This window comes from Streptomyces sp. NPDC020422 (assembly GCF_044386705.1).
GTDB lineage: Bacteria > Actinomycetota > Actinomycetes > Streptomycetales > Streptomycetaceae > Streptomyces.
In genome coordinates this window covers 227,475-680,252 of record NZ_JBIRVJ010000004.1, presented here as the reverse complement: position 1 = coordinate 680,252, position 452,778 = coordinate 227,475, and the positions used below count along the sequence as shown (strand labels likewise).

Genomic DNA, 452,778 nt, shown 5'->3' with positions numbered 1-452,778 from the left:
GGCGGGCGTCACGGCGGTGGCCGGGCTCGCCGCCGTCGGCGTGCTCGTGGCCGGCTGCTCGACCGGTGGCACGGGCTCGCGCGACGAGGGCGCGGCCCGTCCCGACGAGGTCGCCTCGACGGCGCCGGCCGCCTCGCCGCCCGCCGCGTCCATGGAGAGCGGCGCCGCGAAGGCCGCCAAGCGGGTGGATCCGATCGCGCTGCTGAAGGCCGACCCGAAGATCGGCGAGCGGCTCAAGACGGATCTGAAGCCGTGTGTCGCGGACGCCTATCCGGTGGACACCTCGTACGGCAACCTCACCGGCTCGACCTCGCCCGACGTCGTCGTCAACGTGATGACCTGCGGCGATGCGGTGGGCATCGGCACGTACGTGTACCGCGAGGAGAACGACAAGTACACCAACGTCTTCATGGCCGAGGACGCCGCCGTCTACGGAACGATCGACCGGGGCGACCTGATCGTCACCAAGCAGGTGTACGCGAAGGGCGACCCGGTCGCCTATCCCTCGGGCGAGGACGTGGTCACCTACCGCTGGTCGGGGAACAAGTTCACCCAGCACGACTGGGTGCACAACGACTACAGCAAGGCCGTCGGCGACGGCGGCATCGACGGTGCCGCGCCCTCGCCGAGCGAGCCCGGCGCGAACTGAAGGGCGGCAAGGCGCACCATGGCCGAGACCCATGTCCTGTTCGTCGAGGACGACGACGTCATCCGTGAGGCCACCCAGCTCGCCCTGGAGCGGGACGGCTTCATGGTGACCGCCATGCCCGACGGCCTGTCCGGCCTGGAGGCCTTCCGGGCGAACCGGCCCGACATCGCGCTCCTCGACGTGATGCTGCCGGGAATGGACGGCGTCAGCCTGTGCCGGCGGATCCGGGACGAGTCGACCGTGCCGGTGATCATGCTGTCGGCGCGGGCCGACTCCATCGACGTCGTCCTCGGTCTGGAGGCCGGCGCGGACGACTACGTCACCAAGCCCTTCGACGGTTCGGTGCTGATGGCCCGGATCCGGGCCGTGCTGCGCCGCTTCGGCCACGCGGGCGGCCCCGGTGCCGGCGACGGCGGGCGCGAGGAGGCGCCCGAGGGCGGGGTGCTGGTCTTCGGCGAACTGGAGGTCGACACCGAGGGCATGGAGGTGCGCAGGGGCGGGGAGCCGGTCGCGCTCACCCCGACCGAGATGCGGCTGCTCCTGGAGTTCTCCTCGGCGCCCGGCACCGTGCTCTCCCGGGACAAGCTCCTGGAGCGGGTCTGGGACTACGGCTGGGGCGGCGACACCCGGGTGGTGGACGTCCATGTGCAGCGGCTGCGCACGAAGATCGGACAGGACCGGATCGAGACGGTCCGCGGTTTCGGTTACAAGCTCAAGGGATGACCGGGCCGGATCGGCGAGGCCGCCGAGGTCGCCCGGGTCGCAGAGGTCACAGAGGATGAAGCAGGTCAGCAGGTGGTGAAGGGGCTCGCCCTCCGTACGGGGGTCCGCTGGAAGATCGCCGTCGCCATCGCGGCGGTCGGCGCTCTCATCGCGGTCACCCTCAGCCTGGTCGTCCACAACGCGGCCCGCGTCTCCATGCTCGACAACGCGCGCGACGTGCAGATGTGGCGGCTGCTCTTCGCCCAGCGCGTGTACGAGACCTCCAAGCCGAAGGAGCCCCGCTTCGGCACCAAGATCAACGACCCGGCGCTGCCGCCGCAGCTCGACCAGCTGATGCGCGACAAGCGGCGCGGCACCTACGTCCAGGAGCACGACAGCGGCCCGCCGGACGTGTGGGCGGCCGTGCCCCTGGCCAACGGGGACGTGCTCTCGCTGCACGTCCCCTTCGCCGACCGCAGCGCCACGATCATGAAGGACCTGGACCGGGCCCTGATCATCGGCTCGGTGTCGGTGGTCTTCGGCGGCTGTGCGCTCGGCGTGCTCATCGGCGGGCAGCTCTCGCGGCGGCTGCGCAAGGCGGCCGCGGCGGCCGGCCGGGTCGCCCAGGGCAACACCGAGGTCCGGGTGCGGGACGCCGTCGGCGGGGTCGTACGGGACGAGACCGACGAGCTGGCCCGGGCGATCGACGCGCTGACCGACGCCCTGAACGAGCGGATCCAGGCCGAGCGGCGGGTCACCGCGGACATCGCGCACGAGCTGCGCACCCCGGTCACCGGTCTCCTCACGGCGGCCGAGCTGCTGCCGCCCGGGCGGCCGAGCGAGCTGGTGCGGGACCGGGCGCAGGCCATGCGGACCCTGGTCGAGGACGTCCTGGAGGTGGCCCGGCTGGACAGCGCGTCGGAGCGGGCCGAGCTCCAGGAGGTGGCGCTCGGCGAGTTCGTGGAGCGACGGGTGCGGGCGCTCGACCCGGGGGCGGTCGTGCGGGTCGTGCACGAGTCCTGGGTCAGCACCGATCCGCGCCGCCTGGAGCGCATCCTGGGCAATCTCCTCGCCAACGCGGCCAAGCACGGCAAGGGGCCGGTGGAGGTCACCGTCGAGGGCCGGGTGGTCCGGGTCAGGGACCACGGCCCCGGCTTCCCGGAGGCCCTGCTCCAGGACGGGCCGAGTCGCTTCCGCACGGGCAGCAGCGACCGCGCGGGCCAGGGCCATGGCCTGGGCCTGACCATCGCGGCCGGCCAGGCCCGGGTCCTCGGCGCCCGGCTGACCTTCCGGAACGCGGCTCCCGAGGGCACCCCGGACGGGGCGGGCGGCGCCATCGCCGTCCTGTGGCTGCCGGAGCACGCCCCGACGGCCACGGGCAGCTTCCCGGTGCTGCGGTTCCCCGACTGAGCCGGCTCGGTGCCGGTCAGGCCTTGGACGGGAGTCCGAAGTCCTTGGAGAGGTCGAGCTCCTCGTTGCGCTGGGTCAGCGAGTACCAGTTGCCGTTGTCGTCGCGGAAGATCGCCTCGATCCCGTACGGCCGCTCGACGGGCGCCTGGAGGAACTCCACCCCCTTCGCGCGGAACTCCTCGTAGTCGCGCCGGCAGTCGTCGGTGCGGAAGGCCCCGGCGCCGAGGACGCCCTTGCTGACGAGCGTCTTCAGGGCGGTCGCGGACTCCTCGTCCATGGCCGGGCCGTCGGGGCTCATCAGGGCCAGCTCGACGTCCGGCTGGTCCTTGGCGCCGACGGTGATCCAGCGCATGGGGCCCATGGTCAGGTCGTCCCGTACCTCCAGGCCCAGCTTCTCGGTGAAGAACCTCTTGGTGCGCTCCTGGTCGAGCGTCCAGACGGTGGTGATGCCCAGTCCTTTGATCATGCGACCACCGTAGGCAGTCGCCGGATCAGCCCGCTTCTCCGGAATTGCCGCGTCCCCGCCCGGGGAAGCCGCCCGCGTACAGAAGGGCGAAGCAGCCGGGTATGAGCGCGGCGCCGCGGCCCACGTGCCGGGCCCGGTACTCGCTGGGGGTCAGTCCGGTCCGGCTCTTGAAGCGGCCGGAGAAGGTGCCGAGGCTGCTGAAGCCGACCAGGGTGCAGATCTCGGTGACCGACAGATTCGCCGTACGGAGCAGCTCCTCGGCCCGCTCGATGCGGCGGCGCGAGAGGTACTGGCCGGGGGTCTCCCCGTACGCCGCCTTGAAGGCGCGGACGAAGTGGTAGCGCGAATAGCCGGCATGGGCGGCCACCGCGTCCAGGTCGAGCGGCTCGGCCCAGTCGCGGTCCATGGCGTCCTTGGCGAGGCGCAGCCGGCGCAGCAGGGCCAGCCGCGCACCCTCGCGGGTGCTGGTCTCCACGTACGGAAGACTCGCACGCGCCACTGACAACGGCCCCCGCCGTCCACGGACAACGGCCCCCGCCGTCCACGGGGACGGCGGGGGCCGGGGGGCGCCGGGCGGGGATCAGACGGTCTCGGCGACCTTCGCCGCGTCCGCCGCGGACTCCTGCGGGGCCGGGCCGGTTCCGCGCAGCGCCACCTCCTTGACGAAGAAGGCGAGGACGAAGCCGAGGACGGCGACGGCCGAGCCGACCAGGAAGGCGGAGTGGGTGCCGGAGGAGACGGCGTACTGGTACGCCTCGCGCACCGCCTCGGGCAGCCGGGCCAGGCTGGCCGCGTCGAGCTGGGCGGAGTGCGCGGTCGCCGCGCCGCCGCCCCGGGCCGCCATCTCGTCCTGGACCCTGCTCGTGAACAGGGCGCCCATGATGGCCACGCCGAAGGAGGAGCCGAGGGTCCGGAAGAGGGTGGTCGAGGAGGAGGCGACGCCCATGTCCTTCATCTCGACGCTGTTCTGCGCGACCAGCATCGTGATCTGCATCAGGAAGCCCATGCCGGCGCCGAGGACGGCCATGTACACGCCGGAGACGAACCGGGTGGTGTCGGTGTCCATCGTGGAGAGCAGGTAGAGACCGCCCACCATGAGGGCGCCGCCGATGATCGGGAAGGCCTTGTACTTGCCGCTGTTGGTGGTGACCCGGCCGACGACCAGCGAGACGACCATCATCGACAGCAGCATCGGCAGGAGCAGCAGGCCGGAGTTGGTGGCCGAGGCGCCCTGGACGGACTGCTGGAACAGCGGCAGGAAGAGCACCGCGCCGAACATCACGAAGCCGGTGATGAAGCCGATCAGGGACATCAGGGTGAAGTTGCGGCTGCGGAAGATGTGCAGCGGCATGATCGGGTCGCTCGCGCGGGTCTCGGCGAAGAGGAAGGCGACCAGGGCCAGGACGCCGCCGACCGCGAGGCCGACGATGGTGGCCGAGCCCCAGGCGTACTCCGTGCCGCCCCAGGTGGTGACGAGGACGATCGCGGTGATGCCGAGGGTCAGCAGGCCGGCGCCGAGGAAGTCGATCCGGGTGCCGGTGGCGCGCTGCTTCCTGGGCAGGTGCAGCACGGTGGTGATCATGGCGAGGGCCACGACGCCCAGCGGCAGGTTGATGTAGAAGGACCAGCGCCAGCCCCAGTGGTCCGTGATGGAGCCGCCGACGAGCGGTCCGCCGATCATGGCGAGGGCCATCACGCCGGCCATCATGCCCTGGTACTTGCCGCGCTCGCGGGGCGGGATCAGGTCGCCGATGATCGCCATCACGCCGACCATCAGTCCGCCGGCGCCCAGGCCCTGGACGGCGCGGAAGCCGATGAGCTGGCCCATGTCCTGGGCCATGCCGCTGAGCGCGGAGCCGATCAGGAAGATGACGATCGAGGTGAGGAAGACGCCCTTGCGGCCGAACATGTCGCCGAGCTTGCCCCAGATCGGGGTCGAGGCGGCGGTGGCCAGGGTGTAGGCCGTGACGACCCAGGAGAGGTGCTCCAGGCCGCCGAGCTCGCCCACGATCGTCGGCATCGCGGTGCCGATGATCATGTTGTCGAGCATCGCGAGCAGCATCGCGATCATGAGGGCCAGGAGCACGACGCGGACGCTGCGCGGCTGCGGGGCCTCCCCTTCGGCCTTTTGCTGAACAGTCTGTTTCGTCGCCATGTCGCGCTCCCCGTTTCCTTACTTGCCGCCCGGCTAGTTACTACAATGGGGACGGTAGACCCCCAACTTGCCGGTCGTCAAGTAAGTACCGGTGGAAGCGAGAGACCATGGCCCAGGCCCGAGGCAACACCCGTCAGCGCATCCAGGACGTGGCTCTCGAACTCTTCGCCGAGCAGGGGTACGAGAAGACCTCGCTGCGCGAGATCGCGGAACGCCTCGACGTCACCAAGGCCGCGCTCTACTACCACTTCAAGACCAAGGAAGACATCCTCATCAGCATCTTCGAGGACCTGACGAGGCCCATGGACGAGCTGATCGAGTGGGGCCGCGAGCAGCCGCGCACCCTGGAGACCAAGCGCGAGCTGCTGCGCCGCTACCAGCAGGCGCTGCTCGCCGCCGCCCCGCTCTTCCGCTTCATGCAGGACAACCAGGCCGCGGTGAGCAAGCTGAGCGTCGGCCTGACCTTCAAGGAGCGCATGATCGCGCTGACCGGGCTGCTCCACGAGGACGAGTCCGCGATGACGGACAAGGTCCGCTCCATCAGCGCGATCTTCACGCTGCACGCCGGCACGTTCTTCATGCACAACGTCGAGGGCGACCCCGAGGAGAAGCAGGAAGCCGTCCTCGAGGTCGCCCTCGATCTGATCACCGAGGCCCACCACGGGGCCTGAGCGTCAGGTGCGTCAGATGGAGACGCCGTGGGACCGCAGGAAGGCGGCCGGGTTCACGGCGGAGCCGTAGTTCGGGGTGGTGCGGATCTCGAAGTGCAGGTGCGGGCCGGAGGAGTTGCCGGTGTTGCCCGAGAGGGCGATCCGCTCGCCGGCGCCGACCTTCTCGCCGATGTGCACCTGGATCTTCGACAGGTGGGCGTACTGCGAGTACGTGCCGTTGGCGTGCTTCACGACGATCGCGTTGCCGTACGCCGGGCCGTCGCCGCCGCCGTTGGGGCCGGCCTTCACGACGGTGCCGGCCGCGGCGGCCTTGACCGGGGTGCCGACCGGGACGGCGAAGTCCTGGCCGGAGTGCTTGTGGGCCCACATGGCGCCGCCCTGGTTGTAGCTGGCGCTCAGCGTGTAGGAGCTGACCGGCTTGACCCAGCCGGTCGCCTTCTTGGCGGCCACGGCCTTGGCCTGCGCCTTGGCGGCGGCGGCCTTCACCTGGGCGGCCTTGGCCTGGGCGGCGGCCTTCGCCTGGGTCGCCTGCGCCTGGGAGGCGGCCTTCGCCTGGACGGCGGCCTGGTGGGCGAGCGCGGCGGACGTGGCGGTCGCGGTGTTCGCGACGGCGGCCTGGCCCTCGGCGGCGAAGGCGGAGCCGGCTCCGGCCACCAGCGACGCTCCCAGGCCGGCGGTGGCGAGGGTGGCGACGGCGGCGATACGGATGCTGGGCTTCATGACGCGCTTCGACATACGGGGGAGAACCTCCGGACAGAACGGGACCCGACGCGACAGCGGTCTGCGCCGGGCTTGCTCATCCTTGGTAACCCGGACCCCCATCCAGCCCAAAACACCCCATCTACGACATCACGTCGTAGCGATCTCCGGGGAAGTTCAGCTCTTGACGACGCCGGGGCCGCCTCGCGAATTCGGACATACCATCCCTGATCGATCGGTTTAATCCCATGTCGCGACCCTCCCGAAGCGCCCGAAAGGCCGTGCGATGTCCCGTTCGGGAGCTCCGGGACCAAAGTCCCGACGGTTGAGCCCCATACGTCCCCGATTCGGCCGGGACATCACCACTATTCCGGTTAGTACCCTCCGAAACCCCTGTGCGCCTTGTCACCACGGGCGCGCCGCGAATGGGACCTGGGTCACGCGACCGAACCCTCCCGAACCCCCTCCGCGGCCCTCCGGACGGCACTAGCTTCCGAGGCATGACCGAGCACATCTCCCCGATCGAACTCCGCAGGGACCTCATCCACGCGGTCCTGGGACGACGCCAGGGAAGCGGGGTCCTGGTGGCACCGGGCACCCTGCTGACCAGCGCCCATGTCCTCGACGGCGCCCGCAGCGCCATGGTCGTGGCGCCCAACCGGAGCCCGGCCCGCTTACGGGTGGTGTGGTCGGACGACCGGCTCGACGCGGCGCTCCTGCAGGGCGACACGGGCGCCGTCCCGACCCCGCCGCTCAGCACCGTCGTCACCGCCCGCCCGATACCCGGCTGCGAGATCCTCGGCTACCCCCAGGTCCAGCGGTACGACGGACGGAAGCCGGACCTCGACCAGTACACCGGCACCGTGCTGCCCATGGCCGGACTGCTCCGCCGCACCCTGACCGTCGAACTCGACCACCCGCCGGTCACCGCCGACGAGGACGGCCCCTCCCCGCTCGCCGGCCTCTCCGGCGCCCCCGTCTTCGCCGGCGAACGACTCCTCGGCATCGTCCGCGCCGTCCCCAGGGGCCGGGGCCACCGGCGCCTGGAGTGCGTCTCCCTCACCGCCGTCCTCGCCGACGCCCAGGCCCGCCAGTGGCTCCCCACCGTCTCCGTGACGACCACCGGCGCCCACCCCCGCGACGACTTCCACGAGGAGGAGTACGGCGAGGCCCTCGGCGCCGCCTACCGGCGCACCAGGATCTTCGGCCTCGACGAGCTCGGCAAGCGCGCCTCCGAGTGGGACCTCGACACCGCCTACCTCTCCCTGGAGGCCACCTCCCGCGACCAGGAGGCCGTCGCCGTCCCCCGCCGCATCGACGACCTGCTCGCCGCCCGCCCGCGCGTGCTGCTCCGCGGCGACGCGGGCGCCGGGAAGACCACCCTCATGTGGTGGCTGGCCGCCCACGCCGCCGCCGGGACGCTCGGCCCGGAGCTCGCCGAGCTCAACGGGCTCGTCCCCTTCGTCGTACCCCTGCGCACCCTGCGGGCCCGCGGCGCCGGCTTCCCCTCCCCCGCCGAACTCCCCGGAGTCGCCGGGCTCATGATCGACGCGGCCCCCGAGGGCTGGGCGGGCCGGGTCCTCGCCGCCGGCCGCGGACTGCTGCTCGTCGACGGCCTGGACGAGGTCAGCCAGTCCGACCGGGAGGACGCCCACACCTGGCTCAGCGGCCTGCTCGCCCGCTACCCCCGCACCCGCTGCGTGGCGACCGTACGGCCGCACGCCGTCGCCGCCGACTGGCTCGGCGCCGAGGGCTTCGAGGAGCTCACCCTCCTCCCACTGCGGGGCGACGACATCCAGGCCTTCGTCGCCGCCTGGCACGAGGCGGCACGCCTCGACGCGCCCGCCGAGGAGAACCTCACCGACCTCGAACACGACCTGTCCCAGCAGTTCCGCCACAACCCGAACCTGGCCGAGCTGGCCCGGACGCCGCTGCTGTGCGCGGTGATCTGCGCGCTGCACCGCTTGCGGGAGGGCTTCCTGCCGGAGAACCGCTGGGAGCTGTACGACTCCGCCCTCGCGATGCTCCTGGGCGTCCGCGACGAACGGCGCCGCATCGACGCGCCCGACGGGATCCGCATGACGGTGGAGGAACACACCCAGCTGCTCCAGCGCCTGGCCGCGTGGCTCGTCCGCGGCGGCCAGGCCGAGTTCACCCGCGAGCAGGCCCTCCAGCGCCTGGAGCGCGCCCTGCCGGGCATGCCCCGCGTCCAGTCCCAGGGCACGCCCGAGGAGGTCCTCACCCACCTCGTCAACCGCAGCGGCCTGCTCCAGGAGCGCACGGACGACGTCTTCCAGTTCGCCCACCGCACCTTCCAGGACTTCCTCGCCGCCAAGGAGTTCGTGGAGGACGACCTCCTCCAGGAACTCCTCCGCCACGCCCACGACCAGCAGTGGCACGACGTACTGCTGCTGGCCGCCGGCCACTGCAAGCGCCGCGACCTGCCGGTCCTGGTGGAGGGCCTCCTCAAGGCCGGCTCCGAGACGCGCAAACGCGACCTGAAGACGACGCTGTACGTCCTGGCGGCCCTGGCCGCCCAGCACGCGGCCTGGCTGGACGAGACGCTGCGGCGGCGGGTGCTGAGAGCGGTGAGGTCGGTGGTGCCGCCGCGGAACCCGGGGCAGGTCGCCCAGCTGGCCCGGCTCGGCGGATACGTGCTGCCGCTGCTGCCAGGGCCTCAGGAGGTGGCCAAGGACACCGTGGACGCCGTCACCGGCCTGATCGCGAAAATCGGCGGGTCGGCAGCGCTCCCGTACGCCCGGGCTTTCGCGGAGGCCGGGGAAGCAGGTCGCTTCACGACGTCGTGGCCCTCGTTTCCGGCGGAGGCCTTCGCCCGGGAGGTCGTCGGACGTCTCGACCCCGGCGAATCGATCATGGCTTTCACCGCCGAGCACCTGCGTCTTCTTCGGGACCACGAGGCCCTGGACAACATCACCGTCGTCGGGGACTTCGAGCCGGATGCGCTCGTCCAGGCGTTCAGCGGTCGATCCCTGCGCATTCTGGGCCTCGCGAACAACGACCGGTTGACCGACCTCTCGTTCCTGCACGCACTGGACCACTCCCGGCTCAGGGGTCTGGTCGTGGCCGACTGCTCCCGGCTGGCGGACCTCGAAGCGGTGGCCGGCCTGCGGCCGCTCCTCGTCTTCCGGGTCTCCGGCCCTCTCGCCGGGCAGCAGACGGTGGACCTCACGGGGTTCAGCGCACATCCCTCCCTGCAGGTCGTCGTCTCCGGCGTTCCCCGCAAGAACATCCTCGGCGCCGCCGCCCTGGGCGACCGTCTGACCGTCGAATGACAAAGGGGCGGCCCCGGAACCCTCAGGTTCCGGGGCCGCCCCTACGGCTTCAGCCGAGCGTCACGCTTCCTTGGACAGGTTCGGACCCGCCCCGCCCGCCGCCTCGATCGGAGGCACGTCCGGCAGGGCCGACTTCTCCTCGCCGCGGAACGTGAACTTGCGCTCCTCGCCCTCGCCCTCCGTGTCCACGACCACGATGTGACCGGGGCGCAGGTCGCCGAAGAGGATCTTCTCCGACAGCGTGTCCTCGATCTCGCGCTGGATCGTCCGGCGGAGCGGACGGGCGCCGAGCACCGGGTCGTAACCCTTCTTGGCGAGCAGCTCCTTCGCGGACTGGGAGAGCTCGATGCCCATGTCCCGGTCCTTCAGGCGCTCGTCGACGCGGCCGATCATCAGGTCGACGATCTGGAGGATGTCCTCCTGCGTCAGCTGCGGGAAGACGATGATGTCGTCCACACGGTTGAGGAACTCCGGGCGGAAGTGCTGCTTCAGCTCGTCGCTGACCTTCGCCTTCATCCGCTCGTAGTTGGACTTCGTGTCGCCCTGGGCGGCGAAGCCCAGGTTGAAGCCCTTCGAGATGTCCCTGGTCCCGAGGTTGGTCGTCATGATGATGACCGTGTTCTTGAAGTCCACGACCCGGCCCTGGGAGTCGGTCAGGCGACCGTCCTCCAGGATCTGGAGAAGGGAATTGAAGATATCGGGGTGGGCCTTCTCGACCTCGTCGAAGAGGACCACGGAGAACGGCTTGCGGCGCACCTTCTCGGTGAGCTGGCCGCCCTCTTCGTAGCCGACGTATCCGGGCGGAGAACCGAAGAGCCGGGAAACCGTGTGCTTCTCGCTGAACTCCGACATGTCGAGGGAGATCATCGCGTCCTCGTCGCCGAAGAGGAATTCGGCGAGCGCCTTGGACAGCTCGGTCTTACCGACACCGGACGGACCGGCGAAGATGAACGAGCCACCGGGGCGCTTGGGGTCCTTCAGACCCGCACGGGTCCGGCGGATCGCCCGGGACAGACCGATGACGGCGTCCTTCTGGCCGATGACGCGCTTGTGGAGCTCGTCCTCCATGCGGAGCAGACGCGAGGACTCCTCCTCGGTCAGCTTGAAGACCGGAATGCCGGTGGCGGTCGCGAGGACCTCGGCGATCAGCTCGCCGTCGACCTCGGCGACGACGTCCATGTCGCCGGCCTTCCACTCCTTCTCCCGCTTGGCCTTCGCGGCGAGGAGCTGCTTCTCCTTGTCGCGCAGGGAGGCGGCCTTCTCGAAGTCCTGCGAGTCGATCGCGGACTCCTTGTCCCGGCGGACGGAGGCGATCTTCTCGTCGAACTCGCGGAGGTCCGGCGGCGCGGTCATCCGGCGGATGCGCATCCGGGAGCCGGCCTCGTCGATCAGGTCGATCGCCTTGTCCGGGAGGAAGCGGTCCGAGATGTAGCGGTCCGCCAGGGTCGCGGCCTGGACGAGGGCCTCGTCGGTGATGGAGACCCGGTGGTGGGCCTCGTACCGGTCGCGCAGACCCTTGAGGATCTCGATCGTGTGCGGCAGCGACGGCTCGGCGACCTGGATGGGCTGGAAGCGGCGCTCGAGGGCGGCGTCCTTCTCCAGGTACTTGCGGTACTCGTCGAGCGTGGTGGCACCGATGGTCTGGAGCTCACCGCGGGCCAGCATCGGCTTGAGGATGCTGGCGGCGTCGATCGCGCCCTCGGCGGCGCCCGCACCCACCAGGGTGTGGAGCTCGTCGATGAACAGGATGATGTCGCCGCGGGTGCGGATCTCCTTGAGGACCTTCTTCAGGCGCTCCTCGAAGTCACCGCGGTAGCGGGAGCCGGCGACCAGCGCGCCGAGGTCCAGGGTGTAGAGGTGCTTGTCCTTGAGGGTCTCGGGCACCTCGCCCTTGACGATGGCCTGCGCCAGTCCCTCGACGACGGCGGTCTTGCCGACGCCGGGCTCGCCGATGAGGACCGGGTTGTTCTTGGTGCGGCGGGACAGCACCTGCATGACCCGCTCGATCTCCTTCTCGCGCCCGATGACCGGGTCGAGCTTGGACTCGCGGGCCGCCTGGGTGAGGTTGCGGCCGAACTGGTCGAGGACCAGGGACGTCGAGGGCGTGCCCTCGGCAGGGCCGCCGGCGGTGGCGGCTTCCTTGCCCTGGTAGCCGGAGAGCAGCTGGATCACCTGCTGCCGGACCCGGTTGAGATCGGCGCCCAGCTTCACGAGGACCTGGGCGGCGACGCCCTCGCCCTCGCGGATCAGGCCGAGCAGGATGTGCTCGGTGCCGATGTAGTTGTGGCCGAGCTGGAGGGCCTCGCGGAGCGACAGCTCCAGGACCTTCTTGGCACGCGGGGTGAAGGGGATGTGGCCGGACGGGGCCTGCTGCCCCTGACCGATGATCTCCTCAACCTGCTGGCGGACCGCCTCGAGCGAAATCCCGAGGCTCTCCAGGGCCTTAGCGGCGACACCCTCACCCTCGTGGATAAGGCCCAGGAGGATGTGCTCGGTGCCGATGTAGTTGTGGTTGAGCATCCGGGCTTCTTCCTGAGCCAGGACGACAACCCGCCGCGCGCGGTCGGTGAACCTCTCGAACATCGTTAATCGCTCCTCAGAGCGGTCAGTCAGTTAGGGGTCGATCCCCTCCCTGTCCTTCCGCAGCTTAGTCCCGCAAGCGGGGACCGCTCATTCCAACTGCCGACATCCGTCCGGATCACCCCCTTACTTCTCGGGGAGACCTGCTGCCGAACAGCCGACAAATGCTCCAACTCGATGGTGCGAGACGATGTTCCCGCAGGCCAAGCTGTTACCCGCACCTTCACTACGCCGATGGCGAACGTGAGACGCTTCTGCCCGCGAGTCACCCCTCCTCACATGGAATGTCTTACCCGTAAGGACGGACACTCCATGCGGCGCACCCCGGTTCCCTCCGCTACGGGCGAACAACCTTGCGCTCTCGAATGCACCCGTACGCCCCCATCATGGACACTCTGCGCTGCGGATCAAGGACCCACCGTCACCGTGCCGGGGTGTGGCACGTAACCAAGACGCCCTCGGCGGCGTTCCCCGGGTATGGCCCTCACCGTCCCGCTCCCGCGCTCGCCGATCGACGGCGGTACGGCGCGGTGGTACGAGCAGGAGCTCGGCTGGGCCGCCGTGGCCGGGCCGCCGGTGCAGCTGGTGACGGGGCTGCGCTTCGACGTGCTCGAAGTGCCCGCCGCGGCCGGTCGCGGGGTGCTGCGCCGGTTGGGCGCCGCCACCGGTCCGGTGGCCCTCATGGGGCGCAGGATGCGGCTGCTGGTGGCAGCGGGAAGCGCGGAGGAGCTGCCCGGGCTGCTGGACTGGCTGGAGTGGGGCGGGATCTCACTGGATCTCGCGGCCCTGGGCGCCGACGGCCGGATGACCGCGCCCGTTCCCCCGGGCTGGAGCCGTTCCGGCCTGCCGGGGGCCCCGGTGTGGCTGAGGGCCCCGGAGCCAGGTCGCGAGGTGGAGTCCTCGCTGCCGGCCCTGCGGCCCTCGGTGCGGGGCGGTGCGGACGCCCCCTGTCTGGCCCGGCTGGTGGCCGCGGCCGCCGCGGAGTGCCACCGGGTCCGGCTGCTGAGCGCTGCCCGGAACCACCCCCGGGGGGCGGGACCGGCGGCTCAGCAGCTGGCGCCTCAGCGGTTCGCGTCCTCGTAGGCCGCCTTGATCTCCGCAGGCACGCGGCCGCGGTCGTTCACGTTGTAGCCGTTCTCCTTGGCCCACGCGCGGATCTTCGCGGTGTCCGGGCTGCCGCCGGAGGCGACGACACGGCCCTTGCCCCGGGCGCCGGCGCCCCGGCCACCGGTGCGGCGACCGCTCTTGGTGTACGGCTCGAGCAGGTCGCGGAGCTTGTCCGCGTTGGCGGTGGTGAGGTCGATCTCGTAGGACTTGCCGTCCAGCGCGAACGTCACGGTCTCGTCCGCCTCGCCGCCGTCGAGGTCGTCGACAAGAAGGACCTGAACCTTCTGTGCCACCGGATTTCCTTTCATCGAAAATGCAGTACGCGGAAAGGAAACCGCTTTTCCCGGAAAAACACAAACCCCTGGCAGAGGTTCAGAACCCCGGCAACGCGGGAAACGTGCGCGATTCGGACATAGGAGTCAGGTCACAGGTGCAGAAGCATCCGGCTGTTGCCCAAGGTGTTCGGCTTCACTCGTTCGAGACCGAGGAACTCCGCGACGCCCTCGTCATAGGAACGCAGGAGCTCGCTGTAGACATCTCCGTCCACCGGAGTCTCGCCGATCTCGACGAAGCCGTGCTTCCCGAAGAAGTCGACTTCGAAGGTGAGGCAGAAAACCCGGCGGACACCGAGCCATCGGGCGGTGTGGAGCAACTTGTCCAGCACCTGATGTCCCACTCCGGCGCCCTTGAACTCGGGATCGACGGCGAGAGTACGGACTTCGGCGAGGTCTTCCCACATCACATGGAGCGCACCGCAGCCGACGACCGTGGCGTCGTCGTCGCGTTCCGCGACCCAGAACTCCTGGATCGACTCGTAAAGGGTCACCGTCGCTTTGTCGAGCAGGATGCCGCGGCGCACGAAGGGATCGACGAGACGGCGCACCGCGGCGACATCGGAGGTACGGGCCCGGCGCACGGTGACGGCTTTGGCGGAAGACATGGGGGGACGTTATCGCCCCTGCTCCCCCGGTTCCGCGCCGCCCTGCCCGGAGGTCGGGCCCGCCTCGGGGCTGTCCCGCTGGACGATACGGATGGCGTCGTTGAGGGCTTCGCGCTGTTCGGTCGACATCATGCCGAAGAAGGCGACCAAGGCGGCGGCGGGGTTGTCGCTCTGCGCCCATGCCTCGTTCATCAGTGCGGCCGAGTAGGCGGCGCGGGTCGAGACCGCCGTATATCGATAGGCGCGGCCTTCGACTTCCCTGCGGACCCAGCCCTTCTGATGGAGATTGTCCAATACGGTCATGACGGTGGTGTAGGCGATGGACCGTTCCTGCTGGAGATCCTCCAGGACTTCCCGGACGGTCACCGGGCGGTTCCATTGCCAGACGCGGGTCATGACGGCGTCTTCCAGCTCTCCCAATTGGCGGGGCACAGCGCCACCATAGTGCGCGGTGACCGAATAAGCGCCCATTGGCGCCCATTCACGGAGGAAACGCCCAGGAAGAGTGCAAAAAGGACGTACGGCCTGACGGCGGTCGTACGTCCTCGGGGCTTGCGGGCCCGGCTACGGGGCGGTGGTGCCCTGCTGGCGGGCGGACTCGGCGCGGGCGAGGGCGGCGTCCACGATCGCGTCCTCCTTGGCCTTGTTCGGTCCGCCCTGGCTCTTGACGATCGTGACGACCAGGCCGATGAAGAAGACGGCCATCACGACGGGGGGCAGGAGCGCGGATACATAGTCCATGGGATCCAGACTAGCTAGCCCGCGGCCCGTTCCTCGGGCGGGGGCGGCGGTACCGGGCGGCGGCGCGGCGGGAACACCTCGGAGGGCTTGGGCACGGGCCGCTCACCGGGCGACGGGGGCTTGGGGGCGGGCTTCCCCGGCGCCCCCGGGCCTGAGCCGCCGTCCTCGGAGGCGCGGCCGCCGGGCAGGGCGAGCAGCCGGGCGCGCGGGGCCGGGCCGGCGGTGCGGGCCGGGGCCTGCGCCTGGGAGACCCGGGCCAGACGGGCGCGGACGGATCGTTCCGCCAGGACCTGGCAGCGGGCGAGCAGGGCGCCGGCCGCCGGGTTGTGGCGCAGCGCCCGCAGGGCCGCGAGGTCGTCGGCGCCGGGGTCGTAGCCGGCGGCCAGGGCGTCCTGGAGGAGCTCCAGATAGCCCGGGAGCGAGCCGGGGAGGGCCTGGCGGTAGCGGACCAGGTCGGCGAGGAGGAAGGCGCGCAGCCGGCCGGCCTCGGCCACCGTCTCGTCCACGGATTCGGCCAGGCGCAGGCAGTCCTGTACGTCGTCGTCCTGAAGGGGGGCGGGGTTGAGGGCAGTGGCGAGGGCACGACGGAGGACACGCAGCTCGTCCGCGCTGAACGCCATGCCGCCGCGGGGGCCTAGGGGCGTGGGCATGGACCGACGATACGCGCTAATCGGACAAATCTCTCGCTTCTCGATCTTCCCGGCGGGTCGGTGCCCCGATCCGCTCCCGCCGGGACCGTCACAGCCGCGAGACGTTGCGCTCGTAGACCAGCCGCAGACCGATCAGCGTCAGCCAGGGCTCGTGGGCGCCGATCTCCTTGGAGTCGCCCAGCACCATCGGCGCCAGGCCGCCGGTGGCGATCACCGTGACCTGCGAGGGGTCCCCGTTCGGGCCCACCAGCTCGCGCTTCATCCGTCCGACCACGCCGTCGACCTGGCCCGCGTAACCGAAGACGATGCCCGACTGCATGGCCTCGACCGTGTTCTTGCCGATCACGCTGCGCGGGCGGGCCAGCTCGATCTTGCGGAGCATGGCGCCCTTGACGCCCAGCGCCTCCACCGAGATCTCTATGCCCGGGGCGATCGCGCCGCCCGCGTACTCGCCGCGCACGGTGATCGCGTCGTACGTCGTCGCCGTGCCGAAGTCGACGACGATCGCGGGACCGCCGTACAGCTCCACGGCCGCCACCGCGTTGATCACGCGGTCGGCGCCGACCTCCTTCGGGTTGTCCGTGAGGACCGGGACGCCCGTCTTGACGCCCGGCTCCACCAGGACCGCGGGGACGTCCCCGTAATAGCGGCGCGTGACCTCGCGCAGCTCGTGCAGCACCGAGGGGACCGTCGCGCAGATGGCGATCCCCCCGATGCCGTCGCTCAGCTCGACGCCGAGCAGCGGATGCATGCCCATCAGACCCTGCAGCAGGACCGCCCACTCGTCGGCGGTGCGGCGCGGGTCCGTGGAGATGCGCCAGTGCTCCACGATCTCCTCGCCGTCGAAGAGGCCGAGGACCGTCTGGGTGTTGCCGACGTCGATCGTGAGCAGCATCAGACGGCCGCCTCGCGCAGGTCGAGCCCGATGTCGAGGATCCGCGAGGAGTGGGTGAGCCCGCCCACCGCCAGGTAGTCCACGCCGGTGGCCGCGTACGCCGCCGCGTTCTCCAGGGTGAGCCGGCCCGAGGACTCCAGGGCGGCCCGCCCGGCGACCAGCGCGACGGCCTCCTCGGTCTCCAGCGGGGTGAAGTTGTCCAGCAGGATCAGGTCGGCGCCCGCGTCCAGGACCTCGCGGACCTGGTGCATCGTGTCGACCTCGACCTCGATCGGGACGTCGGGGAACAGCTCCCGCACGGCCTTGAAGGCCTGCGCGACCCCGCCGGCCGCCACCACGTGGTTGTCCTTCACCAGCGCCGCGTCGGACAGCGACATGCGGTGGTTGACGCCGCCGCCGCAGCGCACCGCGTACTTCTCCAGGGCGCGCAGGCCCGGAGTCGTCTTGCGGGTGTCGCGGACCTTCGCCCCGGTGCCCTCCAGGGCGTCCGCCCAGGCGCGGGTCGCGGTGGCGATGCCGGAGAGACGGCACAGGATGTTCAGGGCGCTGCGCTCGCCGGTCAGCAGGTCGCGGGTGCGGGCGGTGACGCTGAGCACCTTGTCCCCGGCCTCGACCCGCGCGCCGTCCTCGACGTGCCGCTCGACCTCGAACTCGTCGGTGCAGACGATCGACAGGACCGCCTCGGCGACCCTGAGACCGGCCACCACACCGGCCTCGCGGGCGGTGAAGTCGGCGGTCGCGACGGCGTCCTCGGGGACGGTCGCCACGGTCGTGACGTCCACGCCGCCGTCGAGGTCCTCGGCGATGGCCAGGTGCGCGATGTCCTCGACCTGGACCGGGTCGAGCCCGGCGTCGGCGAGCAGCTGGGCGAGCGCCGGGTCGAGCCCGCACTCGTACTCCTCCGCGTCGCCGCAGCCGCAGCCGTCGCCGCAGCCGCCGGCCTGCTCGGCGGGCGCGTTGATGTGGATCAGGGGCACGTCCACGGGCTTCGGACGTGCTTCTTCGGGCGTGCTCACGACTGCGGCTCCCTGGATGCGTCGGGGGTTACGGGCGGAAAGTCTGCGGTGTCGGTGCGCCGGACCACCAGTCGGCGGTCGGACGTCAGCCGGACGACCAGATGGCGGCGCCACTGCTCGTCGTCCCGGTCGGGCCGGTCCTCGCGCCAGTGGCAGCCGCGGGTCTCCTCGCGCTCCCGGGCGGCGGCCACCAGGACCCGGGCGACGCACAGCAGATTGGTCGTCTCCCAGGAGTCGACGCCGGGCTCGGCGGACTTGCGGTCCCCCTCCGCGTCCAGCCGCAGCCCTTCGAGGGCGTCGGCCGCGGCCGTCAGGCTCCCCGCGGAACGCAGCACGCCCGCGCCCTCGGTCATGATCCGCTGGATGTCCCGGCGCAGCTCCGGACCGAGCAGGGTCAGCGCCGTGGAGCCGTCGTCCGCGACCGGCCGGCCCTCGCGGTGCGGGCCGTGCGCCGTGATGTCGTCGGCGATCCGCTCGGCGAAGACCAGGCCCTCCAGGAGCGAGTTCGACGCGAGCCGGTTGGCGCCGTGCACACCCGTGCAGGCCACCTCGCCGCACGCGTACAGGCCCGGCACGGTCGTCCGGCCGTGCAGGTCGGTGCGGACACCGCCGGAGGCGTAGTGGGCGGCCGGGGCGACCGGGATCGGCTCCGTGACCGGGTCGATGCCGTGCGAGCGGCAGGCGGCCAGGATCGTCGGGAAGCGCTGCTCCCACATCTCGGCGCCGAAGTGCCGGGCGTCCAGGTACATGTGCTCGGCGCCCTGCTCCAGCATGCGGCGCGTGATCGCCTTGGCGACGATGTCCCGGGGCGCCAGCTCGGCCAGCTCGTGCTGCCCCAGCATGAAGCGGACCCCGTCCGCGTCGACCAGATGGGCGCCCTCGCCCCGTACCGCCTCGGAGACCAGCGGCTGCTGGCCCTCGGAGCCCGCCCCGAGGAACAGCACCGTCGGGTGGAACTGGACGAACTCCAGGTCCGAGATCTCCGCCCCGGCGCGCAGCGCCAGCGCGACGCCGTCGCCGGTGGAGACGGCCGGGTTGGTGGTGGCGGAGAAGACCTGGCCCATGCCGCCGGTGGCGAGGACCACGGCGGGGGCGCGGACGGCGCCGACGCCGTCGTGCTGGCCCTCGCCCATCACGTGCAGGGTCACACCGGCCGTGCGGCCCTCGGGGTCCTTCAGGAGGTCGAGGACGAGGGCGTGCTCGATGGTGCGCACGCCCCGCTCGCGTATCGCCTCGACCAGGGCGCGGGAGATCTCGGCGCCGGTCGCGTCGCCGCCGGCGTGCGCGATCCGGCGGCGGTGGTGGCCGCCCTCGCGGGTCAGGGCGATCTCGCCGTCGACCGTGCGGTCGAAGTCGGCGCCGGTCGCCATCAGGCGCCGGACAGCGCCCGGGCCCTCGGTGACCAGGGCCCGCACCGCGTGCTCGTCGCAGAGCCCGGCGCCCGCCACGAGGGTGTCGTCCAGGTGCTGCTCGGGGGTGTCGCCCTCGCCGAGCGCGGCGGCGATGCCGCCCTGCGCCCAACGGGTGGAGCCGTCGTCGAGCAGCGCCTTGGTCACGACGACCGTACGCAGCCCGGCCGCCGTGCAGCGCAGGGCGGCGGTCAGTCCCGCGACGCCCGAGCCGACCACCACGACATCGGCCTCGATGGACCAGCCGGGGGCGGGCGCCTGCAGCCGTATTCCGGTCACTTCACGGCTCCGATCACTTCACGGCTCCGAAGGTCAGGGGGATGTTGTCGATGAGCCGCGTGCTCCCCACGCGCGCGGCGACGGCGAGGATCGCCTCGCCGTCGTGGCCGTCCGCGACCTCGGTGAAGTCGGCGGGGTCGACCAGGGCCAGATAGTCCAGGGTGAGCGGCGGCTCGGCCCGCGCCGCCTCGTCGAGCACACCGCGCGCGGCGGCCCGTACGGCCTCGGCGCCCATGCCCTCGGCCGCCTGGGCGACCGCGTGGGCGTCGGCGGCGGCCCGCGCCTCGCCGAGCCGCGACAGCGCCTCCGCGCGGGCGTCGGCCCGGCCCTGGGCGCCCGGCAGCGCGGCCGCGCGGGCGCGCAGGGCGGCCTGGGCGGCCAGCCGGTCGCGGGCGGCGAACAGCGCGCGGGACAGCGCGAGGGCCGTACGGCGCTCCCCGTCCGACAGGTAGCGGTTGCGGCTGGACAGCGCGAGGCCGTCGGACTCGCGGACGGTCGGCACGCCGACGATCTCGACCGGGAAGTTCAGGTCGCGGACCATACGGCGGATCAGGGCCAGCTGCTGGGCGTCCTTCTGGCCGAAGAAGGCCAGGTCGGGGCCGGTGAGGTGGAGGAGCTTGGCGACGACGGTGAGCATGCCGTCGAAGTGGCCGGGGCGGGAGGCGCCTTCGAGGCGCTCGCCCATGGGCCCGGCGGTGATCCGCACCTGCGGCTCCCCGCCCGGGTAGACCTCGTCGACGCCGGGGGCGAACACCGTGTCGGCGCCGGCCTCCCGGGCGAGGGCCAGGTCGGCGTCGAGGGTGCGCGGATAGCGGTCGAGGTCCTCGCCCGCGCCGAACTGGAGCGGGTTGACGAAGACGGTGACGACGACGGTGCCCGTCGGCCCGACCCGCTCGCGGGCGGCGCGGACCAGGGTGGCGTGGCCCTCGTGCAGGGCGCCCATCGTCATGACGACGGCCCGGCGTCCGTCGCCCTTGAGGCCGCGGAGCTCCTCGGCCGTACGGACCAGGGTGAAGGTCATCGGTCGTCCCCCTCGGCGAGCACGCCCAGCAGATCCTCGGCCAGCTCGGGCTTGAGCAGTCCGTGCGCGAGCGCCCGGTCGGCGGTCGCGCGGGCCATCGCCAGATAGCCGGCGACGGTGCCGGGCGCGTGCTTGTGCAGCTCGGCCACGTGCGCCGCGACCGTTCCGGCGTCGCCGCGGGCGACGGGTCCGGTCAGGGCCGCGTCGCCGGACCGCAGCGCGTTGTCCAGGGCGGCGCCGAGCAGCGGGCCGAGCATCCGGTCGGGGGCGGCGACACCGGCCGAGCGGAGCAGCTCCATGGCCTGGGCGACCAGGGTGACCAGGTGGTTCGCGCCCAGGGCGAGGGCCGCGTGGTAGAGCGGGCGGTTCTCCTCGGCGATCCACTCGGGCTCGCCGCCCATCTCGATGACCAGGGCCTCGGCGGCGAGCCGCAGCTCGTCCGGGGCGGTGACGCCGAAGGAGCAGCCGGCGAGGCGCTGGACGTCCACGGAGGTGCCGGTGAAGGTCATGGCGGGGTGCAGCGCGAGCGGCAGCGCGCCCGCCCGCCTGGCCGGGTCGAGGACCCGGACCCCGTACCGCCCGGAGGTGTGCACGATCAGCTGGCCGGGCCGGACGGCGCCGGTGTCGGCGAGCCCCTCGACGAGGCCGGGCAGCGCGTCGTCGGGGACGGTGAGCAGCACCAGGTCCGCGAGGGCGAGCACCCGCGCGGGCTCCACGACGGGCACGTCGGGCAGCAGGGCGGCGGCCCGGCGGCGGGAGGCGTCGGAGACCGCCGAGACGGCGACGGGGCGGTGTCCGGCGAGCTGCAGCGAGGCGGCGAGGGCGGGGCCCACGCGCCCGGCTCCGACGACTCCGACCGAGAGCCGGGCGGGCCGGTCCTCGGCGCGGTCGGCGCCCGGCCGGGGATTGAGGGATTCCGCTGCGCGCTCTGGTGGTGCGTTCACGATCTGGTCGGCCTTCCGTTCCAGTCCTCGGTGGGTACCGGACGATTTCTGGTCATGCTACGCCAGCGTTTCGCGCGAGCCCGTGGCTGTCCACAGGGTGTGGGCGGCGGTGTGATGATCTGCCCATGGAGACAGAGAGGGCGACCGGGCCCGAGACCGGCACCGGCGTGGCCGAGACCGTGGACGCCGCCGAAACCGACGAGACGGCGGCGCTGCGCCGCGCCTGGCGCGAGGCCCCGCGCAGGCTGTGGGACGCCTCCGTGGACACCACCGTCGCCGCGGGCCTGCGCGAGCTGGCCGACTGGGCGGCGAGGAGCCCGTACGCCGACGAGCCCGTGGACATCTACGGCGACGGCGTCGTCACCGCCGTCGAGGAGCGGATCGCGCGCGCTCTCGGCTTCCCCGCCGCCGCCTTCTTCCCCACCGGGACCATGGCCCAGCAGGCCGCCCTGCGCTGCTGGGCCGGCCGGACCGGCAACCCGGTCGTGGCCCTGCACCCGCTCGCCCACCCCGAGGTACACGAGGACCAGGCCTTCACCAGGCTCGCCGCCCTGCGCACCACCCACCCCACCACCGAGCCCCGGCTGCCCACGGCCGAGGAGGTACGGGACCACCCGGAGCCCTTCGGCGCGCTGATGCTGGAGCTCCCCCTGCGGGAGGCCGGCTTCGTGCTGCCGACCTGGGACGAGCTGGTCGACGTGGTCGAGGCCGCCCGCGAGCGGGACGCCGTGGTCCACTTCGACGGCGCCAGGCTCTGGGAGACGCCGACGCGCTTCGGCCGCCCGCTGCCCGAGATCGCGGGCCTCGCCGACAGCGTCTACGTGTCGTTCTACAAGTCCCTCGGCGGCATCTCGGGCGCGGCCGTCGCCGGGCCGGAGGAGCTGATCGCGGAGGCCCGCCTGTGGCGCCACCGCTACGGCGGGGACGTCTTCCAGCAGTACCCGGCCGCGGTGTCGGCGCTGCGGGGCCTGGAGACGGAGCTCCCCCGGCTGCCCGCGTACGTGGCACACGCCCGCGTGGTCGCGGACGCGCTGCGCGATGCGTTCGAGGAGGCAGGGGTGCCCTGGTTCCGGGTGCACCCCCGGACCCCGCACACCCACCAGTTCCAGGTCTGGCTCCCGTACGCCCCCGACGCCCTGACGGCGGCCGGCCGCGCGCTGGCGGAGGAGACGGGCACGGCCCTGTTCCGCCGCTGGTTCCCGGCCCCCGCGGGCGGGCCTCCCGGGGTGGCGGCGACCGAGGTGACCGTCGCCGCGGCGGGCCTGGAGTGGACGGCCGCCGACGTCAGGGAGGCCACCCGCGACTTCCTCGCGAGGCTCGGCTAGCGGGGGCGGCGCGGCAGGGGCGTCAGGCGGCTCGGCGCGGCAGGGGCGGCAGGGCGGGGCGGGGCGGCAGGGGCGTCAGGGCGGTGCGGCGCGGCAGGGGCGTCAGGGCGGGGCGGGGCGGCAGGGGCGTCAGTCGCCCACCGCGCCGCACCCGGCCGCCCGGCGCCCGGGGCGGCGCAGAATGCGGCGGAGGGTCGTGCGGAGCACGGCGAGGTCGTGGGTGCCGGGCACGGGCGGGGCCGGCGTGCGGTGCTGGGCGGCCCGGTAGCTGTCGAAGAGGTACTGGTGAAGGGCGTTCATGGCCCCACCGTGCGCCCGGCGCGCCCGCCCAGGCCCGCCGATTGACGCCCCTGGTCAAATGGCGCGACCCGGAGCCGCCCGGCCCCGCACCATGGGCGGGTGAGCGTGACCATCGACATCACCGGACTGCCGCACGAGCGGATCGCCTTCTGCCCCTCGCCCCTGGCCGAGCTGGGCAACGCCCTGCACGCCCTGGCCGAGCCGGGCCACCACGCGCGGCTGCACGCGTGGACGACGGCGACCTCCGCCGCGCTCCGGCCGGAGCTGGCGGACCGGCTCCACGAGGCCGACTTCATGTGGCGGTCCACCCGCTCCGACTTCCTGCTGCCCGGACAGCCGCGCGAGACCCTCGCCGAGGAACTGGACGACCTCGACCGCCTCGACGACGAGAAGTTCGTCGGCGCGGCCCTGGAGATCTCCTGCAGCAGCCGCTACTCCCAGGGCATCCCGTCACCGCTGGTCGACGAACAGAGCCGCCGCCGCGCCCTGGACCTGGCGGCCGCGCGGGGCCCCCGCCAGGCCTCGTTCGTGGAGCGGATGCTGGCCGAGCCCACCGCCACCCGCGCCTGGATACGGCGCCTGCTCGAGGACTGCGACGAGGCGTTCTTCGCCGACACCTGGCGCCGCGTCCGCGTCCAGCTCGCCGCCGACGCCCGGCACAAGACGGAGCTGCTGCGCCGCAAGGGCCTCGCGGAGGCGCTCGCGGCCGCCTCCCCGGCGCTGAGCCTGGAGGAGGGGCCGCAGGGCAGCAGGATCGTCGTGGACAAGCTGGTGCACGGCAGGACGGACGCCCAGGGCTCCGCCGTGACGCTGGTGCCCACCGCCTTCGGCTGGCCGCACCTGTTCGCGACGAGCGCGCCCGGCTGGCAGCCGGTGATCCAGTACCCGGCCGCCGCCCGGGAGGTCGGCGGCCACGAGCCGGTGGAGACGGTCAAGGCGCGCCTGGAGGCCATCGCGCACCCCATGCGGATGCGGCTGTGCCGGAGCCTGGCGCGCGGCCCGTACTCGACGAGCGAGCTGGCCGACGCGTACGGCATCACCGCCCCGGAGGTCTCCCGCCACCTGTCCGTCCTGAAGAAGGCCGGCCTGCTGACGACCCAGCGCCGGGGCCGCTATGTGCTGCACCAGCTGGACTTCTCGGTGGTGGCGCGGCTGGGCAGCGACTTCCTGGAGTCGGTGCTGCGCTAGGCCGTGTCCGGGCTGTAGCGCCGTCTGCCCGCAGGGCTGGGCCCGGGACGTCCGGTGCGGGCGAGCGCGAGGCGCCGGGATCGTGCGTGCCAGGCGCCCCGGGCCGGGCGGGACTTCCCGGACCCGGCCCGGGGAACGCTCAGAGGGAGCCGCCGCCCGCGCGTACCAGGCCGGTCTCGTACGCGAGGACGACGACCTGCACCCGGTCGCGCAGGTCCAGCTTGGTGAGGATGCGCCCCACGTGGGTCTTCACGGTCGCCTCCGACAGGACGAGACGCGCCGCGATCTCGCCGTTGGACAGGCCCTGCGCGACCAGCAGCATCACCTCCCGCTCCCGGTCGGTGAGCCGGTCGACACCGCTGTCGGCGGCACGGGGCTCGCGGCCGGTCGACGGCAGCATCGGCGAGAAGCGGTCCAGGAGGCGGCGGGTGGTGGACGGGGCGACCACCGCGTCGCCGCTGTGCACCGAGCGGATCGCGCCGAGCAGCTCGGCCGGCGGCACGTCCTTCAGCATGAAGCCGCTCGCCCCGGCCTTGAGCCCCGAGAAGGCGTACTCGTCCAGGTCGAAGGTGGTCAGGATCAGCACCTTCGGGGCCTCCGGCTGGGCGCAGATCCGCCGGGTCGTCTCCACCCCGTCCAGCTTGGGCATGCGCACATCCATCAGGACGACGTCGACGGCGGTGCTCCGCAGCACCTCCAGCGCCTCCACGCCGTCGCCCGCCTCGGCCACGACCTCCATGTCCGGCTGGGCGGCGAGCACCATGCGGAAACCGGTGCGCAGCAGCACCTGGTCGTCGACGAGCATCACGCGGATGGACATGCAGATCCTTAAGGGGTCGTCAGTGGGCGGGCTTGAGGGGGAGCAGGGCGCTGATGCGGAAGCCGCCGCCCGGCCGCGGCCCCGCGTCCAGGGTGCCGCCGACCATGCCGACCCGCTCCCGCATGCCGATCAGGCCGTGGCCGCGCCCGTCGGCGCCGCCGTCCTCGTACATCTCCTGCGGAGCGCCCCGCCCGTCGTCCTCGACGAGCAGCCCGAGGCCGTCGTCGAAGTAGACCAGGCGGACGCTGGCCCCGACGTCGGGACCGCCGTGCTTGCGGCTGTTGGTGAGGGCTTCCTGGACGATCCGGTACGCGGTGAGCTCGACGCCGCTGGGCAGCGGGCGCGGGGTGCCCTCGATCTTGAAGTCGACCGCGAGCCCGGCGCCGCGGACCTGCTCGACCAGGTCCTCGATCTGCTGCACGTCCGGCTGCGGGACGTACTCCCCGGCCTCCTGGTGCTCGCCGGTGCGCAGGATGCCCAGCAGGCGGCGCATCTCGGCGAGGGCCTGGCGGCCGGTGCCCGCGATGGTCTCCAGGGCCTGCTTCGCGGTCTCGGGCGAGGAGTCGATGACGTACGCGGCGCCGTCGGCCTGCACGACCATCACCGAGACGTTGTGCGCGACGACGTCGTGCAGCTCCCGGGCGATCCGGGCCCGCTCGGCGGCGACGGCGACCTTGGCCTGTGCCTCGCGCTCCTTCTCCAGCCGGGAGGCGCGCTCCTCCAGCTGCGCGAAGTAGGCGCGGCGGGTGCGCAGGGAGTCGCCGAGCACCCAGGCGAGGGCGAACGGCACGGTCATGATGACCGTGAAGAAGACGGTGGCCGCGGACGAGCGGGACCCCTCCAGGGGCCAGCGCAGCTGGGAGAGCGTGGCGGCGGCGAGCCCGCCGGCCAGGGCGAGCCGGGAGGCCCAGCGGGGCCCGTCGTGCGCGGCGACCGTGTAGATGATCACGAGCATGGCGAAGTCGGCCATGAACGGGACGATCCCGAGAGCGAGCTGGGCCAGGCCGAGGACGACCGCGAGGACCAGCATCTTCTCGGGGGCGCGCCGGCGCAGGGCGACGACCAGCGAGAAGAGCGCGGCGACGAGGCAGTACAGGAGCGGGCTGCCGCCGACCGCCGGGGAGGCCGAGACCACCCACAGCAGGGAGAACCCGAAGAGGACGACGGCCCAGAAGCCGTCGACGCCCGTCGGGTGTCTGCGGATGAAGTCGTAGAGGCGCTGCACGTGACCCAGCGTAGGGAAAGCCGATAGGTGCAGGGGTCAACCGTGGGGTCGATCCTTCCCGTGAGGGCCGTACTCCCCAAGGTGGAGACTGGGGCGCGTGACGGATGAGACGTGTCAGTGGCAGGGGTGGCGGCAGGCCACGGAGCGGGCGCTGTACGGCCCCGGGGGCTTCTTCCTGCGGCCGGAGGGGCCGGCCGGGCACTTCCGTACGTCGGTGCACGCCTCGCCGCTCTTCGCGGGCGCGGTGGCCCGGCTCCTCGCCCGGGTGGCCCGGGAGCTGGGCACCGAGGAGCTCGCGCTCGTGGACGTGGGCGCGGGCCGCGGGGAGCTGCTGACGGGGGTGCTCGCCGCGCTGCCGCCGGGCCTGCGGGTCCGCCCGTACGGCGTGGAGCGCGCGCCCCGGCCGGCGGGCCTGGACCCGCGGATCGTCTGGACGGACCGGGTGCCGGACGGGGAGCGGGGACTGCTCTTCGCCAACGAGTGGCTGGACAACGTGCCGGTGGACGTGGCGCAGGTCGCCGAGGACGGCGCGGTCCGCTACGTCGAGGTGCGGGCGCGGGACGGCGCGGAGCGGCTGGGCGGGGTCGTGTCCGGCCCGGACGCGCAGTGGCTGGAGCGGTGGTGGCCGCTGCGGGAGCCCGGCGAGCGGGCGGAGATCGGGCGGCCGCGGGACGAGGCCTGGGCGGGGGCGGTGGGGGCGCTCGCCGCCGGGACGGCGGTGGCCGTCGACTACGCGCACCTGCGCGGGGGGCGGCCGCCGTTCGGGACGCTCGCGGCGTTCCGGGAGGGTCGGGAGGTGGCGCCGGTGCCGGACGGGAGCCGTGACCTGACGGCGCATGTGGCGCTGGACGCGTGCGGGGCCGCGGCGGCCCGCGGCGACACCCGGCTGCTCACCCAGCGCGAGGCGCTGCACGAGCTCGGGGTCGCCGGCAGCCGGCCGCCGCTCTCCCTCGCCACGACGGATCCCGCCGGGTACGTGCGGGCGCTCGCCGCCGCCGGGGAGGCGGCCGAGCTGACGGCGGCCGGGGGGCTCGGGGACTTCCTGTGGCTGGTGCAGCGGGTGAGCGGCCGGGCGCGGTCGGGGCCCGGCGGCACCGGGGGATACTGGTCCGCATGACGGAGACGACGGTCGGCATCGGCGGCGCGGCGGAGAGCACCGACATGGTGCTGAACATCGGGCCGCAGCATCCCTCCACCCACGGCGTGCTCCGGCTGCGGCTCGTGCTCGACGGCGAGGTGGTGCGCGAGGCCGAGCCGGTGGTCGGGTACATGCACCGCGGGGCCGAGAAGCTCTTCGAGGCGCGGGACTACCGGCAGATCATCATGCTCGCCAACCGGCACGACTGGCTGTCCGCCTTCTCCAACGAGCTCGGCGTCGTCATGGCCGTCGAGCGGATGCTGGGCATGGAGGTACCGGAGCGGGCCGTGTGGACGCGGACGCTGCTCGCCGAGCTGAACCGGGTGCTCAACCACCTGATGTTCCTCGGCTCGTACCCCCTCGAACTGGGCGGCATCACCCCCGTCTTCCACGCCTTCCGGGAGCGCGAGGAGCTCCAGGCGGTCATGGAGGAGGTCTCCGGCGGCCGGATGCACTACATGTTCAACCGGGTCGGCGGCCTCAAGGAGGACCTCCCGGCCGGCTGGCTGGGGCGGGCGCGGCAGGCGGTCGCGGACGTGCGCTCGCGGATGGACGTGTACGACCGGCTGGTGCTCGGCAACGAGATCTTCCGGGGCCGCACCCGCGGGGTCGGGGTGCTGTCGCAGGAGGCGGTGCACGGTTACGGCGTGTCCGGGCCGATCGCGCGCGCCTCGGGCGTCGACTTCGACCTGCGCCGGGACGAGCCGTACCTCGGGTACGGGGAGCTCCAGGACGTGCTGCGGGTGGTGACCCGGACGGAGGGCGACTGCCTGGCCCGCTTCGAGTGCCTGCTGGAGCAGACGCACAACTCCCTGGAGCTCGCCGACGCCTGCCTCGACCGGATCGAGGACCTGCCGCAGGGGCCGATCAACCAGCGGCTGCCGAAGGTCCTCAAGGCGCCGGAGGGGCACACGTACGCCTGGACCGAGAACCCGCTCGGCATCAACGGCTACTACCTGGTCTCCAAGGGCGAGAAGACCCCGTACCGGCTCAAGCTGCGCTCGGCCTCGTACAACAACATCCAGGCGCTGACCGAGCTGCTGCCGGGGACGCTCGTCGCCGACATGGTGGCGATCCTGGGATCGCTCTTCTTCGTCGTCGGCGACATCGACAAGTAGGGCTACGAGTCCGCCCGGGGCTACGAGTTCACCGCTCCGCGCAGCTCGGCCACGTCGATCTGCTCGGTCTCGTCGTGCGCGGTCAGGTCGATGACCTGGCCGACGGCCCGCTGCTCCGGGGTCCGCTTCGCCGCGGCGGCGAGGACCTCCTCGCCCACCACGTCGGCGAGGTCGGCGTGCTGGACGGCCTCGATCGCGGCGGCGGCCTTCTGCGTGCCGAAGTAGTCGAAGCCGCCCGCGGGGCGCGGGGCGGGACGACGGGCGGCGTACGGGACGATCGCGGCGGCGGCCGGCACGTGGCGCATGGCGGGGGCCTTGGTGTGCTCGTCACCCGAGGCGGGCACGGCGGTGCCGGGAGCCTCGGCGGTGCCGGCGGTGCCGGGAGCCTCGGCGGTGTCGGTCGCGGGAGCCGTCTCCGGCTCGGGCTCCGGCTCGGGCTCGGGCGCGGCGTCCGCCTCCGGGTGCCGGCCGCGCGCCTCCAGGTTCCGCAGCGCCTCCGCCGCCTTGCGGTAGGCCTCCGGGGTCGGGGTGGAGCCGCCGGCCGGGAGGGCCTTGGTCTCCGTGGCGGTCGCCTCGAGGGCGAGCACGCGGCGGCCTTCGAGGGCGCTGGCGCGCTCGGTCTCGGCGGTGGCGTACCGGCGCAGGAGGTCGGCGTGCTCGCTGCGCAGCCCGGCGAGTTCGACCCGCTTGGCGCGCAGCTTGGCGTCCAGGCGGGCGCGCAGCTCGCGCGACTCCTCCAGGTCGGACTCCAGCTCGGCGACGCGCTCGTCGGTCTTCCACTGGTCGGCCGCGCGGGCCCGGTTCAGCTCGGCGACCTGGCGGCCGGCGCTCTGGTCCCAACTGCGCATGAGGACGGCGCCGGTGACGGCGGAGGCCGCCGCGGCGGCGACGAGCAGCCGCAGCACCAGCGTGTCGCCCAGCAGCCAGGCGCCCGCGGCACAGGCGACCGACGCCCCGGCGACCGCCGAGGGCGGCAGGAGCTTGTGCAGGGGCGGGGAATGGCGGTGGCGTCCACGTGGCATGGCCTGAAATTTACCGTGCGTAGGCGCCGTATGGGGCGCCGCCCCGGCAATCTCTTGGCGAGTTCTCGCCGTAGTGGGCCGGGGCGGAGCGATTCCGGAGTGAATCGCTCCGATTCCCCTCGTCTGCTGCCTACTTCTTGAGCAGCCCCTTCGACTCCAGATAGGCCTTCGCCACGTCCTCGGGCTTCGCCCGCTCGGCGTCGACCTTGCGGTTGAGTTCGGCGAGATCCGCCGTCGTCAGAACCTTGGTGATCTTGTCGAGGGCGGCCGCGATCTCGGGAGAGCCGGCGTCCTTCGCATTGACCACGGGCAGCACGTTGTCCGCGTTCTGGAGCTTCTTGTCGTCCTCGAGGAAGACCAGACCGAAGGAGTCGACGGTGGCGTCCGTCGTGGTGGTGAGCACCAGTTGGTCCACCCCGTCCTTGACCGCCTGCTTGGCCTGCGGGGTGCCGACGCCCTTGGGGTCGACGCCGGTGACGTCGATCCCGTACGTCTTCTTCAGACCGGGCGCGCAGAACGGGCGGATCTCGCATTCGTCGCCGGCCGCGATCTTCACCTTCAGCTTGGCCGCGCCGAGGTCGGAAAGGCTCTTCAGCTTGTTCTTCTCCGCGAATTCCCGGCTCACCGCGAAGGCGTTCTGGTCGACGGCCTCGCCGACCGCCAGGACCTTAAGGCCGCGCGGCTCGGCGAGCTTCTTCAGCGCCTCGGTGGTGGCGACCGGGTCACCGGAGGCGACCGGCTTCTCCTCGGGCGCCTTCGGGCCGTTCGCCTTCGCGTTGAGGAATTCCGCGAGCGTCGCCGCGTATTCCGGTACGACGTCGATCTCGCCCTTCTCCAGCGAGGGCTCGTACAGCTCGCGGTTCTTCACCGTGGTGACGCTCGCGGAGTATCCGGCGTCGTCCAGCACCTGGGCGTAGAGCTCGGCGAGGACCTTCGACTCGGTGAACGCGGCCGCGCCGACGACGAGCGAGCCCTTGCTCCCGCCCCCGCCCGCGGAGGAGGCGCCGCCGCCTCCCGACTTCTCCAGGCTGTCGCCGCCGCAGGCGGCCAGCGAGACCGTCAGGGCCGCCATGCCCACCACCGCACCCGCGATACGCGAGGTCCTGCTCACACGATCACCCATCCCAGTCGTTGTCGTTCATCGGCCCGCCCCTCGGCGGCGCAGCAGCCGGTCCGCGGCCACCAGCAGCGCCTCCACCAGGAGCGCTAGCAGGGCCACGAGCACGGCGCCGGCGACCACCTGCGGCGTGTTGTACGTGTTGAATCCGGCGGTGATGATCCGGCCGAGGCCGCCCTGGCCGACCATCGCCGCGATCGTCGCGGTGGCGACCACCTGGACGGCGGCCGAGCGCAGACCGGCCATCAGCATCGGCCGGGCCAGCGGCAGTTCGACCCCGCTGAAGAGCTGGCCGCCCGACATGCCCATCCCCCGGGCGGCCTCCACCACCGCGCGGTCCACCTCGCGCATGCCCACGTAGGCGTGGGTGAGCAGCGGCGGTATCGCGAAGAGGACGAGCGCGATCACCGTCGGGACATAGCCCGCGTTGCGCAGCGGCGAGACCATGAAGAGGGCCAGGACGGCGAAGACGGGGACCGCGCGGCCCACGTTGGAGAGGTTGACCGCCAGCGTCCCGCCCTTGCCGAGGTGCCCGAGCCAGAGGCCCAGCGGCAGCGCCACGGCGCAGGCGAGGAGCAGCGCCACCCCGCTCACGTACAGGTGCTCGGCGAGCCGGTGCCCGATGCCGCTCTCCCCCGACCAGTTGGCGCCGGTGGTCAGCCAGGACCAGGCGTCCGCGAGGACCGTCATCTCAGGCACCCCCCGGCCGCGCGGCCCGGATCCGGCTCCAGGGCGTCAGCAGCCGCTGGAGGCCGAGGAGCAGCAGGTCGGCGACGACGGCGAGCAGCACGCACAGCGCGGAGGCGGTGAGCACCTGGGCCTTGAAGAAGGTGGGGAGCGCGTCCTCGATGAGATTGCCCAGGCCGCCGCGGCCGACGATGGAGCCGACCGTGGTGAGCGCGATCGTGGAGACCGTCGCCATCCGGACGCCCGCCATCAAGGCGGGCAGCGCGAGCGGGAGTTCCACCTCCCACAGGAGCCGGCCCGGCCCGTACCCCATGCCCTGCGCGGCCTCCCTGGTCTCGGCGGGCACGGCCGCGAGTCCGGCCAGGACGCCCCGGACCAGGATCGTCAGCGAGTAGAGCACCAGGCCCGTGACGACCAGCGCCGACGAGAGCCCGAGGAAGGGCAGGAGCAGCGAGAACATGGCGAGCGAGGGGATCGTGTAGAGCAGCGTGGTCAGGCCGAGGACGGCCCCGGTCAGCCGTGGCCGCGCCCGCACCAGCAGGGCGAGCGGGAAGGCGACGACGATCCCGAGGAGCACCGAGACCACGGTGATTCCCACATGCTGGACCGTGGCGTCGGTCAACTCCTGGGAGCGGGTGCGCAGGTACTCGCCGCAGATCCAGTCGTTGGTCACCAGGCAGTTCGCCCCGGCCATGCGCACCCCCCTCGGTGTCGGTCCGTCGCCACGCGCCTCACGAACATCTGTCCGGCGACCCTAACCCCCGCCACTGACAATCCCCCGGGGGCGCCACAATGTGGAAATACTTCCTTCACACAATGCGGGGCCGCGAAGGGTCAGAATGGGGAACCATGATCCGGTTCGAGCAGGTGACCAAGCGGTACGCGGACGGGACCACCGCCGTCGACGACCTCTCCTTCGAGGTCGCCGAGGGGGAGCTGGTCACCCTCGTGGGGCCGTCCGGCTGCGGCAAGACGACCACGATGAAGATGGTGAACCGGCTCGTCGAGCCCACCGAGGGGCGGATCCTGCTCGGCGGCGAGGACGTCGCCGGCGTCGACCCCGTACGGCTGCGCCGCACCATCGGCTACGTCATCCAGCAGGTCGGCCTCTTCCCGCACCGGACCGTCCTCGACAACACGGCCACCGTCCCCGCCCTGCTCGGCTGGAAGAAGGCCAGGGCCCGCGAGCGCGCCGCCGAGCTCCTGGAGCTGGTCGGCCTCGACCCCGCCGTGCACGGCCACCGCTACCCCGAGCAGCTCTCCGGCGGCCAGCGGCAGCGGGTCGGGGTGGCCCGCGCCCTCGCCGCCGACCCGCCCGTCCTGCTGATGGACGAGCCCTTCGGCGCCGTCGACCCCGTGGTCCGCGAGCGGCTCCAGACCGAGTTCCTGAACCTCCAGGCCACCGTCCGCAAGACGGTGCTGCTCGTCACCCACGACCTGGAGGAGGCCGTCCGGCTCGGCGACCGCATCGCCGTCTACGGGCAGGGGCGCATCGAGCAGTTCGACACCCCGGCCACCGTGCTGGGCGCCCCCGCCACCCCGTACGTCGCCGACTTCGTCGGCGCGGACCGCGGCCTCAAGCGGCTCGCCGTCACCCCGGTCACGGAGGCGGACCTGGAGCCGGCCACCGGGGGCGGGGCCGGGGCCGGAGCCGGGACCGGGACCGGGACCGGAGCCGGGACCGGGACCGGAGCCGGGACCGGAGCCGGGACCGGAGTCGCGGCCGCGGCGGAGGACTCGCGCGGGCAGGACCAGGTCCCCGCCCTCCCCCTCGGGGCCTCCCTCAAGGACGCCCTCGCCGTGCTCCTCCAGCACGACGCCGGCCGGGTCGCCGTGCACGCTCCCGGTGACCCGGGGCGCGTGCTCGGCTCGCTCACCGCGGCCGGCGTCCATCGCGCGCTGCGCAGGGCGGCGCCTGAGCTCAGCTCGCGCTGAGCCGCCCGCTCATCCAGACCAGGCCCGGCGGGATCTCCCGGTTCCACGTGTTGAAGTTGTGGCCGCCGCTGTCCAGCGTGATCGAGGAGACCCGCGCGGGGGCCTTCACCTTCTTGATGAAGGCCAGCGTCCCCTTGAGGTTGCCCTCGCCCTGCTTCGACGTCGTCACCAGGAACGACGACGCGCCCTGCCGCACGTGGTCCAGGCTCCACAGCAGGTCGGCCCGCTTCTTCGCGGCCTGGTCGCCGTGGAACAGGTCGCCGGTCGTCACGTCGTCGGCCGCCCGGTAGTACGCCGAGAAGCCCGCGCCCGCGGCGAACCGGTCCGGGTGGTGCAGCGCGATCTTCAGCGCGCAGTAGCCGCCCGTCGAGTTCCCCATGAAGCCCCAGTTCCGGGCCTTGGTGCCGACCCGGTACGTCCCCGAGATCGCCTTCGGCAGGTCCTCCGCGAAGAAGGTCTCCGTCTGCGGACCACCCGGCACGTCCACGCACTCGGTGTCCCGCGGCGGGGCGACCGTCGGACGCAGCATCACCAGGATCATCGGCTGCATCTTCTTGTCCTTGGCCTGCTGGAAGGCCGTCTTCGGGTACCTCAGGCCCTTCAGCAGGTTCTCCGCCGTGCCCGGGTAGCCGGTCAGCACCACGGACGCGGGAAACGTCGACTTCGCGTACCGCTCCTGGAAGTACTCCGGCGGCAGGTACACGTACGCGGGCGAGTCGATCTTCGACTTCTCCCCCGCTATGACGATCTTCTGTATCTGTCCGCCGACCGAGGGACGCCCGCCGCCCGGCACGTCCATCGCCTGGGTGCCGACGACCTTCACGTCCTTGGAGCCGGCCGAGTGATCGACCACGACGCCCATCTCCTGCTCCTGGCCGAAGAGGTCCGCCCAGGAGCCGTAGAAGAGGAACGAGTTGTTGGCGGCGAGACCCACCGAGGCGAACAGGGCCACCTGGGTGGCGAGCAACAGCCCGATCCGCCCCAGGACAGCCCGCCAGCCGCCACGCGCCAACCGCGGCCACAGCCAGATCGTGGCGCCGAAGCACACCACGGCCAGCGTGACCGCCACCGCGAGAACTGTGTTGCTGGTGAGACCCATGAGACGTCCGAGCTTTCTGCCTGATTTTTCCCTGAGATTTCCCTGACGGGGAGTGAACCCGCCCCATCGCTGCTCCGTCCTAGAAGGCGCAAACCTCCGGTACGCCCACGATCCGCACGGCTACCGGATCAACGATCTCTCGCGGAGCCACGGGAAGCACGGGAAGCAATGTCTGTCACGGTAGATGGGGACAAATCCGGATCGGTTCCGGATCATGTACGACGGATTCTGCGCGGACCCCGACCTGAGAAGGTCCCCGCACTCGTCGGAACCGCCTGCACACTGATCGGCCTGATCGACGTCGCCGCGGGTGTCTTCCCGCGGTTCCGCGCCAGCCGCATGCACGCCGTCGCCGAGATCCTGCCCGGCACCCTCGGCCCGCTCTCCGCGGCCCTCTCACTCAGCGCCGGCGTCCTGCTCCTCCTCCTCGCCCACGGCCTCAAGCGCAACAAGCGCCGCGCCTGGCGCGCCGCCGTCGTCCTGCTGCCACTCGGCGCCGCCGCCCAGTTCGTCTGGCGCCACTCCCTCACCGGAGCACTGCTCTCCCTCGCGCTGCTCGCCCTGCTCGTACGCCACCGCGACCAGTTCGCCGCCCTGCCCGACCCCCGCAGCCGCTGGCGCGCCCTCGCCAACTTCGTCCTCATGGGCGCCGGGTCCATCGCCCTCGGCCTCGTGATCGTCAGCGCCCACCCGCGCCGGGTCATCGGCAGCCCCAGCCTCACCGACCGCCTCGAACACGTCCTCTACGGCCTCTTCGGCGTCGAAGGCCCCGTCGACTACGCCGGCAACGTCAGCTGGACCGTCGGCTACTCCCTCGGCGCCCTCGGCATGCTCACCGCCCTCACCACCATCTACCTCGCCTTCCGCCCCGAGCACCCCGCCGCCCGGCTCACCGAGGACGACGAGACCCGACTGCGCGCCCTCCTCGACAAGCACGGCGCCCGGGACTCCCTCGGCCACTTCGCCCTCCGCCGCGACAAGGGCGTCGTCTTCTCCCCCAGCGGCAAGGCCGCCGTCTGCTACCGCGTCGTCTCCGGCGTCATGCTCGCCAGCGGCGACCCCATCGGCGACGTCGAGGCCTGGCCCGGCGCCATCGAACGCTTCATGGACGAGGCCAAGGCCCACTCCTGGACCCCCGCCGTCATGGGCTGCTCCGAGACCGGCGGCCAGGTCTGGACCCGCGAGACCGGCCTCGACGCCCTCGAACTCGGCGACGAGGCCGTCGTCGACGTCGCCGACTTCTCCCTCTCCGGCCGCGCCATGCGCAACGTCCGCCAGATGGTCAAGCGCATCGAACGCAACGGCTACACCACCAAAGTCCGCCGGGTCGCCGACCTCACCGACGGCGAACTCGCCCGCATCCGCCGCGCCGCCGAGGACTGGCGCGGCACCGACACCGAACGCGGCTTCTCCATGGCCCTCGGCCGCATCGGCGACGCCGACGACGGCGACGCCGTCATAGCGACCGCCCACAAAGACGACCCCGACCACGCCGACTCCCCCTACGGCGACCTGAAGGCGATCATCCACTTCGTCCCGTGGGGCAAGGACGGCATGTCCCTGGAGCTCATGCGCCGCGACCGCAGCGCCGACCCCGGCATGAACGAGCTCCTCATCGTCGCCTCCCTCCAGGACGCCCCCCGCCTCGGCATCAAGCGCGTCTCCCTCAACTTCGCCATGTTCCGCGCCGCCCTCGCCCGCGGCGAGAAGATCGGCGCCGGCCCCGTCCTCCGCCTCTGGCGCGGCCTGCTCGTCTTCCTCTCCCGCTGGTTCCAGATCGAGTCCCTCTACAAGTTCAACGCCAAGTTCCAGCCCCGCTGGGAACCCCGCTTCGTCATCTACCGCAAAAGCCGCGACCTCCCCCGCATCGGCTTCGCCGCCATGCAGGCCGAAGGCTTCGTGAACTTCACCCTCCCCCGCCCCTTCCGCCGCCGCTCCCACCCCCCGGCCCCCCGCCCCTGCGCCCACATCGTCCCGGGCCAGCAGGAGCACGAGGTCCGCGCGGCCTGACGGGCCCCCCGGGCCCTACGCTGGACGCATGAGTACGACGATCGACCGGGGCACGGCGCTCGGCCTGCCGGAGTGGGACCGCTGCGCGGTCATGGGCGTGGTCAACGTGACCCCCGACTCCTTCTCCGACGGCGGCCGCTGGTTCGACACCACGGCCGCCGTCAAACACGGGCTCGAACTCGTCGCCCAGGGAGCCGACCTCATCGACGTCGGCGGCGAGTCCACCCGCCCCGGCGCCACCCGCGTCGACCCCGACGAAGAGCTCCGCCGCGTCATCCCCGTGGTCCGCGGACTCGCCGCCGAAGGCGTCACCGTCTCCGTCGACACCATGCGCGCCACCGTCGCGGCCCGCGCCGTCGCCGCCGGCGCCACCCTCGTCAACGACGTCAGCGGCGGCCTCGCCGACCCCGAGATGATCCCCGCCGTCGCCGCCGCCGAGGTCCCCTTCGTCGTCATGCACTGGCGCGGCTTCAGCGAGAACATGAACAGCCTCGCCGTCTACGACGACGTCGTCGGCGAAGTCGTCACCGAACTCCACACCCGCATGGAAGCCGTCATCGACGGCGGCATCGCCCCCGAGCGCATCGTCATCGACCCCGGCCTCGGCTTCGCCAAGCTCGCCCCCCACGACCTCGCCCTCGTCGCCCACCTCCCCCGGCTGCGCGCCCTCGGCCGCCCGCTCCTGGTCGCCGCCTCCCGCAAGCGCTTCCTCGGCCACGTCCTCGCCCACGAGGGCGCCGCCCCACCGCCCGCCCGCGAACGCGACGCCGCCACCGCCGCCGTCTCCGCCATCGCCGCCCACGAGGGCGCCTGGGCCGTCCGCGTCCACGAGGTCCGCGCCACCGCCGACGCCGTACGGGTCGCCAGAGCCGTCGAGGGAGCCGCGTGACCCGCGCCCGCCAGGCCGACCGCGCCGCCGTCGAAGCCGCCAACACCGCCTTCTACGAGGCGATGGAACAGGGCGACTTCGACGCCATCACCGAACTCTGGCTCGACGACGGCGCCACCCCCATCTCCTGCGTCCACCCCGGCTGGCCCGTCCTCTCCGGCCGCGGCGAGGTGCTCCGCTCGTACGCGCTGATCATGGCGAACACGGACTACATCCAGTTCTTCCTCACCGACGTCGAGATCTCCCTGGCCGGCGACGTGGCGGTCGTCACGTGCACCGAGAACATCCTCAGCGGCGGCCCCGCCGAGGACGGCGCCTCCCTCGGCCCCCTCGTCGGACAGCTCGTCGTCGCCACCAACGTCTTCCGCCGCACGTCAGAAGGCTGGCGCATCTGGTCCCACCACGGCTCCCCGGTGATCCCGGAAACCGACCAGAACGGCTCCGAGGACCCCGCCGACTGACCACCGCCCCGACCCCGCCCGAACCCCCGAGCGACCCGGCTGTCGGTGCCCGACGGTAGATTCGGTGGTGGACACCCGGCCGTCCGCACCCGGCTGCGTGGCCACCCGTACTACGACAGCAGGAGTGATTCGCGTGGATCGTGTCGCGCTGCGCGGCCTCAAGGCCCGAGGACACCACGGCGTCTTCCCCAAGGAGCGCGAGGAGGGCCAGACCTTCATCGTCGACCTCACCCTCGGCCTGGACACCCGCGCCGCCGCCGCCGACGACGACCTGACGAAGACCGTCCACTACGGCGTCGTCGCCGAAGAGGTCGTCGACGTCGTCCAGGGCGAGCCCGTGGACCTGATCGAAACGCTCGCCGAACGCATCGCCCAGCAGTGCCTCAAGCACGCCGGCGTCCAGGAGGTCGAGGTCGTCGTCCACAAGCCGGACGCGCCCATCACGGTCCCCTTCGACGACGTGACCGTCACCATCACCCGGAGCCGCGCATGAAGCCCCAGCACAGCGATCCGACCGTCCAGCCGGTCCCCGCGGCCGTCACCGCCGCCGTCGACGCCGCCGACGTCACCCTCTCCAACCCCAAATGGGCCGTCCTCGCCCTCGGAGCCAACCTCGGCAACCGCCTGGAGACCCTCCAGGGCACCGTCGACGCCCTCGAGGACACCCCCGGCCTCCGCGTGAAGGCCGTCTCCCCCGTCTACGAGACGGAGCCCTGGGGCGTCGACCCCGGCACCCAGCCCTCGTACCTCAACGCGGTCCTCCTCGTGAAGACCACCCTCCCCCCGTCCTCCCTCCTGGAGCGCGCCCACGCCGTCGAGGAGGCCTTCCACCGCGTCCGCGAGGAGCGCTGGGGCGCCCGCACCCTCGACGTCGACATCATCACGTACGCCGACGTCGTCTCCGACGACCCGGTCCTCACCCTCCCCCACCCGCGGGCCCACCAGCGCGCCTTCGTCCTCGCCCCCTGGCACGACGTGGACCCCGAGGCCCGCATCCCCGGCCACGGCCCCGTCGCCCACCTCCTGACCGCCCTCGGCAGCGAGGGCGTCACGCCGCGCCCCGACCTGGAACTCCGACTCCCCGAGTAGTCGTTACGCTCGGCAGAGATCGTCGCTCCGACCACGCGAAGGACACCCGGTGAAACAACTGCGGCTCAAGGTGCTCGCCGGACTCTTCGTGGTCGCCGGCATCCTCTCCTGGGGCGCCGCCCGGCTCTGGGACTCGGTCGGCACCCTCCCCAGCGTGCCGCTCGCCGCACCCATCGTCCTGGCGGCCATCGCCGTCGTCCTCACCGCCACGGCCCTCTCGCTGCGCGCCCGCCTCAGGGCCCAGCGCGAGCGCCGCCCCGGCGCCAAGGGCGTCGAACCCCTCATGGCCGCCCGTGCGGTCGTCTTCGGCCAGGCCAGCGCCCTCGTCGCCGCCCTGGTCGCCGGCATGTACGGCGGCACGGGCGTCTTCCTCCTCGGCTCGCTCGACATCCCCGCCCGCCGCGACCAGGCCATCTACGCCGCCTTCGCCGTCCTGGCCGGCATCGGCGTCATCGCCGCCGCCCTCTTCCTGGAACGGGTCTGCAGGCTCCCGGAGGACGAGGACGCCGCCGGGGGCAAGAACGGCGAAGGCCCGGGCAGGGCCCGGGCCTGAGAAGCACCGTCGTCGCGGTCCACGCGGTCAGCGCGCCATGATCAGGCTCATCGCCTCGGCCCGGGTCGCGGGGTCGCGCAGCTGGCCGCGCACGGCCGAGGTGATGGTCTTGGCGCCGGGCTTGCGGATGCCCCGCATCGACATGCACATGTGCTCGCACTCGAAGACCACGATCACACCGCGCGGCTCCAGGATCTCCATCAGCGAGTCGGCCACCTGGGTGGTGAGCCGTTCCTGCACCTGGGGGCGGCGGGCGTAGACGTCCACCAGCCGGGCCAGCTTCGACAGCCCGGTGATCTTCCCCGTGGTGGAGGGGATGTAGCCGACGTGGGCGACACCCCTGAACGGGACGAGGTGGTGCTCACAGGTCGAGTACACCTCGATGTCCTTGACCAGCACCATCTCGTCGTGGCCCAGGTCGAACGTCGTCGTCAGGACATCCTCGGGCCGCTGCCACAACCCGGCGAATATCTCCTTGTACGCCCGCGCAACGCGCGCAGGCGTCTCCGTCAGCCCCTCGCGGTCCGGATCCTCACCGACCGCGATGAGGAGCTCCCGTACGGCGTTCTCGGCGCGCTTCTCGTCGAACTCGCCGATCCTGCCCTCGCCGTCCAGCGTCACCGGGTCGGTCATCTGTGCCTCGTTCCGTCTGTCTGAACACGTCGCGAACAAGCCGCGCCCCCACAGGCTAGAACCTGTGGGGGCGCGGCTTCCATTCCGGGCCTTTCGGAGCCTACGGCTCCGGGGTGTCCTCCGGGGCCACCTCGATGGCCTTGGTGGTGTCGACCGGGGTCGTCGCCGAGGAGGAGCCGTTGGCGCTGTTGGTCAGGGCCAGCTCCTTCGGGGAGAGGACCGGCGGGCGGGTGGACGGGGTGCGGCGGGCCGAGCCCGTCCAGGCCGGGCGGGCCGGGCGCTTGACGATCGGGGCGAAGATCTCGGCGATCTCCTCCTTGCCCAGGGTCTCCTTCTCCAAGAGCGCCAGGACCAGGTTGTCGAGGACGTCGCGGTTCTCGACCAGGATCTCCCACGCCTCGTTGTGCGCGGTCTCGATGAGCTTCTTGACCTCTTCGTCGACCAGCGCGGCGACCTCTTCCGAGTAGTCGCGCTGGTGCGCCATCTCACGGCCGAGGAAGGGCTCGGTGTTGTCGCCGCCGAACTTGATGGCGCCGAGCCGCTCGGTCATGCCGTACTGGGTGACCATCGCGCGGGCCGTGGCGGTGGCCTTCTCGATGTCGTTCGCCGCGCCCGTGGTCGGGTCGTGGAAGACGAGCTCCTCGGCCGCGCGGCCACCCAGCATGTAGGCGAGCTGGTCGAGCATCTCGTTGCGCGTGGTCGAGTACTTGTCCTCGTCCGGCAGGACCATCGTGTAGCCCAGGGCGCGGCCGCGGGACAGGATCGTGATCTTGTGGACGGGGTCGGAGTTCGGCGAGGCCGCCGCGACCAGGGCGTGACCGCCCTCGTGGTACGCGGTGATCTTCTTTTCCTTGTCCGACATGATCCGGGTCCGCTTCTGCGGGCCCGCCACGACGCGGTCGATGGCCTCGTCCAGCGCCTTGTTGTCGATCAGCTTCTGGTCCGAACGGGCGGTGAGGAGCGCCGCCTCGTTGAGGACGTTGGACAGGTCCGCGCCGGTGAAGCCCGGGGTGCGGCGTGCGACCGCGCCCAGGTCGACGTCCGGGGCGACCGGCTTGCCCTTCTGGTGGACCTTGAGGATCTCCAGGCGGCCCTGCATGTCGGGGCGGTCGACGGCGATCTGCCGGTCGAAGCGGCCCGGGCGCAGGAGCGCGGGGTCGAGGATGTCGGGGCGGTTCGTGGCGGCGATCAGGATGACGCCGCCCTTCACGTCGAAGCCGTCCATCTCGACGAGCAGCTGGTTGAGCGTCTGCTCGCGCTCGTCGTGACCGCCGCCGAGGCCGGCGCCGCGGTGGCGTCCGACGGCGTCGATCTCGTCGACGAAGACGATCGCCGGGGCGTTCGCCTTGGCCTGCTCGAAGAGGTCGCGGACCCGGCTGGCGCCGACGCCGACGAACATCTCGACGAAGTCGGAGCCGGAGATCGAGTAGAACGGCACCCCGGCCTCGCCGGCGACGGCGCGCGCGAGGAGCGTCTTGCCGGTTCCAGGCGGGCCGTACAGGAGCACGCCCTTGGGGATCTTGGCGCCGACGGCCTGGAACTTGGCCGGCTCCTGCAGGAACTCCTTGATCTCGTGGAGTTCCTCGACGGCCTCGTCGGAGCCCGCGACGTCGGCGAAGGTGGTCTTCGGGGTGTCCTTGGTGATGAGCTTCGCCTTGGACTTGCCGAAGTTCATGACGCGGGAGCCGCCGCCCTGCATCTGGTTCATCAGGAACAGGAAGACGACCACGATGAGGACGAAGGGCAGCAGGGAGAGCAGGACCGAGACGAACGGGGACTGCTTCGTCGGGGAGACGGTGTAGCCCTTTTCGATCTGTCCGGCTTCGAACTTCTCCTGCAGCTTGTCGGCCAGGTCGGCGCCCTGGGTGCCGATGTAGCTGGCCTGGACCTTGCCCGACTTGTTGATCTGCTGGCCGTCGACGAGGTCGATCTTGATGACCTGCTCGTCGCCGGTGGTGAGCTTTGCGGATTTGACCTGGTTCTTGTCGATCGCCTGGACCACCTGGGAGGTGTCCACCGTCTTGTAGCCCTCGGACGAGCCGACGACCTGCATCAGCACGACCACGGCGAGGACGGCCAGCACGATCCACATGACCGGCCCACGGAAGTATCGCTTCACGTCCATCCATACGGGGCGCTGGCGCCCCGTCCCTCCTGCCCGTAGGTAAATGCTGCTGTGTGAGAAAAGCTGTTCTTCGGACGGTACCCCAGCATTGTCACCCGCGACCGTCTTCCCTTGCTTCAACGGAGGGAAGACGGTGCGGGTTCCCCTCGGGGAAGCGGTTGTCAGCCGCCGTAGACGTGCGGTGCGAGGGTGCCGACGAACGGGAGATTGCGGTACTTCTCGGCGTAGTCGAGGCCGTATCCGACGACGAACTCGTTCGGGATGTCGAAGCCGATCCACTTCACGTCGATGGCGACCTTGGCGGCGTCCGGCTTGCGCAGCAGGGTGCAGACCTCCAGGGAGGCCGGTTCGCGCGAGCCGAGGTTCGACAGGAGCCAGGACAGCGTCAGGCCCGAGTCGATGATGTCCTCGACGATCAGGACGTGCTTGCCCTTGATGTCGGTGTCGAGGTCCTTGAGGATGCGGACGACGCCGGAGGACTGGGTGCCCGCGCCGTAGGAGGAGACGGCCATCCAGTCCATGGTGACGGGGGTGGACAGCGCGCGCGCCAGGTCCGCCATCACCATCACGGCGCCCTTGAGGACGCCGACGATGAGCAGGTCCTTGCCCGCGTACTCCGCGTCGATCTTCGCGGCGAGCTCGGCGAGCTTCGCGTCGATCTCTTCCTTGGTGATGAGCACCGACTTGAGGTCGGTGCCCATGTCCTTCTCGTTCACCCGGGTCACTTTCGTTGCAGCTTGCGTCAGCCTTGCCGAATGACCAGTCTGCCACCCTGGCGGCGCGCCTCGACGCGGCCGGGCAGGTTGATGGCTCCCTGGCCGCGCCAGCCGGTGATGAGCCGGTCGACTTCCTCGATGTGGCGGGCGAAGAGGGATCCGGCGGGGGCGCCCTCGGCGATGACGGCGCGGCGCAGGATGCGGCGGCGTACGGCGGGGGGCAGGCCGAAGAGCTTGGCGCATTCGAGGCGGCCGGTGTCGTCGCGTACGGCGGCTTCCGCGTCGGCGGCCCAGGAGTCGAGGGCGTCGGCGTCGTCGCGGGAGAGTTGGGCCGTTCGGGCGAGGGCCTCGACGACTCCCTTGCCGAGCGCCTTTTCGAGGGCGGGGAGGCCCTCGTGGCGGAGGCGGGAGCGGGTGTAGGCGGGGTCGCTGTTGTGGGGGTCGTCCCACACGGCGAGTTCCTGGGCGATGCAGGCCTTGCGCACGGTCTGGCGGTCGAGCTCCAGGAAGGGGCGGCGGTAGCGGCGGGCGGTGCCGCTGACGGCGGCCATGCCGGAGAGCGAGCGGATGCCGGAGCCGCGGGCGAGGCCGAGGAGGACGGTCTCGGCCTGGTCGTCGCGGGTGTGGCCGAGGAGGATCGCGGTGGCGCCGTGGCGCTCGGCGGCGGCGTCGAGGGCGGCGTAGCGGGCGTCGCGGGCGGCGGCTTCGGGGCCTCCGTCGCGGCCGACGGTGACGGCGACGGCTTCGACGGGGTCGAGGCCGAGGGCGGTCATCCGGTCGGCGACCTCGCGGGCGCGCTGGGCGGAGCCGGTCTGGAGGCCGTGGTCGACGGTGATGCCGCCGGCGCGGATGTCGAGTTTGCGGGCTTCGAAGGCGAGCGCGGAGGCGAGCGCCATGGAGTCGGCGCCGCCGGAGCAGGCGACGAGCACCAGGGGGTGCCGGGCGGCGCCCCCGGGGTGCCCGGTCGTGGGCTCGGGCGTCCGCTCGGTGGTGTGCTCGGTGGTGTGCTCGGTGGTGTGCTCGGTGAGAACGTCGTGGAGTACGCGGCGGACCGCCAGGCGTATCGCCGCGACCGCAGGATGGGGACCCATGTCCGGTGCCCTTCGTGGAGAGAGTGGGGTGCCTCGGTCGGAGTCTTAACGGTCGGAAGTGGGGGTTCGGTCACTCAGAGTGCGACGATGGTGACAGAACCTGGCCGTTACCCGAGCATTGCACGCCTCACCCGCCGTCTACGGTCCCTCGGATGGGTGATTGGTGGGGTGTTCTTCCGCCATGCGGCACATCCGTCTCATGAGTCTGCCTTACGGTGCACCCTCGCCACCCAGTCGGCCGGTCTGGCGATCTCGGCCTTGGTCGGGAGGGTGTTGGGCGAGGTCCAGACGCGGTTGAAGCCGTCCATGCCGACCTCGTCGACGACGGCGCGGACGAAGCGCTCGCCGTCGCGGTACTGGCGCAGTTTGGCGTCGAGGCCGAGGAGCTTGCGCAGGGCGAGGTCGAGGCGGGAGGCGCCGCGGGCGCGGCGTTGCTGGAACTTCTCGCGGATCTCGGCGACGGAGGGCACGACCTCGGGTCCCACGCCGTCCATGACGTAGTCGGCGTGGCCTTCGAGCAGGGACATCACGGCGGTGAGGCGGCCGAGGATCTCGCGCTGTTCGGGGGTCTGGACGAGTTCGACGAGGGAGGGGGCGGGTTCGTCCCGTTCGCCTTCGGGGCGGCCGCCGGTGAGGGCCTGGGCGGCTTCGCGGAGGCGTTCGACGACGGTGGAGGGGTCGACGTCGGTGGCGGCGAGGAATGACTGGATCTCGCCCTGGAGGTGGTCGCGCAGCCAGGGGACGGCGGTGAACTGGGTGCGGTGGGTCTCCTCGTGGAGGCAGACCCAGAGGCGGAAGTCGTGCGGCGAGACGTCGAGCTCGCGCTCCACGTGGACGATGTTGGGGGCGACGAGCAGGAGCCGGCCGGCGCCCTCGGCGCCGTGCGGGCCGGCGGGCATCTCGCGGGTGGCGGGGGCGAAGGTCTCGTACTGGCCGAGGATGCGGGAGGCCAGGAAGGACAGCAGCATGCCGAGTTCGACGCCGGTGACCTTGCCGCCGACGCTGCCGAGGACGGCGCTGCCGGTGGTGCCGGAGCGCCGCTCCTGCATCTTGTCGAGGAGCGGGGAGAGCAGTTCGCGGAAGCCGGCGACGTTGGCCTTGATCCAGCCGGCGCGGTCGACGACGAGGACGGGCGTGTCGGGGACGGCGGCGGGGTCGTGTCCTTCGGGGAACATGCGGGTGTAGGCCCGGACGTGTTCCTCGGCGGCCTTGGCGTGTCTGCGGAGCTCGGCGACGACCTCGCGGGCCTCCTCCCGGCTCACCTCCGGGCCCGGGCGCACCAGGCGGGTCGCCGTGGCGACGGCGAGGTTCCAGTCGACCATCCCCGATGTGCTTGCACCACCGATGCTCGTCATGCGTCAACCGTACGGTCTCGCCGCCCGTTCGGTGAGGGTTCGGGCGACTGTTCCCCCGGGTCAGCGACCGGGGGCGAGGGCGGCGGAGAGCCGGTCGAGGGCGGGTTGGGCGGTGTCGGGGGAGCTGGTGCGGCCGGCGAGGAACGCGAAGGCGAGGAGCCGGCCGTCGGCGGTGACGACGGTGCCGGCGAGGGTGTTGACCCCGGTGAGGGTGCCGGTCTTGGCGCGGACGAGCCCGGCGCCGTGGGCGGTGGTTCCGCTGCCGAAGCGGCCGGCGAGGGTGCCGCTGAAGCCGCCGACGGGCAGTCCGGTGAGGACCGGGCGCAGGGCGGGGCGGGCGGGGTCGGCCGCGCGGGTGAGGATGCCGGTGAGCAGGGCGGCGGAGACCCGGTCGCGGCGGTCGAGTCCGCTGCCGTCGGCGAAGCGGGCGCCGGCGAGGGGCAGGCCGAGGCGGGCGAGTTCGTCGTGGACGGCCTTGGCGGCGCCGGTGGCGCTCGCGGGCTGCCGGTGGGCGAGGGCGGTCTGCCGGGCGAGGGCCTCGGCGAGGTCGTTGTCGCTGTGGGTGAGGGTGCGCTCGACGAGGTCGGCGAGGGGCGCGGATTCGGTACGGGCCAGGGGCGCGGCGGCGGCGCCCCTGGGGGCGCGGCCGGGGGCGGGGGTGCCCTGGACGTCGACGCCGGCGGCGCGCAGCAGCGCGGCGAAGGCGGTCGCGGTGTCGGCGGCGGGGTCGGCGGTGCGGGGCGCGGGTCCGCTGCGGCTGCCGTCGAGGCGGCCCTCGTCGGTCATGAGGGCGCTGAGCGGGGCGAGGTTCTCGTTGGGGCCGATGGGGTGGAGCGCGGGGCCCTGGTAGAGGCTCGTGTCGTAGGCGAGGCGGACGGGGGCCGGTGCGCCGGGGCGGGTTTCGAGGGCGCGGGCGGTGGCGTCGGCGAGTGCCTTGAGGCGGGTCTGGTCGAGGGTGGGGTCGCCGCCGCCGACGAGGGTGACGGTGCGCCCGTCGGGGCCGGTCGCGGTGCCGGTGACGGTGGTGGTGGCGATGCGGTGGTCGGCGCCGAGGGCGGAGAGCGCGGCGGCCGCGGTGGCGATCTTGACGGTGGAGGCGGGGGTCATGGGGGTGGCGGCGCCCTCCCCGTACAGCTGGCGTCCGGTGGTGGTGTCGACGACGGAGGCGGTGCGCAGGGGGCCGAGGCCGGGGTCGGCGAGGAGCGGGACGAGGACGGCCGCGAGGTCGGCGGGGCCGTGGGCGGTGCCGGGGCCGGGGCCGTCGCCCGTCCGGGTGGACCGCGCGGGGGCGCCGAGGGCGCGCAGCACTCCGGCGGCGCTGGGGGCCGGGGCGGGGCGGCGGGCGGCGGGCGCGCCGGGGGCGGCGGCGTGATGTGCGCCACCCCTGAGGTCGGCGGCGGCCGCCCGGGCCCGCTCGGCCTTACGCTGACCGGAGTCCCATGGGCCGGCCGCGGCCGCCGCTCCGGCGGCCAAGGTCAGACCGAGCACGGCGGAGCCCGCCACGAGCTGCCAGCTTCTCGGCTCCGGCATGTGATGACCAGCCCCTTTCGCGATCAAGACCGTGCGTGAGAGACACTTAACCACCGCGCGTCGTCGCGAGCATTGACATGTGTTGATTCAGGAGGAGATCCACCCGTGGAGTTCGACGTTCTCATCGAGATCCCCAAGGGGTCGCGGAACAAGTACGAGGTCGACCACGAGACCGGTCGGATCCGCCTGGACCGACGTCTCTTCACCTCGACCGCCTACCCGACGGACTACGGCTACGTCGAGAACACCCTCGGCGAGGACGGCGACCCGCTGGACGCGCTGGTCATCCTCGACGAGCCGACGTTCCCCGGCTGCCTCATCAAGTGCCGCGCCATCGGCATGTTCCGCATGACGGACGAGGCCGGCGGCGACGACAAGCTGCTGTGCGTCCCGGCGACGGACCCGCGCATGGAGCACCTGCGCGACATCCACCACGTGGCCGAGTTCGACCGCCTGGAGATCCAGCACTTCTTCGAGGTCTACAAGGACCTGGAGCCCGGCAAGTCCGTCGAGGGCGCCGACTGGGTCGGCCGCGCCGAGGCCGAGGCCGAGGTCGAGAAGTCGTACCAGCGCTTCAAGGAGCAGGGCGGCCACTGAGCCCCTGTCCGGCTGAGCCTGTGGAGGGCGGCGCACCTGCTGAGGTGCGCCGCCCTTCGCGCGTACATACTGGCTGGTGTCGGGCCCGGATGGGGCGCGGCCGCGTGGGTACCAGGCCGGAATGAGGGCGAAGAGAGTGGTGGCGAAGCCGGACGGTCCGAAGGAGGCCCCGGAGGACCGGAAGCCGCCCTCGGACGAGGCGCGCAGCGCGTTCGCCCCGCCGGCCGGAGTGGAGCCGCCGGAGCTCCCGGAGGAGGAGCATCCGACTTCCGAGTTCGCCCTGCCGCCGGGGCTCGCGCCGGAGCCGCCGGCCGAGCAGGAAGGTTCCGCCTTCGCGCCGCCGTCGACGTATTCGGCGGAGAGTTCGCCGCCCGCGTTCACTCCGGCGTACGGGATACCGATGGTCCGGCAGGACGCGCCCTGGCAGGACCGGATGCGGACGATGCTGCGGCTGCCGGTGGGCGAGCGGCCGGTGCCGGAGGCGCCGCGCAAGGACGACGAGGCGGGTCCCGCGGTGCCGCGGGTGCTCGACCTGACCCTGCGTATCGGGGAGCTGCTGCTCGCGGGCGGCGAGGGCGCGGAGGACGTCGAGGCGGCGATGTTCGCGATCTGCCGGTCGTACGGCCTGGACCGCTGCGAGCCGACGGTGACCTTCACGCTGCTGTCGATCACGTACCAGCCGTCGCTCGTCGACGACCCGGTGACGGCGAACCGTACGGTGCGGCGCCGGGGCACCGACTACACCCGGCTCGCCGCGGTCTACCAGCTGCTGGCGGACATCAACGACCCCGACCACGAGGTGTCGCCCGAGGAGGCGTACCGGCGGCTCGCGGAGATACGGCGCAACCGGCACCCCTACCCGGGCTGGGCGCTCACCGCCGCGGCCGGCGTCCTGGCGGGAGCGGCCTCGGTGCTGCTGGGCGGCGGGCCGACGGTGTTCTTCGTGGCGGCGCTCGGCGCGATGCTGGGCGACCGGCTCGCGTGGCTGTGCGCGGGGCGCGGGCTGCCGGAGTTCTACCAGTTCCTGGTGGCGGCGATGCCGCCGGCGGCGATGGGTGTGGCGCTGTCGCTGCTCCACACCGATCTGCGGCCCTCGGCGGTGATCACGGGTGGGCTGTTCGCACTGATCCCGGGGCGGGCCCTGGTGGCGGCCGTGCAGGACGGTCTGACCGGTTTCTACATCACGGCCTCGGCGCGGCTTCTGGAGGTCGGCTACTTCTTCGTGGCGATCGTGGTGGGCGTGCTGTCGGTGCTGTACCTGGCGGTGCAGTTCGGCGCCGAGCTCAATCCGGAGGGGGCGCTGAAGCCGGTCGAGCGGCCGGTGACGCAGATCGTGGCGTCGATGGTGCTGTGCGCGACCTTCGCGATCCTGTTGCAGCAGTCGCGGGCGACGGTGCTGTTCGCGACGTTGAACGGCGGGGTGGCCTGGGTGGTCTACGCGTCGATCGCGGTGACGGCGGGCGGCTCGACGGTGATGGCGACGGCGGTCGCGGCGGGTCTGGTGGGCCTGTTCGGGCAGTTGGCCGCGCGCTACCGGCACACCTCGTCGCTGCCGTACCTGACGGCGGCGATCGGGCCGCTGCTGCCGGGTTCGGCGACGTACTTCGGGGTGCTCGAGATCGCCCAGAACAACCTGGACCAGGGCTTCGCCTCGTTGGCGAAGGCGGCGGCCCTGGCGCTGGCGATCGCGATCGGGGTCAACCTGGGAGGCGAGCTGGCCCGCCTGTTCATGCAGGCTCCGGGCGCGGCGGCGGCCCGCCGGGCGGCGAAGCGGACCAGGGGCTTCTAGCCCGCCGGTCCGCCTGGCCGGTCCGGGTCAGCGCTTGGCGTGGCGGCCGCGCTCGGCCGGGGCGCCGGGGGCGGCGGAGGCGTCGTCGGCCTGGTTCTTCTTCGACTGGGAGCGGGCCCGCAGGTACTCGATCACGATGGGGACGACGGAGATCAGCACGATCGCGACGAGGATCAGCTCGATGTGCTTGTGCACGAAGTCGATCTTGCCGAGGGAGGCGCCGAGGAGGGTCACTCCGGCGCCCCAGAGCAGGCCGCCGATGATGTTGAAGGTGATGAAGGAGCGGTAGTTCATCCGGCTCACACCGGCGATGATCGGCGTGAAGGTGCGCACGATCGGCACGAAGCGGGCCAGGATCAGCGACTTCGGGCCGTGCTTCTCGAAGAACTCGTGCGCCTTCTCGACGTTCTCCTGCTTGAAGAGCCTGGAGTCGGGGCGGCGGAAGAGGGCCGGGCCGACCTTGCGGCCGAAGAGGTAGCCCACCTGGTCGCCGATGATCGCCGCCGCGACCACCAGGGTGCACACCATCCACAGGGGGTAGTCCAGCTTGCCCGTGGTGACGAGCAGGCCGGTGGTGAAGAGCAGCGAGTCACCGGGCAGGAAGAAGCCGATGAGCAGTCCGGACTCGGCGAAGACGATGACGAGGACACCGATCAGACCGAAGGTCTGGATCAGATAGTCCGGGTCCAGCCAGCTCGGTCCGAGGGCAAGCGTGTTCACGGTTCCGGGCTCCTGCGGTCGGTGGGGGCGTGAAGGGGAGGACGCGGGGGCGTCGAGGAGATTGTCGTACGGGACTGCGGCCCCAAGCTACCAACGTCGGGCGGACCCCCCGGGTTCCACCGTGGGCGCACCCGGGATGCGGCCCGGCCCGGCGGCCCCCAGGCTGAGGGCCAGGAGGTGGATGCGGATGAGCATCGACGAGTACGGCGGTGGCCAGGGTGCCCAGTCGGATGTGCTGGTGGTCACGACGAACGACGTGCCGGGGTACGAGGTGCGGCAGGTGATCGGGGAGGTCTTCGGTCTGACCGTGCGCTCCCGGCACCTGGGCAGCCAGATCGGCGCGGGCCTGAAGTCGATGATCGGCGGGGAGCTGAAGGGGCTGACGAAGACCCTGGTGCAGACCCGCAACCAGGCGATGGAGCGCCTGGTGGAGCAGGCGCGGGCGCGGGGCGCGAACGCGGTGCTGATGTTCCGCTTCGACGTCACGGAGGCCGCGGACGTGGGCACGGAGGTGTGCGCGTACGGCACCGCGGTGGTGATCGCGCCCCGCCCCTGAGGCGACCGCCCGGTCCTGACGCGACCGCCCGGTCCTGAGGCGGCCGCCCGGTCCTGACGCGGCGTGAGGCGTGCGCCGCGCAGGGCCGGTTCGGGCACTCTCGGGATGTTGTGCGCCTTTTGTCCACTTATGGTGAGTCGGTGGCCATCGATACCTCCGCCCCCGCGGCGCCCCATCGGATCCTGTTGCCCCAGATCCTGCCCGCCCTGGTGGTCGGCGTCGGCTCGGCCCTGCTGTTCCTCGGGGTCAGCGCGATCGCCGACCGGCTCCAGCACGTGCTGTGGCACACCCTTCCGGACGCGCTCGGCATCGGGAACTACTCCTCGCTCTGGATGATCACCATGCTGACCGCGACCGGCATCGCGGTCGGCCTCGTGGTGTGGAAGGTGTACGGGCACGCCGGCTCCGACCCGGCCGAGGGCGGGCTCGGCGGGCCGCCGATCGCCCCCTCGGTGGTGCCGGGACTGCTCGTCGCCAGCACCCTCGCGCTGGCCGGCGGCGTCAGCCTCGGTCCGGAGAACCCGACGATCGTCGCGGCCGTCGCCCTCGCCTTCTGGCTGGGCACCAAGGCCCTGCCCGCCGTGCCCGGCGCGCTGTGGGTGTCGCTGGCCACCGCAGCCACCTTCGGCGCCCTCTTCGGGACCCCGGTCGCCGCCGCCCTCGTCCTCTCCGAGGCGATGGTCCGCCAGCCGGGCGCGGCCTCGCTGTGGGACCGGCTCTTCGCCCCGCTCGTCGCCGCCGGGGCCGGCGCCATGACCACCCAGCTGCTCTCCGACCCCAGCTTCGACATGGGGCTGCCGCCGCTGGACCACCCCGGCTTCGGGGACCTCGTCGCGGCGCTCGTCATCGCCACCCTCGGCGCCGTCTTCGGCCTGCTCCCCTGCTATGTCTTCCCGTACGTCCACCGGGCCTTCGAACGCCTCAGGCACCCGATGGTGATGCTGCCGCTCGGCGGGCTCCTGCTCGGCCTCCTCGGCGCCCTCGGCGGGCATCTGACGCTCTTCAAGGGCCTGGCGGAGACCAAGGAGCTCGCCCAGAACATCGGGGTCTTCGGCTCCGGCGAGCTGGCCAAGATGGCCGTCGTCAAGACGGCCGCCCTGCTGATCGCCGCCGCCAGCGGCTTCCGCGGCGGCCGGGTCTTCCCCGCCGTCTTCATCGGCGCCGCGTTCGGCCTGTGCGCCCAGGCCCTCGTTCCCGAGGTCCACCCGGCGGTCGCGGTCTCCGCCGGCGTCCTCGGCGTGCTGCTGGCCACCACCCGGCAGGGCTGGGTGAGCCTCTTCGTCGGCGCCGTGCTCGCCTCCTCCCCCTCGATGCTCGCCGTGCTCTGCATCGCCCTCCTGCCCGCCTGGCTGGTCGTCACCGGCCGCCCCGCGCTGGAACTCGACGAGCACGGCGAGTCCCTGCACTGATCCCCCCCCGAACCCCGAACCCCGAACGACGTCCGCCGAAGGAGAAGGAGCCGACCATGGCACTGCACAAGGGACCCGCCGACGAGGAGACCGGGCACCACCGCCGGCTCGCCCTGAACCCCTTCTACGGCGAGGCCAACCCCGTCGGCGGCATGACCGAGGCCCCACCCCGGCACCGGCTCCCCGACCGGCCGCTGCCGCCCATGAGCGCCTACCAGCTCGTCCACGACGAGCTGATGCTCGACGGCAACTCCCGTCTCAACCTCGCCACCTTCGTCACCACCTGGATGGAACCCCAGGCCGGGGTGCTCATGGGCGAGTGCCGCGACAAGAACATGATCGACAAGGACGAGTACCCGCGCACCGCCGAACTGGAGCGGCGCTGCGTCTCGATGCTCGCCCACCTGTGGAACGCCCCCGACCCGTCCGCCGCCGTCGGCTGCTCCACCACCGGCTCCAGCGAGGCCTGCATGCTCGCCGGGATGGCGCTCAAGCGCCGCTGGATGCACCGCAACGCCGACCGCTACCGGGGCGGCGCCCGCCCCAACCTGGTCATGGGGATCAACGTCCAGGTCTGCTGGGAGAAGTTCTGCAACTTCTGGGAGGTCGAGCCCCGCCTCGTCCCCATGGAAGGCGACCGCTTCCACCTCGACGCCGAGTCCGCCGCCGCGCTCTGCGACGAGAACACCATCGGCGTCGTCGCCGTCCTCGGCTCCACCTTCGACGGCTCGTACGAACCCGTCGCCGACATCTGCGCCGCCCTCGACGCGCTCCAGGAGCGGACCGGACTCGACGTCCCCGTCCACGTCGACGGCGCCTCGGGCGCCATGGTCGCGCCCTTCCTCGACGAGGACCTGGTCTGGGACTTCCGCCTCCCGCGCGTCTCCTCCATCAACACCTCCGGCCACAAGTACGGCCTCGTCTACCCCGGCGTCGGCTGGGCGCTGTGGCGCTCGCCCGCCGAGCTCCCCGACGAGCTGGTCTTCCGGGTCAACTACCTGGGCGGCGACATGCCCACCTTCGCCCTCAACTTCTCCCGGCCGGGCGCCCAGGTCGTCGCGCAGTACTACACGTTCCTCAGACTGGGCCGCGAGGGCTACCGGACGGTCCAGCAGACCAGCCGGGACGTGGCCCGCGGGCTGGCCGAACGCATCGAGGCCCTGGGCGACTTCCGCCTGCTGACCCGCGGCGACCAGCTGCCCGTCTTCGCCTTCACCACGGGCCCCGACATCACCAACTACGACGTCTTCGACGTCTCCCGCCGGCTGCGCGAACGCGGCTGGCTCGTCCCGGCGTACACCTTCCCCGCCCACCGCGAGGACCTGTCGGTGCTGCGGATCGTCTGCCGCAACGGCTTCTCCGCCGACCTGGCCGGGCTGCTCGTCGAGGACCTGGGCATGCTGCTGCCCGAACTGCGCAGCCAGTCCGCCCCCCTCACGCACGACAAGCAGGCCGCGACGTCGTTCCATCACTGAGTTCCGTCACTGAGGTCCGTCACTGGGTTCCGTTGCCGGATCGCGTCACTGGGTTGCCTCGCCGGAATGCCTCGCCGGATTGCGTCACCGGGTTCCCTCGCCGGAATGCGTCGTCGCCGGGCCCCCTCGCGCCGTCCCTCACCGACCGGGCGGATCCTCGCAGGCCAGCCGGAACTCCGCCCAGCGCACCCCGTCCCGCGAGGTCAGGTACTGGCAGCGGTCCTCCTCCTTGAGCAGCCCGACACCGGTGCGGCGCACCCAGGACGTGCCCGCGCCGGTGCGGCGGAAGGTGCGGCCGCCGTCGGCGCTCCCGTACGTCTCGAGCGCGGCCCCGACCGTCACCCGGCCGCCCGGCCCCGGCACCGGCAGGCCCTGGAGCGACCGCGGCTCCGCGGCCGGTCCCGTGGTCCACGTCCGGGTCCAGGAACGGCCGCCGTCCAGCGAGCGGTGCAGCGCCCGCAGCGGGTTCATCACCGGCGCGCCGCCCCGCACCTCCCCCAGCTCCGCCGCGTACACCGCGTCCGGCCCGACGGCCACCGCCACCCCGTGGCCCGGCGTCGTGGCCGTGCTGGGCAGCGGGCCCGTCGTCCAGCGCCGGCCCCCGTCCCGCGACACCGCGACCGCGACCCTGCCGGTGACCGGGTCGGTGCCCGACACCCACCAGGAGCCGTCCGGCTCGGCGACCGGCGCCGGCTGCGGGTGCGCTCCGAGCGCCGGGACCCGGGCGAGGGCCCGCCGCCGCCCGTCCCCCGGCGAGACGACGACCAGCCGCTCGCGGACGCAGGCGTCCGGTGTCACCGGCCCGGGCGGGGCCGCGCAGGCGGTGGTGAGGACCGCGCCCGCCGGGATCTCCGGCGCCGTGCCGACCGTCCGCCGGTCGACCTCGCGCCAGCTCCGCCCGCCGTCCCGGGTGAACCAGCTCCGTTCGGGCTCCTCGCCGCCGCCGTCCTCGACGAGCGCCCGCCCGGAGCCCAGCACCAGCAGCTGCGCCGACACGCCCCGCGAGGGCGCGATCTCCGGCAGCGGAGTGGCCCGCAGCGCCCAGCCGCGGGCACCCGCGTCGAGGACGGCGACCTGCTGGCGGCAGAAGCCCTCGGCCGGCCGCGCCGGATCCGTCACGCACTGCACGAGCAGCGTGAACCCGCTGCCGTCGGCCGCGAAGCCCACGCTGTGCGCCCAGCCGGGCAGGCCCGGCGCGTCCGGTATCCGCGCCGGGAGGCCGTACGGACCGGAGGGGGCGGGGGCCGGGGCGGGGCCCGGGGCACGCGTGCCGGTCGGCGCGGGCACCGGCGCCGGGGCCGGGTCCGGCGTGGGGGGCGGCGTGCGGGCCGGTGCTCCCGTGCACCCCGTCGTCACCGCCAGCGCCAGCGCGACCGTCAGCAGCGCGGCACGGGCCGCCACCCTCCGGGAACCGGGCATCGCGCTCTCCCCCCTGATGTCCACTCCCTCAGAGGGTGCCCATCGCGTTCACCTCGCGAACGGGTTCTCCTCGCCGTCCGCCAGCACGCCCACGAAGGGCTCGCCCTCGCCCGCGAAGACGTACGCCCCGCCCTCGATCCGCTCGATCAGGCCCAGCGTCCACTCCCGGCCCGCGTCCGCCGAGTGCACCCAGAGGTGCATGATCTCCCCGATGTGGCCGAGCTGCTGCGGGCCGCCCTCGGGCGTGTAGTAGCCGGTGACCTCCGCCCGCCAGGCGTCCAGCCCCCGCAGCCGCTCCCGGAGCAGCTCCACGGCCTCGGCGCGCGGCAGGTCGACGATGAAGCCGACGCCCGCCGACAGGACGTCCATCTGCTGGTCGTACGTGGACAGCGCCTCGCGCAACAGCCGCAGGTACTCCTCGCGGCCGGCGTCCGTGATCTCGTACTCGACCCTGGGCGGCCCGCCGGCCGTGCTGGGCGCCAGCTCGTCGGCGCGCAGCAGTCCCTGCTTCGCCATCTGCTTGAGGGCGTGGTAGATCGAGCCCGGCTTGGCGCGGGACCACTCGTGGGCGCCCCAGTACTCCAGGTCGTTGCGCACCTGGTAGCCGTGGGCGCGGCCGTGCTGCTTGACCGCGCCCAGGACCAGAAGACGGATCGCTGACATGCCCCGAGTCTAGGAAGACCGCTGCTCCAGCTCGATCAGCTCGAAGGAACCCTTGCCGTCGAGGGACTCCCGGATGATGTCCGCGTGCCCGGCGTGCCGGCCCATCTCCTGGACCAGGTGCAGCAGCATCCACCGGATGCTGACCCGGCCGTCCTCGGGGAACCAGGGCGCGGGCGGCAGCGGGAAGGTGTCGTCCAGGCTCGGCACGGACCGGACGAACTCCTCGGTCTCCTTCGCCACCGACTGCCAGAAGGCCACCGTCTGCGGAATGGTCTCGCCGTCGAGCAGCCGGAACGCCTCGTTCCAGGTCTCCTGGGTGCGCTGCCGCTCGTTCGGGCGCTGCTGGGCGAGCCGCAGCCAGTTGAGCTCGACCTCGGCGACGTGCTTGATCAGGCCGGACAGGCTCAGCTCGCTGGCACTGGGGCGGCTCGCCGCCTGCTCCTCGGTGAGGCCGAGGGAGGCCCGGACGATCGCGGCGCGCTGCGCCTCGATGAAGTTGAGGAACGCGCCGCGCTCGTCGCCGGGCTGCTCCGCGGGAACAAGAGCCACCATGGTGTCCACCTTCCGTAGGTCGGCCGGTGCGGTTCTCACCGACACCAGCCAAACTACGGGGGATGTAGGTCAGATGCCGTCCTCAATGGCCTCAGAACGGGAAACGGCTGCGTCCGTACTGGATCGAGATCCACTTCTGCGTGGTGAAGGCCTCGATCATCGCCTCGCCGTTGAGCCGGCCGATGCCCGAGTGCTTCTCGCCGCCGAAGGGGACGATCGGCTCGTCGTGCACGGTGCCGTCGTTGATGTGGATCATGCCCGTGTGGATGCGCTTGGCCACCCGCACGCCCCGCTCGACGTCGCCGGTGTGGACGGCGCCGCTGAGCCCGTACGGGGTGTCGTTGGCGATCCGTACGGCCTCGTCCTCGCCGTCGAAGGGCACGACGAGGGCCACCGGGCCGAAGATCTCCTGGCCGAGCACGGGGGCGTCGGGGGCGATCCCGGTGAGGACGGTCGGCGCGACCAGGTTGCCGTCGACCGCGCCGCGCAGCAGCGCGGTCGCGCCGCCCTCGACGGTCTGCTCGACGAGCGCCGAGACGGCCTCCGCCTGCTGGGAGTTGATGAGCGGTCCGATGTGGGTCGCGGGGTCGGCCGGGTCGCCGACCCGCAGGGTCCTGACCTTGGCGACGAACTTCTCGGTGAACTCCGCCTCCAGGGCGCGGTCCACCAGGATCCGGTTGGCGGCCATGCAGACCTGCCCCTGGTGCAAGAACCGGCTGAAGACGGCCGCGTCCACGGCGTAGTCGAGGTCGGCGTCGTCGAGCACGATCAGCGCGCTGTTGCCGCCGAGCTCCAGCACGGCGTGCTTGAAGTTCTGCGCGCAGACGGTGGCGACATGGCGGCCGACGCGGTCGGAGCCGGTGAAGGAGATGACCTTCGGCACCGGGTGGGTCAGCAGCGCGTCGCCGATCTCGGCGATGTCGGTCACGACGACGTTGAGCAGACCCGCCGGCAGGCCGGCCTCCTCCAGGACCTTGGCGACGAGGGTGCCGCCGCAGATCGGGGTGTTCTGGTGGGGCTTGAGGACGACGCCGTTGCCGAGCGCGAGGGCCGGGGCGACCGACTTGATCGACAGCAGGAAGGGGAAGTTGAACGGCGAGATGACGCCGACGACGCCGACCGGCAGGCGGTAGACCCTGTTCTCCTTGCCGTCCACCGGCGAGGGCAGGATGCGGCCCTCGGGGCGCAGCGCCAGCTGGATCGCCTCGCGCAGGAACTCCTTGGCCAGATGCAGCTCGAAGGCCGCCTTCAGCCGGGTGCCGCCGAGCTCGGCGACGATCGCCTGGGCGATCTCCTCCTCGCGCTCCTCGACGATCCGCAGCGCCCGCTCGAAGACGAGCCGGCGGGTGTACGGGTTGGTCTCGGCCCACTCCGCCTGGGCGCGCTCGGCGGCCCGGTAGGCCTGGTCGACCTCCGCGGCGCTGGCGATCGTGATCGAGGCCAGCTTCTCCCCGGTGTAGGGGTTGAAGTCGATGATGTCCCAGGAGCCGCTGCCGGGCTTCCACTCGCCGTCGATGTACTGGTGGGCCAGCTCGGTGAAGCCGGTGAATGCAGACGGCATGGACGAGACCCCTTACCCGCGGTGGCGGACGTCGGCACGGACGGACGCGTCAGCGACGCACTGATGTCACGTCATCGTACTTACGTCTCACGTGAGTTGGAGGAGTCCCCGGAGAAGATCGCGGCTTTCCGCCGGGTTGGGGCTGTCCTCGCGCAGCCGCTCCATCACGCGCGCGTACTGGGCGACCTCCTCGCGCTTGTCGAGATACAGCGCGCTGGTCAGCTGCTCCAGGTAGACGACGTCGGAGAGGTCGGACTCGGGGAAGCTCAGCATCGTGAAGGCACCGCTCTCGCCCGCGTGCCCGCCGAAGCTGAAGGGCATGATCTGGAGCGTGACGTTGGGGTGCTCGGAGATCTCGATGAGGTGCCTCAACTGCCCCTGCATGACGGCCCGGTCACCGTACGGACGGCGCAGCGCGGCCTCGTCGAGCACGGCGTGGAACTGCGGGGCGCGCTCGGAGACGAGGACCTTCTGACGCTCCAGACGCAGCGCGACCCGGCGCTCGATCTCGGCGCGCGGGGCGCCGGGCATGCCGCGGGTGACGACGGCGTGGGCGTAGGCCTCGGTCTGCAACAGGCCGTGGATGAACTGGACTTCGTAGATGCGGATGAGGGAGGCGGCGCCTTCGAGGCCGATGTACGTCTGGAACCAGCCCGGCAGGACGTCGCCGAAGCTGTGCCACCAACCGGCGACGTTGGCCTCGCGGGCCAGCCCGAGGAGCGAGCTGCGCTCGGTCTCGTCACCGACCCCGTAGAGCGTGAGCAGATCCTCCACGTCCCGTGCCTTGAAGCTCACCCGCCCCAACTCCATACGGCTGATCTTGGATTCGGACGCTCGGATCGAATAGCCGGCCGCCTCTCGGGTGATGCCACGCGACTCCCGCAGTCGCCTCAACTGGGACCCCAGCAGGATGCGGCGCACCACGCTCCCGCTCGCTCCGCTCGACTCGCCTGCCGTCACGGCTCCAGCCCCTCCCCTTCACGGTGCACCGAGCCCCCGTCGAGCCCCGGATTCTGCCACTAAACGCTTCAGCGCGTACACATTCGATTACGGATAGGGGGCGGGTTCCGGGCAGGGCGTCACCCTCTCCGGGGAGACTTATCCGCAGATTCGGCACGGGGACGGACAGGTCCGGCGCGTGCACGTGCATCTGCCCTTGCATCCCTCCGGCGCATTCGGAACCATGGAGCCCGGACGGCCGTGTACTCGCGCGCGCCGTCGCACCGTTGTCGCACCAGTTGTCGCACCACAGTCGCGATTCCCGGGAGTGCCTCGCATGGGACCGAATGGATCGACCATGCTCGAGCCGTTACGGCAGGGCCTCCCCCCGATCGATCCCGCGGCCGTCTCCAACTCCGCCTCCTGCGCCCTGCCGCCCCGCTACGAAGCGGTGCGCGGCGCACGGAAGTTCACCAGCCGGACGCTCACCAACTGGGATCTCGCCGACCGTTTCGACGACGTGGCACTCGTCGTCTCGGAGCTCGTCACCAACGCCCTGCGCCACGCGGTGCCGGCGGAGACGGGACCGAGCTGCGAGGAAGGCCTGAACCCGCCCGTGCGCCTGCATCTCATGCGCTGGGCGTCACGCCTCGTGTGCGCCGTGCGCGACCCCAGCCAGGAGAGCCCGGAGGCGCGCGAGGGCGGCGAGGACTTCGCCGCCGAGTCGGGCCGGGGGCTGTTCCTGGTGGAGTCGTTCAGCGACAGCTGGGGCTGGCATCCGCTCGCGGGCACGCTCCAGGGCAAGGTGGTGTGGGCGCTGTTCCGGCTGGGGCCGGAGTGAGCGGCGAGCACAGGACATGCGAGGGATACGTGAGAGGGGCCCCGGTGGCAACAGCCGCCGGGGCCCCTCTCACGTCTCCTGCACCTCACACCAGGTGGTCGAACTCCCCGTCCTTGACGCCGAGGAGCAGGGCCTCTATCTCGGCGGGCGTGTAGACGAGCGCCGGCCCGTCGGGGTGGCGCGAGTTGCGGACGGCGACGTCGCCCCCCGGCAGCTTCGCGAACTCGACGCAGGAGCCCTGGGAGTTGCTGTGCCGACTCTTCTGCCACACGACACCACGAAGCTCCGTGGCCGCCATGCCGTTGTACGCGTGGTGCGCGTGATGCACTGGTAGCTCCCCGAGTTGCTTGGTGCAGGTGTCAACTTCCTCGGATCATAGCTGTGTTCATATGCCGATGCATGAGCAGATGCACGTGCACGCGCCGTGGCGTAGTGACTACGCGACTCCCTGTGCGAGGTCCCGCGATTGCCTCCAGGGCGCCGCCGTGTAGAGTTAATGAAAACGATTCCCATAACGGATACTGTCCCTGCGTACGCCACGTCCCCGCTCCTCTCTCCCCTCTCCCTCTCTCCCTTCCTCCCTCTCTCCCTTCTCCCTCTCTCGTCTCTCCCTCTCTCGTCTCTCCCTCTCCCTCTCTCCTCCGCCCACTCCCCACCTGAGGCAGGTCACCTTGTCCGCCCACTGCCAGCTGACCGGCGCACAGCCCGGCTTCGGCAACCGCGTCTCGCACTCCCACCGGCGCACCTCCCGCCGCTTCGACCCCAACATCCAGCGCAAGCGCTACTGGCTCCCGAGCGAGGGCCGGTACGTGCGCCTCACCCTGAGCGTCCGGGCGATCAGGACCGTCGACACGATCGGCATCGAGGCCGCCGTGGCCCGCATCCGGGCCCGGGGGGTGCGGATCTGATGGCCAAGGCGAGCAAGATCGCGCGCAACGAGCGGCGCAAGCGGGTCGTGGCCCGGTACGCCGAGCGGCGCGCCGCACTGAAGGAGCTCATCCGCCGCCCCGGCACGCCCGAGGCCGACCGGCAGGCCGCGCTCCGCGAACTGCGCCGCCAGCCGCGCGACGCGAGCCCCACCCGGGTCCGCAACCGCGACGCCGTCGACGGGCGCCCCCGAGGCCACCTGCGGAAGTTCGGCCTCTCCCGGGTCCGGATGCGGGAGCAGGCGCACGCGGGGATGCTGCCGGGGGTGCGCAAGTCGTCCTGGTGACACGGCGGTCGCGTCAGGAGCCCGGGATGCCCGGCAGCGAGACCAGTCGGCGGCCCGCGCGGTCGTACAGCGTCACGTCCAGGTCGTCGCCCCCCTGCGGGCCCGGGTCGCCGGACTCCCGCTGCGGCTGGGGCAGGTGCACGTACCAGACGCCCCAGCCGGGGCGGCCGGGCAGTTCCAGGAGGGTCGCGAGCGTCCTGTGCCCGCCGGGGGCGGTCAGTTCGACCCGGCCCGCGTCCCGGGTGCCGTAGTAGAGGCCCGAGTGGAAGACGCCCTTCCCGTCGCCCTCCGACTGGTGGCTCACGCCCGGTGCCGCCGTGTCGACGTTCCCGTCCACGACGCTGCGGAAGTTCTCGTACCCGTCCGTCCCCGTCCAGTGCTTGCCGTCCTGCGTCAGCCACACGGCCGAGCCGCCGCCCGCGTCCACCCGCTGACCCGGCCGCACGATCCGGACCGGCGGCGGGGGGACCGCGACCGGCGTCGTGGCCGACGCGGTCACGGTGGGCGGCGCGGCGACCGACGGGCCGGGGGCCGGGGACGCGTCCGACGCACCCAGCTGCGCCGCGAGGCCGGTCACGGTGCCGACCCCGAGGACCGCGAGCGCCGCGAGGACCACCGCCCTGCGGCGCCTGCGGGCCCGGCCCTCGCGGCGGACGGCGGCCAGCGGGGCGGGACCGGGGGTGATGTCGTGCGCGGCCCGCGCGAACGCGGCGCGCAGACCGTCGTCCAGATCCGTGCCGGACTCGGATGTCATCGTCGGGCTCCGTGAGGGATGGGGGCGGCGGGAGCAGAGGTCGGGCCGGGCAGGGTGAGACCGGGGTGGGCGCGCAGGGCGGCGAGGCCGCGCCGGGCATGGGTCTTGACCGTACCGATCGAGCAGTGGAGCACCGTCGCGATCTCCTGCTCGCTCAGGTCCTCCCAGTAGCGCAGCACCATCACCGCACGCTGCCGGGCCGGCAGGTCCGCCAGCGCCCCGAGCAGCGCGGTGCGCCGCTCGACCGCCTCGGCGTGCCCCGCGTAGGCGTGCCGGACCGACTCCGGCAGCACCGGGGTCAGCAGATGGACCACGCGCTTGCGGCGCAGCCGGCTGAGGTTGTTGTTGACCAGCGCGCGCCGCACATAGAGGTCGACCTCCTCGCGCGGGACCCGGCGCCAGCGCCCGTACACCTTGGCGAGGGTCGTCTGCACCAGGTCCTCGGCCTCGTGGAAGTCGCCCGTCAGGAGCTGCGCCGTCCGCACCAGCCGGGGCCAGGCGGCGAGGGCGAACTCGGCGAAACCGGCGTCCTCTTCGGTGGGTGACTGCGACACGGCGACGGACCTCGTGATCGTCTCGGGGCGGTGAAGGCAGGGCCCGCCCCGTGCCGGGCCCTGCCTTCGGACACGTACGGACACGTACGGACCGGGCGGAACGGATCCGTCAGAACGACGGCAGTTCCGCCAGCAGGCTCCCGTCACGCGCGTACAGCGCGACGGCCGCCCGCTGGCCCGAGGTGCCGGTGTGGGCGTACCAGACGCCCCAGCCGGGGTGGCCCGGCAGTTCGAGGAGGGTCGCGGGCGTCCTGCGCCCGTCGGCGGCGGTCAGTTCGACCCTGCCGGCCTTCTTGGTGCCGTAGTAGAGGCCCGAGTGGAAGATCCCGCTCGCGTCGCCCTCCGACTGGTGGCTGACGCCCGGCTGGGAGCGGTCGATGTTGCCGTCGACGACGCTGCGGAAGTTCTCGAAGCCGTCGGGGCCCGACCAGTGCTTGCCGTCCTCGGTGAGCCAGACGGTGAAGCCGCCCCCGGCGTCGATCCGTTCGCCGGAACGGACCCGGGTGACGGCGGCGGCGGCGCTCGCCGCACCGACGGAGGCGGGGGCCGCGGAGGCGGTGGCCGCAAGGGCGGGGGGCGCAGTCGCCGGGGCCGGGGCGGTCGCCGGGGCCGCGGGACCGGAGGCCGCGGGGCCGGGAGCCGTGGTCACCGCCGCCGTCGGCACCGCGACGGCGACGGCGGCGGCCGGGGCCGTGGTCACGGCGGCGGCCGCGATCACCGCCGCGGCGAGCAGGTACTTCTTCATCCGCGCACTCCTGTCGCTCCGGGGGCGGGTCCTGTCGCCCCCGGCCCTCCACCCCCTTCAACTCCGTTTCCCGGGCCTCCGGATGACACGGCGTACGGAAAACCTCGAAAAACCCGCTACGGCGTGGCCGCCGCGTCCCGCAGGGCCTCCGACAGCTCGTCGAGCGCCTCCAGGAGCAGCGGCGCGCCCTTGCGCAGCAGGAAGTGGTCCGGGGCCCCCTCCCCCGCGTCCCAGGCGTCGACCGTCGCCCGCAGCTCCTCCCAGCCGGGCACCCTCCCCTCACGCACCGCCTTCGCGCCCCGCTCGGTGGAACGGCGCAGCGCCTCCGCGAGGGCCGCGGCCTCGGGCACGCGCGGGGCGCCGCGCTCGGGCAGATGGGCCTCCAGGAGCATGGCGACGCGCCCGAGCTGGGCCAGCGCGTGCTCGGCGTCGTCGGCCGCCGCGTGCGACAGGCCCCGGTGGCGGACCGGCTCGTGGGCGGCCCTGACCAGCCCCTCCTGCCAGGCGATCCGGGCGGCGCGGGTGCCGAGCAGGGCCTCGCGGACATCGGGGCAGGTGGGCCCGGCCGGGTCGGCGTAGCGGGCGACGACGGCGGCCGCGTACCGCCCGTCGGCCACCAGCCAGTCCGCCAGCCGGCCGCGCAGCCTCGGCGTCTCCCAGGCCGGGTAGACCGCGTACGACAGCATCGCGAGGACGCCGCCGAGGAGGGTCAGCAGGACCCGGTCGCGGACGGTCTGGGAGACGCCCTCGCCGGCCATGCCGAGCAGGAAGACCACGTACGCGGCGACGAAGACCTGGCTGGACGCGTATCCCGTGCGCATCAGCAGATACGTCCCGAACGCGCACAGCACCGCGAGCGCCCCCGAAAGGTACGTGCCCGGGTGCGCGGCCTGCACGACGGCCGTCGCGAGGGTGACGCCCACGAGGGTGCCGCCGAAGCGGGCCACGGAACGCGCGTACGTCTGCGTGAAGTCCGGGCGCATCACCATCACCGAGGCCAGCGGCGCCCAGTAGCCGTGGCCGAGCGGAAGGGCGGAGCCGAGCAGATAGCCGGCGCAGGCGACGACCGTGACCCGCACCGCGTGCCGCAGGACCGGCGACTCGTGGCGCAGCTCCGCGCGCATCCGGGCGAGCGCCACCGGGACGAGCCGGACCAGCGTCGGGCGGCTGCGGGCCTCGGCGGCGGTCTCGGTGCGGGGCTCGGCGGTCTCCACGACGTCGCCGAGGAGCGCGGCGAGCCGGGTCGCGGCCCGGCGGGGCGCACCCGACAGGATCGCTCCGGTGTCGGGGGTGCGCAGCGCGGCGACGGCCGGCGGCGGCAGCTCGACCGGCTCGCCGTGCCGGATGGCGTGCGCGGCGGCGTCGAGCACCTCGCCCGCCGCGCCGAGCAGTTCGCGCACCCGGTCCCGTTCCGGGCCCTCGGCGGGCGCGCCGACGGCCGGGTCCGCGAGGGAGGCGAGCACGGGCCTGATCCGCTCGGCGAGCCCGCGCGCGCCGTGCAGTTCGCCGGGGCGGCGGCGGGCCTGGCGCGGGGTGACGGCGGCGGCGCTGCGGGCGGTCATCAGCGGTACCGGGTCGAAGGAGGCGGTCGGGTCGTGGCGCAGCCGCCGGGCGTAGTCGGCCACCGCGGCGAGCGCGTCGGCGAGCGCGTCGCGCTGGGCGCCCCAGCGGCGCACGGGCAGGGCGACGATCAGCGCGGCCTGCACGAGACCGCCGACGGCGATCATCGCCGCGTGGCCGGCGGCGGTGGCCACGGAGGTGGGCAGGGTGACGGTGACCAGCATGATCGCCACGTTGGAGGAGGCGATGATGCCGACGGTGGGACCGACGGCCCAGGCCAGGCCCGCGAGGAAGGTCCACAGGGCGAGCAGGGTGAGGAAGAGGGCCTCGTGGGCGCCGGTGAGATAGCCGAGGAAGGTCGAGACGGCGAGGCTCAGCCCGGAGGCCAGTGCGAGGGTGGGGCGGGGGCGGTACGAGCGCTGGAAGGTCGCGATGGCCGCCTGGAACGCGCCGAACGCCGACGAGGCGGCGACCGCGGGCCCGAACAGGGCGAGCGACACCCCGACGACCAGCGCGAGCCCCAGCGCACCCCGCGCGGCCACGGCGGGCTCCAGCCGCCGCCGCTCGACGGAGAGCCCCGAGCGCGCGGTCTCCTTCAGCGCGCGGAGCCAGCTCATGGGGGTGAGCCTAATGGCGAGGTGGGGTGAAACGGGCATTTGGGTCACCGGTGGGGTGCGCCTGCATCAGGGGGCGTGGCGGTGGCGGGCGCGGGAGGGCGGGGCGGTGGCGGGCGCGGGAGGGCGGGGGTCATGGCACGGCGGAGGGTCGGAACGCGGCACGGACAAGGCCGCAACGCAGCACGGCGGAAGGCAGGGCCGTGGCACCGCGAAAGCCGGACCGTGGCCCGGCAAAAGCCGGACCGTGGCCGCTACGAGCGGATCTCGCCCCGCGGCGGGGCTCCCAGGCCCGCCCGGTCCGCCGCGCTCGTGCCGTGCGACCAGCCCGCCTCGTCCCACGCGGCCCGGACCCTGCTGGTGCGGGTCTCGGGGAAGAGCTCGTCGGTGCGGGTGGTGACCGCGACCTCGCGGGTGGCCAGGGCCGGGAGCAGGGTCGGCGCCTCGGCGGCGACCCGACGGGACGTGGCGGAGAGGCGGGCGCCGAGCCGGTTCGCGTAGGCGAGGAAGAAGGACTGGCGGAAGGACTTGGTGCGCTTGCGGCCGCCCGCGCGCTGTTCCGCCTCCGCCCGGGTCATCGCGGCCGTGCCCTGCACGAGCAGTGAGGTGTAGAGCAGCTCCACCGGGTCGAGGTCGGCCTCGAAGCCGACGACCGTCGAGAAGCCGAGGCCCTCGTTCCACACGGCCCGGCAGTGGTTCGCCGTCGCCACGGCGTCCAGGAGGATCGCCTTCGCCTGCTCGTACGGCGCGTCGACGCCGATCCGGATCGCCCCGGGCGTCTCCGGCGAGGGCGCGCCCGCCGCGAGGCTCGCCTCGTCGAGGCTGTGGCGGGCCATCAGCTCCTGCGCCTTCGCGGTCAGGGCCTCGGCCTCCTCCGCGTAGGTGGTCGCCTCGGCCTTCGCGAGCAGCGCGCGGATCTTGGACAGCGTCCTGGGCTCGCCCGCGACCGGCGGGGGCAGGGGCTCGCCCGGTACGGGGCCGACGGCGTCGAGCCGGGGCAGCCGGACGAGCAGCCGGTACAGCTCCAGGACGCCCGTCGCGTACGAGAAGCGGTCGGCGGTCCAGACGTCCTGGTCGAGCGCGTCGAGCTGGGCCCCCCAGCGGTGCGGGAGGCGCTCGTAGCGGGCCGTCTCCGCGCGGACGATCCCCGAGAGCAGCCGGACGTGCTCGTCGGACAGTTCGCGCCGGGCCATCCGCACGAGGTCGGCGGGCTGCCAGCCGCGCGCCCAGAGGGAGCGGACGAACTCCTCGCCGCGGCGGGACAGTTCGGCGTCGGCGGACGGGTCGGCGGCGAGCAGGGACGCGGCGGTGTCCAGGGCCCGGTCGTCGTTTCCGTAGAGCGCCTTGAGGGCCTCTTCGACGGTGGCGGCGGGGCCGGCGCGCCCGGCGTCGCCCGCACCGGCGCTGCCCGCGCCCTGGCCCGCGCCCGTGCGCCTGCCGCCGCCGGCGTCGCCCGCGCCCTTGCCCGCGCGCCTGCCACCGCTCATGCCGCATGCCCCTTCGACCGCCCGTACGTCCCTCCCATGGTCCCAGGCCCGCCCCCGGGGGTAGGGCGGGCCCTACCCCCGGGACGCCCCCCAGTGGTCGTGATCGGGGCCGGCGGAAACGGTTCGCTTGAGCCATGACCAGCTACGCCGTACGCCTCCGCGGCCTGCGCCGCCACCATCGCGACGTCCGCGCCCTCGACGGCGTCGACCTCGACGTCCCCACCGGGACCTTCACGGCCGTGATGGGTCCCTCCGGCTCCGGGAAGTCCACGCTGCTGCAGTGCGCGGCCGGACTCGACCGGCCGACGGCGGGGACCGTCGAGGTCGGCGGGGTGGCCCTGGAGGGCCTGAGCGAGCGGCGGCTGACGCTGCTGCGGCGGGAGCGGATCGGGTTCGTCTTCCAGTCCTTCAACCTGCTGCCCTCGCTGACCGCCGCCCAGAACGTGGCCCTGCCGCTGCTGCTCGCCGGCCGCCGCCCGTCCCGCACGCGGGTGCGGGAGGCGCTGGCGAGGGTCGGCCTGGCGGGGCGCGAACGGCACCGGCCGGGCGAACTGTCCGGCGGCCAGCAGCAGCGCGTCGCGCTGGCCCGCGCGCTGATCACCGCCCCGGCGGTCCTCTTCGGCGACGAACCGACCGGCGCGCTCGACTCCACGACGGGCCGCGAGGTCCTGGACATGCTGCGGGAGCTCGTCGACCGCGACGGCCAGACGATCGTCATGGTCACCCACGACCCGACGGCCGCGGCCCGCGCGGACCGGGTGGTCTTCCTGGCCGACGGCCGCATACGAGGCGAGCTGCACGCCCCGACGGCGCAGACGATCGCGGGGCGGATGGCGGGCCTGGAGACGGGGGGCGCGCGGGGGCGGGGGCGGGGGGCCGTGGCGACGGCGGGAGGTGCCGCAGCGGGTGGCGGGCCGACGCGCGGCGGGTCAGGGGCGGGAGGCGGGACGGCGGCGGGAGATGGTGCGGCGGGAGGCGGGCCGACGCGCGGCGGGGCGGCGGCGGAAGGCGGGCCGACGCCCGGCCACCCCACAGGGGAAGGCGGCCCGACGCCCGCGCGCCCGGCGCCGCCAGACCGCTCGACACCCGTGCACCCGCCAGCGGGAGGCCGCTCGGCCGCAGGCGATTCGGCGCCCGGTCGCCCCGCTCCCCGAGGCGGGCCGGCGCCCGGCGCCCACGCCCTCGCCCCCACCCGCGCCCCCGCCGGCCCGGCCGCAGGCGGTGCGGCGTGCTGACCGTCGTGTTCGCCGGGCTGCGGGACCGTTGGACGGCCCTCCTCGGGGGGTTCGTCGCGCTCGCGCTCGGGGTGGGGCTGCTCGTCGTCATGGGGGTCGGTCTGTCCGCGACCGGACGCGCTCCCGAGCGGGCGCCGGAGCGATTCGCGTCCTCGCCCGTCGTCGTGCAGGGTCAGGACCACCTCTCCGTCGAGGTGCGGCGCGGACCGGAGACGACGGTGGTCGACGCGCCGCTCGACCGTCCACAGCCTGTGGACACCGAACTGCTGCGCGAGCTGCGCGCCCGCTGGACCGTCACCGTCGCGGGCGGGCCCGACGCCGTCGGGGTCGACGCCCCCGCCGGCGCGGTGCGGGCCCTGGCCGGCACCCGCGCGCGGGTGCTCACCGGCGACGAGCGGCGCCTCGCCGACCCGGGCGCCGGTCACGACGCACAGGCGCGCGTCACCCTCGACGCCCTGCTCGGCACCGCCGGCGGCGTCAGCGCCTTCGTCTCCGTCTTCGTCGTCGCCTCCACCTTCGCCTTCGCCGTGGCGCTGCGGCGGCGCGAGTACGGCCTGCTGCGCACCGTCGGGGCCACCCCCGGCCAGCTGCGCCGGATGCTGCTCGCCGAGGCGGCCTGCGTCGGCGTCCTCGCCTCGGCCGCCGGCTGCCTGCTCGGCGCCAGGGGCGCACCGTGGCTCGCCCGGGCCCTGGTGGACGGCGGGGTGGCACCGGACTGGTTCCCGCTCGCCGTCCGGGACGGTGGCACGTCCTGGCCCTTCCACGCCGCCTTCTGGACCGGTGTCACCGTCGCCCTCGCCGGCGCCTTCGCCGCCTCCCGCCGGGCCGGGCGCATCGGCCCTGCCGCCGCCCTGCGCGAGGCGGACGTCGACACCGACGTACTCCCCCTCGGCCGGGCCCTGCTCGGCGCGGTCCTGCTCCTCGGCGGCCTCGGCCTGCTGGTGTGGACGTACGCGACGGAGCCGTCCGAGCTCCTGAAGCGCAAGGCGTACACGACCCAGCCGATGCCGCTGATCACCGGAGCCGCCCTGCTCGCCCCGCTCCTCGTCCGCCCCGCCGCGCGGGCGGTGCGGCTGCCGGGGGCGGTCGGGATGCTCGTACGGGAGAACGGCGCGGCCGCCGTCCGCCGTACCGCCGCCGTCGCCGCCCCCGTCCTGGTGACGGTCGCCCTCGCGGGCACCCTGCTGGGCTCCGCGGCGACCGTGACGGGCGCGAAGGCCGCCGAGGCGGCCGGGCAGACCCGCGCCGCCTACGTCACCACCGGCACCGCGCTCCCCCGCCCCACCGGACCGGGCGCGTCCGCCACCGGGGCCACCTCGGTCTTCGTACGGGACGGGGAGGAGGCCCTGGTCAAGTACGGGGCGCGGGTCGTGGCCGACCCGGCGGCCTGGGCCTCCTACGCCCGGCTGCCGGTCCTCGCGGGCGACCCGCGGGACCTGGACGACCGGTCGATCGTCGTCAACGAGGAGTTCGAGCGGCACACGGTCGGCGAGACGGTGGAGGTGTGGCGGGCGGACGGCCGCGGGCCGGTGCGGCTGCGGGTCGCGGCGGTCCTCGCACGCGGGACCGGCTCCAACGGACCGTACGTGACCTGGGCGAACGCCCCGGGCGCGACCGTGGACCGGATCGACAGCGACCGTCCCGCGCCCGTACCCGTACCCGGCGGGACCGTCCGCAGCGCCGCCGACTGGGCCGCCGCCACCCATCCGACGACCACCCCCCAGACCCGCCTGGGCCTGCTCCTGGTGCTCGGCATCGCCCTCGTCTACACGGTGATCGCCCTCGCCAACACCCTGCTCATGGCCACCTCGGTGCGCGGCCCGGAACTGGCGTCCCTGCGCCTCGCCGGGGCCACCCGCGGGCAGGTCCTGCGGGCGGTCGCGGGCGAGACGCTGCTGGCCGTCGGCATCGGGGCGGTCCTGGGCCTGGCCGTCACCGCGGTCTGCCTCGCCGGGCTCGGCGGCGGCCTCGCGGCCCTCGCCGCACCGGTCGCGCTCACCGTGCCGTGGAGCCAGGTGGCGGCCGCGGTGGGGGTGTGCGCGGTGGCCGCGACGGGCGCCTGCGCGCTCCCCGCGTGGCGGTTCACGCGCTGAGGAGCGAGGCTGGGGAGTCGGGACGGGACAGGGACCGGGGTCGGAGCCGGGTCCCTGTCCCGTGCCGTCCGGAAGGGCCGCACCCCCGTGTCGCCCCCTCCGGAGCCGGACGGCCCGCCTGCCGGTTGTCAGTGCGGGCGGCTACGTTGCGCCTGTCGGTCCGAGGTGCGGGCCGAGGAAGCGCGGGGATCGGGGGATCCGCATGCACATGCATCTGAGAGCCGCTGCGGAGGCGGAGATCAGGGACGACCACGCCTGGCTCGAGGCCTTCATGTCCAGGGCCTGGGAGCACCACCAGGTGGAGTGCGCGGCGGGGATCGCCGACTCCGTGGAGAAGGACTTCCACCTCCTCCACGAGCTCTACTCGGCGAGCCCCGACCCGGCCGCCTGGCTGCCGGTCTTCGGCGGGCGCCAGCCGGCCGGGGCGGCGGCCGACGCCGTCCCCGACCCGCCGCTGATCCTCCTGGAACCGGCCGAGGTGCGCACCGCCGCCGCGTTCCTGGCGGGCACCGCCTTCGAGGAGCTGTGGGACGCCGGAGGCGCCAAGATCGTGGCCCATTTCGGGCCCGACTGGGCCGAGGCCCTGGTCGAGGAGATCTTCCGGAGCCACCACCGGGACCTCACGGCGTTCTACCGGCGGGCGGCCGCGGCGGGGCACACGGTGGTCAAGGCCGGCTGGTTCTAACCACACCAGCCAGCCCCGAAGGACCGGCCCACTTCCCGTTCCCGGCTCGGGCGCCCAGCTCTCGGGCGCCCAGCTCTCGGCTCTCGGGCGCCCTGGTCCCGTCGCTCGGCCGGCCTGCTCCCGTCGCCGGACCGCCCTGCGCCCGTCCCTCGGCCGCCCTGCACCCGTCGCCGGACCGCCCTGCACCCGTCCCTCGGCCGCCCTGCACCCGTCGCCGGACCGCCCTGCACCCGTCCCTCGGCCGCCCTGCACCCGTCCCTCGGCCGCCCTGCACCCGTCGTTCGCCGTCCCGTCTCCCGGACAGCCCCACTCTCCCCCGCCCTACAGCAGGATCACCAGCTTGCCCCGCACGTGACCCGACTCGCTGATCTCCTGGGCGCGGGCGGCCTCCTTCAGCGGGAAGGTCTCCGCGAGGTCCACCCGCAGCCGGCCCTCGGCCACCAGGGCCGCCTGGGCGGTCAGCTGCCGGCGGGCCACGGACTCCTCGACCGTCACGCCGGAGAAGACGATGCCGTGCTCGGCGGCGTCCGGGGCTGCGATGGTGACGATGCGGGACTTCTCGCCGCCGAGGAGCTCGATCGAGACCGGCAGGGTGTCGTGCCCGGCCGCGTCGAAGACCGCGTCGACACCCCCCGGGGCGGCGGCGCGGACCCGGTCGGCGACGCCCTCGCCGTAGGTCACGGGGGTCACGCCCAGCTCACGCAGAAACGCGTGGTTCCGCTCGGACGCCGTGCCGATCACCGTCACGCCCGCCGCGACGGCCAGCTGCGCGGCGACCGCGCCCACGGCACCCGCGGCGCCGTGCAGGAGCAGCGTCTCGCCCGGGCGGACGGCGAGCAGGTCGAGGACCCGCTGGGCGGTCTCGCCCGCGACGGGGAGGCTCGCGGCCTGCTCCCAGGTGAGGGCGGCGGGCTTGGGGGCGAAGGTGCCGGCGATGGCGTACTCGGCGTAGGCGCCGGTCTTCGTCCAGCCGAACACCTCGTCGCCGACGGCGACTCCGGTCACGCCCTCGCCGAGCGCGTCGACCGTGCCCGCGAACTCCAGGCCGGGTACGGCCGGGAAGGTCGTCGGGTAGAACTCCTCCACCCACCCGTAACGGCGCTTCCAGTCCACCGGGTTGACGCCGACCGCCGCCACCTTGACCCGCACCTCGCCCGCACCGGGCTCCGGCACGGCCACGCCCGACGCGTGGCGCAGGACCTCGTGGCCGCCGAACTCCTCGTACACGATCGCTTCCATGGTTCCCCGTCTCCTCGACTCCTCGGCGCTGCCGCGTTCCGCGTCGCACGCCCGCCTACTTGCTTGCTTGCTCGCTTGCTCGCTTGCTCGCTCGCGCGCTTGCTTGCTCGTCCGCTTGCTTGCTCGTCCGCTTGCTCGCTCGCCAGCTCCTGATGGATCAAGCTTCGCCGCCGCCCCACCCCCGCCCGCCCATCCGAACGGACAGTCCCACCTGACCGAAAGGACGGCCGAGCCACGAGCCGCGGCCGTACCCTGGTCCTCATGGAACTCACCGCCACCAGCGCCCTGTTGGCCGCGCACGACGTCATCCGGCAGCCGCTGGGCGAGATCCTGCCCCGCCTCTCCGAGGTCCTGGATCCGCTGATCCCGCACCGGGCGGCCGCCGAACTGTCCACGCACTGCGCGCACTCGCCGTTCAAGCGGACCGGCGGCCCCGAACTGCCCTTCACCGCCGCCGAGCTCACCCCGCTCCTGGCCGCCGGCGTCCCCGGCGAGCCCTGGCAGGGCCGCGCCACCGTCGCAGGGGCCGAGCGCGAGGTGGTCGCGGTGCGCAGCGACGCCACGCCCCGCGGCTCGGTCCTCGTCCTCGTACGGGAGGAGGGCGCCGAGCCGGCGGGCGCGCCCGAACTCGCCCTGGCCCAGGCCCTGTGGGACCTGGTGACCAGCCACTTCGACCGGTTCGCGAGCGAGGCGGTGCCCGACGCCCTGGCCCGTTCGCGCACCGCCGCCGACACCCGGGCGCGGGTGACCGCCGAGCTCACCACCGCGCACGCCGCCGCGCTCTCCGGGGTGCTCGGGGTGCTGCGCAGCCGCGCCCTGGACGACACGGCGGCGCGGGCCACCGCCACCGAGCTGGCCGTGTCGGCCCTGATCGAGCTGCGGGCGGAGTCGCAGCGGGACCGCTCGGTCGCCGAGGAACCGGCCTTCGAGGCCTTCGCCCGCCTCGCGGACGCGCTGCGCCCGATGCTGAGGCACAGCCCCGTACGCCTCGAACTCGGCCCGCCCGACTCCGTGCGCACCCTGCCCGCGGACGTGGCACACGGCGCCCGCGCGATCGTCCGCGCCCTGCTCCTGATCGTCCTGGAGCAGGAGGCGGTCTCCCGGGTGCACGTGGGCTGGACCCTCACCGAACACGAGCTGCGCGCCACGGTGCGCGACGACGGCCCCGGCCTCCTCGACGCCTGCCCGCTGGGCGCCGGCAGCATCACCGACCGGCTGGAGGTCCTCGGCGGGCGCCTGGAGCTGGACGCCGTGCCCGGCTGGGGCACCACCCTCACCGCGACGGTGCCGCTCGCCACCCCGGAGGCCCCGGCAGCCGCGATGAGCCCGCTGGCAGACCTCGGGGAACGGGAGGTGGAGGTCCTGACCCACCTGGCGCTGGGCCACCGCAACCGGCAGATCGCGCAGGAGCTGCACATCAGCGAGTCCACCGTGAAGTTCCACGTCGCCAACATCCTGAACAAGCTCGGGGTCGGCTCCCGCGGCGAGGCGGCGGCACTGTTCCACCGGGCGGCCTGAGGCCACTCCCACCAGGCGGCGTAGGCCTCCGGGGCGGCGTGAGCCTCCAGGGCGGCGTAGGCCTCCAGGGCGTCGTGGGCCTCTCCCCCAGGCGGCGTAACGCCTTGCTCCCGCGCCCGGCCCGGCGCGACGGTCGATTGTCAGTGGCGGGTGCCAGACTCGCACCCGTGAACGAAAGGTGGGCACTCGCGCCCGAGCCGGAAGGGGACGGGGCCCTGCTCGCCCCCCTCGGCGCCGACGGGCTGCCCGCCGGTCCGGTGCGCCGCGAGCCGGATCTGGTCGCCTCCGTCCGCTCCCGCCCGGACGTCGCGCGCTGGGTCTGGCGCGCCACCTCCGAGGTGTATCCGAGGCTGCTCGCCGCCGGCGTCCGCGTCGAGCGGTGTTACGACGTCGAGGACGCCGAGCAGCTCCTCCTCGGCCACGAGGGGCGGCTCGGCGAGCCCCGCTCGGCCGCGGCCGCCCTGGCCCGGCTGCGGAACGAGCCGGTGCCGCCCGACCCGCCGCCCAGAGCCGCCGAGCCGGGCTCGCAGGACTCCCTCTTCGAGCCGCAGCCCACCGCCGGCGTCCCCTTCGAGGGCCTCCTGGAGGTGTACGCGGAGCAGCAGCGCCGCCACGACCGGGCCGAGCACCCGGGGCGGATGCGGCTGCTCACCGCCGCCGAGTCCGCGGGCATGCTGGTCGCCGCCGAGATGCACCGCGCCGGGCTGCCCTGGCGGGCCGACGTGCACCGCGAGGTGCTGCACGGCCTCCTCGGCGAGCGGTACGCGGGCGGCGGCGAGCCGCGCCGGCTCGCGGAGCTGGCGGACGAGGTGTCCGCCGCCTTCGGACGCCGGGTGCGGCCCGATCTGCCCGCCGACGTGGTGCGGGCCTTCGCCCAGGCCGGGATCCGGGTGCGGTCCACCCGGCGCTGGGAGCTGGAGGAGATCGACCACCCGGCGGTCGCGCCGCTCGTGGCGTACAAGAAGCTGTACCGGATCTGGACGGCGCACGGCTGGTCCTGGCTCGCCGACTGGGTGCGCGACGGACGCTTCCGCCCGGAGTACCTGCCGGGCGGCACGGTCAGCGGGCGCTGGACCACCAACGGCGGCGGGGCGCTGCAGATCCCGAAGGTCATCCGGCAGGCCGTGGTCGCCGACGAGGGCTGGCGGCTCGTCGTCGCCGACGCCGACCAGATGGAGCCGCGGGTGCTGGCCGCGATCTCCCGCGACCCGGGCCTGATGGAGGTCGCCGGCCACCCCGACGACCTCTACACCCGGCTGTCCGACCGCGCCTTCTCCGGCGACCGCGACCACGCCAAGCTGGCGCTGCTCGGCGCGATCTACGGGCAGACCAGCGGCGACGGACTGAAGAACCTGGCCGCGCTGCGCCGCCGCTTCCCGCGCGCCGTGGCCTATGTGGACGACGCGGCGAAGGCGGGCGAGGAGGGCCTCCTGGTGCGCACCTGGCTGGGCCGGACCAGCCCGCGGGCGGCGGGCGCGGGCGAGGACGAGGAGGCGGGTCTGCCCCAGGCCGCGGCCGCGGAGGACGCCTCGGAGCAGTACGTCCCCGGGTACGCGTCGACCGACGCCCGGGCCCGGGGCCGCTTCACCCGGAACTTCGTCGTGCAGGGCAGCGCCGCCGACTGGGCCCTGCTGATGCTGGCGGCGCTGCGGCGCGCCACCGCGGGGATGCGGGCCGAGCTGGTGTTCTTCCAGCACGACGAGGTGATCGTGCACTGCCCGGCCGAGGAGGCGGCGGCGGTCACGGAGGCGATCCGCGCGGCGGGCGACGAGGCGGGGCGGATCGCGTTCGGGCAGACGCCGGTGCGCTTCCCGTTCACGACGGCGACGGTGGAGCGCTACTCGGAGGCGAAATGAGGCGGTCCGGGCCTCCGCCGAGGCCCGGACCGCCGCTTGGGGGGTGCCCGCGCAGGACTACTTCGCGGACTGCTCCGAGCCCTGCTTCCCGGTCAGCGCGCGCCACTTCGGGCTCAGCGCGATCCGCTTCAGCTGCTCCGTCGTCAGCGCGGGCTCGGCGCGCGTGGCGGCGTCGTGCTGGGTGCCGGAGTTGAAGGCGGAGACGATCACCCGGAAGTCGTCGGCGGCCAGCGTGTCGGCGCTCCACCACACGACGCCCTCGCCGCCCTTCTCACCGGCCCGCTTCGCGAGCTTCACCCGGGTTCCGTCGGCCTCGACGGTGACGTCGGAGCCGCTGAACAGCTCGGCGCGGATGCCGGTCATCCTCGGCTGGACGTTGATCTGGACGAGGCTCTTGCCCTTGCCGTCGTCGACGACCAGATAGGCGTATCCGCCGTCGCCGCCCCGGGAGACCACGTGCACGCCCTCGGGCAGCAGCGAGGAGAGCGTCGCCTGGACGACGGCGGGGCGCGGCTCGTTCACCGTCGACGGGGCATCGGAGCCGGGCTTGAACCACTTCGGGACCGGCAGCCGCTTCAGCAGCGGGCGCCAGCCCTCCGCCGTGACCAGGGTCTTCAACTGGTCCGGGTCGAACGGAGGGTTCTCGCGGCTGATCGGGGAGTCCTTCTCGGTCGCCGCGTTGTACTCCATGGCGTCGATGAGGAAGCCGTCCTTGGTGAGCAGCACCGCGCGCCAGCTCTTGGTCTCGACGCGCTTGTCGGGGTACTCGTACCCCTGGAAGAGCATCAGCCGGGATCCGTCCGCGAGCTTGCGCGTGGTGCAGTCGTCGTAGGAGACGGCCACCGGGTCCGGGCAGGTCACCTGGCCCGCGCCGGCCTCCCCGTCGCCGGACGCGCGGTTGAGGAGGACGGAGACGCCCGCCTTGCCCTTGCCGTCGTCGTACACGGCGGTGACCCCCTGGCCCTTGCCGTCGGGGTCCTGGATCTCCCAGGTGCCGGCGGGGGTGTTGGCCTTGAGGACGGCGGCGAGCTCCGCGACGGGGAGCTGCGCCGAACCGGGGTCGTGGGCGGCCGGGTCGTCCTTGCCGGCGCCGCTGGTGCCGGGCTTGGGGCCGGCCGCCACCGAGGCGCCGTCCACTCCGCCCGCGCCGACCGCCCCGCCGCCGTCGCCGAGCAGCGCGCCGCCGTACACCCCGCCCACGCCGATCGCGGCGAGCGCGAGCGCGCCGCCGGCCATGGCCACGCGGCGCCGCAGCAGCCGCCGGCGGCCCCGGGCGAGGCCGCCGGCCACCAGTTCGCGGCTGTCGCCCGCAGCGAAGCCGTCTCCGGCGTGGCGCAGGACCGCGCCCAGTTCCTCCTCGAATCGTCCGTTCGTCACGTCGTGCTCTTCGTGCTCTTCGTGCTGGGGCATGGCGGTGTCACCGTCTCCGGTTCGTGGGTCGGAAAAGACTGTGGGCAGGCCGGGTCAGCGGGCGGCGAACTCGGCGATGTTGCCCCCGAGCCCCTGGCGCAGCTTGGCCAGGGCACGGGTGGAACGGGTGCGGACCGCCGCGGAGCTGACGTGCAGGACGTCGGCCGTCTCCTCGACGCTGCGGTCCTCCCAGTAGCGCAGGACCACCACGGCCCGGTCCTTGGGCGCCAGGGCGGCCAGGGCGTCGAGCAGGGCGATGCGCAGGGCGGGGTCCTCGCCGTCGACGGGCGCCCGGTCGGGCAGCTCGCCGAGGGGGCGCTCGGTGGCCGAGCGGCGCCGCTGGTGGCTGAGGAAGTTGCGGACGAGCACGGTCTGGGCGTAGCCCGCGGGGTTGCCGATGCGGGTGATGCGGCCCCAGAGGGCGTACATCCGGCCCAGGGTCTCCTGGACGAGATCCTCGGCGAGATGGGTGTCGCCGCTGGTCAGCAGGCATGCCGAGCGGAACAGATGGCCCGAACGGGCGGAGGCGAACTCCAGGAACTCGTCCGCGCGGGACTGTCTCATGTCCCCCCTTCCGTCGCTGTGACGTGTTCGCTGTGGTGCGCTGTCGGTGGGCGGGCGATGCGTTCCCTCGCCGCCGCACCTCGCTTACACCTCACTGACGCGATGGGCTCCCGGAAATGTTTCAGACGGGATTCCGCGCCCAGAAGACGCCTTGGGCCACCCCTGGACCACCCCTGGACCCCTGGATCCAGCCCTGGCCCACCCCTGGGCCCCTGGACCCAGCCCTGACCCACCCCTGGGCCATCACCGGGCCACGCCTGAGCGCCCCTGGACCGCCACTGGACCGCCCTTGGGCCGCCCTTGGAACAACCGGGGGCAAGCCGTGGACCCTCCGTGGGAACAAACGGAGCAAAACGGGGTAATGCTGAAGTATGAACACTTTCCTCGTGGATTCCGCCCAGGTCACCACGGCGGCCGGTGTGTGGCAGTCCGGCCTCGCCCAGGTCCTCGGCGGACTCATCGTGGTCTTCGTCCTCCTCGGCGCCTTCATGCTCGGCATCCGCCTGAAGAACCGCGAGTCGCGCCCGCCCGACCCGGACGAACAGCCGAGCCGGCCGGAGACGGACCGGCTGCCCGGCGAGATGTCGGAGTACCGCAGGCCCGCGGAGATGCCGAAGACCGACGGCGAGCACCGGCTCATGCCGTACCAGCTCAAGGACGGCGGCACGTCCGGCTCCGAGACCTCGCCAGAACCGCCGAGCGAGGAGAAGCGCAAGTGGGGCGGCATCTCCAGCGGCGGCTTCGGCAGCGGCGGGACCGGTCACGGCGACTGACCGTGAACGCCCACACGACACCCACCGGTACGCGGCTGCGCGCAGTCGCGTACCGCCTGCTCGGCTCGTACGGCGAGGCCGACGAGGCGGTGCGGGAGGCTGAGGAATCCGGCGGGGCCGCCCTGGCCCCGCTCGTACGGGTCTGCCTGACCCGGCTGCGGGCCCGCGAGGCCGCGCGGACCGGCCCCGCGCCACCCCCGCCGGGCGGCGCCCCGGGCGAGGAGGCCGTCCTGGAGGAGCTGCCACCGGCCGAGCGGGTGGCGTTCGTGCTCCACGACGACTTCGGCGTGCCCTTCGACGAGATCGCCCCGGCGATGGACCTCACCCCGGCCGCGGCCCGCCAACTGGCCGCGCGCGCGAGGCGCCGGGTGGCGGAGACGGACGAGATGCCGGAGCCGGCCCGGCCGTAGGACCTCACCGGACTCCGGCCGACGCCTCCTCCGCGGGGACCGGGTCGACGCGCCGGGCGACGGCGGCGCGACCGCCGGCACCGCCGGGACCCGCGACGCCGCCGACCCCCAGTAGCCGGAGCAGCGGCCCGGCCATGGCGGTGGTGACCAGGGCCATCAGCACCATCACGGTGAACAGCTCGGGCCCGATCAGGCCCAGCTCGCGGCCGATGCCGAGGATGACGATCTCGGTGAGCCCGCGCGTGTTCATCAGCACCCCCAAGGCCCCCGCCTCGCGCCGGCTCATGCCGGAGAGCCGGGCCGGGAGCACGGCGCCCGCGAACTTGCCGGCGACGGCGGCGGCCAGCACCAGGAACAGGACGGCGACACCGGACCAGCCGAGACCGCCGATGTCGACGGAAAGGCCGGTGAGCACGAAGAAGACCGGCAGGAGGAGGGAGGACACCTTCTCCAGCGGCACCGCGACCTCCCGCCCCAACCGCTGCCCACCCGGCTCCTCCTCCGGGTGCTCACCCGGACGCTCACCCGGAGGAGCACCCGGACGCTCCCTCGGCATGACGAGCCCGAACGCGAAGGCCCCGAAGATCGCGTGGACGCCGACAAACGAGGTGGCGTACGCGGAGAGCAGCACCCCGGCCACGACGACCGCGAGCCGCCCGCTGCCGGCCCGGCGCAGCACGCGGTGCAGCAGCGGCCGCACCACGAGGACCATGGCGACCCCGTACGCGCACGTCCACCCGAGCACCCGGAAGAACCCGCCGGGCCCGCCTGCCCCTCCCGCCCCTCCCGCCCCTCCCGCCCCGGCGAGGGCCACCACGAGCACGAGCACACACCAGGCGACCACGTCACCGACCGCGGCGCAGGCCATGGCGGTGGTGCCGACCCGGGTCGCGCCGAGGCCCTGGTCGCGGACGATCCGCGCGAGGACCGGGAAGGCGGTGATGGAGAAGGCGGTGGCGAGGTAGAGCACGAAGGTGTCCCGGCCGACCCCGGCGGGCGCCTGCGACCCGTAGATCAGGAGCGCGGCGCCCGCTCCCACGGCGAAGGGGGCGCCCATCGCGAGGAGGGCCGTGGCGCCCACGGAGGCGGCTCGGCCGCGCAGCCGGCCGAGGTCGAGCTCCCAGCCGGCCAGGAACATGAAGAGCGCGAGGCCCAGTTGGGCGACGGCGGAGAGCATCGGCCGGGCGTCGGGCGGGAAGACCAGGGCGGGCAGGTCCCCCGGCAGCAGCCCCAGCAGGCTGGGGCCGAGCATGAGCCCGGCGGCGATCTCCGCGACCACGGGCGGCTGGTGGAACCGGCGCGCGATCCGGACCATGACGGCCCCGGCCAGCAGGACGACCGCCACGTCGGCCAGGACCACGGCCTCGATCGGTACGGCGTGGGAGGCTCCGGCCACGGCGCCTGTTCCCCCCTTGCTTCTCTCCCTGGGCTTCCCAGGCGCCCCCGGGCTCACCCTGGCGATCAGGGGCCAGTCTCGCCTACGCCGGGCTCTCCACCACGTCAGCCACGTCAGCCACGTCCGACGCGTCCACCACCTCAGCCACCTCAGCCACCTCAGCCACGTCCGCCACGTCAGCCACGCCCGTCCCGTGGACCATGTCGGCCCGCCGCCCTTCCCGTTCGGCGACATGGGCGGGCGGCTCGATGCCCGGCGGCAGGACCGGGTCGGCGACCGGGGCCCCGAAGCGGGTGACGACCGGGAGCACCCCGGCCCACAGTCCGAGCTCGGCGTCGGGCGAGTCGCCGTCGTCCGGGGGCCCGTCGGCGACCTTCACGGAGGCCTCGGTGAGGTCGAGCGCGACGAGCGCGGTCGCGGCCAGCTCCTTGCGGCTGGGCTGCCGGGCGTACTCCCACTGTCCCGGCGCGGACTGCTCGGTGAGCGCCCGCAGCCCGCGCAGCTTCTCCTCGGGGTCGGTCACGATCCGCGGGACGCCGTAGATCATCGCGCTGCGGTAGTTGACCCCGTGCTCGAACACCGAGCGCGCTAGCACCAGTCCGTCGGCGTGCGTCACGGTGACGCACACGACGCCGTCGGGCGCCTGCACCAGGCTCCGGCTCGCGACCGAGCCGTGCAGGTAGATCCGGTCGCCGTCGACCCCGTACACGGTCGGCACGACCATCGGCGCGCCGTCCACGACCACGCCGAGGTGGCAGAGGAACCCCGCGGCGAGCACCGCGTCCAGGTCCTCCCGCCGATGGCTCCCCTTGTGCCGCATCCGCCGCAGCCGCGTCCGCTCGGTGATCACGATTCCCCTCCGCACTGTTCCCTGGATCCGTCCGCGTGTGCGATCAAACCGGGTCGGCGGGAGAATGAAAAGCGACTTCGTGGCGTCTGCCGAAAGGTGGTCTCAGACGCGAGGGGCGCCCCGGTCCGATCGGCGTGGCCGCCGGGTCGGCCGCGCGGGGCGTGCCGTCGGACGAGGAATTCGCTCTGGCCGAGGACCGGATTCCCCGGCGCTGAAGCGCCCGGGACCGTAGAAGGAGCCATGCCATGACCGAGCACACGCAGGCGAGGACCACCGCCCAGAAATGGGCGTCGGGGGGCACCCTCTTCGGAGGGGTCGTCCTGAGCGTCGTCGGCGTCCTGGACATCTTCCAGGGCATCGCGGCCATCGCGAAGGACGACGTCTACACCCGCGTCGGCGACTACGTCTTCAAGTTCGACCTGACCGCATGGGGCTGGATCCACCTGATCCTCGGCATCCTGGGCGTCCTCGTCGGCCTCGGCCTCCTGGCCGGCCAGAACTGGGCCCGCGGCGCCGGCATCTTCATCGCCTCGCTCACGATCATCTCGAACTTCATGTGGCTGCCGTACACCCCGTGGTGGGCGCTCATCCTGATCGCCGTCTCGGTCTTCGTGATCTGGGCCCTCTGCAGGGACTGGGGCCACAGCCACGGCTGACCCGAGCAACAGAAAACCCCAGGTCGGAATCATCCGACCTGGGGTTTTGTCTGAGCCGCCTTCGGGATTCGAACCCGAGACCTACGCATTACGAGTTGTCGGATCTTGGTCCGGGGGCGTCCGGGGGTGTCCGCCGAAGCGGCTGCGCCGCAGGTCATCGGCGGCACCCGGTGCTTCCGGACAGCGACGGACGTCCACGTACCAGCGGCCGGCTGAGACCAAAATTGAGACCACGGAGCAGACTGTCGCCTGTGGTCCGCATGGGTTAACCACCTGACGTGGGAGCACTGAGCAATGGCACACTGACCGACGTGACCACGCCCGAGAACCTGCCCAGTGAATCGTTTCAAGTGCGGCTCGTCTGGCGGAACGCGGACATGCCGAGTCAGCCGATCAACCAGTTCATCGTGTCGATGGGGCTTCCCGGCCCCGGAGGCGATCCTGATGCTGTCCACATTGCTCTAGGGCAGGCGGACCCCCCTCTGATCACAGGAACGCCTGAGCAGATGAGGCAACAAGCTCAGGAACTCGGTACCCTTCCAGTGGACACGAAGGGGCGGTACGTTCTAAGCAGGACGAGACTGGGTGAACTGATCCAGGTCCTTCAGCAAGCTGCGAACACATACGACAACATGCGGCAGCCAGGGGGGCTGACAGGTGGCGATGCAGATGCCTACACCGCGTGAGCTGACACACTTCACCCTCCCCGTCGGAGCGCGCCCGAAGGGCTTTAGAGCTTCGCAGTTTCTGCCCCTCGCGCAGAGCGGTGTAGACAATGCCCGGCTGCTAGCAGAACGACTTCTCCTTGGTGCGGGAGCCGCCGGAACCCCTCAGGTGCACGAGTCTGACGAGGACGTGCAGCTCGCGGCTACGTACTCTCGCGTCTACAGCACGCCCCCGCCTGCTGCCGCCGCTGCTTACATGCGGGAACGTCTAGCATCGTCCCCGCCGCGTCGCCGGAGGGCGAGGGCTAGCGATTGACCGACCTTTCGTGGCGGCCCGCCACGAGTAGTGATCGCCAGGCCTTTGAGCGCTTTAGCTGCACCAAACCACACCCAAGATCGGTCGGGGGCAGGAAGCTGCCCCACCCGGCTGAGTGGGAGCTGCAAGTGCAGACGTGGATCCGCACTCAGGCGCGAAAAGAGTGCCGCGGCGTTCTCGATGAGCGGGTCCTAGTAGCCGAGGACGTGGACACTAACTTCGGAGCTGTGGTTGCACACGCCCGGTGCGAAGCGAGCTACAGAGCCTGGATCGAGGAGCAGGCGGGGTGGTCCGGCCCTCTCCGTCTGTTGCGTGTGGTCGCCGTGGCAACCACCTATCAGGGAACTGGGCTAGGACGCAGAGCCCTGGAGAGGGCTCTGGATGACGTTGTAGACCGGGAAAGCGATCAAGAGGTCCTCGTTCTCGCAGTGATCGACGACCGCAACAAGCGAAGCGAGGGAATGGTCAAGGCGCAGGGTTTTGATCAGGCGCCGTTTCCCTGTCAGAACGCATCAACGATGCGTTACTGGTTCACGGTCGCCTGAAGGCTCACTGCCCCCTCCCGCAGAGAAGGCAAAATGAGGCCGCTCGCGAGTCAGCGGCGCCCTTCGGCGAACTCCTACGCCCTCGCGAGAGCTCGTGCTACTTCGTTCATATCGAGAACGATCGCGTCGGCTCCGGCTGAGCTGAGAACTTCCTGCTTGCCGGGTTTGTTGGCGAAGCCCACACTCCTCGCGTCTGCCGCTTCGGATGCCTCGATGTCTCACAGAGTGGCCGGTGAGAACTGACCGTTCTGGGGCGACTCCTAGCAGCGACGCCGCTTCGAGCAGGAGATACGGTGCCGGCTTCATGCGGTCTGGCCTCAGGCTTGGCCTGCCCACTACAGCCTCAACGGCGTCGATAGCCCATGGGACGACGGGTAGGCGCACACAGACTCGGCAGAGTTGTTGCTGACGACGAGGGCCACGCGCCGCCCCGATGGGCGAGCCGTCTTCATGGCTTCAGCGGCTCCGATAGTCGGCGCGCCAGCGGTGCCCGCTGCCCGGACCTCCGCTGCGGTCAGCGCGGCCTCGACAACCCCGAGATCATCCGCCCCTCCCTGGAGCGAGAGCTGATGGATGAGCGCTACCCCGCTACCGGCCCCACGCCCCGCAAGCCGGGGACGGTAGCGCACGCATCCGCTACCGCTACCCCATCCGCTACCTGCGATCACGCCCCTGAGCAGGGAGGTAGCGGAGGTAGCGGACCTGACAGAAGACGGCCGAAAGGCCTACTCACCTGCCGAGGAGGCATTCGAGTGCCCACCCCCGTCATGCCCGTTGCCAACCGGATCCTGCTCACCGTGGACGCCGCCGCCGAAGCGCTCTCGTTCGGACGCTCCACCGTCTACGAGCTGATGGCCGCCGGCGTCCTGCCGTGCGGGAAGGTGGGCCGCGCCCGCCGCATCCGACGGACTGACCTGGAGGCGTTCGCCGCCGGTCTCCCCCGACAGACCGCCTGACTGAGCGAAGCACCCGAGGCGGCCCCGGAGTTCACCGGGGCCGCCTCACCCATGAGAGGAAGCGATGAGCCCCCGCAACCACAACATGGAATCGTCCATCTACGAGGGGAGCGAAGGCCGTTGGCACGGCCGCGTGACCACGGGCGTTAAGCCCGACGGAAGCCTGGACCGTCGCCACCGAACGGGCAAGACGGAAGCGAAGTGACCCGCAAGGTCCGCGCCCTGGAGAAGCTGCGCGACGAACAGCGGGCCCCGAAGGCGGGACGCGTGCCGACCGTGGCCCAGTGGACGGAGACGCACCTGACGACGATCGCGAGCCTGACCTGAAGCTCAAGCCGCGGTCGCTGGACGACTACTGGTCCAAGACCCGCAACGACATCATCCCGGGCATCGGCCAGCACCGGCTTAACAGGCTGGAGCCGGAGCACTTGGAGGCGATGTACGCCGCGATACTGGAGGAGGGGCACGCCCCATCCCGCGTGCTCAAAGTGCACCGCACCCTGTCCCGCGCCCTGAAGATCGCACACCGCCGTCGGATCATCGTCGAGAACGTCGCAACGCTCGTCGGCCCGCCGACCGTGGACGAGACCGAGGCGAATCCGTTCACGCAGACGAAGCGCGCGCCTTCCTGGAGGCAGCTGCCAAGCTCCCCACGTTCATGCGCTGGCTGGTCGGCGTCGGGATGGGCTTCCGCCAGGGCGAGACCCTCGGCATGCGCTGGAAGTACGTCGACCTGGAGGTGGAGCTGTTCCACCCGCGCTGGCAGCTTCAGCGGCTGACGTGGAAGCACGGCTGCGCGGATCCGCATACGTGCGGTGAGCGGCTGCACCGGTTCGAGCCCTGCTCATCGCCGTGCACTACTCACAAGGGGCACAAGAGAGGCTGCCCGGAGCCCTGCCCGACGGGGTGCACGGAGCACGCGAGCCCCTGCCCCGAGAGGAAGGGCGGGGGGCCTGCCTGGTGTTCACCCGCCCCAAGACGAAGAAAAGCCAGAACCCCGTACCAATCCCGCCGCTTAAGGACCTCCGAGCGCTCCAGGAGGCGGAGCGGGCAGCCGCCGGTGACCTGTGGCAGGACCACGATGTCGTGTTCGCGCGTCCGGATGGCCGGCCGCTCGACCCCCGGCAGGACTGGGAGGAGTTCAAGGAGCTCCTTGCCGCGGCGGGGAGCGACGACCGCCGCCTGTATGACGGGAGGCGCCACACAGCCGGGACGATCCTGAACGAGCTGGGGGCGCCCCTGGCGACCGTCATGGTCGCCGAACCTCCGACTGAGACCAAATCTGAGACCACGGCCACACGCGCGGCACGTGCTCGGCTCCGCCGACGCGTCGCTGAACGAGAAAACCCCAGGTCGGAAGCATCCGACCTGGGGTTTTGTCTGAGCCGCCTTCGGGATTCGAACCCGAGACCTACGCATTACGAGTGCGTTGCTCTGGCCAACTGAGCTAAGGCGGCATGCCGTGCGTTCCCATGGTGGGTGCAGCAGCGTCGCCAAGTCTACACAGTTTCCCGGGGTGCTCCGACCACCCCCGGAGCGGGCCCGGGCGGGGGCTATGAGCAGCGCTTTCCGTTCTGCGGGGCGATGCCCTCCAGGAGGTAGGTGTTGATCGCCGTGTCGATGCAGTCGCTGCCGCGGCCGTACGCGGTGTGGCCGTCGCCCTCGTAGGTGAGGAGGGTGCCCGAGGAGAGCTGGGCGGCCAGGGAGCGCGCCCACTTGTACGGGGTGGCCGGGTCGCGGGTGGTGCCGACGACGACGATCGGGGGTGCGCCCGCCGCGGTGACGCGGTGCGGGCGGCCGGTCGCCGGGGTGGGCCAGTAGGTGCAGTTCAGGGTCGCCCAGGCCAGGCCGCGGCCGAAGACCGGGGACGCCTTCTCGAAGGACGGCACCGCCTTCTCGGCGTCCGCCGGGCCCGTGAAGGCGGGCGGGAGGTCGAGGCAGTTCACGGCGGCGTTGGCGGACATCAGGTTCGCGTACGAGCCGTCCGGCTCCCGCTCGTAGTAGGTGTCCGCCAGGGCGAGCAGCGCCGAGCCCTCGCCGCCGATCGCCCGCGTCAGCGCCTCCCGCAGCTGCGGCCAGGCCGCCTCGTCGTACATCGCCGCGATCACGCCCGTGGTGGCGAGCGACTCGCCGAGCCGCCGGCTCTCCCCCGTCGGCACCGGCTTGGCGTCCGTCTCCCGGAAGAAGCGCTGCAGGGCCGCCGTCGCCGCCGGGACGGACTCCGTGCCCAGCGGGCAGTCCTGCTTGCGCACGCAGTCCGCCGCGAACGCCTGGAAGGCCGTCTCGAAGCCGGCCGTCTGGTCGCGGTTGAGGTCGGCCGCCGACAGCGACGGGTCCATCGCCCCGTCGAGGACCAGCCGCCCCGCCTTGTCCGGGAACAGCTCCGCGTAGGTGGCGCCCAGGAACGTGCCGTACGACGCGCCCACGTAGTTCAGCTTCCGGTCGCCGAGCACCTCCCGTACGACGTCCATGTCACGCGCCGCCGCCACCGTCGACACATGCGGGAGCACCCGGCCCGAGCGCTTCTCGCACGCCGCCGCGAACTCCTTGAACGCCGCCGCCAGCGCGCTCGTCTCGGCCGCGTCGTCCGGCGTCTGGTCGACCTGCGTGAACGCGTCCATCCGCGGGCCCGTCAGGCACTCGACCGGCTCGCTGCGCGCCACGCCCCGGGGATCGACGCCCACGAGGTCGTAGCGGGCCCGGACCTGGGCCGGGTAGCCGATGCCCGCGTATCCCTGCAGATAGCCGACGGCCGAGCCGCCGGGGCCGCCCGGGTTGACCAGGAGCGAGCCGAGCCGCTTGCCGGGGCCGGAGGCCCTGACCCGGGAGACGGCCAGCTTCACGTCGCCCGCCTCGGGCTTCGCGTAGTCGAGCGGGACGAGGACGGTCGCGCACTGGAAGTTCGCCACACCGCAGTCGCGCCAGGACACCTTCTGGCCGTAGTACCTGCCCAGCGCCGCCGTCCCCGCGCCCGCCCCGGACGCCGTGGCGGTCGCCGTACCGGTCGACGGGGACGACGAGGCGGCGTCACTGCCGCCCGAGCAGCCGGAGAGGATCAGACCGGCGGCCGCGAAGGCCGTGGCGGAGATGCGGAACAGGCGCCTGGAATCCATTCCCGGAGCGTATCGGGACGAGTGCGGAGCGTGTCCAATCGGCCGAGTGTCGGCGGTATCCCGGGGCCGGTGCCGGTCCGGATGCCCTTGGACCGAGGAGTCGGCAGCTTCCGACTCCTCGGCTCGACCGGCTCGGCAGGCTCGATCGGCTCGACCGGCTCGACCGGCTCGGCAGGCTCGATCGGCTCGATCGGCTCAGCTGGCTCGGCCGGCTCCTCGGCGGGTCGGCTCCTCGGCGGGTCGCCTCCTCTGCCCTGTCGGGCTCCTCGGCTCGCCCCGCTCCTTGGCCGGTCGGCTCCTCGGCCGGTCGGCTCCTCGGCTCGCCCGACTCCTCGGCCCGCCCGACTCCTCGGCCCGCCCCGCTCCTCGGCCCGCCCGACTCCTCGGCTCGCCCCGCTCCTCGGCCCGCCCGACTCCTCTGCCTGGCCCGCTCCTCGGCCCGCCCGACTCCTCGGCCCGCCCGACTCCTCGGCTCGCCCGACTCGTCGGCTCGACCGGCTCAGTCCCGCAGCGCCATCGTCATCGCCTCCACCGCCAGGAGCGGCGCCACGTTCCGGTCGAGGGCCTCGCGGCAGGCGAGCACCGCCTCGATCCGGCGCAGGGTCCGCTCCGGGGTCGTCTCGCGCGCGATCGTCTCCAGGGAGTCCCGCACGTCCTCGTTGGCCAGGGCGCTGCCCGCGCGCAGCTGCACGGCCAGCACATCGCGGTAGAAGCCGGTCAGGTCGGTGAGCGCCAGGTCCAGGCTGTCGCGCTGGGTCCGCGTGCGGCGGCGCTTCTGGCGCTCCTCCAGCTCCTTCATCGCCCCGGCCGTGCCCCGCGGCATCCGACCGCCCTGCGCCGCGCCGAGAGCCGCCTTCAGGTCCTCGGTCTCCTTGACGTCGACCTCCTCGGCGACCTGCTTGGCGTCCTCGGCCGCCGCGTCGATCAGCTCCTGGGCCGCCCGCAGACCGCCGCCCACGTCCCCCACCCGCAGCGGCAGCTTCAGCACCACCGCGCGCCGGGCGCGCGCCCGCTCGTCGGTGGCGAGACGCCGGGCGCGGTCGATGTGCCCCTGGGTGGCCCGGGCCGCGGCCTGCGCCACCCCCGGCTCGATGCCGTCCCGGCGGATGAGCAGGTCGGCGACCGCCTCGACCGACGGGGTGCGCAGCGACAGGTGCCGGCAGCGGGAGCGGATCGTGGGCAGCACGTCCTCCAGGGACGGTGCGCACAGCAGCCAGACCGTCCGCGGCGCGGGCTCCTCGACGGCCTTCAGGAGCACGTTGGCCGCGCCCTCGGTCAGCCGGTCCGCGTCCTCCAGGACGATGACCTGCCAGCGCCGGCCCGCCGGCGACAGCTGGGCGCGCCGGACCAGGTCACGGGTCTCCTTCACACCGATGGAGAGCAGGTCCGTGCGGACCACCTCGACATCGGCGTGGGTGCCGATCAGCGCCGTATGACACCCGTCGCAGAAGCCGCAGCCCGGTGCGCCGCCCAGCGCCCGGTCCGGGCTCACGCACTGCAGCGCCGCCGCGAACGCCCGGGCCGCCGTGTCCCGGCCGGACCCCGGCGGGCCCGTGAACAGCCAGGCGTGCGTCATCTTCGACGCCTCGGGAGCGGGCTCGCCGGCCGCCTGGGCGGTCACGAGCGCGTCGGCGTCGCGCGCGGCGGCCGCGAGCTGCTCCTCCACACGCGCCTGTCCCACCAGGTCGTCCCATACGGCCATGTCTGCAGCCCCTCCTCAGGTACGCGTTCCATTGTGGGGCACGGCACCGACAACGCCGCCGCCGTCGACCCCGCCGCCGTCAGCCCCGCCCCGCGACCCGCCCGCGGGTCAGCCAGAGGGCCACGGCCGAGCCGATGAAGAGGGCACCCGTCCCGGCACTGGCCAGGATCTGGGTGATCCCGGTGTAGCCGGAGAAGGTGGTGACGAAGACGTTCGCGACGACGCCGACGGCGAGCATCAGCCAGAGCAAGGAGCGCATGTGGGACCTCCGAAGGCCAAGAAAGAGCAAGAAGGAGCAAGAAATAGGAAAGGGGGGGGTGAGGACCGGGGCGATCAGGGTGATCGGCTCTCGCTCCTCGGTACGTCTTCGATGCTCCCCGTCCGCGCCCTCCCGCACAGCCGTGCCCGCCCCCGAACCGAGGGTGTAGCCCGCTCCACCGTCCCCCGCCCGGCCGTCACCTAGCCTTGACCCATGCGCGAGACGATCAAGGAAGCCGGGAGGGCCACGCGCCACCTCGCCCTGGGGGCGGCCATCGGACTCCTGTGCCACCTGATGATCGGCGTCGCCCTCTTCACCGGCATCCTCGTCCTCACCGTCATCGGCGCCGGCGTGCTCCCCGAGAGCGTGCTGCTGCTGCGCCGCCTCGCCGGCTGGGAGCGGCGGCGCAGCGCGGCGCGGTCCGGGCTGCCGGTCCCGGAGGCGTATCTGCCGCTCGAAGGCCCCCTCCCCGAGCGGGTGCGCACCGCGCTGGCGGACCCGTCCACGTTCGGGGACCTGCGCTGGATGGTGGCGCAGCTGCTGTACGGGCTGTTCCTCATGTACGGAGCGCTGGTGCTGTGGGTGCCGGCCCTGCTCGTCGACGGGGTCTGGGCCGGCCTCGCGGGCCGCGCCCCCGTGGCGCTGCCGCTGATCGGGCGGCTCGCCGACCTGGAGGCCGACTGGTCGCGGATGCTGCTCACCCCGGGCCCGTCCGCCGCCAGGGACGCCGCGCTGGCCGCCCGCATCGAGCAGCTGACCGCGACCCGGGCGGGCGCCGTCGCCGCGCACGGCGCCGAACTGCGCCGCATCGAACGCGATCTGCACGACGGGGCGCAGGCCCGGCTCGTCGCGCTGTCCATGCGGATCGGGCTCGCGCGCCGGGCGTACGACTCCGATCCGGCGACCGCCCGCAAGCTCCTCGACGACGCCCAGGACCAGGCCGAGGAGGCGCTGGCCGAACTGCGCCACGTGGTGCGCGGCATCCACCCGCCGATCCTCACCGACCGCGGCCTGACCGGCGCGGTCCGCGCCCTGGCGGCCGGCAGTGGCCTGGAGGTGACGGTGACCGTCGAGTCGCCGGACGCGGCCACGGGGGACTCCGACGGCCCCCGAGCGCCCGCCGCCGTCGAGGCCGCCGCCTACTTCGCCGTCGCCGAGGCCCTGACCAACGCCGCCAAGCACAGCGGCGCCACCCGCGCCTCCGTCCTGCTCGCCCGCACCCCCACCGGGCTGCGCGCCGCCGTGCGGGACGAGGGCCGCGGCGGCGCCGAGGCGGGCGAGAGCGGCGGTTCCGGGCTGCTCGGCCTGCGCCGCCGGGTCGCCGCGCTCGACGGGACCGTACGTCTGACCAGCCCCGTCGGGGGCCCGACCGTGATCGAAGTGGAGCTGCCGTGCGTGTGGTGATCGCCGAGGACAACGCCCTCCTGCGGGAGGGCCTGGTCCTCCTGCTGACCTCGGCCGGGCACGAGGTGGCCGGAGTGGCGGCGACCGGCCCCGAGATCCTTCCGCTGCTCCTGGAGCAGCGACCGGACGTGGCCGTCCTCGACGTGCGGCTGCCGCCCGGCTTTCGCGACGAGGGGCTGCGGGCGGCGCTCGCGGCCCGCGCCGAACTCCCCGACCTGCCGGTCCTCGTGCTCTCCCAGTACGTGGAGGAGACGTACGCCGCCGAGCTGCTCGGCGGGGGCGCGCGGGGCGTCGGCTATCTGCTGAAGGACCGGGTGGGGCGGGTGGACGAGTTCCTGGACGCGCTGGACCGGGTGGCGGCGGGCGGTACGGCCCTCGACCCGGAGGTCGTCACCGAGCTGATGGCCCGGCGCCGCGACGACCCGCTGGACTCGCTGACCCCGCGCGAACGCGAGTGCCTCGCGCTGATGGCCCAGGGGCACGACAACGCGACGATCGCCCGCTCGATGGTGGTGACCGAGCGGGCCGTCCACAAGCATGTGGGCAACGTCTTCGCGAAACTGGCCCTGCCCCCGAGCGACAGCGGCCACCGCCGGGTGCTGGCGGTGCTGGCGTACCTCAACGCGTGAGGGCGGGCGTACGACCTGGACGAGGCGTGAGGGGGTGCGTCGCCGCGCAAGCCGCGTGCGTCGTAGGCAGCGCAACTCCCATGTCCTGTAAGCCGCGTAAGCCGCCTACCGCGTCCCGCCCTCACCGCGCGGCCGACGCCGCCCTCATCACCCCCACGTACACCGTCACCACCACCGTCCCCGCGATCAGCGCCGCCTGCACCGGCGGCAGGTACGGCAGGCCGCCCGTCAGGGAGACGGCGAACGCCGTGAGCGGGATCGCGGCGACGGCGCCGCCGAGGAGCAGGCCGGTCACGGCCAGGAACGCGGCCTCCAGGCGGAGCATGCCGCGCAGCTGGCGACCGGAGGCGCCGACCTGGCGGAGGAGGGTCAGTTCGTCGCGGCGACCGGCGGCGATGAGGGCGAGCGTGCTCAGTACGGACAGGACGGTGAGCGCACCGATGGCGGCGACGGCGCCCGTCGACAGCAGTCCGCTCGCCTCCGCCTCGTCCGGGACGACCGGTTCGAGCTCCGGGTGCGCCACGGACCCGGCGACGGCGGCCCCGCCCGGGCCGGCCACGAGGACACGGGCCGGGCGCGGATCGGTCATGTGCGGGGCCAGTTCGGCGCGGGGCAGCAGGAACTCGCCGAGCGCGAGGGAGCGTTCGTAGACGGCGACCACCGTGAGCCGTCGCGGTGTCCCGTCGCCGAGCCGCAGCTCCACCGCCGAACCGGGGCGCACGTCCAGGGAGTCGGCCCGGTCCGCGCCGACGGCGACGGTGCCGGGACGTGCGAGCCCGGCGAGGTTCCCGGCGACGACGCCCGGGTCGAGCGTTTCGGCCAGGCCCTGGGGGTCCACGCCCAGCACGGGCAGCCGGTCGAGCCGGGGCGCGCCCGCCTCGGTGTGGGCCAGGACGACGCTGGACCGCAGCACGCCCGTCGCGGCCGTGACGCCGGGCAGCCGCCGGACCTCGGCCGCGGTGACGGTGGCCGCACCCGGCCGACCCGGCCCGTCCCCGCCCCCGATCGCGTAGTCCGCCACCATCGCCGCCCGCGCCTGCGCCTCGGCGGCCCGCTCCGCGGTGGCACCCGCCGCGAGCTGGACGGTCGCGAAGGCGGTGACCAGGACCGCGGGGACCAGCGCGGCGCCCAGCCTGCGCGAGTGCGCCACCGCCCCGGCCGCCACGAGCCGCCCCGGTGCCCCGCCGAACCGCCGCAGCGCGGGCCCCGCCACCCGCATCGCCGCCGCCGCGATCCACGGGCCCAGCAGCGCGCACCCCGCCACCAGCGTGACGGTCGCCGCGCCGGCCGCCGCGCCGGCGGCCTCCCCCGACTGAAGGGTGGCGGTCCCCGCGGACCCCACCCCGGCCACGAGCAGCAGGACGCCGAAGCCGCGACGTACGCCGCCGGATCGCCGCCCGCGCCCGGCGCGCCCCGGCCTCCCCCGGCCCGCCCCCGCGAACACGACCACGAACCGCGCCAGCCCCACGGTGAGCCCCGCCGTCACGAGGAGGGCGGCGAACAGCCAGGGCGGCACCGGGAGTTCGAGCGAGGACGGCAGCATGCCGGGGCCGTGGAGAGCGGCACGGAGGGCGAGGAAGGCCGGTACGGCTCCGAGGGCGCCCAGCGCCGCCGCCGCACCCGCCACCCGGACCACCTCGCGGCCGGCCGCGGCCCGCACCTGGCGGGGCGAGGCACCCAGGTCGTCCAGCAACTCCCTTTCCGGTGACCGCTGCTGGAGGGCCTGGGCGACGAGCGAGGCGAGGACGAGGACGGTGACCATGGCGACGCTCGCGGCGACGGCCGCGAGGAGCTGGAGCAGGCCGTCGCGGGCGGGCAGGGCCGCCAGGTCCTCGACACCGCCGCGGCCGTCCCCGGTGAAGGCGCGGAACTCCCCCGCGCCCGCCTCGTCGAGGGCCTGCCGCACCCGCGCGTGGAGGGTGGCGACGGGGACCCCCGGTTCGCCCAGCACCCCGATCGCGTCGTACCGGCCGGGGTGCCCGGCGAGCCGCCGCGCCTCGGCCGCGCCGAAGTAGAGGGCGGCGGGCCCGTCGGCGACCCCGACGACCCGGTATCCGGCGACCTCCTCGCCGACCCGCGCGCCGAGCCCGGCCCCGGCCACGACCTCCCCGTCCACCCCGGGGCCCCGCCCTTCGACCAGGCCATGCCCACCGAGCGGGGCCGCCGCCCAGGGGCGCCCGGGGTAGACCCGTACGGGATCCTCCGCACCGCGTACGGCATGGGAATCCCGCACGGCACGGGAATCCCGCACGGCACGGGGATCCGGCACGGCATGGGATTCCCGTACGGGGTCGGCGCGCACGGCACGGGGATCCCGTACGGCACGGGAATCCCGCACGGCACGGGGATCCGGCACGGCATGGGATTCCCGTACGGGGTCGGCGCGCACGGCACGGGGATCCCGTACGGCATAGGCATCCCCTACGGCATGGGCGGCGCGCACGGCATGCGGATCCCGTACGGAGAAGGCGTCGTCCGGCACGACCTCCCGCACCCCGGGCACGCCCCGCAACGCCTCCGCCACCCTGGCCGGCACCCTGACCCGCTCGGTCAGCGCGGTCGTGGCGGTGGTGGGCTCACTGCCCCAGGGCTTGGTGGTCCAGCGCACCTCCTGGTCCCCGGCGACCACCACGTCCGCCGCCGCGTACCGCTCCACGAGCGGCTGCGCGAGACCCAGCGAGCCGGCGGCGAGGCCGAGCGCGCCGAGGAGCATCGAGACGAGCGCGACGGCGGCGAAGACCGCCGCCCAGGCCCTGCGATGGCGCCGCAGCGACCGGTCGGCCAGGAGCCGCACGGCCGGTGCGGAGCCGGCACGGCCGCCCCTCACCGCGCCACCATCCCCAGCTGTGCTGCCCCGAACGCCGCCCTGGCCGTCGCCGCGTCCGGCCGGTCCAGACGGTGCGTGAGGCGGCCCCGTTCCAGGAACACGGCCTCGTCCGCCCAGGCCGCCGCGGCCGGGTCATGGGTGACGAGGACGACCGTGCGCCCGTGCTCGTCGACCGCGCGGCGCAGCAGGGCGAGGACCTCGGTGGCGGTGACCGGGTCGAGGGCGGCGGTCGGCTCGTCGGCGAAGATCACCTCCGGCTCGGTGACGAGCGCCCGCGCGATCGCCACGCGCTGCCGCTGCCCGCCGGAGAGCGCCTCGGGGGCGTCGCCCGCCCGGTCGGCGAGTCCCACGGCGGCGAGACCGGCGAGGGCGCGGCCCGCGTCGTCGCGGGCGCCGGCGAGGAGCAGCGGCAGGGCGACGTTCTCGCGCACGTCGAGCGCGGAGACGAGGTTGAGCGACTGGAAGACGAAGCCGATCCGGTCCCGCCGCAGCCGCGTCAGCGCGGCGGGCTTGAGGCGGCCCAGGTCGGTGCCCCCGATCCGTACCGTGCCGGAGGTCGGCCGTTCGAGCCCCGCGGCGCAGCGCAGCAGCGTGGACTTGCCGGAGCCCGAGCTGCCCATGACCGCGAGGAAGCGGCCGCGGGGCACGGTGAGGCTCACCGAGTCGAGCGCGGTCAGCCCGCTGCCGTGGACCCGGCTCACCTCGTCGAGGGAGAGTGCTGTCGTCATACCGGCCACGCTAGGAAAGCGCAGGTCAGGGCGGTATGGAGCAGACTGCCCGGTCAGGGGTGGAGTCTGCTCCACCCCTGACCGGGCGCCGGGTCAGCGACGTCGGCGGCGGCCGCCGTCCTCGCCCTCGTCGTCGTACGAGCCGAGCAGCTCGTCCGCGAGGGTCGGGAGGTCGTCGAGCGGGGTCTCCTCGGCCCAGTCGGAGCGCCGCTTGGGCTTGCCGTCAGCGTCGAGCTGGGGCAGCTCACGGGTGCGGTCGTTCGCGCCCTCGGGCTCGGTCGGGGCGTCCCGCGCGTCACGGAAGAAGTCCTGCGGCACCCGGTCGGCCGGGCCCGCGTCCCGGACGGTCGGCAGCACGGCGGTCCGGTCGGAGTCCTCGTTCGCGTCGCGCGCGTCCCGGATCCGCGGCAGCACCGTCGTGTCCTGGTCGAGCCGCACGATCGGCGTCGGGACGGTGACCTCGTTCGGCGAGACGGTCGGCGCTTCGGCGTCGGCCCCGGCACCGGCGTCCGCCCCGGTCGCGGCCCCGGCCCCGGCACCGGCTCCGGCTCCGGCTCCGGCGGCCGGTCGCTCCTCCGGCTTCCCGGCCGGCTTCCCGGCCGGCTTCCCGGCCGGCTTCCTGGCCGACGTCCCCGCCGGTGTCCCGTCCGGCTTCGCATCCGGCTTCACGATCGGCGTCACGACGGTGACCTCGTTCGCCGACTCCGCCACGGCGTCGGCCGACCCGGCGGCCTTCCGCTCGTCGGCGGCCTTCCGCTCGTCGGCGGCACGCCGCTCCTCGGCAGCACGCTTCTCCGCGGCCGTCGCCGCGGTCTTGCGGGCGGCCTCTTCAGACGCCTTCCGCTCGGCCTCCGCCGCCAGCTCCGCCACCGCGGCCTCCTCGGCGGCGGCCTTCCGCGCGGCCTCCTCGGCAGCCTTGCGGGCGGCCTCCTCCGCGGCCTTCGCCGCGGCCGCCTTCGCCGCCGCGGCCTCCTGCGCCGCCTTCCGCGCGGCTTCCTCCGCGGCCTTCGCCGCGGCGGCCTCCGCCAGACGGCGGGCCTCCTCGGCGCGGATCAGGGCCTCCTCGGCCTTGCGCTGCTTCTCCAGGCGCCGCTCCTCGGCCTCGGCCCGCAGCCGGGCCTCCTCCTCGGCCTGCTTGCGGCGCCGCTCCTCCTCCGCGAGGCGGGCCTTCTCCTCGGCCTCGCGCCGCTTGCGCTCCTCCTCGGCGGCGATGCGGGCCTCCTCGGCGCGCTGCCGGGCCTCCTCCGCCTGCCGCTCGGCCTCCAGACGGCGGGCCTCTTCCTCCTCGGCCCTGCGCCGCGCCTCCTCCTCGGCGCGCAGCTTGGCGAGCTGCTCCTGGCGCTCGCGCTCCAGGCGCTCCTCCTCGGCCTTGCGGGCGGCCTCCTCCTCCGCGCGGCGCCGGGCGTCCTCCTCGGCCTTGCGGCGGGCCTCCTCCTGGGCCTTCACCTCGGCCTCGGAGAGCGGCAGCACCATGTCGAGGCGGTGGCGTACGACGGTGGTGACGGCCTCCGGCTCCTGGCCGGCGTCGACGACGAGGTAGCGGCCGGGGTCGCCGGCGGCGAGGGCCAGGAACCCGGCGCGTACGCGCGCGTGGAACTCCGGCGGCTCGGACTCCAGCCGGTCCGGCGCCTCGGTGAAGCGCTCGCGGGCGGTCTCCGGCGACACGTCGAGGAGCACGGTGAGGTGCGGGACGAGTCCGCCGGTGGCCCAGCGGTTGATACGGGCGATCTCGGTCGGCGACAGGTCGCGGCCGGCGCCCTGGTAGGCCACCGAGGAGTCGATGTACCGGTCGGTGATGACGACGGCGCCCCGCTCCAGTGCGGGCCGGACCAGCGAGTCGACGTGCTCGGCGCGGTCGGCCGCGTACAGCAGGGCCTCGGCGCGGTTGGACAGGCCGGCGCTGGAGACGTCGAGCAGGATCGAGCGGAGCCGCTTGCCGATGGGGGTGGCGCCGGGCTCGCGGGTGACGACGACCTCGTGGCCCTTGGCGCGGATCCACTCGGCGAGCGCCTCGACCTGGGTGGACTTGCCGGCGCCGTCGCCGCCCTCCAGGGCGATGAAGAAGCCGGTCGGGGAGGGCGCCTGGGCCGGGTCGGCGCCGCGCAGCGCGTCACCGAGGTCGCGGCGCAGCGGGACGCCCGCCCGGTCGTCGGTCTTGGCGAGGACGAGCGCGGCGACGGGCAGCAGCAGCGCGCCGACCAGCATCAGGGTGAAGGCGGCGCCGCCGTGGGCGAAGACGAAGCTGCCGGAGGCGAGCCGGTGCGGTCCGATCGCGGCGGCGAGCAGCGGGGCGCCGAGGGCCCCGACGCCGATGCCGACGCGGGCGACGGCCTGCAGGTGCTCGGTGACCCGGGGCCTGCGGGCCTCCTCGGTCTCCTGGTCGACCAGGCTGTGCCCGGTCCGGGCGGCGACACCGGCCGCGTAACCGGCGAGTGCGGCGAGGGCCAGCACGGTCGCCGTGTCCGGCACGAGGCCCATGGCGAGCAGCGCGACCCCGGTGACGGCGACGGCGAGCGCGAGCAGGCGGCGGCGGGAGAGGACGGTGAGGACCGAGCCCGCGGTGCGGATGCCGACGGCGGTGGCGCCGCTGAGCGCGAGGACCAGCAGGGCGTACGTGACGGGCCCGCCGCCCAGGTCGTAGGCGTGCAGCACGGCGACGGCCGCCGCGGCGGCGATGGCGCCGGCGACGGTGGCGCAGGCCAGCACGAACAGCGGCAGCGCGCCGGTGCGGCCCTTGTCCGCGGGGAGCCGCAGGCCCTCCAGGGGCGAGCGGGGCCGCGGGGTCTGGCCGCCGGGCAGCTCCAGCATGGACAGGACGGAGACGGAGGCGGCGAAGAGCCCGGCCGCGACGTACGCGCCGAGGGCCGCCTGGTGCAGCGAGAACCACTCGATGCCGCTGCCGAGCAGATTGCCGAGGAGCGTCGCGAGCAGCAGTACGCCGGCCGCGGCGGGCACCGAGAGGAAGCCGGTGCGCAGGCTGAGCGTGCGCAGCGCGCCGAGGTGGTCGGGCAGCGGCCGGACGGCGGCGCCCTCGATCGGCGGGGCGGGCAGCAGCGCGGGGGCAGCGCCGTCCTTGGCGACGGTCCAGAGGCGTTCGGCGGCGCCGCCGAGGAAGACGGTGCCGAGCAGGAACCACAGCGCGTTGTCGGGGGTCCAGTCGATCCACAGCGGGGCGACGACCAGCAGCGCGAGGCGCAGCGCGTCGGCGCCGACCATGGTCCAGCGGCGGTCGAGCGGCCCGTCGGGCGCGGTCAGCGCGGTGAGCGGGCCGAGCAGGACGGCGCCGAAGAGGACGGCGGCGAGGATCCGGGTGCCGATGACGGCGGCCACGGCGAACGCCGCTCCGCGGTATCCGCCGCCGAGCGCCCCCTCGGTCACGGCCGCCTGCAGGCCGAGGAGGATCAGGACGAGGACGGCGAGGGCGTCGCCGGTGCCGCCGACCAGCTGGGCGCTCCACAGCCTCCGCAGGGGCTGATGGCGCAGCAGGGCTCGTACGGCACGTTCGCGGGAATCGGCGACGAGTGCGGCGTCGGTTTCTGGCTGCTCTGCTCGCGTCATCCGTCCACCCTATCCGGACGCCCTTGCTCCTCGCGGCCTTCGCCCGAACAAACAGACGGGGAGGGCAGGGGCCGTGGCCCCTGCCCTCCCCGCGGTGTCAGGAGAGTCACTCCGGTGCGGAGCGACTCCGTCCCGGCCGCTCCGCCCGGCTCGCTCCATCCGGGTCACCCCATCCGGCTCGCTCCGCCCGGGACACCCGGACCGGATCACTCCGCCGGGGTGCTCCGCCCGGGACACCCGGACCGAATCACTCCGCCCGGGACACCCGGACCGGATCACTTCGCCGGGTCACTCCGGCTTCGCGGCCGCCGTCTTCTTGGCGGCGGTCTTCTTGGCCGTCGTGGTCTTGGCCGTCGTCGTCTTCTTGGCGGCCGTCTTCTTCGCCGCGGCCGTCTTGGTCGCGGTGGTCTTCTTGGCGGCGGTCTTCTTCGCCGTGGCCTTCTTCGCCGGCGCCTTCTTGGCCGCCTTCTTCGCGGGGCCCTTGGCCCGCTTCTCGGCCAGCAGCTCGTAGCCGCGCTCGGGCGTGATCGTCTCGACGCTGTCGCCGGTGCGCAGGGTCGCGTTGGTCTCGCCGTCCGTCACGTACGGGCCGAAGCGCCCGTCCTTGACGACCACGGGCTTCTCGCTGACGGGGTCGGTGCCGAGCTCCTTGAGCGGGGGCTTGGCGGCGGCCCGGCCACGCTGCTTGGGCTGGGCGTAGATCGCCAGCGCCTCCTCCAGCGTGATCGTGAACAGCTGCTCCTCGTCGGTGAGCGACCGCGAGTCCGTGCCCTTCTTCAGGTACGGGCCGTAGCGGCCGTTCTGCGCCGTGATCTCGACGCCCTCGGCGTCGGTGCCGACGACCCGCGGCAGCGACATCAGCTTGAGCGCCTCCTCCAGGGTCACCGTGTCGATCGACATCGACTTGAAGAGCGAGGCGGTGCGCGGCTTGACCGCGTTCTTGCCGGTCTTCGGGGTGTCCTCGGGCAGGATCTCGGTGACGTACGGGCCGTAGCGGCCGTCCTTGGCGACGATCTGGTTGCCGCTGACGGGGTCCGTGCCCAGCTCGAAGTCGCCGCTCGGCTTGGCGAGCAGCTCCTCCGCGTAGGCGACGGTCAGCTCGTCGGGCGCCAGGTCCTCGGGGACGTCGGCGCGCTGGTGGCCTTCCTGGTCCTTCTCGCCGCGCTCGACGTACGGGCCGTAGCGGCCGACGCGCAGCACGATGCCGTCGCCGACGGGGAAGGAGGAGATCTCCCGGGCGTCGATGGCGCCGAGGTCGGTGACGAGCTCCTTCAGTCCGCCGAGGTGGTCGCCGTCGCCGTTGCCGGCATCGGCCGCGCCGCCCTCGCCGGAGCCGCCGCCCTCGCCGAAGTAGAAACGCTTCAGCCACGGCACCGCCTGGGCCTCGCCGCGCGCGATGCGGTCGAGGTCGTCCTCCATCTTGGCGGTGAAGTCGTAGTCGACGAGCCGCCCGAAGTGCTTCTCCAGGAGGTTCACGACGGCGAAGGAGAGGAACGACGGCACGAGTGCCGTCCCCTTCTTGAAGACGTAGCCGCGGTCGAGGATGGTGCCGATGATCGAGGCGTACGTCGACGGGCGGCCGATCTCGCGCTCTTCCAGCTCCTTGACCAGGCTGGCCTCGGTGTAGCGGGCCGGCGGCTTGGTCGCGTGGCCGTCCGCGGTGATCTCCTCGGCGGCCAGCGCGTCGCCCTCGGCGACCTGCGGCAGGCGCCGCTCGCGGTCGTCGAGCTCGGCGTTCGGGTCGTCGGCCCCCTCCACGTACGCCTTCATGAAGCCGTGGAAGGTGATCGTCTTGCCGGAGGCGGAGAACTCGGCGTCCCGGCCGTCGGCGGCGGTGCCGCCGATCTTGACGGTGACGGAGTTTCCGGTCGCGTCCTTCATCTGGGAGGCGACGGTCCGCTTCCAGATCAGCTCGTAGAGCCGGAACTGGTCGCCGGTGAGGCCGGTCTCGGCCGGCGTGCGGAAACGATCACCCGAAGGACGAATCGCCTCGTGCGCCTCCTGGGCGTTCTTGACCTTGCCGGCGTAGACGCGCGGCTTCTCCGGCAGGTAGTCGGCGCCGTAGAGCTGCGTGACCTGCGCACGGGCCGCGGAGACGGCCGTGTCGGACAGGATCGTGGAGTCCGTACGCATGTAGGTGATGAAGCCGTTCTCGTACAGCTTCTGCGCCACCTGCATGGTCGCCTTCGCGCCGAAGCCCAGCTTCCGGCTCGCCTCCTGCTGGAGGGTCGTGGTGCGGAAGGGGGCGTACGGGGAGCGGCGGTACGGCTTCGACTCGACCGAGCGGACGGCGAAGCGGGTGTCGGCGAGGGAGGCCGCGAGCGCGCGGGCCTTCTCCTCGTCGAGGTGGAGCACGTTCTCGGTCTTCAGACGCCCGTCGGCACCGAAGTCGCGACCCTGCGCGACGCGCTTGCCGTCGACCGTCGCGAGGCGCGCGACCAGCGACGACGGGTCGGAGGGGTCGCCGGCGCGGCCGGTGGAGAAGGTGCCGGTGAGGTCCCAGTACTCGGCGGAGCGGAAGGCGATCCGCTCGCGCTCGCGCTCCACGACGAGGCGGGTGGCGACGGACTGGACGCGGCCCGCGGACAGGCCCCGCATGACCTTCTTCCACAGCACCGGCGAGACCTCGTAGCCGTACAGCCGGTCGAGGATGCGGCGGGTCTCCTGGGCGTCGACCATCCGCTTGTTCAGCTCGCGGGGGTTGGCGACGGCCTGCTGGATCGCGTCCTTGGTGATCTCGTGGAAGACCATCCGGTGGACGGGGACCTTGGGCTTCAGGACCTCCTGGAGGTGCCACGCGATGGCCTCGCCCTCGCGGTCCTCATCGGTGGCGAGGAAGAGCTCGTCGGACTCGGCGAGCAGCTCCTTGAGCTTCCTGACCTGCGCCTTCTTGTCGGCGTTGACGACATAGATGGGCTGGAAGTCATGGTCGACGTCGACGCCGAGGCGGCGCACCTCGCCGGTGTACTTCTCGGGAACCTCGGCGGCGCCGCTCGGGAGGTCGCGGATGTGCCCGACGCTCGCCTCGACGACATAGCCGGGGCCGAGGTAGCCCTTGATCGTCTTCGCCTTGGCAGGCGACTCGACGATGACGAGTCGGCGGCCGCCCTGTGCGGTCTCGCTGGTCGGGGACAACTTCGCTCTTCTCTCCGGTCGACGCTCTCTGGCACGTACTGCGTACGTACGGGCAGCGTACGTACCGCGCTGGCACGCACGGCAGCGGCACATACGGTGACACTGTCGTCGCTGCGGAGTGTGACGGTACAACCCGCCCCCGTGTCAAACGGCGAAAGACCGCAACGGCCACTCGAACGGTAACCCGACTCCAGCCCTTCCTGCCGCCCGGACTGCCGGACCGGCGGGGCGGGGCTCCGGCTCGGGATCCCGGCGGAGCGTCCTCACAGCCGCCCGAAGCACCAGATCCCGAGAAGGAGGGAGGCGGCGCCGAAGAGGCCCGCGAGGGCGGCGGCCGGGCGCGGCGCGACGCCGAGCGCGACCGGCTCGCCCTGGGTCGCCCGGACCCCCGTCCACAGCAGCAGTGCGGCTCCGAACAGCGTGAACGCCCCTCCCGCGAAGATCGCCGGCCCGCTCTCCATGCCCGTACCCCGTTCCGTTCCCGTGCCGCGTCGGCGCCGCGTCCGTCCCGCGTCGCTCGCGCGTCCGTGTCCCGGAGCCGAGGCTGACACCTCCCGGCGTCACGGGGGCGAATTCCCGGTGAACGGCGCGGAGGGCCGCGGACGGTTTCACGAGGATGGCCGGTACTCCGCTGTTCCTCCCGTCTTCTTCGTCACCTCACCCTTCGTCAGTTCCGGTCGGGCCGATCGGATCTCTCGGACCCGGCCGAACCCCGCCGGACCGCGTCGGGGCCCGTCAGGCCCGGCCGGGAGCGGCCGGGTCCGGTGGGGCCCGGCCGGGTGCGGTCGGGTGCGGCCGGGCCCGGTGGGGCCAGGTCGGGCCTGACGGGTCCGGTCGGGTGCGGTCGGGCCCGGTCGGGCCCGGTGGGGTCCGGTCGGGTCAGGTCGGGTCCGGTCGGGCCCGGTCGGGTGCGGCCGGGTCCGGTCGGACCCAGGTGGTCCGGTCGAGCCCCGTCCGCCCCCGTCGGGTCCGGTCGGATGCGCCGTCGGATGCCGTCGGGTCCGGTCAGACGCGCCGTCGGGTGCCGTCAGGTGCCGTCACGTCAGGTGGCGTCAGGCGCCGTCAGGTGGCGTCAGGCGCCGGTCTCGCCCAGCGGCAGCAGGAAGCCCTCCTCCACCAGGAGGCGGATCGCCTGCGGGGTGCGGTCCCTGAGGGTGACCGGGTCCTCGCCGGTGAGCTGGCCGATGGCGTCGAGGATCCGGCCGGCGCTGAGCGTGCCGTCGCAGACGCCCGCGAAACCGGCCGCCACGTGGTCCACCCGGGTGGCCCGGCGCATGCCCCGGTTCTGCCGGAGCAGCACGTGCTCCGGGTCCTCGGCCCCGGGCAGGCCGACCTGCTCTTGGACGACCTCGGGCGCCAGGGTGAACCGGTCGGCGAGCAGGCCCGCGTCGTCGCGGTCGCGCAGGTAGTCCTGGCGTTCGAAGTGGGCCCGCACGGTGTCGCCGAGGGGCTGCTCGACGGGGTGCGGCCACTCCTCGATGACGATCGACGGCTCCACCGCGCCGGAGGCCACCGCCGCGTTCCTCCGCAGGGTGATCCAGCCGAAGCCGATCGCCTTGGTCTTGCTCGCCTCGAACTCGTCCAGCCATCGCCCGTACGCCAGCCGGTACTCGGCCGGGTCGCCGCGGTGGTCGCCGCTGTCGCGCAGCCACAGCTCGGTGTACTGGGTGACGTCCTGGACCTCGCGCTGCACGATCCAGGCGTCGCAGCCGCGCGGCACCCAGGAGCGCAGCCGGTCCTGCCACTCCTCGCCCTCGACGTGCTGCCAGTTGGCGAGGAACTGCGCGTACCCGCCGTCGTTGAGCCGGTCCCCCGCCTGCTGCACGAGCGTGCGGCACAGGTCGTCGCCGCCCATGCCGCCGTCCCGGTAGGTGAGTCCGGCGCCGGGCGAGATCACGAACGGCGGGTTGGAGACGATCAGGTCGTACGTGTCGCCGTCGACCGGCTCGAAGAGCGAACCGGCCAGCAGCTCCGCGCCGCGGGCGCCGGAGAGGGCGAGCGTGAGCCGGGTGAAGTCCAGGGCGCGCGGGTTGAGATCGGTCGCGGTGACCAGGGTGGCGTGCTGGGCGGCGTGCAGCGCCTGGATGCCGGAGCCGGTGCCGAGGTCGAGGGCGGTGGCGACGGGGGTGCGGACGGTGATGCCGGCGAGGGTGGTGGAAGCCCCGCCGACGCCGAGGACGACTCCTTCGTCCTTCTTGCCGATGCCGCCGGCTCCGCCGACCGCGCAGCCGAGATCGGAGACGATGAACCAGTCCTCGCCGTCCGGGCCGCCGTACGGGCGTACGTCCACGGTCGCGAGCACGGTGTCCTCCTCGCGGACCACCCAGCCGTCGGCGAGCGCCTCGTCCAGGGGCAGCGCGGCGGCGGCCCGGTCGTGCTCCACGGCCCGCTGGAGCAGGAAGAGGCGGACGAGGGTCTCCAGCGGGGAGTCCCCGCGGGTGGCCCGCAGGGCGGGCACGGTCTCGCTGCGGGCGAGCGCGGCGTAGGCCTGGGCGCCGAGCAGGTCGAGCAGACCGTCGGCGGTGAAGTCGGCGGCGAGCAGTGCCTCGCGCAGTCGGGCGGCGTGCGTGGGCACCGGGAGGCTGGGGGTCGTGCTGGTCGTACTCACGTGCCCCATTGTGACGGCCGCCACCGACAACGGCCGACAGCGACAGGTCGGGCCGGTCCGACACCCGGGCCGGTCCCGCGGGTGCGCGGGGCCGGCCCGGTGCGCCTACGACTTGGGCGACGCGGTCGACTTGGCGGTCGACTTGGCGGTCGACTTGGCGGTCGACTTGGCGGTCGGCTCGGTGCCGGGGGTGGCCGAGGAGCCGGGGGTGGAGCCGGCCTTCGGGGAGGCCGAGCCGCTGGGCTTGGCGGACGGCTGGGGGGTCTGGCAGCCGGGCTGCTTGGCCATGGCCTGGCCGAGTTCGCCGGCCTGGAGCTTGGCGACGGCGTCCTGGTCCATGTTCTGGATCTTGCCGAGGTTCTCGGAGACGACCTTCAGGCCATCGGCGAACTTCTGCTGGTTCGTCGTGTCGAGCGCGTCGACCTGCTTCTTCAGGCCCTCGTACGCCACCGCCGTCGCGTTGAGCTCCTTGATGGCGTCCTGCTGGATCTTCTCGCCGTTCTCGACCGGCGGCACTCCGGAGGCCTGGACGGCCTTGGCGAGGGCGCGGTCGGCGGCGGCGATGTCGGCGAAGGCCTTCGAGTCGGCCGCCTTGATGGTGGCGGGCTTGCTGTCGGCCGCCGTGGAGATGATCAGCTGGTTGGCGTCGGCCCGCTTCTGGATCTGGGGCTGCGCCTGGTCGCAGAACGTCTTGGCCCAGTCGTTGACCTTGTCGCCCTCGTCGTCGCTGCAACCCGACAGCACGAGCACCAGTACCGCGCCGCCGGACAGTGCGGCCGCAAGCTTCTTGTTCACCGGATCGGTCCCTTCCAAGGCTCTCGGCCCCGGAACATACACGCCGGACGGGTGACATCCATCGATCGTGGGACCGATTCATCCGTTATTGCAGCCGTTTGCACCAAGCGGACAGGGGCGGACGTCACGTCAGAACATGGGATCCGCTCTGCGCTGAAGGAGCTTGACGAGGCGTTACGGGCATCACCCCCGCGAAGCGGAAGCGGGAGCCGGAACCGGAGCCGAACCGAAGTCGAAGCCGGACCGAAGTCGAAGCCGAAGCCGAAGCCGAAGCGCCCGTCGCGGCGAAGCGGCCTATGGGGCCTGCTTGGGGGCGCCTACGGGGCCTGCCTGGGGGCGGCCCACGGGGCGACCTGCGGGGCGGGACTACGGGGCGGCCGTGGCGTCCCGCGAGGAGCCGTTGCGCTCCGCCGGGCCGTCCTCGCCCCCGGCGACCCTGCGCCGCTTGGAGACCCGGACGGCGCCCACGATGACGACCAGCGCGAGGACGGCGACCGACGCCCGCAGACCGCTGCTGGCGTCGTCGCCGTAGCTGAACTGCACCACGGCGGGCGCGATCAGCAGCGCGACCAGGTTCATGACCTTCAGCAGCGGGTTGATCGCCGGGCCCGCGGTGTCCTTGAACGGGTCGCCGACCGTGTCTCCGATGACCGTGGCCGCATGCGCCTCGCTGCCCTTGCCGCCGTAGTTCCCGTCCTCGACCAGCTTCTTCGCGTTGTCCCAGGCGCCACCGGAGTTGGCGAGGAAGACGGCCATCAGCGAGCCGGTGGCGATGGCCCCGGCGAGGTACGAGCCGAGCGCGCCGACCCCGAGCGTGAAGCCGACCGCGATCGGCGCGAGGACGGCGAGCAGCCCGGGCGTGGCGAGTTCGCGCAGCGCGTCCTTGGTGCAGATGTCGACGACCCGTCCGTACTCGGGCGTCTCCGTGTAGTTCATGATCCCGGGGTGGTCGCGGAACTGCCGCCGCACCTCGAAGACGACCGCGCCGGCCGACCGGGACACGGCGTTGATGGCGAGTCCGGAGAACAGGAAGACGACGGCGGCACCGAGCACCATGCCGAACAGGTTGTTGGGCTGGGAGATGTCCATGGACAGGTTCATTTCCGTGGCCTTCGCGCCCACTTCGGCGACCGAGGTCGCGATGGCGTCCCGGTAGGAGCCGAAGAGCGCGGCCGCGGCGAGCACGGCCGTGGCGATGGCGATGCCCTTGGTGATCGCCTTGGTGGTGTTGCCGACGGCGTCGAGGTCGGTGAGGACCTGCGCGCCCGCGCCCTCGACGTCTCCGGACATCTCGGCGATGCCCTGGGCGTTGTCGGAGACCGGGCCGAAGGTGTCCATGGCCACGATCACCCCGACGGTGGTGAGCAGCCCGGTGCCGGCGAGGGCGATCGCGAACAGCGCCAGCATGATGGAGGTGCCGCCCAGCAGGAACGCCCCGTAGACGGCGAGGCCGATCAGCAGCGCCGTGTAGACGGCGGACTCCAGGCCGATGGAGATGCCGGCCAGGACGACGGTGGCGGGGCCCGTCAGCGAGGACTTGCCGATGTCCCGGACCGGGCGCCGGGTCGTCTCGGTGAAATAGCCGGTGAGCTGCTGGATCAGCGCGGCGAGCACGATCCCGATGGCGACCGCGACCAGGGCGAGGATCCGCGGGTCGCCGCCGTGGGTGGGGATGCCGGGCTCGGTGACGCCCTTGAGCTCGGCGTAGGAGGACGGGAGGTAGGCGAAGACGGCCACGGCGACCAGGGCGAGCGAGATCAGCGCGGAGAGGAAGAAGCCCCGGTTGATGGCGGTCATCCCGCTGCGGTCGGCGCGCCGGGGGGCGACCGCGAAGATGCCGATCATCGCGGTGACCACGCCGATCGCCGGCACCATCAGGGGGAAGGCGAGGCCCAGATCTCCGAAGGCGGCCTTGCCGAGGATGAGCGCGGCGACGAGCGTCACGGCGTACGACTCGAAGAGGTCGGCGGCCATGCCCGCGCAGTCGCCGACGTTGTCGCCCACGTTGTCGGCGATGGTGGCGGCGTTGCGCGGGTCGTCCTCGGGGATGCCCTGCTCGACCTTGCCGACGAGGTCGGCGCCGACGTCGGCGGCCTTGGTGAAGATGCCGCCGCCGACCCTCATGAACATCGCGATGAGCGCGGCGCCGAGACCGAAGCCCTCCAGGACCTTGGGCGCGTCGGCGGCGTAGACCAGCACGACGCAGGAGGCGCCGAGCAGGCCGAGGCCGACGGTGCACATGCCGACCACGCCACCCGTACGAAACGCGATCTTCATCGCCCGGTGGGCGACATCCGTCAGGTCCTTCTCCGGTTCACCGGGGGCGGGCGTGGCCTGTCTGGCCGCCGCGGCGACCCGAACGTTCGCCCTTACGGCCAATCGCATGCCGACGTATCCGGTGGTCGCCGAGAAAAGCGCACCCACCAGGAAGAACAGAGAGCGTCCGGCCCGCTGCGACCAGTTGTCGGCGGGCAGCAGAAACAGCAGGAAGAACACGACGACGGCGAAGACGCCGACCGTGCGCAGCTGGCGGGCGAGATAGGCGTTGGCGCCTTCCTGCACGGCGGCCGCGATCTTCTTCATGGATTCCGTGCCCTCGCCCGCCGCCAGCACCTGGCGGACGAGGAGCCGGGCCACGACCAGCGCCGCGAGCGCGACGGCCGCGACGACGACCACGATCACGCGGTTCTCCTGAGTGAGCACCGCCGCTGCGAGACCCGCCATTCGTCCTCCTTGACGTTGCGAGGTCAAGATAGGGCGGATTCTAGGGAGAGAAACCCGATCAAAACGGGTCGCCGCAATGGGAATTCCCGAATACCTCACAAGTACCGCCGAATGCGGTAATGGGGTCAAAGCATTCGCGGCTGATGCGCGTCGGCGGGAATGAGAAGAGGCCCTGCGGGGCAGGGCCTCTTTTCGCTGTACGCGAGTCGGTCTCGGGGTCGGCCGGGATCACCGGTCCGGGGACTCCGGCCGGATCATCCGGGCTCGGCCGCCCGCCGCGGCGCTCAGGCGAACGCGGCGTCCGGGTTCGCCGGCCAGCTCATGCGGATGGTGCCGCCGTCCTCGCCGGCGCTCACCTCCACGTCGTCGACGAGCCCGCGGATCACCGCGAGACCCATCTCGTCCTCGCCGTCGGCGTCGTCGAAGTCCTCGGCCGGGGCCGCGTCCCGCTCCCCGGGCACGCCGACGGCATCGGCCGCCGCCACGCCCGCACCGGGCACCTCGTCGCCGACCTCGATGGAGAAGGTCTTCTCCTCCTCGGTCAGCACGACCCGGACGGGGGTGGTGACGCCGTTGCTGCGGTGGAGCCCGACCGCGCGGGAACACGCCTCGCCGACCGCGAGTCTGACCTCGTCGAGGACCGCCTCGTCGACTCCGGCCCGGCGGGCGACCGCGGCGGCCACGAGACGGGCCGTACGGACGTGCTCGGGCTGGGCGCTGAAGAGGAGTTCAACGGTGGCCATGCGATCCCCCTGGGGTTCTGGACGGCTCTCCACGGAACGACGTCTGCGCGACGCTGTCGCGCCGCCCTCAGTCGGCCGCGTTGACGGCCTCTTCGACCGAGGTGTGGATCGGGAACACCTTGGTGAGTCCGGTGATCCGGAAGATCTCCAGAATGCGCTCCTGGTTGCAGACCAGGCGCAGCGATCCCTCGTGCGCGCGAACGCGCTTCAGACCGCCCACGAGCACGCCGAGGCCGGTCGAGTCGAGGAAGTCCACGCCTTCCATGTCGACAACCAGGTGGTAGCTGCCGTCGTTCACCAACTCGACCAACTGCTCGCGCAGCTTCGGCGCGGTATACACATCAATCTCGCCCCCGACCTCGACGACCGTGCGGTCGCCGGCCGGGCCGGGCACAGTGCGAGTCGACAGAGACAGGTCCACGGGTCCTCCAGCACCTAGCTATCGAGCGGCCGTCCCTCGGAACTCCCGTGCGGAGTCACGGGACGGAACGCCGGCCGCGATGGCATTCAATCACTTACCAGCTGCCATGCACGACGCCTTGGAAGCATTGTCCGTCACGCCGGTGACACACTCGGTGCCGATGGCCAAGAATCACCGCCCCCGCCGACCCGCCGGGGAGACGGGCAACCGCCCCTCTCCCGGTCAGATCCTCGACCGGCTCTCCACAGGCGAGAGCCGGGTCGCGCGCATCACCCATACGGAGCATCTGCCCGCCCGTGCGGGCCGTCATGCCGTCTGGCCGGACCGCATCCGCGCGGAGGTGATCAGCGCCATCCAGGCCGCCGGGATCGAGCACCCCTGGGCCCACCAGGCCGAGGCCGCGGAGCACGCCCTGGACGGCTCCTCCGTGGTGATCGCCACAGGGACCGCCTCGGGCAAGTCGCTGGCCTACCTCACCCCCGTCCTGTCCACCCTCCTCGACGGTGCCGAGGCCGCCAACGGCCGCGGCACCACCGCCCTCTACCTGGCCCCCACCAAGGCGCTCGCCGCCGACCAGCGCCGCGCCGTACGCGAGCTCGCCGCCCCGCTCGGCAACCGGATCCGGCCCGCCGTCTACGACGGCGACACGCCGGTGGAGGAGCGCGAGTGGGTGCGCCAGTACGCGAACTACGTGCTCACCAACCCCGACATGCTCCACCGGGGCATACTTCCCTCCCACCCCAGGTGGTCCTCCTTCCTGCGCTCCCTGCGCTATGTCGTCATCGACGAGTGCCACACCTACCGGGGCGTCTTCGGCTCCCACGTCGCCCAGGTGCTGCGCCGGCTGCGCCGCATCTGCGCCCGGTACGGCTCCGACCCCGTCTTCCTCCTCGCCTCGGCCACCTCCGCCGACCCCGCCCACGCCGCCGGCCGTCTCACCGGCCTGCCCGTCACGGAGGTCTCCGACGACGCCTCCCCGCGCGGCGAACTGGTCTTCGCCCTCTGGGAGCCGCCCCTGACCGAGCTCCACGGCGAGCAGGGCGCCCCGGTCCGCCGCACCGCCACCGCCGAGACCGCCGACCTGCTGACCGACCTCACCGTGCAGGGCGTCCGCTCGGTCGCCTTCGTCCGCTCCCGGCGCGGCGCCGAGCTGATCTCGGTCATCGCCCAGGAACGCCTCGCCGAGGTCGACCGCTCACTGGCCCGTCGGGTCGCCGCCTACCGCGGCGGCTACCTGCCCGAGGAGCGCCGCGCCCTGGAACGGGCCCTGCACTCGGGCGAGCTCCTCGGCCTGGCCGCCACGACCGCCCTGGAACTGGGCGTGGACGTCTCCGGCCTGGACGCCGTCGTCATCGCCGGCTATCCCGGCACCCGCGCCTCCCTGTGGCAGCAGGCCGGCCGCGCCGGGCGCTCGGGCGAGGGCGCCCTGGCGATCCTGGTCGCCCGCGACGACCCGCTGGACACCTTCCTGGTCCACCACCCCGAGGCGATCTTCCGCCGCCCGGTCGAGTCGACCGTCCTCGATCCCGACAACCCCTACGTCCTCGCCCCCCATCTGTGCGCCGCCGCCGCGGAACTTCCCCTCACCGAGTCCGACCTGGCCCTCTTCGGCCCCGCCGTACCCGACCTGCTGCCCCAGCTGGAGGCGGCCGGCCTGCTGCGCCGCCGTTCCGCGGGCTGGTACTGGACCCGCCGGGAGCGGGCCGCCGACCTCGCCGACATCCGGGGCGGCGGCGGCAGCCCCGTGCGGATCGTCGAGGCCGGTACCGGCCGGCTGCTCGGCACGGTCGACGAGGCCGCCTCCCACGCCTCCGTCCACGAGGGCGCCGTCCACCTCCACCAGGGCCGCACCTATCTGGTCCGCGAGCTCGACCTGAAGGACTCCGTGGCCCTCGTCGAGGAGGCGAACCCGCCCTACTCGACCACCGCCCGCGACACCACCGCGATCTCCGTCCTGTCCACCGACACCGAGGTCCCCTGGGGGGCCGGCCGCCTCTGCTACGGCTCCGTCGAGGTCACCAACCAGGTCGTCTCCTTCCTCCGCCGCCGACTGATCACCGGCGAGGTGCTGGGCGAGACCAAGCTCGACCTGCCGCCCCGCACCCTGCGCACCCGGGCCGTGTGGTGGACGGTCACCGAGGACCAGCTCGACGCCGCCCGGATCAACCCGGAGATCCTCGGCGGCGCCCTGCACGCCGCCGAACACGCCTCCATCGGCATGCTGCCGCTCTTCGCCACCTGCGACCGCTGGGACATCGGCGGCGTCTCCGTCCCGCTCCACCCCGACACCCTGCTGCCGACCGTCTTCGTCTACGACGGGCACCCCGGCGGCGCCGGCTTCGCCGAACGCGCCTTCCACACGGCCCGCGCCTGGCTGACCGCCACCCGCGAGGCCATCGCCTCCTGCGAGTGCGACTCCGGCTGCCCGTCCTGCATCCAGTCCCCCAAGTGCGGCAACGGCAACGACCCCCTCCACAAACGAGGCGCGGTACGCCTCCTCACGGAACTGCTGCGGGAGGCGGTGGGGGAGGAGCAAGAGAAGACACCGGGAGAGACACCGCCGGAGGGACAGGGAGAGGCACCGGGAGGGGCACAGAGGCAGGCGCGGGGGGAGGGCGCGGCGGCCCCGGAAGATTCCCCACCCCCGGGAGACCCGCCGGGCCAGGCGGGCCCGCTCGGGAACTGACCTCCGGGGACCACCGCCCGAATGGCACCCGGGCGGTGACGTCCGCGATGTCCTCCCGGACCCGGCACCTGACCACCGCCGCCCCCTGCGCCTCGGCCACCCGTGCCGCCGCCGCGCAGGCGTCCGCCTCGCCCCACAGGGCCCGGTCGGCCGCCGCGAGGGCCGCCAGGTCGGCCGCGCCGCCAGCCCGGTGCCGGGCGGCCACCGCCTGCCCCAGGGCGAGCACGGCGCCGAACACCACGCACAGGGCGCAGGCCGCGAAGGCCGTCCACACCGTCGCCGCTCCCCGGTCCGCGGCCCTCATGGCATCGCCGTCCCCACCGTGTCCTCGGCCAGCGCCGCCGCCCCGGCCCGCAGGGTGAGTCCCAGGCCGCCAGGCCCGGGTGCCGACGCCTCCACCGTCACCCGCCACAGCTCCCCCGAACGCGCCACGGAGACCCGGGCGCCGTCCGGGGCCGCGGCCACCGCCGCCGCCTGGGCCGCCGCCACCGGCTCGGAACGGGCCACCGCCCGCGCCCCGGCCCGGGCCGCGTCCACGCACTGGATCTGCGCCGCCGCCGCTGCCAGGGACCACAGCAGGGCCGTGGTGAACAGCACCAGGGCGGGCAGGACGACCGCCGTCTCCGCGGTCACCGACCCCCGGTCAGAACGGCACATCGAGAGCCTTCCCGATCACCGACTCCAGGGCCTTCGTGACCGCGCCGCTGGTGAGCACCTTGTAGAGCACGGCGGCGAACCCCGCCGCGGCGATCGTGCCCATCGCGTACTCCGTGGTGCTCATCCCCACGTCGCGCCCCACCGCCGCCCGCCGGAACCGCCACCAGCCGTGGAACAGCGCCCTGAACGTCCTGACCTTCAGCACGCCCACCACCCCGTCAACCGTCCGCATCGTCCCCGTCCCCATCGCCGTCAACCGCTTCATCTGCATGGCCTCCATCGCCAGTTGCCCTCTCTTCGCCCATCCCGTTCTTCGGGCGTCCCGTTCTTCGGACGCCCCGTTCTTCGGGCGTTCGTCCAGCCGTTCTCGCAGCCGTTCTCGCAGCCCTTCATCCGGCCGTTCATCTGCCGCCGAGCAGTCCGCTCGCCAGGCCGATGACCACCGGGGCCACCCCCACCGCCAGGAAGGCGGGCAGGAAGCAGAGCCCCACCGGCGCGGTGATCAGCACCTGCGCCCGCTGTGCCCGCGCGGCCGCCGCGCGGGCACGGGCCGCCCGCAGGCCCTCGGCGTGCCGGGCCACCGCCTCGGCCGCCGGCGCCCCCGAGGAGGCGGCCCGCTCCAGGCATCGGGCCAGGCCCTCCGCGCCCGGTATCGCGCCGAACCTCCGCCACACCTCGGCCGGTTCGCCGCCGAGCCGCAGCTCGGCCGCCGTGCGGATCAGGCGTTCCCCGACGGGTCCGCCCAGGGAGCGGCCCACGGCTTCCGCCGACTCCCCCGGCCCCGCTCCGGCGGAGGCGCAGGCGGCCAGCAGGTCGGCGGCCAGCGGCAACTGGCGTGCCGTCTCCGGGTCCGGCGGCTGCGGGCCGGCCGGCCGTCTGCCCCGCAGGAACCGCACCGCCCAGGCCGCGCCGATCCCGAATGCCAGACCCGGCAGCCCGCCGATCAGCAGGCACCCGCCGAGGCCCGTCGCACAGGGCACGGCCCAGGTCCGCAGCCGGGGCGGCAGCGCCGGGCGGCGTGGCCGCACCGGCTCCGGCGAGGTCGCCAGCAGGACGGCGCACCTGCGGCGCACCCGCCGCCTCCGGCGGCGTTCGGCCGCTTCCCCCGCCGCCCAGGCCAGGGCGCACAGCACCAGGAGTGCCGTCGTCATGGCCGCTCCCCGCTCCGTACGATCCGGGCCGCCCACCACAGCCCCAGGCCCTCCAGGGCGCCGCCGACGGCCAGACAACCGAGACCGGCCGGGGTGTGGAGCAGCACTTGGAGTGGTCGGGCGCCGAGGGCCGCGCCGAGGCCGAGTCCGGCGACCGGCAGCACCGCGAGGACCGTCACCGTCGCCCACGCTCCGGCCAACTGGGCCCGCAGGCGTTCCCGTTGGGTCTGGTGCCCCCGCAAGGCCGCCTCCAGCCGGTCGAGTCCGGCGGCCAGGCCCGCGCCGCCGTCCACCGCCACCTGCCAGCAGGCCGCCATCCCGGCGAGCCCCTCGGCCCCGTCCTGGCGCGCCGCGCGCCGCAGCGCCCTCGGCACGTCACCGCCGAAGCGGGCGGCCGCCAGGACCGCCGCCTCCTGCCCGCCGAGCGCCCCTGTCGTGCGGGCCGCGAACGCGAGGGCCTGCGCGGGCTGCCACCCGGCTCTCAGTTCACCCGCGACGGCCCCGCACAGGGCCACCACCCGGTCACCGAGCGCCTCCCGCTCCCGGCGCACCCGCCGTGCCCGCAGTCTGCGCGCCACGATGGGCACCACCGCCGCTCCCGCCGGCAGGGGCAGGAAGGAGCCACCGAGCAGCGCCACGGCTGCCGCCACCGGCAGGCACAGCCACTCCGGGTGCCCGCGCGCCACGTCCAGCCACCGCCCGAGAGACACCGGCCAGAGCGCCGCGCCCCCGCCCGGCAGCGCCAGGACCGTCCGTGCCCTGCGGCGCATCCGCCGGTGCTCGGCCGCGCACCACAGCGCCGCGCCGGCGCACAAGGCCGCCGCGCCCTGCGCCGCGGCTCCCGCCGTGACCACCGTCATCGCCCCTCCCCTTCGCCCGTCAGGGCTCCTGAGATCAGCGACCGCAGCCGCTCCCAGCCCCGCTCCGGCTCGAACCCGGCCGCCGCCCAGCGCAGTGCGGGCACGGTCACCACCAGCCCCTCCCGGTCCCGCTCGAGGACGTGCACCTCGGCGATGCGCCGCTGTCCCGACCGGTCCCGCACCAGGTGCAGCACCGCCGAGAGCCCGGCGCCCAACTGGCTGTGCAGGGCGGCCCGGTCGAGGCCGGCAGCCGTGCCGAGGGCCTCCAGGCGGGCGGGGACGTCGGCCGCCGTGTTGGCGTGGACGGTCCCGCAGCCGCCCTCGTGGCCGGTGTTGAGGGCGGCGAGCAGGTCGACCGCCTCAGGGCCTCTGACCTCGCCGACGACCAGCCGGTCCGGTCGCATCCGCAGCGCCTGCCGCACCAGGTCCCGCAGGGTCACCGCTCCGGCGCCCTCCTGGTTGGGCGGGCGGGCCTCCAGGCGCACCACGTGCGGGTGATCGGGGCGCAGTTCGGCCGAGTCCTCGGCGATGACGATCCGCTCCCGCTCGCCGACCATGCCGAGGAGCGTGGACAGCAGGGTGGTCTTGCCCGATCCGGTGCCGCCGCTGACGAGGAAGGAGACCCGGGCCTCGACCAGCGCCCGCAGCAGCGGCTCGCCGCCCCGCGGGACGGTGCCCGCCCCCGCGAGCTCCGCCACGGAGAAGGCCCTCGGCCGCACCACCCTCAGCGACAGACAGGTCGAGCCGACCGCGACCGGCGGCAGGACGGCGTGCATCCTGGTGCCGTCCGGCAGCCGCGCGTCCACCCAGGGCCTGGCGTCGTCGAGCCGGCGCCCGGCCACGGCCGCGAGGCGCTGCGCGAGCCGCCGCACCGCCGCCGCGTCGGGGAACGTCACCCCGGTCGGCTCCAGTCCCCCGCCCCGGTCGACCCACACCCGGTCGGGGGCCGAGACCAGCACATCGGTGACCCGCGGGTCGGCGAGCAGCGGCTCCAGCGGGCCCGTGCCGACCAGTTCACTGCGCAACTCCTCCGCCGCACCCAGCACTTCGGCGTCGCCGAGGAGCCGGCCCTGGGCCCGAAGCGCCGCGGCCACCCGAGCGGGCGTCGGGTCGGCGCCGCTCTCGGCGAGCCGCTGCCGCACGGCATCGAGGAGGGTCGCCCCGGTCATGCGGCACGCTCCGGCACGAGGACGCGCTCCCAGAACGCGGTGCAGAAGCGCCCGAGGCCGCCCCGGGCATCGGCGCCGGGCGGCGGGTCGCCGTCGCGTGCCGCGGAGAGCCCCGGATCGTAGGGGAGTTCACCGGCGAGGGGCAGTCGCAGGGCGTCGGCGATCCACCGCTCGTCGAGCCCGGGCGCGTACGGCCCGCGGACCACCGCGCGCAGGTCCCGCAGGATCATCCCGACCGTGGAGGCCACCCGGTGCGCGGCGGCGACGGCCCGCAGCTCGCCGGGGACGAGCAGGAGCCCGAGGTCGAGCTGGGCCAGAGCCTCGGCGACCGCTCCGTCGACCCGGCGGGGCAGGTCGACCACGACCACTCCGCCGCGCCTGCGGGCCGCGGCGAGCACCGAGCGCATCGCCGCGGGCGGTACGACCACCGAGTCGCCCCGGTCCCAGCTGAGGACCCGCAGCCCCCGCACCGACGGCAGCGACTCCTCCAGGGCCCCGCCGGCCACCCGGCCCTTCGAGGCGGCGAAGTCGGGCCAGCGACGCCCTTCGGCCCGCTCCCCGCCGAGCAGCACGTCGAGGCCTCCGCCGAGCGGGTCGCCGTCGACGAGCAGGGTGCGCCGCCCGGCCCGCGCGGCGGCGAGCGCGAGGGCGCAGGCGAGGGTCGAGGCCCCCGCGCCGCCGCGCCCGCCGATGACGCCGACGGTCAGGGCCTGCCTGCCGACCCCTTCGGCCGCGTCGGCGATCCGGTCGACGAGCCTGCTTTCGTCGCCGGGCAGGACGAGCACGTCGTCCGCGCCGATCTCGACGGCGCGCCGCCACACCCCCGGGTCGTCGGGGTCTCGGCCGACGAGCAGGACGCCGGGCCTGCGGGTGGCGCCGCGGCAGCGGGCCGCCGCGTCGTCGCCGACCAGGACCAGCGGCGGATCGGTCCAGCCCCCGCCGCGCTCGGGCACCGTGTGGTGCACCTCGGCCTCCGCGCCCGCGGCGGCGCACAGGCGCAGCAGGTCGTCGAGGAGTCCGAGGTCCTCGGTCACGATCAGCGGCCTGGGCGGCCGGATCCCTCCGTCCCCCGCGCTCCGGCCCTGGTGCGCGCCACCGCCCGCGCTTTGGCCCCTGCCCTTGTCCGTGCCCCCGTCTGCATCCGCGCCCGAGCTCGCACTCGCCGCCGTTCCGGAAGCCTTCGATCCCTCCACGGCACACACCCCTCACGTGAATCCTGCGGTCCGCGAACTTCGCGGCAGGAATCACCGTGCAGCCGACTCGGAAATCATGTGGATCTTGCTCGAAAACTGTGGATAACCGGGTGCTTGTGAATAACTTCATCACCCAAACCGGCACTGCTCGGAGAGCATCACATCGACTACGCTGAGTGACGAATCGAAGGAGTGCGCGCCCGCCAGGCCTCGCCGGGGCGCGGGCCGGAGCGGGGAGCGAAAATGGTGGAACGGCGGACGAAAACGGGTCCGGACATGCGACGACCCCCGCCGGGGGGGAGAGCGGGGGTCGTCTCTCCGGCCGACTCGGGGGGGGAGGAGCCGGACCGGGTTAGCACGGTCGCGAACGATCCGTGACTTCCATGGTGTACCCGAGAGCCTTCTCAGGCAAACCCACGCGCCCCAGCGTACGCCGAATGGCGGGCACCTATGCTCGGGCTCGTGGAAAACCACTCGATGCCGCGCGCAGCCGCCTTCTTTGACCTGGACAAGACGGTCATTGCGAAGTCCTCGACGCTGACCTTCAGCAAGTCCTTCTACCGGGGCGGACTGATCAGTCGCCGTGCCGCCCTGCGGACGGCGTACATCCAGTTCGTGTTCCTGGTGGGCGGAGCCGATCACGACCAGATGGAGCGGATGCGCGAATACCTTTCCGCGCTCTGCAAAGGCTGGAACGTCGCGCAGGTCAAGGAGCTCGTCGCCGAGACCCTGCACGATCTGATCGACCCGATCATCTACGACGAGGCAGCCTCGCTCATCGAGGGCCACCACGCCGCCGGCCGCGATGTCGTGATCGTCTCCACCTCCGGCGCGGAGGTGGTCGAGCCGATCGGCGAGATGCTGGGCGCCGACCGGGTGGTCGCCACCCGGATGGTGGTCGGCGAGGACGGCTGCTTCACCGGCGAGGTGGAGTACTACGCGTACGGCCCGACGAAGGCGGAGGCCGTCCGACAGCTCGCCGAGTCCGAGGGATACGACCTCTCGCGGTGCTACGCCTACAGCGACTCGGCGACGGACCTGCCGATGCTGGAGGCCGTGGGGCACCCGTACGCCGTGAACCCCGACCGGACCCTGCGGCGCGAGGCGACGGGGCGGGACTGGCCGGTGCTCGTCTTCGACAAGCCGGTCCGACTCAAGCAGCGGCTGCCGGAGTTCCGCATGCCGCCGCGCCCCGCTCTGGTCGCCGCGGCGGCCGTCGGTGCGGCCGCCGCCACCGCCGGTCTCGTCTGGTACGCCAGTCGCCGCAGACAGGCCGCGCTCGCCCAGGCCGCCAGAGCCACCGCACTTGCCGATCGCTTTGCCCGGATTTGAGACGACCGCAAAGAAGCGGAGCCAGGACTTTCGCTTCCTCACGGACAGGAGTAGAAAGGAATCAGGCCCGCGAGACCTAGGACATCCGAGAGGATCACCTGTTGAGCAAGACGGCCCCACGGACCTAAGTACGGAAACCTGGCACCCACGCGACGTCGACCCTTCGATTAAGGGCCAGCCGCACCAGGCGATGGGCAAAGTTCCCCGCCTGATGGGCACATATCGAGGACGCTTGGTAACTGGGTAGACGTGCCAGCGGCGGTACCGCTCCTTGGTACCGCCGCAACCCATGTTCCGGGCCGGACAGGCCGTTCACCCGCTCAGACGCCCATCCGATCAGGCGCCCACCAGATCAGGCGGCGCCGCGCTGCAGCGCCTCACAGACGGCCGTCGACTCCCGGACCCCCAGCTCCACCGCGCGCCCGCAGTGCGCGATCCAGGCGCCCACGCCCTCCGGAGTGCCGGACAGATAGCCCTCGAAGGCAGCGACATAGGCCGCCCGCCCCAGCTCCGCGTGGCCGACCTCGGCCGGGCAGATCGCCTTGGGGTCGAGACCGCTGCCGATCAGGACGATCCGCTCGGCGGCCCGCGCGACAAGGCCGTTGCGCGAGGTGAAGGGGCGCAGGGCGAGCAGTTCGCCGTGCACGACGGCGGCCGTGACCAGGGCGGGGGCGCTGCCGCCGGCGATGATCAGGTCGGCGAGGCCGTCGAGCCGGCCCGAGACCTCCGCCGGGTCCGGCAGCGGCGCCTCGATCAGGGGCTCGTCGACCGCCTCGCCCGCCTGGCGCGGCCGGCCCGTCGTGTCGCGCGGCTCGCCCTCGGCGACGAGGTGCAGCCGGGCCAGCACCCGCAGCGGCGACTGGCGCCAGATGGACAGCAGCTGGCCGCACTCGGCGCCGAGCCGCAGGGCGGCGCCGACCGTGCGGGCCTCGTCGTCGCCGCTGAAGTCGGTACGGCGGCGGACCTCCTCCAGGGCCCAGTCGGCACCCGCGAGCGCGGCGGAACCGCGCGCCCCGCGCAGGGCCGCCTCGGCGGTGATCTCGTTGCTGCGGCGGCGCATCACTCGGTGGCCGTAGACCCGGTCGACGGCCTTGCGTACGGAGTCCACCGAGTCGGCGACGCCCGGCAGGGAGCCGAGGGCGGCCAGGGGGTCAGAGGCGTGCGTACTCATAAGTAGGGAGGCTACGCGCCCGGGGAGCCCGCCCCACCTTGGAGTGGTCTTCTTCACGCACTTCGACCACGGGGTGCGATGATTCCACTACTCTAGGTGAACATGAAGATCGCTTTCGTGGGGAAGGGCGGCAGCGGCAAGACCACGCTGTCCTCGCTCTTCATCCGACACCTCGCCGCCGCCGGCGCCCCGGTCGTCGCGGTGGACGCCGACATCAACCAGCACCTCGGGGCGGCGCTCGGCCTCTCCGACGAGGAGGCCGCCGCACTGCCCGCGATGGGTGCGCACCTGCCGCTGATCAAGGAGTACCTCCGGGGCTCCAACCCGCGGATCGCCTCCGCCGACACGATGATCAAGACGACTCCGCCCGGGGAGGGCTCGCGGCTGCTGCGGGTCCGCGAGGACAACCCGGTCTACGACGCCTGCGCCCGGCCCGTCGTGCTCGACGACGGCGGGATCCGGCTGATGGCGACGGGCCCCTTCACCGAGTCGGACCTCGGTGTGGCCTGCTACCACTCCAAGGTCGGCGCCGTGGAGCTGTGCCTGAACCACCTGGTGGACGGGGCCGACGAGTACGTGGTGGTCGACATGACCGCCGGCTCGGACTCCTTCGCCTCCGGGATGTTCACCCGCTTCGACATGACCTTCCTGGTGGCCGAGCCGACCCGCAAGGGCGTCTCCGTCTACCGCCAGTACAAGGAGTACGCGCGGGACTTCGGCGTCGCCCTGAAGGTCGTCGGCAACAAGGTGCAGGGCGCGGACGACGTGGACTTCCTGCGCGCCGAGGTCGGCGACGACCTGCTCGTGACGGTCGGCCACTCCGACTGGGTCCGCTCGATGGAGAAGGGCCGCCCGCCCCGCTTCGAGCTCCTGGAGGCCGCCAACCGCATGGCCCTGCAGGCCCTGCAGAACGCGGCGGACGATTCGTACGCCCACCGCGACTGGGCGCGCTACACGCGCCAGATGGTCCACTTCCACCTGAAGAACGCGGAGAGCTGGGGCAACGCCAAGACCGGGGCCGACCTGGCGGCGCAGGTCGACCCCGGGTTCGTACTCGACGAGCAGCCGGCCGTACCCCAGCCGACCTGAGACCCGCACCGCCACCGCCGGACGGAGTCCGGCGCAGCACCCCGAAGCCCGGGAGGCGCCCCAGCGCCGAACGGCGCGAGGGGAGCCATAAAAGAGGAGCCCGGGGGCCGACCTGGCGGCGCAGGTCGACCCCGGGTTCGTACTCGACGAACAGCCGGCCGTACCCCAGCCGACCTGAGACCCGCACCGCCACCGGCATGGAGCGGAATGCGCTGCCGCCGGCGGGCCGAGGCCTCGTGCGGGATCAGTGTGCCTTGGCCGGCTTGACCGCTGCCGGGGCGCCCGCCGGCGCGGCCGGCTGGGGGGTCAGGAAGGCCTTCCAACCGGTCGGCGGGGCCTCACCCACCTTCAGGGTGCGCAGCTTGGCGATCACGTCCGGGTCCTGTGCGTCGAGCCAGTCCGCGAGCTGCCGGAAGGAGACGCACTTGACGTCCTTCTGCACGCAGACCGTGGCGATGGTCTCCTCGATGGCGCGCATGTACGTGCCGCCGTTCCAGGACTCGAAGTGGTTGCCGATGATCAGCGGCGCGCGGTTGCCCCGGTACGAGCGCTCGAAGGCCTGCACCAGGCCGTCACGCATCTGGTTGCCCCAGTACTCGTGCTGGGACGGGTCGCCCTGCGTCGTACCGGACTGGTTGACCAGGAAGTTGTAGTCCATGCTCAGCGTCTGGAAGGCGCGGCCCGGGACCGGGACGAGCTGCATCGACAGGTCCCACAGGCCCTGGTCCTTCTTGGGCCAGATCTGGTCGTTGACGCCGCTGGTGTCGTAGCGGAAGCCGAGCTGCGCCGCGGCCTGCACGAAGTTCTTGCGGCCCTCGAGGCAGGGGGTGCGGGCGCCGACCAGTTCCTTGTCGTAGTCGAACGGGAGCGGCTTCTCGCCCTTGAGGCCGGCGTTCGTCTTCCATTTCTTGACGAAGGACTTGGCCTGGTTGATCTCGCTCTTCCACTCCTCGACCGACCAGGTGCCCACGCCCCCGTCCTTGCCGCAGAAGTGCCCGTTGAAGTGCGTGCCGACCTCGTTGCCCTCCTCCCAGGCCCCGCGCAGCTCGCGCACGGTGTCGCGGATGCCCTCGACGTCGTTGAAGCCGATGTCGGAGCGCCCCGGGGAGTGCTGCGGCGGGTCGTACAGCTCGCGCTTGGACTCCGGCAGGAGGTACACGCCGCTGAGGAAGTACGTCATCTTCGCGCCGTAGCGCTTGCCCACCTTGCGGAAGTGGGAGAAGAGCTTCTGGCTGTCCTCGCCGGCACCGTCCCAGGAGAACACCACGAACTGCGGCGGCTGCTGACCCGGCTTCAGCTTCTGCCAGACCGGCTGGTCGGGCTGGTGGCCGGTATAGGCGGTGGAGCCGTCGCCGATCAGGCGCACGGCGCTCTGCGGGGCCGCGGCCGGCCCCTTCTTGCCCCCCGCCGCCCCCGGCGCGCCCTTCGCGGCCGGATCGCCGGAGCCCGAGCAGCCGGCCAGGCCGGTGATCAGGGCGACGGCGAGGGCACCGACGGCGAGCGTCCTCCTGGGGGCACGGACAGGGTTCCTTCTCCCGGCGGCTGACATCCGCCCACCTCTCCTCGGATCCTCGGATTTCCGTACAAGCGGCGTCAACGTCGCACCAGAGGGACCGAGGAGCGTCAACGACAAGCGGCATGCGTTCGTTCTGTCACCGGAACCGGTGATTCTTTGCCCCGTTTGCCCTGAAAATAATGCCGCAGTCTTTACCCTCCATTACCATCCATTTACCGAGTGTTATCCGGCGACCTCGTCGGCACCCGGTGTCCCGCCGCTGCACCCCGCACGAGCCGCGACCACGCTGCCCCGGAGGAGACGGGAACATGACCCTCTGCCCCCCTGCCCGCACCACCTCGACCACCCGGCCCCGCGCCCAGCGGCCGCACGGCCCGCCGGAGGGCCCGCGCCGCCGTTTCCGCATCGCGGGCGCCGACCTCTCCGCCTCGATCGCCGTCTTCCTGATCGCCCTGCCACTGTCGCTCGGCATCGCCCTCGCCACCGGCGCCCCGCTCCAGGCGGGCCTCGTGGCCGCCGCCGTCGGCGGCATCGTCGCCGGCCGGCTCGGCGGCTCACCACTCCAGGTCAGCGGCCCCGCCGCCGGGCTGACCGTGGTCACCGCCGAGCTGATCCAGCGCTACGGCTGGCGCACCACCTGCGCCATCACGGTCCTCGCGGGCCTCGCCCAACTCGGCCTCTCCGCCCTGCGGGTGGCCAGATCCGCGCTCGCCGTATCCCCCGCCATCGTCCACGGGATGCTGGCCGGCATCGGCGTCACCATCGCCCTCGCGCAGCTGCACATCGTGCTCGGCGGCACCCCCCAGAGCTCCACGGTGGACAACGCGCTCGGCCTGCCCGCCCAGCTCGCGGACGCGTCCGCCGCCGCGCTGGTCGTCAGCGGCCTCACCATCACGCTGCTACTGCTCTGGCCGCGCCTGCCCGGCCGTACGGGACGGATGCTGCGCAAGCTCCCCGCCGCGCTCGCCTCGGTGGCCGCCGCCACCGCGGTGGCCGCGCTCGCCGGGCTCGACGTGCCACGGGTCGATCTGCCGTCCTGGAGCAGCCACGCCCTGCCCGGCCTCCCGGAGGGCCCGGTCCTCGGGATCATGGCCGGCGTACTCACGATCACGCTGGTCACCAGCGTGCAGTCGCTGCTGTCCGCCGTCGCCGTCGACAAGCTGGTCGCGAAGCGCGCGAGCGACACCGGGGCCGCCGCCCCGCGCTCCCGCCTCGACCGCGAACTCGCCGGCCAGGGCGCGGCGAATATGGTCTCGGGCGCGCTCGGCGGCCTGCCGGTCGCCGGAGTCGCGGTCCGCAGCGTGGCGAACGTGTCGGCGGGCGCCGTCAGCCGCAACTCCTCGATACTGCACGGCCTGTGGATCGTCCTCGCCGCGCTGCTGCTGGTCCCCGTCCTCGACCTCATCCCGCTGCCCGCACTGGCCGCGCTGGTGATGGTCGTCGGCATCCAGATGGTCAGCATCACGCACATCCGCACGGTCACTCGTCACCGTGAAGTCCTGGTGTACGCGGTGACGGTGGCGGGGGTCGTGTTCATCGGCATCCTGGAGGGCGTGGCCCTCGGGATCGCGGTGGCGGTCGCCGTCGCGATGCACCGGCTGGCCCGGACCCGGATCACCCGCGAGGAGCGGGACGGGCGCCAGGTGGTCCGCATCCGGGGCCAGTTGACCTTCCTCGCCGTGCCCCGGCTGAGCCGGGCCCTGCACCAGGTCCCGGCCGGTGCGGACGCGGTGGTGGAGCTGGACGGCTCGTTCATGGACCACGCGGCGTACGAGGCGCTGCACGACTGGCAGGCGAGCCATCTCGTGCACGGTGGCACGGTGGAGACGACCGGGCCCGGGGGCGGCCGGATCGCCGAGCCGGCACCGGCCGGGTGGTCCACCGCGGGGCCCGGCACCGAGCCGACCACCGGACCGGCCGCCGGAAGCGCCCGCTCCGGCGCGCACGCGGGCGGCCACTCCTGCTGCCGCCCCTGGACGCCCTGGCGCAACCACCAGTGCGGCGAGCTGCCGCCTCCCGACGAGACCGGGGGCGGCACGGGAGCGCGGCTGGCCAGCGGCATCGGTGCCTTCCAGCGGAACACGGCTCCGCTGGTCAGGGACGAGCTGGCCCGGCTGGCCAGGGAAGGCCAGCGCCCCTCGCAGCTCTTCCTGACCTGCGCCGACTCCCGCCTGGTCACGAGCATGATCACCTCCAGCGGCCCCGGCGACCTGTTCACCGTGCGCAACGTCGGCAACCTGGTGCCGCTGCCCGGCGAGGAGAGCGGGGACGACTCGGTGGCGGCGGCGATCGAGTACGCGGTGGAGGTGCTGCGGGTCGAGTCGATCACGATCTGCGGCCACTCCGGCTGCGGCGCGATGCAGGCCCTGCTGAACAGCAGTCCGGACGATCCGCCGAGCCCGCTGCGCCGCTGGCTGCGGCACGGCCGGCCGAGTCTGGAGCGGATGGCCAGCCGCAGACACGCCTGGGCGCGGATCGCGGGGCGGCTGCCGGCCGACGCGGTCGAGCAGCTGTGCCTGACCAACGTGGTGCAGCAGCTGGAGCATCTGCGGTCGTACGAGTCGGTGGCGCGGCGGATCGCCGACGGCACGCTGACGCTGCACGGGATGTACTTCCACGTGGGCGAGGCCCAGGCCTATCTGCTGGCCGGCACGGACGAGGTGCACAGCTACGACGACGTGTTCAACCACGTGCCGCCGGGGGCGAGTCCGGGGGCCTCTCCCCTGGAGGCCGCCCGCGCGTCCTGAACCTTCCGTTCCGTTCGTCCGTGAAAGTGTGTGGCCCCCGCTCCCTTCCGCTCGGGGAGCGGGGGCCACCTTCGCGTACCCCCTCACAGGTCTAAACCAATTACCCGGATGCTCTTGTCACCCGGGCATCCGCCTGATGAGCTATGACGCGGGACACACAGGCACATAGGGACGCCCTGGGAAAGGGAGATGTCGTGAGCAACGAATCCTTGGCCAATCTGCTCAAGGAAGAGCGCCGCTTCGCGCCGCCGGCCGCGCTGGCCGCGGACGCCAACGTGACGGCGGAGGCGTACGAGCAGGCCAAGGCGGACAGACTGGCCTTCTGGGCCGAGCAGGCCAAGCGGCTCTCCTGGGCCACCGAGCCGACGGAGACCCTCGACTGGTCGAACCCGCCGTTCGCCAAGTGGTTCGCCGACGGCGAGCTCAACGTCGCGTACAACTGCGTCGACCGCCACGTCGAGGCCGGCAACGGCGACCGCGTCGCCATCCACTTCGAGGGCGAGCCCGGCGACAGCCGCGCCATCACCTACGCCGAGCTCAAGGACGAGGTCTCCAAGGCCGCCAACGCGCTGACCGAGCTCGGTGTCCGCAAGGGCGACCGGGTCGCCGTCTACCTGCCGATGATCCCCGAGGCCGCCATCACCATGCTGGCCTGCGCCCGCATCGGCGCGGCGCACTCGGTCGTCTTCGGCGGCTTCTCGGCCGACGCCGTCGCCTCCCGCATCCAGGACGCCGACGCCAAGCTGGTCGTCACCGCCGACGGCGGCTACCGCCGCGGCAAGCCCTCCGCGCTCAAGCCCGCGATCGACGAGGCCGTCGCCCGCTGCCCGCAGGTCGAGCACGTCCTCGTGGTCCGCCGCACCGGCCAGGAGACCGAGTTCACCGAGGGCCGCGACGTCTGGTGGGACGACATCGTCGCCCGCCAGTCCCCCGAGCACACCCCGGAGGCCTTCGAGGCCGAGCACCCGCTCTTCATCCTCTACACCTCGGGCACCACGGGTAAGCCGAAGGGCATCCTGCACACCTCCGGCGGCTACCTCACCCAGGCCGCGTACACCCACCACGCCGTCTTCGACCTCAAGCCGGAGACCGACGTCTACTGGTGCACCGCCGACATCGGCTGGGTCACCGGCCACTCGTACATCGTCTACGGCCCGCTGGCCAACGGCGCGACCCAGGTCATGTACGAGGGCACCCCGGACACCCCGCACCAGGGCCGGCTCTGGGAGATCATCCAGAAGTACAAGGTCAGCATCTTCTACACGGCGCCGACCGCCATCCGGATGTTCATGAAGTGGGGCGACGACATCCCCGCCAAGTTCGACCTGTCGTCGCTGCGCGTCCTCGGCTCCGTCGGCGAGCCGATCAACCCCGAGGCCTGGGTCTGGTACCGCGAGCACATCGGCGCCAACAAGTGCCCGATCGTGGACACCTGGTGGCAGACCGAGACCGGCGCGATGATGATCTCGCCGCTGCCCGGCGTCACGGAGACCAAGCCCGGCTCGGCCCAGCGGCCGCTGCCCGGCATCTCGGCCACCGTCGTCGACGACGAGGCCAACGAGGTCCCGAACGGTGGCGGCGGCTACCTGGTCCTCACCGAGCCGTGGCCGTCGATGCTCCGCACCATCTGGGGCGACGACCAGCGCTTCATCGACACCTACTGGTCCCGCTTCGAGGGCAAGTACTTCGCCGGCGACGGCGCCAAGAAGGACGAGGACGGCGACATCTGGCTGCTCGGCCGGGTCGACGACGTCATGCTCGTCTCGGGCCACAACATCTCCACCACCGAGGTCGAGTCCGCGCTCGTCTCCCACCCGGCCGTCGCCGAGGCCGCCGTCGTCGGCGCCGCCGACGAGACGACCGGCCAGGCCATCGTCGCCTTCGTGATCCTGCGCGGCACCGCGAACGAGGACGAGGGCCTCGTCGCCGACCTGCGCAACCACGTCGGCAAGACCCTCGGCCCGATCGCCAAGCCCAAGCGGGTCCTGCCGGTCGCCGAGCTGCCGAAGACCCGCTCCGGCAAGATCATGCGGCGCCTGCTCCGGGACGTCGCCGAGAACCGCGAGCTGGGCGACGTCACCACGCTGACGGACTCGTCGGTGATGGACCTCATCCAGACCAAGCTGCCGGCCGCCTCCAGCGAGGACTGAGCCCCGGCAGACGGCCCCCACACGGCCCAGGCGCCCGCCCCGCAGCACGCGGGGCGGGCGCCTCCGCGTTGCCGGACAGGGTTGTCCACAGGCCTTGTCCACAACGCGTGCCCGCGTCCGTGTATGCACCTAAAGTGAAGATCGCCGGACACCACCGAGCACCTTTAGGTAAAGTAAGGATCGCGTCAGTGACGCGACAAGAAAACCTAGGTGCGCCGGGAAGTCTGGTCGGCATGTGCTCTGTGCTGCCCACCGACCGGAGGTTCTCATCGTGCCCGCGCCCGAAGCCACCACGACCGACCGCAAGTTCCTCGGCCGGCTGTCGCTCCCCGAGCGCCGGTTCGTGGCCGATGCGCTGCGCACCGAGACCGTCGGCGGAGTGCTGCTCCTGGCCGCCGCCATCGCCGCGATCATCTGGGCCAACACGCCCCTGAAGGACAGCTACGCGGCGATCCGCGACTTCCACATAGGACCGGCCGCCCTCGGCCTCGACCTGTCCGTCCAGCACTGGGCCGCCGACGGGCTGCTCGCGATCTTCTTCTTCGTCGCCGGCATCGAGCTCAAGCGCGAGCTCGTCGCGGGCGAGCTGCGCGACCCCAAGGCCGCCGCACTCCCCGTGATCGCCGCCGTCTGCGGCATGGCCGTACCCGCCCTGGTCTACACGCTGGTCAACGTCGTGGGTGACGGCGACCTCGGCGGCTGGGCCGTCCCCACCGCCACCGACATCGCCTTCGCGCTCGCCGTCCTCGCGGTGATCGGCACCTCGCTGCCCTCCGCCCTGCGGGCCTTCCTGCTCACCCTCGCCGTCGTCGACGACCTCTTCGCGATCCTGATCATCGCCGTCTTCTTCACCAGCGACCTGAACTTCGCCGCACTCGGCGGCGCCTTCGCCGGACTCGTCGTCTTCTGGCTGCTGCTGCGCAAGGAAGTCCGCGGCTGGTACGTCTACGTCCCGCTCGCCCTGGTCATCTGGGGCCTGATGTACAACAGCGGCGTCCACGCCACCATCGCGGGCGTCGCCATGGGCCTGATGCTGCGCTGCACCACCCGGGACGGCGAGGAGCACTCCCCCGGCGAGCACATCGAGCACCTGGTCCGGCCGCTGTCCGCCGGTCTCGCCGTGCCGCTGTTCGCGCTGTTCTCGGCCGGTGTCACGGTCTCCGGCGGCGCCCTCGGCGACGTCTTCACCCAGCCCGTCACCCTCGGCGTGGTGCTCGGTCTCGTCGTCGGCAAGGCGGTCGGCATCTTCGGCGGCACCTGGTTCGCCGCCCGCTTCACCAAGGCCTCGCTCAACCCGGACCTGGTCTGGCCCGACGTGTTCGCCGTCGCCTCCCTCGCCGGCATCGGCTTCACCGTCTCGCTCCTCATCGGCGAGCTGGCCTTCGCGGACGACCCGGCCCTGATGGACGAGGTGAAGGCCTCGGTCCTGGTCGGCTCCCTGATAGCCGCCGTGCTCGCCTCCGTGCTGCTGAAGCTGCGGGTCCGCAAGTACCAGGCCCTGTTCGCGGACGAGGAGCGCGACGAGGACCAGGACGGCATCCCGGACATCTACGAGGAGCACACCCCGGAGTTCCACCTGAGGATGGCGGCGATCTACGAGAAGAAGGCCGCCGAACACCGTGAGCGCGCCCAACTGGCGGGGGCATCGCGCGATGAGGCCGACCGTCCGGCATGATCTGAGGTCGGACCGTCACAGGAGAAGAGGGAGCAGCCATGAGCGACCCGTTCAACGGAGCCGAGCGCAGCCTCGGTCAGCTGGTCGCCTCGGCGACCGCCGAGATGTCCGCGCTGGTGCATGACGAGATCGCCCTGGCCAAGGCGGAGATCAGGCAGGACGTCAAGCGCGGCGCGATGGGCAGCGCGGCCGGCCTGGCGGCCGCCGTGGTACTGCTCTTCTCGCTGCCGATGCTGAGCTTCGCGCTCGCGTACGGCATCCAGGCCTGGAGCGACTGGCACATCTCGGTCTGCTTCCTGCTGTCCTTCGCGGCGAACGTGCTGCTCGCCGTGCTGCTGGGGCTCGTGGCGTACGCGAAGTTCCGCAAGGTCAAGCCGCCGGAGAAGTCCATCGCCTCGGCCAAGCAGACCGCGGCGATCATGCAGAACGTCAAGCCGCACCCCCGTCCGGCCGACGCCACGGCGCAGGACAAGGCCGTGGTTGTGGCACGCTCGTCTGCATGACCGTCCCTGAGAGCAGCAACGGCAGCGGCCCCGGCACCGGAAGCCCGGTGCGGATCGAGGGTCCGTGGACCCACCGCGACGTGGCGGCCAACGGAGCCCGCTTCCACATCGCCGAGATGGGTGACGGCCCGCTGGTCCTCCTGCTGCACGGCTTTCCGCAGTTCTGGTGGACCTGGCGGCACCAGCTGCCGGTGCTCGCCGAGGCCGGTTTCCGGGCCGTGGCGATGGACCTGCGGGGCGTGGGCGGCAGCGACCGTACGCCGCGGGGTTACGACCCGGCCAACCTGGCCCTCGACATCACCGGTGTGATCCGCTCGCTCGGCGAGCCCGACGCGGCGCTCGTCGGCCACGACCTGGGCGGCTACCTGGCCTGGACGGCGGCCGTGATGAGGCCGAAGCTGGTGCGCCGTCTCGTGGTGTCCTCGATGCCGCACCCGCGCCGCTGGCGCTCGGCGATGCTCTCGGACTTCGCGCAGTCGCGGGCCGGTTCGCACATCTGGGGCTTCCAGCGGCCGTGGCTGCCGGAGCGTCAGCTCGTCGCCGACGACGCGGCGCTGGTGGGCCGGCTGATCGAGGACTGGTCGGGGCCGAACCCCCGCGCGGACGACGAGGCGATCAGGGTCTACCGGCGGGCGATGTGCATCCCGTCGACCGCGCACTGCTCCATCGAGCCGTACCGCTGGATGGTCCGCTCCCTGGCCCGTCCTGACGGTGTGCAGTTCAACCGGCGGATGAAGCGGCCGGTGCGGGTGCCCACGCTGCATCTGCACGGCTCTCTCGACCCGGTGATGCGGACGCGTAGTGCGGCCGGCTCCGGGCAGTATGTGGAGGCGCCGTACCGTTGGCGGCTCTTCGACGGTCTCGGGCACTTCCCCCATGAGGAGGACCCGGTGGCCTTCTCCACGGAGCTCGTGAACTGGCTGAAGGACCCCGAGCCGGACCGCTGACGCACAGGCGTGCTTCGAACTGCCATGTGCCCCGCGCATACGCCAATTGGCGGGCCCCGGGGCGGTTACCGACCTTGGGCCCCGGGCAGACGTCCCGGTATGGGCTGGACGCACGACTACGGTGACACAGCACGCGACCGCCGCTCGATCGGCGGCCCCGAGACCCCCGAACAGGGCGGCACACGGGAGCACGCGCACCCCGCGCGGGACGTGGGGATCTCGCGCATCCTGCGACGCAGGGCCCGCTGGGTCTCGGCCCGGCTGCGCCACTCCCGTACGTAGGCGGGCAGTACGCAGGTACGTAGCGGCCCGGGGGCCTCGTACGAGACCCCTGGCGCGTCCTTGAGGCACCCCCCCGGCTGTCCCGAGGTGCACCCTGCCGTCTAGAGGGCGCACCCCTGGCTGTCGACCTGCTGGTTGGCGGTGCGGCCCTGGGCGATGTCGCCCTGGATCTCGTCGACCGTCAGCGCGTAGCCGGTGTCGGCGTCGTCGAGGGAGCGGGCGAAGATCACGCCGTACACCTTGCCCTCCGGGGTGAGCAGCGGGCCGCCCGAGTTGCCCTGACGGACCGTCGCGTACAGCGAGTACACGTCCCTGCGCACCTCGCCGCGGTGGTAGATGTCGGGGCCCTTGGCACTGATGCGGCCGCGGACGCGGGCCGAGCGGACGTCGTACCCGCCGTTCTCCGGGAAGCCGGCCACGATGGCGCTGTCGCCGCTGCGGGCGTCCTGCTCGCTGAACTGGAGCGGCCGGGCGTCGAGGTCCGGCACGTCGAGGACGGCGATGTCGCGCTTCCAGTCGTAGAGCACGACCTTGGCGTCGTAGAGCTTGCCTTCGCCGCCTATCTGGACGGTCGGCTCGTCGACCCCGCCGACGACATGGGCGTTGGTCATGACCCGGCGGTCGGCGAAGACGAAGCCGGTGCCCTCGAGGACCTTGCCGCAGCTCGGTGCGGTGCCGACGACCTTGACGATGGAACGCTGGGCGCGGTCGGCGACCGGGCTGCCGGCGAGCGCCGGGTCGGGCGGCCGGACCTCGGTGATGGGCTCGTTGGCGAAGGGGCTGAAGACCTGGGGGAAGCCGTTCTGGGCGAGCGCCGAGGTGAAGTCGGCGAACCAGCTCGGCGCCTGATCCGGCATCACCCGGGAGACCCCGAGCAGCACCTTGGAGCTGCGGACCTGCTTGCCGAGGGTGGGCATCGCGGTGCCGGCGAGGGCGGAGCCGATCAGCCAGGCCACCAGCAGCATCGCCACCACGTTGACCAGCGCGCCGCCGGTGGCGTCCAGGGCCCGCGCGGGTGACCAGGTGATGTGCCGGCGCAGCTTGTTGCCGAGGTGGGTGGTGAAGGCCTGCCCGACGGAGGCGCAGACGATGACCACGATCACGAAGATCACGGTGGCCGTCGTGGTGACCTGACTGTGGTCGGTCAGCGCGTTCCAGATGACCGGGAGCAGCAGGATGGCGACGAGACCGCCGCCGAGGAACCCGATCACCGACAGGATGCCGACCACGAATCCCTGGCGGTAACCGATGACCGCGAACCACACGGCGGCGAGCAGCAACAGGATGTCCAGCACGTTCACCGTCAATAGCCTCGCAGATTCGTCTCGGTCGCCCGGGGGTCAGCCTGTCATGGGCGCCAGTCGAGCGGGACCTGCTTGGACCGGTCCCACGGGCGCTCCCAGCCCGCGAAGTGCAGGATCCGGTCGATGACTCCGGCGGTAAAACCCCAGACCAGGGCCGATTCGACGAGGAAGGCGGGGCCCTTGTGGCCGCTCGGGTGGAGCGCGGTCGCGCGGTTCGCGGGATCCGTGAGATCCGCCACGGGGACGGTGAAGACCCGGGCGGTCTCGGCGGGGTCCACGACCCCGACGGGAGTGGGGGTGCGCCACCAGCCGAGCACGGGGGCGACCACGAAGCGGCTCACCGGGATGTAGAGCCGGGGCAGCACGCCGAAGATCTGGACTCCGGAGGGGTCGAGGCCGGTCTCCTCCTGGGCCTCGCGCAGCGCGGCCCGCACCAGCCCGCCGTCGGCCGGATCGCCGTCCTCGGGGTCGAGGGCGCCGCCGGGGAAGGAGGGCTGCCCCGCGTGCGAGCGCAGGGTGCCGGCGCGCTCGATGAGCAGCAGCTCGGGGCCGCGCTCCCCCTCGCCGAAGAGGATGAGCACGGCGGACTGGCGTCCTCCGCCGTCGGCGGGCGGAAGGAAGCGGCTCAGCTGCTCGGGCGCGACCGTGCGGGCGGCCCGCTCGACCGGCTCCAGCCAGCCGGGCAGGTCCTCGCCGCTGAGCAGCCCGCCCGTTCCGTCGATCTCTTCACCCGTGCGCGTCATAGGCACCCCCGAGTCTCACAACGCGGCCGGAGTGCTCGTTCGTTCCCCGGTCCGGTCCTCCGCGTGCGGGCGGTCACGAGCTCGCGCCCAGCGGCGGGGCCGGGCGGCCGGGATAGTCCGGGGGCGGGTTGAGCCGCTGGCCGGGGAAGCCGCCCTTCTCGTACTTCAGGAGCTTCTTGGCCTTCTCCGGGTCCGTCTCGCCCTCCCCGTACGCCGGGCAGAGGTGGGTGATCGGGCAGGCGCCGCAGGCGGGCTTGCGGGCGTGGCAGATGCGGCGGCCGTGGAAGATCACCCGGTGCGAGAGCATCGTCCACTCGCTCTTCGGGAAGATCTCGGCGACCTCCGCCTCGATCTTCACCGGGTCGTCCTGCTCGGTCCACTTCCAGCGGCGGGCCAGCCGCATGAAGTGGGTGTCGACGGTGATGCCGGGGACGCCGTAGGCGTTGCCCAGGACGACGAAGGCGGTCTTGCGGCCGACGCCGGGCAGCTTGACCAGGTCCTCCAGGCGGTCGGGGACCTCGCCCCCGAACTCGTCCCTGAGGGCGGTGGCGAGACCCATGATCGACTTGGTCTTGGCGCGGAAGAAACCGGTCGGCCGGATCAGCTCCTCGACCTCCTCCGGGACGGCGGCGGCCAGGTCCTCGGGCGTCGGGTACTTCGCGAAGAGCGCGGGGGTGGTCTGGTTGACCCGCAGGTCGGTGGTCTGCGCGGAGAGGACCGTGGCGACGAGGAGCTCGAAGGGATTGCGGAAGTCGAGCTCGGGATGGGCGTACGGATAGACCTCGGCCAGCTCGCGGTTGATCTTGCGGGCCCGCCGGACCATGGCGAGGTGCGACTCGGGCTTGGCCGGCTTGGCAGCGGCCGGCTTGGCGGCGGCGGCGCGCTTGGCAGGCGGCTTGGCGGCGGCCGGCTTGGCGGCGGCGCGCTTGGCAGGCGGCTTGGCGACGGCCGGCTTGGCGGCGGCGGCGCGCTTGGCAGGCGGCTTGGCGACGGCCGGCTTGGCGGCGGCGGCGCGCTTGGCAGGCGGCTTGGCGACGGCCGGCTTGGCGGCCGGTTCGGCGGCGGGCTTCGCCGCGGGCGCCGCCGCGGTCGACGCGGGCTTCGCCGCGTTCTTGGCCGCACCCTTGGGCGCGCGCTTCGCCGCGCTCGCCGTCTTCGCACCGGATCGCTCCGCCGCTGAGCGTTTCGTCGCTTTCGTCTGTTTCGACACGCCGTGTTCGCCCACAGCGGAATTATCTTCGTCCCGCACTCTTCCAGCCCCCTTGGCCTGTGCTCTCACCGGCGAGTTGGACACCCGGCCAGCCTAGGCGTCGCCACCGACATCCGCCCCGTGCGGACCGGATCACGACCCAATCGGGCCCCTGACGTACGGAAAGGCCGTCCGGTGAGTCAAACTTGTTGTGATTGATCGCACTGAGGTCGACATAGGAGAGAACTCGTGGACGACGTTCTGCGACGCGCCCCGCTGTTCGCGGCGCTCGACGACGAGCAGGCCGCTGAGCTGCGCGCCTCGATGAGTGAGGCGACGCTCGCCCGAGGCGACGCGCTGTTCCACGAGGGCGACCCCGGCGACCGGCTGTACGTGGTCACCGAGGGCAAGGTGAAGCTGCACCGCACCTCGCCGGACGGGCGCGAGAACATGCTGGCCGTGCTCGGCCCCGGCGAGCTCATCGGCGAGCTGTCCCTGTTCGACCCGGGCCCGCGCACCGCCACCGCGACCGCGCTGACCGAGGTCAAGCTGCTCGGCCTCGGCCACGGCGACCTCCAGCCCTGGCTGAACGCGCGCCCCGAGGTGGCCAGCGCCCTGCTGCGCGCCGTCGCCCGACGCCTGCGCAAGACCAACGACCAGATGTCCGACCTGGTCTTCTCCGACGTCCCGGGCCGTGTCGCCCGTGCGCTCCTCGACCTGTCGCGCCGCTTCGGCGTGCAGTCCGAGGAGGGCATCCACGTCGTCCACGACCTCACCCAGGAGGAGCTGGCCCAGCTGGTCGGCGCCTCCCGCGAGACGGTCAACAAGGCGCTCGCCGACTTCGCCCAGCGCGGCTGGCTGCGCCTCGAGGCCCGCGCCGTGATCCTGCTGGACGTGGAACGCCTCGCGAAGCGCTCGCGCTGAGCGGAGCCGTACGCGCCGCACGAGCCGTACGCACGAGAAGGGGGCCGCCCGGTTCGACCGGGCGGCCCCCTTCCGTGTGCCGTGGTGCCGGGATCAGCGCTTGCTGCCGTCCACGATCACCGGGCTGGAGCTGCCGCTGCCGCAGGGCACCGCGTAGACCGGGTTCTTCGCCGCGGCCTCCTTGTACGCGTCGATGCACTGGTTCATGAGGACCTTGTCGGTCAGCGAGTCGTTGAGGATCTTGTTGGCGCGGGCGATGCCCTCGGCCTCGATGCGGCGCCGGTCGGCCTCCGCCTTGGCCGTACGGGCGGCCTCCAGGGCCCGCTCGGTGGCCTGCTGCTGCTGGATCTTGCGGTCGATCTGGCCCTGGAGGGCGTCCGAGGGCTTCACGTTGCGCAGGTTGACCGTGGTGACGTCGATGCCGCGCGGGGCGAGCCGCTCCTTGATCAGGCGGGCGATCTCCGCGTTGATCTTCTCGCGGTCGGAGGCGTAGCCCTGCTCGCTGCTGTAGCGGGCGAAGACGTTGCGGACGATCTCCCGGCTGTCCGGGTAGACGAGGCGCTGCTGGATGGCGTCCTCGCTGCCGGCGAGCTTGTAGAGCTCGACGGCCTTGGAGGGGTGCACCGCCCACTTCACGGTGACCTCCGCGTACATCACGCCGCCCTGCGAGGAGCGGACCTCGACCACGTCCTTGTCGGAGAGGTTGAGATCCACGGGACGCGTGGAGAAGGTCGTGACGTTGGTGAACGGCGAGGTCAGGTGCATGCCGGAGGACATCGGCGCACCGACCTTGCCGAAGGCGACCGGGACGCCGACCTCGTACGCGCTGATCACGTACGTCATGCTCACGATCAGCGAGAAGAGGCCGGCGATCAGGGCGCCGACGGCGCCGAGCTTGAGGCCGCGGGTGTCGTTGGCGCGGCCTATGAAGTAGAGCACCACTGCGGTGATGACCAGCAGGATGGCGAGGACGAACACGGGCTTTCCCCCCGGGAGCTACGGCCAGATGTAAGCGGAGCGTAAGACACTCGCCGGAGCCGCCCGGTTGCGGGGCCGCACCCGTCAGATCAGGCCACGCTCCTTCAGATAGTCCAGCTGTGCCCGTACGGAGAGCTCGGCGGCCGGCCACAGGGAGTGGTCCACCGCCGCGTACACATGGGCGACGATCTCCGGGGCGGTCCGCAGGCCCGCCTCGACGGCCGTCTCCACCTGGGCGAGCCGGCTCGCCCGGTGCGCGAGATAGAACTCCACGGCTCCCTGGGCGTCCTCCAGGACCGGCCCGTGCCCCGGCAGGACCGTGTGCACCCCGTCGTCGACGGTCAGCGAACGCAGCCGCCGCAGGGAGTCCAGGTACTCGCCGAGCCGGCCGTCCGGATGGGCCACCATCGTCGTGCCGCGCCCCAGGACGGTGTCGCCCGTGAGCACCGCGCGGTCGGCGGGGAGGTGGAAGGAGAGCGAGTCGGAGGTGTGCCCCGGGGTCGGGACCACCCGGAGCTCCAGGCCACCGGTCGTGATCACGTCGCCCGCGGCCAGGCCCTCGTCGCCCAGGCGCAGCGCCGGGTCGAGCGCCCGCACCTTGCTCCGGGTCAGCTCGGCGAAGCGCGCGGCGCCCTCGGCGTGGTCCGGGTGCCCGTGGGTGAGCAGGGTCAGCCCGATCCGCTTGCCCAGCTTCTCGGCGCTGTCCACGACCCGGCGCAGATGGCCCTCGTCGAGCGGGCCCGGGTCGATGACCACGGCCAGGTCGGAGTCGGGCTCGGCGACGATCCAGGTGTTGGTGCCGTCCAGGGTCATCGCCGAGGGGTTCGGCGCGAGGACGTTCACCGCGCGGGCGGTCGCCGGGCCGGAGACCACCGCCCCGCGCGGCTGTCCCGGCAGGTCGGCCGCGGAACTCACGAGGCACCTCCCGTCGGGATGTGCTTGGTGAACTCGTCGTGCCCCGGCCAGCTCAGGACCAGCTCGTCGCCGTCCAGGCGGGCCTGCGCGAGGACCGGCGTGAGGTCCTGCTCCCGGGCCGCCGCGAGGGCCTCGCCCGCGGTGCCGAAGCGCTCCAGGCCGCGCAGGGTCGAGATGGTCGGCGGCATCATCGTCAGCTCGCCCCGGTCGTAGCCGGCGGCCGCGTCCGCGGGACGGATCCAGACGGTGCGGTCGGCCTCGGTGGAGGCGTTGCGGGTGCGCTGGCCGGCCGGGAGGGCGGCCACGAAGAACCAGGTGTCGTAGCGCCGGGGCTCGAACTCGGGCGTGATCCAGCGGGCCCAGGCGCCGAGCAGGTCGGAGCGGAGCACGAGCCCGCGCCGGTCGAGGAAGTCGGCGAAGGACAGCTCGCGGGCGACCAGCGCCTCCCGGTCCTTCTCCCAGTCCGCGCCGGTCGTGTCGCCGACCACGCTGTCGGGGGTCTCCCCGGCGAGCAGCACGCCCGCCTCCTCGTACGTCTCGCGCACGGCGGCGCAGACGACGGCCTGGGCCTGCGCGGGGTCGTCGAGACCGAGCCGGGCGGCCCACTCCTCGCGGGAGGGTCCGGCCCAGCGCACGGGGTGCTCGTCGCGGGGATCGACGCCGCCGCCCGGGTAGGCGTACGCGCCGCCCGCGAAGGCCATGGAGGTGCGCCGCCGCAGCATGTGCACGGCGGGCCCCTCGGCGCCGTCCCTCAGGAGCAGCACGGTGGCGGCCCGCTTGGGTGCGGCGGGGACCAGCTCACCGGCGGCGAGGGCGCGGATGCGGTCGGGCCATTCCGGTGGGTACCACTGACCATTCGACTGACCATTCGACATGGCCGGATGCTATGCGCAAGCATCGAAATGCACGAGAGCCGATCCCCCGCCTGTGGAAAACCACCTGGGGAGAACCGGCTCCGCGAACGCCCGCGCCTCGGCGGGCCATGCGTCAGTCCTGGACGAGCTCGACCTGGACCTCGACCTCGACCGGGGCGTCGAGCGGCAGGACGGCGACGCCGACGGCGCTGCGCGCGTGCACGCCCTTGTCGCCGAGGACGGCGCCGAGCAGCTCGCTCGCACCGTTGATGACGCCCGGCTGACCGGTGAAGTCGGAGGCGGAGGCGACGAAGCCGACCACCTTCACGACCCGCTTGATGCGGTCGAGGTCACCGGCGACCGACTTCACGGCCGCGAGCGCGTTCAGCGCGCAGGTGGCCGCGAGCTCCTTGGCCTCCTCGGCCGTCACCTCGGCGCCGACCTTGCCCGTGACCGGCAGCTTGCCCGCCACCATCGGGAGCTGGCCCGAGGTGTAGACGTACGCGCCCGACTGCACGGCCGGCTGGTAGGCGGCGAGCGGCGGCACGACCTCCGGCAGGGTCAGGCCCAGCTCGGCGAGCTTCGCCTCGACGGCCCCGCTCACGACTTGGCCCGCTTCAGGTAGGCCACGAGCTGCTCGGGGTTGTTCGGCCCGGGCACGACCTGGACGAGCTCCCAGCCGTCCTCGCCCCAGGTGTCCAGAATCTGCTTCGTCGCGTGCACCAGCAGCGGCACAGTCGCGTACTCCCACTTGGTCATGAGCCGACTGTAGCCGCTGTGGCGAGGCGCCCCGTTCCCGTAGGGGCGCTTTCGGGGTCTTCTCCGGGGCGGCCCTCTGATTGGGCCGGGCCGGCAGTGGTTAGGCTCGATGACGTGAGCAGGCTCCAGGTCGTCAGCGGCAAGGGCGGTACCGGTAAGACGACGGTCGCCGCCGCACTCGCGCTCGCCCTCGCGACCGAGGGCAAGCGAACCCTTCTCGTGGAGGTCGAGGGCAGGCAGGGCATCGCGCAGCTCTTCGAGACGGAGGCGCTGCCGTACGAGGAGCGCAAGATCGCCGTCGCGCCGGGCGGCGGCGAGGTGTTCGCCCTGGCCATCGATGCCGAGCGGGCCCTCCTCGACTACCTCCAGATGTTCTACAAACTGGGCAGCGCGGGACGGGCCCTGAAGAAGCTCGGCGCGATCGACTTCGCGACGACGATAGCCCCGGGCGTCCGGGACGTGCTGCTGACGGGGAAGGCCTGCGAGGCGGTGCGCCGGCGCGAGAAGCAGGGCGGCTTCACCTACGACTACGTGGTGATGGACGCCCCGCCGACCGGCCGCATCACCCGCTTCCTCAACGTCAACGACGAGGTGGCGGGCCTGGCCAGGATCGGCCCGATACACAACCAGGCCCAGGCGATCATGCGCTTCCTCAAGTCCCCGGACACCGCGGTGCATCTGGTGACACTTCTGGAGGAGATGCCCGTCCAGGAGACGGCGGACGGCATCGCGGAGCTCCGCGCGGCCGAGCTTCCGGTCGGCCGCGCCATCGTGAACATGGTCCGCCCGCACGTCCTCGACGAGGCGGCGGTACGGGCCGCCTCCGGCGACCACCGGGAGGCCATCGCCGCCACCCTGGCGGCGGCCGGGATCAAGGGCGGCACGAAGCTGGTCGAGCCGCTCCTCGAACAGGCCGCGGAGCACGCCCAGCGGGTGGAGCTGGAGCGGGCACAGCGCGAGGTGCTGGACGGCATCGGGGTGCCGACGTACGAACTCCCCTTCCTGGGCGACGGGGCGGACATCGCCGGTCTCTACCGGCTGGCGAAGGAACTGCGGAGGCAAGGGGTGGGCGCGTGACGCAGGCGCAGAAGACCGCGACGGCGAACGGGCTCGACGCGGTCCCCGTCCTGGAGCTCGACCCGCTCATCGACGATCCGGCCACCCGCATCATCGTGTGCTGCGGCGCGGGCGGGGTCGGCAAGACGACGACCGCGGCGGCCCTCGGCGTACGGGCGGCGGAGCGCGGCCGGCGGGTGGTGGTGCTCACCATCGACCCGGCGCGCCGGCTCGCCCAGTCGATGGGCATCGACTCGCTGGACAACGTGCCGCGCAAGGTGGACGGCATCAAGGGCAGTGACGGCGGCGAACTGCACGCGATGATGCTCGACATGAAGCGGACCTTCGACGAGATCGTCGAGGCGCACGCGGACGCCGACCGGGCCCGGGCGATCCTGGAGAACCCGTTCTACCAGTCCCTGTCGGCCGGCTTCGCCGGCACGCAGGAGTACATGGCGATGGAGAAGCTGGGCCAGCTGCGGGCCAGGGACGAGTGGGACCTGATCGTGGTCGACACGCCGCCGTCCCGGTCGGCGCTCGACTTCCTGGACGCGCCGAAGCGGCTCGGCTCCTTCCTGGACGGCAAGTTCATCAAGCTGCTGATGGCCCCGGCGAAGGTGGGCGGCCGGGCCGGGATGAAGTTCCTCAACGTCGGCATGTCGATGATGACGGGGACGCTCGGGAAGCTGCTCGGGGGTCAGTTCCTGAAGGACGTGCAGACCTTCGTGGCCGCGATGGACACGATGTTCGGCGGCTTCCGCACCCGCGCCGACGCCACGTACAAGCTGCTGCAGGCGCCGGGCACGGCCTTCCTCGTGGTGGCCACCCCGGAGCGGGACGCGCTGCGCGAGGCGGCGTACTTCGTGGAGCGGCTGGCCGCGGAGGAGATGCCGCTGGCCGGACTCGTCATCAACCGCGTGCACGGCAGCGGGGCCGCCCGGCTGTCGGCCGAGCGGGCGCGGGCCGCCGCGGAAAATCTTGACGAGGGGCGCATTGTGGATCAGGGGGGCGGGAAGGCTGCTGGGCGTGGCTCCCGAGCCACCTCTCCCGAGTCGTCAGACCTCGCCACCGCCGCCGTACCGCCCGTGTCCCAGGCTGCCCCCACAGCCGAAGCGGACACGGATGTCCAACAGCTCACCGCAGGACTGCTCCGTCTCCATGCCGAGCGGATGCAGGTGGTCGCGCGTGAAGAGCGCACGCGCGATCGCTTCACCGCGCTCCACCCCGAGGTGGCGGTCGCCGAAGTGGCCGCCCTGCCCGGCGATGTACACGACCTGGCGGGACTGCGGGCCATCGGTGACCGGCTGACGACGGGTCGTATGCCCTCGTAGCCGGGCCCGGGCCCCGGACCTGACCGGTCCTAGCCCACCGCCGCGTACGTCTCGTACGTCGCGTCGTCGTCCATGGCGACGGGCAGCAGGCCCGCGCCCCGCTCGTACTCCGTGCGCGCGGTCTCCAGGAGCCGGCGCCATGAGGTGACGGTCGGCCGGCGGCGCAGCAGGGCGCGGCGCTCGCGCTCCGTCATGCCGCCCCACACACCGAACTCCACACGGTTGTCGAGGGCGTCGGCGAGGCACTCGGTCCGCACCGGGCATCCGGTGCACACCGCCTTTGCCCTGTTCTGCGCCGCTCCCTGCACGAAAAGTTCATCCGGATCGGTAGTGCGGCAGGCCGCCTGCGCACTCCAGTCAGCTACCCAGCCCATACCGGCGCCGTCCTCTCCCGAATCGAGGCTCCCCCACGGCGGTAGCGGCATATTCACCGCTGCCAGTTGGGACGTTACGGAAGGTGGGCACAGCGCAACACCCCCTTCGGGCCCAATCTTGAATGGTCCGAACGGACTATGCGTACGCGTCAGATCACCCAGGGGAGTGACCGGCAGACATAACTGTCATATCGGGCATGAGCCGAATTCGGGCATGAAGTTCCCGCGCTTCGGGTACACGGGATTTCACGCCGACGTCACGCACGGGTCTTGATGCTCGACCACACTGCTGTGACAGTTGGGAGCAGCTTAGGCCAAGGCATATACGTGTGTCCGGCGAATGAGAACGTAGACACCTCACGTTGCTATGCCGTCAAGCCGACGGGGTCGGGGCCTCGAACAACGACGACGTCCTGGATAGCCTTGCCGCATGACCGAAACGGCTTCTGTCCAGCGCTCCTTGCCGACGTGGGACCAGGTGGCCACGCTGCGGGACTTCATCCACGGACGGACGTACGCGGCCGCGGTTCCGATCATCCGCCTCAACGGGGAACCGCCTCATGCCCCAGGTTCCGCCCTGGCGCGCGTGGCGGAGGTCAACGGGGCCCTCTACGAAGTCACGTCCCATCTGTGCCGTCGACTGTATGACGAGCTTGAGAGCGGTCACCCTGGCCCCATCGCCCATGCATCGTGGGATGCCCTCCTCACGATCACCGCGGCCTGGCGGGATGACCCCGAGCTGCCGGCCTGGGCGAACGAGCTGCTGCCGCTCAAGCCGCACTGACTGCGTCCTCGATCCCCACGGGGAAGGCGGCTGACTCGTCGAAGCGTTGTCCGTGCTGGAGGCAGTGGTAGAGCTGGCCGATCATGCGGTTGAAGAGATTGCGCTGGGCGGCGGCGTGCCAGTCGCCTTGTTCGCGGCGGCGTCGGTAGTGGGCGTTAGCACCGGGTGAGTTCCGGAGCGAGGAGAAGGCCCAGAGATAGCCGGCGTGGTTGAGCCGGTCGTTCTTCACCCACCGTCTGGTGATGGCGGACTTCTTGCCGGAGGCGCGGGTGATGGGTGACGAGCCTGCGTAGGCCTTCAGGCCCCGGGCGTCGGCGAACCGAGTGCGGTCGTCGCCGATCTCGGCCAGGACTCGGGCGGCGAGCTGGGTGCCGAGGCCGGGGAAGCTCAGCAGGATTTTGGCGTCCGGGTGCTGAGGGAAGGCGTCTTCCACTGCTTCGGCAAGCTGGTCGGCGGCGGTGCAGGCGGCATCCAGCTGGATGAGGAGGGCGAGCATCTGCTTGCCGAGCGCGTCCTCGACCAGCGGCGGCTGATGGGCCCACTCGGCGCGGAAGACCTCGCGGAGGCGTTCGGTTTCGGCTTCGATGCCGCGCTGGCGGCCGGCGCGCTTGAGCGCGGCCTGGATCTGGGTGCGGGTCAGCCGTGCGGCCCGGGCGGGGGCTGGGGCGGTCTTGAGGAGTTCACGGGCTTCGGGGCGGCACAGACCGTTGGTCCAGGCGGCGAAGGCGGCCAGGGCGGCCGGGTAGTACTCGCGCAGCAGGGAACGGAGCTGGTTGGCGAGCTGCTGCCGGTTCCACAAAGAGTCCTGCTGGGCGCGGGCGAGGACGGCGATCGCCCGGCCGAGGTCGCTGTCGTCGGGCAGGGGCCGGTGGGCGTGCATGTCGGTGCGGAGGATGTTCGCCAGGACGAGGGCGTCGCCGGGGTCGGACTTCTTGCGCGAGACGGAGTGCCGGTCGCGGTAGCGGGCGGCGGCCATCGGGTTGATGGCGAATACCTTGCGCTTGCCGGTCCGCAGGACGGCGACCAGCAGGCCGCGGGAGGTCTCGATCGCGACCGGGATCGGGGTCTCCTCGGTGTCGCCGTACTCGGCGAGCAGTTCCAGCAGGGTCTTGTAGCCGTCGGCGTCGTCGGTAATGTGCCGCTTGGCCAGCAGCTGGCCGGTGTCGTCGACCAGGGCGACGTCGTGGGTTCGTTCCGCCCAGTCGATTCCGCAGTAGATCAAGATTCCCCTCCCCAGGGCTCAGCGTTTGCGCTGGTCACGAGCGCATGCGGGCCACGCAGCGACCTAATCCCAGGCCTCGACCGCGCTGCGGTCGGGCCGCCACCTCACTAGCCGTTCGTGGCACCAGCGCACCCCACGGGCCTCGGTCTATGCGGGAGCTCGGGCGGCTCGGGCGTATCGAGAGGTCACCGTGCGATGGGCTCGCACCACCAACACCAACGCGTGATCAAGTCGGGAGGTGTTGACACGCGACGGCCCTGGACGCCGCCGATCTCTTAATAGGCATCGATGCCGGGTGAGTCATAGGCGTGCGTCCAGCGCCGACGAGCGGCAACACCTCTCGACGGTGGTGGTGGCCACGAGGGCGCCGGACGCTGCCGGTCTGACCAAAGGCGTCCAGCCGGGCGTAGGTAGGGCATCCGCCCGGCGCCACGTGACCACCACCACTCGCACCAGACCGCGCACCGATCTACGTTGAGGCCTCGACGGCCCGGCTGCACCTGGATGTCACGGTCTGGTACTCGAACGCTCCGAGAAGCCCCTGCTCCTGCGGATCGCTCATAACTACGGATTAGGCTGCCCCCATGGCAAAGAAGCGCTCGGGCGGAGGTCTGACCGGGACCCAGCAGGCCGCCAAGTTCCTCGGTGTCAGTGTGCTCTCCGGAGCCGTGCTGGCGGGCATCGCCCTGCCCGCGGCCGGAGCACTCGGACTGGCAGCCAAGGGGACGGTCGAGGGATTCGACGAAATCCCGTCCAACCTGAAGACACCGCCGCTGAGTCAGCGCACCACGATCCTGGACTCAAAGGGCGGCCACATCGCCACCGTGTACTCGCGTGACCGGAAGGTCGTGCCGATCGAGAAGATCTCGCCGTACATGCAGAAGGCGATCGTCGCGATCGAGGACTCGCGCTTCTACGAGCACGGCGCGATCGACCTCAAGGGCGTGCTGCGCGCCATCAACCGCAACGCGCAGTCCGGCGGCGTGGCCCAGGGCGCGTCGACGCTGACCCAGCAGTACGTGAAGAACGTGTTCGTCGAGGAGGCGGGCGACGACCCCGAGAAGGTCGCGCAGGCCACCCAGCAGACCATGGGCCGCAAGGTCCGCGAGCTGAAGTTCGCGATCCAGGTCGAGGAGGAGCTCGGCAAGAAGAAGATCCTGGAGAACTACCTCAACATCACGTTCTTCGGGCAGCAGGCGTACGGCATCGAGGCCGCCGCCCAGCGCTACTTCTCCAAGCCGGCCGCCGACCTGACCCTGGCCGAGTCCGCGATGATGGCCGGCCTGGTCCAGTCGCCGAGCCGCTACGACCCGGTCAACGACATCCAGGAGGCGACCAAGCGGCGCAACGTCGTCCTCCAGCGCATGGCCGACGTCAAGGACATCAGCCAGGCGGAGGCCGACAAGGCCAAGGCCACCCCGATCAAGCTGAAGGTGAAGACGCCGAGGAACGGCTGCATCACCGCCGTGGACGGCGCCGGCTTCTTCTGCGACTACGTCCGCAAGACGATCCTCAACGACCCGGTCTTCGGCAAGACGGCCGAGGAGCGCCAGAAGCTGTGGAACCTGGGCGGCCTGACCATCCGCACCACGCTCGACCCGCGCGCCCAGGCCGCCGCCAACGAGGCCGCCGTCGCCAAGATCGACAAGGACGACAAGGTCGCCGCCTCGGTGGTCCAGGTCCAGCCCAACACCGGCAAGATCCTGTCGATGGGCCAGTCCCGCCCGTACGGCCTCGACCAGAAGCTGCACCAGACGACGCTCAACCTCGCCGTCGGCAAGAAGATGGGCGGCACGACGTACGGCTTCCAGGTCGGCTCGACCTTCAAGCCGATCACGGCCGCCGCCGCCCTGGAGAAGGGTCTGAGCCCGGCGCAGTCCTTCAACACGCCGTGGAAGATCTCGGTGCCGATGAACTCGTACCGCACCTGCGCGGGCGGCCCGTCGGGCGGCGGCAACTGGGACCTGCAGAACGAGATGCAGTCCGAGGCCGGCAACTTCGACATGACCAGCGCCCTCGGCAAGTCCATCAACACCTACTTCGCGCAGCTGGAGCAGATGACCGGTCTGTGCGAGACGGTCCGGATGGCGCAGAAGATGGGGTACGAGAAGGAGCTCGGCAAGAAGCTGAAGGAGCTCCCCTCCATCACGCTCGGCGGCCAGGAGTCCACCCCGCTCGACATGGCCTCGGTCTACGCGACCTTCGCCAACCGCGGCACCTACTGCACGCCCGTCGCCATCGAGTCGATCACGACGGCCAACGGCGAGAAGCTGAAGGTCCCGCAGACCGAGTGCTCGCGGGCGATGACCGAGAAGACCGCGGACACCGTCAACCAGATGCTCAAGGGCGTCGTCGAGGACGGCACGGGTACCCGGGCCGGTCTGAGCGACCGCGACAACGCGGGCAAGACGGGTACGACGAACGACCGCAAGGACGCCTGGTTCGTCGGCTACACGCCGAACCTGTCCACGGCGGTCTGGGTCGGTGACGACGTCGGCGAGAAGACCTCGATGTACGACATCACCATCGGCGGCCAGTACTACGACAAGGTCTGCGGTGGCTGCCTCCCGGGCCCGATCTGGAAGATCGCGATGACCGGGGCGCTCGACGCCTCCGAGACGCCGTCCTTCGTGCCGATCAACGTGCCGCGCGGCGCGCAGCCGGAGGACAAGGAGAAGGGCAAGAAGCGTCCCGGCGACGACGGCAAGCCGGGCGACAAGCCCGCCGGCGACACCACCCTGCCGGGCGGCATCACGCTCCCGCCGGACCTGATCGGCGGCACGAACGGGCGGGGCCACGGAAACGGCGGCCGTAACGGATAGCCGCGCTATCGAATCACGCGTTATCCACGTCTCGGAGAGCCGAGACAGGGGCGCCCCTCCCGGATCCCGGGAGGGGCGCCCCTGTCTCGGCTCCGGTCAGAGCTCCGTGAGCGTCCGGAGTCCCTGATCAGCCGGCGAGCAGCTTCTTCACCGTGGCGGCGACCCGGCCGCCCTCGGCCAGGCCGGCGACCTTCGGGTTGACGATCTTCATGACGGCGCCCATGGCACGCGGCCCCTCGGCACCCGCGGCCTTCGCCTCCTCGACGGCGGCGGCCACGACGGCCTCCAGCTCGGCGTCGGACAGCTGCTTGGGCAGGTACGCGTCGAGGATCTCGCCCTCGGCCAGCTCGCGCGCGGCCGACTCGTCGCGACCGCCCTGGGTGAAGGCGTCCGCGGCCTCGCGGCGCTTCTTCGCCTCCTTGGCGATCACCTTCTGCACCTCGTCATCGGAGAGCTCGCGCTTGGTCTTGCCCGCGACCTCCTCCTTGTTGATCGCGGCGATGGTCATCCGCAGGGTCGAGGAGCGCAGCTCGTCGCGTCCCTTGATCGCGGCGGTGAGGTCGTCCTGGAGCTTGGCCTTCAGCGTGGTCATGGGTCCAAGTGTGTCAGGTGCCGGGCCCCCACCGCCCGCGCATTTCCGCCCATCGGGTCTGCGACGATAAGGGGATGCGCGCACGGTACGGGATCCCCCTGAAGATCACGGCAGGCCTCACGGCGACGGCCGCGGCCGGCATCGTCTACGCGGCGGGCTTCGAAGCCCGCTCCTTCCGGCTCCGTCGGGTGACCGTCCCGGTCCTCCCCCGGGGCATGCGTGACCTGCGGGTCCTCCAGGTCTCCGACATCCACATGGTGAGCGGCCAGAACAAGAAGCGCGCCTGGCTCCAGTCGCTGGCCGGGCTGCGCCCCGACTTCGTGGTCAACACCGGCGACAACCTCTCCGACCCGAACGCGGTGCCCGAGGTGCTCGACGCGCTGGGCCCGCTGATGGAGTTCCCGGGGGTGTACGTCTTCGGCTCCAACGACTACTACGGGCCGCGGCTGCGCAATCCCGCGCTCTACCTGAAGGAGAAGGTCCAGGGCCGGCACGGTCTCAACGGCAACCCGCCGGTGGTCGGCGCCGTCCACAACCCGTGGGAGGGGCTGCGGGACGCCTTCGACGCGGCAGGCTGGGTGAACCTGACCAACACCCGCGGCCGGCTGAAACTGCCGGACCTCGACCTCGCCTTCACCGGCGTGGACGACCCGCACATCAAGCGGGACCGGTACGAGCGGGTCGCCGGCGGCCCCGACCGGGACGCCGACTTCAGCGTGGGCGTCGTCCACGCGCCGTACCTGCGCTCGCTGGACGCGTTCACGGCGGACGGCTACGAGCTGCTCCTGGCCGGCCACACCCACGGCGGGCAGCTGTGCATCCCCTTCTACGGGGCCCTGGTCACCAACTGCGACCTGGACACCGACCGCGTGAAGGGCCTCTCCACGCACACGGCCGGCGGCCACACCTCGTATCTGCACGTCTCGGCCGGCTGCGGCACCAACCGCTTCACCCCGGTCCGCTTCGCCTGCCCGCCCGAGGCGACCCTGCTGACGCTCACGGCACGCGGCTGACGGCACGCCGCTGACCGCCTGCGCCGTACGAGTGAGCCGTACGGCGCTTACCGTGGGCCCATGCCGAACACCCTCGTCGCCGCCCTGTTCCGCGGTCTGCTCGCGCTGGCCGCGGTCACCGGCATCGTGATCGAGTGCGTCGAGGGGGACCCGCTCGTCGTCTTCAGCTTCTTCACGATCTGGTCGAACACCGCCGTCGCCGTCGTCCTGGGCTGGGGCGCCGTCCGCGCCTGGACGCGCCGCCCGCCGCTGCCGGCGCTGTGGACCGGCGGGGTGCTGCTGTGCATCGCGGTGGTCGGGCTCGTCTTCCACCTGGTCCTGGACAACGAGGCGAGCGAGTTCAACGAGGCCGCCGCGATCGCCCGGCTCAGCGGCCCCAGGGCCGTCGCCAACCAGCTGCTCCACACCGTCACCCCGATCGGCGTGGTCCTCGACTGGCTCCTGCTCACCCGCCCCGGCGCCCTCCGCTGGCGCCACGCGGCCCAGTGGCTGGCGGCACCCGGCGCCTACCTGGCCTTCGCCCTGATCCGCGGCGCCCTCGTCTCCCCCGACACGCCGACCCGCTACACGTACCCCTTCATCGACGTCACCGCCCACGGCTACCTCGGCGTCCTCACCAACGCGGTCGTCCTGGGCCTGGCCTTCTACGCGCTGGGGCTGGTCCTGGTCACCGTGGACCGTTTCCGGCCGTCTCCGGTGGGCAGCGGGAAACGGATTTCGTCTCTGGGCGCGGGTGGGCTAGAGTAATCGATGTCGCCGCGACGGGAAGACCAAAGCAGCGACATCGGGGTGTAGCGCAGCTTGGCAGCGCGCTTCGTTCGGGACGAAGAGGTCGTGGGTTCAAATCCCGCCACCCCGACAGCCGAAACAGCAGGTGAGGCCGGTACTGATCTCAGTACCGGCCTCACCTGTTTCTGTCTGCATGCCCATCCACCGCGTGACTGCCCGCGTGGCCACAGGCGGTCACCACGGCACCGGTCGGGATCGCGGGCCCCCGGACAGGTCACGGCCCCTACGCCGACGGCGGACCTGTACGCGTGCCGAGAAGACTCATCTGCAGCATGGCGGAGGAGGTGGCGGTACGGCCCGTGGCATCGGCGACGAGGGAGACCATGTGCATGCGCAGCTCCTCCGCGGGCTCGGACAGGGCATACGTGCGCAGGACCAGTTCCAGCATCACCGCGTCGAATTCCGCCCCGAAATTCGGGTACCGGTCCGGATCCCGCTCCGCCTCGGCCCGGACGATGCGCCACCCGCCGCCTTCGGACGCGTCCACGGGACCGAACTCGGCCCGGTAGATCTCGTGTCCCGTCCAGCTTCTCAGCAGCCGGACGGTGTCGCCCTCGGAGACCACATGCCATTTGCCCTCCATCGCGAGGCTGACATGCCCGAGCCGAATCGCGTCCCGCTCGTCGTCACTCCACACGCATGCGGGAGGGACGGTCAAGGGCTCTGGGTGCACCATGGACGTCTCCATGGCGCGAGATCGTAGCCACCGCGCGGGGGGGGGCGTGGTCACCCGCTGCTACAGGCCCTGCCACTCCGGTCCGGATCGACCGGGCGGAGCGGGTGGGGTTGGGGTCCGGGGGCTTCGGCCTCGGAGGGTGTGTGCCCGGGCTGAGGGGGGTTCAGGGGCCGCTCTACCATGGGGCGTCGAGAAGAAGGGTGGGTCTCTGGTGCTGGTCGCGGACCGATATCGGCTCCACATGTGTGTCGGCCGTGGCGGCATGGGTGAGGTGTGGCAGGCCACCGACGAGGTGCTCGGGCGGGATGTGGCCGTGAAGTTGATGCTCGGTCACGAACACGACCCCTCGGCGGCCGAGCGGTTCCGGATGGAGGCGCAGACCGCCGCGCGGCTCAGCCATCCGCATGTGGTGGGCGTCTTCGACTTCGGTACGTGGGACGGGAAGCTCTACCTCGTCATGGAGCTGGTCCACGGGGACAGCCTCGCCGGGGACCGGGGGCAGGCGCCCGTGCTCTCCCCCGAGCAGGTCGCGACCGTCGCCGCGCACGCGGCCGCCGGGCTCGCCGCCGCGCACCGGCAGGGCGTCGTGCACCGCGACATCAAGCCGGGGAACCTGCTGCGGGACGCCGACGGGACGGTGAAGCTCGCCGACTTCGGCATCGCCCGCTTCGTCGACGACCCCTCCGCCGCGCTCACCACCACCGGGCAGATCGTCGGCACCGGGCTCTACCTCGCACCCGAGCGGGCCCTCGGACAGCCCGCCTCGCCCGCGTCCGACGTGTACTCACTGGGCTGCGTGCTCTACCAACTGCTCACCGGGCGCCCGCCGTTCCGCGGCGACACGGCGACCGCCCTGCTCTACCAGCACATCGACACCCCGCCGGCGCCCCCGCGCCAGACCGGGGTCGCGATGCCCGCCGCCTTCGAGGCCTTCCTGCTGTCGCTCCTCGCCAAGCAGCCCGAGCAGCGGCCGGGCGCCCAGGCCATCGCCGAGTGGTTCGCCTCCGGAGCGTGGCGGGACCAGCCGATGCCCCTTCCGCAGGCGGTGGGGGGCGGATATCAGCATCAGCAGCACCACCCCCACCAGCAGCAGCAGCACCGACCGCAGCAGGGTCAGGAGAATCCGCTGCCCCAGCGGCCTTCCTCCGCTCCTCCACAGGCCGTGCCCGCGCCCCGGGCCCGGCGGGCCGCCCCGGCGCCGGTCGAGAACCCGCTGGCCGCGATCTCGCGGCGGCGGCCGCGCAGGACCGCCGCCGTCGCCGGAGCCATCGCCTTCGTCGTCTTCCTGCTCATCGGGATGGCCTGGCTCAGCTGAAGCCGTCCGTCAGTAGACACGGGGGGCCATCACATGGCCCTCCGGTTCCTCCGGGCCCAGCAGCAGGCAGCGCGGGATCCCCGGGCCCGGTGTCGCACGGACGGTGATCGGCGTCGGCGGGTCGGTCGGCAGCTCGATGTGGACCGTGACCGGGCGGTCGTCCCGCGAGGTGGCGAAACCCGTCTCCTTGCCGTCCACCAGGACCTCGACGACCGGGGTGTGACCGGTCTGCACGGTTGCGCTGACCGAATGGCCCCGGTAGTCGATGTGGAAGTGGTGCCGTGCTCTCATGCCGTCGCCTCCGTCGCCTCCGTCGCCTGCGCCGCACGCGTGGCCACCCCGATTCCAGCGTAGGGCGGCGGCGCGGTGATCGTCAGACGGCCGCACCGACCAGGCCCAGGCCGCCCAGGACGATCAGAGCGGCGCACACGCCGAGGTTCACCACCCGGTACTCGAGGAAGACGGCCGCGAACTCGCGGATGGTCGCGCTCGGCCAGAAGTACGCGGCCGTCGGCGAACCCACCACCTGGCCGTTCACCCCCGCCTTGCGGGCCATGAGCGCCGCCCGGAAGGCGTGGAAGTTGTTGGTGACGATCACGCACTCGGAGCCCGGCCGCTCCTGCTCCATCAGGGCCTTGCTGAAGAGCATGTTCTCCTCGGTCGTACGCGAGCGGTCCTCGCGCACGATGCGGTCCTCCGGGAAGCCGCGCTCCACCAGATACGCCGCCATCGCGTGCGACTCCGGCAGCTCCTCGTCCGGGCCCTGCCCGCCCGAGGCGATGAGCACCGGCGTCCGGTCCACCTCACGGCGCCGGGCGAGCGTCTCGTACACCTCGCGGCCCCGCTCCAGTCGGCTCGCGAGCAGCGGCGGCACACGGCGGCCGCCGATCAGGCCCGAGCCGAGGACGACGACGTAGTCGGCGTCGCGGCGGATGCGCATCCTGCCGTACAGGAAGGCGTAGCCGATGAAGCAGACGAAGAGGAAGGAGACGTAGCCGAGCACCGCGAGCAGGGTGCCGACGATGATGCCCAGCATCGTCGAACGCAGCGCGAGGGCGGCCGCCATCAGGGCCATCACGCCGAAGATGCCGAGGCCGGCGAGGAGCGAGAGCAGGTTGGCGGGGCGGCGGCCCTCCTTGCGGACCATCTTCACCCCGTTCGCGCACAGCAGCCCGGCCAGGACGACCGGGCCGAGCGCGAGCACCAGCAGCCCGACGACCGCCACCGTCACGGCGACCTGGGGATGGGCGTCGTCCAGCCCGGCGAGCAGACCCAGGCCGAGGAACGTGACGGCGAGCCCCAGATAGACCGCGTTGCCGAAGCGGCGGCGGTCGCGTGCCACACCGATCCCGAAAAGCAGGAGGAAGACGGCGGAGACGGCGTACGGGAACATACGGGCATCCTAAACAGCGCCGCTCAGGGTTCGGTGACCAGTTTGTGGAGCCCGCGCCGGGCCCCCTCCTCGTACGCCCGGCGCAGCTCCCCCTCCGACAGGTGGGCGCGCAGCGCGGACTCGCTGCGCTCGCGGGCCGGCGAGCAGTAGCGCGCGGGACGGTATCCGTCGTCGAAGGCGGAGGAGCGCAACAGGTCGACCGCGCCCAGGAGATGGGCCGCGGTGGTGGGCCGGCCGCGCAGGATCCGCATCTGCGCGAGGAGTTCCGCCGCGGCGGTCGCCCCGGTGACGCAGCCGAGCCGCAGGTGCTCCCGCAGGGCGCGGGTCGCCATCTCCGTGGCGCGGCCCGCCTCGCCGTACCAGTAGTGGAGTTCGGCCCGCGCGTACTGCACCCAGGCGTCGGCCCACACGTCCCGCCCGGCCCAACTGTGCACATCGGCCCGGTCCAGGGCCTCCTGGGCGGCCTCCGGGTCGGTGCGGACCAGGGCCAGCGCGAGGGCGGTCCAGCACAGCTGCCGGGTCGGGCCGAGATCCGGGTACTCGCGCAGCCCGTCCAGGGCGTCGCGGAACTCGGCCGCCGCCGCGTCCGTACGCCCCTGGTAGAGGGCGGTGGAGCCGCGCAGATGGGCCAGCATGGCCAGGCACTTGTCGTCGCCCTCCCGTACGGCCGCCGCCCAGGACTGCACCAGGAGCGGGTCGGCGTCCTCGGGGTGACCGGCCTCCAGCTCCAGGTAGGCGGCGAGCCACAGGGCACGGGCGGGGGCCGGACCCGGGTGCAGGGCCAGGGCGTGCCGGAGCCGGGCTCGGCCCTCGGTGACCCGGCCGCAGGCCACCCACAGGAACCACAGCGACACCGCGATGTCGACGGCCGCGTCCGCCTCCGCCGTCGGCGAGAGCGGTGCGGTGGTCGGGTCCATCGCGGCTGCCAAGTCGGGGAGTTCGAGGAGGGCGAGGGCGCGTGCGTCGAGCTGCCGTCCGCCCTGCCACCAGTCGGCGGCCCGCCGGGCGACCTTCACGTACCACCGGCGGTGGTGGAGGACGACGGCCCAGCGGTCGCCGCGCTCGGTGAGCCGCCGGGCGCCCACCGCGCGCATCGGCGCCGGCATCCAGTAGCGGTCCTCGCCGGGATCGCCGTCGTCCACGGGCAGCAGGGCCTGCGGGACGAGCCGGTCCAGGACGTCGAGCACGATGTCGGCGGGCAGCGCCCCCGAGGAGCACACCTCGCGGACGGCCTCGCGGCCGAAGGCGCCCTCGAAGACGGAGAGCCGTTCCCAGAGGAGGCGTTCGAGCGGGTCGCACTGGGCGTAGCCGCTTTCGGCGGCGGCGAGTTGGAGGGGGGACGGGGCGTCTTCCGGGGCGGTGGCGAAGCCTGGGGCTGGGGCTGGGGCTGTGCCGGGGGCGGTGCCTGTGCCCGGGGCGGGGGCGGGGGCGGTGCCCGGGGCGGTGCCTGAGCCTGTGCCGGGGGCTGTGCCGGGGGCGGCGCCCGTGCCCGGGGCCGTGCCGTCGTGGAGGGCTAGGGCGAGGGCGATGTCCGTGCCGGTGCCTGCTGCACCGCCTGTTCCGGCACCTGTTCCGGCGCCTGTTCCGGCGCCGACAGCGTTGCCTGGCACCAGGTCGTGGTCGCCGCCATGGCCCGCGTCCTGGGCCGGGCCCTCCCCCGGCACCCGCCGGCCCCCGAGGTCCGTCGGGTGCGGGGAGACCGCGAGGACCGCCTCCTCGCCCAGGCGCAGCGCCCGCAGGGACGTGACGAGGACGGTGAGGCCCGGGGCGAAGGCGGGCGCCTCGCGCAGCAGGCCCGCCACCAGGGCCGCGCCGCGGTGACCGAGGCGTTCCCAGCCGTCCAGGACGAGGACGCGCGGCGCGCCGGGTGCGGCGAGGCGGCGGCGCAGGAGCCGGGCGAGCGAGGGAAGGTTCTCGGGCGTGAGGAGCTCGGCCGGCTCCCACAGGGCCTCGACGCCCTCGCAGCGCAGCGCCTCCCGCAGCAGCCCGGTCTTGACCGGGCCCGGTGGTCCGGTGAGCGTCAGCAGCCGTGCTCCGTCGCGTATCCGGCCCCGCAGGACCGCCAGTTCCTGTTCCCGGCCCGCCAATGGGCGCCCAACTTCCGCCATCTGCCCCTGTCCGCCCCGTTGCTGTGTACCTGGCTCTTCATCCTGACTTCATGGCGGGGCGCCGCCACGGCGGCTTGAATGCATATGCCCCGGGACGAAATCCTCGCGGGTTGCTGCAAATCGGCCAAGCGATTGTCGTAAAACGACCAAGGAGACGCATGCCAACGGGGGAATCCGTCCTGGGAGAGGCGGATCTGGCGCTGATCCACGCACTTCAGCTCGCCCCACGGGCCAGCTGGACCCAGCTGTCCGCCGTCCTCGGCGCCGGACCCGACACGCTCGCGCGCCGCTGGGAGCACCTGACGACCGGCGGTTACGCCTGGGCCGGCTTCCTGACCCGCCATCAGGGGCCGCGGGCGCCGCTGTACGCGTGGGTGGAGGTCGACTGCGCGGCCGGCCGCTCCGAGGACACCGCGATCGAGCTGAGCGCCGACGCCTACACCCTGGGCGTGCACCAGGTGACCGGGGAGGCCGATCTGGTGCTGCTCGTGCTCTGTCCCGACCTGGCGGCCCTCGACGCCTATCTGTCGCTGCGGGTCCAGCGGCTGCCCGGGGTGATCCGCTCGCGGACCCAGGTGGTCACCGGGGTGCACAGCGCGCGCAACCTGTGGCAGCTGGACCAGCTCACCCCGCGCCAGGCCCGTCAGCTGCGCGGTGCCACGGTCCCCGCGCAGGGCGGCCCGGGAGCGGTGCGGCGGCGGCCGCAGCGGCTGACCGAGCTCGACGAGGCACTGGTCCTCGAACTGGCCGGGGACGCCCGGCGCAGCGCCGCGGAGCTCGCGCGGACCTGCGGGGCGAGCGAGTCGACCGTACGGCGACGACTGGACGCGCTGGTGGGCGGCGAGATGCTGATCCACCACTGCGTGCCCGCGCCGCGCTTCTCGGGCCGGCCGGTGTGGGCGCTGATCAAGGCGGACGTGCCCTCGCTCGCGGTGGTGTCCACGGCGGCGGCGATGGCCAGGCTGCGGCAGACCCGGCTGGTGACCTCGGTGACCGGCGCGCACAACCTGGCCGTGGGGGCCTGGCTGCGCTCGGTCTCCGAGCTGCACGAGATCACGACGGCGATGGAGCGGGCGGCGCCTTCGGTGCGGATCACCGGGACCTCGCTGAGCCTGCGGATCCACAAGGCGGGCGCGCAGGTGCTGGGAGCGGACGGCCGCCGTGTGCACCACGTACGCCCGGATCTGCGCACCCCGCTCTGGCAGGATCGTTTCTTCTGAGCCTGGGCAGGACCGTTTCGCCCGGGTCTTTGCCGGGCCGGCGGCTCGGTGACAATGACGGCATGGAGTTCGCCGTGTTCGTGACGCTGCCGGGGCTCGTGATCCTGCTGACCGCGCTCGCGTTCGGCGACCAGATCCTGCGCGCGACCGGACGCGGGCGGCGGTCGGGGCAGATCTCCTCGACCGGCTTCGAGCAGCTGCACGCCACCTTCTCGCAGGGCAAGCAGAACGAGCTCAAGGAGCGGCAGAGCTCCCTCGTGATGCGCGACGACGAGGAGGACGGCGCCCCGCCGCACCACTCGACGGTGGATCTGGCGGGCGGGCGCGCCGTCATCAGGGTGCCGTCATCGACGCCCTCCCCTGCCCCTCGCGCGAGGCCTGCTACCCCTTCTGCCCCCTCTATCCCCTCTACTCTCTCTACTCCCTCTATCCCCTCTGTCCCTTAGGTGCCTTCGACGCCTTGATCGAGTACATCAGCGGGATCCGCGGCCGGTCCGCCGCGAAGCGGTAGTAGCCGTCCTCCTGGCGCGACAGCGCCTCGAAGCGGGGGAACAGGGTCATGTCGTGCTCGTGCAGGAACTCGATGCGCAGCCCCGCCCTCGCGAGGGCCGTGACGACCTCGCCGACCGGGTGCACCCACTCCACGCTGCGGTTGTGGGTGGTGGCGGCGTCCAGGTCCGCGTACGTGCCGGACGAGGTGTCCACCCAGGGGTCGCGCACGAAGTAGTCGTTGACCAGCCGGGTCGCCGTCTCGTCGTCGAAGGAGTCCGAGATCGGGTGGAACTCGGCGACGTACAGGAACCCGCCGGGCGCCACGAGCGAGGCGGCCGTCTCCGCCCAGCGCTCCAGGTCGGGCAGCCAGCACAGCGCGCCGCCGCCGGTGTAGACGATGTCGTACGAGGAGTCCGGCACCGCCTCCGCCGCGTCGTAGGCGTCGGCGGCGACGAACGTGGCCTGCTCCGGCGTCAGACCGAGGTCGGCGGCGAGGGAGCGGGCGGTCTCGACGGCCGGCTCGGAGAAGTCGAGGCCGACGACGCGCGAGGCGCCGTGCCGGGCCCAGGACAGGGTGTCCAGGCCGATGTGGCACTGGAGGTGCAGGAGGGAGCGGCCGGTGACGTCGCCGACCTCCGCGAGCTCGAAGTCGCGCAACGCCTCCTTTCCCGCGCGGAAGGAGTCGAGGTCGTAGAACTCGCTGGCCACGTGGATGGGGACGCGCTCGTCCCAGCGGGCGCGGTTGGCCTCGTGCCAGTCGTCGGGGGTCGGTGCGTACATGCCCGGGAGGTTATCCACAGGTTGCGGATGCGGCGAACGAATTGTCGGCCGGGCGGAGCATGATGGCTGCATGACTGAGAGCAAGGCGGCTGACAGCAAGGCGGCGGAGAGCACCGCGTCGACCGAGAGCACGACCGAGAGCACGACCGCGACCACCGGGGCCGGCGACGCGCCGCTGTGGCAGCAGCGGTTCCGCGCCCCGCGGGTCTCGCTGCCCGAGTGGGCCGAGCAGGCGCCGGACCGCTCGCTGTTCGTGTCCAACGCCACGGGGACGTACGAGCTGTACGCGTGGGACCGGGCGACCGGCGGGCAGCGGCAGGTCACCGACCGGCCGAACGGGACGACGGACGGCACGCTCTCCCCCGACGGGGAGTGGATCTGGTGGTTCGCGGACACCGACGGCGACGAGTTCGGGGTGTGGATGCGCCAGCCCTTCGAGGGCGGCGCGGACGAGCCCGCGGTGCCGGGGCTCGACGCCTCCTATCCGGCGGGGCTCGCCATCGGCCGGGACGGCACGATCGTGGTGGGCCGCTCCACGGACGAGGACGGCTCGACCATCCACCTCCGGCGCCCGGGCACCGGGGAGCCGGTGGAGATCTACCGGCACCGCGAGTCGGCCGGCGTAGGCGACCTGTCCCACGACGGGGCCCTGATCGCCGTCGAGCACACCGAGCACGGCGACTCGATGCACTCCTCGATCCGGGTGTTGCGCGCGGCCGACGCCTCGGTGGTGGCCGAGCTGGACGACACCAAGGGCGGCACCGAGGAGCTGGGCCTGAGCGTCCTCGGCTTCGCGCCGGTCGACGGCGACACCCGGCTGCTCGTCGGCCACCAGCGGCGGGGCCGCTGGGAGCCGATGCTGTGGGACGTGGCGACGGGCACCGAGACCGACCTGCGCCTGGACCTGCCGGGAGACGTGTCGGCCGAGTGGTATCCGGACGGCTCAGGCCTGCTGGTGGTGCACAGCTTCGAGGCCCGCAGCGAGCTGTGGCGGTACGAGATCGCCACCCGCGCCCTGGTCCGGGTGGAGACCCCGGCCGGCACCGTGTCGAGCGCGACGGCCCGCCCGGACGGGTCGGTGGAGTATCTGTGGTCCTCGGCCGCCGAGCCGCCGGTGGTGCGCTCCACCGACGGCGGGGTGGTGCTCGACCCGCCCGGCCCGAAGGCGCCGCCGTCGGTGCCCGTGGAGGACGTGTGGGTGGACGGCCCCGGCGGGCGGGTGCACGCGCTCGTACAGCGTCCCGCGGAGGGTGAGGGCCCGTTCCCGACCGTCTTCGAGGTGCACGGCGGCCCGACCTGGCACGACAGCGACGCCTTCGCTTCCGGCCCGGCCGCCTGGATCGACCACGGCTACGCGGTGGTCCGGGTCAACTACCGCGGCTCCACCGGCTACGGCCGGGAGTGGACGGACGCGCTCAAGCACCGGGTCGGCCTGATCGAGCTGGAGGACATCGCCGCGGTCCGCGAGTGGGCGGTGGCGAGCGGCCTCGCCGACCCGGAGCGGCTCGTCCTGTCGGGCGGCTCCTGGGGCGGCTATCTCACCCTGCTCGGCCTCGGCACCCAGCCGGAGGCCTGGGCGGTGGGCCTGGCCGCGGTGCCCGTCGCCGACTACGTGGCGGCGTACGAGGACGAGATGGAGGCCCTGAAGGCGCTGGACCGCACGCTGCTCGGCGGCTCGCCGGAGGAGGTCCCGGAGCGGTTCGCAGCCTCCTCGCCGATCACCTACGTGGACGCGGTGAAGGCGCCGGTGCACATCACGGCCGGCGTCAACGACCCGCGCTGCCCGATCCGCCAGATCGACAACTACGTGGACCGGCTCGCCGCCCGCGGCGCGGTGCACGACGTGTACCGGTACGACGCCGGGCACGGCTCGCTGGTCGTGGAGGAGCGGATCAAGCAGGTCGCCCTGGACCTGGCCTTCGCGGCCCGGCACCTGGGGACCCGGCCGCAGGAGGACTGAGTCGGCTTGCGTACCGTGGGGGTGTGTATCGGTTCCTGAGAACGCCCCGCTGGTGGGGGATCAACGTCTTCGTCCTGCTGGCGATCCCGTTCTGCGTGTTCATGGGGACCTGGCAGCTGGGCAAGTTCGAGGACCGCGTCGACTCCCACCGGGAGGCGGAGCGGCGGCCCGACCCGGCGACCCAGCGCACCGAGCCGCTGGACGCGCTGCTGCCGGTGGACAAGGAGACCTCGGGCCGGGTGGCGAGCGCCAGCGGACGGTACGGCGAGCAGTTCCTGGTCCCCGACCGCGAGCTGGACGGGCGCTCCGGCTCGTATGTGCTCACCATCCTGAAGACGGACGGCGGCAAGGCGCTGCCGGTGGTCCGCGGCTGGCTGCCCGCGGGCGCCGCGGCGCCGGCCCCGCCGACCGGCGAGGTCACCGTGGCCGGCGCGCTGCAGGCCTCGGAGAACCCGGGCACCAAGGGCGTCAACACGGCGGGCGGCCTTCCGGCCGGGCAGCTGGGCATGATCAGCGCGGCGGCCCTGGTGAACGTGGTGCCGGACGACGTCTACGACGCCTGGATCACGCTCGTCGACTCCCCCGCGGGGCTCACCCCGGTGCCCGCATCGGCGGCGGCCGGCACGAGCCTGGACATGAAGGCCTTCCAGAACCTGGGCTACACGGCCGAGTGGTTCGTCTTCGCCGGCTTCGTGGTCTTCATGTGGTTCCGCCTGGTGCGCCGGGAGGCCGAGGCCTCCCGGGACGCGGCCCTGGGGCTGTAGCGCCGGGGGCGCCGTCGGCACCCGGGACCGCTGCCGCCGCGTCTAGGAGGCGTCCAGGACCCCGGTGCGGTAGATGGTGCCCGCGCAGGCGTTGGAGATGGTCGCCTCGGCCACCGGGCCGCCCGCCTCCGCCGTGTGCTTCACGGCGACGCTGCCGTCGGCCGGGGTGCCGTCCCTCGTGAGCTGGGTGGTCGCGGCGTTGTCGGAGGAGCCCGTGCCCGCGGAGCCCGCGCTCGTGCCGCCGGTCGACGTCGAACCGCCGGAGCCCGTGGTCGGGGTCGGTGTGGGCGTCGGCTCCGGGGGTGTGGTGGGGCAGGTCTCGCTGGGCACCCAGGCGAAGCGCACCTCGTAGGCGTTGTCCGGGGTCAGCACCAGGGTCGGGGACTCCTGCGTCGGGTCGGGCAGTCCGCTCGCCGCGTCGCCGTAGGTGTGCTCGACGACCGTGATCTTCGACGCGTCGGCCGCGCCCCGCGCCTCGAAGGCGACCTGGCCCGGGCCGCCGACCATGCAGTCCTTGCCGGAGACGTTGGCGATGCGGAAGCTCCCGTACACCTTGCCCTCGGTGTCGGGGGCGCCCGCCTGCACGGAGCTGACGCTCAGCTGTCCCGGCTCGCAGGTGGGCGAGGAGGCGGGGACGTTCGTCGGGGTGTCGGCCTCGCCGCCGGAGCCGCCGGAGCCCGTGCCGGGCAACGGCACGCTCGGCTTGCCCGCGCCCCCGCTGCCGCCGTGTTCCGGCTTCGCGGTCCCGGCGGGCGGGGTGTGGCTCTTCTGGCCGCCCTCGACGCCGGTCTCGGTGCCGGTGCCGCCCTGGGCCTGCTCGCCGTGCCCGGCGTTGACCGGGTTGTCGGCGCTGATCCCGCCCGAGGAGGCCACGTGGACGAAGGCGGGGACGGCCGTGCCGACGAGGACGACGGCGGCGGCGATGCCGACGAGTGCCTGGCGCTTGCGCGCCCGGCGCGCGGGCACGGCCCGGCGCAGGTGCTCCAGCGTGCCTTCGGAGGGTTCGAGACCGGACACCGCGCCCTGGAGCAGCCGCCGCAGCGCCAGCTCGTCGGCCGTGCCGGAATCCGGCCCTTCGTTCAGCATTCCGTGTCCGCCCAGCTCGTTCCGGTCTCCGTGCTCGTCGCCGTCCCGCGGCCCGCTCATGACGTCGCCTCCATCGCGACGCGCAGCGCCGCGATCCCGCGCGAGCCGTAGGCCTTCACCGAGCCCAGGGAGATCCCGAGGGTCTCGGCGACCTGCGCCTCCGTCATGTCCGCGAAGTACCGCAGCACCAGGACCTCGCGCTGCCGCCGCTGGAGTCCGCGCATCGCCTTGATGAGCGCGTCCCGCTCCAGCTGGTCGTAGGCGCCCTCCTCGGCGCTCGCCATGTCGGGCATCGGCTTGGAGAGCAGCTTGAGCCCGAGGATGCGGCGGCGCAGTGCGGAGCGCGAGAGGTTGACGACGGTCTGGCGCAGATAGGCCAGGGTCTTCTCGGGGTCGCGCACCCGGCTGCGTGCCGAGTGGACCCGGATGAAGGCCTCCTGCACGACGTCCTCGCAGGAGGCGGTGTCGTCGAGGAGGAGCGCCGCGAGCCCGAGCAGCGAGCGGTAGTGGGCGCGGTAGGTCTCGGTGAGGTGGTCGACGGTGGTGCCGGCAGCCATCGCGTCGTCAGAGCCCTCGCGGGGCGCGGGGATGCCGTTCACGGTGGGTCGGGTCCTGATGGGCATGGGGGCGATCACCGGCATGCCGCCGGCCGGGCGCGGCCGCCGGAGCGGGCGCACCGCGGTGCCGTGAAGCGGGATGACCGCAGCGATGTCGAGTACCTCTGCCACGCCTGTTGGACACGCTTCCCCCCGTCAGGGTTGTACGCGTACGGCACCGTTTTTGACGATGCGTCGTTCGTCCTCATGCGTACCCGTTCTCCCCGAATGCCCCGCTTTCGCGGCGCCCCCGTGATGTGCACGCGAAGACGCCTCCTGCCCGACCACCGGTTGCAGAAGGGAGGGAAGAGCATCGTCGTCCAGGACATCTGACCTGTTCAAGAGGCATCCGACGCCGATTTGCTCACAAGGGCTTCACAGATCCTACAAAGTTGAGCGGTGCAGCGGTGCCGAATTCCGGACGCCGGGAGCCGTCCGGAAGCCATCCGGGAGCCGGCTAGGAGCCCGTTGCGATGATCGACTCGGCGATCTGCAGGGCGTTCAGCGCGGCCCCCTTGCGCAGGTTGTCCGCGCACACGAAGAGCTCCAGGGCCCGCTCGTCGTCCATCGAGCGCCGCACCCGCCCCACCCAGGCCGGATCGGTGCCCACGACGTCGGCGGGCGTGGGGAAGTCGCCGGTGGCGGGGGTGTCGTACAGCACCACGCCGGGCGAGGTCGCCAGGATCTCGTGGGCGCGGGCGACGGTGACGGGCCGTTCGAAGCGCGCGTGCACCGAGACGGCGTGCCCGGTGACGACGGGGACCCGGACACAGGTGGCCGCCACGGGCAGCAGGGGCAGGCCGAGGACCTTGCGGGCCTCCTCGCGGATGGCGAGCTCCTCGGAGGACCAGCCGTCCGCGGCGAGCTCCCCCGACCAGGGCAGCACGTTGAGGGCGAGGGGCCCGGGGAAGGGGCCGGTGTGGTCGCCGACGGCACGGCGTACGTCTCCGGGGTGGAGACCGAGCTCGCTGCCGGTCACCAGGGCCAGCTGGTGGCGCAGCGCGGACACGCCCGCCCGTCCGGCGCCGCTCGCGGCCTGCTGGGCGGTGACGACCAGCTCGGCGAGCCCGAACTCGGCGTGCAGGGCGCCCACGGCGACGATCAGCGCCAGCGTGGAGCAGCCGGGGCTCGCGACGATGCCCCGCGGCCGCACCCGTACGGCATGGGCGTTGAGCTCCGGGACCACCAGCGGCACGTCGGGGTCGGCCCGGAAGGCCGCCGAGGTGTCCACCACGACCGCGCCCTTGGCGACGGCGATCGGCGCCCAGCGCGCCGCGATGTCGTCCGGCACCAGGAAGAGCGCGAGGTCGACGCCGTCCAGCGCCTCCTCGCTCAGCGCGAGGACCTCGCACTCCTCCCCCCGTACGGCCAGCTTGCGCGCGGCCGAACGGGGGGAGGCGAGCAGACGGATCTCGCCCCAGACGTCCGCGTGGTGCGAGAGCGCCTGGAGCAGCACCGCCCCGACGGCTCCGGTCGCACCCACGACCGCGAGCGTCGGTTTACCGCTCATCGGGGCTTCCGGCGGTCAGCGGCCGGTGCCGCCGTAGACGACGGCCTCGTCCGAGTCGCTGTCCAGACCGAAAGCGGTGTGGACGGCGCGCACGGCCTCGTTGACGTCGTCGGCGCGGGTGACGACCGAGATGCGGATCTCCGAGGTGGAGATCAGCTCGATGTTCACGCCCGCGTCGGACAGCGCCTTGAAGAAGTCCGCGGTGACTCCGGGGTTCGTCTTCATGCCGGCGCCGACCAGGGAGATCTTGCCGATCTGGTCGTCGTAGCGCAGCGAGTCGAAGCCGATCGACGCCTTCGTCTTCTCCAGGGCGTCGATGGCCTTGCGGCCCTCGGCCTTGGGGAGGGTGAAGGAGATGTCGGTGAGGCCCGTGGAGGCCGCCGACACGTTCTGCACGATCATGTCGATGTTGATCTCGGCGTCCGCGACGGCCCGGAAGATCGCGGCGGCCTCGCCCGGCTTGTCCGGGACGCCGACGACGGTGATCTTCGCCTCGGAGGTGTCGTGGGCGACACCGGAGATGATGGCCTGCTCCACCTGCTCGGCTCCTTGCTCTACGGGGCGTTCGTTGCTGACCCAGGTGCCCTGCAGTCCGGAGAAGGACGAGCGGACGTGGATCGGGATGTTGTAGCGGCGCGCGTACTCGACGCAGCGGTGCAGCAGCACCTTGGAGCCGGAGGCGGCGAGCTCCAGCATGTCCTCGAAGGAGATCCAGTCGATCTTCTTCGCCTTCTTGACCACGCGCGGGTCGGCGGTGAAGACGCCGTCGACGTCCGTGTAGATCTCGCAGACCTCGGCGTCGAGCGCGGCGGCCAGGGCGACGGCGGTCGTGTCCGATCCGCCGCGGCCGAGGGTGGTGATGTCCTTCTTGTCGGCGGACACACCCTGGAAGCCGGCGACGATGGCGATGTTGCCCTCGTCGAGCGCGGTGCGGATACGGCCCGGCGTGACATCGATGATGCGCGCTTTGTTGTGGACCGAGTCGGTGATGACACCGGCCTGGCTGCCCGTGAACGACTGGGCCTCGTGGCCCAGGTTTTTGATCGCCATGGCCAGCAGGGCCATGGAGATCCGCTCTCCGGCGGTCAGCAGCATGTCGAACTCACGGCCGGCCGGCATCGGGGATACCTGCTCGGCGAGATCGATCAACTCGTCCGTCGTGTCGCCCATCGCGGAGACCACGACGACCACCTGGTGGCCGTTCTTCTTGGCTTCCACGATCCGCTTGGCGACGCGCTTGATGCCTTCGGCATCGGCAACGGAGGAGCCTCCGTACTTCTGCACGACAAGGCCCACGTGCGCTCCTCGCTCAGTCTTTGCCACAGCTGGCACTGCGGTCGGCTCAGTCTAACGAGCGGGCGTGAAACGCCGACGGGATACCGCATGGTGAGACGCGAGGCTCGCAGAGTGATCACCACCACGTGCACGCCCCTTCCCCGGAATATGTCCGCCATACGAAAATCAGCGCCGTGACCTCGACACTTTCCCCCCGCAGCTGCGACCCTCGCGCCATGCGTCCACGTCACAGCGTCATCCTGGCTACCGCCTCCGCCCTCGTCGCCCTCGCCGCGTCCGGCTGCGCGCCCCAGCCCGAGGAGACCTCCGCCGCCGCCCCCACGGGCTCGAAGGCCGCGAGCTGCACGACGGAGGCGCTCGCCACCAAGGCCAGGGGAAAGCTGACCGTCGGCACCGACACGCCCGCGTACGCCCCCTGGTTCCAGGACGACGACCCGGCCAACGGCAAGGGCTACGAGTCCGCCGTCGCCTACGCCGTCGCCCAGAAGCTCGGCTTCGCCAAGGGCGACGTCGTCTGGCAGAAGGTCGCCTTCAACAACGCCTTCGCCCCCGGTGCGAAGACCTTCGACTTCGACATCAACCAGGTGTCGATCAACGAGGACCGGCGCAAGGCCGTCGACCTGTCCTCCGGCTACTACGACGTCCGCCAGGCCGTCATCGCCCTGAAGGACTCCAAGGCGGCCAAGGCCACCGGCCTCGCCGACCTCAAGGGCGCCAAGCTCGGCGCCCAGGTCGGCACCACCAGCCTCGACGTCATCAACGAGCTCATCAAGCCGGACCGGAAGGCCGCCGTCTTCCAGAAGAACGACCTCGCCAAGGCCGCCCTCAAGAACGGCCAGGTCGACGCCATCGTCGTCGACCTGCCGACCGCGTTCTACATCACCGGCGCCGAGGTCACCGAGGCCAAGGTCGTCGGCCAGTTCGCGACCACCCCGGGCGCCGCCAAGGAGCAGTTCGGCCTCGTCCTCGACAAGGGCAGCCCGCTCACCTCCTGCGTCTCCCAGGCCGTCGACGCGCTCCGCAAGGACGGCACCCTCGCCGCGATCGAGAAGCAGTGGCTGTCCGACGCGGCGGGCGCGCCGGTGCTGAAGTGACCGATACGTACACCCCCTCCGCGCGCCGGCTGGAGCGCGAGCGCCACAAGCGCTCGCGCACCCGGCGCGCGACCGCCGTCGCGGCCCTGAGCACCGCCGTCACCCTGGCGGTGCTCTACGTCGGCATCACCGGTTCGCCCGGCTGGCCGCGCGTGAAGGAGACCTTCTTCAGCGCCGAGTACGCCCGCGAGGCGCTGCCCCTCGTCCTCGACGGCCTCTGGCTCAACCTCGGGCTCCTCGCCGTCTGCGGACCCGCCAGCCTCCTCTTCGGCCTGCTGATCGCCCTCGCCCGCACCCTGCGCGGCCCCGCGTTCTTCCCGCTGCGCGCCCTGGCCACCGCGTACGTCGACTTCTTCCGCGGCCTGCCGCTGGTCATCTGCCTGCTGGCGATCATCTTCGGCGTGCCCGCGCTGCGCCTCCAGGGCGTCCCCGCCGACCCGGTCGTGCTCGGCGGCACGGCGATCGTCCTCACCTACTCGGCGTACACGGCCGAGGTCTTCCGCGCGGGCATCGAGAGCGTCCACCCCAGCCAGCGCGCCGCCGCCCGTTCGCTCGGCCTGTCCGGCGCGCAGACCGTGCGGTACGTGGTGCTGCCGCAGGCCGTACGACGGGTCGTGCCGCCGCTCCTCAACGACCTGGTCTCGCTCCAGAAGGACACCGGCCTGGTCTCCCTCGGCGGCGCCGTCGACGCCGTCTACGCGGCGCAGATCCTCGCCGGCAAGACCTTCAACTTCACCCCGTACACCGTCGCCGCCCTGGCCTTCGTCGCGCTGACGATCCCCATGACCCGGTTCACCGACTGGGTCACCGCCCGGATGAACCGCCGGCAGTCGCAGGGAGGCGCGGTATGAGCGGTACCCCGGCCAAGGCCCCGGCCGTCCTCAGGCTCGAAGCGGTCCGCAAGACCTACGGGCAGAGCCTCGTGCTGCGCGATGTCGACCTCACCGTCCCGCAGCACTCCGTCACCGCCCTCATCGGCGCCTCCGGCTCCGGCAAGTCCACGCTGCTGCGCTGCGCCAACCTCCTGGAGGAGATCGACGACGGCGCGATCTTCCTGGACGGCGAGGAGATCACCGACCCGCGCGTCGACGCCGACACCGTACGGCGCCGGATCGGCGTGGTCTTCCAGGCGTACAACCTCTTCCCGCACATGAGCGTGCTCGACAACATCACGCTCGCCCCCCGCCGCGTCCACAAGGCACAGCGCCGCGAGGCGGAGGAGCGGGCCCGGGAGCTGCTCGGCCGGCTCGGCCTCGGCGACAAGGCCGGGGAGTACCCGGACCGGCTCAGCGGCGGCCAGCAGCAGCGCGTGGCGATCGCCCGCGCCCTCGCGAACCGGCCCCGGCTGCTGCTCCTCGACGAGGTGACGGCGGCGCTCGACCCGGAGCTGGTCGGCGAGGTCCTGAACGTGGTGCGGGACCTCAAGGAGGACGGCATGACGATGGTCATCGCCACCCACGAGATGGGCTTCGCCCGGGAGGTCGCCGACCAGGTCTGCTTCCTGGCCGACGGCGTCGTCCTGGAGCGCGGCACCGCGGCGGAGGTCTTCGGCGCCCCCGCCCACGAGCGGACGCAGCGCTTCCTGAGCCGGATCGTGGAGGCGGGGCGGCTATAGAGCCGGCCCCCACGCCTTCCGGCGCCGACCCTCCTGGCCGGTCCCCGGACCTTCAGGGGTCGACCCTCCTGGCCGGTCCCCGGACCTTCCGGGGTCGACCCTCCCGGCCGGTCACCGGAGCTTCCGGGGCCGGCCGTCCCGGCCGGTCACCGGAGCTTCCGGGGCCGGCCCTCCCGGCCGGTCCCTAGACCTTCCGGCGCCCGAGCCCCAGCGGACCCGCGATCTCCTCGATCATCACGCGGCCCGCCTCCTCGGCGAGGTCGTCCTCGGTCAGGTCCTCGTCCGTGTCGAGCCCCGCCAGGTCGGCCAGCGGCTGGTCCAGGCGGACGTGGGCGACCAGGGACTGCAGGGCGCGCAGGGTCGCGGAAGCGGTCGGGCCCCAGTTGGAGAAGTACGAGAACTGCCACCACCACAGCGCCTCGCTGGTCCGGCCCGCCCGGTAGTGGGCCAGACCGTGCCGCAGGTCGGTGACGATGTCGGCGAGGCTGTCGGAGATGCGGGCCGGGACCGGGGCCTTGCGCGGCTCGTAGGGGTCGAAGACCTCCGAGAACACGTCCACCGGCTCCAGCATGACCGCGAAGCGCTCGCGCAGCTCGTCCACGTCCAGGTCGGGGCCCGCGTCCGGCTCGTAGCGCTCGTCCGGGACGATGTCCTCGTGCGCGCCGAGCCGGCCGCCCGCGAGCAGCAGCTGGGAGATCTCCAGGAGCAGGAAGGGCACCGCGCTGTCCGGCTCGTCGCCCTTCGCGACCTCGGTCGTCGCGACGATGAAGCTCTCGATCGAGTCCGCGATCTGGACGGCGAAGTCGTCCGGGTCCTGCGTGACGGAGTGCAGTGTGGCGTCAGACATCGAGGAGCCTCCCTGAGAGTGCGCCGTCGTGCGCACGGACCCGGTCGTCGTCATACATCTAGCAGCCGCCGCCCCTCGAAGGCACGCCCCAGGGTGACCTCGTCGGCGTACTCCAGGTCGCCGCCGACCGGCAGCCCGCTCGCCAGACGCGTCACCTTGAGACCCATGGGCTTGATCATCCGCGCCAGGTACGTCGCGGTGGCCTCGCCCTCCAGGTTGGGATCGGTCGCCAGGATCAGCTCGGTCACCTGGCCGTCCGCCAGGCGCGCCAGCAGCTCGCGGATCCGCAGGTCGTCCGGGCCGACGCCCTCGATGGGACTGATCGCGCCGCCGAGCACGTGGTAGCGGCCGCGGAACTCACGGGTCCGCTCGATCGCCACGACGTCCTTCGGCTCCTCGACCACGCAGATGACCGACTGGTCCCGGCGCGGGTCACGGCAGATGTTGCACTGCTCCTGCTGCGCCACGTTGCCGCAGACCGCGCAGAACCTGACCTTCTCCTTGACCTCCAGGAGGGCCTGCGCGAGCCGCCGCACATCGGTCGGCTCCGCCTGGAGGATGTGGAAGGCGATCCGCTGCGCGCTCTTGGGACCGACGCCGGGCAGCCTGCCCAGTTCGTCGATGAGGTCCTGAACCACGCCTTCGTACAACGGAACGCCCTTCTCGGGGGTGCTTGATTCTTACGGTAGTGGCTGGAAGTGGGCGTTAGAAGCCCAGGCCCGGCATTCCTCCGAGGCCCTGCGTCAGCGGGCCCAGCTTGGCCTGCTGGAGCTGCTGGGCGTTGTCGTTGGCGGCCTGCACGGCGGCCACGATCAGGTCGGCCAGCGTCTCGGTGTCCTCCGGGTCGACCGCCTTCGGGTCGATCACCAGGCCGCGCAGCTCGCCGGAGCCGGTCACGGTCGCCTTGACCAGGCCGCCGCCGGCCTGCCCGTCCACCTCGGTCCGCGCGAGCTCCTCCTGAGCGCGGGCGAGGTCCTGCTGCATCTTCTGCGCCTGCTGGAGGAGCTGCTGCATGTTGGGCTGGCCACCACCGGGGATCACGGTCACTCCAAACGTTCGGTGTCTTGCTGAGCCGAGGTCTCGGTAAGCCGAGCCTACGTGGTCGCCGACCGGGGTGCCGACACAACACTTTCGGGTGAGAAACTGCGGGCCTCTCTACCTGATCAACACCCTCTTGCGGGCGGAAATCCCGGGATTCCGGGCCCGCCGCCCACCATTCGGCGGTAGGAAGGGCAGGCACCACGTGCACCGCACGTCCCAGAAGGACACGAGCGCTGAGCTGAACAGAGGAGTTCCCCGGTGAGCCAGCAGCCGGACATGCAGCCGCAGCCGGGGAATCCCGAAGGCCCGGGCAAGGCCGGGGGTCCGGCGCCCCACCACGACCTGACCGGATCGCCGTTCCCGCTCGGCGACTGGGGCGAGCCCGCCGAACGCCTCGACGAGCTCTACCGCTGGGTCGAGTCCAACGCGCTGCGCACCGCCGAGTGGTATCTGTCCGACCGCGTCTGGAAGCGCCGCTGCGCCCGCGCCCTGCGCATGGGCACGGCCCTCGGGGTGATCGCCGGCGCCGCGCTGCCGCTGCTCGACCTGACCGGGGTCGCCGCGGGCACCGCGGGCTGGGGCTACCTCTCGCTGCTGCTCGGCGCCGCCTGCCTGGCCTGCGACCGCTACTTCGGCCTCACCTCGGGCTGGATAAGGGACGTGGCCACCGCCCAGGCGGTGCAGCGCCGCCTGGCGGCGCTGCAGTTCGACTGGGCCTCGGAGAGCGTGCGCGAGGTGCTCGGCCCCACCGAGGGCACGGCCAGCGAGGCCGCCGAGCGCTGTCTGGGCGTGCTCCGCCGCTTCTCGGAGGACGTGACGGAGCTCGTACGGGCGGAGACCGCGGACTGGATGGTCGAGTTCCGCTCGGGGCCCGCCCCGCTCGCCCTGCAGTCCGCCGGGACCACCGCGGCCCGCCCCGAGAGCGGGCACCCGGCCAGCCGCTTCCCGCTGCCGCCGGGCACCCGGCCCAACATGCCGCGGCAGCGTCCGCCGGAGGCTCGCTGAGCCCCGCACCGGGCGGCGGTCCCGGCTCGCGCCCTAGCTGAGGACGATCATCGAGCCCTGCCCGAGGCTCCGGGTCGCCGCCGCGTGCAGGCCGAGCCACACGTGGCGCTCCCGGGCGAAGGGGCTGTCGTCCTGGTACGGGACGGGCGCGGCGGGCTCCTCCAGGGCCGTGGGGCGGTCCGGCGGCCGGGGCGCGGCGGGCGGGTTGGCCGGGTCGATGCCGATCGCGGGCGCGACGAACTCCAGCTCGCGCAGCAGACCGTGCGAGGAGCCCAGCGGACCGCCGCCCTCCAGGAGCTCGTCGTTGGACAGCGGTACGGGGAAGTCGACCGGCACATAGGCGCCGGCGTGGTCGTAGTGCCAGACCAGGTGGGACTGCTGGGCGGTCGCCTCGAACATCTCCAGGAGCTGCTCGTAGTCGCCGCCGAGCTCCCCGACCGGCTCGACGGGCAGCCCGCACATCTGGAGCAGATAGGCACGGCGCAGGAAGTGCAGGGCCTCGTAGTCGAAGCCGGCGACCGGGGCGACGTCCCCGGAGAGCCCCGGCATGTACGCGTAGACGGGCACGGTCGGCAGGCCGGCCGCCGTCAGGGCGTGGTCGTAGGCGGCGATCTCTTCGGCGAAGGGGTTGTCGGCGCTGTGGCACAGCACGTCGACGAGGGGGACCAGCCACAGGTCACAGGCCAAGGGAGGCTCGCTCTCCGTCAGTTGCGTTGCAGGGACGGCCAGGGTAGTCGGGCCCTCGGGACCCGCACACCCCGCCGGGGACCTGCCCCCGGAGCGGCCGCCTCAACCCGCCCCGCTCACGGGCCGGCGCGGCGCTCCAGCCGGTCCGCCCACTCCAGCGAGCGCGCGTTGTAGTCCCGTACGACGTCGACGGCGGCCGCGGCGTCGCCGCGGGTGAGCGCGTCGACGAGCTCCACGTGCCCGCTCCACAGCCAGCCGGTCAGGTCGCGGTCGGAGCGCAGATAGGGCACCGAGAAGACCCAGGCCTGGACGCGCAGCCGGTGCAGGAAGTCGGCGATGTGGTCGTTGGCGGAGACCAGCCGCCCCAGCTCGCGCCAGTAGCGGATGTCGTAGCCGATGAGGACGTCGAGCTCGCCGGCGCGGGCCGCGCGGGCCGCCGCCTCGCCGCGGCGCCGTATCGACACCAGTGCGACCCCGTACGACAGGTCGGGCTCGGCGGGCGGGGTGCGGGGGGCGTCGCGGCGGAATATGCCGTCCACGACGAGCATGCGGGCCTCGACCATGCCCCGGTAGTCGTCGACCGAGAACTCGTGGACCCGGAAGCCGCGGTGCTGGTCGGAGTCGAGGAGCCCCTGCGCGCAGAGGTCGACGAGGGCCTCGCGCACGGGTGTCGCGGACACCCCGTACTGCTCGGCGATCTGCTTGACCGTGAATTCCCGGCCGGGCTGGAGACGCCCCGCGAGGACTTCGTCACGCAGCGCGTCCGCGATCTGCTGCCGCAGGGTGTTGCGGGTGACAGCTCCGCTCGCGGGCATGTGGTCGGCCCCCTCCGTCCGGCTCCCGGACACCCTAGTCCAGTGCACGGAGGGGGCCGATCCCGTCACACCGTGTGCTCGTCCGCGACGCTCAGCGCCGCGTCGAGGGCCGCCAGACCCTCCTTGGCCTCCGCCTCGCTGACGTTGCAGGCGGGGACGGCGTGGGTGCGGTTCATGTTCACGAAGGGCCACAGGCCCTTCTTCTTCGCCGCGGCGGCGAAGGCGGCCATCGGCGCGAAGGCCTCGCCGGCCGCGTTGTACGGGACGAGCGGCTCACGGGTCTCGCGGTTCCTGACCAGCTCCAGCGCCCAGAAGACGCCCAGGCCGCGGACCTCGCCGACCGACGGGTGGCGCTCGGCCAGCTCGCGCAGGCCGGGGCCGAGGACGGTCTCGCCGATGCGGGCGGCGTGCTCGACGACCTTCTCGTCCTCCATCACGTTGATCGTCGCGACGGCGGCGGCGCAGGCCAGCGGGTGACCGGAGTAGGTCAGGCCGCCCGGGTAGGGCCGCTTGTCGAAGGTCGCGGCGATCTTCTCGCTGATGGCGACGCCGCCGAGCGGGACGTAGCCGGAGTTCACGCCCTTGGCGAAGGTCATCAGGTCGGGCACGACGTCGAAGTGCTCGGCGGCGAACCACTTGCCGGTGCGGCCGAAGCCGGACATGACCTCGTCGAGGATGAAGACGATGCCGTACTTGTCGCAGATCTCGCGCACGCCGGCCAGGTAGCCGGGCGGCGGGGTCATGATGCCGGCGGTGCCGGGCACGGACTCCAGGATGATCGCCGCGATGGTCGCCGGACCCTCGAAGGCGATGGTGTCCTCGAGGTGCTGGAGGGCGCGGGCGCTCTCCTCCGCCTCGTTCGACGAGTAGAACGGCGAGCGGTAGAGGAACGGCGCCCAGAAGTGCACGACACCGGCGGAGGCCGTGTCGGAGGCCCAGCGGCGCGGGTCGCCCGTCAGGTTGATCGCCGTGGAGGTGGCGCCGTGGTACGAGCGGTAGGCCGAGAGCAGCTTCGTCCGGCCCGTGTGCAGACGGGCCATGCGGACGGCGTTCTCGACGGCCTCGGCGCCGCCGTTGGTGAAGAAGATCTTGTCCAGGTCGCCCGGGGTGCGCTCGGCGATGAGCCGCGCGGCCTCGGACCGCACGTCCACGGCGAAGGCGGGCGCGAAGGTCGCGAGCTTCCCGGCCTGCTCCTGGATGGCCTCGACGACCTTCGGGTGCTGGTAGCCGATGTTGGTGTAGACGAGACCGCTGGTGAAGTCGAGGTAGCGGTTGCCTTCGTAGTCCCAGAAGTACGAACCCTCGGCGCCGGCGACGGCGAGCGGGTCGATCAGGCCCTGGGCGGACCAGGAGTGGAACACGTGCGCGCGGTCGGCGGCCTTGACGGCCGCACCGGCCTGGGGGTCGGGTTCGACATGAGGGGTCATGCGTCCGAGGGTAAGGAAGTGCAGGTGGGGCGGGCCATGACCATCTTGTCCACCGAGACCGGGACGGACGAGACAGGTTGCCGGTGTCCCCTCAGAACGGGTCCGCGAACGGGTCCGCGAACGGGTCCGCGAACAGCTCCCTCACCGCGCTCCTCAGCAGCAGCGGGTGCACGAACCGGTCCGGCCCGCTCGGCGGGGACCACCAGGACAGCGGCCAGGTCCTCCCGGTCAACGCGGGCACCGGAACGTAGCTCACATGGGCGGGTCCCGCGTTGAACCGCGTCACGCCCCGCGGCCACGCGCGGTGCGCCGTGGACCCCGGCGGGACGAGGAAATAGACCCCGCGCCGCCCGTTCGCCTCCACGACGACCGGCCCCGGGTCTCCCCCCGTGAGGGCCTCCATCAATCCGGCGAGCCGGCGGCCCTCGTCGCCGTCGACGCGGATGGCGTCGAATTGCACACCGGCCTTGCGGAGCTGGAATCCGGAAAGCGGAATCCAATCACAGGGCGCACAGTTTCGCTCACTCTTTGCAGCATTCACAGGGACATGGTGACGGCTCGCCGCTAGCGTTTTCCACGACTGCGAGGGCGCGTCGGCAATCCCTTGACCTGCGCCGACGCGCCTTGTCGGCAGTCGAATTCGGCGGGGAGCAGTTGAGACCGGTTGAGATCGGTTGAGTCCGAATGGGGAGCGCGAATGGCGCGAGCGGAAATCAGGGAATCGGTGGGTCCTGCGGCGCGGATGGCTGCCGCCTTGGCCAAAAAGCTGAGGCTGCGAAAGGGGCTCACGCAGGAGCGCGAGGGGGCGCTTATGGGGTACACCGGCGCGGCGATCAGCGCGATGGAGCGCCTGGTCCACCCGGTGAGCGACGAGATGGTGGTGAAGCTGGAGGAGGTGCTGGGGGACGGGCTCGGGATCTTCGAGGAGATGCGGGAGCTCGTACGGCTGGAGAAGCTGCCGGAGCAGTTCCGGAGCTACTCGCTGATCGAGCAGAAGGCCGTGGCCCTGTGGCTGTACGCGAACCACATCGTGCACGGCCTGTTCCAGACCGAGGCGTACGCGCGGGCGCTCATCGCGGGCGGGTACCCGGAGCCGACCCTGGAGCGGGTCGAGGAGCTGGTCGTCGGACGGATGGCCCGTAAGGCGCTGTTCGACCGGGCGCCGACCTGCCAGATCGAGCTGGTGCTCGACGAGTCGGTGCTGCGACGGCCGATCGGGAGCGAGGAGATCATGCGGGAGCAGCTCGTGTACCTGGCGGCGTGCGCACGGCGGAGGAACGTGAACCTGCAAGTGCTGCCGATGGATGCGGCGTTGGGCGGGGAGTACGCGGGGGATCGAGGCGACCTGAACCTGGTCGAGAGCCCCGACCACAGCCTCGCCGGCTACCTCGAAATCCAGGGCGAGAGCGTGCTCGTCACCGACCGGGGAAAGGTGAGTACGCTCCTGCAGCGGTATGCGAAGATCCGCGCACAGGCCCTGGATCCACGCACGTCCCTTGGCCTCATCGAGCGGTTGGCGGGAGTACAGAGATGAGCGAGACCCTGCACTGGTTCAAGTCGAGCCACAGCGACAGCGGCGGCGGCAACTGCATCGAGGTCGCCTTCGACTGGCACAAGTCCTCGTACAGCGACGACGGCGGCGGCAACTGCGTCGAGGTCGCCGCCTGCCCCCACTCCGTCCACGTCCGCGACTCCAAGTTCCAGGAGGGCCCCGCCTTCGCGGTGGAGCCCTCCGCGTGGAGTTCGTTCGTCGACTGGCAGGGCTGATCAGCAGTACAGGTTCGCCCCGGCCGGGACGCCCAGGATCTGGGTGAACTGCTGGTACTTGGTGACCCGGCTCTGCACCTGGGCCGGGTTGCCGCCGTTGCACTCCAGCGAGCCGTTGATGGAGCGGATGGTCTCGCCGAAGCCCGCGCCGTTGACCATGGCGTTGTGGGCGGTCATGGTGCCGGGACCGTTCTGCGTGTTCCAGTACCAGAGGCCCGTGGCCATGGCGACGGCCGGTTCGCGTTCCACGCGCCAGGGGTTGTTGAGCAGGTCGATGCCGAGCGCGTCGCCCGCGGCCTTGTAGTTGAAGTTCCAGGAGAGCTGGATGGGGCCGCGGCCGTAGTACGCGGCCTGGCCGGCGGGGCAGCCGTAGGGCCGGGTGGCGTCGCAGTAGTGGGGGTAGTTGGCGGTGTTCTGCTCGACGATGTAGTAGAGGCCGCCGGTCTCGTGGCTGACGTTGGCGAGGAAGGCCGCGGCCTCCTGCTTCTTCACCGTGTCGCTGCCGGTGGTGGCGAAGGCCGGGTACGACTTGAGGGCGTCGACGAGGCCCGCGTACGTGTAGAAGGGGTTCCGGTTCGGGAACATCTGGTTGAACTGGGCCTCGGAGACGACGAATCCGGTCCCCGGCTGGGGGTTCGGGTCGGTGCCGCCGCCGCAGGCGCCCTCGTCGCGCCAGACGTCCGTGGTGCCGGGGCGCTCGTTCTGGGTCCACCACTTGGCGTACCAGTTGTGGCCGTTGTACGAGGCGGTCATGCCGCCCGTGTACACGCTGGAGGAGTTCCAGGCGGCCACGCAGGCGGGGGCCGCGCCGGCGGGGGCGGCGGGCAGGAGGACGGCGAGGCCGACGACCGTACAGATCGCGGCGAGAACGGTGAGAAGACGTCGCAACATAGGGCGCTCTTCCTTCCGGTGGGGGAAGGCCCAGCGAAGCGCGATTGGTCTGAACCTGTCAAGGTCTAGACCAGACATGGCCGAGACGGAGCCGGCCGGAAGGGCGCTGTTACGCTCCTGTTCGATCTGCGTCATGGGGACAGAACGGACGCAGCAGGGGAAAACGGGGAGTACACCAGGTGGTTCGTCATGCCCTCGCGCGGAGGGCTTCCCTCACCGCGCTCGGAATCTCGGTCGTCGCCGGCGGGCTGATACCGCTCGCCGTCCCGGCCGCCGCGGACACGCCGGAGGCGCCCCAGGAGCTGGTCGTCCCGGCCGCCGTCAAGGACACCCCGCTCTGGGAGCGGGTGTACAAAGCCGGGCAGGCGGAGTTCGGGGACGCCGACAGCGTGGGCGCCGAGGGCGTCTTCGTCCGGGAGGAAGGCGGCACCCGGCCGGTGTGGACGCGCTTTTCCGACGGCAGGACCTTCGAGATCCCCGGCATCGAGTCCGCGACGGGCGAAGGGCGCGGGACCGGCGCCGACGCCCTCGCGTACGTGACGGCCGACAAGGTCGAACTGCGGCACGCCGACGGCAGGGTGGACACGCTCGCCCTGCCCTCAGGCCTGAAGGAAGCGAACGTCTACGGGCTCCGCGCGGTCGCCGACGACGCCGAGGGCCGGACCCGCATCTTCTCCGCCAAGGCCGACGGCGGCACCGCCGAGGTCGTCGTCGACGAGCCGGCCGGCGTCGAGTACGGCCCGGCGGTCGCGGGCGACGCGTCCTCGATCGTGCTGCAGGGGCCCGACGAGGGCGGCAGGCGGACGTACACCCTCGTCGACGCCGCGACCGGCAAGGCCCAGGGCCGCTTCCCGGCCGTCCCGGCGAGCTTCTCGCGGGTCAAGATCTCCGACTCGTACGTCCTGTTCCACGGCGACCACCGGGACGGACGGGTCCTCGTCGGCTCCCGTACGAAGCCGTCCGCCCCGCTCGCCGACCTGCCGCTCACGGCGTACGGCAACGACGTGGGCCTCGTCGGCGACTGGGTCCTGTACCTGCCGAACGGCCCGTTCGGCAAGGTGCAGGCCTTCCCGGTCAAGGGCGGCGCGCCCCTCGACCTGCTCGACGGGCAGACCTGGGGCGGCATCGGGCAGGGCGGTGACAGCGCGGTCGTCGTCGGCGGGCCCGACAACGCCGACTGGGCGGTCCGGCGGATCGCCCAGGGCGCCGACGGCAAGCCCGTCGTCACGCCCCTGAAGAAGGTCGCCGCCACGCCCGTCCCCGTCGAGCGCCTCGCGCTCGCGCAGGGCCGGCTCGCGGTCGTCGACCGCAGCGACGCCGACGCGAACGGCCCCCGGGCGTGGAGCCGCGACCTGAGCACGAGCGGCCCGCTCACCTTCGGCCCGCGGGCCAAGGACAGCCTCTGGGTGGGCGACTGCCCCGCCGGCGACACCGCGTGCAAGGAGTACTGGCCGACGGGGGACGACGGCTTCCTGACCCACATCGGGGGCAGCGCCGGCTACCTCATCGTCCAGGGCTGGGAGAAGGGCGTCTTCCGCACCGCCTTCCCCGGCGGCACGGCGCGCGTCCGCGACCTCAGCGGCCCGTACGCCGTCGTGGACAGCAAGGAGTCGACGTCCACCACGCAGCGCGTGCTGCTGATGGCGGCCGACCACGAGAAGACCCGCGTCCTGGAGGAGCGGACGCCCGTCGCGGCCGCCCTGTGGGGCTCCTGGCTGTGGAGCGCGGGCGCCGACAAGGGCGCGGTGAGCGCGAAGGACCTGAAGACCGGCAAGACCGTCGAGGCGCTGAACACCGGCGCCCCGTGCGTGCCCGACGAACTCCAGGCCGTCGGCCGCTGGCTCTACTGGTCCTGTGGCGAGCAGGGCCCCGCCGGGGTCTACGACCGTACGGAGAAGACGTCCAGGGCCGTGCCGTCGGGCGAGGCGCTGCTCGGCGACGGCTATGTCGTGACACACGACAAGGCCGCGGGCAAGCTGGTCCTGACCGGCGCCGAGGCGGCCGGGTCCTCCCGGGTGGTCGGCGAGCTGCCCGACACGGGTGTCACGCAGCGGCGGATCACCTGGACCGTCGACAAGTTCGGCGGCCACCTCGCGTACGCCGACGCCGAGGGCCGCATCCACGTGGTGCCCAGCGGCATCGCGCGCCAGCCGCTGACGGTGCTGTCGCGCGAGGACGCGCCGAACGCGATCGTCGACGGCCGGAAGCCCGACGCGCCCCTCACGCTCACCTCGCTGACCCCCTCCCGGCCCTTCGGCGCCTGGACCCTGACGGCCCGCCACCACCGCACCGGCAAGGTCACCGAGCTGGCCTCCGGCACGGACGGGCGCGCCCTGCACCCGAGCTGGAACGGCAAGGACAGGTCCGGGACGCTGATGCCGAACGGCCAGTACACCTGGACGCTGACGGCCCGCCCCGACGGCGCCCCGGGCGCCCCGGTGGAGGTGAGCGGCGACGTCGTGCTGCGCGGGGGCGCCTCGCCCGCGGAGTCCAGCTTCACGCCCGTCCCGCAACCCTTGCGGGTCCTCGACACCCGCAACGGCACCGGGGTCCGCAAGGGCAGGGTCGGCCCCGGGGGAACGATCACCCTCGACGTCTCCGCCATGGCCGCCGTCGACCGGGACACCACCACCTCGGTGGCCCTGCACATCACCGCGACCAACGCGAGCGCCGGCACCTTCGTCTCGGCCTACGACGGCTCCCTCGGCCGCTCGACCGCGTCGAACCTCAACGTGGCGGCCGGAAAGACGGTGTCCAACCTGGTCGTCGTCCCCGTCGACCACGGCAAGGTGACGTTCTACAACCACGCCGGCACCGTCGACCTCATCGCCGACCTCGCCGGCACGAACACCGCCCACGACGAGGACGCGCTGTACCGGCCGATGACGCCCTGGCGGGCGCTCGACACCCGCAGCGGGCTCGGCGCCCCCAAGGCCAAGGTCCGGGGCGGCAGCCGCGTCCGGCTGTCCCTGAAGGGCACCGAGGCGGCGACCGCGGGAGCCGTGGTCCTCAACGTGACGGCGACCAACGTCACCGCAGGCACGTTCGTCACCGCCCTCCCCAAGGGGGCGCCGGTGGTCGGCTCGCACCTCAACCCCGGCGCGGGCGAGACCCGCTCCAACCTGGTGGTCGTCCCGGTGAAGGACGGCGAGGTCGACCTCTACAACCACTCCGGCTCGGTCGACCTGATCGCCGACGTGGCGGGCTACTACACCGGCGCACGGGTGGGCTCGCTCTACTCGTCGCTCTACCCGCAGCGGCTCATGGACACCCGCGGCGGCCTCGGCGTCGCCAAGGCGAAGCTCGGCGCGGGCCGCACGGTCACCCTGACCGTCGCGGGCAAGGCCGGCGTCCCGGCGACGGGCGCCACGGCGGTCGTCCTCAACGTGACCGCCACGAACACGACGGCGAACACCTTCGTGACGGCCTACCCGTCGGGGACCGCCCGCACCAGCGCGTCGAACCTCAACGTGCCGGCGGGGGCGACGGTGTCGAACCTGGTGGTCGTCCCGGTCGTCGACGGCAAGGTGACGTTCTACAACCACGCGGGGACGGCGGACCTCATCGCCGACGTGCAGGGATTCTTCGCGGAGTAGCCGCCCCCGCCAGGGCGCACCGGCCGGTGCGGGTCAGATCATCAGCACGATCCGCCCCGGCCGGTGCCCCGACTCCGCCCGTTTGTGGGCCTCCGCGGCCTCCTCCAGGGGCATCACGTCCGCCACTCGGGTGATGAGCTCGCGGTTCGCGACCTTCTGGAGGATCGCGGTCAGGGAGGCCGCGTCGGGGCGGCCCACCACCGTGTGGATCTCGATGTCGCGTTCGGCCGTCGGGGTGCGGTCCGGGGCCAGGGAGACGAAGCGGCCGCCGTCCTTCAGGGCGGCCAGGACCGGGGTGCCGACCAGGGCGCCGTCGAAGACGCCGTCCACGCGCTCGGGGGCGTAGTCCAGGACCCCGGCCAGCACCTTCGCCGGCTCGCCGCGCGGCACGCAGTGCTGGGCGCCGAGGACCTTCAGCTCGCTCTCGTCGCCCTCGTAGGAGACGCCCACCACCCGCAGGCCGGCCGCCGAGGCCAACTGGACGGCGAAGCGGCCCACCACGCCGCTGGCGCCCGTGACCAGGAGGGTCGAGCCCGGGGGGAGGGGGAGTTTCGCCAGGCCCTGCTGGGCGGTGATCGCGGCCAGCGGGACGGAGGCGGCCGCGGTGAAGTCCACGTCGTCCGGGATCGGCGCCAGCCACTCCGGGGCGACCCGGATGACCTCCGCATACGTGCCCTCGCCGGTCAGCTCGTCGAACCAGGGCATGAAGCCCGCCACCCGGGTGCCGGCCGCCAGCGTGCCCGCCGGGCCCGGGGCCGGGTCGAGGAGCCGGCCCGCGAAGTCCGTGCCGAGGACGAACGGGGGCCGCAGGCCGCCGATCGCGTCCACATAGAGGCCGGCGCGGATCCTCAGGTCCGCCACGGTCACACCGGCCGCCTTCAGCCGTACCCGTACCTTGCCCGGCACGTCCCCGGCCTCCGGCTCGGGGCGCTTGGCCATGCTCAGGACCTCGGGTCCGCCGTAGGCGGTCACTTCGACGACACGCATGGGGTTCTCCTCGTGCGGCAGCCCCCTCGGGGCCATTACACCCACGCCCGGCACCCCCGGCAACAGGGACTCCTCCACAGCAGTTGAAGGAAGGACGAACTCCTCATGGCGAGGGGCGAGCTCCCCCACGGCCTCGCACACGCGTCCGTAGCGTGGCCCCGTGGACTGGGTCAGCCCCGAGAACGTCATCGCCGTCCTCACCGCGCTGCTCGGCGTCGCGGTGACCTTCGGCGTCCTCCTCATCGAGCGCCGCGTGCCCCGCCGCAAGCGGATCGGCTACCGCGTGCAACTGGACACACCCGTGGGTGAGCGCGGCAACCCCGACGCGGGTCTCTTCCACGGCCGGCCGGACATGGCGGACGCCACCCTCGTCCTGCTGCGGATCGAGAACGACGGCGCCGCCTCGATCGGCCGGGAGGACTACCACCTGGACGAGCACGGGCTGACCGTCGACTTCGCACCCCGCCGGGTGCGGGCCGCCACCGTCACCCAGGCCTCGTTCACCGCCGCCGCCCTCAGCCACGACGGCACCGAGGTCTGGCTCCCCAAGGTGCCGCTCAACCGCGGCCAGTACTTCAAGCTCCTCGCCCTGCTCACCGGCGGCCCGGTCGACACCCCCGTGACCGTCTCCGGCGGCATCCGCGACGGCGACATCCACACCAACCACAGCACGACCCTCGACGACACCCCGCCCGCCTTCAGCCGGGCCGCCCGCGCCGTCACCGTCGTCCTCACCCTCTGCGTCATCGCCCTCGCCGGAATCATCGTGGTCCGCGACGACGCCCCGCCGCCGATGGGCTGCGCCCGCGGCACCCTCACCGTCACCGGCTCCACCGCCTTCGCGCCCGTCGTCCGCGACCTGGCCCGGCGGTACGAGGACGACTGCGCGGGCGCCACCATCGTCGTCGACGTCCACGGCTCCACCGCCGGCATCCGGGAGCTCGCCGCCCGGGGGGCCGGAGCGGGCAAGGGCGCGCCGGCGCTCATCGCCCTGTCCGACGGGCGCAAACCCGAGGGCTACCCGCAGCTGCGCGAGAACACGGTCGCCGTCTCCCTCTTCACCCTGGTCGTCAACGACCGGGTGCCGATCGACGACCTCTCGCTCGACGCCGTACGGCGCATCTACCGCGGCGACGTCACCAACTGGCGCCGGCTCGGCGGCCCGGACCTGCCCGTCCGGCTGGTCAGCCGAGACGCCAACTCCGGCACCCGCGAGGTCTTCCAGCGGCGCGTCCTCGGCCGCAACGAGCCCGCGAACTCCTCCCGCGACTGCACCCACAAGGACGACCCCGACGCCCGGGTCGTCCGCTGCGAACTCGACAGCACCGAACAGGTCCTGTCCACCGTCGCCGCGCTGCCCGGTGCCATCGGCTACACCGAACTGCGCTCCGGCAGCGGGCTGAAGGGCCTGCACCGGACCGCGATCGACGGGCGCCACGCGAACGTCGACGAGATCGGCTCCTCCCCCTACCCGTACCGGGAGATCGAGTACGCCTACACCTGGGGCGTACCGCCCGCCGACTCGCTGACCTCAAGCTTCCTCACCTACCTCGGCCGGGGCGGCGGGCAGGCCGTCATCAGCACCCACGGGCACCTGCCCTGCGCGACCCCGAAGGGGCTGCGGATCTGCGGGGAGGGATAGCGGCGCCCGGCGCCCGCGGGCCCCGCCCGCCGGACCGTCTGGCATCCTCTGTCGACGTGGATCCCTTGAACGCGGAAGACCCGGCCACCATAGGACCGTTCCGGCTGCTCGGCCGCCTCGGCGTGGGCGGCATGGGCCGGGTGTTCCTGGCCCGTTCGGCCGGCGGCCGCACCGTCGCGGTGAAGGTCGTGCACGCGGAGCTGGCCGCGCAGGACGAGTTCCGCCGCCGCTTCGCCCGCGAGGTCGCCGCCCTGGAACGGGTCGGCGGCACCGGCACCGCGCCCGTGCTCGGCGCGGACACCGACGCCGAACTCCCGTGGGTCGCCGTGGGATACGTGCCGGGCCCCTCGCTGCGTACGGTCGTCGCCGACGAGTACGGGCCGCTGCCGGCCGACAGCGTCCGCACCCTCGCCGCCGGGATCGCCCGCGCGCTCGTCCACGTACACGCCGCGGGCCTGGTCCACCGCGATCTGAAGCCCTCGAACGTGCTGCTCACCGTCGACGGCCCGAAGATCATCGACTTCGGCATCGCCCGTGCCGTCGACACCGTCACCGACGGCGGACTGACCAGCACCGGCGCGGTCGTCGGCTCCCCCGGCTTCATGTCGCCGGAGCAGGTGCGGGGCGAGAAGCTGACGCCCGCCTCCGACGTCTTCTGCCTCGGCTCGGTCCTCGCGTACGCGGCGACCGGCCGCTCGCCCTTCGGCGGGGCGGACAGCGGGGTGCACGCCACCATGTTCCGCATCGCCCACGACGAGCCCGACCTCACGGACCTCGCCCCCGAGCTCAGCGGCCTCATCCGGGCCTGCCTCACCAAGGACCCCGCCGGGCGGCCCTCCGCGGCGGAGCTCGTCGACACCCTCCAGGTCACCGACCCGTGGCTGCCCGCCGACCTGCTCGCCCGGCTCGGCCGCCACGCCGCCCGGCTCCTGGAGACCGAGCTGGCGACCGAGGTGGCGACCGGCGCCGCGACCGGCACGGAGCCCGCCGCCCCGATCCCCTCCCCCGCGCCCGCCCCGGCCCCGCGCCGCCGTCGACGCGGCCTCCTGGCGGCCGTCGCGGCCCTCGCCGTCGCGGCCGCCGCCGTCCTCGCGTACGTCAACCGGCCCGGCGGCCACGGCGGCACTCCGTCGGACCAGGCGCGCGGCACCGGCGGATCGTCCGCCTCGCGCGCCGCGTCCGGGATCGTCCCGGCCGCCTTCCTCGGCGCCTGGGAGGGCGTCCTGCGGGGCTCCGCGGACGCCCCGTACGAGACCAGCCGGATCGAGATCACCCAGGGCGCCGCCGGCAGCAAGAGCGCCGTCTACACCCATGTCACCGGCGAGCGGCTGTGCATCGGCCGGGCCGTCCTGCTCTCCGCCACCGACGCCGAACTGGTCCTCGGCGAGGCCGAGATCACCGCGAGCGTCCCGGCCCAGCGCTGCACCCCGGCCGCCCGCCAGACCCTGCGGCTGCGCGCGAACGACGTCGTCGAGTGGAGCTCCGGCGTCGCCAAGAGCACGTTCCAGCGCACCAGGACCGGCGCGGCCGTCGTCCCCGCCGCCCTGCTCGGCACCTGGAAGTCGAAACCGCTCTCGGAGGTCCCGGCCGACGAGGAGGGCCGCTGGGTCAACGAACTCACCGTCACCCAGGGCCCCGTCGGCGCCCCCCTGATCCGTCTGGAGCAGAACTACCCGCGCACCGACGACCAGGGCAACACCACCTCCGAGGACATCCACTGCATCGCGACCGCCCTCGTCGCCGGTGCGGGCCCCCTCCTCGTCGTCGGCCCGCAGACCCGCGACCCGGAGATCTGGGACCCGGACTGCGTCGAGGACGGCTCCACCAACCTCCGCATCGTCCGCTACCAGGGCAAGGACCGGCTCCTCGTCTACGGGATGTCGGCGGACGGGGAGCCGGGGGAGTACGTCCGGGACTAGCCGGCCGACGCCCCCGGCCCCCGTGGCCACCCCCGTCACCGCCCCGTGGCCGCCCCGGCCCCCGTGGCCACCCCCGCCACCGCGCTCGCCGCGCGGGCGTAGGCCCGGACCGTCGGGCGGTGGTCGTCGGCGCGCCAGGCGAGGGCGAAGCGGCACTCCGCCAGGCCGTCGACGGGGCGGGTGACGACGCCGTCGCGGGTGAGGAGGGGGGCGTTGCCGGCGGCGACCAGGCAGATGCCCAGGCCGTCCACGAGGGCCTCGTACGTCTCGTCGGCACTGGCGATCACCGCGCCGACGACCGGCGGGCGGCCGGACCGGGCGTCCAGGGCCAGCCAGTAGTCGCGCAGTTCGGGGCCGGTGTCCGGCAGGGCGAGGAAGGGCTCGTCGAGGAGGTCGGTGAACGCGAGGCGGTCGCGGGCGGCCAGCGGGTGGGCGGCGGGGAGGGCGACGAGGCGGGGTTCGGTGGCGACCACGACCCAGCGGAACCGGTCCGCCCCGGCCAGCGGCAGCCACACGAACGCCACATCGCTGCTGCCGTCCGCGAGTCCCGCCGTCGGGTCCTCCCAGCCGACCTGCCGCAGCCTCGTCCGCGCCCCCGGGTGGGCCTCCGTGAAGCGGGAGCGGATCGCGGGCAGCAGGCCGCCCCGGCCGGGGCTGGTGCTCATCCCGACGACCAGGTCCTCCCGGACCCCGCGCAACGCCTGGGCGCCCTCCTCCCAGGCGGCGAGCACCGCCCGGGCGTGCGGCAGCAGCGCCGCACCGGCCTCGGTGAGGGTCACCGCCCGGCGGTCCCGCACGAACAGGGGGACGCCGAGCTGCCGCTCCAGGGCCCGGATCTGTTTGCTGAGCGCGGGCTGCGACACGTACAGCAGCTCGGCCGCCCGGGTGAAGTGGAGCTGCTCAGCGACCGCGAGGAAATAGCGGAGGTCCCGCCCGTGCACATCCATAGCCATGGGTTATCACGACAGGTCTTGGACGCCCAACAGGCTTGTGACGGAGGCTTGTTGTGTCACCGAGTCGTACGCACGAGGGGAACACCCACATGAGCAAGGTCTGGCTGGTCACCGGCGCGAACAGCGGCTTCGGGCGCGCCTTCGCCGAGGCCGCGGTCGGCGCCGGCGACATCGTGGTTGCCGCCGCCCGCCGCCCGGACACCCTGGACGAGCTGGTCGCCGCCCACCCCGACCAGGTCGAGGCCGTCGCCCTCGACGTCACCGACCACACGGCCGTCGACCGGGTGGTCCGCGGGGTCGCCGAGCGGCACGGCCGCATCGACGTCCTGGTCAACAACGCGGGCCGCACCCACGTCGGTTCGGTCGAGGAGACGGACGACGCCGAGCTGCGCTCGCTCTTCGACGTGCACGTCTTCGGCCCCGCCGCCCTCGCCCGGGCCGTGCTGCCCCATATGCGGGCCCGCCGCTCCGGGGCGATCGTGCAGGTCAGCAGCATGGGCGGGCAGATGTCGCTGCCGGGCTTCGGCGCCTACAGCGCGACCAAGTTCGCCCTGGAGGGGCTCTCCGAGGCCCTCGCCACCGAGGTCCGCCCGCTCGGCATCGACGTCCTGATCGTCGAGCCCGGCGCCTTCCGCACCAGCCTCCTCGGCAAGGGCGGCGTCAGCGGGGGCGGCATCGAGGACTACGCGGACACCGTCGGCGCCACCCGGGCCTACGTGGAGACCGGCGGCGGCACCGAGGAGGGCGACCCGGCCAAGGCCGCCGCCGCCGTCCTCGCCGCCCTGGACGCCGAGGAGACCCCGCTGCGGCTCGCCCTCGGCTCCGACTCGATCGACGCCATCCACGCCCATCTGGACCAGGTGCGCGCCGACCTCACGGCCTGGGAGAAGGTCGGCCGGGACACCAGGGTCGACGGCTGACCGCACCGGACACGCGGAAGGGCCCGCACCCCGCCTGGCGGCGGTGTGCGGGCCCTTCGCCGTTCCTACAGGAACGAGTTGATCTCGATCGTCTCCGTGCGGCCCGGGCCCACGCCGATCGCGGAGATCGGAGCGCCGGACATCTCCTCCAGGGCCTTCACGTACGCCTGCGCGTTCTTCGGCAGGTCGGCGAAGGTCTTGGCCTTGGTGATGTCCTCGGACCAGCCCGGCAGCATCTCGTAGATCGGCTTCGCGTGGTGGAAGTCGGTCTGCGAGTAGGGCAGCTCCTCGACGCGCTTGCCGTCGATCTCGTACGCGACGCAGACCGGGATCTGCTCCCAGCCGGTCAGCACGTCGAGCTTGGTCAGGAAGAAGTCCGTCAGGCCGTTGACGCGGGTCGCGTAGCGGGCGATGACCGCGTCGAACCAGCCGCAGCGACGGTCGCGGCCGGTGGTCACGCCGCGCTCGCCGCCGATGCGGCGCAGGGCCTCGCCGTCCTCGTCGAAGAGCTCGGTCGGGAACGGGCCGGCGCCGACGCGGGTCGTGTACGCCTTGAGGATGCCGATGACGCGGCTGATCTTCGTCGGGCCCACGCCCGCACCCGTGCAGGCACCGCCGGCGGTCGGGTTCGAGGAGGTGACGAAGGGGTACGTGCCGTGGTCGACGTCGAGCAGGGTGCCCTGGCCGCCCTCGAAGAGCACGACCTTGTCGTCGTCGAGCGCCTTGTTGAGGATCAGCGTGGTGTCCGCGACGAACGGCTTGATCTGCTCCGCGTACTGGAGCATCTCCTCGACGATCTGCGCGGCGTCGATGGCGCGGCGGTTGTAGAGCTTGGCGAGGAGCTGGTTCTTGCCCTCGAGCGCCGCCTCCACCTTCTGGGTGAGGATCGACTCGTCGTAGAGGTCCTGGACCCGGATGCCGACGCGGTTGATCTTGTCGGCGTAGGTCGGGCCGATGCCGCGACCGGTGGTGCCGATCTTGCGCTTGCCGAGGAACCGTTCCGTCACCTTGTCGAGGGTGACGTTGTACGGCGTGATCAGGTGGGCGTTACCGCTGATCAGCAGCTTCGAGGTGTCGACGCCGCGCTCGTTGAGTCCGCTCAGCTCGGAGAGCAGGACCGCCGGGTCGACGACGACGCCGTTTCCGATGACCGGGGTGCACCCCGGGGAGAGGATTCCGGAAGGGAGAAGATGCAGCGCGTACTTCTGGTCGCCTACGACGACCGTGTGGCCGGCGTTGTTGCCGCCCTGGTAGCGCACCACGTAGTCAACGGATCCACCGAGCAGGTCGGTGGCCTTTCCCTTGCCCTCGTCACCCCACTGAGCACCGAGCAGCACAAGTGCGGGCACAGGCGTACACCCCTTCCGGGCGGGGCAAGACCAAGGTCAGGGGGCCTACGGCCGCCTCACCCATGTGCCCCGGAATAGACGAAGCCCCTGGCGCAATAGCGCAAGGGGCTCTTGCACAAAGAGACTACCCGAGGAAGGACCGAGGTGTCGGATCACGACCAGCTGCTGGTCATCATCGACCCGGTCGCCCGCCGAATGGACGGCGAGTCCGTACGGATCGCGAAAGATGTACTGTCCGCCGGCGCGGAAACGAAGATCTGTCTGCCGGACGGCCCCGAGGAGTTCGTCCGGATCCTGGCCCGGCGCGGCTCGCGCCGCCCCGTCGTCCTCGGCGACGACCGCGCGCTGCGCCGGGCGGTGACCGTGCTGCACCGGGAGCGCGACCCCTCCCGCACCCGCCTGGCGCTGGTCCCGATCGGCGCGCCGGACCGCCTCCAGGTGGCCCGCGCGCTCGGCGTGCCGCCGGGCACGGTGGCGGCCGCCCGCGCGGTCCTCGACGGCCTGGCCCGCCGCCTTGACCTGCTGGTCGACGACAGCGGCGGGGTCGTCCTGGACCGTCTGGAGGTCCCGGCCGGCCGGATCCTGGCCGCCGCCCCGCCGACCGTCTGGGACACCTGCCGCTCCCTGGTCCGCACCCTGGTCCGGCCGGCCCCCGCGCCCGTCCTGGCGCGCACCCACCGGCTGCGGGTGGAGGCGGACGGGGTGCTGCTCAGCGACATGGACACCCCGCTGACGGCCCTGACCGTGCGCGCCCTGGGCGGCTCGGCCGCCCTGACCCTCGCCCCCTCCGGCGCCCCCGCGGTGCACACCACCGCCCAGACCCTCACCGTGACCGGCCCCGACTTCCGCTACCGCGCCGACGCCACGGTCTCGGGGCCGGTGCGGCGCCGGGAGTGGACGGTACGGGCCGGGGCGTGGGCGCTGACGCTTCCGCGGGAGCGCCCGGGCGCGCTCGCCCCGGAGCCGCTTCCCCCCGAGGCGGGCGCGGTCTAGCCTCCCCCTGGGGTACGTGATCTTGCGGGGAACAGGGGGGTTCGTGGTGGAGTGCGCGCTGGACCGGGAGGCGACCCGGCAGGGGCTCGGGCGCTACCGGAGGCAGATGGAGCGGCTGACCTGGGCGGGGGCGGCCGCCGTGGTCCTCGCCCTCGTCCTCCTGCTGCTGCCGGTCGGCGCCTCCTGGGTGACGGACGCGGCCGCGGGCCTCGGCGTGGCCGGACTGATCGCGGGGGGCGTCGGCCTCGGCGCGCTGCGGAACGCCGGGCGGATGCGGCGGGCACTGGCGGCGGGGGCGTGGTCGGCCCACCCGGCCGTGGCGGTGGTCCGCGGCGGTCTGGTGCCCCCGTCGATCGTCCTGGGCGACCCGGACGGCGAGCAGGCGTGGCCGTTCGACCTGGCGGCGACGAAGCAGCGGTACGAGCGGGTGCTGCCGGGCCCCGACGGCGTCCTGTGGTGGTGCGGCGACCCGGACCGCGGCGGCGTGATCTCCGCGCCCGGCGGCGGGGAGCCGGTCTGGGCCCGGCCGGTACGGGGCCACCACACCCGGAACCGGACGCTGGGGCTGGCGGCGGCCGCGGGCCTGTTCACCCGCCCCGCGGCGGCCCCGCCGGGACCGTCGTCGCCGGAACCGGCTTCGCCGCAGGCCTCGTCGCCGCAGACCTCGTCGGTCCACGCCTCGTCGCCGCAGGTCCCGCCGCAGCAGGTCCCGTCGCCGCAGACCTCGTCGGTCCACGCCTCGTCGCCGCAGGTCCCGTCGCAGCAGGTCCCGTCGCCGCAGGTCTCGTCGCCGCAGACTGCCCCGGCCCACGCTTCGTCGCCGCAGACCTCGTCGGTCCACGCCTCGTCGCCGCAGGCCGGCGACCCCGCCGCCGCGCCCGGGGACGGGGCCGGTGCCGGTGCCGAGGCCGGTGCCGGTGCCGAGGCCGGTGCCGGTGCCGAGGCCGGTGCCGGTGCCGAGGCCGGTGTCGGTGCCGGTGTCGGGGCCCGGGAGCCGCACCCGCTGACGTACGCCGTCCTCTCCGCCGCCGCCCGGCGGCAGGCCCTGCCCCCGGGACGCCGCCCGCGCCGCGAGGCGGACGCCCGCGCCGTGCCCTGGTGGCGGGTGCGCTCGCTGCGGCGCATCTCGGGGCTCCCGAGGCTGCTGGTGTCGCCGGTGCCCGTCGTGACCGGGATGCTGATGCTCGGCCGGCCGGAGGACTACCCCGGCGTCGTGGCGTACGCCGTCATCGCGCTCGGCGTGGGCGCCGTCCTGTACTCCGGCCGGGGCTTCTTCGCCTCCGGCCGCGCCTTCGCCCGTGCGCTCGGCCGGGCCGCGGGCGCCCCCGTGTCCGTACCGAAGCGGTACGCCCTGCTGTTCGACCCGGTCGGCGGCGCCCCGGTCCTGGTGCTGTTCCCGCACGGCGGCGGGCCCGACGACGCGCCGGAGGCGGTGCTCCGGCTGTACGCGCCCGGTACGCCCAAGGACCCCCGCAGGGGGCTGCCGGAGGACCCGTCCGGGGCCGTGGAGCTGCGCGGCGGGCCGGACCGCACCGAGAGCGGCGAGGCCGTCGTCGTGCCCTTCGTCGGGGGGCTGCCGCTGTGGCCGTCGGGGCCCTACGAGGAGCTGCTGCCGGGCGACCCGGCCGCGCGGGCGTACCTGGAGCGGCTCGCGCCGCCTCAGGCTCCGGGCGTACCCGGCGCCTCGGAGGTCCCGGCCGCCTGACCCTGGGCCTGGCCCTGGGCCTGACCCTGGGCCTGGGCCTGGCCCTGGGCGCGCTTGAGCGCCCGCCAGCGGTCCATCAGGCCGAGGACCTCCTTCTGGAGGAACGCGAAGAACTCGGCGGTCTCCGCCGTCCGGGCCCCCGCCGCGGTGTCCGGGCCGAGGATCTCGGAGCCGTCCTTGAGGACCTTCTCCCAGCGGCTGAGGACCTGGTCGCGGCGGGTGAAGGTCTCGTACCAGAGCTCGTTGTGCAGGACGTAGCGGTCGCGGCGCGTCCCCGGGTCGCGCTCGCGGCTGACCATGCCCACCTGGGTGAGGTAGCGGACCGCGCCCGAGACGGCGGCCGGGCTGATCCGCAGCTGTTCGGCGAGCTCGGCCGAGGTCATCGAGGCCGTCTCGGAGGCCAGCAGCGCCGCGAAGACGCGGGAGGCCATGCGCTGCATGCCGGCCTCCGTGAGCTCGGCGGCGAAGCGCTCGACGAAGCGGGAGACCGCCTCTTCGTTGGTCGTCGTCATGCCTTCCACTATCTCACCCGCTTTCTGCGGTTCCTTAACTTCACAAGTTTGTGAAAGTCGCGTACGTTCTGAAGCATGACGAAGGCAATCACGGTGGCCGGGCTCCACAAGGCGTTCGGACGCACGCACGCGCTGGACGGCCTCGACCTCGACGTCGCGGCCGGCGAGGTCCACGGCTTCCTCGGACCCAACGGAGCCGGGAAGTCCACCACCATCCGGGTCCTGCTCGGCCTGCTGCGCGCCGACGCCGGGGACGTCCGCCTGCTCGGCAGGGACCCCTGGGCCGACGCGGTCGAGCTGCACCGCCGGATCGCCTACGTACCCGGCGACGTCACCCTCTGGCGCAACCTCAGCGGCGGCGAGGTCATCGACCTGTACGGACGCCTGCGCGGCGGACTCGACCCGGCGCGGCGGGCACGGCTCGTCGAACGCTTCGAGCTCGACCCGACCAAGAAGGGCCGGACCTACTCCAAGGGCAACCGGCAGAAGGTCGCCCTGGTCGCCGCATTCGCCTCCGACGCCGAGCTGTTCGTCCTCGACGAGCCCACCAGCGGACTCGACCCGCTGATGGAGGAGGTCTTCCAGGAGTGCGTCGCCGAGGCGCGCGAGCGCGGTGCGACCGTGCTGCTCTCCAGCCACATCCTCAGCGAGGTCGAGAGCCTCTGCGACCGGGTCAGCATCATCCGCAAGGGCCGCACCGTCGAGTCCGGCTCCCTCGCCGAGCTGCGCCACCTCACCCGGACCAGCGTCGTCGCCGAACTCGCCGGGCCGCCCGACGGGCTCGCCGGCCTCCCCGGCGTCCACGATGTCGACGTCCAGGGCCTGCGCGTCCGCCTCCAGGTCGACACCGACAAGCTCGACGCCGTCCTCCGCTCGCTGACCCGGTCCGGCATCCGCAGCCTCACCAGCACCCCGCCCACCCTGGAGGAGCTTTTCCTCCGTCACTACGAGGACGCGGAAGCCGAGGTGACGGCGCGATGAGTACGGACGCCCTCGCCGGCACCGGACCCCTCACCCGGCTCGCCCTGCGCCGCGACCGGCTGATGCTGCCCCTCTGGGCCGTGGTCACCGGCGGCATGGTGGCCGGCGGCGCGGGCTCACTCGAAGGGCTCTACGGCACCCCCGCCCAACGCACCGAACTCGCCTCCTCCATGAACGCGAACAGCTCGATGCGCTCCCTGTACGGGCCGGTCTTCGACGACTCGCTCGGCGGGCTCGTCGCCTGGCGGTTCGGCACCTTCGGCGCCGTGCTGGCCGCCGTGATGAGCCTGATCATCGTCGTACGGCACACCCGCGAGGAGGAGGAGACGGGCCGTCAGGACATGCTGTCGGCCGCCTCGGTGGGGCGCCGGGCCCCGCTGACCGCCGCGCTGCTCACCGCCCTCGCCGCGAACGCCGCCGTCGCCCTGATCGTCACCGCCGGGCTCGCCGGACAGGGCGCGGCGGGCGCCCTCGCGCTCGGGCTGGCCATCGGCGGGACCGGCATGGTCTTCGCGACGGCGGCCGCGATCGCCGCCCAGCTCACCGAGAGCGCCCGGCTCGCCAAGGGCCTCACGGCGGGCGCCCTCGGCCTCGCCTTCGCGCTGCGCGCGGCGGGCGACTCGGGCACCGCCGGGGGCACCTCACAGGACGAAGTCCTGGGCGGAGGCGGCGGCGTCCTCACCTGGCTCTCCCCCGTCGGCTGGGCCGAGAACGTGCGCGCCTTCGCCGGCGAACGCTGGTGGGTGCTGCTCCTGACCGCCGCGGCCGTCGGCGCCCAGGCGCTCCTCGCGTACGGCCTCGCCGCCCGCCGTGACGTCGGCATGAGCTTCCTGCCCACCCGGCCCGGCCCCGCCGCCGGGCGGCTCGGGACGGCGGGCGCCCTCGCCTGGCGGCTCCAGCGGGGGACGCTGCTCGGCTGGTCCCTCGGCTTCCTCCTCGGCGGAGGAGTCTTCGGCGGGATGGTCGAGGGCGCGGCGGACATCGTCGGCGACAACGAGCAGGCCCGGGAGATCTTCGAGCGGATGGGCGGGCAGAGCGCCCTCACCGACGCCTTCCTCGCCACCATGGTCGGGCTGTTCGGGATGGTCGCCGCCCTGTTCGCGGTCGGCTCGGTGCTGCGGCTGCACGGCGAGGAGACCTCGCAGCGCGCCGAGCCGCTGCTCGCCGCGCCCGTCGGACGGCTGCGCTGGGCCGCCGGACACCTGCTGGTCGCCTTCGCCGGATCCGCGCTGATCATGCTGCTGAGCGGCCTCGGCCTGTCCCTCTCGTACGGGCACGACCTCGGCCCGGTCCTGGGCGCCTCGCTCGCCCAGCTCCCCGCGGTCTGGACCCTGGCCGGCCTCGCGGTGCTGCTCTGGGGCGCCTTCCCGAAGGCCGCGGTCGCCGCCTGGGGCGTGGCCGGGGTGTGCCTGGCCCTGGGCTGGATCGGCCCTGCGCTCGACCTGCCGCAGGCGGTCCTCGACCTGTCCCCCTTCGGCCACCTGCCGAAGCTGCCGGGGCAGGAGCCGTCCTGGACCCCGCTGCTCGCCCTCACCGCGCTGGCGGCGGCGCTGACGGCGGGCGGACTGGCGGGGCTGCGGCGCCGGGACATGGTGAGCTGAGCGACGGGGCACCGGGACGGGTCCCGCCGGAGCGATCCGGCGGGGTACGGGGAGGGGCACGCCCGAGCGATCCGGCGGGGTACGGGGAGGGGCACGCCCGAGCGATCCGGCGGGGTACGGGGAGGGCCACGCCCCAGCGATCCGGCGGGGTACGGGGAGGGCCACGCCCCAGCGATCCGGCGGGGTACGGGGAGGGCCACGCCCCAGCGATCCGGCGGGGTACGGGGAGGGCCACGCCCGAGCGGTCCGGCGGGGTACGTCCGGCGGGGTCCTCCCCGTACGCCCACCGAGGTCTGCCGCCGCTCACACCTCGACCAGCAGCTCCTCGAAGCCCCGGATGACGTAGCCCGGCTTCCGCACGGGGTCCGCGGCGAGCCGGAGGCCCGGCGCCCGGCGGAGGAGTTCGCCGAAGACGGCGGTCAGTTCGAGGCGGGCGAGCGGGGCGCCGAGGCAGTAGTGGATGCCGGCGCCGAAGGTGATGTGCGGGTTGTCGGCGCGGGTGAGGTCGAGCCGGTCGGCGGTGGGGCCGAAGCGGGCGGGGTCGCGGTTGGCGGAGCCGAAGAGCAGGGCGACCTCGGAGCCGCGCGGGATGACCCGGCCGCCGAGCTCGATGTCGTCGAGGACCCAGCGCTCGAACATCTGGAGCGGGGTGTCGTAGCGCAGAAGTTCTTCCACAGCTGTGGACAACTTTTCGGGATCCGGCCGCACGTCCTGGCTCAGCAGGGTCCACCAGCCGTTGACCGTGGTGTTCACGGTGGCCTCGTGGCCGGCGTTGAGGAGGAGCACGCAGGTGGAGATCATCTCCTGCTCGGTCAGCTCGGCGACGCCGATGAGCCCGGAGATCAGGTCGTCGCCCGGTTCCTTCCGCCGCCGGGCGATCAACTCCCGCAGATAGTCCGAGAATTCGATCGAGGCGCGACCCGCGCGGCGGGCCGTCTCCTCGGAGGGGTTCAGCTCGAACATCCCGCAGATGTCCGCGGACCAGGGCCGCAGCCGCCCCCGCTCCTCGTCGCCCTCCGGAATGCCGAGCATCTCGGCGATCACGGCCACGGGCAGCGGCTCCGCGACCCGGGCGAGCAGGTCGCCGCCGCCGTCGGCGACCAGACCGGCGACCAGGTCCGCGGCGAGCCGCCGTACCGTCGGCGCCAGGTCCTCCACCGTCCTGGGCGTGAACGCCTTCGAGACGAGCCGCCGGATCCGGGTGTGGTCGGCGGCCTCCAGGTCGAGCAGACCGTGGTCGTTGAGCGTGTGGAAGGGCTCGTGGGCGGGGTCGGGGGCCTCGCGCCCGAACTCCTCGTGGCCGAAGCGGTGGGTGTACGTCCGCCCGAGGCGCCGGTCCCGCAGCAGCGCGGAGACGTCCTCGTGGTGCGGGATCAGCCACTGGCGGGTCGGCGCGTACCAGTGGGCACGGCCGGTGGCGCGCAGTTCGGCGTAGGCGGGGTAGGGATCGGCGACGAACTCCGGGGACCAGGGGTCGAAGGCAGCGTCCATGCGCGGACGCTACTACCCGCCCACCTGCACCAGCCGTGCCTCGTACGCGAAGACCGCCGCCTGGGTGCGGTCGCGCAGGCCCAGCTTCACCAGGATGCGGCTGACATGGGTCTTGATGGTGGACTCGGCGACGACGAGGTGGTCGGCGATCTCCACGTTCGACAGCCCCTGGGCGATCAGCACCAGCACCTCCGTCTCCCGCTCGGTCAGCTCGCCGATCTGCGCCATCGCGGGCGGGCGCGGGGAGACCGCGGAACGGGCGAACTCCGTGATCAGACGCTTGGTGACGGTCGGTGCGAGCAGGGCCTCGCCTGCCGCGACGACCCGGACGCCGTCGGCGAGCTGCCGCGCCGAGGCGTCCTTGAGCAGGAAGCCGGAGGCGCCCGCGCGCAGCGCCTGGTACACGTACTCGTCGAGGTCGAAGGTGGTCAGGACCAGCACCTTCGCGTCGGCGTCGGCGGCGACGATCTCGCGGGTGGCGTCGATGCCGTTCAGCTCCGGCATGCGGATGTCCATCAGGACGACGTCGGGGCGGAGCGCGGCGACCTGCGCCACGGCCTCGCGGCCGTTGACCGCCTCGCCGACGACCTCGATGTCCGGCATGGCGTTGAGCAGGACGGAGAAACCCTCGCGGACCATCATCTGGTCGTCGACGATCAGGACGCGGATCGTCATGCGACGGGCTCCTCACGGGGGACGGGGATGAAGGCGGTGACGGCGTAGCCGCCGTCGTCGGTCGTCTCGGCGGTCATCTCGCCGTTGAGCATGGCGACCCGCTCGCGCATGCCGGTGATGCCGTGCCCGGCCCCCGGCGACGGCTTGACCAGACCGCGGGCGGGACCGTTGACGATCCGGAGTCCGAGCCCGCCGAGGACGTGGCTCACCTCGACCGTGGCGCCGGCGCCGGGGGCGTGGCGCAGCACGTTGGACAGGGCCTCCTGGACGATCCGGTACGCCGAGAGCTCCACGCCCTGCGGCAGCTCCCGCACCGCGCCGGTCACCGTCAGCCGCACGTCGAGGCCGGCCTCGCGGACGTTGCCGACCAGGCCGTCGAGGTCGGCGAGGGTGGGCTGCGGGGCGTCCGGTGCCTCGTAGTCCTCCGCCCGTACGACACCGAGGACGCGGCGCAGCTCGGTCAGCGCGGCGACGGCGTTCTCCCGGATGGTCGCGAAGGCCTGCTCCAGCTCCGGGGGCGGGTTCTGCACCCGGTAGGGGGCGGCCTCCGCCTGGATGGCGACCACCGACATGTGGTGGGCGACGACGTCGTGCAGCTCGCGGGCGATGGTGGTGCGCTCTTCGAGCAGGGTGCGCTTCGAGCGCTCGACGGCGGTGACGGACTGCTGGGCGGTGACCTCGCGGGCGGCCTCGCGGCGGACCTGGGAGGTCGTGACGAGCAGGAGGGAGACCCCTGCGACGAAGACCAGCGGGAGGGCGTCGCTCTCGTAGCTCGCGCCGAGGAAGAACGAGACGAACAGGGCGTAGCCGGCGGTGACCAGCCACATCCAGCCCGCGGTGCGCGGGCGGGTGCGCAGGGCGACGACGACGAGGACGACGAGGTGCGTGGCGAACGAGTTCGGCGCCCAGGGCCAGCCGTCGCCGTAGGTGCCCAGGTAGGCGACGAAGGGGGTGGAGACGAGCGAGGCCCAGAAGGCGAGCACGGGGCGGATCAGGGTGAGCAGCACGATCGCGGCCGGGACGGCGGCGTACAGGAACGCGACCGGGCCGATGGTGTCGCGGGCCCGTTCGAGCCCGAGGAAGAAGACGATGAGGGCGGCGAAGCCGACGACGAGGTGCGGGATCACGCCGGCCTCGTCGCGTATCCGCCGCGGCAGGAAGCGGAGCGGGCCGCGGCTGACGTCCCAGCGCGGGAGGGGGCGGTAGGCGAAGGCGTCGTCGAAGAGGTCGGCTCGCAGGCCGCCGAGTGCCTTCAGGGTGAGGCGGAGCTCGGGGCTGCGGGGGGTGTCGGGGGCGGGCCGCGTCGAATTCACGCCTCCACGGTACGGTCGCCCCGTCCCCCCGGTCGTCCCGCTTCCTACGGATCCTCCTCCGTCCCCCTTGAGGACTACGGCCACCCCGCACCCCGGGGAGCCGCCACTACCCGCCGCCGTGCAGGGCCGCCGAGCCCGCGCCCCGCGTGGGCCGCCTCCGCCCCGCTCCGCGGAGTGTGGGCAATCGTCCCGCAGGGCGGGACGGGTGGGCACACGGGACGGCGCCCTTAGCGGCGCCTCCGCTCCCCGTGCCTTGACCCGCACCACGACCGCGCCGCACTAGGGGTGCGGGTCAGGGCGCGGAAGCCTAGGCCCGGCAAAGGGCGCCGTCCGTTGTGCCCACCCGTTCCGCCCCAGCGGAACGAATGCCCACAACGGGGGGCCGCAGGCCCACAACGGGGTGCGGGCGCGGCCGGGGGGGTGGGCACCGCCCCAGCGGAACGAATGGCCACAACGGGGGGCCGGCCGCAGGCCGGGGAGCGGGGGGGGGCACCGCCCCAGCGGAACGAATGGCCACAACGGCGGGCCGGCCGCAGGCCGGGGAGCGGGGGGCGCCGCCCCAGTGGTTGGCTCGGAACGGGGCGGCCGCGGCGGGTGTCGGCGCGGCGGGGAAGTGGGTTGGCTACCAGGCCAGTTGGGCGACTTCTTCGGCTACTACCGCGCACGCGTCCGCCGACGGATCGATCAGCGGAAAGTGCCCGACGTCCGACAGAAGCGTCAGCCCGACCGTCTCGCCCGCCTCCGCCGCCGCCTCGACGTACGCCTCGGCCACCGGCTCCGGGACGACGAGGTCCGCGCGGCCCTGGACGACGGTCGTGGCGATGCCCGTGGGGAGCAGCAGGGACGGGTCCGCGAAGGGGGCGCGCTGCTTCATCTCCGCCTCGCCGCCCAGGAGTTCCGCCACCGCTCCCCCGCACACGTCCAGCTCCACCGCCCGGGCGAAATGGGCGATCGGCGCCAGCGCGACCACGCCCCGGAGGGCCGGCGGGACCGGGAGGCGCCACGGGGAGTCGGGCGGCAGGACGTGGCGGGCGGCGGCCCACAGGGCCAGGTGGCCGCCCGCGGAGTGACCGGTGAGGACGATGCGGCGCGGGTCCGCCGAGGGGAGCGCCGACGCCGCCAGGTCCGGCACCGCGTCCAGCGCCGCCGCCACGTCGTCGAAGGTCTCCGGCCAGCGCCCGGCCACGGTCCCGCCCCGCCCCCGCCGGTACTCGACGTTGGCCACGGCGAACCCGCGCCGCGCCAGGAAGTCCACGAAAGGAGTCAGGTGCTGCCGGTCGTACGGGGCCCGCCAGGCGCCGCCGTGCAGGGCGACGACCAGCGGCGCGCTCTGCCGCCCGTCGCGCGGGGCGTAGAAGTCGACGACCTGGTCCGGGTGCGCGCCGTACGCGGCGGAGGCGTCCGGGGCGACGGCCGGGTGCGAGAAGGCCGATGCTTCTTCGGCGGCGTCGCGCGCGGCGGGGTCCGGCATGCTGCTTCCAACCTCTCGGAGACGGGGCCGAATTGGCCTGACCTGCGGGGACGGTACCAGGAGTCCGGGGCCCGCAGATCAGGCGATCATCGGAACTACGCCGCCGGGGTCTCCGCCCGGGTCTCCGGCGGGATCTCCGTCAGGACCTCGGCCAGCACCCGCGCCGCCCGCTCCGCGTCCGCGAAGCCCACGTACAGCGGTGTGAAGCCGAAGCGCAGGATGTCCGGGCGGCGCAGATCGCCGACGACCCCGCGCCGGATCAGCTCCGCCATCACCCGCGGCGCCTCCGCGCAACGCAGCGCGACCTGGCTGCCGCGCTCCTCGTGTGCCTCGGGCGTCACCGACTCCACCCGGCCCGCCGGGGCGTAGGCCCGTACGCACTCCAGGAAGAAGTCCGTCAGGGCCAGCGACTTGGCCCGTACGTCCTCGATCCGCACCCCGTCCCAGACGTCGAGCGCCGATTCGAGGGCCAGCATCGACAGGATGTCGGGGGTGCCGACCCGGCCCCGGAGCGCGCCGTCGGCCGCCTCGTACCCGGGGGTCATCCCGAACGGGTCGGCATGCGAGTTCCACCCGGGCAGCGGCGAGTCGAAGCGGGCCTGGTGCCGCTCGGCGACGTACAGGTACGCGGGCGAACCGGGGCCGCCGTTCAGGTACTTGTAGGTGCAGCCGACCGCCAGGTCGACCCCGTGCGCGTCGAGTCCGACCGGCAGCGCGCCCGCGCTGTGGCACAGGTCCCAGACGGCCAGTGCGCCCGCCGCGTGCAGCGCCGCCGTGAGACCGGGCAGGTCCTGGAGCCGGCCGGTGCGGTAGTCGACGTGGTTGACCAGGGCCAGGGCCGTGCGCGGGCCGGCCGCGGCGGCCATGTCCGCCGGGTCGAGCGGCACGATCCGGTGACCGGTCATGCGCGCCGCGGACGCGGCGATGTACCCGTCCGTGGGAAAGGTCGTGGCGTCGACGAGGATCTCGTCGCGCCCCTCCCCCGCGAGCCGGGCCGCCGCGACGACCGCCTTGAAGACGTTCACGCTGGTCGAGTCGCCGACCACGATCCGCCCCGGGGCGGCGCCGACGAGCGGCGCGATCCGGTCGCCGATCCGCTCGGGCGCGGTCCACCAGCCCGACTCGTCCCAGGAGCGGATGCGCAGCTCGCCCCACTCGCGGGCGATGACGTCGGCCATCCGGGCCGGGACATGGGCCGGGAGCGCGCCCAGCGAGTTGCCGTCCAGGTAGACGGAACCTTCGGGTTCCAGGGCGAACTTCTCGCGGTGCTTGGACAGTTCGTCCGCCGCGTCCAGCCGCGCGGCCTGCTCCCTCAGCTCGTCAGACATGGCTGCGCGCCGTCCACAGCTCGGGGAACACGTTCTTCTGCGCCCGCTTCTCCAGCCAGGCCACGCCGGCCGAGCCGCCGGTGCCGGTCTTGGAGCCCATCGCGCGCCGGGTCGCCACCAGGTGGTCGTTGCGCCAGCGCCACACCAGCTCGGCGACGTCGCTGAGCGCCTCGCCGAGCCGGACGAGCTCGGCGTTCTGGTCGGGGTCGGCGTAGATCCCGGCCCAGATCCGCTCGACCTCGGGGTGCGGCTCGTAGCGCAGCGCCCGGTCGCGGTCGAGGACCTCGGCGGGGACGGGCAGGCCGCGGCGGGCGAGCAGCCGCAGCGTCTCGTCGTACAGGCTGGGCTCCTGGAGGGCCTTCTCCAGCTCGGCGTGGACCCGGGGCGCGCCGCGGTGCGGCACCAGCATGGACGCGGTCTTCTCGCCGAGCAGGAACTCCATCCGCCGGTACATCGCCGACTGGAAGCCGGAGCCCTCGCCGAGCGCGGCCCGGTAGGAGTTGAACTGGGCGGGGGTGAGCTGGGCGAGCGGGCGCCAGGAGTGGTTGAGGGCCTCCAGCTCGCGCACGGAGCGCTTGAGCGCGTCCATCGCGACGGGCACGTCGTCCTCGCGCAGGGCGCGGCTCGCGGTCTCCCACTCGTGGACGATCACGGTGAACCACAGCTCCATGACCTGGGTGGTGACCAGGAAGACCATCTCGCCCGGGTCGTCGGAGCGCAGGTGCTGGAGGTGGGTGAGGACGTCCGCCTGGACGTAGTCCTCGTACGGCGTGGTGCCGGCGAAGTCGAGGTTCGGCGCGTCGGCGGCCGTACCGGCTCCGGAGGCATCGGGGGATCCTGGGAAGGTCGACATTTCTGTCTCCTCGATACGAACTACCGGGTAGCGGTCCGCTCCTACCGTCGCCTCGCGGCACGGGAGCCCCGGTCCCCTCGGGAGCCGTGCGTCGGCGCATGTGCTCCCACGCGCATCATGACACGACCGGGCCGGTGATGTAGATCCCGTCTTCGTCATACGGATACGCGTTCGACCGGCAGCCGTTCAGGCCCTTGATCTGCTGCATCATCACGGGCGCGAGCTTGCCCGGCCCCGGGCAGCCCATGTGGCTGCGGATGCCGATCTCGTGCCCGACCTCGTGGTTGATGATCAGATGCCGGTACTCGGCGGGCTCGCCCGCGAAGGTCGGGGAGCCGAGCATCCACCGCTTGAGGTTGACCACGACGCCCGCGGTGGTCTCGCAGTTCAGCTCGCCGTGGGTGTTCATGCCGTTCGCCAGGCAGAGGCGGTCGGCGGTGTCGGGGGTGGCGATCCGGATGACGAAGTCGGCGTTCTCGGAGACCAGCTGGAACCGGCCACGGCCGTGCGCCGCCCAGCCGCGCGGATGGGCCAGGATCCGCTGGATCTCGGCCGCGGCCTCGCGCGCGGAGATGTCGATGCCGTCCTCGACCTGCACCCGGTAGCGGCGCAGCGAACCGCCGGCCCCGACGGCCTCGCCGGTGGCCTGGGCGGTGGTGAAGGTCCCGGCGCCCGAGCGGGGCACGGCGGTCTTCTTCGGGGTGGGCTTGGGGGTCGGCTTCGGCTTGGGCTTCGGCGTGGGCGTGGGCTTCGGCGGGGGCGTCACCGGCTGCGCGGTGGTCTTCCCGGAGCCGGGGCCGGGACCGGCGCCGGTCGCCTCCGGCGGGCCGGCCGCGGCGGCGTCGGCGGCGCGGGTGCCGTTGTAGTGGGCGAGGGCCGCGCCCCCGCACAGCGAGACGATGACCAGGGCGAGCACGGGCAGCAGGAGTCCCCTCCCGCGCGCCCGTCTGTTCCGCCTGCGGCGGCGGACCGGCTGGGCGGCGCGCTTTCCCAAGACAGACTTCTCCCCCTGCGTGGGCCGGGGTGGGGAGAGAGGGTGTGGGGGCCTCTGCGCCGGCGCTCGGTACTGCGGTCCGGAGGATCGTACCGGCCACTTCGAACGCCCTCGAACGCGTCGAGGAGTCTGTCCGGATTTCCCCCTGCCACGGGGACAGGGGGTCTCCGGACGACGACGGAACGTGTCAGCCGAGCGTGTCCGCGGCGGTCTGGGAGGAGTCGCGCAGGAAGGTGGTGCAGCGCTCGTACTCGTCCTTCTCGCCGATCTCGCCGGCCGCGCGGGCCAGGGCGTGCAGGGCGCGCAGGAAGCCGCGGTTCGGCTCGTGCTCCCACGGCACCGGGCCGTGGCCCTTCCAGCCGTTGCGGCGCAGCGCGTCGAGACCGCGGTGGTAGCCGGTACGGGCGTAGGCGTACGACTCGATGACGTTGCCGCGCTCGTAGGCGTCGTCGGCGAGCTGGGCCCAGGCGAGCGAGGAGGTCGGGTACTTCGCGGCGACGTCCGCCGGCGCGGTCCCGCCCGCGAGCAGCTCACGCGGCTCCGGGTCGTCGGGCAGGTGGGTGGGGGCCGGTCCCCCCAGCAGGTTCTCGTGGATGGCCATGCGCCCCAGTCTGCCTCAGGAGCACCCCGAGCCGATCAGGCGGCGTCACCCGGTGCCGCCCTGACCGACCAGTCAGCGTCACCGGGCTGGCCCCGGGCGGTCGGCCGACACAGCGCGGCAGTGGCCCCGACCGGTCGGCCGACTTCACGCGGCGGTGGCCCCGGCCGGCCAGCCGACTTCACACCGCAGTGGCCCCGGCCGCCAGGCAGCGTCGCCCGACGGCCATCCCGGCCGGTCGAGCATCGGCACCGGCGGCCGGCCGTCCGACGTCACCCGCCGGCCGCCCCTGCCGGTCAAGCAGCGCCATCGGGCATCCACCCCGGCTGCGCTCAGGCGGCGTCACCCGGTGGCCGCCGCGGGTGGGCGGTCGGGGTACGGCCGGGGTCCAGGGGTGGGGAGCCCACCCCGCAGAACCAGCGGCACTCCGGGTGGCACTTCAGCGGCGGCGGGGGCCGCACGATCGCCCAGGCCAGGACCGCGCCCGCCACCAGCAGCCCGGCGCACAGCGGCATCGCCTTGCGAAAGGTGTCCCCGAACTCCTCCGCCGAGCGGTACGCCTCCGGGCCCATCCCCGTCAGCGCGGGCAGCGCCGCCACCGCGAGCAGCCCCGCGGCCCGGGCCGCCGCGTTGTTGATGCCGCTCGCCAGGCCCGCCCGGCTCACCGGCACGGAGGCGAGGACCGTCGCCGTCAGCGGGGCGACGAGGGTGGTCATGCCGAGCCCGAGCACCAGCATCGCGGGCAGCACGTCCGTCACGTACGAGACGTCCTCCCCGACCCGCAGCATCAGCAGCATCCCCGCCGCGCACAGCAGCGGCCCCACGGTGAGCGGCAGCCGCGGCCCGGTCCGCTCGCCGAGCTCGCCCGACTTCGCCGAGCCCAGCAGCATCAGGACCGTCGTCGGCAGCATGGCCGTACCGGCGGCGAGCGCCGAGTAGCCCGACACCACCTGGAGCTGGAGCGCGGCCAGGAAGAAGAAGCCGCCGAAGGCCCCGTACACGCACAGCGTCACCAGGTTGACGGCCGTGAAGAGCCGGAAACGGAACACCGAGGGCGGCACCATCGCGGCCTCGCCCCGCCGCCGCTCCACCGCCACGAAGGCCGCGCCGAGCACCGCCCCCGCGGCGCCGCCCCACCACACCTGGGCGATCAGCGCGTACGTCACCAGGGCGAGCGCCGAGGCGCCCAGGGCCGCGCCGAGCACGTCGAAGCGCCCGTGCGCCGTCTCGTCGCGGGACTCCGGCACATGGCGCAGCGCGACCGGCACGCAGACCAGGGCGAGCGGCACGTTCAGCAGGAAGACCCAGCGCCAGCCGGGTCCGTCCACCAGCCAGCCGCCCACGAACGGGCCGACCGCGGCCCCGACCCCGCCGAAGCCGGACCACAGGCCGACCGCCCGGGCCCGGTCGTCCTCGTGGAAGCTCGCCTGGATCAGCGCCAGCGAGCCGGGCGTGAGCAGCGCGCCGCCGATGCCCTGGAGGGCGCGGGCGGCGACGAGGATGCCCGCGTTCGGGGCGAGCCCGCACAGCAGCGAGGCGGCCGCGAACCAGACCACGCCGATGACGAAGACCCGCCGCCGCCCGTAACGGTCGCCGAGGGCGCCCCCGAGCAGGATGAGACCGGCGAGGGTCAGCATGTAGGCGTTGACGGTCCACTGCAGGTCGGCCAGGTCGGCGCCCAGGTCCGCGCCGATGTGCGGCAGGGCGACGTTGACGACGGTCGAGTCGAGCAGGGCCATGCCCGAGCCGAGGACGGTGGTGAACACGATCCACCGCCCGGTCCCCGAGGCGAGCCGGATCTCCATGTCTGCATGGTCCCGCGAACGCGGGAGCCCCGCCCACCGGAGGGTGGACGGGGCTCTCGGTCGCCGGCGGTCAGCGCGTGAAGTTGAAGTACTTCCACGGGCCGTAGACCGTGCTGTTCACGTTGTCGCCGGAGGCGCCGTCGATGTACGCCGAGCGGATCCGGAACTTGTAGCCGGCCAGGGCCGGGTCACCGTCGAAGCGCACGTACGACTTGCCGTACCGGTCGAGCAGGAAGTACTCCGGCCCGAGGTCACGCCAGGCGCCGCCGTAGTACATCTGGACGTCCAGCTGGGTGCTGCGGTTCGGGTACGCGTTGTGCCAGGTGGTCACCAGCGCGTAGTCGTACGTGTGGTACGTCTGGTAGTTCGTGGTGCCGATCTTCGTCCACTTGTAGTGGCGCGAGAGCGAGGTCGTCACACCGGCGCGGGTGTACACGCCCGACTTGGCCTCGGCCCAGCCGTAGCGCGCGTCACCGGCGAAGACCGCGGACACCGTGGTGTCGCGGGCCATCCACATCGACGCGGAGAGCTTGCCCTGCGCGTTGACGGTGCCCCGCTTGAGCAGCCGCTTGGGCTCGACGCCCCACGGGTCCGCCCAGATCTCCACGACACGGTTCTTGTACGTCGGGCCGAGGGTGGCCGTGTACGTGACGGTGGTGCCGTAGTTGAAGGTGCTGCGGTTGCGGTCGATCGAGATCGCGGTCTTGTTGTGGGAGACCTTGACCAGAGCGCTGCCGGTCGCCGACGCGCGCTGGGTGTCGCCCGCGTACGTCACCTTGTACGTGACGTTGCCGGCGGCGGTCGGGGTGTCGGCGAAGGAGAACGCGCCGGTCGCACCGATCGTCTTGTTCCCGAGGGACTTGCCCGAGGGGTTCTCGACGTCGAAGCGGGTCACCGCGACCGGCGTGCCGGCCGGCAGCGCCTCGCTGGAGGTGAGGCTGCCGGAGACGGTGAGCGGCTTGAGCACCGGGGCGGTCGACGGCGCCTTGACGAGCAGCGTCGACGTGGCCTGGGCGGCCCGGACCACGGCGGTGCCGGTGGCGGAGGCGTGCTCGGCGTCGCCCGCGTACGTCACCTTGTAGGTGAAGGTGCCGACGGCGTTCGGCGTGTCCGCGAAGGAGAACTCGCCGTTGGCGCCCAGCGTTTGGGTGCCGAGGGCCGTGCCGTCCGGGTTGGCGGCGTCGACGCGGCTCACCTCGACCGACGCACCGGCCGGCAGCGCCACGGGCGACGTGAGCTTGCCGGTGACGGTGAACGGCTTGAGCACGACCGTGCTGGCCGGGGCCGTCACGGTGAGCGTGGAGCCGGCCTTGGTCGCCTCGTCGAAGACGTTCAGGCGGGCCGTGCCGTAGGAGCCCTGGGACACCGCGAACAGCTTGCCGTCCGGCGCCCAGGCAAGCGCGCCGGGGAGGACGTTCGTCCCCGTCTCGTAGTCGTGGACCGACGTCGAGTTGTTCGGACGGAAGACGCGGACGTCCTTGTCGTAGGACGACTCGGTGCCGGCCGCGACCGTACCGTCGGCCGCGATGGCCACGGCGTTCGGGTAGTTCGCGCTGTCGTAGCGCTTCACCTCGGACAGGTCCGTGGTGGAGAGCACCGCGTGGTAGTACGGGTACCCGCTGGCCGTGATGACCTGGGTGCCGTCGGGCGTGACGTCGAGCTCGCGCAGGCTGTTGCCGACATTGGGCCGGTTGGCCTTGACCGTGGGCGTACCCGTCGACACGTCGAAGACCACGACGGTCGAGCCGCCCGGGGTGCCGGCGGCCAGCACGCTCGGCGCGGCCGGGTCCGAGCCGAGCACGGGCGCCAGGTGGAAGGTCCCGTCGGGCGCCTGCGCGAGCGCCACCTGCGGCGTCTCGCCCGAGAGGTCCAGGGAACCGAGGTTGCCGGCGGCGGCCTGGCCGTAGCCGAACCAGATCTTGCCGCCGGCGATCGCGAGGTTCGCCGGGTTCACGGCGTCACCGAGGTCGTAGGCGACCGCGTCGGTCGGCGTCTCGGTGCTGATCGAGGCGATCTCGCCCTTGCCGGCCACGGCCGCGTAGACGCGCGACGAGTCGGCGGAGATCTCCAGGCCCCGGACGCCCGGCAGGTCCGCCAGGGTCGTCAGGACGGTGCCCGCGTAGTCGGTGACGACCAGCTTGCCGTTCGCCGGGTCGCTGATGAAGATCTTCTGGTGGACACCGTCCACCACCATGTCGCCCACGGACGACACCGGCAGGGCGACGCTGCTGTCCGCAGCAGCCGAGCCCGCCGTACCCGCGAGCAGTGCCGCGGAGCTGAAGAGGACCGCGAGCGCTGTCGCGGCCGAGAGAGTGCGCTTACGCACGATGAAGAGACCCCCCAAAAATGGCCTCCGGCCCCCAGAAACGGGGCGCGGTGATGCGCAGCCTAGATCACGCCCACGACAGCGCGCCTCCCGGTATCCGTTAAGGGATCAACTTCAGCGGGAGTCGACAAATCGGCAGGGTCGTCACCTCAGGCCCGCAGCCGCGCCGCCGCCCTGACCAGCGCGTCCACGCCCCGCTCCGCCTTGGCGCGCGGGCAGCCGACGTTGAGCCGGACGAAGCCGGGGGTGCCGTAGACCCCGCCCGGCATGATCGCGACGCGCTCGGCGGTCACCAGCTCCTCCTGGAGCGCGGACTCGTCGATGCCCAGCGGGCGCAGGTCGATCCAGGCGAGGTAGCCGGCCTGGGGCGGCGACCAGGAGACCTCCGGGAGGCCGCCCGCGAGCCGGTCCTGGACCAGGCTCATGGTGTCCGCGACATAGCCCCGCAGCGCGTCCAGCCAGGGCGCGCCGTGCCGGTAGGCGGCGATGTGGGCGGTGAGGGAGAGCACCGCCGGGGAGGCGAGGCCCTCGCCGGTCTCCATGCGGCGCACGAACGCGACCCGCTCGTCCGGGTCGCCGAGGAAGCCGTAGGAGCCGGAGAGCGCGGGGAAGTTGAAGGCCTTGGTCCCGGAGGTGACCATCGCCCAGCGGTGGCCGCGCCCCGGCTCCGCGACGGCCGCCCACGGCACGTGGCGGTGCCCCTGGGCGGTCAGGTCCGCGTGGATCTCGTCGCTCACGACGGCGGCGCCGTACCGCTCGGCGAGGCGCGCGAACTCCTTGAGCTCGTCCTCCCGCCACACCCGGCCGGTCGGGTTGTGCGGGGAGCAGAGCAGCAGCATCCGGCTGTCCGGCCGGGCCAGCTCGCGCTCCAGGGCCTCGGGGTCGTCGAGCGGCACCCCGCGCAGCTCGCGGCCGAGGCCGGTGACGGCCTTGCGGAAGCCGTCGTAGGTGGGGGTGTGGACGACGATCCCGTCCCCTGGCTCGGTCCACATCCGCAGCAGCTGGGAGAGCTGGCTGAGGACGGAGGGGGCGTAGACCATCGCCTCGGGGTCGACGGCGGTCGCGTACCGGTCCGCGTACCAGTCCCGTACGGCCTCCCGGAACTCCCCGAGCCGCCAGTCGGTGTAGCCGAAGACGCCGTGGGCCACACGATCCCGCAGGGCGTCGAGGACCGCCGGCGGGGAGGCGAAGTCCATGTCGGAGATGGTGAAGGGCAGCAGGTCGGAGACGCCGAAGCGGTCGGCTATGCCGTCCCACTGCACGGACCAGGTGCCCCGCCGGTCTATCTCCCGGTCGAAGTCGAACATCTCGCTCCTCCTCCTCGGCCTTCCGGCCTTCGGACACGCCGACGGGCCCGGCTCCACTCTCGTGGCGCCGGGCCCGTCGTACAACAGCGCTTACTTCAGCTTGGTGCCGGCCGAGCGCAGCGCGACACAGGCCTCGCCGACGCGCGCGGCCATGCCGGCCTCGGCGAGCTTGCCCCAGGTGCGCGGGTCGTAGGTGGACTTCTTGCCGACCTCGCCGTCGACCTTCAGGACGCCGTCGTAGTTGCGGAACATGTGGTCCACGACCGGGCGGGTGAAGGCGTACTGGGTGTCGGTGTCGAGGTTCATCTTGACCACGCCGTTCTCGAGCGCGGTGGCGATCTCCTCGGCGGTGGAGCCGGAGCCGCCGTGGAAGACGAAGTCGAACGGGGAGGCCTTGCCGAACTTCTCGGCGACGCCCGCCTGCAGGTCCTTGAGCAGCTCGGGACGGAGCACGACGTTGCCCGGCTTGTAGACGCCGTGGACGTTGCCGAAGGAGGCGGCCAGCAGGTAGCGGCCCTTCTCGCCCAGGCCGAGGGCCTCGGCGGTGCGGATGGCGTCGTCGACGGTGGTGTACAGCTCGTCGTTGATCTCGTGGCTGACGCCGTCCTCCTCGCCACCGGTCGGGGTGATCTCGACCTCGAGGATGATCTTGGCGGCGACGGCCTTGGCCAGCAGCTCCTGGCCGATGGCCAGGTTGTCGGCGAGGGTCTCGGCGGAGCCGTCCCACATGTGCGACTGGAAGAGCGGGTCGCGACCGGCCTTGACGCGCTCGGCGGAGATGTCGAGCAGCGGACGGACGTAGCCGTCCAGCTTGTCCTTCGGGCAGTGGTCGGTGTGCAGCGCGACCGTGATGTCGTACTTCGCGGCGACGATGTGCGCGAACTCGGCCAGGGCGACGGCGCCCGTGACCATGTCCTTGTTGTACTGGCCGCCCAGGAACTCGGCGCCACCGGTCGAGATCTGGATGATGCCGTCGCTCTCGGCCTCCGCGAAGCCGCGCAGAGCGGCGTGGAGGGTCTGGGACGAGGTGACGTTGATGGCCGGGTAGGCGAACTTGCCTGCCTTCGCCCGGTCGAGCATCTCGTTGTAGACCTCGGGGGTTGCGATGGGCATTCGTCCGCTCCTTGTGATGTGCGGGTGTGTGCGTTGCTGTCCCTGACCTGGGGGCGACGTCATCGTCGCTGCCCATCTTTCCAGACTCCCGTCCGGGCTCCCACGGGCCGTACGCACCGAGCGGCGGGGTGTTTCACGTGAAACACCCCGCCGCTGGATAAAACCGCAGGTCAGGACCGTATCGTGCGGGGTCCCGGGACCTAAGTCACGACTTGACGGCGGTTACGCCAGTCCGAGATCCCCGAGCTGGTAGCCGGTGAGGTACGGCAGCCCCGCCTCGGCGATCGCGTCGGCCGCGCCGCGGTCGACGATGGTCGCGACGGCGACGACCTCGCCACCCGCCTCACGCACCGCCTCGACGGCGGTGAGCGGCGAGCCGCCCGTGGTGGAGGTGTCCTCCACCACCAGGCAGCGACGGCCCTTGACGTCGGTGCCCTCGATCCGGCGCTGCATGCCGTGGGCCTTCTGCGCCTTGCGCACGACGAACGCGTCCAGGCGCGCACCACGCGCGGCCGAGGCGTGCAGCATCGAGGTCGCGACCGGGTCGGCGCCCAGCGTCAGACCGCCCACGCAGTCGAAGTCCAGGTCCTTGGTGAGGTCGAGCATCACCTGACCGACCAGCGGCGCGGCCTCGCCGTCCAGGGTGATCCGGCGCAGGTCGATGTAGTAGTCGGCCTCACGACCCGAGGAGAGGGTCACCTTGCCGTGCACCACGGCCTTGTCCTTGATCTGCTGGAGCAGCTCAGCACGTACGTCAGTCATGCCTCCGAGCTTAAGGGCGCGCGCCTAGAGGCGACGCCAGGCCCAGGTGGTCGCGACCTCCAGCGGGTCGATCGGGGTGACCAGCCGCGGGTGGGTGTTGAGGCCGTTCGGGGGGCCGGACTGCGGCTCGACGCAGACCGCGTCCGCCGGCTCGTCGTAGATCACGACCCACTCGGCCCTGCTGGTGAGGCGCAGTTCCAGCTGCCCCGGCCAGGTGAGGGTGACGTCGACGCCGTCGGGCATGCCGAAGCAGTCGTCCCACGGGCGCGGGGTCGGCGCGATGCGGCGCCCGGTGGGGAGGTGGTCGGCGCCGCGCTCCTCCTGCCAGCCGGGGTTGAAGTCGATCTCCACGTCCTGGCCGCCGAGGTTGCGGTGGAACCAGGGGTGCCAGCCGGCCTGCGCGGGGAAGGAGGCGCCCAGCGTCTCGATGCCGAGCTGGAGTGTGAGCGCGTCCTCGGTCAGCTCGAAGGTCTGGGTGACCCGGCCCGGGTACGGCCAGGGCTCGGCCAGATCGGTGGTGAAGGCCGCGGTGGTCTCCGTGACCTCGGCGGTCTTCCACGCCACATCGCGGACCGTGCCGTGCAGGGCGTGCGGGGCCGAGTGCTCGCTGACGGGGAGCTGGTGGACGGTGCCGCCGTTGCGGAAGCGTCCGTTCCCGGTGCGGCCCGCCCAGGGCGCCATCACGAAGGACCCGTACCGCGCGCCCTGGAGCAGGAGTTCGGTGCCGCCGATGCGCAGGCTTTCGATACGGCAGCCGTGCTCGGGGTCGATGGTCAACTCGGCGTCGCCGGCCGTCAGTCGCGTCAGAGTGCTCACGCTCCGACTTTATGGCCTGTGCCGACGCGGCGTCAGCGGCGCCGCCGCAGGGCCCGGCCGACGACGACCGCGGAGGCGATGGCCAGGGCGGCGGCCGGGGCGATCCAGCGCAGGGTCGCGGTGGCGCTGGAGCTCTGCGGTGCCGGGACGGGGGCGTACCGGCCGCGGGGCGGGGCGTGGTCGACCTCCTCCGCGCTGCGCCCGATCATCGTCCGGCGGGCGTGCGCGGCCTCGGCGGCGGGCGGGACGGGGCCCAGGTCGTCGAGCCGGTCGAACTCCTCCGGCTCCCCGGCCGGCGGGACCCCGAGGTCGAAGGAGGCGGCGGGCTCCTCCACCCCGTCGTCCACACCGTCGTCGTCGCTGTCGGCCTCCGCCTCGACGGCCATCTCCGCCTCGACGTCGGCGACGGCCGCCAGCGCCTCCGCGAACCGGTCGAGCAGCCGGGTGCCGGCCGCTCCGCGGGCCTCCGGGTCGGCCTCGGCGAGCCGGCCCGTGGCCTCCACCGCGCCGGTGAAGGTGAGCGTGGTGCCCTCGGCCACCGGGGTGAGGGCGACGGTGAGGGTGAGCGCGGCCGAGCCCTTGCCGCGGACCTCGCTGCCCTCGCCCTCGACGGCGAAGTTCCCGTTCCGCTCGGTGAGCCGCAGCTCCCCGCGGTAGGTGATGGTGTGGGCGCCCACCCGGAGCTTCAGCCGGCCCGCGAGCGGGCCCGCCTCCGTTTCGGCGTCCTGCTGGAGCCCGGGGACGCAGCGCGCCACCCGGGCGGGGTCCGTCAGCGTGGCGCGCAGGACCTCGGCCGGGACCGGGACGAACACCTCATGCTCCATGGGAGCCGAGCCTACTCAGGCCCGGCCCGCCCGTCGCCTGTTTGCGTCCCACCGGGGCGGAGGCGCTCAGTAGCGCGGGTGCACGAGGGTCGACGGCGGCAGCCCGGCCTCCGCCCCGCCGCGGGTACGCTCGGTGCGGGCCCCCGCCGAGGCCAGCGAGCGCGAGGTGAGCGAGCGCAGCCGGGGCACGGTCGGCGCGAGGGCGAGGGCGGGCCGCCGGGGGGCCGGCGCGGCGAGGAGGAAGCTCCACTGCCCGGGCGCGTCGACGCGCCGGCCGGGACCGGAGCCGGAGCCGGCGACGGAGCCGGCGACGTGGCCGGAGCCGGCGAGGGAGCTCGGGCCGGAGCCAGGGCGGGAGCCGGAGCCGGAGCCGGTCCCGGAACCGGTGCCGGAATCGGTGCCGGAACCGGAGCCCGAATCGGTGCCGGCGTGCTCGCTCCCGCCCGCGCCGTACGGGCGGGTCGCGAAGCCGGCGGCGCGCAGGGTGGCGTCGACCGTCCAGTACGTACGGGGGCGGGCGGTCGCCGAGCCGGCGTGCACGACCAGCCGGCCGCCGTCGGCGAGGGCGCCGGCGACGAGCCCGTAGAACTCCTCCGAGTAGAGCTTGGCGCCGGCGGTGAGGCCGGGGTCGGGCAGGTCGCAGATCACCACGTCGTACCGTTCCTGCACGGGCCGCGACTCGCGCAGCCAGCGGAAGGCGTCGCCGTAGGCGACGGTGACGCGCGGGTCGCGGAACGCCTGCCCGTTGAGCGCGGCGAGACCGGGGTCGGTGCGGGCCAGACGGACCACCCCGGGGTCGAGCTCGACGACGGTGACCGCCCGCACATCGGGGTAGCGCAGCACCTCGCGGGCGGCGAGGCCGTCGCCGCCGCCGAGGATCAGCACCCGGGCGCGGCGCCCGTTCATCGCGGGGTGCACCAGGGCCTCGTGGTAGCGGTACTCGTCCCGGCCGCCGACCCGCAGCCGGCCGTCGAGGAACAGGTCGGGCGGGCCGCCCCGCCCGCCGGTCACCACCACCTCCTGGAGCGAGGTGCGGACGGCGACCCGTACGTCGGCGCCGTAGACGGCCCGGCGGGCCGCCGCCTCGAAGTCCTCGGCCAGGACGGTGGCGGTGGCCAGGACCGCGAGGACGGCGACGTTGACGCCGACGAGCAGCAGCCGGGAGCGGGCCGCCAGGTCCCGGCGGAACAGCCAGAGCACCAGGCCGCCGCCCGCCACCGCGTTGACCGCGCCGGTGACGAGCGCGCCCGTGAGCTGCCCGAGCCAGGGCAGCAGCAGGAACGGGAAGGCGAGGCCGCCGACGAGCGCGCCGACGTAGTCGGCGGCGAACAGGTCGGCCACCGTCCCGGCCGCGTCCTGCTCTCGCCGCCCGCCGCGCTTCGACTCCGCGCGCTGGATCAGGGACATCAGGAGCGGGATCTCCGCGCCGACGAGCACCCCGATGGCCAGCGAGAAGGCCACCAGGACGTAGCGCGCCTCGCCGAGCCAGGCGAAGGCCGCGTACAGCACCATCGCCGAGCAGCCGCCGATCAGCGCGAGTCCGCACTCGACCAGGCCGAAGCCGACCGCGGGGCGGCAGCGCAGCCGCTTGGCGAGCAGCGAGCCGACGCCCATCGCGAAGACCATGACGGACAGCACCACGGACGCCTGGGTGACCGAGTCGCCGATCAAGTACGAGGCGAGCGCGACCAGTTCCAGCTCGTACACGAGACCGCAGGCAGCGCAGACGAACACCACCGCGAGCACCGGGTACCGCACCCCGCCCGGCCCCTCCGGCGGCAACCGCACCGCCCGCTTGGGTGGCGGGGGCGCGGTCAGGGTCGGGTCGATCATGCGCGTAACGCTACGTCACACGCCTATCGCGCCCTGTCACCCACACGAGTGCACCTGGGGCGAAGGGGAGGCGCATCAGAGCGTGGCAGGCATACGCGCGCCGATCTGGGTTCTGGTCACCACCAACTGCCCTTCCTGCGGGTACGCGTGCCAGGTGCGCCAGCGCACCTGGCCCTCGGTCCGCTGCGCGAGCATGGCCGTGAAGGCGTGCGGCGAGCCGGGGAAGGTCCCCGCGAGGCCGTGGGGGTGGTCGGCGACGAGCGCGAGCAACTCCTGTGCGCGGCCCGCGAACGAGCCCTGCGTCAGGGTCTCGACGCGCGCCGCGAACTCGTACTCCCACTCGCCCACCCGCTTGGACACGCCCAGCGGCAGCGGCGTACTGCTGCCGGGCATACAGGCGACGGTCTCCGAGCAGTTGCGGCCCTCCTCCTCGAGGAGCACCTGGTGGGAGGCGCCGAGCAGCCGCAACTGGAGCTTGGCACCGGCTAGTTCGAGGTCGAGCACCGCGAGGGCGGGCAGCGGGTCGCGCCCCAGCGCCCAGGCCAGGTCGGCCGCGCGGGTGTCGGTGTAGGAGGTCTTCAGGGTCGTGAGCATGGGTCGGCTCCGCAAACACGGTTTGACGGGTGGGCCGGGGGCGTCCCGGCGAAGAGGCTCCGACCGGGAGTGGGGATCGCCGGCTCGGGTCCACACACGGTCCGAGGGCTGGATGTTCTCAACAGCGAGGGAATCATGAACCGCGGACAGGACACAGCGTTTTTACCCAACTTGGCGTGGTTTCCATCCCCTCGGGGGCCCCACGGTTCAACTGTTCAGTCGGAATCGTTCGCGTGGTTCCCACAAACCCCAACGGAAGCGTGCCCGGCGGCCGTTGCGCGCCGCCGGGCACCCCGGGCTCCGCGGAGCCGACTGCCCCGTGTCAGTCGCCTCCGCCGCCACCGCCGCCGCAGCCGCCTCCGCCGCACGAGGAACCGCACGAGGAGGACGAGCCGCAGGACGAGGACCCGCAGCCGCCGCCGTCGGCGCCGCCGCCCGACCAGCCACCGCGGCGGCGCCGACGGCGGCGGTTGCGGCCCGAGCCGGAGACCGCCGAGCTGAAGGCGATCACCACGATCGCGAAGACCACGATCAGGAAAACTTCCATTTCTCCCCCGTAGGTACGTGCCGTGTCGTCGGCGTGTGGCGACGAGTGTCGTCGTGCGACGGGGATTCCCGGCCCGGAACGCGCCCAAAGCGCACTTGAGCAAGTCCAGAGCTTCCCCCGAGGATGACGGGCATGACACGACCGCTGCTCAACCGCAGGCTCGCGGAGTTCGGTACGACGATCTTCGCCGAGATGTCCGCGCTCGCCACCCGCACCGGTGCGATCAACCTGGGGCAGGGCTTCCCCGACACCGACGGCCCCGAGGAGATCCGCGAGGCCGCCGTCCGGGCCCTGCGCGAGGGCCGCGGCAACCAGTACCCACCGGGCCCCGGCGTCCCGGAGCTGCGCACCGCGATCGCCGAGCACCAGCGGCGGCGCTACGGCCTGGAGTACGACCCCGACAGCGAGGTCCTGGTCACCGCCGGGGCGACCGAGGCGATCGCCGCCGCGCTGCTCGCCCTGGTCGAGCCGGGCGACGAGGTCATCGCCCTGGAGCCGTACTACGACTCGTACGCCGCCTGCATCGCGATGGCCGGCGGCACCCGGGTGCCGGTCACCCTGCGGCCGCACGACGGGGCCTTCGCCCTCGACCTGGACGAGCTGCGGGCCGCGGTCACCGACCGGACCCGGCTGATCCTCCTCAACACCCCGCACAACCCCACCGGCACCGTCCTCAGCCGCGCCGAGCTGACCGCGGTCGCCGAGCTCGCCCAGGAGCGGGACCTGCTCGTCGTCACCGACGAGGTGTACGAGCACCTGGTCTTCGACGGCGCGGAGCACGTCCCGATCGCCTCGCTGCCCGGCATGCGGGAGCGCACCGTCACCATCGGCTCGGCCGGCAAGACGTACTCCTTCACCGGCTGGAAGGTCGGCTGGGTCACCGCCGGCCCCGAACTGACGGGCGCGGTCCGCTCCGCCAAGCAGTTCCTGACCTACGTCTCCTCCGGACCCTTCCAGTACGCGGTCGCCGAGGCGCTGCGGCTGCCCGACGCCTTCACCGACGGCCTGCGCGCCGAACTCCAGGCCAAGCGGGACCTGCTGAGCGAGGGCCTCGCCGCCGCGGGCTTCGGCGTCCACCGCCCGGCCGGCACCTACTTCGTCACCACCGACATCCGCCCCCTCGGCGAGAGGGACGGCTTCGCCTTCTGCCGCGCGCTGCCCGAACGCGCGGGCGTCGTCGCCATCCCCAACGCGGTCTTCTACGACCACCGCGAGGAGGGCGCGCCCTTCGTCCGGTTCGCGTTCTGCAAGCGCGTCGACGTGCTCCAGGAGGCGGTGGACCGACTGAAGAGGCTGGCGAGCGGCTGAACGGGCGGCGCGGGTAGGGTCCCCCTCACCTGATCGGAAGATCATCGCGCCATCACCATGGGGGGTACCCGCGCATGTCCGCACCGAAGTTCTCACCCAGCCGCAGATCCGCTCTGCTCGCCTTCGCCGGAGTCGCGGCGAGCGGCGCCCTGCCGCTGGCCGCGGCGACCCCGGCGGTCGCCGCGACGACGTCCACTCCGACGGACACGCTGCCGTCGACGCCGTCCGCGCTGCCCGCCGGGCTCGACCCGCGGCTTCCGATACAGATGGACCCGACCGACGCCTGGCACTTCGCCCCGCCGACGGCCGGCCCGCTGACCACCCGCGCGATCCCGGGTGGACTGGAGGTCAAGGACGACAGGGGGGTGCTCGCCACGCTCACCACCGGCGCGAAGACGGTGACGCTGCGCGGGCCGAAGCGTTGGTTCACGGAACAGAAGAAGCCGGTCGTCGACGCCTTCAACCGCACCCCGCCCACCGGCGGCTGGGGCATGTCGCCCGGTGGCGGAACGTGGACGCACCACAACGGCGCCGACTCCGCCTACGTCGTCGAGAACGGCCAGGGCGTCATCAAGTTCGCCGTCGCCGACGCGGGCAAGAGCCGCTACTCCCTGCTCTCCGACTACGCCATCGGCGACGTCTCCGTCCGTGCCCGGTTCTCCTTCGAGAAGCGGCCCACGGGCGCGGCCGTCTCGCTCGGCCTCGTCGTCGCCGCCGAGAACGTCAACAACCACTACCGCGCCCGCCTGATCCTCACCCCCGCGGGAGACGTCCAGTTCGTCCTCGAGAAGGAGCTGCTGGACGAGTCGACGACGCTGAGCTCGGCCGTCACGCTCGCCTCCGGCTACACGGCCGGCGAGCGGTGGTGGGTCCGGGTGGAGAAGACCGGCAACCTGCTGCGTGCCCGCGCGTGGAAGGACGGCACCGGTGCGACCGAGCCGGAGACCTGGACGCACACCTTCTACGACCTGGAGAAGGACCCGCTCAAGCTCTTCCCGAAGGGCGCCGTCGGCGTCCGGGGACTCGCCTCCCAGGGCACCACCGCGACCGCGTCGGCCCGGGTCGACGAGTTCCGCATCGAGAAGGCGGTCTGGCCCGACCCGCCGGTCGTCACCCACGACACCTGGGTACGGGTCCTCCCGGAGCCCTTCGCCGGCAGCTGGGCGCCTGCCGTGGAGCAGCAGATCCGCGCCTGGGCGGGCGACACCTCGCCCGACGTCCTCACGTACTCCTCCATGTTCCGCGCCTTCGCCCCGGCGATCACGGACCCCGCCCGGGGCGGCGCGCAGGTGCTCGGCGAGTCCGGGTACAGCGCGGCGGACCCGGTGACCGGGCTGCGCAACGTCGGTCCCGACTTTCACGAGTACATGGGGATCGACAACTGGCCCTTCCCCAACGGGGAGGTCGGGACGCTGGAGCAGGAAGGCCGCTACCTCGACTGCTCGGGCTTCGTCCGGATGGTCTACGGCTACCACATGGGCATCCCGATGGTCCTCGAAAAGGACTTCGTGAACGGCAACCTGCCCCGCAAGTCGAAGGACCAGGCGTCCAGCGGTCCCGGAGTGAAGATCGCCGACGGCGGGGTCGGCACCATCCCGCCGCTCGACGGCCTGCGCATCGGCGACGCCGTCTTCTTCGACACCGACGAGACGTCCGACGCGGGCGGGCACATCGGCATCTACATGGGCCTCGACCTGAACGGACACCGCCGTTTCGTCTCCAGCCGCAAGACGCCGAACGGGCCGACCCTCTCCGACCTCGGGGGCAAGTCGATCCTCGACGGAGAGCTGAACACGTACGACGCGAACCACAACCTGGTGAAGAAGGGCGACCTCTACACCAACACGCTCCGGGTGATCCGCCGCTTCTGACCCGCGCGCCCCCTCCGTGCCGCCGCGTTCATCCGGTAAACCGACTTGTCGGGAATGACCGGATCCGCCGCGCGCACGGAGGTGCCCCCTGTCCGCCGAGACCCTCGACCGCCCGGCGTCCCACGCCGCGGGCCCGACCGACCGGCCCGTGGCCCGCGCGTGGGGGCCGCTGCGCCGGGCGGCGCCCGCGCTCGGGCTGTTCGCAGCGGCGCGGCTCACCGGGGCGCTGGTGCTCGCGCTGTGGGCCCGGCACGTGGGGCGGTCGCCGCGGGCGCTGCTCGCGAAGTCCTGGGACTCGGACTGGTACACCCGGATCGCCGCGCACGGCTACGGCCGCACCCTGTACTGGCCGGACGGGGCCGCCCAGTCCGACCTGGCGTTCTTCCCGCTCTACCCGGGGCTCGTCCGGGCCGTCGCGACCGTGCTGCCGGTCGCGTACGGCACGGCCGGGCTCCTGGTGTCCTGGCTGGCGGCCGGGGCGGCGGCCTGGGGGATCTACCTGGTCGGCGAACGGCTCGCGGGCCGTCCGGCCGCCGTCGTCCTCGTGCTGCTGTGGGGGCTGCTGCCCCACTCCGTCGTGCTGACCATGGCGTACACCGAACCCCTGATGACCGCCTTCGCGGCCTGGTCGCTGTACGCGCTGCTCACCCACCGCTGGCTGCTCGCCGGGGCGCTCGCCGCGCTCGCCGGGCTCTCCCGGCCCAACGGGGTGGCCGTCGCCGCCGCGGTCCTCACCGCCGTCGCCGTCGAGCTGTGGCGCAGGCGCGGCCGGGCCGGGTGGCGGCCCTGGGCGGGGGCGGCGCTGGCGCCCGCCGGCTGGCTGGCGTACGTGCTGTGGGTGGGGGCCCGGCGGGGCGATCCGCTCGGCGGCTACTTCGCCGTCCAGGACGGCTGGACCTCCCGCTTCGACTTCGGGCGGGGCGCGCTGCGCTTCGTACGGGACATGCTGGCCGGGCCGACCCGGTTCAACCTCTCGATGGCCCTGGTGATCACCGCGGCGGGCGTGCTGCTCCTCGCCCTGCTCGTCCTGGTGGAGCGCCCGCCGCTGCCGGTGCTCGTCTACACGGGCGTGCTGGTCCTGATCACCGTCGGCGGTTCGGGCTTCTTCGAGTCGAAGCCGCGCTTCCTGCTGCCGGCCTTCCCCCTCCTGCTGCCCGTGGCCCGGGCACTGACGAGAGCCCGGCCACGCGCCGCGATCCTGGTGGTCGCGGGCCTGGCCGGGCTCTCGTTCTGCTACGGGGTGTACGTGCTCACGCTCGCACACATGCCGCTGTAGGAGGCGGCGGGGAGCGGCGGACTACTCGCCGGACTCCTTGTCCTCCGGGGTCTCCAGACCGAACTGCTCGACGATCCACTTGTCGAACTCGATCGACGCGCGGACCCAGCTGACGGTGGAGGACACGAAGTGCTCCAGCGACACGCCGACGCCGATCAGCATCTGGGCCTCACCGATGAGACGGAGGGTGGCGGAGCCGTCCTCCTCCTCGTGCAGGTGGGTGTAGACCTTGGGCCACAGGGTGCGCCGGTTCCAGTCGTCGATGGCGTCGAGGACCTTGGCGCGGTCGTCCGCGGCGTGCGGACGGTCGTAGAACGTGCGGACGGAGAAGACCTGCTGGTCGTCCTCGCCGCGGAACATGAAGTACGTGCGGAATTCCTCCCACGGCGCCGCGAGGTCACCCTCGTCGTCGACGACGTACTTGAGCTCCATCTGGTCGAGGAGCTGCTTCACCAGGTCCTGGTCGGGAACGACGGGGCCCGCCGGTCCTGCGGCCTGAGGCTGGGGCTGTCCCCCGAAATTCGGAATCGAGGACGGGTCGATGCTCACCGGGATTTCCCTTCGTACGGATGCGGCCATCCTCCCTCATGGCGGCCGGTCGGTGGCAAGCCCCCACGGCGCGGATCCGCTGCAAGCTGATCCGCGCCGCCGAGGGACCCGGCCCGGGCCGGGTCAGGCGGTGGCCCGGCCCACGATCAGGCCGTCCTCGACCCGGTCCACCCGGACGGTGTCGCCGTCGCGCACCTCGCCCGCCAGGATCTCCTTCGCGAGCCGGTCCCCGATGGCCGACTGGATCAGCCGGCGCAGCGGGCGGGCGCCGTACGCCGGGTCGTTGCCCTCCTGGGCGAGCCAGGCGAGGGCCTCGGGGGTGACCTCCAGGGTGAGCCGACGGTCGGCGAGACGGCGGGCCAGGCGGTCGATCTGGAGCTGGGCGATCCGGGCCAGCTCGTCGCCCGCCAGGGCGGAGAAGACCACGATCTCGTCGAGCCGGTTCAGGAACTCGGGCTTGAAGCTGGCCCGCACGACCTCCAGGACCTGCTCCCGCTTCTCGATCTCGCTGCTCAGCGGGTCCATCAGGTACTGGCTGCCGAGGTTCGAGGTGAGGATCAGGATCGTGTTGCGGAAGTCGACCGTGCGGCCCTGGCCGTCGGTGAGGCGCCCGTCGTCGAGGACCTGGAGCAGGACGTCGAAGACCTCCGGGTGGGCCTTCTCGACCTCGTCCAGCAGGACCACGCTGTACGGGCGGCGGCGCACCGCCTCGGTGAGCTGGCCGCCCTCCTCGTAGCCGACGTAGCCGGGGGGCGCGCCGACGAGACGGGCGACGGAGTGCTTCTCGCCGTACTCCGACATGTCGATGCGGACCATGGCCCGCTCGTCGTCGAAGAGGAAGTCGGCGAGGGCCTTCGCCAGCTCGGTCTTGCCGACGCCGGTGGGGCCGAGGAAGAGGAAGGAGCCGGTGGGCCGGTCGGGGTCGGCGATGCCGGCGCGGGTGCGGCGCACGGCGTCGGAGACGGCCCGGACGGCCTCGGTCTGGCCGATCAGGCGCCGGCCGAGCTCGGCCTCCATGCGCAGCAGCTTCTGCGTCTCGCCCTCCAGGAGGCGTCCTGCGGGGATGCCCGTCCAGGAGCCGACGACGTCGGCGATGTCGTCGGGGCCGACCTCCTCCTTGACCATGGTGTCCTTGGCGGCCTCCTGCTCCGCCTCGGTCGCCTCGGCCAGCTCGCGCTCCAGGGCGGGGATCTCCCCGTACAGCAGCTTGGAGGCGGTGTCGAAGTCGCCGTCGCGCTGGGCGCGCTCGGCCCGGCCGCGCAGCTCGTCGAGGCGCTCCTTCAGTTCGCCGACCCGGTTGAGGGACTGCTTCTCCTTCTCCCAGCGCGCGGTGAGCCCGCGCAGCTCCTCCTCGCGGTCGGCGAGGTCGCGCCGCAGCTTCTCCAGGCGCTGGAGGCTGGCCGCGTCGGTCTCCTTGGAGAGGGCGAGCTCCTCCATCTTGAGCCGGTCGACGGAGCGCTGGAGCTCGTCGATCTCGACGGGCGAGGAGTCGATCTCCATGCGGAGCCGGCTGGCGGCCTCGTCGACGAGGTCGATGGCCTTGTCGGGCAGGAAGCGGGAGGTGATGTACCGGTCGGAGAGGGTCGCGGCGGCCACCAGGGCGGAGTCGTTGATCTGCACCTTGTGGTGGGCCTCGTAGCGGCCCTTGAGTCCGCGCAGGATGGCGACGGTGTCCTCGACGCTGGGCTCGGCGACCAGGACCTGCTGGAAGCGGCGCTCCAGGGCGGGGTCCTTCTCGATCCGCTCGCGGTACTCGTCGAGGGTGGTGGCGCCGACCATGCGCAGTTCGCCGCGGGCCAGCATCGGCTTCAGCATGTTGCCGGCGTCCATGGCGGAGTCGCCGCCGGCGCCCGCGCCGACGACGGTGTGCAGCTCGTCGATGAAGGTGATGATCTGGCCGTCGCTCTCCTTGATCTCGGAGAGGACGGTCTTCAGCCGCTCCTCGAACTCGCCGCGGTACTTCGCGCCGGCGACCATCGCGCCGAGGTCGAGCGAGACCAGGCGCTTGCCGCGCAGCGACTCGGGCACGTCGCCCTTCACGATCCGCTGGGCGAGGCCCTCGACGACGGCGGTCTTGCCGACGCCGGGCTCGCCGATGAGGACCGGGTTGTTCTTGGTGCGGCGGGACAGCACCTGCACCACACGGCGGATCTCGTGGTCGCGGCCGATGACCGGGTCGAGCTTGCCCTCGCGGGCGGCGGCGGTGAAGTCGGTGCCGAACTTCTCCAGGGCCTTGTACGAGCCCTCCGGATCGGCGGTGGTCACCCGGCGGGTGCCCCGGCTCTTCTCGAAGGCGTCCTGGAGCCGCGCGGCGGTGGCGCCCTGGCCGTCGAGGAGCTCGCCGGCCCGGCCGCCCTTGGCGGCGGTGGCGATGAGCAGGTGTTCGGTGGAGATGAAGTCGTCGCCGAGCTTCTTGGCGCGCTCGGCGGCGTCGGCGATGACCGCGAGCAGCTCGCGGTTGGGCTGCGGGGGCGCGACCGTGGAGCCGGTGACGCTGGGCAGGGCGGCGAGCAGCCGCTCCGCTCCGGAGCGCACGGCGGCCTGGTCGGCGTCGACGGCGGCGAGCAGGTCGGTGAGGTTCTCGTTGTCCGTGCCTGCCAGCAGGGCCAGCAGCAGATGCACGGGGGTGAGGTCGGCGTGCCCCTGGGACACGGCGCGGCTGCTCGCCGCGTTCAGCGCGTCCCGGCTCCTGTTGGTCAGTTCGGCGTCCACGGGCGGTGTCTCCTCCTAGAGCTCCTGGCTGGATACTATGACTCATCCAACGTACACAAAGTTGAGTCTATTCCGCTCAAGGTGTCGGGGGGAGTCCTTCCGGGGGTAGTTTCCGGGCATGGCGACTGACCCGAGGAACCCCGGCGACTCGTATCTCAGCTTCTGGCGCGAGTACCACATGTGCACCCTGACCACCCCCCGCCCGGACGGCACCCCGCACGTGGTGGCGGTGGGCGTCACGTACGACCCCGAGAACGGCCTCGCACGGGTGATCACCAACAAGCACAGCCGCAAGGTGGCGAACGTCCTGGCGGCGGGCGCGGACGGCGCGCGGGTGGCGGTCTGCCAGGTCGACAAGGGGCGCTGGGCCACCCTGGAGGGCATCGCCAGGATCCGCACCGACGCGGAGGCCGTGGCCGACGCGGTGGACCGCTACGCGGCGCGCTACAACCGGGTCCCGACGCCGAACCCGGACCGGGTGGTCATCGAGATCACGCTGACCCGCGCGATGGGCCGGGCCTGAGGAAACCGGGCCGGGCCCGAGAGGGGCGCACCGGCCCGAGGAGACCGGGCCGGCCCCGAGAGGGGCGAGCGGGGCCCGAGGAGACCGGGCCGGAGATGCACAACGGCGCCATCGCGTTTCAGGTCCGCGATGGCGCCGCTGTGTGGGGGAAGCACCTGAGCGATCTACAACGACGGGGGAATCGCTCAGGCACTGCGGGGGGTGGCGGTGATGGTCTCGGGCTCGACCAGCTGGTGGTCCCGCTGGTCGAGATTGACGAAGATCATGCCGTACCGGATGGCACAGCGAACGGGCTGCGGGGCGCCGCGGGGACGGCGCAGACACCGGTAGGCCCGGACGTCTTCGTCCTGTTCCCTGGCGACGACGATCGGTTCTCCGAAGAGGGTGACCATCAGCGAGTCGCCACGGTGGGGGATGGCCGTGACGAGATCGACGAAATGCCACCCGGACCGATACGCCGAAGCCATCTCCCGCCGGAAGGTCCGGTCGTCCGGGGGCACGGTCATGCGTCCGCGCCCGCCGGGCTGGAGTCCCAAACCGGGTCGAGCTGACCGGCCGGGGTGAAGTCCCAGACGGGGTCGTTCGGTGCCGCGACGACCTTGGCAGGCGTGCTGTCCCACACCGGGTCGCTGACGGCCAGCGCTCCTACTGCCGCCGCCCCAATGAAGACGGAAGCAAGTATCGAGCGAAGCAGTTTCGTGGACATGAGCGGCTTCGACCTCACTTGATGGTTTCCTCTCCCCCGCGTACAAGACGATGGCTCAGTCTTTGCGCTGGCACCACTGGGGCAATGCATCATGTTCCTGAAATACAGGATCCTGGGGGGTGTGCATATGCCGCAGAAACTGACAGACCCGACACATCCCCACGGGCATGTCGACCTCTGTGCAGCCGGAACGGACTTGTACGCAAGTGCGTTGCGGATCGGGCGAATAACCAGGAGTGAGGCAGAAGCCGCACCCTGCCTCATGGACCTCGACCTGCTGCATCCGGATCCGGACGATCCGTCCTGGTTGCGGCCCGTCCCACCCTCCGCGGCGCTCGCCCGGCTCGTCCAGCCCCTGGAACGCGAAATCCAGGACCGGCGCGCCCTGGCCATGGGCCTGTCCAGCACCTTCGAGCCCTTCATGGCGATCAGCGCCCAGGACCCCTCCACCACGCACGCCATCACCGTGCTGGAGGGCATCCACCGGATCGACGCCGTCCTCGGCCGGGCCACCGCCGAGTGCTCGCAGGAACTCCTCACCGTCCAGCCCGGCGGCGGCCGCAGCGAACACACCCTCAACACCGCGCTCAACCGCGTCCAGCCGCTCCTCGACCGCGGCGTCCGGGTGCGCACCCTCTACCAGCACACCGCCCGGCACAGTCCCGGCATGCAGGTCTACCTCGAACAGGCCGGCATGGACCGGCTCCAGGTCCGCACCCTGGAGGAGAGCATCGAGCGGCTCATCATCATCGACCGCTCCGTCGCCCTGATCCCCGCCCGCCAGGACCGCCAGGTCGCCCTCGAACTGCGCCATCCCGGCCTCGTGGAGTACCTGGCCACCGTCTTCGAGCAGTCCTGGGCCCGCGCCACCCCCTTCGGCGAACAGGTCCCCAACGCCCGCAGCAGGGACGGCATCAGCGGCGTCCAGCGCTCCATCGCCAAGCTCCTCGTCGAGGGCCACGTCGACGAGGCCATCGCCCGCCGGCTCGGCATGAACGTGCGCACCTGCCGCGCCCACATCGCCAAACTCGCCGCCACCCTCGGCAGCGGCAGCCGCGCCCAACTCGGCTTCCTCATCGCCCAGTCGGGGATCCTGAACCAGGGGGACGACGACTGACCCGCCGTGGATCCCGTACGGCGTCCACGATGACCACTGCGCCAGCACCTGCGGCAACGAGAGCATCACGTACCAGACGCTGCGCAGCGAACCGGGACGCGGCTACCGCCTCCAGTACGGCACCCCGTCCTGCGACAGCACTGGACTGCCCAGCGGAGCACTCGTCGTCGAGGCGACTTGACGGAAGCGGCCGCTCTTGCCGAACTCGTGCACTACGCCAACACGGAGCAGCGGAAAACGGTGGACGATCTCCGCACCGGTCCGCAGAAACTCAAGATTCAGTACGCGAACCCTGTCGACGCGTTCGTGGGCCACGGTGGCTGTGACACCCCAGAGTGGATCAACAAGATCGTCATGGGCCCGAACGGTGACGGTGACTTCCATGCCGGAGACCCTGCCTCCCAGCTTTGCACGTGGGAGTGGCTCGGCGGCGACTGCCTCAGCCGTGAGTCCTTCCATCCGAAGGACTCGGGTACGACGGGCTACGCTCAGGTGATGCGCGGTCGCCTGGACGAGATCGGATACATGGGTTCCTGAGATGACACGAGAACCGGGCCCGCGCGCCTGGCCGACCGCTCTGACGAAGAGCCTGGCCGGGTGCGCGGGCGTGGCCCTTGGCGCGGTCGTACTGGCCTTCGTGGCTGTCTCGCTGCTGGCGGCCTATGCCGTGCCGGCGTTCTTCGACCGGCCCGATCCGGCTCCGGAGGAGCTGCTCGGCAAACAGGTCGGACTGACCCGGTACCGCCTTGAGCAAGCGATCAAGGACGGGACCTTGACCGACCAGGAGATCGACCGTGCCGCGGGCGCGGAGTGGCGGGCGGAGCAGGACCACTCAGTGCAGCGCGTCGTGGTGAAGTACCCGGTACCTGGGGAGAAGAACGCCTACGAATGCCACGCGTTCACGTTTCCTGGGGGGCTGAAGGCAGGGGCACTCGTCGCGAGCGAGAAGCTCAACGACTGCCCCATCTGAGTCTTCTCGTGTCTCGAAACTCCGGGCGTGGCGCGGTGCCGTCCCGTCATCATCGGGGACATGTCCTCAGACCAGATACTCCGCGGCCGCGGGGTGTACGCGGCCCTCGACGCCGACGGACTGCACGTCGTCCGCGGCGGCAGACGGACCAGCATCCCCCTCGCGGCCGTGCGGGAGATACGCGTTCCCGAGCCCCGCAGCATCGAGATCGTGCTCACCGACGGCGCGGCCCACCGCGTCGACGGCGACAACCCCACCGCCACCGCGGCCTTCGCCGAGACCCTCACCGGGGCCCTGCCCGAGCAGCGGGACCCGGCGGGCAGCGCCCTCGTCACCACGACCGGGACCGGCACCGCCGAGGGCGTCCGGTGGGGCGTGCTCGCGCTCGTCGCGAGCCCCGTCCTCGCCTACACCGGCTACGCGATCTGGGTCGGCGCCACCCACGGCGTCCGGATCCTCGGCGTCGTCCTCGGCGTCATCCCCCTCCTGATCGGCCTGGTCCTGCTCTTCAGCGGCGTCCAGGAGCTGTACCGGCGGATCGTCCTCGCCCGGCGCGGCATCACCGTGCGGGCCGAGCGGATCGGCCCGACCGGCAAGAAGAGCACGATGTACGGGTACGCCGACGCCGACGGGGGCCGGCAGACCTACACGTGCACCCGCAAGACGCCCGGCCTCCTCGTCACCTACGACCCGCGAAAGCCCGAACGGGCCGTCCACGAGGCCTGGCTGGGCGAGGTGATCGCCCGTGTGGCGCTGATGCTGCTCGCCGGTCTCGTCGTGCTCGGGATCGGGCTGGAGATGGCCTTCAGCGACATCCTCTGGTGAGCTTCGGCGGCCCTCCCCCGGCCGGACGCGACGGAGGCCCCCTCCGCCGGAGCGGAAGGGGCCTCGGGAGCCGCTGGGGACTACTCGCCGCGCTTGTGACCCGGACGCCAGACGACGAGCGCGCTCGCCTGCTGCACGTCCTGATAGGGCACCAGGTCGCGCCGGTACGAGGCGTGGACCTGGGCCTCGCGCTGGCGCATCGCCGCCGCCGCGCCCTCGACCGCGCTCGACAGCTCGGCGATCCGGCTCTGCAGCGCCGCGACCTGGTTCTCCAGTTCGATGATGCGCTTGATCCCGGCCAGGTTGATGCCCTCGTCCTGCGACAGCTGCTGCACCTGACGGAGCAGTTCGATGTCGCGGGCCGAGTAGCGGCGCCCGCGGCCCGCGGTGCGGTCCGGGGAGACCAGGCCGAGGCGGTCGTACTGGCGCAGGGTCTGCGGGTGCAGGCCGGAGAGCTGGGCCGCCACCGAGATGACGTACACCGGGGTCTCGTCGGTCAGTTCATAGGGATTACGGCGGCGGTCCATCTGCTCAAGCTCCCTTCGCGGCCTGGAACAGTTCTGCTCTCGGGTCCTCGCCCGCGGTGGCCTCGCGGTAGGTCTCCAGGGCTTCGCGGGCCTTGTCGTCCAGCTCCTTCGGCACCGCGATCTCCACGGTCACCAGCAGGTCGCCCCGGGTGCCGTCCTTGCGGACCGCGCCCTTGCCGCGGGCGCGCATGGTGCGCCCGTTGGGGGTGCCCGCGGGCAGCTTCAGGGTGACCGGGGGGCCGCCCAGCGTCGGCACCTTGACCTCGCCGCCGAGCGCCGCCTCGTCGAAGGTGACGGGCACCGTGACGGTGAGGTTGTCGTCCTTGCGGCCGAACACCGGGTGGGCGTCGACGTGCACGACGACGTAGAGGTCGCCGTTCTGCCCGCCGCGCTCGCCCGGGGCGCCCTTGCCGCGCAGCCGGATCTTCTGGTTGTCGCTGACGCCCGCGGGGATGCGGACCTGCATGGTCCGCGAGGACTTGGCCCGTCCGCTGCCCTTGCAGACCTCGCAGGGGTTCTCCGCGATCAGGCCGCGGCCCTTGCAGTCCACGCACGGGTCGGTCAGCGAGAAGCCGCCGCCGCTGCCGCGCGAGACCTGCCCGGTGCCGACGCAGGTCGGACACACCCGGGGGGTGCCGTTCTTGTCGCCGGTGCCCGAACACGCCTTGCACGGCTGCTGGCTGGACATCCGCAGCGGCACGGTCGCGCCCTCGATGGCCTCGGTGAAGCTGAGCGTCACCTCGGACTCGATGTCCTGGCCGCGGCGCGGCTGGGTGCGGGTGCCCGCGCCGCCCGCCCCGCGGTTGAACAGGCCGCCGAAGACGTCCCCGAGACCGCCGCCGCCGAAGCCGCCCGCCCCGCCGGGGCCCTGGGCGCCGCCGAAGAGGTCGCCCAGGTCGAAGTTGAACGAGCCGCCCCCGCCCGGTCCGGCACGGAAGCCTCCGTTGCCGAAGAGGGCGCGCGCGTCGTCGTACTCCTTGCGCTTCTTGGGGTCGCCGAGGACGTCGTTCGCCTCGGAGATCTCCTTGAAGCGCTCCTCCGCCTTGGCGTCGCCCTTGTTGGCGTCCGGGTGGTTCTCGCGGGCGAGCTTCCGGTACGCCTTCTTGATCTCGGCGTCGGTGGCGTCCTTGGGGACGCCGAGAACCTTGTAGTAGTCCTTCTCGACGAAGTCCTTCGTGCTCATCGACGTCCCTCCTTCCGGACGGTCACTGCGTCACCCCTCTTCGGGGGCACCGCTCTCCTCGTCGGCCTTCTTCTCGTCCTTGCCGGCCGGGGCCGCGCCCGGCTGGGGCTCGGCGACGGCCACGCGCGCGGGCCGGATGGTCCGCTCGCCGATCCGGTACCCCGGCTGCAGGATCGCCACGCAGGTCGTCTCGGTGACGTCCGGCGCGTAACTGTGCATCAGGGCCTCGTGGATCGTCGGGTCGAAGGGCTCGCCCTCCTTGCCGAACTGCTGCAGGCCCATCTTGGCGGCGACGGTCTCCAGCGACTCGGCGACCGACTTGAACCCGCCCACGAGCTCGCCGTGGTCCCGGGCCCGGCCGATGTCGTCGAGCACGGGCAGCAGCTCGGTCAGGAGGCTCGCCACGGCGATCTCCTTGACCGTGACCCGGTCCCGCTCGACCCGGCGGCGGTAGTTCTGGTACTCGGCCTGGAGGCGCTGGAGGTCCGCCGTGCGCTCGGTGAGCGCCGTACGGGCCTGGTCCAGCTGAGCCAGCAGGGCTACGTCACTCGCGTCCCCGGCCGGGGCCGCCCCCTCCGCCTTGTCGGCGGTGGCGGCGGCCTCGGTCTCCTCGGGCGTGCCGTCGGCGGGGACTTCGGGCTTCTCCTCGAAGCCCGGGGTCTCCTCCGACATCAGGCAGCGCCGCCCTTCGGCTTGTCCTCGTCGACGATCTCGGCGTCGACGACGTCGTCGTCGGCCGCGGCCTGCTGGGCACCCTCGGCGCCGGCGGCCCCCTGGGCGGCCTGCGCGTCGGCGTACATCGCCTGGCCGAGCTTCTGGGAGACGGCGGCGACCTTCTCGGTGGCCGTGCGGATCTCCGCGGTGTCCTCGCCCTTGAGCTTCTCCTTCAGCTCGGCGACGGCGGCCTCGACCTCGGTCTTGACCTCACCGGGGACCTTGTCCTCGTTGTCCTTGAGGAACTTCTCCGTCTGGTAGACGAGCTGCTCGCCCTGGTTGCGGGTCTCGGCGGCCTCGCGGCGGCGGTGGTCCTCCTCCGCGTACTGCTCGGCCTCCTCACGCATCCGGTTGACCTCGTCCTTCGGCAGCGAGGAGCCGCCGGTGACGGTCATCTTCTGCTCCTTGCCCGTGCCCAGGTCCTTGGCGGTCACGTGCATGATGCCGTTGGCGTCGATGTCGAAGGCGACCTCGATCTGCGGGACGCCGCGCGGGGCCGGCGGGAGGCCGGTCAGCTCGAACATGCCGAGCTTCTTGTTGTACGCCGCGATCTCGCGCTCGCCCTGGTAGACCTGGATCTGCACGGACGGCTGGTTGTCCTCGGCCGTCGTGAAGATCTCGGACCGCTTGGTCGGGATCGTGGTGTTGCGCTCGATGAGCTTGGTCATGATGCCGCCCTTGGTCTCGATGCCGAGGGACAGCGGGGTGACGTCGAGGAGCAGGACGTCCTTGACCTCGCCCTTGAGGACACCGGCCTGCAGGACGGCGCCGATGGCGACGACCTCGTCCGGGTTCACGCCCTTGTTGGCCTCGTTGCCGCCGGTGAGCTCCTTGACGAGCTCGGCGACGGCCGGCATGCGGGTCGAGCCGCCGACGAGGACCACGTGGTCGATCTCGGACAGCTGGATGCCGGCGTCCTTGATGACGTTGTGGAACGGGGTCTTGCAGCGGTCCAGGAGGTCCGCGGTCAGCTGCTGGAACTGGGCGCGCGTGAGCTTCTCGTCCAGGTGCAGCGGGCCCTCGGCGGAGGCCGTGATGTAGGGCAGGTTGATCGTGGTCTCCGTGGAGGAGGAGAGCTCGATCTTGGCCTTCTCGGCGGCCTCGCGCAGACGCTGGAGGGCCATCTTGTCCTTGGACAGGTCGACGCCGTGGCCGTTGGCGAACTGCTTCACCAGGTAGTCGACGACGCGCTGGTCCCAGTCGTCACCACCGAGGTGGTTGTCACCGTTGGTGGCCTTCACCTCGACGACGCCGTCGCCGATCTCCAGGAGGGACACGTCGAAGGTGCCGCCACCGAGGTCGAAGACGAGGATCGTCTGGTCGTCCTTGTCGAGGCCGTAGGCCAGGGCGGCCGCGGTCGGCTCGTTGACGATGCGCAGGACGTTGAGGCCCGCGATCTCACCGGCCTCCTTGGTGGCCTGGCGCTCGGAGTCGTTGAAGTACGCCGGGACGGTGATGACCGCGTCGGTCACCTTCTCGCCCAGGTAGGCCTCGGCGTCGCGCTTCAGCTTCTGGAGGATGAAGGCGGAGATCTGCTGCGGGTTGAAGTTCTTCCCGTCGAGCTCGATCTTCCAGTCGGTGCCCATGTGGCGCTTCACGGACCGGATGGTCCGGTCGACGTTGGTGACCGCCTGGCGCTTGGCGACCTCGCCGACGAGCACCTCGCCGTTCTTCGCGAAGGCGACGACGGACGGCGTGGTCCTGGCGCCTTCGGCGTTGGTGATGACGGTGGGCTCGCCGCCTTCGAGAACGCTGACGACGGAGTTAGTCGTGCCCAGGTCGATGCCGACCGCACGTGCCATTTCGATTCCTCCAGCTGACTGACTTGAGTGGAACTGACTCAAGGATGCACGAGGGCCGGACAGGAGTCAACAGACTTGAGTCGACTCGACTCAAGTCTTCACCCTCGCCCCCACTCATCCGCCCCATCCAAAGGGTCGCAGAGGGCGCGTCATTCCCCGATAAGGACCGGGCGGACGTGAGAGAGTCCGGACATATCCCATGATTCTCGCCGGAAGGTGTGAACGCATGACGGCGAAGCGCGCGGTCGACGTGTCGGTCGGACTCACCCTCCTGCTGCTGCTCTCCCCGCTGATCGCCGCCGTCGCCCTCTCCGTCGCCCTCGGCACCAGCAGCCCGCGCGGGATGCTGCGCCGGCGCCCGGTCGCCGGCCGGGGCGGGCGGACCTTCACGATGCTGACCTTCCGCACCCGCAGCCCGCTGGCCACGCTGCCGCTGCTGCTGCACGTCGTACGGGGCGAGATGTCGCTGGTGGGGCCGTGTCCGCTGGCGCCCGGCCACCGGGAGTCCACGGGCGACGGACGGCGCCGGCTCTCCGTACGTCCGGGGATGACGGGACTGTGGCAGATCAGCGGGCGCTCGGAGCTGCCGTGGGAGGAGCGCGAGCTGCTCGACCTCCACTATGTGGACCACCACTGGCTCGGCATGGACCTGGTGATCCTTGCGCGTACGCTTCCAGCAGTCCGGCGACGTCGCCACGCGCAACCCGCGGCAAGGGTTGCCTGAGCGACACAGATCACCGTGAGCTCCGCTACAGTGCGGCGCCACGAACGGGTAATCTCGGCACGGACTGAATAAGTTACCGCTTAGTAGGCCCGACTGGCCCCCCGCCCGAGGAGCCCCTCATGCAACTCGCCGCGATCATCGTGTCGCTGGCCCTGACCGTGGTCGGCGTTGCCCTGCTCGCTCGCGCCATCGGTCAGTTCGTCCGGTACTTCAAGCTCGGCCAGCCGGTCCCGGCCGGCACCCGGACCGACAACCCCTACCAGCGGAGCGTGACGCTCGTCCGGGAGTTCCTCGGCCACACGCGCATGAACCGCTGGGGGATCATCGGTTTCGCCCACTGGTTCGTCGCCGTCGGCTTCCTGACCCTGCCGCCCACGCTGGCGCAGGCCTTCGGGCAGCTGTTCCAGGCCGACTGGACGCTGCCGGTCATCGGCGGCTTCCTGCCGTTCGAGCTGTACATCGAGTTCATCGGCGTCATGACCACGATCGGCATCGCCGTGCTGATCGTGATCCGCCTGCTGAGCCTCCCGAGCCGGGCCGGCCGCAAGTCGCGCTTCGCCGGCTCCAAGGCGGGCCAGGCGTACTTCGTCGAGTACGTCATCCTCACCATCGGCCTCGCGATCTACGTGCTGCGCGGACTCGAGGGCGCGATCCACCACGTCGAGCACTACGAGGCCGCGTACTTCGCCTCGTACCCCCTGGTCCTGGCCTTCAAGGGCCTGAGCACCGCGACGCTGCAGAACCTGATCTACTTCACCGCCATGGTCAAGATCAGCACCTCGTTCATCTGGATGATCGTGGTCTCGCTGAACACCAACATGGGCGTCGCCTGGCACCGCTTCCTGGCCTTCCCGAACATCTGGTTCAAGCGCAACGCCACCGGCGAGACCGCCCTCGGCGCGCTCCAGCCGATGACCTCGGGCGGCAAGCCGATCGACTTCGAGGACCCGGGCGAGGACGACGTCTACGGCGTCTCCCAGGTCGAGCAGTTCTCCTGGAAGGGCATCCTCGACTTCTCCACCTGCACCGAGTGCGGCCGCTGCCAGTCGCAGTGCCCCGCCTGGAACACGGGCAAGCCGCTCTCCCCCAAGCTCCTCATCATGTCGCTGCGCGACCACGCGCACGCCAAGGCGCCGTACCTGCTCGCGGGCGGCGGCAAGACGATGGAGGGCGAGGAGAAGGCCTCCGAGGAGCAGCTGAAGGACGTCCCCGCCGCGGCCCTGGCCGAGGCCGAGCGCCCGCTGATCGGCACCGCCGAGGAGAACGGCGTCATCGACCCGGACGTCCTGTGGTCCTGCACCACCTGCGGCGCCTGCGTCGAGCAGTGCCCGGTCGACATCGAGCACATCGACCACATCGTCGACATGCGCCGCTACCAGGTGATGATCGAGTCCGCGTTCCCGTCCGAGGCGGGCACGATGCTCAAGAACCTGGAGAAGAAGGGCAACCCCTGGGGCCTGGCCAAGAAGCAGCGCGTCGAGTGGACCAAGGAGGTGGACTTCGAGGTCCCGATCGTCGGCAAGGACGTCGAGGACCTGTCCGAGGTCGACTACCTCTACTGGGTCGGCTGCGCCGGCGCCCTGGAGGACCGCGCCAAGAAGACCACCAAGGCCTTCGCGGAGCTGCTGCACATCGCGGGCGTCAAGTTCGCGATCATGGGCGGCGAGGAGAAGTGCACGGGTGACTCCCCGCGCCGCCTGGGCAACGAGCCGCTGTTCCAGCAGCTCGGCCAGGAGAACGTCGCGATGCTGAACATGGCGTTCGGCGAGGACGACGACGACCCGGAGACGAAGAAGCCGAAGTCGGCGAAGAAGATCGTCTCGACCTGCCCGCACTGCTTCAACACCATCGCCAACGAGTACCCGCAGCTCGGCGGCGACTACGAGGTCATCCACCACACCCAGCTGCTCCAGCACCTCATCGACGAGGGCAAGCTGATCCCGGTGACCCCGGTCGACGGCCTGATCACGTACCACGACCCGTGCTACCTGGGCCGCCACAACAAGGTCTACACGCCGCCGCGCGAGATCATGTCCGCCGTCCCGGGCCTGCGCCAGCAGGAGATGCACCGCCACAAGGAGCGCGGCTTCTGCTGTGGCGCCGGTGGTGCCCGGATGTGGATGGAGGAGCGGATCGGCAAGCGCATCAACACCGAGCGCGTCGACGAGGCCCTGTCCCTCAACCCGGACATCGTCTCCACCGCCTGCCCGTTCTGCCTGGTCATGCTGACGGACTCCGTCAACGGCAAGAAGAACGACGGCAAGGCGAAGGAGAGCCTGCAGGTCGTGGACGTGGCCCAGCTGCTCCTCGACTCGGTGAAGACGCCGGTGGACCCGGAGCCGGCCGAGGAGCCGGAGCCGGAGCCCGCCGCGTAGCCACCCGGCAGGTACGCGTACGAGAGGGCCGCCCCGCAGTGCACACTGCGGGGCGGCCCTCTTCTCGTGCTTCCGCCCGGTCACCCCTCCCGCTGGGTGCGGCGGTGGTAGAGGGCGAAGCCGAGCCCGGCGGCCCCGAGGGCGGCCATGCCGCCGCCGGCGCCGATGAGGGCGGCCTGGTGGGTGCCCTCGGCGACGTTCTCGGCCCCGGCCTTCACGGCACCCTGGGGGACGGTGCCGCGCGGGACGACGACCGTGCTGGTCTCCTTCTGCCGGTGGGTGTCCTTGCCCTGGTGGGCCTTCTGGGCGACGTACTTCTTCACCAGCTTTCCGTCGAGGTCGTAGACCCAGCTGTTGCCGCCCTGCTTCGGGGTGTCGATGACGACGAAGCGGTAGGCGCCCCTGCCCTGCGGGACGAGCTTGTAGGTCCAGCCGTCGTTGACGACGGAGAGGTTCCTCAGGTCGATCTTGCCGAGGTGGTTGCCGTTCGGCATGAAGAACTCGACGCGCGGCCCGTTCTTGCCCTTGTAGATCTTGGCGATGCGCCCGTCGGGCATGGTGATCTTGGCGTGCGCCTGCTGGGGGGCGGGCTTGGGCTTCGGGGTGGGCTTGGGGGTGGGCTTGGGGGTGGGCTTCGGGGTCGGCTTCGGGTCCGGGGTGGGCACCCTGTCCATCCAGGAGCGGACCGAGCCGTCGGGGTCGAGGACGATGTGCAGGCCGTTGTTCTGGCCGTAGGCGGGCTGCCCGGTGGTGGTCAGGGTGTCGAGGAGGCTGCCCCCGGCCCAGATCTCGGCCTCGTACTGGTCGGTGCCGGTCTTGTAGACCTTGGCGACCGAGCCGTCGGCGAGCCGGTACGACTGGACGAAGGCCCGCTCGACGGGAGGGTCGACCTGCGTCTGCCCGTGATCCTGCCCCTGGTCCTGCGTCTGACCCTGGTCCTGCCCCTGGTCCTGCGTCTGCCCCTGGTCCGGGGTCTGGTTCTGGCTCTGCCCCTGCTCGGTCGGCGCGGGGCTGTCGGCGAAGGCGGCGGCCGCGGGAAGCGAGAGGGCGGCGATGGTGCCGGTGGCGATGGCTGCGGTACGGAGGGTCCGACGGGCGATTCGCATGGGAAAGTTCCTTTTGCCTGGCTTGTTCGGCGACAAATCCAAGGTAGGGGCCCGATATGTTCGGCTTCCATAGGATCTGTAACAGCGGTCACAAGGTCGCCCGGCGCCCGTGTAACCCCCCGCCGGCGCCCCCGAACCCCTAGGTGCGCCCCTCTGCGCGCCCCTAGGGGATGTCACAGCTCTGCCGCACTCCGCCGCGGGGGCGCGAGCGCGCCGCGGGAGCGGGTACGTTCTCTGACGTGGCTGGATTCAGGAACGGACGCGGCCGGGCCGGTGGCCCCCCGCAGCAACCGCAACAACCGCAACGCCCGCAGCAGGCGCCCTACGGGTACAACGCGGCACCACCGCCGTACCCGCAGCAGCAGGGCGGCCAGGCGTACGGCGAGCCCGAGTACTTCGGCGACCCGCACCCGCAGCACCACCAGCAGCAGTACACGGCGGCGAACAACCCGGGCCACACCCAGGTCTTCAGCGTCCACGACGACCCGTACGGCGCGGGCGCGACGTACCAGGCGGGGGCGGCCCCCGTCCTGACGGGCCCGAGGCTGCCGTGGAAGGCCCTGCTGAGCGGCATCGTGACGCGCCCGGCGGACACCTTCCTGCAGATGCGGGACCACGCCGTGTGGGGCCCGGCGCTGATCGTCACGTTCCTCTACGGACTGCTGGCGATCTTCGGCTTCGACGAGCCGCGCGAGGAGGCGATCAACGCCCCGCTGTCGACGGCCGTCCCGGCCGTGCTGATGACCGGCGTCGGCTTCGTCATCGGCGGACTGATCCTGGGCGCGGTCACCCACACCCTGGCCCGCCAGCTCGGCGGCGACGGCGCCTGGCAGCCGACCGTGGGCCTGTCGATGCTGATCATGTCGATCACCGACGCCCCGCGCCTGGTCTTCGCCCTCTTCCTGGGCGGCGAGAACGGCCTGGTCCAGGTCATCGGCTGGCTGACCTGGCTGGCGGCCGGCGCCCTGTTCACGCTCATGGTGAGCCGCTCCCACGACCTCCCGTGGCCCAAGGCCCTGGGCGCCTCGGCGATCCAGTTGGTGGCGCTGCTGAGCCTGATCAAGCTGGGCACGGTCTAGCAGGTCCCGCACCGCACGCGAGAGGGCCCCCGCCGGACGGATCCGGCGGGGGCCCTCTCGTACCGCTCCCGGGCTCAGGCGTCGAGGACCTGGCCCTCGCGCTTCACGACGGGCGGCTCGACCGACCAGGGGAAGTTGATCCAGTCGTCGGTCTTCTTCCACACGTACTCGCACTTCACGAGGGAGTGCGACTTCTCGTAGATGACGGCCGAACGGACCTCGGCGACGTGGTCGACGCAGAAGTCGTGGACGAGCTTGAGCGTCTTGCCGGTGTCGGCGACGTCGTCCGTGATCAGGACCTTCTTGTCCGAGAAGTCGATCGCGTCCGGCACGGGGGCCAGCATGACCGGCATCTCCAGGGTGGTCCCGACGCCGGTGTAGAACTCCACGTTCACCAGGTGGATGTTCTTGCAGTCCAGCGCGTAGGCCAGGCCGCCGGCGACGAAGACGCCGCCGCGGGCGATGGAGAGCACGATGTCGGGCTCGTAGCCGTCGTCGGCGATCGTCTGGGCCAGCTCACGGACGGCGGTGCCGAAGCCCTCGTACGTCAGGTTCTCGCGTACTGCACTCATGCCGGCTACCGCCTCACACCTGGGTCCGATGGAAGTTCATGTAGGAACGGGAGGCCGTCGGCCCCCGCTGCCCCTGGTACCGCGATCCGTACCGCTCGCTGCCGTACGGGAACTCGGCGGGCGAGCTCAGCCGGAACATGCACAGCTGCCCGATCTTCATTCCCGGCCAGAGCTTGATCGGCAGGGTCGCCAGGTTCGACAGCTCCAGGGTCACGTGCCCCGAGAAACCGGGATCGATGAACCCGGCGGTGGAGTGCGTGACGAGCCCGAGCCGTCCCAGGGAGCTCTTCCCTTCCAGCCGGGAGGCGATGTCGTCCGGCAGGGTGATGACCTCGTAGGTCGAGGCGAGCACGAACTCGCCCGGGTGCAGGATGAACGCCTCGTCCCCCTCCGGCTCGACCTCGCGCGTCAGGTCCAGCTGCTCGATGGCGGGGTCGATGTGGGGGTGGCGGTGGTTCTCGAACACCCGGAAGAAGCGGTCAAGCCGCACGTCGATGCTCGAGGGCTGCACCATGGATTCGTCGTACGGGTCGATGCGCACCCGTCCGGCGTCGATCTCGGCCCGGATGTCCTTGTCTGAGAGAAGCACGCTCCCACGATACGCAGAGGGTGCGGAGCTGCCCCAATCGGGAAGACCCCGCACCCTGCGGACATCGTCAGCGCTGCCCGATCTCCACGGGCACCGCGTGCCGCAGCCGCGCACACCGTGGACACCTCACGAGCCGCCCGGGCCCGATCCGCGCGGCATCGAGATGCTGCAGCGGAAACGAAGCGGTGCTGAAAACGTGCCCCTCGGCACAACGGACGACGGTGCGCTCCATCGAACCCATCAAGTCCCTTCCCCGACAAGTGGTGGACGAGACAGCCACATTAGGGGATCAACGGGACACCACTCCAGGCGGCACTCCGCCCGCTCCGAGCAGGCTCGGCGGGCGCTTCGGAGAAGGGAACTTCGCCTCAAGTGGCCCATGGGGTACAGTGTGCAACGATGCCGCACCGATCTTCGGGGCGTCACTGCGGATGTAGTTTAATGGTAGAACATGAGCTTCCCAAGCTTATAGCGCGGGTTCGATTCCCGTCATCCGCTCTTGAACGAAGCCCCAGGTCAGCGACCTGGGGCTTCGTCGTTGTTCTCGGGGCCGCTGCTCACCGGCACTCGTCGCCCCCGCGGTGCGTCGGGTCGGGGGCGCACAGCCAGCCGTTGACGGCGAAGCGGCTGTCCTCGTGCTGCTTTCCGGGGCATACGACCGGGCGTACCTCGTGCCAGGCGGTGGGCAGGAAGAAGACGATGCTGTCGTGCTCGGGCTCCCAGTCCCGCCAGGTACGTTCCTCCCACTCCCCGGTGGTCTCGGTGTGCAGCGGCAGGGCGGCGTCGAAGACGCGCAGCTCGCCGCCCCCGAACGGCCGGGGCGTGCGGTGCAGGTAGTACACGAAAGTGAGCAGACGGCGGGGGGAGTACGCGACGCTGGTGTCCTGGTGCGGCCCGTAGAAGTCACCGTCGTTGTGCACGTTGAGACCGTAACTGGGCTCGGTGCGGCGGCAGTCGACTCCCAGAACGTGCTCGACTGCCTCTCGTACGTCGTCGATGGCCGCCAGTAGCTCGGGTGCCTGAAAATCGGAGCAAGAGCGGGATCTGCGCAGGTCAGGGGCCAGCTCCCGGTCCCGGACCAGGGAAGGCTTGAGCCGGTCGCCGGTGGAGGCGATGGCACGCTCCAGCAGGAGGCCGGCCGTCCTCTCGCCCAGGAACCCGGTGATGCGGCAGACCGTCACCGGGAGCCGCCAGATCGCATCCGTGGACACCGGCGACAGACCCTGCGTCGTCATCGCCCCGCCCCGGACGGAGTGCCCGCCACGGCCTCGCGCAGCACAGCGACTTCGGCCCTGAGGTCCTCCACGTGGCGCTGGAGCGCCTGGATGCAGACCAAGGACACGCCGAGGCCGTCGACGACGGGGATCCTGGTGTCGTCCGGGTTGAAACCGAAAGCGGCGTGCCAGTCCTGGGCCATCGGCCCGAGGTGACGGACGCCCTCGGGCTCCCAGAGGTAGCGCCAGGTGCCGACCGGCAGCGCGGCCACGGCGTCCAGGACGGCGAAGCCGTTGACCGCGCCGACCGGGGACACGACGATGCTGTCCCGTGGACCTGCCGCGGAAGGGTCCGGAGAAGCGTCGCCGGCCGCCCGGGGCCGCCTGCTGAGGATCCGGATCCGCATCGTCACCGGCTCCAGTCGACCGGGACCACGTCCTGCTTGAGCCCACGGTCACTGCAGAGCGAACACGGGGAGCCCGGCACCCCGGGCCCCTGGTCGGTGCCGACGGTGATCGCCCCGTGGGCCCCGACGGGAGCGTGCACGCCGTCGCCGACGAGCGCGGCTTCGTAGCCGCCGAGCAGCTCCTGAAGGGTTCCGGGACCCAGGTTCTCCGGGGCGGTGATCGAGGCCACACCGTCGTAGTCGGTGAAGGCGGCCCCCAGCGTCCGGCCGCCGACGGTGGCGAACACGATCTTCGCTCCCCGGACGGGCTCCCCGGTGATGGCGTCGGAAGCCATCGCGTGGATGTTCTCCAGTTGCATCTGGGTGACGTTCAAGGTGGCCTGGCTGGTCGTGAGCCTGACCGGCTTGAGGCTGGGGCATTCCGCGCCGCTGCACGGCGCGGGCGACGAGGGGGTCGCGGTCGCGGCGACACCGCTTCCCGCCCCCATCGACGCAAGAGCGGCTGCCATCACCGCGACGGTCCTACGACCGACAGAACCCATGTCCACTCCCTGGGAGCCGCTCGGGCGCGCTCCGCACCGGCGTGGAAGGCCGGGACGGTCCTGGCGCATGCGGCACTCGACCGATGCCGCCCCCGTGGGACGACGCGAACGACCGTAGCCACACCTGTCCGGCGTGGGTGCCCGATGAACACGAGTACGCACCATCTGATGAATCGCCGACGGCGCCGTGACGAACGCGGACGATTCATACCGGCCGACGGGGGGCCGCCCTGAGCACCGGTCCTGAACCGACGTGCCCCGTGGTCTCCCGCCGCGGGCGTCCCGCACGCACCGGCCCCGCCGTCGCTCCCTCAAGGAGGACGGACACCGGGCGTTGCCGGGTGGGGAGGCCGGCGCGGACCGTGGCCATGGCCGGTTCGTCGGTGCTGGTGTCGACGTAGACGGATTCCAGTTCGCCGATCCCGTGGTCGCCGGGGTCCACCACGTCCTGGTTGCGTCGCTCGCGGATGTCCGCTGCCCGGATCATGCCGCTCCTCCCCGCTCGGTCGCCGGCGGGGGAAGCGTGGCACCGAGGAGCTCGGTGGCCTGCGTGATGTTGTCGGCGTGGACCGCGCGGGCCATGGCCGCGCGGGCGGCCTCCGGTGGTGTGTCCGGCGGGACGACCATCAGGGAGAAGTGGTCGTTGTCGCCGCGGGTGATCAGGACGGTGTCGTCGCCGACGGGGAAGGAGTCGAGGTGCACGACCCGGCCGTCGACCACCAGGCGGGTCGGGATGCCGTTCCAGGCGGAGGCGTCCAGGCCGACCCGGGTGACGGGCCCGAGGTGCTCGGTCAGGGCGGTGAGCAGCGACGGGAGCTCCCGCTCGACGTCACGCGAGCGCGGCCACCACGCGCCGTCCAGAAGGCTCTGCCGGGACCCCGTCGTCTCCATCCGGAGCAGCGCGGTGCCCGGCCCGACCGACCGGTGGATCTCGTCCGGCAGGAGGCGCTGGGGCGCCGGGACGTGGTGGGGGGAAACGTTCGCGTCGGTCATGGTGGTCCGCCCGTCCACGGGTGGTGCCGCTTCCGCCCGGGTCGGTGCCACGGCGGACGCCGGGCCGGCGGGCGGGGCGACGACCCCGCACTTTCACCGTACTCCGGGAGGACGCGCGGACGCGCAGCTCTCCGTCGGGGAACCGATCGGCTCCCGGGCTCCGGACGTACCGTGGACGTATGGGGGCGTACCCGCCTCACTTCGGTCGCCCGGGCAGGCCCCGGGGGAAGGACGGTGCCGTCCTGGACCGCAACGAGCCGGACGCCGGAGCCCCGTCGCCGCCGGGGACGCCGAAGTCAGGATCGTCTCCGCCTCCACGGACGCCGCCCGCAGAGTGGCCGACACCCTGCGCCACCGTCTCGCCGACGGTCAGCGGTGCGGCTGACCCGCCCCGGGCAAGGGCACCCGCCTGCGTCCCACCGTCGACACCACCCGCACCGCCGGGCCGGGCCTGACTGACCACCGGCCGTCCCCAGCGGGGCACCGGGCCCCACGCCGAGGGACCCTGACCGGGCAGCCGGAGTCGGCGGACGCGCGTGGCGGCCCCGGCCACCGCGAAGCATCCTGGAAGCCGCACCGCGATGCCGCAGGATCGGCCCGTCGGCACCGGTCCACAGTGTCGCCCCGCCGCTCGCCTGGAGGCCCCGGATGACCGTCGGACGGTACGAGGACGGGGATCCCGACCGCTCGGAGAGCTTCGGGGAGATGCTACTGGGCGGGCTCCTGGACCACGCCCACGCGCTGCCGCCCGACCGGGTGGGGCCGGCTCTCGCCGACGCGATCGCCCGGATCGGGGGCCGCGAGGTGCGGATCCTGCTCCAGGACTACGGCCAGCGGAATCTGGTCCCCCTGGCCGGGGACGGACTGGAGGACGGCGATCCCGTGCCCATCGACGGTTCGGCGGCCGGTCGCTGCTTCCTCACCTCGCGTCCGGTCGAGGTACCGGTGGCCGAAGGGGTGCGGGTCCACGTCCCGCTGCTCGACGGCGGCGACCAGGCCGGCGTCCTGGCCGTCACGCTGGACGCGGTCGACGACGACGCCCGCCGCCTCCTGCGCAGGCTCGCGGCCCTGGGCTCCGACATCATCCGGACCAAGAACGGCTACACCGACCTCTTCTTCCGCACCCGCCGCGGCGAACCGATGAGCGTCGCCGCCGAGATCCAGTGGTCGCTCCTGCCGCCCCTGGCCATGACGATGCCCCGCGTCGCCGTCGCCGGAGTCCTGGAACCCGCCTACGACGTGGCCGGAGACAGCTTCGACTACGCCCTGAACGGCGACGTCCTCCACCTCGCCATGATCGACGCCATGGGCCACGGCCTGGACGCGGCGACCATGGCGACCGTCACCATCGGGGCCTACCGGCACGCCCGCCGCACCAGCGTCGAACTCTCCGAGATCTACCTCTTCATGGACCGGGCCGTCGCCGAGCAGTTCGCCCCCGACCACTTCGTCACCGCCCAGATGCTGCGGCTCGACACCGGCACCGGCCGCCTCCAGTGGGTCAACGCCGGACACCCCGCCCCCATGCTGATCCGCGACCACCGCGTCGTACGCCGCCTGAACAGCCCCACCACCCTCCCCGTCGGCTTCGGCGGAGACCAGCCGCAAGTCAGCGAAGTGACGCTCGAACCCGGGGACCGGATCCTCTGCTTCACCGACGGCCTGGTCGAGGAACACGAGAGCGGGCAGGAGGAGTTCGGCGAGGACCAGCTGATCAACTGGGTGAACCAGCTGGACAGGGCGGACCGGGAGGTGCACGCGGTGGCGCGGGACCTGTCCCACACCCTCAAGCGGGCACGTGGCGAGGCCACTTCGGATGACGCCACGCTCCTCCTGGTCGAGTGGCGCGGGTGACGGAGGGACGTGCCGCGGGGTGAGGTCACCGACGCCGACCGGGCGGATGCTCCCGGCCCGGGAAGTCGGCCGGACGGACACCACTCGTCCGCCCCCGGCGCGGAGTAGGCTGAAGGTACCGGGAGTAACTCGAACACCCGCTCCCACGCGGACGTCGTTTCCGGCGATCAAGACACTGGGCCGCCCTGCAGGGCGGCCCGGAGACGGGTCCGCGATCATGACCGCCACCCTCGCACCCTCGCATTCGGCGCGCCTTTCGCTGACGCCGAAGACCACACTCGCCGGTCTCCTGGACGGCGCCTGGTGGCCTCGCTCGCGTGACCTCGCCGCTGAGCTTCCGCCCCTGGTCGACGCGCTGGAAGAGCGCTTCGGACGCATCACACGGGTCACGGTGAACCCCACCCGCTGGCCCGTCGTCCCGCACAAGGTCGCCGTCGCCGGGCACACCGTGCACGTCGGCTGGTTCACCGAACAGGATCCCGACAAGATGATCCTGCTCTCCTACACCGTCGGCCGCGTCGACCTGCTGGTGATACCGCCCGAGACCGAACCCGCCGCGGCCACCCGGCTCATGGCGGCCGCCGCCGTCCCCGGCAGCGTCCTCACCGCCGGTGTCCTGATGTCCGACGAAGCCGCGACCGGCCGCCGCATGCGCGACGCACGCAGCAGCGAGGACGCCTGGGAGACGGACGGAGGAGCCGCCCTGCCACCCCTCCGGCACCCGGTCGTCGGCGCGCGGATGATTCCGCTGCCGAAGAACACGCGGTGGTGACGACATGGAGACCCTGATCGCACTCGCGGCAGTCGCCGTGCTGATCACGCTCGGCGCGCGCCTTGTCCACCGGCTCAACGCCCAACACGACGCACGCATCGCCGCCCGCCACTACAGCGACCCCTTCCCGGCCATCTTCCGACCGCCCGGTCACAACCCCCACACGCCGACAGAGCAAGCCGCCCGCCGCAGGGCCACGGGCACCTGGCCCTGACCGCTCCAGAGACCACTCCTCCGACCGAAGGCCGCGGGCGGGGCACCCGACACCCGGGACAACCCACCCGCCGGCCTCTCGCTCACCCGTGAAGGGACCACGCCCCTTGTACCGCACCGACACCGCGGCCCTGCCCTCGGCCGGACAGGCCGAGATCCGCATCGTCGCCGCCACCCCCGAAGCCGCCCGCACGGTCGCCGAGGTGATCCGCCGCTCGTTCGCCGGGACGGAACAGCGCAGCTACCCCGTCCTCGACGGCGGCACCCGGCTCCACCTCACCGTCGACACCGAAACCGCCGCAGAGCCCGCCCGCTCCTGGCTCACCACCAGCAGATCGTCCCCTCTCACCGGCACCCACGTCGACGAAGTCTGAGCGGAATCGGACCCTCACACGACGAAAGGACTCGGTCATGGCCACACTCCGCGAACGACAGGGGTACCGCGAGCGGGTCCTGACCGCCCTCTACGAAGCCACCGAAGGCAACCGCCTCCTCGGCATCACGGGACGGAAGCTGCGCAACGACCTGCGCATCCCGGAGGAAGACCTGGCCGCCGCCTGCACCTACCTCACCGGCGAGGGCCTGATCAGCGTCGACTGGGAACCGGGCAACACACCCGCGATGGTCTCCCTCACCCACCAGGGAATCCTCCGCATGGAGGCCGAAGAACAAGAGCGCGGCTGAGCCGGACCACCCCGACGTCCCGCTCTCGCCCGGCCCGCCCGGCCGAGAAGTCGTACGATTGAACACGGATCGAGCACGCTCACGTGTGACGATCCGGAAGGGCGGCCCCGACGGAGTGAATGCGCCGGGGCCGTTGTGACGACCGCCGCCAGGCCCGCGCACCCGGCGTCTCGGACGTGGCACCGGCAGGTGCGTCGGCGCCCGTCGTCCCTCGCGACGCCAGTCAGCGTCGGCCCGGAGATCCGCCGTCGGGGCCCGCGCGCTGTCGCGGGCCCCGACCCCTTCCGTCGTCTACTGCATGACGCAGAGGAGCGGGGGCGCCAGGCGGCAGTGGATCAGAGTCCTGCGAGGTGCGGGTCGCGGAGGCGGGGCGGGACGGCGGTGCCCTGGTTCGCGCGGTTCCCCGTGTGCGAGGAGAACCGCTGCGAGCATCGGAACGCAGGTCAGGAGCAGGAACGTCATGACCGGCCTGCCGCCGTCAGGGAGCCTGCATGGGCCCGCTGCCGTCGTGTTGGTGCAACGGCGTTCAGAAGGTGCTGAACGGCCCGGGAGGGGTTCGCGAGTCTGAGACGGCGTCCCTGCTGGGGCCACAAGTCGAGGACGGCCAGGAAACCGGAGTCGCAGAAGGTGACCCGGGAGGCGTCCAGGACGAGCCCGGTGCAGCCGTCGTCGGCCGCCGAGGCCAGCAGTGCCCGCAGCGGGGCGGCGCTGAAGTGGTCGATCTCTCCGGCGAGGCGGACGACCAGGGTGGTGCCGAGGGTGGTGCAGGAGTCGACGACTATGACGCCGGGCGCGGTGTCCGCGCCCGAGTCGTGCACGACGGGACGAGCGGGGGTGGCGAGAGCGGCGGACAGTATCGGTGCGGCGCTTGAAGTACTCACGTCCCCATCAACGCCTCCCGCCCGGGGACGGGGAACGAGCCACGCGACCCTTTCACCCCATGTGACCAGCACTGATCCCCGACAAGGGGGAAAGATTCCACCCGAACGAGGCAGGCGGACGCCCATGATGCGACCGCTGTCCTCCGGAATCGCCGCGACCGCGCCCCGAGTGGGAGCGGCTGCGAGGGGGAGCGTCTCCCCGGGCACCCTGCTGGAGACCCGTCGCGTGCCCCATCCGTGCCCTTCACGGCGGTGAACAGCGGTCACCAGGGGTGCGGGCGGAACCCCTCGGAACACCCTGCGAAGATGCTTGCCCGCAGGTCAGAGGCCATGTGGGCGGCCAAGGCGACGGTGATTCCCAAGCTTATAGCGCGGGTTCGATTCCCGTCATCCGCTCTTGAACGAAGGCCCAGGTCAGAGACCTGGGCCTTCGTCGTTGCCCGGACGCCCCTGGCACTCGGCCCTCCGCGGCGGCGGCTCCCCGTCCGACGGGGCGGCTCCCCGTCCGAGTCAGGTCGGCGCCCTGACGACCCCGCGTCCCGGCCGGCCCTCTTTCGAAACACCGCATTCGGATTGCACGAATAGCTGCGTCCGCGGCCTGAGATTTCATCCGCCCTCGCATAGAGGGTTTTCACCGGCGGCCACCCGGGAGAAATATGCGACAACCGGAGGACACGGAGACGTGCTAGTGTCTGTCGCAGTTGCGGTTTTGGTACCCGACAAGACTTCGAGCGCTCCCGTCGACCACGCGCCACTCGGAAGCACTTTGCAATTCCGGCATTCTCCGGCAGGGCATCATCGCGGCGACACGGCGACCGTACGACACCGGCGCCGGTGCCCCCTCTTCTGAGCCGTACCGCTCGATTCCCCGGACCAGCTTCCGCCCGCAATTCCTTTTCGCCCATGACGCCACGCGTTTTCCGTGCGTCATTTTCGCTTTCGCTTCTCGCATTCCATTCGGCCCGTACCTGTGATTCCTCATGCTGCTCCTACGCTGCGGATCTCCTTGATGCGTGCCGTATCAAGGAAGGTTCTGAATGAACCCCACACGTAGCAACGGCCGTTCTTCCCGCACCCGCCGCAACGGCGCTCCCGCCTTCGGCTCCCCCTCCGGTTCGGCCCGGGGCGGTCGCTTCGGTGCCTCGTCCGCCCCGAACCGTTCGGGTGCTCCCCGCCGCTCGGCAGGGCAGGGCCGGCGGCCCGCCCCGGTGCAGGGCGAGTTCGCCCTGCCGAAGACGATCACTCCGGCGCTGCCCGCCGTCGACGCCTTCGCCGATCTCGACATGCCGAAGACCCTGCTGGCCGCGCTCACCGCGCAGGGCGTGTCCGTACCGTTCCCCATCCAGGGCGCGACGCTGCCGAACTCCCTGGCCGGCCGTGACGTCCTCGGCCGCGGCCGGACCGGCTCCGGCAAGACGCTCGCCTTCGGCCTGGCCCTGCTCGCTCGCACAGCCGGACAGCACGCCGAGCCCCGTCAGCCGCTCGCGCTCGTCCTGGTCCCCACCCGGGAACTCGCCCAGCAGGTCACCGACGCCCTCACCCCCTACGCCCGCGCCGTGAGGCTGCGCCTGGCCACCGTCGTCGGCGGAATGCCGATCGGCCGGCAGGCGAACGCGCTGCGCAGCGGTGTCGAAGTCGTCGTGGCCACCCCCGGCCGCCTCAAGGACCTCATCGACCGCGGCGACTGCCGGCTCAACCAGGTCGCGATCACCGTCCTGGACGAGGCCGACCAGATGGCCGACCTGGGGTTCATGCCCCAGGTCACCGCCCTGCTGAACCAGGTCAGGCCCGAGGGCCAGCGGATGCTGTTCTCCGCGACCCTGGACCGCAACGTCGACCTCCTGGTCCGCCGCTACCTCACCGACCCCGTCGTCCACTCCGTCGACCCCTCCCAGGGCGCGGTCACGACGATGGAGCACCACGTCCTGCACGTACAGGGCGCCGACAAGCAGCGGCTGACCACCGAGATCGCGGCGCGCGACGGCCGGGTGATGATGTTCCTGGACACCAAGCACGCCGTGGACCGGCTCACCGAGGACCTCCTGCGCAGCGGCGTGCGGGCCGCTGCCCTGCACGGCGGCAAGACGCAGTCGCAGCGCACCCGCACCCTGGCCTGGTTCAAGAGCGGACATGTCACCGTGCTGGTCGCCACGAACGTCGCGGCCCGCGGAATCCACGTCGACCAGCTCGATCTCGTGGTCAACGTGGATCCGCCGACCGATCACAAGGACTACCTCCACCGCGGCGGACGCACCGCCCGGGCCGGCGCGTCCGGCAGCGTCGTCACCCTCGTCACGCCCCAGCAGCGCCGGGGCATGAACCGTCTCCTGCAGGCCGCGGGCATCGTCCCCGAGACCAGCCAGGTCCACTCCGGCGAGGCGGAGCTGATCCGGATCACCGGCGCCCAAGCCCCCTCCGGCATCCCGGTCACCGTCACGGCACCGGCGCCCGAGCGCCCCAAGCGCCGCACGTCCTCGTCCCGTGGTCGGCGCGGCTCCGCCTCGGCCACCCGGCGGGCCGGCGCCCGTCGGCCCGTCGCCGCGGCAGCGGCCTGAGAACCCCGTGACGGCCCTGCGCCTGCCGCTGCCGGAGTCTCCGTCCCCGGGACACAGCCCGCGGCGGAGGCGCGTGGGCGCATACTGGCAGCAATGACGAAGCCCAGTGCACCGAAGCGCATTCTGCCCACCAGTCCCTTCAAGGCCCCGGTCACGCGGCCGCCCAAGACGTTCGCCGTAGGCGACCAGGTCACACACGACGTGCACGGCCTCGGCCGGGTCACCGCCATCGAGGACGGGACAGCGGCGGTCGTGGACTTCGGCTCGACGCAAGAGCGGATCCTGAGTCCGTACGCCAAGATGAGCAAGCTGTAGGACCGCCGTTCCCGGCCCCGGCACACCGGATCCCGCCACGCGCTAGGACCCGCCGCGCCCGCCGCGGCCCGTGACGGCGGGCTGTCCGGCGAGCGCCTGAACGACGCAGGCCCTGGTCGAAAGACCAGGGCCTTCGTCGTCGGGCCGGCGGTCAGAACTCCAGTACCTCGCGGTCCAGCGGATAGCGCGCGCGGTGGGGGCCGTCGTACGGGGAGGGGATGACCGGCAGGACACCGGTGGGCTGCAGGCCCAGGTTGTCGTCCCAGATGCGGGGTTCGACCCGTCCGGCGACGCGGAACTCCCGGAAGGTGAACGGCGGGCTGTCGGTCGGGAAGAACTCGGGCGTGGTCATCACCTGGAAGTGCAGGTGTGGCGTGGTCGAGTTGCCGCTGTTGCCGATCCGCCCGAGGATCCGACCGGGTTCGACGTGGTCGCCCTCCCGGACCCTGAGCGATCCGGGCTCCAGGTGGGCGTAGAGCAGGTAGCGGCCGGGCGCGACCTCCACGGTGACGTGGTTGCCGACGGTCTGCTCGATGGGCGGGACCGGCGGTGTGACGGGCGGCGTGTTGTCCGGGATCCCGTCCTGGACCTCCACCACCCTGCCGCCTGCCGCCGCCACGACCGGCTGCCGGTAGCTCAGGTAGCTGGTGAGCCGCGCGGGGTCGCCTTCCCAGGTCTGTCCCCGCTCGCCGACCTTGTACCAGTCGATCGCGAAGCGCTGCGGTACGTAGAAGCCGCCGTCGATCGGGGCGAGGCCGCGGCGGTGGTGGGTGTTGCCGCAGCAGGACTCGCTGGAGTACCAGGTGCCGGGGCGGACCGGCGGGTCCAGGTCCAGCGGAGCGGTGCGGTCGGTCGGGGTGATCCGGACCGTCTCCTCGAACGGGGAGGAGCCGGATGTGGTGAGGACGGCGCCCGAGAGGTGGTGTTCGAGGACCTTGGGCACCCGCTGGCCGTGGTCGAGGGTCAGGTCGAGCCAGACCACCCACTGCTGGGAGCCCGGGATCACGGTCGGCGTCCGCCCCGGCGGCGCCGGCGTGTACCCGTCCGCGCCCGGCAGGGGGTCGCCCACCGGGTTGGCGGCGTCGGCCAGCTCCTGTCCGCTGAGCGAGCCCACCACCCTGTGCGTGCGGGCGTCCTGGACCTCGACACGGTCGAGGCGCACCCGTGCGCTGCTGGGCAGCGCGTTCGTGGTGAGCAGTTCGTACGAGAGGTGCGTCCTGCCGTCCGTCGCGCGGAACGGCGCCGGTTCGGTCATCACGGCCGCCGTCAGGGGCGTGAACCGGGGGCCGGGCGTCGGCGTCGGCGTGGTCGCGGCGGCGCCGTATCCGGGTGCGGTCGAAGCCGTCAGCATGCCGGCCGCGAGTACGGCGGCGGCGAGCCCGCGACGCAGCGGACGGCGGCCGGTGCTGTGGTGAGGGTGGCGCTCTGCCATGGTGCTCTTCCAGTCGTCGGGTCCGCCCCGCGCCGAGGCGCAGGCCCATGTGTAACCCGGCGTCGCCCGCCTGCGGGCCGAGGGCACCGGAGCCGCGGCCGAACTGCACCCGTCCAGCCGCATCGCCCAGCGAGGCCCGGGGGCGGCCCGTTGCGCGGGCTCGTTCGCCGGCGCCTGCCCGACCGGCGGGGGTCTGGCGGCGGGCGTCTGGTGGCGGGCGTCTGGCGACGGGTGTCCGGCGGCGGGTGTCCGGCGGCGGGTGTCCAGCGCCGTCCAGCGGCGAGGGTCCAGCGGCCCGCGTCGGCGACGGGCGACCGGCGACCGGCGACCGGCGTCAGCGATCGGCATCCAGCGGCGGGTGTCTAGCGGTCGGCCCGAGCTTCGGCCAGGCGGGCCGTCGCCGCGCTCAGCCACAGCAGGCCGAGGCCGGCGCCGGCGGTGAACGCCAGGACCGAGGCGGCCGAGGCCGTGAAGCCGACGAGGACGGCCACGGGCACGATGCGGGAGGCGACGGCCCAGCCGTGGCGGCCGCGGGCGGCGAGCGGGCGGGCGAGGACGAAGAAGGCGGCGCACAGGGCGAGGTAGCCGACCATGCCGCCGAACATGTGGACGGCGCCGTGCCCGCTCATCACCGGCGTCTCCGGCGCCCCGACGGGAAAGCCCGCTCCGGCGTCGGCCGGGAAGGCCGCCGCGACCCAGAAGGAAGCGCCGAAGACGCCGACCAGGACCGGCCCCCACGTCCCCCCGGGCCCCCCGCGCAGCACCCGCCGCAGCCCGGCCGCGCCGGCGATCAGCAGCGCACCGGTGAGCACGAAACTTGCCGTCTGGATCCAGCCCGCCGCGCCGAGAGCCAGCTGGCTGATCGCGTTCCGCGTGAAGTCGAAGCCGTCGCGCGTGAATCCCTGCACGAGGCCGACGGCCAGGAACAGCGGACCCGCCACCACGCCCCCGGTCGCGGCCCACCGCGCCGCGGATCGCGGCACGGGCGCGGCGGAGACGACGGGGCGGGGCTCGGCGAGCGTGTCGGTCATGACGGGGCCTTCCTCGGTTCGGCGTTGTCGCTCATATGACCGACGGCGAGGCACCACGTCATCGCTCCCCTCGATGTGCACTGGATCACACGAGGGGGTGCCGCGGAACAGGGCCGGTTCGCCCCTGCCCGGGTGCGTGACCTCGCAGGAGGTCCCGCCAGTCGGCGGGCCAGTTGGCCAGGGCGAGGGCGCCCATGATGACGAGGTGGGCAGGCGCCGCCCAACTCTCCGTGGCCGGATCGTGGTTGACGATGTGGGTGGTGGCCGCGCCGGTGAGCACGAACATCAGCGTCGTGGCGCCCAGGAAGCGGGTTCGTCCGTCGGGGATCACCAACAGGACGGCGGCCGCGCCTTCCAGGGCTCCGACCACGAAGCGCATCCAGGACGGATATCCCCACTCGGCGAACTTCACGGAGTACGCCGGGCTGAACACCGTGTCGCCCGGCCAGTACTTGGTGACGGCGCCCAGCGCGAACTCCAGGGCGAGGAAGCAGTACAGACCGGTCATCAGTCGCTTCGACATGGGTGTCCCTTCTGCCTGCTAAGCGGCGGGCTGCCAGGCGAACCCGTCCGGGTCGGTGAAGGCCTCGGCGGTGCCCCCGAGGACGATGCGGTGCGAACCCGTGCCGTCGACGGGCACTCCGAGGTCCTTGGCGAGGGCTCGGCGCTTGTACAGCGCCAGCTTGACGGGGCTGGACTGACCGGCGGCGAACTCGGCGTACTTGCCGCCGAAGCTCTTCGCCACGGTCAGGCCCCGTCCGACGTAGAACTCCTTGGTGGCCTTCACGTCCTCGACGCCGACCAGCAGGACGACCTCGTCGATCTCGCGGGTGTCGGGGCCGGTGTCCTTCTTCTCCGAGGTCGCGATCTTCCAGATCGTCCCGTCCGGGGCCTGGACGACGCCGCTGTAGCCCCAGAACGACTTCGCGGCGGGCTTCAGGACGGTGGCGCCGGCGTCCACGGCGGCGCCGAGGAATCCGTCGACGATGGCCGGACGGGACACCGTGAGCGCCAGGGTGAAGCCGCGGAATCCGGTGGAGGGCGCCTCGGACGCCCGCAGGCCCACGTACGTGTCCACGCCGAAGGCGCGGTAGAAGCGGCGAGCGGACGGGAGATCGGCCACCTCGAGGGTGACGGACGCGAGGGAGGTGACGGCTGCGGTGGAAGCGGTGGTTGCCATGACCCTCACGCTAGGGGCCGTGCCACGGCCGGGGCTTCTCGATTCCTGACCGGTCTCGACGCTGGCTTCGCCCGGCGCCGGAAGGACCGAGGCGAGCCGGTCGGAACGCGTCAGGCCGGTCGGTCCGAGTCGGGCCGCTCCAGTGCCTGTCGGTCCGAGGCGGGCGGATTCAATATTTGCCCTCGCCGAGGGAGATTCTCGCCGGCGGCACGGAAAGGATTTCTTGCGGCGGCACGCGGGCGTCGAATTCGCAGCGCACACACGAAGCAGCGGCGTGCTACGGTCGAATCAGTTGCAGTTTTGGTACCCGATAATTCGAACGCCCCGCCGGCCGCGTGCCACACGGAAGCGTTCTGCATTCCGGTCTCATTTTCCGGGCAGGGAATCATCGCGACGAAACGGCGTCCGCAAGGTGCGGACTCCGCTGCACCGCCCCAAGGAGATGTGACATGGCTGCTGGCACCGTGAAGTGGTTCAACGCGGAAAAGGGCTTCGGCTTCATCGAGCAGGACGGTGGCGGCCCCGACGTGTTCGCCCACTACTCGAACATCGCCACCCAGGGCTTCCGCGAGCTCCAGGAGGGCCAGAAGGTCTCCTTCGACATCGCGCAGGGCCAGAAGGGCCCGACGGCCGAGAACATCGTTCCCGCCTGACGCTGACGCGCGCCGCGCGGCTGGGGCCCGCATCCTCTTTCGAGGGTGCGGGCCCCAGCTTTTTTGGGCCGTTCCGGCGATTTCCGGCACCGAATTGACATCCGCCGTCTCCGCCTGAATTCCCGGACAGCCGCGAGGGCCCGGCCGGCGCATGCCGGTCGGGCCCTAGCGCGCCTCGCCTCAGTGGTCGGAGTACGTGACGTCGCCGATCGTCCAGGCGCTGATGTCCGCGATCGAGACGCGGTACATGCCGCCCGTCTCGGGAATTCCCACCGCGCCCTGCAGGATCCGCGCCATGTGGAAGTGCAGGTGCGTGGGCGGCTCGTGTCCGCCACCGGCGGCGAAGACGGCGGAGAACTCGCCCAGGCGCTCGGAGTCCGCCAGGACCTCCGAGACCCTCTGCCGCCACACCGCCTCGGGAGCCAGCCGGCCCGTGATGACAGCACCCCCGGTGACGACGGTCAGGGACATCTGGTTGCTCTGCCCGGACTCGACCAGCCTGGCAACGTCAACAAGCAGCTCGTCAATCTTCGACATGCGAGCGATCCTACGAGTCACCGCGCCCCGTCCGCCGGTCGTCCCCCTGGGTGACGACCGTTCGGGCGCGCCGGCGCAGGGGGCCACCGCAGCCGGGAGACCGGGGGCGCTCCTGCCCGGCCCCGACTGTCTCCTCTCCCCGATCCCGAAAATCTACTGCGGCCACGATAGACATCGGCGTGTGGGTGGGTTATGTTTTTTCACGTAACGCCGAGAGACAAGAGGGCCTGGCAGACACGAACTGCCGGCAGCAGTACAGGTAGTCGCAGTGCGCAGGACAGTGCGGCGGCGGAGTTTCGAAGCCAGGGTGTTGCAGGACGGCGACGGGACTGGCGGCCGCACTGGGCGGCCCGCAGTGATCAGGGGCCGCCACGAGCGGGATCGCGGCCATGAGGCCGAGGCGACACCCGCGGGAGCAGTGATGCGGTACCCCGGGTGAAGGCGTCGGGCTGCGGACGCGCGCACCCGGGAGAAGTCGAGGATCAAGGAGAACGGAGGAACGCATCGCCATCAGGATCGCCCGGGCAGGGAGTCTCGCGTCCGGGTACCGCAGGACATCGTGAGCGAGGTGGTCTTCGGTCAGGCAATCGCGATCCCCGCACCCCCGGCAGCGACCAGGCCGGGCGGGCGGACACAGAAGGCCGGCGCTTCATCAGGGCCGGCAGGTGGTGTAGTAGTTCCTTCAGGGCCCTGGTGCCAGTACTGGCACCAGGGCCCCTCTATGCGTTTCACGGAGAGGTGCAAATGACGGCAGATGACTCGTACGACCGTCTCGACGACGACGATTACCCCGCCTACACCATGGGCAGAGCCGCCGAGATGATCGGCGCCACCCAGGGCTTCCTCCGCGCCATCGGAGAAGCCCGCCTGATCACACCCCTGCGCTCCGAGGGCGGCCACCGCCGCTACTCCCGCTACCAGCTCCGCATCGCCGCCCGCGCCCGCGAACTCGTCGACCAGGGCACTCCGATCGAGGCCGCCTGCCGCATCATCATCCTCGAGGACCAGCTCGAAGAAGCCCGCCGCATCAACGCCGAGTACCGCCGTGCCGCCGAATCCGGCACGCCCCCCGAGCAGCCCTGAACCAAGGCGCGACCGATGCCGGCCCCGGTCACCGGGCCTGAGCCTGTCGATGCCGCTCTCCGGGCCACGGCGGCCAGGTCGCTCCGGGCCACGACGATCGGGCCGGTTCCGCCACGCGGCCGCGGGCCGGCCGCCCGAGCGGCGGCGAGGACCGTCGAGGCCGGCGGCGAGGACCGTCGAGGCCGGCGCCGAGGCCGATGTCGAGGCCGGCGTCGAAGCCGGTGCGGAGGGCGGCGCCGTGGTGGGCGGTCAGAGGCCCGGCGATGCCCCCGGCGGCGCCGTACCCCCGCTCAGACCGCCAGGAACGCCAGCGCCGTGGACGCCCCGAGCGACGCCCCGGCGACCGTCTGTGCCACGGAGTGGTACGTCAGGGCGACCCGCGACCAGCACACGGCGATCGTGAGCCCGTACGCCAGCAGCCACCACGGGGAGTGCACCGCGGCCAGGAGCGCCACCACCGCCGAGGCGACGGCGGAGTCCACCGAGATCTTCCAGACGGTGTTCACCGCGAGCAGCCCGATGGTCATCACCCACAGGGCGAGCATCGCGACCAGGATCGGCGTCGGCGCCCCGCCGAGGAGCATGACCAGCGAACCGGTGCCGATCGAGCCGAGGATGACGAAGAAGATCGGCGCCCGCTGGGTGCGGTCGACCACATGGCGGTCGCCCCACGTCCCCCGCTTGCGCTCCCATTCGATGTAGCCGGCCGGGATCAGCCCGGCGCACAGGGCGCCCAGCAGGCCCCACAGCAGGCCCGTCCAGTGGCCGGCCGCGGCCAGGCCGATGCCGAGCATGCCCACCAGCAGGACGTTGCGGGGCTGCAGGACGTCGGTGACGACGCGGGCCGCGGCGGCGACCGGCGTCTCGGGCGTGCCGGGGGTGGTCGTGGTCTCGTTCACGCGCTCTGCTCCAGACCCGAGCGCAGGACCGCGCGGGTGCGCTGTTCCGGTATGGACTTGTACGCGGCGGCCACCCGCACCAGCCAGGCGACCTCGCCGTCCTGGTCCGTGGCGTGCTTCGTCTCGAACGCGGCGGCCTTGCCGGCGGGCGCGCCCGCGGCCTTCGCCGCGAGGGCCGCCCTGATCCAGTAGGCGTCGGCCAGCGCGCCCGTCCTGCCGGGGTCGGCGCCCTCGCCCGCCGCGGCCTCCTTGGCGGCGGTCAGCATGCTGTCGGGCACGTAGTGGCGCAGCTTCTCCACCGCGTCCGCGATGTCGGCGGCCCAGCGGTCGACCCGGAGGTCGGCCGGGGTGTCGAAGCGGGTCAGCTCCCGGGCGAGCGAGGCCGGCGGGGCGAAGGGCTGGTCGGGGAAGGCCGTCATGAGCTCGCGCCACAGGGGGTGCAGGTTCACCTGCGCCCGCCAGAGCCGGGCGCGCCGCCAGGCCTTGCTGAAGGCGGGGATGGAGGCGCCGAGCGCGAAGAAGGCGAAGAGGACGACCTGCGCGGCCTCGGTGGCCTCGTCGAAGGCCAGCGCGAAGCCCTCGCTGGGCTGGTCGACCACGCTGATCCACAGGAACGCGGTCCGGCTGAGCGTGTAGCCGACCCCGATGAACATCGCGAAGGTCATCATGCCGAGCCCGACCCGGAGATGGAGCAGCTTGGCGTCGGCCGTGGCGAGGGCCCACTGGTAGGCGCAGACGGCGGACGCGGCGCCCAAGTACAGGTAGAAGACGCTCATGTAGAGCGTGGCGCCCCACTGGCCGGCGTGCTCGGCCACGAATCGGTCGGCGGGGACCGAGCGGTCCACGACCGTGAAGAAGAGCACGGTGAGCAGGACGAGGGTGACGACGGAGGCCTTGGTGGCCACCTGCTGGATGAACCGGGCGAAGCGCACATGGCGCGGGATCGCCCCGCCTTCCGGGTAGTGGCCGTAGATGGCCACGATGTAGCTGAGGATCGCGAGGATGGCGATGGTCGACGTGTAGTGCTTGATCAGCACCGCGAGGTCGACGACGGGGCTGTTGTTGAGCCCTATTCGCACCACCTGGGTCTTCGTCCACAGGGCGATGGCGAAGCCCGCGTAACAGCCCCACAGGGCGCGCCGGCGCTTGTCCTCCTCGTCGCCCCAGAGCGCGGCCGGCATGCGCCACAGGGCGACGGCGGTCATCAGACCGGCGATGAGGTAGCCGGCGAGGTCGAGCGCGGTCACGTGAGTTCCTCGGCTGTTCTGTGGGGGGTGGGGGGTTACGCGGGACTACGAGCGGCGGAAGAAGCCGCGGCGTCTGTGGGCGACGGGCCGGGAGAGCGAGTTGGCCAGCCGGCCGACCATGTCGTCGCTGGTCACGTCCCTGGCCATGCGCGGGATGAGGGAGGCGCCGAACTCGGCGATCCGCTCGTCGTGGGTGTCGTACTGGGCGCGGGCCTGGACCGTGTCGGAGGAGAGCACCCGCTTGATCAGCGAGGTGTCGAACACCGGCAGCAACTTCCGCAGCTGGTCGGCGTCGAGGCTGGTGCCGTGGTCGAACCACTCGTGGCACAGCTCGTGCAGGATCACGTGCTGGGTCTGGTAGGCGGTGGGGCGGCGACGGTAGAGCACATAGCTGGTGGTGCCGGACTTCAGCCGGAGGCCGCAGGCGGCGTTGACGCGTGCCAGCCGCTCGGGCAGCTCCTGGAGGACGATGGTCCGGCCGCGGGCCGCCTCCATGTTCGCGACCAGGCCCTCGATGGTGAAGGGCGCGGGTATGGGCAGGTCAGCCAGGCCGGCTTCGCACTCTTTGCGCAGTTCACGCAGGGACATTGAGGCCTCTTGGTCGTCGTCACGCGTGTGTGACATGCGGTCGGCGATTTTAGCCAACGCCGGCCGTCGACACCGAGCCGCGTGCCCTAACGTCCCGCTTCGCCGTCCTGTGCGCCGTCCTCGGGGCGCGGCTTGGCCTGGCTGTCCGCGAGGAGCGAGAGCGCGAACTCCAGGAGTTCCGCGGGCAGTCCCTCGTCGTCGACCCCGCGGCCGGCGACGCCGCTGATCTCGCCGGTGCGGCGCTTGGCGAGGAAGCGGAGCCCGGCGACGACGTCGCCGACGACCTCGGACTCCTCCTTGAAGAAACGCCAGTCCACGCCGAAGCCGAGGCCGAGCGCCTTGAGGATCTCCTCGGAGGGCTGGGTGACCTTCCCGGCCAGGATGTTGGAGAAGTAGCTGTGGGAGAGGGAGCCGCCGCGCTCCTTGACCAACTCGGCGAAGGTCCGCCCGGACACCTTCTGGCCGGGGAAGGTCTTCTCCAGCATGTACTCGACCTTCTGCTGCAACGACTGCAGCTCAGGCACCTGTTCCTCGCCGATGTCCATCCCGGTTACCTACGTTCACATCCTGCGCCGGCGCAAGTGCCGGGCTTGCGTAAACACTCTACGTCACTGTTAACTGCAAAAAACACGGCCAGGGCACCACAGGGGAGTGCCCTGGCCGTGTGCACGGCCTTGCACCGCGCCACCGCCCCGCACCGCGCCCCGCGCACCGCCCCGCGTGCCCGCCGACCGCGAACCGGCGGCCGACCTAAGGGTGTAGCCCTTCGCGACGGGGGATGCGCGAAGGGCTACACCCGTGCAGTATGCCAGTCCCCTAGAGGCCACTCCACAGCGCACCTCTCGCCGCAAGCGCGGCGGACCCAGGGCCGGACGCCCCCGGCCCCTCCTCCCGCCCCAGCGGCTCCGTCCACGCCGAAGCGACGCAACCCGCATGCGTTTCCGTCCGTCATCCCTCATGGGAAGAATCCGGCGTCCGCTGCGAAGTGACACAAGGCGGACCTCGCTCGTTAACGGCCAGACGGTTCACAGGATCCGCACACTGGGGGCGAACGATGAAGGTCTCGACTCAGCCGACGGTCTCCGTCGTCGTGCCTGTCTACAACGCCATGCCCTATCTCCGGCTGACGCTCCACTCGATCGAGCAGCAGACCCTCGGTCTCGACGCCATCGAGGTCGTCGCCGTCGACGACGGCAGCACCGACGGCAGCGGTGAGGTGCTCGACGAGTGGGCCGAGCGGCATCCCGGGGTGGTGAAGGTCATCCACCAGGAGGCGTCCGGCGGCCCGAGCCGGCCGCGGAACGTGGGGCTCGACCACGCCACCGGGCGCTACGTGTTCTTCGTCGACGGCGACGACTGCCTCGGCCCCGAGGCCCTGGAGCGGCTCGTCGCCATGGCCGAGCGGAACGGGTCCGACACCGTCCTCGCCAAGCTGGTCGGCGTCGGACGGCGCGTGCCCAAGCAGGTGTTCGCGAAGAACGTCGACCGGGCCGACCTGTCCAAGGGCGACGTCTACTACACCCTCATGCCCTTCAAGCTGTTCCGGCGCGAGGTCATCGAGCGGCACGGGCTGCGCTTCCCCGAGCACATGCGGATCAGCGAGGACCAGCACTTCGTCGCCCGCGCCTACCTGCACAGCAAGGTCATCTCCATCGTCGGCGACTACGACTGCTACTACCTCGTCAAGCGGGGCGACGACGGCAACATCACCGCCAACGGGATCGAGTTCGAGGTCGCCCTCGAACAGGCCGACGAGATGGTCGAGCTGGTGAAGGGGCTCACCGGGCCCGGAGCGCTCCGCGACCACCTGGTCGGGCGGCACGTCAACGTCGAGATGATGCGGCGCTTCGACCAGGGCTTCCTCGCCGCCGACGCCGACCGGCGCAAGCTCCTCGTCGAGCTCGCCCGCCCGTACGCCCGGAAGTGGATCGAGCCCGGCGTCCTCGCCCGGATGCCCGTCCACGAGAAGCTGGTCGCCCACTGCCTGCGCGAAGGGCTCGTCGAGGAGCTCGCCGACGTCGTCCGCTGGCAGCGCGACGGACGGCCCGGCAAGGCCCTCGTCCGCGACGGGCGGGTCTACGCGACCCCGCCGTACCCCCCGGCCGACTCCCCCGTGCACCGGGAGCTCTGCGACATCACCGGTCAGGTCCTCGGCGTCAGCCCGCGCCGCCGGGTCGACCGGCTCGCCTGGCGCGGCACCGTCCTCGAACTGTCCGGGTACGCGTACGTCGACCAGGTCGACACCGACGACCTGGTCACCGAGGTGGTCCTGCGGCACGTCGGCAGCGGCCGCGAGCTCACCGTCCCCGCCGAACAGATCCCCTCACCGCATCTGACCGTCAGCCGCGGCAAGGAGACGTACGACTACGGGCGGGCCTGCTTCCGGGCCGCCGTCGACCTGGCCCGCGCCGACGGCGGGGCGCCCCTCCCCAAGGGCGACTGGCAGCTCTCGCTGCGCTGCACCGCCCACGGCCTGACCGCCCGCGGCGCCCTCGGCAACGCGCTCGGCGGCAAGGTCAGCAAGCGGGCCGACGAGCACGCCGTCTCCCTGCCGGGCACGGGCAAGCGGCTGCACACCGCACGGGTCGGCCCGCGCGACGGCGAGCTGCTGCTGCGGCTGCGGCCCGCGCCCTCCGCCGTCTCCGCGTACGCCGTGAGCTTCGGCTGGAAGGCGGCTCGGGCCGTCCGCTCGCGCGTCAGCTGGAAGTGAGCGGGCGGTCGTCCCCGACCGGGTCCTCCGCCCGCTCCTTCCCCGGCTCGACCGCCAGGAACTCCACCACCGCGAACGCGAAGAGCAGCGCCAGCACCAGGCCCACCACCACCCAGCCCGTCGGGTACGACCACAGCACGTACACCAGCACGGCCACCGCCACCAGGATCCAGGTGATCCACGTGCGGTGGCGCCGTACGAACGGGCCCACCGGGCCGGTGCCGAAGCCCGCGCGGTCGGCGGTGGCGCGGGTCGCCGCGATCCCCGAGTGCCACAGGCTGCGCACCAGGCGGGCGTACCTGCCGGGGCCGGAGAGCCAGGCGGCGAGCGCCAGGACGATGCCGAGGACCACGACCATCCGCACCGCCGTCCGCAGATAGCGGATCAGGATGTCGTAGACGGAGCCCGCGGCGGCCGGGGAGACGCCGGTGGGCAGGGCGTTGAGGTAGACCGTACGGAAGACGGTCAGGCCGATCCCGAGGACGAGCGCCGCGGCGGCGAAGCCGAGGGCGGCGGCGACCAGGGCGCGGCGCCGGTGGGTGGCGAGCAGGACGCCGCCCGCGACGAACAGCACGGCGATCACCGGCAGCCAGAAGCCCAGCTTCTGCAGCAGGGCGAAGCCGGTCTTCACCTTCCCGATGTCGTCGGCCTGGACGAGGGTGAAGTCGGTGTGGACCTCGGGGATCTTCGCGGCCACCGTCAGGCCCGAGTCGACGAGCCGCTGCTTGACCTGGTCGACGACCGGCGCCAGGTCCAGGGTCACCGTGTCCTGGTTGACCTTCACCGCGCCCTCTTCGCTGCCCGTCAGCGCGCGGTCGAGGGAGGTGTGGACGGCACGGTTGGCCTGGTCCCAGACGGTCTGGAAGTTGTCGGAGGCCACGACCTGCTGCGCCTTCTCGTGGACGAAGCTGCCGACGGCCCCTTCGAGGGAGTCGCCGAGCTTGCCCAGGGCCTTCTCCAGGACGGGGCGCTGCTCGGGGGCCACGCCTTCGAGGAGGTCGGCGAGGTCGATGTGCTCCATGACCGCGTTGGTGACCCGGGTCGCGACCGCCGTCTGGACGTCGGGGTCGGAGGCGAGCGGGGCGACCGTGGACACATAGCGGTCGGTGTCGCCGAGCAGGTCGGCCGTCCAGGCGGCGACCAGGCTCAGCGGGGCCAGCACGCAGCCGATGACGATGAGCAGGGCCGAGAAGAAGGCGCGCACCCGGTGGTGGGCCGGAGCCGGCGGGCGGGCCGTCCGCTCCGCCTCCAGGGCCGCCACCCGGGCCCGCAGCACCGAGAGTTCGTCGTCACCACCGGTCGTCATGCCGCCTCCGGAGCTCGTCCGGACCCCGCATCGCGCGCGGAGGCCGGTCCTCCCGATTGTGTGAGCCGTGCGGGGGTTTGTCGCTCCGGGCTGCTCCGGACGGGGCCGTTTGCGATCATGCCGGTCATGGCTTCCCCCGCGCTGCGCTGCGCCGTACTCGACGACTACCAGGGCGTCGCCCTCTCCTGTGCCGACTGGAGCCCGCTCGACGGGCGGGTCGAGGTGCGCGTGCTGCGCGAGCGCCTCGCCGACCGGGACGCGCTGGTCGCCGCCGTCGAGGACTGCGAGATCCTGGTGGTGATGCGGGAGCGGACGCCCGTCGACGCCGCCCTCCTCGACCGGCTGCCCCGGCTGCGGCTGGTCGTCACCTCGGGCCTGCGCAACGCCTCGATCGACCTGGCGGCCGCCCGCGCCCGGGGCGTCACCGTCTGCGGCACCGCCAGCGGGTCCGAGCCGCCCACCGAACTGACCTGGGCGCTGATCCTGGGCCTGGCCCGGCAGGTGCACACGGAGAGCCGGGCGATGCGGGAGGGCGGGCCCTGGCAGTCGACGGTCGGCCTGGACCTGGCCGGACGCACGCTGGGGCTCGTCGGCCTCGGCAAGATCGGCGGCCGGGTGGCCCGGATCGGCCTCGCCTTCGGCATGGACGTGGTCGCCTGGAGCCCGAACCTCACCGACGAGCGGGCCGCGGAGCACGGCGTCCGGCGGGCGCGGAGCCTGCCGGAACTGCTCGGCGGCAGCGACGTCGTCTCCCTGCACATGGTGCTCTCCGACCGCACCCGCGGTCTGCTCGGGGAGGCGGAGCTGCGGGCGATGCGCCCGGACGCGTACCTGGTGAACACCTCGCGGGCGGGCCTGGTCGACGGGGCGGCGCTGCTGGCGGCGCTGCGCGAGGGCCGGATCGCGGGGGCCGGCCTCGACGTGTACGAGACGGAGCCGCTGCCCGCCGACGACCCCCTGCGCACGCTGCCGAACGTGCTCGCGCTGCCGCACCTCGGGTATGTGACCCAGGCCAACTACGGGCGCTATTTCGGGCAGGCCGTGGAGGACATCGAGGCGTTCCTGGCGGGGGCGCCGGTACGGGAGTTGGGCTAGGCGGCCGGAGGCGGCCCGGAAGACGCGCCTCGGCCCCGTGACCCCTGGCGAGGGGTACGGGGCCGAGGGCGGCGTTCGGAGGGTCAGGCGGCCTGGGCCGCCTCCGCCGTCCGCGCCGGGGCGGGCCCCGGTGCGAGCAGTCGCTCCGCGAGCAGGCCGAAGGCGAGTCCGAAGACCGCCCACAGGCCCGCCTGGATGCCCAGGGTCGCGAGCCGGAACTCCCACAGCACGGCGGCGGGGAAGTCGGACTGCACCGAGTCCCCGTTGCCCGGCAGGAACAGGCACGCGACGGTGACCGCGGCGACGAAGCCCGCGCCCGCCAGGACGGTCGCGTTCCAGTTGCCGAGGCGCGGGGCGAGGCGGCGGCCCGCGACGACCGCGGCGATGCCGAGCAGCACGCTCAGCAGGACCATCAGGAAGAACAGCGCGGTGCGCTGCCCGATGGTGTCCGGGTTGCCGACGGCCGGCGGGGTCGCCGGGTACTTCAGGAACGGGACCAGATAGACCGTGGTGAAGGCGCCCGCCGCGACGAGCGCCGCGGTCGCCTTCGGGCCGAAACGGCCGACCCGGCCCAGGACGAAGCAGAACGCCAGCGACGCGATGCCGCCGAGGGCGACACCGTAGACGAGCACGCCGGTGGCGAGACCCGCCGTGGACTGGAGGTCCCGGCTGACGATCTCCTCCTCCTCGGCGGGCTCCGCGGCCTGCCCATGGCCCGCGCCATGGCTGTGGGCTGCCGCGTGCTCCGCCTTGGCGGCGGCCTCCTCGACGGCGATCGAGGCGTTGACGGACGGTTCACCCGCGACGTAGGCGACGGCGAAGGCGAACAGACCGGCGATCAGGCCCGCGAGCATGCCGCGGACGAGCAGCCGCCCCACGAGGGAACCCGTGGGGGCGGCCTGGGGTGGTGCGGGTGGAGCGGTGGGGGATGACATGTGCGCGGTGGCCCCTCAGTGGCAGGGGAAACCGAGCAGGTGGCGCCCGTCGTGCACCCACTCGTGCACGTCGCTGCCCGCGAAGAGGGCGGTGGCGCCCTGCTCGGCACCGACGAAGTAGAGCGCGACGAGCATCAGGACCCCGGCGAACAGCGCCCACGGGAGCACCGCGCGGACCGGCAGGGAAGCCGGGACGGCGATGGACGGGGTGGAGACGGCGGGCGACGCGATGGCCTCGGCCATGGTGGAACCTCCTCGGGAACTCGCGTCCCATACGGTGGTGCGCGACGACGGTCGTCGGGTCTGACTCACCCGTCCCGGGGGCCGGGGCGGGCTCACAGTGGCGCGACCGTGCCGGACTTGCACCGGACTTCCGTCTCGCCGTCGTCGTTCTGTGGAAATGTCGCCTGACCGTACCGCGCCCGTCACTCCGCGCCAAGAGCGCCTGGACGGCGCCCCGATGAATTGAGGGATGAATCACCCATGGTTGCGCGCCCCCAGACCGTGCGGCTCACGCTGATCGCCCCCGCCATGACCGCCGCGCTGCGCGAGGCGCGGTTCGACGACGAGGGGCCGGTCGAGCCCGTGGCGGCGGGGCCGTTGGCCCTTCCGGCGGGGGTACGGGTGGTCAGCTCGCCGTCCGGGCGGTGCCGGGCGACCGCAGGGGCCCTGGGTCTCGGACCGGGCGACTTCCGGGTCGAGGAGGCCCTGGCGGGCTGCGCGATGGGCCGTTGGCGGGGCCGCCGGCTCGACGAACTGGCCGCCGCGGAACCGGAGTCGGTGGCGGCCTGGCTCGCCGACCCGGCCGCGGCCCCGCACGGCGGCGAGTCGCTGGGGGAGCTGCGCGCGCGGGTCGCGGCCTGGCTGGACGCCCTGGAGCCGGGCGCCGTCCGCGCCTTCGCCGAGCCGGACGTGATCCGCGCGGCCGTCGGGCACGCCCTCGGCGCCCCCGACTCCGCCTTCTGGCGGCTGGACGTGCGCCCCCTGTACGCGGTGGAGCTCTCGGGGCGGGCGGGGCGCTGGAACGTGCTCCTGGGCGCCCCGGTCAGCTGAGCGCCGCGCGCGCCAGGTCCAGGAACTCGGCTTCGGTGAGCCCGAGTCGGCGGGCCTCGGCGGCCAGCGCGCGAAGCCGGTCCGCCAGCTGGGCGCGGCCGGGGGTGGTGGCGCCGGGGACGATGACGGCGCCGCGGCCGCGCCGGAGCTCGATCAGCCCCTCCTCGCGCAGCCGCTGGTAGCCGCGCAGCACGGTGTGGACGTTCACGCCGAGGGAGTCGGCGAGTTCACGGGCGGCGGGCAGGCGCTCGCCGGGGGCGGCGGTGCCGTCGGCGAGCGCACCGCGCACACAGCCGGCGATCTGGTCCCCGAGGGGGACGGCGGAGGCGGGGTCGACCCGGAAGAGCACGGTCAGCCCCTCGCGGTGTCGTCGCCGCGCGCCGCCAGCGCGTTGAGCAGGCCCGCGGCCGTCTCCGGGTCGTCGACCGTCACGACGAACTCCCGGCCGTCCCGGCGGCGGACGGCGAGGGCCGGGCCCGAGCGCAGGATGACGCCGCTCGCGCCGGGGCGGACCCGGTAGCCCCAGCCGCCGAACTCGGTGAGCGGGTCGACGTGGCGGGCCCGCGCGTCGGCGATGGTGTCGAGCGGCACCCGCAGCCGCGGGCGGGCCACGAGGGCGGGACGGACGGTCAGACCGCGCCGGTCGGCGCTCACCCGGACGCGGCCGAGCGCGGTGCCGGGCACGCCGATCGCCAGCGGGATCAGCGCGTACGGCCAGGGGGCGAAGAGGGGGACGACGAGCGCGGCGAGCAGGAAGGCGCAGCCGAGCAGGGTCATCGGCAGGGAGCCGGTGGCGCGGGTCCAGCCGGCGAGCTCTCCGGCGCCGAGGTCGAGCCGCGGCGCACCCGCGGCCGCGGCCGGCGGCGCGGGCTCCCGCGGTACGAGCCGGGTGAGCGCGAGGCCGGCCGGGGCGGCGAGGGCCGCGATGCCCAGGGCCGCGGTCAGCACGGCGAGCCGCAGCCGGGCGGCGGCCGGGTCCGTCACGTCGAGGTTGCCGCGCAGCAGCAGGGCGAGCAGCGCGCCGATGAACCCGGCGGTCGCCCAGGCACCCCACAGGGCCCGTCGCCGCACGAGGAGGGTCCAGGCGAGGCCGAGGGAGAGCAGCAGGCCCGAGCTGACGGCGAGGTAGCCGCCGGTGGCGGTGAAGCCGTCGGCGCGGCCGTCCCCGCCGAAGTGGGTGGCGAGTCGGTCGGGCAGCCGGTCGCGCCAGAGCGCGAACAGCAGCAGGTCGACGGCGAGCGCGAGCAGGAACGGCAGTGCGGCGAGCAGCCGCAGCCGAGGGGCGACAGGGTGCACAGGACCCTCCAGGCTCCAGTCCCGGTTCTATTTGTTTGCACTCTACTAGAACAATTAGACCGGGGTGCCGGCTCTCCGGATGCGGAGACCCCGTACTCCCGGTTGACTGACGGCTGACCGGACCGAATGCGTACGAATGGGGAGAACTGCATGCGTCGTCGGCCCGCCACCACCCTCGCCGCCCTGACGGCCCTGACCGCCCTCACCGCCGCCGTGACCACCGGGTGCAGCAGCGACGACGACAAGCCCGACCCCCTGCGCGACGACCAGTGGGCCCTGGACGCCCTGAAGATGCCGGACGCCTGGACCACCGACCGCGGCGACGACACCGTCATCGCCGTCGTGGACACCGGCGTCGACCTCGACCACCCGGACCTCAAGGGCCGCCTGGTCGACGGCTACGACTTCGTCGACGACGACGCCGAGCCCAAGGACCTCAACGGCCACGGCACCCATGTCGCCGGCATCGCCGCCGCCCACACCGACAACGGCATCGGCGTCGCGGGCGGCGCGCCCGGCGCGAAGATCATGCCGGTGCGGGTCCTGGGCGCCGACGGCAGCGGCACCAACGACGACATCACCAAGGGCATCGTCTGGGCCGCCCAGCACGGCGCCGACGTCATCAACCTCTCGCTCGGCGAATCCGGCCTGATGGCCCGGCTGCTCAAGGGCGGCATCCTCAACCAGGCCATCTCCGCCGCCAACGCCAAGGGCGCGGTCGTGGTCGCCGCCGCGGGCAACGACTCCACGATCCTCCAGCCCTACGCGCTCGACACCCCGGTGCTCGTCGTCAACGCCGCCGGCGAGAACGGCGCTCCCGCCTCCTTCACCAACTTCGGCGCCCGGAACGCCGTGTCCGCGCCCGGCGTCGACATCCTGTCCACCCTGCCGACGTACACGACGAGGGAGACCCTGCGGAACACCTCGGGGTACGGGCAGCTCTCCGGCACCTCGATGGCCTCGCCGTACGTCTCCGCCGTGGCCGCGCTGCTGCACCGGCAGGGCCTGTCCCCGGCCGCGATCATGAAGACGATCCGGGACACCGCGAGCAACCCGCAGAACCTACCCAAACTGGGGCTCGGGAACGTGGACGCGGCGGCCGCCGTCAAGGCGGCGAAGGACGCGAAGAACCAGTAGGCGACCGGCGACGAGCGGGAGTTCGGGATCGTGACGTACGCACGACGGTGTGGGACGGTGGGCGCATGCCGGTACCCGTGATCCTCGACTGCGATCCCGGTCACGACGACGCCTTCAACATCCTGCTCGCCGCGGCCCACCCGGCCGTCGACCTGCTCGCCATCACGACCGTGGCGGGCAACCAGACGCTGGAGAAGACCACGCTCAACGCGCGCCGGGTGTGCTCCGTGGCCGGGATCCACGGCGTCCCGATCGCGGCCGGCCGGGACCGCCCGCTGCACGCGGGCCCGTACGGCACTCCGCGGGTCGCCGAGAACATCCACGGCGGCTCCGGGCTCGACGGCCCCGGCTTCGGGGAGGGCGAGCCGCCCGTGCCGCAGGACCCGCGCGACGCCCTCGCGCTGACCCGGGACATCCTGCTCGCCCACCCGGCGCCCGTCACCCTCGTGCCGACGGGCCCGCTGACCAATGTCGCCGCGCTCCTGGTCGCCCACCCGGAGCTGGCCGCCCGGATCGAGCGGATCGTGCTCATGGGCGGCTCGACGGGGCGGGGCAACACGACACCGGCGGCCGAGTTCAACATCCTCTGCGACCCCGAGGCGGCGGACCTCGTCTTCCGCAGCGGGATCCCGCTGACCATGTTCGGCCTGAACGTCACCCACCAGGTCCGGGCCACCCCCGACGTGCTCTCCCGCCTCGCCGCGCTGGGCACCCCGCTGGGGCGCCTGTGCGTCGAGCTCCTGACGTACTTCGCGGCGACCTACCGCGAGGTGTACGGCTTCGACGCGCCACCCGTGCACGATCCGCTGACGGTGGCCCACCTCATCGACCCGTCGCTGGTCAGCCTGGTGCGCGCGCCGGTGGCGGTCGAGCTGGGGGGCACGTACACGCGCGGGGCGACCGTGATCGACCTGGACGGGGTGACCGGGCTCCCGGCCAACGCCGAGGTCGGCATGGAGGCGGACGCGGACCGCTTCTGGGACCTGATCGTGGAGGCGGTGCGGGTGCTGGGCGAGCGCATGTAACGAGACGCCGCGTCTTGCGGGATGCGGGATCACGGCGTACGGTGAACGCGTCGATCACGAGACGACACGTCTCGTCTCGCAGCGAAACCGTCTTGCCGAGCGCGTTGCCGAGCTCCTCGTCGAACTCCCCGTCGGGCTCCCCCGTCGAGCTCGCTCCCGTCCCGCTCGCCCGTCTTGTCGCCGAGGCCAGGAGGCCGCCCTTGTTCCGTGTCCAACTCACCGACGTCACCAAGCGCTACGACACCCGCCTCGTCCTCGACCGGGTCTCCCTCTCCGTCCGCGCCGGCGAACGCATCGGCGTCGTCGGCGACAACGGCTCCGGCAAGTCCACCCTGCTGCGGCTGCTCGCCGGGCAGGAGGCCGCCGACAACGGCACCGTCACCGTCGACTCCCCCGGCGGCGTCGGCCACCTGGCCCAGACCCTCGACCTGCCCGGCACCGCGAGCGTCGGCGCCGCGATCGACCTCGCCCTCGCCGACGTACGGCAACTGGAGCGGGCGATCAGGGCCGCCGAGGCCGCGCTCGACCGGACCGGCGACCTGGACGGATACGCCGCCCTGCTCGCCGCGTACGAGGCGCGCGGCGGCGCGGACGCCGACCGGCGGGTGGAGAGCACGCTGCGGCAGCTCGGCGAGCGCGCCCCGCTCGACCGGGCCCGCCCGCTCGGCTCCCTCTCCGGCGGGCAGCGCTCCCGGCTCGCCCTCGCCGCGGCCCTCGCCGCCGACCCCGAGCTGCTGCTGCTCGACGAGCCGACCAACGACCTCGACGACGAGGCGGTGGACTGGCTGGAGGAGCGCCTGCGCGGCCACCGGGGGACGGTCGTCGCCGTCACCCACGACCGGGTCTTCCTGGACCGGGTCGCCACGACCGTCCTGGAGGTGGACCACGAGCGGCGGACGCTGCGCCGGTACGGCAACGGCTACGCCGGCTACCTGACCGGACGGGCCGCCGAACGGGCCCGGTGGGAGCGGGAGTACGAGCAGTGGCGGGCGGATACCGCCCGGTACTCGGCGCTCGCCGACACCCACATCGACCGCTTCTCCCACATCCCGCGCAAGGCCCCCGCCGCCTTCAGCGGCGCCGGCGCGTTCCGGGCCCGGTCACGGGCGCACGGCGCGATGAGCAGGATCCGGTCGGCCCGCGAGCAGCTGCGGCGGCTGACCGAGCACCCGGTCCCCGCGCCGCCCGAGCCGCTGCGGTTCGCGGCACGCGTCCAGGGCGCCGCGGCGCCGGTCGCCCTGGCGGACGTACGGGTCGCGGGACGGCTCCGGCTGGACGCCCTGCGCCTCGAAGCCGGCGAGCGGCTTCTGGTCACCGGCCCGAACGGGGCGGGCAAGACCACCCTCCTGAAGGTCCTCGCGGGCGAACTCGCGCCGGACCACGGCACGGTGAGCACCCCGGCCCGGTCGGGCATGCTGCGGCAGGACGCCGGTCCGGCCGACGACCCGCGCACGGTGGCGGCGGCGTTCGGCGCGGGCCGGGAGGACGAGCTGCTGTCCCTCGGGCTGTTCGCGGCCGAAGACCTCGCGACCCCCGTGCGCGAACTCTCCACCGGACAGCGGCGGAAGCTGGAACTGGCCCGACTGGTCAGCCGCCCGGTCGACCTGCTGCTGCTCGACGAACCGACCAACCACCTGGCCCCGGGCCTGGTGGAGGAGATGGAGGCCGCCCTCGCGTCCTACTCCGGCACGCTGGTGATCGTCACCCACGACCGGCGCATCCGCGAGGGCTTCCGGGGCCGCCGCCTGGAGCTGGCCCCGGCCCCGTCCGCCACGACGGTCTAGCCCTCGTCGCCGTCCGCGGCGCCCTCCAGGTCGCCCTCGGTCTCCAGGAACACCTGCCGCAGCGCCGCCAGCGTCTCCGGGTCCGGCTTCTCCCACATGCCGCGGGACTCCGCCTCCAGGAGCCGCTCGGCGATGCCGTGCAGCGCCCACGGGTTGGCCTCCTTCAGGAAGGCCTGGTTCTCCGGGTCGAGGACGTACGCCTCGGTGAGCTTGTCGTACATCCAGTCGGCGACGACGCCCGTCGTGGCGTCGTAGCCGAAGAGGTAGTCGACCGTCGCCGCCAGCTCGAACGCGCCCTTGTAGCCGTGCCGGCGCATCGCCTCGATCCAGCGCGGGTTGACCACGCGGGCGCGGAACACCCGGGAGGTCTCCTCGACCAGCGTGCGGGTGCGGACCGTCTCCGGGCGGGTGGAGTCGCCGATGTACGCCTCGGGGGCCGTGCCCTTGAGCGCGCGGACGGTCGCCACCATGCCGCCGTGGTACTGGAAGTAGTCGTCGGAGTCCGCGATGTCGTGCTCGCGCGTGTCCGTGTTCTTCGCCGCGACCGCGATCCGCTTGTACGCCGACTCCATCTCGGCCCGCGCCGGGCGCCCTTCGAGGCCGCGGCCGTACGCGTAGCCGCCCCAGACCGTGTACACCTCGGCCAGGTCCGCGTCCGTGCGCCAGTCGCGGGAGTCGATCAGCTGCAGCAGACCCGCGCCGTACGTGCCCGGGCGGGAGCCGAAGATACGGGTGGTGGCGCGGCGCTCGTCGCCGTGCTCGGCGAGGTCCGCCTGCGCGTGCGCCCGTACGTGGTTGTCCTCGGGCGACTCGTCCTCCAGGCCGGCGACCAGCCGGACGGCGTCGTCGAGGAGCCCGATGACGTGCGGGAACGCGTCGCGGAAGAAGCCGGAGATGCGCAGCGTGACGTCGATGCGGGGACGGCCGAGCTCGGCCAGCGGGATGGGCTCGAGGCCGTTGACGCGGCGCGAGGCGTCGTCCCAGCGCGGGCGGACGCCCAGCAGGGCGAGCGCCTCGGCGACGTCGTCGCCCGCGGTGCGCATCGCGCTCGTCCCCCACAGGGACAGGCCGACGGAGGTCGGCCACTCGCCGTTGTCGTCGCGGTAGCGGGTGAGCAGCGAGTCGGCGAGCGCCTGGCCCGTCTCCCACGCCAGCCGGGACGGGACGGCCTTGGGGTCGACCGAGTAGAAGTTGCGGCCGGTCGGCAGGACGTTGACCAGGCCGCGCAGCGGGGAGCCCGAGGGGCCGGCCGGGACGAAGCCGCCGTTCAACGCGTGCACGGCGTGCGCCAGTTCGTCGGTGGTGGCGGCGAGCCGGGGCACCACCTGCTCGCAGGCGAAGCGCAGCACCGCGTGCACCTCGTCGCCGTACCCGTCGGCCACGGTCGCGATCGCGTCCACGGACCAGTCGGCGGCCTCCATGCCCTCGACCAGCTCCCGCGCCTTCGCCTCCGCCTCGTCGGCGGTGGTGCGGGTCGCCGCGGACTCGTCCAGGCCCAGCGCCTCGCGCAGACCCGGCAGCGCCTGCGTGCCGCCCCAGATCTGGCGGGCGCGCAGGATCGACAGGACCAGGTTCACCCGGGCCTCGCCGGCCGGCGCACCGCCGAGGACGTGCAGACCGTCGCGGATCTGGGCGTCCTTGACCTCGCACAGCCAGCCGTCGACGTGCAGCAGGAAGTCGTCGAAGCCGTCGTCCTCCGGGCGCTCCTCCAGGCCCAGGTCGTGGTCGAGCTTCGCCGCCTGGATCAGCGTCCAGATCTGGGCGCGGATCGCGGGCAGCTTCGCCGGGTCCATGGAGCTGATCTGCGCGTACTCGTCGAGCAGCTGCTCCAGGCGGGCGATGTCGCCGTACGAGTCGGCGCGGGCCATCGGCGGCACCAGGTGGTCGACGAGCGTGGCGTGCACGCGCCGCTTGGCCTGGGTGCCCTCGCCCGGATCGTTGACCAGGAACGGGTAGACCAGCGGCAGGTCGCCGAGGGCCGCGTCCGGGCCGCAGGCGGCGGACAGGCCGGCGTTCTTGCCGGGCAGCCACTCCAGGTTGCCGTGCTTGCCCAGGTGCACCATGGCGTCCGCGCCGAAGCCGCCGTCCTCGGCGCGCGCGGCGATCCAGCGGTAGGCCGCCAGGTAGTGGTGGGACGGGGGCAGGTCCGGGTCGTGGTAGATCGCGATCGGGTTCTCGCCGAAGCCGCGCGGCGGCTGGATGAGGACGAGGAGGTTCCCGCGGCGCAGGGCGGCGAGCACGATGTCGCCCTCCGGGTTGCGGGAGCGGTCCAGGAACATCTCGCCGGGCGCCGGGCCCCAGTGCTCCTCGACCTGCTCGCGCAGCTCGGCCGGGAGCTCGGCGTACCAGCGCTTGTAGTCGGCGGCCGGGATGCGGACCGGGTTGCGGGCCAGCTGCTCCTCGGTGAGCCAGTCCTGGTCGTGGCCGCCGGCCTCGATCAGGGCGTAGATCAGCTCGTCGCCGTCGCCGGAGACCAGGCCCGGGATGTCCTCGGCGGGGCCGAAGTCGTAGCCCTCCTCGCGCAGCCTGCGCAGCAGCGCGACGGCGGAGGCGGGGGTGTCCAGGCCGACCGCGTTGCCGATGCGGGAGTGCTTCGTCGGGTACGCGGAGAGGACGAGCGCCAGCTTCTTCTCGGCGTTCGGGATGTGCCGCAGGCGCGCGTGCCGGACGGCGATGCCGGCGACGCGGGCGGCGCGCTCGGCGTCCGCCACGTAGGCGGGAAGGCCGTCCTCGTCGATCTCCTTGAAGGAGAAGGGGACGGTGATCAGGCGCCCGTCGAACTCGGGGACGGCGACCTGGCTCGCGGCGTCCAGCGGGGACAGGCCCTCGTCGTTCTCCTCCCAGGCCGACCGCGAGCCGGTCAGGCACAGGGCCTGCAGGATCGGCACGTCGAGCGCGGCGAGCGCGCCCGCGTCCCAGGCCTCCTCGTCGCCGCCGGCCTGTGCCTCGGCGGGCTTGGTGCCGCCGGCCGCGAGGACGGTGGTGACGATGGCGTCGGCGGTGCGGAGCTCGGCGAGCAGCTCCTCCTCGGGGGCGCGCAGGGACGCCACGTACAGCGGCTTGGCCTGGGCTCCCTGGGCCTCGATCGCGTCGCACAGGGCGCCGACGAAGGCGGTGTTGCCGCTCATGTGGTGGGCGCGGTAGTAGAGCACGGCGATGGTGGGGCCGTCGGTGTTCCCGGCCGCGCGCTCCAGCGGGCCCCAGGTCGGCGCGGCGGCCGGCGGCTCGAAGCCGTGGCCGGTCAGCAGGACCGTGTCGGAGAGGAACCGGGCCAGCTGGCCCAGGTTGGCCGGGCCGCCGTGGGCGAGATAGGCGTGGGCCTCGGTGGCCACGCCGACCGGGACGGTCGAGGCCTCCATCAGCTGGGCGTCGGGGGCCTGTTCGCCGCTGAGCACCACCACGGGCTTGCCGGCGGCCAGGACCGTGTCCAGGCCCTCCTGCCAGGAGCGCAGGCCGCCGAGGAGGCGTACGACGACGAGGTCGACGCCGTCGAGCAGGGCGGGGAGGTCGGCGAGCGGCAGCCGGGCGGGGTTGGCGAACCGGTACTCCACCGCGCCTTCGGCGACGGCGGCGTTCGCCGCGCGGGCGCTGAGCAGGTCGGTGTCGGAGTGCGACAGCAGCAGGAGCATGGCGAGCTCAGGCCCTTCCTCGGGGTTGTCCGCGCCCCGGGTGGTCGTGTGGACGGCGGGAGTTCCTGACTCACCCGTCCCCCCGCCGGTTCGCGCGGGTACGGGCTCACAGTGGCGGGACCGCGCCGGATTCTCACCGGGCTTCCTCCCCGGGGTCCTGGGACCCCATGCCGCTTGCATCCTAGATCGTGCGGGGGGCCTGCGGGGGGTGGGCCGGGGTCGGGCGGATCACAGTGGCCGGCGGCGCTCGCGGCAGGTGGGAGCGGACCACCCCGTGGGTATGCTCGCCGCCATGCCGGCCACCCCACGCACCTCGCCCGAAGCGGGCGAACCTCTCATACGGGACCGCGGCGACGCCTGCCCGGGTGCGCTGCGCCTGCACCGTGCCGACGACGGCATGCTCGCCCGACTCCGCCTGCCGGGCGGGCTGTTGACGGCCCGTCAGGTCGAGGCTCTGGCCGACGCGACCGTCTCCCTCGGGGACGGGAGCGTCAGCATCACCTCGCGCGGCAACGCGGAGCTGCGCGGCCTCGACGCGGGGTGCGGGAGCGAGCTGGCCGCCCTGCTCGACCGGGCCGGACTGCTGCCCTCCCCCGGCCACGAACGGATCCGCAACATCGTCGCCTCCCCGGCCGCGGGCCTGGACGGACTCGGCTGCGCGGACGTGCAGTTGTGGGCACGGGAACTGGACGCACTGCTGTGCGGGGAGACGTGGACGCCGTCGCTTTCCGGACGTTTCCTGTTCGTCCTGGACGACGGACGGGGGGACGTCGCGGGGCTCGGCGGGGATGTGACCTTGCTCGCAGAGGCGGGAACGGGCGCGGGCGCTGCCGTAGCTGTCGGTGGAGCGGCGCGCGGTGTCGTCGGTCGGGCGGTGCTGTGCCTCGGCGCGCAGTCCTTCCGGGTCGCCGCCCCCGACGCGCCCCGCGCCGCGCTCGCCGCCGCCGACGCCTTCCTGCGGGCCGCCGCGGCCGCCGGGAACGGGGCCTGGCGGGTGCGGGAGCTGCCCGAGGGGTGTGCGCCGGACGTGGCGGGGGCCCTGGCGCGCGCCGGTGTCGCCGCGGAGGCCGTGCCCGCGCCGGCGCTCCCCCGGGGCGGCCCTCCGGCCCCCGGCCCCCTCGGCCCCGAAGCCTTCTCCGTCCTCGCGCCGCTCGGCCGGCTGACCGCGGCTCAGCTGCGGGCGCTGCTGCCGGCCCGCGAGGTGCGGTTCACGCCCTGGCGCGGGGCGGTCGTCGCCGCGCCGCCCGCCCGGCTCGCCGAACTCGCCGCGCTCGGCCTGATCACCCGGCCCGCCGACCCGGGCGCCGGCGTCGGCGCCTGCACCGGGCGGCCCGGCTGCGCCAAGTCCCTCGCCGACGTGCGGCGGGACGCCGCCCTCGCGCCGCGGGGCCTGCTGCCCGTGCACTTCTCCGGGTGCGCGCGCCGCTGCGGGCATCCGCACGGCGCCTGGGTGGACGTCCTCGCCACCGAGGACGGCGGCTACCTGGTGGACGGGCGCCCCACTCCCCGTACCTCCCTGTCCGAAGCAGTCGCGGCGGCCCGCGGCCCGGCGACAACCACGAGATGAGCGAGAGCAACAGGATGTTCGAGTACGAGAAGGACGGCACGGAGATCTACCGCCGTTCCTTTGCCACGATCCGCGCCGAGGCGGATCTCGCGGGCCTGCCCGCCGACGTCGCCACCGTCGCGGTGCGGATGATCCACGCCTGCGGCATGACCGACCTCGTGCAGGACCTCGCCTACTCCCCCGGCGTCGTGGCCTCGGCGCGCGCCGCGCTGCGGGCGGGCGCGCCGATCCTGTGCGACGCGCAGATGGTGGCCAGCGGGGTCACCCGCAAGCGGCTGCCCGCCGACAACGACGTGGTCTGCACGCTGTCCGACCCGTCCGTGCCCGGCCTCGCCGCCGAGCTCGGCACCACCCGGTCGGCCGCCGCGATGGAGCTGTGGCGGGACCGCCTGGAGGGCTCGGTCGTCGCCGTCGGCAACGCGCCGACGGCGCTCTTCCACCTCCTGGAGATGATCGCGAAGGGCGCGGGGAAGCCGGCGGCCGTGCTCGGCATCCCGGTCGGCTTCATCGGCGCCGCCGAGTCCAAGGACGCGCTGGCCGCCAACGAGCTCGGCCTGGAGTACCTGGTCGTACGGGGCAGGCGGGGCGGCAGCGCCATGACCGCGGCGGCGCTCAACGCCCTCGCGCACGAAGCGGAGATCCAGGCATGAGCGTCGTGAAGGGCAAGCTGTACGGGGTCGGCCTCGGCCCCGGCGACCCGAACCTGATGACGGTGGCCGCCGTGAAGGCCATCGCCGAGGCGGACGTCGTCGCCTACCACTCGGCCCGGCACGGGCGGTCCATCGCGCGCTCCATCGCGGCCGAGCACCTGCGCGAGGACCACATCGAGGAGCGGCTGATGTACCCGCTCACGGTGGAGACCACCGACCACCCGGGCGGCTACCGGGGGGCGCTGGACGACTTCTACGAGGAGGCCGCGGCCCGGCTCGCCGCCCACCTCGACGCGGGCCGCACGGTCGCCGTGCTCGCGGAGGGCGACCCGCTGTTCTACGGCTCGTACCAGCACATGCACAAGCGCCTCGCGCACCGCTACGACACCACCGTCATCCCCGGCGTGACCTCCGTCAGCGCCGCCGCGGCCCGGCTCGGCGAGCCGCTGTGCGAGGCCGAGGAGGTCCTGACGATCGTCCCCGGCACCCTCCCGGAGGACGAGCTGACCGCGCGCCTCGCCGGCACGGACTCGGCCGTGGTGATGAAGCTGGGCCGCACCTTCCCGGCGGTGAAGCGGGCGCTGGAGCGGGCCGGCCGGCTCGAGGACGCGCGGTACGTGGAGCGGGCGTTCATGGCGGGCGAGCGGACGGGCCGGCTGGACGAGATCGACCCGGAGTCGGTCCCGTACTTCTCGGTCGCCGTCCTCCCCTCCCGCATCGACGCGCAGCCGCCGGTACGGGAGCGGGGCGAGGTCGTCGTCGTCGGCACCGGACCGGCCGGGGCGCCCTGGCTGACGCCCGAGTCGCGCGGCGCCCTGGTGAACGCCGACGACCTGGTCGGCTACACCACCTACCTGGACCGGGTACCGGTCCTGCGCGCCTCGCAGGTCCGCCACGGCTCCGACAACAAGGTCGAGTCGGAGCGCGCCGAGTTCGCCCTCGACCTGGCCCGGCGCGGGCGCCGCGTCGCGGTGGTCTCCGGCGGCGACCCGGGCGTCTTCGCCATGGCGACCGCCGTCCTGGAGATCGCCGCGGAGGACCGCTACGCGGACGTCCCCGTCCGGGTGCTGCCCGGGGTGACCGCCGCCAACGCGGCCGCCGCCGCCGCGGGCGCGCCCCTCGGCCACGACTACGCGACCATCTCGCTCTCCGACCGGCTCAAGCCCTGGGAGGTCATCTCCCGGCGCCTGCGCGCCGCGGCCGAGGCCGACCTGGTCCTGGCGATCTACAACCCGGGCTCCAAGTCCCGCACCCACCAGGTCGCCGCCGCGCGCGACCTCCTCCTCGAACTCCGCTCCCCCGACACCCCGGTGGTCGTCGCCCGCGACGTGGGCGGCCCGGAGCAGTCGGTGCGCGTGCTGACCCTGAAGACCCTGGATCCCTCCGAGGTCGACATGCGCACCCTGCTCCTCATCGGCTCCTCGCAGACCCGGGTCACGAAGCGCGCCGACGGCCGCACGATCGCGTGGACGCCGCGGCGGTACGGCTAGGGGGCGAGGCCCCGGCTACCGGGTGAACGTGCCCAGCCCCTCCCCGTCCAGGTACTCCACCGTGAACGACTTCCCGTCCGGCTTGAAGGTCACGCCGGTGCGGCCGACGGCGTTCTCGCCCGCGGTCTCGAAGCTGTACGTGTCGCCGGAGTAGTGCGTCAGCGGGTACGCCTGGGGCTTCGGGCCCAGGTGGAGGGTGAGGGTGCCGTTCGCGGCCGCGGTGATCTCGGCGGGGCCGTAGTAGGCGTTGCGGTAGGTGCCCGTGTAGGTGGCGGGCGCCTTCGCGGGGGTGGCGTCGGCGGGCGGGTGGGCGTAGTCGGTCTTGGAGACGGCCTCGTCCGCCTGCTGCTGGTAGAGGGCGTCGACCAGCGGGATCCAGTCGCGGGTCGGCTGGCCGTGCTCGGCGATGTCGAAGAAGTCGAGGGCCACGGCGTCCGCGACGCCGACCGGGGAGGCGTTGGTGAGGACGACGATGCCGAGCTGCTCGCCCGGCAGCATCGTGACGTTGGTGTGCGCGCCCAGGGCGAACGCGCCGGTGTGCGAGAGCCGCAGGCGGCCCGCGTCGTCGTAACTCACGTTCCAGCCCAGGCCGTAGAAGCCGGTCCGGGCGGCCGGGGCGCGGGGCGGGCTCGCCACGGCCTCCGGCCAGTGGGTGCGTTGCAGGGCGTCGGCGGGGATGATCCGGCGCCCGTCGAGCTTGCCCTCGCCGAGTTGCAGCTTCAGCCAGGTCGCCATGTCCCGGGCGGAGGAGCTGACGCCGCCGGCCGGGGACTGGGCGTCCGGGTCGCGTACGGACTTCGCCTCCCAGCCGCCGGCCGTCTTGACGTGGCCGTAGGCGCGGTCGGGGGAGTCGGCGTAGTCCTGGAAGCGGGAGCTGGTGTGGTCCATGCCGGCCGGCTTGTAGAGGACGTCGGCGGAGAGCTTCTCCCAGGGCACGCCCTTCTCGTCGGCGACGGCCTGCGCGGCCGCCGTCAGGCCGAAGTTGGTGTAGGCGTAGCTCGCGCGGAACGGGGCCAGGGGCTCGTAGCGCAGGTGGGACAGGATGTACGCCCGGTCGTAGCCGAGGTCTTCGAGGAGGTCCCCGGCGTGGTCGGGGAGCCCGCTGCGGTGCGAGAACAGGTCGGCGGCCGTCACGTGCGAGGTGACCCACGGGTCCTTGAGGCGGAAGCCCGGCACGTGCGGGGCGACGGGTTTCGCCCAGCCGTCGACGCCCACGGCGCCGGCGACGACCGTGGAGGCGATCGGCTTCGAGACGGACGCCAGCTGGAAGACGGTGTCGGCGTCGACGGCGGCCGTCTCGCCGGCCTTCCGCACTCCGTAGCCGGTCAGCTTCACGACCTTGCCGTCGTGGACGACGGCGACGGCCGCGCCCGGCACCCCGGTCCGTCTCATTGCCGCCTCGACCACCCCGTCGAGCCGGTCGACGGCCCGCTGCACCTCCGCGTCGTCGAGCTGGGGCGGGGGCTGCGGCGGGGGCGGGGAGGGCCCCGGGGCCGTGGCGCCCAGAAGCGCCGTGAGTCCCGCCGCGGCAAGCAATCGAACGGTGCTCATTACTCCATTGAAAGGCGGGCGTCCGGGTCTGTCGCGCGCTGCGCGCTCAGCCCGCCAGGGCCCGCGCCCAGGCGGCGGCCTCCTCCGGCGTCGACGCCACCGGGACGCCCTGCGGGACCGGCGGGCGGCGGACCACGACCACCGGGACGGCGGCCTCGCGGGCCGCGGTGAGCTTCGGGGCGGTCGCCGCGCCGCCGCTGTCCTTCGTCACCAGGACGTCGATGCGGTGCCGGGCGAGGAGGCCGCGTTCGCCGTCGAGGGTGAACGGGCCGCGGTCCAGGAGGAGTTCGGAGCGGGCGGGCATCGGGGCGTCGGGGGCGTCGACGGAGCGGACCAGGAACCACTCGGGGCGGTCGGCGAAGGCCGCGAGACCGAGGCGGCCGGAGGTGAGGAAGACCCGGTCGCCGAGGCCGTCGAGGGCGGCGGCCGCCTCCTCCAGGGAGCCCACCTCGTGCCACCGGTCGCCCGCCACCGGGACCCAGCCGGGACGGCGCAGCACCAGCAGGGGAACATGGGCGGTGGCGGCCGCCCGGGCCGCGTTGAAACTGATCCGCTCGGCGAAGGGATGGGTGGCGTCGATGACCGCGTCCACGTCGTGCCGCCGCACCCACGCGGCGAGCCCCTCCGGCCCGCCGAAGCCGCCGATCCGCACCTCGCCCGCCGGGAGCCGCGGCGCGGCGACCCGCCCCGCGAGGGAGCTGGTGACGCGGACGGTGCCGTCGAGGAGCCCCGCGAGGAGCCGGCCCTCGGTCGTTCCCCCGAGAATGAGTACGTGCATGGGAGTCCATCCGTGAATGCGGCGAGTTCCGGCGGCGGGCGTGAGGCCCAACTCAAGCACACCGGTCTGCGCCCCGGCTGGACGACCGGTGCCTGCGCGACGGCGGCGACGACCGCCGCGTACACGGCGCTGCTCACCGGCGAGTTCCCCGACCCGGTGACGATCACCCTGCCCAAGGGGCAGACGCCGTCCTTCGCGCTGGCGGTGGAGGAGCTGGGCGCGGAGCAGGCCATGGCAGGGGTCGTGAAGGACGCCGGCGACGACCCGGACGTCACCCACGGCGCGCTGGTCCGCTCGACCGTGAGGCTGCTGCCGGCCGGCTCGGGCGTGGTCTTCCGTGCGGGTCCCGGGGTCGGCACGGTCACCCTGCCCGGGCTGCCCCTGGAGGTCGGCGAGCCGGCCGTCAACCCCGTCCCCCGGCAGATGATGCGCGAGCACGTCGCCGCGGTCGCCGCCGCGCACGGCGGGAGCGGCGACGTGGAGATCACGCTCTCCGTCGACAACGGCGCCGAGATCGCCCGCTCCACCTGGAACCCGCGGATCGGCATCCTCGGCGGCCTGTCCATCCTCGGCACCACCGGCATCGTCGTGCCGTACTCGTGCTCGGCCTGGATCGACTCGATCCGCCGGGGCGTGGACGTGGCCCGCGCGGCCGGGCTGACCCATGTGGCGGGCTGCACCGGCTCCACCTCGGAGAAGACGGTGACCACGCTGTACGACCTGCCGGAGATCGGCCTCCTCGACATGGGCGACTTCGCGGGCGCCGTCCTGAAGTACGTGCGCCGCCACCCGGTGGACCGGCTGACCGTCTGCGGCGGCTTCGCGAAGCTCTCCAAGCTGGCCGCCGGCCACCTCGACCTGCACTCGGCCCGCTCCCAGGTCGACAAGCCCTTCCTCGCCGCCCTCGCCCGCACCGGCGGCGCCTCCCAGGCCCTGGCCGACGAGATCGCCGGCGCCAACACGGGCCTGGCCGCCCTCCGCCTCTGCGAGACCGCCGGCGTCCCCCTCGGCGACCTGGTCGCCACCCGCGCCCGCGACGAGGCCCTGGCGGTGCTGCGCGGGGCGCCGGTGGCGGTGGACGTGGTGTGCATCGACCGGGCGGGGGTCGTGGTGGGGCGGTCGGCGGTGGCGGGGCCTCCCGTACGGCCGCGCTGACGGCGGCCGACGTGCGGGCCCCCGGGCCCGAACCTAGGCTGGCGACGGCAGCGTCCCCACCAGTGAGAGGGAGTCCCATGGCCAAGCGCGGCAACAAGAAGCGGGCCCGCAAGAAGAAGAACGCCAACCACGGCAAGCGGCCCAACGCCTGAGGGCGTCCTTCCGGTGCCCGGGTCCGTTCAGCAGGTGTGGCGGTCCCGGGCCGGGTCGTAGAGGTGGCTGTCGCGGAACTCCGAGGCGGCCAGGGTGCGGCCCACGATGATCACGGCGGTCTTGGTGATCCCCGAGGCCTTCAGCTGGTCCGCGATGTCCTCCAGCGTGCCGCGCAGGACGACCTCGTCCGGGCGGCTGGCCATCGCGACGACAGCGGCGGGGCAGTCCGCGCCGTAGTGGGGGACGAGTTCGGCGACGATGCGGTCGGCGTAGCGGGCGGCCAGGTGGAGGACCAGGAGGGCGCCGCTGCGGCCGAGGGTCGCCAGGTCCTCGCCCTCCGGCATGGGAGTGGCCTGCTGGGCGATCCGGGTCAGGATGACCGTCTGGCCGACCGTCGGGACCGTCAGCTCCCGCTTCAGGGCGGCCGCGGCCGCCGCGAAGGCCGGGACGCCGGGCACGACCTCGTACGGGATGCCCGCCGCGTCCAGGCGGCGCATCTGCTCGGCCATGGCGCTGAAGACCGACGGGTCGCCGGAGTGGAGGCGGGCCACGTCCTGGCCGGCCTCGTGGGCGGCGGCGATCTCCGCGACGATCTGGTCCAGGTCCATCCGGGCCGTGTCGACGAGCTTGGCGTCGGGCGGGCACTCGGCGAGCAGTTCGGTGGGGACGAGGGAGCCGGCGTAGAGGCAGACCCCGCACGAGGCCAGCGTGCGCGCGCCCCGCACCGTGATCAGGTCGGCCGCGCCGGGGCCCGCGCCGATGAAGTAGACGGTCATTGCTCTGTTCAACCCTTCGTTACGGACCATTGCGTGACCGGCATCGCCTGGCGCCAGCCGGTGAAGCCGCCCACCGGGACCGCGGCGGCGACCGCGAGCCGGATCAGCTCGCCGCCGTGGCTGCGGTAGCGCTCGGCGAGCAGCGCCTCGGACTCCAGCGTCACGGTGTTGGCGACCAGCCGGCCGCCGGCCGGGAGGGCGTCCCAGCAGGCGTCCAGCAGGCCGGGGGCGGTCAGGCCGCCGCCGATGAAGACCGCTTGGGGGGTGGGGAGGCCGGCGAGCGACGCGGGGGCCGGTCCCGTCACCACCCTCAGGGCCGGTACGCCGAGAGCCGCCGCGTTGCGGGCGATGCGGGCCGCCCGTTCCGGGGACCTCTCCACGGAGACGGCCCGGCAGTCGCGGTGGGCCCGCATCCACTCGATGCCGATGGAGCCGGAGCCGCCGCCGACGTCCCAGAGCAGCTCCCCGGGGGCCGGGGCGAGCGCGGCGAGCGTGGCGGCGCGGACGTACCGCTTGGTGAGCTGGCCGTCGTGCTCGTAGGCCTCGTCCGGCAGGCCGGGCGTGACGCCGAGCCGGGGGGTCTCGGGGTCGCGGGCGCAGTCGAGGGCGATGACGTTGAGGGGGTCGGTGAGCGCGTGGGGCCAGTCCGCGGCCGTGCCGTCGAGGGTCCGCTCGCGTTCGGAGCCGAGCTGTTCGAGGACCCGCATCCGGGTGCCGCCCCAGCCGCGCCCGCGCAGCAGCGCGGCCACCCGGGCGGGCGTGTCGGCGCCCTCGCTGAGGAGCAGCAGGCGCCGCCCGTCGTGCAGGCGGCCGGTGAGGGCGTCGAGGGGGCGGGCGACGAGGGAGACGGTCTCGGTGGCCTCCAGGGGCCAGCCGAGCCGGGCGCAGGCGTACGAGACGGAGGACGGGTGCGGCAGGACGTCGAGGCGGTCCGGGCCGAGGATCCCGGCGAGGGTGCGGCCGATCCCGTAGAACATCGGGTCGCCGCTGGCGAGGACCGCGATCCGGCGCCCTTCATGGGCGGCGAGCAGGCCGCGCACGGCCGGCAGCAGCGGGGTGGGCCAGGGCTCGCGGGCGCCAGGGCAGTCGGCGGCGGGCAGCAGGTCGAGCTGGCGGGGGCCGCCGATCAGCACCTCGGCGGCGCGCAGGGTCCGGCGGGAGGCCTCGGCCAGTCCGTCCCAGCCGTCGGCGCCGATTCCGACGACCGACACCACCGATATCGCAGCGTTCACGCCCGGGACTCTACGTGAGCGCCCGCGGGGAGGCGTCCCGCGGTCACTTGTGGGCGTTCTGGCCCACGTAGAAGAGCAGCCACACGAAGCCCGCGAAGGCGTGGGTGGCGAAGACGTAGACGAAGACGCGCAGCATCACGCCGCGCTCCTTCCACCGCTCGGTGTCGGTGCCGGGGTCGGTCATGCCGTCCAGGGTACGGGCCCGGGAATAGCGGGGGTGGATGCGCCGTTGGACGCGATGGTTTAAGATTCAACCAACACCAGGAAACGCGAGAGGTGAGCACGATGCAGTTCGGGATCTTCACCGTCGGCGACGTGACGACCGACCCCACCACCGGCCGCACCCCCACGGAGCACGAGCGGATCAAGAACACCGTCGCCATCGCGCTCAAGGCGGAGGAGGTCGGCCTGGACGTCTTCGCGACCGGCGAGCACCACAACCCGCCGTTCGTCCCGTCCTCCCCCACCACCCTGCTCGGCCACATCGCCGCGCGGACCGAGAACCTGATCCTGTCCACCTCCACGACGCTGATCACCACCAACGACCCGGTGAAGATCGCCGAGGACTACGCGACCCTCCAGCACCTCGCCGACGGGCGCGTCGACCTGATGATGGGCCGCGGCAACACCGGCCCGGTCTACCCCTGGTTCGGGCAGGACATCCGCCAGGGCATCCCGCTCGCCATCGAGAACTACGCGCTCCTCCACAGGCTGTGGAGGGAGGACGTGGTCGACTGGGAGGGCAAGTTCCGCTCCGCGCTGCAGGGCTTCACCGCCACCCCGCGCCCGCTCGACGGCGTCCCGCCGTTCGTCTGGCACGGCTCCATCCGCTCCCCCGAGATCGCCGAACAGGCCGCCTACTACGGCGACGGCTTCTTCGCGAACCACATCTTCTGGCCCAAGCAGCACACCGAGAAGATGGTCCGGCTCTACCGGCAGCGGTACGCGCACTACGGACACGGCACCCCCGAGCAGGCGATCGTCGGCCTCGGCGGCCAGGTCTTCGTGCGGAAGAACTCGCAGGACGCCGTACGGGAGTTCCGCCCGTACTTCGACAACGCGCCGGTCTACGGTCACGGCCCGTCCCTGGAGGAGTTCAGCCGCGAGACCCCGCTGACCGTCGGCTCGCCGCAGGAGGTCATCGAACGCACCCTGTCCTTCCGCGAGTACGTCGGCGACTACCAGCGCCAGCTCTTCCTCGTCGACCACGCCGGACTGCCCCTGAAGACCGTCCTGGAGCAGCTCGACATCCTCGGCGAGGAGGTCGTCCCGGTGCTCCGCAAGGAGTTCGCGAACCTGCGGCCCGCCGGCGTTCCGGAGACCGCCCCGCTCCACCCGTCCGTCCAGAAGAAGCTGGAGGTCTGACGCCATGCAGACGTTGAAGCTGGTCGCCGTGTCCGCCGGACTCAGCGCGCCCTCCTCCACCCGGCTGCTCGCCGACCGGCTGCTCCAGGCGGCCCGGTACCGGCTGGCCGAGCAGGAGTACGCCGTCGACGTCGAGGTCGTCGAACTGCGCGACCTGGCCGTCGACATCGCGAAGAACTTCGTCACGGGCTTCCCCTCGGAGAAGCTCCAGGCGGCGATCGACACGGTGACCGGCGCGGACGGCGTCATCGCCGTCACCCCCGTCTTCACCGCCTCCTACAGCGGACTCTTCAAGTCCTTCTTCGACCTGATCGACCCGACCGCCCTCAGCGGCGTCCCGGTGCTGATCGGCGCCACCGGCGGCACCGCCCGCCACTCCCTCGTCCTCGACCACGCCCTGCGCCCGCTCTTCGCCTATCTGCGGGCCCTCGTCGTCCCGACCGCCGTGTACGCGGCCTCGGAGGACTGGGGCTCGGGCGGCGACGAGTACACCGAGGGGCTGCCGGCCCGGATCACCCGGGCCGGGAACGAGTTCGCGGACACGGTGGCGGCCCGGCCGGCCCGGCGGACGGACGAGGACGAGATCGTCCCCTTCGAGAAGCAGTTGGCCGATCTGCGCCTGGATTGATCGGTTTGTTACGTTGGTCGGGAGGTTCCCGCGCGGGGCCCCGGACGGGGCCTCCCGACAGCGAAACGGAGGTCGGCCATGGCCGGCGGCAGGATCGTGGTGGGCGTGGACGGATCGGCTCCGTCCCTCAGAGCGCTGAAGTGGGCGGCGGCACAGGCCGCCCTGACCGGGGACACCCTGCAGGCCGTGACCAGCTGGGAGTACCCGGCCTCCTGGGCCACGCTCATGCCGGGCGTCCCGCCCGAGTTCGACCCCGAACGCCTGGCGAAGCAGATCCTCGACGAGTCCCTCGCCCAGGCCCTCACCCCCGAGGAGGCCGCCGCGGCCACCCGCACCGTCGTCGGCGGGAACCCGGCCCAGGCCCTGGTCGACCAGGCCGCGGGCGCCTCGCTGCTGGTGGTCGGCGACCGCGGCTACAGCGGCTTCAAGGCGGCGGTCCTCGGCTCCGTCTCCTCGAACGTCGCCCAGCACGCGCCCTGCCCGGTCGTCGTGGTCCGGGGCGAGTTCCCCGGAGGCGAGGCCCCCGGGACCGAGGCCGCCGGGGGCTAGACCCCCGGGACCGAGGCCACCGGGGGTTAGACCCCCGAGACCGAGGCCACCGGGGGGCGTCCCCGGGACCTCGTCCATCAGCCCGTCCGTGCACCGCGGGGCCCGGTCCCCCGGCCGGGTCCCGCGGTGCACGGGCGCACGGACGGGCCGCGGCTCGGGCGGCACGTCCCCGCCGTCCCGAGCCCTCCGGAGCGGCGCCCGGTGTCAGCAGCGCGCGGGGCGGGGCCGCTCGCTGCCCGGCCCCGCCGCGCGGTGGTGGTCGCGTACCACCGCCGCGGGTCAGTAGGGCGCGGGCCGGCCGGCCGCGTCCTCGTGGGTGTAGAAGAGGTAGAAGGCGGCGCCGAACGTCGCGCCTGCCACGATGAGTCCGAGCAGCGCCGAGGAGTAGATGCTCGCGTCGGAGAGGCTGAACAGGAAGCCGATCGCGATGCCGGCGAGGGCGCCCCAGGCGACCGCGCGCAGTTCGCGCCGCAGCGCCCTGCCGTAGCGGTGCAGCCCGTAGACGGAGACGGCGAGGACGACGCCGCTGATCAGGCCGAGCCAGAACTGGCCCCAGGACAGGGCGCCGCCGTCGCGGGCGATGACCGGGGCGTAGAGGCCGTAGGCGATGCCGAGCGTGACGGGCAGGCCCCAGCCGTGCGTGCTCCACTGGCGCCGGGCGGGTACCGCTGCGTGTGCGGCCATGGCAGGTGCTCCTTCCGCGGTCCGGACGAACCGTTCCTGCACCCTCCAGGGCACACCCGGCCCCCGCGGCCCGCAAGTGGATCAGCCACCGGCTCGGGCCTCCGGGGGCGAGTCACCCGGTCGGCGTAGTTGAACGTTCGCCCGTGTGCGGACGCTCCCACGATGAGTCCATGAGTCAGAACACGGCACGACCGCAGAAGCAGACGACAAGCGGCGCCTGGGCGGCCGGGGGCACCCTGTTCGCGGGTGTCCTCATGCTCGTCACCGGCATCATGGACATCTTCCAGGGCATCGCGGGGATCGCCGAGGACGACGTCTACACCCGCGTCGGCGACTACGTCTTCAAGTTCGACCTGACGACGTGGGGCTGGATCCACCTCATCCTCGGCATCGTCGTCGCCATCGCGGGCTACGGCATCCTCAAGGGCGCCGAGTGGGGCCGGGTCGCGGGTATCGCGCTCGCCTCCCTGAACGTCATCGCCCACTTCCTCTTCCTGCCCTACCAGCCGTGGTGGGCGCTCTTCTCCATGGCCGTCTCGATCTTCGTGATCTGGGCGCTGGCCACGGACGACGCCTACGGGGACGAGCGCCGGTGACCGGGCACCGCACCCGCGCCGCCGCCCTGGCGGCCGGCCCGCTCCTCGTCCTGGCGCTCGCCCTCACCGGCTGCGACGAGGCCAAGGACAAGGCCGGCGGCATCGTCTCCTCCGCCACGGCCGCGGTCGCGTCCGCCGCCCAGGAGAAGATGAACCAGGTCAAGGACGGGGTGAACGCGAGCGGCGACGTCAAGGCGGGCGCGACGTCCACGGACGGCGACCGCACGGTCGCCGAGATCACCGCGACCAACCCCAAGGACAAGACCGCCGACTACACGATCATGGTCAACTTCCGCGACACCGACGGCAATCTGCTCGACTCCGTCGTCCTGAACATCGACGGCGTCGAGGCCGGGAAGTCCAAGTCCGGTACGGCCCGCAGCAATCGCACCCTCTCCGGCACGACCAAAGCGGAGATCGCCCAGGCGCTGCGGCACTGACCGCCGGGGCTCGCCCCCCCCCGCCCGAACGGCCCGGACGCGGCGCGTGCCGCCCCCGGGCCGTTCGGTCTCGACCTGCACGTCGGGCCTCGATCGGCCACGCTGAAGGCATGGACAACGACGAGATCCTGGAGAACATCGGCGCCCTCGTCGAGGAGGAACGCGCCCTTCGCCGGCGCACCGGCGGGCTCCTCGACGAGGAACGCGCCCGCCTCGCCGAGCTGGAGATCAAACTGGACCAGTGCTGGGACCTGCTGCGGCAGCGGCGGGCGAAGAGCGAGTTCGGCGAGGACCCGGACACCGCGGCCGTCCGTCCCCCCTCGGAGGTCGAGGGCTACCGGAGCTGACCCCCCGTCGCCCCGGCGGCCCGCCGCCGTACGTTGGACGCATGGCGAAACCCGCACGGCTCACCCCACCCGCCTGGCTCACCGCCGGCCTCCGCCCGCAGCCCACCCCCGTGCCGTGGGCCGCCGTGGCGCGGGCCGCGATCGCGCTCTCCGCACCGCTGGCCGTCGGGTTCGCCGTGGGGCAGCCCGCGTACGGGGCACTGGTGGCGATGGGCGCGCTGTCCGGGGTCATCGGCGACACCGCCGACGCGTACCGGATGCGGATCTACAACATCGCCGTCCCGCAGCTGTTCGGCGCCCTCGGCGTCACCCTCGGCACCCTCGTCTTCGGGCAGGGCTGGCTCGCCGTCGCCGTGCTCACGCTCATCGCGCTCGTCTCCGGGATGATCTCCTCGATCGGCGCCGTCGCCTCCGTCTCCGGCCTGCTGCTCCTCCTCAACGCCGTCGTCGGCGCGGGCCTGCCGATGCCCGACCCGTGGTGGAAGGCACCGCTGCTGCTGACCCTCGGCGGGGTCGTGGTCCTCGTCCTCTCCCTGCTCGGCTGGCCGTTGCGCGGCGGGCAACCCGAACGGGCGGCGGTCGCCGGGACCTACCGGTTCGTCGCCGCGCTCTTCGAGGCCTCCGGCAGCGACGCGTACGACGAGCGGCGCCAGGCCGTCACCGCCTCCCTCAACCAGTCCTACGACCTGCTCCTCGCCCGCCGGGCCCGCCAGCACGGCCGGGCGCCCACCCTGGTCCGGCTGCTGTCCCAGCTCAACGCGGTCACACCGCTCCTGGAGGCCGCGCCCGCCGCCCACCTCGCCGCCCAGCGCTTCCACCGGCCGCTGCCGCCGGAGATCCCGGCCGCCGTCCGCGCGCTCGCCGACGCGATCGAGGAGGGCCGCACCGGGACGCCCGAGGTCGCGCTGCCGGAGGCCCGCCGCCCCTCCGAGAAGGCCGTCGACGCGGCCGTACGGTACGCGGCGACCGTCGTCCACCAGGCCGAGCCCAACCCGCACAACGTCGACGACCGCCTCGGGCGCCCCGCCGCACTGCGCGTCCGGATCCGCCGCACCGCCCGCGCGGCGCTGTTCTCGGAGGCCTCCTGGCGGTACGGGCTGCGGCTCGCGCTGTGCATCGGCCTCGCCCAGGCACTGGTCTCGCTGATCGCCGTACCCCGCTCGTACTGGGTCGCCCTCACCGTCACCTTCGTCCTGAAGCCCGACTTCGGCTCCGTCTTCTCGCGGGCCGTGCTGCGCGCGCTCGGCACCGCCGCCGGGCTGCTGCTGGCCGCGCCGGTGCTCGCCGCGGTGCCCCGCGGCTGGTGGGACGTGCCGGTGATGATGCTGCTGGCGGCGCTCATCCCGGCGTTCTCCGCGAAGGGGTACGCCTTCCAGACGGCGGCCATCACCCCGGTGATCCTGCTCCTGTCCGACCTCCTCAACCACCAGGGCTTCGACCTCGTCCTGCCCCGGCTGTACGACTCCCTGATCGGCTGCGGGATCGCCCTGGTCGCCGGCTATCTGCTGTGGCCCGAGTCCTGGCACACCCGCGTCGCGGACCGGCTCGCCGACGCCGTCGCGGACACCGCCGGATACGTGGCGCTCGCCTTCCGCCCCCAGGGCGCGGCCGACCCGGCCGGAAACCCCGGCGGAGCCGACCCGGCCCGCCGGCACCGGGCCCGCCGCAAGCTGTACCGGGACATGTCCTCCGTACGTTCCGAGTTCCAGCGGGCCCTGACCGAGCCCCCGCCCGCGGGCGACCTGGCCGCCGCCTGGTGGCCGCTGGCCATCGCCGTGGAACGGATCGTGGACGCCACCACCGCCGCCCGGATCCGGGTGGACCACGGCGCGCCCCCGCCCGACCCGGCCGAGGTCGCCGCCGTGGAACGCCAGTTGCGCGAACTCGCCGAGGGGCTGCGCTCCAGCAACGTCCTGGTGGAGGTCCACGCCGAGCTCTCCGGCGACGAGGAGGGCGTCCTCGCCGCCCTGCGCCAGGAGGTGCGCGCGGCCCGCGCGATCACCTCGCCGTAGGGGACGCCGGCGGGCGCCGACGCGGGATCCACCGGTGATCCCACCGGTGGTCCCACCTCTGATCCCAGGCGGGATCTTCTGCGCCCGCCGCCCGCCAAACCTCGCCAATGGGGCGTACGGAAGCCCTTACCGGCGGTTGCGGAACCGAACCCTCCCACCGCCGTTACCGGAATCCACGGGTACGACTACGATGCGCTCGACTCACCGTGATCCGCGCCTCCTCCCCGGCCACAAGCGGCCTGGTGGCACGGTCACTTGCCTGCGTCCCCCGTCCTTCCCCTCCCCGAGGACACCGCCATGCGCACCACCCCCGGCAGAGGCCTCCAGCCCAACGCCCTCGGCACGTTCGACACCATCGTGATGGCCGTGGCCGGCAGCGCGCCCGCGTACTCGCTCGCCGCCACCACCGCCGTGCTGTTCGGCGCGGTCGGCCTCGCCTCGCCCGCGGCCCTGCTCTACTGCGCGATACCGATGCTCGGCATCGTCCTCGCCTACGCCCGGCTCGGCCGGATCGACGTCAACGCCGGCGCCGGATACTCCTGGGTGGGGCGCACCCTCCACCCGTTCCTCGGCTTCCTCTCCGGCTGGGCCCTGGTCTTCGCGGCCACCGTCTTCATGGTCGCCGGCTCCCTGCCCGCCGGCTCCCTGACGCTCTCCCTCTTCGACCCCGAACTCGCCAAGGACACCGCGCTGTCCTGCGCCGTCGGCGCCGGCTGGTTCCTGATGATGCTGCTCGTCGTCCTCGGCGGCGCGCGGCTCACCGTCCGCGCCCAGCTCCTCATGTCCGGCGTCGAGCTGCTCATCCTCCTCGTGTTCGTCCTGGGCGCGGTCGTGCACCGCGGGCACGCCACCGCCTTCGACTGGTCCTGGTTCGGCTTCGGCCACTTCGGCGGGGCCTCCGGCTTCGCGTCCGGCGCGCTGATCGCCGCCTTCTACTACTGGGGCTGGGACGTCACCAGCAACCTCAGCGAGGAGACCCGCGACAGCCGCCGCACCGCGGGACTCGCCGCGCTCGTCGGCGTCGGCGTGGTCTTCCTGCTGTTCGAGGCCTTCACCGTCGCCGTCAACGTGCTGCTGACCGCCGAACAGATCGAGACCGGCGGCGCCAACGTGCTCGCCGTCCTCGGCCAGGAGATCTGGCCGGGCGCCGGCGGCAAGCTCCTGGTCCTCGCGGTGCTGCTGTCCACGGTCGCCACCCTGGAGACCACCCTCATCCAGGTCACCCGCTCGCTGTTCGCGATGGGCCGCGACCGCACGATGCCGGCCGCGCTCGGCCTCGTCCACCGGCGCTGGAACACCCCCTGGGCGGCCATCGCCGCCGTCGGCGCCGCCGCGCTCGTCATGTTCGCCGCGGCCGGTGCCGCCGGCTCCGTCCAGGAGGTCCTGGAGGACGCGGTCAGCGCGATCGGACTGCAGATCGCGTTCTACTACGGCCTCGCCGGCATCGCCGCCGTCGTCGCCTACAAGTCACTGCTCCTCGGCTCCGTACGGGACTTCCTCCTGGGCGGGGTGTGGCCCCTGCTCGGATCCGCCTTCATGCTCTGGGCCTTCGTCGAGTCGCTCGGCGCGCTCTCCACGACCTCCCTCGTCATCGGCCTCGGCGGGCTCGCGCTCGGCCTCGTGCCGATGCTCGTGTACTGGAAGCGGGGCAGCTCGTACTACCGCCCCGCCCGCCTCGACGCGGTCCGCGCGCTCGCCGCCGCCGCGCCCTTCGCCTCACCCGACTCCCCGCGCGCCCGCCGCTCGGACGAGTCGCTCGCCACGGACTTCTGACGGTCACTGCCTTCGAGGGAGGTAACCGGATGGCGGCTCTCCGCAGACCGTCCCGCTCGTCGCGCGCGGCGCGCTTCACACCCGACTTCGACCCGGACTTCGGCGACCGGGCGCTCACCGAAGCACGCCACGACATGGTCATCGGCCGCTGGCAGGGCGTACGGGACCTGCTGCGGGCCACCGGCGACGACTGGACCCGCCGCACCCACCGGCTGCGGCTCCTCTCGCACGCCGCCGCGGGCGGCTCCACCGTCGAGGCCTGGCGGGCGGCCGACCCCCGCGACCCGGACGCGGCCGTGCTGCGGGCCGCGACCGAGGTGGTACGGGTCTTCGACGCGGCCATCGCCGCCGGCCGGGGCAGCACCGTCGAACGCGGCCGGGTCGACGCGGCCGTCGACGCCTGCCGCGAGGCGGCCGAGGCCGCGCCCGCCGACCCGATGCCGTGGGTGGCGCTGCTCTCCGTCGCCCGGCTGTACGAGGGCGGGGTGCAGCGCCGGGAACTGCGGCACTGGTTCGACGAGTTGCGGCGCCGCGACCCGTACAACACCGAGGGCCACACCCAGGTGCTGCGCTACTGGTCGGCCCGCTGGCACGGCACCCACGGCGCCATGTACGACTTCGCGCGCGACGCGGCGGGCGTCGCCCCGCCCGGCTCCCCGCTGCCGATCCTGGTGCAGATCGCGCGGGTCGAGGAGTACCGCTACATCGCGGACGGGGCGCTCGGCCGGGGCCCGGTGCGCGGCTTCGACCAGCACTGGAAGCACGAGCTCGCGGTGACCGAACTGCGCCGCACCCACGCCCGCTGGATCGGCGGGCGCGAGCCGGGCGCCCCGGTGGCCCCCGAGGAGGTCGCCGACCTCAACTACCTGGCCCACGCGGCGTGCTACGCGGGCCAGGTGGAGGTGGCGCGGGAACTCCTCGGCCTGCTCGGCGCACGGGCGGCGTGGGTGCCGTGGGTGTACACCGGCGAGCCGGAGGAGCAGTTCGTGCGCTTCCGGGAGGGCCTGGGCGTGAGCTGAACCCTCCCGGTGCCCGTCAGACGCCGATGTCCCGGCCGTCGGCGCGCCACACGGAGACGACGGCCGGACGCGTGATCTTCCCGGGACCGTCGGGCCAGACGGACGCCGGCTTCTCGACGGAGGCCCCGTCGATCTCGCCCGGGTGCTGGACCGCGACCAGGACCCGGCGGTCCTGGACGATCGGGCCGCAGGTCTCGGCACCGGTCGGGACGGTCAGGAACTGCTTGAGCTCACCGCGCCGCTCGCCGTGCGTGGCGACGCCGAACAGGCCGTCGTGGGAGCCGAGCTGGTTGCCGTCGGTGGAGATCCACAGGTTGCCGTGCGGGTCGAAGGCGACGTTGTCCGGGCAGGAGATCGGGGAGACCCGGTCCTTGGGGAAGCCCGCGAAGTAGGTGGCCGGGTCGTTCGGGTCGCCCGCGACGAGGAAGAGGCGCCACGCGAACCCGTCCGAGGCCGGGTCGTCCCAGTGCTCGGCGAGCTCCAGGATCTGCCCGTGCTTGTTGAGGTTGCGCGGGTTGGCCTCGTCGACGCCGGGGTTGGTCCCCTTGCCCCGGTTGGAGTTGTTGGTGAGCGCGACGTAGACGCGGCCGGTGCGCGGGGAGGGCTCGATGTCCTCGGGCCGGTCCATCTTGGTGGCCCCCACCTTGTCACCGGCGAGGCGCGTGAAAACGTACACCTCCTCGGCGGTCATGCCCGGTACGTGCGAGACGGCGCCGTCCGGGCCGGCCGTGGCCAGCGGGATCCAGACGCCGGAGCCGTCGAACTCGCCGTCGGAGGGCAGCTTGCCGGTGCCGTCGATCTCGGCGGCGGGGCTGTCACCGGTGAGCTTGGCGACGTAGAGGGTGCCCTCGTCGAGGAGGGTGAGGTTGTGCGCGTGCGCGGCGCGCGACCGGCCCTTCTTCATCCGCTTGCTGCCGACGAACTTGTAGAAGTAGTCGAACCGCTCGTCGTCGCCCATGTAGACGACCGGCCGGCCGTCGGCGGTGAGGCGGGGCTGCGCGGCCTCGTGCTTGAACCGGCCGAGCGCGGTGCGCTTCCTGGGCGTCGACTCCGGGTCGTACGGGTCGAGCTCGACGACCCAGCCGAAGCGGTGCACCTCGTTGGGCTCCTGCTTCAGGTCGAAGCGCCTGTCGAAGCGTTCCCACTTGCGCTCGGTGGCGCCGGTGCCGACGCCGTAGCGCTTGTCGGTCGCGCTGGAGCCGTTGGCGAAGTACTGGTTGATGTTCTCCTCGCCGTGCAGCGTGGTGCCCCACGGGGTGGTGCCGCCCGAGCAGTTGTTGAGCGTGCCGAGGACGGTACGGCCGGCGGGGTCGGCGGAGGTCCTGACCAGCGGGCTCCCGGCGACGGGCCCGGCGAGCTCGAACTCGCTGGTGGCGGTGAGGCGCCGGTTGAGCCGGTGGCGGGTGACGGCGGTCAGCCTGCCGGTGCGGTGCTCCTCCTGGACCACGACGACGCCGAGACCGTGGGCGGCCCAGGCGACCTCGACCTGCTCGCGGGTCGGGTTCTCCGGGTCGTACCCGCGGAACATCAGCACTTCGTCCGTGTACTCGTGGTTGGCCACGAGCACCTGCCGGTGGTGCTCGCCGGGGAGCGGCAGCAGCGAGAGGAAGTCGTTGTTGTAGCCGAACTGCCCGGCCTGCGCCTTCGCGGTCTGGTTCTCCGGGTCGAAGGCCGGCGCACCGCGCAGGATGGGCTCGCCCCAGCGGACGACCACGTTCTGCTCGTAGCCGGCGGGGACGGTGACCTGGTCGGCGGTGTTGGGCGCGACGGGTGCGAACCGCAGCCCGCGCGCCCCGTCCACCGTGCCGGGCTTCGGCTTCGGCTTCCCGTGCGCCTCGGCGGCCGGTACGTCCCCGAGCGCGAGCGCACCGCCGGCGGCGGAGGCGACGGTCACGACGGCGGCGGCGCGCATCACGGAGCGGCGCGAGAGCGCGCCCGCTATGACGTCGCCGACGTACTCGTTGGCGCTGGTGTTGGGGACCTCCTGGAAGCAGGCGTCACCGCAACGGAACCGGCAGGTCATGGCGGAACGGCCGCCTCCGTGTGAGTGGTTGCTCAGCATCGGCAGCAGTTTGCGCACTTCGTCCTCCGTGATGTCGACCGTCGTCCGGCGGTGACGTTATGTGTGCACATCTGCACGCCGGAGGCGGCGGAATGAACGCCGGATGAATGCGCGGCGTCCGGGGGCGCCCGGGTCGTAGGGCGGAGGGGGCGCGGCCGCTAACCTTACGTGTCCGCCCTGGCCAGGGATGAAGGACGCATATCGCCCAACTCATGCGAAGGGGTTCGCCCATGGGTATTCGGAGCTTGCTGCGCAAGGTATTCGGCCGAGACCGCGCGAACGACGCCGAAGAGTCCTCCGCCCCGGCGACCTCCGTCCCGCCCCAGTCGTCCTCCCCCGAGGAGACCGCCGCGGAACGCGCGGCGGCGGACCTGGTGGCGGCCTCCTTCGACAACCCGCAGGTCCCGCCGGCCAGGCGGGCGAGCGAGGTGCCCGCGGCGCCGGCGCCTGCGGCGGGCGGGGCAGCGGAAACGACTGCGGCTGCGCCTGCGGCGCGGGAAGCGGACGCGGCTGCGACGGCCGAGCCGGTCGTGCCCGCGGCGCGGGAACCCGAGGCGGCAGATGACGTCGCGGTCGCGACGGGCGAGCGGGACGAGACCGGCGCGGACGCGGACGGCGCGGACGCGGACGTTAAGGCGGACGCGGGCGCGGACGACGACGCCGTGACGGCGGGCGCGGACGACGACGCGGCCGAGGCGGCTCTGGACGCGGACGAGGCCGCGGGCGAGGCCGAAGCGGCGCAGGACGCGGACGGGGCGGCGGCTGACGCCGAGACCGCCGTGGACGCTCCCGCCACGGAGGTGGACGCCCCCGCGGCGGAGCCCCAGGCCGAGGCCGAGGCCCAGGCGGCTGCTGCCGCCGAGTCCCCGGCCGACGCGCCCCAGGTCGAGGCGCCCGAGGCCGAGGCCGCGCCCGCGGCCGACGCCGAGTCCCGGACCGAGGCCGAGGCCCCGGCCCGAGGCGAGGACCTGGCAGAGGCGGAGCCGCAGGCCGAGCCCCAGGCGACCGCCGACGCCGAGCCCCGGGCCGACGCGCCCGAGGCCGAGGTCGCGCCCGCGCCCGGCGCCGAGGTCCCGGCCCAGGCCGAGGTCGGGCCCGCGCCCGACGTCGAAGTCGCACCCGAGCCCGAGGCCGACGCCGAGGTCCCGGCCCACGCCGAGGTCGCGCCCGCGCCCGGCACCGAGGTCCCGGCCGAGGCCGACGTCGTCGCCCTGGCGGACGGGCCGCAGGACGACGCGGCCGCACCCGCCGTCGAGGCGGACGCGGAGGGCGGGGAGCAGGCGGCCGTCGCCGCCCCGGCCGCCCCCGCCCTCTCCCTCGCCAAGCTCAAGGCCGCCGCCCCGCACCTCGCCGACGCGTACAAGGCCGCCGGTGCCGTGCTCAAGAAGCAGGGGCTCGCCGGGGCCAGGGCCGCCGTGTACCTGGTGGTGGACCGGTCGGGGTCGATGCGCCCGTACTTCAAGGACGGCTCCGTGCAGCGGCTCGCCGAGCAGACCGTGGCGCTGGCCGCGCACCTGTCCGAGGACGCGACGGTCACCGCGGTGTTCTTCTCGACCGACATCGACGGCACCGCCGAGCTGCGCCCGGCCGACCTCGCCCCCGACCGCATCGAGACGCTCAACGCGACGCTCGGCCGCATGGGCAGGACCAACTACCACCGGGCGGTCGAGGAGGTCCTCGCCCACCACGAGAAGAACGACCCGACCCGCCCGGCGCTCGTCGTCTTCCAGACGGACGGCGCCCCGGAGTCGAAGACCGCCGCGACGCAGGCCCTGGCCGAGGCGGCGGACCGCCCGGTGCACTGGCGGTTCACGGCGTGGGGCGACGAGGACAACAAGGCCTTCGACTACCTGCGCAAGCTCTCCGCCCCGAAGACGGGCGTGCACCTGGCGGGTCCGGCCCCGCTGGAGACCCCGCACGCCGCCTTCTACCGCGGCCTGCTCGCCGACGCCCCGGCGCTCTGACGAGCCCGACCGAAAACCGGGGCCCGGCGGCCTGCCCGCCGGGCCCCGGTTTTATGCGGGTGAGGAGACCCTGTTCAGGCCGTTAAAATTCGCACCATGGCGGCCACTGGATCCGAGAAGCAGGGCACGAAGGCGTTCTACGTCTCGACCCCCATCTACTACGTCAACGACGCTCCTCACCTGGGCCACGCCTACACGACCGTCGCAGGCGACGTGCTCACCCGCTGGCACCGCCAGCGTGGTGAGAAGGTGTGGTACCTCACCGGCACGGACGAGCACGGTCAGAAGATCATGCGCACGGCCGAGGCGAACAACGTCACCCCCCAGGCCTGGTGCGACAAGCTCGTCGAGGAGGCCTGGAAGCCCCTCTGGGAGCACCTCAACATCGCGAACGACGACTTCATCCGCACCACGCAGAAGCGTCACACCGACCGCGTCCAGGAGTTCGTGCAGGACCTGTACGACAAGGACGAGATCTACAAGGGCGGCTACGAGGGCCCGTACTGCGTGGGCTGCGAGGAGTACAAGCTCCCGGGCGATCTCATCGAGGCCGAGGACGGCACGAAGCTGTGCGCCGTCCACAAGAAGCCGGTGGAGATCCTCAAGGAGGAGAACTACTTCTTCAAGCTGAGCCAGTACGGTCCGAAGCTGCTGGAGTTCTACGAGGCGAACCCGGGCTTCATCCAGCCGGAGTCGGCCCGCAACGAGGTCGTGAACTTCGTCAAGCAGGGCCTGGAGGACCTCTCCATCTCGCGCTCGACGTTCGACTGGGGCGTCCCGGTGCCGTGGGACGACAAGCACGTGATCTACGTGTGGGTCGACGCGCTCCTGAACTACGCGACCGCGGTCGGCTACAACGAGAACCCGGCGAAGTTCGAGGAGACCTTCCCCGCGAACGTCCACCTCATCGGCAAGGACATCCTGCGCTTCCACGCGGTGATCTGGCCGGCGATGCTGATGGCGCAGGGTCTGCCGGTGCCGGGGAGGATCGCGGCCAACGGCTGGCTGATGGTCGGCGGCGAGAAGATGTCGAAGTCGAACCTGACCGGCATCAAGCCGCAGGACCTGACCTCGCACTTCGGCGTCGACGCGTACCGCTGGTACTTCCTGCGGGCGATCGCGTTCGGCCAGGACGGTTCGTTCTCGTGGGAGGACTTCACCGCCCGCTACACCTCCGAGCTGGCGAACGACTACGGCAACCTCGCCTCGCGCGTGGCGGCGATGGTCGGCAAGTACTTCGGCGGCGAGCTCCCCGCGGCGACGGCGGACGGCGACGCGGAGAAGGCGGTCCACGAGGGCCTGGCCAAGGCCGTGGCGACCGCCGACGCCAAGATCGGCGAGGAGCTCGACTTCCAGGCCGGCATCCTGGCGATCTTCGACTTCGTGAAGCAGGTCAACGGCTACATCACGGAGCAGGAGCCCTGGAAGGTCGCGAAGGACGACTCCGAGGAGGGCAAGGCCCGCCTGGCGACGATCCTCTACACGGCCGCGGAGTCCCTGCGCGCCGTCGCGGTCCTGCTCAACCCGATCATGCCGGAGACCTCGCAGGCGCTGTGGGAGTCCCTGGGCGCCGAGGCGTCCCTGGGCGCCCTGGCCGCCCAGCCGGTCCAGCACGCGGGCGAGTGGGGCAAGCTCCCCGCCGGCGCGACGGTCACGAAGGGCGCGGTCCTCTTCCCGCGCCTGGAGGAGCCGAAGAAGGACCAGTAGGACCAGCAGAACCAGCAGGACCAGCAGCCGCCCGAGGCGGACGACGGATCGGAGCCCCGCACGGTACGCCCGTGCGGGGCTCCGCCATGGGGCGGCGGGCAGACCCCGACCGCGTCAGCCCTGCGCCCCCCGCCAGACCCGCCCGCGTCAGCCCTGCGCCCCGGCAGACCCGCCCCCTCAGACCTTCCGGCCCAGCCAGCCCGCCAGCCTGCTGTGGGCGTCCGCGTCGTCCGGGACCGGCTGGACCTCGCCGAACGGCACCTCCCCACCGCGCGGCGCGGCCGGCAGCACCGTCCGCGCGATGCCGAGCGCCACCAGGCCGAGCTCCTCGTCCAGCTCCGCCTCCGGATCGATCACCTGGGCGAGGTCCCAGGTGTGGGTCACCACCTCCATCACGTAGCCGCCGACCGCCCCCCGGCCGGGGACGCGCCCCCACGGCACCTCGACCTCCCGGTCGAGCTTCTCCGGGTCCGCCCAGGCGGCGGCCAGCCGGTCGCGGGACCGGCCGAACGCACCGCCCCAGTCGGAGTCCGGGATCTCGCCGGCCGCCGCGGGCAGGTCCATGCCCCGGCCGCCCTCGCCGACGTACGCGATGCGGTGGACCGCGCCGAGGGTGTGGCCCAGGAGGGCCCGCAGGTCGTACTCCGTGCACGGGGTCGGACGGTCGAGCCGCGCCGGGTCGAGGCGGGCCGCCAGCCGCGCCAGCTGCTCCACGGCGCTCAGCAGGACGGGACGGGGATCGGACGTGCGGTCCATCGGTGCGTACTCCTCGCTCGGTGGCCAGGGCCCCTGCCCTGACCGGCGTCGAGTACTCTGCCGCCCTATACCTGACATCCTCCGGCAGGATTCGAGGACCGCCTCCCATGAAGTCCGACCGGCTGCTGTCGATCCTGCTGCTGCTCCAGTCTCGGGACGAAGGAGCCTCCGCCCCCGAGCTGGCCGAGCGCCTGGAGGTCTCGGTCCGCACGATCTACCGGGACGTCGAGGCGCTCTCCGCCGCCGGCGTGCCGGTCTGGGTCGAGCGCGGCCGCAACGGCGGCGTCCGGCTGCTGCCCGGGTACCGCACCGACGTCCCCGGTCTGACCGGCGAGGAGGCCCGCGCCCTGTTCGTCCTCACGGCCGACGGAGCGTACGAGGCACTGGGGCTCGGCGGTGCGATCGGCTCGGCGCTGCGCAAGGTGATGGCCGCGCTGCCCGCCGGTCACCGCCCCGCGGCCGAGGCGACCAGCCAGCGGATCCTGGTCGATCCGGCGCGCTGGCGCGGAGGCGGCGCCGCGGCCGAGGTGGAACTCGGCGTGCTGCAGCAGGCGGTGTTCGCGGACCGGCGCCTGCTCCTGCGCTACCGCCACGGCGGCGAGACCCTGTGGCACGACTACACCGTCGACCCGTACGGCCTCGTCAACAAGGCCGGCGTCTGGTACCTCGTGGCCGACCTGGAGGGCGAGCCCCGGCTGTTCCGCGCGGACCGGGTGGGGGAGGCGGCGATGTCCGACGAGCCGGTGCGCCGGCGCCGCGGAGCCGGTCTGGCCGAGGTCTGGGCGACGCTGCGGGAGCGGGTGGAGCGCGTCCCCGACGTGCTGCGGACGACCTGCCGGGTGCGCCAGGAGCGGCTCGACATGTTCCTGCGGTTCCTGGGCTCGAACCTGGCCGCCGCCCCCGTCCCCGGCGCGGACGGATGGACGCGGGTGCGGCTCGCGCTCCCGGGTGTGGGGGCGGTCCGCTCGCTGCTCCCCTTCGGCGCGGACGTCGAGGTGCTGGACCCGCCGGAGGCCCGCGAGGAGCTGGCGGCCGTGGCGGCGGAGGTCACGCGGCTGTACGGCCGGTGCTGAGACGCGCGAAGGGCCCGGAACCGGCGTACCGGTTTCCGGGCCCTTCGTCAGGCGCGGGCGGGCTCTAGCGGGCCGCGTCCGGGTGGACGGCCTCGGTCACCGGGCGGTCGTCCGACGGCTTCTCCTTGGCGACCGGCTTGCGGAGCTGGATGTTCAGCTCGCGCAGACGGGACTCGTCGAGCTCCGTCGGGGCGCCCATCAGGAGGTCCTGGCCGTTGCCGTTGAGCGGGAAGGCGATGATCTCGCGGATGTTCGGCTCGTCGGCGAGGAGCATCACGATGCGGTCGACGCCCGGGGCGATGCCGCCGTGCGGCGGGGCGCCGTACTCGAAGGCGCGGAGCATGCCCGCGAACTCGGTCTCGACGGTCTCGCGGGAGTAGCCCGCGATCTCGAAGGCCTTGAACATGATCTCGGGCTCGTGGTTCCGGATCGCGCCGGAGGAGAGCTCGATGCCGTTGCAGACGATGTCGTACTGCCAGCCGAGGACGTCCAGCGGGTCCTGGGTCTCCAGGGCCTCCAGGCCGCCCTGCGGCATCGAGAACGGGTTGTGCGAGAAGTCGATCTTGCCGGTCTCCTCGTCCTTCTCGTACATCGGGAAGTCGACGATCCACGCGAAGCGGAAGACGTTCTCCTCGAACCGGCCGGCGCGCTTGGCGGCCTCGACCCGGACCGGGCCCATGATCTTGGAGACCTCGTCGAACTCGCCCGCGCCGAAGAAGACGGCGTGGCCGGCGGCGAGGCCGAGGCGCTCGGTGAGGACCTTGACGTTCTCCTCGGTGAGGAACTTGGCGATGGGGCCGGTGAGGGCGCCGTCCTCGCCGACGCGGACCCAGGCCAGGCCCTTCGCGCCGAGGGAGACCGCGAAGTCGCCGAGCGAGTCGAAGAACTTGCGCGGCTGGTCGCCCGTTTCCGGGACGGCGAGCGCGCGGACGTGCTTGCCGGCGAAGGCCTTGAACTCGGAGTTCTCGAACACGTCGGTGATGTCGACGAGTTCGAGGTCGGTGCGCAGGTCGGGCTTGTCGTTGCCGTACTTCAGCATCGACTCGCGGAACGGGATCCGCGGGAACGGCGAGCTGACCGGACGGCCGCCGCCGAACTCCTCGAAGATCTCCGTCATGAGCTTCTCGATCGGCTGGAAGACGTCCTCCTGCTCGACGAAGCTCATCTCGACGTCGAGCTGGTAGAACTCGCCCGGCGAGCGGTCGGCGCGGGCGTCCTCGTCGCGGAAGCAGGGCGCGATCTGGAAGTAGCGGTCGAAGCCCGAGATCATCAGCAGCTGCTTGAACTGCTGCGGCGCCTGCGGCAGCGCGTAGAACTTGCCCGGGTTGAGGCGGGACGGGACGACGAAGTCGCGGGCGCCCTCGGGGGAGGTCGCGGCGAGGATCGGGGTCGCCATCTCGTTGAAGCCGAGGGCCACCATCTTGGAGCGGATCGCGGCGATGACCGCGCTGCGCAGCATGATGTTCTTGTGCATGCGCTCGCGGCGCAGGTCGAGGAAGCGGTACTCCAGGCGCCGCTCCTCGTTCACGCCGTCGTCGGCGTTGATGGTGAAGGGGATCTGCTTGGCCGCGCCCAGGACCTCGACCGTGGCGGCCTCGATCTCGATCTCGCCGGTGGCGAGCTCCGGGTTGACGTTCTCGGCGCCGCGGGAGACGACCTTGCCGTCGACGCGGACGACGGTCTCCTTGGTCAGCTTGTCGAGGACCTCGGCGGCGGCGGTGCCGGGGCGGGCCACCAGCTGGGTGATGCCGTAGTGGTCGCGCAGATCGATGAAGAGGATGCCGCCCAGGTCGCGCCGATTGTGCAGCCAGCCGCTCAGCCGGACGTCGGTGCCGACGTCAGAGGCGCGGAGCTCGCCGCAGGTGTGGGACCTGTACCGATGCATCGTCGTTCATCCAGTTCTTCGGGATCCTTGGTGGGTGCCGGGCGGTAGACGGACACGCGCCCAGCCGTCCCAAGGGTACCGGGCCACCCAAGATCGCGATTCGAATACTCTCAGTGGCGACCTGCTGTCCGATATTCATAAAGTGGGGCAATGCGCACCGAGGACGTCCTGGCCGCCATCGCGACCGGCCTGTGGCGCTGGGACAACGCGTCCGGGGTGGTCACCCTCGACGCCGAGGCGGCCCGGCTCCTCGGGCTGCCCGCCGAGCCCGTACAGCTCAGCGAGGCGGCGGTGCGCTCCCGCTTCCATCCGGTGGACTGGAACGAGATCGACGGGGTGGTGAACCTCGCCGTCGCCGAGGGCACGCTCGCCGAGGCCCGGCTGCGGATCATGGACGGACACGGCCGGGTGATCCGTACCGTACGGAGCAGGTCCAAGCCGCTGATCGAGGGAAACGACTACCAGCTGGTCGGCACCCTCCAGGAGGTCGCCGAGCAGCCGCCCGGCACCGCCGCCTCCACCCCCATCACCGGCGACTGGCGCCGCTCGCGCGAGGCCTTCCTGCTGGACGCCGGCCGGGCGCTCGCGGAGGCCCGGTCGACGGCCGAGGTGCTGCGGGTGGCGGCCTCGCTGTCCATGCCCGGCTTCTCGCCGGACGGGCTCGCGGTCTTCGGCGTGGCCGGCGACCGGCTGACGGTCATCGGGCACCACGGGCACAGCGAGGGCGACGAGGGCCCCTTCACCTCGATGACCCTGGACACCGACTATCCGGCGGCGGAGGTGGTGCGGACCGGGCGGGCGATCTATCTGCCGACGCCCGAGGAGTACCTGCGCCGCTTCCCGATGACCTGGCCGCTGGCCCGGCGCTTCGGGCGCCGCTCCTGGGCCTTCGTGCCGCTGGTCGTCGCGGGGCGCACGATGGGCGCCTGGATGGCGGCGTTCAAACACCCGGTCGCCTTCACGCCCGACGAGCGCTCGGTGCTCACCACGGTCGCCCGGATGCTGGCGCAGGCGCTGGCGCGCGCGGGCGTGGCCGAGTCGGAGCGGGAGCTGTCGCTGGGGCTGCAGCGCACGATGATGCCGGTCCTCGGCCCCGGCATCCCCGGCATCCAGGTGGCCGCGCGGTACGTGCCCACGGGCGGCGGTCTGCAGGTCGGCGGCGACTGGTACGACATGATCCGGCTGCCCGGCGGGGCCGGTGCCGGCCGGATCGCCCTGGTCATCGGCGACGTCCAGGGCCACGACGTGCGCGCGGCGGGGCTGATGGGGCAGCTGCGGATCGCCCTGCGGGCGTACGCCTCCGAGGGGCACCGCCCGGACGCGGTCCTCTCGCGCGCCTCGCGGTTCCTGTACGGGATCAACGAGGGCGCGACCGGTGCGGACGGGGACGACGGGCCGTTCGGCGGGCCCCGGTTCGCGACCTGTCTGTACCTGGAGGTGGACCTGGAGTCGGGGATCGTCGAGATCGCCCGGGCCGGGCATCCCGACCCGGCGGTGCGCATGACTGACGGAACGGTTCTGCTGAGGCCCACGGCCGGCGGTCTGCCGCTCGGCATCGACCCCGACACCGACTACCCCACCACCCGGCTCACCCTGGAGCCCGGCGAGACCCTGATGATCTGCACCGACGGCCTCCTGGAGACCGGCGGCCACGACCTGGACAGCGGCTGGGAGCGGGTCCGCAAGCTCCTGGAGGGCGACGGCGGCGAGGACCTGGAGGCGCTCGCCGACCGCCTGGTGGAGGCCGTCCACGGGCCCGGCTCGCACCACACCACGGGGCCGCTCGCCGACCGCCGCGAGGACGACATCGCGGTGCTGCTGCTGTCCCGCCAGGGCGCGCCCGCGCTGCCCGCCCCGCGCCGCACGATGATGACGGTCGCCCAGGCCGAGCCGGAGCGGATCGCCACCGCCCGCGCGCAGCTGCGCCAGCTCCTGCACGACTGGTCGGACGAGGACCAGGTCGACTCGGCGGTCCTGATGGTCTCCGAGATGGTCACCAACGTCCTGGTCCACACCGACGGGGACGCGCTGCTCGTCGCCGAGGTCGTCTGCGGCGAGCGCGCGCGCCGGCTGCGGGTGGAGGTCGCCGACGCCAGCGACGAGCTCCCGCACAAGCGCCACCCGGGCGAGATGGCCTCCAGCGGGCGCGGGCTCTGGCTGATGGAGATGCTGGCGCACACCTGGGGCGTGGACCCGCGCGGCGAGGGCAAGTCGATCTGGTTCGAACTGCAGGAGCCGGAGCCGGGGGACGGCGGCCGCCGGTAGGGGGCCGCCGAGCGCGGCGCGCGCGGCCGCCGAGCGCGGCGCGCGCCCCCGGAGGAGACTGGTGCCGTACGGCCGCGGGGGGCCGGGACCAGGAGCCCGCCATGGACACGCACAAGCTCGGCAGCGACACCACCGTCATGGGCGACAGCCTCGAAATACCGGGGATCGGGCACATCCCCGTCAACGCCTTCGTCCTCACCGCCCGCGAGCCCGTGGTCGTCGACACCGGGCTCTCGGTCGCCGACCGGGACTTCCTCGCCGTGCTGAGCGGCGTGATCGACCCGGCCGACGTGCGCTGGATCTGGCTCACCCACCCGGACCGGGACCACACGGGCGGCATCTTCGAGCTGCTCGAAGCGGCCCCGCGCGCGCGGGTGGTGACCACCTTCGTCGGCGCCGGGATCATGACCACCTGGCGGCCCCTGCCGATGGACCGCCTGTACTTCCTCAACCCGGGCCAGAGCCTCGACGTCGGCGACCGCTCCCTGACCGCCTTCCGGCCGCCGCTCTTCGACAACCCGGCCACCGTCGGCTTCTACGACGACAAGACGCGGATCTGCTTCAGCTCCGACTGCTTCGGCGGCCCGATGCCGACCGAGGAGATCGCGCGCGGCGGACACGCCAACGACCTGAAGCCGGAGGAGCTGCGCGAGGCGCAGCTGCTGTGGGCGGCGATCGACAGCCCGTGGGTGCACATCGTGGACCCGGTGCGCTACGGGCTGTGGCTCGACCTCGTACGCGAGATGAACCCGGAGATCGTGCTCAGCACGCACCTGCCGCCGGCCGTCCGGATGACCGGCAGGATGCTGGAGACGCTCACGATGGCCCCGGACGCGGACCCGTTCGTCGGCCCCGACCAGGTGGCCCTGGAGCAGCTGCTCGCGTCCTTCGAGCCGGGCGGGCTGCCGGCCTGAGCGGCCGGGCCCGGTTGCCCTGATCAGCCGGGCCCGGCGTCCCGCGGCGCGGCGTCCCGCGTCCCGTACCGGCTGCGCAGCTCGCCGAGGACCCCGAAGGCCGCGGCCGTCAGGGGGACGGCGAGCAGCATGCCGAGGATCCCGGCGACGGAGGCCCCGGCGGTGATGGCCAGCATGACCACCGCCGGGTGCATCTGCACGGTCCGGCTCTGGACCATGGGCTGGAGCACGTTCCCCTCCAGGACCTGCACGGCGAGGACGATCCCGAGCACCCACAGCGCGATGACGAAACCCCGGTCGGCGAGGGCGACGAGGACGGCGACCGCGCCGGAGAGGAAGGCGCCGAGGTACGGGATGTAGGCGGTGACGAAGACGAGCGCGGCGAGTCCCACCGCGCCCGGCACGTCGAGGATCAGCAGCCCGACGCCGATGAGCAGCGCGTCGACGAGCGCGACGAAGGTCGTGCCCCGCATGAAGCCCTCGACGGCCTCGAAGGCGCGCCGCCCCATCGCCTCGACCATGTCGCCGGTGGAACGGGGGGCGATCGAGCGCAGGGCGTCCGCGGCCCGGTCGGAGTCGCGCAGGAAGAAGAAGATCAGCAGCAGGGCGAGGACCGCGGTGGCGAGCATCTGGCCGACCACGCTGAGACCCGAGATCACCCCGGAGGCCGCGGTGCCGCCGAAGCGCTCCAGGAGCTTCTTGGCGTTCCTGGCCAGGTCGTCGAGGGAGGTGCCGGCCGCGCCGAGGTGGTCGGCGATGTCGGCGGCGGCCTGCCGCAGGGAGGTGACGATCTGGTCGCCGGTCTCGACGAGGGCGGCGACGACGATGTAGGTGGCGCTGCCGACGACCGCGAGGACGGCGAGGACCGTGAGCCCGGCGGCGAGCGACTTGTTCACCCTCATCCGCAGCAGCCGGCGGTAGAGGGGGCCGAGCAGCGCGGTGCCGAGGAGGGCGAGCAGGACGGGGGTCACGGCCGTCTCGAAGACGACGCACAGCCAGACGAAGACCGCCGCGACCCCGGCGACGAGGAGGGCGACGGCGCACCAGGCGGCGGTGCGGCGGGCACCCTCGGGAAGCAGCGGCGGCGGGCGATCGGAGGACACGCGTCCACCGGACCACGCCCCCCGGCGTGTCGTCCTGCGCTGGGAGCCGGACGGGTGACTGCCCGTCAGGCACGTACGGAGGAGGTACGGGTACGCGTACGGGGTGCGGCGCGCGGGGCCGTCGCCCCGTGCCCCGCACCCCGTGCTCCGTGCGTCCTACTCGCCCATCCCGTGCACCGCCGGGATGGTGCCGAGCCGGCCGGCCTGGAAGTCCTCGAAGGCCTGGCGCAGTTCGGCCTGGGTGTTCATGACGAACGGGCCGTAGTGCGCCATCGGCTCGCGGATCGGCTGTCCGCCGAGGAGCACGACCTCCAGGTCGGGGGTGTTCCCGTCCTGCTTCTCGTCGGCGCGGACGGTGAGCGCGCCGCCCTTGCCGAAGACGGCGGTCTGGCCCATGTGGACCGGGCGCCCCTCGGCGCCGACCGTGCCCCGGCCGGCCAGCACGTAGGCGAGGCCGTTGAAGTCCTCGCGCCACGGCAGGTTGATCTCGGCGCCGGGGCGCAGGGTGGCGTGGATCATCGTGATGGGCGTGTGGGTGATGCCCGGGCCCTGGTGCCCGTCGAGCTCGCCGGCGATGACGCGGAGCAGCGCGCCGCCGTCCGGGGAGGTGAGGAGCTGGACCTGGCCGCCGCGGATGTCCTGGTAGCGGGGGGCCATCATCTTGTCGGAGGCGGGCAGGTTCACCCAGAGCTGGAGCCCGTGGAAGAGGCCGCCGCTCATGACGAGCTGCTCCGGCGGGGCCTCGATGTGGAGCAGGCCGGAGCCGGCGGTCATCCACTGGGTGTCGCCGTTGGTGATGGTGCCGCCGCCACCGTTGGAGTCCTGGTGGTCGAAGATCCCGTCGATGATGTAGGTCACCGTCTCGAAGCCACGGTGCGGGTGCCAGGGGGTGCCCTTGGGCTCTCCGGGCGCGTACTCCACCTCGCCCATCTGGTCCATCATGATGAACGGGTCGAGGTACTGGTAGTTGATCCCGGCGAACGCGCGGCGCACCGGGAATCCCTCCCCTTCGAAGCCCGAGGGGGCGGTGGTCACGGCCAGCACCGGCCGGGCGACGGCCTCGGCGGGGGCGACGACGCGGGGCAGGGTGAGCGGGTTCTCGACGGTCACGGCGGGCATGGCGTGCCTCCTTCTGTACGACCAGTTTAGTTGAAGGCCGTACGACCACTTTAGTTGAAGCTTGAACTTCCTGTCCACCCCGAACGCGAAAGCGCCCGGGAGGTATTCCTCCCGGGCGCTCGTCGCCGAAAACCCGCGTCAGCCGTCTGCGCGGCAGGCGGACGCCTAGCCGTACATCCGCCGCATCGCGTAGTCGACCATCTGCTCCACGGCCTTCGCGTCGAAGACCATGCGGTGGTCGCCCTCCATGTCGAGCACGAAGCCGTACCCCGTCGGCAGCAGGTCGATGACCTCGGCGCCGGTGATCACGAAGTACTTCGACTCCTTGCCCGCGTACCGCCGCAGCTCCTTCAGCGAGGTGAACATGGGGATCACCGGCTGCTGGGTGTTGTGCAGCGCCAGGAAGCCCGGGTTGTCGCCGCGCGGGCAGTAGACCTTCGAGGTCGCGAAGATCTGCTGGAAGTCCTCGGGCGCGAGCGTGCCGGTCGTGAAGGCCCGCACCGCGTCCGCCAGCGACGGCGGCGACGGCTCCGGGTACAGCGGGGGCTGCTGGGCGTACCCGCCCTGCATCCCCCCGGGCATGGCTCCCGGCATGCCGCCGTGCATCGGCGGCTGCTGCTGGGACTGGCCGTACTGCTGCTGGGCACCCGGAGTCTGGTCGTAGCCGTACATGCGCCCAGACTATCGAGCGGCGGGCCGCGGGACAGGCGCATGGATGCCCCTCGCACTCTTCTTCGCACCGCGCGGGGTCTCTTGCTACCTTCGCGGAAGCAATCCGGCCACCACGGGGGTGAAAGATGGCGCTCAACGCCAAATGGCAGGAAATCATCGGGGAACAGCCCGCGGCCATGAGCCTCGCGGGGCTTCCGGCCCCCGACGGCGGAGGCGGCGGCGGACCCGACCTCAAGGCGGACGTGGGTCCCTGGCACAGCGCGGGCAACACCGCAGGCGAGCTGAAGACCTCCACGTCGAGCTCGCTCACCGACCTCGACAGCGCGAACGAGGGCGTGAGCGCCGGCACCGCCGGCTTCGACTCCTCCGCCGCGCTCAGCGAGATCCTCGGCACCTGGAAGACCCGCCTCACCAACGTCCGCGACGAGTGCGGCCGGCTCGAAGGGGCCCTCAAGGCCGCCGGACGCGACTTCGGCGAGCGCGAGCTGGACACCAAGCAGAAGGTGGCCGCCGCGGGCGGCCCGCAGGGATCCGACCCGCAGCCGAAGAAGGAGGGCTGAGCCCGCCATGCCCACCTGGCAGCAACTGCGCGACGTGAAGCTGAACGAGTACACCGACGCCGCCGACGGCTGGGGCAAGGTGAGCTCCCGCGCCAACGCGGACAAGGACCGCGTGGACAACGGCATGTTCGCCAAGATCCACGACACCCAGAAGGGCGATACGGCCCAGAAGGCCGGCGGCGACGTCCAGCAGCTCTCCCGCAACTACCAGTACCTGCACACCGAGTGCGGGCTGATCCGCACCGCGCTCAACGCGCTCGCCGCCGAACTCGCGGCGCCGCAGAAGAAGCTGAAGCAGGCGCTGGAGGACGCGGAGAACCTGAAGTTCACCGTGAACGCGGACGGCAGCGTCTCGTACCCGACCGACTCGAAGGTGCTCGCGCCGGGCACCAACACCGCTCACGAGGGCGCCCCCTTCCCCATGCTCCCCGGCAAGGCCGAGGGCATCGGCAGCGCCGACGCCAACAAGGGCAAGGCCGAGGACATCGCCGAGCGCATCGGCCAGGCCGTCCGGGAGGCCAACGAGATCGACGGCCGCTACGCCGGCGTGCTCCGCAAGCTCAAGGCCGAGCCCGGCCTCACGGTCAGCGACGAGACCCTCGCGGACGCCGCCAAGGACACCAAGGCGATGCAGGACGCCGCCGGCAAGTACGCCGACGACGACAAGATCCCCCACGGCAAGTCCCCCAAGGAGAACGCCGACTGGTGGAACGGCCTCACCCAGGAGCAGCGCGACGAGTACGCCACGCTCTACCCGGCCTCCATCGGCGCCCTGGACGGCATCCCCTCCGCCGTCCGCGACGACGCCAACCGCATGGTCCTCGCGGAGACCCGCGCCCAGACCCAGCTCGACCTCAACGCCATACCGAAGCAGCCGCAGGAGTACCTGCCGAACCCGAGCGGCCAGTACCCGGCGGTCATCAAGAACCCCGAGTGGCGCGAGTGGAACGAGAAGTACGGCGACCGGAAGAAGGAGCTGGAGGCGGACCTGAAGGGCATGAACGCCATCCAGGACCGCTTCGACCGCACCGGGAAGGCCGAGAAGCCCGGCGAGAAGCCGCTGCCCGAGGCGTACCTCCTCGGCTTCGACACCCAGGGCAACGGGCACGCGATCGTCGCCAACGGAAATCCGGACACCGCCACCCACACCGCGATGTACGTGCCCGGCACCACCTCCAACCTGGAGGGCATCGGCGGCGACATCAAGCGCATGGAGACCCTCTGGCGGGCCAGCGACAACCTGGCCAACGGGCAGAGCGTGTCCACCATCACCTGGCTCGGCTACGACGCCCCGCAGGACATCGTCAAGGACGCCCCCTTCAGTCACTACGCCAACGACGGCGCGCCCAAGCTGAACTCCTTCGTGGACGGCCTGCGCGCCACCCACCAGGGCGACCCGACCCATCTGACCGTCACCGGCCACAGCTACGGCTCCACGGTCATCGGCTCCGCCGCCCGGCAGGGGACGCTGCACGCCGACGACATCTTCGTGGCCGGCAGCCCCGGCATGCAGGTGGGCAGCGCCACCGACCTGGACGTGCCCAAGGGCCACGTCTACGCGGCGGAGGCGGACAGCGACCCGTACCTGAAGGGCCTGCGGCTGCCCGGCACCCCGCTGGACCTGCTCACCGACGACAAGTACGGCGGATTCAACATCCCCTTCGTGACCAGCGACCCGGTGCCGGACATCGGCGGCTGGGGCCATGCGCCGAAGAAGGTCGACATCGACATCCTGCCCTCGTGGATCGACGGCGACGGGCAGAGCGTGGTGAAGACCCTGACCCCGACCAACCCCGACTTCGGCGCGCACATCGTGGCGACGGACGGCTCCCGCGGCCACAGCGGGTACTGGGACAACGGCACCGAGAGCCTGAACAACCAGGCCCGTGTCGTCACCGGCCGCTACCAGGAAGTGACCAACCAGTGAGCGCACGGACCGTACGCACCGGCGGCCTGGCGGCCGCCGCCACCGCCCTTCTCCTCGCGACGGGATGCAGCACCATGAACGACTCCGCCGGCGACCTGCCGTACGAACCGCAGGCGAAGAAGGTCGCCGAGGCCAAGGACCTCGTGCGGACCCGCTCCAGCGAGATCTTCGACGCCGCCGGCCTGAAGCAGGCGAGCAACGGCGCCCCCGACGCCTCGCCCTGCGACGGGGTGGACCACGGCTACCGGGTGCGCCACTTCTGGTCGATGTACGCGCCGACCGCCGACGCCCTGAAGCAGGCCATGGACCGGCTGCACCGGGACCTGCCGGCCAAGGGCTGGAAGGTGCTGCGCTTCGAGCCGGCGAAGTCCGCGGCCCGCCAGCTCCAGCTGGACGTGGAGCACGAGCAGGACCACCACACGGCCACGATCGAGCTGCTGCTGCCCTCCACCTACAAGGACGCCTCGAAGTGGGAGAAGGCCTCCCGCGACAGCCTCTCGGTCTCCGTCACCTCGCCCTGCTGGACGGACCCGGCGTACGAGACGGGCGACTGACCGGCGGGCCCGCGGCCCCACTGAGGGCGGGGTCACAGACAAATGTCCGGTGAGGGGTTGCCGTTATTACCGGTGGGTAGCATCATCGTAGAGAGCGTGGACTACCCGCCGGTAGCCGTCGTGTGTACGCGAACGAGGAAACCGCCTCCCCGAGCCTTTACGGAGCCGTCGCCATGGGGCACTACAAGTCGAATCTCCGCGACATCGAGTTCAACCTCTTCGAGGTGCTCGGCCGCGACAAGGTGTACGGCACCGGTCCGTTCGAGGAGATGGACGTCGACACCGCGAAGAGCATCCTCGACGAGATCCGCCGCCTCGCCGAGAACGAGCTCGCGGAGTCCTTCGCCGACGCCGACCGCAACCCGCCGGTCTTCGACCCGGAGACCAACACCGCGCCCGTCCCGGCGTCCTTCAAGAAGTCCTACAAGGCCTTCATGGACTCCGAGTACTGGCGCCTGGGCATCCCCGAGGGCATCGGCGGCACCGTCTCCCCGCGCTCCCTGGTCTGGGCCTACGCGGAGCTGCTGCTCGGCTCCAACCCGGCCATCTGGATGTACTCCTCCGGCCCCGCCTTCGCCGGCGTCCTCTACAACGAGGGCAACGAGGCGCAGAAGAAGATCGCGCAGATCGCCGTCGAGAAGCGCTGGGGCTCCACCATGGTCCTCACCGAGCCCGACGCGGGCTCGGACGTCGGCGCCGGCCGCACCAAGGCGATCCAGCAGGAGGACGGCTCCTGGCACATCGAGGGCGTGAAGCGCTTCATCACCTCCGGTGAGCACGACATGGAGGAGAACATCCTCCACTACGTCCTCGCCCGCCCCGAGGGTGCCGGCCCCGGCACCAAGGGCCTGTCGCTCTTCCTCGTCCCGAAGTACGAGTTCGACTGGGAGACCGGCGAGCTCGGCGCCCGCAACGGCGTCTACGCCACCAACGTCGAGCACAAGATGGGCCTCAAGGCCTCCAACACGTGCGAGATGACCTTCGGCGACAAGCACCCCGCCAAGGGCTGGCTGGTCGGCGACAAGCACGAGGGCATCCGCCAGATGTTCCTCATCATCGAGTTCGCCCGCATGATGGTCGGCACGAAGGCGATCTCCACCCTGTCCACGGGCTACCTCAACGCCCTGGAGTACGCCAAGGAGCGCGTCCAGGGCACCGACCTGGCGAACTTCATGGACAAGGCCGCCCCCAAGGTCACCATCACGCACCACCCCGACGTCCGCCGCTCGCTGATGACGCAGAAGGCGTACGCCGAGGGCATGCGCTCCCTCGTCCTCTACACGGCCGCCGTGCAGGACGAGATCGCGATCAAGGAGGCCGCCGGCGAGGACGCGAAGGCCCTGCACGGCCTGAACGACCTGCTGCTCCCGATCGTCAAGGGCTACGGCTCCGAGAAGGGCTACGAGCAGCTCGCCCAGTCGCTGCAGACCTTCGGCGGCTCCGGCTTCCTGCAGGAGTACCCGATCGAGCAGTACATCCGGGACGCCAAGATCGACACCCTCTACGAGGGCACCACGGCCATCCAGGGCCAGGACTTCTTCTTCCGCAAGATCGTCCGCGACCAGGGCGCGTCCCTGAACGCGCTGGCCGAGGAGATCAAGAAGTTCCTCGCGGTCGGCACCGGCGGCGAGGAACTGGCCGGCGCCCGCGACGCGCTCGCCAAGGCCGCCGTCGACCTGGAGGGCATCGTCGGCAAGATGCTCACCGACCTCACCGCCACCGGCGAGGACGTCAAGAACATCTACAAGGTCGGCCTCAACACCACCCGCCTGCTGCTCGCCTCCGGCGACGTCGTCGTCGGCTACCTGCTGCTGCGCGGCGCGGCCGTCGCCGCCGAGAAGCTGGCCGCCGGCGCGACCGGCAAGGACGTCGCCTTCTACCAGGGCAAGATCGCGGCCGCGAAGTTCTTCGCCGCCAACGTCCTGCCGGGCGTGACCGCCGAGCGCCTCCTCGCGGAGAACGTCGACGGCTCGCTGATGGACCTGGACGAGGCCGCGTTCTAAAGACGCGCCTCCGTCCGACCAGGAACGGCTCGCTCCCGGGGAGGGGAGCGGGCCGTTCTGCCCTTCCGGGAGAAGGGCACCGGCCCCGTGTCCGCATACCGGGACCTGCGTAAGGTGAACGGCATGAGTAGCGCAGCTCCCCGGTTCGACCGCGGCCACACCGATGACCTGATGGCCTTCCTCTCGGCCTCCCCCTCGCCGTACCACGCGGTGGCGAACACCGCCGGGCGCCTGGAGAAGGCCGGCTTCCGCAAGGTCGAGGAGACCGACGCCTGGGACGGGACGACGGGCGGGAAGTACGTGATCCGCGGGGGCGCGATCATCGCCTGGTACGTGCCCGAGGGCGCCGCCCCGCACACCCCGTTCCGGATCGTCGGCGCCCACACCGACTCCCCCAACCTGCGCGTGAAGCCGCAGCCCGACTTCGGCCGCGAGGGCTGGCGCCAGATCGCCGTCGAGATCTACGGCGGACCGCTGCTCAACAGCTGGCTCGACCGCGACCTCGGCCTGGCCGGCCGGGTCACCCTGCGCGACGGCAGCCACCACCTGGTCAACGTGGACCGCCCCGTGCTGCGCGTGCCGCAGCTCGCCATCCACCTCGACCGGCAGGTCAACGAGGGCATGAAGCTGGAGCGCCAGCGCCACATGCAGCCGATCTGGGGGCTCGGCGAGGTCCACGAGGGCGACCTGATCTCGTTCGTCGCCGAGGAGGCGGGCCTCGACGCCGAGGACGTGGCCGGCTGGGACCTCATGGTGCACGCCGTGGAGGCCCCCGCCTACCTGGGCCGCGACCGCGAGCTGCTCGCCGGCCCGCGGATGGACAACCTCATCTCCGTCCACGCCTGCGCCGCCGCCCTCGCCGCCGTGTCCGCGCTGCCGGACCTGCCGTACATCCCGGTCCTCGCCGCCTTCGACCACGAGGAGAACGGCTCCGAGGCCGACACCGGCGCCCACGGCCCCCTCCTCGGCAACGTCCTGGAGCGCTCCGTCTACGCCCGCGGCGGCGGCTACGAGGACAAGGCCCGCGCGCTGGCCGGCTCCGTCTGCCTCTCCTCCGACGTCGGCCACGCCGTGCACCCCAACTACGGCGAGCGCCACGACCCGACGCACCACCCGCGCCCCAACGGCGGCCCGATCCTCAAGGTGAACGTCAACCAGCGCTACGCCACCGACGGCAGCGGCCGGGCCGTGTTCGCCGCCGCCTGCGAGAAGGCGGGCGTGCCGTGGCAGTCGTTCGTCTCCAACAACGACATGCCCTGCGGCACCACGATCGGCCCGATCACCGCCGCCCGCCACGGCATCAGCACCGTCGACATCGGCGTCGCCTGCCTGTCCATGCACAGCGCCCGCGAACTGTGCGGCTCCGACGACCCGCACCACCTCGCCAACGCGCTCGTGGCCTTCCTGGAGGGCTGAGCGGATGCCGGTACCCGCCCCGGAGCCCCGGCCCGCGCTCACCGCGGAGCTCACGGGGGCCGAGCTCCTGCGCTGGTACTGGACCCTCGCCGAGCTGACCGCCCTTGCCCGGGCCCTGGGCCTGTCCGCCGGCGGCGGCAAGGCGGCCGTCACGGAGCGGCTCGCCGCCGCCCTCGACGGGCGCCCGCTGCCGCCCCCGGCCGCCCGCCGCCGGGCGGCCGGGGCGTCCCGGCAGCTCGCCGCCCCGGTCGACGCGGACACCGTGATCCCGGAGGGGCAGCGCTGCAGCCAGGTGCTGCGCGCCTGGTTCACCGCCGAGCTCGGCCCCTCGTTCCACTTCGACGCGCCCATGCGGGCGTACATCGCCGAGAACGCCGGCCGCACGCTGGGCGACGCCGCCCGCCACTGGCACGGGACCCGGGCCGAGGCGGCCCGCCCGCGGGAGATCGACGCCCCGTTCGAACTCAACCGCTTCCTGCGCGACTGGCACACCGCCCACCCGGCGGGCACCCGCGCCGAGGCCCTCGCGGCCTGGCGGGCGCACCGGTCCCGGCCGCGGGACCGGAAGGGCCCGGGGGAGACGCACGGCACCCGGGCGCCCGGGGCGGGCGGATCGCAGGGGCCCGCGGAAACCCGTTGATCGACCCGCCCCGCACTCCCGTACGATCGAAGATCGGGGCGCGTCTCTTCGACCAGACGTTCTCGCGTGTCGGCGCGCCTCGGGAACCTGTTCGGGGGGACACACCTATGCAGCGCACGACGCGCTCCCTTTCCCTCGCCCTGGCCGCCTCCGTGGCGCTGGGCGTACTCGCGGTGCCGGGCACCGCACTCGCGGCGGGCGGACCGACCCTCCGCTCCGTCTCCGGCGACGCCACGGAGTTCGGCCGCCTCTTCGTCGACGACCTCGCCGCGGACAGCGACATCACCGGGGTCACCGCCGTCCTTCACCCGACCGGTGACGACACGGCCGTCGCCACCGTCCAGGACTTCACCCTGGCCTCGGGCGACCGCAGGAAGGGCGACTGGATCACCGCCGACGACGTCCGGCTCGCCACCGCCGGCACCTACGCCGTCGACCTCCTGCTCAAGGAGGCGGACGGCGACGAGACCACGCTGAAGAACGCCGGCACGTACGCCTACACCGCCAAGCGGTACCTCGACGGCTTCGGCGTCGACCGGCCGCACCCGACCATCGACGACATGAAGGTCACCGCGAGCGGCCGGCTCATGGAGTGGCAGCCGGTGACGCACGCCCGCACCCCGGTCACCGACGCGTCGGTGATCCTGGACAACGGCTCGTACCGCGAGTACCTGCGGACCGACGCGGACGGCCGCTTCTCCCACTGGTTCATCGCGGACCGCAGGCCCGCGCTCGTCCGGGCCTTCGCCGGCACCGCCCCCGCGCAGAGCGTCGAGGTGACTCCCCAGGGGCTGCCCGCCCGCGTCACGCTCGACAAGAGCGACTTCAGCGGCGTGTACGACACCAAGGTCGCCGTCACCGGCACGGTCGAGTACGAGATCGACGGCACCTGGAAGCCCGCCGAGTTCGCGGACGTGCGGATCGAGAACGCGGCGGGGCTGTACCAGGGCAGCGCCGTCACCGACGAGCACGGCCGCTTCAGCGCCGAGACGGCGGTGCCGTTCGCGGGCGAGCAGCGCGTGCTGAACGTCGGCTACGGCGACTGGTTCAGCAACCGGCCCGCCGCCCCGCTCACCTTCCACACCACCGGCGTGAGCCGCATCGGGCAGTTCGGCGCCGAGCTCGGCCTCGACTCCCGGCTGACCGTGTCCGGCCTCCTGGACGTCGACGGCGCCCCGCGCCCCCACAACGCGCTCGACATCCAGATCTCGCCGAACGGCAGGGACGGCTGGAAGAAGCTCGGGACGGTGACGCTCACCAAGGGCGACAGCTACTTCCGCACCGCCATCCCCGCCCCGGCCTCCGGCTACTACCGGGCGGTCTACTCCGGCTCCGCCACCGTCAAGGGCACGGTGGGCCCGGTCGTCCGCGCGAGCCGCATCGCCACCCTGATCACCTCGTTCAAGGTGCCGGCCACGGTGAAGAAGGGCGCGAAGATCGCCGTCTCGGGCCGGCTGACCCACGCGGTGCCGAACTGGCGCTCGTACGCCGGCCAGCCCGTGTACGTCTACTTCTCGCCCAAGAACAAGCCCCAGCAGTCCTTCCAGGTCGCCGTGGTCAAGACGGCCGCCGACGGCATGTTCCGGGCGAGCTTCAAGGAGCGCGGGGACGGCTGGATCTTCGCCAGCCACATCCACTCCGACCCCAAGCACCTGTGGGCGAAGAGCCCCCGGATCCTCGTCGACGTGCGCTGACGCCCACGCCACATGCGGAACGGGCCCCCGGCGGTCGCCGGGGGCCCGTTCCGCATGTGGCGTGGGGCCGGGTCTCAGGCGCCCGCGGCGGCCTCGTCCATTCCCGCCAGGATCAGCGGCAGCCGGGCCGCGCCGCCCTCGACGACCTTCACGGGGACGCCCCAGTCCTGCTGGTGCACGTGGCAGGCCGGGTACTCGTTGGCCGGGTCGTCGTCGCAGGACGCGGCCATCGCCGAGACGTGCAGGACGCCCTCGGTCAGCTCCGGGTTCAGTTCGAGCTCGCGGAACAGGTCCGTGCCCGTGCCCTCGCCCGCGAGCAGCAGCTCGGGCGGGGTCGAGGAGACCAGGAGCCGGGTCGAGGGGCCGTAGCGCTCGTCCAGCTTCTGGCCCTTCGGAGCCTGGAAGACCACGTCGAGACGCAGGCCGCCGGGGCCGATCTCGGTGGCCTCGCGCCGGGTGCGGTGGGCGACCGACTCGACCTGGACGGCCTCCTCGGGCAGCCGCAGCCGGGTCAGCCGGTGCCGGGCCGACTCGACGACCACGACGTCCTCGCCGACCACGACCGCGTCGCTGGGCTCGCGCAGATCCGTGGCGAGCGTGCTGACCTCACCGCTCGCCGGGTCGAAGCGGCGCAGCGCGTGGTTGTAGGTGTCGCTCACGGCCACCGAGCCGTCGGGGAGCGCGGTGACGCCCAGCGGGTGCTGGAGCAGGGCCTGGTCGGCGGCGCCGTCACGGTGCCCGAAGTCGAAGAGGCCGGTGCCGACGGCGGTGTGCACGAAGCCGTCGGGGTCGATCCAGCGCAGCGCGCTGGTCTCCGAGTCGGCCACCCACAGGCGGTCGGCGGTGGCCGCGAGGCCGGACGGCTGGGCGAACCAGGCCTCGGCGGCGGGCCCGTCGACCAGGCCCTCGTTGGTGGTGCCGGCCGCGACCTCGACGGTCCCGGCCTCGGGGTCGTACGTCCAGATCTGGTGGACGCCGGCCATGGCGATCCACACCTTGCCCTGCCACCAGGCCACGTCCCACGGCGAGGACAGGTCCACGTCGAGGGCCGGACCCGAGGTGGGCGAGCCCTGCCACCACTGGCGGCCGGTGCCGGCGATCCGCTCGGACGTGCCGGTGGCCGGGTCGAACAGGCGCAGCGCGTGGTGGACGGTGTCGGCGACGACGACCTTGCCGTCGGGCAGCACCGCGAGGCCCTGCGGCTCCCGGAACTCCCCGTCGCCGATCCGCCGCACCACGGTCTCGCCGTCCGGGGCCAGCTCCACCAGCTGGTGCCGGGTGGTGTCGGAGACCAGGAAGTTGCCCGAGGGGAGCAGGACCGCCTTGCCGGGGAAGCGCAGGTCGGTCGCGACCGGCTCCGGCGGCACGTACGGCCCGTCGCCGCGCCGCAGCGTCCCCTTCGCCCCGTGCTCGGCCTCCAGCTCCTCGACGAGCGTCCGGATCGCGTTGGCGTGGCCCTCGCCCGCGTGCTGGGCGACGACGTACCCCTCGGGGTCGATGACGACCAGCGTGGGCCAGGCCCGTACGGCGTACTGCTTCCAGGTCGCGAGCTCCGGGTCGTCGAGCACCGGGTGGTGCACCTCGTAGCGCTCGACGGCGTCGACGACGGCCTGGTGCTCGGCCTCGTGGACGAACTTGGGCGAGTGCACCCCGATGATCACCAAGGTGTCGCGGTGCTTCTCCTCCAGCTCCCGCAGCTCGTCCAGGACGTGCAGGCAGTTGATGCAGCAGAAGGTCCAGAAATCCAAGATCAATGTGCGACCTCGGAGGTCGGCGAGCTTCAGATCCTTCCCGCCGGTATTGATCCAGCCGCCCTTGCCGATCAGCTCGGGAGCACGGACACGGGCACGGCGGGGCGCGGGCGCGGGGGTGGGCGCCGATGCAGCATCGTTCATACTTCAAGCTTGCCATTGGCCCATGAACACCGGATCACGGACGTACGACGCCGTCGTCCTGCGCACCTACGGGATCCGTTCCACCACGGGCTAGCCTCCTTGGACGCCCCGGACGAACAGGGTTCCTGTGCGCCGGTTACCGGGGGGTGGGGCAAGCACGGACGCTGATACGTCCACGAAGCACGCGAGCGGTGGCCGAGCGTGGACGGGATGGAACTCCACCGGGCCGACGCCCTCACCTACCTCGGAGACACGTTCACGACCTTCGATGCGGTCTACAGCGTGTTCGGCGCTACCTGGTTCACCGACCCCGGCCTACTGCTGCCGATGGTTCACGCGAACCTCAAGCCAGGTGGCGTCTTCGCCTTCTCCCAGCAGCCCCCCGGTTGAAGGGTGCTACGGGTTCAGGAATTCCAGACGTCGAGCAGAACGATCTTCCCCCGCAGGTCGGTGAGGGTCAGATCGTCTCCGCCGGTGTTCAGCCAGCCGCCCTTGCCGATCAGCTCGGGGGCACGGACACGGACGCGCGCGCACACGGAGTCGTCGTTCAGGTTCAAGGGTGCCGTACGTCCGGCCGGACGGATGAACGAGGGGCCCGGGTGGCGGGACGCGGGCGTGTCCCGGCGCGGGCGGAGGCGGGACGCCTGGTGAGCATGGCGGACATGACAGCCGGAACGATCATCCGCTTAGTCCTGCCGCCGTGCCTGCCGGCATGCCTCCTGGCCTGTCTGTTCCTGCCCCTCCTGGCACCGGCGGCGCGGGCCGGCGGGGCGGGCGACGGCGCGCTCGCCATGAGCGTCACCGTGAACGGCGCGAGCGGGGCCGAGGCGCGCGCCGTGCGCGCCGGGGCCGTCGTCGTGAAGCGGTACCGCCTGGTCAACCGGGGCGAGGCCGATCTGTACGGGGTGCGGATCGCCGACCCCGGCGTGCCGGGCGACCTGGTGCGCTGCCCGGCGAAGCCGCTGACGGCGCTCCGCTCGATGCTCTGCACGGCCCGCTTCCGCGCCCTGCCCGGCCCCCACCCGGCGACCGCCCGCGCCACGGGGAGCGTCCCCTCCCTGAACAAGCGCCTCACCGCCACCGCCCGCTCCGGATACGACGGGGTGGCGGGGGCGCTGCGGCTGACCGAGGCGGTACGGGTCGTCGCACGCCAGGCGGTCGTCCGCTACACCGTCACCAACCCCGGCAACCGCCCCCTGCACGCCGTCCGGCTCAGCGACCCCGGCCTGGGCGCCGTGCCCGGCGGCATCGACTGCGGCACGGACTCCCCGGGGACGGTGCCCCTGCTGGCTCCGGGCGCCTCGGCCGGGTGCACGGCGACGGTACGGCGCGCCCCGGGCACCTACCGCAGCACCGGGCTCGTCTCGGGCAGCGACCGGGTCACGACGATCGGCGAGGGCGGCACGCCCGTCCCCGCGCCGGAGCTCACGGCGCGCGCTTCGGCGCAGTTCCGGTTGACGGCGGGGACGGGGCCGGGAGCGGCGGGGGCCGGGGCGGGACCGGCTGCGGCGGGAGCCGCGGGGGCGAACGGGGGGCCGGCGGTACGGGGTGGGGCGGCGCGGTCCCCAGGGGCGGGGGCCGGGGTGGCGGGGGCTGCCGGTGCTCCCGGGGTGGCCGGTGCGCCCGGTGGGGCAGCGGCTGGAGGCGCGGGCGGGGTCGCCGGCGGCGCACCCGCGGGCGCCGGTCCGGCAGGAGGCCCGGCAGCGGCTCCGGGCGCCGCTCCGGGCGCCGCGCCCCCCGCCGTACCCCCGGCCCGGCCGCCCGGCGCCGTCCCCCGCGTCCCCGCCCCCGTCCCCGTCCCCCCTGCCCTGCCCACCACGCCCCGCCCCCCGGCCGCCGCCGTCGCCGTCGCCGAGGACGAAGGCCTGCTCGCCCGGATCCACCGCCGTTCCCGCGAACTCCCGCACCTCGGCGTGGTCCTGACGCTGCTGTTCCTGCTCGTTCCCGCCGCGATCGCCGCCGCCGTGTTCGGCTCCCGGCCCCACTGAGAGACGCCATGGTCATCCTGGAAACCCTCGTCGTCGTCCTCGGTGTCGCCCTGGTCGCCGGGCTCGTCGTGGTCGGCAAGACGCGGCTCTTCCCGATGCGGGAGGAGGACGAACCCCGCGAGGACCTGGCCGAGTACATCGCGATGATGGTCTCGGTCTTCTACGCCCTGGTGCTCGGCCTCTGCCTGGTCTCCGTCTGGGAGAACCGCGCCGCCGCCGACGACATGGTGCGGGCCGAGGCGAGCGCGCTGCACCAGACGTACCTCCTGGCGGACGCCCTCCCCGCCGCGCAGCGGCAGCCGGTGCGGCAGGCGGCCCGCTCGTACGCCACGCACGTGCTGGACGTCGAGTGGCCGCGGATGACCGAGCGCGAGCCGCTCGGGACGGAGGGCTGGGTGCTGCTGGAGCGGCTGCGCCGGGCGGGCGAGCTGCACGGCAGGGCCACCACGGGCGAGCAGATCGCCGCCCAGGAGATGCTCGCCCAGGTGGGGTTCGTGGACGACGCCCGCCGGGGGCGGGAGGCGGCGGCCGAGGAACGCCTGTCCCCCGTGCTGTGGACCGGGCTCGTCCTCGGCGGGGTGCTGACCCTGGCCTTCATGTTCCTGTTCGGGATCAAGCGGAGCACCACCCATGTGGTGATGGTGATGGGCCTGTCGGGCTTCATCGCCTTCACCGTGCTGCTCATCCACCAGCTGGACGCGCCCTTCGGCGCGACGCTCGGCGCGAGCCCGGACCCGTTCACCCGCTACTTCCCGGCGTGACGGGGCCGGCGTGACGGGGCCGGCGTGACGGACCCGGTGTTCCGGGGAAGGCATGCCGTCATGAAATACCTCGTACGGGACAAGATCTTCGCGATCGGCGACGACTACTGGATCGAGGACGAGCGGGGCCGCCACGCCTTCCTCGTCGACGGCAAGGCGATGCGGCTGCGCGACACCCTGGAGCTGAAGGACCCGGACGGGCAGGTCCTGATCACGCTGCGGCAGAAGATGTTCAGCCTGCGCGACGCGATGACGATCGAGCGGGACGACCGGCCGCTCGCCACCATCCGCCGCAAGCGCCTGTCGCTGCTGCGCAACCACTACCGCGTCACCCTCGTCGAGGGCACCGAACTCGACGTCAGCGGCCGGATCCTGGACCGGGAGTTCACCGTCGAGTACGACGGGGAGCTGCTCGCGCACATCTCCCGCCAGTGGTTCCACGTCCGCGACACGTACGCCGTCAACGCCGTCCGCGAGGACGCCGATCCCGCCATGCTCATCGCGGTCGCGGTGTGCGTGATCCGGATGGCGGAGCGGGAACGGGAGGACTGAGGGAGGGGCCCGGTCCCTCAGCCCCGCGGTTCTCCGGTCCTCCGGTCCTCCGGTTCTCCGGTTCTCCGGTTCTCCGGTTCTCCGGTCCTCCGTTCCTCAGAGCGCCTTCGCCAGTGCCTGCTCCAGGTCCGCCCACAGGTCCTCGACGTGCTCGATGCCCACCGAGATCCGCACCGTGCCCGGGCCGATGCCCGCCGCCTCCAGCGCCGCCGCGTCCAACTGGCGGTGCGAGGTGGAGGCCGGGTGCATGACCAGGGTCTTCACATCGCCGAGCGAGGCGCTGAGCGAGGCCACCCGGACGCCCTCGACGAAGGCCCGGCCCGCCTCGCGGCCGCCCGCGAGGTCGACGGAGACCACCCCGCCGCCGCCCCGCGGCAGCAGCCGCGCCGCCACCTCGTGGTCGGGGTGGGAGGCCAGGGCGGGGTGCCGGACGGCGGCCACGGCCGGGTGGGCGGCGAGCCGGGCCGCGAGTTCGGCGGCGTTGGCGCACTGGCGCTCGATGCGCAGGGGCAGCGTCTGCAGGCCGCGCAGGGTCAGCCAGGCGGCGAACGGGTCGGTGGTGGCGCCCTGTTCGACCGCGTAGTGGCGGACCCGCCCGTACAGCTCCTCGTCCCCGAAGACGGCGATGCCGCCGAGGACGTCGGCGTGGCCGGCGAGGTACTTGGTCGCGGAGTGCACGACGATGTCGGCGCCGTACGCGAGCGGCCGGCACAGCAGCGGCGAGGCGAAGGTGTTGTCGACCGCGGACGGCACCCCCGCCTCGCGGGCGACGGCGATCAGGGCGGGCAGGTCGGAGACCCGGGTGGTCGGGTTGGCGATGGTCTCCAGGTAGAGCAGCCGGGTCTCGGGGCGCAGCGCGGCGCGCACCTCGTCCGGGTCGGAGCCGGAGACGTACGTGACGTCGACGCCCCAGCGCGCGGCGAGGTCGGCGAGGAGGGCGTACGTGCCGCCGTACAGGCAGCGCTGGGCGACGATGTGGCCGCCGCTGGCGAGCAGTCCGAGCAGGACGCCGTTGATGGCGCCCATGCCGGAGGCGTAGGAGAGCGCGGCGACGCCGCCCTCCAGGCGGGCCACGGCGTCCTCCAGGGCGCGGACGGTGGGGTTGCCCATCCGGCTGTAGAGGAAGGTGTCCGTCGAGTGGAAGGCCTCGGCCATGGCGTCGGCGGTCTCGAAGGCGAAGACGTGCCCCTGGTGGAGCGGGACGCCGAGCGGCCTGCTGCCGTGGATCGAGGGCTGCGGGGAGTGCACGGCGAGGGTCTCGGGACGGGACGTTTCGGGAAGGAAGTCGGCGCTCATGACGCCCAGTCTGTGGACGGCGGGCTTGCGCCCACAGGACCAATCCCGGCAGATTGGTCCGCCGATGGAACCAATGGCACCCCCGGCCCCCCTGGGCCCGGACGAACTGGTCGCCTGGCTCGGGCGCTGGTCGGCCGGGCGGGGGCCGCTGTACCTGCTGCTCGCCGCCCGCATACGCCAGTTGATCGACGAGGGCCTGCTGCCGCCGGGCGCCCCGCTGCCACCCGACCGGCGGCTCGCGACCGCGCTCTCGGTCGGCCGGACGACGGTCGTCGCCGCCTATGACACGCTGCGCCAGGAAGGGCGCCTGGTGCGCCGGCAGGGCAGCGGGACGCGCGTGGCGCCGGCCGCGCTCGCCCCGCCGGGGCCCCGGGTGACGGAGACGTCGAACCCGATGTTCCTGCACCTCCTCGAAGCCTCCGACGGCGTCCTGTTGTTGAGCTGCGCCGCTCCTCCGGCGCCGCCGCCCGAGCTGGCCGAGGCCTACGCGGGGCTCGTCCTGCCGGAGGCCGACCTCGGCTACCACCCGGCCGGCGTCCCGGCCCTGCGGGCGGCGGTCGCGCGCCGGTATGCGGCGCGGGGCGTGCCGACCGACCCGGCGCAGGTGCTGGTGACGACGGGCGCCCAGCAGGCGATCGGGCTGCTCACCCGGCTCCTGGTGGCGCCCGGCGACGGGGTCCTCGTGGAGGCGCCGAGCTATCCGGGGGCGCTCGACCTGTTCCGGGAGGCGGCGGCGGTGCCGCACCCGGTGGCGGTGGGGCCCGACGGGCTCGACGTGGCGGCGGCGGTCGCCGTGATGGAGCGTCACCGCCCCGCCCTGGCCTATGTGGTCCCGCACCTGCACAACCCCACCGGCACCGACCTGCCGCCGCTGCTCGGACGGCGCCTGGTCGCGGCGGCGAGGTCGCTGGGGATCCCGCTCGTCGACGACGAGGTGCTGAGCGAGCTGCGCTTCGACGGGACCGGGCCGCCGCCGCTCTCCTCGTACGGTGCGGAGGTCATCGGCGTCGGCTCGCTCAGCAAGACGGTCTGGGGCGGCCTGCGCATCGGCTGGGTGCGCGGCCCGGCCCCGCTGGTGGCGCGGCTCGCGCGGCTGAAGGCGCTGCACGACCTCGGCAGTGACGTGCCGGCGCAGCTGGTGGCGGCCCGGCTGCTCGGCGCCTTCCCGTCGCTCCTGCGGTCCCGGGTGGCGCGACTGCGGGCCGGCCACGACCTGCTGCGCGCGGAGCTCGCCCGTCGGCTGCCCTCCTGGGAGTGCCCGCCGGCCGCCGGCGGACAGACCCTGTGGGTCCGGCTGCCCGGCGGCGACGGGGTCTCCTTCGCCCAGGTCGCGCTGCGGCACGGGGTGGCCGTGCTGCCCGGCTCCACGATGGACGCCCTCGGGGGGAGCACCCGCATGCTGCGGCTGCACTTCCTGCTGCCGCCGGACGATCTCGTGGAGGCGGTGCGCAGACTCGCGTCGGCGTGGGCGGAGTACGCGCCGGGAGGCCGCCCCGGAGCCCCCGCGGCCTCGTCCGCCCTGAACGCCATCGCCGTGTGAGGCGCGGCGCGGGCAGGCCGGGAGGAACCCGACAGCGCGTGGCGCGGGCGGGCCGGGAGGAACCCGACAGCGCGCCGCGCGGGCGGGCCGGGAGGAACCCGACAGCGCGCGGCGCGGGCCCGCTACAGCACCCGGTCCTTCAGCGCCGGGAACTGCTCGCGGGTGCCCGTCACCTTCTGCGCGTCGAGGACCACCCGCAGGGTCTCCTCGCCGGGGCCCGCCTCCGCGAGGACCTCGCCCCAGGGGTCGACGACGATCGAGTGGCCGGCCTGCTCCACCCCGGCGTGGGTGCCGGCGGTGCCGCAGGCCAGCATGTACGCCTGGTTCTCCACGGCCCTCGCCTGGGCGAGCAGCGTCCAGTGTCCGCGGCGCCGGGCGGGCCAGCCGGCCGGCAGCACGAAGGCCTGCGCGCCCGCGTCGACCAGCCCGCGGAACAGCTCCGGGAAGCGCAGGTCGTAGCAGGTGGCGACGCCGACGGTGAGCTGCGGCAGGTCGACGGTGACGAGGTCCTCGCCGCGCGCCATCAACACCGCCTCGCCCTTGTCGAAGCCGAAGCGGTGGATCTTCCGGTAGGACGCGACGAGTTCGCCGTCGGGCGAGAAGACGAGCGAGGTGTTGTAGAGCGCGCCGCCCGCCGCCTCGACGATCGAGCCCGCGTGCAGCCAGACCCCGGCGTCGCGCGCCGCGGCGGCCATCGCCTCGTACGTCGGGCCCTTGAGCGGCTCGGCCTCGGCGGCGAAGGACTCGAAGGCGAAGGCGCCGACGGGCCACAGCTCGGGCAGGACCACCAGGTCCGCCGCGCCCCGTTCGGCCCGCACCAGGCGCGCCACGCGCGTCCGGCGGTCGGCGACCGGTTCGTCCGGGTCTACCGCGATCTGGATCAGCGAGGCGCGCACACTACCACCGTCCTGGCATTCGAGCCGTCAACACCGGCCTACGATCGTCACACGAAAGCACTGCCGGGGTGCCTGCGGGCAGCGTAACTTAGCCAGCGAGCCTCCCACGCAGTCATGTTTTCAGCCCGCCCAGCCTTACCAGCGCCGCCGAGGGGTCCCGTGACCGTCCATCCCAGCCTCCAGAACTACGCCGACGCCTGGACCCACTCCATCGAAGCGATAGCCGAGCTGGTGCAGCCGCTCGTGGAAGGCGAGTGGAACCGCGCCACACCGTGCCCGGGCTGGTCGGTCCGCGACATCGTCTCCCATGTCATCGGCATGGAGACCGAGATGCTGGGCGATCCGCGCCCGATCCACAGCCTCCCCCGCGACCTCTACCACGTGCGCTCGGACTTCGCCCGCTACATGGAGATGCAGGTCGATGTGCGCCGGCACCACACCGCGCCGGAGATGACCTCGGAGCTGGAGTACATCCTGATCCGCCGGGCCCGCCAGCTGCGCAACGAGAACCGGCAGCCCGACACCCTGATCCGCGCCCCGCTCGGCGCCGAGCAGACCCTGGAACTGGCCTACCGGATGCGCGCCTTCGACTGCTGGGTGCACGAGCAGGACCTGCGCACCGCGCTCGGTGTCCCCGGCAACCTGGACTCGCCCGGCGCGTACATCACCCGTGACGTGCTCCTGGAGGCGCTGCCGCACGTCGTCGCGAAGGAGGCGGGCGCCCCGGCGAGTTCGGCGGTGGTCCTGGACGTGACCGGCCCGGTGGAGTTCCTGCGCACGGTGCGGGTGGACGCCGACGGCAACGGTTCGGTCGACGGCGCGCCCTCGCTGGGCCCGGCGGTGACGCTGACGACGGACTGGGAGACGTATGTGCGGCTGGCCTGCGGCCGGGTCCGGCCGGCCGACGTGGCCGACCGGGTGAAGACCGAGGGCGACGAGGACCTGGCGCGGGCGATCCTGGACCGCTTCGCGGTCACGCCCAACTAGCCGGCGGGACCGGCGGGGCCCGTCAGACGGGCACGTGCACGGCCTCGACCCGGCTGGCGACGAGCCGCTCCCGCTCCCGGCGGGCGGTGCGCGCCTTGAGCCGGAGGATCTGCACGACGCCGAGGGCTTCGAGGACGAAGACCGAGGAGAAGGCGATCCGGTAGTCGTCGCCGGTGGCGTCGAGGAGGACGCCGACGGCGAAGAGCGTGGTCATGGAGGCGACGAAGCCGCCCATGTTCACGATCCCGGAGGCGGTGCCCTGCCGCTCGGGCGGGTTGGCGGGCCGGGCGAAGTCGAAGCCGATCATCGAAGCGGGGCCGCAGGCGCCGAGCACGGTGCACAGGACGATCAGCAGCCACATCGGCGCGTGCTCGCCGGGGTAGACCAGGGTGGCGGCCCACAGGGTGGCGGTCACGCCGATGGTGCCGAGCGCCAGGGGCGCGCGGGCGGAGTGGTGCCGGGCGATGATCTGCCCGTAGACGAGCCCCACCACCATGTTGGAGGCCACCACCAGGGTGAGCAGGGAGCCGGCCGTCTCCCGGGTCAGGCCCTGTGCCTCGACGAGGAAGGGCAGTCCCCACAGCAGCAGGAAGACCATGGCGGGGAACTGGGTGGTGAAGTGCACCCACATCCCGAGCCGGGTGCCGGGCTCGCGCCAGGACTCGCCGATCTGCCGGCGGACGAAGGCGGCGCCCGCGTGGGGCTGGGGCTCGGGCTCGTATCCCTCGGGGTGGTCCCTGAGGAAGAGCAGCAGCAGGACGAGGACGACGACCCCGGCGACGGCGCTGCCCGCGAAGGCGGCGGTCCAGCCGACGCCGTGCAGGAGCCTGGCGATGACGATCGTGGAGACCAGGTTGCCGGCCATCCCGACGAGTCCGGCGAGCTGGGCGACGAGCGGTCCGCGGCGGGCCGGGAACCAGCGGGTGCCGAGCCGCAGCACGCTGATGAAGGTCATCGCGTCGCCGCAGCCGAGCAGCGCGCGGGAGGCGAGCGCCATGCCGTACGAGGGGGAGAGCGCGAAGCCCAGCTGCCCGAGGGTGAACAGCAGCACCCCGATGGTCAGCACCTTCTTGGTGCCGAGCCGGTCGACCATGAGGCCGACGGGTATCTGCATGCCGGCGTAGACGAGCAGCTGGAGTATGGAGAACGTGGACAGGGCGGAGGCGTTGACGCCGAAGCGGTCGGCGGCGTCGAGCCCGGCGACGCCGAGGGACGTCCGGAAGATGACGGCGACGAAGTAGACGGCGACGCCGACGCCCCACACCAGCGCCGCCCGCCGCCCGCCGGGCGGGTCCCCGGGCAGGCTGACGGCCGACCCGTATCCGTCGCGGCTCACCGGGCCTCACCCCGGACCAGCACCTTGACCCAGCTCAGGTGCTGCCGCACACAGGCGGCGGCCCCCTCGGCGTCCCCCTCCCGGATCCGCTCCAGGATCTCGGCGTGCTCGGCGATGTTCTTGGCCACCCGGTCGGGCTGCGACTGCATCACGGCCACGCCCATCCGCAGCTGCCGGTCCCGCAGTTGGTCGTAGAGCCGGGCCAGGATCTGGTTTCCGGCGTGCTGGACGATCTCCGCGTGGAAGGCCCGGTCGGTGGCGGCCACCTCGGCCAGGTCCCCGACCTCGGCCCGCCGCTTCTGCTCCTCGAGCAGCTCCTCCAGCCGTGCGACGAGCCCGGGGCCCGCGGGCACGGCCCGGCGCACCGCGAACTCCTCGACGAGCAGCCGCGTCTCGACGACGTCGGCGATCTCCTGCGCGGAGACCGCGAGCACCAGCGCGCCCTTCTTGGGGTAGAGCTTGAGCAGCCCCTCCATCTCCAGCTTGAGCAGCGCCTCGCGCACGGGCGTCCGGGAGACACCCACGGCCTGCGCGAGCTCCCCCTCGGTGAGCAGGGTCCCCCCTTCGTACCGACGGTCGAGGACCGCCTGCTTGACGTGCATGTAGACGCGGTCTGCTGCGGGGGGTGCGGATGCCATGCGCACAGCTTAGATACAACAGAGGTGCAACAGACAGACCCGTCCGCATCGCGGACGGACCCGAACCGCACACGCCCGGCCCGGGGGACGCGGCAACGCTCTAGGCTGCCTGTCGGACGGGGGAGGTGAGGTCGTGGCGGAGGATCCGGCACGTACGGACACAGAAGGCTCGGGCAACACACGGCCACCGGCGGCTCCTTCCCCGCCGGAGGCACCGGCGGCCGCCTCCGCGCCGGCGGAACCAGCGGCTCCCCCCGCGCCCGCGGAACCAGCGGCTCCCCCCGCGCCGGCGGAACCAGCGGCTCCCCCCGCGCCCGCGGCGCGCGGCCTGGCGCACGGGGCGCGCCGCCTGCGCGAGCGTCATGCGCGTCTGAGCGGAGCGAACAAGCTCGCCCTGTACGGCCTCGTCTGCGCCGCCCTCGCCTACCTCACGCCGCTCGGGCAGTCGCTGTACAGCACGCTGTTCCCCGAGCGGGCCATCGCGCTCATCGTCGACCCCGGCAACAGCCCCTGCCTCAGCAGCTTCGTCCTCACTCCGGGGAACGAGCAGCTGAAGAACGTGATCTGGTCGTCCGACAGGCGCCAGGTCGGCCGCTGGGAGAGCGACGGGAGGATCGTGCACTCCGGGGACGCCCAGATCGCCGTCACCGTACGGGGCAACGTCGACAAGGCAGCCGTCATACGCGACATCTCCCTCACGGTGGTCGGGCGGTCCCGGCCGGTGGCGGGCGAATTCGTCCGCGGCGGCGGCTGCGGCGCGGAGGACGACCCGGAGTACCTCGTCGTGGACCTGGACACCCTGCCCCTGAACCGTGCCGTGCCCGTGTCGTACCTCCAGCACAGCCCGCAGCAGAAGGCCGCGAAGGCGGCGGCAGCCGAGCTGGGCAAGCCGATCTCCCTGCCGAAGCAGGTCACCACGGACGGCATCTACTCCTTCTTCCTCACCGGGCGGAGCCAGAAGTACGACACCCGCTGGGTCGCGACGGTCACCTGGTGGGACGGCGAGGAGGACCACGTCGAGCGCATCGACAACAGCGGGAAGCCCTTCCGGGTCTCCGGACGGGCGCGATGACGCCGATCCGCGCCCCGAAGACCCCGACCGGAAACGGCGGGCCCGGACCCGCCCTGCGGACCGCCTGTCTTTCGCTGGTCCTCGCGTTGGCGGCGGCGGAGTTCCTCGCCGCGACGCCCTTCCAGATCGACTGGGCGGACTCGACGGGACGCGTCGGCTACCACACACCCCTGTCGGCCCGGCTGCGGTACCTGACGGTGTCCCCGGTCTTCCTGTACGGCGTCGGAGGCACCGTCAGGGCCGCCTTCGGCCTCGTGCTGTGGACGGCCGTGTTCGCCCTCGTCCTGACGCTCGGGGCCCGGGCCCTGGCACACCGGTCCGCCGAACCCGGCGCGCGCGTCGGTGTGTTCCTGTTCGCCGTGCTGGTCCTCGCCCCTCCGGCGAACGCCGTCGCCTGGATCGTTCCCCTGGTGCCCTCGCTGGTCCGCGAACCGGTCGGTCGTGGCGAGGTGCTGACCCGCGCCCTCATCGACGTCCAGGACAGCACGGGCCACGCCATGGCGCTGGCTCTCGTCGCCGCGCTCTGCGCTGGTCTCGCCCACACGGCCGCCCACCGGCGGGCCTCCCGCAGGGGGAGCGCCGAGGCGCCGGCCGGCACCGAGGCTCCCGAGCCGCCCACCCTCCGCGGTGTGCTCCTCCAGCTCGCCGTTCTCCTGCGAGGCCCTTCGGAGACCTTGTGGCGCAGGATCGGCCTCACGCTCCTGATGACGTGCGGTGCGTGCGTCCTGCTGAAGCTCCTGGCCTCCCCCGGCACGGAGGACGTCCTCTCCGCGCTCGCCCGGCCCTTCTGCCAGAGCGACGGCGATGTGCGGCTGTGCTCGAAGCAGCTCGGATCCGTCCTGCAGGGCGATGTGCCCGACAACAGCCCGTCCCCCGTGGTCCCCCCCGTCTATTTCGCGTACGCCTCGCTGTACGCGCTCCAGGGCTTCGCCCTGCTGTTCGCGATGTGCGTCTTCCTGCTGACGGCACAGACCGAACTGCGCCGTACACCGGCGACGACGTTCCTGATGACCTGCTGGGGCTATGTCTTCGGCACGGTCACCTACGGAGTCCTGCTGGAGGTCGGGCTCGCGGCCGGGCAGGGTGAGCCGGTGGGGCTTTCGGCTCTCCCGGGGCTCCTTCCGCGTCTGCTCGTCCCCCCGCCCACGCTGAGCCACACGCTGTTCGCCGCCCCCGTGGCGGCGGGCGTCTTCGCCCTGTGCCACAGGACGTGGATCCGGCTTCGGAGCCGGGAAGCGAGACGCCCGGACGGGGAGAGGACCCCGTCCGGGCGTTTCACGTGAAACAACGCAATCGGGCTGTTACGCCCAGGTGATGAGCCGCTTCGGCTGCTCCAGGATCGCGGCCACGTCGGCCAGGAACTTGGAGCCCAGTTCTCCGTCGACCAGGCGGTGGTCGAAGGAGAGCGCCAGGGTGGTGACCTGACGCGGCTTCACCTTGCCCTTGTGGACCCAGGGCTGGAGCTTGATCGCGCCGACCGCGAGGATCGCGGACTCGCCCGGGTTGAGGATCGGCGTACCGGTGTCGACGCCGAAGACGCCGACGTTGGTGATGGTGAAGGTGCCGCCCTGCATCGCCGCCGGGGTCGTCTTGCCCTCGCGGGCGGTGGAGACCAGCTCGCTGAGGGACTTCGACAGCTCCGGGAGGGTCTGGGCGTGCGCGTCCTTGATGTTCGGCACGATCAGGCCCCGCGGGGTGGCCGCGGCGATGCCCAGGTTGACGTAGTGCTTGAGCACGATCTCCTGGGCGGCCTCGTCCCAGGCCGCGTTGATGTCCGGGTTGCGCTTGACCGCTACCAGGACCGCCTTGGCGATGAGGAGGAGCGGGTTCACGCGCAGGCCCGCCATGTCCTTGTCGGACTTGAGCTCCTCGACCAGCTTCATGGTGCGCGTGATGTCGAAGGTCACGAACTCGGTGACGTGCGGCGCGGTGAAGGCCGAGCCGACCATCGCCGCCGCCGTGGCCTTCCGTACGCCCTTGATCGGGATACGGGTCTCCCGGGCCTCCGGGAGCGCCGAGGAGACGGCGGGCGCGGGGGCCGCGGCCACCGGAGCGGCCGCCTCGGGCGCCGGAGCCGCGGCGACGGGGGCCGGCGCGGCCGGGGCCGCCGCCTTGTGCACGTCCTCGCGGGTGATGATGCCGTCCGGGCCGGTCGCGGTGACCGTCGCCAGGTCGACGCCCAGGTCCTTGGCCAGCTTGCGCACCGGCGGCTTGGCCAGCGGGCGGGCGCCGGCGGCGGGACCGTGGCCGTTCAGCTGCTCGGGGACCACCACCGCCGGAGCGGCCGGAGCGGCCGGAGCGGTCGCCGCCGGCGCCGTCTTGCGGGCCCGGCGCTTGGTGGAGGTCGCGGCCACGCCGTAGCCGACCAGGACCGGCTGGCGGCCCTCCGGCTCGGCGGCCGGCTCGGCCACCGGCTCCTGCGCGGGGGCCGCTGCCACCGCAGGCGCCGCCGGCGCCTCGGGCTCGGCGCCGCCGCCGACGTTCACCGAGATGATGACCTGGCCGACGTCGACCGTCGTGCCCTCGGGGAACAGCAGGTCGTGCACCGTGCCGTCGAAGGGGATGGGGAGCTCGACGGCGGCCTTGGCCGTCTCGACCTCGCAGACGACCTGCCCGTCGGTGACCGTGTCACCGGGCTGGACGTACCACTTGAGGATCTCGGCCTCGGTCAGGCCCTCGCCCACGTCGGGCATCTTGAATTCGCGGATCGTCATCGTGCTCTCCTCAGAACGCCAGCGAGCGGTCGACGGCGTCGAGCACGCGGTCCAGGCCCGGCAGGTACTCCTCCTCCAGGCGCGCCGGCGGATACGGCGCGTGGTAGCCGCCGACCCGCAGGACGGGGGCCTCCAGGTGGTAGAAGCAGCGTTCGGTGATCCGGGCGGCGATCTCCGCGCCGGAGCCGAAGAACACCGGGGCCTCGTGCACCACGACCAGACGGCGGGTCTTCTCGACCGAGGTCTGGATGGTGTCGAAGTCCAGCGGGGAGATCGAGCGCAGGTCCACGACCTCGATCGACTTGCCCTCCTCGGCGGCGGCCGCGGCCACCTCCAGGCAGGTCTTCACCATCGGGCCGTACGCGACGAGCGTGAGGTCCGTGCCCTCGCGGGCGACCCGGGCCTTGTGCAGCTCGCCGGGGAGGGCCTCGACGTCGACGTCGCCCTTGTCCCAGTAGCGGCGCTTGGGCTCGAAGAAGATGACCGGGTCATCGCTCTGGATCGCCTGCTGGAGCATCCAGTAGGCGTCGTTGGAGTTCGCCGGGGTGACGACCTTGAGGCCCGCGACGTGCGCGAAGAGCGACTCGGGGGACTCGGAGTGGTGCTCGACGGCGCCGATGCCGCCGCCGTACGGGATGCGGATGACGATCGGCATCTTCACCGTGCCGAGCGACCGGGCCCGCATCTTCGCCAGCTGGGACACGATCTGGTCGTACGCCGGGAAGACGAATCCGTCGAACTGGATCTCCACGACCGGCCGGTAGCCGCGCAGCGCGAGACCGATCGCGGTGCCGACGATGCCGGACTCGGCGAGCGGGGTGTCGATGACCCGGTCCTCGCCGAAGTCCTTCTGCAGACCGTCGGTGATCCGGAAGACACCGCCGAGCTTGCCGACGTCGAGGCCCATGATCAGGACCTTGGGGTCGGTCTCCAGGGCCTTGCGCAGCGACTCGTTGAGCGCCTTCGCCAGGGGAAGCTTCTGAACAGGCATGGTTACTCGGCCTCTCCGCCCTCGAAGGACGCCTGGTAGGCGGCGAACTGCGCACGCTCCTCGTCGACGAGCGCGTGCCCGTCCGCGTACACGTTGTCGAACATCGCCATGTGCTCCGGGACGGGCATGGCGCGGACGACCTCGCGGACGTGCTTGCCGAGCGCCTCGCTCTCCGCCTCCAGCTCCTCGAAGAAGGCCGCGTCGGCGTGACCCTGGTTCTCCATGTACGTCTTGAGGCGCTGGATCGGGTCCTTGGCCTCCCACTCCTCGCGCTCCGCGTCCCGGCGGTAGCGGGTCGGGTCGTCGGAGGTGGTGTGCGCGGCCATCCGGTAGGTGTACGCCTCGATGAGCGTCGGGCCCTCGCCCCGGCGGGCGCGCTCCAGGGCGTCGCGGGTCACCGCCAGACAGGCCAGGACGTCGTTGCCGTCGACCCGGACGCCGGGGAAGCCGAAGCCGCGGGCGCGCTGGTAGAGCGGCACGCGGGTCTGCTTCTCGATGGGCTCGGAAATGGCCCACTGGTTGTTCTGGCAGAAGAACACGACCGGGGCGTTGTAGACCGCGGAGAAGACGAACGACTCGTTGACGTCGCCCTGGCTGGACGCGCCGTCGCCGAAGTACGCGATCACGGCGGAGTCCGCGCCGTCCTTGGTGATGCCCATCGCGTAGCCGGTGGCGTGCAGGGTCTGCGAGCCGAGGACGATCGTGTACAGGTGGAAGTTGTTGCTGTTCGGGTCCCAGCCGCCGTTGTTCACGCCGCGGAACATGCCGAGCAGGTTGGTGGGATCGACTCCGCGGCACCAGGCGACCGCGTGCTCACGGTAGGTGGGGAACACGTAGTCGTCGTCGCGCAGGGCGCGGCCGGAACCGATCTGGGCCGCCTCCTGACCGAGCAGCGAGGCCCACAGGCCCAGTTCGCCCTGGCGCTGCAGGGCGGTGGCCTCGGCGTCGAAGCGGCGGCTGAGGACCATGTCGCGGTAGAGCCCGCGCAGTTCCTCGGCGCTCAGGTCGATGTCGTAGTCGGGGTGCTGGACGCGCTCACCCTCGGGCGTCAGCAGCTGAACGAGCTCCGGCTCGGTCTGCTGCGCAGCCGCCGCCTTCTTCGCGCTCGCGGCGCTGGTGGTGCGCTTGGCGCCGCTGCTGCGTCGCGTCGTCTTGCGCGCGGCAGTGCTCTCCACGGTCACGTGCGTGCTCCTCCGTCGGTCCGGCCTCCGGGTTCGCCGGGTGGGCCTGGGGGTCCCCCCTGCTCGGAGAGCTTGGGGGAGGCTCCGCCTTCTCCGTACCCTTCGCACGGGGTGGGTGCGACGCGGCCGGGGTCAGGCGTGACAGGTGCCCCGGCGAACGCCGTCACAGGCACGTTACCCATTGCACAGCATTCCCGCGAAACCCCATTTGACCTGCGATTTTGCTTGGATTTCCAAGTAAATCGAAGAATGGGGGATTCACCGCTGGTCAGCGCATGGACAACGGCCCGACGCCGTCGTCGGAACACCCGGCACGTTATCTCGGCCACCCCGGGCGCGGGAAGAGCCAATATGTGAGACTGGCTGCGTGCGCGAAGAAGGAAAAATCCGGGTATTTCTGCTGGACGACCATGAAGTCGTCCGGCGCGGCGTCCACGAGCTGCTCTCCGTAGAGGACGACATCGAGGTGGTCGGCGAGGCCGGTACCGCCGCGGACGCCCTGGTCAGGATCCCTGCGACCCGCCCCGACGTGGCCGTGCTCGACGTCCGGCTCCCGGACGGCAGCGGGGTCGAGGTGTGCCGCGAGGTCCGCTCCCAGGACGATTCGATCAAGTGCCTGATGCTCACCTCGTACGCGGACGACGAGGCGCTCTTCGACGCGATCATGGCCGGAGCCTCGGGGTACGTCCTCAAGGCCATCCGCGGCAACGAGCTGCTCAACGCGGTCCGGGACGTCGCGGCCGGCAAGTCGCTGCTCGACCCCGTGGCGACCGCGCGGGTCCTGGAGCGGCTCCGGGACGGCAACAGCCCGAAGGGCGACGACCGGCTCGCCAATCTCACCGAGCAGGAACGCAAGATCCTCGATCTGATCGGCGAGGGCCTGACCAACCGGGCCATCGGCGAGCGGCTCCACCTCGCGGAGAAGACCATCAAGAACTACGTCTCCAGCCTGCTGTCGAAGCTGGGCATGGAGCGGCGTTCCCAGGCCGCCGCGTATGTGGCGAGGATGCAGGCCGAGCGCCACTGAGGCCCGGGGATTCCCGCACTCCGGCCGTTTCACCCGAACGGGTGCGGCCGGGCCGCGGGGCCCGCATTCGGGACCTATGACCCCGCAGAACCGGGGCTGGGGCCCCTTTCCCGACACGGTGCCGGTGGCGGAGAGTGGAAGCCATGTCCACCGACGAGATCCGCGCCATCGAGCTGCTGGGCCGAGTGTCGTACGGCCGGGTGGCGACGAGCATGCGGGCGATGCCCTTCGTCGCCCCGGCCCGCCATATCGTGGCCGACGGCGACGTCCTGATCCGGCTGCACCGGGGCCTCGGCTACCACCGGGCCTGCAACGGCAGCGTCGTCGCCTACGGGGCGGACAACCTCGACTCCGGCGCCGCGACCATGTGGTCCGTGCAGTTCACCGGCACCGCCGAGATCGTCGAACCGACCCCGGAGCAGCTGGCGGCCTTCGGCCCGGCCCCCCGCTCCGTGGACGGCGAACCCTTCGACCCGGTCTTCATGCGCATCGAGCCCCAGTTCGTCACCGTGCACACCCTCGACTACACGTCCGAGCAGGGGCCCGCGGTCACGACCCCCGCCTCCGTCGGGCGACATCTCCACCACGTAGCGTGATCTAACATCTGCGGAGTGCCGCGCTCATCTGCACCCCTGGCCTCTCCACGGACGTCCTTCCCCGCCCCGCCCCTCGGCGCCCTGCTGCGCCGTTACGGGGACGCGGGGGAGCCGCTCGCGTGCGAGCCCGTGGCCCAGGGGTTACTCAACCGCGGGTACCGGGTCTCCACCACCCGCGGCGCCTACTTCCTCAAACAGCACCTGGACGCCCGCACCGCCGACCGGGACACCATCACCCGCCAGCACCGGGCCACCCTGCGCCTGAGCGCCCTCGGGCTGCCCGTCGCACCGCCGCTGCCCGACGCACGGGGCCGCACCGTCGCCGTCATCGGCGGGCGCTGCTACGCGCTGCACCCCTGGGTCGAGGGCCGGCACCGGGACGGCGCCCAGCTGTCGACGGCCGGCTCCCGCCGCCTCGGCGCCCTCCTCGGGCACGTCCACACCTGCCTGGAGCAGGTCATGGGCTCCCCGCCGCCCGACGCGGGCCACGAGAGCGCCCGCCCCGAGGACACCCTCCGGCTCATCGACGAACTCCTGCGCCTGGTCCCCGTCCGCCGGAAGCGCGACGGCTTCGACGAGCTCGCCGTGCACCGGCTGCGCGAGCGCCGGGTGCTGCTCGACCGGCACGCCCACCGCCGGCCGCCGGCCGCCGCCGCGGGCGGCTGGGTGCACGGCGACTTCCACCCCTTCAACCTGCTCTACCAGGGCGCCGAGCCGGTCGCGATCATCGACTGGGACCGCCTCGGGGTCCGCCCGCGCGCCGAGGAGGCGGTCCGCGCCGCCGCGATCTTCTTCGTCCGGCCGGGCGGCGAGCTGGCGCTGGAGAAGGTGCGGGCCTATGCGCGCGCCTACCGGCAGGCGGCCGGGGCGGACGGCGCCGAGCTGGCGGCCGCGGTCGACCGGGTGTGGTGGGAGCGGCTCAACGACTTCTGGACCCTGCGCTGGCGCTACCAGCACCACGACCGCAGGGCCGACCCGCTGTTTCCGGCGATGTCGGCCCTGGCCGTGTGGTGGACCCGCGAGTACGAGGCGGTGCGCGACGCCTTCGCGGGGTGAGCGGGGTGAGCGGGGTCAGCGGGGTCAGCGGGTGGGCCGGCCCCGGTCAGTTGCCGGTGCCGGTCAGTTGCCGGTGCCGGTCAGCTGCCGGCCCCGGTCAGTTGCCGGTGCCGGTCAGTTGCCGGTGCCGGTCAGCTGCCGGCCCCGGTCAGTTGCCGGTGCCGGTCGAGGTGCCCGTCGTGGTGCCCGTGCCGGTGGAGGTGCCGGTCGAGGTGCCCGTGGACGTGCCCGTCGTCGTGCCCGTCCCCGAGGACGTGCCGGTCGAGGTGCCCGTGCCCGAGGAGGTACCGGTGGAGGTGCCCTCCGTGGTGCCCTCGGTCGTGCCCTCCGTGGTGCCCTCGGTCGTGCCCTCGGTGCCGCCCTCGGTCGTGCCCGTGCCGCCGTCCGCGGTGCCCGTCGGATCCGTCGACGGCGTGTCCGTCGGCGTCGGCTTCTGCGTCGGCTTGTAGGTCGGCCGGTACGTGGGCTGCTGCGACCACCCGCCGTCCCCGCCGGTCGACGAGTCGGGCGTCTCCGTGTCCTGAGAGGGCTGGTCGGAGGGCTCCGGGGACTGCTCCTTGGTGGACGGCGAGTCCGTCACCGCCGGCGGCTTCGTCCCGCCGCCGTCGTTCTTCTCGCCCGCCTTGTCGATCGCGTACGCGACCCCCGCGACCATCGCGACCAGCGCGAGCGCCACGAACAGCAGCAGCTTGGCGCGGCTCTTCTTGGGGGCGCCCTGCGCGCCGTACCCGCCGTCGGGGCCGTAGCCGCCGTGCCCGCCGTCGTAGCCCCCGTCGTCCGGGTTCATCGGGGGCAGGATCGGACCCTGCGCGGTGTCGTGGTGCATCGGGTGGCCGAGGACGGCCGTCGCGCCGACGCCGCCCATCCCGCCGCCCGGCGTGTGCATGGGGTCGTGCACGGCGCCCACGTCGACCGGGCCGGTGTTCCACACGCCGGTGTGGCCGCCCTGCTCCTGGAGCATCTGCAGCGCGTACTGGATCAGGCCGCGCATCTCCTCGGCGCTCTGGAACCGGTCGTCCGGGTCCTTCGCGAGGGAGCGCATCGCCAGCCCGTCGAGCTCCGGCGGCGCCGCCGACGCCACCTCGGACGGCGGGATCGGGGCGTCCTGGACGTGCTGGTAGACCACCGACAGCGGCGTCTCGCCGGTGAACGGGGGCCGCGAGGCGAGCAGTTCGTAGAGCAGGCAGCCCGTCGCGTACAGGTCGGAGCGGTGGTCGACGGTCTTGCCGAGCGCCTGCTCCGGCGACAGGTACTGCGGGGTGCCCATGACCATGCCGGTCTGGGTCATCGTCGACTGCGCGCCGTGCAGGGCGCGCGCGATGCCGAAGTCCATGACCTTGACCGCGCCGCCGTGCGTGATGATCACGTTCGCCGGCTTGATGTCGCGGTGCACGATGCCGTGCTGGTGGGAGTAGGCGAGCGCCTCCAGGACGCCGGAGACGATGATGAGGGCCTGCTCGGGGCCCGGCGGCTCGGCGCTGATCAGCAGGTCGCGGATGGTGCGGCCCTCGACCAGCTCCATCACGATGTACGGCACGGAGCGGCCGCCGACCAGGTCCTCGCCCGAGTCGTAGACCGCCACGATCGCATGGTGGTTGAGACCGGCGACCGACTGCGCCTCGCGGGTGAAGCGGGCCTTGGAGACCGGGTCCTCGGCGAGGTCGGGGCGCAGCAGCTTCACCGCGACGGTGCGCCCGAGGCGCACGTCCTCGGCGGCGAACACCTCGGCCATGCCGCCGCGTCCCAGACGGTGGGTCAGCCGGTACCTTCCGTCGCCGACCACCCCGCCGACGCCCCAGGACTCGGCAGATGCGTCCGGCAGACCGCCGCCTGCTCCGGATTCGGGTGCCATCAGTCCTCGCCGTCGTCTCTCGTGCCGTGTCCAGTCGTCACGCTACAGGCTCCGTACGACATCACGGTCCGCGATGGACCGGTCATCCAACTCCCCACGCATACACCTGTGCAAATTCCGTGCCGTTCCTGTCACACGCCCGTCACGCTCCCGGGAGGGACGCTCAGCGCAGGGTCACGGAACGGGTACCGAAAGGGCACTCGGCTTGACGTGTCACTGCCCTCGGGCAGACTTGGCCGGGAAATTTCCGGATCAGCGCCGCCGCGCGCGCGTAGGGGGAAGCACGAGATGAGCCAGGACGGCGCACAGGGCCGCTATGCGGGCGGTTCGGTCGCGGGCGGCCGGTACCAGCTTCGCGACCTTCTCGGCGAGGGCGGCATGGCGTCGGTGTACCTGGCCTACGACTCCGCCCTCGACCGCCAGGTCGCCATCAAGACGCTGCACACCGAGCTCGGCCGCGAACAGTCCTTCCGCGAACGCTTCCGGCGCGAGGCGCAGGCGGTCGCGAAGCTGTCGCACACCAACATCGTCTCGGTCTTCGACACCGGCGAGGACACCCTCGACGGCGCCGTCATGCCGTACATCGTCATGGAGTACGTGGAGGGGCAGCCGCTCGGCTCGGTGCTCGCCTCCGACGTGCAGCAGTACGGCGCGATGCCGGCCGACAAGGCGCTGAAGGTCACCTCCGACGTGCTCGCCGCGCTGGAGACCAGCCACGAAATGGGCCTGGTCCACCGGGACATCAAGCCCGGCAACGTGATGATGACCAAGCGCGGCGTGGTCAAGGTCATGGACTTCGGCATCGCCCGCGCCATGCAGTCCGGGGTCACCTCGATGACCCAGACCGGCATGGTCGTCGGCACCCCGCAGTACCTCTCCCCCGAGCAGGCCCTGGGCCGCGGCGTCGACGCCCGCTCCGACCTGTACTCGGTCGGCATCATGCTCTTCCAGCTCCTGACGGGCCGTCTGCCCTTCGACGCGGACTCGCCGCTCGCCATCGCCTACGCGCACGTCCAGGAGGAGCCGGTCGCGCCGTCCTCGGTGAACCGCTCGGTGACCCCGGCGATGGACGCGCTGGTGGCCCGCGCCCTGAAGAAGAACCCGAACGAGCGCTTCCCCAGCGCGGCCGCGATGCGCGACGAGTGCCTGCGGGTGCTCTCCGCCGGCCAGACCGGTGCGCCGGTGATCGTCGCGGGCGGACCGGTGCAGAGCGGTTCGGGCGTCGGCTCGGCCGTCTTCCCGCCGGTCGGCCAGACCCCGCCGCCCTCCGTGCACGGCGTCCAGAGCCCGTACCAGCCCACGCCGCAGCCCGGTCCGTACGGGGCGCCGACGCCGGCTCCCTCCTACGGGTACCCGCAGCAGGTCCCGACCCCGCCCCCGGCGCCGGTCTACCAGACCCCGGCCCCGGCGCCCATGCCCGGCCCGTACACGGTGCCGCAGCAGCAGGCGCACGCTCCCGTCGTGGGCGGCGGCTCCTCGCAGAACAACCGCACGAAGATCGCCATCGGCGCCCTCGCGCTGGTCGTCGTCGCCGGCGTGGTCACGGGCATCTCGCTGATGAACCGCGACCCCGACACGAACCCGCAGGCGAACGACCCGAGCCAGAGCAGCAGCGCCGCCCCCGGCCACAAGGGGCCGGACCTCTCCAAGACCATCGACACCAAGAAGTGCACGGAGCCGACCGAGTCGAGCGACGACCCGGACAAGTTCCAGGTCCCGGACTTCACGTACAAGAACATCCAGTCGGTCAAGGCCTGCATCCAGGCCGCCGGCTGGAAGGTCAAGGCGGAGTCCTCGACCGACGAGGCCACCTACGGTCAGGGCACGGTCATCACCCAGTACCCGCGCCAGGGCACCGACATCGCCAAGGACGACGCCGAGTTCACCCTCGAGGTCTCCACCGGCAACCCGCCGCAGTAGCACCACCGCGGCCGTCCGGCCGCCGGGGCGGGCGCCGACGCGGCCCCGCCCCGTCCGGATGTCCCGGGATGCCGGGTTTGTCCGTGCATGTGACGCTGAGTCGAAGAACTCGGCGGCTCGGCACGGGAGGGGGTCACCCGGTGACTCCAGCACTCCGCAGCACGAGGTCACGGGCGCTCGGCCCCGTGCTCGTCTGCTGTCTCACGGCCTGTGCCGTACCGGTCGTCCCCCCGCTGACCGCGTACGCGTACGGCGCCGAGCTCACGCCCGCGGGACCGGACCGCACCGCCCCTGCGGGCGCCGCCGCGGCCGGCACCGCCACGGCCGGCACCGCCGCACCCGGCACCTCGTCGCCCGGCACCCCGCCCGCCGGGACCACCGCGCCGCCGACCACCGCGCCCGGCAGCACCGCCCCGGGGCGCGCCACGCCGTCCGCCTCGACGCTCGCCCCGCGTCCGTCCGGCACCGCCTCGGACTCGCCCTCCGCGACCGTCTCCCCCGCGCCCGCGCCGAGCGGTTCCGCCGCCGCGCCCGGCCCCTCCGCCTCGCTCGCGGGGCGCCCGGCGGGGGAGGGCAGGGAGCGCCCCGGACGCCCCTCGGAGTCCGCCGAGCCGAGCTCCTCGGCCTCCGCGACGCCCTCGGGAAGCCCCTCGCGTACCAAAACGGCAACAGAGGAGGAGCCCGAAGCGGCGGCCGACGAGGCGGTCGGAGCGGTACCCGAGACGGAGGAGCCGCTCCCGTCCGCCTCGGCGGCCGCGCTGCCGGCCAGGGCGCCGCGGATCGGCGCGGAGGCCGTCGGCGCCCTCTCCGACCGGCGGATTCCGGTGCTGACGCTGGGTGTGGGGCTCGCCCTGATGGGGCTCGGCATCGGCTTCCTCGGGGTCCGGATGCGGCGCCGCTGAGGGCGCCGTGACACCCCGGGTCCTCCTTGAGTCGGACCCCCGGGGTCCGACTCAGGACGCTTGTCGGCTCCGACTTACCCGGTATACATACTCGGTATGTCGATCCGCCACGGGCTTCTCGCCCTCCTCGAACGCGGCCCCCGCTACGGCTCGCAGCTCCGCACGGAGTTCGAGTCCCGCACCGGCTCCACCTGGCCGCTCAACGTCGGCCAGGTCTACACGACCCTGGCCCGGCTCGAACGGGACGGGATGATCGGCCAGGACGGCGAGGACGAGGCCGGCCACGCGCTCTACGCGATCACCGACAAGGGGCGCGGGGAGCTGCGCTCCTGGTTCGAGAACCCCGTCGACCGCACCAGCCCCGCCCGGGACGAGCTCGCCATCAAGCTCGCCATGGCGGTCGGGGCGCCCGGGGTCGACATCCGCGACGTCATCCAGTCCCAGCGCCGGCACACCGTGCGGGCGATGCAGGACTACACCCGGCTCAAGGCGCAGGCGATCACCGCCGTCGAGAGCGGGGGCGCCGGGGAACGCGACGACGTCGCCTGGCTGCTCGTCCTGGAGCAGCTGATCTTCCAGACCGAGGCGGAGGCGCGCTGGCTCGACCACTGCGAGTCCCGGCTCATCCGGCTCGCGGCGGCCTCCGCCACGCGCCCGTCCCCGCCGCCCGCGGGACCGGCCGCCCCGACGGCGCCGGCCCCCTCGCCCGCCGCGTCCCTGCCGGACGCCACGGGGGTGTCGTAACCCGGCAGGAACCGCTCCGGCGGGACCCGCCGCCGGCAGAAACCGCTGTCGGCAGGACCCGCTTCCCGCGCGACCCGCCATCCGCGGGATCCGCTCCGAGCAGGACCCGCCATCCGCAGGACCCGCTCCCAGCGGCGTGGCGGGCCCCGCTCCCAGCGGACCCGCTTCCGACCGCTCCGCAAGCAATCCGACCAGACCCAGACCCGTACGCATCGGCTCCAGTCCCGGCGCCGGCCCGGGCGCTCCACCGCCCGCCGCCCCGCCCCGCCCGCGTACGCCCGAGGGGGAATCCACCCATGTCCATACAGCAGCAGCCCGTGCTGCGTCTGCAGCAGCTGACCCGCGTCCACGGCTCGGGCGCGACCGAGGTGCACGCCCTGCGGGGCATCGACCTCGACGTCCACCCCGGCGAACTCGTCGCCGTCATGGGTCCGTCCGGCTCCGGCAAGTCGACCCTGCTCACCATCGCGGGCGGCCTCGACACCCCCACCTCGGGCCGGGTGATCGTCGAGGACACCGACATCACCTCCGCGAGCGTCAAGGAGCTCGCCGCCCTGCGCCGCCGCAGCATCGGCTACGTCTTCCAGGACTACAACCTCATCCCGGCGCTCACCGCCGCCGAGAACGTGGCCCTGCCCCGCGAGCTGGACGGCGTCTCGGCCCGCAAGGCCCGCACCGAGGCCCTCGCGGCGCTCGCCGAGATGGAGCTCGGCCACCTGGCCGACCGCTTCCCCGACGAGATGTCCGGCGGCCAGCAGCAGCGCGTGGCCATCGCCCGCGCCCTCGTCGGCGACCGCCGGCTCGTCCTCGCCGACGAGCCCACCGGCGCCCTCGACTCCGAGACCGGCGAGTCCGTGCTCGCCCTGCTGCGCTCCCGCTGCGACGCCGGCGCCGCCGGCGTCCTGGTCACCCACGAGCCCCGGTTCGCCGCCTGGGCCGACCGGGTCGTGTTCCTCCGGGACGGCGCCGTCGTCGACCAGACCGTCCGCAGCGAGGCCGACTCGCTCCTGACCGGCCGGGCGGCGCAGCGGTGAACACCTGGTTCCACTCCTGGCGCGCCGCGATCCGCATCGCCCGCCGTGACGCCTGGCGCTCCAAGGGCCGCAGCTTCCTCGTCCTCGCGATGATCGCCCTGCCCATCCTGGGCGTGAGCGCCTTCGACCTGACCCTGCGCAGCTCCGAGCTGACCGCGGAGCAGAAGACCGAGCGGTCCATCGGCGCCGCCGACGCGCGCTTCAGCGACGCCCGCGTCAGCGGGGTGCCGATCTACCAGGACCCCGAGGGCTCGATGAGCACCCCGGTGCAGGACTACGAGAACAAGCCCTGGCCCGACGGCCCGACCGATGTCCGCAAGGTCATCCCGGCCGGCTCGACCGTCCTCACCGACAGCTCCGGCACCGCCAAGCTGACCACCGCCCACGGGCTGCTCCAGACCGAGGTGCGTGAGCTCCGGGCCGCCGACCCGGTCGCCCGGGGCATCATGCGGCTCCAGGAGGGCAGCTTCCCGGAGAGGAGCGACGAGGTCGCCGCGACCACGCACTTCCTGGAGACCAGCGGTCTGACCGTCGGCTCCACCCTCTCCGCGCGCGGCTTCGACCGCACGTACCGGATCACCGGTTCGTACGAGCTGCCCAGCGACCTCAAGACGGACCAGGTCAACGCGCTGCCGGGGGCCTTCCTCGCGCCGTACGCCAAGGCCGTCGAGAAGGCCGGGATCCAGGCGCCCGGCCTGTCCACCACGTATCTGGTGCGCAAGCCCGGCGGTTTCACGTGGAACGCCGTCCAGCAGATCAACACCAAGGGCGTCACGGTCCTCTCGCGGGCCGTGGCCCTCGACCCGCCCGCCGACTCCGAGGTGCCGCTGTACCAGAAGGACGGCTGGGGCAACTACGAGACGAGCGTGGCCGCCGACGCCGCCGCCCTCGCCGCCGTGGGCACCGTGGTCGGCCTCGCGATGCTGGAGATCTGCCTGCTCGCCGGCCCCGCCTTCGCGGTCGGCGCCCGCCGCTCGCGCCGCCAGCTGGGGCTCGTCGGCGCCAACGGCGGTGCCCGCAGCCACATCCGGGCCATCGTGCTCAGCGGGGGTCTCGTCATCGGCGTCGCCGCGGCCCTCGTCGGCACCGTCCTCGCCCTGATCCTCACCTTCGCGCTCCGCCCGGTGCTCGAGGACGTCATGGGGCAGCGGTTCGGCGGCTTCACCATCCGGCCGCTCGAACTGCTCGGCATCGCCGCCCTCGCCGTCCTCACCGGACTGCTCGCCGCGACCGTCCCCGCCGTCACCGCCTCCCGGCAGACCGTCCTCGCCTCCCTGACCGGCCGTCGCGGAGTGCGCCGCAGCAGCCGTGTGCTGCCCCTGGTCGGCCTCGGGGCCCTGCTGCTGGGCGGCGCCATCGCCCTGTACGGATCGGTCATCACCGACCAGTTCGTCATCGTCGCCGGCGGCTCGGCCATCGCCGAGCTGGGCGTGGTCGCCATGACCCCCGCCCTGGTCGGTCTGTTCGGCCGCACCGGCCGCTGGCTGCCGCTCTCGCCGCGGCTCGCCCTGCGCGACGCCGTCCGCAACCGGGGCCGTACGGCACCCGCCGTCGCCGCCGTCCTCGCCGCCGTCGCGGGCACCGTCGCCGTCTCCACCTACGCCGCGAGCCGGGACGCCCAGGGCCTCGCCGAGTACGAGGCACGGCTGCCCTACGGGGCCGTCGCCGCCCTCGTCACGGAGGAGGGCGGCCGGGACGCCGCCGCGGTCCGCGAGGCCGTCCAGCGCACCTTCCCGGTCGACGTCCGCGCGGACGTCTCCCGGATCGCCGTCGGCAGGCCCGGCTGCGAGCCGTGGGGCGGCGGCAAGGGCTGCGGCCGCTTCGAGGTCGTCATCCCCAAGGCCAACGAGTGCCCGCTGTGGGCCACCACCCCCGACGGCTCCGACCCCTCGGAGAAGTTCACCAAGGAACAGCGCCGCGACCTGAACGCCAACGACTGGCGCTGCCAGGCGTCGGCGGGCAACGGCGTCTACGTCGAGGGCGGCCTGCTCGTCGCCGACGCCCCCATCCTCACGATCCTCGGCATCAAGGACCCGGGCGCGGCCAAGGCCCTCGCCGACGGCAAGGTCGTCAACTTCCTGAAGACCCAGGTCGAGAAGAAGACCGGCACCGTCGCCCTCAGGCTGATCACCGACACCGACGCCGCCGACCGCGCCGCCGAACAGCACAAGCCGATACCGGGCGCGATCAAGAACCTCCCCGCCTACCAGGTGCCGGGCTCCCCGCTCTCGTACGGCGTGCAGGCCATCCTCAGCCCGGCCGCGGCCAAGGCCGCCGGACTGACCACCGTCCCGATGGGTGCCTACTTCAGCACCGACCACCTGCCCGACAGCGAGCAGCGGCAGAGGCTCGACGGCGAGATCGCCAAGCTGGGCAGCACCGTCGACCTCACCCTGGAGGAGGGCTACGTCAGCAAGAACAGCCTCGTCCTCCTCGCGCTGACCGTCTTCGCCGGCCTGGTCACCATCGGCGCGGCCGGCATCGCCACCGGTCTCGCCCAGGCCGACGCGGAGGCCGACCTCAAGACGCTCGCCGCGGTCGGTGCCCCGCCCCGGGTCCGCCGCACGCTCAGCGGCTTCCAGTGCGGAGTCGTCGCCGCGATGGGCGTGGTCCTCGGCTCGGCCGCCGGCGTCCTGCCCGCGATCGGGCTGCGGCTCACCGAGGAGCGCGAGCAGATCCGCTTCTGGGAGCAGAGCGTGGCGGAGGGCTGGGCCGGCTCCGAAACCCCGCCGTACGTGCCGGTCGTCATCCCCTGGGAGACGCTCGCCGCGCTCCTGGTGGCCGTGCCGCTCGGCGCCGCCCTGCTGGCCGCCCTGGTGACCCGCTCCCGCGGCGCCCTGGCCCGCCGGGCCGCGCACTAGACCGGGCCCGGACACGGCCTGGGAGCCCCGTTCCCGCACGCGCGTTCGTTGCCGTGCTGTGCCCCTGTACGAGGGTGGATCACCCTCGTACAGGGGCACACCGTGTGGTGAGGCATGTGTGCGAGAGAATGGCGGCATGGAGATGCCGAGGAATGACAGGTCGCAGGAGCACCCCCAGGTCCTCATCGTGGGCCAGGACGGGATGGCGCTCGGCGGCACTCAGGGTGACGACGAATCCCGCGAGGTCCCGGTGACGGAAATGGTCGAGCAGCCTGCGAAGGTCATGCGGATCGGCAGCATGATCAAGCAGCTTCTGGAGGAAGTCAGGGCGGCACCTCTCGACGAGGCCAGCCGCGTCCGGCTCAAGGAGATCCACGCCAGCTCGGTGAAGGAGCTGGAGGACGGTCTCGCGCCGGAGCTGGTGGAGGAACTGGAGCGGCTCTCCCTGCCGTTCACCGACGAGGCCATCCCCTCCGACTCGGAGCTGCGGATCGCGCAGGCCCAGCTGGTGGGCTGGCTCGAAGGCCTCTTCCACGGCATCCAGACGGCGCTGTTCGCCCAGCAGATGGCGGCCCGCGCCCAGTTGGAGCAGATGCGCCGGGCGCTGCCGCCGGGCTCGTCGCACGACGATGACGACGACCACGGCCCCGGCCACGGGCGGGCGGTGGGCTCCGGCCCGTATCTGTAGGCCGGTCGAGCGCCCCATGCGGGCAGCTCACACGTGAGGAAGGCCCGACGCCGCGAACGGCGCCGGGCCTTCGGTCACTTCTCCGGCGCGAGCAGCAGGACCTTGCCGACATGGGCGCCCGACTCGATGGCCCGGTGCGCCTCGGGGGCGTCCGGCAGCGGCACCGTCCGGTCGACGACCGGGGTGACCGTGCCCGCGCCGATCAGCGGCCACACGTGCTCGCGGACCGCGGCCACCACGGCGGCCTTCTCGCTCAGCGGGCGGGAGCGCAGCGTCGTCGCCAGGACGGCCGCGCGCTTGGCCATGAGCGCGCCCAGGTTCAACTCGCCCTTGACACCGCCCTGGAGGCCGATGACGACCAGCCGGCCGTTGACGGCGAGCGCCTTGATGTTCCGCTCCAGGTACTTCGCGCCGACGATGTCCAGGATGACGTCCGCCCCGGCACCGTCCGTCGCCTTGTGCAGCTCCGCCACGAAGTCCTGCTCGCGGTAGTCGATCAGGATGTCCGCGCCGAGCTCGGCGCAGCGCGCCAGCTTCTCGGGGCCGCCGGCCGTGACCGCGACCCGGGCGCCGACCGCCTTGGCCAGCTGGATCGCCATGGTGCCGATGCCGCTCGCCCCGCCGTGCACGAGCAGCGTCTCGCCCGGCCGCAGGTGCGCCAGCATGAAGACGTTCGACCAGACGGTGCAGGCCACCTCGGGCAGCGCGGCGGCCGTCACCAGGTCCACGCCCTCCGGCCGGGGCAGCAGCTGCCCCGCCGGGACGGCGACCTTCTCCGCGTAACCGCCGCCGACGAGCAGCGCGCACACCTCGTCGCCCACCGACCAGCCGGAGACCCCGGGGCCGAGTGCGACGATCCGGCCGGAGCACTCCAGGCCGGGGTAGGGGGAGCTGCCCGGCGGCGGGTCGTAGTAGCCCTGCCGCTGGAGCAGATCGGCACGGTTGACGGCGCTCGCCACCACCTCGACGAGGACCTCGCCCTCGGCGGGGACGGGGTCGGGCACCTCGGCCCAGACCAGCGCCTCGGGACCACCGGGTTCCGGAATCGTGATCGCATGCATGGCGGCGAGGCTACTCCGGGGCGTCAGTCGTCGCTCGGTGCGGTGAGCGGGGTGACCGGTGTGGCCCGCACGATCGTGATCACACGGTCCGTCAACTGCAGCGGACTGGCCGCGGGATCGTCGTATCCGAGCAGCCGGTGGCCGCGCAGCACGCTGACCACCAGGTCCTCCGTCTCCCGTACGCTCCGGCCCACCTCGGCCTTGGTCACCGGCCGTTCCACGAGGTCGAGTCCGGAGCCCTGCTGGATCAGGTCCTCCATGACGGTGCCCGCGCTCGGGCTGAGCACCGAGAGGCCGAGCAGCCGGCCGGCGGCGCTGGCACTGGTGATCACGGCGTCGGCGCCGGACTGGCGCAGCAGCGGCGCGTTCTCCTCCTCGCGGACGGCGGCGACGATCTTCGCCCCGCGGTTGAGCTGGCGGGCCGTCAGGGTGACCAGGACGGCCGTGTCGTCGCGCTGGGTGGCGATGACGATCTGACGGGCCCTCTGCACCTCGGCGCGGAGCAGCACATCGCTGCGGGTCGCGTCGCCGACGACTCCGACGAAGCCGTCGGCGTTGGCCGCCTCGATCACCTTGTTGGAAGGGTCGACGATGACGATCTGGTCCTTGCGCAGTCCGGTCGCGCAGAGCGTCTGGATCGCCGAACGCCCCTTGGTGCCGAAACCGACGATGACGGTGTGCTCGCGCAAGGCGGCCCTCCAGCGGTTCAGCCGGAACTCCTCCCGGGTCCGCTCCGTGAGGACCTCGAGGGTGGTACCGACCAAGATGATCAGAAACAGCACGCGCAGCGGCGTGACCAGCAGGATGTTCGCCAGCCGCGCCGAGTCGCTGTACGGGACGATGTCGCCGTAGCCCGTCGTGGAGAGGGTCACCGTCGCGTAGTAGACGCAGTCGAGGAAGTCGACGGTCTCGTTGGCGTTGTCGTGGTAGCCGTCCCGGTCGAGATAGACGATGAGGACGGTCACGACCAGCACGCCCAGGGCCATCAGCAGGCGCTTGCCGACCTGCCGCAGGGGCTTCTCCACGACGCGGCGCGGGAGTTGGATCCGGGAGCCCGCCAGCTTCTCGTCCGCCTGGCGGGCCATCACGTCCCGGCTGGGAAGTTTCACGTGAAACACCCTCCTTGGGGCGAGAGCGCGGGCCAGGGCAGATCGAGGATCTCCAGGAGCTGCCCGGGCCGGGCACCGCCCGGCGGGACGACGGCCATGCCGTGGGCCGCGGCGATGCCGCGCAGCATCGCGGGCCCGTTGTAGTGCAGCGGCTCGGCCTCCTCGCCCCGCAGGACCACGGGGACGAGCCGGGTGTCGTACGGATGCCCCGGGACCTCCGCGCCCACGGAGACCCGGTACGGCGCCCGACCGGGCCTTCCGGCGAGGGCGCCCAGCAGGGGCTCGGCAAGCGTGAGCAGCCCGGAGACGGCGGCGAGCGGATTACCGGGCAGCCCGACGAGGTGCCGCACGGGGGCGGGGGTCTCGTGGGGGGAGGCGGTCTCGTGGGGGGCGCCGGTCCCGACGGGGGTTCCGGTGCCGTGGGGGGCGCCGGTCCCGTGGGGGGCGCCGGTCCCATGGGGGTCGCCGGTCCCACCGGGAGTCCCGGCCCTATCGGGATTACCGGTCCCAACGGGATTACCGGTCCCAACGGGATTACCGGTCCCAACGGGATTGCCAGTCCCCTCGGGATTGTCGGTCCCCTCGGGATTGCCAGTCCCCTCGGGATTGTCGGTCTCCGCGCCCTCCAGCCGTGCCAGGAGCATGGGATGGCCGGGTCGCACCTTCACCCCGTCGACGAGGAGCACCGCTCCGGCCTTGTCGAGAACCGGGTGGACGTGGTCGACGGGCCCGGCGGCGGTCCCGCCGGTGGTGATCACCACGTCGGCGGGGGAGCCGGTGACGGCCGCGTACAGCGCCTCGGCGTCGTCGCCGATCCGGCGGGTGCCGAGCACCTCGACGCCGAGCGCCGCCAGCCAGGGGCCGAGCATCGGGCCGAGTGCGTCGCGGATCAGGCCCTCGTGGGGGAGGCCGGCGGTGAGCAGCTCGTCGCCGAGGACGAGCACCTCCACGCGCGGGCGCGGGCGCACGGCCAGCTCGTCGTAGCCGGCCGCGGCGGCGAGGCCGAGGACCGCGGGGGTCACCGCGGTCCCGGCGGGCAGCAGCCGGTCGCCGGTGCGGCACTCCTGGCCCCGGGGGCGGATGTCCTGTCCGTGGACGACCTCGCGCAGGGCGTGGAGCTGCCCGGCGGCGTCGGTACGGGAGTGCTCGCTGCGGACGACGGCGGTGGCCCCGGCCGGCACCCGGGCGCCGGTCGCGATCCGCACGGCGTCGCCGTCGGCGAGCTCGGCGGCGGGGGCGTGTCCGGCGAGGACGGCGCCGTCGGGGTCGACGCGCCAGGGGCCGGGGCCCGCGACGGCCCAGCCGTCCATGGCGGAGGTGTCGAAGGAGGGCAGGTCGGTCAGCGCGCACAGGGCCTCGGCCAGCACCTGCCCGAGGCCCTGCCCCAGCGGCACCCTGGCGGGCCCCCGCGCGGCCGCGGCGGCCTCACCGGCCCGGGCGGCGACGGCACGGGCCTCGGCCCAGGGGGTGGCGCGATGGCGCTCGTGACGCGGGGAGTCCGTGCGGGGCCGGCCGACGAGGGCGAGGGCGTCCTCCACGCCGTCGTCGGGCAGCCGCTCCTTCATCGTCATCCCGCATCATCCCGCTCGGCGGCCCAGCGCTCGGCGAGCGCGGCGGCCTTGCGGGCGGCCTCGGCCACGGCCTGCGGCCCCCCGTCGGCCCCGGCCCTGGCCGCCGCGTATCCGACCAGGAACGTGGTGAGCGGCGCGGCGGGGCGGGCGACGCCGTGGGCGGCGTCACGGGCGAGGTCGAGCAACACGCCCGTGTCGACGTCCAGGTCGATGCCCAGCTCGTCCTTGACTGCGGTGATCCATTCGTCCAGCACGTTCCCATGCTCCCTGATCCGCGCCCGGGCCGCGGCGATGTCCCCCCAGGTGTCGCAGTCGAACGAGGCCTGGCCCCGCGCCGCAACCCTTACGAGCGCCAGCTCGCCGGTGACCAGCCGCAGCGGAAGCCCCTCCGTCGTGCCCCGCTCGGCGACGACCCGGTCGATCCCCCGCCGCAGCGCCCGCACCCGATATGCCCCCACCAGGGGCTGCTCCCGCCCCTCCCCGTCCACCAGTACGGCACCGTCGGCCCCGGTCTCCCGCACGAGGGCCTCCACGAGGGCCTGGGCGGTGTCGGCCCCGAAGAAGGGGAGGTCGGCGGAGAGGAGCAGAACGAGGGGGTCGGGGGCGGGCCCGGCGGGCGGCACGGCGGGTGCGGAGAGAGCGGCGGCCGCGGGCCGGGCACCGGAGGCGGGCCCGGCACCGGATTCGCCTCCGGGGGCGACGGCGGGCCCGCCGTCAGCAGGGCCGTCGGCAGGGCCGTCGGCAACAGGCGTGGCCGTCCCGCCGGCGGAGACGGCCGCCAGTCGGCGCAGGCCCGCGTCGAGGGCCGCGAGGGGGCCGCCGCCGGGCGGGGTCTCCCTCGCCCATTCCACCGGGCGGGCGGTGGCCCGTGGCGCGGCGACGACCACGGTCGTCCCGGCGGCGCGGCAGCCCGCCAGGACCCGGTCGAGCAGGCTCCGGCCGCCGACCCGCACTCCGGGCTTGTCGGCGCCGCCGAGGCGCCGGGCGGCGCCGCCGGCGAGCACGATGGCGTCGTACGAGGTCGTCATCCCAGCAGTATCGTCCGCGCCCGCGCGGGATCGGCCGCCCCGGGCCGCTCGTCTCACGGAGGGAGACGACGGGAGGCCCGGGCGCCGGACGTGTCCGGGACCCGGCGTGGGGTTGGGTCCCGGACGGGGCCGCCGGGAACCGCCGGGGCCCCGTGCCCCGGCCGGCGTCCGCCCCGGCGGAGTCCTGTCGTCACAGCGTGCGCAGCAGCACCGCCGGGCTCTCGACGCAGTCGGCGACGTAGCGCAGGAAGCCGCCGGCGGTCCCGCCGTCGCAGACCCGGTGGTCGAAGCTCAGCGAGAGCTGGGCCACCTGACGTACCGCCAGTTCGCCCTGGTGCACCCACGGCTTGGGGACGATCCGGCCGACCCCGAGCATGGCCGCCTCGGGGTGGTTGATGATCGGCGTGGAGCCGTCGACGCCGAACACCCCGTAGTTGTTCAGGGTGAACGTGCCGCCGGTCAGGTCGGCCGGGGTGAGCGTCCCCTGTCGCGCCGACTCGGTCAGCCGGGCGAACTCGGCGGTCAGCGACTCGGCGGTGCGCCCGCCGGCGTCCTTGACCACGGGGACGACCAGACCGCGTTCGGTCTGGGCCGCGAAGCCCAGGTGCACCGACGGCAGCCGGACGATCTCCCGCGCGGCCGTGTCCACCGTGGAGTTGAGCTCCGGGAAGCGGGCCAGGGCGTGGGTGCAGATCCGGGCGAGCAGCGCGAGCACGGAGATCTTCGGCCCGCCCGCCGCGTTCATCGCCGACCGCGCCGCCATGAGTTCGGTGGCGTCGGCGTCGACCCAGCAGGTGGCGTCGGGGATCTCCGTACGGCTGCGGGACAGCTTGTCGGCCACCGCCCCGCGCACCCCGCGCAGCGGTATCCGCTCGCCCGCGGCGGCTGCCACACCGGCCGCGGGGGCGGCTGCGGTGGCGTGGCCGGGGGTGGCCGTGGGCGCCGGGGCGGTCCGGTCCCGTACGGCGAGGGCGTTCTCGACGTCGGCACGCAGGATCAGCCCGTCGGGGCCGGAACCGCGGACCTCCCGCAGGTCGAGCCCCTCGTCCCGGGCGAGCTTGCGCACCAGCGGGGAGATCACGGGGACGGGCCCCTGCGGCACGACGGGCGCCACGGCAGGAGCGGCGACCGGTGCGGCGGCGGGCGCGGCGGTGGCCGTCACGGACGCCGTGACGGGCGTCTCGCGCCGGACCCGGCGGCGGCGCGCCGCGGGCCCGGAGGTGCCGTAGCCGATCAGCACGTTGCCGGAGTACTCCGAGGACTCGGCCGCCGAGGCAGCCGAGTCGGCCGAGGCGGCCTCCGCGGACGGAGCCGCACCGCCGCCGACGGCGACGGTCAGGAGCGGCGCGCCGACCGGGAGTTCGGTCCCCTCCTCGCCGAAGCGGGCGGTGACCACACCCCCGTACGGGCAGGGCACCTCCACCATCGCCTTGGCCGTCTCGACCTCGACGACCGGCTGGTCGATGGCGACGACGTCGCCGACGTTCACCAGCCAGCGCACGATCTCGGCCTCGGTGAGGCCCTCGCCGAGGTCGGGCAGCTTGAATTCGAGCACCTGGGCCATCAGCTCCCCGCCTCCCACTGGAGCCGGGCGACCGCGTCCAGGACCCGGTCCACGCCGGGCAGGTGGTGGCGCTCCAGCATCGGCGCCGGGTAGGGGATGTCGAAGCCCGCGACCCGCAGCACCGGCGCCTCCAGGTGGTGGAAGCAGCGCTCGGTCACCCGCGCGGCGATCTCCCCGCCCGGTCCGCCGAAGCCGGAGGACTCGTGCACGACGACGGCCCGGCCGGTGCGCTTCACCGAGGCGCACACGGTCTCGTCGTCGAAGGGCACGAGCGAGCGCAGGTCGACGACCTCCAGGTCCCAGCCCTCGGCCTGGGCCGCCTCGGCGGCCTCCATGCAGACCGGCAGCGAGGGGCCGTAGGTGATCAGGGTGGCGCTGGTGCCGCTGCGGCGCACGACCGCCTTGCCGATCGGCTCCACGGCGGCGGGCGCCTCGGGCGACCAGTCGGACTTCGACCAGTACAGCCGCTTGGGCTCCAGGAAGACCACCGGGTCGTCGGAGGCGATGGCGGCGCGCAGCAGCCCGTAGGCGTCCTCGACGGTCGCCGGGGTGACGACGTGGAGGCCGGGCGTGGCCATGTAGTAGGCCTCGGAGGAGTCGCAGTGGTGCTCGACTCCGCCGATCCCGCCGCCGTACGGGACGCGGACCACGATCGGCATCGACATCGCCCCGCGGGTGCGGTTGCGCATCTTGGCGACATGGCTGAGGAGCTGCTCGAACGCCGGGTAGGCGAACGCGTCGAACTGCATCTCCACGACGGGCCGCAGCCCGTACATGGCCATGCCGACGGCCGTGCCGAGGATGCCCGCCTCGGCCAGCGGCGTGTCCGTACAGCGGTCCTCGCCGAACTCCTTGGCGAGCCCGTCGGTGACCCGGAAGACACCGCCGAGGGTGCCGACGTCCTCGCCCATCACATGGACGGTGGGGTCCTCGGCCATCGCGTCGCGCATGGCCCGCTGGAGGGCCTGCGCCATGGTCGCGGGCTTGGCCGCGGCCTTCCGGGCCGGCCTCGCGGTCGCGTGGGTGGTCATCCCGCCTCGCTCTCGGCGTCGAGCTCCGCCCGCAGCTGCTCCGCCTGCTCGCGCAGCTGCGCGGTCCGCTCGGCGTAGACGTGGGCGAACAGGTCCATCGGGTCGAGCACGGGGTCGGCGTTCATCCGCTCGCGCAGCGCCGCCGCCATCGTCTCGGCGGCCTCGGCCGCCGCGCGCCGCCCGTCCTCGTCGAGCAGGCCGCGCTCGGTCAGCTCCCGCTCCAGGAGCAGGATCGGATCGTGCGCCCGCCAGGTCTCGACCTCGCTGTCGCCGCGGTAGCGGGTGGCGTCGTCGGCGTTGGTGTGGGCGTCGATCCGGTAGGTGATCGCCTCGACGAGGGTGGGCCCGCCGCCGCGCCGCGCGCGGGTCACGGCCTCGGTGAGCACCTGGTGGACGGCGACGGCGTCGTTGCCGTCGACGAGCCGGCCCGGCATGCCGTATCCGACGGCCTTGTGCGCCAGGGACGGGGCCGCGGTCTGCTTGGCGAGCGGCACGGAGATCGCGAAGCCGTTGTTCTGCACGAAGAAGACCACGGGGGCCTGCCAGACGGCCGCGAAGTTCAGCGCCTCGTGGAAGTCGCCCTCACTGGTGCCGCCGTCGCCGACCATGGCGAGGGCCACCACGTCGTCGCCCTTGAGGCGGGCGGCGTGCGCGAGGCCCACCGCGTGCGGGAGCTGGGTGGCGAGCGGGGTGCACAGCGGGGCTATGCGGTGCTCGTGCGGGTCGTAGCCGGTGTGCCAGTCGCCGCGCAGCAGCGTCAGGGCCTGGACGGGGTCGAGCCCGCGGGCGACGGCGGCCAGGGTGTCGCGGTACGAGGGGAAGAGCCAGTCCCGCTCCTCGAGGGCCAGCGCGGCGGCCACCTCGCAGGCCTCCTGGCCGGTGGTGGACGGGTACACCGCGAGGCGGCCCTGCTTGGTGAGGGCGGTCGCCTGCGCGTTGTACCGGCGGCCGCGCACCAGCTCGGCGTAGAGGCGGCGCAGCAGCTCCGGGTCGGCGTCGGCCACGGCGTCCGTGCCGATCACGCGCAGCGGCTCGGCGTCCGGCAGCAGCGGGGCGGGGTCGGTCCGCGGACGCCAGGCCGGCGGCGGGGTGGGCCGGTAGGCGAGAGCGGCACCGGGGGGCTCTTGGACTGTCGAACTGCGCTGTTGCAACGAGTCCACCTCCTCGTGGGAGCGGGCATAAGACCCGAAGGCGGGTGGCGCGAAAAATGTGGCGCGCCTCACCTACCGATTGTTCGGTCGTGGAGGCATTTTGGCTACAGGCACCCGCAGCCTGTGGACAAACGGTTCTCCACAGCTTGGGATGGGTGCAGGTCGTCCACGAGAGAGAGGCGGGGGGACATGGCGGATGAACAAATGGCCGACATCGAGGAGCGCACCGTCGACGAGCCCCTGAACGCGCCCCCCGGCGCCGCCCCCTCGACGGGCGTCCCGGCGGGCCCGGTGGGCCCGGGAACCGGCCCTGCCATCGTCTCCCCGATGCCGCCCGCCCGCCCGCTGGACGCCATCGACCGGGACATCCTGCGGCTCCTCCAGGCGGACGGCCGCGCCTCGGTCCGTTCCGTGGCCGAGCGGGTCCACGTCTCCCGCGCCAACGCGTACGCGCGCATCAACCGGCTCATCGACGACGGGGTGATCCGCGGATTCAGCGCCCGCGTCAACCACGAACGGGCGGGACACGGGGCCTCCGCCTACATCACGCTCAAGATCGTCCAGAACTCCTGGCGCACCGTGCGCGAGCAGCTCCAGGCCCTGCCGGGGGCCGCGCACATCGCCCTGGTCAGCGGCGACTTCGACGTGCTGCTGCTGGTCCACACCCCCGACAACAGGACCCTGCGGGAGCTGGTGCTCACCCGCCTCCAGTCGATCCCCGAGGTCCTCTCGACCCGCACGCTGCTGGTCTTCGAGGAGACCGACCTCGACCCCGACCCGGACCGACGGGGCTGAGCCACCGGGCCCGACACGCCGTGAGGGGGCCCGAAGGCCCCCTCACACTGCTCAGCGGGTCGCGCGCAGCCCGTCGAAGGCGAGGTGCACGACGGTCTCCGCCAGCTGCTCCCGCTCCGCCGGGGAGTCCGCGTGCGGCTTGTACCACTCGACCAGCGAGTTGATCATTCCGAAGAGCAGCCTGGTGGCGAGCCGGATGTCCATGTCCGCCCGCAGGTCGCCGTCGGCCGCCGCCGCCTTCAGGAGCTCGGCCACCCGGTGGTCGAACTCGCGGCGCCGCTCCATCGCCCACCGCTCGGTCTTGGTGTTGCCCCGCACCCGCAGCAGCAGCGTGACGTACGGGAGCTCCTCGATCAGCACCTCCACGGTGCGCCGGGTCACGTACTCCACCCGCTCCACGGCCCGCCCCCGGCCCGCCCCCGGCTCGTCGAGCACCGCGAACAGCCCGTCGAGCGCCCGGCTCACCGCCCGCCGCAGCAGCTCCTCCTTGCCCGCCACGTGGTGGTAGATCGAGGACTTGGAGATCCCGGCCGCCTTGGACAGGTGCTCCATGGACGTGCCGTCGTAGCCGCGCTCGTTGAAGACCGTGACGGCGACGGAGAGCAGCGTGTCGGGGGTGTAGGTGTCTCGCCGCGCGGTGGTCATCGGCTCTCCTCCGCCTCTTCGGCGCTCGCCCGGCGGACCAGGGCCGGCGAGGGGGCGTAGCGGCCGGTCGGATAGCGTTCGTGCAGGTTGCCGAGCAGGCTGCACAGGTCCCGGTGGCCCACGCGCCGGGCCCACTCCAGGGGGCCCACCGGGTAGTTCACCCCGAGCCGCATGGCCGTGTCCACGTCCTCGGCGCTGGCCACCCCGCGACCGACGGCGTCCGCCGCGACATCGGCCAGCATCGCGACCGTACGGGCGACGATCATGCCCGGCACGTCGCCGATCACGGACACCTTCTTGCCGAGCGCCTGGAAGAGCCCCACCGCCTCGGCGAGGACCTCGGGCGGGATGCCCTCGCGCGCGGACAGCACGATCCGGCTCGCCGCCGCGTAGTCGAGCGCCAGGTCGAAGTAGACGACCTCGTCCTGGTGGAATTCGAAGGCGGTCTCGCCGTCCGCGAGGTCGAGCCTGGCCCCGCCGGGCAGCTCGATGTGACCGTCGCCCTCCTCGCGCCGCACGGCGATCCCGGCCTGCTCGAACAGCTCCGCCAGCGGCTCCGCGGGCCCCAGATCTCCCCGCACCGTAATCGTCGCGGGCGCCTTCGCGGGCTCCGCCGTGTGCGGCTCGGGACGCTCGGCGCCCTCCGCGTACGAGAACCAGCCGTGGCCCGACTTGCGCCCCAGCCGCCCGGACTCGACGAGCCGTCGCTGCGCGAGCGAGGGCGTGAACTTGGGGTCCTGGTAGAAGGACTCCCACACCGAGCGCGTCACGGCCTCGTTGACGTCCTGGCCGATGAGGTCGGTCAGCTCGAAGGGGCCCATCCGGAAGCCGCCGGACTCGCGCAGCGCCGCGTCGATGGTGGCGGGGTCGGCCGCGCCCTCCTCGTAGACCCGCAGCGCCTCGGCGTAGAAGGGGCGGGCGACCCGGTTGACGATGAAGCCGGGGGTGTCGGCGCAGCGCACCGGCGTCTTGCCCCAGCTCTTCGCCGTCTCGTACGCGCGCGTGGCGGCGGCCGGGTCGGTGGCGAAGCCGCTGACGATCTCGACGAGCGGCAGCAGCGGCGCCGGGTTGAAGAAGTGCATCCCGACGAAGCGCCCGGGCAGCCGCAGGCCGCCCGCGATGGCGGTGACGGAGAGGGAGGAGGTGTTGGTGGCGAGCACGGTGTCCTCGCCGACGAGGGCCTCCAGGTCGGCGAAGAGGCCCTGCTTGACCGCCAGGTTCTCGACGATCGCCTCGACGACGAGGGCGGCGTCCGCGAGCTCGGCGAGCCCGCCGGCCGCGTGCAGCCGGTCGACGGCCGCGTCCCGCTCCTCCTTGCCGAGCCGGCCCTTCTCGACGAGCCGGTCCAGGCGTCCCCGGACGGCGGTCACGGCCTCGTCGGCGCGGCCCGGAGCGCTGTCGTGGAGGCGGACGGGATGGCCCGCGAGGAGGGCGACCTGGGCGATGCCCTGGCCCATGGTCCCCGTGCCGACGACGGCGACGGTGCGGCTGGGATCGATGGGTCCGGCTCCGTCGGCCGACACCGCGTCGCTCCCCTGGACGGTCGTGTTGGCGGTCATAGGAGTGATCCTCCCCGATGGGTTTTCCACAGGATCGCCGGACCCCCTTGTCCCGACCGATCGTTCGGTTACTCTAACTCCGTACGCCTGCCCCTGCCCAGCTCATTGAGGAGTTGCGCCCATGGCCGCCGCTCAGCTGACCACCGACCGTCTGGCCGACAAGCACCGGTCCACCCTGGACCAGGCCCTCGACACCATCCGCACGCGCGCGTACTGGTCTCCGTACCCGGAGCACCCCAAGGCGTACGGGGAGGACGGCTCGCTGGACGCGGCCGCCGGGCTCGACGCCTACAAGGCCCTGCTCGACAACCGCTTCGAGCTCGACCAGCCCGGCACCGACGACTGGACCGGCGCGGAGGTCTCCCCGTACGGCCCGGCGCTCGGCATCACCTATCCGCACCCCGACATCGACGTGCTGCTGCCCGCGATGCGCGCCGGCATGGGCGCCTGGCGCGACGCGGGTCCCGAAACCCGCGCCCTGGTCTGTCTGGAGATCCTCGCCCGGATCTCCGCCCGCACCCACGAGTTCGCGCACGCCGTCATGCACACCAGCGGCCAGGCCTTCATGATGGCCTTCCAGGCCGGCGGCCCGCACGCCCAGGACCGCGGCCTCGAGGCGGTGGCGTACGCGTACGAGGAGCAGACCCGCACCCCCGCGGGCCGCGCCGACTGGTCCAAGCCGCAGGGCAAGCGCGAGCCCCTGGAGCTGTCCAAGGAGTTCACCCCGGTCGCCCGCGGCATCGCGCTCATGATCGGCTGCAACACCTTCCCGACCTGGAACGGCTACCCGGGCCTGTTCGCCTCCCTGGCCACCGGCAACCCGGTCCTGGTCAAGCCGCACCCCCGCGCGGTCCTCCCGCTGGCCCTCACGGTCCGCGTCGCCCGCGAGGTCCTCGCCGAGGCCGGCTTCGACCCCAACCTGGTGGCGCTCGCCGCCGAGCGTCCCGGCGAGGGCATCGCCAAGACGCTGGCCGTCCGCCCCGAGATCCGCATCATCGACTACACCGGCTCGACCGCCTTCGGCGACTGGCTGGAGGCCAACGCCCGCCAGGCGCAGGTCTACACGGAGAAGGCCGGCGTCAACACGGTCGTCGTCGACTCCACCGACGACTACAAGGGCATGCTCTCCAACCTGGCCTTCTCCCTGTCCCTGTACAGCGGCCAGATGTGCACCACCCCGCAGAACCTGCTGATCCCCCGCGAGGGCATCACCACCGACCAGGGCCCGAAGTCGTACGACGAGGTCGTGGCCGACCTCGCGGGCGCGGTCGGCGGCCTGCTCGGCGACGACGCCCGGGCGAACGCGCTGCTCGGCGCCCTGGTCAACCCGGACGTGAAGGCGCGTCTGGAGGCCGCCGCGAGCCTGGGCGAGGTGGCGCTGGCCTCCCGCGAGGTGCCCAACCCGGACTTCCCCGAGGCCGTGGTCCGCACCCCGGTCATCGTGAAGCTGGACGGCTCCAAGCCGGACGCGGAGGCGGCGTACTTCTCCGAGTGCTTCGGCCCGGTCTCCTTCGCCGTCTCGGTCGACTCGACCGCCGACGCCCTGGAGCTGCTGCGGCGCACGGTCCGGGAGAAGGGCGCGATGACGGTCGGCGCGTACACCACCTCGGCCGACACGGAGCGTGCCGTGGAGGAGGTCTGCCTGGAGGAGTCGGCGCAGCTCTCGCTGAACCTGACCGGCGGCGTCTATGTGAACCAGACGGCGGCGTTCTCCGACTTCCACGGCTCGGGCGGCAACCCGGCGGCGAACGCGGCGCTGTGCGACGGCGCCTTCGTCTCCAACCGCTTCCGCGTGGTGGAGGTCCGCCGCCAGGCCTGACGGCACCCGGCACCCGGCCACGGACGGGGCGGGATCGGGTCGGGCCGGGTCGGGTCGGGTGAGTCGGAGGGGTCGGGGAGTCACATCCCCGGCCCGGCCAGCCCTCCCCTCCCCGCCCCGCCCTGTCAGTCGATCTCGGCGTAGCGCTGCACCCAGGCGTGCATGGCGACGGCGGCCGCCGCGCCCGCGTTGATCGACCGGGTCGAGCCGAACTGGGCGATCGAGCAGACCATCGCCGCGTGCTTCCGGGCCTCCTCGGTGAGGCCGGGCCCCTCCTGCCCGAACAGCAGCACACAGCGGCGCGGCAGGACGGTGCGCTCCAGCGGCACCGAGCCCGGCAGGTTGTCGATGCCGATGATCGGCAGGTTCTCGGCGGCCGCCCAGGCGGTCAGCGCCTCGGTGTCCGGGTGGTGGCGCACATGCTGGTAGCGGTCGGTGACCATGGCCCCGCGCCGGTTCCAGCGCCGCCGCCCCACGATGTGGATCTCCTTCGCGAGGAAGGCGTTGGCGGTCCGCACCACGGAACCGATGTTGAAGTCGTGGCCCCAGTTCTCCACCGCCACGTGGAAGTCGTGGCGCCGGGTGTCCAGGTCCGCGACGATCGCCTCCCGGGTCCAGTACCGGTAGCGGTCGACGACGTTGCGCCGGTCGCCGCCGGCGAGCAGCTCGGGGTCGTAGCGCTCGCCCTGCGGCCAGGGCTCCGGGTGCGGTCCGACCCCGATCTCGGGGGCGAACCCCTCGTCGTACTGGATCGGCTCGCTCGGTCCGGCGCTCTCGACGGTGCTGGGCTGTTCCTCGGTGGTGCTCACCCGACGAGGGTACGGGGACGGGGCTCGGGCACCGCTTCCTCGGGCTTGCGCCGCAGCAGCCGGTCCCGGCCGCGGGCCGCCCGCGCGCCCAGCCAGAGCAGGAACGCCGTCGGCAGGAAGATCGCGTCCGCTGAGATCATCGCGAGCGAGAAGACGGGCAGCCCCAGCAGCACGGCGATGCCGGCGTGCTCCAGCATCATCGCCGCCAGCAGGACGTTCTTGACCTTGCGGTTGAAGAGCGTGAAGGGGAAGGCGACCTGGACGATGACCGTGCCGTAGGTCAGCAGCAGCACCATCACCCCGCTCGATCCCAGCAGATCGGAGAGGGCGGGCCAGGGGGAGAAGTAGTCCAGCCTGAGCGGGTAGTACAGCGCGGTGCCGTCCTGCCAGCGCGAGCCCTGGACCTTGTACCAGCCGGCCGTGGCGTAGATCAGGCAGACCTCCGCCATGATCACGACGAGGGTCGTGTTGTGGGTGAGGTTGGCGATGACGTCGAGCAGGGTGCGCGGCTCGCCGGGGGCGTACCGGCAGACCAGCCACCACAGTCCGTGCCCCAGCCACAGCACCCACAGCAGCACCACGAGCCACCATTCCCCGGTGAGCCCGGAGAAGTAGGTGGTGGCCATCAGGAGCCCGCCGAGCACCGTCCACAGCAGCGGCCCGACGAGATCCCGCGCGGGCCCGCTCCCGGGGCCGGCCTCCGCCCCGCTCTCCGCGCGCCGGGCGGCGCGGCGGGCGTCGAGCGACCAGACCTGGCCGCAGCGGGTGAGGACCAGGTAGAGCGCCATGATGTGGACGACGTTGTCGCCGCCGTCGCCCATGAAGATGGACCGGTTCTGCAGGGACAGCACCCCGGCCATGAAGACCACCGACACGGCCCGGGTGTGCCAGCCGAGCAGCAGCAGGACGGCGGAGAGCAGGGCGAGCCCGTAGACGATCTCGAACCACAGGCGCCCGTCCGACCACATGAGGGCGCTGAAGGAGTGGTTGTCGGCGATCAGCCGACGGCCCATCTCCCAGGACCAGGGGCCGTCCGGCCCGTACAGCTCCTGCCGGTGCGGCCATTCGCGCAGCAGGAACAGCAGCCAGGTGAAGGAGAAGCCGATCCGTACGATCGCCGTCTGGTACGGGCCGAGGGCCTGGGCGGTGACCTTCTGGACGGCCTGGCCGAGGCGCCGGTCGAAGGGGACGCGGGGCTGCGCGGGGGCAGCGGGGGTGCGGCTCATCGGCCCGCCTCCATGCGGTTCGGCGCGAGGCCACCGGCCTCGGCGCCCGCGGCCGCGGCCGCGGCGGGCCGGTCGGCATCGGTGATCCGCCACCACGGGTAGCTGCGGAAGACCGGCTGGGTGTCGGTCTTCTCGCCGCTCCAGGCGGGGGAGGGGACGGGTGTGGTCACGGAGCGCACCTGGATCCGCTGGACGGTGCCGCCGAGCGCCCGTCCGTCGAGGCGCAGCATCACGATCCGCCGCAGGTAGCTCGCGGAGAGCTCGCCGCGCAGCCCGTTGGGGCGGTGGTCGTCGGTGTGGCTGTTCAGGTAGAAGTCCCAGGCCCTGCGGAGCTCGTTCTGCTCGGTGTGGCTGGGCAGGAGGCTGCCGCGGATCTGCTCGGTGTCCTCGGCGGTGAGGTCGATCCAGCCCGTCGTCCGGCGGCTGCCGTCCTTCCCGGCCAGCTGCGCCCGCACCTGGACCGCGATGTTCTGCTGCAGCGGGTTGGGGGCGAAGAGCTTCCAGTTCTGCTCGAACTCGGGGTAGATCCAGTCGTCGACGGCCTCGCCGTGCTGCTTGGTCAGCGTGTTCGACGGGGCGACGTGCAGGAACACCATCGCGAGGTGGACGCAGGCGAAGACGCCGAGGACGGCGAGCGCGACGGCGGCGACCACCTGGTACGGGAGCGAGAGCGCCCCGATCCCGGCCGCGGGCCCGGCCTGCCGCACGGGCTCGGAGCCTGCCTGCCGCCCGGCCTCGGAGCCTGCCTGCCGCACGACCTCGGCCCCTTCGCGGCGCACGGGCTCGGTGTCAGCCGGCGCTCGGGGCGGCTCCGAGGCGTCCTCGTCCACGCCCCGGTCGTCGTACGAGTCCATCGCGCCCCGCTCCCGATCGGCCCAAGCAGTTATCCACAGAGGTTGACACCATACGGGCCGCCGAACGACCATTGAAGTCATTCAACCGAACGATCGGTCGGTAGGGGGTCCGATGACCGCAGGCACGGCAGAGACGACAGCGACACCGGCGACGACAGGGACAGCCGCGACACAGGCAGCCCTCGAAGCGGTGTTCGACGCCGCCGTCGCCGCGGACGAGCGCATCGAGCCCCGCGACTGGATGCCCGACGCCTACCGCGCCGGCCTGGTCCGCCAGATCGCCCAGCACGCCCACTCCGAGATCATCGGCATGCAGCCCGAGGCGAACTGGATCACCCGCGCCCCCTCCCTGCGGCGCAAGGCGATCCTCATGGCCAAGGTCCAGGACGAGGCCGGCCACGGCCTCTACCTGTACAGCGCGGCCGAAACCCTCGGCACCAGCCGCGACGAGCTCCTCGACAAGCTCCACTCCGGCCGCCAGAAGTACTCCTCGATCTTCAACTACCCCACCCTGACCTGGGCCGACGTCGGCGCCATCGGCTGGCTCGTGGACGGCGCCGCCATCACCAACCAGGTCCCCCTCTGCCGCTGCTCCTACGGGCCGTACGCACGCGCCATGGTCCGGGTCTGCAAGGAGGAGTCCTTCCACCAGCGCCAGGGATACGAGGCGCTGCTCGCCCTCTCCCGCGGCACCGAGGCCCAGCACGCCATGGCCCAGGACGCGGTGAACCGCTGGTGGTGGCCCTCCCTGATGATGTTCGGCCCGCCGGACGACGAGTCGACCCACTCCGCCCAGGCCATGGCCTGGAAGATCAAGCGCCACTCCAACGACGAACTGCGCCAGCGCTTCGTCGACATCGCCGCCCCGCAGGCCGAGTCCCTCGGCCTCACCCTCCCCGACCCCGACCTGAAGTGGAACGAGGAGCGCGGGCACTACGACTTCGGCCCCATCGACTGGGCCGAGTTCTGGGACGTCCTCAAGGGCAACGGCCCCTGCAACGAACAGCGGCTCGCCAAGCGCCGCCAGGCCCACGAGGACGGCGCCTGGGTCAGGGAAGCCGCCGCGGCATACGCCGACAAGCACACGAAGCAGCTCACGGACGGGGAGGCACGCGCATGACCACCGACGGATGGCCGCTGTGGGAGGTGTTCGTGCGCTCGCGCCGCGGACTGTCCCACACCCACGCCGGCAGCCTCCACGCGCCGGACGCCGAGATGGCCCTGCGCAACGCCCGCGACCTGTACACCCGCCGCAACGAAGGCGTCTCGATCTGGGTCGTCCCCTCCACCGAGATCACCGCCTCCTCCCCCGACGAGCGCGACCCCTTCTTCGAGCCCTCGGCGGACAAGCCCTACCGCCACCCCACCTTCTACGAGATCCCGGACGGGGTGAAGCACCTGTGACCGCACAGCCCACCACCGCCCCGGCCGCCGCGCTGCCCCTCGGCGACGACGCCCTCATCCTCGCCCAGCGCCTGGGCGAGTGGGCCGGCAACGCCCCCGTCCTGGAAGAGGAGGTCGCCCTCGCCAACATCGCGCTCGACCTCCTCGGCCAGGCCCGCATCCTGCTCTCCCTCGCCGGAGACGAGGACGAGCTGGCCTACCTCCGCGAAGAACGCGACTTCCGCAACTGCCAGCTCGTCGAGCAGCCGAACGGCGACTTCGCCCACACCATCGCCCGCCAGCTCTACTTCTCCACCTACCAGCGCCTCCTCTACGCCGAGCTCGCCGCCGGTGACGGCCCCCTCGCCGGACTCGCCGGCAAGGCCGTCAAGGAAGTCGCCTACCACCAGGACCACGCCGAGCACTGGACCCTGCGCCTCGGCGACGGCACCGAAGAAAGCCACCGGCGCATGCAGCAGGCCTGCGACGCCCTGTGGCGGTATACCGGCGAACTGTTCCAGCCCCTCGAAGGCCTCGACATCGACGCCGACACCACCGCCGCCATGGAGCGCGCCTGGCTCGACTCCGTCACCGCCGTCCTCGAGAAGGCCACCCTCACCGTCCCCACCGGGCCGCGCACCGGAGCCTGGAAGGCCGGCGCCGGCCGCCAGGGCCTGCACACCGAGTCCTTCGGCCGGATGCTCGCCGAAATGCAGCACCTGCACCGAAGCCACCCGGGGGCGTCATGGTGACCACCGCCCCCGCCGGCACCACCCCGACCGCACTCGAAGAGGAACTGGCCCGCATCGCCGGCGCCGTCCCCGACCCCGAGCTGCCCGTCCTCACCCTCGCCGAACTCGGCGTCGTCCGCGGCGTCCACATCCACGGCCCCAGCCGCGTCGAGGTCCGGCTCACCCCCACCTACACCGGCTGCCCCGCGATCGAGGCGATGTCCCACGACATCGAGGAAGCCCTCCACACCCACGGGATAGCCGAGGTCTCCGTCGTCACCGTCCTCAGCCCCGCCTGGTCGACCGACGACATCACCGAGGAAGGCCGCCGCAAACTCGCCGAGTTCGGCATCGCCCCGCCCCGCCCCCAGGGCCCCGCCGGCGGACCGATACCCCTCACCCTGGCCATCCGCTGCCCCCACTGCGGATCCACCGACACCGAACTCCTCAGCCGCTTCTCCTCCACCGCGTGCAAGGCACTCCGCCGCTGCACGGCCTGCCGCGAACCGTTCGACCACTTCAAGGAGTTGTAGATGCAGTCCTCCACGACCGCACGGACCGGGTTCCACCCGCTCCGGGTCAGCGAGGTCGAGCAGCTCACGGACGACTCGGTGGCCGTCACCTTCGCCGTCCCGCCCGAGCTGCACGAGACCTACCGGCACACCCCCGGCCAACACCTCGCCCTGCGCCGCACCGGACAGCACGGCGAAGAGATCCGCCGCACCTACTCGATCTGCGCCCCGGCCGCCGCCGAAGGCGAGACCCCCGTCCTGCGCGTCGGCATCCGACTGGTCGACGGCGGCGAGTTCTCCACCTACGCCCTCAAGGAGCTCGCCGTCGGCGACACCGTCGAGGTCATGGAGCCCATGGGCCGCTTCGTCCTCGCCCCGCGCCCCGGACACTTCGCCGCCATCGTCGGCGGCAGCGGCATCACCCCGGTCCTGTCGATGGCCGCCACCCTGCTTGCCCGACAGCCCGACGCCACGTTCTGCCTCGTCCGCAGCGACCGCACCGCCGCGTCCACGATGTTCCTCGACGAGGTCGCCGACCTCAAGGACCGCTTCCCCGACCGCCTCCAGCTGGTCACCGTCCTCTCCCGCGAGGAACAGCAGTCCGGGCTCCCCTCCGGCCGGCTCGACCACGAGCGGCTCACCACCCTGCTGCCCGCACTGCTCCCCGTCGGCGACATCGACGGCTGGTTCCTGTGCGGCCCCTTCGGCCTGGTGCAGAGCGCCGAACAGGCCCTGCGCGACCTCGGCGTCGACCGCGCCCGCGTCCACCAGGAGATCTTCCACGTCGACGACGGCTCCGCCCCCGCCCCGGCCACCGCCGCGGACGCCCCCGCCGACGCCACGCTGACCGCCACCCTGCACGGCCGCTCCGGCAACTGGCCCGTCCAGCAGGGCGAGACGCTCCTGGAGACCGTGCTGCGCGCCCGGGCGGACGCCCCGTACGCCTGCAAGGGCGGTGTCTGCGGCACCTGCCGCGCCTTCGTCGTCTCCGGCGAGGTCCTCATGGACCGCAACTTCGCACTGGAGCCCGAGGAGACCGACGCCGGATACGTGCTGGCCTGCCAGTCCCACCCCAAGACCCCCGAAGTGGAACTCGACTTCGACCGCTGACAGACGACGCCCGCCCATTCCCTTCCGCTAGAACCTGTTCTATCTTGACGATCCGTCAAATACGAGCGGGCCGGAAGGGACAGGGCAGTGGACTTCACCTTCACCGAAGAACAACACGCGGCCGTCGAGGCGGCAAAGGCCGTCTTCTCCGACGTCGCACCCGACGCCGTACCCAGCCCCGCCCTCACCCCCCGCGCGGTCGCCGACGACTACGACCGACCCCTGTGGGCCCGCCTCGCCACCGCCGACCTCCTCGGCCTCTGCCTCGACCCCGCACACGGCGGCGCCGGACTCGACCCCATCGCCCTCTGCCTCGTCCTCCGCGAATCCGCCCGCGTCCTCGCCCGCGTCCCCCTGCTCGAAACCACCGCGGTCGCCCTCACCCTCCAGCAGTACGCCCCCGCCGAAACCGCCGAGGCGCTCCTCCCGAAGGTCACCCGCGGCGAACTCGTCCTCACCGCCGCCGCCCACGGCAACACCGGCCACGACCCGGCCCCCCTCGCCGTCACCGCCCACCAGGACCCCACCGGCTGGGCGCTCGACGGCCACACCGGCCACGTCCCCTGGGCCCACCAGGCCGACCGCATCGCCGTCCCCGCACACACCCCCGACGGGCGCACCGTCCTCGCCCTGCTCCCCCGCACCCACCAGGGCCTCAGCCTCGCCGACCAGTACGCCACCCACGGCGAACTCCTCGCCGAACTCCACCTCGACGGCGTCCGCCTCGACCCCACCGACGTCATCGACACCGACGGCGCCTGGGACCGACTCCGCGACCTCCTCGCGACCGGAACCTGCGCCCTCGCCCTCGGCCTCGGCGAACAAGTCCTCACCATGACCAGCCAGTACACCGGCAAGCGGGAGCAGTTCGGCCACCCCGTGGCCACCTTCCAGGCCGTCGCCGTCCAAGCAGCCGACCGCTACATCGACCTACGCGCCATGGAAGCCACCCTCTGGCAGGCAGCCTGGCGCCTCACCACCGACGCCGGCGGACCCCTCCCCGCTGGCGGGGACATCGCCGTCGCCAAGATCTGGGCCTCCGAAGGCGTCCGCCGCGTCGTCCAGACCGCCCAACACCTCCACGGCGGCTTCGGCGCCGACACCGACTACCCGCTGCACCGCTACCACGCCTGGGCCAAGCACCTCGAACTCGCACTCGGCCCCGCCGGCGCCCACGAAGAAGAACTGGGCGACCTCCTCGCCGCCCACCCCCTCGCCTGAGCTACAGCACGTACGCGGGGCTCCCGTCGTCCGTCACCATCGGGCGCCCCGCACCCTCCCAGGCCAGCATCCCGCCGTCCACGTTCACCGCGTCGATGCCCTGCTGCACCAGGTACTGCGTGACCTGCGCCGAACGGCCACCCACCCGGCACATCACGAACGCCCGCCGCCCCTCGGCCACGGCCTCCGTCACCTCACCGAACCGCTGCACGAAACCACTCATCGGCACGTGCAGCGCACCCTCGACATGACCGGCCGCCCACTCGTCGTCCTCACGGACATCCAGCACCAGGGCATCGGCAGGCACGGAGGCCGCGTCCACCGACGGCAGCGGGGCGAAATTCATGGGACAGGCCTTCTCTCTCACACGGGTCGATGGCACCCCTCGAACGCGGGCGCCGAACCATCGAAACCTACTGCACCGGCCGCGCCAGCGCCGCGAGCTCCGCCTCACGCTCGGACACCTGCGCCAACAGCTGCTCGGCGATCTCCTCCAGCAGCCGGTCCGGGTCGTCCGGCGCCATCCGCAGCATCGCGCCGATCGCACTGTCCTCCAGCTCCCGGGCCACCACCGACAGCATCTCCTTGCGCTGCGACAGCCACTCCAGCCGCGCGTACAGCTCCTCGCTCTCGCTGAGCCGCACCTCCGGCACCGGACCGGCCGCCCACTCCTCGGACAGCTCCCGCAGCAGACCCTCGTCGCCCCGGGCGTACGCCGCGTTCACCCGCGTGATGAACTCCTCACGCCGCTGCCGCTCGCCCTCTTCCCGCGCCAGATCCGGATGCGCCTGCCGGGCCAGCTCACGGTAGAGCTTGCGCACCTCGTCGGACGGCCGCACCCGCTTCGGCGGCCGCACCGGCCGGTCCGTCAGCATCGCCGCCGCCTCGGCCGAAAGACCGTCGGAGTCCACCCAGTCGTGGAACAACTCCTCCACCCCGGGCATCGGCATGACCGCGGCCCGCGCCTCCTGCGCCCGCCGCAGATCCTCCGGATCCCCGGTCTGCGCCGCCCGCGCCTCCGCGATCTGCGCGTCCAGCTCGTCGAGCCGCGTGTACATCGGACCGAGCTTCTGGTGATGCAGCCGGGAGAAGTTCTCCACCTCGACCCGGAAGGTCTCCACCGCGATCTCGAACTCGATCAGAGCCTGCTCGGCCACCCGCACAGCCTGCTCGAGGCGCGCCTCGGGCCGCTCACCCTCGGACCCGCCACCCACGCCCTGGTCCACGCTCACGTCCACGCCCGTCCACGTCCTCGTTCCGGCTCGTCCCATCCAGCCTACGGTCCCCGGGGAGGGGGCCTCCCCCCCTCCCTCCCCCTCCCCCCTCCACCCCTCGCCCCCTCCAGCCCCCACCTCGCCCCCCATGAAGAGCCCCAGACCTCACAGGAGGCTCACGGGACGCCTCACACGCCCAGTTCCGCCGCTATCCGCCCGGTGCGTATCGCTGTCAGCAGGTCCTCGTGGTCCGCGGTGGTGCGGTCCGCGTAGGCGACGGCGAAGGTCGCGACGGCCTCGTCGAGTTCTTCGTTCTTGCCGCAGTAGCCGGCGATCAGCCGCGGGTCGGCGCTGTGGGCGTGGGCGCGGGCCAGCAGGGCGCCCGTCATGCGCCCGTAGTCGTCGACCTGCTCCGCGGTCAGGGCGGCCGGGTCGACGCTGCCCTTGCGGTTGCGGAACTGCCGCACCTGGTACGGCCTGCCCTCGACGGTGGTCCAGCCGAGCAGGATGTCGCTGACGACCTGCATCCGCTTCTGCCCGAGCACCACGCGCCGGCCCTCGTGCCCCGCTTCCGGGACGGCGAAGCCGACCGCCGGCAGGTGGGGCAGCAACGCGGAGGGGCGGGCCTCCTTGACCTGGAGGACCAGGGGCTCGCCCCGGTGGTCGAGGAGCAGCACCACGTAGGAGCGGGTGCCGACGCTGCCGGTGCCGACGACGCGGAAGGCCACGTCGTGGACCGCGTACCGGGCGAGGAGCGGCAGCCGGTCCTCGGACACGGTCTCCAGGTACTCGCCGAGGGCTGTGGCGACGGCCGCGGCCTCCGCGTCGGGCACCCGGCGCAGGACGGGCGGGGCGTCGACGAAGCGTCTGCCGCCGCCCTCCTCGTCGGTGACGGGCTCGGTCGAGCGGGCGGCGAACCGGGCGCTGGTGTTGTTGCGGGCCTTCGCCGAGACCCGTTCCAGGGTGCCTATGAGGTCGCGGGCGTCGGTGTGGGAGACGAGCTCCTCGTCCGCGATGGCGTTCCAGGCGTCGAGTGCGGGGAGCCGGGCCAGCAGGCGCATGGTGCGGCGGTAGGCGCCGACGGTGTCGAAGGCGGCGGCCCGGCACATGTCCTCGTCGGCCCCCGCCTCGCGCCCGGCGAGCACGAGGGAGGTGGCGAGCCGCTTGAGGTCCCACTCCCAGGGGCCGACGACGGTCTCGTCGAAGTCGTTGAGGTCGATGACGAGGCGGCCGCGGGCGTCGCCGTAGAGGCCGAAGTTGGCCGCGTGCGCGTCGCCGCATATCTGGGCGGCGATGCCGGTCACGGGGGAGCCGGCGAGGTCGTGGGCCATCAGTCCGGCGGAGCCGCGCAGGAAGGCGAAGGGACTCGCCGCCATCCTGCCGACCCTTATCGGTGTGAGGGCGGCGACGCGTCCTCGGCTGGACTCCTCGACGGCGCGGGTGGCGTCGGGTCGTCCGGCTGCGAGGGTGAGGGTGGCGTGCGCCGCCCGGGGGATGCTGTTGCGGAGTTCCTTGCCGCGTTGTTTGGCGGAGGCGGGGGAGGGGGCGGAGCCGGCGGGCCCGGTCGCGCTCTCGGTCCGGGCTGTTGCCCGTCGTGCGAAGCCGGGCACGTGCGGCACTCGTGCGCCCCCGTGCGTGGCGTGCTCGCGCTGTCCCGGAACCGCTGTCCTGGTCTCGTCCATGGGACGGCCTCCCCCGACTCTTGCCTGGTTGCCAACATCAACTTCGTCGACTGGGCATGAAGGTACCGCCGGGGTCATCAGGCCGTCTTCCCCTGTGGATAACGACCTGTGGACAACTCTGCCGTCAGGCATCGGACGTGCGGTTCAGACGCCAGACGTGGGGGGCGGACGTGAGGGGGCGGGCGTGAGGGGGCGGACGTCGCGGTCAGACCCCCACGGCCTCCTCGATCTCCTCCTCCGCCTCCGCCTCCGCGTCCGTCTCCGCGGCGGGCGTCGGCGCGGTCACCGCGGCGGGGGCGGCGCGTCGGGCCTCGGTGATTCCGGCGAGGACGGTGAGGGCGGCTCCGGCGAGGAACCAGAGGGCGAGGACGAGGACGTCGCGGCCGAGTCCGTCGCCGCCGAAGTAGACGTGGCCGCGGACGCCCTCGACGAAGCCCGCGCCGTTCCAGAAGGCGTGCAGCGCGCCGAAGAAGCCGGGCTGGAGCTCGGGCCGGTAGATGCCGCCGGAGCTGGTGAAGTTGAGCATCACGAACAGGACCATCACGCCGAGCGTGGTCCAGCGCTTGAGGAAGGTGTGGAGCCCGACGCCGATCAGCAGGATGCCGGCGCTGTACAGCCACGCGAGGGCCCAGACGCCGCCGAGTCCCTGGTCGACGAGGTGGAAGAGCGGGCCGGCGAAGACGGTGCCGATGAGGCTGACGACGAGGGACATGCCGGCGGCGAGCAGGGCCCTGATCCGCATGGGCAGTACGGCGCCGGCCCCGCCGATGACGGCGACGGAGGCGTACGAGCCGATGCTGAGGGCGACGAGCAGGAAGAAGATGCCCTGTCCTGTGGGGTCGCCGGAGGAGACGGGTGCGACGTCGGTGACCTTGAGGGGCTGGTCCTGGGTGGCGGCGACCTTGGTGAAGACCTTCTCGACGGCCATGGCGCTGGTGTCGGAGGCGGCGGACGCCACGAGGAGTTCGGGGCGGCCGGAGGTGTCGGTCGCCTTCCCGGCGGCCGGCCGCCCGTCACCGGGGAGGTAGGCGCCGAAGCTGGACCGGTCGCGCAGGTGGGCGGTGGCGGTGGCGCGGTCCGGCACGGTGCGGACGTCCAGGGCTCCGGCGCCCTTGTCCTGCAGGGTCTGGGCGAGGACCTGGGCCTGGGGTCCCGAGCCGACGATGTCGACGCGGAGGTCGTGGGGCTGGGGGGCGTGGAAGGCACCCAGGTAGGCGAGGCCCATGCCGACGCACATCAGCAGGGGGGTGAGCAGATGCCCGAGGACGTGGCGCAACGCTCCCTTGGTGGTCGGTCCTGCGGACACCGGAACCTCCATGGTTGGCTTTTACAACTAAATAACCGTTGTACTATACAACCGAAAGTCGGGACGGGGCCACCCCGTCCGCTGCCACGGCCGCTGCCACGGCCGCAGTCACGGCCAGAGCCCCAGCCATCAGGTCCTCGGCGACAAGGAGCGCACCATGAGCGACGGCGCGCGGGAGACGTCCCTCGACACCATCGAGCGGGAGCTGACCGCCTTCGCCCGCCGGGCGCGGGCCGCGGCCGCCCGGCTCCACCCGGAGCTGCCGCTGGTCTCGTACACGCTCCTCACCCACATCGACGACCAGCAGGGCTGCCGGGCCACGGACCTCGCCGCCCACTTCCTCCTGGACAAGTCGACGGTCAGCCGGCAGATCGGCACCCTGGAGAAGCTGGGCCTGATCGAGCGGCGTCCCGACCCGGACGACCATCGGGTCCAGGTGCTGCACCCCACCGAGGCGGGCACCCAGGTCCTCGCCTCCACCCAGGCCAGTCGGCTCGCCGCCTACGGGGAACGCCTCAAGGACTGGTCGGCCGAGGACCTCGCCCGCTTCGCCGCCTATCTGCTCCGCTACAACGGAGCACCCGGCGCCGACCACAACGCAGCACCCGGAGCCGACCTCCCCGGCACCACCGGCTCCCCCGACGCCGACGGCGCGCGCTGAGTCAGAGGCGGGCGTCCCGGGCGAGCAGGGCCGCCTGGACCCGGTTCTCGCAGTCCAGCTTGGCGAGGATGCGGCTCACATAGGTCTTCACCGTCGCCTCGCTCATGTGCAGACGCCGGCCGGCGTCCGCGTTGGACAGGCCCTCGCCGAGCAGCGCCAGCACCTGCCGCTCCCGCTCGCTGAGCGCCGTCAGCCGGGCCCGCGCCTCCTCCGCCCGGGCGGCCTCGCGCCCGGAGGCCAGCTGCTCGACCACATGCCGGGTGGCCGCGGGGGAGAGATACGCCTCCCCGGCCGCCGCGGCCCGTACGGCGCGGATGAGTTCGGCCGGCGCGGTGTCCTTGAGCAGGAACCCCGCGCCGCCGTGCTCGAGCGCCCGCAGCACGTTCTCCCGCTCGCCGAACGTCGTCAGCACGATCACCCGTGTCGACGGCGCCGCCCGGCGCAGCTCCGGCAGGGCGGAGAGACCGTCGAGGACGGGCATCTGGATGTCGAGCAGCAGGACGTCGGCGGCGTGGGCGCGGGCCTGTTCGACGGCCTCCCGCCCGTTCGCCGCCTCCGCGACGACCTCGATGTCCGGGTCCGAGGTGAGGATCATCCTGATCCCGGCCCTGATCAGGGGCTCGTCATCGGCGATCACGACCCTGACGCGCTGCTGCCCTGCCACAGCCTCTCCCCACCAGCTAGCGGCGTACGAAGGGTCCCGCGCCCTAGCGCACGACCTCGTACGACTTCTTCTCGATCAGCTTGCCGTCCTTGAAGCAGAACCGGAAAACGGGCTCGCTCTCCATGCTGTCGCCCGGCTCCGAGCTCATCAGCACCAGACACGTGGATCCCTCGGGCTCCTTGGGGCCCTTTCCGTGCAGTCCGGTGGTGGCGATGGTGTCCCCCGAAGGAAGCCGCTCGCGTACCTCCTGCTCGCTCTGCCCGACCTTGACGGCGTCGTACTCGCCCGGGCCGATCATGCCCTTCTGCATCGACCCCATCAGGAAGTAGATGCCGAAGCCGCCCGCCACCAGCAGCAGCACCAGGGCCGCGAACGCGATCCCGCACCCGATCGCTATCCCGCCGCCCGTGCTCGTGCCCCTGCCCGCGCGCATCGCCATCGCCCACTCCCGTTCGGTCACCGTCCGGTCGGCCTTTCCGACCACGGCCCGACCACCGTCGCGTGAACGGGCCCACCGTGACTGCTGCCGGAAGTCGTCGGCCGCATCGACGAAAGGATCGGAGAGAGGGCCGGCTGGAGGACCGGGGAGAGGACCGCCCGCGTCACGGCCTGAGTGGACGCCCGCGTGACGGCCTGAGTGGACGCCTGAGTGGCCGCCCTCATGACCGCCCGCATGACCGGCCGAAGCGGCGACGCCGAGCTCGAGACCGGCCGTCCAGGGGTCCGGCTCGACGAACGGGGCGGCCTCCACCACCCCGTACGGCAGGACGCCGGCGACCCGGAAGCCGCCGCCGTCCGCCGGGCCGGCGTGCACGATGCCGCCGACCAGCCGGGCCCGCTCGTGCAGCCCCGTCAGGCCCTGGCCGCCGCTGACGACGCCGGTCGGCTCGGTCTCCGGCCGCTCGTTGAGCACCTCGACGACGAAGGCGTCCGGCTCGTAGCGCACCTCGACGGCGATCGGGGCGCCCGGCGCGTACTTGTAGGCGTTGGTCAGGCCCTCCTGGACGATCCGGTAGGCGGCGTGGTCCACGGCCGGCGCCAGCGGCCGGGCCTCGCCGCGGTGGGCGAGCTCGATCGTCGTCCCGGCCGAGCGGGCCGCGGCCACCAGTCCCTCGATGCCGGCGGTCCCCCGGGCCGCCTTGCCGGTCTCGTCCCCGGGCCGCACCACCGGCACGCCCCCGGCCTCGTCCGGCGCCTCCACGCCGTCGCGCAGGATGCCGACGACCTCGCGCAGCTCGTGCATGGCGTCCACCGACGCGTTGCGCAGGACGCCGACGGCCTCGCGCTGGCGGTCGGTCAGGTTCGGGTCGACCTCCAGGGCGCCGGTGTGCACGGAGATCAGCGCCAGCTGGTGGCCGAGGCTGTCGTGCATGTCCTGTGCGATCCGCTGCCGCTCGCGCAGCCTGGCCTGCCCCGCGATCATCGCCCGCTCCCGGATCAGTTGGGCGTTGCGCTGCTGGAGCGCGTGCAGCAGGGTCCGGCGCTGCGCCCAGTAGCGGTGGGCGAGGCCGGGCGCGAGGGTGGTCGCCAGGAAGTACAGCGTCGTGATGATGGCGACGGTGAGGAACATGCGCTGGTCCCAGGCCTCGACCATGGTGCCCGCGACGTTCAGCACATAGGCGGCGGTGAACGCGGCCAGGGCCCGTCCGGCGCCCGCGATGTAGCGGCCGGCGGACCAGCCCATGAGGATCAGCAGGGCCAGGAAGCCGGGGACGAACGGTGTGAGGAGCGACGTGACGACGAGCACGGTCGCGGGCAGCCTGCGGCGCAGCAGGGACAGCGCGGCGGCGGTCAGGGCGACGAGGGCGAGCCGCCATCCCGGGCCGGTGTGGAGGATGTCCTCGGTCCCGGCGGCCAGCAGTGCCATGACGACGGCGAGGACCGCCTCGCCCGCGGTCCGCTGCCGCGACCACTGTCCGGGCACCGCGAACCAGCGCCAGGCGGCGCCGAGCCACGTCCTGATCTTCGTAGGAGCTTCCACGCCCGCACGATAGGCGGCGCCGTCGCCCGACCGCCGTCCTCTTTCGTCGCGTCCCGCACCGACGAACGTCGCGACGACCGGCGGCCCGTTGCACAGCTGCTTGGACACAACTGCTCGGACACAGCTGCTCGGACACAGCTGCTCGGACACAGCTGCTTGGACACAACTGCTCGGGCACGGCTCGTTGTGCACAGCGGGCCCGTACACAACGCGGAAGCCCCGCAGATCTCTCGATCTGCGGGGCTTCCGTCTGGTGCGCGAGGGGGGAGTTGAACCCCCACGCCCTTGCGGGCACTGGAACCTGAATCCAGCGCGTCTGCCTATTCCGCCACCCGCGCATTGGGTGGTCTCCGAGCTTCTTGGCTTTTCGGCCCGTCCGCCTGGCGACATCTGAAGATTAGCACGTCGCGGGCCGTGGATTCACATCCGTTGTTTCGGCCCCTCCCCGGATGACGAGGAGAGGGGGGAGGCGACGGAGCGGGATCGAGGACACGAGGAGGGACGAGTGGGACGAGTGACGCACGGGGCCCTCCTGCTTCGCCGCCGGGTGCGGGACACTGTCCACAGGCCGCGCCTCTACGATCCGTCGAGGAAGCTGCCGAAAGGTCTGCGAAGGGTCTGCGGAAGGTCTGTGAGAGGTGACACTCGTCCACAGGGCAGAGAAGGGGAACCAGCCGATTTCCCGACGCGTGGATACGATCAGTAAGCAGTACCAGGACGACAACGACGGAGGAGGTGCCCCATGGGAGTCCTGAAGCGGTTCGAGCAGCGACTCGAAGGTCTGGTCAACGGCACCTTCGCCAAGGTCTTCAAGTCCGAGGTCCAGCCCGTCGAGATCGCCGGCGCGCTCCAGCGCGAGTGCGACAACAACGCGACGATCTGGAACCGCGAGCGGACGGTCGTCCCCAACGACTTCATCGTGGAGCTGAGCGCGCCGGACTACGAGCGCCTCAGCCCCTACTCGGGCCAGCTCGGCGACGAGCTCGCCGGCCTGGTCAGGGACTACGCCAAGCAGCAGCGGTACACCTTCATGGGCCCGATCAAGGTCCATCTGGAGAAGGCCGACGACCTCGACACCGGTCTGTACCGGGTGCGCAGCCGCACCCTGGCGTCGAGTTCGTCACAGCAGCCGCCGTCGCAGCAGCAGAACGCGCCCGGCGGCTACCCGCAGGGGCCCCAGGGTCACCAGCAGCCGGCCCGCGGCGGCTACGGCTACCCGCCCGCCGGTGCGCCGGCCGGCGCTCCGCCGATGCCCGCGTCTCCGCCGCCGGGCGCCCCGGCCATGCCCGGGCACCGTCCGACGGCTCCGGCCACGGGCCGCCCCGGCGGTCCGGCTCCGACGCCCGCTTCGGGCGGTCAGGTGCGCCGCTGGATCGAGATCAACGGCACCCGTCATCAGATTTCCCGCCCGACTCTGGTCCTCGGCCGCAGCACCGACGCGGACGTGAGGATCGACGATCCCGGCGTCTCCCGCCGGCACTGCGAGATCCGGACCGGAACGCCCTCGACGATCCAGGATCTCGGGTCCACCAACGGCATCGTGGTGGACGGGCAGCACACCACCCGCGCTACGCTCCGCGACGGCTCGCGGATCGTCGTGGGCAGCACCACCATCGTTTACCGGCAAGCCGAAGGGTGAAGCGGGGGCAATGTCAGAGCTGACCCTGACGGTCATGCGGCTGGGTTTCCTGGCCGTTCTGTGGCTGTTCGTCATCGTGGCCGTCCAGGTCATTCGCAGTGACCTGTTCGGCACGCGGGTCACCCAGCGCGGTTCGCGCCGCCAGGAGGCACGGCCGCAGCAGGCCGCGCGCCAGGCGGCACCCCCGCAGCAGCGGGGCCAGCAGAACGCGGGCGGTGCCGGCGGGCGCCAGCGCCGTGGCGCCCCGACGAAACTCGTCGTGTCCGAGGGCACCCTCACCGGCACGACGGTCGCCCTGCAGGGGCAGACCATCACGCTGGGCCGGGCCCATGACTCGACGATCGTGCTGGACGACGACTACGCCTCCAGCCGGCACGCCAGGATCTACCCGGACCGGGACGGCCAGTGGATCGTCGAGGATCTCGGGTCCACGAACGGCACGTATCTGGACCGGACCCGTCTCACCACCGCGACGCCGATTCCGCTGGGCGCGCCGATCCGCATCGGCAAGACCGTCATCGAGCTTCGGAAGTAGTGCTACGTCATGAACGAGAGCGAGCGGAGCGAGCGCGCCGGCACGGTCCCCACTGAGGGCCGCCCCGGGCTCCCGACCGGAGGGTGGGCAGTGTGGCTCGAGACCGGCGGCACCCCGAGGCGGCGCCGACAGGGCAGGTGGGCATGAGCTTGTCACTGCGTTTCGCCGCGGGCTCGCACAAGGGCATGATCCGCGAGGGCAACGAGGACTCCGGTTACGCCGGTCCCCGGCTGCTCGCCATCGCGGACGGCATGGGCGGCCAGGCCGCCGGTGAGGTCGCCTCGTCCGAGGTGATCTCCACCCTGGTGACGCTCGACGACGACGTCCCCGGTTCCGACATCCTCACCTCGCTGGGTACGGCGGTGCAGCGCGCCAACGACCAGCTGCGGATGATGGTCGAGGAGGACCCGCAGCTGGAGGGCATGGGCACGACGCTCACCGCCCTGCTGTGGACGGGCCAGCGCCTCGGCCTGGTGCACGTCGGCGACTCGCGCGCCTATCTGCTGCGCGACGGCGTGCTCACGCAGATCACGCAGGACCACACCTGGGTGCAGCGGCTCGTCGACGAGGGCCGGATCACCGAGGAGGAGGCGACGACCCATCCGCAGCGTTCGCTGCTGATGCGGGCGCTGGGCAGCGGCGATCACGTCGAGCCCGATCTCTCCATCCGCGAGGTGCGGGCCGGCGACCGCTATCTGGTCTGCTCCGACGGCCTGTCGGGCGTGGTGTCGCACCAGACGCTGGAGGAGACCCTCGCCAGCTACCAGGGCCCGCAGGAGACCGTGCAGGAGCTGATCCAGCTCGCGCTGCGCGGCGGCGGCCCCGACAACATCACCGTGATCATCGCGGACGTCCTCGACGTCGACGGCGGCGACACCCTCGCCGGTCACCTCAGCGACACCCCCGTGATCGTGGGCGCGGTCGCCGAGAACCAGGCGCAGCTGAACGACGGCGGTGCGATGCACACGCCCGCGGGCCGTGCCTCCGGGCTCGGCCGGCCGGCGCCGCACCAGCAGCCGCCGGCGGGCGGTTTCGGCCCGCCCGGAAGCGGCGACGACCACGGCTACGGCGGGATGCCTCCGCAGGGCTCGTTCGGTTCGTACGCGGAGGACGACTTCGTCAAGCCGCGCTCGGCCGGCCGGAAGTGGCTGAAGCGCTCGTTCCTGCTGGTGCTGGCGTTCGCCGTGGTCGGCGGTGCGCTGTACGGCGGGTACCGCTGGACGCAGACGCAGTACTTCGTGGGCTCGAAGGACGAGCACGTGGCGCTGTACCGGGGCATCAGCCAGGACCTGGCGTGGGTGAAGCTCTCGGAGGTCGAGAAGGACCATCCCGAGATCGAACTCAAGTACCTCCCGGAGTACCAGCGCAAGCAGGTCGAGGACACCATCGCCGGTGGCAGTCTCGACAAGGCGCGGACGAAGATCGCCGAGCTTTCGGTGCAGGCCTCGGCCTGCAAGAAGACGGAGGAGCGCCGCAAGGCGGCCGCCGCCGCCGCGGACAAGGCGAGCACGCCGCCGCCGGCCACGGAGGGCACCGCGTCTCCGAACCCCAAGCCCACCACAGCCGCACCGTCCCCGGGTCCGACCCTGTCCGCGGAGGAGCAGAAGCTGGCCTCGAACTGCGGCAAGCAGTAGGCAGACCCGTAGGGGGCCTTTCACCACCATGAGCGTTGTCACCAACACGACCACGATCGGCGCCATCGAGGCGCCGAGCCGCCGGAACACCGAGCTGGCGCTGCTCGCGTTCGCCGTCGCCATCCCGGTCTTCGCGTACCTGAACGTCGGTCTGGCGATCGACGGCAAGGTGCCGCCCGGCATGCTCGGGTACGGGGCCGGCCTGACCCTGCTGGCGGGCGTCGCGCACCTGGTGGTGCGCAAGTTCGCCCCGTACGCGGACCCGCTGCTGCTGCCGTTGGGCACGCTGCTGAACGGGCTGGGTCTGGTGCTGATCTGGCGTCTCGACCAGTCGCCGCGGCTGATCCAGCGGGCGACGAGCGCGTACGGCTCGTTCAGTCCGGACGCCCCGAAGCAGATGCTGTACTCGGCGATCGGCATCGCCATGTTCGTGGGCGTGCTCCTGGTCCTGAAGGACCACCGGGTGCTGCAGCGCTACACGTACATCTCGATGGTGGCGGCGCTGGTGCTGCTGTTGCTGCCGCTGGTGCCGGGTCTCGGTTCGGACGTCTTCGGCGCCAAGATCTGGATCAACGTCGCCGGTTTCTCGATCCAGCCCGGTGAGTTCGCCAAGCTGGTCCTGGCGGTGTTCTTCTCCGGCTATCTGATGGTGAAGCGGGACGCGCTGGCGCTGGCGAGCCGCCGGTTCATGGGGCTGTACCTGCCGCGTGGCCGCGACCTCGGCCCGATCGTGACGATCTGGGCGGTCAGCCTCCTCATCCTGGTCTTCGAGAACGACCTCGGTACCTCGCTGCTGTTCTTCGGCATGTTCGTGATCATGCTGTACGTGGCGACGGAGCGGACCAGCTGGATCGTCATCGGTCTGCTGATGTCGGCGGGCGGTGCGGTGGTCGTCGGTTCGACGGCGAGCCACGTGCAGTCGCGTGTGGCCGCCTGGCTCGACCCGTTCGGCTGTCTGAAGACGGCCCCCGAGGGGTCGAACATGGCGAACGCCTGTGACCAGATGACGCAGGTGCTGATGTCCTTCGGCTCCGGCGGCATCCTCGGCACCGGCCTCGGCCAGGGCAACTCGGACCTGATCGGCTTCGCCGCCAACTCGGACTTCATCTTCGCCACGGTCGGCGAGGAGCTGGGTCTGGCCGGCGTCATGGTCTTCCTGCTGCTGTACGGCCTGATCATCGAGCGCGGTGTGCGCACCGCCCTCGCGGCCCGCGACCCGTTCGGCAAGCTGCTCGCGATGGGCCTGTCGGGCGCGTTCGCGCTGCAGGTCTTCGTCGTCGCCGGCGGTGTGATGGGGCTCATCCCGCTGACCGGTATGACGATGCCGTTCCTCGCCTACGGTGGTTCGTCCGTGATCGCCAACTGGGCGCTGATCGGTGTGCTGATCCGCATCAGCGACACCGCGCGGCGCCCCGCGCCCTCCCCCGCCCCGAACCCCGACGCCGAGATGACGCAGGTGGTCCGTCCGTGAACAAGCCGCTGCGCCGGGTCGCGATCTTCTGCGGCCTGCTGGTCCTCGCCCTGCTGCTGCGGGACAACTGGCTCCAGTACGTCCGCGCCGACGAGCTCAACGCGCACCCGAAGAACAAGCGGGTCACGATCGAGCGGTACTCGAACGCGCGCGGAAACATCATCGTCGACGGCAAGCCGATCACGGGGTCGGTGGACTCCGGCGACAACTTCTACGCGTTCAAGCGGACGTACGTCGACGGCGAGATGTGGGCGCCGGTGACGGGTTACGCCTCGCAGGCCTTCGACGCCAACCAGATCGAGAAGATCGAGGACGGCATCCTCACCGGCAACGACGACCGGCTGTTCTTCGACCGCACGCTGGCGATGTTCACGGGCGAGAAGAAGAAGGGCGGCGATGTCGTCACGACCCTGAGCGGGGCCGCGCAGCGGGCCGCGTTCAAGGGGCTCGGCAGCAAGACGGGCGCGGTCGTCGCCATCGAGCCGTCGACGGGCAAGATCCTGGCGCTGGCCTCCACCCCGTCGTACGACCCGGGCTCCTTCGCCGGCTACCACGACAAGGACGCCAAGGCGTGGCAGGCGCTGGAGAAGGACAAGAACAAGCCGAAGCTCAACCGCGCGCTGCGCGAGATCTACCCGCCCGGTTCCGTGTTCAAGGTCGTGACGGCCGCGGCGGCGCTGGAGAGCGGCAAGGTCACGGACATCAACGCGGCGACGGAGACCCCCGAGGGCTGGAAGATCCCGCTCTCCACGGTGCCGATGAAGAACCACGCCAACGGCTGCGCCAACGCCAGCCTGAACGAGGCGCTGCGGATCTCGTGCAACTCGGTCTTCGCGAAGCTCGGTGACGACGTCGGCCGGGACAAGATGGTCGAGATGGCCGAGAAGTTCGGTTTCAACGCCGAGCAGTTCACGCCGGTCCGTTCGGCCGCGTCGGTCTACGACAAGAAGGCCGACCGCGGTGGGAACGCGCTGTCGTCGATCGGCCAGTTCAACACGGCGACCACGCCGCTGCAGATGGCGATGGTGACGGCGGCGATCGCCAACGACGGCAAGCTGATGAAGCCGTACATGATCGACCAGCTGCGGGCGCCGAACCTGGACATCATCAAGAAGACCGAGCCGGAGGAGCTGAGCCGGCCGGTCTCGCAGCGGACCGCGCAGCAGCTGCAGACGATGATGGAGAACGTCGTCGAGAACGGCACCGGCGGCAACGCCGCGCTGGACATGGACGGCGTGAAGGTCGGCGGCAAGACGGGCACGGCCCAGCACGGCGAGAAGAACGCCAAGCGGCCCTACGCGTGGTTCATCTCCTACGCCAAGACCGACCAGGGTTCGCCGGTCGCGGTGGCCGTCGTCGTCGAGGACTCGGCGGGCACGGACCGTGAGGACATCTCCGGTGGCGGCCTCGCGGCCCCGATCGCGAGGGCCGTGATGAAGGCGGTACTGAACAGCAAGAGCTGATCTTCCGGCCCTGATCCTCACCGGGGTCACACCGGGTCCTGGCCGCATACCGGTCGGGTATCAGGTGGCGGTCGACGGACGAAGCGCCGTCCCGTGGCCGGTAGCGTATGCGCGAACAGCACACACCGCCGGACCACACACGGGTGCGGTCGGGACAGACGGAGAGGGCTGGAGAAGCTATGGAAGAGCCGCGTCGCCTCGGCGGCCGGTACGAGCTGGGCTCGGTGCTCGGCCGTGGTGGCATGGCCGAGGTGTTCCTCGCGCACGACACCCGGCTCGGCCGCACCGTCGCCGTGAAGACGCTGCGGGCGGACCTCGCCCGTGACCCGTCCTTCCAGGCCCGGTTCCGCCGGGAGGCCCAGTCCGCCGCCTCGCTCAACCACCCGGCGATCGTCGCGGTCTACGACACCGGCGAGGACTACGTCGACGGTGTCTCCATCCCGTACATCGTGATGGAGTACGTGGACGGTTCGACCCTGCGTGAGCTGCTTCACTCCGGGCGGAAGCTGCTGCCCGAGCGCACGCTGGAGATGACCGTCGGCATCCTGCAGGCGCTGGAGTACTCGCACCGCGCCGGGATCGTGCACCGCGACATCAAGCCGGCGAACGTCATGCTGACCCGCACCGGCCAGGTCAAGGTCATGGACTTCGGCATCGCGCGCGCCATGGGCGACGCGGGCATGACCATGACGCAGACGGCCGCGGTGATCGGCACGGCCCAGTACCTCTCCCCGGAGCAGGCCAAGGGCGAGCAGGTCGACGCCCGCTCCGACCTGTACTCCACCGGCTGCCTGCTGTACGAGCTGCTGACCGTGCGGCCGCCGTTCATCGGCGACTCGCCGGTCGCCGTCGCGTACCAGCACGTGCGCGAGGAGCCGCAGCCGCCGAGCGTCTTCGATCCCGAGATCACGCCCGAGATGGACGCCATCGTCCTGAAGGCGCTGGTCAAGGACCCCGACTACCGCTACCAGTCGGCGGACGAGATGCGCGCCGACATCGAGGCCTGCCTCGACGGCCAGCCGGTCGCGGCGACCGCCGCGATGGGCGCGGTCGGCTACGGCGGCGGCTACGGCGGCTATCCGCCGGAGGACCAGCCGACGACGGCGCTGCGCCAGGCGGACCCGGCGGGCCAGACGACGATGCTGCCGCCCATGAACGGGGACGACGGCGGCTACGGCGGTTACGACGACCGCCCGGACCGGCGTCGCCAGAAGAAGTCCAACACCTCGACGATCCTGCTGATCCTGGCGGGCCTCCTGGTGCTGGTGGGCGCGATCTTCATCGGTGTCTCCATCTTCGACAAGAAGGACGGCCCGCAGCAGGTCGTCGTTCCGCAGTTCGTGGGCAAGACCCTGAAGGAAGCGGAGAGCCTCGCGCCCAATTCGCAGGTGAAGGTCGCCCAGGCCGGCACCGAGCGCTGCGACCAGCCGAAGGGCGCGATCTGCAGCCAGACGCCGGCCGCGGACGGCACGGCGAAGATGGACGTCAACGGGACCATCAACGTGATCGTCTCCGAGGGCGCGCCGCAGATCGAGGTTCCGGACGTCACGGAGAAGCAGCAGGCGAGCGCCGAGGACCTCCTGCGCGGCAAGGGCTTCCAGGTCGTCGTGGTGACCGAGGAGTCCGACGAGGACCCGGGCAAGGTCCTGAAGCAGGACCCGACGGGCGGCTCGCAGGCGGAGAAGAACTCCAAGGTCACGATCACCGTGGCCAAGCAGGAGAAGACGCAGCTGCCGGACGTCACAAGCCGCACCTACGACGTCGCCGTCCAGCAGCTGAGCGTGCTCGGCTTCACCAACGTGTCCCGTCAGGACGTGGACTCGGACCAGCCCATGGGCACGGTCATCGAGCAGTCCCCGAAGGGCGCCACGGACCAGCCCAAGGACGTCCAGATCGTGCTGAAGGTCTCCAAGGGCCCGCAGCAGCAGACGCTGCCGATCCCGTCGGTCGTCGGCATGACGATCGACCAGGCCCGCGCCGCCCTGACCGCGCTCGGCTACCAGCTGGGCAACGTCGACGGCCCGGCCGACGGCAACGCCCGGATCAAGGAGCAGGACCCGCAGCCGGGCACGCAGGGCCAGCCCAACCAGGCGGTCAACGTGAAGACGGAGAAGAACGGCGGCGGCGGCTGGTTCGGTTAAAGGCCGCGCCCCGCCCGCATGAGCCCATGAAGTAAGCCCCGGCATCCTGGATGCCGGGGCTTACTTCATGGGCCTGCTTCGTGGCCCGCTTCATGGCCCGCTTCGTCGCCTGCTTCGTAGGCCTGCTTCCCAGGCCTCTTCACGCGCCGTCGTCAGCGGAGCTCCGCCGGCGGGGTGCGGTTCGCGTCGACCTTCTCCGTGCGCTCCAGTTCGCCCCAGACGATGTAGCGGAAGTCCGAGGTGTACATCGGGGTGCAGGTCGTCAGGGTGATGTAGCGGCCCGGCCTGGTCTTGCCGGACTCCTTCGGGACGGGCTGGAGGACGTCCACGTTGTACTTGGTGGTCTCCGGGAGGATCTTGTAGACCTTGTAGACGTACCAGGTGTCCTTCGACTCGAAGACGATCGAGTCGCCGTTCTTCATCTTGTGGATGTTGTGGAACTTCGCCCCGTGCCCGTCCCGGTGCGCGGCGAGCGTGAAGTTGCCCTGCTTGTCCTGCGGCAGCGCCGACTTGACCGGGTCGGTGTAGTAGCCGGCGACACCGTTGTTGAGGGTCTTGGTGTCGGTGCCCTTCTTCACCAGGACCTCGCCGTCGCCCATGGCCGGCACGTGCAGGAAGCCGATGCCGTCCTTGGTGTCGAGCGCGCCGGGGCCGCTGTCGGCCCAGTGGTCGCGGACCTGGTCGCCGTCCCGGTCGGCGGCGCGGTCGGCGACGACGTTCGTCCACCACAGGGAGTAGACGACGAAGAGACCGAGCACCAGGCCCGCGGTGATGAGGAGTTCGCCGAAGACGCTGATGATCCCGGCGATCCGGTTGCGCGCACGTGCCACTAGGTCGTCCCGTCGAAAAGTGGTGGTCTCGGTGGGGCTCAGCCTACGAGCGCGGCCGGCTTGCCCTTGCTGCGCGGACGTTCCTCGACGAGCTTTCCCCACACGATCATGCGGTACGTGCTGGTGAACTCGGGCGTGCAGGTGGTCAGGGTGATGTAACGGCCCGGCTCGGTGAAGCCGGATCCCTTCGGCACGGGCTCGATGACGGAGACGTTCGACGGCGAGGTCTGCGGCAGGATGCTCGCCATCTCGTACGTGTAGTACGCGTCCCGGGTCTCGACGACGATCGGGTCGCCGGGCTTGAGCTGGTTGATGTAGCGGAACGGCTCGCCGTGGGTGTTGCGGTGGCCGGCGACGGCGAAGTTGCCCTGCTTGTCGGCGGGCATGGCCGTCTTGAGCTTGCCCTCGCCGTAGTGGCCGACCATGCCCTTGTCGAGGACCTTGGTCTTGCTGATGCCCTCGGCGATCGGGGCGACCACGTCCAGCTTGGGGATGTACATGATGGCGAAGCCCTCGCCGGGCTCGAAGGCGTCCGGCCGGCTCTCGCCCTGCTGCCAGGAGTTCTCGATCCGCGCCTTCGCCTGGTCGGTCTCCTGCCCGGCGCGGACGTTCGTCCACCACAGCTGGTAGGTGACGAACAGCAGCATGACGACGCCGAAGGTGATGAAGAGCTCGCCGACGACCCGGCTGAGGACGACGCCGACGCTCTCCTTGGCGGCGCGGGCGGCGCGCCGTGCCTCGACGCGCGAGAGCGGGGCGGCCGGCTGCGGCTCCGGGGCGGGCTCGGCGCCGCGCCCCTTGCGGCGCGCGGCGCGGCGGCGTTCGGCGCGACCGGGGCCGGGCAGCGGCGCGGTGCCCGGCTCCACGGCGCGCAGGGTCATCGTGCCGTCGTCACGGGTCTCGTGGGCGCTTGCGTGGGACGTCTCGTGGGGCGTCTCGTGAGAGGCCTCGTGGGGCGTGTCGTACGTGTCGTCGTCGACAGTGGCGTACGACGGCTGCTCGCGGCTCGCCGCGCCGGACGGCTCGTACGGCGCGGCAGCGGGCGGCTCGTAGGCCGCCCCGGCCGGAGGCTCGTACGGCGCGACGGCCGGAGGCTCGTACGGCGCGACGGCCGGAGGCTCGTACGGCGCGACGGCCGGAGGCTCGTACGGCGCCGCGGCGCGCTGCTCGTAGGCCGCCGCGGCGGGCCGTTCGTAGGGTGCGGTGGGCTGTGGCGCGTACGACCCCGCGTAAGGGCCCTGGTAGGCCTCCTGAGGCGCCTGGGGGGCGTGAGGCGACTCATAGGCCTCCGGGGCCGCTATCGGCTCGTAGACGGCCGTCTCGGCCTCGTACGCGGGCGGCTCGTACCCCGGGGCGGGTATCGGCTGGGAGCCGGGCTCGTCCTCCGGTCGGTTCGTCGCCCGGAACCACGGCGACCCGGCCGTCACGCGACGGCCTTGCCCACCACCGGCGCGAGCCCCGCCGACCGTGCGACCGCCCCCTTGTCGCCGCACTGCTCCAGCCAGTTGGCGAGCATCAGGTGGCCGTGCTCGGTGAGCACCGACTCCGGGTGGAACTGCACGCCCTCGACGGGCAGTTCACGGTGGCGCAGCCCCATGATGATGCCGTCCTCGGTGCGCGCGGTGACCTCGAGCTCGGCCGGCAGGGCGGCGGGCTCCGCGGCCAGCGAGTGGTAGCGGGTCGCCGTGAACGGCGAGGGCAGGCCGGTGAAGACGCCCTTGCCCTCGTGGGTGACGGGGGAGGTCTTGCCGTGCAGCAGCTCGGGCGCGCGGTCCACGACGCCGCCGTAGGCGACGGCCATCGACTGCATGCCGAGGCAGACGCCGAAGACGGGCACTCCGGTGGCGGCGCAGTGGCGCACCATGTCGATGCAGACGCCGGCCTGCTCGGGCGCGCCGGGCCCGGGCGACAGGAGGACGCCGTCGAAGCCGTCCTGGGCGTGGCTCAGTTCCACCTCGTCGTTGCGCAGCACCTCGCACTCGGCGCCGAGCTGGTAGAGGTACTGAACGAGGTTGAAGACGAAGCTGTCGTAGTTGTCGACGACGAGAATTCGCGCGCTCACTGGCCGTCCACCGTCACATCGTTGAACGGAAGCAGGGGCTCCGCCCAGGGGAACACGTACTGGAAGAGGACGTAGACGACCGCGAGGACGAGCACGACCGAGATCAGTGCCCTCACCCAGGCGTTGCCCGGCAGATGCCGCCAGATCCATCCGTACATGACGTCCGCCGCCCCTTCCGTTCGTTACGGGGACCAGAGTACGGGGCGTCGGGGCGCTCGGGGGTCAGCTGTCCAAAGCCTGTGGACGCCCGTCGGTCACCGGCTGGGTGGCGTCCAGGTGCGCCCACACGACCAGCCGGTGGCTGCTGCCCCACTCGGGGTCGCAGGTGGTGAGGGTGAGGTAGCGGCCCGGCCCGGCGAAGCGGGACTTCCGGGGCACCGGGTCGATGACGCCGATGTCGGTGGGCACGGTCCGGTAGGGACCGCGGTCCACCCGGTAGGTGAACCAGGTCGTGCCGTCGGTGAGGACGACGGCGTCGCCGCGGCGCAGCCGGGGGAAGTCCTTGAAGGGGTCGCCGTAGGTGCGCCGGTGGCCGGCGACGGCGAAGTTCCCGGTGGCGCCGAGGCGGGCGGTGCCGGCGTAGTGGCCGAGGCCCTTCTTGAGGGTGCCGGTCCTCGTGCCCTCGAGGACGGGCCACTCCCAGTCCTTGCCGAGCCGGGGGACGTACATGACGGCGAAGCCCCTGCCGTCGGCGTACGGGGCCGGGGCGGGGGCCGCGCGGGGTGCGCCCGGCGTCTCGACGGGGCGGTCCACCCACTCCTGCTGGAGGGTGTCGAGCTGGCCCGCGGTGGCGCTCTCGGCCTGCACGCCGGTCCAGTACATGACGTAGACGACGAACAGGACGATCAGGGCGCCGGCGGTGATGCACAGCTCGCTGAGGCTCCGTACGACCAGTCGCACCGTCACCGCACCCGGCTCCCCCCGGTCAGCGCATGCGTCAGCTCACAGGCTTCGCGTAGTGGAGGTCCACTGTGCCCGAGTAGCCGGGCAGAGTCACCGCCCTGTGCTCGTCGACTTTCCAGCCGAGGCCGTAGGCCTTCACGTACAGCTGGTAGTTCTGCAGGGCGGGGGAGTCGGCGAGGGCCTTGCCGAGCCGGCCGCGGTCACCGACAGCGGTGATCTTGTAGGGCGGGGAGTAGACGCGGCCCTGGAGGATCAGCGTGTTGCCGACGCAGCGGACGGCGCTGGTGGAGATGAGCCGCTGGTCCATGACCTTGATGCCCTTGGCGCCGCCCTGCCACAGCGCGTTGACGACGGCCTGGAGGTCCTGCTGGTGGATGACCAGGTCGTTGGCCTGCGGCTCGGGGTAGCCGGGGGCGGCCTGGGCGTTCGGCGGGGCGTCGTTGAGGGTGACGGTGAGGCCGGGGCCCGCGGTCTCGGTGGTGCCGGCGGAGGCCTCCAGGGCGCGCAGCCGCTCGTCCTGGGCCTTGGTGGAGCCGTCGTCGCGGGCGGCGAGGGCGTCGACCTGGCGGCGCAGCGCCGCGGCGGACTCGTCGAGGCCGGCGTTCTTGTGGCTGCGCTCCTCGATCAGGTCGGAGAGCCTGAGGAGGGAGGCGTCGGTGCGGAGGTTGGTGCCCTTGGCGGTGTTGAAGCTGGTGACGAAGATCAGTCCGGCGAGCGCGAAAACGGCAGCGGTGAGCACCCGGACGGGGCGCCACCTCGTGGTTCGGCCCGGCCCTGCGGGAGTGTCGGCGGAATTGCTCAACGTACCCTGATCCCCTTCGGTGCCGCGGAACCACTACGCTAACGGACGCCCGGGGGACGCTGCGGTCCTCGTACGTCACATCCCGGCGCCAGCCACAGTTCCCTGCGCGGTCACGCAGCGCATCGACAGGAGAGTCCCTCGTGCCGAAGTCACGGATCCGCAAGAAGGCCGATTACACGCCGCCGCCCGCCAGCAAGCAGGCCGCCTCCATCAAGCTGACCAACCGCAGCTGGGTGGCGCCCGTGATGCTCGCGCTCTTCGCCATCGGGCTGGTGTGGATCGTGGTCTTCTACGTCACCGACGGCACGCTGCCGCTCAAGTCCATCAACAACTGGAACATCGTGGTCGGCTTCGGCTTCATCGCCGCGGGCTTCGGCGTCTCGACGCAGTGGAAGTAGCGGGTTCTCCCGCGGCTCGTCAAGCTCTGCCCTGAGGTTATCCACAGCGTTGTGCACAGCACTGGATAACTTACGAAGATCTGTGGATAACTCCCGCGGTGTTGACACCGGTACGACCGCGCGAACGGCGCCCAGGGAGCATTTCGCCCCCCGCCTCTGAGAGGAAATGCCTGCTCAGAGGCGGGGGGCTTCGTCATGTCCGCCACTGTGTGGCCAAGGGGCCACGGATTGTGGATAACTCTGGGGAAAGCTTTTCCCCAGAGCTCGTCCACAGCTCCCCGTGCTCAGGTGAGCGCAGCGCTCCGGGCGAGCACGATCCCCAGGTCCACCAGCAGTACCAGCCCGCAGACCCCGTACTGCACCAGGTCCCGCCGCGCCCGCGGCGCGTGCACCATCCCGAAGGTCACCAGCGCTCCCCCGACGAGACCGCCGATGTGGGCCTCCCAGGAGATCCCCGGCCGGGTGAACGTCAGCAGCAGCGACAGCGCCACGAAGAGCAGCACCGGGCGCATGTCGTAGCGTCGCCGGCGGGCGAGCACCACCCAGGAGCCGATCAGGCCGTAGACGATCCCGGAGGCGCCGAGCGAGGCCTGGTTGGGAGCGGCGACGAGATAGACGAGCGCGGAGCCCGAGAGACCGGAGAGCAGGCACAGCGCCGCGTAACGGATCCGGCCGAGCTCCGGCTCCACGATCCCGCCGATGACCCACAGGCCGATCATGTTGAAGAGGAAGTGCGGGATCTCCTGGTGGAGGAAGGCCGAGGTCAGCAGTCGGTACCACTCGCCGTCCGCGACCCCGACCACCTCGCCGAGCAGCGGGTTGTACGCGTAGCCGATCATCACCAGCTGGTCGGTGAACCGGTCGCCGGCCACCTGGACCGCGATGAACAGGGCCAGGTTGATCGCGATCAGGATCTTGGTGACGAGCCGCCCGTCACTCTCCACCCGGCCGCCCGCGAGCGTCCTGGGCTGGTTGGCGTCGGGAGCGTGGCCGGTGCCGGAGCCGTTGCGCACACAGTCGGGGCACTGGAAGCCGACGGCCGCGGAGACCATGCACTGCGGGCAGATCGGCTTCTCGCAGCGGGCGCAGCGGATTCCGGTCTCGGCGTCCGGGTGGCGGTAGCAGCGCGGCAGACCGGACTGCGGGTCCATGAGGCGTCCTCCCGAGGACAGGGCGGGTGGGGCGACGGGGTCAACAGACCGCCCCGCCCTCCTGACGGACGGGCGGGGCGCGAAGGTTCCCGTCGGCGTGCGCGACGCGTGGTGGAGCGGTCCGGAGTGAAGCGGTACGGGCCGAAGGACACGCGGTGAAGCGGTACGGGCCGAAGGGCACGCGGTCGAGCGGTACGGGCCGAGGGCTCAGCGGCTCTCGACGACCACGGTCTCGATGACGACGTCCTCGACCGGGCGCTCAGTGCGCGGGTTGGTCTCGGCGGTCGCGATCGCCTCCACGACCTTCTTGCTCGCCTCGCCGACGACCTCGCCGAAGATCGTGTGCTTGCGGTTGAGCCAGGTCGTCGCGCCGACCGTGATGAAGAACTGCGAGCCGTTGGTGCCCGGCCCGGCGTTGGCCATCGCAAGCAGGTAGGGCTTGTCGAAGAAGAGCTCGGGGTGGAACTCGTCGGCGAACTCGTAGCCGGGGCCGCCCGTGCCGTTGCCCAGCGGGTCGCCGCCCTGGATCATGAAGCCCTTGATCACCCGGTGGAAGACCGTGCCGTCGTAGAGCGGGGCGGTGGTGACCTCGCCGGTCGCCGGGTGGGTCCACTCGCGCTCGCCGCGGGCGAGTTCGACGAAGTTCCTGACCGTCTTGGGGGCGTGGAACGGCAGCAGCCGAATCTCGATGTCACCCTGGCTGGTCTTCAGAGTCGCGTACAGCTGCTCGGCCACGATCCGCCCTTCTCCACCTGTGCACCGGCGCGTCTGCGCCCGCGTCTCCGATCCTCGCATGCCCCGGATGCCCGCCCCGCATGCCGGACGGCGGTCGGACAGGCATGATTCCGAAAAGGATGGAAAGGTGAAAAGCCGACATCGCCACCGAGGAGGAGGAATCCTGTGACCCGCATGGACAGCGTGCGCGCCGCGACAGGTTCGGCGAAGGAGAGCGTCCTGCACGCCGCGGAAGTGGTGGCGCCGTACGCGGAAACGGCCAGGGACCAGGCCGTTCAGTATGCACACGAGGCGCGCGTCAAGCTCGCCCCGAAGGTATCGAAGGCCGCTTCGCAGGCCCGTACTCAGGCGCGTCAGCAGTACGACAGTCTTGTCGCGCCGCATGTGCCGCCGCGGGTCGACGAGGCCGCGCATCGTGCGGCGGCCGTGACCCGCAAGGCCGCCCGTCAGGCGACCGACTACACCGTTCCGCGTGTCGAGCACGCGGTCGCCGCGACCACTCCCGTTCTCGAGGAGGCCGGGGCGCGTTCCACCGCCGCCTGGGCCGCGCTGCGCGGTCAGGTGACGCCGAAGGACATCGAGAGGATCGTGAGGCAGCACGAGCGTCGGGCCAGGGCCGGACGCCTCGCCAAGGGGTTCGTGGTCCTCGGCGTGCTGGCAGTGGGCGCGTTCTGCGCCTGGAGGTGGTGGGACAAGCAGGCCAACCCCGACTGGCTGGTCGAGCCGCCCGCTCCCACCGAGGTGGACGAGGAGACCGGGCTGTCGTCCGTCGACGACGGCGGTTCGTCACTCGATCCCGAGGTGGCGGCCAAGGAGGCCGACGCGGAGGCCACGGGCCGCGACGAGGAACGTCGCTGATCGCCGGGCAGGCACGTGGGGCGCGGCGGAGGATCCCGCCGCGCCCTACGCGGCCGTGGCGGCCGGTGCGGCCGTCGCGGCCTTCGTCGTGAGCGCCGGGCCGGTCAGGTCGGCCGAGGTCACCGGGTCGGCGTCGGCCGGGGCGTCCGCGCGCAGGTGCCGGACGGCGGGGGAGGAACCGTGCGCCTCGGCGCCGATGCGCTGCTTGATGGTCGGCGGCAGCGCGCGGCCCTGCGCCGTGCGCCACTGATGGCTCCGCTGTGCCGGTACGGAGACCGCCGGGCGGACCGCGACGGCCTGGGTGCCACCGGCGACGGCCGGCTCCTCGCCCTGCTGGAGGGCGGGCTGCTGGGCGGCGGTGGCGGGGCTCGCGAGACCGAGGGAGGCGAGCAGGGCGAAGAGGACGGAGATGAAGGCGGTCCAGAACTGCTTGACCTTGGCGGTGGCCATGACCCCTCACTTTCGTGACGTTATGGGCAGGTATCCGATTCCTCGGATGGTTCATTTCGGATTGCGCGCTTTTCGTACCTTCCTCATGATGTGGACGCACACCCCGATTCCTCGGAGCGACGCCGCCACCGCGCAGTTCTTCCGATGAACACCACTCGTACGGCTCAGCGGGCGCCGAGCCGCCCCTCGACCGCGGGGACCGGCTCCGGCCCCCGCGAGCGCTCCGCCCACCGCACGGCCGGCCCCGTCGTCAGGCCCGCCACCAGGAAGACCGCGCCCAGGACCAGCCAGCCGGCCATGCCCCAGCCGATCAGGAGCGTGGTGACGAGCAGCGGCCCCAGGGTCCTGGCGACCGGCACGCCCGTGCCGTAGAAGCCCTGGTACTGGCCGATGCGCTCGGCGGGCGCGAGGCCGAGGCCGATCTGCCACGAGCCCGCGGAGTGCCGCATCTCCGCGATCACCTGCAGGACGGCGCCCAGCACGAGCACCGCGGCGGTCGGCCAGGGCCCGAACCCCGCCGCCGTCACCGCGAACACGCCGCAGGACGCCAGCATCACCACGCTGGACCGCCGCACCGCCCGGGTCGCCTCGGGCAGCCCGGTCACCGAGCGCGCGGCCCGCACCTGGAAGAGCATCACCGCGCCGGTGTTGAGCACGAACAGCGCCGAGACCGTCCAGCCGGGCGCCGTCGTCCGCTGCACGATCCACAACGGCAGCGCGAGGCTGAGCAGCGGCAGCCGGAGCAGCAGCAGCGCGTTCAGCAGGGTGAGCAGCGCGTACGGGCGGTCCCTCAGCACCACGAGCCGGGCGCCGCCGTCGGGCGCGGCCGGCGTGCCCGGCAGCGGCGGGAGCCCGCGCAGCACCAGGGCGCAGCCGAGGAAGCCGAGCGCGTCGAGGGCGAAGACGGCGAGGTACGCGCCGCGCGTCCCGGCGTGCAGGGCGAGCCCGCCGAGCGCGGCACCGACGGCGAGCCCGGCGTTGAGCGTGGCCTGCACCCGGGCCAGCATCCCGACCCGGGCGGCGGGCTCGACGAGGCCCGCGAGCAGGGCCTGGCGGGCGGCGGCGAGCCCGCTCTGGGCGGTGGCGTACACCACGGCGGCGAGCAGGAACGGCACGAAGGAGCGGATGAGCAGGAAGGAGGCCACGGCCGCCGAGGTCGCCAGGGCGAGCAGGACGGAGGTGCCGCGCGGCCCTCGCCGGTCGGCCAGGTGCCCGAGCGGTACGCCCGCGAGCGAGCCGATGCCCCAGGCGAGGGCGAGCCCGGCGCCGATCTGCGCGGCCGAGAGGCCGACGATCAGGGAGAAGTAGAGCGCCGAGGTCACATAGAAGGCGCCGTCGCCGACGGAGTTGCTGAGCTGGGCGAGGAGCAGCGCCCGGTGGGTGCGTGCGGTGTTCCCTGAGGTCTTCGGCATGGACACGACGCTACGGCCCGGTGGCCCAGGGAACCTGGTCCATTCACCCCCTTTGCAAGTGGGCCATTCCCGGCCTTCGGGCGAGGGGTCAGAGCCAGCCCCGCTGGGCGGCCTTCAGCCCCGCCTCGAAGCGGCTCGTCGCGTTCAGACGCTCCATCAGGGCGGCCATCTGACGCCGTACGGTGCCCAGGGGGAGGCCCAGGTGCCGGCCGGCGGCCGCGTCGGTCAGCCCGGATGCCAGCAGCTTGAGCAGCTTCCGCTCCCCGGAGGAGAGGCCGCCGGCCTCCGCCCCGCTCCGGTGGTCCGCGCCGAGCGGGACGGCGGCCGCCCAGGTCTGCTCGAAGAGCGCGACCAGCGGGGCCACGATGCCGGGCGCGCGGGTGCACAGCGCGCCACCGCCCCGAGGGGAGCGGTCGAGGGGGACGAGGACGGTCCGCCGGTCGAAGACCAGCATCCGCGGCGGCACGATCGGGCTGGTGCGCACGCACCCGCCGAGATCGCTGACCCGGCGCGCGTACGCGAGGGTCTGCGGGTCGTTCCTGGCGCCGTCCCGGAAGACGGTCGCCAGCCGCACCCCCCGCCCGAGGGCCCGCTCCTCCCACGGCGGCGAGGCGCCGGGGGCCGCCTGCGACCGGGCGCCACCCGGCTCGATGGCGAGGCAGTCCCGGGTGAGGCCGCGCGCCAGCTCATCGACCCGTCGCCGCACGGCGTCGGGGCCGACCAGGCGTTCCGCCCCGTCCACGGGGTCGTCGGACCGCAGCGCCACGAGCTCGGCGAGAGTGCGCGCCATGGCCTCCCTGCTGCGGGCGAGCTCCTCCTGACGCCGGATCAGTTCCGCCTCGTGGCGGCGCAGCACCAGGTCGAAGGCGAGCTCCGGGCTGACCGCCCGCAGCAGGCCCGGAGTGTCCGGGGAGGGCTGGAGCAGCTCCATCTCCACCAGCCGGTCGAGGGACTCCCGCACCTCGTTCTCGGGCAGCCGCAGTCGGCCGGCCAGTTCGCCGACGCCGTCCGCCGGGTGGCTCAGCAATCCTCGGTAGACACCTTCCAGGGCAGTGTCGAGGCCCAAGGTCCGCAACATGGACCTCACGTTAGGGACGAATGGGGCGCGCGCCGAAGGACATCGCGCGCCATTCAGGGGACCGCGCGCGCCACGCGCGCCGAGCAGCGCACAGCGCACGCCAAAACACCCCCCTGACCGCGTTTACGCAGGTCAGAGGGGTGTTTATGAGTGGAGCCTAGGGGAGTCGAACCCCTGACATCTGCCATGCAAAGACAGCGCTCTACCAACTGAGCTAAGGCCCCGGAACGACAACAGACTACCGGGTCACCCCCCTGATCCCGCAAAAGGATTGGGACTCCCCGTGGGCGACCACTCTCCGTAAGATGCTGACCGGGGTTCGCAGTGGTGAACCCAGGGATGGGGAGAAGTGGTAATGGATACAGCGCAGCAGGAAGCCACGGCCAGAGCCCGGGAGCTTCAGCGCAGTTGGTACGGGGAGCCGTTGGGGGCGCTCTTCCGTCGGCTGATCGACGATCTCGGGCTGAACCAGGCCAGGCTCGCGGCCGTGCTCGGGCTCTCGGCGCCCATGCTCTCCCAGCTGATGAGCGGCCAGCGGGCCAAGATCGGAAACCCCGCGGTCGTCCAGCGTGTCCAGGCCCTCCAGGAGCTCGCCGGTCAGGTCGCCGACGGCAGCGTCAGCGCCGCCGAGGCCACCGACCGGATGGACGAGATCAAGAAGTCCCAGGGCGGCTCCGTACTGACCGCCAGCGGCCAGTCCACCACCGGCACCGGCGCGCCGACCGTGCGCCGCGTGGTCCGCGAGATCCAGTCGCTGCTGCGCTCGGTCTCCGCGGCCGGCGACATCATCGACGCGGCGGACTCGCTCGCCCCGGCCCACCCGGAGCTGGCGGAGTTCCTCAGGGTGTACGGCGCCGGGCGCACCGCGGACGCCGTAGCCCACTACGAGTCGCACCAGAACTGACGCCGTACGGCAGGGGGGCGGGCGCAGCGCGATGGGTGAGGTCTTCGCCGGTCGGTACGAGCTGGTCGACCCGGTCGGACGCGGTGGGGTCGGCGCGGTCTGGCGCGCCTGGGACCACCGCCGGCGCCGCTACGTGGCGGCCAAGGTGCTCCAGCAGAGCGACGCCCACACCCTCCTGCGCTTCGTCCGCGAGCAGGCGCTCAGGATCGACCACCCGCACGTCCTCGCCCCGGCCAGCTGGGCCGCGGACGACGACAAGGTCCTCTTCACGATGGACCTCGTGGCGGGCGGCTCCCTCGCCCACGTCATAGGGGACTACGGGGCGCTGCCGCCCCGCTACGTGTGCACCCTGCTCGACCAGTTGCTGTCCGGACTCGCCGCGGTGCACGCGGAGGGGGTCGTGCACCGTGACATCAAGCCGGCCAACATCCTGCTCGACGTCACCGGAACCGGACGGCCGCACCTGCGGCTGTCCGACTTCGGCATCTCGATGCGCAAGGGCGAACCGCGGCTCACCGAGACCGACTACGTGGTGGGGACGCCCGGCTACTTCGCGCCCGAGCAACTGCGGGGCGCCGAACCGGACTTCCCCGCCGACCTGTTCGCCGTCGGCCTGGTCGCGCTCTACCTGCTCCAGGGCCGCAAGCCGGACTCCCAGGCCCTCGTGGAGTACTTCCTGGCGCACGGCACCCCGGGCGCCCCGCAGGGCATACCGGAGCCCCTGTGGCAGGTCCTGGCCGGGCTGCTCCAGCCCGACCCGCAGGCCCGCTTCCGGACCGCCACGGGCGCCCGCAAGGCGCTGAACGCGGCCGTCGAGCTGCTGCCCGAGCCGGCCCCGGGCGAGGAGCCGGGCCAGGCCGCCGGGGCCGCCGAGGCCGCCGAGGTCGTCGAGATCTTCGACCAGATCGGCCCGCTGCCGCCCGGCTTCGGCCCGAACGGCCCGGAGAGGACGCCTCCGGCCGTCCAGCAGCCGCCCGCCGCCGTCCAGCAGCCGCCCGCCGCCGTACAGCAGCCGCCCGCCGCCGTCCAGCAGCCGCCCGCCGCCGTCCAGCAGCCGCCCGCCGTCCAGCCGCCACAGGCCGTCCAGCCGCCGCGACAGGCCGAGCCCGCGCCCGAGGTCCAGCAGAGCCTGCCTCCGCACCTGCCCGGCCCCTCGGAGACCGGCAGCTTCCACCTGCCCCCGCCGCCCCAGGTACCCGAGGCACCCCAGACGCCCCAGAGGCCCGCGGGCCCGCCGACACAGCCGGCCACCGTGCCGCCGCCCGCGGCCCACGGAATGGTTCGCACCCCGGTCAACGCACCGGTCCACGCACCGGCCCACGCGCCGCTCCCCACCTCGACGCCCGCCCCGGCGCCCGCCCCCGCGCAGCCCCCGGCGCACGCGGCGCCGGGCGCCCCCGGCGCGCTCCCCCTGTCGACTCCCCCGCCGCGGTCCCCCGCCTCCTTCGCGCAGGCCCCCACGTCCACGGTGCCGTACGAGCCGGGCCCGGCCCAGGCCGTCGTCGTTCCCGCGCGCCGCCCGGGGCCGCCCGCGAAGGTGGCGGTCCCGGTGCTGTTCGCCGCGCTGGTCTGCTTCGCCGTGGGGATCTGGGCGCTCATCCAGGCGTAGGCCCGCCGCCCGCCCGCCGGGCCAGCAGCCACCAGGCCCCGAGGCCCAGCAGCAGGACGGTGCCGGTGCCGATCCCGGCGGCGCCGACCAGCCGCAGGGTGGCGCCGTCGGCGGCCTCGGCCCCGCTCAGCCCGCCGGCGGCCGCCTCCCGGTCGTCGCCGGTGACCGCGAAGGGCCCGGGGTCCCCGTCGTACGGGGGAGCCGCCCCGGCCTGCCCGGTGACGTTCACCTTCAGGACCAGCGGCAGGGGCTTGTCCCCGTAACCCTCGGCGATCTCCGGGCTGAGCGTGGCCGACAGGTAGTACCAGCCGGCGAAGCGCATGGCGCTCGTGCCGTCGTTCGAGGAGAAGCGGTTCTCGAAGGCCACCGGCCGCTGCGGGGCGAGCGCCATGGTCGCCGGCTCGCCGGCGTAGCTCACGGACTGGCTGTCGACGTGGCCGCCGGCGGGGTTCTCCAGGGAGAGCAGCAGCGCACCGCTCACACGGGTGTCGGAGGCCGGGCTGCTGCCCAGCTCGGCGGTGGCGAAGAGCTGCTGGCCCCAGTCGACGGGGACCCGGTAGAAGACGGTCTGGCCCGGACTGATGTCCGTACGCCACTCGCCCTGGCGTACGGCGGTCGCCTCGCGGAACCCGGCGCCGCCGTCCCGCCGCTGCGGCCCGCCGGCGGGCGGCTGGGGCGTGCCCGAGGGCCAGTGCTCCGGGAGCGCCGTCGGGCCTGCGCTCCGTACCCCCGGCTCGGTCAGGAAGCGCAGCTCCAGATCCCAGTCGGCGGGGTCGGAGTCCTCGGCAGCGTCCCGCTCGACGAGGACGTAGTACGCGCCCGCGTGCCGGCAGGTGGTGGCCCCCGGGGTGATGGTGCGGTGGGCGTAGGCGGTGACCGGGTGGGCGTACTCGGCGCCGAGGTGGGTGCTCTGGTAGCCGCAGTCCGTGCCGGAGCCGTCCTCCATGCTCACCTTGATGCGGTCGCCGTACGCGGCCTTTCCGCTGCCCCTGGGGACGGCCACGACCGAGACGTACGCGTTCTGCTCCGCGTCGAGATCGACCCGGTAGTAGAGCTTGGCGCCCTTTCCGAGGGTGTCCCGGTAGCTCTGCCCGGGCTTCAACTGCTCGGCGTCCAGGTTGGATACGGCGCCCTTCACCGGCTGGGCCCCGCCGTCGAAGGCGTAGCCGCCGCCCTCGGAAGCCGCCCGTGCCGCGCCGGGCAGCGCGACGGCCGCGCAGGCCGCCGCGGCCAGCACTGCCGCCGTACGGCCCCTGCCCCGTTGCCTCTTCACGCGCTCCCCCCGTCGTCGCCGTGCCGGCCCAATCCTGCCCGTCCGCCGGACCGCGACCCAAGGGCTTTGCGTGAGCAAGCCGATTGTTCGCCACCGCGAACAGCACGAGGCCCCGGCCGCTCAAAGCGGCCGGGGCCTCGTACGTACAGACGGTTTTCGTCTCACACACCCGAACCTGCGGGCACGGAGTCGGTCGCCTCCGTCCACAGATCCTGCTCGGCGCGATCCGCCTGGATCTGGCGGTACACGAGGAGCCCGCCGATGGCGGCCAGTGCGACCAGGAGAAGCTTCTTCACCGCGCGACCTCGTCTTTCGTTGACGTAGGAGACTTCTGACGCCCACTCTACACACCGACCGATACCGATCAGTGACCTAGGCCGCCAACGCGTCCGGCAAAGCAATCGGCCCGGACGGGTGAACCGTCCGGGCCGATCTTGTCTGTGGGGCTAACAGGATTTGAACCTGTGGCCTCATCCTTATCAGGGATGCGCTCTAACCAACTGAGCTATAGCCCCGCCGCGCTTTGCGGTGTGTGTCCCGCGCGCTGACTCCTGAAGATTAGCGCACCAGGGGGCCAGTCCCAAAATCGGTTCCTGCACCGGCCCCCTCGCGGGTCACTCGTCCTCGGCGAGCGTCAGCTCCACACCGCCCACGAAGCCGGCCGACAGGTTGTAGATGAACGCCCCGAGCGTGGCCAGCGCCGTCATCAGGACGACGTCGATCACGGCGATCACCGAGGTGAACAGCAGCACCCGCGGCAGCGACAGGAAGGACTGCAGGTCGAAGCCGTTGGACTCGTTGGAGCCGGTGGCCTCGCTGATCGTGCCGCCCACGGTCGAGAAGACGCCCATGGCGTCCATGACCATCCACAGCACCGCCGCGGCCACGATCGTGCAGATGCCCAGCGCGATGGAGAGCAGGAAGCTCACCTTCATCACCGACCACGGATCGGCCTTGGCCACCCGCAGCCGTGCCTTGCGCGTGCGCGGCGTGGTCCGCGCGCCCGTGCGCGGCTTGCGCACGGCGGCCGTGTTCTGACCGGCACCCGTCCCGCCCTGCGCCGGGTAGGCCTGCGGCGGGTGATACGGCCCGCTCTGCTGCGCCTGGCCCCCCGCGCGCTCGCCGGGCAGCGGCCCGTTGTACGTGTCGTACGAGGGCCTCTGCCCCCGAGTGTCCGTCACCGTAACCCCCTGGGAGTCCGTGGCGGAGCCACGGGCACCGCTCGATCCTGCGGACCGGCCGTCGGCCGAACCGGCGCCCGTGGCTCCACTCACGCTCTACTCCTCGTGCTCCCCGGTCGCGGGCTCCGTGCCCTCGACCGCCTCGACCGACTCGACCGCATCGGCGCCGTCGACCGCCTCGGCGTCGACGTCCTCGTCCTCGCCACCGGCCTCGGCGTTGCGCGCGATGCCGACGACGGCGTCGCGCTTGCCCAGGTTGATCAGCTGGACGCCCATGGTGTCACGGCCGGTCTCCCTGACTTCGTTGACTCGCGTACGAATCACACCGCCGGACAGCGTGATGGCGAGGATCTCGTCGGTCTCCTCGACCACCAGCGCGCCCACGAGCGAGCCGCGGTCCTCCACGATCTTGGCGGCCTTGATGCCGAGGCCGCCGCGACCCTGGACGCGGTACTCGTCGACCGGGGTGCGCTTGGCATAGCCACCGTCGGTCGCGGTGAAGACGAAAGTACCCGGCCGGACGACATTCATCGAGAGAAGCTCGTCGTCCTCGCGGAAACTCATCCCCTTGACACCGGACGTCGCGCGTCCCATCGGGCGCAGCGCGTCGTCGGTGGCGGTGAAGCGGATCGACTGCGCCTTGCGGGAGACGAGCAGCAGGTCGTCCTCCGAGGAGACCAGCTCGGCGCCGATCAGCTCGTCGTCGCTGCCGTCCTCCCGCTCGCGCAGGTTGATCGCGATGACACCGCCGGAGCGCGGGGAGTCGTAGTCCTTCAGCGCCGTCTTCTTCACCAGGCCGGCCTTGGTGGCGAGCACCAGGTAGGGCGCGGCCTCGTAGTCGCGGATCGCCAGGATCTGCGCGATCTGCTCGTCCGGCTGGAAGGCCAGCAGGTTGGCCACGTGCTGGCCGCGGGCGTCCCGGCCGGCGTCCGGCAGCTCGTACGCCTTGGCCCGGTAGACCCGGCCCTTGTTGGTGAAGAACAGCAGCCAGTTGTGGGTCGTGGTGACGAAGAAGTGGTCGACGATGTCGTCCTGCTTCAGCTTGGTGCCGCGCACGCCCTTGCCGCCGCGCTTCTGCGAGCGGTAGTCCTCGGTCTTGGTGCGCTTCACATAGCCGCCACGCGTGATGGTGACGACGATGTCCTCCTCGGCGATCAGGTCCTCGATGGACATGTCACCGTCGAAGGGAACCAGCTTGGAGCGGCGGTCGTCGCCGAAGCGCTCGACGAGGGCGGCGAGCTCCTCGCTGACGATGGTCCGCTGCTTGGCCGGCGAGGCCAGGATCGCGTTGTACTCGTCGATCTTCGCCTGGAGCTCGTCGTGCTCGGCGACGATCTTCTGGCGCTCCAGGGCGGCGAGCCGGCGCAGCTGCATCTCGAGGATGGCGTTGGCCTGGATCTCGTCGATCTCCAGCAGGCCCATCAGGCCGGTGCGGGCGACCTCGACGGTGTCGCTGCGCCGGATGAGCGCGATGACCTCGTCGATGGCGTCGAGCGCCTTGAGCAGACCGCGCAGGATGTGGGCGCGCTCCTCGGCCTTGCGCAGCCGGAACTTCGTCCGGCGGACGATGACCTCGATCTGGTGCGTCACCCAGTGGCGGATGAAGGCGTCCAGCGAGAGGGTGCGCGGCACGCCGTCGACGAGCGCCAGCATGTTCGCGCCGAAGTTCGTCTGCAGGTCGGTGTGCTTGTACAGGTTGTTGAGGACGACCTTGGCGACGGCGTCGCGCTTGAGCACGATGACGAGGCGCTGGCCGGTGCGCGAGGAGGTCTCGTCGCGGACGTCGGCGATGCCGCCGATCTTGCCGTCCTTGACGAGGTCGGCGATCTTCTGCGCGAGGTTGTCCGGGTTGGTCTGGTACGGGAGCTCCGTGACCACCAGGCACTGGCGGTTCTGGATCTCCTCGACCTCGACGACCGCGCGCATCGTGATGGAGCCGCGACCGGTGCGGTACGCCTCCTCGATGCCCTTGCGGCCGACGACGAGCGCGCCGGTCGGGAAGTCGGGGCCCTTGATCCGCTCGATCAGCGCGTCGAGGAGCTCCTCGTGGCTGGCGTCGGGGTGCTCCAGCGCCCACTGGGCACCGGCCGCGACCTCGCGCAGGTTGTGCGGCGGGATGTTGGTGGCCATACCGACGGCGATACCGGCGGAGCCGTTGACCAGGAGGTTCGGGAACCGGGCCGGCAGGACCGTCGGCTCCTGGTTGCGGCCGTCGTAGTTGTCCGTGAAGTCGACGGTCTCCTCGTCGATGTCGCGGAGCATCTCCATCGACAGCGGCGCCATCTTGCACTCGGTGTAGCGCATGGCGGCGGCGGGGTCGTTGCCCGGGGAGCCGAAGTTGCCGTTGGAGTCGACCAGCGGCATCCGCATCGACCAGGGCTGGGCGAGGCGGACGAGCGCGTCGTAGATCGAGGAGTCGCCGTGCGGGTGGTACGTGCCCATGACGTCGCCGACGACGCGGGCGCACTTGTAGAAGCCCTTCTCGGGCCGGTAGCCGCCGTCGTACATCGCGTACAGCACGCGCCGGTGCACGGGCTTGAGGCCGTCCCGTACGTCGGGCAGCGCGCGGGACACGATGACGGACATCGCGTAGTCGAGGTACGAGCGCTGCATCTCGGTCTCGAGCCCGACGGGCTCGATCCGCAGCACAGGCTCCTGCTCTTCGGTGGTGCCGGAGGTGTTTTCGTCGGCCATTGCTGGTCGTCAGTCCTTTCGTACGGTCAGCTGAGACCGACTCAGATGTCGAGGAAGCGAACGTCCTTGGCGTTGCGCTGGATGAACGAGCGCCGTGCCTCGACGTCCTCGCCCATCAGCACCGAGAACAGGTCGTCGGCCTGGGCGGCGTCGTCCAGGGTGACCTGGCCGAGCACGCGGTGCTCGACGTCCATGGTGGTGACGCGCAGCTCCTCGGCGTTCATCTCACCGAGACCCTTGAAGCGCTGGATCGAGTCTTCCTTGATCCGCTTGCCGTTCTGCTTGCCCAGCTCGACCAGGGCGTCGCGCTCACGGTCCGAGTACGCGTACTCGAAGTCGTCCCGGCCCCACTTGATCTTGTAGAGCGGCGGGCGGGAGAGGTAGACGTGCCCGGCCTCGACCAGCGGCCGCATGAAGCGGAACAGGAAGGTCAGCAGCAGGGTGTTGATGTGCTGACCGTCGACGTCGGCGTCCGCCATCAGGATGATCTTGTGATAGCGGAGCTTCTCGATGTCGAAGTCCTCGTGCACACCGGTGCCGAAGGCGGAGATCAGCGCCTGGACCTCGGTGTTCTGCAGGATCTTGTCGACGCGGGCCTTCTCGACGTTCAGGATCTTGCCGCGGATGGGCAGGATGGCCTGGTACATCGGGTTGCGGCCGGACTTGGCCGAGCCGCCGGCGGAGTCACCCTCGACGATGAAGATCTCGCACTTGGTGGGATCGTTCGACTGGCAGTCGGAGAGCTTGCCCGGGAGGGACGCCGACTCCAGCAGACCCTTGCGGCGGGTCAGGTCACGGGCCTTGCGCGCGGCCACGCGCGCGGTGGCGGCCGTGATGCCCTTGCGGATGATGTCCGCGGCCTCGTTCGGGTTGCGGTCGAACCAGTCCGTGAGGTGCTCGTGCACGACCTTCTGGACGAAGGTCTTCGCCTCGGTGTTGCCCAGCTTGGTCTTGGTCTGGCCCTCGAACTGCGGCTCACCGATCTTGATCGAGATGATCGCGGTGAGGCCCTCGCGGATGTCGTCGCCCGTGAGGTTGTCGTCCTTCTCGCGGAGCAGCTTCTTCTCGCGCGCGTACTTGTTGACGAGCGTCGTCAGCGCGGCGCGGAAGCCCTCCTCGTGCGTACCGCCCTCGTGGGTGTGGATCGTGTTCGCGAAGGAGTACACGCCCTCGCTGTACGAGGAGTTCCACTGCATCGCGATCTCGACCGAGAGCAGGCGCTCCTTGTCCTCGGCCTCGACGTCGATGACGGTCGGGTGGATCAGCTCGCCCTTGCGCGAGTTGAGGTACTTCACGAAGTCGACGATGCCGCCCTCGTAGTGGTACTTCACCGTGCGCGCGCTGGGCTCCGCGGCGGCCTCGGCGTCCGGGTCGTCGGCGCCGACCGTGGCCTTGGCGGACTCGCGCTCGTCGGTGAGCGTGATCGTCAGGCCCTTGTTGAGGAAGGCCATCTCCTGGAAGCGGCGCGAGAGCGTCTCGAAGGAGTACTCGACCGTCTCGAAGATGTCCGGGTCGGACCAGAAGGTGACCGAGGTGCCGGTCTCGTCGGTCGCCTCGTGCTGCGCGAGGGGCGCGGTCGGGGCGCCCATCTTGTAGTCCTGCGTCCAGCGGTAGCCGTCGGTCTTGATCTCGACCGAGACCTTGGTGGAGAGGGCGTTGACGACGGAGACACCCACGCCGTGCAGACCACCGGAGACCGCGTACCCGCCGCCGCCGAACTTGCCGCCCGCGTGGAGGACGGTCAGCACGACCTCGACGGCCGGCTTGCCCTCGGACTCGACGATGCCGACGGGGATGCCGCGGCCGTTGTCGACGACGCGGACGCCGCCGTCGGCCAGGATCGTGACGTCGATGGTGTCCGCGTGACCGGCCAGGGCTTCGTCGACGGAGTTGTCGACGACCTCCTGCACCATGTGGTGCAGACCGCGCTCACCGGTCGAGCCGATGTACATGCCGGGGCGCTTGCGCACCGCATCCAGACCCTCGAGTACCTGGATGTTGCTGGCGGTGTACTGGTTGTTCTCGTTGGGGTTGCCGGAATCGGCCACGAAGCGCCCTTTCTGGCACAGCACAGGCCGTTCTCCGGGCATACGGGAGCGGCTGCGTCGTTCGACATGTTCCGCAGGGTGGCGGGATTGTCTCCCAGTCTACCGGTACCACTGACACTCATGGGGGTTTGCCGGTACCTGAATGCTCATGTGCCGCCCTCGGCGGGCGCGAGACGACTCCCCATATCCGGAGAGGGGCCCCAGAGGCCCTAGACGGCCACCTAGCGCTTTGGGTCGTGACCCGGTGTGGGCATGCGTTCCGCCGGCGCCGGGGTCCCCCCGGACGGAGCCCGGGAGAGGGTGGGCACGACGACGGCCGTGCGGCGCCCTTCCACGGGGACCCGCACCCCGAGAACCCGTACGGGCCGACTACCCGTAGGTGTCGCCAGGCCCGGTGGACCCGGGCGCCCGTAGGGGCCCGTATCCCCGCCGCGGCGCCCCGCCGGGCCCCAGCACCTTGATCATCCGCACGGTCCCGTGCCCGAGGTCCTCATTGAGCCGGGCCACCAACCGCGGGGCCAGCAACCGCAGCTGCGTCGCCCAGGCGGTGGAGTCGCACTGCACCGTGAGCACCCGCACCTCGGGGTCCTCGTCGTACTTCAGCGGCACGCAGTGCTTCGCCAGGTCCTCGCCCACGATCTGCGGCCAGCGCCCCATCACCCCGCCGACCGCCGCCGGCGTCTCCCAGCCCCGCTCGGTGATCAGCCGGTTGATCGCGGCGCCGAGCGCCATGGGGTCGCGCCCGTCGGCGCGCGCGCCGGAGCGCAGCCCGCCACCGCGCCGGGCCTGCTTCTTCTGCTGCGCCGCCGCGCCCCGCGCCCTGGCCTGCTCCTTCGCGGCCCGCAGCGCGACCCGCGCCAGGTCGACGCCGGACGGCTCCGGCGCGGCGGGAGCCGCGGGCTTGTCCACAGGCTGGGGAGAAGATTCCGTACTCATACCCGTTCCACCGCCCCACCGGAGACCGCGTACCGCGTCCCCGCGAGCACCCCCGGCACGTCGTCGTCGACGGCGGCCGTCACCAGGACCTGCTCGCCCGGCGCCACCAGCTCCGCGAGGCGTTCGCGTCGCCGCGCGTCGAGCTCGGCGAAGACGTCGTCGAGGACGAGGACCGGCTCGTTGCCCTCCGAGCGCAGCAGGTCGTACGAGGCGAGCCGCAGCGCCAGCGCGTACGACCAGGACTCGCCGTGGCTCGCGTACCCCTTGGCCGGCAGGTCGCCGAGCTTGAGGAGCAGTTCGTCGCGGTGCGGTCCGACCAGCGTGACGCCCCGCTCGATCTCCTGCTTGCGCACCTCGGCGAGCGCGGCGATCAGCTGCTCGTACAGCTCCTCGCGGCTGTGCCCGGAGCCCGGCGCGGACGGCTTGTACTCCAGCTGTACGGGCCCGCCGCCGGGCGCCAGCTGCTCGTACGCCTTGTCGGCGAGCGGGCGGAGCACCCCGATCAGGTCGAGCCGCTGGGCGAGCAGCTCGGCGCCCGCCCGGGCCAGGTGCTGGTCCCAGACGTCGAGGGTCGACAGGTCCATGGACCGGCCGCCGTGCCTGCGGGCCATGGCGGCGGACTTCAGGAGGGTGTTGCGCTGCTTGAGCACCCGCTCGTAGTCCGAGCGCACGCCCGCCATGCGCGGCGCGCGCGCCGTGATCAGCTCGTCGAGGAAGCGCCGCCGCTCACCGGGGTCGCCCTTGATCAGCGCCAGGTCCTCGGGCGCGAACAGCACCGTCCGTACGATTCCCAGCACGTCACGGGGCTTGACCTGCGAGGACCTGTTGATCCGGGCCCGGTTGGCCCGGCCGGGGTTGAGTTCGAGCTCGACCAGCTGGGAGCGCTCGCCCTGGGTGACGGCGGCCCGGATGACGGCCCGCTCCGCGCCCATGCGCACCAGCGGGGCGTCGGAGGCGACGCGGTGGCTGCCGAGGGTGGCGAGGTAGCCGACCGCCTCGACGAGATTGGTCTTGCCCTGGCCGTTCGCCCCCACGAACGCGGTGACGCCCGGATCGAGCGGGACCTCGACCCGGGCGTACGAGCGGAAGTCGGCCAGCGACAGATGCGTGACGTGCATGGTGGGCGCCGACCTTCTTCCCCCGGCGGCTGTGCACCGCGGGGTGCACAGCCTGTGGATTACTTCTTCGTCTCGACCGCGTGGCCGCCGAACTGGTTGCGCAGCGCGGCGATCATCTTCATCTGCGGGGAGTCGTCCTGACGCGAGGCGAACCGCGCGAACAGCGACGCGGTGATCGCCGGCAGCGGGACGGCGTTGTCGATGGCGGCCTCGACCGTCCACCGGCCCTCGCCGGAGTCCGACGCGTAGCCGCGCAGCTTGTCCAGGTGCTCGTCCTCGTCGAGGGCGTTGACCGCGAGGTCCAGCAGCCAGGAGCGGATGACCGTGCCCTCCTGCCAGGAGCGGAAGACCTCGCGCACGTCGGTGACGGAGTCGACCTTCTCCAGGAGCTCCCAGCCCTCGGCGTAGGCCTGCATCATGGCGTACTCGATGCCGTTGTGGACCATCTTCGCGAAGTGGCCGGCGCCGACCTTGCCGGCGTGGACCGAGCCGAACTCGCCCTCGGGCTTGAGCGCGTCGAAGATCGGCTGGACGCGGGCCACGTGCTCGGCGTCGCCGCCGTACATCAGCGCGTAGCCGTTCTCCAGGCCCCAGACACCGCCGGAGACGCCGCAGTCGACGAAGCCGATGCCCTTGGCCGCGAGCTCCTCGGCGTGCTTCTCGTCGTCGGTCCAGCGGGAGTTGCCGCCGTCGACGACGATGTCGCCGGGGGAGAGCAGCTCGGAGAGCTCGTCGATGGTGGACTGGGTCGCGGCACCGGCCGGGACCATCACCCACACGACGCGCGGACCCTTGAGCTTGCCCACAAGTTCTTCGAGGCTGGGGACATCGGCGAGGTCCGGGTTGCGGTCGTACCCGATGACGGTGTGGCCTGCGCGGCGGATGCGCTCGCGCATGTTGCCGCCCATCTTGCCGAGACCGACGAGACCGAGCTCCATCAGATGATTCCTTAAGCGTCGTGTGCGGTTCGTACCCGCGTCCGAGCCTACGCCCGGACGCGGGTGCACACCTGTGGGGTCAGCCGCTCAGGCGTACCGGCATGATCAGGTACTTGTAGGCCTCGTCCGCCTCCGCGTCGAGCGCCGGCTTGCCGCTCAGCAGCGCCGGCTTCGTGGAGGTGGTGAAGGAGAGCTGGGCGACCGGCGAGTCGATCGCGCTCAGGCCGTCCAGCAGGAAGGTCGGGTTGAAGGCGATCGAGATGTCGTCGCCGTCCAGCTGCGCGTCCACCCGCTCCACAGCCTGTGCGTCGTCGCTGGAGCCGGCCTCCAGGATGAGCACGCCCTGCTCGAAGCTGAGCCGGACCGGGGTGTTGCGCTCGGCCACCAGGGCCACGCGCTTGACGGCCTCGACGAAGGGGGCGGTCTCGATCACCGCGACCGAGTTGAACTCGGTGGGGAAGAGCGTCCGGTACTTCGGCAGGTCGCCCTCGAGCAGGCGGGTGGTGGTGCGGCGGCCCGCGCCCTCGAAGCCGATCAGGCCCTCGCCCTTGCCGGAGCCGGAGAGCGCCAGGGTGACGGTGTCGCCGCTGGTCAGCGCCTTGGCGGTGTCCAGCAGGGTCTTCGCGGGCACCAGGGCGACCGCGGAGGCGTCCGGGGACTCCGGCTTCCACAGGAACTCGCGGACCGCGAAGCGGTAGCGGTCGGTGGAGGCCAGGGTGACCGTGTCGCCCTCGATCTCGATGCGCACACCGGTGAGCACGGGCAGCGTGTCGTCGCGGCCGGCGGCGATGGCCACCTGGGCGGCGGCGGAGGCGAAGACCTCACCGGGCACGGTGCCGGTCGCGGTGGGCATCTCCGGCAGCGCCGGGTACTCCTCCACAGGCAGGGTGTGGAGGGTGAAGCGGGAGGAGCCGCAGACGACGGTCGCCCGTACACCGTCTGTGGAGATCTCCACCGGACGGTTGGGGAGGGCGCGGCAGATGTCGGCGAGCAGGCGGCCGGAGACCAGGACGGTGCCGTCCTCCTCGACCTCGGCCTCGACGGAGACCCGGGCCGAGACCTCGTAGTCGAAGCTGGAGAAGCTCAGCGCGCCGTCCTCGGCCTTCAGCAGAAGGCCCGCGAGTACGGGCGCCGGCGGACGGGCCGGAAGGCTGCGGGCCACCCACGCCACCGCCTCCGCGAGTACATCGCGCTCCACCCGGATCTTCACCGGAACCGCCTCCTGCTTGTTGCTGGCTCTTCGTCGACTGCGGGAACCAGTCTGACGTACGCCACCGACACTCGGTGCGGCTCGGGGTCAAGTCGCGACAAGAGGTCGCCGAGGCTCCGGGCTCGAGTTGTGCACAGGCCCCGCTTCGAAGCGGATTCCGAGCTAACTCTCTGTGGGAGTAGTAGTAGGGGCTGTGGAAACCGTGGATAACGCTGTTCGCGCAGGTCAGCGCCGGTTTTTTGTCCACCGACCCTGTGGGTGGCACCCGTGGACAACCGGGCCTTTCTGTGGACACACGAAAGTTCTGCACACCCGATTCACAGGGCATGGGGAGTTCTCCCCAGTGCTGTCCCCAGCTTTCCCCAGGTTCCCCACAGCCCAAACGTCTTCCTTGGTGTGACGGCTTTCACTCGGTGCGGTGAGCGGGGGTGTTTCGTTGCCGAACAGTGGACAGCGGTGTGGAGAAGCTGTGGGCAACCGACCGCGCCCTGTGGGCGGGCGGTGGACAACCGCTCGGGGCCCCTGTGGACGAAGATTTCATCCACAGGCTGTGGAGATCGTTTGCCAACAATTCCACAGGCGTCTGAGCTGCGGTGATGCCAGGTCAGACGGTCACCCTGTGGATGCAATCCGGATAACTCGGCAGTCCCCACCCTGTGGACGGAAGATCATCCCCCAATCTGTGGAGAACCCGCCACCGGATCGAGGTAATCGAACAGCGGGGTCTCGTACACAGGTGTGCACAGCGCACGGGCGCGCGCCCGCGAGGCGGCTTCCCGCGCCCCTGGGAACGCCGAAGGGCGCCCCGGGAGGTGTCCCTGGGGCGCCCTTCGGCGGTGTACGGGGGCCGCTGCGGTCGTCTCAGCCGTTCTTGATGCGGTTGGTCAGCTCGGTCACCTGGTTGTAGATGGACCGCCGCTCGGCCATCAGCGCGCGGATCTTGCGGTCGGCGTGCATGACCGTGGTGTGGTCCCGGCCGCCGAACTGCGCGCCGATCTTCGGCAGCGAGAGATCGGTGAGCTCCCGGCACAGGTACATCGCGATCTGCCGGGCCGTGACCAGCACCCGGCTGCGCGAGGAGCCGCACAGGTCCTCCACGGTCAGACCGAAGTAGTCCGCGGTCGCCGCCATGATCGCGCCGGCGGTGATCTCCGGCGCCGAGTCCTCACCGCCCGGGATCAGGTCCTTGAGGACGATCTCGGTGAGCCCGAGGTCCACCGGCTGCCGGTTGAGGCTCGCGAACGCGGTCACCCGGATCAGCGCGCCCTCCAGCTCGCGGATGTTCCGCGAGATCCGGGAGGCGATGAACTCGAGGACCTCCGGCGGGGCGTTCAGCTGCTCCTGGACCGCCTTCTTGCGCAGGATCGCGATCCGCGTCTCCAGCTCCGGCGGCTGCACATCGGTGGTCAGACCCCACTCGAAGCGGTTGCGGAGCCGGTCCTCCAGGGTCACCAGCTGCTTGGGCGGCCGGTCCGAGGAGAGCACGATCTGCTTGTTGGCGTTGTGGAGCGTGTTGAACGTGTGGAAGAACTCCTCCTGCGTCGACTCCTTGCTCGCGAGGAACTGGATGTCGTCGACCAGCAGGATGTCCACATCGCGGTAGCGCTTGCGGAAGGCGTCGCCCTTGCCGTCCCGGATCGAGTTGATGAACTCGTTGGTGAACTCCTCCGAGCTCACGTACCGCACCCGGGTGCCCGGGTAGAGGCTGCGGGCGTAGTGGCCGATCGCGTGCAGCAGATGGGTCTTGCCCAGGCCGGACTCGCCGTAGATGAAGAGCGGGTTGTACGCCTTCGCCGGCGCTTCGGCCACCGCGACCGCGGCCGCGTGCGCGAAGCGGTTCGAGGAACCGATCACGAACGTGTCGAAGAGGTACTTGGGGTTCAGGCGCGCATGCTGCTCGCCGGGCGCGCCGGGGCCGCCGCCGGCCGAGGAGCCGCCCATGCCGGGTCCGCCGGTCGGGCCGGTGGACATCGGGCCGGGCACGGGGCCGCCGGGGCGGGGACCCGGGCCGCCGCCCTGACCCTGCTGCTCCGCCCGCTCGCCGCGCTCGGGCCGCTGCGGCTGCTCGTAGGCCGAGGGCCGCTCGTCGTAGCGCGGCGGCTGCGGCTGCTGCGGGCGGGCCGTCGCGTACGGGTCGCGCTCCTGGAAGCCGCCGAGCCGCTGCTGCTGCCAGGACAGGTCCTCCTGGGCGCGCGGCCAGGAGCCGGGCTCGGGTCGCTGCTGCTGGTACTCGGGGTAGGCGGGCCGGGCGGTCGGCAGACCGTCGTCCGGCATCGGGCGCCCGTAGTCGTCGTACTTCTCGTACTTCTCGTAGCCGCCGTAGGGCTCCGCCGGCGGCCGCTCGTCATAGCGCTGCGGCGGCTGGGGCTGCGGCGCCTGCCGGGCGGGCGGCGCCGGCGGGGTCGGCTCGCCGACCGAGTCGTCGACGGTGATCGCGATCCGGATCGGGCGCCCGCAGGCGTGGCTGAGCGCCTCACTGATGAGCGGGGCGAGCCGGCCCTCCAGGACCTGCTTGCCGTATTCGTTGGGGACCGCGAGCAGGGCCGTGTCGGCCACCAGCGCCAGCGGCTGGCAGCGCTCGATCCACTGCTTGTCCTTGGTCTCGATGCCCTGCTGGCCCTCGCCGAGAAGTTGTTCCAGGACGCGCGGCCACACTGCGGCAAGATCGGCAGGTACGTCAGCCACGGGGCACGCTTCCTCGCAGGTCCCACGAATGTGTGGTTCTCGGGACGGTTGGTCGAAGTCCCGAAGGACAGGTAAGGACAGAAGGGAAAAGATTGCGGAGTCCAGCCACGGTAGTCGGGGCGGCTGACGTGGTTCAAGTTGTTGTCCACAGCCTGTGCACAATGGACCCCGGTGACTGGCCGGTTTGACCGGATGGCGTAGTCGCGCGTACCGTAACCAGGTCGAGTTGTCGATGGCTGCTGCCGCCTGCCTACCGATGGGCGAAGATCACCATATGTGATCGCGAAGCGGTGCACTCGAGCGTATTGCGAGCTCAGCTTCTCGTGGGCGCACGGTGACAGCCAGGCGATGTCCCGCCATCAACGAATCATTTCTGGAGCCCCCGAGTGAGCAAGCGCACCTTCCAGCCGAACAACCGTCGTCGCGCCAAGACCCACGGCTTCCGCCTGCGCATGCGCACCCGTGCCGGCCGCGCCATCCTGGCGAACCGCCGTGCCAAGGGTCGCGCGAGCCTGTCCGCCTGATCTGTCTAAACAGGTCATGACGTGCTGCCTACCGAGAATCGGCTGAGGCGGCGCGAGGACTTCGCGACCGCGGTACGCCGAGGACGCCGGGCCGGACGCCCGAGCCTCGTCGTCCACCTACGCAGCGGTGCAACGGACCCGCACGCGCCTGGGGAGAGCGCTCCCCCGACGCGTGCGGGTTTCGTCGTGAGCAAGGCCGTTGGCGGAGCGGTCGTCCGCAATCAGGTGAAGCGCCGTTTGCGCCATCTCATGCGCGAGCGGCTCACCGAGCTGCCCCCCGGTAGCCTGGTGGTGGTACGGGCGTTGCCCGGAGCCGGCGACGCCGATCATGCACAGCTGGCCCGAGACCTGGACGCCGCTCTCCAGCGGCTGCTGGGAGGGGGCACGCGTTGAAGTACCCGCTGCTGGCCCTCATCAAGCTGTACCAGTGGACGATCAGCCCGCTCCTGGGCCCCGTCTGCCGGTACTACCCGTCGTGTTCCCACTACGGATTCACGGCCATCGACCGGCATGGCGCGATCAAGGGCACAGCCCTGACCGCCTGGCGCATCCTGCGGTGCAACCCGTGGTCGCCCGGCGGCGTGGACCATGTTCCGCCGCGCAAGCGGCCGCGCTGGCACGAGATGCTGCGCGCCGCCCTGCGTGGAGACAAGGGCGGGTTCTCCGCCGAGACGAGCCCGGCCGGAGAGACCTCGCCCAATGCTCAAGGAGCCTGATTAGTGGACACGATTGCCAGTCTGTTCAGCTTCATCACCACACCTGTCTCATGGGTGATCGTCCAGTTCCACAAGATGTACGGGGCGATCTTCGGCCCTGACACGGGCTGGGCCTGGGGTCTGTCCATCGTGTCCCTCGTGGTGCTGATCCGGATCTGCCTGATCCCGCTCTTCGTGAAGCAGATCAAGTCGACGCGGAACATGCAGGCGCTCCAGCCGAAGATGAAGGCGATCCAGGAGCGCTACAAGAGCGACAAGCAGCGTCAGTCCGAAGAGATGATGAAGCTGTACAAGGAGACGGGCACCAACCCGCTCTCCTCGTGCCTTCCCATCCTGGCCCAGTCGCCGTTCTTCTTCGCCCTGTACCGCGTGCTCTCCAGCATCGCCGAGGGCAAGACCATCGGCGTCATCGACGAGTCGCTGCTCGCCAGCGCCCGTCAGGCCCACATCTTCGGTGCCCCGCTGGCCGCGAAGTTCACCGACAGCGCCGAGAAGGTCGCGGCCCTCGACGCCTCGCTGACCGACGTGCGCATCGTCACGGCGGTCATGATCGTCCTGATGTCGGCCTCGCAGTTCTTCACCCAGCGCCAGCTGATGATGAAGAACGTCGACCTCTCGGTGAAGACCCCGTACATGCAGCAGCAGAAGATGCTCATGTACATCTTCCCGCTGATCTTCGCCGTCATGGGCATCAACTTCCCCGTCGGTGTCCTCGTCTACTGGCTGACCACCAACGTGTGGACCATGGGCCAGCAGATGTACGTGATCAACCAGAACCCGACTCCGGGAAGCAAGGCCCAGGACGCCTACCTGCAGCGCCTGCTCAAGAGCGTCACCCACCACGGTGAGGTCCGCGGCCGGCGCCGGAAGAACATCGTCAAGGCGATCGTCGCCAAGGGCAGCGACCGCAACGACAACGAGCGCCGCTTCTTCGCGGGCCTGGCCAAGGCCGGCTTCGCCGCCCAGGCCGACGGCACCGTGATCAAGAGCGACACCGTGGCCGCCGAGGCGGAGGGCGGTGCTTCCACCCGTCGCCAGCAGCCCAAGCGCCAGACCAAGGCCCAGCGCCAGTCCGGCAGCGGGCAGCAGACCCCGGCGAAGGAGGCCGAGGCCTCCACCGAGGCTCCCGACGCCGAGACCGCCGGGGACGCCGGCGGGCAGGCCGCTCCCTCGCTGGAGAAGAAGCCGCAGTCCCAGGCGAAGGGCACCAAGGCCGGGTCCCAGGACGCGGGCGACAAGCCGGCGCGGCCGAGCCGGGCCAACTCCGGTGGCTCCCGCCAGCGCAAGGGCCAGCAGCGGCCCAAGCACCCCTCCTCCAAGAAGTAAGCCTCCACGAAGCTAGAAGGAGTCCATCCGTGACGGAAGGCACCACCTCCGCCGCCGAGGGTGGCGACACCCTGACCCGCCTGGAGCAGGAGGGTGAGATCGCGGCCGACTACCTCGAGGGCCTGCTCGACATCGCCGATCTCGACGGTGACATCGACATGGACGTCGAGGCGGACCGGGCCTCGGTCTCGATCATCAGCGACTCGAACAGCCGCGACCTGCAGAAGCTGGTCGGCCGTGACGGTGAGGTGCTGGAGGCCCTGCAGGAGCTCACCCGGCTGGCCGTGCACCGGGAGACCGGTGACCGCAGCCGTCTGATGCTCGACATCGCCGGCTTCCGCGCCCAGAAGCGTTCCGAGCTCGCCCAGCTCGGCGCCAAGGCCGCCGACGAGGTCAAGTCCAGCGGCCAGCCGGTCAAGCTGGACCCGATGACCCCGTTCGAGCGCAAGGTCGTGCACGACGCGGTCGCCGCCGCCGGTCTGCGCAGCGAGTCCGAGGGCGAGGAGCCGCAGCGCTTCGTCGTCGTGCTCCCTGCCTGAGCCCTCTCGTAGTGTCGGCCCCGTCTGTTCGCAGGCGGGGCCGAATTTTGTCAGCCTGATAGTCAGCCACACAGTGCGTTCGCACCTGATGCGTGCGGTACGGAAGGACGGTTCCCCGTGACGGAGGCAGCGGAGCTTCCCCAGGCGCCGGAGCAGGCGCGGACAGTCTTCGGCGAGTACTTCCCGGAGGCCGTGCGCTACGCGGAGCTCCTTGCCGACGCTGGGGTCAAGCGTGGCCTGATCGGCCCCCGTGAGGTGCCCCGGCTGTGGGAGCGCCATCTGCTGAACTGCGCCGTGCTCTCCGAGGTGGTCCCCGAGGGCGTCACGGTCTGCGACGTCGGTTCCGGTGCCGGCCTGCCCGGCATCCCGCTGGCACTGGTGCGCCCTGACCTGAAGATCACGCTCCTCGAGCCGCTGCTGCGCCGGACGAACTTCCTCCAGGAGGTCGTCGAACTGCTCGGCCTCGACCACGTGACGGTCGTCCGCGGTCGCGCCGAGGAGATGCTGGGCAAGCTCCCGCCCGTGCATGTCGTCACCGCCCGTGCCGTCGCACCGCTCGACCGCCTGGCGGGCTGGGGCGTGCCGCTGCTGCGCCCCTACGGCGAGATGCTCGCGCTCAAGGGCGACACGGCGGAGGAGGAGATCAACGGCGCCCGCGCCGCTCTGTCCAAGCTCGGTGTGGTGGGCACCTCCGTTCTGCACGTGGGCGAGGGGATCGTCGATCCGCTGTCCACCGTGGTCCGCGTCGAGGTGGGGGAGAGCCCGGGCGGTGTGAGGTTCGCCGCCAAGCGCGCCAAGGCGGCCAGGACCAGCCGGCCCCGCCGCGGCGGCCGCTGATCCCAGTCCGCTGACCCCGCCCACTGATCCGTACAAGCTGCGATACGTACAGATTTCGGAGTGTCGAGCGGTCCCGGCCCTGCGGCGCGTGCATCGTGTTTCACGTGAAACGTCGCTCACTGCTGCAGGGGATCATCAGCCGCGGCCGCGCGGCTGCCACGCCCCGGGACCGGACACCCCCGGCGAAACCCCCCGTGAGGATCAAGGGGTTGTCCACATCGGTGGATTCCTCCACAGAACCACGGGCCTCGCTGGTTCACGACCCCGAAAGCATGGCAGGCTCTGTTCATCGCGAGCCTGAAGCCGAGGAGAGTGAATCCTTGCGGTCCGACGCCAACATCGCGGGACCGATGACCGATCCGGTCCCCGGTCCCCGAACCGAATCGGTGGGGGAGGATGTTTCACGTGAAACACCGCCCCCGATGGACGACACCCCCATTGGTCGTGCAGCCCAGCTGGCCGTAGAGGCGCTGGGCCGTGCGGGTGAAGGGCTCCCCCGGCCTGCCCAGACCCGCGTGATGGTGGTCGCCAACCAGAAGGGCGGAGTGGGCAAGACGACCACGACGGTCAACCTTGCCGCCTCCCTCGCCCTGCATGGTGCCCGCGTCCTGGTCATCGACCTCGATCCGCAGGGCAACGCCTCCACGGCGCTCGGCATCGACCACCACGCCGAGGTCCCCTCGATCTACGACGTCCTGGTGGAGAGCAGGCCGCTCTCCGAGGTCGTCCAGCCGGTCCAGGATGTCGAGGGCCTCTTCTGCGCCCCCGCCACGATCGACCTCGCGGGTGCGGAGATCGAGCTGGTGTCGCTGGTCGCGCGGGAAAGCCGCCTGCAGCGAGCGATCCAGGCGTATGAGCAGCCGCTGGACTACATCCTGATCGACTGCCCGCCGTCGCTGGGCCTGCTCACGGTCAACGCCATGGTGGCCGGGGCCGAGGTGCTGATCCCCATCCAGTGCGAGTACTACGCGCTGGAGGGCCTGGGCCAGCTCCTGAAGAACGTCGAGCTGGTGCGCGGGCACCTCAACCCCGCCCTGCACGTCTCGACGATCCTGCTCACCATGTACGACGGCCGGACGAGGCTCGCCTCGCAGGTCGCGGACGAGGTGCGCACGCACTTCGGCGAAGAGGTGCTGCGGACCAGCATCCCGAGATCCGTGCGTATCTCGGAGGCGCCGAGCTACGGGCAGACCGTACTCACCTACGACCCGGGCTCCAGCGGCGCCCTGTCGTACCTCGAAGCGGCCCGTGAGATCGCGCTGCGTGGCGTCGATCTCCACTACGACGGCACGCACGCCCACGTCGGTCACCCGGCCCTGGGCCACCAGAACAGTCAGCGAATGTCGGAGGGGATCCAGTGAGTGAGCGACGTAGGGGGCTGGGGCGCGGGCTCGGTGCGCTGATCCCCGCTGCTCCCCAGGAGCGACAGGTGCCGGCCGTCGGCGTGGGCACCGGTCAGGCCACGGCCTCGGCCGGAGCCGTTCCGGCGCTCGGTTCCGAGCGGGGAGTGGCCGCGGCGAAGCTGGCCACCCTTCCGGCGAGCCCGCAGTCGCCCGACTCCGTGGTGCCGGCGAGCGAGGCCGAGGCCCTGCCGGAGTCCCCCGCCGGGGCGCACTTCGCCGAGCTGCCGCTGGACTCGATCACGCCCAACCCGCGTCAGCCCCGCGAGGTGTTCGACGAGGACGCCCTGGCCGAGCTGATCACCTCCATCAAGGAGGTCGGTCTGCTCCAGCCCGTGGTCGTGCGTCAGCTGGGCGCCGAGCGCTACGAGCTCATCATGGGTGAGCGTCGCTGGCGGGCCTGCCGTGAGGCCGGCCTGGAGCGCATCCCCGCGATCGTGCGGGCCACCGAGGACGAGAAGCTTCTGCTGGACGCCCTCCTGGAGAACCTGCACCGGGCGCAGCTGAACCCGCTGGAAGAGGCCGCGGCCTACGACCAGCTCCTCAAGGACTTCAACTGCACCCATGACCAGCTGGCCGACCGGATCGGGCGCTCGCGCCCGCAGGTCTCCAACACGCTGCGTCTGCTGCGCCTCTCTCCGCCGGTGCAGCGCCGGGTGGCCGCGGGCGTCCTCTCGGCCGGTCATGCCCGTGCCCTGCTCTCCGTCGACGACCCCGAGACGCAGGACAAGCTCGCGTACCGGATCGTGGCCGAGGGACTCTCGGTGCGCGCGGTCGAGGAGATCGTCACCCTCATGGGCTCGGAGCCCTCCTCCCCGGTCAAGCCGAAGGGGCCGCGGGCGGGTGCCAGGGTGTCTCCGGCTCTCCGTGATCTGGCGACCCGTCTGTCGGACCGCTTCGAGACCCGGGTGAAGGTCGACCTGGGGCAGAAGAAGGGCAAGATCGTCGTCGAGTTCGCCTCGATAGAGGATCTGGACCGGATCCTGTCGACGCTGGCCCCGGGCGAGGGGCGCGTCATGGACAACGGAACCGCTGAGCAGGACGCGCAGGACGCGCAGGACGGTCAGGACTCCGAGGGCTGAGCTCTCTCTCGTCCTCCAAGGGCGGGGCGTGTACCGGCAAAGACCGGAACGCGCTCCGCCCTTTGCCTGTGCGCGGTATCGCCCGGATCGCCCCCTCGTTACGATTCTGAGAGGCGTATTCGTACGGCAATGGCCGAGGGAAACGAGGAGCAGCCGTGGGGCGTCGGCTCGTACCGCTCACGCTGGACAACCTTCCGGATCTCCCCAAGCGGTGCCGCTCCTGTGTCTTCTGGGAGCTCGATCCGGTGAGCGGAGAGGCCGCCGTGAAGGCGGGCCGTCCGGAGCTGGAGAAGGAGGCATGGATCTCCGCGGTGCTCCTGGAATGGGGCTCCTGCGGGCGGGTGGTCTATGTCGATGAGGTGCCGGTCGGCTTTGTGCTCTACGCGCCTCCGGCGTATGTCCCCCGCTCCACCGCCTTCCCCACGAGTCCCGTCTCCGCGGACTCCGTCCAGTTGATGACGGCCTGGATCATGCCGGGGTATCAGGGGCAGGGCCTCGGGCGGATGATGGTGCAGACCGTGGCGAAGGATCTGCTGCGGCGGGGCTTCAAGGCGATCGAGGCGTTCGGCGACACTCGCTGGAAGGAGCCGGCCTGTGTTCTTCCCGCCGACCACCTTCTGTCCGTGGGCTTCAAGACCGTGCGACCGCATCCGAGCTTTCCCCGGCTGCGACTGGAGCTGAGGACGACGCTCTCCTGGAAGGAGGACGTCGAGATGGCCCTCGACCGACTGCTGGGTGCGGTGCAGAAGGAGCCCGCGCTCCGACCGCTCTGAACGCGTTGACGAACGACGGTGGCCCCGCCCCCTCGAAGGGGACGGGGCCACCGTCGTTTCACGTGAAACAGCGTGAGCGTCAGGCCTTCGCCTCGACGAAGCCCTCGAGGTCGCGCAGGATCGCGGCCTTCGGCTTGGCACCGACGATCGTCTTCACGACCTCGCCGCCCTGGTAGACGTTCAGGGTCGGGATCGACATGACGCCGTACTTGGCGGCCGTGGCCGGGTTCTCGTCGATGTTGAGCTTCACGACCTCGATCTCGCCGTGCTCGGCGGCGATCGCCTCGAGCGACGGGGCGATCTGGCGGCACGGGCCGCACCACGCGGCCCAGAAGTCCACCAGGACGGGCTTGTCGCTCTTGAGGACGTCCTCTTCGAAGGAAGCGTCGGTCACGTTCTTCAGGGCGCCGGCCACGGCGACCTCCTTTGATTCGCGGGGTGTGAGGTGATGAGGAGTGAGGGTCAGACCGCGGGGGTCTGGGCGAGCTTCTCGCTGTCGGCGAGGGCCGCCAGGAAGCGCTCGGCGTCCAGCGCGGCCGAGCAGCCGGTGCCGGCGGCGGTGATCGCCTGGCGGTAGGTGTGGTCGACGACATCGCCGGCGCCGAAGACCCCCGCGAGGTTGGTGCGGGTGGACGGGGCGTCGACCTTCAGGTAGCCCTCGCCGTCCAGCTCCAGCTGGCCCTTGAAGAGCTCGGTGCGCGGGTCGTGGCCCACCGCGATGAACAGGCCCGTGACGGGGAGCTCGCTGGTCTCGCCGGTCTTGGTGTTGCGCAGCGTCAGACCGGTGAGCTTCGGGTCGCCGTGGATCTCGGCAACCTCGTTGTCCCAGGCGAACTTGATCTTCGGGTCGGCGAAGGCACGCTCCTGCATCGCCTTGGAGGCACGCAGGGTGTCACGGCGGTGGACGATCGTGACCGACTTGGCGAAGCGCGAGAGGAAGGTGGCCTCCTCGATCGCGGTGTCGCCGCCGCCGACGACGGCGATGTCCTGGTCCTTGAAGAAGAAGCCGTCGCAGGTGGCGCACCAGGAGACGCCGCGGCCGGAGAGTGCGTCCTCGTTCGGCAGCCCGAGCTTGCGGTGCTGGGAACCGGTGGTGACGATGACGGCCTTGGCACGGTGCACGGTGCCGGCCGTGTCGGTCACGGTCTTGATCTCGCCGGTGAGGTCCACCGCGACGATGTCGTCCGGAACGAGCTCGGCGCCGAAGCGCTCCGCCTGGGCACGCATGTTGTCCATCAGGTCGGGGCCCATGATGCCGTCGCGGAAGCCCGGGAAGTTCTCCACCTCGGTCGTGTTCATCAGGGCGCCACCGGCGGTGACGGCACCCTCGAAAACGAGCGGCTTCAGCGACGCGCGGGCCGTGTAGAGCGCAGCGGTGTAACCCGCGGGCCCGGAGCCGATGATGATCACGTTACGGACGTCGCTCACGGGTTTCTTCCTCGTCTCTGCAGACTGCCTACTGCCTACGGGGGCGGTCGGATCGGTCACTCTCACCCCACCCAACCGATCCTACGGGGCAAGCATTCCCGAGACCGCCGCCTGGCACGGCACAGAGTTCAGGAGCGCGGGACGGATTCCCTGAGCAGCACCTCAGCCTGGGTGTTCCCGCTCCCCGTGGCACATGAGGCGTCGAGCACATAGACCTCCACCCGGGTGGTGTCGGCGGTGTCCGGCAGGACGAGGAGATAAGCGGCCTTGCCCTGGTAGTCGCCCTGCTGGAAGCCGAGAACGGCATCCGGGCGCTGGGTGCCGGCCTTGACGCAGCCGGGCAGGGGGGCGGTGAGGGTGCGCTTCTGGCCGTCGCCGCCGCTCTCGGTGGAGAACGACCCGGGCCCGGTGTCCTGGGGGGCCTTGAAGGTCCCGTGCTGCTGGAGGAGGGCCTGGGCGGCGGCTTCGACCGGCTGCCCGTCGAAGCGCGCGGCACCGGCGGCGCTGACGGCGGTGTCGGACTTGGTGTCGGCTTCCGTACCGCCCCCTGGGTTCAGCACACCGGACTGGACGAAGAACAGGCTCAGTCCGAGGGCCGCCGCGCCGAGCAGCGCACCCAGAGCCGCGACCCTGCGACGCCGGGGCCCGCGGGGCCGTCCGGGTCCGGTGGCGGCGGCGGAGCGGCCCGCGGGGCGGTCGGCGGGCGGGGGCGTCGCGGCCGGACGGCTGCGCGGTGTTTCACGTGAAACATGCGCGGGGGTTTCCGGCGCGGTGGCGTTCAGCAGCGCCTCGGCGGCCAGGGCGGCATCGATCCGTCCGGCGATCTCGGCAGGCATCCGGGGCGGCCCCGGCAGGGTGCCCAGAAGGCCCCGGATCTCCTCCAGAGAGGTCCGTACGTCCGCGCAGAGGGGACAGCCGTCGAGGTGGAGGCGTACCGCGGCGCTACGGGAAGGCGAGAGGAGGCCTTCGGTGAGGTCGGAGATCTCCGAGACGTCGGGGTGCTGAGTCGTGTCGGCCGTGGAAGTCACGCGCGCCCACCTCCGCCCTTCACAGCAGCTTGATTGCTCGGTCCAGTGTCCTTCGGTCCCGGCACCGGTGGGACGGATGCCCCCCGCGTCCGGTTCCTTCCCCCGTCGGGCCGCTCGTTACCCACCGTGTCGCCGCGCAGATGAGTGAGCATCGGCAGGAGTCTGGCCCGGCCGCGCGCGCAGCGGCTTTTCACGGTGCCGGTGGGGACGTCCAGGACCCGAGCGGCCTCCGCGACCGGGTATCCCTGCATGTCGACGAGGACGAGGGCGGCGCGCTGCTCTGCGGGAAGCGTGGCGAGGGCCGCCAGGAGCTGTCGGTGGAGGTCCTGGCGCTCGGCGGGGGCCTCGGCGGACTCGTGCGGCTCCAGGAGCTGCTCGAACCGTGCGGTGTCGTCCACCGGGGAGGTGCGCCGGGAGGCCGCCTTCCGTGCCCGGTCGAGACAGGCGTTCACGGTGATGCGGTGGAGCCAGGTCGTGACGGCCGACTGGCCCCGGAAGGTGTGGGCGGCCCGGAAGGCCGACACAAGGGCGTCCTGGACGGCGTCAGCGGCTTCCTCGCGGTCGCCGAGCGTCCGCAGGGCCACCGCCCACAGCCGGTCCCGGTGGCGGCGTACGAGCTCACCGAAGGCGTCAGGATCGCCGGCCACATGGCAGGCCAGGAGTTCCTGGTCGCTGCGCTCGTCGCGTATGGCGTCGTCCAACGGTGAGCCCCTCCCCCGGGGTACGGGTCAGCTGGTGATCTTGATGTCCGAGATCTGCCCCTTGTAGCCACCGCCGCCGGCCGGCAGGTCGGTCAGCCAGACGAGCACATAGCGCGTCATGACCGGCTTGGCCGGAGCGAGCGACACCTGGGAACCGGTCTTCGAGTCCTGCGTGGTGTAGCTCCCGGGCTGGTCGGGCTGGGACGAGGAGCCCTCCGGCGCCGTCCGCAGTTCGACCGAGGTGCTGCCCTGGAAGGTGACGTCGACCTTGGCGACCTGCTGGACCTTGCCGAGGTCGAGGACGATGCCCACCCCGTCCTTCAGACGCCCGAACTTGGAGTACCCGTCGTAGCGCATGGTGGGCCACGAGGTGCTCGGGTCGCCGTCGTAGGCGTTCTTTATCTGGTCGGGGTTCTCCGCGCCGTCGCCCTGCGGGTCGAAGTCATGGGCGTCGACGATCGCGACCGGCTTGCCGTTCGGCTTGTCCTTCTCGTCCTCGCCCGTCTGCGGCTGGGTGACCGGCGGGGTGTCGCTGCCCTGCTCCTTGTTCAGCAGCCGGTCCGCGATCTGCCAGCTGCCCAGGCCGAGGGCGGCGATCAGCAGGGCCGAGACGGCCCACTTCAGCGCCTTGCCGGTGCGGCTCTGCAGCGGGGGCGGCGGGACCACGACCGGCTGGGCGACCTGAGGACGCGGCTGGGGGCGCCCGTACGTGCCCTGCTGGTAGGTGGTCCGCTGGTACTCCGGCGGCGTCGGGATCGGGAACTCCGGCTCCGGCGGGCGGATGCGCGGCATCGCCGCCACGGCCTTGGCGAGCTCGTCCGGGGTGGTGCACGCCGGTTCCTGGCGCGAGGCCGTGGCCCCGTCGTTCGCCAGGGCGCGCATGGCGATCTCGGAGAGGCCGCGGTGGACGCCGGCACGGACCTGGTCGGGCGGGAGCAGGCCGACGCCCTTGGGGAGCCCGGAGAGGCCGTAGGCGTCGTTGTCGTACGGCCAGCGCTGAGTGAGCGCCGCGTAGAGCAGGGCGCCGATCGCCTCGGTGTCGGTGCGCTGGGGACGGTCGGCGCTGATGCCGCGCAGCGCCGCGTTCACGGCGAGGCCGCGGATGCGGTACTGGCCGGTGGAGCTGCGCAGGACGGCACTCGGGGTGAGCCGCAGGTGCGAGAGGCCCTCGCGGTGGGCCGCGGCCATGGCCTGGGAGACCTGGCTGACCAGTTGGTAGGCGTCGTGCGGCTCCATCGGGCCGGCTGCGAGGAGCGCGGTCAGCTCGGTGGAGTCGGGCAGCCACTCGTGCACGACGTACACGAGGTCGTTCTCCTCGACGGCGTCGAGGACCTGGACGAACCGGGGGTCGCCGAGCAGGGCCGCCGAACGGGCGGCGGCAAGGACCGAGCGGGCTCGGGGGTGGTCGGCGGGCAGGATGTGCACACCGACGGCACGGCGGAGCTTCTCGTCCACGGCACGCCAGCTGCTGAATCCGTCCAGTCGGGTGACGCACTCCTCCAACCGGTAGCGTCTCGCCAACTTGTGGCCGCTGTGCAGCTCCGGTGCCGTGATGGAGGGCTGTTCGCCGTTCTGTCGTTCGACCGCCTTGTTCTCCGTGGCCTCGGCGGTCGTGACCGCCTTCTTCTGCGCTTCCGCCACCCCGTCGGTCGCGGCCTTGTCCGCCTTGGCGGTCAGCGGGTCGTCACCGCTGTTGTCGGCCACGTCGACGGCAGCCGTGCTACGTTCCGCCACCGTCGTTCCTGCCTCCCCATCCGTTGCGCCACATCCAACAGCCATGCCAATTGTGCCCACAGTCCGACGCTATGCACGACACGCGTCGGCAGGCGATGGTTGTGCGAACCCTGTTCGTCAGCGTCCCAGACGCCCACGGACCATGCCGACCATGGAGTTGAGCTCCGCGATCCGCATGCGCTTGGCGGCCACGAAGAAGACTCCGAGCAGCACCGCTCCGCCCACGATCAGGGCCGCCAGCGAGCCGAGCGCTCCTTCGCCGAGCACCTTCAGCAGGCCGAAGCCCGCGGCTCCGGCGACGACCGCGGCCGGCAGGGAGGCCAGGCACAGCCGGGCGTAGGTACGCAGCACATGGGCCCCGTCGAGGTCGCCGCCGAGGCGGTTGCGCAGTCGGCGCCAGGCGACGCCGACGCCGACCGCGTAGGCCAGGCCGTAGGAGGCGGCCATGCCGACCACGGCCCACTGGGCGGGGAGGACCACGTAACAGACCGCCGAGGCAGCCGCGTTGACGGCCGCGACGATGACGGTGTTGTAGAAGGGCGTCCGGGTGTCCTCGTAGGCGTAGAAGCCGCGGAGCACGACGTACTGGACGGAGTAGGGGATCAGACCGAGGCCGAAGGCCATCAGGATGAAGCCCATGCCCTGGGCTGCCTGGACGCCGCTGGAGGCGTAGAGCAGCGTGCACATCGGGACGCCGAGCGCCAGGAAGGCGAAGGAGACCGGAACGATCGCCACGGCCGAGTTGCGCAGGCCCTGGGAGATGTCGTCGCGGACCGCGCCCGGGTCGTTGTCGGAGGCGGCGCGGGAGATGCGCGGCAGCAGCGCGGCCATGACCGAGACGGTGATGATGGCCTGCGGCATGCCCCAGATGAGCTGGGCGTTGGAGTAGGCCAGGAAACCCGCGCCGTTCTTGCCGGACTCCTCGCCGGCCGCGGTGGCGAGCTGGGTGACGACCAGGACACCGGCCTGGTTGGCGAGCACGAAGAGCACGGTCCACTTGGCCAGCTTGACCGTCTTGCCGAGGCCGTGGCCCTTCCAGTCGAAGCGGGGCCGGAAGCGGAAGCCCGTTTCGCGCAGGTACGGGATCATCGCCAGCGCCTGGACGGCCAGGCCGAGCAAGGTGCCGATGCCGAGCAGCCGGACGCCCTCGTCGGGGATGGTCTGGACACCCATGTGGGACTCGGCGGAGGTGCCGTAGACCCAGATGAACAGGCCGAACGTCGCGATCATCACGATGTTGTTGAGGACCGGGGTCCACATCATCGCGCCGAACTTGCCGCGGGCGTTGAGGATCTGACCCATCACCACGTGCACACCCATGAAGAAGATGGTGGGCAGGCAGTAGCGGGCGAAGGTGACGGCGACGCTGTTGGCCGCCGCGTCGTCGGCGATCGTGTTCGACATCAGCCGGATCAGCAGCGGCGCAGCGAAGACGGCGAGGGCGACGATCGCGCCGAGCGCGACCATCACCAGGGTCAGCAGACGGTTGGCGTAGGCCTCGCCGCCGTCCTCGTCGTTCTTCATCGAGCGGACGAGCTGCGGCACGAAGACCGAGTTGAGGCCGCCGCCGACGGTCAGGATGTAGATCATCGTCGGCAGGGTGTAGGCGACGGTGAAGGTGTCACCGAGCAGCGCGGCGCCGAGGGCGCCGGTGATCACCAGGCTGCGGACGAAGCCGGTGAGGCGGGAGACAAGGGTGCCGGCGGCCATGACGGCGCTCGACTTGAGCAGGCCGGAGGCGCGGCCGGACTTCTTCGGGGCGGGCGCGGGCATGGGGTTCTGCTCCGGGGCGGGCGGAGGCACCTGGCCGGGCGTCTGCTGGTCCCGGTAGAGGTGGGCGAAGGCGTCCGGTTCCGGCTCCTCCTCCCCTGCGCGGGTCACCAGGTCGTCGACACCGGTGAACTGGACCGTGCGGGCGTCGTCGCCGTACGGCAGGTGGCGCGAGGGCCCGTCGGGCTCGGGCGCCGGGGTCTGCGCCCATACCCGGGGGTCCGGCGCGTGCGGGGGCACGGCCGGCTGCTGGTAGAGCGGCTGGGGCTCCGCATAGGTGCCGGGCGGGGGCGGCGGGTGCGCGGCGCGGTCGTAGAGCGCCTCGGTCACCGGGTCCTGGGCGGACAGGTCCTGGCCCTGGTACGGGTCCTGGGCGAAGGCCTCCTGGACGTACGGGTCCTGGGCGTACGGGTTCTGCGGGTTCACCGCGTACGGGTCAGGGGCGGGCTGCTGCGGCGGCGGGACCGGCGCGTTGCCGGGTGCCGGTGCCGTGGGCGTCCCACCGGCGGGCGCGGTGCCGCCCGCGGCCTGACCGCGGTCACCGTCGTACGGCGCGTTCATGGTTACCCCACCTCATCGTCCCCGGCCGACCGGCCACGACATCGCTCAACGGTCCACTTTCTCACCCGGGCCCGACGGGTCGCCGCTTTCAGGACCGGTGTCCGGTGTCGGGTCACTCGGCTGCCCGGGATCGGCGTCCTCGGAGTCCCCGGCTTCGGGGTCCGGCTCCGGAGTCGGCGTCTCCGCGTCGCCCGCTTCCGTCTCCGTCTCCGCTTCCGTCTCCGTCTCCGCTTCCGCGTTGCGGGCGGCGGCGCGCTTGCGCTGGGAGTACATCCGCACGCCGGCGAGGACCAGCAGGAGCACACCGCCGGCGATCACGAGCATCACCGTGGGGGTGATCTCGGAGACCTTCACGGTGAAGGTCATCGGCGGGCCGTACGGGGTGCCGTCCTCGGTGTAGAGCTGGGCCGTCATCGGGACCGGCCCGTTGGCGTTGGCCGAGGCGGTGAACTTCACCGACTGGCTGTGGCCGCCCTCGATCTTCACCGGCAGCTCGGCGACGGCGTCGCCGCCGTTCAGCTTCAGTCGGGTCTTGTTCCCGGAGGTCAGGCGCAGCACCAGGTGGTCCACACCCTGGAGCAACTTGTTCTGCACCGTCACGGGGATGGTCGCGCTCCGGCCCGAGAGCAGCAGGTCGGACTTCTCGATCAGCTGCACCTCCCGGGTCAGGCTCTGCAGGTACTGCAGGACCTCCTGGCGGTAGAGCGCGGCCGAGGCCTGCTGGCCGCGCCACGAGGTCGACATCTCGCGGCTGATCGCGTTGGTGAAGGGCGGCACGACCCGGTCCGGCGCCGTCAGGATGACCTGGAAGTCGTCCAGCTGGTCGCGGGTCTGCTTCATCTGCCCGAACGCCTTGGCGTCCAGTTCCTGGGCGCGCAGCTTCTTCGGGTACGCCCCGCCGCCCGGCACCCGGGTGGAGGCGTCCGGATCGGGCTTGGCCGTGGCGGCGCCCGTCAGGTCCAGTGGCTGCGTCCAGCGCTGGGTGGACAGCCCCTGCAGCGCCGTCGCCATGGACTGGGCCTGCGAGGTGCTCGGCATGCGCGGGGGCGCGACCACGACGCTGCGCTGCTCCTCGGGCTGCTCCAGGGTCACGGCGAGCGACTGGGCGAGGAAGGACTGGACGGCGAGCGTGGAGCTCTCCGCCCGGATCAGATCGCCGTCGAAGGCGGTCGACAGCATGGCGTCGCTGACCACGGCGGTCGTGCCGCCGCCGACCGGGCGCGCCGCGGTCGGCGTGTACGGGAGGTCGTCGCGGAAGCTGTCGCTGCGGGCGATGACGTTGTGCGCGCCGGCGGAGGTGGCGACGGACATGATCGAGGGGTCGACGGCGCCGTCGACGGGCCAGGAGAAGTCGGTGGACGGCTTCACATGGAGGACGGTCTCCACCGTGGTGGAGGCGAGCGCGGTCGCCTGCTGGAGGTGGCTGAGCGAGCCGGGGACGTCCTTGCCGTGGTGGGCCAGGGAGGCGAGGTCGGGGTCGGCGAAGGGCAGGGCGACGACCTTGCGGCCCTGGACCGCCTTCTCCAGGGCGGCGAGCCACCGCTTGGCGATGTCCTGGTTTCTGCCCGCGATCTCGGTCCGGCCGCTCTTGACCTTGTACGACCTGGTCATGGCGTCCACGCTGGCCAGCAGGTCCGGGTCGATCACCCAGGTGACCGGGAGGTCCTTGCCGAGCGCGACCATCTCGTGGAGCCGGCCACCGGGGGCGAGCTCGGAGGCGAGGTCGTCGTTCTCGAAGACCGGGGTCTGCTGGAGGTCCGGACCCGTCTCCGCGGAGACATGGGTGCTGGAGATCAGCGGCCAGAGGTAGGTGAGCTGGGTCTTCTTCTCGGTGGCTTCGGGCTGGTACGGCAGGAAGGTCCGCTCGATGCCGAGGACCCGGCCGTAGGGCCGGCTCGCGGTCTGGCCCGTGAGGGAGACCCCCAGCTGGTAGACGCCGGCGTCGTCGAGGCCCAGTTTGGAGACGGGGACCGAGAGCGTGAAGTCGCGGCTCAGGCCCGCTCCCAGCTCCGGGATCTTGACGGTGTAGGCGCCGCCGAGCGGAGGCGGGTCCCCGCCGTCACGGTAGGCACCCCGCTCGGAGACGTCCTCGATCTCGCTGCGGCTGGTCATCTGCGGACCGACGCGCAGGTCGACGGTGGCGTTGGTCACTGCCTGCTTGCTCTGGTTGGTCACCGAGCCGGTGATGGTGAGCGTGTCGCTCTCCACCGGGGCGCTCGGCGCCAGCGTGTCGACGGACACATCGACGCTTCCGGAGCCGCTCGCGCTCTCGGCGGCCTCCGCCGCCTGCGTGGGCAGGCCCTGAAGGAACCCGGCCAGCAGCGGAGCCGCGACGCCGAGGGAGACCAGACGCCGCAACCGGCGGCGGGCAGGTGAGGGAGTGGTCCCCTGGATATCTGCCGCCTCGGCCACGCGTCGCCCGTCCTCGTCGTTGTCTGTGGTGTCTGTGGTGTCGGGGGTTTCCGGTTGCTGTGTCCAGGCATGGTAACGAGGCACGCAGCGGCCAAGTGCCGGGGACTGCTCCAGCCGATGGGGCGGGAGGGCACCGGAGCCGGTGCGGGGCTGCCGTGGCGGCGGAAAACGGGGGCATCGGCACGAGCTGGGCCACGTACCCTTTTCTGTTGTGCCGAACGCCAACGAAGAGACCTCGACTGCACTGAGCCAGGTGCAACGCCGCGCGGTGAGCGAACTACTGCGTGTGTCCCCCGTCGCCGACGACCTCGCCCGCCGCTTCAAGGAGGCCGGGTTCAGCCTCGCGCTGGTCGGCGGCTCGGTCCGCGACGCCCTCCTCGGCCGTCTCGGCAACGACCTGGACTTCACCACCGACGCGCGCCCCGAGGACGTACTCAGGATCGTCCGCCCCTGGGCCGACGCCGTCTGGGAGGTCGGCATCGCCTTCGGTACGGTCGGCTGCCAGAAGGACGCCCGTGTCGGCGACGTCGTCCAGCGCTTCCAGGTGGAGGTCACCACCTACCGCTCCGAGGCGTACGACCGCACCTCGCGCAAGCCCGAGGTCTCCTACGGCGACTCCATCGAGGCGGACCTGGTCCGGCGTGACTTCACGGTCAACGCCATGGCCGTGGCGCTCCCCGAGAAGGAGTTCATCGACCCGTACGGCGGCCTGGAGGATCTGGCCGCCCGCGTGCTGCGGACCCCCGGGACACCCGAGGAGTCCTTCTCCGACGACCCGCTGCGCATGATGCGCGCCGCGCGCTTCTCCGCTCAGCTGGACTTCGAGGTGGCCCCCGAGGTGGTCACCGCGATGACGGAGATGGCGGAACGGCTTGAGATCGTCTCCGCAGAGCGGGTGCGTGACGAGCTCAACAAGCTGCTGCTCTCCTCCCACCCCCGCAAGGGCCTGGGGCTGCTCGTGGACACCGGCCTCGCCGCGTACGTGCTGCCCGAGCTTCCCGGGCTGCGGCTGGAGAGCGATGAGCACCACCGGCACAAGGACGTCTACGAGCACTCGCTGACCGTCCTCGACCAGGCCATCGCCCTGGAGGAGGACGGACCGGACCTCGTGCTGCGTCTGGCATCCCTGCTCCATGACATCGGCAAGCCGCGCACCCGGCGCTTCGAGAAGGACGGCCGGGTCTCCTTCCACCACCACGAGGTGGTCGGCGCGAAGATGACGAAGAAGCGCATGACCGCGCTCAAGTACTCCAACGAGATGATCAAGGACGTTTCTCGTCTCGTGGAGTTGCATCTGCGCTTCCACGGTTATGGCTCGGGCGAGTGGACGGACTCGGCCGTCCGTCGCTATGTGCGGGACGCGGGACCTCTCCTCTCCCGGCTCCACAAGCTGACCCGCTCGGACTGCACCACGCGCAACAAGCGCAAGGCCGCCGCGCTCTCCCGTACCTACGACGGTCTGGAAGAGCGCATCGCGCAGCTTCAGGAGCAGGAGGAGCTGGACTCGATCCGTCCCGACCTCGACGGCAACCAGATCCAGGAGATCCTGGGGATCCGTCCCGGGCCGGCCGTCGGTCGTGCCTACAAGTTCCTGCTGGAGCTGCGGCTGGAGAACGGGCCGATGGGACATGACGAAGCGGTCGCCGCACTCAAGGAGTGGTGGGCGACGCAGGGCGAGTAGGGCGATGCCGTTGTTTCACGGGCGATGTTTCACGTGAAACAGCGAAAGGGCCGGCACCGACGAGGGGCGATGTTTCACGTGAAACATCGCCCCTTCGTCGTCAGGCCTGCGGGGTCCTTCTGGGGCTCCTCGCCAAGGCGAGGGCGACGGTGGCGTAGAGAACGGCCACGAAGACCACCAGAAGCGCGGACTTGCCGTCGGGAGGCAGCATGAGTGCCGCGACCCCTGCCGCCCCGACGAAGGCGACATTGAAGAGCACGTCGTAGAGGGAGAAGACCCTTCCTCGGTAGGCGTCGTCCACCGAGGTCTGGACGACCGTGTCCGTCGCGATCTTCGCGCCCTGGGTGGTCAGCCCCAGGACGAAGGCGGCCACGAGGAAGGGTGTCCGGGCGAAGGTCAGCCCGAGCGCCGGGGTGAGTACGGCCGCGATTCCCGCGCAGAGGGTCATCCAGCCGAACGGCCCCAGCTTTCCGACCGCCCAGGGGGACAGGAGCGCCGCCGCGAAGAACCCGGCCCCGGAGGCGGCGACGGCCAGTCCGAGCGCGGCGAGGCCGTCCGACTGCGCCGAGCTCCATGCGTACCGGCAGAGCATGAGCACGGTTACGAAGAGGGCTCCGTAGCAGAAGCGCATCACGGCGACCGCGGCGAGCGCCCGGGCTGCGGGCCGCCGCTCGGAGAGGTGACGCAGGCCGCTCGCCATTCCACGGGCGGTGGACCTCAACGCGGTGGACAGCCGGGGCTGGAGGTGGCCCGGGTCCGGCCCGAGGAGCTCGCGCGCCATCCGCAGCGAGGCGAGCGCGGAGCAGAGGTAGAGGAGAGCGCCGAGGAGCACGACGGCGGCGTCGGAGTCGTCGGCGATCAGGCGCACCCCGAAGGCGAGTCCGCCGCCGACGGTCGCGGCGAGGGTGCCCGCGGTCGGGGAGAGCGAGTTGGCGATGACCAGCCGCTCGTCGTCGACCACGCGCGGGAGGGCGGCCGAGAGCCCCGCCAGGACGAAGCGGTTGACGGCCGTGACGGAGAGGGCGGAGGCGTAGAAGAGCCAGTCGGGCGCGGAGGACAGGATGAGCAGCGCGGTCCCGCAGGCGAGGACGGTGCGCAGCAGGTTTCCGTAGAGGAAGACCTGGCGCCGCTGCCAGCGGTCGAGCAGGACGCCGGCGAAGGGGCCGACGAGGGAGTACGGGAGCAGCAGCACCGCCATGGCGGAGGCGATGGCAGCGGGGCTGGTCTCCTTCTCGGGGGAGAAGACGACGTACGTGGCCAGAGCCACCTGGTAGACGCCGTCCGCGCACTGGGAGAGCAGGCGCACGGCGAGCAGGCGGCGGAAGTTCCGCAGGCGCAGGAGGATGCGCAGATCACGCACGACGGACATGGCAGCAAGACTCACATACGAAGAGGGCCCCCGGGCAGTGCCGCGGGGACCCTCGTCATCGAGTCGGGAGACCGTCAGGTCAGCGCTCGACCTCGCCCTTGATGAACTTCTCGACGTTGGCGAGCGCCTCGTCGTCGAAGTACTGGACCGGCGGGGACTTCATGAAGTACGAGGACGCGGAGAGGATCGGGCCACCGATGCCCCGGTCCTTGGCGATCTTCGCGGCGCGCAGGGCGTCGATGATGACACCGGCCGAGTTCGGGGAGTCCCACACCTCGAGCTTGTACTCGAGGTTCAGCGGGACGTCACCGAAGGCGCGGCCCTCGAGGCGGACGTACGCCCACTTGCGGTCGTCGAGCCAGGCCACGTAGTCCGAGGGACCGATGTGGACGTTCTTCTCGCCCAGCTCGCGGTCGGGGATCTGCGAGGTGACGGCCTGCGTCTTCGAGATCTTCTTCGACTCGAGGCGGTCGCGCTCGAGCATGTTCTTGAAGTCCATGTTGCCGCCGACGTTGAGCTGCATGGTGCGCTCAAGGCGGACACCGCGGTCCTCGAACAGCTTGGCCATCACGCGGTGCGTGATGGTCGCGCCGACCTGGGACTTGATGTCGTCGCCGACGATCGGGACACCGGCCTCGGTGAACTTGTCAGCCCACTCCTTGGTGCCGGCGATGAAGACCGGGAGGGCGTTGACGAAGGCGACCTTGGCGTCGATGGCGCACTGGGCGTAGAACTTCGCGGCGTCCTCGGAGCCCACGGGCAGGTAGCACACGAGCACGTCGACCTGCTTGTCCTTGAGGACCTGGACGACGTCCACGGGAGCCTCGGCGGACTCCTCGATGGTCATGCGGTAGTACTTGCCCAGCCCGTCGAGGGTGTGACCACGCTGGACCGTGACGCCCTTGTTCGGGACGTCGCAGATCTTGATGGTGTTGTTCTCGCTGGCGCCGATGGCGTCGGAGAGGTCGAGGCCGACCTTCTTCGCGTCCACGTCGAACGCGGCCACGAACTCCACGTCGCCGACGTGGTAGTCGCCGAACTGGACGTGCATCAGGCCGGGCACCTTGGTCGCCGGGTCGGCGTCCTTGTAGTACTCGACGCCCTGCACCAGCGAGGCGGCGCAGTTGCCCACGCCGACGATGGCTACGCGAACCGAACCCATTCCGGTTGCTCCCTGTGTGTCGTTGGAAGCCCTGCTGACGCAGGGTTTCACTTGGCGGTGTCGTCGGACGGATCCGGCCGGGTACTGCCCCCGTGCCGGGGCAGGCCGCCCGTGTCTCCAGAATTTTTGTCCTGCTGAGCGGCGCCCTCGGGGGCGTCGGGGCGCGATCGCTGATCCCGCCCCGCCCGCTCGCTCTCGATGAGCTCGTTCAGCCAGCGCACTTCGCGCTCCACGGACTCCATTCCGTGGCGCTGCAGCTCAAGCGTGTAGTCGTCGAGGCGCTCGCGCGTCCGGGCCAGGGAGGCGCGCATCTTCTCCAGGCGCTCCTCCAGCCGGCTGCGGCGGCCCTCCAGCACTCGCATCCGCACCTCGTGCTCGGTCTGGCCGAAGAACGCGAAGCGGGCGGCGAAGTGCTCGTCTTCCCAGGAGTCGGGGCCGGTGTGGGAGAGGAGCTCCTCGAAGTGCTCCTTACCTTCGGCCGTCAACCGGTAGACGATCTTGGCGCGGCGTCCTGCGAGTGAAGCGGCCAGCGCCTCCTCGGGGGCGCTGCCGGGCTCCTCGATCAACCAGCCGTTGGCGACCAGCGTCTTGAGGCAGGGGTAGAGGGTCCCGTAGCTGAAGGCCCGGAAGATCCCCAGCGAGGTGTTGAGCCGCTTGCGGAGCTCGTAACCGTGCATCGGGGCCTCGCGGAGCAGGCCGAGAACGGCGAACTCAAGGATTCCTGAGCGCCTGCTCATTCGCCGCCTCCTCCGCTCTCGGGACTCGTCTCTCGGAACCTGTGCGCACTCTTATGCCGAGTCGATGTGCCGCACTGATGTATCGACTCGATACATCCTGACGATAGAACGGCCCCTCGGTCGCGACAAGTGGGGCTCGGGTGACCGGCGTCACATCGTCAATTCACAGCGTTCGAGTTGTCGCATTTGGGGTGAAGTTCGTCCCTAGGCGGGTTTTGGCCGTGCGTAGTCTGTGCGGCATGCAGACCACCGGGAACCGAGCGATGCCGCGGGGCGTCAGTGATGCGGGTGACCGGCTGCGGCACGGCGGGGCTTTTTCCGAGGTCCGGCCGTGTGCATTTCGGGGGGACCGGAACTCAACTGCCGCTTCCAGGCGTACGCGCCTGCCCGAGGAGTAGTCGTTCGATGAGCGAGCATCGTCGCAAAATGCCGCAGCAGCAGCCGCCGAGTGGCGGTCGCGCTGCGGCCCGGCGCGCCGCCCAGCAGCCGATGGGCCGCAGGTCGGCCCAAGGCCGTGACGTCGGTTCGGGGTCCCCTTCGGACTCGTACGGACCGCCTTCCGCCTATGGGGAGGAGCCGCGTCCCTACGGGGGACGTGCCGAGGCCCGTCGGGCCGCACAGCGGGGCGGTCGCAGGCGTGCCCCCGAGGCCGGCGGCCCCGGGGGCCCCAACGGCCCCGGTGGTGGACGGCGCGGTGGCGGTGGCGGCGGCCAGGGCGGTGGCCCCGGGCGCGGCCGTGGCGGGCGTCCGCCCGGCAAGAAGCGGATCATCGACTACCCGCGCTACGGCAAGTACGGCTGGCGGCGCTGGGTCCCCTCGTGGAAGCTCGTCACGGGCCTGTTCCTGGCCTTCTGCGGCAGCCTCATGGGCGCGGCCACCATCGCGTACGCCATGGTGGGCATCCCCAACGAGGACCTGAGCGCCAAGCAGCAGAACAACGTCTTCTACTGGGCCGACGGCACGCAGATGGCCGCGACCGGTGGTGAAGTCAACCGCCAGATCGTCGGCATCGAGCAGATCCCGACGTCCATGCAGGACGCCGTGGTCTCGGCCGAGAACAAGACCTTCTGGACGGACTCGGGCATCGACCCCATGGGCATCGGCCGCGCCGTGTGGAACATGGCCAAGGGCGGCGAGACCCAGGGTGGCTCGACCATCACCCAGCAGTACGTGAAGAACAACCGGCTCAACGACCAGTCGCAGACCCTGACCCGCAAGGTGAAGGAACTCTTCATCTCCATGCGCGTCGGCAACGAGCTGGACAAGCGCGACATCATGGCCGGCTACCTCAACACCTCGTACTACGGACGGGGTGCCTACGGCATCCAGGCAGCGGCCCGTACGTACTTCGGCAAGGACGCCAGCAAGCTGAACGCCAGCGAGTCGGCCTTCCTCGCCTCGCTGCTCAAGGGCGCGACCTACTACGACCCGGCCGGCTCCCCCGAGATCGACCCGGCGGCCGATGCCAAGTCGAACCGCGAACGCGCCGAGAAGCGCTGGAAGTGGATCCTCGACGAGATGGTCAAGGACGGAAAGCTCCCCGCCGCCGAGCGCGCCAAGTACACGACCTTCCCCAAGGTGAAGGGCCGGACGCAGGGCGCCCAGCTCAGCGGCCAGATCGGCTACTTGGTGCGGACGGCCGAGGCGAACTTCCTGAACAAGAACGACAAGGGCATCGACGCCCAGCAGCTCGCCAAGGGCGGCTTCGAGATTCACACCACCTTCGACAAGAAGAAGGTCAAGGCGCTCGAGGCGGCCGTCAAGAAGGTCTATGACGAGCACATCAAGCCCGACAAGCGCCCGAAGACGGACACCCACGTCCAGTTCGGCGGCGCCTCGGTGGACCCGAAGACCGGCGCGCTCGTCGCGATCTACGGCGGCACGGACGCCACCAAGCACTTCACCAACAACGCCGACCAGACGGGTGCGCAGGTCGGATCGACCTTCAAGCCCTTCGTGCTGGCCGCCGCGATGCGCGACGGTGTGCGGGACAAGAAGCTGGGCCCGACGCAGGACGCCAGCACGCGCAGGATCGTCGACCCCGACAAGAGCATCTACAACGGCCAGAACAAGCTGCGGATCAAGAACTACGACGGGACGATCTGGCACGACGAGAACGGCAACGAGTGGCTCCAGACCAATGACGACAACGCGAGCTACAAGAACATGACGCTTCGCGAGGCCATGGAGCGCTCCGCGAACTCGCCGTACGTGCAGCTCGGCATGGACATCGGCATCGACCAGGTCCGCAAGGCGGCCGTCGACGCCGGTCTCCTCGACTCGTCGCTGATCAAGGCCAACGTGCCGTCCTTCTCGCTCGGTATCTCCTCCCCGAGCGCGATCCGCATGGCCGGCGCCTACTCGACCTTCGCCAACAACGGCGAGCAGAACGACCCGTTCTCCGTCACCAAGGTCGTCCAGCGCGGCGAGGTCATCTACAAGCACGAGGCCGCGCCCAAGCGCGCGTTCTCCACGGCCGTCGCCAGCAACGTCACCGACGTGCTGAAGGACGTCGTCAAGAAGGGCACCGGCAAGAAGGCCGCGCTCGACGACCGCGAGGCGGCCGGCAAGACGGGTACGACCGACGGCAACAACTCGGCCTGGTTCGTGGGCTACACCCCGCAGCTGTCGACCGCCATCGACATGTACCGCTTCGCGGACGACGAGACGATCAAGGACCGTAAGTTCGAGTCCATGTTCGGCACCGGCGCCCAGCCGAAGATCCACGGTTCGTCGTTCCCGTCGCAGATCTGGCACGACTACATGACCGACGCCCTCAACGGCACCGAGCCCGTGGACTTCCCCGAGCCCGAGGACCTGGACGGCGAGGCGGTCTTCGGCGGCGGCGCCGTCAGCCCGACGCCGACGCCCACGGAGACCCCGTCCGAGACCCCGTCCTCGGCCACCCCCACCACCCAGATGCCCACCAAGAAGCCGACCAAGACGGCCGACCCCGGGCAGACCTGTTCCGTGTGGGACTGGCCGTGCGAGACGAACGGCGGCACCAGCAAGGGCAACGACAGCGGCGGCGCCTCCAACGGCGGAACCACCACGGCACCGACGCCGACGTCGACGGAGACGACCGCCACCACCGATCCCACCGGCGGCGGAAAGCCCAACGGCGGCACCAGCTGGGGCGCCCTGGGCTGATCCGCCCGCGTCCCGCCGGCCGGCCTCGTCGAGAGGGCCGTCGCACCCGGTCCGTACCCCGTGTACGGAACGGCGTGCGGCGGCCCTCACCGTTTTCCCAGGCCGGTACGGCAGGATGTCCCCCATGCCGAGCCTCCAGAAGACGAGCCCTCCGCGGGAAACGGCGGTGGTCTGCCCCACGCGCAGCGACGACGTGGCCGCCGCCGGCAGCGAACTGATCGGCGGACCGATCGGGCGCCGGGCGCTGCTCGGCGCCGGGCAGTTCACCCCGGTCCGTGTCGTGGCGCTCGTCGCCATCGGGATGTTTGCGCTCGGCATGGTGCAGAAGCTGCCCTGTTACAACTGGGCCTGGTTCCGCGGCTCCACCTCGCAGTACACCCACGCCTGCTACTCCGACATCCCGCACCTCTTCTCGGGGCGCGGCTTCGCGGACGGCCTGGTGCCCTACTTCGACCGGGTCGGCGGCGACATACCGTTCCTGGAGTACCCCGTCCTGACGGGCCTGTTCATGCAGGTCGCGGCCTGGCTGACGCCCGGCGGCGACCTGACGCAGCGCGAGCAGGGCTACTGGATGGTCAACGCGGGCCTGCTGCTGGTCTGCACCGCGGTCCTCGCCGTCTGTGTGGCCCGGACGCACCGCAGGCGCCCCTGGGACGCCCTCCTGGTGGCACTCGCGCCCGCCTTCGCGCTGACCGCGACCATCAACTGGGACCTGCTGGCCGTCGCCCTGACGGCCGCGGCGCTGCTGATGTGGTCGCGCGGCCGGACCCTCGGCTCCGGCGTGCTGCTGGGGCTCGCGACCGCCGCCAAGTTCTACCCGGTGCTGCTGCTCCTGCCGCTGTTCCTGCTGTGCTGGCGGGCCGGGAAGTGGCGCGCGTTCGGCACGGCGCTGCTGGGCGCGGTGGGCGCGTGGCTGGTGGTCAACCTGCCGGTGATGCTCCTGGCGACCGACGGCTGGAAGCAGTTCTACGTCTTCAGCACGGACCGGAACGTCGACTTCGGCTCCGTCTGGCTGCTGCTCAGCCAGACCACCGGACGGCAGGTGGAGCCGCTGACCGCCAACCTGTGGGCGCTGCTCCTGATGCTGCTCGTCGCCGTGGGGCTCGCCGTCCTGGCGCTCTCCGCGCCGCGCCGGCCCCGGCTCGCGCAGCTGGCGTTCCTCGTGGTGGCCGCGTTCGTGCTCACCAACAAGGTCTACTCGCCGCAGTACGTGCTGTGGCTGATCCCGCTCGCCGCGCTCGCCCGGCCGCGCTGGCGCGACTTCCTCGTCTGGCAGGCCTGCGAGGTCATGTACTTCCTCGCCATCTGGTTCTACCTGGCCTACACGAGCAGCGGGAACAAGCAGGGGCTGCCGACCGACGGCTACCAGTTCGCGATCGTCCTGCACGTGCTCGGCACGCTCTACCTGTGCGCCCTGGTCGTACGCGACATCCTGGCGCCCGACCGGGACCCGGTACGACGTGACGGCTCGGACGACCCCTCGGGGGGCGTCCTGGACGGCGCCGAGGACGTCTTCGCCCTGGGCAGGGCCGCGCACCCGCCGCGGCACGCGGCCCCGGCCGTGGAGGGGCCGCGGGTGGAGTGGGGCGCCCCTGCGGGCGACCCCTGGGCGGTTCCCGGGAGCACGGCCCGGGAGTGAGCCGGGCAATGACGTGAGAGGCCCCCGGGGTGATCCCCGGGGGCCTCTTCCACGCGTGCGGGTCGCGAGCGGCTCAGCGCTCGACGATCCGGTCGTACTGGGTGGTGGTGTGGCGCAGATGGGCCACCAGCTCGTCGCCGACCTGCGGCTCCTGGGCGTCGGACGGCACGAACAGGATCGACACCTGCATGTGCGGGGGCTCGGCGAACCAGCGCTGCTTGCCGGCCCAGACGAACGGAGAAAGGTTCCGGTTGACGGTGGCGAGACCCGCGCGGGCCACGCCCTTGGCACGCGGCATCACGCCGTGCATCGCCTTCGGGGCCTCCAGGCCCACACCGTGCGAGGTGCCGCCGGCGACCACCACGAGCCAGCCGTCGGACGCGGCCTTCTGCTGGCGGTAGCCGAAGCGGTCCCCCTTGGCGACCCGGGTGACGTCGAGGACGGCGCCGCGGTAGTCGGTGGCCTCGTGGTCGCCCAGCCACAGTCGGGTGCCGATCCGGGCGCGGAAGCGGGTCTGCGGGAACTGCTGCTGGAGCCGGGCCTGCTCGTCGGCGCGCAGGTGGCTGACGAACATGGTGTGCAGCGGCAGCCGGGCGGCCCGCAGCCGGTCCATCCAGGCGATGACCTCCTCGACGGCGTCGGTGCCGTCCGGGCGGTCCAGGGGCAGGTGCAGGGCGAAGCCCTCGAGGCGTACGTCCTCGATGGCGGCGTGCAGCCTGCCGAGGTCCTCCTCGTGGACGCCGTGGCGCTTCATCGAGCTCATGCACTCGATGACGACGCGGGCGCCGACCAGGGCGTGCACCCCGTCCACGGAGGAGACCGAGCGGATCACCCGGTCCGGCAGCGGCACCGGCTCCTCGCCGCGCCGGAACGGGGTGAGCACCAGGAGGTCGCCGCTGAACCAGTCCTTGATCTTGGCGGCCTCGTACGTGGTGCCCACCGCGAGCATGTCGGCGCCGAAGCGGGCGGCCTCGTCGGCCAGCCGCTCGTGGCCGAAGCCGTAGCCGTTGCCCTTGCAGACCGGCACGAGTCCGGGGAACTGGTCGATGACCGACTTCTGGTGCGCCCGCCAGCGAGCGGTGTCGACGTAGAGGGAGAGCGCCATGGCCGGCCCGGAACCTTTCTGGTGGGTGCGGTGTGTCAAAGGTGTGTACGAGACTACGCAAGCCTCGGCCGCGTCGTCAGCGGCGCGACATGTAGATGTCCAGGGCCTTGTGCAGGAGCTTGTTGAGCGGGAAGTCCCACTCGCCGACGTACTCCACGGCCTCGCCGCCCGTGCCGACCTTGAACTGGATCAGGCCGAAGAGGTGGTCGGTCTCGTCCAGCGAGTCCGAGATGCCCCGCAGGTCGTAGACGGTGGCGCCCATCGCGTAGGCGTCGCGCAGCATGCGCCACTGCATCGCGTTCGACGGCCGGACCTCGCGGCCGATGTTGTCCGAGGCGCCGTAGGAGTACCAGACGTGGCCGCCGACGACGAGCATGGTGGCGGCGGAGAGGTTCACGCCGTTGTGCCGGGCGAAGTAGAGCCGCATGCGGTTGGGGTCCTCGTTGTTGAGGACGGTCCACATGCGCTGGAAGTACGAGAGCGGGCGCGGGCGGAAGTGGTCGCGGACGGCCGTGATCTCGTACAGCCGCTGCCACTCGGCGAGGTCCTCGTAACCGCCCTGGACGACCTCGACGCCGGCCTTCTCGGCCTTCTTGATGTTGCGGCGCCACAGCTGGTTGAAGCCCTTGAGGACGTCGTCGAGCGAGCGGCCCGCGAGCGGGACCTGGAAGACGTAGCGGGGCTGGACGTCGCCGAAGCCGGCGCCGCCGTCCTCGCCCTGCTGCCAGCCCATCTTCCGCAGCCGGTCGGCGACCTCGAAGGCCCGCGGCTCGATGTGGGTGGCCTCGACGTCCTTCAGGCGCTTGACGTCCGGGTCCTGGATGCCGGACTTGATGGCGGCCGAGTCCCAGCGGCGGATGACGACCGGCGGGCCCATCTTCACGGAGAAGGCGCCCTGCTGCTTGAGGTGCGCCAGCATCGGCTGCAGCCAGTCGTCGAGGTTCGGGGCGTACCAGTTGATGACCGGGCCCTCGGGCAGATAGGCCAGGTAGCGCTTGATCTTCGGCAGCTGGCGGTAGAGCACCAGGCCCACGCCGACGAGCTCGCCGGACTTGTCGAACCAGCCGAGGTTCTCGGAGCGCCACTCGGTCTTCACATCCGCCCACGCCGGGACCTGGCAGTGGCTCGCCGCAGGCTGGCTCTGGATGAATGCCAGATGCTGCTCACGGCTGATGGTCCTCAGGGTCAGGCTCATGCGGGGCGCTCCTCGGCAGGTGTGTCCCCATTGGTCAGGGGCTCCGGCTCTCGCGCCGAAGCCTACTGTGACCGGGGAGCGCGCCCGATGGGACGTGGGTCTCCAGGGCCCGTCCTCGCGGATCAGGCCCTGGGCCGGCCGACCGGCCGGGGCCTCAGGTGAGGCCTCCGTAGAACATGCCGAGGTAGAAGCCCACGGCCGAGGCGCCGAGGCCGACGATCAGGACGAAGCGCTCCCTGGTCGTCACGGAGATGAACTGTCCGAACGCGCCGGTCAGGATGCCGATCAGTCCGGCCCAGGACGCCAGCACGTGCAGGCTGTGGAACTGGGCCGTGATGAAGGACAGCACTCCGAGGAAGAGGGTCACCCCCATCAGGGTGTCCTGGAGCGGGTGCGGCTTGCCATCGGTGGCGAAGAGGGAGTGTCCGGGGTCGGGTCGCATTGCCTGTGCCATGGGGCACCTCCTGGCGTGCAGCCGGAAGGCGGCGCATTGTGACGCCGCCGACATCCGTTGTGTACAGATTGCGTCCCCTCACCACCGGATTTCAACCGCAGGGCGATGTGCGGGTACTCTGTACGGTCTGCACCGGTGTCTGCCCAGGTCCGTCCTGGACCCCGACGGCACCCCTCGCTCGTCGAGGGGGATTGTCAGTGGCGGCCGATACCGTTGCTTACGCATCACGACCCTCCTGCCACGGAACGACCGTGGCCGCTGAGTCCAAAGGAGGTGGGTTCCACATGCGTCACTACGAGGTGATGGTCATCCTCGACCCCGATCTCGAGGAGCGCGCTGTCTCCCCGCTGATCGAGAACTTCCTCTCCGTCGTCCGTGAGGGCAACGGAAAGGTCGAGAAGGTCGACACCTGGGGCCGTCGTCGTCTCGCCTACGAGATCAAGAAGAAGCCCGAGGGCATCTACTCGGTCATCGACCTGCAGGCCGAGCCTGCGGTCGTCAAGGAGCTCGACCGCCAGATGAACCTGAACGAGTCGGTCCTCCGGACCAAGGTCCTCCGCCCCGAGACCCACTGAGCCTTCCGCTCACAGGTTTTCGGGTTCGAGTAGCAGTAAGCAGCCAGAAGCAATCCCGCCGAGAGGTTCACCCATGGCAGGCGAGACCGTCATCACGGTCGTCGGCAATCTTGTCGACGACCCCGAGCTGCGCTTCACCCCGTCCGGTGCGGCGGTCGCGAAGTTCCGTATCGCGTCCACTCCCCGCACCTTCGACCGTCAGACCAACGAGTGGAAGGACGGCGAAAGCCTCTTCCTGACCTGCTCGGTCTGGCGTCAGGCGGCGGAGAACGTCGCCGAGTCGCTTCAGCGAGGCATGCGCGTCGTCGTGCAGGGCCGGCTGAAGCAGCGGTCCTACGAGGACCGCGAGGGCGTCAAGCGCACGGTCTACGAGCTGGATGTCGAGGAAGTCGGCCCCAGCCTGAAGAACGCCACGGCCAAGGTCACCAAGACCACGGGGCGCGGTGGCCAGGGTGGTTACGGCGGCGGGCAGCAGCAGGGCGGCGGCGGTGGCGGCTGGGGTGGCAACTCCGGCGGCGGCCAGCAGGGCGGCGGAGCTCCCTCCGACGACCCCTGGGCGTCCAGCGCCCCGTCCGGCGGCCAGCAGCAGGGCGGCGGTAGCTGGGGTGGCAACTCCGGCGGCGGCTACTCGGACGAGCCCCCCTTCTAGGGCACGTCCCAAGAAGAGCTCGTACCCAAACTTCTTGATCACACAGGAGAAACACCATGGCGAAGCCGCCTGTGCGCAAGCCTAAGAAGAAGGTCTGCGCATTCTGCAAGGACAAGGTCGCGTACGTCGACTACAAGGACACGAACATGCTGCGGAAGTTCATTTCCGACCGCGGCAAGATCCGTGCCCGTCGCGTGACCGGCAACTGCACGCAGCACCAGCGTGACGTCGCCACGGCCGTCAAGAACAGCCGTGAGATGGCGCTGCTGCCCTACACGTCCACCGCGCGATAAGGGAAGGGTGACCGAAAAATGAAGATCATCCTCACCCACGAGGTCTCCGGCCTCGGTGCCGCTGGCGACGTCGTCGACGTCAAGGACGGCTACGCTCGCAACTACCTGGTCCCGCGTGGTTTCGCGATCCGCTGGACCAAGGGTGGCGAGAAGGACGTGGCGCAGATCCGCCGCGCCCGCAAGATCCACGAGATCGCGACCATCGAGCAGGCCAACGAGGTCAAGGCCCAGCTCGAGGGCGTCAAGGTCAAGCTGGCCGTTCGCTCCGGCGACGCCGGCCGCCTCTTCGGCTCTGTGACCCCGGCGGACGTCGCCGTGGCGATCAAGGCCGCCGGTGGCCCGGACGTCGACAAGCGTCGCGTCGAGCTCGGCTCGCCGATCAAGACCCTGGGCGCCCACCAGGTCTCCGTGCGTCTGCACGCTGACGTGGTTGCGAAGCTCGGCGTCGAGGTCGTCGCCGCGTAACGCTGCCCTCGGCAGTCTGCGCTCAGCAGTGAGGAAGGGCCGCACCCCTCAGGGGTGCGGCCCTTCCGCCGTTTCGTGGGAGGTGCTTCCCCTTCTCGGGGAAGGCGTTTCCGTCGTCTCACGGAAAGCGTCTCCGTCGTCTCACAGGAGCGTTTTACGCCGTTTCACGTGAAACATGCGCCCGGCTCAGCGGGTGGCCCCGGTGACGATCCAGCGGCCGGAGCGGGCGCGGAGCCAGAGGGTCGCCATGCGGACGGTCATCATCAGCGTCATCGCGCCCCAGAGCGCGGTCAGTCCGCCCCCGAGGGTGGGGACCAGCAGGGCGACGGGGGCGAAGACGGCCAGGGTCAGGAGCATGGCCCAGGCGAGATAGGGGCCGTCGCCCGCGCCCATGAGGACGCCGTCGAGGACGAAGACCACCCCGGAGACGGGCTGGGAGAGCGCCACGACCAGGAGGGCGGGGAGCAGGGCGTCCTGGACGGCGGAGTCGCTGGTGAAGAGCGGGATGAAGAGTGGGCGGGTGAGGATGAGCAGGAGGCCGAGCCCGGCGCCGGAGACCACGCCCCACTGCACCATCCGTCGGCACACCTGCCGGGCGCCCTCCGCGTCGTCGGCTCCGAGATAGCGCCCGATGATGGCCTGGCCGGCGATGGCGATGGCATCGAGGGCGAAGGCCATCAGGCTCCACAGGGACAGGATGATCTGGTGCGCGGCGACATCGGCGTCGCCGAGATGGGCGGCCACGGCCGTGGCGATCATCAGGACCGCGCGCAGCGAGAGCGTACGCACCAGGAGGGGGACGCCGGCCTGGGCGCTGGCCCGGATGCCGGCGGCGTCGGGCCGCAGGGAGGCACCGTGGCGTCGGGCGCCGCGGACGACCACGAAGAGGTAGGCGGCGGCCATGCCGAACTGGGCGATGACCGTGCCCCAGGCGGAACCCGCGATCCCGAGGCCGGCTCCGTAGACGAGAACGAGGTTGAGGACGCCGTTGGCGGCGAAGCCGGCGAGGGCGACGTAGAGCGGCGTCCGGGTGTCCTGGAGGCCGCGCAGGACGCCGGTGGCGGCCAGGACGACGAGCATGGCCGGGATGCCGAGGATGGAGATCCTCAGATAGGTGGTCGCGTAGGGGGCGGCGGTGTCGGAGGCGCCGAAGAGGTCCACGAGCCAGGAGGCGGTGGGCAGGGTGAGCGCGACGACGGCGGCGCCCAGGAGGAGGGCGAGCCAGATGCCGTCGATGCCCTGCCGGATGGCGGACGTGAGGTCGCCGGCCCCGACCCTGCGGGCGACGGCCGCCGTGGTGGCATAGGCGAGGAAGACGAAGACGCTCACCGCGGTGGAGAGCAGGGCCGAGGCGATGGCGAGACCGGCGAGCTGAGGGGTGCCGAGGTGGCCGACGATGGCGCTGTCGGCGAGCAGGAACAGGGGCTCGGCGACGAGTGCGCCGAAGGCCGGGACGGCGAGCGAGACGATCTCGCGGTCGTGTTGGCGTCGAACGGCCTTGGGGGTCGCGGGAGCCTGATGCATGGGGCCAATCTAATCTTCCACAGGTAAGAGATGCAATGCTCTATAGACCCTTACTTGTGTAGGGAGTGGGCCTTCGGGTGTGCGCCGTTTGTTCTGATCTTGGTCCGGGCGTAGAAGTTTTTCTTCCCCACAGCCAGTGGACGGAAAAAGCACAGGTCAGAGCGGTTCGGCTGGGGGTGGTATGAGTTTGTCCACATGGCTGTCCCCCGGTCCGTGCACAGGTTCTGGCGAGTTCTCCACAACATCGGGGCGTTCACCCACAGGCCCTGTGGATAACCAGATTGGCTGACGGTGCCCGCGGGCCTACCGTGGACCGGCGCACGACGCGCCAGAAGCGGAGTCAAAGCCTCTCGTTTGTCGGAGCCGTGGCGTAAGAAAGAGTGGCACGGCGAGGTCCGCGGAGCGGACGGCAGGAGGTGGCTTGGTGACCAGCCCCGAGCCCATGGACGATCCCTGGGCCGACAGCGGACCCAGCGACCGGCTGCCCACCCGCACCCGCGGCGAGGGCCGGGGCCGGGGACGCGGTCGCGAGGACCAGCACGAGCGCGGCGAGGACTCCTGGGACTCCGGCCTCTCCGGCTTCGAGCGCGTCCCCCCGCAGGACCTGGACGCCGAGCAGTCCGTCCTCGGCGGCATGCTGCTCTCCAAGGACGCCATCGCCGACGTCGTCGAGATCATCAAGGGCCACGACTTCTACAAGCCGGCCCACGAGACGATCTACGCGGCGATCCTCGACCTGTACGCGAAGGGCGAGCCCGCCGACCCCATCACGGTCGGCGCCGAGCTCACCAAACGCGGCGAGATCACCCGCGTCGGCGGCGCCTCCTATCTGCACACCCTCGTCCAGTCGGTGCCCACCGCCGCCAACGCCTCCTACTACGCGGAGATCGTCCACGAGCGGGCCGTGCTGCGGCGGCTCGTCGAGGCCGGCACCAAGATCACGCAGATGGGATACGCGGCCGACGGGGACGTCGACGACATCGTCAACCGCGCCCAGGCCGAGATCTACCAGGTCACCGAGCAGCGCACCACCGAGGACTACCTGCCGCTCGGCGACATCATGGAGGGCGCGCTCGACGAGATCGAGGCGATCGGCTCCCGCAGCGGCGAGATGACCGGTGTGCCCACCGGCTTCACCGACCTCGACGCGCTCACCAACGGTCTGCACCCCGGCCAGATGATCATCATCGCGGCCCGTCCCGCCATGGGTAAGTCGACGCTCGCCCTGGACTTCGCCCGGGCGGCCTCCATCAAGCACAACCTCCCCAGCGTCATCTTCTCCCTCGAGATGGGCCGCAACGAGATCGCCATGCGCCTGCTCTCCGCGGAGGCACGGGTCGCGCTGCACCACATGCGCTCCGGCACCATGACCGACGAGGACTGGACCCGGCTGGCCCGCCGGATGCCGGACGTCTCACAGGCCCCGCTCTTCATCGACGACTCGCCGAACCTGTCGATGATGGAGATCCGCGCCAAGTGCCGTCGTCTGAAGCAGCGCAGCGGCATCAAGCTCGTCATCATCGACTACCTCCAGCTGATGCAGGCCGGTGGCTCCAAGCGGGCCGAGAGCCGGCAGCAGGAGGTCTCCGACATGTCGCGAAACCTGAAGCTGCTGGCCAAGGAGCTGGAGCTCCCGGTGATCGCGCTCTCGCAGCTGAACCGTGGCCCCGAACAGCGCACGGACAAGAAGCCGATGGTCTCCGACCTGCGTGAGTCCGGCTCCATCGAGCAGGACGCGGACATGGTCATCCTGCTGCACCGCGAGGACGCCTACGAGAAGGAGTCCCCGCGTGCCGGCGAGGCCGACATCATCGTCGGCAAGCACCGTAACGGTCCGACCGCGACCATCACGGTGGCCTTCCAGGGCCACTACTCGCGCTTCGTGGACATGGCACAGACCTGATCGAGCCGGACTCAGAAGGTCGGCGCCCTCAGCACACAGGGGGCTGCCGGGGATGAGGGGTCCAGGGCGCGTTTGACCAGTCCGATCACGCGCGGGCTGTACGACATGCTCAGGTGGGCGGAGAGGTCGATCGGGCAGCCCTCCTGCAGGGTGATGTTCTGCACCGTCGCGCCCGGGCCCGCGGTCATGAACGTGCTCTGCCAGGGAGTGGTGATCTCGTCGTACTTCGTGGCGATCACGGTGTAGTCGATCCCGGGAACGGTGTCGCCGTCGGCGTTGAGCTCCTTGATGAAGTCGGACTTCACGTACTGCTGGACGCCCGCCTTTCCCACGGTCACCTGCCCGGGTTCCAGGATCCCGAGGAGGTCGGCGAGGGTCGAGATGCCGCTCATGGTGGTGCCGTGGTTGGTCGCGCCGAGCTGGACGACCTTCTTGACCTTGTTCTTCGACGGGTCGGCCGGGTTCGCGCCGCCGTCGGCCTTGAGGTACCAGCGGGACAGGGTCCCGCCCTGGGAGTGGCCGACCAGGTCGACCTGCTCGGCGCCGCTGGCGGCGAGCACCTTGTCCACGAAGGCGGCCAGCTCCTTGGAGGACTCCTTGATGTCTCCGTAGCCCTTGACGGTGGGGGCGAGAGCCACGGCGGCGTCGTCCGTGTCGCCGAAGTCGAGGGAGTAGACGCAGTAGCCCTGGGCCTTCAACTCCGGCGACAGCCCGGCCCAGTTGTTGTACCGGTTCTCGTAGGTGCCGTGGACCAGGACGACCGGGCGCGGATGGGCGGCGCCGGGGCGGCAGCTCCAGTCGTTGGCACCCGGCGGATCGATGTCGAGGTGGAGGATGGAATGGACCATGGCGGGAAGGAAGTCGTCCTGCCGGGGGCCCGTCTCCGCTGCCGCGGAGGTGGAGGTGGCCAGGACCGTCGCCGCGGCGACGGCACAGACGGCGCTCACGTACCGGGATATGTGCAGGACGGCTCGCTTCACGACTCCCCCTCAGAGATGCATCTCCGTCGATTCGACAGCGGCAGTATCCGGTAGGGGTGATCGATCCGACACGGCCGCGACCGAGATGGCCGAATCGGACTCCCGGCACGCTTCGAGAGCGGGGGCGGCGCCGACATCGCGAGCGAGAAGCCTCGTCCGAGCGGCTCTCGCGGCATGATCACCGTATGACCTCATCCTTCGAAGCCCTGCTCCCCAGCACCGAGCGCGCCCTGCTGCACCGCGTCGCCGTCGCCCAGACCGAGGGGCGCTCGCCCTCGTTCGCCGCCGGAGTGGTCCGCGAGGGCGAGACCGTCTGGTTCGGGTCGCGCAGTTGTGTCGACGGGCACGCCCCGGATGCCGACACCCAGTTCCGGATCGGGTCGATCACCAAGGTGTTCACCGCGGTGCTGGTGATGCGCCTGCGGGACGAGGGGCTGCTCAGCCTTGAGGACCCACTGGAGAAGCATCTGAAGGACACCGGCGTCGGCGAGGTGACGATCGCTCAACTCCTCGGCCACAGCGCAGGTCTCGCCGCCGAGAGCCCGGCGCCGTGGTGGGAGCGGACGCCGGGGACGGTACGGCCCGAGCTGGCCGACGTCCTGGGGGAGCAGCCCCTGCGGCATCCCGTGGGGCGGATCCACCACTACTCCAACCCCGGCTACACGCTGCTCGGTTCGCTGGTCGAGGCCCTTCGCGGGGTGTCCTGGGAGGAGGCCCTGCGGGCCGAGATCCTGGAGCCGCTGGGCCTCGACCGTACGACGGCCCAGCCGGTCGCCCCGCATGCCGGTGGCTTCGCCGTGCATCCCTGGGCGGATGTGATGCTTCCCGAGCCCAGCCAGGACCTGGGGATCATGGCGCCGGCGGGTCAGCTCTGGTCGACCGTCGGCGACCTCTGCCGCTTCGCCGCGTTCCTCGCCCGAGGCGACGAGAGGGTGCTCGCCCGGTCCTCGGTCGAGGAGATGCGGGTGCCCGCCGCGCCCGTGGAGGGTGACGGGGAGGCGGGCTACGGCCTCGGCCTCCAGCTGCTGCGCAAGGGCGGCCGGACCCTGGTCGGGCACACGGGATCGCTGCCGGGCTTCGTGGCCTGTCTGTGGGTGAGCGTCGAGGAGGGACTCGCGGCGGTGACGCTCGCGAACGCCACCTCCGGGCCCCTGACGAGCCTCGTGGCCGCCGATCTCGTGCGGATCGTGGCCGAGGCCGAGCCGCGTCTTCCGGAGCCCTGGCGCCCCCTTCCCGCCGCGGAGGTCGACCACGAGCTCCTGGCGCTCACCGGCCCCTGGTACTGGGGGACCTACGCGTACGGCCTGCGGATCGACGCCGCTCGTGGGGTGACCCTGGAGCCGCTGCGCGGCGTCGGGCGCCGGGCGAGCTTCCGGGCGCTCCCCGAGGGCGGATGGATCGGTCTCGACGGGTACTACGCGGGGGAGACGCTCCAGGTGGTGCGGCGGGCGGACGGCTCGGTGAGCCATCTCGACCTCGGCTCCTTCGTCTTCACCCGCGAGCCGTACGAGCCGGGCGACGCCGTTCCGGGTGGTGTGGACGAGGCGGGTTGGCGCGGCCTTTGACCGGAAGCGCACTGTTTCACGTGAAACAGTGCGCTTCTCTTCGTCCCCCGGGCGCGGACCGGGCCGTCACAGGCTCAGCTTGAACCCGAGGTGGGAGGCCTCGAAGCCGAGACGTTCGTAGAAGCGGTGGGCGTCGGTGCGGGTGACGTCGGAGGTCAGCTGCACCAGCCCGCAGTCCTGGGCGCGGGACTCCTCGACGGCCCACTCGATGAGCCGGGTGCCCAGGCCGCTGCCGCGCTCCTCGGAGTGGATGCGGACCCCCTCGATGATCGAGCGGGTCGTGCCCCTGCGGGAGAGCCCGGGGATGATCGTGAGCTGGAGCGTCCCCACGACCGTGCCCGCGCGCACGGCCACGACCAGATGCTGGTTCGGGTCCTGGTCGAGCCGGTCGAAGGCTGCCGTGTACGGGGTGAGGTCGTCGGGGGACTCGCGCAGGGCGCCCAGCGGGTCGTCGGCCAGCATGGCGACGATGGCGGGCAGGTCGTCCCGGCGCGCGGGCCGAATCTCAAGATCGCTCATGGCCGCAGGCTAGCCCCCTCCCCGGAGGCCGGCTCAGACGGGAACGCCGAGGCCCTGGACGACCCGGACCAGCGGGGCCAGCTCCGGGTTCTCGGCCGCCGCCTCCAGGGCCTCGCGCAGGGCGCCGTCGTTCGTGGGGCGGGCCTCGTCGAGGAGCTTCTGGCCGGCCTCGGTGACATCGGTGTAGATGCCGCGCCGGTCGGTGGCGCAGAGATACCGGGTGAGCAGCCCGCGGTCCTCGAGACGGGTCACGAGCCGGGTGGTGGCGCTCTGGCTCAGCACGACGGCGTCGGCCACCTGCTTCATCTGGAGGTGTCCGCCCGGTCCGTCGTGCTGGCGGCTGAGCACGTCGAGCAGCGAGTACTCGCGCACACTGAGACCGTGCCGGGACTCCAGGGCCCGCTCGATGTGCGACTCGATCCTGCCGTGGAGCAGGGAGAGGGCGCACCAGCCCTGGGAGAGGGCCGTCAGTGCAGGGTCCGTCGCGGTCATGGTTCGCCTCGCTTCGTTGGTCTCCTCGATCCGGAGCGGCTCCATATCAGGGTAAACGATGGAGCGCAAAAAACCGCGTGTGCAAGTAATTCGGCGGGATTGCGAGGGCGGGCTACCCCGCGGCCACGGTCAGCGGGGCGAAGCGGCGGCTCCGGTCGCCCGGGAGGTCGGGGAGGGAGCGCACCATGATCGTCGTGGTGGCGATCTGCTCCAGGCCGTTCGCCTTAAGCCAGGTCAGCAGCGCCCCGTGGCGGTTGTCGACATCCGTGCGCAGCGGTCGGTCCGTCGCGGCGGCCAGCGAGGCGACCAGCGCCTGCGCCGTCGCGGTGTCACGGGCGATCAGCGGTCCGACGACATGAGTGTCCATGTTGGGCCAGGCCGCGGCGAAGCCGGTGATCTCGCCGTCCTGCTCCGCGACCCGCAGATGGTCGGCGAAGGCCGGCAGGCGGGTGATCATCGGGGTCCGGTCCACGCCGAAGATCTCGTTGTCCAGGCGCAGCACCGTCTGGAGGTCCTCCGCGGTCGCCGGGCGGACCGGCAGGGCCGGCGCCGGCTCGGTGAAGCCGAAGCGTCCCTTGAGCATCTCCGACCGGCCCACGTCGGTGAAGCCGAGCTGTTCGTAGAGCGGCTGCCCGTTCGCCGTGGCGTAGAGGGTGAGCGGGGTGTCGCCGGCCTCGGCGATGACGTGCTCCATCAGCAGCCGCCCGATGCCCTGCCGGGCGTACCGCTCGGCGACCAGGACCATGCCGATGGCCGCGAGCCCCGGTCCGTACGAGGTGACCACGCAGACGGTGACCAGCCCCTTGCCGGAGGGGTCGTCGATGCCGTACCCCGTGCCCGCGGTGAGCAGCAGCCCCCACTTGTGCTCCTCCCGCAACCAGCCCCGGTCCTCGCAGAGGTCGGCGCAGGCGCCGATGTCCTCCGGGGTGAGACGCCGGATGGGGAGCTGTTCGAGCGGGAGGCGCATAAGGGGCATGAAGATCAGGCTGGCCGACGGGGCATGGGCTCGTCCACCGCTTTACGGGAACCGGACGATCTCCTGAGACGGCGACCACGTCCGGTCAGCCCCCAGGGCTTGAGCACGGAGACCGCGGTCATGAAGAGGTAGGCGGTGGTCGAGACCGTGGGGGCCGCGACCAGGCTGATGTCCGGGACCCCGGCCGCCGCCGCATGGCCGATCTCCGGGCGGAGCGCGAAGATCGTCGCGGTGGCCGTGGCCAGGGTGATCCAGAACTTGATCCAGACCCACCGGTGCCGGGCCAGGCCCCAGGGAGTGCCCAGCGAGAGCACCAGGCCGCTGCCCAGGGTCACCAGGGCGACCGGAGTCAGGAGCCAGTCGGCGAACACCTTCATCGCCCGGTACGCCGCCTCGGTGAGGGTGGGGTCCTGGGTCGAGTACGCGGTGATCCCGAGGGTCAGCAGGCCCAGGCTCAGGCCCAGCCAGGCCACCGAGACCGCGACATGGACGACGAGGAACGCCCGCCGGGCGGGCCGTCGGAGATGTTTCACGTGAAACACCGTGCCGTCCGGCCGCCTTCTGCCGCGTCTGCCCGGGGGAGTAACCACCCGTACTAGCCTCGGCGTACATGGCGAACTTCAGCGACAGCCGCAGGCTTCATCTCTTCGATCTCGACGGCACCCTCATCCGGGGATCGGCGGCCGCGGTGGAGATCTCCCGGCAGCTCGGTGTCAGCAAGGAGATCGAGAAGCTGGAGCGGGAGTTCCTGCTCCACGGGCTCACGCCCGACGAGTTCGCGGTGCGGGCCCATGCGCTGTGGTCGGAGCTCACCCCGGAGCACGTGACGGCCGCCTTCGAGGGGGCGCCCTGGCTGGCCGGCATCCGGGACGTCTGGGCGCGGATCCGGGCCGAGGGCGGCCGGTGCGCGGTCATCTCGCTGTCGCCCGACTTCTTCGTCGAGCGGCTCCTGGGCTGGGGAGCGGACGCGGCCCACGGCTCGCGCTGGCCCGCCGTGCCGTTCACGGAGCCGATCCACCGCCCCGGGATCCTGGACGCGTCGGCGAAGGTGCGCATCGCCCAGGAGCTCTGCGAACGCTTCGGTGTCACGCTCGACACCTGTGTGGCGTACGGGGACTCGATGTCCGACGCGGAGCTCTTCGCTGCGGTGCCCGAGACGGTGGCCGTGAACGCCGACCACCACCTGGAGGGCCTGGCCAGGCACCGCTACACCGGAGCGGATCTGCGCGAGGCATACGCGATGGTCCGAAAGACCGCAGCCTAGCCCGCGGAGGGGGCTGATCGCCCGAGAATTCCCCTTTCTGCCCGAGCTCCTCGCCGGAGTGTCATCCTGCGACCACGGAAGGCGACCACGGAGGTCGGCTGCGGGGAGGCGAGGACATGACGGATGCTCTGGCTGTGGCCACGGACGCGTCGCCGCCCCGAATACCCCCGGCCGAGCGCGCGCCCTCGCCGGACGCGGTACTGGTCCGCCGCACCCTGGACGAGATCGGCCCGGTCGCCGAGCGCGTGACCTCGTACTTCTACGCCCTGCTCTTCACCCACCACCCTGATCTGCGGGCGATGTTCCCGGCCGCCATGGACACCCAGCGCGACCGGCTCCTCAAGGCGCTGCTCACGGCGGCCGAGCACATGGACGACGTGCCCGTGCTCACCGAGTACCTCCAGAACCTCGGCCGGGGGCACCGCAAGTACGGCACCCAGTCAGCCCACTATCCGGCGGTCGGCGAGGCCCTCATCGGAGCTCTGGTCCGGTACGCGGACACGTGGGACGAGGAGACGGAGGCGGCCTGGGTCCGCACGTACACGACGATCTCGCAGATCATGATCGACGCGGCGGCGGAGGACGAGCTGCACGCACCGGCCTGGTGGCAGGCCGAGGTGGTCTCACACGACCTGCGGACCCCGGACATCGCCGTGATCACCCTCCGGCCCGACCAGCCGTACCCGTTCCTCGCCGGGCAGTACACGAGCCTGGAGACGCCCTGGTGGCCGCGGATATGGCGGCACTACTCCTTCGCCTCGGCACCCCGCCCGGACGGTCTGCTCTCGCTGCACGTCAAGGCGGTGCCGGCCGGCTGGGTGTCCAACGCCCTGGTCCACCGCGCCCGCCCCGGAGACGTCCTGCGTCTGGGGCCGCCCGCCGGGTCGATGACCGTCGACCACTCGACCGACAACGGGCTGCTCTGCCTCGGCGGGGGCACCGGGATCGCACCCATCAAGGCCCTCGTCGAGGACGTCGCCGAACACGGCGACCGCCGGCGGGTCGAGGTCTTCTACGGGGCGCGCAGCGACCATGACCTCTACGACATCGACACGATGCTGAGGCTCCAGCAGACCTTCCCCTGGCTGGCCGTGCGCCCGGTCACCGAGGACCAGGGCAGGCTGCCGGACGCCGTGCGCCAATACGGGCCGTGGGCCGAGTACGACGCCTATCTCTCGGGGCCGCTCGGCATGATCCGCAGCGGGGTCGACGCCCTGCGGGGGGCGGGGATCCCCACCGACCGGATCCGCCACGACTACCTCACCGAGCTCGTCCCCCAGGCCTAGGGCCGGCTCAGCCCAGGTCGGGGGCGTGCATCGCGCGCACCCCCTCGATGTTCCCGTCCAGGTAGTGCCGCAGCGAGAGGGGCACCAGGTGGACGGCGGCGATGCCCACCCGGCTGAAGGGCACACGGACGATCTCGTACTCGCCCAGCGGCTCCTCGATCTCGGGGCCGTGGCGCTGCGCGAGGTCCATGGACTCCAGTCGGCAGACGAAGAAGTGCTGCACCTTCACGCCGGAGACCCCGCCGTCGACGATGTGCTCGACGGTGTCGACGAAGCAGGGCACCACGTCGGTGATCTTGGCGCCGAGCTCCTCGTGCACCTCGCGGTGCAGGGCCTGGACGACGGTCGAGTCCGATGGCTCGACCCCGCCGCCCGGCGTCACCCAGTAGGGATCCACGCCGGGCTTGGTGCGCTTGATGAGGATCAGGTCGTCCCCGTCGAGCAGGATGGCGCGTGCGGTGCGCTTGACCACTGGTCGTTCGGTCATGGGAAGAAAATGGCCCGTCCAGGCTGACCTGAAACTCACCAGTCCCCCGCGGCCCTCAGCAGCCACTCGTGGGCGCGGGCGAGGTGGGGCAGGGCGAGGGTGCCGGTGCGGACGACCAGGAAGTAGGTGCGCAGGGGCGGGACCGGGGGGTCGAGCAGGGCCACGAGACGGCCGCTCTCCAGGGCTTCCTCGCACAGATAGCGCGGCAGCACGGCGAGGCCCGCGCCGGAGGCGGCGGAGTCCAGGACGGCCCGCAGGTCGGGGGCGATCACGGTGGCGGCGGCGGCCGGTTTCGACTCGAAGACGGCCGCCCAGTAGCGGGCGACGAACGGCAGCGACTCGTGCACCTCGACCACGGGCAGCTGCTCCAGGACGACGGCGCCCCTGCGCAGCAGCACCCCGGGGGAGAGCCGGGCGGCCCAGCGCGGGGCGGCGACCAGGACGTGCTCCTCGTCGCAGAGCGGGGTGGCGGCGAAGAGGCCGCCGCGAGGGCGCCCGGTGGCGACGGCCAGGTCGTGATGGCCGGCGGCGAGCCCGTCGAGGGTCTCCTCCGCGTTGCCCAGGAACGAGGTGCGGACGGTGAGGCCGCGGGCGACCAGCGGGGTCAGGGCGGGCAGCACCCGGGCCGCGGTGAACTCGGGCGGACCGGCCAGGTGCAGGGTGCGGAGCCCGCTCTGCTCGTCCGGGCCGGTCTCGGCGATCTCGACCAGCGCGTCCAGGTGCGGGGCGGCGCGGTGGGCGAGCTCGTCGCCGATGGTGGTGGGGGTGACCCCGCGGGCCTGTCTGAGGAAGAGCGGGCGGCCGAGCTGCCGTTCCAGGGTGCGGATCTGGCTGGTGACCGCGGGCTGGGAGAGCCCGAGGAGAGCGGCGGCGCGGGTGAAGGAGCCGGCCCGGTGCACTGTGACGAACGTGCGCAGCAGAGCCAGATCCATGTCCGCCCCCTCCCGGCCGCGGGGCCGTTCGACTCAGGCGGTCCGGTGACGGCGCCTCAGGACCGTCCAACTATAAATAAGTCGATAGGTCGCTGTCGCTACCGTGATTGGACACTGACGCAGAGTCAACTAGCCTTGTTCAGGCGGTTGTCCGCTGAGGAACCGCAGGGGGGAAGCAGGGGGAGGCAGGGGAGGACGGGGGCGTTCCGAGCCACGAGGGGGGAGGCTCGGAACGCCCACGGGGGGGGGGGGGGGGGGGGGCTCATTCCGCCGGCTGTCCGCTGCCCTTGGCCGCCTCGTCGAGCGCCCGCAGGACGTCGTCGATCAGGTCCTCCGGGTCCTCCGCGCCCACCGAGAAGCGGATGAAGCCCTCGGGCACGGCGTCCCCGCCCCAGCGTCCGCGCCGCTCCGCGGTGGACCGCACCCCGCCGAAGCTGGTGGCGTCGTCCACGAGCCGCAGCGCGTCGAGGAAGCGGTCGGCCCAGGCGCGGTCCGGCAGCACGAAGGAGACGACGGAGCCAAAGCGCCGCATCTGCCGGGCGGCCACCCCGTGCGAGGGGTCGCCGGGCAGCCCGGGGTAGCGCAGCCCGGACACGTCCCGGTGGGCCACCAGGGCCTCGGCGAGGGCGAGCGCGGTGGCGCACTGCCGGTCGACGCGCAGCTGGAGGGTGGCCAGCGAGCGGTGCGCGAGCCAGGCCTCCATGGGGCCCGGGATGGCTCCGACGATCTTGCGCCAGCGCCGTACCTCGACGGCCCGCAGCGGATCGCGGCAGCTGACGTGGCCGAGCAGGATGTCGCCGTGCCCGGTCATGCCCTTGGTGTCGCTGGCCACGGAGAAGTCGGCGCCCAGCGCCAGGGGCCGCTGGCCGAGCGGGGTGGCGAGCGTGTTGTCGACCGCGACCAGCGCTCCGGCCTCGTGGGCGGCGCGCACCATCCGGGGCAGGTCGCAGACGTCGAGGCCGGGGTTGGACGGCGTCTCGATCCACAGCAGCTTCGCCCCGTCGAGGACGTCCAGCTGGGCCTCCCCGCGGGTGGGGGCCGTGCGCACCTCGATGCCGTACGCCCGCAGCTGCTCGTGCAGCAGGGGCAGCGCCTGATAGCCGTCGTCGGGGAGGACGACGGCGTCGCCGCTGCGCAGCTGGGAGAGCAGCACGGCGGAGATGGCGGCCATCCCGGAGGCGAAGACCAGCGTCTCGACGCCGCTCTCCCCCGGCGCTTCGAGCTCGCCGATGGCGCGTTCCAGATGGGTCCAGGTGGGGTTCTCGTCGCGGCCGTAGGTGTAGGGGCCGGTCGGGTCGCCCGGCAGGTGGAAGTGGGCCGCGAAGACCGGGCCGGGCAGGGTGGGCTCGTACTTCACCGGCTCGGGCAGGCCGGCCCGGACCGCCCGGGTCCCTTCGCCGAGACCTCCGCCGTGCCCTCCGCCGCCGGCAGGGTAGCCGCCCGGGACGTCATCGGGTGTGCCGCTCGTGCCGCTCATGGGGTCCGCTCCTCCACCTCGTCGCGCACCGCGGCGAGCAGTCCCTCGCTCGCGGCCTCCACCAGTTCCAGGCACTCATCGAACCCCTCCCGGCCCCCGTAGTAGGGGTCGGGGACGTCGAGCTCGGGGCCCGCGTCGGGGTCGTAGGAGCGCAGCAGGCGTATCTTCGCGGCGTCCTCGGGGCTCGGGGCCAGCCGCCGGAGCTCGCGCAGATGCCCCTCGTCGAGGGCGATCACCAGGTCGAGCGAGGGGAACCAGGAGGCGCGGAACCGGCGGGCGACGTGCGCGGAGCCGTAGCCGTGCTCCTCCAGGACGGCGACGGTGCGCGGGTCGGCGCCGTCGCCCTCGTGCCAGCCGCCGGTGCCGGCGCTGTCCACCACGACCGCTTCGGCCAGTCCGGCCTCGGCCACGCGGGCGCGGAAGACGTGCTCGGCCATCGGCGAGCGGCAGATGTTGCCGGTGCAGACGAAGCAGACGCGGTACGTCATGGCGGGCCCTCAGTCGCCGTCGGGGAGGACGACGTTCAGCGCCCACGAGACGACGGAGATGATCAGGCCACCGAGTACGGCGGTCCAGAAACCCTCCACGTGGAAGCTGAGGCCGACCTGGTCGGAGAGCCAGGACGTCAGCAGCAGCATGAGCGCGTTGACGACCAGGGTGATCAGACCGAGCGTCAGGATGAAGAGGGGGAAGGTGAGCAGCTTCACGATCGGCTTGACCAGGAAGTTGACCAGGCCGAAGACCAGGGCGACCAG

Annotated in this window: 411 protein-coding genes, 6 tRNA genes, 6 pseudogenes and 2 riboswitches (2 of these 425 running past the window's edge); of the genes and pseudogenes, 184 read left to right on the top strand and 239 right to left on the bottom strand. The window is 72.4% G+C overall.

What is annotated here, in order from left to right; all coding sequences use genetic code 11:
- The 3 genes from ACH414_RS13945 to cseC form a co-directional block, all read left to right on the top strand.
- On the top strand, positions 1–649 hold the 3' portion of the coding sequence (locus tag ACH414_RS13945; RefSeq protein ID WP_382546701.1) for a hypothetical protein. Its footprint begins 29 nt before the window's first position; the window shows 649 of its 678 coding nt (coding positions 30–678); the start codon falls outside the window, past its left edge; it ends in the stop codon at positions 647–649.
- Between the two features lie 18 nt (positions 650–667).
- The gene (gene cseB / locus ACH414_RS13940; protein WP_382546704.1) at positions 668–1,372 is read left to right on the top strand and encodes a two-component system response regulator CseB; all 705 of its coding nucleotides are present in this window, start codon (positions 668–670) and stop codon (positions 1,370–1,372) included.
- A gap of 75 nt (positions 1,373–1,447) precedes the next feature.
- Positions 1,448–2,761, top strand: a complete 1,314-nt coding sequence (gene cseC, locus ACH414_RS13935) for a two-component system sensor histidine kinase CseC (protein ID WP_382547179.1) — start codon at positions 1,448–1,450, stop codon at positions 2,759–2,761.
- 16 nt (positions 2,762–2,777) lie between these two features.
- Here cseC and ACH414_RS13930 read toward each other — a convergent pair whose 3' ends face one another.
- The 3 genes from ACH414_RS13930 to ACH414_RS13920 form a co-directional block, all read right to left on the bottom strand.
- Positions 2,778–3,227: a VOC family protein gene (locus ACH414_RS13930; RefSeq protein ID WP_382546706.1), complete on the bottom strand. Its 450-nt coding sequence runs from the start codon at positions 3,225–3,227 to the stop codon at positions 2,778–2,780.
- Between the two features lie 25 nt (positions 3,228–3,252).
- Positions 3,253–3,633, bottom strand: coding sequence for a helix-turn-helix transcriptional regulator (locus ACH414_RS13925; protein WP_382547182.1), 381 nt, complete (start codon positions 3,631–3,633; stop codon positions 3,253–3,255).
- A gap of 174 nt (positions 3,634–3,807) precedes the next feature.
- Positions 3,808–5,382: an MDR family MFS transporter gene (locus tag ACH414_RS13920; protein WP_382546709.1), complete on the bottom strand. Its 1,575-nt coding sequence runs from the start codon at positions 5,380–5,382 to the stop codon at positions 3,808–3,810.
- A 107-nt stretch (positions 5,383–5,489) separates the two neighbouring features.
- On the opposite strand from ACH414_RS13920, the gene ACH414_RS13915 reads away from it, so the two are divergent.
- Entirely contained in the window at positions 5,490–6,053 is a 564-nt protein-coding gene (locus tag ACH414_RS13915; protein WP_382546712.1) for a TetR/AcrR family transcriptional regulator, read from the top strand.
- 12 nt (positions 6,054–6,065) lie between these two features.
- Here ACH414_RS13915 and ACH414_RS13910 read toward each other — a convergent pair whose 3' ends face one another.
- Positions 6,066–6,788, bottom strand: a complete 723-nt coding sequence (locus ACH414_RS13910; RefSeq protein WP_398941910.1) for a M23 family metallopeptidase — start codon at positions 6,786–6,788, stop codon at positions 6,066–6,068.
- Between the two features lie 464 nt (positions 6,789–7,252).
- On the opposite strand from ACH414_RS13910, the gene ACH414_RS13905 reads away from it, so the two are divergent.
- The gene (locus tag ACH414_RS13905) at positions 7,253–10,045 is read left to right on the top strand and encodes an NACHT domain-containing protein (protein WP_398941908.1); all 2,793 of its coding nucleotides are present in this window, start codon (positions 7,253–7,255) and stop codon (positions 10,043–10,045) included.
- Between the two features lie 60 nt (positions 10,046–10,105).
- Here the strand turns inward: ACH414_RS13905 and ACH414_RS13900 are convergent, their stop codons facing one another.
- A complete protein-coding gene (locus ACH414_RS13900) occupies positions 10,106–12,628 on the bottom strand; it encodes an ATP-dependent Clp protease ATP-binding subunit (RefSeq protein ID WP_382546721.1) in 2,523 nt (840 codons plus the stop codon).
- Positions 12,629–13,102: 474 nt separating this feature from the next.
- Between ACH414_RS13900 and ACH414_RS13895 the strand changes: the two genes are divergently transcribed.
- Complete coding sequence (locus ACH414_RS13895; protein ID WP_382546723.1) at positions 13,103–13,708, top strand: SCO3374 family protein; 606 nt, start codon at positions 13,103–13,105, stop codon at positions 13,706–13,708.
- Here the strand turns inward: ACH414_RS13895 and ACH414_RS13890 are convergent.
- The 10 genes from ACH414_RS13890 to ACH414_RS13845 all read right to left on the bottom strand — a co-directional run bounded on the left by ACH414_RS13890 (position 13,687) and on the right by ACH414_RS13845 (position 21,627).
- A complete protein-coding gene (locus ACH414_RS13890; RefSeq protein ID WP_382546726.1) occupies positions 13,687–14,025 on the bottom strand; it encodes an Lsr2 family protein in 339 nt (112 codons plus the stop codon). The two genes, ACH414_RS13895 and ACH414_RS13890, sit on opposite strands and share 22 nt — an antisense overlap.
- A 131-nt stretch (positions 14,026–14,156) precedes the next feature.
- Positions 14,157–14,672, bottom strand: coding sequence for an amino-acid N-acetyltransferase (locus ACH414_RS13885; protein ID WP_382546729.1), 516 nt, complete (start codon positions 14,670–14,672; stop codon positions 14,157–14,159).
- A gap of 9 nt (positions 14,673–14,681) precedes the next feature.
- Positions 14,682–15,104: a BlaI/MecI/CopY family transcriptional regulator gene (locus tag ACH414_RS13880; RefSeq protein WP_382546731.1), complete on the bottom strand. Its 423-nt coding sequence runs from the start codon at positions 15,102–15,104 to the stop codon at positions 14,682–14,684.
- A 132-nt stretch (positions 15,105–15,236) separates the two neighbouring features.
- Positions 15,237–15,413: a hypothetical protein gene (locus tag ACH414_RS13875; RefSeq protein ID WP_382546734.1), complete on the bottom strand. Its 177-nt coding sequence runs from the start codon at positions 15,411–15,413 to the stop codon at positions 15,237–15,239.
- A 14-nt stretch (positions 15,414–15,427) separates the two neighbouring features.
- Positions 15,428–16,033, bottom strand: a complete 606-nt coding sequence (locus ACH414_RS13870; RefSeq protein WP_382547185.1) for a hypothetical protein — start codon at positions 16,031–16,033, stop codon at positions 15,428–15,430.
- A 118-nt stretch (positions 16,034–16,151) separates the two neighbouring features.
- Positions 16,152–16,958: a type III pantothenate kinase gene (locus tag ACH414_RS13865; RefSeq protein WP_382546737.1), complete on the bottom strand. Its 807-nt coding sequence runs from the start codon at positions 16,956–16,958 to the stop codon at positions 16,152–16,154.
- A complete protein-coding gene (gene nadC / locus ACH414_RS13860) occupies positions 16,958–17,974 on the bottom strand; it encodes a carboxylating nicotinate-nucleotide diphosphorylase (protein WP_382546740.1) in 1,017 nt (338 codons plus the stop codon). The genes ACH414_RS13865 and nadC overlap by 1 nt, the downstream gene beginning before the upstream one ends.
- On the bottom strand, positions 17,971–19,662 hold the full coding sequence (locus ACH414_RS13855; protein WP_382546743.1) for an L-aspartate oxidase: 1,692 nt from the start codon (positions 19,660–19,662) through the stop codon (positions 17,971–17,973). The genes nadC and ACH414_RS13855 overlap by 4 nt, the downstream gene beginning before the upstream one ends.
- 13 nt (positions 19,663–19,675) lie before the next feature.
- Complete coding sequence (gene panC, locus ACH414_RS13850) at positions 19,676–20,683, bottom strand: pantoate--beta-alanine ligase (protein ID WP_382546746.1); 1,008 nt, start codon at positions 20,681–20,683, stop codon at positions 19,676–19,678.
- On the bottom strand, positions 20,680–21,627 hold the full coding sequence (locus tag ACH414_RS13845; RefSeq protein ID WP_382546749.1) for a Rossmann-like and DUF2520 domain-containing protein: 948 nt from the start codon (positions 21,625–21,627) through the stop codon (positions 20,680–20,682). The genes panC and ACH414_RS13845 overlap by 4 nt, the downstream gene beginning before the upstream one ends.
- Positions 21,628–21,752: 125 nt before the next feature.
- Here ACH414_RS13845 and ACH414_RS13840 point away from each other — a divergent pair, with 125 nt between their 5' ends.
- Positions 21,753–22,952, top strand: coding sequence for a threonine aldolase family protein (locus ACH414_RS13840; protein WP_398941903.1), 1,200 nt, complete (start codon positions 21,753–21,755; stop codon positions 22,950–22,952).
- Between the two features lie 129 nt (positions 22,953–23,081).
- Here ACH414_RS13840 and ACH414_RS13835 read toward each other — a convergent pair whose 3' ends face one another.
- Complete coding sequence (locus tag ACH414_RS13835; protein ID WP_382546755.1) at positions 23,082–23,252, bottom strand: hypothetical protein; 171 nt, start codon at positions 23,250–23,252, stop codon at positions 23,082–23,084.
- Between the two features lie 99 nt (positions 23,253–23,351).
- On the opposite strand from ACH414_RS13835, the gene ACH414_RS13830 reads away from it, so the two are divergent.
- Positions 23,352–24,440, top strand: coding sequence for a DUF5937 family protein (locus tag ACH414_RS13830; protein ID WP_382546758.1), 1,089 nt, complete (start codon positions 23,352–23,354; stop codon positions 24,438–24,440).
- A 139-nt stretch (positions 24,441–24,579) separates the two neighbouring features.
- On the opposite strand, the gene ACH414_RS13825 is transcribed toward ACH414_RS13830, so the two are convergent.
- Positions 24,580–25,260 (bottom strand): response regulator, encoded by a 681-nt coding sequence (locus ACH414_RS13825; protein ID WP_382546761.1) that lies wholly within the window; start codon positions 25,258–25,260, stop codon positions 24,580–24,582.
- 19 nt (positions 25,261–25,279) lie between these two features.
- Complete coding sequence (locus ACH414_RS13820; RefSeq protein ID WP_382546763.1) at positions 25,280–26,485, bottom strand: sensor histidine kinase; 1,206 nt, start codon at positions 26,483–26,485, stop codon at positions 25,280–25,282.
- A 97-nt stretch (positions 26,486–26,582) separates the two neighbouring features.
- On the opposite strand from ACH414_RS13820, the gene ACH414_RS13815 reads away from it, so the two are divergent.
- Positions 26,583–27,602, top strand: coding sequence for an SAM-dependent methyltransferase (locus ACH414_RS13815; RefSeq protein ID WP_386563830.1), 1,020 nt, complete (start codon positions 26,583–26,585; stop codon positions 27,600–27,602).
- Positions 27,599–28,741: an NADH-quinone oxidoreductase subunit D gene (locus ACH414_RS13810; protein ID WP_382546769.1), complete on the top strand. Its 1,143-nt coding sequence runs from the start codon at positions 27,599–27,601 to the stop codon at positions 28,739–28,741. The genes ACH414_RS13815 and ACH414_RS13810 overlap by 4 nt, the downstream gene beginning before the upstream one ends.
- A gap of 20 nt (positions 28,742–28,761) precedes the next feature.
- Here the strand turns inward: ACH414_RS13810 and ACH414_RS13805 are convergent, their stop codons facing one another.
- The 4 genes from ACH414_RS13805 to ACH414_RS13790 form a co-directional block, all read right to left on the bottom strand.
- Positions 28,762–29,763, bottom strand: a complete 1,002-nt coding sequence (locus ACH414_RS13805) for a hypothetical protein (protein ID WP_386563826.1) — start codon at positions 29,761–29,763, stop codon at positions 28,762–28,764.
- Positions 29,764–29,893: 130 nt separating this feature from the next.
- Entirely contained in the window at positions 29,894–30,886 is a 993-nt protein-coding gene (locus tag ACH414_RS13800; protein ID WP_382546773.1) for an ABC transporter substrate-binding protein, read from the bottom strand.
- A 15-nt stretch (positions 30,887–30,901) separates the two neighbouring features.
- On the bottom strand, positions 30,902–31,570 hold the full coding sequence (locus ACH414_RS13795; RefSeq protein WP_382546776.1) for an ABC transporter permease: 669 nt from the start codon (positions 31,568–31,570) through the stop codon (positions 30,902–30,904).
- A gap of 1 nt (position 31,571) precedes the next feature.
- Entirely contained in the window at positions 31,572–32,261 is a 690-nt protein-coding gene (locus ACH414_RS13790; protein ID WP_382546779.1) for an ABC transporter permease, read from the bottom strand.
- A gap of 155 nt (positions 32,262–32,416) precedes the next feature.
- Here ACH414_RS13790 and ACH414_RS13785 point away from each other — a divergent pair, with 155 nt between their 5' ends.
- Positions 32,417–33,502 carry an ABC transporter ATP-binding protein gene (locus ACH414_RS13785; RefSeq protein WP_398941900.1) on the top strand — a complete coding sequence of 362 codons (1,086 nt, stop codon included), beginning with the start codon at positions 32,417–32,419 and terminating at the stop codon, positions 33,500–33,502.
- On the opposite strand, the gene ACH414_RS13780 is transcribed toward ACH414_RS13785, so the two are convergent.
- Positions 33,489–34,601 (bottom strand): alpha/beta hydrolase, encoded by a 1,113-nt coding sequence (locus ACH414_RS13780; protein WP_382546786.1) that lies wholly within the window; start codon positions 34,599–34,601, stop codon positions 33,489–33,491. The genes ACH414_RS13785 and ACH414_RS13780 overlap by 14 nt on opposite strands.
- Before the next feature lie 168 nt (positions 34,602–34,769).
- Here ACH414_RS13780 and ACH414_RS13775 point away from each other — a divergent pair, with 168 nt between their 5' ends.
- From ACH414_RS13775 to ACH414_RS13750, 6 genes are all read left to right on the top strand, one after another.
- Entirely contained in the window at positions 34,770–36,611 is a 1,842-nt protein-coding gene (locus tag ACH414_RS13775) for a phosphatidylglycerol lysyltransferase domain-containing protein (protein WP_398941899.1), read from the top strand.
- A 28-nt stretch (positions 36,612–36,639) separates the two neighbouring features.
- A complete protein-coding gene (folP, locus tag ACH414_RS13770) occupies positions 36,640–37,500 on the top strand; it encodes a dihydropteroate synthase (RefSeq protein ID WP_382546791.1) in 861 nt (286 codons plus the stop codon).
- 62 nt (positions 37,501–37,562) lie between these two features.
- Positions 37,563–37,961: a nuclear transport factor 2 family protein gene (locus tag ACH414_RS13765; RefSeq protein ID WP_382547188.1), complete on the top strand. Its 399-nt coding sequence runs from the start codon at positions 37,563–37,565 to the stop codon at positions 37,959–37,961.
- Between the two features lie 133 nt (positions 37,962–38,094).
- Positions 38,095–38,454, top strand: coding sequence for a dihydroneopterin aldolase (gene folB / locus ACH414_RS13760; RefSeq protein WP_356698728.1), 360 nt, complete (start codon positions 38,095–38,097; stop codon positions 38,452–38,454).
- Positions 38,451–39,050, top strand: coding sequence for a 2-amino-4-hydroxy-6-hydroxymethyldihydropteridine diphosphokinase (folK, locus tag ACH414_RS13755; RefSeq protein WP_382546794.1), 600 nt, complete (start codon positions 38,451–38,453; stop codon positions 39,048–39,050). The genes folB and folK overlap by 4 nt, the downstream gene beginning before the upstream one ends.
- Before the next feature lie 49 nt (positions 39,051–39,099).
- Entirely contained in the window at positions 39,100–39,603 is a 504-nt protein-coding gene (locus ACH414_RS13750) for a DUF3180 domain-containing protein (protein ID WP_382546797.1), read from the top strand.
- 27 nt (positions 39,604–39,630) lie between these two features.
- Here the strand turns inward: ACH414_RS13750 and folE are convergent, their stop codons facing one another.
- The 6 genes from folE to dacB form a co-directional block, all read right to left on the bottom strand.
- Positions 39,631–40,236: a GTP cyclohydrolase I FolE gene (folE, locus tag ACH414_RS13745; protein WP_398941897.1), complete on the bottom strand. Its 606-nt coding sequence runs from the start codon at positions 40,234–40,236 to the stop codon at positions 39,631–39,633.
- Between the two features lie 100 nt (positions 40,237–40,336).
- The gene (gene ftsH, locus ACH414_RS13740; RefSeq protein ID WP_382546802.1) at positions 40,337–42,361 is read right to left on the bottom strand and encodes an ATP-dependent zinc metalloprotease FtsH; all 2,025 of its coding nucleotides are present in this window, start codon (positions 42,359–42,361) and stop codon (positions 40,337–40,339) included.
- Positions 42,362–42,522: 161 nt separating this feature from the next.
- Positions 42,523–43,062, bottom strand: a complete 540-nt coding sequence (gene hpt / locus ACH414_RS13735; protein WP_132917781.1) for a hypoxanthine phosphoribosyltransferase — start codon at positions 43,060–43,062, stop codon at positions 42,523–42,525.
- Positions 43,063–43,103: 41 nt separating this feature from the next.
- Positions 43,104–44,168 (bottom strand): tRNA lysidine(34) synthetase TilS, encoded by a 1,065-nt coding sequence (tilS, locus tag ACH414_RS13730; protein ID WP_398941895.1) that lies wholly within the window; start codon positions 44,166–44,168, stop codon positions 43,104–43,106.
- 197 nt (positions 44,169–44,365) lie between these two features.
- Positions 44,366–45,523, bottom strand: coding sequence for a zinc-dependent metalloprotease (locus ACH414_RS13725; RefSeq protein ID WP_382546808.1), 1,158 nt, complete (start codon positions 45,521–45,523; stop codon positions 44,366–44,368).
- A gap of 60 nt (positions 45,524–45,583) precedes the next feature.
- Positions 45,584–47,053, bottom strand: a complete 1,470-nt coding sequence (gene dacB / locus ACH414_RS13720; RefSeq protein ID WP_386563807.1) for a D-alanyl-D-alanine carboxypeptidase/D-alanyl-D-alanine-endopeptidase — start codon at positions 47,051–47,053, stop codon at positions 45,584–45,586.
- Between the two features lie 105 nt (positions 47,054–47,158).
- Here dacB and ACH414_RS13715 point away from each other — a divergent pair, with 105 nt between their 5' ends.
- Positions 47,159–47,650, top strand: a complete 492-nt coding sequence (locus ACH414_RS13715; protein WP_382546813.1) for an inorganic diphosphatase — start codon at positions 47,159–47,161, stop codon at positions 47,648–47,650.
- A gap of 136 nt (positions 47,651–47,786) precedes the next feature.
- The gene (locus tag ACH414_RS13710) at positions 47,787–49,439 is read left to right on the top strand and encodes a threonine/serine exporter family protein (protein ID WP_382547192.1); all 1,653 of its coding nucleotides are present in this window, start codon (positions 47,787–47,789) and stop codon (positions 49,437–49,439) included.
- A gap of 27 nt (positions 49,440–49,466) precedes the next feature.
- On the opposite strand, the gene ACH414_RS13705 is transcribed toward ACH414_RS13710, so the two are convergent.
- Positions 49,467–50,159 (bottom strand): DedA family protein, encoded by a 693-nt coding sequence (locus ACH414_RS13705; protein ID WP_382546816.1) that lies wholly within the window; start codon positions 50,157–50,159, stop codon positions 49,467–49,469.
- 187 nt (positions 50,160–50,346) lie between these two features.
- Here ACH414_RS13705 and ACH414_RS13700 point away from each other — a divergent pair, with 187 nt between their 5' ends.
- From ACH414_RS13700 to ACH414_RS13690, 3 genes are all read left to right on the top strand, one after another.
- On the top strand, positions 50,347–50,715 hold the full coding sequence (locus tag ACH414_RS13700; RefSeq protein WP_382546819.1) for a YbjQ family protein: 369 nt from the start codon (positions 50,347–50,349) through the stop codon (positions 50,713–50,715).
- Positions 50,716–50,855: 140 nt separating this feature from the next.
- Positions 50,856–52,124, top strand: coding sequence for an ion channel protein (locus ACH414_RS13695; protein WP_382546821.1), 1,269 nt, complete (start codon positions 50,856–50,858; stop codon positions 52,122–52,124).
- Between the two features lie 56 nt (positions 52,125–52,180).
- A complete protein-coding gene (locus ACH414_RS13690) occupies positions 52,181–53,599 on the top strand; it encodes a glutamate decarboxylase (protein ID WP_398941894.1) in 1,419 nt (472 codons plus the stop codon).
- 138 nt (positions 53,600–53,737) lie between these two features.
- Here the strand turns inward: ACH414_RS13690 and ACH414_RS13685 are convergent, their stop codons facing one another.
- The 5 genes from ACH414_RS13685 to ACH414_RS13665 form a co-directional block, all read right to left on the bottom strand.
- On the bottom strand, positions 53,738–55,018 hold the full coding sequence (locus tag ACH414_RS13685) for a WD40/YVTN/BNR-like repeat-containing protein (RefSeq protein ID WP_398941892.1): 1,281 nt from the start codon (positions 55,016–55,018) through the stop codon (positions 53,738–53,740).
- A gap of 48 nt (positions 55,019–55,066) precedes the next feature.
- Entirely contained in the window at positions 55,067–55,681 is a 615-nt protein-coding gene (locus ACH414_RS13680) for a PadR family transcriptional regulator (RefSeq protein WP_382546829.1), read from the bottom strand.
- 9 nt (positions 55,682–55,690) lie between these two features.
- Complete coding sequence (locus tag ACH414_RS13675; protein ID WP_382546832.1) at positions 55,691–56,233, bottom strand: DinB family protein; 543 nt, start codon at positions 56,231–56,233, stop codon at positions 55,691–55,693.
- A gap of 91 nt (positions 56,234–56,324) precedes the next feature.
- The gene (locus tag ACH414_RS13670; RefSeq protein ID WP_398941890.1) at positions 56,325–57,794 is read right to left on the bottom strand and encodes an aldehyde dehydrogenase family protein; all 1,470 of its coding nucleotides are present in this window, start codon (positions 57,792–57,794) and stop codon (positions 56,325–56,327) included.
- A gap of 87 nt (positions 57,795–57,881) precedes the next feature.
- On the bottom strand, positions 57,882–58,754 hold the full coding sequence (locus tag ACH414_RS13665; RefSeq protein ID WP_398941889.1) for a helix-turn-helix domain-containing protein: 873 nt from the start codon (positions 58,752–58,754) through the stop codon (positions 57,882–57,884).
- A 316-nt stretch (positions 58,755–59,070) separates the two neighbouring features.
- Here ACH414_RS13665 and ACH414_RS13660 point away from each other — a divergent pair, with 316 nt between their 5' ends.
- Positions 59,071–59,574, top strand: a complete 504-nt coding sequence (locus ACH414_RS13660; RefSeq protein WP_382546841.1) for an ATP-binding protein — start codon at positions 59,071–59,073, stop codon at positions 59,572–59,574.
- A gap of 85 nt (positions 59,575–59,659) precedes the next feature.
- Here ACH414_RS13660 and ACH414_RS13655 read toward each other — a convergent pair whose 3' ends face one another.
- Positions 59,660–59,872, bottom strand: a complete 213-nt coding sequence (locus ACH414_RS13655; protein ID WP_063992029.1) for a DUF397 domain-containing protein — start codon at positions 59,870–59,872, stop codon at positions 59,660–59,662.
- Positions 59,873–60,245: 373 nt separating this feature from the next.
- On the opposite strand from ACH414_RS13655, the gene rpmB reads away from it, so the two are divergent.
- The gene (gene rpmB / locus ACH414_RS13650; RefSeq protein ID WP_382546844.1) at positions 60,246–60,482 is read left to right on the top strand and encodes a 50S ribosomal protein L28; all 237 of its coding nucleotides are present in this window, start codon (positions 60,246–60,248) and stop codon (positions 60,480–60,482) included.
- Entirely contained in the window at positions 60,482–60,787 is a 306-nt protein-coding gene (rpsN, locus tag ACH414_RS13645) for a 30S ribosomal protein S14 (protein WP_382546847.1), read from the top strand. Before rpmB ends, rpsN begins: the two co-directional genes overlap by 1 nt.
- Before the next feature lie 13 nt (positions 60,788–60,800).
- On the opposite strand, the gene ACH414_RS13640 is transcribed toward rpsN, so the two are convergent.
- The 5 genes from ACH414_RS13640 to ACH414_RS13620 all read right to left on the bottom strand — a co-directional run bounded on the left by ACH414_RS13640 (position 60,801) and on the right by ACH414_RS13620 (position 66,501).
- Positions 60,801–61,541 (bottom strand): hypothetical protein, encoded by a 741-nt coding sequence (locus ACH414_RS13640; RefSeq protein ID WP_382546850.1) that lies wholly within the window; start codon positions 61,539–61,541, stop codon positions 60,801–60,803.
- Positions 61,538–62,095, bottom strand: a complete 558-nt coding sequence (locus ACH414_RS13635) for a SigE family RNA polymerase sigma factor (protein ID WP_391770098.1) — start codon at positions 62,093–62,095, stop codon at positions 61,538–61,540. Before ACH414_RS13635 ends, ACH414_RS13640 begins: the two co-directional genes overlap by 4 nt.
- A 109-nt stretch (positions 62,096–62,204) precedes the next feature.
- Complete coding sequence (locus ACH414_RS13630; RefSeq protein ID WP_398941886.1) at positions 62,205–62,840, bottom strand: hypothetical protein; 636 nt, start codon at positions 62,838–62,840, stop codon at positions 62,205–62,207.
- Positions 62,841–62,956: 116 nt separating this feature from the next.
- Complete coding sequence (locus ACH414_RS13625; protein ID WP_398941885.1) at positions 62,957–65,017, bottom strand: FUSC family protein; 2,061 nt, start codon at positions 65,015–65,017, stop codon at positions 62,957–62,959.
- 251 nt (positions 65,018–65,268) lie between these two features.
- The gene (locus ACH414_RS13620; RefSeq protein ID WP_398941882.1) at positions 65,269–66,501 is read right to left on the bottom strand and encodes a DUF2786 domain-containing protein; all 1,233 of its coding nucleotides are present in this window, start codon (positions 66,499–66,501) and stop codon (positions 65,269–65,271) included.
- 134 nt (positions 66,502–66,635) lie between these two features.
- Here ACH414_RS13620 and ACH414_RS13615 point away from each other — a divergent pair.
- From ACH414_RS13615 to ACH414_RS13605, 3 genes and pseudogenes are all read left to right on the top strand, one after another.
- Positions 66,636–67,361: pseudogene (locus ACH414_RS13615) on the top strand (ABC transporter ATP-binding protein); the annotation flags it as partial.
- A 368-nt stretch (positions 67,362–67,729) separates the two neighbouring features.
- Positions 67,730–69,829: an FtsX-like permease family protein gene (locus ACH414_RS13610; protein ID WP_398941880.1), complete on the top strand. Its 2,100-nt coding sequence runs from the start codon at positions 67,730–67,732 to the stop codon at positions 69,827–69,829.
- Positions 69,830–70,031: 202 nt separating this feature from the next.
- Complete coding sequence (locus ACH414_RS13605; RefSeq protein WP_398941878.1) at positions 70,032–70,514, top strand: DUF1877 family protein; 483 nt, start codon at positions 70,032–70,034, stop codon at positions 70,512–70,514.
- A gap of 321 nt (positions 70,515–70,835) precedes the next feature.
- On the opposite strand, the gene ACH414_RS13600 is transcribed toward ACH414_RS13605, so the two are convergent.
- Complete coding sequence (locus tag ACH414_RS13600) at positions 70,836–71,753, bottom strand: NADP-dependent oxidoreductase (protein ID WP_398941876.1); 918 nt, start codon at positions 71,751–71,753, stop codon at positions 70,836–70,838.
- 261 nt (positions 71,754–72,014) lie between these two features.
- Between ACH414_RS13600 and ACH414_RS13595 the strand changes: the two genes are divergently transcribed.
- Positions 72,015–73,271 (top strand): hybrid sensor histidine kinase/response regulator transcription factor, encoded by a 1,257-nt coding sequence (locus tag ACH414_RS13595; protein WP_382546872.1) that lies wholly within the window; start codon positions 72,015–72,017, stop codon positions 73,269–73,271.
- Positions 73,272–73,438: 167 nt separating this feature from the next.
- On the top strand, positions 73,439–75,127 hold the full coding sequence (locus ACH414_RS13590; RefSeq protein WP_382546875.1) for a bifunctional 3'-5' exonuclease/DNA polymerase: 1,689 nt from the start codon (positions 73,439–73,441) through the stop codon (positions 75,125–75,127).
- 57 nt (positions 75,128–75,184) lie between these two features.
- On the opposite strand, the gene ACH414_RS13585 is transcribed toward ACH414_RS13590, so the two are convergent.
- Positions 75,185–76,537 (bottom strand): hypothetical protein, encoded by a 1,353-nt coding sequence (locus ACH414_RS13585; protein ID WP_391770105.1) that lies wholly within the window; start codon positions 76,535–76,537, stop codon positions 75,185–75,187.
- A gap of 54 nt (positions 76,538–76,591) precedes the next feature.
- Positions 76,592–77,101 carry a SigE family RNA polymerase sigma factor gene (locus ACH414_RS13580; protein WP_382546881.1) on the bottom strand — a complete coding sequence of 170 codons (510 nt, stop codon included), beginning with the start codon at positions 77,099–77,101 and terminating at the stop codon, positions 76,592–76,594.
- 371 nt (positions 77,102–77,472) lie between these two features.
- Between ACH414_RS13580 and ACH414_RS13575 the strand changes: the two genes are divergently transcribed.
- Together ACH414_RS13575 and ACH414_RS13570 are read left to right on the top strand one after the other, a co-directional pair.
- Entirely contained in the window at positions 77,473–77,874 is a 402-nt protein-coding gene (locus ACH414_RS13575; RefSeq protein WP_382546884.1) for a DUF6479 family protein, read from the top strand.
- Between the two features lie 2 nt (positions 77,875–77,876).
- Entirely contained in the window at positions 77,877–78,284 is a 408-nt protein-coding gene (locus ACH414_RS13570; protein WP_382546887.1) for a sigma factor-like helix-turn-helix DNA-binding protein, read from the top strand.
- A gap of 4 nt (positions 78,285–78,288) precedes the next feature.
- Here ACH414_RS13570 and ACH414_RS13565 read toward each other — a convergent pair whose 3' ends face one another.
- Positions 78,289–79,680, bottom strand: a complete 1,392-nt coding sequence (locus ACH414_RS13565) for a cation:proton antiporter (protein ID WP_398941873.1) — start codon at positions 79,678–79,680, stop codon at positions 78,289–78,291.
- A 205-nt stretch (positions 79,681–79,885) separates the two neighbouring features.
- Positions 79,886–80,500 (bottom strand): annotated as a pseudogene (locus ACH414_RS13560) (pyridoxamine 5'-phosphate oxidase family protein); the annotation flags it as partial.
- Positions 80,501–80,775: 275 nt separating this feature from the next.
- Here ACH414_RS13560 and ACH414_RS13555 point away from each other — a divergent pair.
- The 5 genes and pseudogenes from ACH414_RS13555 to ACH414_RS13535 all read left to right on the top strand — a co-directional run.
- Positions 80,776–81,186: a hypothetical protein gene (locus tag ACH414_RS13555; RefSeq protein ID WP_382546892.1), complete on the top strand. Its 411-nt coding sequence runs from the start codon at positions 80,776–80,778 to the stop codon at positions 81,184–81,186.
- A gap of 311 nt (positions 81,187–81,497) precedes the next feature.
- Positions 81,498–81,872: a hypothetical protein gene (locus ACH414_RS13550; RefSeq protein WP_398941871.1), complete on the top strand. Its 375-nt coding sequence runs from the start codon at positions 81,498–81,500 to the stop codon at positions 81,870–81,872.
- Between the two features lie 423 nt (positions 81,873–82,295).
- A complete protein-coding gene (locus ACH414_RS13545; protein WP_398941869.1) occupies positions 82,296–82,712 on the top strand; it encodes a GNAT family N-acetyltransferase in 417 nt (138 codons plus the stop codon).
- A 752-nt stretch (positions 82,713–83,464) separates the two neighbouring features.
- Positions 83,465–83,668, top strand: a complete 204-nt coding sequence (locus ACH414_RS13540; RefSeq protein ID WP_398941868.1) for a helix-turn-helix domain-containing protein — start codon at positions 83,465–83,467, stop codon at positions 83,666–83,668.
- A gap of 64 nt (positions 83,669–83,732) precedes the next feature.
- Positions 83,733–84,901, top strand: a pseudogene (locus ACH414_RS13535) (tyrosine-type recombinase/integrase); the annotation flags it as partial.
- Between the two features lie 150 nt (positions 84,902–85,051).
- Here the strand turns inward: ACH414_RS13535 and ACH414_RS13530 are convergent.
- From ACH414_RS13530 to ACH414_RS13515, 4 genes are all read right to left on the bottom strand, one after another.
- Positions 85,052–85,125 (bottom strand) — tRNA-Thr (locus tag ACH414_RS13530).
- Positions 85,126–85,221: 96 nt separating this feature from the next.
- Entirely contained in the window at positions 85,222–86,781 is a 1,560-nt protein-coding gene (locus tag ACH414_RS13525; RefSeq protein WP_382546895.1) for an alpha/beta hydrolase, read from the bottom strand.
- Between the two features lie 499 nt (positions 86,782–87,280).
- Positions 87,281–88,483, bottom strand: coding sequence for a DNA polymerase III subunit delta' (locus tag ACH414_RS13520; RefSeq protein ID WP_382546898.1), 1,203 nt, complete (start codon positions 88,481–88,483; stop codon positions 87,281–87,283).
- A 79-nt stretch (positions 88,484–88,562) separates the two neighbouring features.
- Positions 88,563–88,742, bottom strand: a complete 180-nt coding sequence (locus ACH414_RS13515) for a hypothetical protein (RefSeq protein WP_382546900.1) — start codon at positions 88,740–88,742, stop codon at positions 88,563–88,565.
- Between the two features lie 213 nt (positions 88,743–88,955).
- Here ACH414_RS13515 and ACH414_RS13510 point away from each other — a divergent pair, with 213 nt between their 5' ends.
- Both ACH414_RS13510 and ACH414_RS13505 read left to right on the top strand, forming a co-directional pair.
- Positions 88,956–90,146, top strand: coding sequence for a histidine kinase (locus ACH414_RS13510; RefSeq protein ID WP_386563749.1), 1,191 nt, complete (start codon positions 88,956–88,958; stop codon positions 90,144–90,146).
- The gene (locus ACH414_RS13505; protein ID WP_386563746.1) at positions 90,134–90,775 is read left to right on the top strand and encodes a LuxR C-terminal-related transcriptional regulator; all 642 of its coding nucleotides are present in this window, start codon (positions 90,134–90,136) and stop codon (positions 90,773–90,775) included. The genes ACH414_RS13510 and ACH414_RS13505 overlap by 13 nt, the downstream gene beginning before the upstream one ends.
- 121 nt (positions 90,776–90,896) lie before the next feature.
- Here ACH414_RS13505 and ACH414_RS13500 read toward each other — a convergent pair whose 3' ends face one another.
- The 10 genes from ACH414_RS13500 to ACH414_RS13455 form a co-directional block, all read right to left on the bottom strand.
- A complete protein-coding gene (locus tag ACH414_RS13500; protein WP_398941865.1) occupies positions 90,897–93,602 on the bottom strand; it encodes an FtsX-like permease family protein in 2,706 nt (901 codons plus the stop codon).
- A complete protein-coding gene (locus ACH414_RS13495; RefSeq protein ID WP_382546911.1) occupies positions 93,599–94,330 on the bottom strand; it encodes an ABC transporter ATP-binding protein in 732 nt (243 codons plus the stop codon). The genes ACH414_RS13500 and ACH414_RS13495 overlap by 4 nt, the downstream gene beginning before the upstream one ends.
- 93 nt (positions 94,331–94,423) lie before the next feature.
- Complete coding sequence (gene tmk, locus ACH414_RS13490; RefSeq protein ID WP_398941863.1) at positions 94,424–97,888, bottom strand: dTMP kinase; 3,465 nt, start codon at positions 97,886–97,888, stop codon at positions 94,424–94,426.
- Between the two features lie 288 nt (positions 97,889–98,176).
- Positions 98,177–101,023, bottom strand: coding sequence for a type I DNA topoisomerase (gene topA, locus ACH414_RS13485; RefSeq protein WP_382546916.1), 2,847 nt, complete (start codon positions 101,021–101,023; stop codon positions 98,177–98,179).
- A gap of 263 nt (positions 101,024–101,286) precedes the next feature.
- A complete protein-coding gene (locus ACH414_RS13480; protein WP_382546919.1) occupies positions 101,287–101,484 on the bottom strand; it encodes a hypothetical protein in 198 nt (65 codons plus the stop codon).
- A gap of 611 nt (positions 101,485–102,095) precedes the next feature.
- Entirely contained in the window at positions 102,096–103,640 is a 1,545-nt protein-coding gene (locus ACH414_RS13475) for a methyltransferase (protein ID WP_398941861.1), read from the bottom strand.
- A gap of 96 nt (positions 103,641–103,736) precedes the next feature.
- Positions 103,737–104,426: a small secreted protein gene (locus ACH414_RS13470; protein ID WP_398941860.1), complete on the bottom strand. Its 690-nt coding sequence runs from the start codon at positions 104,424–104,426 to the stop codon at positions 103,737–103,739.
- Positions 104,427–104,792: 366 nt separating this feature from the next.
- On the bottom strand, positions 104,793–107,150 hold the full coding sequence (locus tag ACH414_RS13465) for a sodium-translocating pyrophosphatase (protein ID WP_382546927.1): 2,358 nt from the start codon (positions 107,148–107,150) through the stop codon (positions 104,793–104,795).
- A 284-nt stretch (positions 107,151–107,434) separates the two neighbouring features.
- Positions 107,435–107,893, bottom strand: coding sequence for an ATP-binding protein (locus ACH414_RS13460; RefSeq protein WP_382546929.1), 459 nt, complete (start codon positions 107,891–107,893; stop codon positions 107,435–107,437).
- 67 nt (positions 107,894–107,960) lie between these two features.
- Positions 107,961–108,314, bottom strand: coding sequence for an STAS domain-containing protein (locus tag ACH414_RS13455; RefSeq protein WP_398941858.1), 354 nt, complete (start codon positions 108,312–108,314; stop codon positions 107,961–107,963).
- Positions 108,315–108,393: 79 nt separating this feature from the next.
- Between ACH414_RS13455 and ACH414_RS13450 the strand changes: the two genes are divergently transcribed.
- The gene (locus ACH414_RS13450) at positions 108,394–111,000 is read left to right on the top strand and encodes a DEAD/DEAH box helicase (protein WP_398941857.1); all 2,607 of its coding nucleotides are present in this window, start codon (positions 108,394–108,396) and stop codon (positions 110,998–111,000) included.
- A 40-nt stretch (positions 111,001–111,040) separates the two neighbouring features.
- Here the strand turns inward: ACH414_RS13450 and ACH414_RS13445 are convergent.
- From ACH414_RS13445 to ssd, 7 genes and pseudogenes are all read right to left on the bottom strand, one after another.
- Positions 111,041–111,304 (bottom strand): annotated as a pseudogene (locus ACH414_RS13445) (Rv3654c family TadE-like protein); the annotation flags it as partial.
- Complete coding sequence (locus ACH414_RS13440) at positions 111,301–111,633, bottom strand: TadE family type IV pilus minor pilin (protein WP_382546935.1); 333 nt, start codon at positions 111,631–111,633, stop codon at positions 111,301–111,303. The pseudogene ACH414_RS13445 and the gene ACH414_RS13440, both read right to left, overlap by 4 nt.
- A 10-nt stretch (positions 111,634–111,643) precedes the next feature.
- A complete protein-coding gene (locus ACH414_RS13435) occupies positions 111,644–111,922 on the bottom strand; it encodes a DUF4244 domain-containing protein (protein WP_398941855.1) in 279 nt (92 codons plus the stop codon).
- A gap of 136 nt (positions 111,923–112,058) precedes the next feature.
- The gene (locus ACH414_RS13430) at positions 112,059–112,808 is read right to left on the bottom strand and encodes a type II secretion system F family protein (RefSeq protein WP_398941853.1); all 750 of its coding nucleotides are present in this window, start codon (positions 112,806–112,808) and stop codon (positions 112,059–112,061) included.
- Positions 112,805–113,668, bottom strand: coding sequence for a type II secretion system F family protein (locus tag ACH414_RS13425; RefSeq protein WP_398941852.1), 864 nt, complete (start codon positions 113,666–113,668; stop codon positions 112,805–112,807). Before ACH414_RS13425 ends, ACH414_RS13430 begins: the two co-directional genes overlap by 4 nt.
- A complete protein-coding gene (locus tag ACH414_RS13420; RefSeq protein WP_398941851.1) occupies positions 113,665–114,837 on the bottom strand; it encodes a TadA family conjugal transfer-associated ATPase in 1,173 nt (390 codons plus the stop codon). The genes ACH414_RS13425 and ACH414_RS13420 overlap by 4 nt, the downstream gene beginning before the upstream one ends.
- The gene (ssd, locus tag ACH414_RS13415) at positions 114,834–115,871 is read right to left on the bottom strand and encodes a septum site-determining protein Ssd (protein WP_398941849.1); all 1,038 of its coding nucleotides are present in this window, start codon (positions 115,869–115,871) and stop codon (positions 114,834–114,836) included. Before ssd ends, ACH414_RS13420 begins: the two co-directional genes overlap by 4 nt.
- Positions 115,872–116,480: 609 nt before the next feature.
- On the opposite strand from ssd, the gene ACH414_RS13410 reads away from it, so the two are divergent.
- A complete protein-coding gene (locus ACH414_RS13410) occupies positions 116,481–117,362 on the top strand; it encodes an HAD family hydrolase (RefSeq protein WP_382546949.1) in 882 nt (293 codons plus the stop codon).
- Positions 117,363–117,714: 352 nt separating this feature from the next.
- On the opposite strand, the gene ACH414_RS13405 is transcribed toward ACH414_RS13410, so the two are convergent.
- Positions 117,715–118,533 carry an oxidoreductase gene (locus ACH414_RS13405; protein WP_382546952.1) on the bottom strand — a complete coding sequence of 273 codons (819 nt, stop codon included), beginning with the start codon at positions 118,531–118,533 and terminating at the stop codon, positions 117,715–117,717.
- Positions 118,534–118,635: 102 nt separating this feature from the next.
- Between ACH414_RS13405 and ACH414_RS13400 the strand changes: the two genes are divergently transcribed.
- Positions 118,636–119,622, top strand: coding sequence for an ATP-binding protein (locus tag ACH414_RS13400; protein WP_382546955.1), 987 nt, complete (start codon positions 118,636–118,638; stop codon positions 119,620–119,622).
- Between the two features lie 244 nt (positions 119,623–119,866).
- Here ACH414_RS13400 and ACH414_RS13395 read toward each other — a convergent pair whose 3' ends face one another.
- Complete coding sequence (locus ACH414_RS13395) at positions 119,867–121,171, bottom strand: hypothetical protein (RefSeq protein WP_398941846.1); 1,305 nt, start codon at positions 121,169–121,171, stop codon at positions 119,867–119,869.
- Between the two features lie 275 nt (positions 121,172–121,446).
- On the opposite strand from ACH414_RS13395, the gene ACH414_RS13390 reads away from it, so the two are divergent.
- From ACH414_RS13390 to ACH414_RS13365, 6 genes are all read left to right on the top strand, one after another.
- Complete coding sequence (locus ACH414_RS13390; RefSeq protein WP_386563710.1) at positions 121,447–123,885, top strand: SulP family inorganic anion transporter; 2,439 nt, start codon at positions 121,447–121,449, stop codon at positions 123,883–123,885.
- A gap of 143 nt (positions 123,886–124,028) precedes the next feature.
- Complete coding sequence (gene acs / locus ACH414_RS13385) at positions 124,029–126,035, top strand: acetate--CoA ligase (protein ID WP_382546964.1); 2,007 nt, start codon at positions 124,029–124,031, stop codon at positions 126,033–126,035.
- 271 nt (positions 126,036–126,306) lie between these two features.
- Positions 126,307–127,710 carry a Na+/H+ antiporter NhaA gene (gene nhaA, locus ACH414_RS13380; protein WP_398941844.1) on the top strand — a complete coding sequence of 468 codons (1,404 nt, stop codon included), beginning with the start codon at positions 126,307–126,309 and terminating at the stop codon, positions 127,708–127,710.
- A 38-nt stretch (positions 127,711–127,748) separates the two neighbouring features.
- Entirely contained in the window at positions 127,749–128,213 is a 465-nt protein-coding gene (locus ACH414_RS13375) for a phage holin family protein (RefSeq protein WP_382546969.1), read from the top strand.
- Positions 128,210–129,160: an alpha/beta fold hydrolase gene (locus ACH414_RS13370; protein WP_391770119.1), complete on the top strand. Its 951-nt coding sequence runs from the start codon at positions 128,210–128,212 to the stop codon at positions 129,158–129,160. Before ACH414_RS13375 ends, ACH414_RS13370 begins: the two co-directional genes overlap by 4 nt.
- A gap of 99 nt (positions 129,161–129,259) precedes the next feature.
- Positions 129,260–129,442, top strand: a complete 183-nt coding sequence (locus tag ACH414_RS13365; protein WP_382546975.1) for a hypothetical protein — start codon at positions 129,260–129,262, stop codon at positions 129,440–129,442.
- Between the two features lie 101 nt (positions 129,443–129,543).
- Here the strand turns inward: ACH414_RS13365 and ACH414_RS13360 are convergent, their stop codons facing one another.
- From ACH414_RS13360 to nth, 3 genes are all read right to left on the bottom strand, one after another.
- Positions 129,544–130,743 (bottom strand): MarP family serine protease, encoded by a 1,200-nt coding sequence (locus ACH414_RS13360; protein ID WP_382546978.1) that lies wholly within the window; start codon positions 130,741–130,743, stop codon positions 129,544–129,546.
- A gap of 47 nt (positions 130,744–130,790) precedes the next feature.
- Positions 130,791–131,489, bottom strand: coding sequence for an NUDIX hydrolase (locus ACH414_RS13355; RefSeq protein ID WP_398941841.1), 699 nt, complete (start codon positions 131,487–131,489; stop codon positions 130,791–130,793).
- A 73-nt stretch (positions 131,490–131,562) separates the two neighbouring features.
- Positions 131,563–132,699 carry an endonuclease III gene (gene nth, locus ACH414_RS13350; RefSeq protein WP_398941839.1) on the bottom strand — a complete coding sequence of 379 codons (1,137 nt, stop codon included), beginning with the start codon at positions 132,697–132,699 and terminating at the stop codon, positions 131,563–131,565.
- Between the two features lie 228 nt (positions 132,700–132,927).
- Between nth and ACH414_RS13345 the strand changes: the two genes are divergently transcribed.
- Complete coding sequence (locus ACH414_RS13345; protein WP_046910193.1) at positions 132,928–133,602, top strand: Crp/Fnr family transcriptional regulator; 675 nt, start codon at positions 132,928–132,930, stop codon at positions 133,600–133,602.
- A gap of 93 nt (positions 133,603–133,695) precedes the next feature.
- Here the strand turns inward: ACH414_RS13345 and ACH414_RS13340 are convergent, their stop codons facing one another.
- The 5 genes from ACH414_RS13340 to ACH414_RS13320 form a co-directional block, all read right to left on the bottom strand.
- Positions 133,696–134,580, bottom strand: coding sequence for a prohibitin family protein (locus ACH414_RS13340; RefSeq protein WP_382546988.1), 885 nt, complete (start codon positions 134,578–134,580; stop codon positions 133,696–133,698).
- 84 nt (positions 134,581–134,664) lie between these two features.
- Positions 134,665–135,495 carry an MBL fold metallo-hydrolase gene (locus ACH414_RS13335; RefSeq protein ID WP_398941838.1) on the bottom strand — a complete coding sequence of 277 codons (831 nt, stop codon included), beginning with the start codon at positions 135,493–135,495 and terminating at the stop codon, positions 134,665–134,667.
- Positions 135,492–136,370, bottom strand: coding sequence for an NUDIX hydrolase (locus ACH414_RS13330; protein WP_382546994.1), 879 nt, complete (start codon positions 136,368–136,370; stop codon positions 135,492–135,494). The genes ACH414_RS13335 and ACH414_RS13330 overlap by 4 nt, the downstream gene beginning before the upstream one ends.
- 112 nt (positions 136,371–136,482) lie before the next feature.
- Positions 136,483–136,953 (bottom strand): RidA family protein, encoded by a 471-nt coding sequence (locus ACH414_RS13325; protein WP_382546997.1) that lies wholly within the window; start codon positions 136,951–136,953, stop codon positions 136,483–136,485.
- Positions 136,950–137,108, bottom strand: a complete 159-nt coding sequence (locus ACH414_RS13320; RefSeq protein WP_123954897.1) for a DUF4177 domain-containing protein — start codon at positions 137,106–137,108, stop codon at positions 136,950–136,952. The genes ACH414_RS13325 and ACH414_RS13320 overlap by 4 nt, the downstream gene beginning before the upstream one ends.
- A gap of 114 nt (positions 137,109–137,222) precedes the next feature.
- Between ACH414_RS13320 and ACH414_RS13315 the strand changes: the two genes are divergently transcribed.
- Together ACH414_RS13315 and ACH414_RS13310 are read left to right on the top strand one after the other, a co-directional pair.
- The gene (locus ACH414_RS13315) at positions 137,223–138,185 is read left to right on the top strand and encodes an ArsA family ATPase (RefSeq protein WP_382547000.1); all 963 of its coding nucleotides are present in this window, start codon (positions 137,223–137,225) and stop codon (positions 138,183–138,185) included.
- Positions 138,182–139,495, top strand: coding sequence for an ArsA family ATPase (locus ACH414_RS13310; protein ID WP_382547002.1), 1,314 nt, complete (start codon positions 138,182–138,184; stop codon positions 139,493–139,495). The genes ACH414_RS13315 and ACH414_RS13310 overlap by 4 nt, the downstream gene beginning before the upstream one ends.
- Before the next feature lie 29 nt (positions 139,496–139,524).
- Here the strand turns inward: ACH414_RS13310 and ACH414_RS13305 are convergent, their stop codons facing one another.
- A complete protein-coding gene (locus ACH414_RS13305) occupies positions 139,525–139,869 on the bottom strand; it encodes a WhiB family transcriptional regulator (RefSeq protein ID WP_046910200.1) in 345 nt (114 codons plus the stop codon).
- 430 nt (positions 139,870–140,299) lie between these two features.
- Here ACH414_RS13305 and ACH414_RS13300 point away from each other — a divergent pair, with 430 nt between their 5' ends.
- Positions 140,300–140,653: a hypothetical protein gene (locus ACH414_RS13300; RefSeq protein WP_398941835.1), complete on the top strand. Its 354-nt coding sequence runs from the start codon at positions 140,300–140,302 to the stop codon at positions 140,651–140,653.
- Here ACH414_RS13300 and ACH414_RS13295 read toward each other — a convergent pair.
- On the bottom strand, positions 140,640–141,878 hold the full coding sequence (locus ACH414_RS13295; protein ID WP_398941938.1) for an IS110 family transposase: 1,239 nt from the start codon (positions 141,876–141,878) through the stop codon (positions 140,640–140,642). The two genes, ACH414_RS13300 and ACH414_RS13295, sit on opposite strands and share 14 nt — an antisense overlap.
- A gap of 581 nt (positions 141,879–142,459) precedes the next feature.
- On the opposite strand from ACH414_RS13295, the gene ACH414_RS13290 reads away from it, so the two are divergent.
- Entirely contained in the window at positions 142,460–144,697 is a 2,238-nt protein-coding gene (locus ACH414_RS13290; RefSeq protein WP_382547005.1) for a transglycosylase domain-containing protein, read from the top strand.
- Between the two features lie 127 nt (positions 144,698–144,824).
- Here ACH414_RS13290 and ACH414_RS13285 read toward each other — a convergent pair whose 3' ends face one another.
- Entirely contained in the window at positions 144,825–145,289 is a 465-nt protein-coding gene (locus tag ACH414_RS13285; RefSeq protein ID WP_382547008.1) for a GatB/YqeY domain-containing protein, read from the bottom strand.
- A 74-nt stretch (positions 145,290–145,363) separates the two neighbouring features.
- Between ACH414_RS13285 and ACH414_RS13280 the strand changes: the two genes are divergently transcribed.
- The 3 genes from ACH414_RS13280 to ACH414_RS13270 all read left to right on the top strand — a co-directional run bounded on the left by ACH414_RS13280 (position 145,364) and on the right by ACH414_RS13270 (position 147,161).
- On the top strand, positions 145,364–146,302 hold the full coding sequence (locus ACH414_RS13280) for a metallophosphoesterase (RefSeq protein WP_382547011.1): 939 nt from the start codon (positions 145,364–145,366) through the stop codon (positions 146,300–146,302).
- 60 nt (positions 146,303–146,362) lie between these two features.
- Positions 146,363–147,049 (top strand): Pr6Pr family membrane protein, encoded by a 687-nt coding sequence (locus tag ACH414_RS13275; protein WP_386563680.1) that lies wholly within the window; start codon positions 146,363–146,365, stop codon positions 147,047–147,049.
- Between the two features lie 38 nt (positions 147,050–147,087).
- Positions 147,088–147,161: transfer RNA gene (locus ACH414_RS13270), tRNA-Pro, on the top strand.
- 153 nt (positions 147,162–147,314) lie between these two features.
- Here the strand turns inward: ACH414_RS13270 and ACH414_RS13265 are convergent.
- Complete coding sequence (locus ACH414_RS13265; RefSeq protein WP_386563677.1) at positions 147,315–147,779, bottom strand: hypothetical protein; 465 nt, start codon at positions 147,777–147,779, stop codon at positions 147,315–147,317.
- A 229-nt stretch (positions 147,780–148,008) separates the two neighbouring features.
- Between ACH414_RS13265 and ACH414_RS13260 the strand changes: the two genes are divergently transcribed.
- On the top strand, positions 148,009–149,082 hold the full coding sequence (locus ACH414_RS13260; RefSeq protein ID WP_382547020.1) for a serine/threonine-protein kinase: 1,074 nt from the start codon (positions 148,009–148,011) through the stop codon (positions 149,080–149,082).
- 9 nt (positions 149,083–149,091) lie between these two features.
- Here ACH414_RS13260 and ACH414_RS13255 read toward each other — a convergent pair whose 3' ends face one another.
- The 3 genes from ACH414_RS13255 to ACH414_RS13245 all read right to left on the bottom strand — a co-directional run bounded on the left by ACH414_RS13255 (position 149,092) and on the right by ACH414_RS13245 (position 152,583).
- Positions 149,092–149,373 carry a hypothetical protein gene (locus ACH414_RS13255; RefSeq protein ID WP_382547022.1) on the bottom strand — a complete coding sequence of 94 codons (282 nt, stop codon included), beginning with the start codon at positions 149,371–149,373 and terminating at the stop codon, positions 149,092–149,094.
- 82 nt (positions 149,374–149,455) lie between these two features.
- Positions 149,456–150,475 carry a YdcF family protein gene (locus ACH414_RS13250; RefSeq protein WP_398941832.1) on the bottom strand — a complete coding sequence of 340 codons (1,020 nt, stop codon included), beginning with the start codon at positions 150,473–150,475 and terminating at the stop codon, positions 149,456–149,458.
- Between the two features lie 23 nt (positions 150,476–150,498).
- The gene (locus ACH414_RS13245; protein WP_398941830.1) at positions 150,499–152,583 is read right to left on the bottom strand and encodes a hypothetical protein; all 2,085 of its coding nucleotides are present in this window, start codon (positions 152,581–152,583) and stop codon (positions 150,499–150,501) included.
- A gap of 158 nt (positions 152,584–152,741) precedes the next feature.
- Here ACH414_RS13245 and ACH414_RS13240 point away from each other — a divergent pair, with 158 nt between their 5' ends.
- Together ACH414_RS13240 and ACH414_RS13235 are read left to right on the top strand one after the other, a co-directional pair.
- Positions 152,742–153,803 (top strand): Lrp/AsnC family transcriptional regulator, encoded by a 1,062-nt coding sequence (locus tag ACH414_RS13240; RefSeq protein WP_398941828.1) that lies wholly within the window; start codon positions 152,742–152,744, stop codon positions 153,801–153,803.
- 62 nt (positions 153,804–153,865) lie between these two features.
- Positions 153,866–154,147, top strand: a pseudogene (locus ACH414_RS13235) (DUF6191 domain-containing protein); the annotation flags it as partial.
- Between the two features lie 82 nt (positions 154,148–154,229).
- On the opposite strand, the gene ACH414_RS13230 reads toward ACH414_RS13235, so the two are convergent.
- Positions 154,230–155,075, bottom strand: a complete 846-nt coding sequence (locus ACH414_RS13230) for a class I SAM-dependent methyltransferase (protein WP_382547033.1) — start codon at positions 155,073–155,075, stop codon at positions 154,230–154,232.
- A gap of 70 nt (positions 155,076–155,145) precedes the next feature.
- Between ACH414_RS13230 and ACH414_RS13225 the strand changes: the two genes are divergently transcribed.
- On the top strand, positions 155,146–157,035 hold the full coding sequence (locus ACH414_RS13225) for a prolyl oligopeptidase family serine peptidase (protein WP_391770124.1): 1,890 nt from the start codon (positions 155,146–155,148) through the stop codon (positions 157,033–157,035).
- Positions 157,036–157,058: 23 nt separating this feature from the next.
- Positions 157,059–157,799: an SURF1 family protein gene (locus tag ACH414_RS13220; protein WP_398941825.1), complete on the top strand. Its 741-nt coding sequence runs from the start codon at positions 157,059–157,061 to the stop codon at positions 157,797–157,799.
- 42 nt (positions 157,800–157,841) lie between these two features.
- Here the strand turns inward: ACH414_RS13220 and ACH414_RS13215 are convergent, their stop codons facing one another.
- The 4 genes from ACH414_RS13215 to ACH414_RS13200 form a co-directional block, all read right to left on the bottom strand.
- Positions 157,842–158,945: a hypothetical protein gene (locus ACH414_RS13215; protein ID WP_398941823.1), complete on the bottom strand. Its 1,104-nt coding sequence runs from the start codon at positions 158,943–158,945 to the stop codon at positions 157,842–157,844.
- A complete protein-coding gene (locus ACH414_RS13210; RefSeq protein WP_382547044.1) occupies positions 158,942–159,613 on the bottom strand; it encodes a SigE family RNA polymerase sigma factor in 672 nt (223 codons plus the stop codon). Before ACH414_RS13210 ends, ACH414_RS13215 begins: the two co-directional genes overlap by 4 nt.
- A 325-nt stretch (positions 159,614–159,938) precedes the next feature.
- Positions 159,939–160,991, bottom strand: coding sequence for an aspartate-semialdehyde dehydrogenase (locus ACH414_RS13205; RefSeq protein ID WP_382547047.1), 1,053 nt, complete (start codon positions 160,989–160,991; stop codon positions 159,939–159,941).
- A 15-nt stretch (positions 160,992–161,006) separates the two neighbouring features.
- Positions 161,007–162,287 (bottom strand): aspartate kinase, encoded by a 1,281-nt coding sequence (locus ACH414_RS13200; RefSeq protein ID WP_382547050.1) that lies wholly within the window; start codon positions 162,285–162,287, stop codon positions 161,007–161,009.
- Positions 162,288–162,502: 215 nt separating this feature from the next.
- Here ACH414_RS13200 and ACH414_RS13195 point away from each other — a divergent pair, with 215 nt between their 5' ends.
- Genes ACH414_RS13195 through ACH414_RS13185 form a run of 3 tightly spaced genes read left to right on the top strand, consistent with a single transcriptional unit; the run spans position 162,503 to position 164,996 of the window.
- On the top strand, positions 162,503–163,381 hold the full coding sequence (locus tag ACH414_RS13195; protein ID WP_386563647.1) for an ABC transporter substrate-binding protein: 879 nt from the start codon (positions 162,503–162,505) through the stop codon (positions 163,379–163,381).
- Complete coding sequence (locus ACH414_RS13190; RefSeq protein WP_382547055.1) at positions 163,378–164,232, top strand: amino acid ABC transporter permease; 855 nt, start codon at positions 163,378–163,380, stop codon at positions 164,230–164,232. The genes ACH414_RS13195 and ACH414_RS13190 overlap by 4 nt, the downstream gene beginning before the upstream one ends.
- Positions 164,229–164,996, top strand: coding sequence for an amino acid ABC transporter ATP-binding protein (locus ACH414_RS13185; protein ID WP_398941818.1), 768 nt, complete (start codon positions 164,229–164,231; stop codon positions 164,994–164,996). The genes ACH414_RS13190 and ACH414_RS13185 overlap by 4 nt, the downstream gene beginning before the upstream one ends.
- 184 nt (positions 164,997–165,180) lie before the next feature.
- Here the strand turns inward: ACH414_RS13185 and ACH414_RS13180 are convergent, their stop codons facing one another.
- From ACH414_RS13180 to ACH414_RS13170, 3 genes are read right to left on the bottom strand one after another with little or no spacing between them, the layout of a single operon-like run.
- Complete coding sequence (locus tag ACH414_RS13180; RefSeq protein WP_398941817.1) at positions 165,181–165,843, bottom strand: DUF5063 domain-containing protein; 663 nt, start codon at positions 165,841–165,843, stop codon at positions 165,181–165,183.
- Positions 165,844–165,893: 50 nt separating this feature from the next.
- Positions 165,894–166,493: a recombination mediator RecR gene (gene recR, locus ACH414_RS13175; protein ID WP_382547063.1), complete on the bottom strand. Its 600-nt coding sequence runs from the start codon at positions 166,491–166,493 to the stop codon at positions 165,894–165,896.
- A 55-nt stretch (positions 166,494–166,548) separates the two neighbouring features.
- Positions 166,549–166,884 carry a YbaB/EbfC family nucleoid-associated protein gene (locus ACH414_RS13170; RefSeq protein WP_382547065.1) on the bottom strand — a complete coding sequence of 112 codons (336 nt, stop codon included), beginning with the start codon at positions 166,882–166,884 and terminating at the stop codon, positions 166,549–166,551.
- Between the two features lie 276 nt (positions 166,885–167,160).
- On the opposite strand from ACH414_RS13170, the gene ACH414_RS13165 reads away from it, so the two are divergent.
- Complete coding sequence (locus ACH414_RS13165; protein ID WP_398941936.1) at positions 167,161–167,889, top strand: SLATT domain-containing protein; 729 nt, start codon at positions 167,161–167,163, stop codon at positions 167,887–167,889.
- A gap of 33 nt (positions 167,890–167,922) precedes the next feature.
- Here the strand turns inward: ACH414_RS13165 and ACH414_RS13160 are convergent, their stop codons facing one another.
- The 4 genes from ACH414_RS13160 to ACH414_RS13145 form a co-directional block, all read right to left on the bottom strand.
- Positions 167,923–168,576: a hypothetical protein gene (locus tag ACH414_RS13160; protein ID WP_382547068.1), complete on the bottom strand. Its 654-nt coding sequence runs from the start codon at positions 168,574–168,576 to the stop codon at positions 167,923–167,925.
- Between the two features lie 116 nt (positions 168,577–168,692).
- Positions 168,693–169,391, bottom strand: a complete 699-nt coding sequence (locus ACH414_RS13155) for a GntR family transcriptional regulator (RefSeq protein WP_382547071.1) — start codon at positions 169,389–169,391, stop codon at positions 168,693–168,695.
- 65 nt (positions 169,392–169,456) lie between these two features.
- Entirely contained in the window at positions 169,457–170,818 is a 1,362-nt protein-coding gene (locus ACH414_RS13150) for an aspartate aminotransferase family protein (RefSeq protein WP_382547074.1), read from the bottom strand.
- 91 nt (positions 170,819–170,909) lie between these two features.
- A complete protein-coding gene (locus ACH414_RS13145) occupies positions 170,910–171,278 on the bottom strand; it encodes a hypothetical protein (RefSeq protein WP_398941814.1) in 369 nt (122 codons plus the stop codon).
- 237 nt (positions 171,279–171,515) lie between these two features.
- On the opposite strand from ACH414_RS13145, the gene ACH414_RS13140 reads away from it, so the two are divergent.
- Together ACH414_RS13140 and ACH414_RS13135 are read left to right on the top strand one after the other, a co-directional pair.
- Positions 171,516–172,352, top strand: a complete 837-nt coding sequence (locus ACH414_RS13140; protein WP_398941812.1) for a helix-turn-helix domain-containing protein — start codon at positions 171,516–171,518, stop codon at positions 172,350–172,352.
- The gene (locus ACH414_RS13135; protein ID WP_398941811.1) at positions 172,349–172,585 is read left to right on the top strand and encodes a DUF397 domain-containing protein; all 237 of its coding nucleotides are present in this window, start codon (positions 172,349–172,351) and stop codon (positions 172,583–172,585) included. The genes ACH414_RS13140 and ACH414_RS13135 overlap by 4 nt, the downstream gene beginning before the upstream one ends.
- On the opposite strand, the gene ACH414_RS13130 is transcribed toward ACH414_RS13135, so the two are convergent.
- The gene (locus ACH414_RS13130; protein WP_382547085.1) at positions 172,586–173,476 is read right to left on the bottom strand and encodes a glycoside hydrolase family 19 protein; all 891 of its coding nucleotides are present in this window, start codon (positions 173,474–173,476) and stop codon (positions 172,586–172,588) included.
- A gap of 179 nt (positions 173,477–173,655) precedes the next feature.
- On the opposite strand from ACH414_RS13130, the gene ACH414_RS13125 reads away from it, so the two are divergent.
- The gene (locus ACH414_RS13125; RefSeq protein ID WP_398941809.1) at positions 173,656–177,072 is read left to right on the top strand and encodes a hypothetical protein; all 3,417 of its coding nucleotides are present in this window, start codon (positions 173,656–173,658) and stop codon (positions 177,070–177,072) included.
- 33 nt (positions 177,073–177,105) lie between these two features.
- Here ACH414_RS13125 and ACH414_RS13120 read toward each other — a convergent pair whose 3' ends face one another.
- Entirely contained in the window at positions 177,106–178,059 is a 954-nt protein-coding gene (locus ACH414_RS13120) for an NADP-dependent oxidoreductase (RefSeq protein ID WP_382547091.1), read from the bottom strand.
- Positions 178,060–178,219: 160 nt separating this feature from the next.
- Here ACH414_RS13120 and ACH414_RS13115 point away from each other — a divergent pair, with 160 nt between their 5' ends.
- Together ACH414_RS13115 and ACH414_RS13110 are read left to right on the top strand one after the other, a co-directional pair.
- The gene (locus ACH414_RS13115; protein ID WP_398941807.1) at positions 178,220–179,701 is read left to right on the top strand and encodes a substrate-binding domain-containing protein; all 1,482 of its coding nucleotides are present in this window, start codon (positions 178,220–178,222) and stop codon (positions 179,699–179,701) included.
- Positions 179,702–179,757: 56 nt separating this feature from the next.
- On the top strand, positions 179,758–181,620 hold the full coding sequence (locus ACH414_RS13110; protein WP_398941805.1) for a serine/threonine-protein kinase: 1,863 nt from the start codon (positions 179,758–179,760) through the stop codon (positions 181,618–181,620).
- A gap of 35 nt (positions 181,621–181,655) precedes the next feature.
- Here the strand turns inward: ACH414_RS13110 and ACH414_RS13105 are convergent, their stop codons facing one another.
- Complete coding sequence (locus ACH414_RS13105) at positions 181,656–182,573, bottom strand: LysR family transcriptional regulator (RefSeq protein ID WP_398941803.1); 918 nt, start codon at positions 182,571–182,573, stop codon at positions 181,656–181,658.
- Between the two features lie 89 nt (positions 182,574–182,662).
- Here ACH414_RS13105 and ACH414_RS13100 point away from each other — a divergent pair, with 89 nt between their 5' ends.
- The gene (locus tag ACH414_RS13100) at positions 182,663–183,493 is read left to right on the top strand and encodes an oxidoreductase (RefSeq protein WP_386563617.1); all 831 of its coding nucleotides are present in this window, start codon (positions 182,663–182,665) and stop codon (positions 183,491–183,493) included.
- A 65-nt stretch (positions 183,494–183,558) separates the two neighbouring features.
- On the opposite strand, the gene ACH414_RS13095 is transcribed toward ACH414_RS13100, so the two are convergent.
- On the bottom strand, positions 183,559–184,842 hold the full coding sequence (locus tag ACH414_RS13095) for an adenylosuccinate synthase (RefSeq protein ID WP_382547104.1): 1,284 nt from the start codon (positions 184,840–184,842) through the stop codon (positions 183,559–183,561).
- Positions 184,843–184,986: 144 nt separating this feature from the next.
- Between ACH414_RS13095 and ACH414_RS13090 the strand changes: the two genes are divergently transcribed.
- A complete protein-coding gene (locus tag ACH414_RS13090) occupies positions 184,987–185,835 on the top strand; it encodes a diacylglycerol kinase (RefSeq protein ID WP_382547107.1) in 849 nt (282 codons plus the stop codon).
- Positions 185,836–185,878: 43 nt separating this feature from the next.
- Complete coding sequence (locus ACH414_RS13085; RefSeq protein WP_398941801.1) at positions 185,879–187,540, top strand: hypothetical protein; 1,662 nt, start codon at positions 185,879–185,881, stop codon at positions 187,538–187,540.
- On the opposite strand, the gene ACH414_RS13080 is transcribed toward ACH414_RS13085, so the two are convergent.
- Positions 187,495–188,052, bottom strand: coding sequence for a GbsR/MarR family transcriptional regulator (locus ACH414_RS13080; protein ID WP_391770130.1), 558 nt, complete (start codon positions 188,050–188,052; stop codon positions 187,495–187,497). The two genes, ACH414_RS13085 and ACH414_RS13080, sit on opposite strands and share 46 nt — an antisense overlap.
- A gap of 75 nt (positions 188,053–188,127) precedes the next feature.
- On the opposite strand from ACH414_RS13080, the gene ACH414_RS13075 reads away from it, so the two are divergent.
- Both ACH414_RS13075 and ACH414_RS13070 read left to right on the top strand, forming a co-directional pair.
- Positions 188,128–189,033 (top strand): ATP-binding cassette domain-containing protein, encoded by a 906-nt coding sequence (locus ACH414_RS13075; protein WP_382547115.1) that lies wholly within the window; start codon positions 188,128–188,130, stop codon positions 189,031–189,033.
- Complete coding sequence (locus ACH414_RS13070) at positions 189,030–190,634, top strand: ABC transporter permease (RefSeq protein WP_391770131.1); 1,605 nt, start codon at positions 189,030–189,032, stop codon at positions 190,632–190,634. Before ACH414_RS13075 ends, ACH414_RS13070 begins: the two co-directional genes overlap by 4 nt.
- A 303-nt stretch (positions 190,635–190,937) precedes the next feature.
- Here ACH414_RS13070 and ACH414_RS13065 read toward each other — a convergent pair whose 3' ends face one another.
- From ACH414_RS13065 to ACH414_RS12980, 18 genes are all read right to left on the bottom strand, one after another.
- Positions 190,938–192,125: a cytochrome P450 gene (locus ACH414_RS13065; protein WP_398941798.1), complete on the bottom strand. Its 1,188-nt coding sequence runs from the start codon at positions 192,123–192,125 to the stop codon at positions 190,938–190,940.
- A gap of 12 nt (positions 192,126–192,137) precedes the next feature.
- Positions 192,138–192,800: a response regulator gene (locus tag ACH414_RS13060; RefSeq protein WP_382547124.1), complete on the bottom strand. Its 663-nt coding sequence runs from the start codon at positions 192,798–192,800 to the stop codon at positions 192,138–192,140.
- Positions 192,797–194,113: a sensor histidine kinase gene (locus tag ACH414_RS13055; protein WP_382547127.1), complete on the bottom strand. Its 1,317-nt coding sequence runs from the start codon at positions 194,111–194,113 to the stop codon at positions 192,797–192,799. Before ACH414_RS13055 ends, ACH414_RS13060 begins: the two co-directional genes overlap by 4 nt.
- 622 nt (positions 194,114–194,735) lie before the next feature.
- The gene (locus tag ACH414_RS13050; protein WP_398941796.1) at positions 194,736–195,584 is read right to left on the bottom strand and encodes an alpha/beta hydrolase; all 849 of its coding nucleotides are present in this window, start codon (positions 195,582–195,584) and stop codon (positions 194,736–194,738) included.
- Between the two features lie 95 nt (positions 195,585–195,679).
- The gene (gene kynU / locus ACH414_RS13045) at positions 195,680–196,912 is read right to left on the bottom strand and encodes a kynureninase (protein WP_386563600.1); all 1,233 of its coding nucleotides are present in this window, start codon (positions 196,910–196,912) and stop codon (positions 195,680–195,682) included.
- Entirely contained in the window at positions 196,905–197,765 is an 861-nt protein-coding gene (locus tag ACH414_RS13040; protein WP_382547136.1) for a tryptophan 2,3-dioxygenase family protein, read from the bottom strand. The genes kynU and ACH414_RS13040 overlap by 8 nt, the downstream gene beginning before the upstream one ends.
- A 115-nt stretch (positions 197,766–197,880) precedes the next feature.
- A complete protein-coding gene (locus tag ACH414_RS13035) occupies positions 197,881–198,759 on the bottom strand; it encodes a DUF3152 domain-containing protein (protein ID WP_398941793.1) in 879 nt (292 codons plus the stop codon).
- Positions 198,760–198,946: 187 nt separating this feature from the next.
- Complete coding sequence (locus ACH414_RS13030) at positions 198,947–199,360, bottom strand: DUF3151 domain-containing protein (RefSeq protein ID WP_382547142.1); 414 nt, start codon at positions 199,358–199,360, stop codon at positions 198,947–198,949.
- Positions 199,361–199,689: 329 nt separating this feature from the next.
- Positions 199,690–201,162 (bottom strand): MFS transporter, encoded by a 1,473-nt coding sequence (locus ACH414_RS13025; protein ID WP_386563594.1) that lies wholly within the window; start codon positions 201,160–201,162, stop codon positions 199,690–199,692.
- Positions 201,163–201,232: 70 nt separating this feature from the next.
- Complete coding sequence (locus ACH414_RS13020) at positions 201,233–203,488, bottom strand: Ig-like domain repeat protein (protein ID WP_386563591.1); 2,256 nt, start codon at positions 203,486–203,488, stop codon at positions 201,233–201,235.
- Positions 203,489–203,637: 149 nt separating this feature from the next.
- The gene (locus ACH414_RS13015; RefSeq protein ID WP_398941791.1) at positions 203,638–204,795 is read right to left on the bottom strand and encodes a MalY/PatB family protein; all 1,158 of its coding nucleotides are present in this window, start codon (positions 204,793–204,795) and stop codon (positions 203,638–203,640) included.
- Positions 204,796–204,885: 90 nt separating this feature from the next.
- Positions 204,886–205,908 (bottom strand): class II fructose-bisphosphate aldolase, encoded by a 1,023-nt coding sequence (gene fbaA, locus ACH414_RS13010; protein ID WP_382547154.1) that lies wholly within the window; start codon positions 205,906–205,908, stop codon positions 204,886–204,888.
- Between the two features lie 222 nt (positions 205,909–206,130).
- On the bottom strand, positions 206,131–206,670 hold the full coding sequence (gene pyrE / locus ACH414_RS13005; RefSeq protein WP_382547157.1) for an orotate phosphoribosyltransferase: 540 nt from the start codon (positions 206,668–206,670) through the stop codon (positions 206,131–206,133).
- A gap of 24 nt (positions 206,671–206,694) precedes the next feature.
- Positions 206,695–207,486: an aldose 1-epimerase gene (locus ACH414_RS13000; protein ID WP_382547160.1), complete on the bottom strand. Its 792-nt coding sequence runs from the start codon at positions 207,484–207,486 to the stop codon at positions 206,695–206,697.
- Positions 207,487–207,518: 32 nt separating this feature from the next.
- The gene (locus tag ACH414_RS12995; RefSeq protein ID WP_382547163.1) at positions 207,519–208,310 is read right to left on the bottom strand and encodes an SRPBCC family protein; all 792 of its coding nucleotides are present in this window, start codon (positions 208,308–208,310) and stop codon (positions 207,519–207,521) included.
- 66 nt (positions 208,311–208,376) lie between these two features.
- Positions 208,377–210,143, bottom strand: coding sequence for a polyamine aminopropyltransferase (locus tag ACH414_RS12990; protein ID WP_398941787.1), 1,767 nt, complete (start codon positions 210,141–210,143; stop codon positions 208,377–208,379).
- Between the two features lie 75 nt (positions 210,144–210,218).
- Positions 210,219–210,737, bottom strand: coding sequence for a DUF2617 family protein (locus ACH414_RS12985; protein ID WP_382547169.1), 519 nt, complete (start codon positions 210,735–210,737; stop codon positions 210,219–210,221).
- Positions 210,738–211,059: 322 nt separating this feature from the next.
- Positions 211,060–211,284: a hypothetical protein gene (locus tag ACH414_RS12980; RefSeq protein WP_386563579.1), complete on the bottom strand. Its 225-nt coding sequence runs from the start codon at positions 211,282–211,284 to the stop codon at positions 211,060–211,062.
- A gap of 123 nt (positions 211,285–211,407) precedes the next feature.
- Here ACH414_RS12980 and ACH414_RS12975 point away from each other — a divergent pair, with 123 nt between their 5' ends.
- The 3 genes from ACH414_RS12975 (at position 211,408) to ACH414_RS12965 (ending at position 215,739) form a co-directional block, all read left to right on the top strand.
- Complete coding sequence (locus tag ACH414_RS12975) at positions 211,408–212,592, top strand: pyridoxal phosphate-dependent aminotransferase (protein WP_386563577.1); 1,185 nt, start codon at positions 211,408–211,410, stop codon at positions 212,590–212,592.
- A 74-nt stretch (positions 212,593–212,666) separates the two neighbouring features.
- Positions 212,667–214,463 (top strand): NlpC/P60 family protein, encoded by a 1,797-nt coding sequence (locus ACH414_RS12970; protein WP_398941785.1) that lies wholly within the window; start codon positions 212,667–212,669, stop codon positions 214,461–214,463.
- A gap of 148 nt (positions 214,464–214,611) precedes the next feature.
- Entirely contained in the window at positions 214,612–215,739 is a 1,128-nt protein-coding gene (locus tag ACH414_RS12965) for a hypothetical protein (RefSeq protein WP_382539524.1), read from the top strand.
- A 21-nt stretch (positions 215,740–215,760) separates the two neighbouring features.
- On the opposite strand, the gene ACH414_RS12960 is transcribed toward ACH414_RS12965, so the two are convergent.
- Both ACH414_RS12960 and clpB read right to left on the bottom strand, forming a co-directional pair.
- Positions 215,761–216,288, bottom strand: a complete 528-nt coding sequence (locus ACH414_RS12960; RefSeq protein ID WP_382539520.1) for a YbjN domain-containing protein — start codon at positions 216,286–216,288, stop codon at positions 215,761–215,763.
- Positions 216,289–216,411: 123 nt separating this feature from the next.
- Positions 216,412–219,000 (bottom strand): ATP-dependent chaperone ClpB, encoded by a 2,589-nt coding sequence (clpB, locus tag ACH414_RS12955; protein WP_382539517.1) that lies wholly within the window; start codon positions 218,998–219,000, stop codon positions 216,412–216,414.
- A gap of 118 nt (positions 219,001–219,118) precedes the next feature.
- Between clpB and ACH414_RS12950 the strand changes: the two genes are divergently transcribed.
- A complete protein-coding gene (locus ACH414_RS12950; RefSeq protein ID WP_382539514.1) occupies positions 219,119–219,523 on the top strand; it encodes a pyridoxamine 5'-phosphate oxidase family protein in 405 nt (134 codons plus the stop codon).
- 185 nt (positions 219,524–219,708) lie between these two features.
- On the opposite strand, the gene ACH414_RS12945 is transcribed toward ACH414_RS12950, so the two are convergent.
- Both ACH414_RS12945 and ACH414_RS12940 read right to left on the bottom strand, forming a co-directional pair.
- Positions 219,709–220,029 (bottom strand): (2Fe-2S)-binding protein, encoded by a 321-nt coding sequence (locus tag ACH414_RS12945; RefSeq protein ID WP_046910328.1) that lies wholly within the window; start codon positions 220,027–220,029, stop codon positions 219,709–219,711.
- Entirely contained in the window at positions 220,026–220,229 is a 204-nt protein-coding gene (locus ACH414_RS12940) for a hypothetical protein (protein ID WP_382539511.1), read from the bottom strand. The genes ACH414_RS12945 and ACH414_RS12940 overlap by 4 nt, the downstream gene beginning before the upstream one ends.
- A gap of 127 nt (positions 220,230–220,356) precedes the next feature.
- On the opposite strand from ACH414_RS12940, the gene ACH414_RS12935 reads away from it, so the two are divergent.
- The 4 genes from ACH414_RS12935 to ACH414_RS12920 all read left to right on the top strand — a co-directional run bounded on the left by ACH414_RS12935 (position 220,357) and on the right by ACH414_RS12920 (position 223,141).
- Positions 220,357–221,346 (top strand): helix-turn-helix transcriptional regulator, encoded by a 990-nt coding sequence (locus ACH414_RS12935; RefSeq protein ID WP_382539508.1) that lies wholly within the window; start codon positions 220,357–220,359, stop codon positions 221,344–221,346.
- A gap of 177 nt (positions 221,347–221,523) precedes the next feature.
- Positions 221,524–221,883 (top strand): hypothetical protein, encoded by a 360-nt coding sequence (locus ACH414_RS12930; RefSeq protein WP_382539506.1) that lies wholly within the window; start codon positions 221,524–221,526, stop codon positions 221,881–221,883.
- Between the two features lie 70 nt (positions 221,884–221,953).
- On the top strand, positions 221,954–222,316 hold the full coding sequence (locus ACH414_RS12925) for a hypothetical protein (RefSeq protein WP_382539503.1): 363 nt from the start codon (positions 221,954–221,956) through the stop codon (positions 222,314–222,316).
- Between the two features lie 60 nt (positions 222,317–222,376).
- Positions 222,377–223,141: a DUF3592 domain-containing protein gene (locus ACH414_RS12920; protein WP_382539500.1), complete on the top strand. Its 765-nt coding sequence runs from the start codon at positions 222,377–222,379 to the stop codon at positions 223,139–223,141.
- A gap of 80 nt (positions 223,142–223,221) precedes the next feature.
- Here the strand turns inward: ACH414_RS12920 and ACH414_RS12915 are convergent, their stop codons facing one another.
- Genes ACH414_RS12915 through dnaK form a run of 4 tightly spaced genes read right to left on the bottom strand, consistent with a single transcriptional unit; the run spans position 223,222 to position 227,367 of the window.
- Positions 223,222–223,668, bottom strand: coding sequence for a heat shock protein transcriptional repressor HspR (locus ACH414_RS12915; RefSeq protein ID WP_382539497.1), 447 nt, complete (start codon positions 223,666–223,668; stop codon positions 223,222–223,224).
- 4 nt (positions 223,669–223,672) lie between these two features.
- The gene (gene dnaJ / locus ACH414_RS12910) at positions 223,673–224,851 is read right to left on the bottom strand and encodes a molecular chaperone DnaJ (protein WP_382539494.1); all 1,179 of its coding nucleotides are present in this window, start codon (positions 224,849–224,851) and stop codon (positions 223,673–223,675) included.
- A 30-nt stretch (positions 224,852–224,881) separates the two neighbouring features.
- Positions 224,882–225,523 (bottom strand): nucleotide exchange factor GrpE, encoded by a 642-nt coding sequence (gene grpE, locus ACH414_RS12905; protein WP_382539491.1) that lies wholly within the window; start codon positions 225,521–225,523, stop codon positions 224,882–224,884.
- Positions 225,523–227,367 carry a molecular chaperone DnaK gene (gene dnaK / locus ACH414_RS12900; RefSeq protein ID WP_382539488.1) on the bottom strand — a complete coding sequence of 615 codons (1,845 nt, stop codon included), beginning with the start codon at positions 227,365–227,367 and terminating at the stop codon, positions 225,523–225,525. Before dnaK ends, grpE begins: the two co-directional genes overlap by 1 nt.
- Positions 227,368–227,593: 226 nt before the next feature.
- Between dnaK and ACH414_RS12895 the strand changes: the two genes are divergently transcribed.
- Both ACH414_RS12895 and ACH414_RS12890 read left to right on the top strand, forming a co-directional pair.
- The gene (locus tag ACH414_RS12895) at positions 227,594–228,091 is read left to right on the top strand and encodes a sugar transferase (RefSeq protein ID WP_382539484.1); all 498 of its coding nucleotides are present in this window, start codon (positions 227,594–227,596) and stop codon (positions 228,089–228,091) included.
- Between the two features lie 119 nt (positions 228,092–228,210).
- Positions 228,211–230,466, top strand: a complete 2,256-nt coding sequence (locus ACH414_RS12890) for a (Fe-S)-binding protein (RefSeq protein ID WP_382539481.1) — start codon at positions 228,211–228,213, stop codon at positions 230,464–230,466.
- Between the two features lie 80 nt (positions 230,467–230,546).
- Here ACH414_RS12890 and ACH414_RS12885 read toward each other — a convergent pair whose 3' ends face one another.
- Positions 230,547–231,572, bottom strand: coding sequence for a hypothetical protein (locus tag ACH414_RS12885; protein ID WP_398941779.1), 1,026 nt, complete (start codon positions 231,570–231,572; stop codon positions 230,547–230,549).
- 239 nt (positions 231,573–231,811) lie between these two features.
- On the opposite strand from ACH414_RS12885, the gene ACH414_RS12880 reads away from it, so the two are divergent.
- Positions 231,812–232,651, top strand: coding sequence for a Yip1 family protein (locus ACH414_RS12880; protein ID WP_398941777.1), 840 nt, complete (start codon positions 231,812–231,814; stop codon positions 232,649–232,651).
- A gap of 74 nt (positions 232,652–232,725) precedes the next feature.
- Here ACH414_RS12880 and ACH414_RS12875 read toward each other — a convergent pair whose 3' ends face one another.
- Together ACH414_RS12875 and dcd are read right to left on the bottom strand one after the other, a co-directional pair.
- Positions 232,726–233,223, bottom strand: a complete 498-nt coding sequence (locus ACH414_RS12875) for a phosphoribosyltransferase (RefSeq protein ID WP_382539472.1) — start codon at positions 233,221–233,223, stop codon at positions 232,726–232,728.
- A gap of 13 nt (positions 233,224–233,236) precedes the next feature.
- Positions 233,237–233,812 carry a dCTP deaminase gene (gene dcd, locus ACH414_RS12870; RefSeq protein WP_046910319.1) on the bottom strand — a complete coding sequence of 192 codons (576 nt, stop codon included), beginning with the start codon at positions 233,810–233,812 and terminating at the stop codon, positions 233,237–233,239.
- A 427-nt stretch (positions 233,813–234,239) separates the two neighbouring features.
- Here dcd and ACH414_RS12865 point away from each other — a divergent pair.
- Positions 234,240–234,310, top strand: a tRNA-Gly gene (locus tag ACH414_RS12865).
- Between the two features lie 59 nt (positions 234,311–234,369).
- Here ACH414_RS12865 and ACH414_RS12860 read toward each other — a convergent pair.
- The 5 genes and pseudogenes from ACH414_RS12860 to ACH414_RS12840 all read right to left on the bottom strand — a co-directional run bounded on the left by ACH414_RS12860 (position 234,370) and on the right by ACH414_RS12840 (position 236,968).
- Positions 234,370–235,047, bottom strand: a complete 678-nt coding sequence (locus ACH414_RS12860; protein ID WP_386563428.1) for a 2OG-Fe(II) oxygenase — start codon at positions 235,045–235,047, stop codon at positions 234,370–234,372.
- Positions 235,044–235,343, bottom strand: coding sequence for a tail fiber domain-containing protein (locus tag ACH414_RS12855; protein WP_240495383.1), 300 nt, complete (start codon positions 235,341–235,343; stop codon positions 235,044–235,046). Before ACH414_RS12855 ends, ACH414_RS12860 begins: the two co-directional genes overlap by 4 nt.
- Before the next feature lie 92 nt (positions 235,344–235,435).
- Complete coding sequence (locus tag ACH414_RS12850) at positions 235,436–235,942, bottom strand: hypothetical protein (protein ID WP_240495382.1); 507 nt, start codon at positions 235,940–235,942, stop codon at positions 235,436–235,438.
- A 325-nt stretch (positions 235,943–236,267) separates the two neighbouring features.
- Positions 236,268–236,462 (bottom strand): annotated as a pseudogene (locus tag ACH414_RS12845) (PRC-barrel domain containing protein); the annotation flags it as partial.
- On the bottom strand, positions 236,459–236,968 hold the full coding sequence (locus ACH414_RS12840; RefSeq protein WP_398941774.1) for a DUF5994 family protein: 510 nt from the start codon (positions 236,966–236,968) through the stop codon (positions 236,459–236,461). The pseudogene ACH414_RS12845 and the gene ACH414_RS12840, both read right to left, overlap by 4 nt.
- 648 nt (positions 236,969–237,616) lie before the next feature.
- On the opposite strand from ACH414_RS12840, the gene ACH414_RS12835 reads away from it, so the two are divergent.
- From ACH414_RS12835 to ACH414_RS12815, 5 genes are all read left to right on the top strand, one after another.
- Positions 237,617–238,822, top strand: coding sequence for a PP2C family protein-serine/threonine phosphatase (locus tag ACH414_RS12835; protein ID WP_398941773.1), 1,206 nt, complete (start codon positions 237,617–237,619; stop codon positions 238,820–238,822).
- Positions 238,823–239,039: 217 nt separating this feature from the next.
- Positions 239,040–239,594, top strand: coding sequence for a DUF5994 family protein (locus tag ACH414_RS12830; protein ID WP_386563421.1), 555 nt, complete (start codon positions 239,040–239,042; stop codon positions 239,592–239,594).
- Positions 239,595–239,598: 4 nt separating this feature from the next.
- On the top strand, positions 239,599–239,808 hold the full coding sequence (locus tag ACH414_RS12825) for a hypothetical protein (protein WP_398941771.1): 210 nt from the start codon (positions 239,599–239,601) through the stop codon (positions 239,806–239,808).
- 106 nt (positions 239,809–239,914) lie between these two features.
- Positions 239,915–240,181, top strand: coding sequence for a hypothetical protein (locus ACH414_RS12820; RefSeq protein WP_386563415.1), 267 nt, complete (start codon positions 239,915–239,917; stop codon positions 240,179–240,181).
- 37 nt (positions 240,182–240,218) lie between these two features.
- Positions 240,219–240,491, top strand: a complete 273-nt coding sequence (locus ACH414_RS12815; protein ID WP_319009453.1) for a hypothetical protein — start codon at positions 240,219–240,221, stop codon at positions 240,489–240,491.
- A gap of 458 nt (positions 240,492–240,949) precedes the next feature.
- Here ACH414_RS12815 and ACH414_RS12810 read toward each other — a convergent pair whose 3' ends face one another.
- Positions 240,950–241,372, bottom strand: a complete 423-nt coding sequence (locus ACH414_RS12810) for an STAS domain-containing protein (RefSeq protein WP_164986352.1) — start codon at positions 241,370–241,372, stop codon at positions 240,950–240,952.
- A 1,037-nt stretch (positions 241,373–242,409) separates the two neighbouring features.
- On the opposite strand from ACH414_RS12810, the gene ACH414_RS12805 reads away from it, so the two are divergent.
- Together ACH414_RS12805 and ACH414_RS12800 are read left to right on the top strand one after the other, a co-directional pair.
- Positions 242,410–243,927, top strand: coding sequence for a DEAD/DEAH box helicase (locus tag ACH414_RS12805; protein WP_382539469.1), 1,518 nt, complete (start codon positions 242,410–242,412; stop codon positions 243,925–243,927).
- 93 nt (positions 243,928–244,020) lie between these two features.
- The gene (locus ACH414_RS12800) at positions 244,021–244,242 is read left to right on the top strand and encodes a hypothetical protein (protein ID WP_382539466.1); all 222 of its coding nucleotides are present in this window, start codon (positions 244,021–244,023) and stop codon (positions 244,240–244,242) included.
- A 151-nt stretch (positions 244,243–244,393) separates the two neighbouring features.
- Here ACH414_RS12800 and ACH414_RS12795 read toward each other — a convergent pair whose 3' ends face one another.
- The 4 genes from ACH414_RS12795 to ACH414_RS12780 all read right to left on the bottom strand — a co-directional run bounded on the left by ACH414_RS12795 (position 244,394) and on the right by ACH414_RS12780 (position 247,885).
- Entirely contained in the window at positions 244,394–245,674 is a 1,281-nt protein-coding gene (locus ACH414_RS12795) for a M23 family metallopeptidase (RefSeq protein ID WP_382539463.1), read from the bottom strand.
- A 362-nt stretch (positions 245,675–246,036) separates the two neighbouring features.
- Positions 246,037–246,705: a DUF998 domain-containing protein gene (locus ACH414_RS12790; protein WP_398941768.1), complete on the bottom strand. Its 669-nt coding sequence runs from the start codon at positions 246,703–246,705 to the stop codon at positions 246,037–246,039.
- Between the two features lie 85 nt (positions 246,706–246,790).
- On the bottom strand, positions 246,791–247,228 hold the full coding sequence (locus tag ACH414_RS12785; protein WP_386563401.1) for a DoxX family protein: 438 nt from the start codon (positions 247,226–247,228) through the stop codon (positions 246,791–246,793).
- Positions 247,229–247,246: 18 nt separating this feature from the next.
- Positions 247,247–247,885: a glyoxalase gene (locus tag ACH414_RS12780; protein WP_382539458.1), complete on the bottom strand. Its 639-nt coding sequence runs from the start codon at positions 247,883–247,885 to the stop codon at positions 247,247–247,249.
- A 449-nt stretch (positions 247,886–248,334) separates the two neighbouring features.
- Between ACH414_RS12780 and ACH414_RS12775 the strand changes: the two genes are divergently transcribed.
- On the top strand, positions 248,335–248,538 hold the full coding sequence (locus tag ACH414_RS12775) for a cold-shock protein (protein ID WP_190223980.1): 204 nt from the start codon (positions 248,335–248,337) through the stop codon (positions 248,536–248,538).
- Positions 248,539–248,718: 180 nt separating this feature from the next.
- Here ACH414_RS12775 and ACH414_RS12770 read toward each other — a convergent pair whose 3' ends face one another.
- Positions 248,719–249,075: a hypothetical protein gene (locus ACH414_RS12770; RefSeq protein WP_382539454.1), complete on the bottom strand. Its 357-nt coding sequence runs from the start codon at positions 249,073–249,075 to the stop codon at positions 248,719–248,721.
- Between the two features lie 744 nt (positions 249,076–249,819).
- Between ACH414_RS12770 and ACH414_RS12765 the strand changes: the two genes are divergently transcribed.
- Positions 249,820–250,158, top strand: coding sequence for a MerR family transcriptional regulator (locus tag ACH414_RS12765; protein WP_382539451.1), 339 nt, complete (start codon positions 249,820–249,822; stop codon positions 250,156–250,158).
- Between the two features lie 290 nt (positions 250,159–250,448).
- Here the strand turns inward: ACH414_RS12765 and ACH414_RS12760 are convergent, their stop codons facing one another.
- From ACH414_RS12760 to ACH414_RS12745, 4 genes are all read right to left on the bottom strand, one after another.
- The gene (locus ACH414_RS12760) at positions 250,449–251,057 is read right to left on the bottom strand and encodes a hypothetical protein (RefSeq protein WP_382539448.1); all 609 of its coding nucleotides are present in this window, start codon (positions 251,055–251,057) and stop codon (positions 250,449–250,451) included.
- A complete protein-coding gene (locus tag ACH414_RS12755) occupies positions 251,054–252,304 on the bottom strand; it encodes an MAB_1171c family putative transporter (RefSeq protein WP_386563393.1) in 1,251 nt (416 codons plus the stop codon). The genes ACH414_RS12760 and ACH414_RS12755 overlap by 4 nt, the downstream gene beginning before the upstream one ends.
- 45 nt (positions 252,305–252,349) lie before the next feature.
- Positions 252,350–252,892, bottom strand: a complete 543-nt coding sequence (locus ACH414_RS12750; RefSeq protein WP_382539442.1) for a toxin — start codon at positions 252,890–252,892, stop codon at positions 252,350–252,352.
- A gap of 86 nt (positions 252,893–252,978) precedes the next feature.
- Positions 252,979–253,437 (bottom strand): hypothetical protein, encoded by a 459-nt coding sequence (locus tag ACH414_RS12745; RefSeq protein ID WP_386563390.1) that lies wholly within the window; start codon positions 253,435–253,437, stop codon positions 252,979–252,981.
- A 509-nt stretch (positions 253,438–253,946) separates the two neighbouring features.
- Here ACH414_RS12745 and ACH414_RS12740 point away from each other — a divergent pair.
- A complete protein-coding gene (locus ACH414_RS12740; RefSeq protein ID WP_398941764.1) occupies positions 253,947–255,602 on the top strand; it encodes a glycosyltransferase family 2 protein in 1,656 nt (551 codons plus the stop codon).
- Here the strand turns inward: ACH414_RS12740 and ACH414_RS12735 are convergent.
- A complete protein-coding gene (locus ACH414_RS12735; RefSeq protein WP_391769779.1) occupies positions 255,589–256,908 on the bottom strand; it encodes a hypothetical protein in 1,320 nt (439 codons plus the stop codon). The two genes, ACH414_RS12740 and ACH414_RS12735, sit on opposite strands and share 14 nt — an antisense overlap.
- Before the next feature lie 126 nt (positions 256,909–257,034).
- Here ACH414_RS12735 and ACH414_RS12730 point away from each other — a divergent pair, with 126 nt between their 5' ends.
- Complete coding sequence (locus tag ACH414_RS12730) at positions 257,035–258,003, top strand: D-2-hydroxyacid dehydrogenase family protein (protein ID WP_398941762.1); 969 nt, start codon at positions 257,035–257,037, stop codon at positions 258,001–258,003.
- 83 nt (positions 258,004–258,086) lie between these two features.
- On the opposite strand, the gene ACH414_RS12725 is transcribed toward ACH414_RS12730, so the two are convergent.
- Both ACH414_RS12725 and ACH414_RS12720 read right to left on the bottom strand, forming a co-directional pair.
- Positions 258,087–258,938 carry a CbtA family protein gene (locus ACH414_RS12725; protein ID WP_398941760.1) on the bottom strand — a complete coding sequence of 284 codons (852 nt, stop codon included), beginning with the start codon at positions 258,936–258,938 and terminating at the stop codon, positions 258,087–258,089.
- 15 nt (positions 258,939–258,953) lie between these two features.
- Positions 258,954–259,181, bottom strand: a complete 228-nt coding sequence (locus tag ACH414_RS12720; protein ID WP_382539425.1) for a CbtB-domain containing protein — start codon at positions 259,179–259,181, stop codon at positions 258,954–258,956.
- Positions 259,182–259,239: 58 nt separating this feature from the next.
- Positions 259,240–259,313, bottom strand: a riboswitch (cobalamin riboswitch).
- Between the two features lie 108 nt (positions 259,314–259,421).
- On the opposite strand from ACH414_RS12720, the gene ACH414_RS12715 reads away from it, so the two are divergent.
- Complete coding sequence (locus ACH414_RS12715) at positions 259,422–259,991, top strand: histidine phosphatase family protein (protein ID WP_398941758.1); 570 nt, start codon at positions 259,422–259,424, stop codon at positions 259,989–259,991.
- Here the strand turns inward: ACH414_RS12715 and ACH414_RS12710 are convergent.
- Together ACH414_RS12710 and ACH414_RS12705 are read right to left on the bottom strand one after the other, a co-directional pair.
- Positions 259,984–260,340, bottom strand: a complete 357-nt coding sequence (locus tag ACH414_RS12710; RefSeq protein ID WP_382539420.1) for a GntR family transcriptional regulator — start codon at positions 260,338–260,340, stop codon at positions 259,984–259,986. The genes ACH414_RS12715 and ACH414_RS12710 overlap by 8 nt on opposite strands.
- 2 nt (positions 260,341–260,342) lie before the next feature.
- On the bottom strand, positions 260,343–261,287 hold the full coding sequence (locus ACH414_RS12705; protein WP_398941757.1) for a hypothetical protein: 945 nt from the start codon (positions 261,285–261,287) through the stop codon (positions 260,343–260,345).
- A 150-nt stretch (positions 261,288–261,437) separates the two neighbouring features.
- Here ACH414_RS12705 and ACH414_RS12700 point away from each other — a divergent pair, with 150 nt between their 5' ends.
- The 3 genes from ACH414_RS12700 to abc-f all read left to right on the top strand — a co-directional run bounded on the left by ACH414_RS12700 (position 261,438) and on the right by abc-f (position 265,233).
- Positions 261,438–262,424, top strand: coding sequence for a S8 family serine peptidase (locus tag ACH414_RS12700; protein ID WP_382539414.1), 987 nt, complete (start codon positions 261,438–261,440; stop codon positions 262,422–262,424).
- Positions 262,425–262,489: 65 nt separating this feature from the next.
- Complete coding sequence (locus ACH414_RS12695) at positions 262,490–263,449, top strand: nucleoside hydrolase (RefSeq protein WP_382539411.1); 960 nt, start codon at positions 262,490–262,492, stop codon at positions 263,447–263,449.
- A 200-nt stretch (positions 263,450–263,649) separates the two neighbouring features.
- Positions 263,650–265,233 (top strand): ribosomal protection-like ABC-F family protein, encoded by a 1,584-nt coding sequence (gene abc-f, locus ACH414_RS12690; RefSeq protein ID WP_398941756.1) that lies wholly within the window; start codon positions 263,650–263,652, stop codon positions 265,231–265,233.
- Here abc-f and cobN read toward each other — a convergent pair.
- Positions 265,230–268,862 (bottom strand): cobaltochelatase subunit CobN, encoded by a 3,633-nt coding sequence (gene cobN, locus ACH414_RS12685; RefSeq protein ID WP_382539405.1) that lies wholly within the window; start codon positions 268,860–268,862, stop codon positions 265,230–265,232. The two genes, abc-f and cobN, sit on opposite strands and share 4 nt — an antisense overlap.
- Before the next feature lie 59 nt (positions 268,863–268,921).
- A riboswitch (cobalamin riboswitch) is annotated at positions 268,922–269,010 on the bottom strand.
- A gap of 132 nt (positions 269,011–269,142) precedes the next feature.
- Between cobN and ACH414_RS12680 the strand changes: the two genes are divergently transcribed.
- The 3 genes from ACH414_RS12680 to ACH414_RS12670 are packed head-to-tail and all read left to right on the top strand — an operon-like array spanning position 269,143 to position 272,569.
- Complete coding sequence (locus ACH414_RS12680; protein WP_382539578.1) at positions 269,143–270,429, top strand: cobalamin biosynthesis protein CobG; 1,287 nt, start codon at positions 269,143–269,145, stop codon at positions 270,427–270,429.
- Positions 270,426–271,079, top strand: a complete 654-nt coding sequence (locus tag ACH414_RS12675) for a precorrin-8X methylmutase (RefSeq protein ID WP_382539402.1) — start codon at positions 270,426–270,428, stop codon at positions 271,077–271,079. Before ACH414_RS12680 ends, ACH414_RS12675 begins: the two co-directional genes overlap by 4 nt.
- A complete protein-coding gene (locus tag ACH414_RS12670) occupies positions 271,076–272,569 on the top strand; it encodes a precorrin-2 C(20)-methyltransferase (protein WP_386563366.1) in 1,494 nt (497 codons plus the stop codon). Before ACH414_RS12675 ends, ACH414_RS12670 begins: the two co-directional genes overlap by 4 nt.
- 15 nt (positions 272,570–272,584) lie before the next feature.
- On the opposite strand, the gene ACH414_RS12665 is transcribed toward ACH414_RS12670, so the two are convergent.
- A complete protein-coding gene (locus tag ACH414_RS12665; RefSeq protein ID WP_382539397.1) occupies positions 272,585–274,120 on the bottom strand; it encodes a serine hydrolase in 1,536 nt (511 codons plus the stop codon).
- Positions 274,121–274,166: 46 nt separating this feature from the next.
- On the bottom strand, positions 274,167–274,898 hold the full coding sequence (locus tag ACH414_RS12660) for a cobalt-precorrin-6A reductase (RefSeq protein WP_398941753.1): 732 nt from the start codon (positions 274,896–274,898) through the stop codon (positions 274,167–274,169).
- Positions 274,899–274,910: 12 nt separating this feature from the next.
- Between ACH414_RS12660 and ACH414_RS12655 the strand changes: the two genes are divergently transcribed.
- Complete coding sequence (locus ACH414_RS12655; RefSeq protein WP_382539392.1) at positions 274,911–276,053, top strand: cobalt-precorrin-5B (C(1))-methyltransferase; 1,143 nt, start codon at positions 274,911–274,913, stop codon at positions 276,051–276,053.
- Positions 276,054–276,130: 77 nt separating this feature from the next.
- Positions 276,131–276,205 (top strand): 50S ribosomal protein bL37, encoded by a 75-nt coding sequence (locus ACH414_RS12650; protein WP_106976029.1) that lies wholly within the window; start codon positions 276,131–276,133, stop codon positions 276,203–276,205.
- A gap of 27 nt (positions 276,206–276,232) precedes the next feature.
- Here ACH414_RS12650 and cobM read toward each other — a convergent pair whose 3' ends face one another.
- From cobM to ACH414_RS12635, 3 genes are read right to left on the bottom strand one after another with little or no spacing between them, the layout of a single operon-like run.
- Positions 276,233–276,982 carry a precorrin-4 C(11)-methyltransferase gene (cobM, locus tag ACH414_RS12645; protein ID WP_382539389.1) on the bottom strand — a complete coding sequence of 250 codons (750 nt, stop codon included), beginning with the start codon at positions 276,980–276,982 and terminating at the stop codon, positions 276,233–276,235.
- An 8-nt stretch (positions 276,983–276,990) separates the two neighbouring features.
- Entirely contained in the window at positions 276,991–278,214 is a 1,224-nt protein-coding gene (cbiE, locus tag ACH414_RS12640) for a precorrin-6y C5,15-methyltransferase (decarboxylating) subunit CbiE (protein ID WP_398941751.1), read from the bottom strand.
- Between the two features lie 43 nt (positions 278,215–278,257).
- Positions 278,258–278,398 (bottom strand): DUF6126 family protein, encoded by a 141-nt coding sequence (locus ACH414_RS12635; protein WP_382539382.1) that lies wholly within the window; start codon positions 278,396–278,398, stop codon positions 278,258–278,260.
- 101 nt (positions 278,399–278,499) lie between these two features.
- Between ACH414_RS12635 and ACH414_RS12630 the strand changes: the two genes are divergently transcribed.
- From ACH414_RS12630 to ACH414_RS12620, 3 genes are all read left to right on the top strand, one after another.
- The gene (locus tag ACH414_RS12630; RefSeq protein WP_382539575.1) at positions 278,500–279,579 is read left to right on the top strand and encodes an LLM class flavin-dependent oxidoreductase; all 1,080 of its coding nucleotides are present in this window, start codon (positions 278,500–278,502) and stop codon (positions 279,577–279,579) included.
- Between the two features lie 4 nt (positions 279,580–279,583).
- A complete protein-coding gene (locus tag ACH414_RS12625; RefSeq protein WP_382539379.1) occupies positions 279,584–280,207 on the top strand; it encodes an FMN reductase in 624 nt (207 codons plus the stop codon).
- 78 nt (positions 280,208–280,285) lie between these two features.
- Positions 280,286–280,756: a universal stress protein gene (locus ACH414_RS12620; RefSeq protein WP_398941749.1), complete on the top strand. Its 471-nt coding sequence runs from the start codon at positions 280,286–280,288 to the stop codon at positions 280,754–280,756.
- A 279-nt stretch (positions 280,757–281,035) separates the two neighbouring features.
- Here ACH414_RS12620 and ACH414_RS12615 read toward each other — a convergent pair whose 3' ends face one another.
- A complete protein-coding gene (locus ACH414_RS12615; protein WP_382539373.1) occupies positions 281,036–281,440 on the bottom strand; it encodes a hypothetical protein in 405 nt (134 codons plus the stop codon).
- 170 nt (positions 281,441–281,610) lie between these two features.
- On the opposite strand from ACH414_RS12615, the gene ACH414_RS12610 reads away from it, so the two are divergent.
- The 6 genes from ACH414_RS12610 to ACH414_RS12585 all read left to right on the top strand — a co-directional run bounded on the left by ACH414_RS12610 (position 281,611) and on the right by ACH414_RS12585 (position 287,627).
- On the top strand, positions 281,611–282,036 hold the full coding sequence (locus ACH414_RS12610; protein WP_382539370.1) for a hypothetical protein: 426 nt from the start codon (positions 281,611–281,613) through the stop codon (positions 282,034–282,036).
- Entirely contained in the window at positions 282,033–282,476 is a 444-nt protein-coding gene (locus ACH414_RS12605; protein WP_382539367.1) for a hypothetical protein, read from the top strand. Before ACH414_RS12610 ends, ACH414_RS12605 begins: the two co-directional genes overlap by 4 nt.
- A 110-nt stretch (positions 282,477–282,586) precedes the next feature.
- A complete protein-coding gene (locus tag ACH414_RS12600; RefSeq protein ID WP_382539364.1) occupies positions 282,587–282,823 on the top strand; it encodes a DUF2630 family protein in 237 nt (78 codons plus the stop codon).
- A gap of 41 nt (positions 282,824–282,864) precedes the next feature.
- Positions 282,865–284,835, top strand: coding sequence for an FUSC family protein (locus ACH414_RS12595; protein WP_398941746.1), 1,971 nt, complete (start codon positions 282,865–282,867; stop codon positions 284,833–284,835).
- 297 nt (positions 284,836–285,132) lie between these two features.
- Entirely contained in the window at positions 285,133–286,608 is a 1,476-nt protein-coding gene (locus ACH414_RS12590) for an APC family permease (RefSeq protein ID WP_382539358.1), read from the top strand.
- A 29-nt stretch (positions 286,609–286,637) separates the two neighbouring features.
- Positions 286,638–287,627, top strand: coding sequence for a hypothetical protein (locus tag ACH414_RS12585; protein ID WP_382539355.1), 990 nt, complete (start codon positions 286,638–286,640; stop codon positions 287,625–287,627).
- A 16-nt stretch (positions 287,628–287,643) separates the two neighbouring features.
- Here the strand turns inward: ACH414_RS12585 and ACH414_RS12580 are convergent, their stop codons facing one another.
- Complete coding sequence (locus tag ACH414_RS12580; protein ID WP_382539353.1) at positions 287,644–289,707, bottom strand: PhoX family protein; 2,064 nt, start codon at positions 289,705–289,707, stop codon at positions 287,644–287,646.
- Positions 289,708–289,919: 212 nt separating this feature from the next.
- Between ACH414_RS12580 and ACH414_RS12575 the strand changes: the two genes are divergently transcribed.
- Positions 289,920–291,653: a VWA domain-containing protein gene (locus tag ACH414_RS12575; RefSeq protein WP_398941744.1), complete on the top strand. Its 1,734-nt coding sequence runs from the start codon at positions 289,920–289,922 to the stop codon at positions 291,651–291,653.
- Between the two features lie 96 nt (positions 291,654–291,749).
- Entirely contained in the window at positions 291,750–293,360 is a 1,611-nt protein-coding gene (gene metG / locus ACH414_RS12570; RefSeq protein ID WP_382539347.1) for a methionine--tRNA ligase, read from the top strand.
- Positions 293,361–293,537: 177 nt separating this feature from the next.
- Here the strand turns inward: metG and ACH414_RS12565 are convergent, their stop codons facing one another.
- Positions 293,538–294,116 (bottom strand): TIGR03086 family metal-binding protein, encoded by a 579-nt coding sequence (locus ACH414_RS12565; protein ID WP_398941742.1) that lies wholly within the window; start codon positions 294,114–294,116, stop codon positions 293,538–293,540.
- A 107-nt stretch (positions 294,117–294,223) separates the two neighbouring features.
- Here ACH414_RS12565 and ACH414_RS12560 point away from each other — a divergent pair, with 107 nt between their 5' ends.
- On the top strand, positions 294,224–295,189 hold the full coding sequence (locus ACH414_RS12560) for a helix-turn-helix transcriptional regulator (RefSeq protein ID WP_382539342.1): 966 nt from the start codon (positions 294,224–294,226) through the stop codon (positions 295,187–295,189).
- Positions 295,190–295,253: 64 nt separating this feature from the next.
- Here ACH414_RS12560 and aspS read toward each other — a convergent pair whose 3' ends face one another.
- Positions 295,254–297,074 (bottom strand): aspartate--tRNA ligase, encoded by a 1,821-nt coding sequence (aspS, locus tag ACH414_RS12555; RefSeq protein ID WP_382539339.1) that lies wholly within the window; start codon positions 297,072–297,074, stop codon positions 295,254–295,256.
- A 150-nt stretch (positions 297,075–297,224) separates the two neighbouring features.
- Here aspS and ACH414_RS12550 point away from each other — a divergent pair, with 150 nt between their 5' ends.
- Positions 297,225–299,339, top strand: coding sequence for a SpoIIE family protein phosphatase (locus ACH414_RS12550; RefSeq protein ID WP_382539336.1), 2,115 nt, complete (start codon positions 297,225–297,227; stop codon positions 299,337–299,339).
- Positions 299,340–299,440: 101 nt separating this feature from the next.
- Positions 299,441–300,253, top strand: coding sequence for an MBL fold metallo-hydrolase (locus ACH414_RS12545; protein WP_398941739.1), 813 nt, complete (start codon positions 299,441–299,443; stop codon positions 300,251–300,253).
- Between the two features lie 23 nt (positions 300,254–300,276).
- Here the strand turns inward: ACH414_RS12545 and ACH414_RS12540 are convergent, their stop codons facing one another.
- The 3 genes from ACH414_RS12540 to ACH414_RS12530 all read right to left on the bottom strand — a co-directional run bounded on the left by ACH414_RS12540 (position 300,277) and on the right by ACH414_RS12530 (position 303,147).
- Complete coding sequence (locus tag ACH414_RS12540; RefSeq protein WP_382539331.1) at positions 300,277–301,356, bottom strand: AI-2E family transporter; 1,080 nt, start codon at positions 301,354–301,356, stop codon at positions 300,277–300,279.
- Between the two features lie 156 nt (positions 301,357–301,512).
- On the bottom strand, positions 301,513–302,475 hold the full coding sequence (locus ACH414_RS12535; protein ID WP_382539328.1) for a pirin family protein: 963 nt from the start codon (positions 302,473–302,475) through the stop codon (positions 301,513–301,515).
- Positions 302,476–302,640: 165 nt separating this feature from the next.
- Positions 302,641–303,147: an SseB family protein gene (locus ACH414_RS12530; RefSeq protein ID WP_382539325.1), complete on the bottom strand. Its 507-nt coding sequence runs from the start codon at positions 303,145–303,147 to the stop codon at positions 302,641–302,643.
- A gap of 125 nt (positions 303,148–303,272) precedes the next feature.
- Between ACH414_RS12530 and ACH414_RS12525 the strand changes: the two genes are divergently transcribed.
- From ACH414_RS12525 to ACH414_RS12495, 7 genes are all read left to right on the top strand, one after another.
- Entirely contained in the window at positions 303,273–303,707 is a 435-nt protein-coding gene (locus tag ACH414_RS12525; RefSeq protein WP_382539323.1) for a hypothetical protein, read from the top strand.
- A gap of 7 nt (positions 303,708–303,714) precedes the next feature.
- Positions 303,715–305,634: an alpha/beta hydrolase gene (locus ACH414_RS12520; RefSeq protein ID WP_382539320.1), complete on the top strand. Its 1,920-nt coding sequence runs from the start codon at positions 303,715–303,717 to the stop codon at positions 305,632–305,634.
- Entirely contained in the window at positions 305,631–306,188 is a 558-nt protein-coding gene (locus ACH414_RS12515) for a hypothetical protein (RefSeq protein ID WP_382539317.1), read from the top strand. The genes ACH414_RS12520 and ACH414_RS12515 overlap by 4 nt, the downstream gene beginning before the upstream one ends.
- Before the next feature lie 173 nt (positions 306,189–306,361).
- Positions 306,362–308,191, top strand: coding sequence for an acyl-CoA dehydrogenase (locus ACH414_RS12510; protein WP_382539314.1), 1,830 nt, complete (start codon positions 306,362–306,364; stop codon positions 308,189–308,191).
- A gap of 123 nt (positions 308,192–308,314) precedes the next feature.
- Positions 308,315–309,607, top strand: a complete 1,293-nt coding sequence (locus ACH414_RS12505) for a M18 family aminopeptidase (RefSeq protein WP_382539311.1) — start codon at positions 308,315–308,317, stop codon at positions 309,605–309,607.
- Positions 309,608–309,611: 4 nt separating this feature from the next.
- Entirely contained in the window at positions 309,612–310,247 is a 636-nt protein-coding gene (locus ACH414_RS12500; RefSeq protein WP_398941737.1) for a DUF6434 domain-containing protein, read from the top strand.
- 107 nt (positions 310,248–310,354) lie between these two features.
- Complete coding sequence (locus ACH414_RS12495; protein WP_398941735.1) at positions 310,355–311,941, top strand: hypothetical protein; 1,587 nt, start codon at positions 310,355–310,357, stop codon at positions 311,939–311,941.
- A 74-nt stretch (positions 311,942–312,015) separates the two neighbouring features.
- Here ACH414_RS12495 and ACH414_RS12490 read toward each other — a convergent pair whose 3' ends face one another.
- Positions 312,016–313,836: an NHL domain-containing thioredoxin family protein gene (locus ACH414_RS12490; RefSeq protein ID WP_386563327.1), complete on the bottom strand. Its 1,821-nt coding sequence runs from the start codon at positions 313,834–313,836 to the stop codon at positions 312,016–312,018.
- A 210-nt stretch (positions 313,837–314,046) separates the two neighbouring features.
- Between ACH414_RS12490 and ACH414_RS12485 the strand changes: the two genes are divergently transcribed.
- Complete coding sequence (locus ACH414_RS12485) at positions 314,047–314,226, top strand: methyltransferase domain-containing protein (RefSeq protein ID WP_398941933.1); 180 nt, start codon at positions 314,047–314,049, stop codon at positions 314,224–314,226.
- A gap of 14 nt (positions 314,227–314,240) precedes the next feature.
- On the opposite strand, the gene ACH414_RS12480 is transcribed toward ACH414_RS12485, so the two are convergent.
- On the bottom strand, positions 314,241–314,393 hold the full coding sequence (locus ACH414_RS12480; RefSeq protein WP_398941943.1) for a hypothetical protein: 153 nt from the start codon (positions 314,391–314,393) through the stop codon (positions 314,241–314,243).
- 105 nt (positions 314,394–314,498) lie between these two features.
- On the opposite strand from ACH414_RS12480, the gene ACH414_RS12475 reads away from it, so the two are divergent.
- The 3 genes from ACH414_RS12475 to ACH414_RS12465 are packed head-to-tail and all read left to right on the top strand — an operon-like array spanning position 314,499 to position 317,137.
- Positions 314,499–315,824 (top strand): hypothetical protein, encoded by a 1,326-nt coding sequence (locus tag ACH414_RS12475; RefSeq protein ID WP_398941734.1) that lies wholly within the window; start codon positions 314,499–314,501, stop codon positions 315,822–315,824.
- An 8-nt stretch (positions 315,825–315,832) separates the two neighbouring features.
- On the top strand, positions 315,833–316,585 hold the full coding sequence (locus tag ACH414_RS12470; protein ID WP_382539297.1) for a hypothetical protein: 753 nt from the start codon (positions 315,833–315,835) through the stop codon (positions 316,583–316,585).
- A 60-nt stretch (positions 316,586–316,645) separates the two neighbouring features.
- Positions 316,646–317,137: an LURP-one-related/scramblase family protein gene (locus tag ACH414_RS12465; RefSeq protein WP_398941733.1), complete on the top strand. Its 492-nt coding sequence runs from the start codon at positions 316,646–316,648 to the stop codon at positions 317,135–317,137.
- A gap of 96 nt (positions 317,138–317,233) precedes the next feature.
- On the opposite strand, the gene ACH414_RS12460 is transcribed toward ACH414_RS12465, so the two are convergent.
- A complete protein-coding gene (locus tag ACH414_RS12460) occupies positions 317,234–318,433 on the bottom strand; it encodes a trans-sulfuration enzyme family protein (protein ID WP_382539290.1) in 1,200 nt (399 codons plus the stop codon).
- Between the two features lie 73 nt (positions 318,434–318,506).
- Between ACH414_RS12460 and ACH414_RS12455 the strand changes: the two genes are divergently transcribed.
- Entirely contained in the window at positions 318,507–319,973 is a 1,467-nt protein-coding gene (locus tag ACH414_RS12455; RefSeq protein WP_382539287.1) for a PLP-dependent aminotransferase family protein, read from the top strand.
- Between the two features lie 122 nt (positions 319,974–320,095).
- Here ACH414_RS12455 and ACH414_RS12450 read toward each other — a convergent pair whose 3' ends face one another.
- Entirely contained in the window at positions 320,096–320,869 is a 774-nt protein-coding gene (locus ACH414_RS12450) for a carbon-nitrogen family hydrolase (RefSeq protein ID WP_382539284.1), read from the bottom strand.
- A gap of 159 nt (positions 320,870–321,028) precedes the next feature.
- On the opposite strand from ACH414_RS12450, the gene ACH414_RS12445 reads away from it, so the two are divergent.
- The gene (locus ACH414_RS12445) at positions 321,029–321,856 is read left to right on the top strand and encodes a maleylpyruvate isomerase family mycothiol-dependent enzyme (protein WP_382539281.1); all 828 of its coding nucleotides are present in this window, start codon (positions 321,029–321,031) and stop codon (positions 321,854–321,856) included.
- Positions 321,857–321,878: 22 nt separating this feature from the next.
- Here ACH414_RS12445 and ACH414_RS12440 read toward each other — a convergent pair whose 3' ends face one another.
- Both ACH414_RS12440 and ACH414_RS12435 read right to left on the bottom strand, forming a co-directional pair.
- Positions 321,879–323,192, bottom strand: a complete 1,314-nt coding sequence (locus ACH414_RS12440) for a nitrate/nitrite transporter (protein WP_382539278.1) — start codon at positions 323,190–323,192, stop codon at positions 321,879–321,881.
- Positions 323,189–323,830 (bottom strand): GntR family transcriptional regulator, encoded by a 642-nt coding sequence (locus ACH414_RS12435; RefSeq protein ID WP_382539275.1) that lies wholly within the window; start codon positions 323,828–323,830, stop codon positions 323,189–323,191. Before ACH414_RS12435 ends, ACH414_RS12440 begins: the two co-directional genes overlap by 4 nt.
- Before the next feature lie 133 nt (positions 323,831–323,963).
- Here ACH414_RS12435 and ACH414_RS12430 point away from each other — a divergent pair, with 133 nt between their 5' ends.
- Complete coding sequence (locus ACH414_RS12430; protein WP_398941730.1) at positions 323,964–324,902, top strand: hypothetical protein; 939 nt, start codon at positions 323,964–323,966, stop codon at positions 324,900–324,902.
- Positions 324,899–326,185: a hypothetical protein gene (locus tag ACH414_RS12425; protein WP_398941728.1), complete on the top strand. Its 1,287-nt coding sequence runs from the start codon at positions 324,899–324,901 to the stop codon at positions 326,183–326,185. The genes ACH414_RS12430 and ACH414_RS12425 overlap by 4 nt, the downstream gene beginning before the upstream one ends.
- Before the next feature lie 18 nt (positions 326,186–326,203).
- On the opposite strand, the gene ACH414_RS12420 is transcribed toward ACH414_RS12425, so the two are convergent.
- Genes ACH414_RS12420 through pdhA (ACH414_RS12410) form a run of 3 tightly spaced genes read right to left on the bottom strand, consistent with a single transcriptional unit; the run spans position 326,204 to position 329,788 of the window.
- On the bottom strand, positions 326,204–327,616 hold the full coding sequence (locus tag ACH414_RS12420; protein WP_398941726.1) for a dihydrolipoamide acetyltransferase family protein: 1,413 nt from the start codon (positions 327,614–327,616) through the stop codon (positions 326,204–326,206).
- A 10-nt stretch (positions 327,617–327,626) separates the two neighbouring features.
- A complete protein-coding gene (locus ACH414_RS12415; protein ID WP_382539264.1) occupies positions 327,627–328,607 on the bottom strand; it encodes an alpha-ketoacid dehydrogenase subunit beta in 981 nt (326 codons plus the stop codon).
- A gap of 2 nt (positions 328,608–328,609) precedes the next feature.
- Positions 328,610–329,788, bottom strand: coding sequence for a pyruvate dehydrogenase (acetyl-transferring) E1 component subunit alpha (gene pdhA / locus ACH414_RS12410; protein WP_382539261.1), 1,179 nt, complete (start codon positions 329,786–329,788; stop codon positions 328,610–328,612).
- A 367-nt stretch (positions 329,789–330,155) separates the two neighbouring features.
- Between pdhA (ACH414_RS12410) and ACH414_RS12405 the strand changes: the two genes are divergently transcribed.
- The 3 genes from ACH414_RS12405 to ACH414_RS12395 all read left to right on the top strand — a co-directional run bounded on the left by ACH414_RS12405 (position 330,156) and on the right by ACH414_RS12395 (position 332,467).
- Positions 330,156–330,815: a response regulator gene (locus ACH414_RS12405; RefSeq protein WP_382539258.1), complete on the top strand. Its 660-nt coding sequence runs from the start codon at positions 330,156–330,158 to the stop codon at positions 330,813–330,815.
- Positions 330,816–330,958: 143 nt separating this feature from the next.
- Positions 330,959–331,411 (top strand): pyridoxamine 5'-phosphate oxidase family protein, encoded by a 453-nt coding sequence (locus ACH414_RS12400; RefSeq protein ID WP_382539255.1) that lies wholly within the window; start codon positions 330,959–330,961, stop codon positions 331,409–331,411.
- A 6-nt stretch (positions 331,412–331,417) separates the two neighbouring features.
- On the top strand, positions 331,418–332,467 hold the full coding sequence (locus tag ACH414_RS12395; protein WP_382539573.1) for a phosphotransferase: 1,050 nt from the start codon (positions 331,418–331,420) through the stop codon (positions 332,465–332,467).
- A gap of 148 nt (positions 332,468–332,615) precedes the next feature.
- Here ACH414_RS12395 and ACH414_RS12390 read toward each other — a convergent pair whose 3' ends face one another.
- Positions 332,616–334,319 carry a protein kinase gene (locus tag ACH414_RS12390; protein ID WP_382539252.1) on the bottom strand — a complete coding sequence of 568 codons (1,704 nt, stop codon included), beginning with the start codon at positions 334,317–334,319 and terminating at the stop codon, positions 332,616–332,618.
- 288 nt (positions 334,320–334,607) lie between these two features.
- On the opposite strand from ACH414_RS12390, the gene ACH414_RS12385 reads away from it, so the two are divergent.
- The 6 genes from ACH414_RS12385 to ACH414_RS12360 all read left to right on the top strand — a co-directional run bounded on the left by ACH414_RS12385 (position 334,608) and on the right by ACH414_RS12360 (position 342,468).
- The gene (locus tag ACH414_RS12385) at positions 334,608–336,239 is read left to right on the top strand and encodes a protein kinase (protein WP_386563291.1); all 1,632 of its coding nucleotides are present in this window, start codon (positions 334,608–334,610) and stop codon (positions 336,237–336,239) included.
- 140 nt (positions 336,240–336,379) lie between these two features.
- On the top strand, positions 336,380–337,141 hold the full coding sequence (locus tag ACH414_RS12380) for a hypothetical protein (RefSeq protein ID WP_398941723.1): 762 nt from the start codon (positions 336,380–336,382) through the stop codon (positions 337,139–337,141).
- Between the two features lie 96 nt (positions 337,142–337,237).
- Entirely contained in the window at positions 337,238–337,885 is a 648-nt protein-coding gene (locus ACH414_RS12375; protein WP_382539243.1) for a PadR family transcriptional regulator, read from the top strand.
- 296 nt (positions 337,886–338,181) lie between these two features.
- Positions 338,182–338,919: an ABC transporter ATP-binding protein gene (locus ACH414_RS12370; protein WP_382539239.1), complete on the top strand. Its 738-nt coding sequence runs from the start codon at positions 338,182–338,184 to the stop codon at positions 338,917–338,919.
- On the top strand, positions 338,916–341,780 hold the full coding sequence (locus ACH414_RS12365) for an ABC transporter permease (RefSeq protein WP_398941721.1): 2,865 nt from the start codon (positions 338,916–338,918) through the stop codon (positions 341,778–341,780). Before ACH414_RS12370 ends, ACH414_RS12365 begins: the two co-directional genes overlap by 4 nt.
- 136 nt (positions 341,781–341,916) lie before the next feature.
- Positions 341,917–342,468: a bacterial proteasome activator family protein gene (locus ACH414_RS12360; protein WP_382539234.1), complete on the top strand. Its 552-nt coding sequence runs from the start codon at positions 341,917–341,919 to the stop codon at positions 342,466–342,468.
- Between the two features lie 74 nt (positions 342,469–342,542).
- Here ACH414_RS12360 and ACH414_RS12355 read toward each other — a convergent pair whose 3' ends face one another.
- The 7 genes from ACH414_RS12355 to pdhA (ACH414_RS12325) all read right to left on the bottom strand — a co-directional run bounded on the left by ACH414_RS12355 (position 342,543) and on the right by pdhA (ACH414_RS12325) (position 350,992).
- Complete coding sequence (locus ACH414_RS12355) at positions 342,543–343,529, bottom strand: NAD(P)H-quinone oxidoreductase (RefSeq protein WP_386563283.1); 987 nt, start codon at positions 343,527–343,529, stop codon at positions 342,543–342,545.
- Between the two features lie 23 nt (positions 343,530–343,552).
- Positions 343,553–344,638, bottom strand: coding sequence for a potassium channel family protein (locus tag ACH414_RS12350; RefSeq protein ID WP_382539228.1), 1,086 nt, complete (start codon positions 344,636–344,638; stop codon positions 343,553–343,555).
- Positions 344,635–346,209, bottom strand: a complete 1,575-nt coding sequence (locus tag ACH414_RS12345) for a molybdopterin molybdotransferase MoeA (protein ID WP_398941718.1) — start codon at positions 346,207–346,209, stop codon at positions 344,635–344,637. Before ACH414_RS12345 ends, ACH414_RS12350 begins: the two co-directional genes overlap by 4 nt.
- Complete coding sequence (locus ACH414_RS12340; protein WP_382539222.1) at positions 346,206–347,237, bottom strand: DUF6457 domain-containing protein; 1,032 nt, start codon at positions 347,235–347,237, stop codon at positions 346,206–346,208. The genes ACH414_RS12345 and ACH414_RS12340 overlap by 4 nt, the downstream gene beginning before the upstream one ends.
- Before the next feature lie 190 nt (positions 347,238–347,427).
- Positions 347,428–348,801: a dihydrolipoamide acetyltransferase family protein gene (locus ACH414_RS12335; protein WP_398941717.1), complete on the bottom strand. Its 1,374-nt coding sequence runs from the start codon at positions 348,799–348,801 to the stop codon at positions 347,428–347,430.
- Positions 348,801–349,832 carry an alpha-ketoacid dehydrogenase subunit beta gene (locus tag ACH414_RS12330; protein WP_398941716.1) on the bottom strand — a complete coding sequence of 344 codons (1,032 nt, stop codon included), beginning with the start codon at positions 349,830–349,832 and terminating at the stop codon, positions 348,801–348,803. The genes ACH414_RS12335 and ACH414_RS12330 overlap by 1 nt, the downstream gene beginning before the upstream one ends.
- On the bottom strand, positions 349,829–350,992 hold the full coding sequence (pdhA, locus tag ACH414_RS12325; RefSeq protein WP_382539213.1) for a pyruvate dehydrogenase (acetyl-transferring) E1 component subunit alpha: 1,164 nt from the start codon (positions 350,990–350,992) through the stop codon (positions 349,829–349,831). The genes ACH414_RS12330 and pdhA (ACH414_RS12325) overlap by 4 nt, the downstream gene beginning before the upstream one ends.
- Positions 350,993–351,172: 180 nt before the next feature.
- Between pdhA (ACH414_RS12325) and ACH414_RS12320 the strand changes: the two genes are divergently transcribed.
- Positions 351,173–351,778: an Lrp/AsnC family transcriptional regulator gene (locus ACH414_RS12320; RefSeq protein ID WP_386563269.1), complete on the top strand. Its 606-nt coding sequence runs from the start codon at positions 351,173–351,175 to the stop codon at positions 351,776–351,778.
- A 51-nt stretch (positions 351,779–351,829) separates the two neighbouring features.
- Here the strand turns inward: ACH414_RS12320 and ACH414_RS12315 are convergent, their stop codons facing one another.
- Both ACH414_RS12315 and ACH414_RS12310 read right to left on the bottom strand, forming a co-directional pair.
- Positions 351,830–352,423, bottom strand: coding sequence for a TetR/AcrR family transcriptional regulator (locus ACH414_RS12315; RefSeq protein WP_382539208.1), 594 nt, complete (start codon positions 352,421–352,423; stop codon positions 351,830–351,832).
- A complete protein-coding gene (locus ACH414_RS12310) occupies positions 352,420–353,982 on the bottom strand; it encodes a 3-hydroxyacyl-CoA dehydrogenase (RefSeq protein WP_382539205.1) in 1,563 nt (520 codons plus the stop codon). Before ACH414_RS12310 ends, ACH414_RS12315 begins: the two co-directional genes overlap by 4 nt.
- Before the next feature lie 121 nt (positions 353,983–354,103).
- Between ACH414_RS12310 and paaN the strand changes: the two genes are divergently transcribed.
- Positions 354,104–355,801: a phenylacetic acid degradation protein PaaN gene (paaN, locus tag ACH414_RS12305; protein ID WP_386563264.1), complete on the top strand. Its 1,698-nt coding sequence runs from the start codon at positions 354,104–354,106 to the stop codon at positions 355,799–355,801.
- Positions 355,802–355,926: 125 nt separating this feature from the next.
- Here paaN and ACH414_RS12300 read toward each other — a convergent pair whose 3' ends face one another.
- From ACH414_RS12300 to ACH414_RS12290, 3 genes are read right to left on the bottom strand one after another with little or no spacing between them, the layout of a single operon-like run.
- Positions 355,927–356,610 carry a TrmH family RNA methyltransferase gene (locus ACH414_RS12300; protein ID WP_382539199.1) on the bottom strand — a complete coding sequence of 228 codons (684 nt, stop codon included), beginning with the start codon at positions 356,608–356,610 and terminating at the stop codon, positions 355,927–355,929.
- Entirely contained in the window at positions 356,607–357,836 is a 1,230-nt protein-coding gene (locus ACH414_RS12295) for an HTTM domain-containing protein (RefSeq protein WP_398941715.1), read from the bottom strand. Before ACH414_RS12295 ends, ACH414_RS12300 begins: the two co-directional genes overlap by 4 nt.
- Positions 357,833–358,690 (bottom strand): DUF5819 family protein, encoded by an 858-nt coding sequence (locus ACH414_RS12290; RefSeq protein ID WP_398941713.1) that lies wholly within the window; start codon positions 358,688–358,690, stop codon positions 357,833–357,835. Before ACH414_RS12290 ends, ACH414_RS12295 begins: the two co-directional genes overlap by 4 nt.
- A 112-nt stretch (positions 358,691–358,802) precedes the next feature.
- Here ACH414_RS12290 and paaA point away from each other — a divergent pair, with 112 nt between their 5' ends.
- From paaA to ACH414_RS12260, 6 genes are all read left to right on the top strand, one after another.
- Positions 358,803–359,810 (top strand): 1,2-phenylacetyl-CoA epoxidase subunit PaaA, encoded by a 1,008-nt coding sequence (paaA, locus tag ACH414_RS12285; protein WP_398941711.1) that lies wholly within the window; start codon positions 358,803–358,805, stop codon positions 359,808–359,810.
- Positions 359,807–360,094 carry a 1,2-phenylacetyl-CoA epoxidase subunit PaaB gene (paaB, locus tag ACH414_RS12280; RefSeq protein ID WP_382539188.1) on the top strand — a complete coding sequence of 96 codons (288 nt, stop codon included), beginning with the start codon at positions 359,807–359,809 and terminating at the stop codon, positions 360,092–360,094. The genes paaA and paaB overlap by 4 nt, the downstream gene beginning before the upstream one ends.
- The gene (gene paaC, locus ACH414_RS12275; protein WP_382539185.1) at positions 360,091–360,825 is read left to right on the top strand and encodes a 1,2-phenylacetyl-CoA epoxidase subunit PaaC; all 735 of its coding nucleotides are present in this window, start codon (positions 360,091–360,093) and stop codon (positions 360,823–360,825) included. The genes paaB and paaC overlap by 4 nt, the downstream gene beginning before the upstream one ends.
- Positions 360,819–361,337: a 1,2-phenylacetyl-CoA epoxidase subunit PaaD gene (paaD, locus tag ACH414_RS12270; protein WP_382539182.1), complete on the top strand. Its 519-nt coding sequence runs from the start codon at positions 360,819–360,821 to the stop codon at positions 361,335–361,337. The genes paaC and paaD overlap by 7 nt, the downstream gene beginning before the upstream one ends.
- Positions 361,338–362,426 carry a 2Fe-2S iron-sulfur cluster-binding protein gene (locus ACH414_RS12265; protein ID WP_398941710.1) on the top strand — a complete coding sequence of 363 codons (1,089 nt, stop codon included), beginning with the start codon at positions 361,338–361,340 and terminating at the stop codon, positions 362,424–362,426. It begins immediately after the preceding gene.
- Positions 362,427–362,513: 87 nt separating this feature from the next.
- On the top strand, positions 362,514–363,647 hold the full coding sequence (locus tag ACH414_RS12260) for an acyl-CoA dehydrogenase family protein (RefSeq protein WP_398941709.1): 1,134 nt from the start codon (positions 362,514–362,516) through the stop codon (positions 363,645–363,647).
- Position 363,648: 1 nt separating this feature from the next.
- On the opposite strand, the gene ACH414_RS12255 is transcribed toward ACH414_RS12260, so the two are convergent.
- The 4 genes from ACH414_RS12255 to ACH414_RS12240 all read right to left on the bottom strand — a co-directional run bounded on the left by ACH414_RS12255 (position 363,649) and on the right by ACH414_RS12240 (position 367,849).
- Positions 363,649–363,993, bottom strand: a complete 345-nt coding sequence (locus tag ACH414_RS12255) for a rhodanese-like domain-containing protein (protein ID WP_391769746.1) — start codon at positions 363,991–363,993, stop codon at positions 363,649–363,651.
- A gap of 67 nt (positions 363,994–364,060) precedes the next feature.
- Positions 364,061–364,918, bottom strand: a complete 858-nt coding sequence (locus tag ACH414_RS12250) for a hypothetical protein (protein WP_382539170.1) — start codon at positions 364,916–364,918, stop codon at positions 364,061–364,063.
- 131 nt (positions 364,919–365,049) lie between these two features.
- A complete protein-coding gene (locus tag ACH414_RS12245; RefSeq protein ID WP_398941707.1) occupies positions 365,050–366,543 on the bottom strand; it encodes a DUF2252 domain-containing protein in 1,494 nt (497 codons plus the stop codon).
- A 205-nt stretch (positions 366,544–366,748) separates the two neighbouring features.
- Entirely contained in the window at positions 366,749–367,849 is a 1,101-nt protein-coding gene (locus tag ACH414_RS12240; protein WP_398941706.1) for a hypothetical protein, read from the bottom strand.
- A gap of 157 nt (positions 367,850–368,006) precedes the next feature.
- On the opposite strand from ACH414_RS12240, the gene ACH414_RS12235 reads away from it, so the two are divergent.
- Positions 368,007–368,510, top strand: a complete 504-nt coding sequence (locus ACH414_RS12235; RefSeq protein ID WP_386563236.1) for a MarR family winged helix-turn-helix transcriptional regulator — start codon at positions 368,007–368,009, stop codon at positions 368,508–368,510.
- 1 nt (position 368,511) lies between these two features.
- Here the strand turns inward: ACH414_RS12235 and ACH414_RS12230 are convergent, their stop codons facing one another.
- From ACH414_RS12230 to ACH414_RS12220, 3 genes are all read right to left on the bottom strand, one after another.
- The gene (locus tag ACH414_RS12230; protein WP_398941704.1) at positions 368,512–369,174 is read right to left on the bottom strand and encodes a response regulator; all 663 of its coding nucleotides are present in this window, start codon (positions 369,172–369,174) and stop codon (positions 368,512–368,514) included.
- Positions 369,175–369,217: 43 nt separating this feature from the next.
- A complete protein-coding gene (locus tag ACH414_RS12225) occupies positions 369,218–371,155 on the bottom strand; it encodes a sensor histidine kinase (protein ID WP_398941702.1) in 1,938 nt (645 codons plus the stop codon).
- A 251-nt stretch (positions 371,156–371,406) separates the two neighbouring features.
- Positions 371,407–371,493: transfer RNA gene (locus ACH414_RS12220), tRNA-Leu, on the bottom strand.
- Positions 371,494–371,897: 404 nt separating this feature from the next.
- Between ACH414_RS12220 and ACH414_RS12215 the strand changes: the two genes are divergently transcribed.
- The 6 genes from ACH414_RS12215 to pknB all read left to right on the top strand — a co-directional run bounded on the left by ACH414_RS12215 (position 371,898) and on the right by pknB (position 380,038).
- Entirely contained in the window at positions 371,898–372,794 is an 897-nt protein-coding gene (locus ACH414_RS12215) for an FhaA domain-containing protein (protein WP_398941701.1), read from the top strand.
- A 10-nt stretch (positions 372,795–372,804) separates the two neighbouring features.
- Complete coding sequence (locus ACH414_RS12210; RefSeq protein WP_382539151.1) at positions 372,805–373,329, top strand: FHA domain-containing protein; 525 nt, start codon at positions 372,805–372,807, stop codon at positions 373,327–373,329.
- A 143-nt stretch (positions 373,330–373,472) separates the two neighbouring features.
- Positions 373,473–374,963 (top strand): Stp1/IreP family PP2C-type Ser/Thr phosphatase, encoded by a 1,491-nt coding sequence (locus ACH414_RS12205; protein WP_382539148.1) that lies wholly within the window; start codon positions 373,473–373,475, stop codon positions 374,961–374,963.
- Positions 374,964–374,991: 28 nt separating this feature from the next.
- The gene (locus tag ACH414_RS12200) at positions 374,992–376,434 is read left to right on the top strand and encodes an FtsW/RodA/SpoVE family cell cycle protein (RefSeq protein WP_046908708.1); all 1,443 of its coding nucleotides are present in this window, start codon (positions 374,992–374,994) and stop codon (positions 376,432–376,434) included.
- Positions 376,431–377,897, top strand: coding sequence for a peptidoglycan D,D-transpeptidase FtsI family protein (locus tag ACH414_RS12195; RefSeq protein WP_382539145.1), 1,467 nt, complete (start codon positions 376,431–376,433; stop codon positions 377,895–377,897). Before ACH414_RS12200 ends, ACH414_RS12195 begins: the two co-directional genes overlap by 4 nt.
- A 179-nt stretch (positions 377,898–378,076) precedes the next feature.
- Positions 378,077–380,038, top strand: a complete 1,962-nt coding sequence (pknB, locus tag ACH414_RS12190) for a Stk1 family PASTA domain-containing Ser/Thr kinase (protein WP_382539142.1) — start codon at positions 378,077–378,079, stop codon at positions 380,036–380,038.
- Between the two features lie 152 nt (positions 380,039–380,190).
- On the opposite strand, the gene ACH414_RS12185 is transcribed toward pknB, so the two are convergent.
- The 6 genes from ACH414_RS12185 to ACH414_RS12160 all read right to left on the bottom strand — a co-directional run bounded on the left by ACH414_RS12185 (position 380,191) and on the right by ACH414_RS12160 (position 384,635).
- Positions 380,191–380,868 carry a class E sortase gene (locus ACH414_RS12185; RefSeq protein WP_382539139.1) on the bottom strand — a complete coding sequence of 226 codons (678 nt, stop codon included), beginning with the start codon at positions 380,866–380,868 and terminating at the stop codon, positions 380,191–380,193.
- A 38-nt stretch (positions 380,869–380,906) separates the two neighbouring features.
- The gene (locus tag ACH414_RS12180; protein WP_398941698.1) at positions 380,907–382,295 is read right to left on the bottom strand and encodes a class E sortase; all 1,389 of its coding nucleotides are present in this window, start codon (positions 382,293–382,295) and stop codon (positions 380,907–380,909) included.
- Positions 382,292–382,930, bottom strand: a complete 639-nt coding sequence (locus ACH414_RS12175; protein ID WP_382539133.1) for an aminodeoxychorismate/anthranilate synthase component II — start codon at positions 382,928–382,930, stop codon at positions 382,292–382,294. The genes ACH414_RS12180 and ACH414_RS12175 overlap by 4 nt, the downstream gene beginning before the upstream one ends.
- On the bottom strand, positions 382,927–383,088 hold the full coding sequence (locus tag ACH414_RS12170) for a hypothetical protein (RefSeq protein ID WP_030685828.1): 162 nt from the start codon (positions 383,086–383,088) through the stop codon (positions 382,927–382,929). The genes ACH414_RS12175 and ACH414_RS12170 overlap by 4 nt, the downstream gene beginning before the upstream one ends.
- 64 nt (positions 383,089–383,152) lie before the next feature.
- Positions 383,153–383,836 carry a class E sortase gene (locus ACH414_RS12165; RefSeq protein WP_382539129.1) on the bottom strand — a complete coding sequence of 228 codons (684 nt, stop codon included), beginning with the start codon at positions 383,834–383,836 and terminating at the stop codon, positions 383,153–383,155.
- Positions 383,837–383,867: 31 nt separating this feature from the next.
- Positions 383,868–384,635, bottom strand: coding sequence for a DUF881 domain-containing protein (locus ACH414_RS12160; protein WP_382539126.1), 768 nt, complete (start codon positions 384,633–384,635; stop codon positions 383,868–383,870).
- 140 nt (positions 384,636–384,775) lie between these two features.
- On the opposite strand from ACH414_RS12160, the gene crgA reads away from it, so the two are divergent.
- Positions 384,776–385,033 carry a cell division protein CrgA gene (crgA, locus tag ACH414_RS12155; RefSeq protein WP_382539123.1) on the top strand — a complete coding sequence of 86 codons (258 nt, stop codon included), beginning with the start codon at positions 384,776–384,778 and terminating at the stop codon, positions 385,031–385,033.
- Between the two features lie 284 nt (positions 385,034–385,317).
- Here crgA and ACH414_RS12150 read toward each other — a convergent pair whose 3' ends face one another.
- Together ACH414_RS12150 and ACH414_RS12145 are read right to left on the bottom strand one after the other, a co-directional pair.
- Entirely contained in the window at positions 385,318–386,184 is an 867-nt protein-coding gene (locus tag ACH414_RS12150; protein ID WP_382539120.1) for a rhomboid family intramembrane serine protease, read from the bottom strand.
- Positions 386,185–386,391: 207 nt separating this feature from the next.
- Entirely contained in the window at positions 386,392–386,919 is a 528-nt protein-coding gene (locus ACH414_RS12145; protein ID WP_382539117.1) for a peptidylprolyl isomerase, read from the bottom strand.
- Positions 386,920–387,084: 165 nt separating this feature from the next.
- Between ACH414_RS12145 and ACH414_RS12140 the strand changes: the two genes are divergently transcribed.
- Entirely contained in the window at positions 387,085–387,777 is a 693-nt protein-coding gene (locus ACH414_RS12140; RefSeq protein ID WP_398941695.1) for a DUF5324 family protein, read from the top strand.
- 45 nt (positions 387,778–387,822) lie between these two features.
- On the opposite strand, the gene ACH414_RS12135 is transcribed toward ACH414_RS12140, so the two are convergent.
- The 4 genes from ACH414_RS12135 to ACH414_RS12120 form a co-directional block, all read right to left on the bottom strand.
- Entirely contained in the window at positions 387,823–388,227 is a 405-nt protein-coding gene (locus tag ACH414_RS12135; RefSeq protein WP_382539111.1) for a DUF6344 domain-containing protein, read from the bottom strand.
- A 164-nt stretch (positions 388,228–388,391) separates the two neighbouring features.
- On the bottom strand, positions 388,392–389,639 hold the full coding sequence (locus ACH414_RS12130) for an MFS transporter (protein WP_382539108.1): 1,248 nt from the start codon (positions 389,637–389,639) through the stop codon (positions 388,392–388,394).
- Positions 389,640–389,727: 88 nt separating this feature from the next.
- Positions 389,728–390,717 (bottom strand): helix-turn-helix transcriptional regulator, encoded by a 990-nt coding sequence (locus ACH414_RS12125; RefSeq protein WP_382539105.1) that lies wholly within the window; start codon positions 390,715–390,717, stop codon positions 389,728–389,730.
- Between the two features lie 151 nt (positions 390,718–390,868).
- Positions 390,869–390,941 (bottom strand) — tRNA-Ala (locus ACH414_RS12120).
- A 131-nt stretch (positions 390,942–391,072) separates the two neighbouring features.
- On the opposite strand from ACH414_RS12120, the gene ACH414_RS12115 reads away from it, so the two are divergent.
- Together ACH414_RS12115 and ACH414_RS12110 are read left to right on the top strand one after the other, a co-directional pair.
- Complete coding sequence (locus ACH414_RS12115) at positions 391,073–391,621, top strand: helix-turn-helix domain-containing protein (protein WP_382539103.1); 549 nt, start codon at positions 391,073–391,075, stop codon at positions 391,619–391,621.
- Positions 391,622–391,652: 31 nt separating this feature from the next.
- The gene (locus tag ACH414_RS12110; RefSeq protein ID WP_398941693.1) at positions 391,653–393,230 is read left to right on the top strand and encodes a protein kinase; all 1,578 of its coding nucleotides are present in this window, start codon (positions 391,653–391,655) and stop codon (positions 393,228–393,230) included.
- Here ACH414_RS12110 and ACH414_RS12105 read toward each other — a convergent pair.
- The 11 genes from ACH414_RS12105 to dnaA form a co-directional block, all read right to left on the bottom strand.
- Positions 393,217–394,503: a hypothetical protein gene (locus tag ACH414_RS12105; protein WP_398941692.1), complete on the bottom strand. Its 1,287-nt coding sequence runs from the start codon at positions 394,501–394,503 to the stop codon at positions 393,217–393,219. The two genes, ACH414_RS12110 and ACH414_RS12105, sit on opposite strands and share 14 nt — an antisense overlap.
- Before the next feature lie 161 nt (positions 394,504–394,664).
- Entirely contained in the window at positions 394,665–394,799 is a 135-nt protein-coding gene (locus ACH414_RS12100) for a DLW-39 family protein (RefSeq protein WP_003958712.1), read from the bottom strand.
- A 145-nt stretch (positions 394,800–394,944) separates the two neighbouring features.
- A tRNA-Ile gene (locus ACH414_RS12095) sits at positions 394,945–395,018 on the bottom strand.
- Positions 395,019–395,117: 99 nt separating this feature from the next.
- Entirely contained in the window at positions 395,118–395,777 is a 660-nt protein-coding gene (locus ACH414_RS12090) for a DUF3566 domain-containing protein (RefSeq protein ID WP_382539093.1), read from the bottom strand.
- A 3-nt stretch (positions 395,778–395,780) separates the two neighbouring features.
- On the bottom strand, positions 395,781–398,378 hold the full coding sequence (gene gyrA, locus ACH414_RS12085; protein WP_382539090.1) for a DNA gyrase subunit A: 2,598 nt from the start codon (positions 398,376–398,378) through the stop codon (positions 395,781–395,783).
- A gap of 41 nt (positions 398,379–398,419) precedes the next feature.
- Positions 398,420–400,450: a DNA topoisomerase (ATP-hydrolyzing) subunit B gene (gene gyrB / locus ACH414_RS12080; protein ID WP_382539087.1), complete on the bottom strand. Its 2,031-nt coding sequence runs from the start codon at positions 400,448–400,450 to the stop codon at positions 398,420–398,422.
- Positions 400,451–400,795: 345 nt separating this feature from the next.
- Positions 400,796–401,362: a DUF721 domain-containing protein gene (locus ACH414_RS12075; protein WP_382539084.1), complete on the bottom strand. Its 567-nt coding sequence runs from the start codon at positions 401,360–401,362 to the stop codon at positions 400,796–400,798.
- Positions 401,359–402,480: a DNA replication/repair protein RecF gene (gene recF / locus ACH414_RS12070; RefSeq protein ID WP_382539081.1), complete on the bottom strand. Its 1,122-nt coding sequence runs from the start codon at positions 402,478–402,480 to the stop codon at positions 401,359–401,361. The genes ACH414_RS12075 and recF overlap by 4 nt, the downstream gene beginning before the upstream one ends.
- Positions 402,481–402,539: 59 nt before the next feature.
- Positions 402,540–403,418, bottom strand: coding sequence for a phosphogluconate dehydrogenase (NAD(+)-dependent, decarboxylating) (gene gnd, locus ACH414_RS12065; protein ID WP_382539078.1), 879 nt, complete (start codon positions 403,416–403,418; stop codon positions 402,540–402,542).
- Between the two features lie 79 nt (positions 403,419–403,497).
- On the bottom strand, positions 403,498–404,628 hold the full coding sequence (dnaN, locus tag ACH414_RS12060) for a DNA polymerase III subunit beta (protein WP_041130169.1): 1,131 nt from the start codon (positions 404,626–404,628) through the stop codon (positions 403,498–403,500).
- A gap of 861 nt (positions 404,629–405,489) precedes the next feature.
- Positions 405,490–407,313 (bottom strand): chromosomal replication initiator protein DnaA, encoded by a 1,824-nt coding sequence (gene dnaA / locus ACH414_RS12055; RefSeq protein ID WP_398941688.1) that lies wholly within the window; start codon positions 407,311–407,313, stop codon positions 405,490–405,492.
- 386 nt (positions 407,314–407,699) lie between these two features.
- Here dnaA and rpmH point away from each other — a divergent pair, with 386 nt between their 5' ends.
- From rpmH to ACH414_RS12010, 9 genes are all read left to right on the top strand, one after another.
- Complete coding sequence (gene rpmH / locus ACH414_RS12050; RefSeq protein WP_015659252.1) at positions 407,700–407,837, top strand: 50S ribosomal protein L34; 138 nt, start codon at positions 407,700–407,702, stop codon at positions 407,835–407,837.
- A 21-nt stretch (positions 407,838–407,858) separates the two neighbouring features.
- Entirely contained in the window at positions 407,859–408,230 is a 372-nt protein-coding gene (gene rnpA / locus ACH414_RS12045; protein ID WP_382539071.1) for a ribonuclease P protein component, read from the top strand.
- On the top strand, positions 408,227–408,553 hold the full coding sequence (gene yidD, locus ACH414_RS12040; protein ID WP_329422189.1) for a membrane protein insertion efficiency factor YidD: 327 nt from the start codon (positions 408,227–408,229) through the stop codon (positions 408,551–408,553). The genes rnpA and yidD overlap by 4 nt, the downstream gene beginning before the upstream one ends.
- A 3-nt stretch (positions 408,554–408,556) precedes the next feature.
- Positions 408,557–409,879 (top strand): membrane protein insertase YidC, encoded by a 1,323-nt coding sequence (gene yidC, locus ACH414_RS12035; RefSeq protein WP_382539068.1) that lies wholly within the window; start codon positions 408,557–408,559, stop codon positions 409,877–409,879.
- 29 nt (positions 409,880–409,908) lie between these two features.
- A complete protein-coding gene (locus tag ACH414_RS12030) occupies positions 409,909–410,418 on the top strand; it encodes a protein jag (RefSeq protein WP_382539065.1) in 510 nt (169 codons plus the stop codon).
- 117 nt (positions 410,419–410,535) lie between these two features.
- Positions 410,536–411,255, top strand: coding sequence for a 16S rRNA (guanine(527)-N(7))-methyltransferase RsmG (gene rsmG, locus ACH414_RS12025; RefSeq protein ID WP_382539062.1), 720 nt, complete (start codon positions 410,536–410,538; stop codon positions 411,253–411,255).
- 272 nt (positions 411,256–411,527) lie between these two features.
- Positions 411,528–412,616 (top strand): ParA family protein, encoded by a 1,089-nt coding sequence (locus tag ACH414_RS12020; RefSeq protein WP_382539570.1) that lies wholly within the window; start codon positions 411,528–411,530, stop codon positions 412,614–412,616.
- On the top strand, positions 412,613–413,737 hold the full coding sequence (locus ACH414_RS12015; RefSeq protein ID WP_382539059.1) for a ParB/RepB/Spo0J family partition protein: 1,125 nt from the start codon (positions 412,613–412,615) through the stop codon (positions 413,735–413,737). The genes ACH414_RS12020 and ACH414_RS12015 overlap by 4 nt, the downstream gene beginning before the upstream one ends.
- Positions 413,738–413,892: 155 nt before the next feature.
- Positions 413,893–414,510 carry a GNAT family N-acetyltransferase gene (locus ACH414_RS12010; protein WP_382539056.1) on the top strand — a complete coding sequence of 206 codons (618 nt, stop codon included), beginning with the start codon at positions 413,893–413,895 and terminating at the stop codon, positions 414,508–414,510.
- 79 nt (positions 414,511–414,589) lie between these two features.
- Here ACH414_RS12010 and trxA read toward each other — a convergent pair whose 3' ends face one another.
- The 7 genes from trxA to ACH414_RS11975 form a co-directional block, all read right to left on the bottom strand.
- Positions 414,590–414,925, bottom strand: a complete 336-nt coding sequence (trxA, locus tag ACH414_RS12005) for a thioredoxin (protein ID WP_382539053.1) — start codon at positions 414,923–414,925, stop codon at positions 414,590–414,592.
- Between the two features lie 47 nt (positions 414,926–414,972).
- Positions 414,973–415,938, bottom strand: a complete 966-nt coding sequence (gene trxB, locus ACH414_RS12000; RefSeq protein WP_382539050.1) for a thioredoxin-disulfide reductase — start codon at positions 415,936–415,938, stop codon at positions 414,973–414,975.
- 128 nt (positions 415,939–416,066) lie between these two features.
- A complete protein-coding gene (locus ACH414_RS11995) occupies positions 416,067–416,966 on the bottom strand; it encodes a zf-HC2 domain-containing protein (protein ID WP_386563174.1) in 900 nt (299 codons plus the stop codon).
- Positions 416,963–417,667, bottom strand: a complete 705-nt coding sequence (gene sigM, locus ACH414_RS11990; RefSeq protein ID WP_386563171.1) for an RNA polymerase sigma factor SigM — start codon at positions 417,665–417,667, stop codon at positions 416,963–416,965. The genes ACH414_RS11995 and sigM overlap by 4 nt, the downstream gene beginning before the upstream one ends.
- A 27-nt stretch (positions 417,668–417,694) precedes the next feature.
- Positions 417,695–419,401 (bottom strand): protein kinase family protein, encoded by a 1,707-nt coding sequence (locus ACH414_RS11985; RefSeq protein WP_382539041.1) that lies wholly within the window; start codon positions 419,399–419,401, stop codon positions 417,695–417,697.
- 117 nt (positions 419,402–419,518) lie between these two features.
- Complete coding sequence (gene murJ / locus ACH414_RS11980; RefSeq protein WP_382539038.1) at positions 419,519–421,732, bottom strand: murein biosynthesis integral membrane protein MurJ; 2,214 nt, start codon at positions 421,730–421,732, stop codon at positions 419,519–419,521.
- Between the two features lie 45 nt (positions 421,733–421,777).
- Positions 421,778–424,144: a DUF6049 family protein gene (locus ACH414_RS11975; RefSeq protein ID WP_398941682.1), complete on the bottom strand. Its 2,367-nt coding sequence runs from the start codon at positions 424,142–424,144 to the stop codon at positions 421,778–421,780.
- Between the two features lie 211 nt (positions 424,145–424,355).
- Between ACH414_RS11975 and ACH414_RS11970 the strand changes: the two genes are divergently transcribed.
- Positions 424,356–425,825 (top strand): CCA tRNA nucleotidyltransferase, encoded by a 1,470-nt coding sequence (locus ACH414_RS11970; protein ID WP_386563160.1) that lies wholly within the window; start codon positions 424,356–424,358, stop codon positions 425,823–425,825.
- 100 nt (positions 425,826–425,925) lie between these two features.
- Here ACH414_RS11970 and ACH414_RS11965 read toward each other — a convergent pair whose 3' ends face one another.
- From ACH414_RS11965 to ACH414_RS11955, 3 genes are all read right to left on the bottom strand, one after another.
- Positions 425,926–427,194 (bottom strand): MFS transporter, encoded by a 1,269-nt coding sequence (locus ACH414_RS11965; RefSeq protein ID WP_398941680.1) that lies wholly within the window; start codon positions 427,192–427,194, stop codon positions 425,926–425,928.
- Between the two features lie 79 nt (positions 427,195–427,273).
- The gene (locus ACH414_RS11960; RefSeq protein ID WP_361849581.1) at positions 427,274–428,356 is read right to left on the bottom strand and encodes an inositol-3-phosphate synthase; all 1,083 of its coding nucleotides are present in this window, start codon (positions 428,354–428,356) and stop codon (positions 427,274–427,276) included.
- A 47-nt stretch (positions 428,357–428,403) separates the two neighbouring features.
- Entirely contained in the window at positions 428,404–429,093 is a 690-nt protein-coding gene (locus tag ACH414_RS11955; protein WP_382539025.1) for a helix-turn-helix transcriptional regulator, read from the bottom strand.
- A 405-nt stretch (positions 429,094–429,498) separates the two neighbouring features.
- Between ACH414_RS11955 and ACH414_RS11950 the strand changes: the two genes are divergently transcribed.
- Together ACH414_RS11950 and ACH414_RS11945 are read left to right on the top strand one after the other, a co-directional pair.
- Positions 429,499–432,243: a transglycosylase domain-containing protein gene (locus tag ACH414_RS11950; protein WP_386563152.1), complete on the top strand. Its 2,745-nt coding sequence runs from the start codon at positions 429,499–429,501 to the stop codon at positions 432,241–432,243.
- A 124-nt stretch (positions 432,244–432,367) separates the two neighbouring features.
- On the top strand, positions 432,368–433,882 hold the full coding sequence (locus ACH414_RS11945; protein ID WP_382539020.1) for a glycosyltransferase family 87 protein: 1,515 nt from the start codon (positions 432,368–432,370) through the stop codon (positions 433,880–433,882).
- Positions 433,883–433,955: 73 nt separating this feature from the next.
- Here the strand turns inward: ACH414_RS11945 and ACH414_RS11940 are convergent, their stop codons facing one another.
- The 3 genes from ACH414_RS11940 to ACH414_RS11930 form a co-directional block, all read right to left on the bottom strand.
- The gene (locus ACH414_RS11940; RefSeq protein WP_382539017.1) at positions 433,956–434,987 is read right to left on the bottom strand and encodes an alanine racemase; all 1,032 of its coding nucleotides are present in this window, start codon (positions 434,985–434,987) and stop codon (positions 433,956–433,958) included.
- 76 nt (positions 434,988–435,063) lie between these two features.
- Positions 435,064–436,182 (bottom strand): peptidoglycan bridge formation glycyltransferase FemA/FemB family protein, encoded by a 1,119-nt coding sequence (locus tag ACH414_RS11935; protein ID WP_365343982.1) that lies wholly within the window; start codon positions 436,180–436,182, stop codon positions 435,064–435,066.
- A gap of 154 nt (positions 436,183–436,336) precedes the next feature.
- Positions 436,337–436,636 carry a hypothetical protein gene (locus ACH414_RS11930; protein ID WP_382539013.1) on the bottom strand — a complete coding sequence of 100 codons (300 nt, stop codon included), beginning with the start codon at positions 436,634–436,636 and terminating at the stop codon, positions 436,337–436,339.
- A gap of 284 nt (positions 436,637–436,920) precedes the next feature.
- Between ACH414_RS11930 and rpsF the strand changes: the two genes are divergently transcribed.
- The 4 genes from rpsF (at position 436,921) to rplI (ending at position 438,618) form a co-directional block, all read left to right on the top strand.
- Positions 436,921–437,211, top strand: coding sequence for a 30S ribosomal protein S6 (gene rpsF, locus ACH414_RS11925; protein WP_004950685.1), 291 nt, complete (start codon positions 436,921–436,923; stop codon positions 437,209–437,211).
- Positions 437,212–437,284: 73 nt separating this feature from the next.
- Positions 437,285–437,860, top strand: a complete 576-nt coding sequence (locus tag ACH414_RS11920; RefSeq protein ID WP_382539010.1) for a single-stranded DNA-binding protein — start codon at positions 437,285–437,287, stop codon at positions 437,858–437,860.
- Between the two features lie 56 nt (positions 437,861–437,916).
- On the top strand, positions 437,917–438,153 hold the full coding sequence (gene rpsR / locus ACH414_RS11915) for a 30S ribosomal protein S18 (RefSeq protein WP_128983236.1): 237 nt from the start codon (positions 437,917–437,919) through the stop codon (positions 438,151–438,153).
- Positions 438,154–438,171: 18 nt separating this feature from the next.
- Positions 438,172–438,618, top strand: coding sequence for a 50S ribosomal protein L9 (gene rplI / locus ACH414_RS11910; RefSeq protein ID WP_382539007.1), 447 nt, complete (start codon positions 438,172–438,174; stop codon positions 438,616–438,618).
- Positions 438,619–438,804: 186 nt separating this feature from the next.
- On the opposite strand, the gene ACH414_RS11905 is transcribed toward rplI, so the two are convergent.
- Positions 438,805–440,142, bottom strand: a complete 1,338-nt coding sequence (locus ACH414_RS11905) for an MATE family efflux transporter (protein WP_398941674.1) — start codon at positions 440,140–440,142, stop codon at positions 438,805–438,807.
- A gap of 442 nt (positions 440,143–440,584) precedes the next feature.
- Here ACH414_RS11905 and dnaB point away from each other — a divergent pair, with 442 nt between their 5' ends.
- Entirely contained in the window at positions 440,585–442,045 is a 1,461-nt protein-coding gene (dnaB, locus tag ACH414_RS11900) for a replicative DNA helicase (protein ID WP_382539566.1), read from the top strand.
- Between the two features lie 11 nt (positions 442,046–442,056).
- On the opposite strand, the gene ACH414_RS11895 is transcribed toward dnaB, so the two are convergent.
- Positions 442,057–443,025, bottom strand: coding sequence for an esterase/lipase family protein (locus ACH414_RS11895; RefSeq protein ID WP_391769728.1), 969 nt, complete (start codon positions 443,023–443,025; stop codon positions 442,057–442,059).
- 185 nt (positions 443,026–443,210) lie between these two features.
- On the opposite strand from ACH414_RS11895, the gene ACH414_RS11890 reads away from it, so the two are divergent.
- The gene (locus ACH414_RS11890) at positions 443,211–444,590 is read left to right on the top strand and encodes a serine hydrolase domain-containing protein (protein WP_391769727.1); all 1,380 of its coding nucleotides are present in this window, start codon (positions 443,211–443,213) and stop codon (positions 444,588–444,590) included.
- 66 nt (positions 444,591–444,656) lie between these two features.
- Here the strand turns inward: ACH414_RS11890 and ACH414_RS11885 are convergent, their stop codons facing one another.
- The 4 genes from ACH414_RS11885 to ACH414_RS11870 all read right to left on the bottom strand — a co-directional run bounded on the left by ACH414_RS11885 (position 444,657) and on the right by ACH414_RS11870 (position 447,110).
- Positions 444,657–445,109: a GNAT family N-acetyltransferase gene (locus ACH414_RS11885; protein WP_391769726.1), complete on the bottom strand. Its 453-nt coding sequence runs from the start codon at positions 445,107–445,109 to the stop codon at positions 444,657–444,659.
- A 33-nt stretch (positions 445,110–445,142) separates the two neighbouring features.
- The gene (locus ACH414_RS11880) at positions 445,143–445,601 is read right to left on the bottom strand and encodes a MarR family winged helix-turn-helix transcriptional regulator (RefSeq protein WP_382538992.1); all 459 of its coding nucleotides are present in this window, start codon (positions 445,599–445,601) and stop codon (positions 445,143–445,145) included.
- 112 nt (positions 445,602–445,713) lie between these two features.
- A complete protein-coding gene (locus tag ACH414_RS11875) occupies positions 445,714–446,568 on the bottom strand; it encodes a GNAT family N-acetyltransferase (protein ID WP_382539563.1) in 855 nt (284 codons plus the stop codon).
- A 14-nt stretch (positions 446,569–446,582) separates the two neighbouring features.
- Positions 446,583–447,110 carry a DUF2269 domain-containing protein gene (locus tag ACH414_RS11870; protein WP_382538989.1) on the bottom strand — a complete coding sequence of 176 codons (528 nt, stop codon included), beginning with the start codon at positions 447,108–447,110 and terminating at the stop codon, positions 446,583–446,585.
- A gap of 77 nt (positions 447,111–447,187) precedes the next feature.
- Between ACH414_RS11870 and ACH414_RS11865 the strand changes: the two genes are divergently transcribed.
- Both ACH414_RS11865 and ACH414_RS11860 read left to right on the top strand, forming a co-directional pair.
- A complete protein-coding gene (locus ACH414_RS11865) occupies positions 447,188–447,841 on the top strand; it encodes an HAD family hydrolase (RefSeq protein WP_382538986.1) in 654 nt (217 codons plus the stop codon).
- A gap of 116 nt (positions 447,842–447,957) precedes the next feature.
- A complete protein-coding gene (locus tag ACH414_RS11860) occupies positions 447,958–449,127 on the top strand; it encodes a globin domain-containing protein (protein WP_382538983.1) in 1,170 nt (389 codons plus the stop codon).
- 7 nt (positions 449,128–449,134) lie between these two features.
- Here ACH414_RS11860 and ACH414_RS11855 read toward each other — a convergent pair whose 3' ends face one another.
- From ACH414_RS11855 to ACH414_RS11835, 5 genes are all read right to left on the bottom strand, one after another.
- Entirely contained in the window at positions 449,135–449,614 is a 480-nt protein-coding gene (locus ACH414_RS11855; protein WP_382538980.1) for an NUDIX domain-containing protein, read from the bottom strand.
- Between the two features lie 35 nt (positions 449,615–449,649).
- Complete coding sequence (locus tag ACH414_RS11850; protein ID WP_382538977.1) at positions 449,650–450,546, bottom strand: LysR family transcriptional regulator; 897 nt, start codon at positions 450,544–450,546, stop codon at positions 449,650–449,652.
- Between the two features lie 262 nt (positions 450,547–450,808).
- The gene (locus tag ACH414_RS11845; RefSeq protein ID WP_383649554.1) at positions 450,809–452,023 is read right to left on the bottom strand and encodes a cystathionine gamma-lyase; all 1,215 of its coding nucleotides are present in this window, start codon (positions 452,021–452,023) and stop codon (positions 450,809–450,811) included.
- Positions 452,020–452,511 carry a low molecular weight protein-tyrosine-phosphatase gene (locus tag ACH414_RS11840; protein ID WP_382538971.1) on the bottom strand — a complete coding sequence of 164 codons (492 nt, stop codon included), beginning with the start codon at positions 452,509–452,511 and terminating at the stop codon, positions 452,020–452,022. Before ACH414_RS11840 ends, ACH414_RS11845 begins: the two co-directional genes overlap by 4 nt.
- 9 nt (positions 452,512–452,520) lie before the next feature.
- Positions 452,521–452,778 carry the 3' portion of a phage holin family protein gene (locus tag ACH414_RS11835; protein WP_382538968.1) on the bottom strand. It continues 120 nt past the right edge of the window, so 258 of the gene's 378 nt are visible here — the last part of the coding sequence; the start codon falls outside the window, past its right edge; its stop codon occupies positions 452,521–452,523.

Bases quoted from the DNA above. Each gene is read 5' to 3' on its own strand.
- cseB (WP_382546704.1), top strand. From the start codon at position 668: ATGGCCGAGACCCATGTCCTGTTCGTCGAGGACGACGACGTCATCCGT.
- ACH414_RS13930 (WP_382546706.1), bottom strand. From the start codon at position 3,227: ATGATCAAAGGACTGGGCATCACCACCGTCTGGACGCTCGACCAGGAG.
- ACH414_RS13925 (WP_382547182.1), bottom strand. From the start codon at position 3,633: ATGGACCGCGACTGGGCCGAGCCGCTCGACCTGGACGCGGTGGCCGCC.
- ACH414_RS13920 (WP_382546709.1), bottom strand. From the start codon at position 5,382: ATGGCGACGAAACAGACTGTTCAGCAAAAGGCCGAAGGGGAGGCCCCG.
- ACH414_RS13915 (WP_382546712.1), top strand. From the start codon at position 5,490: ATGGCCCAGGCCCGAGGCAACACCCGTCAGCGCATCCAGGACGTGGCT.
- ACH414_RS13910 (WP_398941910.1), bottom strand. From the start codon at position 6,788: ATGTCGAAGCGCGTCATGAAGCCCAGCATCCGTATCGCCGCCGTCGCC.
- ACH414_RS13905 (WP_398941908.1), top strand. From the start codon at position 7,253: ATGACCGAGCACATCTCCCCGATCGAACTCCGCAGGGACCTCATCCAC.
- ACH414_RS13900 (WP_382546721.1), bottom strand. From the start codon at position 12,628: ATGTTCGAGAGGTTCACCGACCGCGCGCGGCGGGTTGTCGTCCTGGCT.
- ACH414_RS13895 (WP_382546723.1), top strand. From the start codon at position 13,103: ATGGCCCTCACCGTCCCGCTCCCGCGCTCGCCGATCGACGGCGGTACG.
- ACH414_RS13885 (WP_382546729.1), bottom strand. From the start codon at position 14,672: ATGTCTTCCGCCAAAGCCGTCACCGTGCGCCGGGCCCGTACCTCCGAT.
- ACH414_RS13875 (WP_382546734.1), bottom strand. From the start codon at position 15,413: ATGGACTATGTATCCGCGCTCCTGCCCCCCGTCGTGATGGCCGTCTTC.
- ACH414_RS13870 (WP_382547185.1), bottom strand. From the start codon at position 16,033: ATGGCGTTCAGCGCGGACGAGCTGCGTGTCCTCCGTCGTGCCCTCGCC.
- ACH414_RS13865 (WP_382546737.1), bottom strand. From the start codon at position 16,958: ATGCTGCTCACGATCGACGTCGGCAACACCCAGACGGTCCTCGGCCTC.
- panC (WP_382546746.1), bottom strand. From the start codon at position 20,683: ATGACCTTCACCCTGGTCCGTACGGCCGAGGAGCTCCGCGGCCTCAAG.
- ACH414_RS13840 (WP_398941903.1), top strand. From the start codon at position 21,753: ATGGAGACAGAGAGGGCGACCGGGCCCGAGACCGGCACCGGCGTGGCC.
- ACH414_RS13835 (WP_382546755.1), bottom strand. From the start codon at position 23,252: ATGAACGCCCTTCACCAGTACCTCTTCGACAGCTACCGGGCCGCCCAG.
- ACH414_RS13825 (WP_382546761.1), bottom strand. From the start codon at position 25,260: ATGTCCATCCGCGTGATGCTCGTCGACGACCAGGTGCTGCTGCGCACC.
- ACH414_RS13810 (WP_382546769.1), top strand. From the start codon at position 27,599: ATGACGGAGACGACGGTCGGCATCGGCGGCGCGGCGGAGAGCACCGAC.
- ACH414_RS13805 (WP_386563826.1), bottom strand. From the start codon at position 29,763: ATGCCACGTGGACGCCACCGCCATTCCCCGCCCCTGCACAAGCTCCTG.
- ACH414_RS13800 (WP_382546773.1), bottom strand. From the start codon at position 30,886: ATGGGTGATCGTGTGAGCAGGACCTCGCGTATCGCGGGTGCGGTGGTG.
- ACH414_RS13795 (WP_382546776.1), bottom strand. From the start codon at position 31,570: ATGACGGTCCTCGCGGACGCCTGGTCCTGGCTGACCACCGGCGCCAAC.
- ACH414_RS13790 (WP_382546779.1), bottom strand. From the start codon at position 32,261: ATGGCCGGGGCGAACTGCCTGGTGACCAACGACTGGATCTGCGGCGAG.
- ACH414_RS13785 (WP_398941900.1), top strand. From the start codon at position 32,417: ATGATCCGGTTCGAGCAGGTGACCAAGCGGTACGCGGACGGGACCACC.
- ACH414_RS13780 (WP_382546786.1), bottom strand. From the start codon at position 34,601: ATGGGTCTCACCAGCAACACAGTTCTCGCGGTGGCGGTCACGCTGGCC.
- ACH414_RS13775 (WP_398941899.1), top strand. From the start codon at position 34,770: ATGTCTGTCACGGTAGATGGGGACAAATCCGGATCGGTTCCGGATCAT.
- folP (WP_382546791.1), top strand. From the start codon at position 36,640: ATGAGTACGACGATCGACCGGGGCACGGCGCTCGGCCTGCCGGAGTGG.
- ACH414_RS13765 (WP_382547188.1), top strand. From the start codon at position 37,563: ATGGAACAGGGCGACTTCGACGCCATCACCGAACTCTGGCTCGACGAC.
- folK (WP_382546794.1), top strand. From the start codon at position 38,451: ATGAAGCCCCAGCACAGCGATCCGACCGTCCAGCCGGTCCCCGCGGCC.
- folE (WP_398941897.1), bottom strand. From the start codon at position 40,236: ATGACCGACCCGGTGACGCTGGACGGCGAGGGCAGGATCGGCGAGTTC.
- ftsH (WP_382546802.1), bottom strand. From the start codon at position 42,361: ATGGACGTGAAGCGATACTTCCGTGGGCCGGTCATGTGGATCGTGCTG.
- hpt (WP_132917781.1), bottom strand. From the start codon at position 43,062: ATGGGCACCGACCTCAAGTCGGTGCTCATCACCAAGGAAGAGATCGAC.
- tilS (WP_398941895.1), bottom strand. From the start codon at position 44,168: ATGGGTCCCCATCCTGCGGTCGCGGCGATACGCCTGGCGGTCCGCCGC.
- ACH414_RS13725 (WP_382546808.1), bottom strand. From the start codon at position 45,523: ATGACGAGCATCGGTGGTGCAAGCACATCGGGGATGGTCGACTGGAAC.
- dacB (WP_386563807.1), bottom strand. From the start codon at position 47,053: ATGCCGGAGCCGAGAAGCTGGCAGCTCGTGGCGGGCTCCGCCGTGCTC.
- ACH414_RS13700 (WP_382546819.1), top strand. From the start codon at position 50,347: ATGAGCATCGACGAGTACGGCGGTGGCCAGGGTGCCCAGTCGGATGTG.
- ACH414_RS13690 (WP_398941894.1), top strand. From the start codon at position 52,181: ATGGCACTGCACAAGGGACCCGCCGACGAGGAGACCGGGCACCACCGC.
- ACH414_RS13685 (WP_398941892.1), bottom strand. From the start codon at position 55,018: ATGCCCGGTTCCCGGAGGGTGGCGGCCCGTGCCGCGCTGCTGACGGTC.
- ACH414_RS13680 (WP_382546829.1), bottom strand. From the start codon at position 55,681: ATGTCAGCGATCCGTCTTCTGGTCCTGGGCGCGGTCAAGCAGCACGGC.
- ACH414_RS13675 (WP_382546832.1), bottom strand. From the start codon at position 56,233: ATGGTGGCTCTTGTTCCCGCGGAGCAGCCCGGCGACGAGCGCGGCGCG.
- ACH414_RS13670 (WP_398941890.1), bottom strand. From the start codon at position 57,794: ATGCCGTCTGCATTCACCGGCTTCACCGAGCTGGCCCACCAGTACATC.
- ACH414_RS13660 (WP_382546841.1), top strand. From the start codon at position 59,071: ATGGGACCGAATGGATCGACCATGCTCGAGCCGTTACGGCAGGGCCTC.
- ACH414_RS13655 (WP_063992029.1), bottom strand. From the start codon at position 59,872: ATGGCGGCCACGGAGCTTCGTGGTGTCGTGTGGCAGAAGAGTCGGCAC.
- rpsN (WP_382546847.1), top strand. From the start codon at position 60,482: ATGGCCAAGGCGAGCAAGATCGCGCGCAACGAGCGGCGCAAGCGGGTC.
- ACH414_RS13640 (WP_382546850.1), bottom strand. From the start codon at position 61,541: ATGACATCCGAGTCCGGCACGGATCTGGACGACGGTCTGCGCGCCGCG.
- ACH414_RS13630 (WP_398941886.1), bottom strand. From the start codon at position 62,840: ATGAAGAAGTACCTGCTCGCCGCGGCGGTGATCGCGGCCGCCGCCGTG.
- ACH414_RS13625 (WP_398941885.1), bottom strand. From the start codon at position 65,017: ATGAGCTGGCTCCGCGCGCTGAAGGAGACCGCGCGCTCGGGGCTCTCC.
- ACH414_RS13620 (WP_398941882.1), bottom strand. From the start codon at position 66,501: ATGAGCGGTGGCAGGCGCGCGGGCAAGGGCGCGGGCGACGCCGGCGGC.
- ACH414_RS13605 (WP_398941878.1), top strand. From the start codon at position 70,032: ATGCACATGCATCTGAGAGCCGCTGCGGAGGCGGAGATCAGGGACGAC.
- ACH414_RS13600 (WP_398941876.1), bottom strand. From the start codon at position 71,753: ATGGAAGCGATCGTGTACGAGGAGTTCGGCGGCCACGAGGTCCTGCGC.
- ACH414_RS13595 (WP_382546872.1), top strand. From the start codon at position 72,015: ATGGAACTCACCGCCACCAGCGCCCTGTTGGCCGCGCACGACGTCATC.
- ACH414_RS13585 (WP_391770105.1), bottom strand. From the start codon at position 76,537: ATGCCCCAGCACGAAGAGCACGAAGAGCACGACGTGACGAACGGACGA.
- ACH414_RS13580 (WP_382546881.1), bottom strand. From the start codon at position 77,101: ATGAGACAGTCCCGCGCGGACGAGTTCCTGGAGTTCGCCTCCGCCCGT.
- ACH414_RS13575 (WP_382546884.1), top strand. From the start codon at position 77,473: ATGAACACTTTCCTCGTGGATTCCGCCCAGGTCACCACGGCGGCCGGT.
- ACH414_RS13555 (WP_382546892.1), top strand. From the start codon at position 80,776: ATGACCGAGCACACGCAGGCGAGGACCACCGCCCAGAAATGGGCGTCG.
- ACH414_RS13525 (WP_382546895.1), bottom strand. From the start codon at position 86,781: ATGGATTCCAGGCGCCTGTTCCGCATCTCCGCCACGGCCTTCGCGGCC.
- ACH414_RS13520 (WP_382546898.1), bottom strand. From the start codon at position 88,483: ATGGCCGTATGGGACGACCTGGTGGGACAGGCGCGTGTGGAGGAGCAG.
- ACH414_RS13515 (WP_382546900.1), bottom strand. From the start codon at position 88,742: ATGCGCTCCTTGCTCTGGCTGATGCTCGCCGTCGGCGTCGTCGCGAAC.
- ACH414_RS13510 (WP_386563749.1), top strand. From the start codon at position 88,956: ATGCGCGAGACGATCAAGGAAGCCGGGAGGGCCACGCGCCACCTCGCC.
- ACH414_RS13495 (WP_382546911.1), bottom strand. From the start codon at position 94,330: ATGACGACAGCACTCTCCCTCGACGAGGTGAGCCGGGTCCACGGCAGC.
- tmk (WP_398941863.1), bottom strand. From the start codon at position 97,888: ATGACGCGAGCAGAGCAGCCAGAAACCGACGCCGCACTCGTCGCCGAT.
- ACH414_RS13480 (WP_382546919.1), bottom strand. From the start codon at position 101,484: ATGGAGAGCGGGCCGGCGATCTTCGCGGGAGGGGCGTTCACGCTGTTC.
- ACH414_RS13475 (WP_398941861.1), bottom strand. From the start codon at position 103,640: ATGGGGCACGTGAGTACGACCAGCACGACCCCCAGCCTCCCGGTGCCC.
- ACH414_RS13465 (WP_382546927.1), bottom strand. From the start codon at position 107,150: ATGGCGGGTCTCGCAGCGGCGGTGCTCACTCAGGAGAACCGCGTGATC.
- ACH414_RS13460 (WP_382546929.1), bottom strand. From the start codon at position 107,893: ATGGCCACCGTTGAACTCCTCTTCAGCGCCCAGCCCGAGCACGTCCGT.
- ACH414_RS13450 (WP_398941857.1), top strand. From the start codon at position 108,394: ATGGCATTCAATCACTTACCAGCTGCCATGCACGACGCCTTGGAAGCA.
- ACH414_RS13435 (WP_398941855.1), bottom strand. From the start codon at position 111,922: ATGAAGCGGTTGACGGCGATGGGGACGGGGACGATGCGGACGGTTGAC.
- ACH414_RS13430 (WP_398941853.1), bottom strand. From the start codon at position 112,808: ATGACGACGGCACTCCTGGTGCTGTGCGCCCTGGCCTGGGCGGCGGGG.
- ACH414_RS13425 (WP_398941852.1), bottom strand. From the start codon at position 113,668: ATGACGGTGGTCACGGCGGGAGCCGCGGCGCAGGGCGCGGCGGCCTTG.
- ACH414_RS13420 (WP_398941851.1), bottom strand. From the start codon at position 114,837: ATGACCGGGGCGACCCTCCTCGATGCCGTGCGGCAGCGGCTCGCCGAG.
- ACH414_RS13410 (WP_382546949.1), top strand. From the start codon at position 116,481: ATGCTCGGGCTCGTGGAAAACCACTCGATGCCGCGCGCAGCCGCCTTC.
- ACH414_RS13405 (WP_382546952.1), bottom strand. From the start codon at position 118,533: ATGAGTACGCACGCCTCTGACCCCCTGGCCGCCCTCGGCTCCCTGCCG.
- ACH414_RS13400 (WP_382546955.1), top strand. From the start codon at position 118,636: ATGAAGATCGCTTTCGTGGGGAAGGGCGGCAGCGGCAAGACCACGCTG.
- ACH414_RS13395 (WP_398941846.1), bottom strand. From the start codon at position 121,171: ATGTCAGCCGCCGGGAGAAGGAACCCTGTCCGTGCCCCCAGGAGGACG.
- ACH414_RS13390 (WP_386563710.1), top strand. From the start codon at position 121,447: ATGACCCTCTGCCCCCCTGCCCGCACCACCTCGACCACCCGGCCCCGC.
- acs (WP_382546964.1), top strand. From the start codon at position 124,029: ATGACGCGGGACACACAGGCACATAGGGACGCCCTGGGAAAGGGAGAT.
- ACH414_RS13375 (WP_382546969.1), top strand. From the start codon at position 127,749: ATGAGCGACCCGTTCAACGGAGCCGAGCGCAGCCTCGGTCAGCTGGTC.
- ACH414_RS13370 (WP_391770119.1), top strand. From the start codon at position 128,210: ATGACCGTCCCTGAGAGCAGCAACGGCAGCGGCCCCGGCACCGGAAGC.
- ACH414_RS13365 (WP_382546975.1), top strand. From the start codon at position 129,260: ATGGGCTGGACGCACGACTACGGTGACACAGCACGCGACCGCCGCTCG.
- ACH414_RS13355 (WP_398941841.1), bottom strand. From the start codon at position 131,489: ATGACGCGCACGGGTGAAGAGATCGACGGAACGGGCGGGCTGCTCAGC.
- ACH414_RS13330 (WP_382546994.1), bottom strand. From the start codon at position 136,370: ATGTCGAATGGTCAGTCGAATGGTCAGTGGTACCCACCGGAATGGCCC.
- ACH414_RS13320 (WP_123954897.1), bottom strand. From the start codon at position 137,108: ATGACCAAGTGGGAGTACGCGACTGTGCCGCTGCTGGTGCACGCGACG.
- ACH414_RS13305 (WP_046910200.1), bottom strand. From the start codon at position 139,869: ATGGGCTGGGTAGCTGACTGGAGTGCGCAGGCGGCCTGCCGCACTACC.
- ACH414_RS13300 (WP_398941835.1), top strand. From the start codon at position 140,300: ATGACCGAAACGGCTTCTGTCCAGCGCTCCTTGCCGACGTGGGACCAG.
- ACH414_RS13290 (WP_382547005.1), top strand. From the start codon at position 142,460: ATGGCAAAGAAGCGCTCGGGCGGAGGTCTGACCGGGACCCAGCAGGCC.
- ACH414_RS13285 (WP_382547008.1), bottom strand. From the start codon at position 145,289: ATGACCACGCTGAAGGCCAAGCTCCAGGACGACCTCACCGCCGCGATC.
- ACH414_RS13280 (WP_382547011.1), top strand. From the start codon at position 145,364: ATGCGCGCACGGTACGGGATCCCCCTGAAGATCACGGCAGGCCTCACG.
- ACH414_RS13275 (WP_386563680.1), top strand. From the start codon at position 146,363: ATGCCGAACACCCTCGTCGCCGCCCTGTTCCGCGGTCTGCTCGCGCTG.
- ACH414_RS13265 (WP_386563677.1), bottom strand. From the start codon at position 147,779: ATGGAGACGTCCATGGTGCACCCAGAGCCCTTGACCGTCCCTCCCGCA.
- ACH414_RS13260 (WP_382547020.1), top strand. From the start codon at position 148,009: ATGTGTGTCGGCCGTGGCGGCATGGGTGAGGTGTGGCAGGCCACCGAC.
- ACH414_RS13255 (WP_382547022.1), bottom strand. From the start codon at position 149,373: ATGAGAGCACGGCACCACTTCCACATCGACTACCGGGGCCATTCGGTC.
- ACH414_RS13250 (WP_398941832.1), bottom strand. From the start codon at position 150,475: ATGTTCCCGTACGCCGTCTCCGCCGTCTTCCTCCTGCTTTTCGGGATC.
- ACH414_RS13245 (WP_398941830.1), bottom strand. From the start codon at position 152,583: ATGGCGGAAGTTGGGCGCCCATTGGCGGGCCGGGAACAGGAACTGGCG.
- ACH414_RS13240 (WP_398941828.1), top strand. From the start codon at position 152,742: ATGCCAACGGGGGAATCCGTCCTGGGAGAGGCGGATCTGGCGCTGATC.
- ACH414_RS13230 (WP_382547033.1), bottom strand. From the start codon at position 155,075: ATGTACGCACCGACCCCCGACGACTGGCACGAGGCCAACCGCGCCCGC.
- ACH414_RS13225 (WP_391770124.1), top strand. From the start codon at position 155,146: ATGACTGAGAGCAAGGCGGCTGACAGCAAGGCGGCGGAGAGCACCGCG.
- ACH414_RS13215 (WP_398941823.1), bottom strand. From the start codon at position 158,945: ATGAGCGGGCCGCGGGACGGCGACGAGCACGGAGACCGGAACGAGCTG.
- ACH414_RS13205 (WP_382547047.1), bottom strand. From the start codon at position 160,991: ATGAGCGGTAAACCGACGCTCGCGGTCGTGGGTGCGACCGGAGCCGTC.
- ACH414_RS13195 (WP_386563647.1), top strand. From the start codon at position 162,503: ATGCGTCCACGTCACAGCGTCATCCTGGCTACCGCCTCCGCCCTCGTC.
- ACH414_RS13185 (WP_398941818.1), top strand. From the start codon at position 164,229: ATGAGCGGTACCCCGGCCAAGGCCCCGGCCGTCCTCAGGCTCGAAGCG.
- ACH414_RS13180 (WP_398941817.1), bottom strand. From the start codon at position 165,843: ATGTCTGACGCCACACTGCACTCCGTCACGCAGGACCCGGACGACTTC.
- ACH414_RS13165 (WP_398941936.1), top strand. From the start codon at position 167,161: ATGCAGCCGCAGCCGGGGAATCCCGAAGGCCCGGGCAAGGCCGGGGGT.
- ACH414_RS13155 (WP_382547071.1), bottom strand. From the start codon at position 169,391: ATGCCCGCGAGCGGAGCTGTCACCCGCAACACCCTGCGGCAGCAGATC.
- ACH414_RS13150 (WP_382547074.1), bottom strand. From the start codon at position 170,818: ATGACCCCTCATGTCGAACCCGACCCCCAGGCCGGTGCGGCCGTCAAG.
- ACH414_RS13140 (WP_398941812.1), top strand. From the start codon at position 171,516: ATGGCGCGAGCGGAAATCAGGGAATCGGTGGGTCCTGCGGCGCGGATG.
- ACH414_RS13135 (WP_398941811.1), top strand. From the start codon at position 172,349: ATGAGCGAGACCCTGCACTGGTTCAAGTCGAGCCACAGCGACAGCGGC.
- ACH414_RS13130 (WP_382547085.1), bottom strand. From the start codon at position 173,476: ATGTTGCGACGTCTTCTCACCGTTCTCGCCGCGATCTGTACGGTCGTC.
- ACH414_RS13120 (WP_382547091.1), bottom strand. From the start codon at position 178,059: ATGCGTGTCGTCGAAGTGACCGCCTACGGCGGACCCGAGGTCCTGAGC.
- ACH414_RS13105 (WP_398941803.1), bottom strand. From the start codon at position 182,573: ATGGCTATGGATGTGCACGGGCGGGACCTCCGCTATTTCCTCGCGGTC.
- ACH414_RS13100 (WP_386563617.1), top strand. From the start codon at position 182,663: ATGAGCAAGGTCTGGCTGGTCACCGGCGCGAACAGCGGCTTCGGGCGC.
- ACH414_RS13080 (WP_391770130.1), bottom strand. From the start codon at position 188,052: ATGACGACGACCAACGAAGAGGCGGTCTCCCGCTTCGTCGAGCGCTTC.
- ACH414_RS13075 (WP_382547115.1), top strand. From the start codon at position 188,128: ATGACGAAGGCAATCACGGTGGCCGGGCTCCACAAGGCGTTCGGACGC.
- ACH414_RS13070 (WP_391770131.1), top strand. From the start codon at position 189,030: ATGAGTACGGACGCCCTCGCCGGCACCGGACCCCTCACCCGGCTCGCC.
- ACH414_RS13065 (WP_398941798.1), bottom strand. From the start codon at position 192,125: ATGGACGCTGCCTTCGACCCCTGGTCCCCGGAGTTCGTCGCCGATCCC.
- ACH414_RS13060 (WP_382547124.1), bottom strand. From the start codon at position 192,800: ATGACGATCCGCGTCCTGATCGTCGACGACCAGATGATGGTCCGCGAG.
- ACH414_RS13050 (WP_398941796.1), bottom strand. From the start codon at position 195,584: ATGCCGGACCCCGCCGCGCGCGACGCCGCCGAAGAAGCATCGGCCTTC.
- kynU (WP_386563600.1), bottom strand. From the start codon at position 196,912: ATGTCTGACGAGCTGAGGGAGCAGGCCGCGCGGCTGGACGCGGCGGAC.
- ACH414_RS13040 (WP_382547136.1), bottom strand. From the start codon at position 197,765: ATGTCGACCTTCCCAGGATCCCCCGATGCCTCCGGAGCCGGTACGGCC.
- ACH414_RS13030 (WP_382547142.1), bottom strand. From the start codon at position 199,360: ATGGCCATCCACGAGAACCTGCTGGGGGGACCGGCCCCCACCCACCTG.
- ACH414_RS13025 (WP_386563594.1), bottom strand. From the start codon at position 201,162: ATGGAGATCCGGCTCGCCTCGGGGACCGGGCGGTGGATCGTGTTCACC.
- ACH414_RS13015 (WP_398941791.1), bottom strand. From the start codon at position 204,795: ATGTTCGACTTCGACCGGGAGATAGACCGGCGGGGCACCTGGTCCGTG.
- fbaA (WP_382547154.1), bottom strand. From the start codon at position 205,908: ATGCCCATCGCAACCCCCGAGGTCTACAACGAGATGCTCGACCGGGCG.
- pyrE (WP_382547157.1), bottom strand. From the start codon at position 206,670: ATGACTGACGTACGTGCTGAGCTGCTCCAGCAGATCAAGGACAAGGCC.
- ACH414_RS12995 (WP_382547163.1), bottom strand. From the start codon at position 208,310: ATGGAGCATGAGGTGTTCGTCCCGGTCCCGGCCGAGGTCCTGCGCGCC.
- ACH414_RS12990 (WP_398941787.1), bottom strand. From the start codon at position 210,143: ATGATCGACCCGACCCTGACCGCGCCCCCGCCACCCAAGCGGGCGGTG.
- ACH414_RS12985 (WP_382547169.1), bottom strand. From the start codon at position 210,737: ATGCTCACGACCCTGAAGACCTCCTACACCGACACCCGCGCGGCCGAC.
- ACH414_RS12980 (WP_386563579.1), bottom strand. From the start codon at position 211,284: ATGGAAGTTTTCCTGATCGTGGTCTTCGCGATCGTGGTGATCGCCTTC.
- ACH414_RS12975 (WP_386563577.1), top strand. From the start codon at position 211,408: ATGACGGGCATGACACGACCGCTGCTCAACCGCAGGCTCGCGGAGTTC.
- ACH414_RS12970 (WP_398941785.1), top strand. From the start codon at position 212,667: ATGTCCGCACCGAAGTTCTCACCCAGCCGCAGATCCGCTCTGCTCGCC.
- ACH414_RS12950 (WP_382539514.1), top strand. From the start codon at position 219,119: ATGGCGACTGACCCGAGGAACCCCGGCGACTCGTATCTCAGCTTCTGG.
- ACH414_RS12945 (WP_046910328.1), bottom strand. From the start codon at position 220,029: ATGACCGTGCCCCCGGACGACCGGACCTTCCGGCGGGAGATGGCTTCG.
- ACH414_RS12940 (WP_382539511.1), bottom strand. From the start codon at position 220,229: ATGTCCACGAAACTGCTTCGCTCGATACTTGCTTCCGTCTTCATTGGG.
- ACH414_RS12935 (WP_382539508.1), top strand. From the start codon at position 220,357: ATGCCGCAGAAACTGACAGACCCGACACATCCCCACGGGCATGTCGAC.
- ACH414_RS12920 (WP_382539500.1), top strand. From the start codon at position 222,377: ATGTCCTCAGACCAGATACTCCGCGGCCGCGGGGTGTACGCGGCCCTC.
- ACH414_RS12915 (WP_382539497.1), bottom strand. From the start codon at position 223,668: ATGGACCGCCGCCGTAATCCCTATGAACTGACCGACGAGACCCCGGTG.
- dnaJ (WP_382539494.1), bottom strand. From the start codon at position 224,851: ATGAGCACGAAGGACTTCGTCGAGAAGGACTACTACAAGGTTCTCGGC.
- grpE (WP_382539491.1), bottom strand. From the start codon at position 225,523: ATGTCGGAGGAGACCCCGGGCTTCGAGGAGAAGCCCGAAGTCCCCGCC.
- dnaK (WP_382539488.1), bottom strand. From the start codon at position 227,367: ATGGCACGTGCGGTCGGCATCGACCTGGGCACGACTAACTCCGTCGTC.
- ACH414_RS12895 (WP_382539484.1), top strand. From the start codon at position 227,594: ATGACGGCGAAGCGCGCGGTCGACGTGTCGGTCGGACTCACCCTCCTG.
- ACH414_RS12890 (WP_382539481.1), top strand. From the start codon at position 228,211: ATGCAACTCGCCGCGATCATCGTGTCGCTGGCCCTGACCGTGGTCGGC.
- ACH414_RS12885 (WP_398941779.1), bottom strand. From the start codon at position 231,572: ATGCGAATCGCCCGTCGGACCCTCCGTACCGCAGCCATCGCCACCGGC.
- ACH414_RS12875 (WP_382539472.1), bottom strand. From the start codon at position 233,223: ATGAGTGCAGTACGCGAGAACCTGACGTACGAGGGCTTCGGCACCGCC.
- ACH414_RS12860 (WP_386563428.1), bottom strand. From the start codon at position 235,047: ATGACGACGCAGGGTCTGTCGCCGGTGTCCACGGATGCGATCTGGCGG.
- ACH414_RS12850 (WP_240495382.1), bottom strand. From the start codon at position 235,942: ATGGCAGCCGCTCTTGCGTCGATGGGGGCGGGAAGCGGTGTCGCCGCG.
- ACH414_RS12840 (WP_398941774.1), bottom strand. From the start codon at position 236,968: ATGACCGACGCGAACGTTTCCCCCCACCACGTCCCGGCGCCCCAGCGC.
- ACH414_RS12835 (WP_398941773.1), top strand. From the start codon at position 237,617: ATGACCGTCGGACGGTACGAGGACGGGGATCCCGACCGCTCGGAGAGC.
- ACH414_RS12830 (WP_386563421.1), top strand. From the start codon at position 239,040: ATGACCGCCACCCTCGCACCCTCGCATTCGGCGCGCCTTTCGCTGACG.
- ACH414_RS12825 (WP_398941771.1), top strand. From the start codon at position 239,599: ATGGAGACCCTGATCGCACTCGCGGCAGTCGCCGTGCTGATCACGCTC.
- ACH414_RS12815 (WP_319009453.1), top strand. From the start codon at position 240,219: ATGGCCACACTCCGCGAACGACAGGGGTACCGCGAGCGGGTCCTGACC.
- ACH414_RS12805 (WP_382539469.1), top strand. From the start codon at position 242,410: ATGAACCCCACACGTAGCAACGGCCGTTCTTCCCGCACCCGCCGCAAC.
- ACH414_RS12800 (WP_382539466.1), top strand. From the start codon at position 244,021: ATGACGAAGCCCAGTGCACCGAAGCGCATTCTGCCCACCAGTCCCTTC.
- ACH414_RS12795 (WP_382539463.1), bottom strand. From the start codon at position 245,674: ATGGCAGAGCGCCACCCTCACCACAGCACCGGCCGCCGTCCGCTGCGT.
- ACH414_RS12790 (WP_398941768.1), bottom strand. From the start codon at position 246,705: ATGACCGACACGCTCGCCGAGCCCCGCCCCGTCGTCTCCGCCGCGCCC.
- ACH414_RS12785 (WP_386563401.1), bottom strand. From the start codon at position 247,228: ATGTCGAAGCGACTGATGACCGGTCTGTACTGCTTCCTCGCCCTGGAG.
- ACH414_RS12780 (WP_382539458.1), bottom strand. From the start codon at position 247,885: ATGGCAACCACCGCTTCCACCGCAGCCGTCACCTCCCTCGCGTCCGTC.
- ACH414_RS12775 (WP_190223980.1), top strand. From the start codon at position 248,335: ATGGCTGCTGGCACCGTGAAGTGGTTCAACGCGGAAAAGGGCTTCGGC.
- ACH414_RS12770 (WP_382539454.1), bottom strand. From the start codon at position 249,075: ATGTCGAAGATTGACGAGCTGCTTGTTGACGTTGCCAGGCTGGTCGAG.
- ACH414_RS12765 (WP_382539451.1), top strand. From the start codon at position 249,820: ATGACGGCAGATGACTCGTACGACCGTCTCGACGACGACGATTACCCC.
- ACH414_RS12750 (WP_382539442.1), bottom strand. From the start codon at position 252,892: ATGTCCCTGCGTGAACTGCGCAAAGAGTGCGAAGCCGGCCTGGCTGAC.
- ACH414_RS12745 (WP_386563390.1), bottom strand. From the start codon at position 253,437: ATGGACATCGGCGAGGAACAGGTGCCTGAGCTGCAGTCGTTGCAGCAG.
- ACH414_RS12740 (WP_398941764.1), top strand. From the start codon at position 253,947: ATGAAGGTCTCGACTCAGCCGACGGTCTCCGTCGTCGTGCCTGTCTAC.
- ACH414_RS12735 (WP_391769779.1), bottom strand. From the start codon at position 256,908: ATGACGACCGGTGGTGACGACGAACTCTCGGTGCTGCGGGCCCGGGTG.
- ACH414_RS12730 (WP_398941762.1), top strand. From the start codon at position 257,035: ATGGCTTCCCCCGCGCTGCGCTGCGCCGTACTCGACGACTACCAGGGC.
- ACH414_RS12725 (WP_398941760.1), bottom strand. From the start codon at position 258,938: ATGTCATCCCCCACCGCTCCACCCGCACCACCCCAGGCCGCCCCCACG.
- ACH414_RS12720 (WP_382539425.1), bottom strand. From the start codon at position 259,181: ATGGCCGAGGCCATCGCGTCGCCCGCCGTCTCCACCCCGTCCATCGCC.
- ACH414_RS12715 (WP_398941758.1), top strand. From the start codon at position 259,422: ATGGTTGCGCGCCCCCAGACCGTGCGGCTCACGCTGATCGCCCCCGCC.
- ACH414_RS12700 (WP_382539414.1), top strand. From the start codon at position 261,438: ATGCGTCGTCGGCCCGCCACCACCCTCGCCGCCCTGACGGCCCTGACC.
- ACH414_RS12695 (WP_382539411.1), top strand. From the start codon at position 262,490: ATGCCGGTACCCGTGATCCTCGACTGCGATCCCGGTCACGACGACGCC.
- cobN (WP_382539405.1), bottom strand. From the start codon at position 268,862: ATGCTCCTGCTGCTGTCGCACTCCGACACCGACCTGCTCAGCGCCCGC.
- ACH414_RS12680 (WP_382539578.1), top strand. From the start codon at position 269,143: ATGCTCGCCGCCATGCCGGCCACCCCACGCACCTCGCCCGAAGCGGGC.
- ACH414_RS12675 (WP_382539402.1), top strand. From the start codon at position 270,426: ATGAGCGAGAGCAACAGGATGTTCGAGTACGAGAAGGACGGCACGGAG.
- ACH414_RS12670 (WP_386563366.1), top strand. From the start codon at position 271,076: ATGAGCGTCGTGAAGGGCAAGCTGTACGGGGTCGGCCTCGGCCCCGGC.
- ACH414_RS12665 (WP_382539397.1), bottom strand. From the start codon at position 274,120: ATGAGCACCGTTCGATTGCTTGCCGCGGCGGGACTCACGGCGCTTCTG.
- ACH414_RS12660 (WP_398941753.1), bottom strand. From the start codon at position 274,898: ATGCACGTACTCATTCTCGGGGGAACGACCGAGGGCCGGCTCCTCGCG.
- cobM (WP_382539389.1), bottom strand. From the start codon at position 276,982: ATGACCGTCTACTTCATCGGCGCGGGCCCCGGCGCGGCCGACCTGATC.
- ACH414_RS12635 (WP_382539382.1), bottom strand. From the start codon at position 278,398: ATGACCGACCCCGGCACCGACACCGAGCGGTGGAAGGAGCGCGGCGTG.
- ACH414_RS12630 (WP_382539575.1), top strand. From the start codon at position 278,500: ATGCAGTTCGGGATCTTCACCGTCGGCGACGTGACGACCGACCCCACC.
- ACH414_RS12625 (WP_382539379.1), top strand. From the start codon at position 279,584: ATGCAGACGTTGAAGCTGGTCGCCGTGTCCGCCGGACTCAGCGCGCCC.
- ACH414_RS12620 (WP_398941749.1), top strand. From the start codon at position 280,286: ATGGCCGGCGGCAGGATCGTGGTGGGCGTGGACGGATCGGCTCCGTCC.
- ACH414_RS12615 (WP_382539373.1), bottom strand. From the start codon at position 281,440: ATGGCCGCACACGCAGCGGTACCCGCCCGGCGCCAGTGGAGCACGCAC.
- ACH414_RS12610 (WP_382539370.1), top strand. From the start codon at position 281,611: ATGAGTCAGAACACGGCACGACCGCAGAAGCAGACGACAAGCGGCGCC.
- ACH414_RS12600 (WP_382539364.1), top strand. From the start codon at position 282,587: ATGGACAACGACGAGATCCTGGAGAACATCGGCGCCCTCGTCGAGGAG.
- ACH414_RS12595 (WP_398941746.1), top strand. From the start codon at position 282,865: ATGGCGAAACCCGCACGGCTCACCCCACCCGCCTGGCTCACCGCCGGC.
- ACH414_RS12590 (WP_382539358.1), top strand. From the start codon at position 285,133: ATGCGCACCACCCCCGGCAGAGGCCTCCAGCCCAACGCCCTCGGCACG.
- ACH414_RS12585 (WP_382539355.1), top strand. From the start codon at position 286,638: ATGGCGGCTCTCCGCAGACCGTCCCGCTCGTCGCGCGCGGCGCGCTTC.
- ACH414_RS12575 (WP_398941744.1), top strand. From the start codon at position 289,920: ATGGGTATTCGGAGCTTGCTGCGCAAGGTATTCGGCCGAGACCGCGCG.
- metG (WP_382539347.1), top strand. From the start codon at position 291,750: ATGGCGGCCACTGGATCCGAGAAGCAGGGCACGAAGGCGTTCTACGTC.
- ACH414_RS12565 (WP_398941742.1), bottom strand. From the start codon at position 294,116: ATGGACCGCACGTCCGATCCCCGTCCCGTCCTGCTGAGCGCCGTGGAG.
- ACH414_RS12560 (WP_382539342.1), top strand. From the start codon at position 294,224: ATGAAGTCCGACCGGCTGCTGTCGATCCTGCTGCTGCTCCAGTCTCGG.
- aspS (WP_382539339.1), bottom strand. From the start codon at position 297,074: ATGCATCGGTACAGGTCCCACACCTGCGGCGAGCTCCGCGCCTCTGAC.
- ACH414_RS12550 (WP_382539336.1), top strand. From the start codon at position 297,225: ATGCGCACCGAGGACGTCCTGGCCGCCATCGCGACCGGCCTGTGGCGC.
- ACH414_RS12545 (WP_398941739.1), top strand. From the start codon at position 299,441: ATGGACACGCACAAGCTCGGCAGCGACACCACCGTCATGGGCGACAGC.
- ACH414_RS12535 (WP_382539328.1), bottom strand. From the start codon at position 302,475: ATGCCCGCCGTGACCGTCGAGAACCCGCTCACCCTGCCCCGCGTCGTC.
- ACH414_RS12530 (WP_382539325.1), bottom strand. From the start codon at position 303,147: ATGTACGGCTACGACCAGACTCCGGGTGCCCAGCAGCAGTACGGCCAG.
- ACH414_RS12525 (WP_382539323.1), top strand. From the start codon at position 303,273: ATGGCGCTCAACGCCAAATGGCAGGAAATCATCGGGGAACAGCCCGCG.
- ACH414_RS12520 (WP_382539320.1), top strand. From the start codon at position 303,715: ATGCCCACCTGGCAGCAACTGCGCGACGTGAAGCTGAACGAGTACACC.
- ACH414_RS12510 (WP_382539314.1), top strand. From the start codon at position 306,362: ATGGGGCACTACAAGTCGAATCTCCGCGACATCGAGTTCAACCTCTTC.
- ACH414_RS12505 (WP_382539311.1), top strand. From the start codon at position 308,315: ATGAGTAGCGCAGCTCCCCGGTTCGACCGCGGCCACACCGATGACCTG.
- ACH414_RS12500 (WP_398941737.1), top strand. From the start codon at position 309,612: ATGCCGGTACCCGCCCCGGAGCCCCGGCCCGCGCTCACCGCGGAGCTC.
- ACH414_RS12495 (WP_398941735.1), top strand. From the start codon at position 310,355: ATGCAGCGCACGACGCGCTCCCTTTCCCTCGCCCTGGCCGCCTCCGTG.
- ACH414_RS12490 (WP_386563327.1), bottom strand. From the start codon at position 313,836: ATGAACGATGCTGCATCGGCGCCCACCCCCGCGCCCGCGCCCCGCCGT.
- ACH414_RS12485 (WP_398941933.1), top strand. From the start codon at position 314,047: ATGGAACTCCACCGGGCCGACGCCCTCACCTACCTCGGAGACACGTTC.
- ACH414_RS12475 (WP_398941734.1), top strand. From the start codon at position 314,499: ATGACAGCCGGAACGATCATCCGCTTAGTCCTGCCGCCGTGCCTGCCG.
- ACH414_RS12470 (WP_382539297.1), top strand. From the start codon at position 315,833: ATGGTCATCCTGGAAACCCTCGTCGTCGTCCTCGGTGTCGCCCTGGTC.
- ACH414_RS12465 (WP_398941733.1), top strand. From the start codon at position 316,646: ATGAAATACCTCGTACGGGACAAGATCTTCGCGATCGGCGACGACTAC.
- ACH414_RS12460 (WP_382539290.1), bottom strand. From the start codon at position 318,433: ATGAGCGCCGACTTCCTTCCCGAAACGTCCCGTCCCGAGACCCTCGCC.
- ACH414_RS12455 (WP_382539287.1), top strand. From the start codon at position 318,507: ATGGCACCCCCGGCCCCCCTGGGCCCGGACGAACTGGTCGCCTGGCTC.
- ACH414_RS12435 (WP_382539275.1), bottom strand. From the start codon at position 323,830: ATGGCATCCGCACCCCCCGCAGCAGACCGCGTCTACATGCACGTCAAG.
- ACH414_RS12425 (WP_398941728.1), top strand. From the start codon at position 324,899: ATGACGCCGATCCGCGCCCCGAAGACCCCGACCGGAAACGGCGGGCCC.
- ACH414_RS12420 (WP_398941726.1), bottom strand. From the start codon at position 327,616: ATGACGATCCGCGAATTCAAGATGCCCGACGTGGGCGAGGGCCTGACC.
- ACH414_RS12415 (WP_382539264.1), bottom strand. From the start codon at position 328,607: ATGCCTGTTCAGAAGCTTCCCCTGGCGAAGGCGCTCAACGAGTCGCTG.
- ACH414_RS12400 (WP_382539255.1), top strand. From the start codon at position 330,959: ATGTCCACCGACGAGATCCGCGCCATCGAGCTGCTGGGCCGAGTGTCG.
- ACH414_RS12390 (WP_382539252.1), bottom strand. From the start codon at position 334,319: ATGGCACCCGAATCCGGAGCAGGCGGCGGTCTGCCGGACGCATCTGCC.
- ACH414_RS12385 (WP_386563291.1), top strand. From the start codon at position 334,608: ATGAGCCAGGACGGCGCACAGGGCCGCTATGCGGGCGGTTCGGTCGCG.
- ACH414_RS12375 (WP_382539243.1), top strand. From the start codon at position 337,238: ATGTCGATCCGCCACGGGCTTCTCGCCCTCCTCGAACGCGGCCCCCGC.
- ACH414_RS12370 (WP_382539239.1), top strand. From the start codon at position 338,182: ATGTCCATACAGCAGCAGCCCGTGCTGCGTCTGCAGCAGCTGACCCGC.
- ACH414_RS12360 (WP_382539234.1), top strand. From the start codon at position 341,917: ATGGAGATGCCGAGGAATGACAGGTCGCAGGAGCACCCCCAGGTCCTC.
- ACH414_RS12355 (WP_386563283.1), bottom strand. From the start codon at position 343,529: ATGCATGCGATCACGATTCCGGAACCCGGTGGTCCCGAGGCGCTGGTC.
- ACH414_RS12345 (WP_398941718.1), bottom strand. From the start codon at position 346,209: ATGACGATGAAGGAGCGGCTGCCCGACGACGGCGTGGAGGACGCCCTC.
- ACH414_RS12340 (WP_382539222.1), bottom strand. From the start codon at position 347,237: ATGACGACCTCGTACGACGCCATCGTGCTCGCCGGCGGCGCCGCCCGG.
- ACH414_RS12335 (WP_398941717.1), bottom strand. From the start codon at position 348,801: ATGGCCCAGGTGCTCGAATTCAAGCTGCCCGACCTCGGCGAGGGCCTC.
- ACH414_RS12330 (WP_398941716.1), bottom strand. From the start codon at position 349,832: ATGACCACCCACGCGACCGCGAGGCCGGCCCGGAAGGCCGCGGCCAAG.
- ACH414_RS12320 (WP_386563269.1), top strand. From the start codon at position 351,173: ATGGCGGATGAACAAATGGCCGACATCGAGGAGCGCACCGTCGACGAG.
- ACH414_RS12315 (WP_382539208.1), bottom strand. From the start codon at position 352,423: ATGACCACCGCGCGGCGAGACACCTACACCCCCGACACGCTGCTCTCC.
- ACH414_RS12310 (WP_382539205.1), bottom strand. From the start codon at position 353,982: ATGACCGCCAACACGACCGTCCAGGGGAGCGACGCGGTGTCGGCCGAC.
- paaN (WP_386563264.1), top strand. From the start codon at position 354,104: ATGGCCGCCGCTCAGCTGACCACCGACCGTCTGGCCGACAAGCACCGG.
- ACH414_RS12295 (WP_398941715.1), bottom strand. From the start codon at position 357,836: ATGAGCCGCACCCCCGCTGCCCCCGCGCAGCCCCGCGTCCCCTTCGAC.
- ACH414_RS12290 (WP_398941713.1), bottom strand. From the start codon at position 358,690: ATGGACTCGTACGACGACCGGGGCGTGGACGAGGACGCCTCGGAGCCG.
- paaA (WP_398941711.1), top strand. From the start codon at position 358,803: ATGACCGCAGGCACGGCAGAGACGACAGCGACACCGGCGACGACAGGG.
- paaB (WP_382539188.1), top strand. From the start codon at position 359,807: ATGACCACCGACGGATGGCCGCTGTGGGAGGTGTTCGTGCGCTCGCGC.
- paaD (WP_382539182.1), top strand. From the start codon at position 360,819: ATGGTGACCACCGCCCCCGCCGGCACCACCCCGACCGCACTCGAAGAG.
- ACH414_RS12265 (WP_398941710.1), top strand. From the start codon at position 361,338: ATGCAGTCCTCCACGACCGCACGGACCGGGTTCCACCCGCTCCGGGTC.
- ACH414_RS12255 (WP_391769746.1), bottom strand. From the start codon at position 363,993: ATGAATTTCGCCCCGCTGCCGTCGGTGGACGCGGCCTCCGTGCCTGCC.
- ACH414_RS12250 (WP_382539170.1), bottom strand. From the start codon at position 364,918: ATGGGACGAGCCGGAACGAGGACGTGGACGGGCGTGGACGTGAGCGTG.
- ACH414_RS12245 (WP_398941707.1), bottom strand. From the start codon at position 366,543: ATGGACGAGACCAGGACAGCGGTTCCGGGACAGCGCGAGCACGCCACG.
- ACH414_RS12235 (WP_386563236.1), top strand. From the start codon at position 368,007: ATGAGCGACGGCGCGCGGGAGACGTCCCTCGACACCATCGAGCGGGAG.
- ACH414_RS12215 (WP_398941701.1), top strand. From the start codon at position 371,898: ATGGGAGTCCTGAAGCGGTTCGAGCAGCGACTCGAAGGTCTGGTCAAC.
- ACH414_RS12210 (WP_382539151.1), top strand. From the start codon at position 372,805: ATGTCAGAGCTGACCCTGACGGTCATGCGGCTGGGTTTCCTGGCCGTT.
- ACH414_RS12205 (WP_382539148.1), top strand. From the start codon at position 373,473: ATGAGCTTGTCACTGCGTTTCGCCGCGGGCTCGCACAAGGGCATGATC.
- ACH414_RS12200 (WP_046908708.1), top strand. From the start codon at position 374,992: ATGAGCGTTGTCACCAACACGACCACGATCGGCGCCATCGAGGCGCCG.
- pknB (WP_382539142.1), top strand. From the start codon at position 378,077: ATGGAAGAGCCGCGTCGCCTCGGCGGCCGGTACGAGCTGGGCTCGGTG.
- ACH414_RS12170 (WP_030685828.1), bottom strand. From the start codon at position 383,088: ATGTACGGATGGATCTGGCGGCATCTGCCGGGCAACGCCTGGGTGAGG.
- ACH414_RS12150 (WP_382539120.1), bottom strand. From the start codon at position 386,184: ATGGACCCGCAGTCCGGTCTGCCGCGCTGCTACCGCCACCCGGACGCC.
- ACH414_RS12135 (WP_382539111.1), bottom strand. From the start codon at position 388,227: ATGGCCACCGCCAAGGTCAAGCAGTTCTGGACCGCCTTCATCTCCGTC.
- ACH414_RS12130 (WP_382539108.1), bottom strand. From the start codon at position 389,639: ATGCCGAAGACCTCAGGGAACACCGCACGCACCCACCGGGCGCTGCTC.
- ACH414_RS12125 (WP_382539105.1), bottom strand. From the start codon at position 390,717: ATGTTGCGGACCTTGGGCCTCGACACTGCCCTGGAAGGTGTCTACCGA.
- ACH414_RS12115 (WP_382539103.1), top strand. From the start codon at position 391,073: ATGGATACAGCGCAGCAGGAAGCCACGGCCAGAGCCCGGGAGCTTCAG.
- ACH414_RS12110 (WP_398941693.1), top strand. From the start codon at position 391,653: ATGGGTGAGGTCTTCGCCGGTCGGTACGAGCTGGTCGACCCGGTCGGA.
- gyrA (WP_382539090.1), bottom strand. From the start codon at position 398,378: ATGGCCGACGAAAACACCTCCGGCACCACCGAAGAGCAGGAGCCTGTG.
- ACH414_RS12075 (WP_382539084.1), bottom strand. From the start codon at position 401,362: ATGAGTACGGAATCTTCTCCCCAGCCTGTGGACAAGCCCGCGGCTCCC.
- recF (WP_382539081.1), bottom strand. From the start codon at position 402,480: ATGCACGTCACGCATCTGTCGCTGGCCGACTTCCGCTCGTACGCCCGG.
- gnd (WP_382539078.1), bottom strand. From the start codon at position 403,418: ATGGAGCTCGGTCTCGTCGGTCTCGGCAAGATGGGCGGCAACATGCGC.
- ACH414_RS12020 (WP_382539570.1), top strand. From the start codon at position 411,528: ATGGCAGGCTCTGTTCATCGCGAGCCTGAAGCCGAGGAGAGTGAATCC.
- murJ (WP_382539038.1), bottom strand. From the start codon at position 421,732: ATGAACGCGCCGTACGACGGTGACCGCGGTCAGGCCGCGGGCGGCACC.
- ACH414_RS11965 (WP_398941680.1), bottom strand. From the start codon at position 427,194: ATGTCCGTCGTGCGTGATCTGCGCATCCTCCTGCGCCTGCGGAACTTC.
- ACH414_RS11960 (WP_361849581.1), bottom strand. From the start codon at position 428,356: ATGGGTTCGGTTCGCGTAGCCATCGTCGGCGTGGGCAACTGCGCCGCC.
- ACH414_RS11955 (WP_382539025.1), bottom strand. From the start codon at position 429,093: ATGAGCAGGCGCTCAGGAATCCTTGAGTTCGCCGTTCTCGGCCTGCTC.
- ACH414_RS11950 (WP_386563152.1), top strand. From the start codon at position 429,499: ATGAGCGAGCATCGTCGCAAAATGCCGCAGCAGCAGCCGCCGAGTGGC.
- ACH414_RS11945 (WP_382539020.1), top strand. From the start codon at position 432,368: ATGCCGAGCCTCCAGAAGACGAGCCCTCCGCGGGAAACGGCGGTGGTC.
- ACH414_RS11940 (WP_382539017.1), bottom strand. From the start codon at position 434,987: ATGGCGCTCTCCCTCTACGTCGACACCGCTCGCTGGCGGGCGCACCAG.
- ACH414_RS11935 (WP_365343982.1), bottom strand. From the start codon at position 436,182: ATGAGCCTGACCCTGAGGACCATCAGCCGTGAGCAGCATCTGGCATTC.
- ACH414_RS11930 (WP_382539013.1), bottom strand. From the start codon at position 436,636: ATGGCACAGGCAATGCGACCCGACCCCGGACACTCCCTCTTCGCCACC.
- rpsF (WP_004950685.1), top strand. From the start codon at position 436,921: ATGCGTCACTACGAGGTGATGGTCATCCTCGACCCCGATCTCGAGGAG.
- ACH414_RS11920 (WP_382539010.1), top strand. From the start codon at position 437,285: ATGGCAGGCGAGACCGTCATCACGGTCGTCGGCAATCTTGTCGACGAC.
- rpsR (WP_128983236.1), top strand. From the start codon at position 437,917: ATGGCGAAGCCGCCTGTGCGCAAGCCTAAGAAGAAGGTCTGCGCATTC.
- rplI (WP_382539007.1), top strand. From the start codon at position 438,172: ATGAAGATCATCCTCACCCACGAGGTCTCCGGCCTCGGTGCCGCTGGC.
- ACH414_RS11905 (WP_398941674.1), bottom strand. From the start codon at position 440,142: ATGCATCAGGCTCCCGCGACCCCCAAGGCCGTTCGACGCCAACACGAC.
- dnaB (WP_382539566.1), top strand. From the start codon at position 440,585: ATGGACGATCCCTGGGCCGACAGCGGACCCAGCGACCGGCTGCCCACC.
- ACH414_RS11890 (WP_391769727.1), top strand. From the start codon at position 443,211: ATGACCTCATCCTTCGAAGCCCTGCTCCCCAGCACCGAGCGCGCCCTG.
- ACH414_RS11885 (WP_391769726.1), bottom strand. From the start codon at position 445,109: ATGAGCGATCTTGAGATTCGGCCCGCGCGCCGGGACGACCTGCCCGCC.
- ACH414_RS11880 (WP_382538992.1), bottom strand. From the start codon at position 445,601: ATGACCGCGACGGACCCTGCACTGACGGCCCTCTCCCAGGGCTGGTGC.
- ACH414_RS11875 (WP_382539563.1), bottom strand. From the start codon at position 446,568: ATGCGCCTCCCGCTCGAACAGCTCCCCATCCGGCGTCTCACCCCGGAG.
- ACH414_RS11865 (WP_382538986.1), top strand. From the start codon at position 447,188: ATGGCGAACTTCAGCGACAGCCGCAGGCTTCATCTCTTCGATCTCGAC.
- ACH414_RS11860 (WP_382538983.1), top strand. From the start codon at position 447,958: ATGACGGATGCTCTGGCTGTGGCCACGGACGCGTCGCCGCCCCGAATA.
- ACH414_RS11855 (WP_382538980.1), bottom strand. From the start codon at position 449,614: ATGACCGAACGACCAGTGGTCAAGCGCACCGCACGCGCCATCCTGCTC.
- ACH414_RS11850 (WP_382538977.1), bottom strand. From the start codon at position 450,546: ATGGATCTGGCTCTGCTGCGCACGTTCGTCACAGTGCACCGGGCCGGC.
- ACH414_RS11845 (WP_383649554.1), bottom strand. From the start codon at position 452,023: ATGAGCGGCACGAGCGGCACACCCGATGACGTCCCGGGCGGCTACCCT.
- ACH414_RS11840 (WP_382538971.1), bottom strand. From the start codon at position 452,511: ATGACGTACCGCGTCTGCTTCGTCTGCACCGGCAACATCTGCCGCTCG.